The organism is Wolbachia endosymbiont of Drosophila ananassae (assembly GCF_008033215.1).
Lineage (GTDB): Bacteria > Pseudomonadota > Alphaproteobacteria > Rickettsiales > Anaplasmataceae > Wolbachia > Wolbachia pipientis.
The window spans coordinates 1-461,373 of sequence record NZ_CP042904.1 but is presented as its reverse complement, the minus strand read 5'-3'; the positions used below and the strand labels follow the sequence as shown (position 1 = coordinate 461,373).

The 461,373-nt window shown below is 35.3% G+C and carries 371 protein-coding genes, 11 tRNA genes, 2 rRNA genes, 1 other RNA gene, 39 pseudogenes and 1 riboswitch (1 of these 425 only partly in view); of the genes and pseudogenes, 206 read left to right on the top strand and 218 right to left on the bottom strand.

The window, feature by feature from the left end:
* Positions 1–326: the start of a replicative DNA helicase gene (locus EA652_RS02250; protein WP_012673158.1), read on the bottom strand. 1,126 nt of this gene lie to the left of the window's left edge; 326 of the gene's 1,452 nt are visible here — the first part of the coding sequence; the start codon lies at positions 324–326; its stop codon lies beyond the left edge, outside the window.
* Positions 327–432: 106 nt separating this feature from the next.
* On the opposite strand from EA652_RS02250, the gene EA652_RS02245 reads away from it, so the two are divergent.
* From EA652_RS02245 to EA652_RS02230, 4 genes are all read left to right on the top strand, one after another.
* Positions 433–515, top strand: a tRNA-Leu gene (locus tag EA652_RS02245).
* A gap of 24 nt (positions 516–539) precedes the next feature.
* Entirely contained in the window at positions 540–1,136 is a 597-nt protein-coding gene (locus EA652_RS02240; RefSeq protein WP_007549159.1) for an RDD family protein, read from the top strand.
* Positions 1,137–1,947: 811 nt separating this feature from the next.
* On the top strand, positions 1,948–2,622 hold the full coding sequence (gene radC, locus EA652_RS02235; protein WP_006280440.1) for a RadC family protein: 675 nt from the start codon (positions 1,948–1,950) through the stop codon (positions 2,620–2,622).
* A 269-nt stretch (positions 2,623–2,891) separates the two neighbouring features.
* Positions 2,892–3,182 (top strand): GIY-YIG nuclease family protein, encoded by a 291-nt coding sequence (locus tag EA652_RS02230; RefSeq protein WP_007549156.1) that lies wholly within the window; start codon positions 2,892–2,894, stop codon positions 3,180–3,182.
* Positions 3,183–3,288: 106 nt separating this feature from the next.
* On the opposite strand, the gene EA652_RS02225 is transcribed toward EA652_RS02230, so the two are convergent.
* Positions 3,289–6,588 carry a UvrD-helicase domain-containing protein gene (locus tag EA652_RS02225; RefSeq protein ID WP_012673157.1) on the bottom strand — a complete coding sequence of 1,100 codons (3,300 nt, stop codon included), beginning with the start codon at positions 6,586–6,588 and terminating at the stop codon, positions 3,289–3,291.
* Between the two features lie 81 nt (positions 6,589–6,669).
* Between EA652_RS02225 and EA652_RS02220 the strand changes: the two genes are divergently transcribed.
* The 10 genes and pseudogenes from EA652_RS02220 to EA652_RS07620 all read left to right on the top strand — a co-directional run bounded on the left by EA652_RS02220 (position 6,670) and on the right by EA652_RS07620 (position 14,323).
* On the top strand, positions 6,670–7,536 hold the full coding sequence (locus tag EA652_RS02220; protein ID WP_006280386.1) for a 4-(cytidine 5'-diphospho)-2-C-methyl-D-erythritol kinase: 867 nt from the start codon (positions 6,670–6,672) through the stop codon (positions 7,534–7,536).
* A 3-nt stretch (positions 7,537–7,539) separates the two neighbouring features.
* Positions 7,540–7,905 carry an Mth938-like domain-containing protein gene (locus EA652_RS02215; protein ID WP_012673156.1) on the top strand — a complete coding sequence of 122 codons (366 nt, stop codon included), beginning with the start codon at positions 7,540–7,542 and terminating at the stop codon, positions 7,903–7,905.
* Position 7,906: 1 nt separating this feature from the next.
* Positions 7,907–8,707 carry a metal ABC transporter permease gene (locus EA652_RS02210; RefSeq protein WP_010962536.1) on the top strand — a complete coding sequence of 267 codons (801 nt, stop codon included), beginning with the start codon at positions 7,907–7,909 and terminating at the stop codon, positions 8,705–8,707.
* Between the two features lie 131 nt (positions 8,708–8,838).
* Positions 8,839–9,018, top strand: coding sequence for a hypothetical protein (locus tag EA652_RS02205; RefSeq protein WP_007548716.1), 180 nt, complete (start codon positions 8,839–8,841; stop codon positions 9,016–9,018).
* A gap of 5 nt (positions 9,019–9,023) precedes the next feature.
* A complete protein-coding gene (gene holA / locus EA652_RS02200; RefSeq protein ID WP_007548714.1) occupies positions 9,024–10,016 on the top strand; it encodes a DNA polymerase III subunit delta in 993 nt (330 codons plus the stop codon).
* 169 nt (positions 10,017–10,185) lie between these two features.
* On the top strand, positions 10,186–11,220 hold the full coding sequence (locus EA652_RS02195; protein WP_012673155.1) for a Fic family protein: 1,035 nt from the start codon (positions 10,186–10,188) through the stop codon (positions 11,218–11,220).
* Positions 11,221–11,303: 83 nt separating this feature from the next.
* Complete coding sequence (locus EA652_RS06905; protein WP_153801318.1) at positions 11,304–11,480, top strand: hypothetical protein; 177 nt, start codon at positions 11,304–11,306, stop codon at positions 11,478–11,480.
* A gap of 146 nt (positions 11,481–11,626) precedes the next feature.
* Complete coding sequence (dapB, locus tag EA652_RS02190) at positions 11,627–12,412, top strand: 4-hydroxy-tetrahydrodipicolinate reductase (protein WP_012673154.1); 786 nt, start codon at positions 11,627–11,629, stop codon at positions 12,410–12,412.
* On the top strand, positions 12,409–13,167 hold the full coding sequence (gene pstB, locus EA652_RS02185) for a phosphate ABC transporter ATP-binding protein PstB (protein WP_006280935.1): 759 nt from the start codon (positions 12,409–12,411) through the stop codon (positions 13,165–13,167). The genes dapB and pstB overlap by 4 nt, the downstream gene beginning before the upstream one ends.
* Positions 13,168–13,245: 78 nt before the next feature.
* Positions 13,246–14,323, top strand: a pseudogene (locus tag EA652_RS07620) (IS3 family transposase).
* Positions 14,324–14,459: 136 nt separating this feature from the next.
* On the opposite strand, the gene prfB reads toward EA652_RS07620, so the two are convergent.
* Positions 14,460–15,564, bottom strand: a protein-coding gene (gene prfB / locus EA652_RS02165) for a peptide chain release factor 2 (protein ID WP_095866573.1) whose coding sequence is annotated in 2 segments (ribosomal slippage) — positions 14,460–15,488 and positions 15,490–15,564 — 1,104 coding nt in all. Because the reading frame shifts where the segments join, the coding sequence is not laid out codon by codon here.
* Between the two features lie 153 nt (positions 15,565–15,717).
* Here prfB and mgtE point away from each other — a divergent pair.
* Complete coding sequence (mgtE, locus tag EA652_RS02160) at positions 15,718–17,088, top strand: magnesium transporter (RefSeq protein ID WP_006280192.1); 1,371 nt, start codon at positions 15,718–15,720, stop codon at positions 17,086–17,088.
* Between the two features lie 247 nt (positions 17,089–17,335).
* Here mgtE and EA652_RS02155 read toward each other — a convergent pair whose 3' ends face one another.
* Positions 17,336–18,796 (bottom strand): TrkH family potassium uptake protein, encoded by a 1,461-nt coding sequence (locus tag EA652_RS02155; protein WP_007548804.1) that lies wholly within the window; start codon positions 18,794–18,796, stop codon positions 17,336–17,338.
* Between the two features lie 267 nt (positions 18,797–19,063).
* Here EA652_RS02155 and EA652_RS02150 point away from each other — a divergent pair, with 267 nt between their 5' ends.
* The gene (locus tag EA652_RS02150; protein WP_006280721.1) at positions 19,064–19,990 is read left to right on the top strand and encodes a hypothetical protein; all 927 of its coding nucleotides are present in this window, start codon (positions 19,064–19,066) and stop codon (positions 19,988–19,990) included.
* Between the two features lie 79 nt (positions 19,991–20,069).
* On the opposite strand, the gene EA652_RS02145 is transcribed toward EA652_RS02150, so the two are convergent.
* Complete coding sequence (locus tag EA652_RS02145; protein WP_012673153.1) at positions 20,070–21,086, bottom strand: substrate-binding domain-containing protein; 1,017 nt, start codon at positions 21,084–21,086, stop codon at positions 20,070–20,072.
* Positions 21,087–21,227: 141 nt separating this feature from the next.
* Here EA652_RS02145 and dcd point away from each other — a divergent pair, with 141 nt between their 5' ends.
* The 5 genes from dcd (at position 21,228) to EA652_RS02115 (ending at position 28,892) form a co-directional block, all read left to right on the top strand.
* Positions 21,228–21,785: a dCTP deaminase gene (gene dcd / locus EA652_RS02140; protein WP_006280485.1), complete on the top strand. Its 558-nt coding sequence runs from the start codon at positions 21,228–21,230 to the stop codon at positions 21,783–21,785.
* A gap of 758 nt (positions 21,786–22,543) precedes the next feature.
* Positions 22,544–25,741 (top strand): glycoside hydrolase/phage tail family protein, encoded by a 3,198-nt coding sequence (locus EA652_RS02130; protein ID WP_012673152.1) that lies wholly within the window; start codon positions 22,544–22,546, stop codon positions 25,739–25,741.
* Between the two features lie 186 nt (positions 25,742–25,927).
* Positions 25,928–27,130, top strand: coding sequence for a Bcr/CflA family efflux MFS transporter (locus EA652_RS02125; RefSeq protein ID WP_041582606.1), 1,203 nt, complete (start codon positions 25,928–25,930; stop codon positions 27,128–27,130).
* A gap of 132 nt (positions 27,131–27,262) precedes the next feature.
* The gene (locus EA652_RS02120) at positions 27,263–27,691 is read left to right on the top strand and encodes an ankyrin repeat domain-containing protein (RefSeq protein WP_049749682.1); all 429 of its coding nucleotides are present in this window, start codon (positions 27,263–27,265) and stop codon (positions 27,689–27,691) included.
* A gap of 178 nt (positions 27,692–27,869) precedes the next feature.
* Positions 27,870–28,892, top strand: coding sequence for an IS110-like element ISWen2 family transposase (locus tag EA652_RS02115; protein ID WP_007548332.1), 1,023 nt, complete (start codon positions 27,870–27,872; stop codon positions 28,890–28,892).
* 255 nt (positions 28,893–29,147) lie between these two features.
* Here the strand turns inward: EA652_RS02115 and EA652_RS02110 are convergent.
* Positions 29,148–29,980 (bottom strand): annotated as a pseudogene (locus EA652_RS02110) (IS5 family transposase).
* A 77-nt stretch (positions 29,981–30,057) separates the two neighbouring features.
* A pseudogene (locus EA652_RS02105) lies at positions 30,058–31,046 on the bottom strand (IS630 family transposase).
* A gap of 144 nt (positions 31,047–31,190) precedes the next feature.
* Here EA652_RS02105 and EA652_RS02100 point away from each other — a divergent pair.
* Both EA652_RS02100 and EA652_RS02095 read left to right on the top strand, forming a co-directional pair.
* Positions 31,191–32,023, top strand: a protein-coding gene (locus EA652_RS02100) for an IS5-like element ISWpi1 family transposase (protein ID WP_094189578.1) whose coding sequence is annotated in 2 segments (ribosomal slippage) — positions 31,191–31,560 and positions 31,560–32,023 — 834 coding nt in all. Because the reading frame shifts where the segments join, the coding sequence is not laid out codon by codon here.
* Entirely contained in the window at positions 32,016–32,873 is an 858-nt protein-coding gene (locus EA652_RS02095; protein WP_147737883.1) for an ankyrin repeat domain-containing protein, read from the top strand. Before EA652_RS02100 ends, EA652_RS02095 begins: the two co-directional genes overlap by 8 nt.
* A 15-nt stretch (positions 32,874–32,888) precedes the next feature.
* Here the strand turns inward: EA652_RS02095 and tkt are convergent, their stop codons facing one another.
* On the bottom strand, positions 32,889–34,961 hold the full coding sequence (gene tkt, locus EA652_RS02090; RefSeq protein WP_007549806.1) for a transketolase: 2,073 nt from the start codon (positions 34,959–34,961) through the stop codon (positions 32,889–32,891).
* 113 nt (positions 34,962–35,074) lie between these two features.
* Between tkt and rpsD the strand changes: the two genes are divergently transcribed.
* From rpsD to EA652_RS02050, 8 genes are all read left to right on the top strand, one after another.
* Positions 35,075–35,689 (top strand): 30S ribosomal protein S4, encoded by a 615-nt coding sequence (rpsD, locus tag EA652_RS02085; RefSeq protein WP_010962555.1) that lies wholly within the window; start codon positions 35,075–35,077, stop codon positions 35,687–35,689.
* A gap of 9 nt (positions 35,690–35,698) precedes the next feature.
* Positions 35,699–35,785, top strand: a tRNA-Leu gene (locus EA652_RS02080).
* 30 nt (positions 35,786–35,815) lie between these two features.
* Complete coding sequence (gene iscX / locus EA652_RS02075; protein WP_007552114.1) at positions 35,816–36,016, top strand: Fe-S cluster assembly protein IscX; 201 nt, start codon at positions 35,816–35,818, stop codon at positions 36,014–36,016.
* A gap of 338 nt (positions 36,017–36,354) precedes the next feature.
* On the top strand, positions 36,355–36,696 hold the full coding sequence (locus EA652_RS02070) for a DUF721 domain-containing protein (protein WP_010082513.1): 342 nt from the start codon (positions 36,355–36,357) through the stop codon (positions 36,694–36,696).
* A 37-nt stretch (positions 36,697–36,733) separates the two neighbouring features.
* A complete protein-coding gene (gene rpmB / locus EA652_RS02065) occupies positions 36,734–37,048 on the top strand; it encodes a 50S ribosomal protein L28 (protein WP_006279619.1) in 315 nt (104 codons plus the stop codon).
* Positions 37,041–37,904, top strand: coding sequence for a lipoyl synthase (lipA, locus tag EA652_RS02060; protein ID WP_012673150.1), 864 nt, complete (start codon positions 37,041–37,043; stop codon positions 37,902–37,904). The genes rpmB and lipA overlap by 8 nt, the downstream gene beginning before the upstream one ends.
* Before the next feature lie 53 nt (positions 37,905–37,957).
* Positions 37,958–38,674: a bifunctional demethylmenaquinone methyltransferase/2-methoxy-6-polyprenyl-1,4-benzoquinol methylase UbiE gene (gene ubiE, locus EA652_RS02055; RefSeq protein ID WP_006280551.1), complete on the top strand. Its 717-nt coding sequence runs from the start codon at positions 37,958–37,960 to the stop codon at positions 38,672–38,674.
* Positions 38,671–39,786 (top strand): FtsW/RodA/SpoVE family cell cycle protein, encoded by a 1,116-nt coding sequence (locus tag EA652_RS02050; RefSeq protein WP_007549347.1) that lies wholly within the window; start codon positions 38,671–38,673, stop codon positions 39,784–39,786. The genes ubiE and EA652_RS02050 overlap by 4 nt, the downstream gene beginning before the upstream one ends.
* A 194-nt stretch (positions 39,787–39,980) precedes the next feature.
* On the opposite strand, the gene EA652_RS02045 is transcribed toward EA652_RS02050, so the two are convergent.
* Both EA652_RS02045 and EA652_RS02040 read right to left on the bottom strand, forming a co-directional pair.
* A complete protein-coding gene (locus EA652_RS02045) occupies positions 39,981–40,721 on the bottom strand; it encodes an Rpn family recombination-promoting nuclease/putative transposase (protein WP_007549348.1) in 741 nt (246 codons plus the stop codon).
* On the bottom strand, positions 40,718–41,077 hold the full coding sequence (locus EA652_RS02040; RefSeq protein WP_039964298.1) for a hypothetical protein: 360 nt from the start codon (positions 41,075–41,077) through the stop codon (positions 40,718–40,720). The genes EA652_RS02045 and EA652_RS02040 overlap by 4 nt, the downstream gene beginning before the upstream one ends.
* Before the next feature lie 181 nt (positions 41,078–41,258).
* Here EA652_RS02040 and EA652_RS02035 point away from each other — a divergent pair, with 181 nt between their 5' ends.
* Positions 41,259–42,281: an IS110-like element ISWen2 family transposase gene (locus EA652_RS02035; RefSeq protein WP_007548332.1), complete on the top strand. Its 1,023-nt coding sequence runs from the start codon at positions 41,259–41,261 to the stop codon at positions 42,279–42,281.
* Positions 42,282–42,423: 142 nt separating this feature from the next.
* On the opposite strand, the gene ltrA (EA652_RS02030) is transcribed toward EA652_RS02035, so the two are convergent.
* From ltrA (EA652_RS02030) to EA652_RS07415, 3 genes and pseudogenes are all read right to left on the bottom strand, one after another.
* Positions 42,424–43,755 carry a group II intron reverse transcriptase/maturase gene (gene ltrA, locus EA652_RS02030; protein ID WP_006280404.1) on the bottom strand — a complete coding sequence of 444 codons (1,332 nt, stop codon included), beginning with the start codon at positions 43,753–43,755 and terminating at the stop codon, positions 42,424–42,426.
* Positions 43,756–43,792: 37 nt separating this feature from the next.
* A complete protein-coding gene (locus EA652_RS07040; protein WP_173862902.1) occupies positions 43,793–43,936 on the bottom strand; it encodes a hypothetical protein in 144 nt (47 codons plus the stop codon).
* 454 nt (positions 43,937–44,390) lie between these two features.
* Positions 44,391–44,636: pseudogene (locus EA652_RS07415) on the bottom strand (PD-(D/E)XK nuclease family transposase); the annotation flags it as partial.
* 463 nt (positions 44,637–45,099) lie between these two features.
* On the opposite strand from EA652_RS07415, the gene EA652_RS02015 reads away from it, so the two are divergent.
* Together EA652_RS02015 and EA652_RS02010 are read left to right on the top strand one after the other, a co-directional pair.
* Positions 45,100–45,573, top strand: a complete 474-nt coding sequence (locus tag EA652_RS02015) for a JAB domain-containing protein (RefSeq protein WP_007549019.1) — start codon at positions 45,100–45,102, stop codon at positions 45,571–45,573.
* Between the two features lie 137 nt (positions 45,574–45,710).
* On the top strand, positions 45,711–46,769 hold the full coding sequence (locus tag EA652_RS02010; protein ID WP_094189589.1) for an IS481-like element ISWpi2 family transposase: 1,059 nt from the start codon (positions 45,711–45,713) through the stop codon (positions 46,767–46,769).
* Positions 46,770–46,787: 18 nt separating this feature from the next.
* Here EA652_RS02010 and EA652_RS02005 read toward each other — a convergent pair.
* From EA652_RS02005 to EA652_RS01980, 6 genes and pseudogenes are all read right to left on the bottom strand, one after another.
* Positions 46,788–46,996, bottom strand: a pseudogene (locus tag EA652_RS02005) (helix-turn-helix domain-containing protein); the annotation flags it as partial.
* Positions 46,997–47,279: 283 nt separating this feature from the next.
* The gene (gene folD, locus EA652_RS02000; protein WP_006280244.1) at positions 47,280–48,158 is read right to left on the bottom strand and encodes a bifunctional methylenetetrahydrofolate dehydrogenase/methenyltetrahydrofolate cyclohydrolase FolD; all 879 of its coding nucleotides are present in this window, start codon (positions 48,156–48,158) and stop codon (positions 47,280–47,282) included.
* The gene (locus EA652_RS01995) at positions 48,142–48,717 is read right to left on the bottom strand and encodes a UbiX family flavin prenyltransferase (protein WP_006280027.1); all 576 of its coding nucleotides are present in this window, start codon (positions 48,715–48,717) and stop codon (positions 48,142–48,144) included. Before EA652_RS01995 ends, folD begins: the two co-directional genes overlap by 17 nt.
* On the bottom strand, positions 48,710–48,976 hold the full coding sequence (locus EA652_RS01990) for a DUF2312 domain-containing protein (protein ID WP_007549014.1): 267 nt from the start codon (positions 48,974–48,976) through the stop codon (positions 48,710–48,712). Before EA652_RS01990 ends, EA652_RS01995 begins: the two co-directional genes overlap by 8 nt.
* Positions 48,977–48,989: 13 nt before the next feature.
* Positions 48,990–50,273, bottom strand: coding sequence for an HlyC/CorC family transporter (locus EA652_RS01985; RefSeq protein WP_007549013.1), 1,284 nt, complete (start codon positions 50,271–50,273; stop codon positions 48,990–48,992).
* Positions 50,274–50,361: 88 nt separating this feature from the next.
* Entirely contained in the window at positions 50,362–51,540 is a 1,179-nt protein-coding gene (locus EA652_RS01980; RefSeq protein WP_006280246.1) for an aspartate aminotransferase family protein, read from the bottom strand.
* 275 nt (positions 51,541–51,815) lie between these two features.
* On the opposite strand from EA652_RS01980, the gene EA652_RS01975 reads away from it, so the two are divergent.
* A complete protein-coding gene (locus tag EA652_RS01975; RefSeq protein ID WP_010962676.1) occupies positions 51,816–52,988 on the top strand; it encodes an NADH-quinone oxidoreductase subunit D in 1,173 nt (390 codons plus the stop codon).
* 369 nt (positions 52,989–53,357) lie between these two features.
* Positions 53,358–54,451: pseudogene (locus tag EA652_RS07615) on the top strand (IS3 family transposase).
* Between the two features lie 115 nt (positions 54,452–54,566).
* Here the strand turns inward: EA652_RS07615 and argS are convergent.
* From argS to EA652_RS01945, 3 genes are all read right to left on the bottom strand, one after another.
* Positions 54,567–56,273, bottom strand: coding sequence for an arginine--tRNA ligase (gene argS / locus EA652_RS01955; RefSeq protein ID WP_012673148.1), 1,707 nt, complete (start codon positions 56,271–56,273; stop codon positions 54,567–54,569).
* A gap of 133 nt (positions 56,274–56,406) precedes the next feature.
* Positions 56,407–57,102 carry a hypothetical protein gene (locus tag EA652_RS01950; RefSeq protein ID WP_012673149.1) on the bottom strand — a complete coding sequence of 232 codons (696 nt, stop codon included), beginning with the start codon at positions 57,100–57,102 and terminating at the stop codon, positions 56,407–56,409.
* Positions 57,103–57,188: 86 nt separating this feature from the next.
* Positions 57,189–57,782: a hypothetical protein gene (locus EA652_RS01945; RefSeq protein WP_006280986.1), complete on the bottom strand. Its 594-nt coding sequence runs from the start codon at positions 57,780–57,782 to the stop codon at positions 57,189–57,191.
* A gap of 441 nt (positions 57,783–58,223) precedes the next feature.
* On the opposite strand from EA652_RS01945, the gene EA652_RS07270 reads away from it, so the two are divergent.
* Together EA652_RS07270 and EA652_RS01940 are read left to right on the top strand one after the other, a co-directional pair.
* Entirely contained in the window at positions 58,224–58,349 is a 126-nt protein-coding gene (locus EA652_RS07270; protein WP_007549126.1) for a hypothetical protein, read from the top strand.
* Positions 58,350–58,558: 209 nt separating this feature from the next.
* Positions 58,559–58,623: transfer RNA gene (locus tag EA652_RS01940), tRNA-Tyr, on the top strand.
* Positions 58,624–58,679: 56 nt separating this feature from the next.
* Here EA652_RS01940 and EA652_RS01935 read toward each other — a convergent pair.
* Positions 58,680–60,512, bottom strand: a complete 1,833-nt coding sequence (locus tag EA652_RS01935) for a coiled-coil domain-containing protein (protein WP_121692675.1) — start codon at positions 60,510–60,512, stop codon at positions 58,680–58,682.
* Between the two features lie 201 nt (positions 60,513–60,713).
* Positions 60,714–62,423, bottom strand: a complete 1,710-nt coding sequence (locus EA652_RS01930) for an ABC transporter ATP-binding protein (protein ID WP_007549123.1) — start codon at positions 62,421–62,423, stop codon at positions 60,714–60,716.
* 1,141 nt (positions 62,424–63,564) lie between these two features.
* On the opposite strand from EA652_RS01930, the pseudogene EA652_RS07405 reads away from it, so the two are divergent.
* From EA652_RS07405 to EA652_RS01890, 8 genes and pseudogenes are all read left to right on the top strand, one after another.
* Positions 63,565–63,810 (top strand): annotated as a pseudogene (locus EA652_RS07405) (PD-(D/E)XK nuclease family transposase); the annotation flags it as partial.
* Between the two features lie 454 nt (positions 63,811–64,264).
* Positions 64,265–64,408: a hypothetical protein gene (locus EA652_RS07035; RefSeq protein ID WP_173862902.1), complete on the top strand. Its 144-nt coding sequence runs from the start codon at positions 64,265–64,267 to the stop codon at positions 64,406–64,408.
* 37 nt (positions 64,409–64,445) lie between these two features.
* On the top strand, positions 64,446–65,993 hold the full coding sequence (gene ltrA / locus EA652_RS01915) for a group II intron reverse transcriptase/maturase (protein WP_006280223.1): 1,548 nt from the start codon (positions 64,446–64,448) through the stop codon (positions 65,991–65,993).
* Positions 65,990–66,811, top strand: coding sequence for an Rpn family recombination-promoting nuclease/putative transposase (locus tag EA652_RS01910; protein WP_007549767.1), 822 nt, complete (start codon positions 65,990–65,992; stop codon positions 66,809–66,811). The genes ltrA (EA652_RS01915) and EA652_RS01910 overlap by 4 nt, the downstream gene beginning before the upstream one ends.
* A gap of 20 nt (positions 66,812–66,831) precedes the next feature.
* The gene (locus EA652_RS01905) at positions 66,832–67,377 is read left to right on the top strand and encodes a pyrimidine dimer DNA glycosylase/endonuclease V (protein WP_007549769.1); all 546 of its coding nucleotides are present in this window, start codon (positions 66,832–66,834) and stop codon (positions 67,375–67,377) included.
* Positions 67,378–67,563: 186 nt separating this feature from the next.
* On the top strand, positions 67,564–68,622 hold the full coding sequence (locus EA652_RS01900; RefSeq protein ID WP_094189589.1) for an IS481-like element ISWpi2 family transposase: 1,059 nt from the start codon (positions 67,564–67,566) through the stop codon (positions 68,620–68,622).
* Positions 68,623–68,747: 125 nt separating this feature from the next.
* Complete coding sequence (gene fsa, locus EA652_RS01895) at positions 68,748–69,389, top strand: fructose-6-phosphate aldolase (RefSeq protein WP_007552982.1); 642 nt, start codon at positions 68,748–68,750, stop codon at positions 69,387–69,389.
* Between the two features lie 336 nt (positions 69,390–69,725).
* On the top strand, positions 69,726–70,835 hold the full coding sequence (locus EA652_RS01890; protein WP_044471220.1) for an ankyrin repeat domain-containing protein: 1,110 nt from the start codon (positions 69,726–69,728) through the stop codon (positions 70,833–70,835).
* Positions 70,836–70,844: 9 nt separating this feature from the next.
* Here EA652_RS01890 and secA read toward each other — a convergent pair whose 3' ends face one another.
* Positions 70,845–73,505 carry a preprotein translocase subunit SecA gene (gene secA / locus EA652_RS01885; RefSeq protein ID WP_012673145.1) on the bottom strand — a complete coding sequence of 887 codons (2,661 nt, stop codon included), beginning with the start codon at positions 73,503–73,505 and terminating at the stop codon, positions 70,845–70,847.
* 241 nt (positions 73,506–73,746) lie between these two features.
* Here secA and EA652_RS01880 point away from each other — a divergent pair, with 241 nt between their 5' ends.
* A complete protein-coding gene (locus tag EA652_RS01880) occupies positions 73,747–74,382 on the top strand; it encodes a hypothetical protein (protein WP_041582605.1) in 636 nt (211 codons plus the stop codon).
* Between the two features lie 5 nt (positions 74,383–74,387).
* Here EA652_RS01880 and EA652_RS01875 read toward each other — a convergent pair.
* Together EA652_RS01875 and EA652_RS01870 are read right to left on the bottom strand one after the other, a co-directional pair.
* Positions 74,388–75,220, bottom strand: a protein-coding gene (locus tag EA652_RS01875) for an IS5 family transposase (protein WP_238514254.1) whose coding sequence is annotated in 2 segments (ribosomal slippage) — positions 74,388–74,875 and positions 74,875–75,220 — 834 coding nt in all. Because the reading frame shifts where the segments join, the coding sequence is not laid out codon by codon here.
* A 77-nt stretch (positions 75,221–75,297) separates the two neighbouring features.
* A pseudogene (locus EA652_RS01870) lies at positions 75,298–76,286 on the bottom strand (IS630 family transposase).
* 29 nt (positions 76,287–76,315) lie between these two features.
* Between EA652_RS01870 and fxsT the strand changes: the two are divergent.
* A complete protein-coding gene (gene fxsT, locus EA652_RS01865; RefSeq protein WP_084741728.1) occupies positions 76,316–79,384 on the top strand; it encodes an FxSxx-COOH system tetratricopeptide repeat protein in 3,069 nt (1,022 codons plus the stop codon).
* A gap of 38 nt (positions 79,385–79,422) precedes the next feature.
* On the opposite strand, the gene odhB is transcribed toward fxsT, so the two are convergent.
* Positions 79,423–80,595: a 2-oxoglutarate dehydrogenase complex dihydrolipoyllysine-residue succinyltransferase gene (gene odhB, locus EA652_RS01860; protein ID WP_007549255.1), complete on the bottom strand. Its 1,173-nt coding sequence runs from the start codon at positions 80,593–80,595 to the stop codon at positions 79,423–79,425.
* A gap of 953 nt (positions 80,596–81,548) precedes the next feature.
* On the opposite strand from odhB, the gene hemC reads away from it, so the two are divergent.
* Together hemC and murB are read left to right on the top strand one after the other, a co-directional pair.
* Entirely contained in the window at positions 81,549–82,427 is an 879-nt protein-coding gene (gene hemC / locus EA652_RS01855; protein ID WP_012673143.1) for a hydroxymethylbilane synthase, read from the top strand.
* Positions 82,418–83,305, top strand: a complete 888-nt coding sequence (gene murB / locus EA652_RS01850) for a UDP-N-acetylmuramate dehydrogenase (RefSeq protein ID WP_006280574.1) — start codon at positions 82,418–82,420, stop codon at positions 83,303–83,305. Before hemC ends, murB begins: the two co-directional genes overlap by 10 nt.
* A 174-nt stretch (positions 83,306–83,479) precedes the next feature.
* Here murB and EA652_RS01845 read toward each other — a convergent pair.
* From EA652_RS01845 to EA652_RS01810, 8 genes and pseudogenes are all read right to left on the bottom strand, one after another.
* Positions 83,480–84,312 (bottom strand): annotated as a pseudogene (locus tag EA652_RS01845) (IS5 family transposase).
* 177 nt (positions 84,313–84,489) lie between these two features.
* Positions 84,490–85,299 carry an Rpn family recombination-promoting nuclease/putative transposase gene (locus tag EA652_RS01840; RefSeq protein ID WP_007551350.1) on the bottom strand — a complete coding sequence of 270 codons (810 nt, stop codon included), beginning with the start codon at positions 85,297–85,299 and terminating at the stop codon, positions 84,490–84,492.
* Positions 85,296–86,843, bottom strand: a complete 1,548-nt coding sequence (ltrA, locus tag EA652_RS01835; protein ID WP_006280223.1) for a group II intron reverse transcriptase/maturase — start codon at positions 86,841–86,843, stop codon at positions 85,296–85,298. The genes EA652_RS01840 and ltrA (EA652_RS01835) overlap by 4 nt, the downstream gene beginning before the upstream one ends.
* Before the next feature lie 37 nt (positions 86,844–86,880).
* On the bottom strand, positions 86,881–87,024 hold the full coding sequence (locus EA652_RS07030; RefSeq protein ID WP_173862902.1) for a hypothetical protein: 144 nt from the start codon (positions 87,022–87,024) through the stop codon (positions 86,881–86,883).
* A gap of 454 nt (positions 87,025–87,478) precedes the next feature.
* Positions 87,479–87,724, bottom strand: a pseudogene (locus EA652_RS07400) (PD-(D/E)XK nuclease family transposase); the annotation flags it as partial.
* 306 nt (positions 87,725–88,030) lie between these two features.
* Entirely contained in the window at positions 88,031–89,842 is a 1,812-nt protein-coding gene (gene glmS, locus EA652_RS01820) for a glutamine--fructose-6-phosphate transaminase (isomerizing) (RefSeq protein WP_012673141.1), read from the bottom strand.
* An 80-nt stretch (positions 89,843–89,922) separates the two neighbouring features.
* Complete coding sequence (gene yajC, locus EA652_RS01815) at positions 89,923–90,294, bottom strand: preprotein translocase subunit YajC (protein ID WP_007549294.1); 372 nt, start codon at positions 90,292–90,294, stop codon at positions 89,923–89,925.
* A 140-nt stretch (positions 90,295–90,434) separates the two neighbouring features.
* Positions 90,435–90,508 (bottom strand) — tRNA-Asp (locus tag EA652_RS01810).
* 191 nt (positions 90,509–90,699) lie between these two features.
* Here EA652_RS01810 and rpsB point away from each other — a divergent pair.
* From rpsB to EA652_RS01775, 7 genes are read left to right on the top strand one after another with little or no spacing between them, the layout of a single operon-like run.
* Positions 90,700–91,548: a 30S ribosomal protein S2 gene (gene rpsB, locus EA652_RS01805; RefSeq protein ID WP_012673140.1), complete on the top strand. Its 849-nt coding sequence runs from the start codon at positions 90,700–90,702 to the stop codon at positions 91,546–91,548.
* Positions 91,529–92,389: a translation elongation factor Ts gene (tsf, locus tag EA652_RS01800; RefSeq protein ID WP_007549205.1), complete on the top strand. Its 861-nt coding sequence runs from the start codon at positions 91,529–91,531 to the stop codon at positions 92,387–92,389. Before rpsB ends, tsf begins: the two co-directional genes overlap by 20 nt.
* 10 nt (positions 92,390–92,399) lie before the next feature.
* Complete coding sequence (pyrH, locus tag EA652_RS01795; RefSeq protein ID WP_007549204.1) at positions 92,400–93,143, top strand: UMP kinase; 744 nt, start codon at positions 92,400–92,402, stop codon at positions 93,141–93,143.
* A gap of 7 nt (positions 93,144–93,150) precedes the next feature.
* Complete coding sequence (gene frr / locus EA652_RS01790) at positions 93,151–93,708, top strand: ribosome recycling factor (RefSeq protein WP_007549203.1); 558 nt, start codon at positions 93,151–93,153, stop codon at positions 93,706–93,708.
* Positions 93,709–93,713: 5 nt separating this feature from the next.
* Complete coding sequence (locus EA652_RS07520) at positions 93,714–93,977, top strand: hypothetical protein (protein WP_039964055.1); 264 nt, start codon at positions 93,714–93,716, stop codon at positions 93,975–93,977.
* Positions 93,978–93,983: 6 nt separating this feature from the next.
* Positions 93,984–94,679 carry a polyprenyl diphosphate synthase gene (gene uppS / locus EA652_RS01780; RefSeq protein ID WP_006280511.1) on the top strand — a complete coding sequence of 232 codons (696 nt, stop codon included), beginning with the start codon at positions 93,984–93,986 and terminating at the stop codon, positions 94,677–94,679.
* Positions 94,669–95,295, top strand: coding sequence for a phosphatidate cytidylyltransferase (locus EA652_RS01775; protein WP_006280510.1), 627 nt, complete (start codon positions 94,669–94,671; stop codon positions 95,293–95,295). The genes uppS and EA652_RS01775 overlap by 11 nt, the downstream gene beginning before the upstream one ends.
* 16 nt (positions 95,296–95,311) lie before the next feature.
* Here EA652_RS01775 and EA652_RS01770 read toward each other — a convergent pair whose 3' ends face one another.
* Together EA652_RS01770 and coaD are read right to left on the bottom strand one after the other, a co-directional pair.
* Positions 95,312–95,503 (bottom strand): zinc-finger domain-containing protein, encoded by a 192-nt coding sequence (locus EA652_RS01770; RefSeq protein WP_006279326.1) that lies wholly within the window; start codon positions 95,501–95,503, stop codon positions 95,312–95,314.
* A gap of 68 nt (positions 95,504–95,571) precedes the next feature.
* Positions 95,572–96,078 carry a pantetheine-phosphate adenylyltransferase gene (coaD, locus tag EA652_RS01765; protein ID WP_012673139.1) on the bottom strand — a complete coding sequence of 169 codons (507 nt, stop codon included), beginning with the start codon at positions 96,076–96,078 and terminating at the stop codon, positions 95,572–95,574.
* A gap of 79 nt (positions 96,079–96,157) precedes the next feature.
* Between coaD and EA652_RS01760 the strand changes: the two genes are divergently transcribed.
* From EA652_RS01760 to EA652_RS01750, 3 genes and pseudogenes are all read left to right on the top strand, one after another.
* Positions 96,158–96,230, top strand: a tRNA-Phe gene (locus tag EA652_RS01760).
* Positions 96,231–96,307: 77 nt separating this feature from the next.
* Complete coding sequence (locus tag EA652_RS01755) at positions 96,308–97,312, top strand: hypothetical protein (RefSeq protein ID WP_039963913.1); 1,005 nt, start codon at positions 96,308–96,310, stop codon at positions 97,310–97,312.
* Positions 97,313–97,534: 222 nt separating this feature from the next.
* Positions 97,535–97,742: pseudogene (locus tag EA652_RS01750) on the top strand (IS4-like element ISWosp8 family transposase); the annotation flags it as partial.
* A 24-nt stretch (positions 97,743–97,766) separates the two neighbouring features.
* On the opposite strand, the pseudogene EA652_RS07610 reads toward EA652_RS01750, so the two are convergent.
* Positions 97,767–98,852 (bottom strand): annotated as a pseudogene (locus EA652_RS07610) (IS3 family transposase).
* 223 nt (positions 98,853–99,075) lie between these two features.
* Between EA652_RS07610 and EA652_RS01730 the strand changes: the two are divergent.
* Complete coding sequence (locus tag EA652_RS01730) at positions 99,076–99,573, top strand: hypothetical protein (RefSeq protein WP_039963914.1); 498 nt, start codon at positions 99,076–99,078, stop codon at positions 99,571–99,573.
* On the opposite strand, the gene EA652_RS01725 is transcribed toward EA652_RS01730, so the two are convergent.
* From EA652_RS01725 to EA652_RS01710, 3 genes are all read right to left on the bottom strand, one after another.
* Positions 99,502–100,797: a Na+/H+ antiporter NhaC family protein gene (locus tag EA652_RS01725; protein ID WP_006280467.1), complete on the bottom strand. Its 1,296-nt coding sequence runs from the start codon at positions 100,795–100,797 to the stop codon at positions 99,502–99,504. The genes EA652_RS01730 and EA652_RS01725 overlap by 72 nt on opposite strands.
* Before the next feature lie 1,026 nt (positions 100,798–101,823).
* Positions 101,824–102,447 carry a heme ABC exporter ATP-binding protein CcmA gene (gene ccmA / locus EA652_RS01715; RefSeq protein ID WP_007548816.1) on the bottom strand — a complete coding sequence of 208 codons (624 nt, stop codon included), beginning with the start codon at positions 102,445–102,447 and terminating at the stop codon, positions 101,824–101,826.
* Between the two features lie 3 nt (positions 102,448–102,450).
* Complete coding sequence (locus tag EA652_RS01710; protein WP_007548817.1) at positions 102,451–102,882, bottom strand: hypothetical protein; 432 nt, start codon at positions 102,880–102,882, stop codon at positions 102,451–102,453.
* Positions 102,883–103,078: 196 nt separating this feature from the next.
* On the opposite strand from EA652_RS01710, the gene aspS reads away from it, so the two are divergent.
* Together aspS and EA652_RS01700 are read left to right on the top strand one after the other, a co-directional pair.
* Positions 103,079–104,881 carry an aspartate--tRNA ligase gene (gene aspS / locus EA652_RS01705; RefSeq protein ID WP_007548818.1) on the top strand — a complete coding sequence of 601 codons (1,803 nt, stop codon included), beginning with the start codon at positions 103,079–103,081 and terminating at the stop codon, positions 104,879–104,881.
* A 61-nt stretch (positions 104,882–104,942) separates the two neighbouring features.
* Complete coding sequence (locus EA652_RS01700) at positions 104,943–106,205, top strand: MFS transporter (protein WP_006280528.1); 1,263 nt, start codon at positions 104,943–104,945, stop codon at positions 106,203–106,205.
* Between the two features lie 7 nt (positions 106,206–106,212).
* Here EA652_RS01700 and EA652_RS01695 read toward each other — a convergent pair whose 3' ends face one another.
* Both EA652_RS01695 and pdhA read right to left on the bottom strand, forming a co-directional pair.
* Positions 106,213–107,136: an RluA family pseudouridine synthase gene (locus tag EA652_RS01695; RefSeq protein ID WP_006279888.1), complete on the bottom strand. Its 924-nt coding sequence runs from the start codon at positions 107,134–107,136 to the stop codon at positions 106,213–106,215.
* Positions 107,137–107,544: 408 nt separating this feature from the next.
* A complete protein-coding gene (pdhA, locus tag EA652_RS01690; protein ID WP_012673137.1) occupies positions 107,545–108,525 on the bottom strand; it encodes a pyruvate dehydrogenase (acetyl-transferring) E1 component subunit alpha in 981 nt (326 codons plus the stop codon).
* Between the two features lie 55 nt (positions 108,526–108,580).
* On the opposite strand from pdhA, the gene hemJ reads away from it, so the two are divergent.
* Both hemJ and miaB read left to right on the top strand, forming a co-directional pair.
* Positions 108,581–109,009 (top strand): protoporphyrinogen oxidase HemJ, encoded by a 429-nt coding sequence (hemJ, locus tag EA652_RS01685; protein ID WP_010082641.1) that lies wholly within the window; start codon positions 108,581–108,583, stop codon positions 109,007–109,009.
* A gap of 611 nt (positions 109,010–109,620) precedes the next feature.
* Entirely contained in the window at positions 109,621–110,940 is a 1,320-nt protein-coding gene (gene miaB, locus EA652_RS01680; RefSeq protein WP_010962578.1) for a tRNA (N6-isopentenyl adenosine(37)-C2)-methylthiotransferase MiaB, read from the top strand.
* Positions 110,941–111,079: 139 nt separating this feature from the next.
* Here the strand turns inward: miaB and EA652_RS01675 are convergent, their stop codons facing one another.
* Positions 111,080–112,546 carry a peptide MFS transporter gene (locus EA652_RS01675; protein WP_007548626.1) on the bottom strand — a complete coding sequence of 489 codons (1,467 nt, stop codon included), beginning with the start codon at positions 112,544–112,546 and terminating at the stop codon, positions 111,080–111,082.
* 176 nt (positions 112,547–112,722) lie between these two features.
* On the opposite strand from EA652_RS01675, the gene ileS reads away from it, so the two are divergent.
* Together ileS and EA652_RS01665 are read left to right on the top strand one after the other, a co-directional pair.
* Positions 112,723–116,034, top strand: a complete 3,312-nt coding sequence (gene ileS / locus EA652_RS01670; RefSeq protein ID WP_007548628.1) for an isoleucine--tRNA ligase — start codon at positions 112,723–112,725, stop codon at positions 116,032–116,034.
* A 68-nt stretch (positions 116,035–116,102) separates the two neighbouring features.
* Positions 116,103–118,592, top strand: a complete 2,490-nt coding sequence (locus EA652_RS01665) for a hypothetical protein (RefSeq protein ID WP_012673136.1) — start codon at positions 116,103–116,105, stop codon at positions 118,590–118,592.
* Here EA652_RS01665 and pheT read toward each other — a convergent pair.
* The gene (pheT, locus tag EA652_RS01660) at positions 118,583–120,922 is read right to left on the bottom strand and encodes a phenylalanine--tRNA ligase subunit beta (protein WP_012673135.1); all 2,340 of its coding nucleotides are present in this window, start codon (positions 120,920–120,922) and stop codon (positions 118,583–118,585) included. The genes EA652_RS01665 and pheT overlap by 10 nt on opposite strands.
* A gap of 112 nt (positions 120,923–121,034) precedes the next feature.
* Positions 121,035–121,298, bottom strand: coding sequence for a hypothetical protein (locus EA652_RS01655; protein ID WP_010962582.1), 264 nt, complete (start codon positions 121,296–121,298; stop codon positions 121,035–121,037).
* Positions 121,299–121,527: 229 nt separating this feature from the next.
* Between EA652_RS01655 and EA652_RS01650 the strand changes: the two genes are divergently transcribed.
* Genes EA652_RS01650 through EA652_RS01625 form a run of 6 tightly spaced genes read left to right on the top strand, consistent with a single transcriptional unit; the run spans position 121,528 to position 126,122 of the window.
* On the top strand, positions 121,528–122,253 hold the full coding sequence (locus EA652_RS01650) for a F0F1 ATP synthase subunit A (RefSeq protein ID WP_006280272.1): 726 nt from the start codon (positions 121,528–121,530) through the stop codon (positions 122,251–122,253).
* Between the two features lie 59 nt (positions 122,254–122,312).
* Positions 122,313–122,540, top strand: a complete 228-nt coding sequence (locus EA652_RS01645) for a F0F1 ATP synthase subunit C (protein ID WP_006014985.1) — start codon at positions 122,313–122,315, stop codon at positions 122,538–122,540.
* A 3-nt stretch (positions 122,541–122,543) separates the two neighbouring features.
* Positions 122,544–123,023 (top strand): F0F1 ATP synthase subunit B family protein, encoded by a 480-nt coding sequence (locus EA652_RS01640; RefSeq protein WP_007548633.1) that lies wholly within the window; start codon positions 122,544–122,546, stop codon positions 123,021–123,023.
* Between the two features lie 8 nt (positions 123,024–123,031).
* On the top strand, positions 123,032–123,508 hold the full coding sequence (locus EA652_RS01635; RefSeq protein ID WP_006280273.1) for a F0F1 ATP synthase subunit B family protein: 477 nt from the start codon (positions 123,032–123,034) through the stop codon (positions 123,506–123,508).
* A 5-nt stretch (positions 123,509–123,513) separates the two neighbouring features.
* Positions 123,514–125,112: a glycosyltransferase family 2 protein gene (locus EA652_RS01630; RefSeq protein WP_012673134.1), complete on the top strand. Its 1,599-nt coding sequence runs from the start codon at positions 123,514–123,516 to the stop codon at positions 125,110–125,112.
* On the top strand, positions 125,094–126,122 hold the full coding sequence (locus tag EA652_RS01625; RefSeq protein WP_012673133.1) for a COX15/CtaA family protein: 1,029 nt from the start codon (positions 125,094–125,096) through the stop codon (positions 126,120–126,122). The genes EA652_RS01630 and EA652_RS01625 overlap by 19 nt, the downstream gene beginning before the upstream one ends.
* On the opposite strand, the gene EA652_RS01620 is transcribed toward EA652_RS01625, so the two are convergent.
* Together EA652_RS01620 and EA652_RS01615 are read right to left on the bottom strand one after the other, a co-directional pair.
* Positions 126,071–128,146 (bottom strand): acetyl-CoA carboxylase biotin carboxylase subunit, encoded by a 2,076-nt coding sequence (locus EA652_RS01620; protein ID WP_012673132.1) that lies wholly within the window; start codon positions 128,144–128,146, stop codon positions 126,071–126,073. The genes EA652_RS01625 and EA652_RS01620 overlap by 52 nt on opposite strands.
* Before the next feature lie 63 nt (positions 128,147–128,209).
* Complete coding sequence (locus EA652_RS01615) at positions 128,210–128,923, bottom strand: hypothetical protein (protein WP_012673131.1); 714 nt, start codon at positions 128,921–128,923, stop codon at positions 128,210–128,212.
* 150 nt (positions 128,924–129,073) lie between these two features.
* Between EA652_RS01615 and gltX the strand changes: the two genes are divergently transcribed.
* Together gltX and sdhA are read left to right on the top strand one after the other, a co-directional pair.
* Positions 129,074–130,504, top strand: coding sequence for a glutamate--tRNA ligase (gene gltX, locus EA652_RS01610; RefSeq protein ID WP_012673130.1), 1,431 nt, complete (start codon positions 129,074–129,076; stop codon positions 130,502–130,504).
* Positions 130,505–131,249: 745 nt separating this feature from the next.
* Positions 131,250–133,049, top strand: a complete 1,800-nt coding sequence (gene sdhA / locus EA652_RS01600; protein WP_012673129.1) for a succinate dehydrogenase flavoprotein subunit — start codon at positions 131,250–131,252, stop codon at positions 133,047–133,049.
* Here the strand turns inward: sdhA and EA652_RS01595 are convergent.
* From EA652_RS01595 to ychF, 5 genes are all read right to left on the bottom strand, one after another.
* A complete protein-coding gene (locus EA652_RS01595; protein ID WP_007548772.1) occupies positions 133,021–135,810 on the bottom strand; it encodes an ankyrin repeat domain-containing protein in 2,790 nt (929 codons plus the stop codon). The genes sdhA and EA652_RS01595 overlap by 29 nt on opposite strands.
* Before the next feature lie 286 nt (positions 135,811–136,096).
* Positions 136,097–136,702 (bottom strand): guanylate kinase, encoded by a 606-nt coding sequence (gene gmk / locus EA652_RS01590; protein ID WP_012673128.1) that lies wholly within the window; start codon positions 136,700–136,702, stop codon positions 136,097–136,099.
* The gene (locus tag EA652_RS01585) at positions 136,686–138,491 is read right to left on the bottom strand and encodes a pentapeptide repeat-containing protein (RefSeq protein ID WP_007548775.1); all 1,806 of its coding nucleotides are present in this window, start codon (positions 138,489–138,491) and stop codon (positions 136,686–136,688) included. Before EA652_RS01585 ends, gmk begins: the two co-directional genes overlap by 17 nt.
* Positions 138,484–139,686, bottom strand: a complete 1,203-nt coding sequence (locus EA652_RS01580) for an ankyrin repeat domain-containing protein (protein WP_012673127.1) — start codon at positions 139,684–139,686, stop codon at positions 138,484–138,486. Before EA652_RS01580 ends, EA652_RS01585 begins: the two co-directional genes overlap by 8 nt.
* Before the next feature lie 102 nt (positions 139,687–139,788).
* Positions 139,789–140,883, bottom strand: a complete 1,095-nt coding sequence (ychF, locus tag EA652_RS01575; protein WP_012673126.1) for a redox-regulated ATPase YchF — start codon at positions 140,881–140,883, stop codon at positions 139,789–139,791.
* Between the two features lie 118 nt (positions 140,884–141,001).
* On the opposite strand from ychF, the gene EA652_RS01570 reads away from it, so the two are divergent.
* Together EA652_RS01570 and EA652_RS01565 are read left to right on the top strand one after the other, a co-directional pair.
* A complete protein-coding gene (locus tag EA652_RS01570; protein WP_012673125.1) occupies positions 141,002–141,946 on the top strand; it encodes an OTU domain-containing protein in 945 nt (314 codons plus the stop codon).
* An 83-nt stretch (positions 141,947–142,029) separates the two neighbouring features.
* Entirely contained in the window at positions 142,030–143,202 is a 1,173-nt protein-coding gene (locus EA652_RS01565; RefSeq protein ID WP_012673124.1) for a CCA tRNA nucleotidyltransferase, read from the top strand.
* Between the two features lie 25 nt (positions 143,203–143,227).
* Here the strand turns inward: EA652_RS01565 and EA652_RS01560 are convergent, their stop codons facing one another.
* From EA652_RS01560 to EA652_RS01545, 4 genes are all read right to left on the bottom strand, one after another.
* On the bottom strand, positions 143,228–144,610 hold the full coding sequence (locus tag EA652_RS01560) for an IS66-like element ISWen3 family transposase (protein WP_007548562.1): 1,383 nt from the start codon (positions 144,608–144,610) through the stop codon (positions 143,228–143,230).
* 50 nt (positions 144,611–144,660) lie between these two features.
* Positions 144,661–146,400 (bottom strand): hypothetical protein, encoded by a 1,740-nt coding sequence (locus EA652_RS01555; protein WP_041582603.1) that lies wholly within the window; start codon positions 146,398–146,400, stop codon positions 144,661–144,663.
* A 135-nt stretch (positions 146,401–146,535) separates the two neighbouring features.
* Positions 146,536–147,069 (bottom strand): HK97 family phage prohead protease, encoded by a 534-nt coding sequence (locus EA652_RS01550; protein WP_006280514.1) that lies wholly within the window; start codon positions 147,067–147,069, stop codon positions 146,536–146,538.
* A 251-nt stretch (positions 147,070–147,320) separates the two neighbouring features.
* On the bottom strand, positions 147,321–147,653 hold the full coding sequence (locus EA652_RS01545; RefSeq protein WP_044471216.1) for a hypothetical protein: 333 nt from the start codon (positions 147,651–147,653) through the stop codon (positions 147,321–147,323).
* A gap of 1,032 nt (positions 147,654–148,685) precedes the next feature.
* On the opposite strand from EA652_RS01545, the gene EA652_RS01535 reads away from it, so the two are divergent.
* The 4 genes from EA652_RS01535 to EA652_RS01520 all read left to right on the top strand — a co-directional run bounded on the left by EA652_RS01535 (position 148,686) and on the right by EA652_RS01520 (position 154,676).
* Positions 148,686–150,089: a malonyl-CoA decarboxylase gene (locus tag EA652_RS01535; protein ID WP_007549284.1), complete on the top strand. Its 1,404-nt coding sequence runs from the start codon at positions 148,686–148,688 to the stop codon at positions 150,087–150,089.
* Positions 150,090–150,168: 79 nt separating this feature from the next.
* Positions 150,169–151,965 (top strand): translation elongation factor 4, encoded by a 1,797-nt coding sequence (gene lepA, locus EA652_RS01530; protein WP_007549283.1) that lies wholly within the window; start codon positions 150,169–150,171, stop codon positions 151,963–151,965.
* A 566-nt stretch (positions 151,966–152,531) separates the two neighbouring features.
* Positions 152,532–153,914: an IS66-like element ISWen3 family transposase gene (locus EA652_RS01525; protein ID WP_007548562.1), complete on the top strand. Its 1,383-nt coding sequence runs from the start codon at positions 152,532–152,534 to the stop codon at positions 153,912–153,914.
* Positions 153,915–154,301: 387 nt separating this feature from the next.
* Positions 154,302–154,676, top strand: a complete 375-nt coding sequence (locus EA652_RS01520) for a TrbC/VirB2 family protein (protein ID WP_007550935.1) — start codon at positions 154,302–154,304, stop codon at positions 154,674–154,676.
* On the opposite strand, the gene EA652_RS01515 is transcribed toward EA652_RS01520, so the two are convergent.
* From EA652_RS01515 to EA652_RS01505, 4 genes are all read right to left on the bottom strand, one after another.
* On the bottom strand, positions 154,652–155,650 hold the full coding sequence (locus EA652_RS01515; RefSeq protein ID WP_012673123.1) for a pyruvate dehydrogenase complex E1 component subunit beta: 999 nt from the start codon (positions 155,648–155,650) through the stop codon (positions 154,652–154,654). The genes EA652_RS01520 and EA652_RS01515 overlap by 25 nt on opposite strands.
* A 240-nt stretch (positions 155,651–155,890) precedes the next feature.
* Positions 155,891–156,988: an ATP-binding protein gene (locus EA652_RS01510; protein ID WP_012673122.1), complete on the bottom strand. Its 1,098-nt coding sequence runs from the start codon at positions 156,986–156,988 to the stop codon at positions 155,891–155,893.
* Between the two features lie 9 nt (positions 156,989–156,997).
* Positions 156,998–157,138, bottom strand: coding sequence for a hypothetical protein (locus EA652_RS06885; RefSeq protein ID WP_167494748.1), 141 nt, complete (start codon positions 157,136–157,138; stop codon positions 156,998–157,000).
* A gap of 183 nt (positions 157,139–157,321) precedes the next feature.
* Positions 157,322–157,906, bottom strand: coding sequence for a hypothetical protein (locus EA652_RS01505; protein ID WP_012673121.1), 585 nt, complete (start codon positions 157,904–157,906; stop codon positions 157,322–157,324).
* A 129-nt stretch (positions 157,907–158,035) separates the two neighbouring features.
* Between EA652_RS01505 and EA652_RS01500 the strand changes: the two genes are divergently transcribed.
* The 4 genes from EA652_RS01500 (at position 158,036) to EA652_RS01485 (ending at position 163,801) form a co-directional block, all read left to right on the top strand.
* The gene (locus EA652_RS01500) at positions 158,036–159,301 is read left to right on the top strand and encodes an MFS transporter (protein ID WP_007548874.1); all 1,266 of its coding nucleotides are present in this window, start codon (positions 158,036–158,038) and stop codon (positions 159,299–159,301) included.
* 249 nt (positions 159,302–159,550) lie between these two features.
* Positions 159,551–161,026 (top strand): ankyrin repeat domain-containing protein, encoded by a 1,476-nt coding sequence (locus EA652_RS01495; RefSeq protein ID WP_007548876.1) that lies wholly within the window; start codon positions 159,551–159,553, stop codon positions 161,024–161,026.
* Positions 161,027–161,043: 17 nt separating this feature from the next.
* The gene (locus EA652_RS01490; RefSeq protein ID WP_012673119.1) at positions 161,044–162,303 is read left to right on the top strand and encodes a hypothetical protein; all 1,260 of its coding nucleotides are present in this window, start codon (positions 161,044–161,046) and stop codon (positions 162,301–162,303) included.
* A 115-nt stretch (positions 162,304–162,418) separates the two neighbouring features.
* Positions 162,419–163,801, top strand: coding sequence for an IS66-like element ISWen3 family transposase (locus tag EA652_RS01485; protein WP_007548562.1), 1,383 nt, complete (start codon positions 162,419–162,421; stop codon positions 163,799–163,801).
* Positions 163,802–163,864: 63 nt separating this feature from the next.
* Here the strand turns inward: EA652_RS01485 and EA652_RS01480 are convergent, their stop codons facing one another.
* Genes EA652_RS01480 through secG form a run of 3 tightly spaced genes read right to left on the bottom strand, consistent with a single transcriptional unit; the run spans position 163,865 to position 166,222 of the window.
* Complete coding sequence (locus EA652_RS01480; RefSeq protein ID WP_012673118.1) at positions 163,865–164,272, bottom strand: nucleoside deaminase; 408 nt, start codon at positions 164,270–164,272, stop codon at positions 163,865–163,867.
* A gap of 25 nt (positions 164,273–164,297) precedes the next feature.
* Positions 164,298–165,902 (bottom strand): CTP synthase, encoded by a 1,605-nt coding sequence (locus tag EA652_RS01475; RefSeq protein ID WP_007548879.1) that lies wholly within the window; start codon positions 165,900–165,902, stop codon positions 164,298–164,300.
* Entirely contained in the window at positions 165,902–166,222 is a 321-nt protein-coding gene (gene secG / locus EA652_RS01470) for a preprotein translocase subunit SecG (RefSeq protein WP_007548880.1), read from the bottom strand. The genes EA652_RS01475 and secG overlap by 1 nt, the downstream gene beginning before the upstream one ends.
* Before the next feature lie 144 nt (positions 166,223–166,366).
* On the opposite strand from secG, the gene EA652_RS01465 reads away from it, so the two are divergent.
* Positions 166,367–166,882 (top strand): gamma carbonic anhydrase family protein, encoded by a 516-nt coding sequence (locus tag EA652_RS01465; protein WP_007548882.1) that lies wholly within the window; start codon positions 166,367–166,369, stop codon positions 166,880–166,882.
* A gap of 40 nt (positions 166,883–166,922) precedes the next feature.
* Here EA652_RS01465 and EA652_RS01460 read toward each other — a convergent pair whose 3' ends face one another.
* On the bottom strand, positions 166,923–168,194 hold the full coding sequence (locus EA652_RS01460; RefSeq protein ID WP_012673117.1) for a hypothetical protein: 1,272 nt from the start codon (positions 168,192–168,194) through the stop codon (positions 166,923–166,925).
* Positions 168,195–168,443: 249 nt separating this feature from the next.
* Between EA652_RS01460 and EA652_RS01455 the strand changes: the two genes are divergently transcribed.
* The 7 genes from EA652_RS01455 to EA652_RS01425 all read left to right on the top strand — a co-directional run bounded on the left by EA652_RS01455 (position 168,444) and on the right by EA652_RS01425 (position 176,869).
* Positions 168,444–170,915: a valine--tRNA ligase gene (locus EA652_RS01455; RefSeq protein ID WP_012673116.1), complete on the top strand. Its 2,472-nt coding sequence runs from the start codon at positions 168,444–168,446 to the stop codon at positions 170,913–170,915.
* Between the two features lie 78 nt (positions 170,916–170,993).
* Positions 170,994–171,719, top strand: coding sequence for a hypothetical protein (locus tag EA652_RS01450; RefSeq protein ID WP_095866562.1), 726 nt, complete (start codon positions 170,994–170,996; stop codon positions 171,717–171,719).
* A gap of 3 nt (positions 171,720–171,722) precedes the next feature.
* Entirely contained in the window at positions 171,723–172,454 is a 732-nt protein-coding gene (locus EA652_RS01445) for an AAA family ATPase (protein ID WP_049749678.1), read from the top strand.
* A 173-nt stretch (positions 172,455–172,627) separates the two neighbouring features.
* Positions 172,628–173,755 carry a coiled-coil domain-containing protein gene (locus EA652_RS01440; RefSeq protein ID WP_007548907.1) on the top strand — a complete coding sequence of 376 codons (1,128 nt, stop codon included), beginning with the start codon at positions 172,628–172,630 and terminating at the stop codon, positions 173,753–173,755.
* A gap of 158 nt (positions 173,756–173,913) precedes the next feature.
* Entirely contained in the window at positions 173,914–175,317 is a 1,404-nt protein-coding gene (locus tag EA652_RS01435) for a coiled-coil domain-containing protein (RefSeq protein WP_007548905.1), read from the top strand.
* A gap of 30 nt (positions 175,318–175,347) precedes the next feature.
* On the top strand, positions 175,348–176,022 hold the full coding sequence (pyrF, locus tag EA652_RS01430; protein WP_006280567.1) for an orotidine-5'-phosphate decarboxylase: 675 nt from the start codon (positions 175,348–175,350) through the stop codon (positions 176,020–176,022).
* A 49-nt stretch (positions 176,023–176,071) separates the two neighbouring features.
* Positions 176,072–176,869 carry a hypothetical protein gene (locus EA652_RS01425; protein ID WP_007548904.1) on the top strand — a complete coding sequence of 266 codons (798 nt, stop codon included), beginning with the start codon at positions 176,072–176,074 and terminating at the stop codon, positions 176,867–176,869.
* 192 nt (positions 176,870–177,061) lie between these two features.
* Here EA652_RS01425 and EA652_RS01420 read toward each other — a convergent pair whose 3' ends face one another.
* The gene (locus EA652_RS01420) at positions 177,062–177,334 is read right to left on the bottom strand and encodes a hypothetical protein (protein WP_121692651.1); all 273 of its coding nucleotides are present in this window, start codon (positions 177,332–177,334) and stop codon (positions 177,062–177,064) included.
* A 92-nt stretch (positions 177,335–177,426) separates the two neighbouring features.
* Here EA652_RS01420 and EA652_RS01415 point away from each other — a divergent pair, with 92 nt between their 5' ends.
* Positions 177,427–178,482, top strand: coding sequence for a phage major capsid protein (locus tag EA652_RS01415; RefSeq protein ID WP_007548903.1), 1,056 nt, complete (start codon positions 177,427–177,429; stop codon positions 178,480–178,482).
* On the top strand, positions 178,457–178,627 hold the full coding sequence (locus tag EA652_RS07265; protein WP_044471203.1) for a phage major capsid protein: 171 nt from the start codon (positions 178,457–178,459) through the stop codon (positions 178,625–178,627). The genes EA652_RS01415 and EA652_RS07265 overlap by 26 nt, the downstream gene beginning before the upstream one ends.
* A gap of 381 nt (positions 178,628–179,008) precedes the next feature.
* Here the strand turns inward: EA652_RS07265 and EA652_RS01410 are convergent, their stop codons facing one another.
* Genes EA652_RS01410 through EA652_RS01400 form a run of 3 tightly spaced genes read right to left on the bottom strand, consistent with a single transcriptional unit; the run spans position 179,009 to position 181,015 of the window.
* Positions 179,009–179,650, bottom strand: a complete 642-nt coding sequence (locus EA652_RS01410; protein WP_012673115.1) for an amino acid ABC transporter ATP-binding protein — start codon at positions 179,648–179,650, stop codon at positions 179,009–179,011.
* Positions 179,634–180,281 (bottom strand): amino acid ABC transporter permease, encoded by a 648-nt coding sequence (locus EA652_RS01405; protein WP_007548901.1) that lies wholly within the window; start codon positions 180,279–180,281, stop codon positions 179,634–179,636. Before EA652_RS01405 ends, EA652_RS01410 begins: the two co-directional genes overlap by 17 nt.
* Complete coding sequence (locus tag EA652_RS01400) at positions 180,281–181,015, bottom strand: substrate-binding periplasmic protein (protein ID WP_007548900.1); 735 nt, start codon at positions 181,013–181,015, stop codon at positions 180,281–180,283. Before EA652_RS01400 ends, EA652_RS01405 begins: the two co-directional genes overlap by 1 nt.
* 125 nt (positions 181,016–181,140) lie before the next feature.
* Here EA652_RS01400 and EA652_RS01395 point away from each other — a divergent pair, with 125 nt between their 5' ends.
* The gene (locus EA652_RS01395) at positions 181,141–181,596 is read left to right on the top strand and encodes an arginine repressor (RefSeq protein WP_007548899.1); all 456 of its coding nucleotides are present in this window, start codon (positions 181,141–181,143) and stop codon (positions 181,594–181,596) included.
* Between the two features lie 53 nt (positions 181,597–181,649).
* On the opposite strand, the gene tatC is transcribed toward EA652_RS01395, so the two are convergent.
* Together tatC and gap are read right to left on the bottom strand one after the other, a co-directional pair.
* Positions 181,650–182,411, bottom strand: a complete 762-nt coding sequence (tatC, locus tag EA652_RS01390; RefSeq protein ID WP_012673114.1) for a twin-arginine translocase subunit TatC — start codon at positions 182,409–182,411, stop codon at positions 181,650–181,652.
* The gene (gene gap / locus EA652_RS01385; protein WP_012673113.1) at positions 182,408–183,394 is read right to left on the bottom strand and encodes a type I glyceraldehyde-3-phosphate dehydrogenase; all 987 of its coding nucleotides are present in this window, start codon (positions 183,392–183,394) and stop codon (positions 182,408–182,410) included. The genes tatC and gap overlap by 4 nt, the downstream gene beginning before the upstream one ends.
* A gap of 171 nt (positions 183,395–183,565) precedes the next feature.
* Here gap and EA652_RS01380 point away from each other — a divergent pair, with 171 nt between their 5' ends.
* Complete coding sequence (locus tag EA652_RS01380) at positions 183,566–184,063, top strand: hypothetical protein (RefSeq protein ID WP_007552378.1); 498 nt, start codon at positions 183,566–183,568, stop codon at positions 184,061–184,063.
* Positions 184,064–184,241: 178 nt separating this feature from the next.
* On the top strand, positions 184,242–185,264 hold the full coding sequence (locus EA652_RS01375; protein ID WP_007548332.1) for an IS110-like element ISWen2 family transposase: 1,023 nt from the start codon (positions 184,242–184,244) through the stop codon (positions 185,262–185,264).
* Between the two features lie 280 nt (positions 185,265–185,544).
* Here the strand turns inward: EA652_RS01375 and EA652_RS01370 are convergent, their stop codons facing one another.
* The 7 genes from EA652_RS01370 to EA652_RS01340 form a co-directional block, all read right to left on the bottom strand.
* The gene (locus EA652_RS01370) at positions 185,545–186,237 is read right to left on the bottom strand and encodes a thiamine diphosphokinase (protein WP_010962623.1); all 693 of its coding nucleotides are present in this window, start codon (positions 186,235–186,237) and stop codon (positions 185,545–185,547) included.
* The gene (locus EA652_RS01365; RefSeq protein WP_006280002.1) at positions 186,218–186,493 is read right to left on the bottom strand and encodes a SemiSWEET family sugar transporter; all 276 of its coding nucleotides are present in this window, start codon (positions 186,491–186,493) and stop codon (positions 186,218–186,220) included. Before EA652_RS01365 ends, EA652_RS01370 begins: the two co-directional genes overlap by 20 nt.
* Positions 186,482–186,584, bottom strand: a riboswitch (TPP riboswitch). (Overlaps the previous gene by 12 nt.)
* Positions 186,585–186,660: 76 nt before the next feature.
* Positions 186,661–187,506: an SPFH domain-containing protein gene (locus EA652_RS01360; RefSeq protein WP_012673112.1), complete on the bottom strand. Its 846-nt coding sequence runs from the start codon at positions 187,504–187,506 to the stop codon at positions 186,661–186,663.
* 7 nt (positions 187,507–187,513) lie between these two features.
* Positions 187,514–188,452, bottom strand: coding sequence for a M23 family metallopeptidase (locus EA652_RS01355; protein WP_006280518.1), 939 nt, complete (start codon positions 188,450–188,452; stop codon positions 187,514–187,516).
* A complete protein-coding gene (locus EA652_RS01350) occupies positions 188,449–189,189 on the bottom strand; it encodes a YebC/PmpR family DNA-binding transcriptional regulator (RefSeq protein WP_012673111.1) in 741 nt (246 codons plus the stop codon). Before EA652_RS01350 ends, EA652_RS01355 begins: the two co-directional genes overlap by 4 nt.
* A gap of 113 nt (positions 189,190–189,302) precedes the next feature.
* Positions 189,303–189,956 carry an outer membrane protein assembly factor BamD gene (locus EA652_RS01345; RefSeq protein ID WP_012673110.1) on the bottom strand — a complete coding sequence of 218 codons (654 nt, stop codon included), beginning with the start codon at positions 189,954–189,956 and terminating at the stop codon, positions 189,303–189,305.
* Between the two features lie 60 nt (positions 189,957–190,016).
* The gene (locus EA652_RS01340) at positions 190,017–190,343 is read right to left on the bottom strand and encodes a hypothetical protein (protein ID WP_041582602.1); all 327 of its coding nucleotides are present in this window, start codon (positions 190,341–190,343) and stop codon (positions 190,017–190,019) included.
* A 204-nt stretch (positions 190,344–190,547) separates the two neighbouring features.
* On the opposite strand from EA652_RS01340, the gene EA652_RS01335 reads away from it, so the two are divergent.
* A complete protein-coding gene (locus EA652_RS01335; protein ID WP_007548332.1) occupies positions 190,548–191,570 on the top strand; it encodes an IS110-like element ISWen2 family transposase in 1,023 nt (340 codons plus the stop codon).
* Between the two features lie 227 nt (positions 191,571–191,797).
* On the opposite strand, the gene EA652_RS07515 is transcribed toward EA652_RS01335, so the two are convergent.
* Complete coding sequence (locus tag EA652_RS07515; RefSeq protein WP_007549183.1) at positions 191,798–192,448, bottom strand: hypothetical protein; 651 nt, start codon at positions 192,446–192,448, stop codon at positions 191,798–191,800.
* Between the two features lie 111 nt (positions 192,449–192,559).
* A complete protein-coding gene (gene pgsA, locus EA652_RS01325; protein WP_012673109.1) occupies positions 192,560–193,102 on the bottom strand; it encodes a CDP-diacylglycerol--glycerol-3-phosphate 3-phosphatidyltransferase in 543 nt (180 codons plus the stop codon).
* Positions 193,103–193,236: 134 nt separating this feature from the next.
* Between pgsA and EA652_RS01320 the strand changes: the two genes are divergently transcribed.
* The 3 genes from EA652_RS01320 (at position 193,237) to grxD (ending at position 195,195) form a co-directional block, all read left to right on the top strand.
* On the top strand, positions 193,237–194,559 hold the full coding sequence (locus tag EA652_RS01320) for a malic enzyme-like NAD(P)-binding protein (protein WP_007549186.1): 1,323 nt from the start codon (positions 193,237–193,239) through the stop codon (positions 194,557–194,559).
* Positions 194,560–194,637: 78 nt separating this feature from the next.
* A complete protein-coding gene (locus EA652_RS01315) occupies positions 194,638–194,856 on the top strand; it encodes a BolA/IbaG family iron-sulfur metabolism protein (protein WP_007549187.1) in 219 nt (72 codons plus the stop codon).
* A 15-nt stretch (positions 194,857–194,871) separates the two neighbouring features.
* Positions 194,872–195,195 carry a Grx4 family monothiol glutaredoxin gene (gene grxD, locus EA652_RS01310; RefSeq protein ID WP_006280013.1) on the top strand — a complete coding sequence of 108 codons (324 nt, stop codon included), beginning with the start codon at positions 194,872–194,874 and terminating at the stop codon, positions 195,193–195,195.
* Positions 195,196–195,423: 228 nt separating this feature from the next.
* On the opposite strand, the gene EA652_RS01305 is transcribed toward grxD, so the two are convergent.
* From EA652_RS01305 to murC, 5 genes are all read right to left on the bottom strand, one after another.
* A complete protein-coding gene (locus tag EA652_RS01305) occupies positions 195,424–196,806 on the bottom strand; it encodes an IS66-like element ISWen3 family transposase (protein WP_007548562.1) in 1,383 nt (460 codons plus the stop codon).
* Positions 196,807–196,837: 31 nt separating this feature from the next.
* Complete coding sequence (gene fumC, locus EA652_RS01300) at positions 196,838–198,274, bottom strand: class II fumarate hydratase (RefSeq protein ID WP_049749677.1); 1,437 nt, start codon at positions 198,272–198,274, stop codon at positions 196,838–196,840.
* A gap of 422 nt (positions 198,275–198,696) precedes the next feature.
* Positions 198,697–199,719 (bottom strand): Obg family GTPase CgtA, encoded by a 1,023-nt coding sequence (gene cgtA / locus EA652_RS01295; RefSeq protein ID WP_006280016.1) that lies wholly within the window; start codon positions 199,717–199,719, stop codon positions 198,697–198,699.
* On the bottom strand, positions 199,707–200,981 hold the full coding sequence (gene eno / locus EA652_RS01290) for a phosphopyruvate hydratase (RefSeq protein WP_012673107.1): 1,275 nt from the start codon (positions 200,979–200,981) through the stop codon (positions 199,707–199,709). The genes cgtA and eno overlap by 13 nt, the downstream gene beginning before the upstream one ends.
* Before the next feature lie 4 nt (positions 200,982–200,985).
* Positions 200,986–202,410 carry a UDP-N-acetylmuramate--L-alanine ligase gene (murC, locus tag EA652_RS01285; protein ID WP_012673106.1) on the bottom strand — a complete coding sequence of 475 codons (1,425 nt, stop codon included), beginning with the start codon at positions 202,408–202,410 and terminating at the stop codon, positions 200,986–200,988.
* Positions 202,411–202,436: 26 nt separating this feature from the next.
* On the opposite strand from murC, the gene EA652_RS01280 reads away from it, so the two are divergent.
* The 4 genes from EA652_RS01280 to EA652_RS01260 all read left to right on the top strand — a co-directional run bounded on the left by EA652_RS01280 (position 202,437) and on the right by EA652_RS01260 (position 208,457).
* Positions 202,437–203,111 (top strand): septal ring lytic transglycosylase RlpA family protein, encoded by a 675-nt coding sequence (locus tag EA652_RS01280; RefSeq protein WP_006280330.1) that lies wholly within the window; start codon positions 202,437–202,439, stop codon positions 203,109–203,111.
* 869 nt (positions 203,112–203,980) lie between these two features.
* Entirely contained in the window at positions 203,981–205,345 is a 1,365-nt protein-coding gene (locus EA652_RS01270) for an ankyrin repeat domain-containing protein (protein ID WP_012673105.1), read from the top strand.
* A gap of 157 nt (positions 205,346–205,502) precedes the next feature.
* Positions 205,503–206,885, top strand: a complete 1,383-nt coding sequence (locus tag EA652_RS01265; protein WP_007548562.1) for an IS66-like element ISWen3 family transposase — start codon at positions 205,503–205,505, stop codon at positions 206,883–206,885.
* Positions 206,886–206,969: 84 nt separating this feature from the next.
* Complete coding sequence (locus EA652_RS01260; RefSeq protein ID WP_006280171.1) at positions 206,970–208,457, top strand: type II secretion system protein GspD; 1,488 nt, start codon at positions 206,970–206,972, stop codon at positions 208,455–208,457.
* A gap of 7 nt (positions 208,458–208,464) precedes the next feature.
* Here EA652_RS01260 and EA652_RS01255 read toward each other — a convergent pair whose 3' ends face one another.
* On the bottom strand, positions 208,465–209,394 hold the full coding sequence (locus EA652_RS01255; RefSeq protein WP_006280172.1) for a P44/Msp2 family outer membrane protein: 930 nt from the start codon (positions 209,392–209,394) through the stop codon (positions 208,465–208,467).
* Positions 209,395–209,460: 66 nt separating this feature from the next.
* Entirely contained in the window at positions 209,461–210,687 is a 1,227-nt protein-coding gene (gene mtaB / locus EA652_RS01250) for a tRNA (N(6)-L-threonylcarbamoyladenosine(37)-C(2))-methylthiotransferase MtaB (protein ID WP_010082135.1), read from the bottom strand.
* Positions 210,688–211,076: 389 nt separating this feature from the next.
* Here mtaB and gatA point away from each other — a divergent pair, with 389 nt between their 5' ends.
* Positions 211,077–212,546 (top strand): Asp-tRNA(Asn)/Glu-tRNA(Gln) amidotransferase subunit GatA, encoded by a 1,470-nt coding sequence (gene gatA, locus EA652_RS01245; RefSeq protein ID WP_012673103.1) that lies wholly within the window; start codon positions 211,077–211,079, stop codon positions 212,544–212,546.
* A gap of 158 nt (positions 212,547–212,704) precedes the next feature.
* Here gatA and EA652_RS01240 read toward each other — a convergent pair.
* Positions 212,705–213,999: pseudogene (locus tag EA652_RS01240) on the bottom strand (IS4 family transposase).
* Between the two features lie 92 nt (positions 214,000–214,091).
* Between EA652_RS01240 and EA652_RS01235 the strand changes: the two are divergent.
* Positions 214,092–215,039: pseudogene (locus EA652_RS01235) on the top strand (IS4-like element ISWosp9 family transposase); the annotation flags it as partial.
* A gap of 36 nt (positions 215,040–215,075) precedes the next feature.
* Here the strand turns inward: EA652_RS01235 and EA652_RS01230 are convergent.
* From EA652_RS01230 to EA652_RS07600, 4 genes and pseudogenes are all read right to left on the bottom strand, one after another.
* Positions 215,076–216,407, bottom strand: a complete 1,332-nt coding sequence (locus EA652_RS01230) for a DNA recombination protein RmuC (protein ID WP_007548651.1) — start codon at positions 216,405–216,407, stop codon at positions 215,076–215,078.
* A 173-nt stretch (positions 216,408–216,580) separates the two neighbouring features.
* Positions 216,581–217,561 (bottom strand): annotated as a pseudogene (locus tag EA652_RS07605) (IS3 family transposase).
* Positions 217,562–217,770: 209 nt separating this feature from the next.
* On the bottom strand, positions 217,771–218,700 hold the full coding sequence (locus EA652_RS01210; protein ID WP_006279391.1) for an AEC family transporter: 930 nt from the start codon (positions 218,698–218,700) through the stop codon (positions 217,771–217,773).
* Between the two features lie 304 nt (positions 218,701–219,004).
* Positions 219,005–219,148: pseudogene (locus EA652_RS07600) on the bottom strand (N-acetyltransferase); the annotation flags it as partial.
* A gap of 16 nt (positions 219,149–219,164) precedes the next feature.
* Here EA652_RS07600 and EA652_RS01200 point away from each other — a divergent pair.
* Complete coding sequence (locus EA652_RS01200) at positions 219,165–220,328, top strand: multidrug effflux MFS transporter (protein ID WP_012673102.1); 1,164 nt, start codon at positions 219,165–219,167, stop codon at positions 220,326–220,328.
* 27 nt (positions 220,329–220,355) lie between these two features.
* Here EA652_RS01200 and prfA read toward each other — a convergent pair whose 3' ends face one another.
* Entirely contained in the window at positions 220,356–221,435 is a 1,080-nt protein-coding gene (gene prfA / locus EA652_RS01195; protein WP_007548640.1) for a peptide chain release factor 1, read from the bottom strand.
* Positions 221,436–221,533: 98 nt separating this feature from the next.
* On the opposite strand from prfA, the gene yihA reads away from it, so the two are divergent.
* The 4 genes from yihA (at position 221,534) to EA652_RS01170 (ending at position 224,903) form a co-directional block, all read left to right on the top strand.
* Positions 221,534–222,127, top strand: coding sequence for a ribosome biogenesis GTP-binding protein YihA/YsxC (gene yihA / locus EA652_RS01190; protein WP_006280523.1), 594 nt, complete (start codon positions 221,534–221,536; stop codon positions 222,125–222,127).
* 4 nt (positions 222,128–222,131) lie between these two features.
* Positions 222,132–223,043 carry an acetylglutamate kinase gene (gene argB, locus EA652_RS01185; RefSeq protein WP_012673100.1) on the top strand — a complete coding sequence of 304 codons (912 nt, stop codon included), beginning with the start codon at positions 222,132–222,134 and terminating at the stop codon, positions 223,041–223,043.
* Between the two features lie 702 nt (positions 223,044–223,745).
* Positions 223,746–224,207 (top strand): dUTP diphosphatase, encoded by a 462-nt coding sequence (gene dut, locus EA652_RS01175; protein WP_012673099.1) that lies wholly within the window; start codon positions 223,746–223,748, stop codon positions 224,205–224,207.
* A 78-nt stretch (positions 224,208–224,285) separates the two neighbouring features.
* Complete coding sequence (locus tag EA652_RS01170) at positions 224,286–224,903, top strand: hypothetical protein (protein WP_173862874.1); 618 nt, start codon at positions 224,286–224,288, stop codon at positions 224,901–224,903.
* Positions 224,904–225,127: 224 nt separating this feature from the next.
* Here the strand turns inward: EA652_RS01170 and EA652_RS01165 are convergent, their stop codons facing one another.
* The 5 genes from EA652_RS01165 to yidC form a co-directional block, all read right to left on the bottom strand.
* Complete coding sequence (locus EA652_RS01165; RefSeq protein WP_007548562.1) at positions 225,128–226,510, bottom strand: IS66-like element ISWen3 family transposase; 1,383 nt, start codon at positions 226,508–226,510, stop codon at positions 225,128–225,130.
* A gap of 31 nt (positions 226,511–226,541) precedes the next feature.
* Positions 226,542–226,730 carry a hypothetical protein gene (locus EA652_RS07510; protein WP_146038234.1) on the bottom strand — a complete coding sequence of 63 codons (189 nt, stop codon included), beginning with the start codon at positions 226,728–226,730 and terminating at the stop codon, positions 226,542–226,544.
* A 73-nt stretch (positions 226,731–226,803) separates the two neighbouring features.
* Positions 226,804–227,286, bottom strand: a complete 483-nt coding sequence (gene nusB, locus EA652_RS01155) for a transcription antitermination factor NusB (RefSeq protein WP_007549265.1) — start codon at positions 227,284–227,286, stop codon at positions 226,804–226,806.
* Complete coding sequence (locus tag EA652_RS01150) at positions 227,286–227,714, bottom strand: 6,7-dimethyl-8-ribityllumazine synthase (RefSeq protein WP_006279647.1); 429 nt, start codon at positions 227,712–227,714, stop codon at positions 227,286–227,288. Before EA652_RS01150 ends, nusB begins: the two co-directional genes overlap by 1 nt.
* Positions 227,692–229,392, bottom strand: a complete 1,701-nt coding sequence (gene yidC / locus EA652_RS01145) for a membrane protein insertase YidC (RefSeq protein ID WP_012673097.1) — start codon at positions 229,390–229,392, stop codon at positions 227,692–227,694. The genes EA652_RS01150 and yidC overlap by 23 nt, the downstream gene beginning before the upstream one ends.
* A 113-nt stretch (positions 229,393–229,505) precedes the next feature.
* On the opposite strand from yidC, the gene EA652_RS01140 reads away from it, so the two are divergent.
* Together EA652_RS01140 and EA652_RS01135 are read left to right on the top strand one after the other, a co-directional pair.
* Positions 229,506–229,796, top strand: coding sequence for a hypothetical protein (locus tag EA652_RS01140; RefSeq protein ID WP_144078579.1), 291 nt, complete (start codon positions 229,506–229,508; stop codon positions 229,794–229,796).
* Between the two features lie 21 nt (positions 229,797–229,817).
* Positions 229,818–230,120 (top strand): annotated as a pseudogene (locus EA652_RS01135) (TIGR02281 family clan AA aspartic protease); the annotation flags it as partial.
* A gap of 17 nt (positions 230,121–230,137) precedes the next feature.
* Here EA652_RS01135 and EA652_RS01130 read toward each other — a convergent pair.
* The gene (locus tag EA652_RS01130) at positions 230,138–231,520 is read right to left on the bottom strand and encodes an IS66-like element ISWen3 family transposase (protein WP_007548562.1); all 1,383 of its coding nucleotides are present in this window, start codon (positions 231,518–231,520) and stop codon (positions 230,138–230,140) included.
* 78 nt (positions 231,521–231,598) lie between these two features.
* Between EA652_RS01130 and EA652_RS07255 the strand changes: the two are divergent.
* A pseudogene (locus EA652_RS07255) lies at positions 231,599–231,811 on the top strand (TIGR02281 family clan AA aspartic protease); the annotation flags it as partial.
* Here EA652_RS07255 and secF read toward each other — a convergent pair.
* The 3 genes from secF to EA652_RS01110 form a co-directional block, all read right to left on the bottom strand.
* Positions 231,808–232,686, bottom strand: coding sequence for a protein translocase subunit SecF (secF, locus tag EA652_RS01120; RefSeq protein WP_006280410.1), 879 nt, complete (start codon positions 232,684–232,686; stop codon positions 231,808–231,810). The pseudogene EA652_RS07255 and the gene secF sit on opposite strands and share 4 nt — an antisense overlap.
* A 200-nt stretch (positions 232,687–232,886) precedes the next feature.
* Positions 232,887–234,812 carry a hypothetical protein gene (locus EA652_RS01115; protein WP_012673095.1) on the bottom strand — a complete coding sequence of 642 codons (1,926 nt, stop codon included), beginning with the start codon at positions 234,810–234,812 and terminating at the stop codon, positions 232,887–232,889.
* A 173-nt stretch (positions 234,813–234,985) separates the two neighbouring features.
* Entirely contained in the window at positions 234,986–237,022 is a 2,037-nt protein-coding gene (locus tag EA652_RS01110) for a cytochrome c-type biogenesis CcmF C-terminal domain-containing protein (protein ID WP_458694567.1), read from the bottom strand.
* Between EA652_RS01110 and EA652_RS07120 the strand changes: the two genes are divergently transcribed.
* The 12 genes and pseudogenes from EA652_RS07120 to EA652_RS01055 all read left to right on the top strand — a co-directional run bounded on the left by EA652_RS07120 (position 236,979) and on the right by EA652_RS01055 (position 254,231).
* Entirely contained in the window at positions 236,979–237,125 is a 147-nt protein-coding gene (locus EA652_RS07120; protein ID WP_238514247.1) for a hypothetical protein, read from the top strand. The genes EA652_RS01110 and EA652_RS07120 overlap by 44 nt on opposite strands.
* Positions 237,126–237,390: 265 nt before the next feature.
* Positions 237,391–238,632: a hypothetical protein gene (locus tag EA652_RS01105; RefSeq protein ID WP_012673094.1), complete on the top strand. Its 1,242-nt coding sequence runs from the start codon at positions 237,391–237,393 to the stop codon at positions 238,630–238,632.
* Positions 238,633–238,746: 114 nt separating this feature from the next.
* Positions 238,747–240,072 carry a dihydroorotase gene (locus EA652_RS01100; RefSeq protein ID WP_012673093.1) on the top strand — a complete coding sequence of 442 codons (1,326 nt, stop codon included), beginning with the start codon at positions 238,747–238,749 and terminating at the stop codon, positions 240,070–240,072.
* A 198-nt stretch (positions 240,073–240,270) separates the two neighbouring features.
* Positions 240,271–241,455, top strand: a complete 1,185-nt coding sequence (locus tag EA652_RS01095; RefSeq protein WP_006280092.1) for a dicarboxylate/amino acid:cation symporter — start codon at positions 240,271–240,273, stop codon at positions 241,453–241,455.
* A 3-nt stretch (positions 241,456–241,458) separates the two neighbouring features.
* On the top strand, positions 241,459–242,055 hold the full coding sequence (gene pyrE / locus EA652_RS01090; RefSeq protein WP_006280091.1) for an orotate phosphoribosyltransferase: 597 nt from the start codon (positions 241,459–241,461) through the stop codon (positions 242,053–242,055).
* Between the two features lie 97 nt (positions 242,056–242,152).
* Entirely contained in the window at positions 242,153–243,982 is a 1,830-nt protein-coding gene (gene typA, locus EA652_RS01085; RefSeq protein ID WP_012673092.1) for a translational GTPase TypA, read from the top strand.
* Between the two features lie 62 nt (positions 243,983–244,044).
* Positions 244,045–244,290, top strand: a pseudogene (locus tag EA652_RS07370) (PD-(D/E)XK nuclease family transposase); the annotation flags it as partial.
* Between the two features lie 437 nt (positions 244,291–244,727).
* A complete protein-coding gene (locus tag EA652_RS07025) occupies positions 244,728–244,871 on the top strand; it encodes a hypothetical protein (protein ID WP_173862872.1) in 144 nt (47 codons plus the stop codon).
* A 388-nt stretch (positions 244,872–245,259) separates the two neighbouring features.
* Positions 245,260–247,821 (top strand): ATP-dependent chaperone ClpB, encoded by a 2,562-nt coding sequence (gene clpB, locus EA652_RS01070; protein WP_039963776.1) that lies wholly within the window; start codon positions 245,260–245,262, stop codon positions 247,819–247,821.
* Between the two features lie 27 nt (positions 247,822–247,848).
* Complete coding sequence (locus tag EA652_RS01065; RefSeq protein WP_012673089.1) at positions 247,849–252,582, top strand: NAD-glutamate dehydrogenase; 4,734 nt, start codon at positions 247,849–247,851, stop codon at positions 252,580–252,582.
* 4 nt (positions 252,583–252,586) lie between these two features.
* Complete coding sequence (gene tatB / locus EA652_RS01060) at positions 252,587–252,883, top strand: Sec-independent protein translocase subunit TatB (RefSeq protein ID WP_012673088.1); 297 nt, start codon at positions 252,587–252,589, stop codon at positions 252,881–252,883.
* Positions 252,855–254,231, top strand: a complete 1,377-nt coding sequence (locus EA652_RS01055; RefSeq protein ID WP_007548497.1) for a PleD family two-component system response regulator — start codon at positions 252,855–252,857, stop codon at positions 254,229–254,231. The genes tatB and EA652_RS01055 overlap by 29 nt, the downstream gene beginning before the upstream one ends.
* Before the next feature lie 353 nt (positions 254,232–254,584).
* On the opposite strand, the gene recO is transcribed toward EA652_RS01055, so the two are convergent.
* From recO to EA652_RS07505, 3 genes and pseudogenes are all read right to left on the bottom strand, one after another.
* A complete protein-coding gene (recO, locus tag EA652_RS01050) occupies positions 254,585–255,307 on the bottom strand; it encodes a DNA repair protein RecO (protein ID WP_006280421.1) in 723 nt (240 codons plus the stop codon).
* 66 nt (positions 255,308–255,373) lie between these two features.
* Positions 255,374–255,514 (bottom strand): hypothetical protein, encoded by a 141-nt coding sequence (locus EA652_RS06875; protein WP_007548500.1) that lies wholly within the window; start codon positions 255,512–255,514, stop codon positions 255,374–255,376.
* Positions 255,514–256,537 (bottom strand): annotated as a pseudogene (locus EA652_RS07505) (PDDEXK nuclease domain-containing protein). Before EA652_RS07505 ends, EA652_RS06875 begins: the two are co-directional and overlap by 1 nt.
* Positions 256,538–256,709: 172 nt before the next feature.
* Between EA652_RS07505 and EA652_RS01040 the strand changes: the two are divergent.
* On the top strand, positions 256,710–257,330 hold the full coding sequence (locus EA652_RS01040) for a hypothetical protein (protein ID WP_006280120.1): 621 nt from the start codon (positions 256,710–256,712) through the stop codon (positions 257,328–257,330).
* Between the two features lie 362 nt (positions 257,331–257,692).
* Here EA652_RS01040 and EA652_RS01030 read toward each other — a convergent pair whose 3' ends face one another.
* Positions 257,693–258,031, bottom strand: coding sequence for an outer membrane protein assembly factor BamE (locus tag EA652_RS01030; protein WP_006279908.1), 339 nt, complete (start codon positions 258,029–258,031; stop codon positions 257,693–257,695).
* A 131-nt stretch (positions 258,032–258,162) separates the two neighbouring features.
* Here EA652_RS01030 and EA652_RS01025 point away from each other — a divergent pair, with 131 nt between their 5' ends.
* The 3 genes from EA652_RS01025 (at position 258,163) to tsaB (ending at position 260,986) form a co-directional block, all read left to right on the top strand.
* On the top strand, positions 258,163–259,152 hold the full coding sequence (locus EA652_RS01025) for a ribonucleotide-diphosphate reductase subunit beta (protein WP_006280119.1): 990 nt from the start codon (positions 258,163–258,165) through the stop codon (positions 259,150–259,152).
* A gap of 128 nt (positions 259,153–259,280) precedes the next feature.
* Positions 259,281–260,411: a cation:dicarboxylate symporter family transporter gene (locus EA652_RS01020; RefSeq protein WP_006280118.1), complete on the top strand. Its 1,131-nt coding sequence runs from the start codon at positions 259,281–259,283 to the stop codon at positions 260,409–260,411.
* Complete coding sequence (gene tsaB / locus EA652_RS01015; protein WP_007548508.1) at positions 260,411–260,986, top strand: tRNA (adenosine(37)-N6)-threonylcarbamoyltransferase complex dimerization subunit type 1 TsaB; 576 nt, start codon at positions 260,411–260,413, stop codon at positions 260,984–260,986. Before EA652_RS01020 ends, tsaB begins: the two co-directional genes overlap by 1 nt.
* Here the strand turns inward: tsaB and EA652_RS01010 are convergent.
* Entirely contained in the window at positions 260,981–261,604 is a 624-nt protein-coding gene (locus EA652_RS01010; RefSeq protein ID WP_010082279.1) for a DEAD/DEAH box helicase family protein, read from the bottom strand. The two genes, tsaB and EA652_RS01010, sit on opposite strands and share 6 nt — an antisense overlap.
* A 280-nt stretch (positions 261,605–261,884) precedes the next feature.
* On the opposite strand from EA652_RS01010, the gene EA652_RS01005 reads away from it, so the two are divergent.
* On the top strand, positions 261,885–262,595 hold the full coding sequence (locus tag EA652_RS01005) for a class II aldolase/adducin family protein (protein ID WP_006280116.1): 711 nt from the start codon (positions 261,885–261,887) through the stop codon (positions 262,593–262,595).
* 72 nt (positions 262,596–262,667) lie between these two features.
* A pseudogene (locus tag EA652_RS07595) lies at positions 262,668–263,648 on the top strand (IS3 family transposase).
* 93 nt (positions 263,649–263,741) lie between these two features.
* Here the strand turns inward: EA652_RS07595 and EA652_RS00985 are convergent.
* Both EA652_RS00985 and EA652_RS00980 read right to left on the bottom strand, forming a co-directional pair.
* The gene (locus EA652_RS00985; RefSeq protein ID WP_238514246.1) at positions 263,742–263,921 is read right to left on the bottom strand and encodes an ankyrin repeat domain-containing protein; all 180 of its coding nucleotides are present in this window, start codon (positions 263,919–263,921) and stop codon (positions 263,742–263,744) included.
* 275 nt (positions 263,922–264,196) lie between these two features.
* Complete coding sequence (locus EA652_RS00980; protein WP_007548562.1) at positions 264,197–265,579, bottom strand: IS66-like element ISWen3 family transposase; 1,383 nt, start codon at positions 265,577–265,579, stop codon at positions 264,197–264,199.
* Between the two features lie 357 nt (positions 265,580–265,936).
* Here EA652_RS00980 and EA652_RS07590 point away from each other — a divergent pair.
* Positions 265,937–266,881: pseudogene (locus EA652_RS07590) on the top strand (IS110 family transposase).
* A 124-nt stretch (positions 266,882–267,005) separates the two neighbouring features.
* Here the strand turns inward: EA652_RS07590 and EA652_RS00960 are convergent.
* From EA652_RS00960 to pstC, 3 genes are all read right to left on the bottom strand, one after another.
* Positions 267,006–267,350 (bottom strand): F0F1 ATP synthase subunit epsilon, encoded by a 345-nt coding sequence (locus EA652_RS00960; RefSeq protein ID WP_007549649.1) that lies wholly within the window; start codon positions 267,348–267,350, stop codon positions 267,006–267,008.
* Positions 267,351–267,362: 12 nt separating this feature from the next.
* Positions 267,363–268,790, bottom strand: coding sequence for a F0F1 ATP synthase subunit beta (gene atpD, locus EA652_RS00955; protein WP_012673086.1), 1,428 nt, complete (start codon positions 268,788–268,790; stop codon positions 267,363–267,365).
* 101 nt (positions 268,791–268,891) lie between these two features.
* Positions 268,892–269,980 carry a phosphate ABC transporter permease subunit PstC gene (gene pstC / locus EA652_RS00950; RefSeq protein ID WP_012673085.1) on the bottom strand — a complete coding sequence of 363 codons (1,089 nt, stop codon included), beginning with the start codon at positions 269,978–269,980 and terminating at the stop codon, positions 268,892–268,894.
* Positions 269,981–270,086: 106 nt separating this feature from the next.
* Here pstC and rpmH point away from each other — a divergent pair, with 106 nt between their 5' ends.
* The 4 genes and pseudogenes from rpmH to EA652_RS00930 all read left to right on the top strand — a co-directional run bounded on the left by rpmH (position 270,087) and on the right by EA652_RS00930 (position 272,420).
* Positions 270,087–270,221 (top strand): 50S ribosomal protein L34, encoded by a 135-nt coding sequence (rpmH, locus tag EA652_RS00945; RefSeq protein WP_006279898.1) that lies wholly within the window; start codon positions 270,087–270,089, stop codon positions 270,219–270,221.
* Between the two features lie 19 nt (positions 270,222–270,240).
* Positions 270,241–270,564, top strand: a pseudogene (gene rnpA, locus EA652_RS07100) (ribonuclease P protein component); the annotation flags it as partial.
* 85 nt (positions 270,565–270,649) lie between these two features.
* On the top strand, positions 270,650–270,913 hold the full coding sequence (locus EA652_RS00935; protein WP_012673084.1) for a hypothetical protein: 264 nt from the start codon (positions 270,650–270,652) through the stop codon (positions 270,911–270,913).
* A 124-nt stretch (positions 270,914–271,037) separates the two neighbouring features.
* Positions 271,038–272,420 carry an IS66-like element ISWen3 family transposase gene (locus tag EA652_RS00930; RefSeq protein ID WP_007548562.1) on the top strand — a complete coding sequence of 461 codons (1,383 nt, stop codon included), beginning with the start codon at positions 271,038–271,040 and terminating at the stop codon, positions 272,418–272,420.
* A 68-nt stretch (positions 272,421–272,488) separates the two neighbouring features.
* Here EA652_RS00930 and rrf read toward each other — a convergent pair.
* Together rrf and EA652_RS00920 are read right to left on the bottom strand one after the other, a co-directional pair.
* Positions 272,489–272,595: ribosomal RNA gene (rrf, locus tag EA652_RS00925) — 5S ribosomal RNA — on the bottom strand.
* A gap of 66 nt (positions 272,596–272,661) precedes the next feature.
* Positions 272,662–275,427: ribosomal RNA gene (locus EA652_RS00920) — 23S ribosomal RNA — on the bottom strand.
* 335 nt (positions 275,428–275,762) lie between these two features.
* Here EA652_RS00920 and EA652_RS00915 point away from each other — a divergent pair.
* The 3 genes from EA652_RS00915 (at position 275,763) to guaA (ending at position 281,231) form a co-directional block, all read left to right on the top strand.
* On the top strand, positions 275,763–276,839 hold the full coding sequence (locus tag EA652_RS00915) for a methyltransferase domain-containing protein (protein WP_012673083.1): 1,077 nt from the start codon (positions 275,763–275,765) through the stop codon (positions 276,837–276,839).
* 58 nt (positions 276,840–276,897) lie between these two features.
* The gene (locus EA652_RS00910; RefSeq protein ID WP_006280151.1) at positions 276,898–278,682 is read left to right on the top strand and encodes a ribonucleoside-diphosphate reductase subunit alpha; all 1,785 of its coding nucleotides are present in this window, start codon (positions 276,898–276,900) and stop codon (positions 278,680–278,682) included.
* 986 nt (positions 278,683–279,668) lie between these two features.
* Complete coding sequence (guaA, locus tag EA652_RS00905; protein ID WP_010962427.1) at positions 279,669–281,231, top strand: glutamine-hydrolyzing GMP synthase; 1,563 nt, start codon at positions 279,669–279,671, stop codon at positions 281,229–281,231.
* A gap of 192 nt (positions 281,232–281,423) precedes the next feature.
* On the opposite strand, the gene EA652_RS00900 is transcribed toward guaA, so the two are convergent.
* The gene (locus tag EA652_RS00900) at positions 281,424–282,137 is read right to left on the bottom strand and encodes a TerC family protein (protein ID WP_012673082.1); all 714 of its coding nucleotides are present in this window, start codon (positions 282,135–282,137) and stop codon (positions 281,424–281,426) included.
* Positions 282,138–282,534: 397 nt separating this feature from the next.
* Here EA652_RS00900 and EA652_RS00895 point away from each other — a divergent pair, with 397 nt between their 5' ends.
* The 3 genes from EA652_RS00895 to mutS all read left to right on the top strand — a co-directional run bounded on the left by EA652_RS00895 (position 282,535) and on the right by mutS (position 286,494).
* Positions 282,535–282,717: a hypothetical protein gene (locus tag EA652_RS00895; RefSeq protein ID WP_006279522.1), complete on the top strand. Its 183-nt coding sequence runs from the start codon at positions 282,535–282,537 to the stop codon at positions 282,715–282,717.
* Positions 282,718–282,902: 185 nt separating this feature from the next.
* Positions 282,903–283,709, top strand: coding sequence for an ankyrin repeat domain-containing protein (locus tag EA652_RS00890; RefSeq protein WP_006280279.1), 807 nt, complete (start codon positions 282,903–282,905; stop codon positions 283,707–283,709).
* A gap of 274 nt (positions 283,710–283,983) precedes the next feature.
* Positions 283,984–286,494, top strand: a complete 2,511-nt coding sequence (gene mutS, locus EA652_RS00885) for a DNA mismatch repair protein MutS (protein ID WP_039963806.1) — start codon at positions 283,984–283,986, stop codon at positions 286,492–286,494.
* A gap of 989 nt (positions 286,495–287,483) precedes the next feature.
* Here mutS and EA652_RS00880 read toward each other — a convergent pair.
* Complete coding sequence (locus tag EA652_RS00880; RefSeq protein WP_007548550.1) at positions 287,484–287,882, bottom strand: hypothetical protein; 399 nt, start codon at positions 287,880–287,882, stop codon at positions 287,484–287,486.
* A gap of 133 nt (positions 287,883–288,015) precedes the next feature.
* Here EA652_RS00880 and EA652_RS00875 point away from each other — a divergent pair, with 133 nt between their 5' ends.
* From EA652_RS00875 to EA652_RS00865, 4 genes are all read left to right on the top strand, one after another.
* Positions 288,016–289,194 (top strand): ribonuclease D, encoded by a 1,179-nt coding sequence (locus EA652_RS00875; RefSeq protein ID WP_006279667.1) that lies wholly within the window; start codon positions 288,016–288,018, stop codon positions 289,192–289,194.
* Between the two features lie 311 nt (positions 289,195–289,505).
* Positions 289,506–290,093 (top strand): dephospho-CoA kinase, encoded by a 588-nt coding sequence (gene coaE / locus EA652_RS00870; RefSeq protein WP_006280338.1) that lies wholly within the window; start codon positions 289,506–289,508, stop codon positions 290,091–290,093.
* A gap of 58 nt (positions 290,094–290,151) precedes the next feature.
* The gene (locus EA652_RS06865) at positions 290,152–290,352 is read left to right on the top strand and encodes a hypothetical protein (protein ID WP_167494746.1); all 201 of its coding nucleotides are present in this window, start codon (positions 290,152–290,154) and stop codon (positions 290,350–290,352) included.
* A 90-nt stretch (positions 290,353–290,442) separates the two neighbouring features.
* Positions 290,443–291,846 carry an NAD(P)H-dependent flavin oxidoreductase gene (locus EA652_RS00865; protein ID WP_012673080.1) on the top strand — a complete coding sequence of 468 codons (1,404 nt, stop codon included), beginning with the start codon at positions 290,443–290,445 and terminating at the stop codon, positions 291,844–291,846.
* A gap of 48 nt (positions 291,847–291,894) precedes the next feature.
* On the opposite strand, the pseudogene EA652_RS07585 reads toward EA652_RS00865, so the two are convergent.
* From EA652_RS07585 to EA652_RS00835, 5 genes and pseudogenes are all read right to left on the bottom strand, one after another.
* Positions 291,895–292,981 (bottom strand): annotated as a pseudogene (locus EA652_RS07585) (IS3 family transposase).
* Positions 292,982–293,151: 170 nt separating this feature from the next.
* Positions 293,152–294,324 (bottom strand): porin, encoded by a 1,173-nt coding sequence (locus EA652_RS00845; protein WP_012673079.1) that lies wholly within the window; start codon positions 294,322–294,324, stop codon positions 293,152–293,154.
* A 62-nt stretch (positions 294,325–294,386) separates the two neighbouring features.
* Complete coding sequence (locus EA652_RS07090) at positions 294,387–294,674, bottom strand: hypothetical protein (RefSeq protein WP_007548345.1); 288 nt, start codon at positions 294,672–294,674, stop codon at positions 294,387–294,389.
* A 56-nt stretch (positions 294,675–294,730) separates the two neighbouring features.
* A complete protein-coding gene (locus EA652_RS07085) occupies positions 294,731–295,201 on the bottom strand; it encodes a hypothetical protein (RefSeq protein WP_007548346.1) in 471 nt (156 codons plus the stop codon).
* A 180-nt stretch (positions 295,202–295,381) separates the two neighbouring features.
* Positions 295,382–296,668: a hypothetical protein gene (locus tag EA652_RS00835; RefSeq protein WP_007548348.1), complete on the bottom strand. Its 1,287-nt coding sequence runs from the start codon at positions 296,666–296,668 to the stop codon at positions 295,382–295,384.
* 274 nt (positions 296,669–296,942) lie between these two features.
* Here EA652_RS00835 and EA652_RS00830 point away from each other — a divergent pair, with 274 nt between their 5' ends.
* On the top strand, positions 296,943–297,728 hold the full coding sequence (locus EA652_RS00830; protein WP_006280349.1) for an enoyl-ACP reductase FabI: 786 nt from the start codon (positions 296,943–296,945) through the stop codon (positions 297,726–297,728).
* Here the strand turns inward: EA652_RS00830 and secD are convergent.
* The 4 genes and pseudogenes from secD to rsmA form a co-directional block, all read right to left on the bottom strand.
* Positions 297,725–299,233 (bottom strand): protein translocase subunit SecD, encoded by a 1,509-nt coding sequence (secD, locus tag EA652_RS00825; RefSeq protein ID WP_012673078.1) that lies wholly within the window; start codon positions 299,231–299,233, stop codon positions 297,725–297,727. The genes EA652_RS00830 and secD overlap by 4 nt on opposite strands.
* A gap of 164 nt (positions 299,234–299,397) precedes the next feature.
* Positions 299,398–300,378: pseudogene (locus EA652_RS07580) on the bottom strand (IS3 family transposase).
* 63 nt (positions 300,379–300,441) lie between these two features.
* On the bottom strand, positions 300,442–301,935 hold the full coding sequence (gene guaB, locus EA652_RS00805; RefSeq protein ID WP_012673077.1) for an IMP dehydrogenase: 1,494 nt from the start codon (positions 301,933–301,935) through the stop codon (positions 300,442–300,444).
* Between the two features lie 31 nt (positions 301,936–301,966).
* Entirely contained in the window at positions 301,967–302,785 is an 819-nt protein-coding gene (gene rsmA / locus EA652_RS00800) for a 16S rRNA (adenine(1518)-N(6)/adenine(1519)-N(6))-dimethyltransferase RsmA (RefSeq protein WP_012673076.1), read from the bottom strand.
* A gap of 78 nt (positions 302,786–302,863) precedes the next feature.
* On the opposite strand from rsmA, the gene EA652_RS00795 reads away from it, so the two are divergent.
* Both EA652_RS00795 and EA652_RS00790 read left to right on the top strand, forming a co-directional pair.
* A tRNA-Thr gene (locus EA652_RS00795) sits at positions 302,864–302,936 on the top strand.
* A 24-nt stretch (positions 302,937–302,960) separates the two neighbouring features.
* Complete coding sequence (locus EA652_RS00790) at positions 302,961–303,689, top strand: triosephosphate isomerase (RefSeq protein WP_012673075.1); 729 nt, start codon at positions 302,961–302,963, stop codon at positions 303,687–303,689.
* Between the two features lie 213 nt (positions 303,690–303,902).
* Here the strand turns inward: EA652_RS00790 and dprA are convergent, their stop codons facing one another.
* Entirely contained in the window at positions 303,903–304,991 is a 1,089-nt protein-coding gene (gene dprA / locus EA652_RS00785) for a DNA-processing protein DprA (protein WP_006280136.1), read from the bottom strand.
* A gap of 61 nt (positions 304,992–305,052) precedes the next feature.
* Between dprA and EA652_RS00780 the strand changes: the two genes are divergently transcribed.
* The 8 genes and pseudogenes from EA652_RS00780 to EA652_RS00740 all read left to right on the top strand — a co-directional run bounded on the left by EA652_RS00780 (position 305,053) and on the right by EA652_RS00740 (position 312,238).
* On the top strand, positions 305,053–305,427 hold the full coding sequence (locus tag EA652_RS00780) for a ferredoxin family protein (protein WP_007548360.1): 375 nt from the start codon (positions 305,053–305,055) through the stop codon (positions 305,425–305,427).
* A 193-nt stretch (positions 305,428–305,620) separates the two neighbouring features.
* A complete protein-coding gene (locus EA652_RS00775) occupies positions 305,621–306,406 on the top strand; it encodes a hypothetical protein (RefSeq protein ID WP_007548361.1) in 786 nt (261 codons plus the stop codon).
* 79 nt (positions 306,407–306,485) lie between these two features.
* Positions 306,486–307,439 (top strand): D-alanine--D-alanine ligase, encoded by a 954-nt coding sequence (locus tag EA652_RS00770; protein WP_012673074.1) that lies wholly within the window; start codon positions 306,486–306,488, stop codon positions 307,437–307,439.
* Entirely contained in the window at positions 307,420–308,178 is a 759-nt protein-coding gene (locus EA652_RS00765) for a cell division protein FtsQ/DivIB (protein WP_006280710.1), read from the top strand. Before EA652_RS00770 ends, EA652_RS00765 begins: the two co-directional genes overlap by 20 nt.
* Positions 308,179–308,955: 777 nt before the next feature.
* Positions 308,956–310,062: a D-alanyl-D-alanine carboxypeptidase family protein gene (locus EA652_RS00755; protein ID WP_012673073.1), complete on the top strand. Its 1,107-nt coding sequence runs from the start codon at positions 308,956–308,958 to the stop codon at positions 310,060–310,062.
* Between the two features lie 99 nt (positions 310,063–310,161).
* Positions 310,162–310,476 carry a DMT family transporter gene (locus tag EA652_RS00750; RefSeq protein ID WP_007548371.1) on the top strand — a complete coding sequence of 105 codons (315 nt, stop codon included), beginning with the start codon at positions 310,162–310,164 and terminating at the stop codon, positions 310,474–310,476.
* Positions 310,477–310,491: 15 nt separating this feature from the next.
* Positions 310,492–310,836, top strand: coding sequence for a DMT family transporter (locus tag EA652_RS00745; RefSeq protein ID WP_007548372.1), 345 nt, complete (start codon positions 310,492–310,494; stop codon positions 310,834–310,836).
* Positions 310,837–311,102: 266 nt separating this feature from the next.
* Positions 311,103–312,238 (top strand): annotated as a pseudogene (locus EA652_RS00740) (transposase).
* A gap of 141 nt (positions 312,239–312,379) precedes the next feature.
* On the opposite strand, the gene putA reads toward EA652_RS00740, so the two are convergent.
* The 3 genes from putA to secB form a co-directional block, all read right to left on the bottom strand.
* Positions 312,380–315,520 (bottom strand): bifunctional proline dehydrogenase/L-glutamate gamma-semialdehyde dehydrogenase PutA, encoded by a 3,141-nt coding sequence (putA, locus tag EA652_RS00735; protein WP_012673071.1) that lies wholly within the window; start codon positions 315,518–315,520, stop codon positions 312,380–312,382.
* Positions 315,521–315,654: 134 nt separating this feature from the next.
* Positions 315,655–318,249, bottom strand: coding sequence for an aconitate hydratase AcnA (gene acnA / locus EA652_RS00730; protein ID WP_012673070.1), 2,595 nt, complete (start codon positions 318,247–318,249; stop codon positions 315,655–315,657).
* Between the two features lie 14 nt (positions 318,250–318,263).
* A complete protein-coding gene (secB, locus tag EA652_RS00725) occupies positions 318,264–318,767 on the bottom strand; it encodes a protein-export chaperone SecB (protein WP_121721710.1) in 504 nt (167 codons plus the stop codon).
* Positions 318,768–318,931: 164 nt separating this feature from the next.
* Here secB and EA652_RS00720 point away from each other — a divergent pair, with 164 nt between their 5' ends.
* From EA652_RS00720 to EA652_RS00700, 5 genes and pseudogenes are all read left to right on the top strand, one after another.
* Positions 318,932–319,582, top strand: coding sequence for a Tim44/TimA family putative adaptor protein (locus EA652_RS00720; RefSeq protein WP_006280141.1), 651 nt, complete (start codon positions 318,932–318,934; stop codon positions 319,580–319,582).
* 24 nt (positions 319,583–319,606) lie between these two features.
* A complete protein-coding gene (dnaQ, locus tag EA652_RS00715) occupies positions 319,607–320,302 on the top strand; it encodes a DNA polymerase III subunit epsilon (protein WP_006280142.1) in 696 nt (231 codons plus the stop codon).
* 44 nt (positions 320,303–320,346) lie between these two features.
* A complete protein-coding gene (locus tag EA652_RS00710; RefSeq protein WP_006280143.1) occupies positions 320,347–320,955 on the top strand; it encodes an SCO family protein in 609 nt (202 codons plus the stop codon).
* 216 nt (positions 320,956–321,171) lie between these two features.
* Complete coding sequence (gene gyrB, locus EA652_RS00705; protein ID WP_041582600.1) at positions 321,172–323,559, top strand: DNA topoisomerase (ATP-hydrolyzing) subunit B; 2,388 nt, start codon at positions 321,172–321,174, stop codon at positions 323,557–323,559.
* 530 nt (positions 323,560–324,089) lie between these two features.
* Positions 324,090–324,496 (top strand): annotated as a pseudogene (locus EA652_RS00700) (IS630 transposase-related protein); the annotation flags it as partial.
* A gap of 39 nt (positions 324,497–324,535) precedes the next feature.
* Here EA652_RS00700 and EA652_RS07575 read toward each other — a convergent pair.
* From EA652_RS07575 to EA652_RS00600, 19 genes and pseudogenes are all read right to left on the bottom strand, one after another.
* A pseudogene (locus tag EA652_RS07575) lies at positions 324,536–325,621 on the bottom strand (IS3 family transposase).
* 45 nt (positions 325,622–325,666) lie between these two features.
* Positions 325,667–325,810 (bottom strand): annotated as a pseudogene (locus EA652_RS06845) (IS256 family transposase); the annotation flags it as partial.
* A gap of 80 nt (positions 325,811–325,890) precedes the next feature.
* A pseudogene (locus EA652_RS00680) lies at positions 325,891–327,185 on the bottom strand (IS4 family transposase).
* Positions 327,186–327,363: 178 nt separating this feature from the next.
* The gene (ispG, locus tag EA652_RS00675) at positions 327,364–328,644 is read right to left on the bottom strand and encodes a flavodoxin-dependent (E)-4-hydroxy-3-methylbut-2-enyl-diphosphate synthase (protein ID WP_006280490.1); all 1,281 of its coding nucleotides are present in this window, start codon (positions 328,642–328,644) and stop codon (positions 327,364–327,366) included.
* 25 nt (positions 328,645–328,669) lie between these two features.
* Positions 328,670–329,290: a TRP75-related protein gene (locus EA652_RS00670; protein ID WP_012673068.1), complete on the bottom strand. Its 621-nt coding sequence runs from the start codon at positions 329,288–329,290 to the stop codon at positions 328,670–328,672.
* A 196-nt stretch (positions 329,291–329,486) separates the two neighbouring features.
* The gene (locus EA652_RS00665; RefSeq protein ID WP_007548394.1) at positions 329,487–330,023 is read right to left on the bottom strand and encodes a hypothetical protein; all 537 of its coding nucleotides are present in this window, start codon (positions 330,021–330,023) and stop codon (positions 329,487–329,489) included.
* Positions 330,024–330,219: 196 nt separating this feature from the next.
* Positions 330,220–330,954, bottom strand: coding sequence for an Rpn family recombination-promoting nuclease/putative transposase (locus EA652_RS00660; RefSeq protein ID WP_007548396.1), 735 nt, complete (start codon positions 330,952–330,954; stop codon positions 330,220–330,222).
* Positions 330,951–332,498, bottom strand: a complete 1,548-nt coding sequence (gene ltrA, locus EA652_RS00655) for a group II intron reverse transcriptase/maturase (RefSeq protein ID WP_007548398.1) — start codon at positions 332,496–332,498, stop codon at positions 330,951–330,953. The genes EA652_RS00660 and ltrA (EA652_RS00655) overlap by 4 nt, the downstream gene beginning before the upstream one ends.
* 37 nt (positions 332,499–332,535) lie before the next feature.
* On the bottom strand, positions 332,536–332,679 hold the full coding sequence (locus tag EA652_RS07020) for a hypothetical protein (RefSeq protein ID WP_019236827.1): 144 nt from the start codon (positions 332,677–332,679) through the stop codon (positions 332,536–332,538).
* Positions 332,680–333,131: 452 nt separating this feature from the next.
* Positions 333,132–333,377 (bottom strand): annotated as a pseudogene (locus tag EA652_RS07345) (PD-(D/E)XK nuclease family transposase); the annotation flags it as partial.
* A 181-nt stretch (positions 333,378–333,558) separates the two neighbouring features.
* The gene (locus tag EA652_RS00640; protein WP_006280290.1) at positions 333,559–335,673 is read right to left on the bottom strand and encodes an FtsK/SpoIIIE family DNA translocase; all 2,115 of its coding nucleotides are present in this window, start codon (positions 335,671–335,673) and stop codon (positions 333,559–333,561) included.
* Positions 335,674–335,677: 4 nt separating this feature from the next.
* Positions 335,678–335,953 (bottom strand): YggT family protein, encoded by a 276-nt coding sequence (locus tag EA652_RS00635; RefSeq protein ID WP_012673067.1) that lies wholly within the window; start codon positions 335,951–335,953, stop codon positions 335,678–335,680.
* Positions 335,954–336,124: 171 nt separating this feature from the next.
* Positions 336,125–336,400 carry a type II toxin-antitoxin system RelE family toxin gene (locus EA652_RS00630; protein WP_007550684.1) on the bottom strand — a complete coding sequence of 92 codons (276 nt, stop codon included), beginning with the start codon at positions 336,398–336,400 and terminating at the stop codon, positions 336,125–336,127.
* Positions 336,391–336,612 carry a hypothetical protein gene (locus EA652_RS00625; protein ID WP_006279415.1) on the bottom strand — a complete coding sequence of 74 codons (222 nt, stop codon included), beginning with the start codon at positions 336,610–336,612 and terminating at the stop codon, positions 336,391–336,393. The genes EA652_RS00630 and EA652_RS00625 overlap by 10 nt, the downstream gene beginning before the upstream one ends.
* 200 nt (positions 336,613–336,812) lie before the next feature.
* Complete coding sequence (locus tag EA652_RS00620) at positions 336,813–337,199, bottom strand: ClpXP protease specificity-enhancing factor SspB (RefSeq protein ID WP_255317434.1); 387 nt, start codon at positions 337,197–337,199, stop codon at positions 336,813–336,815.
* Between the two features lie 74 nt (positions 337,200–337,273).
* Positions 337,274–337,603: a transfer-messenger RNA gene (ssrA, locus tag EA652_RS00615) on the bottom strand.
* Positions 337,604–337,727: 124 nt separating this feature from the next.
* Positions 337,728–338,318, bottom strand: a complete 591-nt coding sequence (locus tag EA652_RS00610) for a CvpA family protein (protein WP_006280249.1) — start codon at positions 338,316–338,318, stop codon at positions 337,728–337,730.
* A 57-nt stretch (positions 338,319–338,375) separates the two neighbouring features.
* Positions 338,376–338,972, bottom strand: coding sequence for a riboflavin synthase (locus EA652_RS00605; RefSeq protein ID WP_012673066.1), 597 nt, complete (start codon positions 338,970–338,972; stop codon positions 338,376–338,378).
* Positions 338,973–339,153: 181 nt separating this feature from the next.
* Entirely contained in the window at positions 339,154–340,884 is a 1,731-nt protein-coding gene (locus EA652_RS00600; RefSeq protein WP_006280251.1) for a hypothetical protein, read from the bottom strand.
* A gap of 146 nt (positions 340,885–341,030) precedes the next feature.
* On the opposite strand from EA652_RS00600, the gene pheS reads away from it, so the two are divergent.
* From pheS to ruvC, 10 genes are all read left to right on the top strand, one after another.
* A complete protein-coding gene (gene pheS / locus EA652_RS00595) occupies positions 341,031–342,074 on the top strand; it encodes a phenylalanine--tRNA ligase subunit alpha (RefSeq protein ID WP_012673065.1) in 1,044 nt (347 codons plus the stop codon).
* Positions 342,075–343,367: a bifunctional UDP-N-acetylglucosamine diphosphorylase/glucosamine-1-phosphate N-acetyltransferase GlmU gene (gene glmU / locus EA652_RS00590; RefSeq protein ID WP_012673064.1), complete on the top strand. Its 1,293-nt coding sequence runs from the start codon at positions 342,075–342,077 to the stop codon at positions 343,365–343,367.
* Between the two features lie 1,213 nt (positions 343,368–344,580).
* Entirely contained in the window at positions 344,581–344,883 is a 303-nt protein-coding gene (gene rplU, locus EA652_RS00580; protein WP_006279565.1) for a 50S ribosomal protein L21, read from the top strand.
* Positions 344,884–344,893: 10 nt separating this feature from the next.
* Positions 344,894–345,163, top strand: a complete 270-nt coding sequence (gene rpmA / locus EA652_RS00575) for a 50S ribosomal protein L27 (protein ID WP_006279564.1) — start codon at positions 344,894–344,896, stop codon at positions 345,161–345,163.
* A gap of 9 nt (positions 345,164–345,172) precedes the next feature.
* Positions 345,173–345,249 (top strand) — tRNA-Ile (locus tag EA652_RS00570).
* A 57-nt stretch (positions 345,250–345,306) separates the two neighbouring features.
* Entirely contained in the window at positions 345,307–346,479 is a 1,173-nt protein-coding gene (gene metK / locus EA652_RS00565; protein WP_007548829.1) for a methionine adenosyltransferase, read from the top strand.
* Positions 346,480–346,605: 126 nt separating this feature from the next.
* Positions 346,606–347,289, top strand: a complete 684-nt coding sequence (locus tag EA652_RS00560; protein ID WP_012673063.1) for a TenA family protein — start codon at positions 346,606–346,608, stop codon at positions 347,287–347,289.
* Between the two features lie 44 nt (positions 347,290–347,333).
* The gene (locus tag EA652_RS00555) at positions 347,334–347,993 is read left to right on the top strand and encodes a TenA family protein (RefSeq protein ID WP_006280356.1); all 660 of its coding nucleotides are present in this window, start codon (positions 347,334–347,336) and stop codon (positions 347,991–347,993) included.
* A 47-nt stretch (positions 347,994–348,040) separates the two neighbouring features.
* Positions 348,041–348,868, top strand: coding sequence for a cytochrome c oxidase subunit 3 (locus tag EA652_RS00550; protein ID WP_006279354.1), 828 nt, complete (start codon positions 348,041–348,043; stop codon positions 348,866–348,868).
* Positions 348,869–349,357 (top strand): crossover junction endodeoxyribonuclease RuvC, encoded by a 489-nt coding sequence (gene ruvC / locus EA652_RS00545; protein ID WP_012673062.1) that lies wholly within the window; start codon positions 348,869–348,871, stop codon positions 349,355–349,357. It begins immediately after the preceding gene.
* Between the two features lie 44 nt (positions 349,358–349,401).
* On the opposite strand, the gene ruvX is transcribed toward ruvC, so the two are convergent.
* Together ruvX and EA652_RS00535 are read right to left on the bottom strand one after the other, a co-directional pair.
* Positions 349,402–349,869, bottom strand: a complete 468-nt coding sequence (gene ruvX, locus EA652_RS00540) for a Holliday junction resolvase RuvX (protein ID WP_007548834.1) — start codon at positions 349,867–349,869, stop codon at positions 349,402–349,404.
* A gap of 380 nt (positions 349,870–350,249) precedes the next feature.
* Positions 350,250–351,272 carry an IS110-like element ISWen2 family transposase gene (locus EA652_RS00535; protein ID WP_007548332.1) on the bottom strand — a complete coding sequence of 341 codons (1,023 nt, stop codon included), beginning with the start codon at positions 351,270–351,272 and terminating at the stop codon, positions 350,250–350,252.
* Between the two features lie 895 nt (positions 351,273–352,167).
* Here EA652_RS00535 and EA652_RS00530 point away from each other — a divergent pair.
* From EA652_RS00530 to EA652_RS00520, 3 genes are all read left to right on the top strand, one after another.
* Positions 352,168–353,550 carry an IS66-like element ISWen3 family transposase gene (locus EA652_RS00530; RefSeq protein ID WP_007548562.1) on the top strand — a complete coding sequence of 461 codons (1,383 nt, stop codon included), beginning with the start codon at positions 352,168–352,170 and terminating at the stop codon, positions 353,548–353,550.
* 557 nt (positions 353,551–354,107) lie between these two features.
* On the top strand, positions 354,108–355,529 hold the full coding sequence (gene gatB / locus EA652_RS00525; protein WP_007548988.1) for an Asp-tRNA(Asn)/Glu-tRNA(Gln) amidotransferase subunit GatB: 1,422 nt from the start codon (positions 354,108–354,110) through the stop codon (positions 355,527–355,529).
* A gap of 11 nt (positions 355,530–355,540) precedes the next feature.
* Positions 355,541–358,825 (top strand): ankyrin repeat domain-containing protein, encoded by a 3,285-nt coding sequence (locus EA652_RS00520; RefSeq protein ID WP_012673061.1) that lies wholly within the window; start codon positions 355,541–355,543, stop codon positions 358,823–358,825.
* 84 nt (positions 358,826–358,909) lie between these two features.
* Here EA652_RS00520 and EA652_RS07340 read toward each other — a convergent pair whose 3' ends face one another.
* The 6 genes from EA652_RS07340 to EA652_RS00490 form a co-directional block, all read right to left on the bottom strand.
* A complete protein-coding gene (locus EA652_RS07340; protein WP_012673060.1) occupies positions 358,910–359,329 on the bottom strand; it encodes a YqaA family protein in 420 nt (139 codons plus the stop codon).
* Positions 359,330–359,335: 6 nt separating this feature from the next.
* Complete coding sequence (gene cysS / locus EA652_RS00510; RefSeq protein ID WP_012673059.1) at positions 359,336–360,709, bottom strand: cysteine--tRNA ligase; 1,374 nt, start codon at positions 360,707–360,709, stop codon at positions 359,336–359,338.
* Positions 360,702–361,358, bottom strand: coding sequence for an exopolysaccharide biosynthesis protein (locus tag EA652_RS00505; protein ID WP_007549323.1), 657 nt, complete (start codon positions 361,356–361,358; stop codon positions 360,702–360,704). Before EA652_RS00505 ends, cysS begins: the two co-directional genes overlap by 8 nt.
* Before the next feature lie 90 nt (positions 361,359–361,448).
* Positions 361,449–362,105: an exopolysaccharide biosynthesis protein gene (locus EA652_RS00500; RefSeq protein WP_007548270.1), complete on the bottom strand. Its 657-nt coding sequence runs from the start codon at positions 362,103–362,105 to the stop codon at positions 361,449–361,451.
* Between the two features lie 166 nt (positions 362,106–362,271).
* Positions 362,272–362,439, bottom strand: a complete 168-nt coding sequence (gene tatA, locus EA652_RS00495) for a twin-arginine translocase TatA (protein ID WP_006013840.1) — start codon at positions 362,437–362,439, stop codon at positions 362,272–362,274.
* 128 nt (positions 362,440–362,567) lie between these two features.
* Positions 362,568–363,341, bottom strand: coding sequence for an ABC transporter ATP-binding protein (locus tag EA652_RS00490; RefSeq protein WP_006280146.1), 774 nt, complete (start codon positions 363,339–363,341; stop codon positions 362,568–362,570).
* Positions 363,342–363,488: 147 nt separating this feature from the next.
* Here EA652_RS00490 and EA652_RS00485 point away from each other — a divergent pair.
* Positions 363,489–363,565 (top strand) — tRNA-Arg (locus EA652_RS00485).
* A gap of 101 nt (positions 363,566–363,666) precedes the next feature.
* On the opposite strand, the gene uvrC is transcribed toward EA652_RS00485, so the two are convergent.
* From uvrC to def, 10 genes are all read right to left on the bottom strand, one after another.
* The gene (gene uvrC / locus EA652_RS00480) at positions 363,667–365,484 is read right to left on the bottom strand and encodes an excinuclease ABC subunit UvrC (protein ID WP_006280147.1); all 1,818 of its coding nucleotides are present in this window, start codon (positions 365,482–365,484) and stop codon (positions 363,667–363,669) included.
* Entirely contained in the window at positions 365,468–367,585 is a 2,118-nt protein-coding gene (gene glyS, locus EA652_RS00475) for a glycine--tRNA ligase subunit beta (RefSeq protein WP_006280148.1), read from the bottom strand. Before glyS ends, uvrC begins: the two co-directional genes overlap by 17 nt.
* Before the next feature lie 3 nt (positions 367,586–367,588).
* Entirely contained in the window at positions 367,589–368,428 is an 840-nt protein-coding gene (locus EA652_RS00470; protein WP_007548277.1) for a glycine--tRNA ligase subunit alpha, read from the bottom strand.
* A 44-nt stretch (positions 368,429–368,472) separates the two neighbouring features.
* Positions 368,473–369,231, bottom strand: a complete 759-nt coding sequence (locus EA652_RS00465) for a hypothetical protein (RefSeq protein ID WP_007548278.1) — start codon at positions 369,229–369,231, stop codon at positions 368,473–368,475.
* A 146-nt stretch (positions 369,232–369,377) separates the two neighbouring features.
* Entirely contained in the window at positions 369,378–370,373 is a 996-nt protein-coding gene (gene hemB / locus EA652_RS00460) for a porphobilinogen synthase (protein WP_006280460.1), read from the bottom strand.
* The gene (gene nuoH, locus EA652_RS00455) at positions 370,366–371,391 is read right to left on the bottom strand and encodes an NADH-quinone oxidoreductase subunit NuoH (protein WP_006280461.1); all 1,026 of its coding nucleotides are present in this window, start codon (positions 371,389–371,391) and stop codon (positions 370,366–370,368) included. Before nuoH ends, hemB begins: the two co-directional genes overlap by 8 nt.
* Positions 371,375–373,423 (bottom strand): NADH-quinone oxidoreductase subunit NuoG, encoded by a 2,049-nt coding sequence (gene nuoG / locus EA652_RS00450; protein ID WP_039963653.1) that lies wholly within the window; start codon positions 373,421–373,423, stop codon positions 371,375–371,377. Before nuoG ends, nuoH begins: the two co-directional genes overlap by 17 nt.
* Before the next feature lie 5 nt (positions 373,424–373,428).
* Positions 373,429–373,641 (bottom strand): hypothetical protein, encoded by a 213-nt coding sequence (locus tag EA652_RS00445; protein WP_006279675.1) that lies wholly within the window; start codon positions 373,639–373,641, stop codon positions 373,429–373,431.
* Positions 373,642–374,559: 918 nt separating this feature from the next.
* Positions 374,560–375,372: a uracil-DNA glycosylase gene (locus EA652_RS00430; protein ID WP_007548281.1), complete on the bottom strand. Its 813-nt coding sequence runs from the start codon at positions 375,370–375,372 to the stop codon at positions 374,560–374,562.
* Positions 375,362–375,901, bottom strand: coding sequence for a peptide deformylase (def, locus tag EA652_RS00425; RefSeq protein WP_006280370.1), 540 nt, complete (start codon positions 375,899–375,901; stop codon positions 375,362–375,364). The genes EA652_RS00430 and def overlap by 11 nt, the downstream gene beginning before the upstream one ends.
* A gap of 138 nt (positions 375,902–376,039) precedes the next feature.
* On the opposite strand from def, the gene ftsA reads away from it, so the two are divergent.
* Together ftsA and map are read left to right on the top strand one after the other, a co-directional pair.
* Positions 376,040–377,278, top strand: coding sequence for a cell division protein FtsA (gene ftsA, locus EA652_RS00420; RefSeq protein WP_007548282.1), 1,239 nt, complete (start codon positions 376,040–376,042; stop codon positions 377,276–377,278).
* A gap of 132 nt (positions 377,279–377,410) precedes the next feature.
* Entirely contained in the window at positions 377,411–378,193 is a 783-nt protein-coding gene (gene map / locus EA652_RS00415; protein ID WP_012673057.1) for a type I methionyl aminopeptidase, read from the top strand.
* Between the two features lie 27 nt (positions 378,194–378,220).
* Here the strand turns inward: map and EA652_RS00410 are convergent, their stop codons facing one another.
* The gene (locus EA652_RS00410; RefSeq protein WP_007548284.1) at positions 378,221–379,468 is read right to left on the bottom strand and encodes an MFS transporter; all 1,248 of its coding nucleotides are present in this window, start codon (positions 379,466–379,468) and stop codon (positions 378,221–378,223) included.
* A 218-nt stretch (positions 379,469–379,686) separates the two neighbouring features.
* Between EA652_RS00410 and rsmH the strand changes: the two genes are divergently transcribed.
* Both rsmH and ftsL read left to right on the top strand, forming a co-directional pair.
* On the top strand, positions 379,687–380,568 hold the full coding sequence (rsmH, locus tag EA652_RS00405) for a 16S rRNA (cytosine(1402)-N(4))-methyltransferase RsmH (RefSeq protein ID WP_007548285.1): 882 nt from the start codon (positions 379,687–379,689) through the stop codon (positions 380,566–380,568).
* Positions 380,565–380,876, top strand: a complete 312-nt coding sequence (ftsL, locus tag EA652_RS00400; RefSeq protein ID WP_007548286.1) for a cell division protein FtsL — start codon at positions 380,565–380,567, stop codon at positions 380,874–380,876. The genes rsmH and ftsL overlap by 4 nt, the downstream gene beginning before the upstream one ends.
* Before the next feature lie 292 nt (positions 380,877–381,168).
* Here ftsL and EA652_RS00395 read toward each other — a convergent pair whose 3' ends face one another.
* Complete coding sequence (locus EA652_RS00395) at positions 381,169–381,468, bottom strand: NADH dehydrogenase ubiquinone Fe-S protein 4 (RefSeq protein ID WP_007548287.1); 300 nt, start codon at positions 381,466–381,468, stop codon at positions 381,169–381,171.
* A 145-nt stretch (positions 381,469–381,613) separates the two neighbouring features.
* Here EA652_RS00395 and EA652_RS00390 point away from each other — a divergent pair, with 145 nt between their 5' ends.
* Both EA652_RS00390 and pth read left to right on the top strand, forming a co-directional pair.
* Positions 381,614–382,225, top strand: a complete 612-nt coding sequence (locus tag EA652_RS00390) for a 50S ribosomal protein L25/general stress protein Ctc (protein WP_010962412.1) — start codon at positions 381,614–381,616, stop codon at positions 382,223–382,225.
* Entirely contained in the window at positions 382,225–382,773 is a 549-nt protein-coding gene (gene pth / locus EA652_RS00385) for an aminoacyl-tRNA hydrolase (protein ID WP_006280288.1), read from the top strand. The genes EA652_RS00390 and pth overlap by 1 nt, the downstream gene beginning before the upstream one ends.
* Before the next feature lie 2 nt (positions 382,774–382,775).
* On the opposite strand, the gene EA652_RS00380 is transcribed toward pth, so the two are convergent.
* From EA652_RS00380 to EA652_RS00360, 4 genes and pseudogenes are all read right to left on the bottom strand, one after another.
* Positions 382,776–383,738 (bottom strand): IS481-like element ISWpi4 family transposase, encoded by a 963-nt coding sequence (locus tag EA652_RS00380; RefSeq protein ID WP_012673056.1) that lies wholly within the window; start codon positions 383,736–383,738, stop codon positions 382,776–382,778.
* Between the two features lie 442 nt (positions 383,739–384,180).
* On the bottom strand, positions 384,181–385,329 hold the full coding sequence (gene ubiH, locus EA652_RS00370; RefSeq protein ID WP_012673055.1) for a 2-octaprenyl-6-methoxyphenyl hydroxylase: 1,149 nt from the start codon (positions 385,327–385,329) through the stop codon (positions 384,181–384,183).
* 726 nt (positions 385,330–386,055) lie between these two features.
* Complete coding sequence (locus EA652_RS00365; RefSeq protein WP_007548295.1) at positions 386,056–387,060, bottom strand: Mrp/NBP35 family ATP-binding protein; 1,005 nt, start codon at positions 387,058–387,060, stop codon at positions 386,056–386,058.
* Between the two features lie 7 nt (positions 387,061–387,067).
* A pseudogene (locus EA652_RS00360) lies at positions 387,068–387,379 on the bottom strand (nuclease/transposase family protein); the annotation flags it as partial.
* Between the two features lie 565 nt (positions 387,380–387,944).
* Between EA652_RS00360 and EA652_RS00355 the strand changes: the two are divergent.
* The 3 genes from EA652_RS00355 to EA652_RS00345 all read left to right on the top strand — a co-directional run bounded on the left by EA652_RS00355 (position 387,945) and on the right by EA652_RS00345 (position 389,594).
* Complete coding sequence (locus EA652_RS00355; RefSeq protein ID WP_084741699.1) at positions 387,945–388,247, top strand: transposase; 303 nt, start codon at positions 387,945–387,947, stop codon at positions 388,245–388,247.
* Positions 388,232–388,582, top strand: a complete 351-nt coding sequence (locus tag EA652_RS07235; RefSeq protein ID WP_147737881.1) for an IS3 family transposase — start codon at positions 388,232–388,234, stop codon at positions 388,580–388,582. Before EA652_RS00355 ends, EA652_RS07235 begins: the two co-directional genes overlap by 16 nt.
* Positions 388,583–389,594, top strand: a protein-coding gene (locus EA652_RS00345; RefSeq protein ID WP_094745768.1) for an IS630 family transposase whose coding sequence is annotated in 2 segments (ribosomal slippage) — positions 388,583–389,044 and positions 389,046–389,594 — 1,011 coding nt in all. Because the reading frame shifts where the segments join, the coding sequence is not laid out codon by codon here.
* 36 nt (positions 389,595–389,630) lie between these two features.
* On the opposite strand, the pseudogene EA652_RS00340 reads toward EA652_RS00345, so the two are convergent.
* A pseudogene (locus EA652_RS00340) lies at positions 389,631–390,463 on the bottom strand (IS5 family transposase).
* Between the two features lie 295 nt (positions 390,464–390,758).
* Positions 390,759–390,956, bottom strand: a complete 198-nt coding sequence (locus EA652_RS00335; protein ID WP_007548426.1) for a head-tail connector protein — start codon at positions 390,954–390,956, stop codon at positions 390,759–390,761.
* 69 nt (positions 390,957–391,025) lie between these two features.
* On the opposite strand from EA652_RS00335, the gene EA652_RS00330 reads away from it, so the two are divergent.
* On the top strand, positions 391,026–392,084 hold the full coding sequence (locus tag EA652_RS00330; RefSeq protein WP_094189573.1) for an IS481-like element ISWpi2 family transposase: 1,059 nt from the start codon (positions 391,026–391,028) through the stop codon (positions 392,082–392,084).
* Positions 392,085–392,099: 15 nt separating this feature from the next.
* Here EA652_RS00330 and EA652_RS00325 read toward each other — a convergent pair whose 3' ends face one another.
* The 6 genes from EA652_RS00325 to EA652_RS00295 form a co-directional block, all read right to left on the bottom strand.
* Positions 392,100–392,339, bottom strand: coding sequence for a head-tail connector protein (locus EA652_RS00325; protein WP_007548424.1), 240 nt, complete (start codon positions 392,337–392,339; stop codon positions 392,100–392,102).
* Positions 392,340–392,475: 136 nt separating this feature from the next.
* On the bottom strand, positions 392,476–392,787 hold the full coding sequence (locus EA652_RS00320) for an ECH_0659 family protein (RefSeq protein WP_007548422.1): 312 nt from the start codon (positions 392,785–392,787) through the stop codon (positions 392,476–392,478).
* Between the two features lie 363 nt (positions 392,788–393,150).
* Entirely contained in the window at positions 393,151–395,247 is a 2,097-nt protein-coding gene (locus EA652_RS00315) for an ankyrin repeat domain-containing protein (protein WP_012673053.1), read from the bottom strand.
* Positions 395,248–396,034: 787 nt separating this feature from the next.
* Positions 396,035–396,613 carry an RlmE family RNA methyltransferase gene (locus tag EA652_RS00305; protein WP_012673052.1) on the bottom strand — a complete coding sequence of 193 codons (579 nt, stop codon included), beginning with the start codon at positions 396,611–396,613 and terminating at the stop codon, positions 396,035–396,037.
* Positions 396,614–396,689: 76 nt separating this feature from the next.
* Entirely contained in the window at positions 396,690–397,265 is a 576-nt protein-coding gene (locus EA652_RS00300; protein ID WP_006280458.1) for a PopZ family protein, read from the bottom strand.
* Between the two features lie 19 nt (positions 397,266–397,284).
* Entirely contained in the window at positions 397,285–398,508 is a 1,224-nt protein-coding gene (locus EA652_RS00295) for a TolC family protein (RefSeq protein ID WP_006279873.1), read from the bottom strand.
* Positions 398,509–398,637: 129 nt separating this feature from the next.
* On the opposite strand from EA652_RS00295, the gene rplM reads away from it, so the two are divergent.
* The 3 genes from rplM (at position 398,638) to EA652_RS00280 (ending at position 400,020) form a co-directional block, all read left to right on the top strand.
* The gene (gene rplM, locus EA652_RS00290; protein WP_010082596.1) at positions 398,638–399,096 is read left to right on the top strand and encodes a 50S ribosomal protein L13; all 459 of its coding nucleotides are present in this window, start codon (positions 398,638–398,640) and stop codon (positions 399,094–399,096) included.
* A 10-nt stretch (positions 399,097–399,106) separates the two neighbouring features.
* Positions 399,107–399,562 carry a 30S ribosomal protein S9 gene (gene rpsI / locus EA652_RS00285; protein WP_007548415.1) on the top strand — a complete coding sequence of 152 codons (456 nt, stop codon included), beginning with the start codon at positions 399,107–399,109 and terminating at the stop codon, positions 399,560–399,562.
* Between the two features lie 146 nt (positions 399,563–399,708).
* Positions 399,709–400,020, top strand: coding sequence for an HU family DNA-binding protein (locus EA652_RS00280; RefSeq protein ID WP_006279876.1), 312 nt, complete (start codon positions 399,709–399,711; stop codon positions 400,018–400,020).
* On the opposite strand, the gene EA652_RS00275 is transcribed toward EA652_RS00280, so the two are convergent.
* Positions 400,013–400,720 carry a pyridoxine 5'-phosphate synthase gene (locus tag EA652_RS00275; protein WP_007548414.1) on the bottom strand — a complete coding sequence of 236 codons (708 nt, stop codon included), beginning with the start codon at positions 400,718–400,720 and terminating at the stop codon, positions 400,013–400,015. The two genes, EA652_RS00280 and EA652_RS00275, sit on opposite strands and share 8 nt — an antisense overlap.
* A gap of 136 nt (positions 400,721–400,856) precedes the next feature.
* On the opposite strand from EA652_RS00275, the pseudogene EA652_RS07570 reads away from it, so the two are divergent.
* Positions 400,857–401,900 (top strand): annotated as a pseudogene (locus tag EA652_RS07570) (IS3 family transposase).
* 24 nt (positions 401,901–401,924) lie between these two features.
* Here EA652_RS07570 and EA652_RS00255 read toward each other — a convergent pair.
* The 9 genes and pseudogenes from EA652_RS00255 to EA652_RS00215 form a co-directional block, all read right to left on the bottom strand.
* A pseudogene (locus EA652_RS00255) lies at positions 401,925–402,757 on the bottom strand (IS5 family transposase).
* Between the two features lie 580 nt (positions 402,758–403,337).
* Positions 403,338–403,943: a membrane protein gene (locus tag EA652_RS00250; protein ID WP_012673050.1), complete on the bottom strand. Its 606-nt coding sequence runs from the start codon at positions 403,941–403,943 to the stop codon at positions 403,338–403,340.
* Between the two features lie 118 nt (positions 403,944–404,061).
* Positions 404,062–406,578 (bottom strand): leucine--tRNA ligase, encoded by a 2,517-nt coding sequence (gene leuS / locus EA652_RS00245; RefSeq protein ID WP_044471166.1) that lies wholly within the window; start codon positions 406,576–406,578, stop codon positions 404,062–404,064.
* Positions 406,579–406,590: 12 nt separating this feature from the next.
* Positions 406,591–407,187, bottom strand: a complete 597-nt coding sequence (locus EA652_RS00240) for a murein hydrolase activator EnvC family protein (protein WP_007549339.1) — start codon at positions 407,185–407,187, stop codon at positions 406,591–406,593.
* 45 nt (positions 407,188–407,232) lie between these two features.
* Positions 407,233–407,559, bottom strand: a complete 327-nt coding sequence (locus tag EA652_RS00235) for a MerR family transcriptional regulator (protein WP_007549338.1) — start codon at positions 407,557–407,559, stop codon at positions 407,233–407,235.
* On the bottom strand, positions 407,559–407,864 hold the full coding sequence (locus EA652_RS00230; RefSeq protein ID WP_007549337.1) for an integration host factor subunit alpha: 306 nt from the start codon (positions 407,862–407,864) through the stop codon (positions 407,559–407,561). The genes EA652_RS00235 and EA652_RS00230 overlap by 1 nt, the downstream gene beginning before the upstream one ends.
* A gap of 60 nt (positions 407,865–407,924) precedes the next feature.
* The gene (locus EA652_RS00225) at positions 407,925–409,112 is read right to left on the bottom strand and encodes an MFS transporter (protein WP_006279883.1); all 1,188 of its coding nucleotides are present in this window, start codon (positions 409,110–409,112) and stop codon (positions 407,925–407,927) included.
* A gap of 694 nt (positions 409,113–409,806) precedes the next feature.
* Positions 409,807–411,309: a leucyl aminopeptidase gene (locus EA652_RS00220; protein WP_173862876.1), complete on the bottom strand. Its 1,503-nt coding sequence runs from the start codon at positions 411,307–411,309 to the stop codon at positions 409,807–409,809.
* A gap of 96 nt (positions 411,310–411,405) precedes the next feature.
* Positions 411,406–412,047, bottom strand: a complete 642-nt coding sequence (locus EA652_RS00215; RefSeq protein ID WP_006280163.1) for a protocatechuate 3,4-dioxygenase — start codon at positions 412,045–412,047, stop codon at positions 411,406–411,408.
* Between the two features lie 473 nt (positions 412,048–412,520).
* Between EA652_RS00215 and EA652_RS00205 the strand changes: the two are divergent.
* A pseudogene (locus tag EA652_RS00205) lies at positions 412,521–413,064 on the top strand (DUF6444 domain-containing protein); the annotation flags it as partial.
* A 7-nt stretch (positions 413,065–413,071) separates the two neighbouring features.
* On the opposite strand, the pseudogene EA652_RS00200 reads toward EA652_RS00205, so the two are convergent.
* Positions 413,072–413,476 (bottom strand): annotated as a pseudogene (locus EA652_RS00200) (IS4 family transposase); the annotation flags it as partial.
* Between the two features lie 219 nt (positions 413,477–413,695).
* Here EA652_RS00200 and EA652_RS00195 point away from each other — a divergent pair.
* From EA652_RS00195 to EA652_RS00165, 7 genes and pseudogenes are all read left to right on the top strand, one after another.
* Positions 413,696–414,635 (top strand): annotated as a pseudogene (locus EA652_RS00195) (IS110 family RNA-guided transposase).
* Positions 414,636–414,834: 199 nt separating this feature from the next.
* Positions 414,835–415,107 (top strand): annotated as a pseudogene (locus EA652_RS00190) (hypothetical protein); the annotation flags it as partial.
* A 214-nt stretch (positions 415,108–415,321) separates the two neighbouring features.
* The gene (locus EA652_RS00185; protein WP_012673046.1) at positions 415,322–416,266 is read left to right on the top strand and encodes a hypothetical protein; all 945 of its coding nucleotides are present in this window, start codon (positions 415,322–415,324) and stop codon (positions 416,264–416,266) included.
* A 66-nt stretch (positions 416,267–416,332) separates the two neighbouring features.
* Positions 416,333–416,410 (top strand) — tRNA-Arg (locus tag EA652_RS00180).
* An 82-nt stretch (positions 416,411–416,492) separates the two neighbouring features.
* Positions 416,493–417,611 carry a molecular chaperone DnaJ gene (gene dnaJ / locus EA652_RS00175; RefSeq protein WP_012673045.1) on the top strand — a complete coding sequence of 373 codons (1,119 nt, stop codon included), beginning with the start codon at positions 416,493–416,495 and terminating at the stop codon, positions 417,609–417,611.
* Between the two features lie 208 nt (positions 417,612–417,819).
* Positions 417,820–419,454 (top strand): ribonuclease J, encoded by a 1,635-nt coding sequence (locus EA652_RS00170; protein WP_012673044.1) that lies wholly within the window; start codon positions 417,820–417,822, stop codon positions 419,452–419,454.
* Between the two features lie 5 nt (positions 419,455–419,459).
* Complete coding sequence (locus EA652_RS00165) at positions 419,460–420,722, top strand: Tol-Pal system protein TolB (protein ID WP_007548937.1); 1,263 nt, start codon at positions 419,460–419,462, stop codon at positions 420,720–420,722.
* A gap of 41 nt (positions 420,723–420,763) precedes the next feature.
* Here EA652_RS00165 and gatC read toward each other — a convergent pair whose 3' ends face one another.
* The 3 genes from gatC to EA652_RS00150 form a co-directional block, all read right to left on the bottom strand.
* Entirely contained in the window at positions 420,764–421,117 is a 354-nt protein-coding gene (gene gatC, locus EA652_RS00160; protein ID WP_006279727.1) for an Asp-tRNA(Asn)/Glu-tRNA(Gln) amidotransferase subunit GatC, read from the bottom strand.
* On the bottom strand, positions 421,107–422,033 hold the full coding sequence (locus EA652_RS00155; protein WP_121721676.1) for a ribose-phosphate diphosphokinase: 927 nt from the start codon (positions 422,031–422,033) through the stop codon (positions 421,107–421,109). The genes gatC and EA652_RS00155 overlap by 11 nt, the downstream gene beginning before the upstream one ends.
* Positions 422,034–422,336: 303 nt before the next feature.
* The gene (locus tag EA652_RS00150; RefSeq protein ID WP_006280296.1) at positions 422,337–423,203 is read right to left on the bottom strand and encodes an ankyrin repeat domain-containing protein; all 867 of its coding nucleotides are present in this window, start codon (positions 423,201–423,203) and stop codon (positions 422,337–422,339) included.
* Between the two features lie 413 nt (positions 423,204–423,616).
* Here EA652_RS00150 and EA652_RS00145 point away from each other — a divergent pair, with 413 nt between their 5' ends.
* Positions 423,617–425,782, top strand: a complete 2,166-nt coding sequence (locus EA652_RS00145; protein ID WP_007548938.1) for a WD_0033/WD_0034 family tandem repeat-containing protein — start codon at positions 423,617–423,619, stop codon at positions 425,780–425,782.
* 636 nt (positions 425,783–426,418) lie between these two features.
* Here EA652_RS00145 and purD read toward each other — a convergent pair.
* The gene (purD, locus tag EA652_RS00135) at positions 426,419–427,690 is read right to left on the bottom strand and encodes a phosphoribosylamine--glycine ligase (RefSeq protein ID WP_012673043.1); all 1,272 of its coding nucleotides are present in this window, start codon (positions 427,688–427,690) and stop codon (positions 426,419–426,421) included.
* Positions 427,691–427,724: 34 nt separating this feature from the next.
* Positions 427,725–429,002, bottom strand: coding sequence for a serine--tRNA ligase (gene serS, locus EA652_RS00130; protein ID WP_041582627.1), 1,278 nt, complete (start codon positions 429,000–429,002; stop codon positions 427,725–427,727).
* A 143-nt stretch (positions 429,003–429,145) separates the two neighbouring features.
* Between serS and EA652_RS00125 the strand changes: the two genes are divergently transcribed.
* Positions 429,146–431,068 (top strand): Ulp1 family isopeptidase, encoded by a 1,923-nt coding sequence (locus EA652_RS00125; RefSeq protein WP_012673041.1) that lies wholly within the window; start codon positions 429,146–429,148, stop codon positions 431,066–431,068.
* A 5-nt stretch (positions 431,069–431,073) separates the two neighbouring features.
* Positions 431,074–432,036 carry a tRNA dihydrouridine synthase DusB gene (gene dusB, locus EA652_RS00120; protein WP_121721686.1) on the top strand — a complete coding sequence of 321 codons (963 nt, stop codon included), beginning with the start codon at positions 431,074–431,076 and terminating at the stop codon, positions 432,034–432,036.
* Between the two features lie 6 nt (positions 432,037–432,042).
* Here the strand turns inward: dusB and EA652_RS00115 are convergent, their stop codons facing one another.
* The 12 genes from EA652_RS00115 to rpsL all read right to left on the bottom strand — a co-directional run bounded on the left by EA652_RS00115 (position 432,043) and on the right by rpsL (position 447,947).
* Positions 432,043–440,556 (bottom strand): DNA-directed RNA polymerase subunit beta/beta', encoded by an 8,514-nt coding sequence (locus tag EA652_RS00115; protein WP_012673039.1) that lies wholly within the window; start codon positions 440,554–440,556, stop codon positions 432,043–432,045.
* A gap of 58 nt (positions 440,557–440,614) precedes the next feature.
* Positions 440,615–441,016 (bottom strand): 50S ribosomal protein L7/L12, encoded by a 402-nt coding sequence (gene rplL, locus EA652_RS00110; protein ID WP_007551887.1) that lies wholly within the window; start codon positions 441,014–441,016, stop codon positions 440,615–440,617.
* A 26-nt stretch (positions 441,017–441,042) separates the two neighbouring features.
* A complete protein-coding gene (gene rplJ, locus EA652_RS00105; RefSeq protein ID WP_006280426.1) occupies positions 441,043–441,561 on the bottom strand; it encodes a 50S ribosomal protein L10 in 519 nt (172 codons plus the stop codon).
* A gap of 12 nt (positions 441,562–441,573) precedes the next feature.
* A complete protein-coding gene (rplA, locus tag EA652_RS00100; protein ID WP_006280425.1) occupies positions 441,574–442,227 on the bottom strand; it encodes a 50S ribosomal protein L1 in 654 nt (217 codons plus the stop codon).
* A gap of 4 nt (positions 442,228–442,231) precedes the next feature.
* A complete protein-coding gene (locus EA652_RS00095; RefSeq protein ID WP_006279541.1) occupies positions 442,232–442,672 on the bottom strand; it encodes a 50S ribosomal protein L11 in 441 nt (146 codons plus the stop codon).
* Positions 442,673–442,674: 2 nt separating this feature from the next.
* Complete coding sequence (gene nusG / locus EA652_RS00090; RefSeq protein WP_012673038.1) at positions 442,675–443,511, bottom strand: transcription termination/antitermination protein NusG; 837 nt, start codon at positions 443,509–443,511, stop codon at positions 442,675–442,677.
* Entirely contained in the window at positions 443,501–443,701 is a 201-nt protein-coding gene (secE, locus tag EA652_RS00085) for a preprotein translocase subunit SecE (protein ID WP_022626186.1), read from the bottom strand. Before secE ends, nusG begins: the two co-directional genes overlap by 11 nt.
* A 19-nt stretch (positions 443,702–443,720) precedes the next feature.
* Positions 443,721–443,793, bottom strand: a tRNA-Trp gene (locus EA652_RS00080).
* A gap of 13 nt (positions 443,794–443,806) precedes the next feature.
* Positions 443,807–444,979, bottom strand: coding sequence for an elongation factor Tu (gene tuf / locus EA652_RS00075; RefSeq protein ID WP_012673037.1), 1,173 nt, complete (start codon positions 444,977–444,979; stop codon positions 443,807–443,809).
* An 11-nt stretch (positions 444,980–444,990) separates the two neighbouring features.
* Entirely contained in the window at positions 444,991–447,066 is a 2,076-nt protein-coding gene (fusA, locus tag EA652_RS00070) for an elongation factor G (protein WP_010962308.1), read from the bottom strand.
* Positions 447,067–447,087: 21 nt separating this feature from the next.
* Complete coding sequence (gene rpsG / locus EA652_RS00065) at positions 447,088–447,567, bottom strand: 30S ribosomal protein S7 (RefSeq protein WP_007549313.1); 480 nt, start codon at positions 447,565–447,567, stop codon at positions 447,088–447,090.
* Positions 447,568–447,572: 5 nt separating this feature from the next.
* Positions 447,573–447,947, bottom strand: a complete 375-nt coding sequence (gene rpsL, locus EA652_RS00060; protein ID WP_007549314.1) for a 30S ribosomal protein S12 — start codon at positions 447,945–447,947, stop codon at positions 447,573–447,575.
* A 1,113-nt stretch (positions 447,948–449,060) separates the two neighbouring features.
* Here rpsL and prmC point away from each other — a divergent pair.
* Positions 449,061–449,915 carry a peptide chain release factor N(5)-glutamine methyltransferase gene (gene prmC / locus EA652_RS00055; RefSeq protein WP_012673036.1) on the top strand — a complete coding sequence of 285 codons (855 nt, stop codon included), beginning with the start codon at positions 449,061–449,063 and terminating at the stop codon, positions 449,913–449,915.
* A gap of 162 nt (positions 449,916–450,077) precedes the next feature.
* Here prmC and EA652_RS00050 read toward each other — a convergent pair whose 3' ends face one another.
* From EA652_RS00050 to EA652_RS00015, 8 genes are all read right to left on the bottom strand, one after another.
* Positions 450,078–450,929: a P44/Msp2 family outer membrane protein gene (locus EA652_RS00050; protein ID WP_007549025.1), complete on the bottom strand. Its 852-nt coding sequence runs from the start codon at positions 450,927–450,929 to the stop codon at positions 450,078–450,080.
* 122 nt (positions 450,930–451,051) lie between these two features.
* A complete protein-coding gene (locus tag EA652_RS00045; protein ID WP_007549026.1) occupies positions 451,052–453,070 on the bottom strand; it encodes a type IV secretory system conjugative DNA transfer family protein in 2,019 nt (672 codons plus the stop codon).
* Between the two features lie 30 nt (positions 453,071–453,100).
* Positions 453,101–454,093, bottom strand: a complete 993-nt coding sequence (gene virB11, locus EA652_RS00040) for a P-type DNA transfer ATPase VirB11 (RefSeq protein ID WP_007549027.1) — start codon at positions 454,091–454,093, stop codon at positions 453,101–453,103.
* A 1-nt stretch (position 454,094) separates the two neighbouring features.
* Positions 454,095–455,591: a TrbI/VirB10 family protein gene (locus EA652_RS00035; protein WP_007549028.1), complete on the bottom strand. Its 1,497-nt coding sequence runs from the start codon at positions 455,589–455,591 to the stop codon at positions 454,095–454,097.
* Positions 455,592–455,607: 16 nt separating this feature from the next.
* Positions 455,608–456,408: a P-type conjugative transfer protein VirB9 gene (gene virB9 / locus EA652_RS00030; RefSeq protein WP_173862866.1), complete on the bottom strand. Its 801-nt coding sequence runs from the start codon at positions 456,406–456,408 to the stop codon at positions 455,608–455,610.
* The gene (locus tag EA652_RS00025) at positions 456,395–457,075 is read right to left on the bottom strand and encodes a VirB8 family type IV secretion system protein (RefSeq protein WP_012673035.1); all 681 of its coding nucleotides are present in this window, start codon (positions 457,073–457,075) and stop codon (positions 456,395–456,397) included. Before EA652_RS00025 ends, virB9 begins: the two co-directional genes overlap by 14 nt.
* 72 nt (positions 457,076–457,147) lie before the next feature.
* On the bottom strand, positions 457,148–458,230 hold the full coding sequence (locus EA652_RS00020) for a GTP cyclohydrolase II (protein ID WP_012673034.1): 1,083 nt from the start codon (positions 458,228–458,230) through the stop codon (positions 457,148–457,150).
* 29 nt (positions 458,231–458,259) lie between these two features.
* Positions 458,260–458,347: transfer RNA gene (locus tag EA652_RS00015), tRNA-Leu, on the bottom strand.
* Between the two features lie 190 nt (positions 458,348–458,537).
* Between EA652_RS00015 and EA652_RS00010 the strand changes: the two genes are divergently transcribed.
* On the top strand, positions 458,538–459,812 hold the full coding sequence (locus tag EA652_RS00010) for a metallophosphoesterase (RefSeq protein ID WP_006279778.1): 1,275 nt from the start codon (positions 458,538–458,540) through the stop codon (positions 459,810–459,812).
* A 27-nt stretch (positions 459,813–459,839) separates the two neighbouring features.
* On the opposite strand, the gene dnaA is transcribed toward EA652_RS00010, so the two are convergent.
* Positions 459,840–461,222 (bottom strand): chromosomal replication initiator protein DnaA, encoded by a 1,383-nt coding sequence (gene dnaA, locus EA652_RS00005; RefSeq protein ID WP_010962298.1) that lies wholly within the window; start codon positions 461,220–461,222, stop codon positions 459,840–459,842.
* Positions 461,223–461,373: the final 151 nt, after the last annotated feature.

The following is a 461,373-nucleotide window of genomic DNA, read 5'->3' as shown; positions in this document are numbered from 1 at the left end:
GCAATACTTGCCTTTGCTGCAAGCTTTGCTAAGTACTCTACCCCACCACATTCGGTAAACGCTTGGTCGTTCTCAAAAAACATTTTGAGGCTCAGTTCATTGGCAACTATGCCATGTTTTCTGGTTTTAGATATTTGCGTAAAAATACTTTGATGCAGTGGATCATAGAAATTTTCTGCTGTAATTGTGTCTTCAACCGCATCACAGATTCTATTATCACGAATCATTGCACCAATAAGCATCTGTTCAGCTTCTAAATTATGCGGTAATTTACATATTTCTTTGTCTACACCTCTTGAATCAAGGAGATCAGCTAATTTATTCATTCTGCATTTAAGAGTAACTATCGATTATTGTAGAATATTTAGTTTTGATTTGAAAGACATATAAAATTTGACTAATTCCGTGTTGCCTATAGCATTAAAACTTAATGCCCCTGTGGTGGAATGGTAGACACGGCAGACTCAAAATCTGTTGCTTGCAAAAGCATGCTGGTTCAAGTCCGGCCAGGGGCACGTTAAATATTGGAAAGTATATATATGTTACATAAATTTTTTAATCGTTTATTTTCTATTTTTTCTTCTATAAATGTTATTCAAAAGGTAAAGAAAGATGAAAATGGGATATGTTATGTAACGGGCCTCAGGCGCTATATATCAGTATTGCTTGATTTGATTATTATCGTTTTGTTCTTGCAGTTTTGCAGCCAAGCCTTAAATCAGCTCTTTATGAACTCAGAGGATAGCAAAATATTAAGTCAAATTGCTGCAAAATCCCCAATGCAAGCACCACTGTCTGCGGAAGAAAAGACAACGCAGAGTAGACTTATAAAATTACTAATCCTAAATCAAATAGTCCAGTTTATTATGCTCTTTTGCTATGTTACATATATGTGGGTAAAGTTTGCTACTACACCTGGAAAACTATTATTTGGGCTCAGAGTTGTGGATGCACAAACCTTCAGAAAAATGACTTTAAGGCAAGCAACTAAGAGATTTTTTTCCTTTATATTGTCAGTTGCACCATTATTCTTGGGCTTGTTATGGTCAAATTTCAACAAACGCTGTCAAACTTGGCACGATAAGATCGCAGGCACAGTGGTTGTCACGAGTAAAAGCCTTAGAAGGCAGAGCTAAAAACTACTTGACACCCTTCGCCAGCCCCTTTATCATGATACTGAAGGTGTTCATTTATCTTCAATCTGTGCAGATTAAACAGCAAGAAAACAACGTAGTTGGCGTCTTATTTTTAATTTTTTGCACTATGTGCACCTTATGTCTTCACAACATTTCTGGGTTTTTACCTATATAAGCTGAAACGCGCTTATAAGTCATTTAAGACAGTATAGTACGCCAATTTGCAGGATTAGAGAGTGACAACTAGCTAACGCGGGGTTTCTTTTGCCTTTTTTTCTGCTTAGTAAATTTCTTAAACATTTAAACTAAGGTGAGTTGCGTTTAAAAGCAGCTAAATTGCAGTGTTTAAGATTTAAAAAACGCCAAATACTGAAAATAGACAATGACTAGGGCTTCTTTTGCCTTTTTTTTCATTTGGTAAATTTCTTAATGTTTGTAGCTAAACGACAACCGTCATCCCTGTAAAGATCAAGTATCCCGCTACTTGTTAGCGGGACCTAGAGATACCGCGAATGAATCGCGGTATGACGGTTCACGGTGGCATGACGGTTAAGTAATTCGTCATCCCGCTACTTGTTAGCGGGATCTCTTGTTAGCGGATGAGATACCGCGAATGAATCGCGGTATGACGGTCTGCGGCGGTATGATGGTCTGCGGCGGTATGACGTAGAGCTCGCGTCAGCTACTTTCATGACACCATTTGCTGTCTTTAAAAATGAATGTTCTTACAATTGTGCGTCATGCGCTTTATTAAATATTTTACTTAAAAATCTAATTTCTTATTATACAAGAGATAAGCAATTCATTGATGATGAAAAATTACAAAAAGGGGCATAGAAAGCGCCTAAGGGAGAAAATTATTTTAGATAATGGACAATCATTACTTGATTATGAGGTTTTAGAGCACATTTTATATTCAGCATACAGTAGAATTGATGTAAAGCCGATAGCAAAGAGTTTGATAGAAAATTTTGGCAGTTTGAATAAAGTTTTTAATGCTGACCTGGAAGCGCTGCAAAACGTTGATGGTGTCAGCAATGCAGCGATATCTGCCATCTTTTGTGTAAAACAAGCCTTTGTTCGTTCTGCAAGAGAAGAAATAAAAGACCTGCCTATAATCGATAACTGGGAAAAATTGCTTGATTATTTAAGAATAAGTATAGGAAGCCTCAATAAGGAAAATTTTCGCGTCATCTATATGAATAAAAAGTATCGTCTAATAGCGGAAGACCTGCAAAATATTGGTACAGTAGATCAAACTCCTCTTTATGTCAGAGAGATCATCAAGCGCGCACTTTTGATTGGTTCAACATCCATTGTAATATCTCACAATCATCCAAGCAGAGATACACAACCTTCAAATAGCGATATATCTCTCACTAGACAACTAGCAGAAGCTTGCCAAAGTATAGGAATAGAATTAATAGATCACATTATTATTACATTCAGTAGCTATTTTAGTTTCAAGGAAAATAGGTTGTTGTGAAAGCCTTTATAGCTACAGTAACTTAGATTTACCGACAATCGTCATTCCGCTACGTGTTAGCGGCTAAGAGATACCGTGAATGAATTGCGGTATGACGTAGATTGCTGTCATCTCGCTGCTTGTTAGCGGCTGAGATACCGCCGCGGTATAGTAACTCGTCATCCCGCTACGTGTTAGCGGCGCGGTGGTATGACGGTAAGATTTATTGTGGCATGATGGTGTAGTATAATGTTGATAAACCTCAGTTACTTTAGCTATAAACGATTAAGATGAAGTTATCATATATCTATATACTTACAAATAAAGCTAATAGCACATTATATATTGGTGTAACTGCAAATTTGATCAAGAGGATTTGGGAACACAAAAACAAAATTGTTTCAGGTTTTACATCAAGATATAATGTAAATAAACTTGTATATTTTGAAGAGTTTGAAGATATAAGTTTAGCTATTGCAAGAGAAAGGCGCCTGAAAGAATGGCCAAGGCAGTGGAAAATTAATTTGATCAATCAAAAGAATCCTAGCTGGGTTGACTTATATTACTTAGCTTTAAGATAGCTATGCTGAGATCCCGCTAACACGTAGCGGGATGACGAGAAAGGAGTGGCGGGATGACGGTTCGTGGTGGTATGACGTAGTAGCTATTTCTTGCAATCAAGTTTCATCAAAAGTCAGATTGCAGAGTTAAATCTTCCACCCAAATGACCATGAACTCTACCTGCTTGTTTGGATATATTTCTTGTACTAAGGTTTTATAGGTCAGCATTTGCTTTTTTATTTCATTTAATAAGGAAACAGAAACGTTACGGTGTGATTTGTAGTCAATTATGATTGCTTTATCTTGCGTTATGCATAGCCTATCTAGTCGTACTAATACTGGTTCGCCATCGATTATTCCACTCAGTGTAATCTCTGACTTGCCTTCTAAGTCAAACAAATAGCCATATTTTTCATTAAAGGCCAATATTTTACTATAAATTTCATCCTTATCTTCACTGATGTTGATGTTATCAAGGTATTTTCTGACCCAATTTTTTCTCCTTTCTTTTTCTATCTTGGGCATATACTGTAATATGCTGTGAATAATCAGGCCTCTTGCATAACCATCTGTCATCCAAGTAGCTGACACTGGGATCCATTCTGCTCCTTCTTTTTCACTGGATTCCAGCGTCACGCGCTGGGATGACACCGAAGAGTGGGCTAAAGCTGGTGGAAGGGAAATGACCGGAACGTCAAAGTAATCACGTTTTTTATAAATGTAAGGGTAGTTTGCATTCACGCATAATACTTCAACTTTTTCTTTAAATATTGGCCGTAAACCCCTTTGTTTCTTTTCATATGGTTCTCCATACTTAGTGATTAGATCATACCAAGAGCCCTTTTGCACTGGCTCTTTACTTAAGATGTATAACTCATCTTCAGCACGCGTGAGTGCTACGTATAATAAACGCAAATATTCATTATAATCCTCTAGTTTTTTCTCTCTTTTTACTTGATCGCAATAAGCGTTGTTGTTTTTTCCACACCAAAATGGTGCTTCCGTTCCATCAAAGATAATGCTTTCACTGTTTCTTGGCACTGTGTTTGTATCAACCAAAAATACTATGGGAGCTTGCAGACCTTTTGATTTGTGAATTGTCATTATTCGCACAGCATTGCGTTCTGATTGCATATCATTCTTAATCTCCGGATTATTCTCCTTGATCCATTGAACAAACGCTTGAAGAGATGGGTTTTCAAATTGCAACACGAGGTTCATAAATTCGTCTAGAACCTCGAAGCACTCAAGACCTAGCCTTGCAGCAAATTTCTTCTTACCTGTGCGCAGTATATGCGTGAATAATGCGAGAGGGGATTCTGTGCGAGATAAGTTAATGAGATAGTTTAATTCACTATAGATAACCACAGAATAATCCTGAATTCTTTCCCATAGTGAATGCTCTTTACGGTCGTATGCAATGTTAAATAAATCATCCTCGGTGAAATTAAATAGCGGTGATTTTAAAGCATTTGCAAGAGCTAAATCATTTGCCTGGAGGAGTAAAAATTCGGCCAAAGCTATTAAGTCCTGCACGGCTATATAGTCCATAATTCTAAAATAATCTCGGCCTACAACTGGCACATTTGCTTTTTTAAGTTCGCTTATTATGTAATCAACTAACACGTTTCGTTGTCGCACCAAAATCATAATGTCTCTTGGCTCTATATGGCGATCTTTAGCGACTAAAATCCGCCCTTCGTTTAACCAATTGTGAATTCTGTTAGCTATTGTTTGAGCAAGTAATCGATCTGCTATTGTATAACCTTCCTTGCATGTCAGAGGAATTTGTAAAGCTCGCTGTTCTTTCTCTTTGCGCCTTGGTAACGCTGGCCAAATTTCAATATATCCTTGGTCATTTTCTCTATGTGGAACATGTTTTATTTCATTATCATTAAAAGATATTTCTGCGCGGAAGTTATTAAATATTCTATCTACAAGCATCAAAACTTCTGGAGTTGAGCGAAATGACTTTTCAAGTTGGCATGATATCCAATCTCTACCACCAGTTTTCGTATGAAAGTATTGTTGCATATAGTTGAATAGATGGGGATTTGCTCCTTGAAATCTGTATATGGATTGTTTTACGTCACCAACTACAAATAAGGTTCGCTTTTCATCATTACCGGCAAAAAATTCATCGCAGAGATTTGTTATAATTTTCCACTGGCTGATGCTATTGTCTTGTGCCTCGTCAACAAGGATGTGATCTATTTTTTGATCTAAGTTAAACAATACCCAATCTTTATGATCTGGGTCGCTGAGAAGATTTGTTGCTAAGTCAATTATATCATTGTAGTCAAGCAGTGCATTTTTTGATTTTTCACTATTATATAAATCAACATATACTTTAAATACACCAAGTAAGCTACTGGTTCTCTTGAATATTTGATAAGAGTTCATGTCTCTTATATGGGTAAATACTACATTCTGAACGCTCTCTATTATTTGCTCTGCATCTTTGAATTTCTCCAAAATACTTTTTGTTGCAATGGATGATATGCTCTTTTTTTCGTGCGATTCTGATTTTAGAAATACCTTGGCTAGGTTTTCTATTTTGGTGTCATTCCACTTTATTCCGGTGTCATCCGAGTAGCTGACACTGGTTCTTTTTTTCTGGATTCCAGTGTCAAGCACTGGAATGACAGTAGAATAAAGTATTGCACTATAACTCTGATCTCTTTTACTGCCTTCACTTAATATCTCGGCTAGTCTTTCCACGTGCTCGATTGTTTCACTCTGTAAGTCATGAATTTCATCTGGGGCGCTCAATTTATCTTTGATATATTTCGAATCATTTGCTGATATCGATCTTTTTATACATAAAGTATAAAGCAAATCGCGTAGTTTATTTTCATCAATTTCAGTTGCAATAAGGTTGATATCATCCTGCACAGTTTCGTTATGAAGCACTTTATTGAATATGATGGAATGTAATTCTTTGCATTCGCTCAGCGTGCAATTTGGAGCAATGCCAGCTTCTATAGGAAAGCTGGAGATTAATTTGTAACAGAAAGCGTGTATGGTTTGTATAGTTAGACCAAGATTTTCCAGTTCAGAGAAAAGCCTTCTTGCTCTTGTTAAATAATCTTTATTTTTTCTGGATCCCAGTGTCACGCACTGGGATGACAAGTAGGGGTGCTGAGATCCCAGTGTCACGCACTGGGATGACATTGGAAAGAAATCTAGTTGTTCTAGATCTGCTGCCAACACACTATCTGAACATATTGCCCACTTACTGAGTATGCTGTGAATGCGATTCTCCATTTCGTTTGCTGCAGCATTGGTGAATGTTAAGCAAAGAATATTTCTTTTGTTTTCTAATAAAAGTCTCAATACTCTGTCTATTAAGATTTTTGTTTTGCCTGTACCAGCGGACGCATTTACCCACACAGAGAAATTAGGATTTATGGCATTTGATCTCATCAGAAGTGCGAGAACCTTATAAAAGTTGACTAGAATAGCATTATACATATAATGTAAAAATAGTGTTAGTGAAGATATATAATGAAAAGTTTTTGTGTAAAGGCGCCTGCAAAAATCAATCTTTTTTTGCATGTTGTAGACAAAAAAGAAACAGGGTATCACTTGATTGAAGGTTTATTTGTCTTTGCTAATCTCTCTAATTTTTTGGAAATAAAAGTAGGTGAGAAGGATTCTAGATACGATAACTCTACAGTTGAATTTATAAACTCCGAGTCTAAAATAAATAACCAATATAACACTGTAATGAAAGCGGTTAATCTGCTGCTTAGGCATGCTCCTGTACGCACTAAAGTCACTGTAAAGGTTGTAAAAAACATACCAATTGCTGCAGGACTTGGTAGCGGATCCTCAGATGCTGGAGCTGTGGTACGTACGCTAGGGAAGCTGTGGGAGATTGATAGGACGATTTTAAATGAAATAGCCTTAAACGTTGGTGCTGATGTTCCCGCAAGCGTAGATAGCAAGCCAGTTTTTGTTAGAGGTATTGGCGAAGAATTATGCCACATTAAAAAATTCTCTTTACCTACAAATGTGGTGCTTGTGAAACCGAAAAAAAGGTTTTTGAGTACACCAGAGGTATTTTCCAAACATGAAGGAAAATTTTCTGAGCCAATTAAATGGAGCGATGACGCTGAAAAGGATTTGTTGAAGCTTCTTAAAGAGACGAGAAACGATCTTCAAGAAATAGCAATAAGCTTTGTACCTGAAATTAAGGATGTGATATCAACACTTGAGTCACAAGAAGGCTCTATACTTTCTCGCATGTCAGGCAGTGGTGTATCATGTTTTGGAATATTCGATAGTGAGGAAAATGCAAAAGCTGCTGCAGTTAATATCGGAAAAAAGCAACCAGAATGGTGGGTATGTGACACTCAATTAATAGTTTGACTTATGGATGTAACTCCCTTAATTTCCGAGAATAAAAATCTTATAAATGGTTACAGGGAAGGAAAATTTTTGGTGAATAATAGAGAATATTGCGGCTCAATTATAATTTTTCCTGAAAAGGTGATTAAATTGAAAGAAAGTGATATAAATAGCAAGGAACATTTTAAATCTTTTTTAACAGAGGAAATAGAAATTTTGATAATAGGTACTGGTAAAACACGCAATATACTAAGTTCTTCAGTGAAGTCCTATCTTATGGAACAAAAAGGTTTAAATTTTGAATTTATGACAACAGGTTCTGCATGCAGAACCCATAACGTTTTAATATCCGAAGATAGATTTGTTGTCAGTTATCTAATAGCCATATAGCATGCTTACCCAGGACTTTTTCATCAATAGTCTAGTTGCAGTAGTTGTAATTAGCCTAGTAACAGGCGCTTTAGGATCGTTTATGATATGGCAAAGGTTATCTTATCTTGGTGATAGTTTGTCCCATTCTTCGTTGCTTGGTGTTGCACTTGCTTTAATCTTTAAGATTAGCCCATCGCTTAGCATAATGCTCATTGCAATTACATTTGCTATACTACTTTCTCTTAATTTTAACAGATTATATTCTGCTGATACGATATTGAACATTGTTACCAATGTAGTTTTATCATCGAGTTTAATACTTATGTCTTTTCTTCCATCTGGCAATAATAGTATTATTAGCTCACTGTTTGGTGATATATTAACGCTCGATCAAAGTGATATAGTATTGATTTTTTTAACCTCTGCAGTAGTTACTTTGATATTAATATTTAGATGGCGTTATTGGTTAATGATTTCAATTAATCAAGATTTAGCAGTAGTTGAAAAAATTAATGTTACCTTTGTTAGACTAGAATTTTTAATCACTCTTGCTATATTTATAGCAATTGCTGCCCAACTAATAGGAATATTACTCATTGCTGCATTTTTGCTAATACCAGCAGCATCTGCAAGGCTCATTTCGAAAACTCCAATGCAGATGATTATTGTTGCAACAGTTTTTTCTGTGATCTCTGGGATATCAGGTCTCATGTTATCTGCAAGTTTTGATTTGTTAACTGGACCTGCAATTATACTTGTTGCAGCGGTATATTTAATTATCGCTTATTTTATAAGGCTAGTATTAAGCAGGTTGGCTTAATTTTGATCTCGAATGTTAATAATTTTGTAATATACTCATTATAAAACATCACTATCTTAGCACAAAATAGTTTTTGCTATACTATTATTTATATGCTAATGATAAGTTGTTAATTTTATGGAGTAAGCAATATGAGCGAAGAAGGATTTTTTTCCAAATATATATCTCAACCTGTGAAAAAATTTTATAATTATATTACAGGAAAAACAGAAGAGTCGGATAATGTGCAGAGTACGGCAGATGATATTGTACAAGAAAGCTCAGAGTCTTTGGACACTCATGTACAATCAAATGAGAATGATATCATATAGGTGGCATGAGGGTTACACCATCCAAAGTTAAAAGATTCCTAGAGAAACCTGACGCTTTAAGTGGTGTGTTAATTCATGGAAGTGATAACAGTAGGGTTGATTTTTATGTACAAGAAATAATTGCTAATTTGGGTGAGTATTCAGTTCAGGTGATGGATTTTGCAATAGTGAATAAGTTACCCAGTTTACTGTTTTCTGAATTGGCAAACGTTTCGATGTTTACCAGCAAAAAATTAATTAAGCTGATAAATGTGAGTGGAGGTATATCCAAAGAGTTAAAAAACGTATTGGATTATAACGTAAGTGGTCACTATGTAATGATGGTAGCAAGTGATCTTCCATATAATTCTGCGACTAAAAGTTATATGGAGAGTTCAAAAATTTTTGGTGTGATTGCTTGCTATAAGGACAGCAACAGCAATCTTTATGACATTATATCAAGTTACTTAAAACAAAATGATATAAAATGCACAAATGAGATAATCTACCATTTGCAATCTTACTTTAATCATAGCAAGCTGCCTATATGTTCAGAACTTGAGAAGTTAGTTTTATACTTAGGGGAGAGAAAAGACCTAAAACTTACTGATATAGAATTATGCTTTTCAACTTCCGGCAACGACTATGCTACACTTGATGATTTATGTTCTGCCATAGCAAGTAAAGATATGTTGCGCTTCATTAGAATTTCTGATGCATTGATATCGCAAGAAAATTTTTCACCGATAGCGCTAATTCGCATTATATCAAATTATTTCCTACGCCTTGAAAACGTTTTGCTGTCAGTGCAAGGTGGAATGAGTGAGCAGGCTGCGATTGATCAGCTAAGCCCTCCATTGTTTTTTAAACAATTGCAGAGTTTTAAATCTCATTTGAAAAGTTTGCAACTTTCAGAACTTAAGAAGATCTTGGAAAAATTGATAAGCTTAGAAGTTACCTGTAAAAAAACTGATTTAGATCATAAAATGATTTTTCAACATGCACTGACGGGTAGCTGACTACTCGGATCCAGCCTTTCTTATAATTTCATCAAAATGTTGTATTTTAACATAAAATAGCTGCTTTTATGCCTACCAAAATTCATTCTTTAGTGTGTGTCTCACAAGTATTCTTTGCTAATAGGATATTTTCGAATATAATTGAATATAATTAGATAAAAATACAGATATGTTTGACATTTCAAAAATTGTAATAACACCTGAAATGTTAAAATTAGTTGCTGAAATTGATGAATTTAAAGGAGCATGGCAATTGTTTGGTAATTTAGCTCCAGAACGTTTACAAATGCTCAAGAAAATTGCAACAATTGAAAGTATTGGTTCTTCTACTCGTATTGAAGGGGCAAGATTATCAGACCGTGAAGTTGAGCAATTACTATCCAAACTTGATACACGCTCATTTCGTTCTCTAGATGAACGAGAAATAGCCGGATATGCGTATGTGTGTGAAGAAGTATTTCAAAACTTTAACAAGATGCCATTTACAGAAAACACTATAAAACAGTTTCACATCTGGCTTTTACAATTTTCATATAAAGATCAAAGGCACATGGGAGAATATAAAAAATCTCCCAATCATGTTGAGGCGTTTTATGAATCTGGAAAAAGCTTGGGCATAGTTTTTGAAACAGCCTCTCCGCTTGAGACAGCGACACAAATGCAAGAACTTATTTATTGGACTAGCCAACAATTAGAAGTAAAATCGTTACATCCTCTATTAATTATTGGCATTTTTATAGTTACTTTTTTAGCTATTCATCCCTTCCAGGATGGAAATGGCAGATTATCACGCATTCTCACAACTTTCTTGTTACTAAAGTTAGGGTATATCTATGTACCTTACAGTTCCCTTGAAAGTAATAAGGAGAGTTACTACTTAGCTTTGCGTCGTACTCAACAATCCTTGAAGACGAGCAGCAATGATTTTAATCCATGGCTTATGTTCTTTTTAAGGTCACTACAAAAGCAAAAATTTTATCTTGAACAAAAGGTGTCACATGAAAAAGTGTTAAATCTCTATTTACCACCACTTTCTGCTAAAGTATTAGCACTACTCAGCAAACATGGACGTCTTACAATTAAGGATTTGGAAAATATTACTAAAGCAAACTGCAATACCTTAAAGAAGCACGTATCTAATCTCGTAAAGAGTAATCACATCACTCAGCATGGAAAAGGCAAAGCAACCTGGTATGTAATATAGAGCTCAATAGGATATGTATTCATTTTGAATTGTTAAATTATTCAGCTATAGAATATAGATCACAGCTGTACAAACATTGTAGTTTGAGCCCACTAGATCCCAGTGCCCTATTCTTGTCATCCCAGTGCCTTCTCCTGTCATCCCAGTGCCCAGACACTGGGATCCAGAAAAGTTTGCTTGTAAGCAAGCAAACTAGCATAGAAAGTGGTTACAACGTTTTCGATGAGATTGCAGAAAGGCTAGATTCCAGACTGGAATGACATCGTTCACTATGTACCATATTGCAATAGTTGTGGTCAAGGCACTGGGATCTGAAATTGCAGTGTTCGTACAGCTATAGAATATAGATCAGAAGTGACAGAGCTTAAAAAAAGGCCTAACATTCTTAATAAACGTAAAAAGCTTTATGAAAATCAGAGTTGGAGTAATAGGCTGCTTAGGCAGAATGGGCAAAAAAATACTCAATGAATTAATTACAAATACCAAAGTGGAAATAGCAGGTGCTGTTGCCCGTTCAGGCAGTAAGTACATAGATTCAGATATTGGACCAATTATAGCCAATCTAGGAATTAAGGTTACAAGTTCTATCAGTGACGTATTTGAGTCATCTGACGTTGTAATAGATTTTACAACTAAAGAATGTATGTTAGACTGCCTTAAAGCAGCTGTAAAATTTAAAACACCGCTGGTTAGTGGCACAACTGGAATAGAAGGTGTCGATTTGAAAGAATATGCTGCTGAAGTTCCAATATTATGGTCAGCAAATATGAGTGTTGGGGTTAATGTGTTGCTGAAATTGGTAAAAAAAGCTGCTGAGCTTTTAGGTAATGAATATGACGTTGAGATTTGGGAAATGCATCATAACTTAAAAAAGGATTCACCATCTGGAACAGCTATAGAACTTGGCAAAACAATTGCTAACGCTTCAAAAGTGGATTTTCAGTCCAATCAATATTTACATAGTGGTTCAAACATAAGGAAAAAGGGGGGAATAGGTTTTGCAGTATCTCGTGGAGGTGGAGTAATAGGAGATCACAGCGTGATGTTTGTTAATTCTGATGAACGGATAGAACTAAACCACAAAGCAATTGATCGCACAACATTTGCTAGAGGAGCTGTTCAAGCAGCAGTATGGCTATACGAAAATAAAAGAGAAATTCCGGGGCTCTATTCAATGCAGGATGTGATATGAGCAATACACGTGCCTCTGTTAAAGATTTAAATCTCTGGTATGGCTCTAAGCAAGTTTTATTCGATATAAATTTGAATATTTATAAAAGAAAAGTTACTACTTTTATCGGACCATCCGGGTGCGGTAAATCAACATTTTTGCGTTGTTTTAATCGTATGAATGACTATGTACCTGGATGCAAAACTGTTGGTGAATTAGATATCGATGGGCTGGGTGATATATATTCACGCGATATGGATGTTGTACTACTTAGAGCAAAAGTTGGTATGGTATTTCAAAAGCCAAATCCTTTTCCAAAATCAATATATGATAATGTTGCTTGTGGGCCAAAATTGCATGGTATGGCGAAGGATAAGCAAAAATTGAATGAGATGGTGGAAAATAGTTTAACCAAGGTTGGTTTATGGGAAGAATTGAAGGACAGATTGCAAGATAGCGCACTCAATTTATCCGGTGGCCAACAACAGAGGCTATGCATCGCTCGCGCAATTGCAGTGAAGCCAACTATTTTATTAATGGATGAACCGTGCTCTGCTCTTGATCCAATGGCAACCAATGCAATCGAAAATCTTATACAAGAGCTGAAATTAAGATTTACTATAATTATGGTGACTCATTCAATGAAGCAAGCTAAAAAGTTATCTGATAGTGTAATTTTCTTTCATAATGGCAGAATTGTTGAGTCTGGAAGCACTCAAGAAATATTCGAAAATGCTCAATCTCCCTTAACAAAGGAGTATATCCTGGATCATTAAATTTCTGACCTTACCCAGAAAAAGTGGAGAGAAAGAAAAGAGTTTTTTCGGGTAAAATAAAATTTTGGAGGATTAGAAATGGTAAGAGAATATACAGCAGAATTCAAATTGGAAGCTGTTAAGCTGGCAAATGAACAAAGAAAGGTAGGTCAACCAGTTGCAAAAGTAGCAAGAGATCTAGGAATAAGGGATAGTGTATTAGGAAAATGGATGAAGAAATATAACGAAAAAAAGTCAGCGGCAAATGCATTTCCAGATGTAGCACCTTATGACAAAGAGAGGTTTGATTTACAAAGCAAGAGTAACAAGGGAAAGAGACATTTAAAAAAAAGCCCTGGCCAGTCAAAAAGAGTAAAATATTTTTTTATATAGTAACTGCTATAAAGTACAGGAATTATGTAGGATTTTCTGCTAGTGGCTACTATAAGTGGACCACAAGAAAAATAAGCAGTAGAGAATCAGCAAATAAAGAGCTACTCGAAGCTATTCAAAAAATATATCAAGTTTCTAAATGTAGATATGGAGCTCCTAAAATTCATGCTGAATTGAAGGCTTTGGGTAAAAGTTGCAATTTGAAAACGGTGCAAAGTATTATGCAGAAAAATGACATCAGGGCTATACTGAGAAGAAAGTTTAAAATTAAAAAACAACAAACAGATAATAGAGCTGTAGCTCCCAATATACTAGATCAAAACTTTATTGTTGATCAACCAAATAAAGTATGGGATTACTTACATCAAAACCAAGGAGGGATGGCTATATTTGGCAGCAATAATTCTCACGTATGGTAGTTAATGAGTAGTGCAATAAATAAACAATTGGTTATGAACTCTTTATTAATGGCCATTAATAGGCGTAAACCTGTTAAAAATCTACTGCTGCACAGTGACCAAGGTTCACAATATACTGCGCAAGGGTATCAATATCTCTTAGCTGTAAAGAATATAGATGAGTAATAAAGGCTGTTGTTACGACAATTCTGTTGCAGAAAGCTTCTTTAGCTCATTGAAAAGAGAAATACTTATTGATACTTCACAACACTCTGCTCAACAAACTAGAACTGCAATATTTGAATACATAGAAATTTTTTATAACAAACAACGTCACTATTAACTATTGCATTCCAGAACAATTTGATGCATCATTCTTTTTGTAAAAAACATTCCAAGCTTTCTCTCCACTTTTTCTGGGTAAGGTCACTTTTCCACTGATCATATTTAATCGCCATAACTTTACTCCTACTTTAACAATATTTTAATTATCATATATTATGGCAAGAAAGTCAACCCTACCTAATTTTGCTTAGTAAGCACACTAACTATGAAACAATCTATATTACCATCAAAAACAGAATTTATATTGCCCACTTCATGTCCGGTTCTTAAATCCTTCACCATTTGATATGGATGCATAACGTACGATCTGATCTGATTGCCCCAGCCTATATCGCATTTTTTACCATATTCTTCAGCCATTTTCTGTTCTTTTTTTTCCAGTTCAATTTGGTATAAACGTCCTTTAAGTAATTTCAATGCCTCATCTTTATTTCTGTGTTGAGAACGACCATTTTGGCATTGAACTACAACACCAGTTGGAATATGCGTAATGCGTACTGCACTTTCAGTTTTGTTCACATGCTGACCGCCTGCTCCGGAAGCACGGTAGGTGTCGATCTTTAGATCCTTTTCATCCACAGCAATATCAATTGAATCTTCGATCACTGGAGTTACTCCTACACTTGCAAAACTGGTATGACGTTTACCATTTGCATCAAACGGCGATATTCTAACCAGCCTGTGAATTCCACTTTCACTTTTTGCCCACCCATAAGCTTTTTCTCCAACGATTTTTATCATTGCGGACTTTATACCAACCGACTCTCCTTCTAATTTTTCTACAACTTCAACTTTAAAGTTGTGATAAATTTCTGCCCACCTTACATACATGCGCATCAGCATTTCAGCCCAATCATTGCTCTCTGTTCCACCAGCTCCTGAGTGGATTTCTAAAAAGCAGTTATTATTATCTGCTTCACCAGTAAATAAGGACTCTGTTTCTTTATACTTGATTAATTTCTCTAGCTTAGCTAATTCATTTTCAACTTCAGAGAAAAATTCTTCATCATTTTCATCAATAGCAGACTTCATTAAGCTGATGGCATCGTTGTAATCGCTTTCCAGCTTTAAAAACGACTCTACGTCATTCTTAATTTTAGAACGTTCTTTTAAAATTTCTTGTGCCTTTTGATTGTCTTGCCACAGATTATCATTCGACGCCTGGGAATCCAGCTCTTCAAGACGCAACTTTAATTTTTCTATGTCAAAGACACCTCCTGATAAGAGAAATACTTTTATTTAAGCTTTGAAAGTGTTCAAGAATTTCTGGATAAGTTTTCATTATACTTTAGATTTTAATATATTTACTATCAATAACAATAACAGTAAACAAAATAGAAATTTAACCATATGATAGTTAATTTAAATAATTTCATTATACTTTAATGTTTAAGGAAATCAAGCGCGTATATTTATTAAAAAACAAGGTAAAGTAATGAATATTGAAATAAGTTCCCATTATGGTTTAGACAAAAAGGCTATTGATGACTTAATAGAGTCACTTGATAACGAGGAGCTAGAGAATGTTCGTAATATTGTAAAAACGATAGACAGTGTTCAGTTAGCTTATTTTTTATCTACTTCGATCAGTGATCACAGGGAGAAATTAGTTAATATCCTCGATCAACATTTGTTAAGTGATGCCCTAGTGCATGTAGTGCCAGATTTACAAATAGAGATCATAGAAACATTGGGAATAGAAAATACAGCAAAGTTACTAATGCTCCTTGATGTAGAAGATATAGTAACCATAGTGAAAGATTTAGATAGAAAGTCTGTAGAAAATATACTTTACTATTTGCCCAGCAAAACTCAGAAATCGGTAGAGGAGTTGCTATCATATCCAGAAGAAAGTGCAGGAAGGTTAATACATAAAGATATGGTTATAGCTCCATATTATTGGACAATAAATCAACTGACAGAATTTGTGTGCAACTATAAAAAAATACCAGAAAAATTTCACCAGATATTCATTATCAACTCAAAATTAGAGCCTATAGGCAGTGTTAATTTAAATAAGGTAATATCTCACTCAGGAGACACAATAATAAAAGAGATAATGGATCATGACATAAAAATCATTAAAACTGGAATAGACCAAGAGGAAGTAGCAAGAATATTTAAAGATTACTCTCTATTATCGGCTCCGGTAGTAAATAAGAATGGTAAAATTATTGGTGTGATCTTAATTGAAGATGTGATAAAAGTTGTTCAACAAGAAACAGAAGAGGATGTACTCAAAATAAGCGGTGTATCTTCTAAAGCCGATATAAATGCCCCTATACATAAAACTATAATTAAAAGGCTACCTTGGTTACTGTTTAACCTCTTAGCTGCAACAATGTGTTCCATAGTAGTTGGCTTTTTCGATGATGTAATAAAAAGTTTTATAGTGCTGCCAATAATCATGCCGATAATTGCATCAATGAGCGGAAATGCAGGATCCCAAACAGTAACGCTAACCATCCGGGCAATCGCAACAAAATATCTAACTGAGCAAAATGCAAAAAGAATACTGATGAAAGAATTTTTAATAGGTCTTATAAACGGGGTGATCTTATCTACTATTTCATTAGTAGTGTTAGCAATAAGGTTTCACAACTTCAAAGTGGAGATGATTTTTGTGGTCTCCATGATTATGATGTCAATTATTGCAACGTTCATCGGAACTTTCATTCCTATAATGCTTCACCGTTTAAAGTCTGACCCTGCCGTTTCTTCTTCAATCCTAACATCGGCAACAACTGATATTCTCTCAGCTTTTATATTTCTTGGTTTAGCTACGATCTTTTTATTAAATAGCTAATACTATCTATAGCTATACCGCCGCGAACCGTCATACCGCGATTCATTCGCGGTATCTCTTAGCCGCTAACAAGTAGCGGGATGACGAGAAAGGGGCTACTTGGATGACATTCTTCCTGGTGTGCCCAAATCACAATGTTCGTACATCTGTGCGCGGTATCTCAGCCGCTAACAAGTAGCGGAATGACGGTTTTTCAAATTGTCGTAAGTCAGTTTAGCTATAATATCAAATTTCACAACTTCACCAACTATTTCTTTCTATTAAATAAGAATAAATTGCCTATACAAAAATAGATTGGCAATATTTCAAGTCTGCCAAGCAGCATTAAAAACGATAGAAATAATTTTACTTCATTACTGAAAGAGGAATAATTACCCGAAGGACCTATTAAATTACTAAATCCCGGGCCAGAGTTTGTAAGCGTTGCAGAGACTGAACTGATGCTAGTTATAAAGTCTGCATTGCTTAAGTAAGACATCACTATTGATGAAATGGTAAACGTTAACATGAAAATTGCAAAAAATATAAAGACAGAGTGAACTTCATCATTCTCCAGGGTTTTTCCATTGAATTTTACCCTATCGCCTGCGCCTGGGTTCAATAAAAGGCGAAAGTGATTTTCTATAGATCTTAGAAAAATGATCAAACGAAAGATTTTGACACCACCACTTGAAGAACCGCTACATCCACCAACAAAGGTTAGAAAAAAAGCTAAGACTGAAATGAAACTCCAATCTATATGATTACAGATTGCATAACCAGTTGACGTAATCAAGGAAGTGATGGTAAATGTGCTGCATCTAAATGATAATGACACTCCTAAATCAACATTTTTATACAACCAAAAACAAGCAAATAAAGATGAGATAGTAGCTATCTTAACAAAGTAAGAGACCTGTTCATCATAGCAAATGTCTAACCGTCTTATAATTTTTAAATAGCTAAGAAAAGGCAGAGAACCCAAAATCATAAAAACGATCGTTATGGCTTCTAGTATGGGATTATTATAGTGCCCTATAGAATCATTATAGTTAGCAAATCCACCAGTTGATACAGCAGACATTCCGTGACATATTGCATCAAATAGTGGCATACCAGCTAGATAATAGGAAAATATGCATAACAAAATTAAGCCATAATATATTGCCGTAACATGAATCACTACGCTTCGCGTGTTCGGCAACTTCCTTTTGGTAGCATCTGAATATTCAGAATAAAGTAAATTATTTAGGCTGAGAACCTTAAACATAGGAAAAACTGCAATTCCTAAAGTGATTACACCAAAACCCCCCATGCCGTGTAGCATTGCTCTCCACAGCAGTATTCCTGGAGATTGTTTTTCAATATCATTAAATATAGTTGCCCCTGTGGTTGTGATGCCAGATATCGTTTCAAACAATGCATCAACATAGCTCAGATTATCAAAATAGAAAGGAATAGCTGCAAACAGAGACAAGGCAATCCAGGTGCAACTAGTAATCGCAAAAATTGCTGGCATTCCATGCAATCTACTTAATTTACCGAGTAAAATAAAAATTGCGCCAGATGTGCAGGTAATTATGAATCCAGCGAGGAAATTTTTCCATTTGTAGCTGAGACATTTATTAGTAATAGCAGGAATAAGCATTGCTAAGCTAAACAGCAATAGGAATATTCCCACAATAAATACAATTGAACGCAAATTTTGTAAACGTTGATGATTTTTCATAGAATTACTTCCTCGCTATACAAAGCCATAAAAGCTACTCTAACGTCAAGCATTTTGTTGGCCTTTATTAACAGTTATTAACAATATACTTGATTTACTTGTAAATATGTGTGATAATTAAATTTTTATTAGAGGTAAGATATAGTTGAATTAACTGATATACAAAAAAAAATTCGAGCTTCATTAATTATAGCAATTAGCAATAACTACCCTCAAAAGGTCCAGGGCATATTCGACAATAATGAATGTGATAATATACAAGCAGTTTTGAACCACGAGGGGATTGGGGCTGGTTACAAAGATAATTTTTTAGATTTTGCTATTATTGGTCTTGACGCTGGAGTTAAAGTTCAAGGAGAAATTGGAGAAAACGTAGAGATCATTAAACAAATTTGGAAAGTTGCTAATCAGAAAACTCGTGATTTTGTGTGTTGTCGTGCAATAGAGAGTTTTCGAGGATTTGGCCTTTATAACATACCTGCTCTTAAAACAGTTATTCAAGAAATAGAAGAGCACAAGAGGGTAATGGATCTTGATATGGCACTAAGGCGTGCAATAAGAAGTCTTAATGTTGATCAAGTTAAAACAGCACTAGAGAATTGCGGTGAAGATGTAGAAAGTGTTTTGACGCGAAATGTATATTGGAGTGATGCTACTGATATTGATTGCTTGTTAATTTATCCTCTGATGGTTGACTATGAAAGAAATCTTGGCAAAGAAGAATTTGAAAAGATAAAAGAGATCACTAAACTTCTTTGGGATAAAGCTTCCCCTGATGTTCGTAACTTCTGGCTTGAAGACCACATGGTTAATAGAGAAGGTCAAAATACAGAAGATAACTATATAATAGGTTCTCTTGAAAAGCAACAAAAAGAGTATGCTAATATAGCTGGTGAGGGATGGCTTGAAGACTTTATTCAAGAAGTTAAGGGTTATAAAAAGGACAGAGAAATAAAGCTTAATGAATACAAAGGGAAGATCGCTCTAGGCGTTGTTGGACTATGCGTAGTTGGTGCTATTGCAGCCTATGTGCTGGCATATCCTGTAGTTGCATTAGTTTTAGAAGTTTTAGCAGTTTCAGCATTGGCTGTACTAGCTTATATTGGAGGAGTTTGTGAGAAATCAGAAAGCCCAAATACGAAAAGCTCGGACCCGGTTGTTTCTGGGGTGTTGCAACAACGCAGAACTGTCTAATTAGTAATCCATTGTCATCCCAGCGCGCCGCGCTGGGTCTGACTACGCTAGAACAAAGAATATAAAAGAAACGTTGCCGTCACGTTATATCATAAACCTTTGCTGAAGCTTTCTTTATATCTTCACTTGAAAGTGGGATCAGACCAAGCCTAGATAGGTACCCACCTTCAATACCGATTGAATCTATAATTTCTTTTACGAATTCTCTTAATCCATCAACAGTATCCAAGTGTTCTTTCTTTATATAAAGGTATAGAGGTCTTGCTAATATATATTTTCCCGATGATATATTTTCGTAAGTTGGCTCAATTCCTGCAATTGTGCTCCCTTGTATTTTATCTTGATTCCTCATTAAAAAGCTAAAACTAAATATCCCTAAAGCGTTCTTGTTACTTTTCAATTTTTGTATTATTATGTTTTCATTAATTCCAACTTCTATATACCTTCCGTCATCCCTTATATTACCACATGCTTGCTTTCTTTCTTCCTGATCTTTATAATTCTCTTTGAAAATTCTCGAGTTCATGCATGAATATTGATCAAGCATAATAGAATTAACCAAAGTTTCGTATGTGCCTGTATTTTGATGTGGACCATAAATTTCAATTTCTGTTTTTGGTAAGGCTTGATTTACATCAGACCAAAACTTCTTATTATTTTTTACTAATTTATCATTTTCTTGAGAATATGCAGATAAAGTTTCAAATAAGTCCTTCTTTGTGAAATCAAATCTATGGCTTTGATTTGAATTTGCAATGACAATTCCATCATAGCCAATGATGATCTCTATCACTTCATTAATTTTATTTCTTTTACATAGTTCTCTTTCTACTTCCTTCATAGGGCGAGATGAAGTGGTGATGTCTGGCGTGTCTTCCCCTATTCCTGAGCAAAACATTTTGAACCCTGATCCACTTCCTATCGATTCCACAACTGGAGTCTTGAAGGAGAATACACGATTGAACTCCTCGGCTATAAATGAGATAAAAGGAAAAACAGTTGAAGACCCAACAATTCTGATGTATTTCCTGGCATCAGCATTTGACAGCGGCGTGAATAATACGAATACAAAAATCAGGAGAAGGTTTCTAAGCATTATTTTTAGTTAAGAACATAAATCTAATTATTATAACAAAAGATCAAACTGAAAAGCTTTAATTGCATGACAAAAGCTACAGTTTACATTTAAATTTTATTTCATATTATTGTAAGTATTACACAACTTTAAGGAACAGTTATGGCAGTTATGCCAGATAAATGGATAAGAGAAAAAGCTGAAAATTTTGGAATGATAGAACCTTTTGTGAATCACAAAAGCAGCAAAGGTGTTATATCTTTCGGACTATCATCTTATGGTTACGATGCAAGAGTGGATAATAAATTTAAAATTTTTACTAATGTTAATTCAGCTATCGTGGACCCTAAAAATTTTTCTGAGAATAGTTTCATAGATAAGGAAACAGACGTATGCATAATTCCACCAAATAGCTTTGTGCTTGCAAGCACAGTGGAATATTTTCGTATACCAAGGAATGTACTGGTCATTTGTGTTGGTAAATCAACTTACGCAAGATGTGGAATTATAGTAAACGTTACTCCCTTAGAACCTGGATGGGAAGGTCATGTCACACTCGAATTCTCAAACACTACTCCGCTTCCTGCAAAAATTTACGCCAATGAAGGCGCATGCCAATTCGTATTTTTAAGCGGCGAAAGTGAGTGTGAGAAATCATATGATGATATGAAAGGAAAATATATGAATCAGCATGGTATCACTTTGCCGCTGGTGAAGTGATTGCCATGAGAGTGGTAATTTTTCACTTCCGCACTTTTTCATTGTTGCTTACAATAATTATAGCTACACCATGTGCTTTTCTTAATTAAAAACTTCAATTATTCATTGTAAGTTGTTGAATTTCTTATCATAGTATCTGTTATCCGAGCAGCCCCTTTCTTGTCATCCCAGTGCCTTGACTACTTGGATCCAGAAAAAAGGATGGTGTCATTCCAGTACTTGACAATGGAATCCAGCTTTTTGGTAATTTTATCGAAAATGTTTGCTCGTTTACAATTAAAATTCCTGGATCCCAGTGGGCTTTGTTGCATCGCTAGCTATGATGGATTAAAGATAAAAAAGGTGGAGAATATCAGTAGCTTATTATTCTGGTATTTATAACAAGAACGGTCAGTGAATACCTAAATTTGAGTAAAAGAAATTTCACTACCACTCACTAATCCGGCTAAAATTCAAGAATTTCAATGCTTTAGCTATTTTCAATAGAATTAAATTTATTAATATAAATAACAAGTTACTATTCTTAAATTTGATCAGATTGATTGCAAAAAAAACAAGATTTTCAATAAGTTGCTTATAATCCTAATTATAGTTAGCTTTCATAAGTAGCGATGCAACAAAGCCATCCCAGTGTCAAGCACTGGGATGACAAAGGAGGAAGCACTGGGATGACAAGGTTATAGGTGTCATCCAAGTAGCGTGACACTTGGATCTTTTCTCAACAATTTCAAAAAAATCTATCAAAAAGGAGGATTATCATGTCCACAATAATTTTATCATCAATTTTTGGTCAAGCAGGCAGCATTTTTGGGCCAATTGGCCGGATTATCGGCTCAGAACTCGGTGCTCTTCTTGGTGCGCAGCTTGATGGTGCGATGTTTAGCCTTGATGCTGAGCAGAAAGTAACGCATGGTGCGAGACTAAAAAATCTGCAAGTTCAAACCTCAACCTACGGCAGAACGATCCCAATTATCTATGGCACTGCTCGTGTTGCAGGGAACATTATTTGGTCACAGCCAATAAAAGAAGAGGCGATAACCACCAAAAGCAAAATTGGAAGAGGTATGAACGTTACATATAATTACTACGCAACGCTTGCAATTGCGATCTGCAAGGGGAAAGTAGAAAAATTAAACAGAATCTGGGCAGATACAACATCACTTAGCTTTGATGAAATAGATTATACTTTTTACAGCGGCAGAGAAGACCAAAATCCGGATCCATTCATATCATCAATTGAAGGAGAGGGGAATGTGCCGGCTTATAGGGGAATATCTTATATAGTCATCAAGAATTTTCCTTTAGCAGACTATAACAATCGCGTTCCGGTATTTACATTTGAAGTGCAAACTGCATTAAAGCCCGTTGGGTTTTCAATAGCGGAAAATATTCGGAATATCAATATCATACCAGGTTCAGGTGAGTTTGTATATGATACAAAAATACAGAAGAAAATCGAGCAAGAGAAAATAAGCAGCAACCAATATATCCCATATGGCCTAGCACAAAGGGTAAATCATAACAACCACACTAAAAAGAGCGATGCAGTGCTTTCTTTGGATCAATTAAAGGGAGATTTACCAAATGTTGAGTGGGTATCGGTAGTAGTCAATTGGTTTGTGAATGATCTGAACATTAAAGATTGTAAAATATATCCTGCAGTTGAATTTCAAGATGATTCCGCAATATTACCTGATGATTGGCAAGTAGGGGGTGTAACCAGAGATAATGCTCAGCTAATTTCAAAAGATGCGAGTGGAAACCCAAGATATGGTGGCACAGTTAGTGATTCAGCGCTAATAAGATATATAGAAGAGCTGCACAGCAGAGGTTATAAGGTGATGCTCTATCCGATGCCCTTGCTTGACACAAAGAACAAAGAGTGGCGAGGAAAATTGAGCGGGACCCCTGGGGATATAAGTGATTTTTTTGAGAATCAATATAACAAATTTATAGAGCATTATGCAAGCATTGCCAAACAGACTAAAGTAGAAGGGTTTATCATCGGATCTGAATTTGCGCAACTTACCAAAATCAGGGATGAACAAGGGAATTACCCTGCCGTTATAGAGCTGGTCAAGCTTGCAAAGCAGATAAAACTTAATCTTGGAAAAGAAGTAACAGTTACCTACGCTGCAGATTGGAGCGAATACCATTCATATGATGGTTGGTATAATATGGATGAACTGTGGTCTTCAGAGTATATCGACGTTGTTGGCATAGATGCTTATTTTCCACTGACTGATGGTCCAGAGCCTCCTTTTGGTTATTCCGCGGAAGATGTAATGGGTGGTTGGAGCAGTGGAGTGGGGTATGATTATTTCTATGATTACTCAAAGAGTGAACCTGAAAAAGTAAAGTATAACGACAGCAGGTATGCGTGGAAAAATATAGAGAAATGGTGGAGTGAAACTCACATAAATCCAGGTGGTAGTAAAACGAAATGGCAACCAAAAATGAAAAAAATATGGTTTACTGAGTATGGATTTCCCAGTATGAACGGCTGCACTAATGAGCCAAATGTGTTTGTTGACAAAGGCAGCATAGAGAGCAAATATCCACGATATTCAAACGGAGAGGTGAGCTTTCTTTCGCAAAAAATTGCAATTGAAGGAACGTTAAAAAAGTGGCAAAGCTCGGAAATGGTAGAAAAAATGTTTCTCTGGGCGTGGGATGCAAGGCCATTTCCTTATTTCCCCAATTTGTGTGATATGTGGACTGACTGCCATAATTGGCAGACAGGACATTGGATTCAGGGAAAGCTTTCACAGCTTAATATTTCCGATGTTTTATCGGATCTATTACAAAAAGCAGGTTTAAAAAGCGATCAGTTCGATACAAGCAACGTCAAAGGGTTATTGTCTGGGTATGTGATAAACGACCAGCAACCCGTACGTTCTATTATTAAAATGCTGCAAAGTTGCTATTTTTTTGATGTGGTTGAACAGGACTCTAAACTGAAATTTGTTCAAAAGGGCAGGGGAGTTACAACTGTAATGCCAATTGGTGAAACGGTTTTCAGTAACAATTCAAAACTTGCTAATATCAGTCAATTAGATTTAAACAATAAAGTTAACGTCGTTTATTTTAATCGCAATTTTGGCTATCCAATTGATGTTAAATATGCTGAGTTGCCAAAGCAAGGCGCTGCTATAACAGTTGAAATACCGCTCATTATGGAGGAGGGAGAGGCGCAAAATATCGCTGAGGTTTTACTTTATTCTTCGTGGCAAGAGAGAAATATATACAATTTCAAGCTACCGATAAAATATGCGTGGCTTGTGCCAAGTGATGTAATAACGATTTTAGACAGTGAGAAAAAACATACGGTGAGAATTATAAAAACGAAATTTGAAAGCATGTCCATTCAAGTAATTGGCGTTGGTTATGATCACTCTATATATAAGCTTTCTTTTCCTTCAACAAGGTCACTTATGCTGAAGGAATACCCTCCCTCTCACATTAGCAAAACCATCGTAGAAATGATAGATTTACCGGATATTAAAGGTAATAGTGCAAGCTTTACTTTAATTAGTGAGGAAAAGAATTGGAAGGGAGCAACACTCTTTATTTCGTACAACGATAAGGATTATAAGCCTATTGCAAGCACAAACAAGCAGTCTACTTACGGATATGTAATGGAATCTACCGACGAGGGGCTTATAGTAGTGTTACGTTTTGGAAACATAACTTCAATTGCGGACTCAAATTTAGCACTAGTTGGAAAAGAGATAGTGAAATTCCAGAATGCTGAACTTATAGATAAAAATAAATATAAGCTTAGTAACCTAATCAGAGGACAAGAAGGTACTAAAGAGACTGCAGGTGAAAAATTTGTTCTACTTGATGATTCAATAATATCTTTCGAAGTGCAAAGGGGAAAAAAGTTTTACCTAAAAGCAGTGACTTATGGTGATTCATTGGATAACACGGAAGCGAAGGTCCTGAATAATTGATGCTCAATATTTAAAGCTTAAAGTGAATAATTGAAGATAAGGTATTGAAATTCAGGCTTTTCATGATTTTAGCTTAAGATTTCAGTGTCCGCTACTCGAATGACATCGTTTACTATGTAACATTGTACTTATACTAATGAAAAAAATACATTATAATTAAGTATATTTAATCCAGTAAATCATTAAGTGAAAACAGCTCTTCCGCAAAATATCATCTCTCTTATTATGATATTGTCTGTAGCAATTGTCGATATGGCAACTGACCTATACTCAGTTGCACTACCAAGCATTGCCAATTATTTTAAAGTAGAAGGCAGTGTAGTGCAGCTTACAATTAGCTTAAATCTAGTTGGATTTGCGGTATCTGGCTTAATTTATGGTCCATTATCGGACCATTATGGTAGGCGTCCAATGATGCTGATTGGTATGACAATTTTTACTTTGGCAAGTGTCATGTGTTATATAGCCGACAGTATTGCGCTCTTGATACTAATTCGCTTCATACAAGGAACAGGGGCTGGTGTTGCAGGTGTTGTTGGGTATGCAGCAATAAGGGATATGTACTCGGGTAGTGAATACTCGAGAGTCATTTCAAAATTAAATATGGTTGTGGCACTCTCACCTGGAATAGCTCCAGTGGTGGGCAGTTATATAATTTCACATGGGTATAGTTGGAAATTTTTGTTTTTTATTATATCACTTGCAGCAATTGCTATACTTATTTTTATCTACTTTAAGTTACAAGAAACACTCACTGTAAATAAAAATGAAACCAGTATAACTAACATAACTACTAATATCTTCAAGCAATATATATCAATATTTAGAAATTATCGTTTCCTTGGGTTTTCAGCCATTCATGGATTAACTTTCATGTGGCTTTGGGCATACATTGCTAACTACCCGTTCATATTTGAATCGATGGGCATTGAAGTACAGTATTTTGGCTACCTCATATCGATCATAGTCATATTTTACATAATTGGAACTTTAATTAATAGAAGGTATGTACCAAAAGTAGGGGTTAGCAAAATGCTAATAATAGGTTTGGTGTTACCGATAATATCCGATAGTTTATTGGTATATTTTTATTTCGCGGACAAGTTGAATATATTCATTCTTCAAACTGCTTGGATTCCAGCCAATATCGGACTTGCATTAATAATAAGCAATAACGTAACTTCTGCTTTAGAAACGATCAAAGGTATAGGGCTTGGTAGTGCAGTTCTCTCATTCTGCAATATGATGTTTGGGGCTATTGGAATATATATAGTAGGAAAATTTTTTCGCTATGGTATTTTACCAAATTTACTATTAACAATAGCATGCTCTACAATTGCAATTCTTATGTACAGCCAGCTCAAATGTACTGAAAAACACAGGGAATAACCATTATTTGCGTGATCCAGAGCTCATGGGTTATTAATGGCTTTATCATGATAATATAATTTTACAGGGGGTGAGAGCTCATAGATTATTAACGACTTTATCATAACAATATAGTTTTACAGGAGGTATGGGATGAGCAATTCAAACAGAGATATAAATGCTGAATTACTTGAGGCTGTTAAAAACGGTGAAATTGATAAGGTAAAAAGTCTAATAAGTGAAGGAGCAGATGTTAAGGTAGAAAATGATAAAGGAGAGACTCCTTTACATATTGCTGCTGTATGGGGCCATAAAGATGTAGTAGAAGCTCTATTGGACAAAGGGGTAAATGTTAGTGCAGAAGATGAAGAGGGAAACACTCCCTTAGTTTTAACTACTGACGAAGAAATAAAAACTCTATTACAAAGCACAGCTAAATTACTTGAGGTTGCTAAAAGCGGTAATATTCAGGAAGTAAACAGTCTAATAAGTGAAGGAGCAAAGGTTAATGTAAAAGATCAAGATAACAAGACTCCTTGTATCTTGAAAAAAGCATCTAGTGTTTTTAAGCTTAAGCATTAGGTGGAGAAGGGAAGAACTCTGGAAGATTCCTTAGATATAAAATCTGTAGAAAAGAAAAGAGTTCCCTTCTCAAAAGTAGAGGCTGGACGGTATCGTAGAAAGGCCTAAATGGTTCTAATTCTGTATTCACAAGGTAAGCCTTACTTTTCATTTTTAATAGTAGTATATGGAGTTATATATGATCAACAACTTTTTAGGTATAGATGTTTCAAAAGAACGCTTTGATGTTTCTCTCTCATTCATAAGTAAAAAAGGAAAGCGTGAAACTAGGAAAAGGAAATTTAAAAATGATGATACTGGGTTTCAAGGTCTACTGAACTTTCTACAAAAACATAACGTAGAAGAAGTAAAAGCTTGCATGGAATCCACTGGTTGTTATAGCGAAGCTTTGGCTGAGTTCCTCCACAACGCTGGATATTTCGTTAGTGTTGTAAACCCAGCTTGCATAAGATTTTATGCAAAAAGTAAGCTTACACGACAAAAGAATGACCAGACTGATGCAGAGATTATTGCAGATTATTGTCAAAGACAGGAACCTTCTCGTTGGACACCACCTTCTCCTGAAAAGAAAAAATTAAAACATCTTTATCGTTGCTCAAATGCGTTAAAGGATGAGTTAACATTAGCAAATAATCATTTAGAAAAGAAAGAGAGACTGCCTAAAGAAGTTGCAAATGCTTGGGAAGACCTTGCAATGAACATAGAGCAAAAAATAGAAACAATAAAAAACTCCATACGCGAACTATTAAAACAACACAAAGAATTGTTGGAAGATTTTCAACTCCTATTAACTATTCCAGGAATAGGAGAGGAAACAGCAATAGCTATTTTAGCTGAAATTCCTGGTATAAAAGCCTTTATAAATGCTAGGCAATTGGCAGCATATGCTGGAACTATACCACAAAATATAACATCAGGCTCATCCGTACATGCCAAGCCCAGATTAAGTAAAACCGGTTCACGAACATTACGTAAAGCAATGTACTTTCCTGCTATAGCAGCTAAAAAGCATAATCCTATCATTATGGCTTCTTGCGAAAGATTAAAAGAGAAAGGCAAGCATGCTATGGCCATAGTTGGTGCTGCAATGCGTAAGTTACTTCATATAGTTTTTGGTGTTTTAAGTTCAAAAAAGGCCTTTGATCCAGATCATATCAAGAACTATAGGGCTAAAAGGTTAACTGAAGGTTTAGTACTTTAAAATCAAAAAATGCTTCTAATTCATCTTATGTAAAATGGCATCTTACACAAATTTATTGAATGTTGTTGGTTAGTGGATATGTTGATAAGTAAATTTCTGCTGTTTTATATGTAACTAATTTACTTATCAACATATCCACTAACTATAATCTGTATACTGCTACACAGTTGGAAGTATTTTTTGATTTTATTATGCAATTTGGAGAATTTTTATGACTTTTTTGTTGACTAAGAGGTTGTCCGGAAACTAGTAAATTCAAGCATATTCCCTCTTTAACATAACCCTACTCATAGCTAGGTATATGAAATTCTCAGTGGATGTTGTGAGTAAATCATACTCCTTCGATAGCCTTCTATTCCTATTAACCCAAGCAAAAGTCCTTTCTACAACCCATCTTCTTGGCTGTACTTTAAACCCTTGTTCTCTTGTTGGTAGTAGCTCAGGTGGCGTATCTTTGTGCACCCAAAATCTACATGGAGGCCTTTTAACAATTTCAATATCTATGTCATATTCTTCCTTTATGTGATTCTTTAAATTTCTTCCTTGGTATCCCATGTCAGCCCACATTTTTTTAACTTTAGTATATTTTGTTCTCATATTGTTTAATGCTATTTTAATACCATCTCTATCATTTTCGTTAGCAGCGCCTACGTAACAACCTAGTATAAAACCCTGAGTGTCTGTAATTATATGCCTTTTTCTACCCTTTACTTTTTTACTTCCATCATAGCCTTTGATCCCCCCTTTTCTGTAGTCTTTACAGATTGACTATCTACTATACAGGCACTCGGCTGCTCATTCCTTCCTATTTTTCTTCTACTATATTTTGTAATTTCATAATTCATTTTCTCAAAAATTCCCTGCTTCTTCCATTGCCTGAACTGCTCATACACAGTCTTCCATAGCGGAAAATCATTTGGTAAATACCGCCATTGACACCCTGTACGCAATACATAGAAAATTGCTTCTAATATTTCTCTTTTGCTATACTTTGGCGGCCTTCCTCCTTTCTTGTATGATACTCTGAAGTGTTTTTCTATTCTTGCCCATTCCCTTTCGCTTAGATCTGTTGGATACTTTTTTCTCATCTTTACCCCGTACTAAAATTTCAGATATTATAGCCTTTTACTTGTTTCCGGACAACCTCTAATACCAATTCTCATTACTAGTGAATCAAATAAGCGGCATTGCAGAGTTTTTTAATTGTGGAGTGAGAAAGAGAGGTAATAAATTTGCACAAAGCGCTCTCAAGCAAAGCAATTGTGTCGTAGATTTTGTTACGCAAAATGTTCTGTTTTATATATAACCAAAACCTCTCAACAGGATTGAGGTCAGGTGAGTATGGTGGTAGGTATATAATGTCGATATTTTTAGGTACTTTTAAATTTTTTGACTTATGCCAACTAGCACAATCCATGATAAGAAATGCCTCCCTTGTTCCTAAATATTGTGACATCTGCTCAAGGAATATATTCATACAATCAGTATTGACGTTTGAGCTAGAACTTTCTCCATTTCTGGGATTAACTGCACTATAGAGATAAAAATTTTGCCTACCTAGTTTTACCTTAACCTGTGTCCTAATGCCTTTTTTAAACCACCCGTGTCCAATCTTTGAATGTGTGCCAAACCGCGATTCATCGAAGAAAAATAGCTCTTTTTCAGGATACATGACAATAGTTTCATTAAGATTTTTTTTTAAATTCCTCTTGTTTACTTTTATCTTGTCCGTTATGCACTGGTCTTGGTGTGATATATGAGAATTTCATTCTTTGCATATTACGGTGTACTGTAGATTTGCTGATATTCAAACCAAACTTTTCTTGAATTCTTATTTTCATTTCTTTTATAGTAATATTGGGGTTTTCCTCTATCCACACCTCAACTTGTTCACGTTGACTTTGATTCAATATAGTTTTTCTACGGCGTTGAGGCGGAGCAAATAATTTTTCTTCTCTGCCAAATTTTAGGTCATGCAGTAAGTGCCTTTCTTGAAATGCAGCATATCTTTGCTACGGCTGTTATACTGTGCTTTTTTGCTGCAATTACAGCATTTAGTTTTTTTGCAACATATGCGTTATTTCTTACTTTCTTCAGCATTTCTTTTGCTGATTCCACCACTTTTTCATCCAATAATTTTGATCTTAATGCCATTTAAACCTCGCTACTTTACTTACTTCAGTATGGCTTTTTTTCTATTATTGTCTATCCGTTACTTGTGTAGCGGGAATTGGTATAAGAGGTTGTCCGGAAACAAGTAAAAGGCTATAATATCTGAAATTTTAGTACGGGGTAAAGATGAGAAAAAAGTATCCAACAGATCTAAGCGAAAGGGAATGGGCAAGAATAGAAAAACACTTCAGAGTATCATACAAGAAAGGAGGAAGGCCGCCAAAGTATAGCAAAAGAGAAATATTAGAAGCAATTTTCTATGTATTGCGTACAGGGTGTCAATGGCGGTATTTACCAAATGATTTTCCGCTATGGAAGACTGTGTATGAGCAGTTCAGGCAATGGAAGAAGCAGGGAATTTTTGAGAAAATGAATTATGAAATTACAAAATATAGTAGAAGAAAAATAGGAAGGAATGAGCAGCCGAGTGCCTGTATAGTAGATAGTCAATCTGTAAAGACTACAGAAAAGGGGGGATCAAAGGCTATGATGGAAGTAAAAAAGTAAAGGGTAGAAAAAGGCATATAATTACAGACACTCAGGGTTTTATACTAGGTTGTTACGTAGGCGCTGCTAACGAAAATGATAGAGATGGTATTAAAATAGCATTAAACAATATGAGAACAAAATATACTAAAGTTAAAAAAATGTGGGCTGACATGGGATACCAAGGAAGAAATTTAAAGAATCACATAAAGGAAGAATATGACATAGATATTGAAATTGTTAAAAGGCCTCCATGTAGATTTTGGGTGCACAAAGATACGCCACCTGAGCTACTACCAACAAGAGAACAAGGGTTTAAAGTACAGCCAAGAAGATGGGTTGTAGAAAGGACTTTTGCTTGGGTTAATAGGAATAGAAGGCTATCGAAGGAGTATGATTTACTCACAACATCCACTGAGAATTTCATATACCTAGCTATGAGTAGGGTTATGTTAAAGAGGGAATATGCTTGAATTTACTAGTTTCCGGACAACCTCTAATGCACAAGATAAAGATGATAGTACTCCTTTACATTGGGCTGCTGTAAAGGGCCATGAAGAGGTAGTAGAAGCCCTATTGGGAAAACATGGAATCGATGTTAATTTAGTAGATAAGAATAAAGATACTCCTTTACATTTGGTTCTTAAAAAGGACAACGTAGATATAAATGTATTGAACGCTCTACTGGGAGCAGAAGGAATCGATGTTAATATAAAAGATAAATATGGAGAATGGACTCCTTTACATTGGGCCGTTTTTAAGGGCCATAAAGAGGCAGTAGAAGCCCTATTGGGAAAAGATGGAATCGATGTTAATATAGAAGATAAACATGGAAACACTCCTTTCAAATTAGCCACTGATGAAGGAATAAAAACTCTATTGCAACCAGCAGAAAAATCTGATGATGGTTCAGCGGGTGGATCATCGACAGATAGTGAAGGGGGTCAAGAGGAAGAAAAACGAGTAGGTGATGATACTGAACTACAATCAGATAATAGCAAAGAAGGGGAAAAAACCAGCACCAACAGTGCAGAACAAGGAACTGATGTACAAGACAACGATGTAGGTCCTGTTGCTTCCACAGAACCTGCACAAACAGAAGAACAGCCGAGCTCTTTTTTTGGTAGTTTGTTTAGTATACTTATGAAGCCTTTTTCATTAATAGGATCATTTTTTAGTGATTTTTTTTCATGGTTATTTGGGTCTAACACTGATGAATCTACATCGCAAACCGATGCTAGTGTTTCTTTACTTAGATCCGATTCATTAGACGAAGAAGATAGTAGTGGTGGTCATTATAGTGCAATGAACACAGATGTGTAGAGTAATGCAAGAAGTCTACTGAATGTAAACCAGTTTCTCACACACACATTTTACCACATGATCGGCACTGATATTGAAATGCTCATAAAGTGTTTTATAAGGTGCTGATTCTCCAAAGCTTTTCATGCCAATAAATATACCGTTTGAACCTATGTATTTATGCCAACCCATTTCACTTCCGGCTTCAATTGCAACTTTAATGCTGTCATTATTTAATATTGCCGCTTTATATTCATCGCTTTGCTCGTCAAAAAGCCTCCAGCATGGCATAGAAACAATCCTTGTACCTATACCCTTTTCCTGCAATTTCTCCCTTGCTTCAACTGCAATTTCAACCTCGGACCCCGTAGCAAATATCGTCACTTTTAATTCTTTTGAACATTCACACAAAATATATGCACCAAACTTCGATAAATTAGCAGATTGATCGATATCAGAGTAGAACTTGCGCATGTAACTTACGTTTTGCCTTGAGAGCGCAAACAGTGCTGGAGATTCTTTCTTTTCGAGTGCAATGCTAACACACTCCAGAGTTTCAACTGCATCGGCTGGCCTAAAAACATATAGATTTGGTATAGCACGCAAAGAGGCTAAATGCTCTATTGGCTGATGAGTTGGGCCATCTTCTCCCACTCCAATTGAGTCGTGAGTCATGACATACATAACCTGCTGCTTCATCAGAGCTGAAAGACGTATAGCAGGACGACAATAGTCAGAAAATACCAAAAAAGTGCCGCCATAAGGAAGAATCGCGCCGTGAAGTGCCATACCATTCATACAAGCTGCCATAGCGTGTTCTCTCACTCCATAGTGGACATAAGAACCACTATAATTATTACTATCTATTACCTGCATGTGCTCATATTTAGTGCAATTTGACCCGGTAAGATCAGCAGAACCGCCGATTAATTCCGGCATAGACTTAGTTAAAAGTTCCATTACTTTGCCAAAAGAAGATCGAGTAGCTTCGTTTGGCATTAGCTCACATATTTGTTTCTTCAGGTCAGCTAAAACACCAGCGATATTATCTGGTAGATGTTTATCTAACCGTCTTTGAAGTTCTACATGATATCCTGTCATCCCAGCATTCTCTTCTGTCATCCCAGTACTCTCTCTTGTCATCCCAGTGCTTGACACTGGGATCCATTCTTTTTCTTCTTTCCTGGTCACGCGCTGGAATGACATCGTGTAGTTTTGTTTTGCTCTCTCAACAGTTTTCTTCCAGGCGTTTTTCACATCTTCTGGTACATGGAATGGTTCATAATTCCAGTTTAATTTCTCTCTCATCTGTTTTATGTCTTCCTCCGAAAAAGCACCACTGTGAACAGAGGATGTGCCAGCACGGCTTGAAAATTTTCCGATAATAGTTTTGCAGCAGATCATTGTAGGTTTATCAGACTTTTTTGCTTGCTCTATTGCAAGGGATATGGCATCAAAATCATGGCCATCAATTTTGTCAACATTCCATCCATACGCTAAGAAGCGTTTCTCTACATCATCAGAGCAGGAAAGGCAAGTAGCGCCATCTATAGAGATATCATTATCATCAAAAAGGGCTATGAGCTTATTCAATTTAAGATGCCCAGCAAGTGATGCTGCTTCATGGCTTATTCCTTCCATAAGACAGCCATCCCCTAGCATCACGTAAGTGTAGTGATTAATTAAGCTATCTCCAAATTGTTCTTTAAGAATCGATTCAGCAAGTGCCATGCCAACAGCAGTGGCAAACCCCTGACCGAGCGGGCCTGTTGTTGCCTCTACTCCGGAAGTCAAGCCAAACTCTGGATGACCTGGGGTCTTGGATCCCATTTGCCTGAAGTTTTTTAGCTCATCTATGCTAATATAACCTGTCAAATATAATATTGAATATAGTAACATTGACCCATGACCGTTTGATAAAACAAAGCGATCTCTATTGAACCACTTAGAATCATCAGGATTATGATTCAGATATTTAGCAAACAAAACAGTTGCAACATCTGCCATGCCAAGTGGCATACCTGGGTGTCCAGAGTTTGCTTTTTGTACTGCATCAATTGATAAAAAACGGATGGCGTTTGCCATAGATTCCAAATGTGAATGATTCATGTGTTAATAGAAAAACTTAAAAATGAAGTATAAAAGATTATATCAGCAAAAACAAGTTGACACTGAGTGCTAAAATCCTTAATAATCTAAAGTTAAATCGTGAGAGTTTTTATATGACAACTGTTATCACTAGAAAGTATAGGATTAGCCGTAGACTTGGTGTAAATTTATGGGGTAGAGCTAAAGACCCAGTAAACAAAAGGAAATACCCTCCAGGTCAACATGGTATTCTTGGATTCAAGAAGTTATCCGACTTTGGTAAGCAGTTTGCTGCACATAAGAAATTTAAGTTTTACTATGCGATTTCAAGTAAGCAGCTCAGACGTACATTTTTAGATGCTTATAACAGAAAGGGTTATACGGCTGATAATTTTATCGGTATCTTAGAATCGAGATTAAGTTCTGTTTTATACCACTCTGGTCTTGTTCCAACAATTTACTCAGCAAAGCAGCTCATATCTCACAAGCACGTTACAGTTAATGATAAGGTGGTTAACATATCGAGTTATCGAGTGAAGCCAGGTGATATAATAAAAATAAGAGAAAGGGCAGCAAAAATCCCTGTAGTAGTAGAGGCTGAACAAAAACAAGAGCGCAAGGCTCCGGATTATTTAGAAGCAGATAGTAAAGAGCATTCAGTGAAATATTTGAGGTCGCCTCAATATTCTGAGGTTCCTTATTCAGCAGACATGGAAGTCAATTTAGTAGTAGAGTTTTACTCTAGATAGATAAAAAAAGCCCGTGTGGCGGAATCGGTAGACGCAGCGGACTTAAAATCCGTGGGTTTTGCGACCTTGGGAGTTCAAGTCTCCCCATGGGCACCAATTTAACTTAGCAGATAAATACAAAAAAGTATGAAATGGCTTGATATAGAAGATATTGTGGAAGCTCTGGAGGAAAAATTTCCAAATGAGAATATAATTAGTATCAGATTCACTGAGCTTAAAAAAAAGGTCTTGAGTTTAGAGGAATTTGATGATGATGAAAAACGCTGTAACGAAAAAATACTCGAAGCTATTCAAGCAGCTTGGATTGAGGAAAGATTAACCGCATAGCAATAAACCATACGCAAACGTGATTTCTATTACAATTTGCATATTGATTATGCTATTTTTTGGATCTAGCCTGGCAAGTTAATAATAATTTAACTAATTACAATTAAAACAGCTATAAGGTTAATTATGAGGCAAAACAAAAATTTTTGAATGGAACGATCTTGACAAGTGCTACGTTGAGATAAGTTTTGCATAAAAATACTGCTTTTACGGTGTGAGACCAGAGGGTAGAGTTGTTGTTAAAGCAGCTACAATCCCAGTTGTAACACTGGGATTGACAAACAATTGTACTCTATATTAAATTTATAGAATGATAAAAATTGATTTTTGAGGTTATTATGCTCAAACGTAGCGGTCCAAAAAAATTAAAGTCTATAATTGAAAACTATGCATTAAAATGCATGAAAAATAAGATTAGCAAAAATGAAATACGTCTTATTTTAAACTGGCGAAATATAGTAGGGAAAGAAATAGCAGAGTGTACAAAACCGAAAAAGATCTCATATGCACAGAATATAAATTCGGGTGTATTGCATCTGGTAGTAACAAATGGCAGCAAAGCATTGGAAATTCAGCATATGATTTCTCTTATAATAGAAAAAATTACGATATTTTTTGGTTATAAAGCAGTATATGGTATAAAAATTAAGCAAGAGAGTATTGACTATTTGACTATATAAGGTAATCTAAGTACATAGAATAATTTGGTATATTGAAGTGAGTAGAGTTTGTGAATTAACAAATAGAAAAAAATCTTTTGGTAATAAGGTATCACATTCGAATCGTAAAACAAAGCGTACCTTTCTTTTAAATTTACATAAGGTTACGTTGACAAGTGATATATTGAATAAAAAGTTTAGATTTCGTGTGGCAACAAGAACTTTGAGAACTATAGATTACAAAGGTGATTTAGATGCTTTTTTGCTCAACACAAGAACGATTAAACTAAGTGAGAAAGCGCAGAAGATAAAAAGAAGGTTGAAAAAAGTTTTAGTAAAGCAAGAGGTAGAGTTAGCAGTTTCAGATGCATAGCAAACCTCAATGGCTCAGAGCAAAAGCTCCGACCGGTGAAGTATTCAATGAAACCTTAAACATCGTTAAACTGCATAACTTGCATACAGTGTGCGAAGAGGCTGCATGTCCAAACATTGGTGAATGTTGGAATAAACGTCATGCTACTGTGATGATTCTCGGTTCTGTTTGCACTCGTGCTTGTGCATTTTGCAACGTTGCAACTGGCATTCCTGATAAACTAGACCCTCATGAACCAGAAAATTTAGCAAAAGCAATAAAAAAGTTAAACTTAAAACATGTTGTCATTACTTCTGTTGATCGTGATGATTTACCAGATGGTGGCGCAAATCAGTTTATACAGTGCATAGAAGAAATTAGAAAGATAACTTCAGAAACAACAATAGAGATTTTAACTCCTGATTTTTTAAATAAGAAAGGAGCATTTGAAGCAATTGCTGTTGCATCACCTGATGTCTATAACCACAATATTGAAACAGTGCCGAGATTGTATGCAAAAATAAGACCACGAGCTCGCTATTTTCATTCACTATATTTACTGAAGATGGTAAAGCAGATTAATCCCAAAGTTTTCACAAAGTCAGGGCTTATGGTCGGTCTTGGAGAGACAAAAGAGGAAATATTTCAGGTTATGGACGATTTGCGCAGTGCTGAGGTTGATTTTATTACAATTGGTCAATATCTACAACCAACTCCAAAACATGCAAAACTTGATAGGTATGTTACCCCAGAAGAGTTTGAGCATTATAAATACATTGCTTACTCCAAAGGTTTCTTAGTGGTTGCATCAAGCCCACTAACTCGGTCATCATACCACGCTGAAGAAGATTTTAACAGGCTCAAGGCCTGTCGTTGACATTTGTGTTAATTCAAATTAATTTTTACTAATTATAAAGGAGTTTTTACGTAATGTCTACTATAAAAATCGAGAAGAAATCACAATTAGTTAAAGAGGTATTCGATTCCGTGGCAAGTCGCTACGACACCATGAATGATATAATGAGCCTCGGAATGCACAGATTATGGAAAGATAGGATGGTAAATAGTGTGCATTTTACAAAAAACTCTAAGGTTTTAGATGTTGCTGGAGGAACTGGAGATATAGCAATAAGAATAGTAAGAAAAGAGCCAAGTGCTAAGGTTACAGTATGCGATATAAATCAAAACATGCTAAGCAGAGGACGTGATAAAGCTATAAATTCAAACCAAATTAATTTTGATTGGGTATGTGCGAACGCAGAAAGTTTACCATTTGAAGACTCCGAATTTGATTATTGCACAATAGCTTTTGGCATTCGAAATGTTTCTGACCGTAAGAAGGCTTTAAATGAGGCGCACAGGGTATTAAAACCACATGGAAAATTTATCTGCTTAGAATTTGCCCCTATGCACTATCAAAATGAGATATTTACCAAACTTTATGACTTATATTCATTTAAAGTAATTCCTAAAATTGGCAGCATAGTTGCTAAAGACAAGAGTTCTTATGAATATTTAGTGAAGAGCATCAGAGAGTTTCCAACTCAGGCTGATTTTAAAATGGAAATTGAAGAGGTAGGCTTTAAGAATGTTGAGTTTCATAATATGAGCTATGGAATAGTGGCATTACACATTGGAACAAAATGAATATTAAACTCTGGTATAGAACGCTGGATTATTATCTCATCCTTCCAGTGTTTTTTTTGCTCACTATAAGCTTCATTCTTGTTTATTCAGCAAGCCCTGTAATTGCGCAGCGTCTTTCTTTACCACAAGATTATTTTATACGGCGTCACACAATTTATATAGTCCTGTCACTAATTACCTTGGTGACATTTTCTTTTCTCAACACAAGAACTATACTTAACCTCTCGTTCGCAGGTTTCATTTTATTTACTATTCTAATAGCAATTGCGATAATACTTGGTATAGAGGTAAAAGGTGCGAAACGATGGTTACATATTGTCAAAATTTCTGTTCAACCATCTGAGTTCGTAAGGCCATTTTTTTCTGTTGTTATAGCTAGTATCTTGGCCAGCGAAATGAGGTTTAAAATGCACATATCAATCATAATATTTCTGTTAGTTTTTGTGTTGTTACTTTTGCAACCTGATTTCAGTATGTCCATGCTTTTAACATATTCTTTTATTGGTCAAATGTTTATTGCATGTATACCATTTTTATACTTTCTATGCATAATAGGAATGGCCGCAACTGGAACTACAATAGCTTACTTATGCCTCCCACATATAAAGCAAAGGATTTACAATTTTGTCTTTTTTACGCAGCGCGATAACTTTCAAGTCACAAAATCATTAGAAGCATTCAAAAGAGGTCAATTAACTGGAGTTGGACCTGGTGAAGGTAGCGTAAAAGCCTCTCTTCCTGATTGTCATACAGATTTTGTGTTTTCTGTTTTAGCAGAAGAATTTGGTTTGATTACGTGCTTAGCCACATTGATGTTATTTGGTATCATTTCCGCCCGTTTGCTTTACATTGCATATAGGGAAAATGAATTATTTAATCTGTTGGTGATTCTCGGTATCTCAATTCAATTCATCACACAATTCATAATAAACATAGGGGTAACATTGAGTGTTTTTCCAACCACCGGCATAACCCTGCCGTTACTTAGCTATGGTGGTTCTTCTCTTTTATCTTCGAGCATCGCACTTGGCATAATGCTGTCTTTCAGTAGAAACCAAGCTATCGCATTAAAGTTTCGTGAGCGTGTTATGCTTGGAAGGTATATGGACTAAACTTGTACCGCTCACAACTATTATTGGTATCCCTCCAAAATGGGTATCTGTTCAGATGAGTGGCAAGAGATATTATGAAATCTGAAAGAGTTATGTGGAAATTTTTCAGAAAATATTCCACTGACATGCTGAACAACAAATACATCACTATGTCGTTTATCGCAAAAACTTATATTTTTCGTAACCATTCACACTTAATTCTGCAATTCTTTGATCTCACTCATAGAAAGACCAGTAGTTTGAGCTATAATATTAAAAGAAACACCTGCTTTAAGTAGATTCTTTGCGACTTCAATTTCCCTCTCTTTTCTACCTTCCTCTTTAGCAAGATCAAGTCTGTATTCAAGAATGGCTTCTTCTTTGCGCAGATCCATTATTCTTTCTTCATAAGCTACTAGATCTTTTTCATTCCAGTGAAACTTATCTAATTCATCATATGCTAGCTTTATTATTGGTGATTTTTCCGCAATTTTTCTGAGATCTTCGTCCGTTGTTTCATCTGCATATTTGAAAAAAAATAGCCAACGGTCTACTACACTTTCTAGTTGTTCTGCTCTACTCTTAGGAAATTTTGGCAGCTCTATGAAGATAAATTGAAAATCTTTTAAGTCATGCTCATTGGTTTTTTCATCTCTTATGGTATGGCTAGATATATAGTCAAGCTTATCAGGGAATAAGGTACAATTTGAAATCGCGATAAAGAAAATCTTCTTTAAATCAACGTATTTACCAGATTTATCAGCTTGTCTTGAGTAAGCCTTAGCAGCATAAAGTTGTGCGCGTTTTTCAAAGCCTTTATCACGAGTGAGCTGGTTAGGTAAGGAAGTAGTATTGCTACTACTCCCTCCCTTAGAAACGCAGCATGCAGGTTTCCCCACACTACGCTTGAGCCCCTTATCTAAGTCCTTCTTTTCTCGAACCGGCTTGTCCTTCATGATTCCTCAGAAAACATCATTCTTAATGGTGACACCAACAGTAGAGAACCTTCTCTTGAGAAAGAGCTTGCTAACATTTTTGTTTGTTTCACTCTTTCATCAAAATACTTTTTCCATTTTAAGTCAAGTGGATTTGCATCCGCCCTGATTTTAACATGTCGTCTGATAGGTATATCAATCAACCTAAGCAGTCTTAAATACCTTATCTCTTTCGGTTTGTTCTTGCATATGGGTGCAGCAAAGACCCATTGGCGTTGTTTCATTACCTTGAAGTAACGATTCTTTATCCAACGTAATCCTTTACGAGGATGTCTTGTATCTTGAAAAAAGCATCTAGTGTTTTTAAGCTTAAGCATTAGGTGGAGAAGGGAAGAACTCTGGAAGATTCCTTAGATATAAAATCTGTAGAAAAGAAAAGAGTTCCCTTCTCAAAAGTAGAGGCTGGACGGTATCGTAGAAAGGCCTAAATGGTTCTAATTCTGTATTCACAAGGTAAGCCTTACTTTTCATTTTTAATAGTAGTATATGGAGTTATATATGATCAACAACTTTTTAGGTATAGATGTTTCAAAAGAACGCTTTGATGTTTCTCTCTCATTCATAAGTAAAAAAGGAAAGCGTGAAACTAGGAAAAGGAAATTTAAAAATGATGATACTGGGTTTCAAGGTCTACTGAACTTTCTACAAAAACATAACGTAGAAGAAGTAAAAGCTTGCATGGAATCCACTGGTTGTTATAGCGAAGCTTTGGCTGAGTTCCTCCACAACGCTGGATATTTCGTTAGTGTTGTAAACCCAGCTTGCATAAGATTTTATGCAAAAAGTAAGCTTACACGACAAAAGAATGACCAGACTGATGCAGAGATTATTGCAGATTATTGTCAAAGACAGGAACCTTCTCGTTGGACACCACCTTCTCCTGAAAAGAAAAAATTAAAACATCTTTATCGTTGCTCAAATGCGTTAAAGGATGAGTTAACATTAGCAAATAATCATTTAGAAAAGAAAGAGAGACTGCCTAAAGAAGTTGCAAATGCTTGGGAAGACCTTGCAATGAACATAGAGCAAAAAATAGAAACAATAAAAAACTCCATACGCGAACTATTAAAACAACACAAAGAATTGTTGGAAGATTTTCAACTCCTATTAACTATTCCAGGAATAGGAGAGGAAACAGCAATAGCTATTTTAGCTGAAATTCCTGGTATAAAAGCCTTTATAAATGCTAGGCAATTGGCAGCATATGCTGGAACTATACCACAAAATATAACATCAGGCTCATCCGTACATGCCAAGCCCAGATTAAGTAAAACCGGTTCACGAACATTACGTAAAGCAATGTACTTTCCTGCTATAGCAGCTAAAAAGCATAATCCTATCATTATGGCTTCTTGCGAAAGATTAAAAGAGAAAGGCAAGCATGCTATGGCCATAGTTGGTGCTGCAATGCGTAAGTTACTTCATATAGTTTTTGGTGTTTTAAGTTCAAAAAAGGCCTTTGATCCAGATCATATCAAGAACTATAGGGCTAAAAGGTTAACTGAAGGTTTAGTACTTTAAAATCAAAAAATGCTTCTAATTCATCTTATGTAAAATGGCATCTTACACAAATTTATTGAATGTTGTTGGTTAGTGGATATGTTGATAAGTAAATTTCTGCTGTTTTATATGTAACTAATTTACTTATCAACATATCCACTAACTATAATCTGTATACTGCTACACAGTTGGAAGTATTTTTTGATTTTATTATGCAATTTGGAGAATTTTTATGACTTTTTTGTTGACTAACAAGACGGTATCTTTTCTTTGCCCATTTCCATAGAGCACACATAATTTCATGGTCTATTTTGTTAAAAGCTCTTTTCGCACACACATGGCTGTAGTAATTTCCCCATCCCCTTAATAGGGAATTGAGCAACTTGATTAGTACGGCCTGAGTGTTCGCTATGTTTGCCTTTATCAATGTACGTGCTTTATTAAGAAGTTTCTTAATACTTTCTTTTGAAGGTTTTATAATTAACTTCTTATTATACCTGCGTACATTACAACCAAGAAAGTCAAACCCTGTTGTAATAGATGTAATTTTTGTTTTCTCTTCGGAAAGGATAAGACCTCTCTCCTGAAGAAAGGACGATACTAGAGGTTTTACTTCATTTTCCAGTACTTCACGTGTGATTCCTGAAATGATAAAGTCATCTGCGTACCTGATTACATTTACTCCACTTCTGATTTTGCTTCTTCTTTTACTGCCAAGTTTACCAAATTGACTTTCCAATGATTTTTCAAGTCCATTTAGGGCTAGATTTGCTAGTATTGGAGAGATGATACTACCTTGTGGGGTACCTGCAGTTGTGGAATACAGAGTTTTTGATTCTAGGAAGCCAGCTTTTAACCAGCTATGAAGAATTTTCTTCTCCATAGGAATATGCTTCATGAGCCATTCATGGTTAATGTTATCAAAACACCCTTTAATATCACCTTCGAGTATCCATTGTAGTTGGTTACGGCTTGCCAGTAACAAGTGACAAGCCACAGTAGCGTCTGCGCAGGATCTTTTTGGTCTAAAACCATAAGAGTGACGATCACTGATCGTTTCAGCTATCGGTTCCAAAGCAAACAAGTATAATGCTTGCATGGCTCTATCTTTTATCGTAGGGATTCCAAGAGGTCTTCTTTTGCCATTAGACTTACTGATGTATATCCGTTTTAGCGGAGAAGGTTTGTATCCTCTTTGTTTTAATAGCTTTATTCCTTGAAATTTTGTGTTGCAAGTTGACCATATTTGACGATCTACACCTGCTGTGTTTTTTCCTTGGTTTTCAGTTACTCTCTTAACCGCCAAAGCTTTGCCGCTAAAAGAGCGTGTGAGAAGGTGTTGTAAAGTTTTCACCTTACCCCATCTGCCTTGTTGGACAGCCTTAACAATACGCCTCTGTAGCCTCATAACAACTTTTTGGCATTTCTTCCAGGGTAACTGGTTCCATGCTTCGGAGTTATTGGTAGGTGCACTTACAGTTGTACTTGTAATCATCTGCTTTCCTACCTTAAGTGGTTAACAAAGTTTCTTGTCATGAGGGACCAAATGGAAGTCTGCTCGTTTTCACGCGAATTAATGTTACAAATTCTATCCATTTCGTTACAAAATGGCATTCGCTTTCTCCATTATCCTTTACCTGCACATCCATCAGCATTCCTTGCGGGTTGCCTGCCATATAGGCGAAAATACAGGCTTATCCTGTTCCTTTTGTCATACAATAGTGGGTTAGGTGGCTTCTCTATACCGGTGGAATTATTATTTGCGTACATCCAGAAATGAAAAATGTAACTCATCCACATTACCTTTTGGTCGGAGCTTATCAGCATCTTTAGCTCTTTAATCGTTACGATACTTATGAAGCTTCACTTACGTTCACCATACCACTAAGCCTAGCCCTCCAACCACATGATGCTTGTAGTTTATGCTTTCTCTCACGATTGAGCATCTTCTTTATCAAGAGGAGGTTCATTGTCCGCGTCGCTCGGCACCAACTGGTTACCCAATTCGCACTGATGCGTAGACTCAGATGGCAAAACATCTGGTTCAATAAGCTTTAGAATCCTTTCAGTTTCTTTCTGAATGAATTCCTCTCCTTTTAAACAATATGACCGAAGGCTTTCAGGTCGCACCATCTCGACGATCACTTGCACCCCATTTTCATCTCTACAGAGAACGTCAACAATACTTTGCTTTTTAGCGGCAATATCAGGGTCTTGAATAGTACTTAGAAACTCTATATCCTTTATTTGGTTTTTACCAGTGAAGCCAATGATGTCATTGAGGAAGTGAATAAGTATATCCTTATTTTTTTCAGTACCAAATATTTTTTTGAACGCGACATCATTTCGTACGTCAAGGAACTTAGAAAGAGCCATAGCAAGAGTACCTAAAAAGCATTAATAATTATACACAATTCTGAAGGAATATTCAACTTCTTTATTTTTAGTTTATTTTTTAAGTTTTGAATGTGTTGATGAAAAAAATGTCTCCCATAGATGGCTTTAGAATGCTACTACGCACCTTAGACGTCCTTTTGTACATCTTTTATCAACCCTGCTGTAAAGCAGCTTATAAGCCCAGGAGATGGATGTCATGAATTTGGAGCTGTAGGAGACATCAAAGATACGCTTTTTGGTGTATAAAAATACGAATCTACAACGACATCGTTTAAAGAAATTAACAGCTATTAATATCTTCTACTTTTTCATAAAAAAATAAACAAAAAAAAATGAAAAATTGATTTGACTTCACCCGTAAGCTATGTCTTCATGCCAATACTGCTAAGAAAATAACAGTAAACATTTAAAAAAAATTTATTATTAGTGAAGAGTATATTATATGAATAATCAGAATAAAAGTAAAGAAGAAAATAAACGTAAAAAAGAAATAGAGTTCAGAATATTGGCAAGCAAAGGAAATGCTTTACTAGATCATGAAATAATTGAAACGTTTCTAAGTGCAGTGCATGATAGGGCTCAGGCTCGAGCTATTGCTAAAAATCTAGTAACCACTTGTACAGGAATAGGAAGGATTTTAGGTCGCGAAATAGATGAGCTGAAAAGTGTAGAAGGTGTCACAGACTCTACAGTTTCAATGATTTTTTGTGTTAAGGAAACTTTGACTAGAGTATTCAAGGAGGGGCTAAAAAAAGGGCCGATACTAGATAACCTAGATAAGCTTATAGAATACTTAAGGGTGAGCATCGGCTATTCAGACAAGGAGAATATTACAATAATGTATTTGAATCAAGGGTGCCATTTGATAGGGGAAGAAGTATTTGCTGGCAGGCGCCTGTCTATACAAGGGAAATAATAAAAAAAGCATTATTAAAAAATACAACATCAATCGTAATTTGTATTAAATAAGACTTGACCTGACACTTTAAAAAAGTAAGTTAAAAATAATAAAAATAAAGGAGTGTTAGATATGAGTACAATACAGACAAAAATATTAAAACCAAAGCTAGAGAACTAGCAAAACAACTAGGAAATGTGTCTCAAGCATGCAAAGTAATGGGATACTCAAGAGATACATTTTATCGCTTTAAGGAGTTATATGAAAATGGAGGAGAGGAAGCATTACATGAAATAAGTAAGAAAAAACCGCTATTAGCAAACAGAGTTTCCGACGATATAGAAAGAGCAGTGATTGGTATAGCAACAGAATTTCCAGCATATGGGCAAGAAAGAGCTGCAAATGAACTGAGAAAAAGAGGTATAATAATTTCTCAGGGAGGAGTAAGGTCTGTATGGCTAAGAAATGACCTTGAAACTCTCAAAAAGAGACTTAAAGCACTAGAGACAAAAGTAGCTCAAGACGGAATCATTTTAACTGAAGAACAACTTGCAGCTTTAGAAAAAGTGAAAGAACAAAGGGAAGCTCATGGTGAAATTGAGACGCAACATCCAGGTTATTTGGGTTCTCAAGATACCTATTATGTGGGCAATATCAAAGGTATAGGGCGCATTTATCAGCAAACTTTTGTTGATACTTATTCCAGAGTTGCAATGGTTAAACTTTACACGGACAGAACAGCTATTACAGCTGCAGATCTTCTCAACGATAGAGTTATTCCATTTTTTGATGAGCAGAAAATTCCATTATTACGCATTTTAACTGATAGGGGTACGGAGTACTGTGGCAAGCCCGAAAATCACGCTTATCAGCTTTATTTGGGCATAGAAAACATCGATCATTCTAGAACTAAAGCCAACTCTCCACAGACTAATGGCATATGTGAAAGGTTTCATAGAACCATGCAAGATGAGTGTTACAATATCATCTTTAGAAAGAAAATCTACAGTTCTTTGGAAGATCTACAGATTGATGTTGATCATTGGTTGCGTTCTTATAATGAGACAAGACCTCACTCGGGTAAATATTGCTATGGCAAAACGCCTATGCAAACTTTTCTTGATAGCAAATATATTGCTTTTCAGAAAAATATTAGTAGCATTACACAAGAGCCTGATATTAGTTTTGACTACCTCAATTCTTCTGTCAGTTAATTCTTGTCTGTCAGATCAAATCTTGTCTTTTACACTGTTTGCTAATAGCGGTTTTTTCTTACTTATTTCATGTAATGCTTCCTCTCCTCCATTTTCATATAACTCCTTAAAGCGATAAAATGTATCTCTTGAGTATCCCATCACTTTGCATGCTTGAGACACATTTCCTAGTTGTTTTGCTAGTTCTCTAGCTTTGGTTTTAATATTTTTGTCTGTATTGTACTCATATCTAACACTCCTTTATTTTTATTATTTTTAACTTACTTTTTTAAAGTGTCAGGTCAAGTCTTATTTAATACACTTTCTTGATAGCAAATATATTGCTTTTCAGAAAAATATTAGTAGCATTACACAAGAGCCTGATATTAGTTTTGACTACCTCAATTCTTCTGTCAGTTAATTCTTGTCTGTCAGATCAAATCTTGTCTTTTACAAATTTCAAAAATCTCAATTTTTTATTAATTGTGAGATGTGGTACATTCTATCTTCATACAGCTTCCTCTTCATACCTCAACTAATGAAATTAGAAGCATCAACTCCCTTCTGCAAGCAAGCAGCAATAACAGTGTTCATCATTAGAAATGCAATGGTCATTGGGCCAACGCCCCCGGGTACTGGGGTCATAGCTTTGGCTTTCCCTTTTATTCCTTCAAAGTCAACATCACCTACAAGCTTTCCTACGTTAACGCTATTTATGCCAACATCGATCACTATTGCACCTTTCTTTATCCAGTCTGCTTGAACAAAATTTGGCTTTCCGACTGCTGCAACTACTATATCCGCTTTAGAGCAATATTCAGCTAAATCCTTGCTTTGTGAATGCAAGATGGTGACAGTGCAGTTTTCTTGCAATAGCAGGTAAAACATTGGCTTGCCCACGATATTTGACCTACCAATTACCACTGCGTTTTTACCGGAAAGGTTCTCTTCAATTGACTTAATTAAATGCAAAGAACCTTTAGGAGTGCAAGGTATAAGGCAGTTTTTTTCACCTTTAACTAATTTGCCAACGTTTTCATCATGAAAGCCATCTACATCTTTTTCAACACTTACTGTGTTAATTACTCTGCTTGCACTAATATGATTTGGTAAAGGCAATTGCACTAAAATGCCATGCACAGATGGATCTTCATTTAATTCATTGATTTTTTCAATTAATTCATCTTCTGAAATATTATCAGGCAAAACAATGGTCTCAGAACTTATGCCTATTGATTCTGCTTTTTTCTGTTTGTTGCGAACATAAACCTGACTTGCTGGATTGCTGCCCACGAGAATTACTTTCAGGCAAGGAAAAATGTTATACTCTCTCTTTAAAATATCAATTTTTTGTGATAGCCTCTCACATAGGTCGTTTGCTATTTTTTTACCATCAATAATAATTGTCACTTCCTTGCCACTCCTTAAAGTCGGGTAATTTGATATCAAATAAATCCAATACTTTGCCAACAGAATGATTAATAATATCATCCAACGATTTCGGTTTAATATAAAAAGCAGGCACTGGTGGAGCAATAATTGCTCCCATCTCCGTTAATTTTAACATATTTTGTAAATGCCCAAGATGCAGTGGTGACTCTCGCACCATAAGAACTAACTTTCTTCTTTCTTTTAGCGTTACATCTGCAGCCCTTGTCAATAGATTGGAAGTAACACCTGATGCGATTTCAGACATTGTCTTCATAGAGCATGGTGCTACAATCATCCCTGAGGTTTTAAATGAGCCGCTTGCTATTTTTTCTCCAATCTTTTCTTCAGAATAGTAAAAATCTGCAAGTGATGTAATATCTTCAAGTTTTTCTTTAATCTCGTGAGCTAAAGTTATTTTCCCAGCACGACTTATCACTAAATGAGTTTCATAATCGACGTCTTTCAACGCTTCTAAAATACGCACACCGTAAATAGAACCAGATGCTCCACTTATTCCAATTACAATTCTGCTATTCACTTAACTCTTCTTCGTAGCTCATTCCCAATGCACGTTTATAGGTATCAAGCAATATTTCTTGTTCCTCTCTGTCATCATCATCCATCTTCCTCAGCCTAATAATTTGTTTCATCACTTTTATATCCCAACCTTCATCTGTGGCTTTTGCATATACATCACGAATGTGATCTTGCACATCCCTCTTTTCTTGTTCAAGTTTTTCGATTCTCTCTATGTAACCCTTCAACTCTTCAGCCGTTATTTTTACTGTATCTTCCATAAAACTCCACTAATTAATTGCTGCCACTAATATTACCAGTTTTTACTTGCACTTCAACAACAGTAATAATATTTTTATCTTTTTTTAAAATCTTAAAGCGAAAACCATACATGGAAAACTCCTCGCCTTCGTCAGGAATGCGCTCTATTTCATTCACAATCATACCTGCTAGAGTTGTAGCTTCTTCATCAGGGAGATTCCAGTATAACTGCCTGTTAATGTCCCTAATAGTAGATTTTCCTTCTATGTGATACATATTATCAGATATTTTCTTTATAAAATTCTCCGTAATCAAATCATGTTCATCCGAAATTTCTCCAACTATTTCTTCCAGTATATCCTCAAGAGTTACAATTCCCTGCAGTGCTCCATACTCATCAATAACAAATGCAAGGTGTTTCCTGTTCTTACGGAAGTTGTGAAGTTGCACGCTGAGCGGTGTACTTTCTGGTATGAACCAAGGCCTTGACATAACTTGGGTAATGTCAACTTCTTCCGCTTTATTATTCTTTTCACGCAAAGCATTTATTAGAGCTTTCACGTGAATTACACCTACAATGTTATCTGGTTCCTTCTGCCATAAAGGTACTCTACTGTGACTGCTGGTTAAAATCTCTCTTATTAACTCTTCTTTATTCCGATCTATATCAAGAGAAAATAGGTTTCTTCTATGGGTCATAATTTGTGATATCTCTGTCTCAGCCAAATCAAGTATGCTGCTTAGCATATCTAAATCCTGTTGCAACATAGTTCCTTCACTGCGGTGAAGAGTAATCATATTACGCATTGCATCCGCTGCAGATATCACTTCCTTATCTTTATGCAGCCCACATAATTTTAGGATGAGGTTAACAATAAATTGAATACCTAGTGTCAATGGAGAAAAAATCTTTACAAAAAACAATACAAAATAAGCAGAAAATGATGCAAATTTTTCAGGATTTTGAATAGCATAAGTTTTTGGTAGAACTTCGCAGAACAATAAAATACAAAATGTCATTATAATTGTTGATAGGAGAATGCCCTCATTTCCAAAAAGATTGATAAATATTGCTGTAAATAAAGCAGAGCAAGTAATATTAATAATTGTATTGCCGAGCAATACCGTTCCTATTGTCAATTCTTTCCTATTTAATAAGCGATCTATTACCCTGGCTTTTTTGTTACCGTCTAGCTTTAGCTTATTAACTCGAGAACGGCTAATTGAGGTTAAGCCTATTTCTGCTCCTGAGAACAAAAACGATAAAACTAACAAAACAAAAATTGCTGATGATACTAAGACCAATAACCAATCCATTAAAGTACGATGTTATTGTGATAAAAAATAAAATTAATTTTACATGTTATGAGAGGCATTTGCAAGCCTGAATTTATATTGCCGAATTTTATATACCTTTAATCTTAAAAAACAAATCATAAAGCATATTACACGCTGCGTTCACATGCTCATCCTCAATGATAAGTGGTGGGGTTACCCTTACTACTTTGTTGTTTAAAACCCTAGTTATTATTAAACCTTTATCAAGAGATCGACTAATAATTTTATCAGCTACAAGAGTTGCTAGTTCTATTCCCATTAGTAACCCTTCTCCACGAACTTCTAAAATCATCTCAGGAAATTCTTTAGCTAAAAGCAACAGCTTTTCTTTTAAATATTTACTAATTCTTTTAACATGATCAAAAAAGCCTTCTTTTAGCATTATATCGAGCACTGCATTACCAACAGTCATGGCAAGTGGATTGCCACCATAGGTTGATCCATGAGTTCCTGGAGTAATTGCTTCTGCTATATAATCTTTCACTAAACATGCAGCTACAGGAAAACCGTTACCCATAGCCTTCGCACAGGTTAGCATATCAGGTTCAATGCCGACATTTTGATAATGAAATAAAGAACCGATGCGTCCATATCCGCACTGCACTTCATCAAAGCACAAAATTATTCCTTGAGCTTTTGTTATTTCCCTTACTTTTTGAAGATATTCTACGTCTAGTGGATATACTCCACCTTCGCTTTGTATGGGCTCTAAAAATACAGCAGCTATTTCATTGTTGATTTTTTCTTCTAATGCTTTAATGTCATTTCTTGGCACTTTATCAAAACCAGAAAGGAGCGGAGCAAAACCTTCGCGTGATTTTTCATTGCCTCCAGCAGAAATTGCAGCAATACTGCGGCCATGAAAGCCTCCTTCAATTGTAATAATACGATTACGTTTTGCTTGCCCTTTTGAATAAAAGTAACGACGAATAAACTTAATTGCAGCTTCTGTTGCTTCAAGCCCACTTGAGCAGAAAAAAACTTTATCTGCAAAAGTCAGGGTTGTTAAACGCTCGGCAAGCCTTTCTTGCTCGGGAATAGTGAAAATGTTAGAGCAGTGCCATAATGAGCTCGATTGCTCTTTCAGCTTATCTGTAATGTATGGATGACAATGCCCTAAAGAAGTTGTAGAAATACCTGCAGCAAAATCTAAATATTTTTTACCATCTTTATCAAAAAGATATGCCCCTTCTCCCCTGACTATAGGAGTGTCAAGTCTATTATACGCATTAACAACATGATCCATTTTATAAGTATTGTGGTATTATCTATACTATACCTGAAATGAATCCATTAACACAAAGCTTTTCCTTTAACCTCTTATGCTACTTCAACTAAAAATTTGGCTAATGCAAACCTTTTTTGTCATTCTATAGCTAAAGTGACTTGGTTTTACCAACACTTATTAGCCATTGTAAAAGTTTTTGTTTCTATTGAATGATAGTTGTAGCCTATGCAAGAAGTTTATTGACTTTGAGCGCACTTTAGCCTATACAATTTTAATATCTTAAACTACTGGACATGCCCGATCTAAAGACAATGATGTTAAATTTTGGACCTCAGCACCCAGCTGCACATGGAGTGTTGCGTCTTGTTTTAGAGATGGATGGTGAAGTGATCGAGAGGGCAGATCCCCATATTGGGCTTTTGCACCGCGGTACTGAAAAATTAATAGAACATAAAACGTATCTTCAAGCTTTGCCTTATTTTGATCGCCTTGATTACGTATCACCAATGTCACAAGAGCATGCATATTCACTTTGTGTGGAGAAATTGTTGCAATGTGAAGTGCCAATTAGGGCAAAGTATTTACGTGTCTTGTTTTGTGAACTGACGAGAATACTAAATCATTTACTGAACGTTTCTTCTCAAGCACTTGATGTTGGAGCAATGACCCCTCTTTTATGGCTCTTTGAAGAAAGAGAAAAAATACTGGAATTTTACGAAAGAGCTTCAGGTGCAAGGTTTCACGCAGCTTACATCAGGCCAGGTGGAATTGCAGCAGATGTTCCAGAAGATTTGATTGAGGATATTGCAAAGTTTATAGAGCAATTTCCAAAATATATAGACGATGTTGATGAACTTTTAACAGAAAATAGGATATGGAAGCAACGCACTGTAGGAATTAGTGAAATATCAATTAAACAGGCACTTGATTGGGGCTTTAGTGGCCCAATGTTGCGCGCTGCTGGGCTTGCTTGGGATTTGCGAAAAAGCCAGCCATATGAGATATATGATCAACTAGATTTTGATATACCGATCGGCCAAAATGGCGACTGTTATGACCGTTATCTAGTTAGAATGGCAGAGATTAGGCAATCTATCAGTTTGGTGAAGCAGTGCATAGAGAAAATGCCTGAAGGGCAAATAAAAACTGAAGATAGAAAAATTTCTCCACCGTCAAGAGCAGAGATGAAAAAATCTATGGAAGCTCTGATTCACCATTTTAAGCTCTATTCAGAAGGATATCACGTACCAGAAGGTGAGGCTTACGCAGTTGTTGAGGCACCAAAAGGTGAGTTTGGAGTGTATATAGTTTCAGATGGTACCAATAGACCTTATAGGTGCCGAATAAGAGCACCTGGCTTTGCGCATTTACAAGCCTTAGACTTTATGGCAAAAGGACACATGCTTGCTGACGTTGCAGCAATTATTGGCTCACTCGATATAGTTTTTGGTGAGATTGATAGGTAATCATTGGTACCCGTTCAGGCAATGGCGTCATGCAAGTAGCTGACACATAACTGTACGAACATTTGTTTGCAAAGGCAGTATGTTAAGTGTTATAGCCGATTTTGCCTCAAACACAAAGGCAGTGCCTTGACTACTTGGATCCAGAAAAATTGATTGTGTACTATACAACATTTTCGATTAAAAGCGTAACCGTTCACTGTTAGACTGCATTCTGTGATTTTTAGCAAAACATGATCTTTCATTTGAGCTTCCTTCAATTTAAAATAAATACAGAAAATTGCTGCCTATAGCTAAACTGACCTTACCCAGAAAAAGTGGAGAGAAAGAAAGGAGTTTTTTCGGGTAAAATAAAATTTTGGAGGATTAGAAATGGCAAGAGAATATACGGCAGAATTCAAATTGGAAGCTGTTAAGCTGACAAATGAACAAAGAAAGGTAGGTCAACCAGTTGCAAAAGTAGCAAGAGATCTAGGAATAAGGGATAGTGTATTAGGAAAATGGATGAAGAAATATAACGAAAAAAAGTCAGCGGCAAATGCATTTCCAGATGTAGCACCTTATGACAAAGAGAGATTTGATTTACAGAAAGAGTTAGCAAAAGTAACAAGAGAAAGAGACATTTTAAAAAAAGCCCTGGCCAGTCAAAAAGAGTAAAATATTTTTTCATAAAAGAGCATAGTAAACACTATAAAGTGCAGGAATTATGTAGGGTTTTCTGCTAGTGGCTACTATAAGTGGACTACAAGGAAAATAAGCAGTAGAGAATCAGCAAATAAAGAGTTATTAGCAGATATTCAAAAAATATATCAAGCTTCTAAATGTAGATATGGAGCTCCTAAAATTCATGCTGAATTAAAGGCTTTGGGTAAAAGTTGCAACTTAAAAACAGTGCAAAGTATTATGCAGAAAAATGGTATTCAGGCTATATTGAGAAGAAAATTTAAAATTAAGAAACAACAAACGGACAGTAGCTCCCAATATATTAGACCAAAACTTTATTGTCGATCAACCAAATAAAGTATGGGATTACTTATATAAAAACCAAAGAAGGATGGCTATATTTGGCAACAATAATCGATCTATATTCACGCATGGTAGTTAATGAGCAGTTCAATAAATAAACAATTGGTTATGGACTCTTTATTAATGGACGTTAACAAGCGTAAACCTGCCAAAAATCTACTATTACATAGTGATCAAGGTTCACAATATACTTCGCAAGGTTATCAATATCTCTTAGCTGTAAAGAATATAGATGAGTAATAAAGGCTGTTGTTACGACAATTCTGTTGCAGAAAGCTTCTTTAGCTCATTGAAAAGAGAAATACTTATTGATACTTCACAACACTCTGCTCAACAAACTAGAACTGCAATATTTGAATACATAGAAATTTTTTATAACAAACAACGTCACTATTAACTATTGCATTCCAGAACAATTTGATGCATCATTCTTTTTGTAAAAAACATTCCAAACTTTCTCTCCACTTTTTCTGGGTAAGGTCAATAAACTATAACATTTTTACTTAATTTTGTCAACTTCTCTATTCGTTGAAAAAACAATCTTGCATAAAAAAATCAACTCATCTCTTTCAAAGGCTCTATATTGAAGATAGAAAGTCCAGAAGCGATGACGTGTGCTAAGGCCTGCACGAGAAACATTCTTGCAGCGGTGAGGTTTAAGTTGTCTTCCAGTATGAAACGCATGTTTAAATCACTCTTGCCATACCCCCATAAAACGTGAAACGCTTCTGCAACTTCAAGTAAGTAGAAAGTAATTCTGTGTGGCTCACAAAGCCTTGCTGCAATTTCTACCACATCTGGCCACTTTGCTAAGGTTTTTATGAGGAAGAGCTCTCCACCTGTCCTTAAAAGTGAAGGATCTGCTGTTGGGAGCTCTTTTGGAGCATTACGCATTAACGAATGAGCACGAGCATGCGCATATTGCACGTAAAAAATAGGGTTGTCTTTTGACTGTTCTTTAACTTTAGCAAAATCAAAGTCCAAGACCATATCATTCTTGCGTGTTAGCATTATAAAACGAGTTATGTCCCTGCCAACTTCTTCCACTACATCTCTTGCTGTTAGGAAGTTTCCTGATCTTTTGGACATTTTAACTGGTTTGCCATTCTCGAAAAAATTCACGATATTATGCAGTTTTACCTCTATTTTTGCTTGATCATCACTGAGCGCAGAGACGACTGCTTTGAGCCTTTTGACGTAACCACCGTGGTCACTACCAAGCTCTACGATCATATTGTTAAAACCACGTGATATCTTGTCAAAATGGTAAGCAATATCCGAGGCAAAATAAGTCCAGCTACCCCCATCTTTCTTCAATGCGCGGTCAACGTCGTCACCAAATTTTGTAGAGCGAAATAACATTTCTTTTCTGGAAGTCCAATTTTCACTTTCTTTGCCTTTTGGTTTCTCCAGGTACCCTTCATACACTAGACCCTTGTCAGACAATATCTTTATACTCTCTTCAATTTTGCCACTTTTTTGTAGCTCATACTCTGAAGTAAAAACATCATGATTTACTCCAAGCAAGTTCATGTCTTCCTTTATGAGTTCTAAGATAAAACTTAAAGTATATTCCCTAATTATTTGATTATCTTGCTTTTTTAGAAATTCCTTGCCATATTTTTTAGCTAGCCCCTCCCCTATTGGTTTTAAATATTCACCTGGGTATAAACCTTTTTCTATACTGATTTTTTCTCCCAGAGCTTCTTTGTACCGCAGATATACTGACTTTATTAGTGTATCTATCTGCGCTCCAGCATCGTTAATATAGTATTCCTTAGTAACTTTATAACCAACTTTTTTCAATAAATTTGCCAGAACGTCACCAAATACTGCCCCTCTTGCATGACCAATATGCAGTGGACCAGTTGGATTTGCAGATACAAATTCAACATTGATGGCCTGATTGTTCCCTATATCTAGGGTGCCAAACTCTGTTTTTAGCTCATTTATTTGTTTTAAAATCCCATGCCATACTTTTATTTTTAAGTGTATGTTGATGAAACCAGGGCCCGCTATTTCCACTTTTGCAACTTCATCAAAAAGTTCAAATTCTTTGGCTAAAACCTCTGCAATTTCAATGGGATTCTTCTTTTCATGCTTTGCGAGCACCATAGCAACGTTTGTGTAAATATCTCCATGTGCTCTATTGCTTGGAGGTTCTACGATAAAGTTTGTTGTATCTGTATTTATAATACCTCTTTGCTTCAACTCGTTTAATTTACTCAAAATTAAGGAAGAAGCCCTTTTGAAAATGTTCATCAACTAGAAAAACTATGAAAACCTCCAACAATATAGCGAATAAGTGGGGCTAGTTGAAGGTTTATCTTATCTCTACTCTTTGTTTGATGTAAGGCGACCTTTTCTGGGTCAAAAGACCCAGAAAAGTTATAGTTTATATTAAGACATTGTCGTAATCATGGTAAGAGAAAGCCATACCTTCGCTGTAACCATCATTACCAGCATCAGGTTCTTTAACACCATCAGGTTCTTTAACATCATCAGGCTCTTTCTCTTTCTTTAGTTCATTCTTAATATTTTCTTTCAGTTCATTCATAGTCTTATCATCAATCTCAAACTTAAGACTTTTCTCCAGTTCATTCTTAATATTTTCTTTTAGTTCATTCTTAGTCTTATCATCAATTTCACACTTAAGACCTTTCTCCAGTTCATTCTTAATATTTTCTTTCAGTTCATTCTTAGTCTTATCACCAATCTCAAACTTAAGACTTTTCTCCAGTTCATTCTTAATATTTTCTTTCAGTTCATTCATAGTCTTATCATCAATCTCAAACTTAAGACCTTTCTCCAGTTCATTCTTAATATTTTCTTTCAGTTCATTCATAGTCTTATCATCAATCTCAAACTTAAAACATTTTTTCAGTTCATTCATAGTCTTATCATCAATCTTACACTTAAGATCTTTACCGCATTTATCATAAATCAACTTACTCTTATTGACTTTACAATCATCCAACTTTGTGAACAAATTAATTTTCAACATATCACTGACATAGCACGTATCAAGTGGCAATATACGTACATGATTTGCATTTTTTTGATTCGGACAAGAAAAAGTATTCGTTGGCATAAAATATCTCCATTAGTAAATAAAATTATTAAAAAATTAACCATAAGATGGAAGTGTGTACTAACAATGTACACACTGTATTACTTTTATATAATATGAACAGTGCCTTCTAACACTGACATATTGTGGGTAGAAAAAAAGGCTTCAGCACTTTTTGCATCTAATATAGAAGAGTTTATTACTTCTACACATTTATCACATTCAGAATTGTTTTCACAACTGCCCACAAGTTTACCATCTATAACCTGAAGGTTGTTTTTAGCATTCTGAATAGTTTTTGCACATTCTTTAAACTTGTAGCCTGTTGGCTCTTTGGTCTCAATATCAAGAATATCATCAGTTATTGGGTTGACCGTTATTGCAAGCTTTGAAAAATCAACGATTGTTTTAGATTCAGGTTCAGGCTTAACTTGTGGACAAGGGGGACAAGCAGGACAAGCAGGAGCAGGGGGGCAAGCAGGAGCAGGGGGACAAACAGTATCAGGACAAGCAGGACAAGGTGGTATATTTAAATCGAATTCGGGAAGCTGTATATTTAATTCGAGTCCATCATGCCGCGAGTCAAAGCGGTTATGGCAACGTGGGTCAAAGTTATGATGGTACCGTGGGTCAGTTATGCAAGCTGTGCGCACAGGAGTACATGAATCCATACGTGGATACGAAGAAAAATTGTAAGTCATAAAAATCCTTTAAAAAGCAACTATTAGATTATTATAGGATAAAAAAGTTAATGATTTAATAATTTTAAGGCTAAAATTAGCATACACACAGTACTTAACTTACAGTACATTTCAAAATACGACTTTAATGTAGCAGATATTAGAGTTAAAAATTTTACTATGGTAGATAATGATAAGATTCCAAGAAGAAGCTGTCAGTAGTCAAATTAGTTGTGTTGCTGAAATAAATTGTAATATATGGTTACTGTGAATAACAATTGCTTATCTTCTCAAGCAAAGCATGAAACACATGGGTTGAATAGCACCCATGTGCTCTTGGAAGCACGTATAGCTAGACGTGCGTTTATGAGTTGTTTAAAAACAATCTTCTAATAAAGAAACCCAAATTCATCACAAGGATTATGACATGTGTCATAATAATTATGATATGAGTTAAAATGATTGTGGCACGAATTAGTGGCACAAGGTGCGTATGCAGGTGCACAAGCTTGTGCACAGTTCGATACTGGTGTTGGTGAAACTGATGCTGGCGAATTAAAAGCCGTACATGGTAGTTTTGGTAAATGACTATAATTATAAACCATAATGATCCTTTAAAAAATACTATGAGATTATTATAAATTAAAATGATTAAAAATTTAATAACTTTAATTATAAATCTAGCATATCAACTAACGGTATGATTTAAATTTTCTTTCAATTCCACTGTATCTTCGCCAGTTTTGCATACAGCCCGTCTTTACTTATTAGAGAGTTGTGAGTTCCTATTGGCAACCGTAGCTCAGTTGGCAGAGCGTCAGTTTGTAGTGCTGAATGTCGCCAGTTCGATCCTGGTTACTCACCCTATTTTTCTGCAAAAATGCCATCTGGGCTGAAAAGCCCAGAAAGCATTCAGTCTTATATAAAATTAGTATCAACAGAAACAAGACTATCCTCATTATCATAATAGTAAGGATTTGTTTTTTCCGTACTATCAAAAACAGTTTTTAATAGTACTTCCTTATCACTGTCCCATGCAACTTTCTTCATAATTTTAGCAAAATCTTCACACTTTTTGTCAACTCCACAGTCCTTTATTTTGCCATTAGCCTTTAGATAAGGCTTTAATGAACTATACAATATCTGAGTGTTATTGCCCTCTTTATCTATCATTTGTCCTAATGTGTTAACAAGTATCAATGGTGCAATTTGTTTTGCTTTCGCAACAATTGTTCGATCGGACTCTCTAATGAGATCAGGACATGATTCTCTCATAAAAAAGCTTTTGTTGTATTCTTTATTATTATGATAACCGGCAGGGTAACAGAAACTCTTAATTTCATCGTCTTGACAGGCTATCTCTTGTGGATTATCCATACATTTTTTACATGACATATTACTAAAATAGTGTGCTGAATCAAAAAGCTCTGTAAAGGCAAATTTAAAATTTACTACACCGTAATAACCCTCTATTCCCTTTTCTATATATGTCGCAATTTTAGGATTACTATACATCTCAGGATACAATTCCTTTAGTAAATCAGATGTATTAAAACCTTGATGACCTATTTTATTATAAGCTGTATACCAAGAAGCATGCGCTCCACAATTTTCAGCTTGGGAACAATCTAAGGTTATTTCTTGAGATGTAATGACACTTGCTTTTCCAGTTTCATCTTCTTTCTCATCAGTATCAGGTTTGTTTGTACCAGTTTCATCTCCTTTTTCACCAGTATCAGGTTTGCCTGTACCAGTTTCATCTCCTTTTTTACCAGTATCAGGTTTGCCTGTACCAATTCCTTTCTCTTTTTTGCATTCTTCAGCTTCTTTTTTATACCACTCAACCTCTGCCTTTGCCATTCCAATTTTACACTTTACAACTTCTTCTTTGGCTTTCTCAACTTTCTTTTCACACTGTACAAATGCTTCTTTTATCCCTTCAGCCTCCTCTTTTGCTTTTCCAGCGTCTGCTTTTGCCTGTTTAGCTTCTGCTTTCACTTTTTCAATCTCATCTTGAGCTTGTTTTATTGCTAAATCGGCTTTTGCTTTAGCATCATCTTTTGCACGTTCTATTGCCTGTTTAGCATCATCTTTTATCCTCTCAGCATCTTTTTCACATTTCGCAAACTGCTCTTTTGCTTCTTTAGCTTCACCATGTGCTTGTTTTACTGCTTCCGCAGCTTTTGCTTTAGCATCATCTTTTGCACGTTCTATTGCCTGTTTAGCATCATCTTTTATCCTCTCAGCATTTTCTTCGCATTTTGTAAACTGCTCTTTTGCTTCTTCAGCTTCACCCTGTGCTTGTTTTGCTACTTCCTCAGCTGCTTTTTTAGCTTTAGCATCCTCTTCTGCACGTTCTCTTGCCTGTTTAGCATCATCTTTTGCACGTCCTATTTCCTCTTCAGCATCATCTTTTGCACGTTTTATTGCCCTTGCAGCATCATCTTCTGCACGTTTTACTGCCTTTTTAGCATCATCTTCTGCCTTCTGAGCCCTGTTTTTGCACTCTTCAAGTGTTTCTCTGGTAAATTCATCATCCTTTTTCTCTTTTTCGATCTGATCTCTTGGATCCGTAACCTGATCCTCAGTTGTGACCTCATCATCAGTTACTACCTTATCATCAGTTACTACCTGATCTTCAGTTGTGATTTTATCCTTGATCGTCTCATCTACACCCTCATCACTATAAGAAAATTTGTTAGTATATGAATAGCGATTATTGATTTTATCACTATAGTTATGTTTTAACATAGAGACCTCCTATACAGTTAAAATTGGAATTACATTAAGATAGAACAAGCTATGAATATAACGTGAATGAAAGAAACCACAGGTCACGAAATTTCCGGATAACTATGGAACCATTATAAAATAATAAAATTAAAAATTTAATAATTTTAATTATAAATCTAGCATATCAACTAACGGTATGATTTAAATTTTCTTTCAATTCTACTGTATCTTCGCCAGTTTTGCATATAGCCCGTCTTTACTTATTAGAGAGTCATGAGTTCCTACTTCTTCTACTTTCCCATGATTAATTACTATAATCTTGTCAGTCTTGAGTGCGGTTGATAGCCTGTGTGTAATTACGATTGTTGTTCTGTTTTGCATTAACTCGCTCAATGCTTTTTGCACGAGGTTCTCACTTTTATAATCAAGGGCAGAGGTTGCTTCATCCAGTATTAAAACCTGAGGGTTTTTGAGTATGGCTCTTGCTATTATAATACGTTGTTTTTGTCCTTCAGAAAGTTTTAATCCTCTTTTTCCTACAAATGTATCAAATTTATCAGGCAGCTTATCAATAAATTCCATCGCATAAGCACCGATAGCTGCTTGCCTTACTTCCTCATATTCAGCACCCGGTTTGCCATATAGTATATTTTCTATTATTGAGCAAGAGAATATCATGTGATCTTGTGGCACTAAGCCAAACAACGATCTGAGGTCATTTAACGCAATTGACTTAATATTGTGCCCATCGATAGTAATGCTACCTTTGTTTGGATCATGAAAACGGAGCAGAAGCTTTAAAATGGTGCTTTTACCACTGCCAGATGGTCCAACAATTGATACTGCTTGACCTGCCTCTATAGAAAATGATACGTTATTTAACGCTGGCTTATCAGACTGAGATTCATAAAAAAATGTTACGCCATTAAACGAAATTCCTTTTTGAACACTACAAATTTTTATAGGATCATCGGGATCTACTATAGAGCTTTTCATATTTTTAAATTCAAATAAACGCTCTACTATTCCAAGACCTCGTTGTAAATCACTGATATTATCGCTCAAATTATTTATAGCTCCTGCTGCGAGCGCTGAATAAACCACAAATGAGGAGAGTTCTCCTATAGTTATATTATTGCTTAAGACTTCTTTAATACCAAAAAAGAGCAAAACAACTAGTGAACCTATCACACACGTGATAACTAGAGTTACTAAAATAGCACGCAAGAGTACTAATTTTACGTATGATTTTGATACTGAGTTTAAATACTCCTTAAAACGGGTTTTTTCATTTTCTTCGAGTACAAACGATTTGATAGTCACTATAGATCTAAAATTTTCCTCACTAAATGACGCAAGCTCACTTAATTTATCCTGGGCAAAGCGTGCATGGCTACGCACTTTTTTTCCAAGTGAGGTCACGATAATGAGTAGTATAGGTATTATTGCAGCTGCATACGCAGTTAGTTGTATATTTGTATATAATAACATGGCAACACTACCAATCAATATTACAAAATTTCGTAATATGGTTAGTAAGCTGCTGTTTATTATTGATTGCAGCACAGAGGTATCAGTAATTAACGCTGAGATAACATCTTGTACACCTGTGTTCTCAAAGAAGCTTGGTTGTAAATCGGTAATACTGCTATATAAGTCATATCTGATTCTTGCGATAACTTTCTCGCTGCCAATGCCAATGAAATATAACCGAGTAAATGCAGTGAGAGAAATGGCTAAAACTATAAGTATTGCAACTAATAGTTTGGTAGTAAAATCGTGCTCTGTGCCAGAATCAATTATATTGCTTAAGCCTCTGCCAAAGAGGAGGATCGTTAAGGCTGAAAATAAAACTGCAATAAAAGCTATGACAAAATAGGATAGATTAGGCTTTATATAGTAAAATAACTGCCTAATATTAGATCGCATCGTATTTTGAAGTTTCTAAAGTTAAGTATATAGATTTTAGTTTCAGGGGAAAGGTATAGTATGAAGCAATTTAGGTTCTGCAGCTGTTGTGATTTTAGTCCACCAAGAAAGGGTAGTAGCTCGCAGAAACAAAAAACTTGCTTGACAAACTCCGCCAGCCCTCTTATCATAAAATTGAAGCTATTTATTTATCTTCTCTGTACAGATTAAATGACAAAAAAACTCACGTATCTGGCGTCTCATGTTTAATTTTTTGCACTATGTGCACCTTATGTCTTTATCAAACTTCTACCTACATAAGCTGAAACGCGCTTATAAAGCGTTTAAAACATAAAAAAACGCCAACTTAAAAAATGGATAGTGAATAACTAGCTACCCTAGGGTTTCTTTTGCCTTTTTTTCTGTTTAGTAAATTTCTTAATGTTTCTAATTTAGATTAGTTGCGGTTTAAAAGCAACTGAATCGCGATTATTAAGCATTTAGAATAAAAAAACGCCATACTTGAAAGTATAATGTAAGTAATTAGCCAACCACGGGGCTTCTTTTGCCTTTTTTTTCGTTTGGTAAATTTCTTAATGTTTATAGCTAAACGACAACCGTCATCCCGCTGCTTGTTAGCGGAATCTCTTGTTAGCGCCGCGGCGGTATGACGGTTCGTGGCAGCGTGACGATAAGCTCGTCATCCCGCTACGTGTTAGCGGGATCTCTTGTTAGCGCCGCGGCGGTATGACGGTTCGTGGCGGCGTGACGATAAGCTCGTCATCCCGCTGCTTGTTAGCGGGATCTCTTGTTAGCGCCGCGGCGGTATGACGGTTCGTGGCAGCGTGACGATAAGCTCGTCATCCCGCTACGTGTTAGCGGGATCTATGTTGAGAGATACCGCGAATGAATCGCGGTATGACGGTGTAGATGATGGTTAAGTAATTCGTCATCCCGCTGCTTGTTAGCGGGATCTAGAGATACCGCGGCGGTATGACGGTTCGTGGCGGCGTGACGATAAGCTCGTCATCCCGCTGCTTGTTAGCGGAATCTCTTGTTAGTGGCTAAGAGATACCGCGGCGGTATAGCTATACTTAAAAATATGGTTGAATAGTTGTTAATAATAGTGTATAATTATTAATCTTTTCTCAGTATTTTTACTATGGCTCTTTCTAAATTTCTCGATCCGAAATTGGACCTAACATTTAAAAAAATATTTGGTACTGAGAGAAATAAGAATATTCTTATTCATTTTTTGAACGATATTTTAGGGTTTACTGAGATAAATACTATACAAGAAGTGGAATTCCTCAGTACTATAATGGATCCTGAAATTGCATCTGATAAACAAAGTATAGTTGATGTTCTTTGCAGGGATTCTAGTGGGGCCAGGTATGTGATTGAAATGGTGCGACCTGAAAGCCTTCGGTCATATTGTTTAAAAGGAGAGGAATTCATTCAGAAAGAAACTGAAAGGATTCTAAAGCTTATTGAACCAGATGTTTTGCCATCTGAGTCTACGCATCAGTGCGAATTGGGTAACCAGTTGGTGCCGAGCGACGCGGACAATGAACCTCCTCTTGATAAAGAAGATGCTCAATCGTGAGAGAAAGCATAAACTACAAGCATCATGTGGTTGGAGGGCTAGGCTTAGTGGTATGGTGAACGTAAGTGAAGCTTCATAAGTATCGTAACGATTAAAGAGCTAAAGATGCTGATAAGCTCCGACCAAAAGGTAATGTGGATGAGTTACATTTTTCATTTCTGGATGTACGCAAATAATAATTCCACCGGTATAGAGAAGCCACCTAACCCACTATTGTATGACAAAAGGAACAGGATAAGCCTGTATTTTCGCCTATATGGCAGGCAACCCGCAAGGAATGCTGATGGATGTGCAGGTAAAGGATAATGGAGAAAGCGAATGCCATTTTGTAACGAAATGGATAGAATTTGTAACATTAATTCGCGTGAAAACGAGCAGACTTCCATTTGGTCCCTCATGACAAGAAACTTTGTTAACCACTTAAGGTAGGAAAGCAGATGATTACAAGTACAACTGTAAGTGCACCTACCAATAACTCCGAAGCATGGAACCAGTTACCCTGGAAGAAATGCCAAAAAGTTGTTATGAGGCTACAGAGGCGTATTGTTAAGGCTGTCCAACAAGGCAGATGGGGTAAGGTGAAAACTTTACAACACCTTCTCACACGCTCTTTTAGCGGCAAAGCTTTGGCGGTTAAGAGAGTAACTGAAAACCAAGGAAAAAACACAGCAGGTGTAGATCGTCAAATATGGTCAACTTGCAACACAAAATTTCAAGGAATAAAGCTATTAAAACAAAGAGGATACAAACCTTCTCCGCTAAAACGGATATACATCAGTAAGTCTAATGGCAAAAGAAGACCTCTTGGAATCCCTACGATAAAAGATAGAGCCATGCAAGCATTATACTTGTTTGCTTTGGAACCGATAGCTGAAACGATCAGTGATCGTCACTCTTATGGTTTTAGACCAAAAAGATCCTGCGCAGACGCTACTGTGGCTTGTCACTTGTTACTGGCAAGCCGTAACCAACTACAATGGATACTCGAAGGTGATATTAAAGGGTGTTTTGATAACATTAACCATGAATGGCTCATGAAGCATATTCCTATGGAGAAGAAAATTCTTCATAGCTGGTTAAAAGCTGGCTTCCTAGAATCAAAAACTCTGTATTCCACAACTGCAGGTACCCCACAAGGTAGTATCATCTCTCCAATACTAGCAAATCTAGCCCTAAATGGACTTGAAAAATCATTGGAAAGTCAATTTGGTAAACTTGGCAGTAAAAGAAGAAGCAAAATCAGAAGTGGAGTAAATGTAATCAGGTACGCAGATGACTTTATCATTTCAGGAATCACACGTGAAGTACTGGAAAATGAAGTAAAACCTCTAGTATCGTCCTTTCTTCAGGAGAGAGGTCTTATCCTTTCCGAAGAGAAAACAAAAATTACATCTATTACAACAGGGTTTGACTTTCTTGGTTGTAATGTACGCAGGTATAATAAGAAGTTAATTATAAAACCTTCAAAAGAAAGTATTAAGAAACTTCTTAATAAAGCACGTACATTGATAAAGGCAAACATAGCGAACACTCAGGCCGTACTAATCAAGTTGCTCAATTCCCTATTAAGGGGATGGGGAAATTACTACAGCCATGTGTGTGCGAAAAGAGCTTTTAACAAAATAGACCATGAAATTATGTGTGCTCTATGGAAATGGGCAAAGAAAAGACATCCTCGTAAAGGATTACGTTGGATAAAGAATCGTTACTTCAAGGTAATGAAACAACGCCAATGGGTCTTTGCTGCACCCATATGCAAGAACAAACCGAAAGAGATAAGGTATTTAAGACTGCTTAGGTTGATTGATATACCTATCAGACGACATGTTAAAATCAGGGCGGATGCAAATCCACTTGACTTAAAATGGAAAAAGTATTTTGATGAAAGAGTGAAACAAACAAAAATGTTAGCAAGCTCTTTCTCAAGAGAAGGTTCTCTACTGTTGGTGTCACCATTAAGAATGATGTTTTCTGAGGAATCATGAAGGACAAGCCGGTTCGAGAAAAGAAGGACTTAGATAAGGGGCTCAAGCGTAGTGTGGGGAAACCTGCATGCTGCGTTTCTAAGGGAGGGAGTAGTAGCAATACTACTTCCTTACCTAACCAGGTCGCTAAAACTAAAGGATTTGAAAAACGTGCCCAATACTATGCTGCTAAAGCTTACTCAAGACAAGCTGATAAAGGTGACCAGTATCATAACCTTAAGGAAATTATCTTTATTGCTATAGCAGATTGTGTACTGTTTCCTAATAAATCTGAGTACAAATCAAAGCATACTATTCGAGATGAAGACACTAATGAGCATGATCTAAAAGATTTCTATTTTATATTTATTGAGTTGCCTAAATTTCCAAAGAATAAGGAAGATCAGTTGGAAAATATAGTTGAAAAATGGGTTTATTTTTTTCGATATGCAGACGAAACTAGTGAAGAAGAGCTGGAAAAAATAATAGGTAGTGATGTAATAATTAAAAAGGCCTATGAAGAGCTAAATAGATTTAACTGGTCAGAAAAAGAATTTATTGCCTATGAACAAGAGATAAAGCGTATTCTTGATGAACAGGCTGTCCTCGCTCAAAAACTTGATGATGCTACTGAAAAAGGTAGAGAAGAAGGTAAAGAAGAAGGCATCCAAATCGGACATGAAAAAGGCAGAGCCGAAGGTATTCAAATTGGCGCGGAGAAGGGTGAAAAACAAGCTAAGATAACAGTTGCAAAGAATCTACTAAAAGCAGGTGTTTCTATTGATATTATAGCTCAAACTACTGGTCTTACAGTTGATGAAGTTAAAGACTTAAGCTGATTCTATCTTTTGACACCTAGATGAACATCTTTGTACTAGATGAAAACCCAGTAATTGCAGCACAAATGTTGTGTGATAAGCATATAGTAAAAATGCCATTAGAAACTGCTCAGTTATTAAGTAATGTTTTTTCAATAGCATTAAAAGCGCCAAATCCTTTTGTCAGTACCACAGATCAGAATATAGCAGTTCCATATAAACTCACTCACAGCAATCATCCTTGTTCTTTGTGGGCTAGGCAATCGAAAGGGAACTTTTGTTGGTTGATAGAGTACGGAAAAGAATTATGTAAAGAGTACACTTGGCGATACAAAAGAAAGCATAAATCAGAAGAAGTAATAGATTGGTGTGATAGTAATAAGGATTTACTCATTTTTCGATCAACTGATATGCAAGCTTTTATACAAGCACTGCCCGATCGGTATAAATGTACTAATCCTGTAAAAGCTTATAGGGAGTATTACCTACAGGAAAAGATGAGATTCGCTAAGTGGGAAAATGGAAGAGAAGCACCAGGTTGGATAGTAGGAAATCCTGCTACACATTTTTTCCACATCTTTTCTTGATAAGGACACAAGGTTTACGATATCCAAGGGCTAGCAGCAGTAATACGCACACGTGCAAGATTATTGGGTATATAATGATAGGGAATAATTTGTATTAAATAAGACTTGACCTGACACTTTAAAAAAGTAAGTTAAAAATAATAAAAATAAAGGAGTGTTAGATATGAGTACAATACAGACAAAAATATTAAAACCAAAGCTAGAGAACTAGCAAAACAACTAGGAAATGTGTCTCAAGCATGCAAAGTGATGGGATACTCAAGAGATACATTTTATCGCTTTAAGGAGTTATATGAAAATGGAGGAGAGGAAGCATTACATGAAATAAGTAAGAAAAAACCGCTATTAGCAAACAGAGTTTCCGACGATATAGAAAGAGCAGTGATTGGTATAGCAACAGAATTTCCAGCATATGGGCAAGAAAGAGCTGCAAATGAACTGAGAAAAAGAGGTATAATAATTTCTCAGGGAGGAGTAAGGTCTGTATGGCTAAGAAATGACCTTGAAACTCTCAAAAAGAGACTTAAAGCACTAGAGACAAAAGTAGCTCAAGACGGAATCATTTTAACTGAAGAACAACTTGCAGCTTTAGAAAAAGTGAAAGAACAAAGGGAAGCTCATGGTGAAATTGAGACGCAACATCCAGGTTATTTGGGTTCTCAAGATACCTATTATGTGGGCAATATCAAAGGTATAGGGCGCATTTATCAGCAAACTTTTGTTGATACTTATTCCAGAGTTGCAATGGTTAAACTTTACACGGACAGAACAGCTATTACAGCTGCAGATCTTCTCAACGATAGAGTTATTCCATTTTTTGATGAGCAGAAAATTCCATTATTACGCATTTTAACTGATAGGGGTACGGAGTACTGTGGCAAGCCCGAAAATCACGCTTATCAGCTTTATTTGGGCATAGAAAACATCGATCATTCTAGAACTAAAGCCAACTCTCCACAGACTAATGGCATATGTGAAAGGTTTCATAGAACCATGCAAGATGAGTGTTACAATATCATCTTTAGAAAGAAAATCTACAGTTCTTTGGAAGATCTACAGATTGATGTTGATCATTGGTTGCGTTCTTATAATGAGACAAGACCTCACTCGGGTAAATATTGCTATGGCAAAACGCCTATGCAAACTTTTCTTGATAGCAAATATATTGCTTTTCAGAAAAATATTAGTAGCATTACACAAGAGCCTGATATTAGTTTTGACTACCTCAATTCTTCTGTCAGTTAATTCTTGTCTGTCAGATCAAATCTTGTCTTTTACAGATGTTTACAACGCAGGAAGTTCATACGGTTGTAAGTCAAGCGGTAGGATGACAAGATTTTGCAAGGGTATTTTTTTTATAGGAGATTAATATGGAAATTTTTCTTGATAGCGTTGATTTAAATGAAATTAAAGGACTAAAGGAGTTCATTGACGGCATAACAACTAATCCTTCTTTAATAGCAAAGTCCGGGCGTAAAGATAAATACGAGGATTTAGTGCGTGAAATATGCTCTATTATAAAAGGGCCTGTTAGTGTTGAAGTTGTTGCAGATAGCCATGAAGAGATGATCACAGAAGGTCTGAATTTAGCAAAAATTGCTGATAATGTTGTGATCAAATTACCTCTTACACATGAAGGATTAATTTCTTGTAAAAAGTTATGGACAGAGCATAAAATACCTGTTAACATCACATTATGTTTTTCTCCTGGACAAGCACTGCTTGCCGCTAAGGTCGGTGCTTGTTTTATTTCCCCCTTTGTTGGTCGCCTTGATGATATAAGCTATGATGGCTTATCGCTAATAGAAGATATATGTACTATATATTCTAATTACGGTTTTGATACTAAAGTTCTTGTTGCATCAGTGAGAAGCCCAGCGCATGTAATAGAAGCTGCAAGGCTTGGTGCTGATTCAATTACTGTGCCAGCAAAAGTACTTAGACAATTAATTAATCACCCACTTACTGACCAAGGGCTAGCAATATTTGAAAAAGACTGGGGTGTAAAATAATAGACGGTTACAAATGAACATAAAAATTGGCGTATCCGTTCAGGCAGTGGCGTCAACTTAAGAGCCTTCATTAGCAAACTCTCCTAAAGACATGATGGCGTTTGCTACCTTATTGCGGCTGCCCTGGTCGAATTTTAACTTTATAGCTAACCCAAGAAAGGTTTCCCTACATCATACCGCCGCGGCGCTAACGAGTAGCGGAATGACGAATTTGTTGTTTTTCAAATTGTAGGTAAACCTAAAGCTATAGAAAAAAAGAAGAACCAGTTTCTTAGTTCTTCATTGACATAATCCACTCCATATGCCATAATAAAATTTTATATCTTGGAGAAGGAAATGACATTAAGGTTAATACTACAAGAAGTCAACAGTAGTCCAGACCTGAGTGCAGAAAATGTAGTTGAGAAAATCAAAGATGAACTACAGCAGAAGCTTCCAGATATCTACAGTGAGTGGGAAAGTAACCAGTTTGATATAAATCACACATTTGAAGTACTTAATTGTGGTTTATTACTTATAGCAGCTAAAAATGGTTGTGGAAAAGTAGTAAAACACCTAATAAAAAGCGGGGCTAATGTTAATGTACAAGATGTATGGAAAAAAACCTCTTTACATTATTCTGCTCAGTATGGGTATACGCAAGTAGTAGAAGTTTTGCTAGAAGAGGGAGCAGACGTTAATGCACAAGATGAAGATAAAGAGATTCCTTTACATGTAGCTGCTGGCAAAAGAGATATAGAAATAGTGCAAATGTTATTGGAGAAAGTGGCAAATGTTAATCTACAGGATAAATCTGGAGGAACTGCTTTGCACTATGCTACATGTAATGCTAACATATGTACTCCTATGAAGGATGATAGTGCAGCAAAGATAGCGGGACTTTTATTACAAAGAGGAGTAGATGTTAATATAAAAGACGAGGATGGAAAAACTCCTTTGCATTATGCTATTGGTTATGAACTTATACAAACAATAGAAATGCTATTAAAAAAAGGTGCAGATGCTAATATAAAAGACAAGGATGGAAGGGCACCTTTATACTATGCTACTCTTAATTATAGTTACCGTAATATAAGGTTAGGAGGAAAACTGCTACTAGATTGTGACACAACTTTACTAGGTAATTTTTATGAACCTTACAAACCTAGTCCAAGGATGGCAAAACTCCTGCTAAATTATGGTGCAAATCCATCATGCATCCATAGACCTAAAGCTATAACAGCAGGAGTTGCTGTGGGTATATTAGCTGCCATTGTTACTCCATTAGCACTCGTTTACGCTACTGCATTACCTGCACTAGCAATAATTGGAATTACTGTAGCATCTGCACTGATAGTTGGTGGAATTTCCTATGGGGCTGCGTATAAGTCATCAGAGCACTCATTAAACAGTAAGCTAAGTGAGGTTAGATGCAGTAATGTTGATGGAAATAAACAAACTGTATAACCATAATTATTAGCTCACCACAGTAACCGCACCATGGCAGTGTTTGTATTTCTTTCCGGAGTTGCAAGGACATTTGTCGTTTCTTGAGACTTTGGGAAGTCTGCTATTTCTAGCAGAATGTAACCTATTGCCTATCTCTTGGTTGTCTGCCAACTTAAAGTGTGCTAAGCGGTGAATGGTGAGTTCCTTCCATTTTTCAAGCATTGACTCAAACATCAAGAAAGCTTCGCGTTTAAATTCATTCAGTGGATCTTTCTGCCCCATAGCACGTAAGCTTATGCTTTGTCTTAGGCTCTCTAGAACTGAAAGGTGTTCCCTCCATAAATGATCAAGTGTCATTATCATCATTTGCTTCACGATCGTATTCCACAAATCTGTAGTGTGCTGACTGTTGAAATATTTTTCTTTCTCAGTAAAAAATTCTTGTATCTTATCATTTATATAATTCAAAGCTTCTTGTTTATTCAAAAACTTTGCCAAGTCTTCTTTATCAAGCGTTATTCCATACCTTGTATGGAATTCTTTGACTATATTTTCAATATAATCCTCATAATAGCCACTTTGGATTATACCTTCTACTACGCTCTCATTTACTTCGCTATACACTTCAAATATATCATTAATTTCGTTGCCTAAGATATTGTTTCTCTGCTTAAAAATAACTTTACGTTGGTTATTGATTACGTCATCAAACTTAAGTAGAGATTTCCGCACGTCATAGTTTCTAGCTTCAACTTTCTTTTGCGCTTTCTCGAGTGCCTTATTGATCCATGGATGATGAATAGCTTCGTTATTCTTTAACCCTACTTTTTGTAAAAAGCTTCTCATTCTATCAGAGCCAAATATTCTCATTAGGTCATCTTCGAGCGATAAAAAGAACTTAGAAAGTCCAGGATCCCCCTGACGACCAGAACGGCCGCGTAATTGATCATCTATTCTCCTGCTTTCATGTCTTTCGGTTCCAACCACACATAAACCACCAGCTTTTATAGCAATTTCCTTATCTTTTTTTACTCTTTCAACTATTTCTTGGTATTTTTTTTCTCTTTCATCAGCATTTTTTATCTTCTTTAGCTCCACCTTTGCAATCATTTCAGCATTTCCACCAAGCTGAATATCAGTTCCACGTCCTGCCATGTTAGTTGCTATGGTGACACTGCCTGGCACTCCAGCTTGTGCTATTATGTACGCCTCTTGTTCATGATAACGAGCGTTTAATACGGAATGCTTAAGAGAATGGCTTTGCAAAAGCGCAGAAAGCTTCTCAGAGTTTTCGATGCTTACCGTGCCGACAAGGACCGGTTGAAGGCGTTTATGGCATTCTTCTATGAACTTTAACACAGCATTAAATTTTTCTTTTCCTGTGCCATAAATTTCATCATCAATATCAACTCTTTTTACAGATACATTGGTTGGAATTTTTACTACATTTAATCTGTATATATCACTAAACTCTTCTGCCTCTGTTGCTGCTGTTCCAGTCATTCCGGAAAGTTTATTGTACATACGAAAGTAATTCTGAAATGTGACCGATGCTAAAGTTTGGTTTTCATGCTGAATTTCAAGATTCTCCTTCGCTTCAAGTGCCTGATGAAGACCATCGGAATATCTCCTGCCCTCCATCATACGCCCAGTAAATTCATCAATAATCACTACCTTGCCATCCTTTACTATATAATCTTTATCAGCAGTAAACAGCTTATGTGCACGTAATGCTTGGTCTATATAATGAGTCATTATCATGCTGTCAGTATCATAGAGCGAGGAATTTTCAGGAATGAGATTGTATGACCTTAGTAGTTCCTCCACTCGTGAAATACCATCTTCAGTCAAGAATACCGTTCTACCTTTTTCATCTACTTCATAATCATAGTCAACTAATTTGGTTACTATTTTATTGATATGCTTATATATCTGATTGTTTTCCTCAATCTGGCCAGAAATAATAAGCGGAGTGCGAGCTTCATCAATGAGTATTGAGTCCACTTCATCAACTATTCCGTAGTGAAAGCCTCTCTGAACCATGTCTTCTTGAGAAAATTTCATATTGTCTCGCAGGTAGTCAAAGGCAAGTTCGTTATTTGTGGAATACACGATATCTGCACTGTAAGCCTCTTTTCTCTCTTCGTCTGTCAAGTTATTCGTGATAAACGCAACAGAAACCCCAAGAGAATTATATAATTTGCTCATCCACTCTGTGTCTCGTTTTGCAAGATAATCGTTAACAGTTACGACGTGCACGCCTTTCCCTTCTAAGGAATTTAGATATGCTGCTAAAGTTGCAACGAGTGTCTTTCCTTCTCCTGTTTTCATTTCTGATATCATGCCATTATGAAGCACCATTCCACCAATTAGCTGAACATCAAAATGCCTCATGTTAAGAAACCTTCGGGAGGCTTCGCGCACAACCGCAAATGCAGGTACGAGAAGATCATTTAACGTTTTCCCATTTTTCAATTCTCGTTTGAATTCTTCAGTTTTACCAGCAAGCTCCTCATCAGATAAGCTCTGCATTTCTGTTTCTAATGCATTTATTTGCTGAACAATTTTCCTAAAGGATTTTATTATCTTCTTATTTGTTGACCCAAATATCTTTCTTATAAAAAAGAATGACAACGTAAAAATGAAAAATATAAGAATGGCTGTCAAAATTAGCGGAGAATCTAGCATAAACTTAAGTAAAGTCTTATTTAATATGAGATTATATTACTAAATGCAGCCTACAGCAATGACATATTAGATTTGGGGAGTCTTTGGAAAGTCTTTTTTAAATCAAGAATTAAGAGTTTGCCAGGCAATTCCTACCCTCGAAGGCCTTTCTATCAACACATAAAGACTCTATTGCATTATTTTAGGTGTTTGGTAATCTTTAATTTTTTATAGAATAAAGTTGTCGGTAGTTTAGTAGAGTATGAATGTAGAAAACAAACAATCTGAAGTACTTAGTAATCTTACATTTAAGAAGAGAGATGGCACATCAACAGGTGATCATGGTCGCAAGTATGAAGTAAAATTATTAATGCTGTATCTACTCCATGGGTTAAGCGGTAAAATTGACTTTCGGTTAGCATCAAACATAAAAGGTTTTGGAACTTTTGATGATATTTTTTTTGAATATAAAGATCAGACAGATAAATCGAGAGTTGTCTTGGTTCAAGCTAAACACCGCGAGAAACCTAATTTATCAGAGAATATTACTTTTGAAGATTTGTTTATCGATGGAGAAGACAGGAAGAAACAAAAAAAGGATTTCAGGTTAAACAAATATTTTGTTGAATCTTATCCTGAGATTAAGCAAAACTCTGAGTGTAAGAACAGTGATATTACGCTTGTCATTCATACCAATGTTAATGTGAACTTAAAAAAAGGTGCGGCAAAGCAAGGTAGCATAGAGACATTAGAGAAGTATTTGGAAGAGTCAAAGTTAATAGATGATAACATTTTAAGTATTTATGAAGGTCAAAAAGGAACATGCTACAAAATAAAAAATCATACTGAACTGAAAAAATACTTCAGTTGTGGTAGTGAGAGGTTGTCCGGAAACTAGTAAATTCAAGCATATTCCCTCTTTAACATAACCCTACTCATAGCTAGGTATATGAAATTCTCAGTGGATGTTGTGAGTAAATCATACTCCTTCGATAGCCTTCTATTCCTATTAACCCAAGCAAAAGTCCTTTCTACAACCCATCTTCTTGGCTGTACTTTAAACCCTTGTTCTCTTGTTGGTAGTAGCTCAGGTGGCGTATCTTTGTGCACCCAAAATCTACATGGAGGCCTTTTAACAATTTCAATATCTATGTCATATTCTTCCTTTATGTGATTCTTTAAATTTCTTCCTTGGTATCCCATGTCAGCCCACATTTTTTTAACTTTAGTATATTTTGTTCTCATATTGTTTAATGTTATTTTAATACCATCTCTATCATTTTCGTTAGCAGCGCCTACGTAACAACCTAGTATAAAACCCTGAGTGTCTGTAATTATATGCCTTTTTCTACCCTTTACTTTTTTACTTCCATCATAGCCTTTGATCCCCCCTTTTCTGTAGTCTTTACAGATTGACTATCTACTATACAGGCACTCGGCTGCTCATTCCTTCCTATTTTTCTTCTACTATATTTTGTAATTTCATAATTCATTTTCTCAAAAATTCCCTGCTTCTTCCATTGCCTGAACTGCTCATACACAGTCTTCCATAGCGGAAAATCATTTGGTAAATACCGCCATTGACACCCTGTACGCAATACATAGAAAATTGCTTCTAATATTTCTCTTTTGCTATACTTTGGCGGCCTTCCTCCTTTCTTGTATGATACTCTGAAGTGTTTTTCTATTCTTGCCCATTCCCTTTCGCTTAGATCTGTTGGATACTTTTTTCTCATCTTTACCCCGTACTAAAATTTCAGATATTATAGCCTTTTACTTGTTTCCGGACAACCTCTAATACCAATTCTCATTACTAGTGAATCAAATAAGCGGCATTGCAGAGTTTTTTAATTGTGGAGTGAGAAAGAGAGGTAATAAATTTGCACAAAGCGCTCTCAAGCAAAGCAATTGTGTCGTAGATTTTGTTACGCAAAATGTTCTGTTTTATATATAACCAAAACCTCTCAACAGGATTGAGGTCAGGTGAGTATGGTGGTAGGTATATAATGTCGATATTTTTAGGTACTTTTAAATTTTTTGACTTATGCCAACTAGCACAATCCATGATAAGAAATGCCTCCCTTGTTCCTAAATATTGTGACATCTGCTCAAGGAATATATTCATACAATCAGTATTGACGTTTGAGCTAGAACTTTCTCCATTTCTGGGATTAACTGCACTATAGAGATAAAAATTTTGCCTACCTAGTTTTACCTTAACCTGTGTCCTAATGCCTTTTTTAAACCACCCGTGTCCAATCTTTGAATGTGTGCCAAACCGCGATTCATCGAAGAAAAATAGCTCTTTTTCAGGATACATGACAATAGTTTCATTAAGATTTTTTTTTAAATTCCTCTTGTTTACTTTTATCTTGTCCGTTATGCACTGGTCTTGGTGTGATATATGAGAATTTCATTCTTTGCATATTACGGTGTACTGTAGATTTGCTGATATTCAAACCAAACTTTTCTTGAATTCTTATTTTCATTTCTTTTATAGTAATATTGGGGTTTTCCTCTATCCACACCTCAACTTGTTCACGTTGACTTTGATTCAATATAGTTTTTCTACGGCGTTGAGGCGGAGCAAATAATTTTTCTTCTCTGCCAAATTTTAGGTCATGCAGTAAGTGCCTTTCTTGAAATGCAGCATATCTTTGCTACGGCTGTTATACTGTGCTTTTTTGCTGCAATTACAGCATTTAGTTTTTTTGCAACATATGCGTTATTTCTTACTTTCTTCAGCATTTCTTTTGCTGATTCCACCACTTTTTCATCCAATAATTTTGATCTTAATGCCATTTAAACCTCGCTACTTTACTTACTTCAGTATGGCTTTTTTTCTATTATTGTCTATCCGTTACTTGTGTAGCGGGAATTGGTATGACGATGAAATAGAAGATTTTTTACTTAGAATAAGGTTTGTAGTTAATCAACCTAATCATTCAAAATTAGATGATATTATTAAGAAAGAAATAGGGAATATATACAAAATATCAGGCAAGAAAGACATTGACATGGTTTTTGACTTTGCATGCGGGAAGGTAGAAAAATGGTGGGAACAACAGGGTAGCGAAGTTTCTTATCTAACAAGAAAAGATGATTATTTTAAGGAAGCCATAGAACATCTTTATAGTCTCAAACCTAGAGAGAATCTATTTGAACGGTGGAACATTCCACCTAAAATAGCTGGTAGAAATTTCATTGAACGAAAATACCTCAATGAAAAAATATTAGATTATCTAAAAACAGAAAATGAGCCAGTCATATTAACTGCTTTGCAGGGTTTGGGCGGAGTGGGTAAAACGCAGTCAGTGCTAGATTTTATTCAAAAACATGGGGAAAAATATAAGGGAATATGTTGGTTGAATGCAAAAGACGAGGATCAGCTAATCAGCGAGTATGTTAAGTTAGGGAGAGCATTAAATATTATTTACGGTGAAGACAAAATTCCCGCTGCACAGCAAGCTTGTTATGTGAGAAACTGGCTAGAAGATTCTAAACGTGAAGGCTGGTTGTTGATTTATGATAATGTATCAAATTATGAAGTCATTTCTAAGCTCAGACCTACAAAAGGCGGCAAAATAATAGTTACGTCTCGTAATACTGAATGGCCACAAGGGAGTATAGGTGTAGACGTTTTTACTCCCCCAGAATCAGAATTATATGTTAAGAAAATTCTAGGCCAGGTTTCAGAAAGCGATAGGCCAAATATAGGTATATTGGCAGAAAAGTTAGGTAGATTACCTTTGGCATTAGCTCAGGCTTGCGCTTACATCAAAGAAAACAAAATGACTATCTCACGTTACTTAGAAATTTATGCAGAAAGGAAGCTTTATTTATTATCTCATAAAACACTACCTAAGGATTCTAACCATGAGCCTGTGTTTATTACTTGGGATATTACAATGGACGCAATTTGTAATGAGTCTAACCTAGCAAGTAGGTTGTTAATAGCTTGTGCATATTTAGGCAATGATATTCCTAAAGATTTGTTAAGAATATTTCCTGAGATTGTAGAGAACAATTCTGAAGAAAAACCTTTTGAAGAAGTATTAGGTATATTATTGAGATATTCGATGCTAGTGTCCAATGAGCAGAGTGGTAGTGTTTCTATTCACTGTTTAGTACAAGATGTAATTAGGCTAAAGTCAGAGGAAAGTGGAGAAACTAAAGAAAACATAGAAACTGTTTTTCAACTATTACAAGAGAGTTTTCCTTATGGTAGTGATAAATTAGAAGATTATGCTAAGAAAAGACAACTATTGCTGCATTTAGAAGCATTTTTATCACATATTGATGATTGGCTAGAGAAAAATCCTTTAGAAAAACAAACAATAGAGAAGTATTATCTTATGGATTTGCTAATATGGATGGATAATGGGTATTATGACTTGGGTAACCCTAGAAGACAAAAAGAGTTGCTTGAACGGGCTTTAGCAATTAAAGAGAAACATTATGAATCTGATCATTGCGAAGTTGCTATTACACTGGTAAACCTCGGTAACGCTTATTATGCCTTAGATTATCCTCAAAAGGCAAAAGAGTTGTTTGAGCAAGCTTTAGCAATTAAAGAGAAACATTATGGACCTGATCATTTTGAAATTGCTACAGTACTAGGAAACCTAGGTACCGCTTATAGGGCACTAGGTAATCCTCAGAAAGCAAAAGAGTTGCTTGAATGGGCTTTACCTATCTTGAAGAAACATTATGGTTCTGATCATTTTGAAGTTGCTAAATTACTGACAAACCTCGGTATAGCTTATGGTGCTTTAGGTGATCCTCAGAGAGCAAGAGAGTTGCTTGAACGCGCCTTAGCAATTCAGGAAAAATACTATGGCTTTGATCATTTTGAATTTGCTATTACACTAGCAAATCTAGGTACCGTTTATGGTGCTTTAGGTGATCCTCAGAAAGCAAAAGAGTTGCTTGAACAGGCTTTAGTAATTGACAAAGAACACTATGGGCCTGATCATTGCAAAGTTGCTATTACACTAACAAACCTCGGTAACATTTATAGAGCTTTAGGTGACTGTCAGAAAGCAAGAGAGTTGCTTGAACGAGCTTTAGTAATTAAAGAGAAACATTATGAATCTGATCATTGCGAAGTTGCTATTACACTGGTAAACCTCGGTAACGCTTATTATGCCTTAGATTATCCTCAAAAGGCAAAAGAGTTGTTTGAACGAGCTTTAGCAATTAAAGAGAAACATTATGGCTTTGGTCATTTTCAAGTTGCTATAATACTAGGAAGTCTAGGTACCGCTTATTACGCTTTAGGTGATCCTCAGAAAGCAAAAGAGTTGTTTGAACAAGCTTTAGCAATTAAAGAGAAACATTATGAATCTGGTCATTTTCAAGTTGCTAAACTACTAACAAACTTAGGTGCTGCCTATAGGGCTTTAGGTAACCTTCAGAAAGCAAAAGAGTTGCTTGAACGGGCTTTAGTAATTGATAAAGAACATTATGGACCTGATCATTGTGAAGTTGCTATTACGCTTACAAACCTAGGTGCCACTTATAGGGCATTAGGTAATCCTCAGAGGGCAAAAGAGTTGCTTGAACAAGCTTTAACGATTCAAGAAAAACATTATGGACCTGATCATTGCGAAGTTGCCAAGATACTGATAAACCTCGGTATTACCTGTTATGCTTTAGGTGACCCTCAAAAAGCACAAGTATCGTTTACACGAGCTTTACCTATCTTTAAGAAACATTATGGCCCTGATCACCCTGAAGTTGCTAAACTACTGGTAAACCTAAGCGACGCCTATGGTGCTCTAGGTAATCACAAGAAACAAAAGGAGTTGTTTGCACGGGCTTCATCTATCTTTACGAAACATTACGGCCCTGATCACCCGGAAGTTGTGAAACTATTGGCAGAATTGGATGACGTTTAGGTTTTTAGCAATACTAGGCTAACAGCAACTCATTTGAGCTACACTTCCAAAACTAACCTATTTGGATCTTCTATATAATTTTTTATTTTAACGAGGAAAGTCACTGCTCCTTTGCCATCAACTATTCTGTGATCATAAGAAAGAGCAATGTACATCATAGGTCTGATCTCTACTGCATTACCAACAGCAACTGGCCTGTTTTGTATTGAATGCATTCCAAGTATTCCAGATTGCGGAGGATTTATTATCGGAGTAGAAAGGAGCGAACCATATACTCCGCCATTTGAAATGGTAAATGTTGCACCTTCCATTTCTGATACTTGTAATTTACCTTCTCGTGCTTTTTTGCCAAGAGCAACTAAAGTCAATTCAATTTCGGCAAATGACATCTGATCGGCACTCCGAATAACCGGCACAACAAGGCCTTTGTCAGTGCCAACAGCAACACCTATGTCATAGTAATGTTTATATATGATTTCATCGCCTGAGATTTCAGCGTTAATTTCAGGAATCTCTTTCAGTGCTTGCACCGCTGCCTTTATAAAAAACGACATAAAACCAAGTTTTATTCCATATTTTTTTTCAAAGGCGTCCTTATATTTCGTTCTTAGATCCATGACATTCTTCATGTCAATTTCATTGAACGTGGTCAGTATTGCAGCAGTATTTTGCGATGCTTTCAAACGAGCGGCAATTACTTGCCTTATTTTGCTCATTTTTACTCGTTCCTCTCTTTGCTCTCCATTTACTACACTTTTTGGCAATTCATATTGTTTTATTGCAGGTTGTTCAGCTTTGTTCATATGGCCTATCACATCTGCTTTTGTTATTCTGCCTCCCATGCCAGTTCCTTTGACGCTTTCTGCACTGATTGCATTTTCTTCCATAATTTTACGAGCTGATGGAGCATCTTTTTTAGCAGCACTTTCGCTTTTATCTTCTTTTTTCGCTTCCTCTTTTACTTCTCCCACGGAAAGCTTCGCTAACAATTGATCAGGACTTATCACATCATCTTCCTTTACAAGAAATTCAGTTATTTGCCCTGAAGCTTCTGCAGTTAATTCGAGTGCTGTTTTGTCAGTTTCAATTTCAAAAATCAGATCATCTACTTTTACTGCTTCTCCAATACCCTTCTTTATTTTTACTATACCTTCTGTAACTGATTCACCACCAAGAGTTTTTGGTGCTCTGATTTCTATAATTTTGCTCATAAAACAACTTCCGTATAAAACTTTCTATAGATTTATACATGAAAAGAGACATGTAATAAACTAATAAATTCATTGAGGCTCTTATCATTTAGAAGTGACAAACGGATAACATATTCCCAAATGTCATTCCAGCACGTGACGCTAGGCCATAAAAATTCCTTGACAAGCCTCGCCAGCTCCCTTATCATGAAAATGAAGCTATTTATTTATCTTCTCTGTACAGATTAAATGACAAAAAAACTCAACGTATCTGGCGTCTCATGTTTAATTTTTTGCACTATGTGCACTCTATGTCTTTATCAAATTTCTAGGTTTTTACCTACACAAGCTGAAATACGCTTATAAAGCATTTAAAACATTAAAAAACGCCAACTTAAAAGATGGATAGTGAATAACTAGCTACCCTAGGGTTTCTTTTGCCTTTTTTTCTGTTTAGTAAATTTCTTAATGTTTATAATTTAGATTAGTTGCAGCTTAAAAGCAGCTGAGTCGTGGTTATTAGACGTTTAGAATAAAAAAACGCCATACTTGAAAGTATAATGTAAGTAACTAGCCAACCACGGGGCTTCTTTTGCCTTTTTTTTCGTTTGGTAAATTTTTTAATATTTATAGCTAAACGACAACCGTCATCCCGCTGCTTGTTAGCGGGATCTAGAGATACCGCGAATGAATCGCGGTATGACGGTTAAATAATTCGTCATCCCGCTACGTGTTAGCGGGATCTAGAGATACCGTGACGGTATGACGGTTCGCGGTGGTATGACGATAAGGTTTATACCTTGTCATGCAAGTACTAGAATCCAGTAAGCTTATTTATGCATATAAAAGGTTATTATTTTGTAAAGTCAAAGTTGCTTTTGGTTTTAAGTTAAAGTACAATAAATGCAAAGGTTTATATAAACTGGATCCAAGTAGTTAGCTACTTGAATGACATCAGACAAACAATCGTACACATGCTAGTCAAAATAGGTACCAGAGGAAGCAAGCTTGCAGTTGTCCAGGCTTTGGAAGCAAAACAAAAGTTGCTGGACTCTTTTCCTAACTTATCTATTGAAATTGTTAAGATAAAAACTTCTGGAGATAAGTATGCAAACGCAAATCTTGCTGAAATAGGAGGCAAAGGATTATTCATTAAAGAAATTGAGGCTGAATTGCTCGAAAATAATATAGACATGGCAGTTCACTCGCTAAAGGATGTGCCTGCATTTTTCTCATGGGGTTTAACAATTCCTTGTGTTTTAGAAAGGCTAAGTCCATGCGATGCGTTTATTTCTCATAAACACAATAGCCTTGAGTCTTTGCCACAACAGGCTACTATTGCCACTTCTGCAATAAGAAGAAAAGTTCAGTTACTAAATTTTAGACCAGATTTAAATATAGTACCGCTACGTGGAAATGTAACAACTAGATTGCAAAATCAAAGTTTTGATGGAATAATTTTAGCTGAAGCAGGACTCATAAGATTAGAAAAACATCACTTAATTACAGAGGTATTGCCACCAAAAGTTATGTTAAGTGCAGTGGGACAGGGAGCGATTTGTATTCAATGTAGAAGGAATGATGTAAAAATTATCGATCTTTTAGAGAAAATTAATAATAATATGTCTTTTATAGGAGTGAAATCAGAGCGCAGTTTTATGAAGACAGTGAATGGTTCATGTTTTACACCACTTGCAGCTTTGGCTGAATATGTAAGCGAAAATATGCTATACCTTCGTTGTATGTTGGCAGATGGAAAAAATATATACTTCACTGAGCGCACTTCATTTATAGAAGATGCGGAGAAAATGGGTATGGATGCAGGGTTAGAGTTGAAATCAAAATGCTTATAAGCTTACCTAAAGTACGTGGAATCTATCGTTATGACATCTTAATGTCTAAAGCAACGTGGTTAAATGTCGGTGGACGAGCTGATATATTATTTAAACCACGTGATATTGAAGATTTAACATGCTTGATTAAAAACACTGAGTTGCCAGTTAGCGTTATTGGTGCAACATCCAACATAATAGTGCGAGATAGTGGCATTCGAGGAATAACAGTAAAATTAGGTAAGGAGTTTGCATATATTAAAAGTAAGGGTAACAACTCTATTGTAGCTGGGGGAGCTGTGCTGCTCAGCAACCTTGCTCACTTTGCGGGAAATCAGCAGATTAGTGGGTTGGAGTTTCTAGTTGGAATTCCAGGAACAGTTGGTGGCGGAATAGAAATGAATGCAGGTGCATATGGTAGTGATATCGCAAGTGTTGTACAATCCATAAAAGCAGTGAATCTAGAGGATGGAAACCTATATGAGTTCTCCAGCGAAGAAATGGGGTATTTTTACCGTGGACATAGCCTAAAAGGAAATTGGATTTTTGTTGAAGCTGAGTTTAAAGGAGTAAACTCAGAGTATGAGCTTATACTGCAAAGGTTAAAGGAAGTTATTGAGAGGAAAAATAAAAGCCAGCCAATAAGAGGAAAAACTGCTGGGTGCATATTCAAAAATCCAAAAAACTACCGAGCATGGGAGTTAATTGATAAATCTGGCTGCCTAGGGTTAAATATTGGTGGAGCTAGAATCTCTAAGAAACATTGTAACTTCTTGCTCAATTACGATAATGCAACTGCATCTGACTTGGAAAACCTTGGCAACAAAGTAAAAGATGCAGTAAAGGATAAATTTAATGTTGAACTTGAGTGGGAAATAAGGGTTTTGGGTAGCTATTAGATAGTTTTTATAGCTTATGTATATTCGTTCAGGAGAACGGCAAATAAGGTAAACAAGTAATCTAAAAAAATAATCATAGAGAAACCGTGAGGTAATGTGGTTAATCTTGTAGAACTTTGCAAGAATCTAGAGAGAAAAATAGCAAAGTTAGAGGTTGTCCGGAAACTAGTAAATTCAAGCATATTCCCTCTTTAACATAACCCTACTCATAGCTAGGTATATGAAATTCTCAGTGGATGTTGTGAGTAAATCATACTCCTTCGATAGCCTTCTATTCCTATTAACCCAAGCAAAAGTCCTTTCTACAACCCATCTTCTTGGCTGTACTTTAAACCCTTGTTCTCTTGTTGGTAGTAGCTCAGGTGGCGTATCTTTGTGCACCCAAAATCTACATGGAGGCCTTTTAACAATTTCAATATCTATGTCATATTCTTCCTTTATGTGATTCTTTAAATTTCTTCCTTGGTATCCCATGTCAGCCCACATTTTTTTAACTTTAGTATATTTTGTTCTCATATTGTTTAATGCTATTTTAATACCATCTCTATCATTTTCGTTAGCAGCGCCTACGTAACAACCTAGTATAAAACCCTGAGTGTCTGTAATTATATGCCTTTTTCTACCCTTTACTTTTTTACTTCCATCATAGCCTTTGATCCCCCCTTTTCTGTAGTCTTTACAGATTGACTATCTACTATACAGGCACTCGGCTGCTCATTCCTTCCTATTTTTCTTCTACTATATTTTGTAATTTCATAATTCATTTTCTCAAAAATTCCCTGCTTCTTCCATTGCCTGAACTGCTCATACACAGTCTTCCATAGCGGAAAATCATTTGGTAAATACCGCCATTGACACCCTGTACGCAATACATAGAAAATTGCTTCTAATATTTCTCTTTTGTTATACTTTGGCGGCCTTCCTCCTTTCTTGTATGATACTCTGAAGTGTTTTTCTATTCTTGCCCATTCCCTTTCGCTTAGATCTGTTGGATACTTTTTTCTCATCTTTACCCCGTACTAAAATTTCAGATATTATAGCCTTTTACTTGTTTCCGGACAACCTCTTAGCTGAACGGACACTATTGTTATACTATATCTTATATACAATTGTGCAATATGGACAATGGCAACAAATTTACTAGCGAAATTCAGTGATTTATGATTGATAATTAAAGTTCTTAATTAGTAACCGTTCACACTTAATTCTTCAATCTCACTAATAGAAAGGCCAGTAAATTTGACAATAGTGTTGACATCAACATTGTTAGCCAGCATTGCTTTTGCGACTTCGATTTTTCCTTCGATTTTTCCTTCAATTTTCCCTTCCTCTTTACCGATTTTGATGCCTCTTTCTTCGCCAATTTGGATGCCTTTTTCAGTAGCAAGGTCAAGTCTGTATTCAAGAATGGCTTCTTCTTTCCGTAGATCCATTATTCTTTCTTCATAAGCTACTAAATCTTTTTCATTCCAGCTAAACCTGTCTAATTCATCGTAGGCTAACTTTATTATTGGTGCTTTTTCTGCTATTTTCCTTAAGTCTTCTTCCGTAGTTTCATCTGCATATTTGAAGAAAAATAACCAACGATCCACTATGCTTTCTAGCTGTTCTTCCTTATTCTTAGGAAATTTAGGTAGTTCAATAAATACAAATTGAAAATCTTTTAAGTCATGCTCATTGGTTTTCTCATCTCTTATAGTGTGGCTGGATATATAATCAAGCTTATCAGGAAATAAATTACAATTAGAGATAGCAATAAAGAAAACCTTCTTTAAATCAATGTACTTACCAGATTTATCAGCTTGCCTTGAGTAAGCCTTAGCAGCATATAATTGAGCTCGTTTTTCGAAGCCTTTATCGCGAGTAAGCTGGTTAGGTAAGGAAGTAGTATTGCTACTACTCCCTCCCTTAGAAACGCAGCATGCAGGTTTCCCCACACTACGCTTGAGCCCCTTATCTAAGTCCTTCTTTTCTCGAACCGGCTTGTCCTTCATGATTCCTCAGAAAACATCATTCTTAATGGTGACACCAACAGTAGAGAACCTTCTCTTGAGAAAGAGCTTGCTAACATTTTTGTTTGTTTCACTCTTTCATCAAAATACTTTTTCCATTTTAAGTCAAGTGGATTTGCATCCGCCCTGATTTTAACATGTCGTCTGATAGGTATATCAATCAACCTAAGCAGTCTTAAATACCTTATCTCTTTCGGTTTGTTCTTGCATATGGGTGCAGCAAAGACCCATTGGCGTTGTTTCATTACCTTGAAGTAACGATTCTTTATCCAACGTAATCCTTTACGAGGATGTCTTTTCTTTGCCCATTTCCATAGAGCACACATAATTTCATGGTCTATTTTGTTAAAAGCTCTTTTCGCACACACATGGCTGTAGTAATTTCCCCATCCCCTTAATAGGGAATTGAGCAACTTGATTAGTACGGCCTGAGTGTTCGCTATGTTTGCCTTTATCAATGTACGTGCTTTATTAAGAAGTTTCTTAATACTTTCTTTTGAAGGTTTTATAATTAACTTCTTATTATACCTGCGTACATTACAACCAAGAAAGTCAAACCCTGTTGTAATAGATGTAATTTTTGTTTTCTCTTCGGAAAGGATAAGACCTCTCTCCTGAAGAAAGGACGATACTAGAGGTTTTACTTCATTTTCCAGTACTTCACGTGTGATTCCTGAAATGATAAAGTCATCTGCGTACCTGATTACATTTACTCCACTTCTGATTTTGCTTCTTCTTTTACTGCCAAGTTTACCAAATTGACTTTCCAATGATTTTTCAAGTCCATTTAGGGCTAGATTTGCTAGTATTGGAGAGATGATACTACCTTGTGGGGTACCTGCAGTTGTGGAATACAGAGTTTTTGATTCTAGGAAGCCAGCTTTTAACCAGCTATGAAGAATTTTCTTCTCCATAGGAATATGCTTCATGAGCCATTCATGGTTAATGTTATCAAAACACCCTTTAATATCACCTTCGAGTATCCATTGTAGTTGGTTACGGCTTGCCAGTAACAAGTGACAAGCCACAGTAGCGTCTGCGCAGGATCTTTTTGGTCTAAAACCATAAGAGTGACGATCACTGATCGTTTCAGCTATCGGTTCCAAAGCAAACAAGTATAATGCTTGCATGGCTCTATCTTTTATCGTAGGGATTCCAAGAGGTCTTCTTTTGCCATTAGACTTACTGATGTATATCCGTTTTAGCGGAGAAGGTTTGTATCCTCTTTGTTTTAATAGCTTTATTCCTTGAAATTTTGTGTTGCAAGTTGACCATATTTGACGATCTACACCTGCTGTGTTTTTTCCTTGGTTTTCAGTTACTCTCTTAACCGCCAAAGCTTTGCCGCTAAAAGAGCGTGTGAGAAGGTGTTGTAAAGTTTTCACCTTACCCCATCTGCCTTGTTGGACAGCCTTAACAATACGCCTCTGTAGCCTCATAACAACTTTTTGGCATTTCTTCCAGGGTAACTGGTTCCATGCTTCGGAGTTATTGGTAGGTGCACTTACAGTTGTACTTGTAATCATCTGCTTTCCTACCTTAAGTGGTTAACAAAGTTTCTTGTCATGAGGGACCAAATGGAAGTCTGCTCGTTTTCACGCGAATTAATGTTACAAATTCTATCCATTTCGTTACAAAATGGCATTCGCTTTCTCCATTATCCTTTACCTGCACATCCATCAGCATTCCTTGCGGGTTGCCTGCCATATAGGCGAAAATACAGGCTTATCCTGTTCCTTTTGTCATACAATAGTGGGTTAGGTGGCTTCTCTATACCGGTGGAATTATTATTTGCGTACATCCAGAAATGAAAAATGTAACTCATCCACATTACCTTTTGGTCGGAGCTTATCAGCATCTTTAGCTCTTTAATCGTTACGATACTTATGAAGCTTCACTTACGTTCACCATACCACTAAGCCTAGCCCTCCAACCACATGATGCTTGTAGTTTATGCTTTCTCTCACGATTGAGCATCTTCTTTATCAAGAGGAGGTTCATTGTCCGCGTCGCTCGGCACCAACTGGTTACCCAATTCGCACTGATGCGTAGACTCAGATGGCAAAACATCTGGTTCAATAAGCTTTAGAATCCTTTCAGTTTCTTTCTGAATGAATTCCTCTCCTTTTAAACAATATGACCGAAGGCTTTCAGGTCGCACCATTTCAATCACATACCTGGCCCCACTAGAATCCCTGCAAAGAACATCAACTATACTTTGTTTATCAGATGCAATTTCAGGATCCATTATAGTACTGAGGAATTCCACTTCTTGTATAGTATTTATCTCAGTAAACCCTAAAATATCATTCAAAAAATGTATGAGAATATTCTTATTTTTTTCAGTGCCAAATATTTTTTTGAAGGTCAAATCCAACTTAGGGTCGAGAAACTTAGATAAAGCCATAGCCAAAGTGCTTAAAAATATTAATAATTATACACTATTATTAACAATTATTCAACCATATTTTTGAAGATAGCTATGCCGCCGCGAACCGTCATACCGCCGCGGTATCTCTAGATCCCGCTAACAAGCAGCGGGATGACGAATTACTTAACCGTCATACCACCGCGAACCGTCATACCGCCGCGGTATCTCGGCATAGATTCCGCTAATTAGTAGCGGAATGACGATTGTGTATCGTGTTTTGCTAAAAATCACAGAATGCAGTCTGGTTACCTTATTAGAAGTTTAGCTTTAACTTTAAATGGACTACTCAACCGTAACAGACTTGGCTAAATTTCTCGGACAATCCACGTCTAACCCTTTTTTTGCTGCAGTAAAGTAAGCAAGGAATTGCATAGCAACACTGTAGATGATTGGAGAGATAAAATTATCAGCGTCTGGAAGTTGCACCACATCTGCGCAAACTTCCCTTAGGAATGGCGCTCCTTGCTTATCACTGAAGGCAATTACTTTGCCTTTTCTTGCAATAATCTCTTGTATATTAGATAGCGTTTTAAAGAATAAACTATCATAAGGGATAATTGCTATAACAAGCACAGTAGAGTCTATTAAAGCAATAGAACCGTGCTTCATTTCTCCCGCTGCAATACCAATGGTATTGATGTATGAAAGCTCTTTTATCTTCAATGCACCTTCCATTGCAACTCCATATGAGCTTCCTCTGCCAATTAAAATAACGTTATTGTGTTCTAATATACTGCCTGATATATGTTGTATTTTCATCACATTTAAAACATGCTCAACATGCTTGGGAATAGAGTTGATAGCGTTGCTTAGCTGTTTTATTCTCTCTCCACCCAGTACACCTTTTATTTTTCCAAGCTCCACGACAAAGCATGCTAAAGTTGCAAGTTGTGCAGAGAAGGTTTTTGTTGAAGCAACACCAATTTCTGGCCCAGCAAGAGTATGTAACACAATATCTGAGATCTTTTCAATGCTGCTGCTAAATGTATTAGTTATACTAATGATTGTTTGCTTCTGTGATTTCGCATAACGCAGCGCTTCTATGGTATCTGCAGTTTCGCCAGATTGAGAGATGAATAACCCAATGCTGCCTTCTTCTAGCTTGACGTTGCTATACCTAAATTCTGACGAGATTTCTAGATATACTCGAACTTGAGCGACACTTTCCAGCCAATACTTCGCTATTAGCCCAGCAAAATAAGATGATCCGCATCCAACTATAGTAATGTGATTCAGTTCAGAGAATAATTTTTTGTTGACCTCTTTATATTGCTTGTAAAATTGGTTTATTGTTTTGTTTAATGCACAAGGTTGCTCAAAAATCTCTTTTAACATGAAGCTAGGGTAACCATTTTTGCTAATTAGAAAATCACTTGGACTACTATTTTCTATACTGCGTTTAACTTGTGTACCATTGTTGTATATACTAACTCCACTAGATTTTATCACTGCAATGTCATCATCTTCCAAATGCGATATTCTTTCCACAAATGCACTTAAAGCATTAGAGTCAGATGCAGCAAACACTGTGTTACAGTTATAGCCTATTGCTAAAGGCAAATTTCTCTTCGCAACAAATAAGGCGTCTGGATATTCTGCAAATAATAAGACCAAGGCAAATGAGCCATGTAAGTTGTTTAAACACTTAAATAGAGAATCAATTGGCGACAATCCTTCATCAAGATATAAGGTTAGCATGTTTGGTATGATCTCTGTGTCAGTGTCAGTATGGAATGGCATTCCCCTTTCTTCTAGACCCTTTTTTAGCAGATTGTAATTCTCAATTATGCCGTTATGAGCAACAACAACGTTATTTGTACGAATGGGGTGAGCATTTTTAAGGCCTGGAACTCCATGTGTAGCCCAGCGAGTATGTGCTATACCAACTGTACTGTGAGACATCTTGCTGTCATCAACAACTTCACATAACCTTTCGACTTTACCTTCTGATTTTTTGACTTCTATCTTACCTTCGTTGTTTATGATTGCTATACCTGAAGAGTCATATCCCCTATATTCCAATTTTTGCAACCCAGTTAGTAAAGTTGGTATTACTGAATCACCGCTACTTACTACACCAAATATTCCACACACAAATGGATCACCAAACAAACTTTTTTCTAAACATGTTAAGCATTTTTGCCTTTATTACTGGTTGATTTATATTCTTTTTATCATTCTTTCGATTTTACCTTTTTAATTGGTTTAGCTGCTACTTTTTGAGTTTCTTTGCTTAAAACCTCAGATATAGCGGACTTTAGAACTTTTATCTCAACTTTTGGTGCTATTTCTATTATAAATTGTGCATTTGCCTCATCAACTTTATTAACTTCACCTATTATTCCACCAGAAGTAATGACTGTATCACCACGTTTTATTTGATCTATCATCCTTCTATGTTCTTTTAGTTTTTTTTGTTGTGGGCGAATAATGAGAAAATAAAATACCACAAATATTAAAATCAATGGAGTAAAACTAGCAAAAGATGCGCCGATACTTGATGTATTGCTAGTTGCATCTGCTGCAAAAACTTCAGAAATGAGCATATTTAATCCTAATTGTTAATGATAAAAACAAACCTATTTAAGTATTAATTACAATACCATGCCATGTCAAGTTTGGTGAAGGCGTTTCTCAATACCGGCAATAATACTGCGAATTCTAAGTTATGCTAAAACTAATATGACGGGAGTGATGAGACTTGAACTCACGACCTCATGCGTGACAGGCATGCGCTCTAACCAACTGAGCTACACCCCCCTAATTTCTTTTTAGCATTTTCGGGCTTCAACTTTAAAGCTAATAAACATGTTGCCCTTTGTCAATATTTTTTGTTTGCGCTTTGCTGTCTTTTCTATTACTATGTAAATAATTTAATTTCACACATGGCTTGTACAAGTAGTCCCATTAGGGTTATGCCATGGAAGATAAACTATTTGGAGGAATGATATATGACAAATTTGCCTAAAGTCACTGTGCGTGATTTAGCTGAATCTGGTGTACATTTTGGTCACAAAATTAGTCGCTGGAACGCAAAAATTGCTCCATACATATATGGAGTGCATCAAGAAAATCGTATACATATAATTGATTTGCGAAAAACACTACCATTGCTACAGGTGGCCATGAAGGTTTTATATGACGTTGCATTTCAAGGTGGTCGCATTCTATTTGTTGGTACAAAGTTTCAAGCTTTTGATATTATTGCAAGTGAAGCGATTCGTTGTGGTCAATATTATGTGAATCATCGTTGGCTTGGTGGTATGCTTACTAATTGGGGCACTGTTTCTTCTTCGATAAAAACCTTGATGCAATATGAGAAAATATTAAATGACGAGGATAGCATTTTAACAAAGAAAGAATTGGGAAACATTGAAAAGAAAAAGCAAAAGCTTGATAAGGCGCTTGGCGGTATTAGAGAAATGGGAGCAATTCCTGATATCTTATTCATCATTGATACTAATAAAGAGCATATAGCGGTTAAGGAGGCTAAGAAGTTAGGAATTCCAATAGTTGCAATACTTGATACTAATTCTGATCCAGATGGTATTACTTATCTAATACCTGGAAATGATGACTCAAGAAAATCAATAGAGCTCTATTGTAAATTAGCTACCGACTCTATATTAGCTGGAATAGAGTCTAGTCTAGCAAAATCTGGAGTTAAGATTGATGATATAAGGGGTGATGAGTTTATTCAAGAAAAAGAAGATGGTATTGTGCAAACTAAAAGGAGACGTAGTAAAGTTTACAAAGAAGAAGAAAGGGAGGTAGTAACAAATGAAGATGAATCCAGATGATATAAGAGAATTACGTGATAGAACAGGGCTTGGCTTAAGTGACTGTAAAAAAGCATTAGAAGAATGTGATGGTGACATTAAGAAAGCCGTTGATAAGTTACGTACAATAGGTCTTGCTAAAGCTGACAAAAAATCTGATAGAGTAGCTTCAGATGGGCTCGTTGCTATGTGTTTGACTGAAAATTGTGGTGTATTGATTGAACTCAATTGCGAAACCGATTTTGTCGCAAGGAATGAGAAATTTATAGAGTTAGTTTTAAATTTAGCATCAATTGCTCATCAAGAACGCTGTACTAGCGTTGATGAGTTAAAAAATGCCAAGTATGAAAGCATTGGCACAGTGCAGGAAGCTATTATGAATGGTACGTCAGTTCTTGGTGAGAAGCTAGAGTTAAGCAAGCTTTGTTACTTAGAAGCTAAGGATGGAGTTATTGCTGGCTACGTACATGGTGATGTGTGTGGCTTAGGTAAGATTGGTGCTTTAATTGCATTGCAATCACCCGGTGATAAGGCAAAGTTACAGGAAATTGGAAAACAAATAGCGATGCACATAGTTGCTATGAAGCCTGAAGCTTTGTCTATAGATGATTTAGATCAAATGAAGTTGAAAAATGAACGTTCTATAATTGAAGAACAAGTAAGGAGCTTAAATAAACCTGAAGAAGTAGCAAAAAAAATAGTAGATGGACGAATGGCTAAGTACTATGAAGAAGTTGTTTTACTGGAACAAAAGTTCATAAAAGATGATAAAATGAAGGTTTCTGATTTTATAAAATCAAGCGAGGTGAGTGCTGTTAAACTCTCTAATTACAAGTTACTTGTTTTGGGTGGTGCAAACTAAATGGTAAAAAATGTTTCCCTCAATAAATGAAAAAAGCGAAATAAAATATTCCAGAGTGTTATTTAAAATTTCTGGTGAAGCTTTAATGGGGTCACAGTCTTTTGGCTATGATATGGGAATAATAAGCCAATTGTGCAAAGATATAGCTGATATTAACAGGCTTGGAGTTCAGGTATGTATTGTTGTTGGTGGTGGTAATATCTTTCGTGGCACATCTGCGTCTTTAAGTGGCTGTGAAAGAGCAAGTAGTGATTATATTGGAATGCTTGCAACTATAATCAATGCTTTAATTTTACAAAACTTTTTAGAAAAAAATTTAATAGCTTCTAGGGTATTATCTGCAATACCCATGGCCACTGTATGTGAACCTTACATAAGAAGGAAAGCTATTCGTCATTTAGAAAAAGGTAGAGTGGTAATTTTTGCAGCAGGCACAGGCAACCCATTTTTTACTACAGATACAGCTGCAGCCTTACGTGCTGTTGAAATGAATTGTGATGTTATTCTAAAGGGTACGCAAGTAAATGGTGTATACTCCGCTGATCCGAAAAAAAATGAGGATGCTGTAATGTATGATAGGCTTTCTTACACGGATTTATTGACTCGTGATTTAAAAGTTATGGATGCATCAGCAATTTCACTTGCTCGTGAGAATTCTATTCCAATTATAGTTTTTTCTTTGAAGGGAGAAAAAATAGTCAATATTATTAAGGGTCAAGGTACTTATACTATAGTTTCAGATTGTAAACATTAGGTAATTTATGTTAAATGAAATAAAAGCTAAAACAAAAGAAAGAATGCTAAAAACTATTCAGTCCTTTCATGATGATATTAAAGGCGTACGCACTGGTAGAGCTAGCGCATCGTTGCTTGATGGTATAGTTGTAAATATCTATGGTGGACATCAAAAGTTAAATCAGGTTGCAGGTGTTTCGGTTATAGATAACAAAACTCTATCAATTAAAATTTGGGATATTAATGTTGTCGGTGAAGTGAAAAATGCTATATTAAATGCCAACTTGAATTTAAATCCTGTTGTTGAGGGCAATACCATACGTATAGCTCTTCCGGACTTAACACAAGAAACCCGTGAAAAATTAGTGAAATTATTGCATCAGTTTGCTGAAAATGCACGGATTGCCATTAGAAATATACGTAGAGATATTATGGAAGAAACAGAAAAAATGAAGGAAAATAAAGAAATCTCAGAAGATGATTTTCATGGTGCTAAAAAGGAAATACAAAATATTACTGATAATAATATAAAAAAAATTGATGGTGAATTGTCCATCAAAGAAAAGGATATACTGAATCACTAAATGATATGGAGAAAGCTTACATAGCAAATGATGTCATTCCAGTGCTTGACACTGGAATCCAGTCTTTACTATACAACTATCTGATGCACTTGTTTGAAATCAAATTTCCTGGATCCCAGTGTCGGAGCACTGGGATGACACCAATTTTGCATTCAAGTATCAACTATTGGTGTCACTACAGTAACTCTCTTCCTGTCATGCAAGTAGCTGACACCTTCCAGGTGTCCATTGAAATCCAAAAAATTTCACTCAAGTCAAAATTAGGTTAAATTTAAATGTTGAATCAAGAATCTTTACCGAAACATTTAGCAATTATTATGGATGGTAATGGTAGATGGGCAAACAATCAAGGAAGAGTAAAAATTGATGGTTATAAAAAGGGCAGTGAAGTTGCATACGATATTGCCAAGTATTGTACGGACTTAACCATACCCTACTTAACTTTGTATGCATTCTCTATGGAGAATTGGCTTAGACCTAAAAACGAAACTGACTGTCTATTTGATTTATTTTACTCCGTTTTAACTAATGAAGATAAAGTCAATTTCATTTGCAACTGTAACATTAAGTTGAATTTTATTGGCAATTTAAGTCTGTTACCCAGTAAAATATTGGATCAAATTAAAAAAGCAGAAGAAATGACACATAAGAACGATGGTTTATTACTCACTGTGGCAGTCAGTTACGGAGCAAAGCAAGAAATTACACAAGCTATAAGCAATATTATAAAAGAAAATATTGCTTATGTATCAGAAGAGGAATTTGAAAAATTTCTGTATACTAAAGATTTGCCAAAATTGGATTTATTAATTCGCACTGGCGGCGAAAAAAGGTTAAGCAACTTTTTATTATGGCAAGCAGCTTATGCTGAATTGTATTTTTGTGATACTTTGTGGCCTGATTTTTCTTGTCAAGATTTGAGCAAAGCATTAGAAGATTATACAAAAAGAGAGAAGAAATATGGTAGATAATAATTTTATAGTTAGAATGTTGTCCTCAATAGTAATATTATTCATATTTTCTTTTGCTACATATTTCAGTGATTTATCGTTTTACCTATTGATTTTTTCGATAGCAGTTTTATCTTCTTTTGAATGGTATAATCTAACCCAAGGAAACAAAATTTTATACGTTTTTGCATTATTATTGATTGCACTACCAAGCGCCTCATTAATATATTTATATAACCTACCACAGGGAAAATACGCATTAGTATGGTTCGTCTTAACCATTTGGGGAATTGACATTACTGCCTACCTATTTGGTAAGAATTTTGGTGGGGCTAAAATTTGCCCAATTCTTAGCCCTGGAAAAACTTGGACAGGACTTCTTGGTGCGATTTTAGCTGGAGTAGTGTGCACAATTTTTGGATCAATATTTTTTGGTCTATTTTCAATTTTTTATTCTCCAATCATTGGCCTTGCAATTGCTATTCTAGCGCAACTTGGCGATTTTACTGAGTCGCTTGTTAAAAGAGCTTACGGTGTTAAAGATAGTGGAAATATGATACCTGGCCATGGGGGAGTGCTCGACCGTATGGACAGTTTCATTTTTACTGCCCCTCTTATTGCTATTTACATAAGCTAAGTCTGCAGAAGTGCCATTAGAGCTCATCCCTAGTCAGCTCCCCAACCGCTTCTACAGTACAGTCATGGACAAACGTCTTTTCACAATAAGGGCAGGCTATTTCCTCTTCTTCTCCCATATCTAAATATATTAATGGATGGCCAGAACCCTCATCATTCTCATCACCATGACAACAAACTTTTCTATTATTAACCCTCACTTTTGACATGCTGCTCCTTTAGCTTATAACATTTTATATATTGAATATACCCATTCAGAAATAAAAAACAACAAGCACTATTCTCCATTTTTTATCCTATTCAGGTTAATCAATTCGTTTTGAACGCCTTTTGATACAAATTTGCTAACATCTTCTCCTAATCTTGCTATTTCCTTTACAAAACCTGATGAGATAAATTGAGTATCTTCAGAAGCAGGAAGAAATATGGTTTCGATTTCAGGAAGAAGTTTATAATTTACCCAGCTCATTTGAAACTCGTAATCAAAATCCGACACTGCTCTTAATCCTCTAATAATAACAGAAGCATTCTGCTCTTTGGCAAACTTCACTAGCAACCCATTAAAAGATATAACATCTGCATCAATTCCTAGTCCTTTGATTTCATTTTCAGCCATGCTTGTGCGTAGCTTTGTGTCAAAGGCAGTATGCTTATTAACGTTTTCTGCAACTCCTATTATTAATTTATCGACTAGTTTACACGCTCTTTTGATTATGTCAAGATGCCCAAAAGTTATAGGGTCAAATGTGCCAGGGTAGATTCCTATTTTGTCATTAATGTTCATCCTTTATTTTTATAAACTACTTTAAAAACTTTTGATAGACATAATAACATTTTTTATCTAAAAATAAAAGTATACAGTTGGCCTGATAGCTCAGTTGGTAGAGCAAAGGACTGAAAATCCTTGTGTCGCTGGTTCGATTCCTGCTCAGGCCACCTTCTCTTTCTTGGCAAACTTGCCTTTTTGTTATAAAATACTCTATATCGTAATATAAATATTAGGGAGGCAAGTCATAGTATATAAATATTATAATAAACTATTTAATATCTTATTAATTATAGTTCTATTATTAAGCAATATTACTTATGCTGACGTTAGCGAAAAACCGGCATCTCAACATGTAACCAGAAAAGAAGAACCAGCGTCAACTGTCTTGACGGCAGAAAATACAGTAAATAATGACGTAGTTGTTGGTTTGTTGAAAACGGAAGAAGCACATGAACTTGGGCTATCTCAAAATATCTATGAGATGTTTAATAACTTTGTGGTTAAGACTGTACTGATTGATTATAATAAGATAATTAGCCTTAAAAAAATTCAGACAGAGTCACTTAATCTCGCAAAACAAGATAAAACATTGGCAAAAAAGCTAACATTAGACCGAATAAAAGTTGAAGTTGCACAATTCATTAAAGAGCACAAAATAAATAGGATATTTATTCCGGATAATTTACATTCAGCACCCACTCCTTATCGCCAGCTTGTTACTGAAGCAATTGTAAAAATAGTTGATGATAACCCTGCAATTCATTTGCTTGGCATATGTGAAGGCATAATGAATGCAAAGGGAATTGAAGTAGTGAGTGTTGTGAGTGATGAAGAGAAGCAAAGATCTCATTTAAAATCAGCACCTAATCCACAGAAAGAGGATGTACCTCTCCAGCAGATAAAGATCGTTCCAAATAGTCGTTTAGCAGAAGTAATAGCCAAATTCCTAATACCTAATGAAAATGGCTGGTTTTCAACATATTTTCCAGATGCTCATTCAGGAGCAGTAAGTAATACACCAGAAAATAGAAGAAAATTGGAGTCACTTGGATATAAAGTTGCAGCATTTTCCAGTGAGGGGGTAATAGAGGCTATTGAAGATAAGCACGGTAATATTTACTTTCAATGTTATCCAGAAGCCCTTGTTGTAAAATCATATAAAAACCTCTATTTATCAAATTACAAGGAACGTCAAGTGTCTACACTAGTTGCTATAGCGATTATAAATGATTTTCTCTATCGTGCTTAATGCCTATAGCTTTAGGCTTACACGACGATTTGATAAACGATAGATTTGTCATGTATCCGTTCAGGCAATGGCGTCAACTTAAGGAAAAATATCAGCGATAGTGTATAAAATTTCTCTCCAAATTTTTTATCATTAAATTATCCAAAGAGTGCAAGGGACAGCACTTTTGTTTCTATTTTATTGCAACAAAAAAGTTTAAAATGTGTCTTTTTTAGGTGAGGCATGCAAAAAGGAAAAGATCTTATCTTACAAATTAAAAATGCAATATACTCGAAAACTTTTCAGAAAATCCATTGTGTTGAGTTTTACACGAACAAGAAAACTTCCTTTTTCGACAGTATTTTCTATGATTTTAAAGTTAGTTAAAAAAAGTTTGGGAATAGAATGTGAACTTATGGAGCCATTGACATGTGACCTTACCCAGAAAAAGTGGAGAGAAAGTTTGGAATGTTTTTCACAAAGAGAATGATGAATCAAAATGCTCAGGAATGCAATAGTTAATAGTGACGTTGTTTGTTATAAAAAATTTCTATATATTCAAATATAGCAGTTTTGATATGCTGTTTAGAGTGCCGAGAGGTGTCTATTGGTAACTCCCTTTTTAGAGAACTGAAGAAGCTTTCCACAACAGAATTGTCGTAACAACAACCTTTATAACTCATCTATGTTTTTTATGGATAAGAGATATTGATAACCTTGCGAAGTATATTGTGAACCTTGATCACTATGTAATAGTAGATTTTTGGCAGGTTTACGCTTGTTAACGTCCATTAATAAAGAGTCCATAACCAATTGTTTATTTATTGAACTGCTCATTAACTACCATGCGTGAATATAGATCGATTATTGTTGCCAAATATAGCCATCCTTCTTTGGTTTTTATATAAGTAATCCCATACTTTATTTGGTTGATCGACAATAAAGTTTTGGTCTAATATATTGGGAGCTACTGTCCGTTTGTTGTTTCTTAATTTTAAATTTTCTTCTCAATATAGCCTGAATACCATTTTTCTGCATAATACTTTGCACTGTTTTTAAGTTGCAACTTTTACCCAAAGCCTTTAATTCAGCATGAATTTTAGGAGCTCCATATCTACATTTAGAAGCTTGATATATTTTTTGAATATCTGCTAATAACTCTTTATTTGCTGATTCTCTACTGCTTATTTTCCTTGTAGTCCACTTATAGTAGCCACTAGCAGAAAACCCTACATAATTCCTGCACTTTATAGTGTTTACTATGCTCTTTTATGAAAAAATATTTTACTCTTTTTGACTGGCCAGGGCTTTTTTTAAAATGTCTCTTTCCCTTGTTACTCTTGCTTTGTAAATCAAATCTCTCTTTGTCATAAGGTGCTACATCTGGAAATGCATTTGCCGCTGACTTTTTTTCGTTATATTTCTTCATCCATTTTCCTAATACACTATCCCTTATTCCTAGATCTCTTGCTACTTTTGCAACTGGTTGACCTACCTTTCTTTGTTCATTTGCCAGCTTAACAGCTTCCAATTTGAATTCTGCCGTATATTCTCTTACCATTTCTAATCCTCCAAAATTTTATTTTACCCGAAAAAACTCCTTTCTTTCTCTCCACTTTTTCTGGGTAAGGTCAGTATGGGAAAAGGTGAAAGATGTACTAAAAAACCCAGAGATGATAAAAAAGGAATACCAACGTAGAGTATTAGAAAATAAAAATGATGAATCATCAGAGAAAAAGTTTGCAAGAAGAGAAAATTAAATAAAAGAAGGTATCGAAAAATTAATGGAAGATTATTATAGTCAAGAAAATGCAGGAGAGAAAGGATATATAAGCGAGGAAGAATTTAAACAGACAATGAGAAAAATGAAAGAACGCTTACAAGGGATAGAAGAAGAGAAAAAAAAGGTAGTTGATCAGAAGGCAGTAGAAAAAGGAATAAGTCTTATTATAAATAGCATAAAGAATTTTTATTCTAGTGTAAAATCGAACCTGGAACAGCTAGATTGGCAAACTAAGCGCGGCATTATTAAAGCATTAATAGGACAAATTAACATTGGTTGTGATCAGGTAGAAGTAGGATTTCAGATCGAAGAACCAGCACAGGATGGGGGAATTCTTAATTTGTATCATTGTACTACACATCATAATAAGGGGGTTGGCGAAGGGTGTCAAGTAATTCCGTTCCTTATGGGTAAAAAAAGAGAAACTCTAAGTTGCAGCCGCACAATGTTTCTCTTTTCTGCTGTTGATGATTATTTCGCCTATTGTAACTGCCGCTAGAATAAAGCAATAATATACCTGTGTTAATAAAGAAATAGGTGATACAGAGGCGATGCTACCTGCTAGCAATAGTTGGGAACCATAAGGTAAGATACCTTTTGTAGCACAAGCAAAAACATCTAATAAGTATGCGCTGCGATGTGGCGCAATACTGTGTTTTTGTGCAAGCCTTTTTGCAATGCCACCACTTAGTAAAATAGCAATGGTATTATTGGCAACTAAGGTAGTAAACATAGACGCAATTCCTGCTATCACAAATTCAGCTTTAGTTTTTGTGATATTGCTTTCATCGATGAGTTTATGCAACGCTTTTTGACCTTGCTTGTACATTATATGGCTCAATCCACCGATAAATAGAGCAAATATCACTATTTCGTTTACTTTTTTGAAACCGTCATACACGTCATGAGGAAATTGAATGATAGCATAGTCAAAAAAAGTTATTCCTAGCACACCAGCAATAATTATGTTTATAGTTATTGTTACTAAAGTGGCGACTTCAAGCAGCCCCATGATTATTAAAGAAATGTAAGGAATAATTTTTATTATAGAATAATAATCTAAATTTGATATAGAAATAATTTTTGTACTATTTGAGGCAACTGCTAGGTAGATGAGTGTTATAATGCTGGCAATAAGTGCAACTTTAGAGTTCATTTTAAGTTTATCTTTTGCTGAAGCTTCCTGTGAAGAAACAGATGCAATGGTGGTATCAGATATCATCGAAAGGTTATCGCCAAACACGGCACCACCTACTACAGTTGCAGTTCCTATTTCGAGACCAAAAGCTCCACTTTTTGCCAGATTAACAGCTATAGGTACCATCAGCGCAACAACTCCCATAGATGTGCCAATTGCAGTTGAAATAAAAGCAGAAGCCAAAAATACTCCAGGCAGCAGTAATCTTGCTGGAAGGAAATTAAGAATTAAATTAGCAACAGTGTCTGCGCTACCGATTGATTGAGTCACCGCAGAAAATGCTCCAGAAAATAAAAAAATTAAACACATAGTAAGGGTGTTTTTGTCACCCATGCCCTTGATAACAGTATCGATGTTATGCTGAATTTTATTTGTACCACGTGAGACAGCAAAAAATAGTGCTGGTAATAAGCAGATTACTGGTGAAACCTGATGAAGTGGATTATCAGTTCCGATAAAAGAAAAATAAGCACCACTTCCAAGATACAAGATTAAAAAAATAATCAAGGGGACAAAAGCTGTCATTTTACTGTACCTAAACTTATAACTATAACTAATTAAGTGGTTTTAAGCAAGTTTGGTTTTCACTAGTTCTACAGGAAGTCAATAGCAGAGTTTTAAACTTCATATTTAATCTACTAAATAAATAGCACATGTAGCTTATTGCTTGACAATAGGATCTAATTGTTGTCTAGATTCCAGCATCACGCGCACAACTGTACGAACATTTGTTTGCGAAGAAATGTTATAGCTGGTTTTGCTTCAAACACAAAGATATCATCCGAGTAGCTGAATACTTGGATCCAGAAAATTTTGCTGCGAATAAGCAAATTTGTTTGGTGAGCATAGAAAGTGGAATGTGTAAGCGCAGCCTCAACAGGGTGTCATCCAAGTAGCTGACTACTTGGATCCAGCTGAGTTGGTGAGTATAAAAGTATAGCTAACGCGAGCTCTACGTCATACCGCCGCAGAATAATTAACGTCATACCGCGATTCATTCGCAGTATCCCTTCGCGGTATCCCTTAGCCGCTAACAAGCAGCGGGATGACGGTTGTCGTTTAGCCATAAACATTAAGGAATTTACCAAATGAAAAAAAAGGCAAAAGAAGCCCCGTGGTTGGCTAATTACTTACATTATACTTTCAAGTATGGCGTTTTTTTATTCTAAACGCTTAATAACCGCGATTTAGCTGCTTTTTAATGCAACTAACCTTTAGTCATAAATGTTTAAGAAATTTACTAAACAGAAAAAAAGGCAAAAGAAACCCTAGGGTAGCTAATTATTCACTATCCATTTTTTAAGTTGGCGTTTTTTGATGTTTTAAATGCTTTATAAGCGTATTTCAGCTTGTATAGGTAAAAACCTAGAAATTTGATAAAGACATAGAGTGCACATAGTGCAAAAAATTAAACATGAGACGCCAGATACGTGAGTTTTTTTGTCATTTAATCTGTACAGAGAAGATAAATAAATAGCTTCAGTTTCATGATAAGGAGGCTGGCGGAGTTTGTCAAGTAAGTTTTTTATTTCTAGCGGTTGTTGCCAAAAACTATACAAGAAGTCTATTGAAATTACGTATATCAATCGTTGTAAAATCACACAATTGCTCTGTAGAGCTATGCCCTGTAATAATTACTATACCATTTTGCTCAGAGCGTATTGAGATTAAGTTCAGCACTAATTCACACGTTGCACTATCAAGATTACAAAATGGTTCATCTATCAGCCAAACGTTTGCATTAGAAATCAAGAGGCGAGCAAGCGCAACTCTCCTTTTCCAGCCTGCAGAAAGTTCGCCATATCTAATATTAAGTACAGGTTGCAACTGCAAGCAACAAATAGCTGCCACAATCAATTCTCTAGTATTTCGTATTCCTGCCCAGAATTCTACGTTTTGAGCAACAGTTAAGCTATCTTTACAGGCATTCTTATGGCCTATATAGACCATAGAAGATATATAGGATTTTGGATCATCATATATATCTTTTCCACAGTGCCTTATATTGCCTGATACCGGTGGTAAAAGTCCAGATAAACTTCTAATTAAGCTGGTTTTACCACTACCATTTGGACCAGTGATTAGAATCTTTGATTTTAGCTCAGCTTTAAAACTGAGATTCTTAAATAGTACCTTATTATTACGAGTGCAGGATAAATTTTCACATTCAAGCATGGATTATCTGCCCTTTCCCTTATGTTTACCTTGAGTTGAAGCCTGAGCTTTTACAAACAGCTCCCAAAATCCTTTCTGTCCGCCTTCTCTATGTATCAATTGTGCAAAACGCTGCATTAAACCATTACCCATCATAACCATCTTTGTCCATTTACCTACCGGTTTTGCTATGTCAACTATTTCTGGATCTTCTTTATAAACTTGCACATCTTTTTGTTTCTCGCGTAGCGTTTCTTGTTGTTTCATCAACTCTTTTTGCTTATTTTTTTGATATAATTCATTGAATTTTCTGTCTTCTTCCCACTCTTCTTTAAAAACTTTTCTAGGAAGTATGATTTTTCTAATGCGATTTTTGTATATTTTTCTCAAAAAGAGAAATACTGCAGCTACAGCAAGTAATGTTACGCTATATAATATGATCTGTGTAAGTGGCATTTCCTGTATCTAATTCATTAAAAATACCCTTGCTATTATACCATAATTATAGAAATTGTGCAATTTTTTTGCGGGTAAAGACAATATAAAAGCAGTACTGCTCTATTTCGAAAATTGCGCAAATATCTGACGAACGGGCTTGTATGTAATAAGGTTTATTTCTATACTTCTTAAAGAATTTAGAAGTAAAACAAATATGAACTGCTATAAAACTCATACGTGCAATGAACTGAGGAAGAACGACGTAGAAAAGGAAGTTACCCTTTCTGGATGGTTATACCGTAAGCGTGATCACGGCAACCTAATCTTTGTTGATCTAAGAGACTTCTATGGAATCACTCAACTAGTATTTAATAATGACAAAGACTTTTTTGATGAGATATCAAATTTAAAATTGGAGAGTGTAATTACTGTTACAGGAATAGTTGAAGCTAGAACTGAAGATACGGTAAACAGCTCTATTTCTACCGGAGAAATCGAGGTGATAGTCAACAATTTGCGCGTTGAGTCGGAAGTTGAGTTCCACTTTGATGAAGAAATAGCAAAAGAAGAAAGAAGTATATTGGCAAGCATTACCGGCGAGCAAGAATACCCAGAAAACATGAGATTTAAATATCGATTTCTTGACTTAAGACGTGAAAAAGTCCGCAACAATATTATTTTGCGCTCACAAATTATTGCAGAGCTCCGCAAGCTCATGATAGAGCGAGGATTTTTAGAGATTCAAACTCCAATACTCACTGCTTCCTCTCCTGAAGGAGCACGCGACTACCTAGTGCCAAGCAGGCTAAATCCTGGCAAGTTCTATGCATTGCCACAAGCTCCGCAGATTTTCAAACAGTTGCTCATGGTTTCAGGGTTTGATAAATATTTCCAAATTGCACCGTGTTTTCGTGATGAAGACGCAAGGGCTGACCGTTCTCCGGGAGAGTTTTATCAGCTAGATCTTGAAATGTCTTTTGTAACTCAAGAAGACATCTTTCAGATTATTGAGTCTACCTTATATAGAGTGTTTGCTAAATTTTCTCGTAAGTCTGTTGATAAAGATTTTCCACGTATTACATATAAAGAAGCAATGCTTAAATATGGTTCTGATAAGCCAGATCTGCGCAATCCACTATTAATCAGCGATGTTACAGAAATTTTTCGTGATTCAGGGTTCAATATTTTCAAAAGCAATATTGAGCGTGGTATGGTAGTGAGAGCCATCCCTGCACCTAAAACAGCAGAGGAACCACGCAGCTTCTTTGATAAAAAGATAGAACATGCGCAAAAAGAATTCGGTGCTAAGGGTCTCGGATATATAACGTTTGATAAAGATGGAACTGCGAAAGGCCCAATTGCTAAATTTCTTGATGAAAATAGGCTAAACCACATAAGAGAAGCAACAAACATAGAGCCAGGAGATAGTGTATTTTTTGCTTCTGACAAAGAGAATGAGGCGGCAAACATTGCAGGAAAAGTACGCACTCTTTTAGGGTCAGAACTCAGTCTTATAGATGATAATATCTTCAAGTTTTGTTGGATCATTGATTTTCCATATTTTGTATATGACGATAAAAGTAAAAAAATCGATTTCTTTCATAACCCATTCTCCATGCCACACGGTGGTCTGAAAGATTTAGAGGACAAAAATCCACTGGATATCCTTGCTTACCAATATGATCTTGTTTGCAATGGAATAGAACTGTCAAGTGGGGCGATTCGTAATAACAAACTGGATATCATGTATAAAGCTTTTGCCATTGCAGGTTATAGCCGGGGAGAAGTTGATACAAGATTCGGTGCACTTGTACGTGCATTCAGATTTGGTGTTCCTCCTCATGGTGGAATAGCACCAGGAGTTGATAGAATAGTTATGCTGCTTGCTGATGAGCCAAATATTCGTGAAGTAATCTGTTTTCCTATGAACCAGCAAGGTGAAGATGTTCTAATGGGTGCTCCTTCCAAGGTGGAGGATAAGCATTTACGTGAATTATCCTTGAAGGTTATTGAATGAAAAATTTTATAGCAAGGAGCACCGGTTAATGATATATTAGGTTATGTTAAATTGAAAGACCATGAATAATATCCAAAAAGCAATACTATCGGGCATGATCTGTAACATGATTGTGTGGTATGAACTCACTCTTTTTGGAGTATTAACAGATACAATCATCAACGTTTTTTTCCCATCAGAAGATCATTATTTGAGTACACTCAAATTCCTTGGTGTTTTTGCAATTGGTTTTGCGTTTAGACCAATTGGTGCAGTAATTTTTGGTTATATGGGAGATAAGTATGGCAGAAGAAAGACTTTACTTACTTCAGTAATATTAATTTCAATATCATCCACAATTATGGGAATTATACCTGGGTATAAAGAAATAGGGTTGCTTTCACCTGTATTGCTTGTGTTTTGTAGAATAGTGCAAGGAATAACTGCAGGAGGTGAAACAAGCATTAATACAGCATTTACGATAGAGCATTCAAAAGATAAAAAAAATCTAGGTTTCTTAGGAAGTATGAAGCCCTTTAGCGGAGCCCTTGGAACGCTCTTATGCATAACAATGATATTTATCTGCAAAAGAGTTACAGGTGAGAACTATGAAATATGGGGATGGAAGTTGCTTTTTTATTTTTGCTTTTTTTTGGGGACAATAGGTTTTTTAACTAGGTACATATTAAAAGAAAGCTTAGCATATAAAACTAATAAGTACGCTAATAATTTAGCACATTCACCATTGTTAGAACTAGTAAGAAACTATAAAAGACCGCTTATTATTTCAATCAATCTGGGAATTGCTCAGAATGCAATTGTCTACGCAGCAATAATGTTTTATAATATATCAATAAAAGAGCTAGTTATTTTATCCATTAGTGTTAAAGATTTAATGAGGATAGTAATACAGGTTGTATTTGCAGCATCTGCGGTACTTTTTGCAATTTTATCTGATAAAGTTGGAAGAAAACGCGTAATGATTCCTGTACTGATTATGCTATCTCTGATTGGTACATGTGTATTACCATTATTATCTTCCGTTAACCACTATGTCGTAATAATAACTTACTTATTGATTACTATACCAGTAGGTGCATCTTTTGGAATATATGGTTCTGTTATTTGTGAACTGTTTCCAACAAAAGTAAGATGCACTGGCGTAAGCTTAGCAAATAATATATCTGCAGGAATTTTTGGTGGCCTTTCTCCATACATATGCATGTGGCTTATAGAAAAAACCGAAACAAAACTTGCAGCAGGCATTTATCTTACTGCCTGCGCATTAATTAGCCTAATATCTGTGCTTCAAATTAAAGCCAAAGACAGAAAAGTTGATTGGTGAAATCGTTTCAGTCGAAAAATAGCGCTTCAATGGATTTTTCGATGTGTTTAGTGATAGGAGCGGTGATAGTGATTTCTTTATTGTTTGGCAGTTTTAGAGATAAAGAATGCGAATGAAGGTGAATTTTATTTGCTATCCCATCAATAAAAGCTTTTTTACCACCATATTTACCGTCACCAAGAATAGGGCAATTTATATGAGCTAAATGTGCACGTAACTGATGGGTTCTGCCGGTAATTGGTTGTAATTTTAAATAAGCAACATTGTGTTTGGATTTTGCTATAATTGAAAAATGCGTAGTGGCATTCTGAGGTGAATTTTCATCAACGACCACTTTTTCTTGACCTGAAACATATTTTTTCACCAATGGATAGTCTATTGTTCCACTATCCTTGCTCGGTATGCCAGAAGTTAATGCTAAATAAGTTTTTTTTACTCTTCGTCCTTTAAATTCTTCCATAAGGTATCTGGCAACATTAGCGTTGCGTGCGAATATTATCACTCCACTCGTATCTCTATCTAGCCTATGGACAATTTTAAATGTTTCTCCCTCTCTTATTTGGTCAAGCAAATCACTCATGCTAATCTTTACTTTTACGCCACCTTGAACGATGACCCCTGCGGGTTTGTTTATAGCTAGTATATATTCGTCTTCATATAATATGTTCTCTCTTAGTAGATTCACTAACTTTTCATTATATTTGCGATCAGAATTAGCGTTTTCAATATAATTCAAGTGCTTCAGCGTTATAGTTTGCCCAGAATTTACTCTATCACTGGACTTTGCTTTGCAATCATCAACTTTGATTAATCCTTTCCTTAAAGATTTTTCAATTACAGATTGCTTTAGATCAGGAAAGATTCTTCTGATGTACCTATCCAGCCTAACGTTATCGTCTTCTATTAATATGGTTTTTATACTTTGTAGCATTCCATTATTTATAATGAATATCTAGTGAAATGTCAATTATTGGTGTCATTCCAGTGTCAAGCACTGGAATGACACCGAAGGGGCTACTGCCGTCATAAAGGAACCAGTGTCAGCTACTCGGATGACAGGAGAAGGAGACTACTGAGATGACAGCTAGCCTGACAACCGTCATCCCGCTGCTTGTTAGCGGGATCTAGAGATACCGCGAATGAATCGCGGTATGACGGTTCGCGGCGGCATGACGTAGAGCTTGCGTTAGCTATACTTTTATACTCACCAACTCAGCTGGATCCAAGTAGTCAGAGCACTGGGATGACAAAAAAAGGAGGGCACTTGGATGACGGGAGAAGGAGCTATTTAGATGACATCGTTTACTATACAATGTTTGTACAGTTCTGGATAAAAAAATTAGCTAACAAATTTATAAACATCAGTATACAGCTCATCAACGCTTGGTTCTTTACTATTTTTGGCAAAATCTTCCGACTTTTTTACTAAATCACGTATTTCCTTATCAATTATTTTGCACTCTTCTTCTGAAGCCATTTTATTATCTGTCATGTATTTCTTTAAAGTGCTTATAGGGTCATGATTTTGCTTCATATCTTCAACTTCTTCTTTTAAGCGATAAGTAGCAGGATCTGACATTGAGTGACCGCGATATCGATATGTCTTCATTTCAAGCAGGATAGGCCCTTTTCCGCTGCGTGTGTGTTCCGCTGCTTCGCTTGTAGCCTCATAAACAGAGAAAAAATCCATTCCATCAACTTGTTTTCCAGGAATACCAAAACTTTCTCCTCTTTTATATAACTCTGTTACTAAAGTTGACCTTTGCACGGAGGTTCCCATTGCGTATTCATTATTTTCTATGATGTAAACCACAGGCAACTCCCACAAAGATGCCATATTAAACGATTCATATACTTGTCCTTGATTTGCAGCACCGTCGCCAAAATATGTAAATACCACATTATCTTTTTTCTTATATTTATTAGCAAATGCTATTCCTGTGCCAATTGGAACTTGTGCTCCCACTATTCCATGCCCGCCGAAGAATTTTTTTTCAACGTCAAATACGTGCATCGAACCACCTTTACCTTTCGAGCATCCTGTTTCTTTGCCGGTAAGCTCTGCCATTACAACATTTGGATCAGAATCACATGCGAGCATTAAGCCATGGTCTCTATAACTTGTGATAAAAGCGTCACCTAATTTTGATGCAGCTTGAGTTCCAACTGCAACTGCTTCTTGTCCTATTGATAGGTGACAGAACCCGCCTATTAATCCCATCCCATATAATTGTCCTGCTTTTTCCTCAAATCTGCGTATGAGTAGCATTTTCCTGTAGAATCCAATTATCTGTTCTTTAGTGAAATTTTCTGCTTTCATATCGATTTCTTTTTCATTAAACTAACACAATACCAGGAATTTTAAATTTTTGCTAATGAACTATTACCACTGGCTTGAGGCTTTTCACGTTATCTCTGTTATCATGTGGATGGCAGGTATGCTTTATTTACCCAGGCTTTATGTCTACCATGCAACTGTAAAACCGGGATCGGAAAATGATAGCTTGCTTCAAACAATGGAAAAGAGGCTACTTAGATATATCATAAACCCTGCAATGCTTTTCTCACTTGGTCTTGGAATTACACTAATGGTTATTAGGGAAGCATATCGTGAAGGATGGTTTCATGTAAAAGCATTTGCAATACTTTTGATGTTAATTATTCATATGCTACTTGCAAAATATAGGAAAAATTTTGCAATGGGTTCGAATAAGAAGTCACATATTTATTTTCGCGTTTTAAATGAAGCAGTTACAGTATTGATAATAGTTATAGTTATTATGGTTGTTGTAAAACCTTTTTGACTGACCTTACCCAAAAAAAGCAGAAAGCTCGTATCTGTTCAGATGCATGGCTAATGTACAATACTGAAATAAAAATTCCAGTGCTCCCTTTCTTGTCATCCCAGTGCTTGACACTGGGATCCAGCTTTCTTTACAAATTCACCAAAAGTGCTTCATTCTATAACGCAAAACCCATACTCACCAAACTCAATGCATTACTTGCAATTAAGTTTCCTGGATGCCAGTGTCAAGCTACTCGGATGACGCCATTCTTTTTCCTGGATCCCAGTGTTAGCTACTTGCATGACACCATTCTTTTTCCTGGATCCCAGTGTCAAGCACTGGGATGACAAGAAGAGGGCACTGCCCTCTTGGATGGAAGCCAGTGTTAGCTACTTTCATGACACCCTGACAACCGTCATCCCGCTACTTGTTAGCGGGATCTAGAGATACCGTGATGGTATGACGTAGGGGTTGCCGAGAACTTGTCATCCCAGTGCTTGACACTGGGATCCAGTTTTTCGTATAATTTTGTCAAAATCTATTGTGCTAGCAAGTTCACTAGCGTCACGCGCTGGTCTGTTAGACATTTACGTGTAGGGTGAAGAAATTTTGAAAAAGACATACCAAATATGAAAGGCCTATATATTAAAACTTACGGCTGTCAGATGAACGTTTATGACTCCGTTTTAATGGAAAATGTAATTAAACCTTTGGGGTTCAACGTTGTTAGTGATGCAGGGAAAGCCGATTTAGTGATACTGAATACTTGTCACATTAGAGAGAAGGCAGCAGAAAAACTTTACTCAGAGCTTGGGAAGATTCATTCGTTACGAAAAGAAATGACTATAGTGGTGGCTGGGTGTGTAGCGCAAGCAGAGGGAGAAGAAGTTTTCAGAAGGGCTCCTTTTGTTGATATTGTTGTTGGTCCGCAGAGTATCGCTACCTTACCGGAACTGATAGTCAAAGCAAGCAGAAGTAAAGGTCATGTAATAAACACTGATTTTCCTGAAGTTGCAAAGTTTGATAAATTGCCAGATGAATGCTATGGCAATAGCCAGGGGTCTTCTGCGTTTCTTGCCATACAAGAGGGTTGTGATAAATTTTGTACGTTTTGTGTAGTGCCCTATACTCGTGGAGCTGAGTATTCACGGCCAGTGAATGAAATATTTCGTGAAGCATTGAAATTAGTTGCAAATGGGGCAAATGAGATCAATTTGCTTGGTCAGAACGTCAATGCTTACCATGGGGAGTGCGAAGGGGAAGTGTGGGATTTAGGAAAATTAATTAGTCATATTGCTAAAATTGAAAAGCTAGAGAGGATTCGTTATACAACTTCTCATCCAAGAGATATGCATGAATCTCTCTACTTGGCACATGCGGAAGAGCCAAAGCTCATGCCGTTTGTTCACCTGCCTGTGCAGTCTGGTTCAAATAAAATATTGCACGCGATGAACAGGAAACACACTGCAGAGGAGTATTTGGAAATAATAGACAGATTTCGCAAATTGAAACCTGAAATCGAATTTTCTTCTGATTTTATTGTTGGTTTTCCTGGAGAAACCGAAAAAGATTTTGAAGAAACTATGAAATTAGTAGAAAAAGTTAGATATGCTCAGGCTTATAGTTTTAAATACAGCCCAAGACCAGGCACACCGGGAGCGGAAAGAAAAGATCAAGTACCAGAAGAGGTTAAAACAGAGCGCCTTCTTCGTTTACAGAAATTAATTAGTAAGCAACAACTTGAGTTTAACCAGAGTATGGTAGGTAAAACTATACCTGTTCTATTTAGCGATAAAAAAGGTAAACACCAAAACCAAATTATTGGTAAAAGCCCATATATGCAATCAGTGTGCATTGATGATTCTGAAGATAAATACAGGGACAAAATAGTAAATGTGAAAGTGTTGGAAGCTCGGCAGAGTAGTTTGCTGGGGTGTGCATTTCACTGATTTTAAGCAGCGTTAAATATAAATCTTAAGCAAAGAGTATTGAAAAAATGCAATCATAATCTTTTTCAAAAGTTACAAAGTTTAATTGCTACCTCTGCTGAACGGGTACCTTAAACCTACAAATTTGAGCTTACCTATATCAATTTTTTGTACAAGATGAGTTAGTAACAACTTTATGTATAAAATTGAAGAAGAATAAAAATACAATAACGAGCATTAAATTAAATATTCCCACCTTTAAAAAACCCTCTTTATATATTTCTAAAGATTCTAAATAATTTATTTTACCATTTACTGAAGGAACTGACATAAATTTTGATATTGCAACTCCGGCTAGGTTAGAAAACGCTAATGACAGCATTACTATACCCATCACTACTCCTCTAAGGTTTTTGGGGGCTAGTGTAGTTGCTTGTTCTTGGACTAATGGAGCAATACATAATTCTCCCAGTCCCATAAAGGAGATAGCAATTATTAAATATAAGTATTCTACTTTACCTTCAATGTTAGAGTTTAAACATCCTATGTACAGTGTGAAAAAACACATAGCCATTGTCAGAAGGCCAAGGGTAAACATGGAAGTTGCATATTTTTGCTTAAACTTCATGTATGTTCCAAAAAGAAAGCCAAATATTATAATTGACAAAGGATTTATGGCTTGAGAAACTGAAGCTGGGATTGTTATACCTAATACATTGTTAATAACGTTTCTTTCGGTGAATAAGTTAACCAAAGAGCCAAGCTGCATTTCTAAAGCAAAAAAACACAAGAAAAATACCACAAGAATAGATAATGCCACTAATTTTCGTCTTTGTTCTGCTGATAATTTAGATATTATATAAATAAATATGCCCAGAGCTGTTATTCCAATAAATATGAGCATATTAGTAAAAAATTCACTATGTATAAGCATTTTAGCAATTATTGATGATGACAGAAAGCTTCCTATCAATACTATACCAAAAATTTTAATCCCTAATATGCGCTTATTCATAAGCTCTGGATAAGGAGAAAGGCCGCTATCTCCTAAAAGATTCTGAAATTTGAGAAAAAAGATTAGCCCTATAGACATCCCAATACCAGCTAAACCAAAGCCGTAGTGCCAGCCAAACAAGTGGGCTACATAACCACATGAAATAGAAGCCAATATTGCTCCAATATTCACACCTACGTAAAATAAAGTAAAGCCTCTGCTACGTTCAGGATCGTCTTTGCCATAGCATGAACTAAGTAAGTTAGTTACGTTCCCTTTAAACATACCAGTACCTATGGCTATTAGAGATAAACCTAAATATAATAAACCTGGTTCAAACTTAACCAATGACATGCAAGCATGACCTGCTATCATCACTATCCCTCCAAGCAACACCATGTTGCGGAATCCCATCAACTTATCAGCTAAAAAACCTCCAAGTATTGGTATAGCATAACCTGTTGCAGCAAATAATGAGTAAATAGTAAAGGCCCTCTCATCAGTGAAACCTAAGTGAGAAGTCAAAAATAGGACCAAAAGTGCCCTCATTCCATAGTAAGAGAAACGTTCCCACATTTCAACAAAGCACAACATTTTTAAAAATTGTGGAAACTTATCTGTCTTCTGATCCATAAAATACCCCTAAAGCTTGGGTTAATGTTAAGTAAAACAATAAAAACTGCAAGTAAAACTTAAAAAAAGGTATTGGAAGCTCGGCAGAATAGTTTGTTGGGGTGTGAGCTACGGAAATATTTTTGAATTTGTAATTTTTCAGAAAGCCCTATATTCTTTAGTTTTACATAGCGAACATGAAGTCAAAGCATTATCCTGATACAGTAAGTAATCCTGATTTTTCGTCGTTAGAAAAGGAAATCATAAAATTTTGGCAGGAAAATAAAGTTTTTGAGCAGTCAGTTGAAGAACGTTCCAAGGATAATTGTTTTGTCTTTTACGATGGGCCTCCGTTTGCAAATGGACTTCCGCATTATGGACATTTACTCACTGGTTTCATCAAAGACGCATTTGCAAGATATCAAACTATGCTGCAAAAAAGAGTCGAACGTAGATTTGGCTGGGATTGCCATGGATTACCGGCTGAGATGGGTGCAGAAAAAGAACTTGGAATATCTGGTAGAACTGAAATAGAAAAATTTGGTATTGAAAAATTCAATAACCATTGCCGTACTTCTGTGATGAAATTTTCATCAGAATGGGAAAAATATGTCAATAGACAAGCAAGATGGGTGGATTTTCACAATGACTATAAGACTATGGATAAATCATTCATGGAGTCGGTCATGTGGGCATTTAAGCAGCTTTATGATAAGGGCTTAGTATATGAATCAGTACGCGTTGTTCCATATAGTTGGGCTTGCGAAACTCCATTATCCAATTTTGAAACAAGGCTTGATAACGCGTATAGAGAAAAGACTAGCAAAGCTGTAACTGTTGCATTTGAGCTTTTAGAAAACCCACAGCAATTTAAAAATATTGAACAAAAGTGCAAATTACTTGCTTGGACTACAACCCCATGGACGTTGCCGAGCAATTTAGCTTTGGCGATAGGAAAGGACATCAAGTATTGTGCAGTGTCAGTCCACTCTTTGGCAGCGCGTGAAGCTGGAATCCAGGAAGGTAATAAATGTTTGCATGCTGAAGTGACATCAAATCAACCTAATGAAATATATATCTTTGCTGAAAGTTACCTAGAGAAATTTATTAGCCACTCTGAACAAAACAATATTCCATATGAAAACTGCAATATAAAACTTAAAGCGAATGATCTTGCAGGTCTTTCTTACAAACCACTGTTTGACTATTTTAAAGACACAAAAAATGCATTTCGCGTTTTTATTGCTGATTATGTTACAGGAGAAGACGGTACTGGCGTTGTGCATACTGCTCCTGGATTTGGTGAGGAAGATTTTTACCTTTGCCAAAGCCATGATATTCCAGTTATTTGTCCAATTGATAACAGTGGAAAATTTACTGCTGAAGTTTCAGATTTGGCAGGGGTTCATGTTTTTGATGCCAATGATACAGTAATAAAAAAATTGAAAGGGCAGGGGAGTTGGTTTAAGACTGAGCAATATATTCACAATTATCCACACTGCTGGAGAACTGATACTCCTTTGATCTATCGCACTATGCCTTCTTGGTATGTTGCTGTTACAAAATTCAAAAGCAGAATGGTAGAGCTAAATAAGAGAGTTAATTGGATACCAAACCACATTAGAGATGGTCAATTTGGAAAATGGCTTGAAGGGGCACACGACTGGTCAATTTCACGCAATCGATTCTGGGGTACACCAATCCCTGTATGGAAATCAGATGATGCGAGATATCCAAGAGTAGATGTATATGGTTCAATAGAAGAACTGGAAAGAGATTTTAATGTTAAAATAGACGACTTGCACAGACCATTTATCGATACTTTAACAAGACCAAATCCTGATGATCCAACAGGAAAATCAGTTATGCGCCGTGTACCTGACGTGTTTGACTGCTGGTTTGAATCTGGCTCGATGCCATTTGCGCAAATCCACTATCCGTTTGAAAATAAGGAGTGGTTTGAATCTGCGGATTTTATCACTGAATACATAGCGCAAACCAGGGGGTGGTTTTATACGCTCTTTGTATTGTCCACTGCTTTGTTTGATAGGGAACCATTTAAGAACTGCATATGCCACGGTGTTGTTTTGGATGTAAAAGGGCAAAAATTGTCCAAACGTTTGAATAACTATGCAGATCCAATGGAGGTTTTTGATAGATACGGTTCTGATGCACTGCGTTTTCTTATGCTTTCTGGATCTATTGTTTGTGGTGGTAATTTGCTACTCGATAAAGAAGGAAACTCAATACGAGATGTTCTGAAAAACGTAATAAAACCTATTTGGAATAGCTATCACTTTTTTACCATGTATGCAAATGCAGATGGGATTAAAGCTGAAGTTTGTAAGGATTATCAAAGCACTATTGATCGTTACATGATTTCCAAGTGTTTTGAAGCTGTAGAAGGTATCCAAGCTTCTATGAACAACTATAACTCCCAAGAGGCTTGCAAAATTTTAATGAACTTTTTTGAAGTGCTAAATAATTGGTATATTCGTCGCAGTCGCGAGCGTTTTTGGAAAAGTGATTTGGATCAGGATAAAACTGATGCTTATAATGTTCTATATACGGTTTTTTATTACATACTAAGAGCTGCAGCTCCTTTGTTGCCACTTATAACAGAGAATATATGGCAAGGGCTTAAGTATGAAGAAACATCTGTTCATTTGGCTAATTTTCCACAATTAGAGAAGTTTGATAGTCAGCTCATTGCCAAGATGGATTTGGTGAGAGAGATATGCAACTCTGCACTCTCTATTAGAAACACTTTTAACATACGTATCAGACAGCCACTTGGCAGTATGATCATTTATCATCAGTCTTCCTGTAGTTTTCTTGAAGGTGAGCCGTTTTCTGTCATCCCAGAGTTCTCTCCTGTTATCCAAGTAGCTGACACTGGGATCCAGTGTGCTGCAGATTCAAATGAGTACCAGGAGATGATAAAAGATGAGGTAAATGTAAAAAAACTGGAGTTAGTAAACAGACTTGAAGATATTGCATCACTAGAGTTAAAGCTAAGTTTTCCGCTGCTTGGAAAGAGAATACCAGATAAAATTAAGAAACTAGTTCAATATGTCAAAGAGGGAAAATGGAAGCAAGTTGAAAATGAGCAAGTTTTTTTAGGTAATGAGTCAGAAAATTACATCATAGAAAAAGGCGAATATGAACTATTGTTAAAAGCAAATAGTGGATATTCTGCTGTGTTTGATAACAACAAAGGAGTTGTCATTCTAAATACTGAACTAAATGATGAATTAATTCTAGAAGGGTTAGCGAGAGATGTCGTGAGGCTCATTCAAGAAACCAGAAAACAAGCTGATTTTCATATATCAGATAGAATCAGAGTAATAATCAAAACAGAAGATGAGAAAATTAAGGAAGCAATAAATACGTGGTTTGAATATATAAAAGAGCAGACCCTTGCCTTATCTTTGGACATTAATACAGAAATTGGAACTAACTTCTATTCTAAGGAATATCAGGATTTAAGTGTTAGTATTGAGCGTTAAATTTTTAATAAAGTTGCAAGATTGTCAGTATTTATGCTATACTTAAGGTAATTGGATAAGGTTATAATATGAATAAAGCTGTTGCAGATGATTATGAAGAAGTTGTTAACAATAGTGGTGGTTTAGGTAAAGCAGAATCTGTTGTTACTTTGGAGGAGGAAGAAGAGTTTTTTGATGCTATGGAAGCTGTTTCTAATGTAGAAGAAGGGAATAATTTAGGTCTTGCTACTTCAGAAGAGGAAGAAGAATTTTTTGATGCTGTGGAAGAACAAGAGCCGTTAGCTAATTTTAACGTTCCACTCAGTATATTTCATTATAAAGATTATAACTCTGATTTTTTTACTTCCTGGTATAATATATCAAGCGAAATATTTAAGGAAATAAATAGAACTTGCCCAGAAAAGAAAATATTAAATTTAGCTCTGTCAGTTTTAATGCTTCCTTATATTGCTTTTACTGCACTGGGATTAGTCGTATGCAGTAGATTTCAAGCAAACAGCAAGACACAAGACAGTGTAGGGGAAGATAAGACAAAAAAGAGTGAAACTGGCGTGCCAAAAAGATTGGCATATGGTGTTCTTGCTGCAATAGCAATTTTTGTTAATATGGCTGTACTTGTAGCCTTAGTTGTTCCTGCAACAATTGCTTTGGCTACTTTTTATCTTTTAAATAGAGATTTATCTCACTCTTTAGTTACTGCTCTTAAAATAAGTATGGGGCGGTATTCTAATAAGCATCAAAATATTGAGGTGTCTTTTCATGAAAAGGAAGTTACTGGACCAAATATTGCGTGGGATATGGAAATAGAATTTCCACCGCAATTTAAACGATTGCTTAGAGATTTGTATGAAAATGAAAATAACAAGTGGTTTGATGTGACGCGGAATTCAGAGCATAGCATCGTACTGAAATTGTCAACTAACATCAATTTAAAAAATGGTCTTAAGCCCTTACGCAATGAAATCAAGGATGTGCTTGCAACTTCTATTCAGGAATTTGCGAAGACTATGGAAGAACTGATAAAGCTAGAAAAGAAAGAGATTACATATGATAAATTGAAGGAATTATTGAACGAATTCAAGTCGAAAGTGGTAGATAGTATAGGTCCTAATTTGACAAGTCACTTAATACAAAGTGCTTATCAAGTTGCCTTTATACAAGCAATTAAGTTTCAGCGAGATAGACGGGGAGAAGATTTTTCGCTGGAAGATGAGATAAAAAATTCTTTAGTGAGACAGGAATTAGAGAGTTTAAGAGGAATAGGTCAAACAAGGTGTAACGATATATATAAGAAATTAAAAGAAATACATGAAAACAGTAGCTTAACAAATGACACCTTAAAAAGGGGGTTAGAAGACCTTTTTAAATTCGAATATGATGATCAAGAGATTGAGCGCAGGCTGATAAAATCAGTAATGAAAAAAGTTCAAGGTAAGTTAAGTCAATCAGATATACCGGATAAGGAGAAGCAAAGCCTAAGGAAGCAGCTTGAAGATTTAGAAAAAAAAGTAAAGGTTCCATCGGATAAGGAAGCTTCAGCTAAAATAAATGACTTTATAGAAAAGATGTATTTAGAAATAAAAAAATATAAAGTGCAAAGGTTACTTCGAGAACAAAAAAAGGGTGTTTTACGTTTATGCAAGAAATTAAGAAAATATGGTGAATCAGGTCTAGCAGAAATAATTGAAGCTTTTCGCGTGCAAGATGAAGGACATTTAGAAAAATCTACATTAGAACAAACACTCAAAGATCAAAATAAGCGTTTACAAGCTGAACAAAATAACAGGGAAAAAGGGCATCCGGGTACAAGATCAATAGAAGTGCTCTTAAAAAGGAATGAAGAAATTCTGAAAGCATTAAAACAGTTAGAATTAGGCAAAAAAGAATTATTGATAAATGAAGAAACAAAAAATGATTATAAAGAAGAACTAACGTCTCGTGAAAAAATAAAATTTGCAGTAATAGAAGATGATTTACTGAAGGTATTCAAGCTTGAAACTTTTGATGAAAAAGAAATCAAGAAGTTATTAGAAAGAGCAGAACTGGAGTACTGTTTAGCAGAAAAACGCATCAAATATCCTGTAATTAAAACAAAAGATAATATCAAACATTTTAGTCAAAATTTATTGTCTCCTTTGATAGACAATTTGACAAAAAATATAATAAATAATATACCAGGAAATAGTGAAGGTTGTATACAGAAAGTTAAGAACTGGAGTAAAGTTATGTTTGGTGCAATAAAGATTGGAGCATCAAATGCTTATAAAGAGACTACAGAGAGAAAAGCGTTAAATGTGGCACATAATACTTATAAAGAAGGAGAGACATTTCTTCAATGTTTTCAGTCAAATTATGAAGGTATTGGAGCCTTTTTAGGTAATTTATTTTCTGATGATGGGGTAACATTTAAAAATGATGTGTGGCCTAAAATAGAAGAGCATTTGCATGGAATGTGGGATAGATTTTTCAAGGATATTGAATTCAATATTGGAAATAAATTGGATGAAGTAAGTGTGACACAGCAACGGCAGGAAACTATGATTGTGACTCAACGATAAGTTCTCAAAGTTCCTCCGGTATTTTCACATACTAAATTAACTATAGCACTTGATTCTTTTTGGATCTCTTTTTCAGTTAAAGTGTGGATTGGAGAGCAAAAAGTAACTGACAACGCTATAGACATCTTATTCGGTTCTATATTATTTCCATGGTATACATCGAATATCAAAACTTCTGTGATGAGCTCTGAGCTTTTTTTTATCACATTGATTATGTTACCTACTTCCACATCCTTATTTACTATAAATGCAAAATCACGTTTTACACTTTGGTATTTATAATCGATAAATTTCTTTCTACTTACAGGTAAATTTTCAATATTTTCTAGTATTACCTCAAAACCTACAACTTTTTGCTTGATATCAAAAAGATCTAATATATTAGGATGCAACTCTCCAAAATAACCTGCTACTTTATTCTTAAAAGAGAGAGTGCCTGACTTTCCTGGGTGGTAATGTTCTTTTTCTGCTTTCTCTATCGTTAAATTATCACAATTAACGTTAAAAAACTCCAAAGCTGCTATGCAATCAGCCTTTGCGTCAAAAACATCTACTTTCCTATCAGTATTATAATGGTTTCGCGGTAAATTATTTCCTGTTCTTATTCCACTTAAGACATGTTTAGACCGAGCTTCACCATCGTAAATCGGCCCAATTTCGAAGATTGCAAGATCAGATATTCCGTGGGCAATATTATCAGCAGTAACTTGCAATAAATTTGGCATAATACTTGGTCTCATTATATTAAAGTTATTGTTAAACGGATTATCGATGATAAATAACTTATTCGAGTAACCAAATTTTTCGGCTGTTGATTCACTCATAAACGACCAGGTTAGCACTTCATGAAACCCTCTGTTTGTCATCAAAATACGCAAATTGTCGTATGTACTATCTACTTCTTCAACATTATTTGGTAGTGGTTCTTCTTTTATTTTGTCATAGCCGTATATTCTTGTTACTTCTTCAATTAGGTCAGCCGGTATTGTCACGTCCGGTCTCCAGCTTGGTACTTGTACATTCCAATTGCCTTCGGTTTTTTTATCAATACTAAACCCTAGTTTCGTTAAGATATCAAGCACCTCATCAGGCGATACAGACACACTTCCAAACTTGTTCACATCCTGATAATCAAAGCTCACCTTGGTGTCAACACTATCTAAGCTGCCAGCAGACACTACGCTTGAGGTTTCTCCACCACATAAGTCCAGAATCATTTTAGCTGCAAGGTTGAGTCCATCAAAAGTAAATCCAGGATCAACTGAACGTGCAAATCTGTAACTAGCGTCTGTGGAGATGCCGAGCTGCCTTGAAGATTTAGTAATAGAGATGGGATCGAACCAAGCAGACTCTAAAAAGATATCAGTAGTTTCAAGAGTACATTCACTGCACTTACCACCTATAATTCCAGCAATTCCATGAATATTTTTATCACCTGCAATAACGCTTATGTCTTTGTTTAATAAGTATTCTTTACCGTTCAAACCAGCAAATTTTTCTCCGTCGTTTGCTTTGCGTACTGTGAGCTCTCCTTCTATTTTTTTTGCATCATACGCGTGCATTGGGCGGCTGAAAGATATCATAATATAGTTCGTGATATCAACTATTGCAGAAATGGAGCGCATTCCTATCGATTCCAGCCTATCTTTTAACCATTTTGGGCTTTCTTGATTTTTTACATTGGCGATGTATATTCCACTAATAAAACTTTCCCCGTCAGTAACTTCAACATCGATTGGTGAATTTATGAAGCTGGTAAGTTGTGGAATGCTTAAAGTCTTTAATGTCCCAATTCCAGTTGCAGCAAGGTCGCGAGCTATTCCATAAATGCCTAAGCAATCTCCACGGTTTGGGGTAACATTTATATCAATTACAGGGTCACAATTGAAAAATTTATCCCCTACTTTATAATCATCGGAAAGCTCGATTATTCCTTCACTTTCCTCTTGAACCAACGCAAGTTCAGAAGCAGAGCAGAGCATCCCTTCACTTAGCACTCCTCGTATTTTTGTAGGCTTGATTGTGAAATCACTTTCTGGCAATGTGCTACCAAGAGATGCAAGCACAGTTTTCATACCTTCTCTAACATTGTTTGCTCCGCAAACTATTTGTAGAATTTTACTTCCGTCATCTACTTTACATAATTTTAATTTATCAGCATTTGGATGCTGTATCACCTCTAATACTTCTGCAACAATAAAACCAGCTAATTTTGTATTGTCGATCACATCTTCTACTTCTAACCCTATGTGAGTTAATTTATCGGTAATTTCTTCTAAACTAGCATTGGTTTCTAAATACTCCAGTAACCAAGATAACGTGAATTTCATCGATCTAACAAGAAACAAAAAAGTTATTGTAATATAAAATGTAGTGCTTTTAAAGCTTGTTGTAGTGGAATACTTCTACATCATTGTTTATGATGTAGAAGCTTTTGTAACTTTATATCTTCTTGCGAAGAGAAAGAATTTTTTCTATATCACCTTTTAAATCTATCTCCAGAAAGAATTTAAGACTTTCATAATCCCAGGCATCCTCATCAATGTTACCATCAAAAAAGAAGTGTATTATTGCATTGTTGAGTCCTATGTAATAATCGCGAGTATCTTCGTCAAGGAAACAATCTACTGATTCGATGTATCCGTTACCAAATTCCTGCTCCAAATTTAAAGGATGATTAGTGTTAATAAAATCTATTTCGTTCATTATATACCTCACTAAAAATTAAATTATAATCAAAATAAGATATTAAGTCAAGATATTGAATAATTTAACAAGATTAGTAAATTTTAAAATACAGAGCTGACTGTAATTAACATTCTAATTACATATTTTGTTAATATGTTAATGTTATAATAATACAGAGCCTTATCTTAATTCTTGACTTTGTCCTATAAAATTCATACTTTATTTACTGTTTATAATTCAGATTAAAATGGCATTAAATCCGCTGGAACAGTTTAAAGTATATACGGTAATAGAGTTACCTAGGTTATTTGGGTATGACGTAAGCTTTACCAATTCATCTCTTTTCATGATGATTTCGGTGATATTGGTGATACTCTTTTTGCTTTTTGGAATAAAGAAGGGGGCAGTAATACCAGGATATTTGCAAGCTGCAGTTGAGTATGTATATGATTTTGTTATTTCAATAATAGAAAATAACACTGGAAGCAAAGGCTTGCAGCACATTCCATTGATATTTACAGTGTTTATTTTCATTTTATCATGTAATTTGGTTGGTGTTCTTCCTTATAGTTTCACGGTCACAAGTCATGTGATAGTCACCTTCGCTTTATCGATGGTGGTTTTTATTTATATAACGATTGTTGGATTTAAAGAAAGGGGAGTAGAATTTTTACGCATATTGCTACCAAAAGGAACTCCTTCGTGGCTTGCACCTATAATAATTATTATTAAGTTGTTTGCTTATTTAGTAAGGCCGGTTAGCCTATCAATAAGGCTTGCAGCAAATATGATTGCTGGTCATACAATCATCAAAGTGATAGCAGGGTTTATTGTAAATATGAACATATTTTTCACTCCTGCGCCGTTTTTGTTCATAATTGCATTGATAGGATTTGAAGTATTTGTTGCAATTTTACAAGCTTATATATTTACTATATTAACATGTGTATATTTGTCAGATGCAGTAAAGTAATTGACTTCCTTGTAGAATATTTTACAATTATATTATAAAGAAATAATTAAAGGTAATATATGGATTTAGTAGCTTTAAAGTTTATAGCAATTGGTTTAGCTGTGTTTGGAATGCTCGGTGCTGGTTTAGGTATAGCTAATATCTTCTCTGCTATGTTAAATGGGATTGCGAGAAACCCTGAATCAGAAGGTAAAATGAAAAGTTATGTTTATATTGGTGCTGCCATGGTTGAAATCATGGGATTGCTTGCGTTTGTACTTGCAATGTTATTAATATTTGCTGCTTAACAGATGCCACAGCTTGATGTTTCAACCTTCTTTTCTCAAGTTTTTTGGTTTTTAATTTTTTTCTCTTCACTTTTTTTCGTGGTAAGTTGTTTATTTTTACCAAAGTTAGATAAAATAATAAGCACTAGAAGTAAAGAAGTATTGGGTTCTTTTAATAGTTCTGTTCATCTTTTAAGACTCACGGAAGAGCAGATTGCCAAGTATAATGCCGCTTTAAACCAAGCTAGAATACAGGCAAAAAAAATCATAGATGATGCACTTGCTCAGGTAGAAGAAATGAGAGCTAATGTTAAGAATATATTAGAAGAGGAAGACAAAAAAATGAGCAAGCTTATTGAAGAAAAAGTGGCAGAATTTAAATCTGAATATACTGATCAGTTAAAACAAATGGCTACTAGTATTGCTTTAATTTATTATACTAAATTGACCAATTCTGAAATTGAAGAGGAATTTATTGCTGACTTGGTGTCCAAAGAATTTTAGGGGTTTTTATGTCTACATCACTGATTATCGGTCTTGCCTTCTTGGTAGGCTTTGTTCTTTCGTATAAATTGCTGAAGAAAGTGATAAAAAATGCGCTTAACAATAAGCGTAACAAAAGCAAATTTTCAAGTGAAGAAACTGAAAAATTCAGGAAAGATATGTTGGAGTATTACAAAAAATCTTCTGAAAAATACAAAAAATTAGATGCAGAAGTTAATGAAATGATGAATGAAGCACTTGATAAAGCTAATAGTATCATTAAGCACAATAGACAGCAGCTAGATCAGACATTAGATGACAATGCCCATTCTAACTTGAAGAAAGTCACTGACCAAGTTGAAAAAGCTCTTGGAGATTTACAGGCTAACACAGCGAGTATAGCTGCTGATGCTGTAAAAAAAATAATGCATGAACGTAAAGATGATAAGCGTAGTAGCGAGGTCATATCTTCATTTTCACGTGACTTAAATAAAAAATTGCATTAGGTTTAATGCCTATACTTCAAGCTGATAATGTAGAAAAAATTAAGTTTGATTCTAGTTTATGCAAAGAGCAAGAGAAACTTTTTTACTATAAATTTAATATAATTCCTTGGCAAAAATTAAATAATACTACTTTTTTTATGGTTGAAGACACAAGCCGAGATATCAACCGTTGGGTCGAAGCTCATTACGGTATTGACTATGTATTAATAAAAGTGGATAGCGAACAGATTTTAAATCTTCTTAACTCGCACTTTGGTATTTCAGAATTTGCAAGCAACTACTTATATTACAAGAATCCTAATTTTTCAGCTAAAAGCATTAAACTAAGCTCAATATTTTTTGCTTCTTTCTTTATTGTAACTTCAATTTTAACACTAACAGAGAAATATACATATTTTGCTTTGATGTTGATATTTATAATCGGATGTTCTAGTTATTTATTCAAGTTTATAGCTACAATTTTTAACTTATGTGAAACCTCTAATCAAAAAGTGGATTATAGTAAGCTGAATGAAGAAGATTTTCCTATATATACTATTTTATTGCCTGCTTTTAAAGAAAGTGCAGTGATAGAGCAATTGATCGAAAGCATTGAAAGTTTGGATTATCCAAAATCAAAATTAGATGTGAAGCTTCAGGTAGAAAGTGATGACCAAGAAACGCTAGCAGCTATAGAAAAGTACACTTTACCGCAGTATTTTGAAGTAATAAAAGTGCCTCATTCTTTGCCTAGAACAAAAGCCAAGTCATGCAATTATGCTATGAGCTTTGCTAGAGGAAAGTATGCAGTAATATATGATGCGGACGATAAACCAGACCCATTGCAGTTAAAAAAAGCACTGATTGAATTTAATAAGGGCGACGATAAGTTAGCCTGTGTACAGGCGAAATTAAATTACTATAATTGTGATTGTAATTTTCTCACAAAATCCTTTTCTCTGGAGTATATGAACTGGTTTCAATACTTATTGCCTGGATTCCAAAAAATGAACATGCCAATGCCTTTGGGTGGTAGCAGTAATCATTTTTCAGTAAAAATTCTAAGAAAAATGTTTTTCTGGGATGCTTATAGTGTTACCGAAGATGCTGACCTCGGTTTGAGACTTGCGCAAATGGGATATAAAACCAGGATGATTGACTCAGAAACATTGGAAGAGTCACCAATTGCTGTATTTGCTTGGATTAAGCAAAGAGCGCGCTGGATCAAAGGCTATATGCAAACTTATATTGTTCATTTAAAAAATATAAAGTCTCTTTATAAACACACTGGATTTAAGGGAATTTTGCTATTGAATCTTTTTGTTGGCTCTGCAGCTTTTTTATTTTTTACTACTCCATTTTTACTGCTTTCATTGATATTAACTAAAGTTTTAAATGAATTATTTTTGTACTACTTTGTAGTGGTATACGTTACTAACCTGATTCTTTTGGTAATAGCTGTCAAACAGCAAAAGATGCCTTTTTATTTTTATATAGTATCGATATTTTTTCCGGTCTATAGTCTGCTACATAGTGTTGCAGCTTTTCTTGCCTTATGGGAATTTATTCTTTACCCTGAGCGATGGAACAAAACTCAGCATGGTTTATGGAAGCAAAACCTGTAGCTATTTGGCTTTTTCTCTGCTCGGTCATGGTAATTCTCATGGTAGGAATTGGTGGATTTACCAGACTTTCAAAAGCAGGATTGTCAATCACGGAGTGGAAACCAATTACTGGAACATTACCACCACTGAGTGAACAAGACTGGCTACAAGAAAAATTAAAATACGAAGCTACACCTGAATATAAAGCACTTAACTATGGTATTAGTATGGAGGAGTTTCGCGCTATATACTTAATAGAATATATACACAGATTGGTTGCAAGACTAACAGGTTTAGTTTTTGTCCTGCCATTTATATATTTCATATTAAGAAGAAAAATATCTAAAAAGGTAGTAATAAAGCTATTTGTGGCATTATTATTTGGAGCTTTACAAGCTTTTGCTGGTTGGTATATGGTAAAAAGCGGCTTGGTAGCCAAGCCTCATGTTAGCCACTATAGGCTCGCACTTCACTTATTATTAGCATTAGTTATCTTTGCATTATTGTCATATCAATTTTTTGATTATCAGATAAGGCCACAACAAACAAAACTTAAGGTTAGTGGTAACACTATATACTACGCAAGGATGATTTTGGTCCTAATTGTAATACAAATAATTTTCGGCGCATTTGTTGCGGGATTAAATGCTGGTTTGATTTACAATACCTTTCCACTAATGGACGGACAAATCGTTCCAGAAGATTTATTTTTCTTACAGCCTATATGGCTGAATATCTTTGAGAACAGAGCGACAGTGCAATTTATACATCGAGCACTGGCATTGCTAATACTAACTTTGGTAGTAATACTCACAGTAAAAAATGCTAGCATAAAACCGGTATATATTATGCTGCTCTCCGTCGTCATTCAGATCATTTTAGGTGTAATTACTCTATTATTGCACATACCGATAGCCATTGCCATAGCTCATCAAGTGTTTTCATTTATCTTGTTTGGGTCAAGTTTATACTTCTTGTGTTATTTAAGGAAGCAGACTACATCACCAATCTGCACATTTTTTCCTTCTTGAACGGGAATATTTTTTATCACCATTGCTGCTTCAGCACATATGATATTTTCCATTTTCATTGCCTCCACCACAAATAAAGGTTGTCCTATTTCCACCTGATCTCCTACATTTACGTGCAATTTAACTAATAAACCAGATATTGGGGATTTTACAGCATCTGCTGAAATCCCTTCTGTTTCATTATTTAGCATTAACTTACTTAATTCAGCTACATGAGGTTTTAATATACAACACTCAGCTTTCATACCTGCATGTCTTATGAAGTACTTGCTGCCTTGTCTTTCTATTTTAAGTGCTATATTGGTATCGTCATTAATTGTGATATATAGCAATCTATAACTTGATTTCCACTTGCCTATAACGGAGTATTTATTGTGATTATATACCGTTATTAATATATTATCTTGGTATTTTGCATTTACGGAGTACTCATTGTCATTTATATTCACTATGAATAAATCTCTTGCACGGTCACCTGCCATCCGAGTAGCTGATACTGGTGCCCCTTCTTTTTTACTAGATTCCAGTGTCACGCACTGGAATGACACCTGAGATGTTTCATTCACTGCTTTATGATGGTACCTTTCTTCATTTTCCAAATGAACATATAACGCAGTGAAAATAAATATTTTAATATACTCCTCTGTAACAAAATCGCCGTGAAACCCACTAGGGTAATGATCTGGAATGAATCTCGTATGGAGCTTTGCTGCGATAAAATTTGGGTGATGGAAGATGGATTCTAGAAATTCTATATTATTTGTTACTCCTTCTATATAGCATTCAGACAATGCTTTTTGCATTCTGCTGATCGCTTCTACTCTATCTTTTCCATATGTTATCACTTTGGCAATCATCGAATCATAGAACATGCTAATTTCTGAACCTGCAGCAACTCCATCATCTATTCTTACATAATCATTTTCACCCGGTTTATCGTAATATTTTATTCTTCCGCTGGAAGGGAAAAATTTCTTCGATGGGTCTTCAGCGCAAATTCTACTTTCTATTGCAGAACCAGTAAGTTTAATATCATCCTGATTGAATCTCAATTTCTCTCCACAGGAAGTTCTAATCATTTCTTCTACTATGTCTATTCCAGTTATAAATTCTGTTACTGGATGCTCAACTTGCAATCTCGTATTTACCTCAAGAAAATAGAAGTTTTGGTCTTTATCTACAACAAACTCAACAGTGCCTGCTGAAAAATAGCCAACTTGCTTTGCCAGAGAAACACATTGAACATACATTTTTTGTCTTACTTCTTCACTAATGAATGGACTTGGCGTTTCTTCTATTATTTTCTGATTATTCCTTTGTATCGAGCATTCTCTTTCTCCAAGACAAACTATATTGCCATATTTATCTGCTATGATTTGTATTTCAATATGTCTTGGCAACTCTATATATTTCTCTATAAAGATACTGCCATCCTTAAAACTTTTCTCTGCTTCATTTGTGGCTGATGTAAATGCTAGTTCAATTTCTTTTTTGGAATTTACAATTCGCATTCCTTTGCCACCACCGCCTGATGCAGCTTTAAGCATAACGGGAAAACCGATCTCTTCAGCAACTTGAGCTGCATGGGCAGCATCGCTGATCTTACCCATATATCCTGGCACTACATTCACTCCAGCTTTTTTTGCCGCTTCTTTTGCTGTTATTTTGTTGGCTGTAACTTCTATTGTTTCTGCACTGGGGCCGATGAAGTCTATATTATGTTTTTGAAGAGCACGTGGAAAATCTGGATTTTCTGCTAAAAAACCATAGCCAGGATGAACTGCCTCAGCACCTGTTTCAACTGCTACTTCACATATTTTTTCAATGTTTAAATAACTGAGGCAAGAAGGCGAAGGGCCGATATATCTTGACTCATCTGCTTGCCTTACATGCACAGAATTTACATCTGCATCCGAGTATATGCACACACAAGATATACCCATCTTATGGGCAGTTCTGATAATCCTGCAGGCAATCTCTCCTCTGTTTGCTATTAAAATCTTACTGTACTTCTTTTCCGTCATCTTATCAGTATACTTTCTTAGCTTGAGAAAGTAAATTTCTATATCATTGCCTGCAATTTTTTGTTATATCCTTGCAAGATCCTCATTACTAAAAGTTTCTACTGGAGTGCTCACGTCATGCAAGTCATGTATCTCACTAAATACTTTGCCTGACAGATACGCAGCCCCACCAGAAATTATCCCAGCCATCGAAGCCAATGCAAGAGACTGAGAAACTAAAAATAAAAAGTATAAAGACAAACATAAAGCAGCAATACATGCTATCGCTCCTACTATATATAAGCATAGGCGAAACTTCTGGTTACATATAAAGCTGTCTTTTATGCCTGCGATTTCTTTTATTTCTTTTTTGACTGTCTTACTAACCCAGTCAAGAGGAGTCTTTTTAGATTGATCTAGCGCACATCTATTGCACAATGCCTCTTTAACATAATTTTTGACATTTTCTAATTTTTTCGGATCACAATTTGGGTTAGTTTTTTCAGACTCCAAATGCTTGAATATTCCTTTTACTACACTTGGTAATATCCCCACTTCTGCTGCTATATGAAATGGATTTTCATGATCTTTATTGTACTCTAACAAATGAACATTACTTTCAACACTTTTCTTGAAAATAGATAAAAACTTATCAACCTTTCCTGTTTTTGCAGCTAAATGCAGGAGATTATCTCCCCTAATTCTTTGTTTTGTTTTATCAAATGGGCCGGTGTAATGCCAATTGATATTAGCTTCATTATCTGAAAGCAATTTTGCTATATCTACAAGTTCATACATAACTCACCTCGCTATATTTAACCAACACTAAATTATACAACACGATTTATTAAAAATAAAGAAAATTTAATCTCTCAGGATAAATAAATTCTACATTGTTACAAACGTGGATTTTAGGTATCATAGCCTATACTTTACTGTAACAATAACATGCTAGACGTAGTCACGAGATTCGCTCCATCACCAACAGGGTTTTTGCACATTGGTGGGGCTCGTACTGCGTTATTTAATTGGCTCTATGCAAAGCATCATGGTGGCAGGTTTTTGCTAAGAATTGAGGACACCGACAGAAAACGTTCAACGAAAGAAGCAATTGATGCAATTATAGAAGGGCTAAGATGGCTCGGTGTGAGCTATGATGGGGAAATAGTATATCAGTCAAAAAGAATAGAGCGGCATAAAGAAGTAGCAAACCTTTTAGTTGAGAAGGGTAGGGCGTATCACTGTTATTGCCCTGAGGATGAAGTTGCAGAAAAGAAAATAAAAGCAAGAGAAGAGGGCAAGATATACAAGCATAAATGTACTACAAAACCTCCTTCTTGTCATCCAAGTAGCCGACACTGGGATCCAGAAGAAAATATGTGGTCACGCGCTGGAATGACATCGGGTGTGAGGTCAGTTATCCGTTTCAAAGTGCCAGACTCACAAGAGATCGTTATTGATGATAAAATATACGGCCAAATCAAAGTAAATAGCAACCAGCTTGATGATATAGTGATCTTACGCTCTGACAACACTCCAACATATATTTTTGCTGTCGTAATTGACGATCATGATGCTGGAATAACTGATATAATACGCGGTTCTGACCATCTCACTAATACCTTTAAACATCTGCTAATATACCAGGCTCTTGATTTTGACATTCCACGCTTTGCACATGTGCCGCTTATCCATGGGGAAGATGGGAATAAGCTATCCAAAAGGCATGGTGCCACAAGCGTTTGCGATTATGAAAAGATGGGAATATTGCCAAAAGCGATGCGTAATTACTTGCTGAGACTTGGCTGGAGTCACGGCAACGATGAGATTATTAGCGATGAGCAAGCAATAGAGTGGTTTAATTTAGAAAGTATTGGTCGTTCACCTGCACGGCTCGATTTCAAAAAACTGGAGCATTTGAATAACCACTATATTAGTAATATGAGCAATGAAGATATTCTGACTCTAATGCTTAGAGAAAATACTCTAACTGACAAAAAAAAGGGCTATTTACTGCAGGGACTGACAGAGCTAAAAAAAAGAGCAAACTACCTGACCGAATTATTGGATTTAGCAAAATTTTATATTCAAGATCCGCCACTTGATTTAAGTGAAGAGGCTGAGCAAATTGTCAAATCTAACCTCGATATAATCAAGTTACTCGCGTCATTTCTGTCAGAGATCGGTGATGAAAATTGGAATAAGGGTTTTTTATCTTCTCAGATCAAGGAATGTGCAAAATTGCACGATATGAAAATAAGCGATGTATACCACTCATTACGCGCCCCTATAACTGGAGTAATGGATGCACCTGGAATCATTGATATCATGGTGATTCTTGGTAAAGATGAGTGTATAAGAAGGTTACAAGCAATTTAAATGAAATAAGAAAATTTCTTGACAAGCTTTGCCAGCCCCTTTATCATGACAGTGAAGCTATTGTATTTGCTTTCGCCAATCTGCAGATTAAAAGGTAAGGATTACTTAATGTATCGGCGTCTTATGTTTAATTTTTTGCAGTATATAGATACTGTATGTCTTTACAAAACTTCATCTACATCTAGATTTTTATCTAAATAAGCTGAACGCGCTTACAAAGCGTTACAAGACATCAAAAAATGCCAATACTCGACAAAGATAGTAAAAGACTAGCTAACTCGGGGATTCTTTGTCTTTTTTTCTGCTTGGTAAATTTCTTAAACATTTGCAGCGTAGGTTAGTTGCAATTAAAAGCAGCTGAATTTCGCTTGTCAAGCGTTTAAAACATAAAAAACGCCAATATTTTAAAGCGGATAATAACCACGGGGCTTCTTTTGCCTTTTTTTTCGTTTGGTAAATTTCTTAATGTTTATAGCTAAACGACAATCGTCATCCCGCTGCTTGTTAGCGGGATCTAGAGATACCGCGAATGAATCGCGGTATGACGGTTCGCGGCGGCATGACAATAAGCTCGTCATCCCGCTACGTGTTAGTGGCTGAGATACTGCGGCGGTATGACGTAGGATTGCTGTCATCCCGCTACTTGTTAGCGCCGCGGCGGCATGACGTCTTAACTATAGAAAACTTGTATAGATTTTTTCTACTTCTGTGATATCATAAGCCTGTAATGATAAAATAAGTAAATATGGATAAGTCAGCGTATGAGATCATAGAACATGAGTATGACGTGGTAGTAGTAGGTGCAGGTGGAGCAGGGCTCAGAGCAACGCTTGGGATGGCTGCAACTAATTTTTCAGTTGCCTGCATTTCTAAAATTTTCCCTACACGAAGTCATACAGTTGCAGCACAAGGCGGAATTAGTGCAGCTTTAGGTAATATCGGTGAAGACGATTGGCGCTGGCATGCATATGACACAATAAAAGGTTCAGACTGGCTTGGTGATCAAGATGCAATAGAATATATGTGTAAAAACGCTGCTAAAGCTGTTATTGAACTTGAAAATTTTGGCGTACCTTTTTCTCGTACAGAAGATGGCAAAATATACCAGCGCTCTTTTGGTGGAATGACAACTCACTTTGGTAAAGGAAAATCAGCGCAGCGCACTTGTGCGGCAGCAGATAAAACTGGGCACGCAATCCTTCACACTCTATATCAGCAGTGTCTTAAATTCAACGCTGAATTTTTTGTTGAATACTTTGTGATTGATTTAATTATGGATAGCGAAACATGCTGCGGAGTTCTTGCTTGGTCGCTATGCGACGGCACATTACATAGATTTCGCGCGCATAGGGTGGTGCTAGCAACAGGTGGATATGGACGTGTTTATTTCTCTGCAACAAGTGCGCATACCTGCACAGGTGATGGTAACGGCATGGTAGTAAGGGCTGGATTACCACTTGAAGATATGGAATTTGTACAATTTCATCCAACAGGAATATATGGCTCAGGGTGCTTGATGACAGAAGGATGCCGTGGCGAAGGGGGATATCTCGTTAATTCTCAGGGCGAAAAGTTTATGGAACGTTACGCACCAAAAGCAAAAGATTTAGCTTCCCGTGATGTGGTAAGTCGTGCAATAACAATTGAAATTAGAGAGGGAAGGGGAGTTGGGCCGAAAAAAGATTACATGTATTTAACTATAGCGCATCTTGATCCGGAAGTAATAAAACTCAGATTGCCGGGCATTAGCGAAACCGCAAGAACTTTTGCTGGAGTTGATGTCACTAAAGATCCAATACCGGTCATTCCGACTGTTCACTATAACATGGGTGGCATTCCAACCAATTATTATGGAGAAGTGATCACGCTGAAGCAAGGTAAGGAAGAAGTGGTAGATGGACTATTTGCAATTGGAGAAGCTGCGTGTGTCTCTGTGCACGGTGCAAATCGACTTGGCTCTAACTCGCTTCTTGATCTTGTGGTTTTTGGTAGAGCTGCAGCGCTCAGAGCAAAAGAGAAGCTAAAATCCGGTACACCACATAAAAAATTGCATTCAGACTGCACAGACTGGATAGTAGATAGGTTTAATAAAATGCGATTTGCCTCCGGTGGGCTAAAAGTAGCAAAAATACGCAGCGAAATGCAGAACACTATGCAAAAGTACGCATCAGTGTTCCGTGTTGCTGAAGTTTTAGAAGAAGGCAAAAAAGCTATAAAAAAGGTAGCAAAAATGATGCCTGATATTTCACTTGAGGATCACAGTATGATGTGGAATAGTGATTTAGTTGAAGCACTGGAGCTTGCTAACATGATCCCACAAGCGGTTATTACCATGGAATGCGCAGCTAATCGCGAGGAAAGCAGAGGTGCCCATGCTCGTGAAGACTTTCCTGAACGTGATGACAAAAACTGGATGAAGCACACTATAGCGTGGCTTGAAGAAAAGAAAGGGCAAATTAACGTAAAAATTGATTATAAAAAAGTGGCTGAAAAAACTCTGAGCGGTGAGATTGATTTCATAGCGCCAGAGAAGAGGGTTTACTAGTTACACTATCCCTACACAATTTTTCAACGAGTTCATATATTGATATGGCACTCATTTTAGTGTCTGGAGGACTCTCAGTATGCTCTGATTGATTTGGTGATTTTTGCACCTCTTGCTCTTCTAAATCGTTGGACTTATTTTCTATATCTTTAACAGAGTTATTGCATTGTGTATCATTTTTTGGTGCGTTATCTTGAAGTGTAAGTTGCTTTTCTTCAGTAAACTTTCCTTTAATTTTTCCAAATCCTTCATAAATATTTTCTAAATTCAAGTAAATAAGATAACAAACTCCAATAACTGCTATAATAGATGAGGCAGTTGCAATTGTAATAATTCCTTGAGAAGCACTGAATATTGCTGCACAGGCTAAAGCAGCAAATACAAGCGTTGTCACTGCTTTACAAGCAACATTATTGATGTACTTCACAATATCGCGTGCTTTTAACTTCCTGCCAAAGTTGCACTTCAGTTCAGTTCTCATATCATCTGGAATAAGCGCTCTACCCATTGATTTCTCTATTCCTTTTATAGTTTTATAATACTCTTTGCTCCATAATCTTTCGGGTAGTATTAACTGCTTTGGATCAACACCATTTTGCAATAATTTTACACAGAACTTGATCGTGTTATCACGGCTCTTAGGATTGACCAAATTATGTTTATCTTTTGTCGTCTTAGTAATTAACGCTACTTGTAGTGGTGTTCGTTCTTTTTCGTTAGTGGCGTTTGCAGCTTTACTAAATTTCTCTTTTTCCACCGAATTTAAAATCAACTCTAAACATGTAACTTTTTGTTCTCCTTTTAGTAAAGCAATGTGGTGCAGAGCATTTTTTTCATCTTTATCTTGCACAGTAATATCTGCACCATTTTTTAGCAATAGTTCTAGGGTTTCATACCTTTTAGTTTTTTCAAATTTCTTAAGTGATCGGTTCTCACTCTTCTCTTGTATGCGCTGGAGTATCTGATGGAGCGGTGTTTGCCCTTCCTTGTTAGTAGTATTTACAGCATCATCTTTATTTGAAATCAACTCTAAACATGTAACTTTTTGTTCTCCTTTTAGTAAAGCAATATAGTGCAGAGCATTTTTTCCATCTTTATCTTGCACAGTAATATCTGCACCGTTTTGTAGAAATAACTCTAAGGTTTTATACCTGCCAGTATCCTTAAATTCTTTTTTTACTACATTTTTTATTTTATTTTTCAATGAAGGTTCTTTACTCTTTTCTTGTATGCGCTGGAGTACCTGATGGAGCGGTGTTTGCTCTTTCCCGTTAACAGCATTTATAGCCTTACTAAATTCATCCTTACCTAAAGTCAACTTCAAACATGCAACTTTTTGTTCTCCTTTTAGTAAAGCAATATAGTGCAGAGCATTTTTTCCATCTTTATCTTGCACAGTAATATCTGCACCATTTTTTAGCAATAGTTTTAGGGTTTCATACCTTTTAGTTTTTTCAAATTTCTTAAGTGATCGGTTCTCACTCTTCTCTTGTATGCGCTGGAGTATCTGATGGAGCGGTGTTTGCCCTTCTTTTTTATCATTTACAGCTTTTATAAATTGTTCTTTTTGGCCTGTTTCTAGCAATATATTGAGAAGTTTAAGTTTTTGTTTTGTTTCAGGTTTAACAATCAAGTGTAAAGCATTGTTACCATCTGTGTCTTTAAGGCTAATATCCGCACCTTTTTCCAATAGTTCTTTAAAAAGTTTTTTATCACTATTTTTAATTACTGGATGTAATAGATAATTATCATTACTATCTGGAGTATTTATGGTATGTGGTATAATTTCTTTAATTTTTGCTTCTGTATTGATTCTTATTTCTGGCTTTAATTTAGATTTCTTTCCTTGCTCTGCTAATTTTTCTAAGAAATTACGGTAGTATGTCTTTTGCTCCTCTTTTAAGTTTTGTAATTCTTCTGTAGATAATTCTAAATTATCAGAGCTGGCCCCATGCTCTAACAATTTTGTAAGAAACTTAAGTGTGTTATCGTTACTTCGAATTGTATTAGACTCATGTTTTTCTTTTGTTACCTTGTTAATTAGTGCTACCTGAAAAGGGGTCTGATTTTCACTATTAATGAGTTGTGCTAGATCTTCCTTGGTGACCGTTTTTATTAGGGTACCCAGAAACTTGCATTTCTGTTTCTTTTCCAACGACGCAATGAAGTGTAAAATATTATTTCCTTTCTCATCTTTTATGCTGCTAATATCCGTACAATCTTTTAGATATTTTCTAAATTTCCTGTTATTTCCATTTTTGATCGCTTTTAGTAATAGAGCGTCGTTGTCCGTTGTTCCATTTACTTCATGATCATCTCCAACATCACTGCCGTAGCCACTCTCTGTTTCGCTGTCCCTACGGTTGTGGGTAAAACAATATCTGCTATTGTCAGTAATTTTAGAAATTACTTGCTTTTTTGTTTCATTTGATATTTTTTTCGATCGTTCTATTGCTTTATCTAGCACTGGAAGGAAGCATTGGACATAATACCTATAATATTTTTCTTGTTCTCTAAGTGATTCTTCTAATTTAGTTAATACTTCAGGACTAGCATCTTTTTCAAATAACCTTTTACACTTCTTGAGGGTTCCATCTTGACCTCTTGGTTTTTCACGCTTGTGTTCTTCTTTTTTTACCTTTCTCTCTATAATGCCATACAATTGCTCGTCTTTTCTATCCTGCTCTTGCTTTTTATTTTTATCTATGCATTCACCTAATTTATCTGCATTAGTAGTTAGTGCAGTTATATCTATACCCATACTAAAACCTCAATATTAAAAGCTATTTAAGTTGTCAGCACTAAACTAACAACCAAGAAGTTTGACTTTTAAATTGAGCTAAACGTTGTATATGTATAGGTGGAAAGGCAGAAAACTAGTTTCTATTAGAAAATCTGTTATCATAGTCAAATCCTCACTTGAACAGTTGCTACTATTTTAACCATTTAATCTTAAAAAATAATAAATATAGCTAAACTGCGAAACGTGCTACTGGCTAAAATAGGATAAGAAACTATAGCTGCAAATATCCAAATTGATGTTTTTATCAGTCTTCCAGACTTGGTTTTTCTTTTAGTTTTTTAAGTCTTTCTTTATTTAGTATGGAGCTTATCTCTTCTACACTTTTATCAATATCATCATTGATTATTACATAATCATATTTATCACGTTTGCTTATCTCTTTTTGAGCTTCGGCTAATCTGCGCTCTATTTCGCTTGCATCATCACTATTACGCTTTTGCAAACGCAACCTAAGCTCTTCCATTGAAGGGGGAAGTATAAAAACACTTACAACTTTTTTTCTCATGAGCTTGAATAAGTGAAATGCTCCTTGCCAGTCTATGCTGAGTAAAACGCTTATTCCATTGCTTAAGTTTTGCTCTATAAAATTTCTTGGTATACCATAAAAATTCTCAAAAACTTTGGCGTATTCAAGCATTTGGCCAGCTTTGCATAACTCGTGAAATTTTTCTTCGGTAACGAAAAAATAGTCTTTTCCATTTATTTCGCCGGGGCGAGGCTTGCGCGTAGTCATAGAAACAGACCTAACTAAATTAGTTGATCGCTCAAGTAATTTTGCTGATATAGTAGTTTTTCCAGCTCCAGAAGGGGAGGATAGAACCAATAATACGCCCTCACTTTTTACGGTCATTTTTCTTTGCATTTTTTAACATGGTGCTTTTTGGATCAGAGTTTAAAAAGCTAGAACCTTCTAAATTAGAATTTGATAAGTTGGTGCCAATGAGAGAAGAGTTATCAAAGACAGTATAGCGCAAATCGGTCTTTTCAAAATTTGCCTTATTCAAATTAACGTTTACAAACTTTGCTCTACTCAATGTTGAATTAGAAAAATCGGCATTTTCTAAATTCATATCCTTAAATTCAAAGTAAGAATAATTTACATTAAATTTTTCACCCTGTGATATTTTCTCTTGCAAATCTTTAATCGAAGTTATAGCATTTTCTGAACCTGTGAGTTTCTCCTGCCCTTGATTGTCAATCAAAATTGAATTATCAAATTTGCAACCTGTTAAGTGAGCATCAACAACTGAACTTTTATATATGCTTGAAGAGAGAAAAGACATATCACTAATTGTTGAATTACTCAAATTGCTAAGAAAAAAACTAGTTTTCCTAAAGGCATTAGCGTGAAGCAAAGAAGATCTGAAATCGCTTTCAATAAAATTTGAATTAGTTACTTTTAAATTGGACCAACTCGAATTATCAGCTAATAAATTAAAGAATGTTGAATTTTCTATTTCACTGGAATCAATATTATGGCGAGAAAGCGTACTGTTATAAACTTGAGAGTCTTGGATTTTTATCTTATACATTGAAGTTGTAGAAAGGTCTGAATCTTCTATCTTTGCAGAGGTAAATAGTGAATGGTCAAAAAATGAGCCATTCATGTTAGAATTTGCAACTTTAGTATTATGAAACTTTCCGTGACGAATGTCAGCATTAGAGACATTAACTTGATGCAGTTCACTAAAACTAAAATCAATATTGGATAAATCAGCATCATGAAGATTTGCTTCAGAAACATATGCATGTTTTATCTTGGAACCATTTAGTATAGATTGAACAAAACTTGAATTATCGTCATTCACATAGGAAATTTGTGTGTTGCTTAAATTAGTTTCGTCGAAGTTACTGTCAATTATGATAGAAGAATTAAGGCAGGCATCGGAAAGATTGCTACCTGTAAAGTCTGATTCTTTTAACTCTGCACCATATATGTTAGCATTTTTTAATGAAGAAAATTGTATCTTTAATTTATATGCATCCACTCCAAAGAAACTTGCATTATTAAGGTTGTTTTTCTGCATAACAGTATCGTTTATTTCACTATCACTAAAATTTACGTGGCTAACATTCGAGTTTGATAAGTTGGAGAAATTCATTTTCACATTCGAGAAATTAGTATGCAAACCAATTACGTTGTGCATACTTACTTTTTTGAGATCGGAACTGATAAAATCAGCATAACTAACATTAGACTGATCAAATACGATATCTGTTAAGTTTGCAGAAACAAATTTTGTAAAACTCAAATTTGTACCTTTTATTTTAATGCCATGTAAATTAGCATTGGAAAAATTAGCACCACGTAAATCAACATCAATGAAAGACACATCGGATAAATCGGTGTTAGAAAAATCGGCACCAATCAGACTTACTCCATCAAAAACAGATTTACTTAGGTACAGTTGGTTAAAATTAGCTCCATTTAAGTTAGAACCAAAACCTTTCTTAAAATCTTCTGGCACGCCCTCTTTGTGGCACTGCACCAAAAATTCAGCAAAGTCTTTTTTACTGTAAGATACGTATTTTACATCATGCAGAGCGTTTAAAAAATCACTAATCTGATTTTTTTCATCATTTGTTTCGTTTCCATAACATAAATGACCAACTAAAATTAATATCAAAAATCTAATCATCTTGCTTATCACACTGCAACTCATTGTTTTCTTTCGTTTTCACAGCCCAATCGTACATTGCTGAGCTTTCTTTATTGTCTATTTTTCTATCCTCCAAAAGGTGTGGCATCATTTCGGCAATCGCATTTATTATCTTGACCTGCTTTCTTTCGATTGCTATATCAATTGGGGATTGAAAATTATTATTAACTACTCTAAGATCAGCACCTTGTAATAAGAGAAAGCGCACTATGTCTACCTCACCTTGTTTAACTGAATAAATGAGAGGAGTATCACCCAATTTATTTCTAAACCTTAGTATCTCTTGAATTGTTAATCCAATTTTTTCTAGCTTACTTATTACTCCTCTTAAGCAAGTTAAGTTGTTCTTCTTAATGCAGTAAAAAAATTGCTTACTGTAATCATCAATAAACACAGTTGTAGGAAGATGCTCATTAAGGCTATCATATTGTCGTTTATATATTGACTTGCTTTGTATGTCTTTATGACCCCATTCTTTTATTGGTTCTCTGTTTAGCTTTGTCCATTTTTGTAAACTTTTCTTTTCACTTTGCTCTTCTTCATCTTTTTTAGTTATAGGTTTTACTCTATTGCGGTCCTTGGAATTACTGTTTGTTTCTTTCACTTTTTTTTCTTCAGACTGATTCTCTACTTTTTCTTTTTTTCCCTCTAATAATTGACTCGCATCACTTTTTGAAAGTTCATTATCTTTTATATCAATCTTCTGATCAGCTTGTAGATTTTTTTGCGGGTTAGCTGTATTCTCATTTAAATCAGCACTTAAAGGCAAAGGCTCTGGTTTCAAATCTTTATTCACTTCTTTATTGACCACATTTGGTAAATTTTGAGCAAATTTGTCTGTGCTTCCTTCTAGCTGGTCATTTGGCAAACCTTTATCAATCCTTTCACCTTCACTTGTAGTTTTTTCAACCACGGAAGCTTTATTCTCGTTGTGTTGCAGCTTCTCTTTATCGGTAGTGTCGTCTAATCTTTTGCTCTCAGCCTCTTGTGTTTGTTTAGCATCGACGTTGCTTTTTAACTCATCTTTTTGATTTGTGCTATCTTGCTTCCTTACACCTACATTTTCGTTTTTATGAACTGATTCAATTTTCTTTTCTTCAAATTGCTCTACAGCAAATAGGCTCAGTGATCCGAATACAACAGCTAATAATATAAAATATAAAATATTTTTCATAAATATCCCAAGCATAAGCTTAATTAAAATGATACTATAATCAAATGATTAATCTACAGTAAAAAATGCCTTAGATAAAAAACCAATAGAAAGGATAAATTACTACACATTAAACCTAAAGTGCATTATATCACCATCTTGCATGATATAATCTCTGCCTTCAAAGCGAATTTTTCCTGCGTCTTTGCAAGCTGATTCACTTCCATACTTTATGTAGTCTGCAAAGCTTATTGTCTCTGCTTTTATAAAGCCTTTCTCAAAATCAGTGTGGATTACACCTGCTGCTTTATCGGCTGTTGACCCTATTTTTACTGGCCATGCCCGTGCTTCTTTGGGGCCCACAGTAAAGAAAGTTATCATACTCAGCACTTCATACATAATACGCGCTACTCCATCAAGGCCTGATTCTTGTAAGCCAAATTCCGATAAAAAACTCTGTTTTTCCTCTTCACTATCAAGATTTGCAATATCTGCTTCGAGTTTTGCTGAAATACAATAAAATTTACTTTTATTTTCCTCCGCCATTCTCTCTACCTTTTTAGATAATTCATTGCCAGTTATAACATTTGTATCTTCAACATTGCAAACGTACATAACGGGCTTTGTTGTCAGCAATTGAAGCGACTTCATCTCATCTTCATCGATATTCTCCAAACTTCTTGCAGGTTTACCTAATTTTAAAGTAGCCAGTACCTCTTGCATTAATTCAAGTTGTCTCTTTAGCTCTTTATCACCTTGCTTTGCTTTCTTTTCCAATTGAGGAAGCCTTTTTTCTATGCTATCAATATCAGCTAGGATTAATTCCATTTCTACCACTTCAGCATCTGATATTGGATCTATTTTACTGTGTACATGGCTGATATCGTCATCCGTAAAGCACCTGAGCAGATGAACGATGGCATCAACTTCTCTGATATGGCTTAAAAATTTATTGCCGAGCCCTTCACCTTTGCTCGCACCCTTTACCAGGCCTGCAATATCTACAACTTCTAATTGATTATAAATTATCTTCTCTGAACCGGCAATTGCTGCGATTTGTTTCAAACGCTGATCTTTTATCGAAATCTTGCCTATATTTGGCTCGATTGTGCAAAAAGGATAATTTGCAGCTTCGGCTGCACTTGACTCTGTAAGCGCATTAAATAAGGTTGATTTTCCTATGTTTGGTAACCCAACTATACCGCAGTTAAAACTCATATTTGCTATTTAAAGCTACAACTATTGCATAATTTAAAAATTTCTGCTATACTTAATTAGTTGCTTATTAATAATTTTGTTGGTATAGTAACATATAGCTCAAATTAAGGTAAAAACTATGGCTGAACCTAGGAAACGGAAGCTACCAAGTGATTTTCATGATGTTGAGGTTGGAATAAAAAGGCCCAGGATCTCAGGGCAAGAAATAACTCTTTTAAATAGTAACCCTTACCCTGACAATTTCTATGTAGGACAAGCAATTGGTAATGGAAGCTGTTTTTTTGACTCTTTCAGGCAAAGTCTAGAACAACAGACAGGAGAGCAAGTTACTGCCGAAAAATTAAGAAATGATTGTAGGGAATTTGCACAAAAGAATCCACCAAAGTGGTTTACAGATGCAATTGCCAATGGTTATGATAACAATGGCCAGCACCGTAGTGAAACTGTAGATGATTATACAGCAAACATTATGCGTAACGATAGGTGGGGTGATCCTGACGTTGAAGGCAGAATACTTTGTGAAAAGTATAAGGTAAAGCTACATGTTATAGAGAACCAGACTGTTGATAACCAAGATTTGTTTTTGCATGAATTAATAGACAATTCAGGTTCAAAAAGTGCAGGTGAATACAATAAAGTTAATTATGACGACAGTAGTGTTTTGCATGTAATAAACAAAGGACATGCTCATTTTGAACCATTGCTTGATAGAAATAAAAGTTTAGCAAAACAAGAGCAAGAGGAAACCAAACTTAAACAAGAGCAAGAACAAGAAGATTGCCTATTAGCAAAAAAACTGCAGCTAGACGAGATCTTAGAGTATTGTAACCTTTCAAAGGATATCTCTGAGAGAGCAGAGGTTGAGAAGAGGTTTGATGAGTTATTGGCAGAAAATGCTGATGGAAAAATTTGTGATGTTGTAGAGCAGTGCGTTAGTGATATAAAGCAACACATTCAACGCTCTGAGAAGCAGAAGTCTTTGAGTCCGTCATGTAGCATGGAAGAAGCAAAAATAGAAAGACTATCTCATCAACAGCAACAGCAACAAATACCTGCACAGTAAATTTTCATAGCCCTGTATATTTTTATATAGGGGTTTGTGCAAGCATTTCATATAATATGAACTTGCAGTATGTACTAACCTAAATGCAAGTTGACCAGGAGACTAGTTTAATTATTGATGCCATAGAGGAATTTGGTGGTGAGGCTAGGCTTGTCGGCGGATGTGTGAGAGACTCAATTTTGCAACGTGATGTCCACGACATCGATTTAGCTACTAATTTGCTTCCCAATCAAACAATTAAAGCGCTAAAACTCCGTAATATAAAAACTATTCCAACTGGCTTAAACCATGGAACTATTACTGCAATCTTAAATCAGAGGTCTTTTGAAATTACGACACTAAGGCATGATGTGAAATGTGATGGTAGGCATGCAAAAGTAGAATTTACTAATAATTGGCAAGCTGATGCTTCAAGGCGTGACTTTACATTTAACGCTCTATATGCAGATAAGCATGGCCATATATATGACTACTTTGGTGGCATTGAGGATTTAAAGGTGCGAAGGTTAAACTTTATAGGCAACGCTGAAGATAGAATTAAAGAAGACTATCTACGTATTTTAAGAGCATTTCGTTTTCATGCAAAAATATGTGTCGGAGATTTGAGTGATGAAATACTAAACGTATGCAAAAAGCATTCGCATATGATCCAAAACCTCTCTGGAGAGAGAATAAGAGATGAAATACTTAAATTGCTGGAGTGCAATGATCCTTTTCCAACACTTAAGAGCATGCAAGAATCTGATGTTTTGCAAAAGATTATCCCAAAAGAAGTAAAATGCGAAATTCTGTCTTCGTCACTTCTTTTCGGCACTGATGCACTAGTAAAATTAGCGTTACTCCTTAGGACCACCAAAAATGACAGGCTAAGTCTTGGAGAATATGTAAGTAAGTTTCTACGTCTTTCAAACAAGCAAAAGAAAAAGCTGTTATTTTTATTATCCAACGATATCAAAACAGAACTCTCAGAAAAAGAGCAAAAAAAATACATATCTTTATTTGGTAGAGAATTATATTGTGATTTAGTGAAAATTTGTGGTGTTGAGTCTGGAGAAAATGTTGATGAATACATTTCATTTGCTAACACATTCAATATTCCAAAATTTCCTTTATCTGGCGATGATTTAATAAGTATAGGTCACCAGCCAGGAAAAAGTTTAGGTAGAAACTTGGAATTGCTAAAACAACATTGGGAAGATAGCTCCTACACTTTAACAAAAGAGGAGCTGGTGCTTTATGCTAAGAGCCTATTCTAACTGCGTATCCGTTCAGGAGAGTGGTTTAAGAAACAATAGATAGGAGATTTTGGAAAGGATTGAGACCCCTTTGTTTCCAAGTTAAGTATAATGAAATTATCCGCTCAAGGAATGTATTTCCCCGCTTTGATTGTGTAAAATATGAGTTTTTGCGATAAACGACATAATGCCGAATTTGCCGTTCAGCGTGGTTATTTGTCAGCGGAATATTTTCTGGGTCATCTAAAAATTTCCACATCATTCTTTCAGATCTCAGAACATTTTTTGCAACTCGAGAGGCTCCAATTGCTTCAGGTAAACGAGATATCTCCTTCAAGTAATACTTTGTACGTTTTCTTAATTTTCTGGCACGTCTGACAAACCTCAAAACATCTATCTCACTTTTTAGTAAAGCTTTTTTTAGTGCAAATAATTCAGTGGCCACGTTTCTCAAGTAACAACCCAGAACTTTAACTTCAATATTCCAACTATGTGCTAATCTTTCAAAATCTCTTGATAAATGTGCCCAACAGATTTGCCTGTTTTTATCGGCAAAATAATTGTATGCTGCATACCTGTCAGTTATTACCAAGCTATTGCGATTGCAGAATTTACTATTTTGTAAAACTTTCATTCCTCTTGACTCTGTAAATTTTACAAAACTTGCCGTATTGCTTGCAAACATCCAACACCAAGCGAGTTTACCTTTGTTATAATGGCTCGTTTCATCAATATGTAGAACTTTACTCCTACTTATCTCTTGTTCGATCTGCTCATACATTTTTTTGCATTTTGAAGCAACTCTATGTTCACTATTTGATATGCTACCGACGCTTATGTTCAAATTGAAGATATCATTTACGACACTCGCTATTTCGCGTTTTGAATTTTTGTAGAATCCGCTGAACGCTGCAATTATTGACTTAACCCTTGGACCAAATGTATCTGGCGTAACACCTTCCGGTAACTTGCTACTTCTTCTCTTTCCGCATCTCCGACAACGGCCATGTTCTAACTGATATTCCACTACATAAGGCTTGATTTCTGGAAGATCAACTTTCTGATGAATATATGGTTTTTCACATATTGCAATTTCTCCTCCGCATTCGCAAGTATTAGGCAACTCTATCTTTACTACTTTATCTGCATCCATGTTGGCGCGAAAACTTCCTTTATGACCAACCTGACCGCCAATATTCCTTTCGCTTTTCGGCTTATTCTTTTTTATTTTATACAACTCTTTGGAACTTGGTATTGATGAATTTTTTGAGCTTAAACCGAGTCTTTCTCTTAACTCAGCATTTTCTATCTTTAAAGCCTTATTTTCTGCTTTTAAACTTTCATTCTCTTTTTCCAATCTTTCTATTTTTGCTTCTAACCTTTCTATTTTTTGCTGTAAATTTTTGCAAAGTTCTAAAAGGTTTACCATATTATTTCACTTTTGCTCTATGATTATCTTTTTAGATCACCTTGTCTACCTTATTCTGCCACTCCGCTGAACGGATACCTAACTGCTTTCTGACTGTTCAATGAATGTATGCTTGCAATATTAGGGGAACTCATAGAGGAATTAGGTATATGTTCTTTTTTAGCTTTTTCTGTTAATTGATATTCGTTTACTCCTCCTTGAGTTTGATTACACATTCCCTGATCTGGAGATAAAAATTTATCTCTTATGCTTAATGCCAGTTGTAACTCTTGAATCTTATTTGAAAAACATTTCATTTTAGCCTCTGTTAATTTTCCTGTAACAATTTCTTTAAGCAATTCTCCTGAGTCGTTATTATTATTATTCTTGCTATTAAAGCTGTGCAAGATAGAGTCTACAATCTTATTTACCCCTTCTTGTTTGTTAAATTCTAATTTTTTTACGCATTTTCTAACAGAAGGTGACAACTTGGCTTTTAACGTGTCATCTCGTAGTTCTTTACCCATATTTTTTCCAATGTTACAATGTTCGTTGACAACTTCTTTAACCTTAGCTTCTATGATCTCCCTTGCGGATTGTTTCAAATTACTTTCTAATAATTCAAGCAGCTTACTGCTTTCAAATTTGCCATCATCTTGATTTGATAGAGACTTTATAGTTTCATTAAGCACGTTATGGCAAAAGTGTTTCTTTTCAAATTCAGAAAAACTTTTTTTCAACTCTTTATTTTTATCAGATAAAAATTTATCGCAATTCTCATTCCCACGAAGCTTAGATAAACCCTTTGGAATTTTTGACTTCATAGAACCAGTAGTTGATTTTGCAGTAGATACTGTACTCACTGTATCTGGCGCTTTAGTTTTTGTTTGCCCTTGTGTATCTTTCTCTGTTAACTTCCCATTTTGTTGTTCATCTTTAGCTGGTGAACTTTCAATTTGTTGATTTTTTAATGTCAGATTTTCATCAAGTGTTTTTGTACGCTCTCCAATAGAAAATATTGCAACATTTCTTGCTCTTTCTAATTTTGCATTCAGATGTTCAACTTGCTCTTGTAACTCTTCTTTTTTTTTCTTCGATTTTTCTTTCCTGACTTCTTCCACCCTTTCAAAAAGCTCGTTTATTTTATTGGTAAATTCTGCTCTGAGTTCAGTTAATTCTCTTCCCTGGCACCCTATCATCTCAGATTTTGCCTTCAACTTTACTAAAAACCCTTTCTCTTGTTTATCTGTAACTTCTACCAATTCTCTATAATTCTTTTTAAGTCTTATGATTATAGATTGCAATTCTCTATTTTCCTTTTTTAACGAGCTATTTTTTGATTGTAAGTCCGCTTTAAGCCTTATGATTATAGATCGCAATTCTTCAATTTTCACTTCCAATAAGCCATTTTTTGATTGTAAGTCTTCAACCTGCTGTGCTTGATCACTATTTTTATCCGTTGTTTCGACGTATTCGGTCTGCATTGCTATATCGTGAAATGTTACTTTATTAGTTTGAACCTCTCCATCCTTACTTATTACTCCACTTTGGCTCTCTCTTACTGCTACTTCAGGTTTTAAGTCAACTTGAACACTTCCATCTATTGTCTTAAAAGCATCAGTTTGAACTTCATTGTTTGCAGTAGTTTTATCGTAGTACAAAATATTTTCTGCCCATCTATTCCATCTCTTGGGCAATATTCGTCCAATCGTTTTTAGATATAACCAAGCAAATACAGTAGACCAGCTGTATTTTTTTTCCTTTCGTTTAATATTAATTTCATAATTAACCTTATTATTAATATTTAGCATAAAATTACCTTATTTTTTAACTTTAATTTACAGAAAATTTTAATAGTAATAGAGTTATATATATTAGTATAAATGTTAAACAAATACTAACGCAGGTGTCAAATTATGGTAAAGTCTTTGCCCGCCTAATACACTTTAAGCAGAAATGTACATGTCTGCAAGTACAGCATTTGCTTTTTCTATCGCTCTTGCTAACACTTCCTGTTCATTGTTCTGATTTTTCACATTGATTACCTGAGCAGCTAAGTTTGCAGGAAAAGTGACCAAACTGACTTCCCATAATTCCACTTGTTTTAACACTCTAGCTCCGCTTTTATGATCAACATCATACTCTATAGGTATATAGCCGATGGAAAGTCCGTTAATTGCCCCAGTTTTGAGCATCAAATACACTTCTTCTGCTTTCTGAATACCCAAAAGTAAATGTGCGGTTATATACAGGCCAACATCATTTTCATAAATATCTATGATGCTACCTATAGGTTCGTCAGGATTATGCTGCCAAAGGAGTTTTATTTTATTTCTGTTTAAATTTTCCTTAAATGCTCCGGGCAATATCAGATCATTTTGTTTATCAACTATGTTAAAAACGCTCGCATAACCAGAAAATACACCGTTTTCTCCTATACTTTTTATTGACAATGGTGAATAGAGAAATTTCTTATTCATAAGGCCTCCTGTAGGTTATAGTATTGGGAATTCTGTTTGCACAACGCACTGCAATGTCAAATCTATTTTATGCAGTTCTCTAAAAAGGGAAAGTATTTTTTTTTAGTTACAAAATAATAAATGAGACTATGAAAGCAATAAAGATCCCAGCGTCACGCGCTGGGATGACAGTAGGAAAACTCAGATGTGAAAGCACTCAATAACAGTCTAGAAAGTATTGAGATATGAGAAAAATCTGTACTCAGGTAACATCAACAATTGATATCTCTAGACAAATTTGATCCTACTTTTACTTCTGACAGAATAGAGATAACGTTCTCTTGTATTTTTTTATATCTAGCGATTTCTGATTCATTTTTTTGCACTTCCAATCTATTATGGAGTAAACTAGAAACATCTCTTACTAACGTAGAAATGTTTTGTGCGGCCTTATATGCTATTGTTCCAATAATAAAGCTAGCAAAGGTATTAATTCTATCAGTAGTAAAATCAGAAAAGTTTGACATGTTGGCATGGAAAACAGGAATGCAAGTAAGACTACCAGGACCATTATAGTAATTACCTTTAATAGCATTAATAGCCATCAAACTCACAAAGCTAGTAATACACCCAACAATAAAAGGTATCATCCAAGTAGCCCCTTTCTCGTCATGCCGCTGCGAATCGTCATACCGCCGCGGCGCTAACAAGCAGCGGGATACTTAACCATCATTACACCGTCATACCGCGATTCATTCGCGGTATCTCTTAACATAGATCCCCTACTATACCTTAACATAGATCCCGCTAACAAGTAGCGGAATGACAACAATCCTACGTCATACCACCGCGGCGCTAACAAGAGATCCCGCTAACAAGCAGCGGGATACTTAGGGATGACGGTTGTTGTTTAGCTATAAATATTAAGAAATTTACCAAATGAAAAAAAAGGCAAAAGAAGCCCCGTGGTTATTATCCGCTTTAAAATATTGGCGTTTTTTATGTTTTAAACGCTTGACAAGCGAGATTCAGCCGCTTTTAATTGCAACTAACCTACGCTGCAAATGTTTAAGAAATTTACTAAGCAGAAAAAAAGACAAAGAATCCCCGAGTTAGCTAGTCTTTTACTATCTCTGTCGAGTATTGGCATTTTTTGATGTCTTGTAACGCTTTATAAGCGCGTTCAGCTTATTTAGATAAAAATCTAGATGTAGATGAAGTTTTGTAAAGACATACAGTATCTATATACTGCAAAAAATTGAACATAAGACGCCGATACATTAAGTAATCCTTACCTTTTAATCTGCAGATTGGCGAAAGCAAATACAATAGCTTCAGTTTCATGATAAGTGGGCTGGCGGAGTTTGTCAAGCAAGTTTTTTCGTTTCTACTGAATGACAGTTGTGGCTTGGGAGGTAGTGCAAGAAGTCTATTGTATTACTGAATTATTAATAATTCAGTAATAGTGCCTGCTATGTAGCTAAAATTTTCCTTTAACTTAAGCTATATGTAGCTAAAATAACTTGGGTTTACCGACGATTTGACAAACGACAAATTCGTCATCCCGCTGCTTGTTAGCGGGATAACGCGGCGGTATGACCCTGACTTGCATTAGCTATGTATAATAAAGGGAATCTATGACAAAAGAATCATTGGTAAAAACTGATATAGTGAAAGTTGAAGACAAAAAGGCGGTAAGAAGCTTTTTTAAAATACTAGGTGGAGTGGCAGATGCTGTAAGATCGTGGATTGGTAACATCAGTCCTGATTTAAGCAACAGTCGCGATATCGATAGTTTAGTCTTGAAGATGAACGAGTGCTTAAATCCAAAGGGAGGGGAGGTTTCAGCACGTAAGAACGCTGTATCTCTTGGTAACCTGTACTTGAGCTTATCAGAGAAAGGTAAAATAAAATTTCTACAAACCCTGGCAGAAAAATTTAATCCGAATAAAGCGGAAATAGATGAGAAAATTAAAGAGTATAAGAAAAACCAAGATCCCGAGTTAAACTATAAATTTGAACAGGATTTAATAAAAATTCTTGAATCACCGCGTTCTAAAATATTAAAGCAATTTATTTCTTTACCAGAAGGCCTTAAGTTTATTGTTGATATGCGTTCTGATGTGCTTAAGCTAAAAAACCAACATAGAAGCTTGAATCCACTAGAGAACGAATTAAAAAATATACTCTATACTTGGGTTGATGTTGATCTACTCGATCTTCGTCAAATCACTTGGGATTCACCTGCATCATTGCTAGAAAAACTTATAAAATATGAAGCTGTGCATAAAATTTCCTCTTGGGGCGACCTAAAAAACAGACTAGATTCTGATCGTCTCTGTTTTGCTTTTTTTCATTACAAGATACCAAACGAACCTCTAATTTTTGTAGAGGTTGCATTGGTGGATAAGATTGCAGATAGCATTCAACACCTTTTAGATGAGTCAGTACCTTCAAATGATCCGAGTAATGCAAGCACTGCTATATTCTATTCAATATCAAATACTCAAGCAGGGTTATCTGGAATCAGCCTTGGTAATTTTTTGATCAAAAGGGTTGTAGAAAAGCTATCACAAGAATTTAAAAGTATAAAAACATACGCAACTCTTTCTCCAATACCTGGCTTTACGAAATGGCTAAAAAACAATCTAAACCAAGATGTCACTTTATTGGGCAAACTAAACATAAAACAATCTAGTGCAGAAATTTTAGAAAGTGCAGAGCAATTAAAAACTAATGTTGAATGTACAAATGAAACTAAACAATACATGCTTAAACTATGTGCATATTATTTACTAAAAGTGAATAATAGTAATGGAAATACTTATGACCCGGTGGCGCATTTTCATTTAAGCAATGGCGCATCAATAAAACAATTAAACTGGATGGCGGATACTTCTGAAAAGGGTATTAGTCAGTCGGCTGGAATGATGGTAAATTATCTGTATGAGTTGCCTAAAATAGATAATAATCATGAAAACTATATGGTTAATAAAGTGATTTCCTGCTCGAAAAAAGTGTCGTCTATGTTGAAGGAGTAAATAGTCTCTTAATAAAGGATTGCCCTCACAACACTTAAAATGTAAAATAGTTTCACTAATTAAGTATAGTGGGCCATAAATGAACAACATAAGGAATTTCGCAATAATAGCGCATATAGACCACGGTAAGTCAACGCTTGCTGACCGTTTAATAGAGGAATGTAACGGCCTTGAAGCAAGAGAAATGATCAATCAAATACTCGATTCAATGGATATAGAGCGTGAACGTGGCATTACAATTAAAGCACAGACGGTAAAACTTAATTATACGGCAAACGACGGTAATCAATATTGCCTAAATCTCATGGACACCCCAGGTCACGTTGACTTTTCTTACGAGGTAAGTCGAAGCTTAGCCGCATGTGAAGGTTCACTTTTAGTGGTAGATAGTAGCCAGGGCGTTGAAGCACAAACCCTTGCAAATGTATATAAAGCTATTGACAACAACCATGAAATAATAGTTGTGCTCAATAAAGTTGATCTTCCTGCTGCAGATCCAGAAAAGGTAAAACTCCAGGTTGAGGAAGTAATTGGCATTGACGCAAGTGAGTCAGTTTTAATATCAGCAAAAACTGGACTTGGAATAAAAGATGTACTGGAAGCAATAGTAGCAAAACTTCCAGCTCCTCAAGGTGATGTAAATGCTCCATTGCAAGCAATTTTGGTTGATAGTTGGTATGACACTTACTTAGGAGTAGTAATTTTAGTGCGAGTTAAAAATGGAGTGCTAAAAAAAGGCATGAAAATTGTTATGATGTCTAATAATGCTACATATCAGATAGATAATATCGGTATTTTCACCCCTAAAAAAGTGATGACGGGTGAACTTTCAGCGGGTGAAGTTGGTTTTATAACTGCTTCAATGAAGGAAGTAGCAGACTGCAAGGTAGGAGACACTATCACTGAGGAAAAGAGACCTTGTAGTGAAGCACTTCCTGGATTTAAAGAAGTGCATCCTGTGGTATTTTGTAGCATTTTTCCTCATAAAACGGATGATTTTAAATATCTAAGAGAAGCTCTAGAAAAGTTACATTTAAATGATGCAAGTTTTACCTTCGAAGCTGAAACTTCAAATGCACTAGGCTATGGATTTCGTTGTGGTTTTTTGGGAATGTTGCATCTTGAAGTTATTCAAGAAAGGCTCGAGAGAGAATTTGATTTAGACCTAACAGCAACTGCACCGAGTGTTATATATAGGGTTACAACACGAAGTGGTGAAATTTTGAATATTCATAACCCAAGTGATATGCCAGATCCAACGAAAATTGAAATTGTGGAAGAACCATGGATTACCGCAACCATAATGGTCCCTGACCAATACTTGGGAGAGATTCTATCTCTATGTGAAGAAAGGAGGGGAGAACAGGAGGATTTATCTTACATTGGTAACACAACAACAGCATTGTTAAGATATAAATTACCACTGTCTGAAGTTGTTTTTGATTTTTACGATAGGCTAAAATCAATTTCCAAAGGATATGCAAGCTTAGATTGGGAAATTTCCAGCTATCTGGTAAGCCAAATAGATAAATTAAGCTTTTTAATTAATGGAGAGCCCGTAGATGCACTGGCTTGTATCGTTCACAAAAGTAGGGCAGAAAAAAGAGGGCGTGAAATATGCGCACGCTTGAAGGATTTAATACCACGTCAGCAATATAAAATCGCGATTCAAGCGGCAGTGGGCGGAAAAATTATTGCCAGAGAAACGATTAACCCATACAGAAAAGATGTAACAGCTAAACTCTATGGTGGAGATGTAACGCGAAGAATGAAACTACTTGAAAAGCAAAAGAAAGGTAAAAAAAGGTTACATTCTATAGGGAACGTAAATATTCCACAGAATGCTTTTATTCAAGCCTTGAAGATAAGTGATTGATCTTAAAAGACTTCTTGTATAGTTTTTGGCAACAACCGTTAGAAACGAAAAAACTTACTTGACAAACTCCGCCAGCCCCCTTATCATGAAACTGAAGCTATTTATTTATCTTCTCTGTACAGATTAAATGACAAAAAAACTCACGTATCTGGCGTCTCATGTTTAATTTTTTGCACTATGTGCACCTTATGTCTTTATCAAACTTCTACCTACATAAGCTGAAACGCGCTTATAAAGCGTTTAAAACATAAAAAAACGCCAACTTAAAAAATGGATAGTGAATAACTAGCTACCCTAGGGTTTCTTTTGCCTTTTTTTCTGTTTAGTAAATTTCTTAATGTTTCTAATTTAGATTAGTTGCGGTTTAAAAGCAACTGAATCGCGGTTATTAAGCATTTAGAATAAAAAAACGCCATACTTGAAGGTATAATGTAAGTAATTAGCCAACCACGGGGCTTCTTTTGCCTTTTTTTTCCATTTGGTAAATTGTATCCGTTCAGCGGAGTGGCAGAATAAGGTAGACAAGGTGATCTAAAAAGATAATCATAGAGCAAAAGTGAAATAATATGGTAAACCTTTTAGAACTTTGCAAAAATTTACAGCAAAAAATAGAAAGGTTAGAAGCAAAAATAGAAAGATTGGAAAAAGAGAATGAAAGTTTAAAAGCAGAAAATAAGGCTTTAAAGATAGAAAATGCTGAGTTAAGAGAAAGACTCGGTTTAAGCTCAAAAAATTCATCAATACCAAGTTCCAAAGAGTTGTATAAAATAAAAAAGAATAAGCCGAAAAGCGAAAGGAATATTGGCGGTCAGGTTGGTCATAAAGGAAGTTTTCGCGCCAACATGGATGCAGATAAAGTAGTAAAGATAGAGTTGCCTAATACTTGCGAATGCGGAGGAGAAATTGCAATATGTGAAAAACCATATATTCATCAGAAAGTTGATCTTCCAGAAATCAAGCCTTATGTAGTGGAATATCAGTTAGAACATGGCCGTTGTCGGAGATGCGGAAAGAGAAGAAGTAGCAAGTTACCGGAAGGTGTTACGCCAGATACATTTGGTCCAAGGGTTAAGTCAATAATTGCAGCGTTCAGCGGATTCTACAAAAATTCAAAACGCGAAATAGCGAGTGTCGTAAATGATATCTTCAATTTGAACATAAGCGTCGGTAGCATATCAAATAGTGAACATAGAGTTGCTTCAAAATGCAAAAAAATGTATGAGCAGATCGAACAAGAGATAAGTAGGAGTAAAGTTCTACATATTGATGAAACGAGCCATTATAACAAAGGTAAACTCGCTTGGTGTTGGATGTTTGCAAGCAATACGGCAAGTTTTGTAAAATTTACAGAGTCAAGAGGAATGAAAGTTTTACAAAATAGTAAATTCTGCAATCGCAATAGCTTGGTAATAACTGACAGGTATGCAGCATACAATTATTTTGCCGATAAAAACAGGCAAATCTGTTGGGCACATTTATCAAGAGATTTTGAAAGATTAGCACATAGTTGGAATATTGAAGTTAAAGTTCTGGGTTGTTACTTGAGAAACGTGGCCACTGAATTATTTGCACTAAAAAAAGCTTTACTAAAAAGTGAGATAGATGTTTTGAGGTTTGTCAGACGTGCCAGAAAATTAAGAAAACGTACAAAGTATTACTTGAAGGAGATATCTCGTTTACCTGAAGCAATTGGAGCCTCTCGAGTTGCAAAAAATGTTCTGAGATCTGAAAGAATGATGTGGAAATTTTTAGATGACCCAGAAAATATTCCGCTGACAAATAACCACGCTGAACGGCAAATTCGGCATTATGTCGTTTATCGCAAAAACTCATATTTTACACAATCAAAGCGGGGAAATACATTCCTTGAGCGGATAATTTCATTATACTTAACTTGGAAACAAAGGGGTCTCAATCCTTTCCAAAATCTCCTATCTATTGTTTCTTAAACCACTCTCCTGAACGGATACGGTAAATTTCTTAATGTTTATGGCTAAACGACAACCGTCATCCCGCTACTTGTTAGCGCCGCGGCGGTATGACGTAGGACTGCTGTCATCCGAGTAGCTGACACTGGGATCCAGTTGAGCTATTTCAACAAAAATACTGCATTTGAGATGAACGTTCCAGACTTATTTATAAATATAACAATTAAAGTCTGGATTCCAGCGTCAAGCACTGGAATAATATCGTTTACTATGTCTATATTACAATATTTGTGCAGTTGTGTGTCAACTACTTTTGTGGCACTGTTTGTTATTCAATCTTTATGCTAGTTTTACTAAAAATTATAGTATTTTAGGTATAATTGCAATATCTAAATTTAAGGTATAGAGATGAACCCTAGGAAAGTTTTTAATATTCTTTTTATAGTATTATTTATTTCTTTTTCTCATGTTGGGAGTGCTGCCGCTGACACTAATACTGATACAACTGCTCAAGTAATATGTAACATTATTGGCTACGTTTGGGGAATAGGCGGACCGCTTATGACCGTAGTGATAATAGGTGCAGCTTTGCTTGCGATATTTGGTAGAATGCCATGGCCAGCTCTTTTTGCACTCGGTATATTTTGTGCTGTATTTTTCGGTGCTAAAACTATCGTCATAAAAGTAATGGGTGGTATAGGCAGCACTGGAAATACTTCTTTGATGGACCAATGCGGAACAGGAGACACAAAAAAGAACTATTTTTTTCTAAAACAGACCTGATGCACGGCTTCAACTATATCTTCCACTTGCGGTAATGCTTTTTTTTCTAGATTTGCAGCGTAAGGTAAGGGGATGTCCTTGCCAGTTACACGTACAACTGGAGCATCAAGGTAGTCAAATCCTTGTTCCATAACAACGGCTGACAGCTCTGCTCCTATTCCTGCAAATGGCCATCCTTCTTCTACACTAACTAACCTATTAGTCTTCTGAATAGAGTTAATAACAGTTTGAGTGTCAAGTGGTCTTAAGGTTCTGAGGTCAATAACTTCAGCTTCTATACCTTCACTCGAAAGTAAATCTGCTGCATTTAAGGCATCCATTAATTTTAATGAAAAAGCAGTGATAGTTACATCCTTTCCTTCCCGTATAACAGCAGCTTTGCCTATCTCAAGTAGATAATCTTTGTTTGATAGCTCAGAGTCAGAAACTTCATGCTCATGTCCATAAGCTATTTCGTTTTCTAGAAATATTACCGGATTAGGGTCACGAATTGCAGCTTTAAGCAGACCTCTGCAATCTGAGGCAAAATAGGGTGCTATTACTTTTAACCCCGGTATATGCGAATACCAAGCTGCAAAGCATTGAGAATGTTGTGCAGCAACTCTTGCTGCAGCGCCATTTGGTCCACGAAATACTATAGGGCATCCAAGTTGTCCGCCTGACATATAATTTGTTTTTGCTGCGGAATTCACAATTTGGTCAATAGCTTGCATAGAAAAATTAAAAGTCATAAACTCGACTATTGGCTTTAATCCAGCAAATGCCGCTCCAACAGCAAGGCCAGCAAATCCATGTTCGGTAATAGGCGTATCAACTACTCTGTTTTCTCCAAACTCTTTCAGTAATCCTTTCGTTACTTTATAAGCACCATCATACTCTGCAACTTCTTCACCCATGATAAGCACATCAGAGTCGTTTTGCATTTCTTCTCTAATTGCTGTGCATAAAGCTTCTCTTACACTTAAGGTTGCCATTTATAAACTTTTATAGACTTTAACTAAAGTAACTATATCAGAATTACTGGGGGTAAGTAAAGTGTACAAATTAAGTTTTACAAACATCATGACCAACTCATTCCAAAAAAAAATCTTCTCACGCTTGCTGTTTTTTGTTGCTGGAAATGGCTGGATTATTTAAGCTTTTAGTAATGTATGTTGTTAAATTAATAGCAATTTATTTGGAAATAACAGAAAAATTTATGATAGTTTTATACTCTAAATAGAATAAGATACTTCTGTCGGTGTCTTCACGTTTGAAACTAACCTTATTCTATCTCTTTCTTGTTCTGGACTTAACCTGTGAAGCGCGTAACTGAAATCTTCCTCACTCACTATAAGCCGTCTTTGCGCACCAGCGCTAATTTTTGCTTCATTCACTAATTGCTCCAACTCAGCTCCAGAATAGCCTTCAGTCTTGTCTGCAATGTCTTGGAGGCTTAGCTTTTCATCAGTTTTTGTACCTCGCATATAAAGTGCCAATATCTTTTGTCTCACCTCTATGTTTGGATTAGGGACATAAACCTTCTGACCTAAACGTCCAGGTCTAATAAGTGCTGGATCTATACCACCGATAAGGTTAGTTGCACCAATTACTATTATATCTTTTCTGCTCTTAAATCCATCTATTTCAGTTAACAACTGTGTTAAACTCTCTCGACAATGGTAAGCTGAGTTATTAGCGGTACTTCTTTTTTGAGCAACTGCATCTATTTCATCTATAAAGACTATACAAGGAGAATATTTTTTTGCTATTTTAAAAAGCTCGCGTACAGCATGTGCACCATGACCAATATATACTCCAATAAGTTCAGGACCTGAGATGCTTATGAAATTCATATTTGATTCACCTGCAATTGCACGAGCGATAAGTGTTTTACCATTTCCAGGAGGGCCATATAATATGTAACCTCTTAGTGAATTAATACTTTTATTTCCAAACAGCTTGCGCATTTCTTCTGTCATTTGGTCACAGCAAATCATCTGCAACCGTTGTCTTAAGGAGTCATCAATTATAGCATCAGCAAATGTTATTCTTTTATCATCTGAATTAGCTAATTCTATCGATATAGGCAGCTCTACTTCCTTTAGTTTGCTGAATATTTGATCATATATAAACCAAGCAATAAAAAAGAAAACGACAAGTAACACACAAGGCATAGCTTCACTAACATAATGTGCAGCTAACTCATACCCTTTACTAAGCAACATTGTATGCATATAGGCAAACAAAAAAGCGATAGAGATAATAGTTGCCACGCATAGTAAACAGATTGAAATTCTTTTTAGTAATTCTGAAATTTCAATTTTTTTCATCTTAATACCTTATACCAATTTTAAACTAAGAATAATTTTATCTAGCTTACCTATTTTAGCTTGATTAGAGCGTTCAGAAAAATTATCAAGTACGTACTTTAATTTATTAAATACTAAAAACAATATATCACCAAAGTTTACCAAATTCATTTTCAAAAAACAAGATTTTATTATTAACCCGAATTCTGGATTAGATTTTAGGTAAATTATTGAAAGTCTTGAATTTTACTAAATTAGTAACTAGTCTTAAAATGCTTACTGCTTTATCGTAAATGCTAAAACAATAAGCTATTGATATTCTTGTTTTTCTGTATTTGTCTTTTAAGGAAAATTTTAACCAGGTTGAGGTGAGTTTTTTGAACATTCCCGTACTGCCTGCTTATTTCTAGCAGTTTTTTCTTCTTTTGCTTCTTCCATTTTAGAGCCTGGTTCTTCATGTGTATCAGTCACAGGTTCTTTTTCTGCTTGCATTATTTTACCTGATATGTACTCCTTAGCTTGCTTAGCGAGCTCGATTACAATAGCTACTCCAATTGCAGTTGCAATCAGAAGTACTGGTATTGTAGCTCCCATAGCTAACAAAGAACTAACTGTAGTTGATAAAGAATCTACTTTAATTATTGGAGTCAAGCCACATGCAACAAGGCCAACTCCGGCTGCAACACTTCCAATAAACAAGCCAGCTAGACACGCAGTTTCTTTTAATGTTAACCCGCTATGACGCTCATATGGAATTGGATACAAAAGAATTGTTATGAAAGCTGCAATTAATGGCACTACATAGATGGCTCCAACAGTTCCGCCTATTATCAGAGGTGAAAGACTAGTGAAACTTAGTAAGAGACCTATTAAAGTGCCTATTATAGCTCCTATTATTGCTGCCACGCCCAGCATCGCTAAATAAATTACACCCACCATAACTTTGTCCCTATGTTAATAACATTTTAGTTTCACACACCATAATAAAAAAGTCAACCCACACCTTAGGTTGCAAAATCCCAAAAAGCAGCCACAATGAAATAAGCAAACATTTACAAATTAAATTTAGTGCAAACAAGGGTGTTGATATCAGCTATTCTCTGCAGAATCGCAATATGGTATGACCATATGCTCTTTATCGATCTGGTTAACATAATTAGTAGAGAGTTTTGTTGTGCAAAAGATGTTTACAACAGAATACTGCAATTGTTTGGAATTGCAGGACTGGGTGCTATGGTAAGGCCACTTGGCGCATTCATATTTGGTCACATTGGTGACAGGTATGGAAGGAGAATGGCATTAACGATTGCTATCTTGCTAATATCGATTCCGTCTAGTCTCGTTGCGTTTATTCCAAGTTATAGCAAAATAGGTATAACTTCTACTATATTGCTTCTTGCAATCCATGTGACACAAGGGATTGCGCTTGGCGCTGAACAAGGAGGCAGTTCTGTTTATCTCATAGAGCATTTACCTAATAAGAAAAAACTAGGAATGTTTTTTGGAATAATAAGTTTTGGTCGCTCCATTGGCATCTTGCTCTCTGTGATTGTAGTGATCATCTGCAAAAAAAACACTGATTTTAACGCTTGGGGTTGGAGGTTGCCGTTTACTTTTTCATTTGTTTTGGGGTTAATCAGCGCATATAGTGTATACACATTAGGAGAAACTCCAGCATATGAAGAAAATCGAAAACAAAGGAATTTATCTGATTTGCCAATAATAGAGCTTATAAAACGCTACAAGAGAGCTCTGATACTTGCTATTTTAATATCTGTACCTGTTAATGTTGTTGTTGGATTTACCATATTTCTTCGAACAATTGCAAAAGAAATAGTGTCGGTTGAGACGTATGTAACAACATATGTCAATGAAATTGTGCTCATTATAACCAGTATATTAATGCCGGTATCTTCAATAGCGCTCGGAATGTTAGCTGATAAAGTAGGAAAAGAGCGCACTACAATCTTATTTACAGTGATCACAATGGTACTGTGTTGTCCTGTGTTATCTACTGCATACTACTATAAAAGTTATCTTATAATTATGCTTGGTGTAATGGCTCTTTCTATAATAGAAAGGGGTATAAATCCTATAGGAATAGTTGCTGCTGAACTTTTTCCTACCAATGTTAGATTTAGTGGAGTGAGTTTATCACGTAACATCTCTTATGCGTTACATGGAGGATTTACTCCTATGATATGCACTTGGTTTACTATAACATTTCCTCAAGTAAACTTTGCCGCTGGGCTTTATGTAGTCTTTTGCTTATTGGTCAGCCTGGTAGCAATATTGCAAATAAAACCGCAAGATAAGAAATTTGATTGGTCTTAGTTTTCTCTTAAGTGTGTATTCTCCTAAGTTGAAAAAAGGTGTGAAAAATGCGCTAATCTCGCTAAATGAGAAAATTTTATTGCGGAAAAATTAGAACGATCAAAAACACATGCCATGATAAACTTTTTTATGCGTAACACTAATTTCTTATTCTATTCGTCTAAAAAAACAGTATTTCCAACTGTAAATTTAAGTTTTTACAAGCGTCACAAATATAGTATGATATAAGTTAGGCTTTATAGAGGGTATATGACAACAAATACAGAAAATAATAATAGAATTAATATAGTACGTGAACAAGCAGGAAATGCTGTTCATTCAGATATTGCTTACTCAGAAAGAATACAAAAATCAGTAGAAAATGAAGCATTGTGTGATGCGTGGTCTAATTTTGAGTACTTTGAAGATGTGTTGAGAATAAAAAACAGCACCGATAGGGAAAACAGAATTAAGCAGCTTATCAAGGAAGATTTAGATATAAATGCTACAAAAAATGGCAAAACTATTCTAGACGTTGCTATAGAAAAAAAATGCTCATCGAAAGTTATAAGTTCATTAATAAGCAATGGCAGTAGGATTGATACTATAAATGCTAGCGATCGTACTGTACTGCATAGATCTGTTAGGAATGAAAATAGAAAAGTTGTTGAGTTGTTTTTAGAAGCTAATGAAAAAGAAGTGTCTCAGTACCTGGTAGCAAGGTTTTTGCCATTGTCTATGTTATATCAAAAAATAGAAGTAAATGCTAAGGATAATGATGGTTGTACTGCTTTGGATTATGCTCAATATGGCAGTGAAATGTATAGCTTGCTGCAAAAATATGGAGCACAACATAGTGAAAAGTTTTTATACTCACGCAACCTTAATATAGGGGAATTAGATTTAAATAAACTTGTTTCTGACCATAACTACTGCTTTGATGTGCTTACAAAAGCATTAGAGATTGAGGACAGATGCGAAAAGGAAGAGGTTATAGATTGGTTGCTAAAAAATGGTGCTAACATTAATGTTAATAAAGGTGATCAAGCCCTACTGAGTGTTGCAGCTGAAAAAGGTGATGTTGAAAATGCTGTGCTATTGCTTGAAAGGGGAGCACATGAAGGAGTAAATTCTCAAGATGCTGAAGGAAGAACGTTATTACTAAATGCAATTATTCAAGATAAGTTGGGCCATGCAAAATATCTCATAAAACAAAGAGTTAACGTTAATATACCAGATAATAATGGAAATAGCTCACTACACTACGCTGTTGTCAATTTTATTAAGCAGCGCTTAATTGAATGTGATGAAACCTATACAGCTAACGCTACTTTTTATGATTTTCTTAAGAATGGTGCAGATCTCTATATCAAAAATCATGATAACCTTACAGCATTTGAATATGCTTTTCACGCAAGAATAGCTCCTAGGGAAGCTGTTTATTTATTCAAGCTATATATAGAAAGAGGTGATCAGAGTGAAAACATGCAGTTAGTAAAAAATTTCAAATTGCCTTCTGGTGAAACACTATTGGAGTATTTTTTCAACAATAAATTATTTGATAGTGCTCAATCTTGTATAGATCTAGGAGCAAATGTTTCGCATAATGGGTCATCTTTACTGATACAAGCTCTTCAGAATCGAGATATAGAAGGTATCGGGTTTCTTTACGAAACAGAGCAGACATTCCAAATAACGCAAACATTTCAAATAATAAGAAAAACTGTAAGTTGTATTTCCAAGTAGCGGTTGGATGTGTAGCGATGTTTTCGCTTGGTATGGGAGCTGCAGCCACGTTTACTCTAATTAAAATGTCTCCGCTAGTGTTAGTAATAGTAGCTGTGACCTTCTTTTTGACTGCAATAGCATCTATGTCTCTGTTTGTATTATATAAAAAAGTAAAAGGGGAACGCAAACACGAGGTAATTGTTAATAATGCTGTATTTAACATAAGTCTAGAAGAAGCAGCTAATGATTTGTTTAGCGGGTTATCAACTATAGCAGAAAGAGGAGCAGAAGCAGGTGCACTATACCTGGAAGTAAAGGAAAAGACTGAAAGTGTAGCTAAAAAAATGACATCCAAAAAGGAATTAATTGAAGCAAGATTTCAAAATATACAAGAAAATTTCATTAATAAGTTAAGTAATTTTGAAGAACTTCAAGGTGCCAGAGATTCTAGTACTTTAAAGAAATTCTATGCTGCTGTTAAAGATGTTCTAAAGATACGCTCCAGCATCCCTATTTCCAATTTACATCTATTATCGCTTGTTTACCATTTATCATTGGAAGTATCATATGCTATTTTTCAGGCAATAACTGATCCAATTCTTGGAAGTACAATTTTAACTGCCATAAGTGAAAGAAAATTGCCTGAAGATAAGCAGTGGGCTAAGGTATTAAAAAATACAGTACCAAACTTAATAAGAAATCAAGAAGTTGTGCGGAATGTTATAGTACCAACTCTTACTGATATTTTAAAGAGCCTATCAGAATCAAGAGAAGAAAGAAAATTTATAATCTATACTCTGGTCTGCCTGAAAGAAGTGATTGATGAAGTTTATACGACATCGGTACAAGAGTCATTGTATAGGATATTAGGAGTAGAACTTGCAAATAGTCTAAATGGTATGGTACAGGCAATAAGTAACCTATTAGGCTGCTATGGACACAAAGAAGTAGAACGTGCAAGAACCGCAAATGAGTTAGATTACAGAGTAGGTAAACTTACACCTGAAGAAACGCAGCAATTCGTTATAAACTTAGGAGAGAGAGTAGGATCTCTCAGGGAGTTTGAGGGTCGAGTTACAAATAAACAGTCAATTAGTAAATTGATAGATTATTGTTTGGACCCAAAACTGAATGATAGGGAAGCAGCCGCAACACTATTAAATTATATACTCACATGTACTGAAGATGGTCGTTATTTGGCCGCTGAAGCTGGTACTAATAATAATTTATCTAGCAACTCTAATGTTGTACTTATTACGCACGTGGCAGCAAATCGATCTGCACAGTTAGACTAGAGGCGGCTATATGGAAAAAAGTGAAGATAGTTTCAGAGTATCCGTTCAGCGGAGTGGCAGAATAAGGTAGACAAGGTGATCTAAAAAGATAATCATAGAGCAAAAGTGAAATAATATGGTAAACCTTTTAGAACTTTGCAAAAATTTACAGCAAAAAATAGAAAGGTTAGAAGCAAAAATAGAAAGATTGGAAAAAGAGAATGAAAGTTTAAAAGCAGAAAATAAGGCTTTAAAGATAGAAAATGCTGAGTTAAGAGAAAGACTCGGTTTAAGCTCAAAAAATTCATCAATACCAAGTTCCAAAGAGTTGTATAAAATAAAAAAGAATAAGCCGAAAAGCGAAAGGAATATTGGCGGTCAGGTTGGTCATAAAGGAAGTTTTCGCGCCAACATGGATGCAGATAAAGTAGTAAAGATAGAGTTGCCTAATACTTGCGAATGCGGAGGAGAAATTGCAATATGTGAAAAACCATATATTCATCAGAAAGTTGATCTTCCAGAAATCAAGCCTTATGTAGTGGAATATCAGTTAGAACATGGCCGTTGTCGGAGATGCGGAAAGAGAAGAAGTAGCAAGTTACCGGAAGGTGTTACGCCAGATACATTTGGTCCAAGGGTTAAGTCAATAATTGCAGCGTTCAGCGGATTCTACAAAAATTCAAAACGCGAAATAGCGAGTGTCGTAAATGATATCTTCAATTTGAACATAAGCGTCGGTAGCATATCAAATAGTGAACATAGAGTTGCTTCAAAATGCAAAAAAATGTATGAGCAGATCGAACAAGAGATAAGTAGGAGTAAAGTTCTACATATTGATGAAACGAGCCATTATAACAAAGGTAAACTCGCTTGGTGTTGGATGTTTGCAAGCAATACGGCAAGTTTTGTAAAATTTACAGAGTCAAGAGGAATGAAAGTTTTACAAAATAGTAAATTCTGCAATCGCAATAGCTTGGTAATAACTGACAGGTATGCAGCATACAATTATTTTGCCGATAAAAACAGGCAAATCTGTTGGGCACATTTATCAAGAGATTTTGAAAGATTAGCACATAGTTGGAATATTGAAGTTAAAGTTCTGGGTTGTTACTTGAGAAACGTGGCCACTGAATTATTTGCACTAAAAAAAGCTTTACTAAAAAGTGAGATAGATGTTTTGAGGTTTGTCAGACGTGCCAGAAAATTAAGAAAACGTACAAAGTATTACTTGAAGGAGATATCTCGTTTACCTGAAGCAATTGGAGCCTCTCGAGTTGCAAAAAATGTTCTGAGATCTGAAAGAATGATGTGGAAATTTTTAGATGACCCAGAAAATATTCCGCTGACAAATAACCACGCTGAACGGCAAATTCGGCATTATGTCGTTTATCGCAAAAACTCATATTTTACACAATCAAAGCGGGGAAATACATTCCTTGAGCGGATAATTTCATTATACTTAACTTGGAAACAAAGGGGTCTCAATCCTTTCCAAAATCTCCTATCTATTGTTTCTTAAACCACTCTCCTGAACGGATACGTTTCAGAGATAAGCAAGCAAATGACAATTGATAGACTTAAACTATGTTCTCAATTTCTCAAAAAAATCCTTTAACAAAAAAGAGCATTCTGTTTCTAATATCCCACCATAAACTTCAGGTATATGGCTGCAAAATTGAAATATCTTAGCACCATTTTCGATTCCTCCACCTTTGGGATTATAAGCTCCAAAGTACAATCGTTTAATTCTGGCAAAGGAAATAGCTTGAGCACACATCGGACATGGTTCTAATGTTACGTACATATCAGTATCACAAAGCGTGGAAGTTGAAAATGCTTGTCTGATCGCTAACATCTCTGCATGTGCAGTTGGATCGCTGGATATATTGTGTGCAGAAGAAATGATATTGTCTCCACTCACTATTACAGCACCTATGGGCACCTCATCATTTTTTTGAGCGAGTTTGGCTTGCTCTATGGCAAGCTCCATATATTGATACTTAAACACTAGGCACTTATTTCTTATCAATTGCTGCTTCAATAAATGATACAAAAAGAGGATGAGGAGAAAACGGCTTTGATTGAAACTCTGGATGAAACTGCACACCAATAAACCACGGATGACTCTCTAACTCCACTGCCTCTATGCACGTTCCATCTTCTGATATGCCACTGCATAGCAGCCCATTTTTTTCCAAATCATCTTTATAATCTGAATTGATTATGTATCTATGCCTGTGTCTTTCTGAAATAGTAGTGTTACTATATGCATCCATCATTTTAGAGTTTGCATTTATATTACATTTGTATGCCCCAAGTCTCATGGTTCCACCAAGATCGTCATCTTGATCGCCAGCTAACTTAACGATTGGATGTTTACAGTTACGAAATTCTTCAGAGTGTGCATCTTCAAGCTTAACAACATTACGAGCAAATTCAATAATTGCAAGCTGCATACCAAGGCAAATTCCGAAAAATGGGATATTATTTGTACGGGCATAATTTATTGCTAATATTTTACCCTCTACTCCGTCATCACCAAACCCCCCTGGAACAAGGATTGCATGAGAATTCTGTAATTTCTCTCCTATAAGTTTTTCATTTATAGGTTTTTCTTCCTTCTCTCTTGAGTTAACCCAATTTATCTTTACTTTGACTTTATTACTAATCGCACCATGATTTAATGCTTCAACCAGTGATTTGTATGCATCAGGGAATTCGGTGTATTTTCCCACTATAGATACAGTAACTTCCTGTGTTGGGTGCCTTATGGAATGCACTATTTGATCCCATTCAGTCAAGCTTGGTTTTGGCTTACTTAAATGAAAGTGCTCCAAAATTTGCGTATCAAGCCCACATTGGCTATACAACACCGGTAACTCATATATATGACTCACATCAGGGGCAGGTATCACATTGGATAAAGAAACATTGCAAAGCTTAGCTATTTTCTCTCTTTGATTATCGAAAATTTCTTTCTCACTGCGGCATAATATAATATCTGGTTGTAACCCCGCGGAATTTAACTCTCGAACTGAATGCTGCGTTGGCTTTGTCTTTAATTCTTGCGCTGCGGTAAGATATGGTATTAAAGTTAAGTGAATAAGGATAACTCTTTGTTTTCCTAATGTGTAGTTAACTTGGCGTATAGCCTCCAAAAATGGTTGGCTTTCAATGTCACCTACAGTTCCGCCTATTTCACATATTACAAAATCTAAACCTTCCGTACCATTAAAAATGAACGATTTGATCAAATCTGTTACATGAGGAATGACTTGCACAGTTTTGCCCAGATAATCACCACGCCTCTCTTTCTTCAATAACTCATGATATATCTTACCAGTTGTTATATTGTCATCTTTTGTTGCTTTAATTCCAGTAAAACGCTCATAATGCCCAAGATCCAAATCAGTTTCAGCACCATCTTCGGTAACAAATACCTCTCCGTGCTGAGTTGGGTTCATTGTCCCAGGATCAATGTTGAGATACGGGTCAAGTTTTCTGATACGGATCTTAAAACCGTGAGCTTGAAGAAGCGCACCAACACTCGAAGCAACTAAGCCTTTACCAAGCGATGACACAACTCCACCTGTGACAAAGATAAATTTAGCTTCCTTCATTAATTTTCAAATGGAACAGAAGTAGATTCACTTTCTTGCTTTTTTTCTAATATAATTTTTTCTGCGATCGATTTTTTATGTACGTCTTTTGAACATAATCCTGACAATAGCAATGTGTTTATAATAAACAATCCAGCAACAATAGCCGTTATTCTGCTGAGCGGGTTTTCAGAAGATTTCACTGGAATCATCGAGTTGACCCCCTGTTGTGTATTACTAAAACCACTTAACGAACTACTTCCAGGCGGCTGCAAGAGCACTAAAATTACTAACACAACAACCAATATTATTTGAAATATACTTAATACCGCTACTGACATTATAGATAGGGCTGAAAATAAAAATCTTAGCAGTACAAAGCACGTAAGTCAAGAACATCTGTCACCCAAATAACTTGAAATCTAAGTATGTATTTACTGCTTACCTTATTTTGATTAACATATGCATAAGACTTTGGGCTTAATATGTATCACATTTTAAAATATAAAGATTATGAACCAAAAATAGACGAAAGTGCTTTCATCGCAGGTGGTTCGCATATCATAGGCAAGGTTGAAATAGGAAGAGATGCAAGCATCTGGTTTAATTGTGTAATCAGAGGGGACGTTGGATCAATAAAAATAGGTAATGGAACAAATATTCAAGATGGAACGGTAATTCATGTGGATAGAAACCCAGGTGGTGACACAATTATTGGCAGCATGGTAACAGTGGGACATTTTTGTGTGTTGCACGCATGCACGGTGCATGATAAGGCGTTTATTGGTATGGGCTCTACCGTGATGGACCATGCAGTTGTGGAGCCTGAAGCTATGGTAGCTGCTGGCTCACTGGTAACACACGGAAAAGTGATAAAAAGTGGGGAAATATGGGCTGGCAGGCCAGCAAAATTCTTCAAAAAAATGTCGAATGAAGAAATTAAACATATCGCGCAGTCGGCACAAAATTATATTATGTTAATGAAGGAATACAAAAACTGAAGTTCGCGTCAAGTGTTTTACTTGACACGTACGTCTCAGCTCAACAAACTGTGTTAAGCTGCCTTGTTTTTCCCCCACTTACTCCTTGCACTTCCGCTCCATTCACTTGAGTACTAGGTAATGCTGCATATGTAATACTACCAACTGCGAGTGTAGATACTACTGCTATACCAACCATTACCCAAATATCTAATCTCACTGTACGTTCAAGTGCAGTAAATGCTATCAGTCCAGCAGCAAGACCCATACCAACAGTAGCAGTGTACCGTCCTCCATTGCCTTGTTTTGGTTGCTCAGTTGTTTTGTTTTTAGCTTCTAGTTCTTTATTTTCCTTCTCTAACTGATGAACTCGAGCATTTCGAGCTTGTAAGTCTTTCTTTAGGCTTTCAACTTCAGCATTTGGTTGGTTTATTTTAGCTTCTAATTCTTTTATCTTATCCTCTTTATCTTTTAACTGAGCAGCATCTGGTCGGTTGCTTAACTGTGCCTCTAAATCTTTTATTTTCTCGTCTTTATCTTTTAACTGAGCAGCATTTGGTTGGTTGTTTAACTGTGCTTCTAAATCTTTTATTTTATTTGTTAGTGTTGTTTTTTCACCCTCTAACTTCGTAACAGCAGCATCTGGTTGAGCTTTTAATGCTGTTATTTTATTCTCTTTCTCTGTTAACTTTTGCTGTAACGCCACAGCATCTAATGCTTCCAATTCTGTTATTTTAGCATTTTTCTCTTCTAACTGCTGCTGCAACGCTGTAGAATCTATTGCCTTTAGTTTTTCCACTTCAGCTTCTAAGTCTTGTTTTTCCTGCTGAGCTGTGTCCAATTGATCTTGTAATTCTTGTGTTTTAATTCTCAATTCCTCCTCAGCTTTCTTCTTTGCAGCTTCTAATTCTTCATTTTTCCCCTTTAACTGCTCTTCTGCAGCTTCCAATTCTGTTGTTTTAACATTTTTCTCTTCTAACAATTGTACTGTGGGATGGCAAGATAGGGCTTTTACCATAATCTCCTCTTTCCTATCGTTAAGGCCTAACAGATTTTTCATTTCTTCTAGGCGACTAAAATATTTGCCACCCTTTTTCCCAACGGATTTTACATTCATGATTGTATTATCTCCTAGTTCTTCTTGAGGATAAGAACCAGTAATATATAGTTGTTGATCATTTAGCGTACAGCCCACATAAAACGTGTCATCAATTATAGCACCACTCTTATCTACGTTTTTATACTTTTTAAATTCTTCATAATCATCTTTTTTTATAACAAGCACTATTTTATCATCGGCAACCTGTATTGTACCATTCTTTAAGCTTAGCATAACGAACCTCAATTATAATTTAACATTACATAATACCCTTAGAACCTAAGGTCAAGTAATATTTTTATCATAGCATAGAAAATTTATGTTCGTAAACAAAAAATTTTGGCGTAAAATTGCCGTAATTGTGCTATAGCTAAAGTAATTTAGGTTTACCGACCATCGTCATTCCGCTGCTTGTTAGCGGGATCTAGAGATACCGCCGCGGTATAACGTTGCTAGCTTAAGGTTTAAAATTGAGAAATATTTATGTTAAAAGAAAAATACGGCTTTAAAGAAGTTGAAGACAAATGCAACATATTGTGGGAAGGCAGTAAAGTTTACAGGTGGAATGGTGGAAAGGATAACACTTTCACTATAGACACACCTCCACCGACAATATCGGGAAAACTCCATATTGGCCATATATTTAGCTATTGCCACACGGACTTTATTGCAAGGTTTCAGCGCATGCTGGGGAAAGATGTGTTTTACCCAATTGGGTTTGATGATAACGGGCTTCCCACTGAAAGATTGGTTGAACAAACCTATAAAACCCGTGCAAAAGAAGTTGGCAGAGAAAAATTTATAGAGATGTGCCATGAGGTTATTGAAAAATCAAAGCAAGAATTCAAGGAACTATTTAAATCGGTCGGCATTAGTTATGACTGGGATTTGGAATATCACACGATCAGCAAGGAAACTGTGACGCTTTCACAGATGTCGTTTATTGATCTATATAATAAAGGGTATGCATATAGAAAAATGCAGCCCATCCTTTGGGACCCGGTTGATAAAACAGCAATTGCGCAAGCAGAAATAGAAGATAAAGTTTTTGAGTCATCCTTAAACACGATAGTTTTCTCTACTCAAGAAAATGAGCAGATCAATATTGCAACTACGCGACCTGAGTTACTTCCCGCATGCGTTGCAGTTTTTTGTCATCCAGAGGATGCGCGCTACACTCATCTGATCGGAAAAACAGCGGTAGTGCCAATTACAAAGGAAAAAGTACTAATCATTGCTGACGATAAGGTCAAAATAGATAAAGGCACTGGGCTTGTTATGTGCTGTACGTTTGGTGATGAACTCGACATATATTGGCAGCAAAAGCATAACCTGCCGATGAAAATTATCATCGATCAGGATGGGAGGATGAACCTAGATGATGTCATTCCACCACACCCCGGCGTCATGAAAGTAGCTGACACTGGAATCTACGATGAAATAAATGGATTGAAAGTTACAGCAGCAAGAAAGAGGATGATTGAAATCTTGAGTGGAAAAGGACTTTTGATAGAAAGCACTAGCATTTCTCATTCTGTTAAGTGTGCAGAAAGATCTGGTGCACCACTTGAGATATTACCTACTTATCAATGGTTTATCAAGACCTTAGAGCAAAAAGCTCAAGTATTAGATAAAGTAAAAGAATGCAATTGGCATCCAGCTACTATGCGTAAACGTATGGAAGTGTGGATAGAAGGGCTAAATTGGGACTGGTGCATCTCAAGGCAGCGCTATTTTGGTGTGCCATTTCCAGCATGGTATTCCAAACGTAAGGGAGAAGAAGGTAAAATTATTCTAGCTGAAGTAAAGGACCTGCCTATAGATCCATTGAAAGATTTGCCAAAAGGGTATAGCAAAGAAGAGGTTATCCCAGATCAAGATGTAATGGATACCTGGGCCACAAGTTCAATTACTCCTCAACTGAGTGCACTGGCAGTAAACAGTGAGTTTAGCTTACCAAATCATCGCTATGATACGATATTTCCTGCAGATCTGCGCAGCCAGAGCCATGAGATAATAAGAACTTGGGCTTTTTATACTATTTTAAAGGCACATTATCATGCAAATTCTTTACCTTGGAAAAACATTATGATCAGCGGTTGGTGTTTAGCAGATGATAAGAAAAAGATGAGTAAATCAAAAGGTAATATCATCACTCCTCATGTAATACTTGAAACTTATGGAGCTGATGTAGTGCGCTATTGGGCAGCGAACTCAAGGCTTGGAGTTGATACAGTCTACTCTGAAAATATATTCAAAATTGGCCAGCGCCTCGTTACAAAACTTTGGAACGCTAGCAAGTTTGTTTCCATGTTCATGGAAAAGCATCAAACAGTAAGCATAAATTCCATCAGTGAGACGATGGATAAGTGGATATTGTCTAAGTTATACAAAGTAATAGGTAGAGCAACAAATAACCTATTACAGTTTGAATACTGCGAAGCTTTGGGCGCAATAGAGGAATTTTTTTGGAAAGACTTTTGTGATAACTACTTGGAATTAGTAAAAAAACGCGCGTACGGAAGCAGTGAAGCAACCTTAAGTGCAAAACAAAGCTTGGCGTATGTGTTAAATGTTATTTTGCGGTTATTTGCACCTTTCTTGCCATACATTACAGAAGAGATATACCACCAGTTGTATAGTTATAATTCTGTACACAATCAAAGTAATTGGCCAAGCAAAGAAGAACTTATCTACGATAAATATTCAGAGGAAATGGGAGATAATGTTATTCAGATATTAAATATTATCAGAAAGATAAAAGCAGATAATAATGTGTCAGTTAAGCATTTGATAAAGAAATTAGTGATAAAAGCAGATCTACGAGAGGACAAATTGAATCAATCCGCGCAGAATGATTTGCAGGCAGTGTGCAATGCGGAAATGATAGAGTGGATGCAGTCTGAGCTTGAAACTGAGAACGGAAAATACATAGTGAATATAGATTTATATTGATTTTTATGTGAAATTTGTTTGACTTCCTTTAATGTGAGCGTTACCATAACGATAACTTTAACTTATGAGGGAACGATAGTGGGAAATCTATATAATAAAACTAATGCGCCATATCTTATAGCTGGTACTCTTGCTACTTTGGCATTGCTTGCATCTGGGACACTCGCTGTTGCTCCTTATGTTGCATTCTTATCTTCAATTGCAGCCTTTAATGTAGCTCTTCCTGTTGCCTTGAGTTTATCTATACTATCTACTTTGATACTCGTACTTTCATGCAAGATGATTAGTCGAAATAAAAAATTAGCTGCTCAAGGAGCGGAGCTTAATGAAAAAACTGAATTAGCTGCAGAGCAAGAAAATACAATACAAAGCTTAGAACCTCAAATCAAAGGGCTAAATAAGAAAGTTAGTGATCTCGAAACAAAATTAGATGAAATTTCAAGGCAAGCTAATGGTGCTGCAACAAAAGATGAAGTGGAAGAGCTAAAGGCAGGGCTTAATGGTGCTGCAAAAGATGCAGTGAAAAAGTTAATAGAAGATGCAGCGGAAGAGCTAAAGAAAGAGCTAGAGGTAAAGATTGGTAATGCTGCAACAAAAGATGAAGTGAAAAAGTTAATAGAAGATGCAGTGAAGGAAGTTGAAGTAAAAGAAGAGCTGCAGATGAAGTTTTATGAAAAAGGTAAAAAAAGATATAAGACAACATTTGATGATGTTATACTTCAAAATGAGAAGAAACAAGAGCTGAAAGAGATTTATGAATCACAAAAAGAATCAGATGCGGCTCTAAAAAAAGGAGAAGGATAAATTTTGTATGGTCTACCAGGAACTGGTAAGACTATGATTGCTAAGGCAATTGCGAGTGAAACTAAAGATACATCTGCATTTATAAGTGTTTCTGGTTCTAGTTTGTTTAATATAAAAAATATAGATGATCTTTTTAAAAAAGCAGAAGAAAACGCTCCTTGTATAGTTTTTATAGATGAAATTGAAGGCTTTGGCAAAGCGTATAGTTCTGATGATAATGTACAATATTTAAAACATTTCTTAACTAAAATTGATGGCGCTGACCATGTAAAAGGTGTGACGGTGATTGCTGCAACTAATCATATAGGTATTTTAGATAAGGCACTTGTTAGGGGAGGTCGTTTAGGCAATCACATTGAGATTCCTACATTAGGTACAGATACGCGTAAAAAAATAATCAACAAGTATTGTCAGAAGGAAAATTTGCAAAGTATCGCTCATACAATTTTAAACAATACTAGTGAGGGTTTTTCACCAGCAAATCTGATTAGTTTATTAAAGGAAATAGAAGGTTGTGCAAGTAAAGTACGTGACAAGACTAAGACTGCGGCTATTTGTCGAAGTTTTAAGAGGACTCATAATATTAAAAAGGTGTCGAATAAGCAGACTAACAGGAAAATTGAAAATTCTATAGGAGAATCACAGCAATACACATCCAGACCATCACATAAGCTGAATGACGCTTTATGTGATTCTGGATATACCAGTATATGTTCTACCCTGATCAATAGCTAACTAGACATTATAAGTACAATGGTACACTCGATACACAAGGTCTAAGTCATTTTTTAGCTAGTAGACTGAAAATGGGAAGTTTGTTGTAGGTGCAGCACTATAATTCCTCCACAGATAAGAGAATTTTAATAAATATATACAAGACTGCTGAACGTGGGGGGAGGAGGGGAGTAATGAGCAATTTGCTTAGTGAGGCTAATGCATTTTATTTTGTAGCTAGTTCCTTAGCTACTCTTACGTTACTTACATCTTTAGCGCTTATTGTAACTTCTAATGTGCCTCTTCCTCTAATTCTTGCTTTAGCTACATTATCTGTTTTGGTGCTTGCACTTTCGTATAAAATAATTAGTAATAATGTAGAATTGGAAGCAAAAGTAAAAGGTCAGTTAGAACATAAGGAGGAGATGCTTTCTCTTGAACACCAAGAGTTACGTGATGAAAATACAAGATTGAATGAAAGAGTAGATTCTTTAATGGAGGAATTGTGTCAATGCAAATTAGAAAGTGAAAAGAATAAGTTATGTTTAAAGTCAGAATATGAAGATGAGTTACGCTTAAGATTGGAATATGAAGATGAATTAAACTTGGAATTAGAACATAAAAGTAGAGAAGCTTCTTCTCTGCGTACTCAATTAACTATGTTAAGAAAAAAAGTAGAAGTAGAAGAAGTAAAACAATTAAAAACTTTAGAATCGGAAGAACAACATGAGAGCTCAGAAAGCGACATAGAAGAATTAGAGAAGAAGTTATGCCAGTCGGAAAAGGAAAAGAAAGAATTAGAAGGTAAAGTTAGTGATGAACGTCAAAAGCGCACTGATCTTGAAAGTAAAGTTGATAAATTGTGTACAAAGGAGAAAGAGTACTTATCTAAAATTAAGGAGCTGGAAAAGGAGTCATTATCTTTACAAAAAGAAGAGAAAGAATCTGATAACACATTAACAACAGTGAATGATGATCGCGATAATAAGGTGAAAGAATTAAACAGTTCACTTTTGAAGCAATCCTCTCAAATAGAACAACTTCAAAAAGCTTTATTGGAAAAGAAAAAAGAAGAAGTGCTTTTTTTGCAACGGATGATAGAATATGTAACAGATGAGGTAGAAAAATTAGTAAGGGAAAATGAAGTGATCAGAGATGATGATAAAAAAGTAATATTACAAGTGATTCAAGCAACAAAGTCTGTGTTAGTAGAAGAAGCTGCACAATATTTGCCAGGCGAAACGTCTGTTCCTTCATTTATGGAAGATCCTGGATATACCAGTGGATGTTCTACCCCGACCAACAGCTGCCACACATTTTGAGTACAGTTGTACACTCGATACACAAGGTCTAAGTCATTTTTTAGCTAGCAGACTGAAGATGGGAAGTTTGTTGTAGGTGCAGCACTATAATTCCTCCACAGATAAGAGAATTTTAATAAATATATACAAGACTGCTGAACGTGGGGGGGAGGGGAGTAATGAGCAATTTGCTTAGTGAGGCTAATGCATTTTATTTTGTAGCTAGTTCCTTAGCTACTCTTACGTTACTTACATCTTTAGCGCTTATTGTAACTTCTAATGTGCCTCTTCCTCTAATTCTTGCTTTAGCTACATTATCTATTTTGGTGCTTGCACTTTCATGTAAAATAATTAGTAATAATAAAAAAATAGAGGTTGAGAGAAATAAATTCGCTCAGAAAGAGCAAGAGTTGGAAAATAAAATAACTCTAGGAAAGGAAGCTGAAAAAGCTGCAAACAAAGAAGTGGAAAAATTAAAACATGAATTAACTCGAGAAAAGCAAAATTTAGACAAGAGAGCAAAAAAATTGAATCAGAAAGTAAATGAGTCAGAAGTTGAGAGAGAATCTCTTCTTGAAGAAAAAGAATCTTTAGAGAAAAAATTAGAAACAGCAAAGAATCATACGTTTGAAATAAACAATGAATTGGACAAAACAAGAAAGGAAATAGGTAAGCTTAGTGAGCAGGAAGAGAAATTAAAACTTGAAATCTCATGTTTGAAGAAACAGTTGGAAGAAAGAAGTAGATTTATTGCAAAGCTGAAGATGGAAGTGGATGATAATAAACATTTAGAGCTAGAGAATAAGGGGTTGAATGATAGAATAGAAACGTTACGTGAAGTACAAAAGGCACTACGTGAGAAAAAACATGAACTTAGTGAAAAAGTAGAGGTATTGAATAAGGAAAAAAATAAACTTTCTAAAGAAGTAAAGGAATTACGCGAAGAACAAGAAAAGCTGTACATAAGCTTAGATAAGCTACAATGTAAAATTAAAGAGGTCAACAAAGAAAAAGAGGATTTACGTCAGGTTTTATCTTGCAGTTATAGTTGGCAGGAGTTCAGCGAGGAAATGGAACGCTGTAGTAGCAGGGAGAAAAGAATGAGAGAAAGTTGTAGCAATGAGTTGAAAAGATTAGAAGATTTAATTTTAGAGAAATCCTCTGAAATAGAACAACTTGAAAAAGATTTGTTGAGAGAGAAGGAAGAAAAAATGTCTTATGTGGCAAGGATAACAGAATATATGTTATGCAAGTTAGAAGAATCAATAAAGAGAAGTAAAGTGATCAAAAATGATGATAAAACAGTAATATTACAGGAGATTCCAGTAATGAAGTCTGTACTGGAAGAAGTTGTACAAGATTTGCGAGGCAAAACATCTGGGAAAGATTCTGAATATGCATCATTACCAGACGAAACATCTGTTCCTTTACATGCAGGAGATCCTGGATATGAGTCTGAGGAAGATTCTGGATATAACAGTCGCTCATCCACTCCGATCAAATTGCCAAATTCACTATTGACAGAATCTTATGAACGCAGTCAGTTCAATCAGAGTGAAAGTATTTGCAAAACACAACAATGAGTCTTATTATAAGATAAATCATGCAAGATAATGAACCCAATAATATGCGCACTGGATACACAAGACTTAAATAAGGCTATTTCTCTAGCTAATGCTCTGCGTGGTAAAGTTGGCATGGTAAAGCTGGGATTAGAATTTTTTGCTGCTCAAGGTCTTTCTGGAGTGCAAGAAGTTGCAAAATGCAATGTACCAATTTTTTTAGATCTGAAATTGCATGACATTCCAAACACTGTAGCCAAAACAGTTGAAGTAATAAAAGTTCTGAACATTGAAATGTTAACTCTGCACATCAGCGGTGGAACAAAAATGCTTGAAGAAGCGCTAAGTGTAGTGCAAGGCACAAAAATAAAGCTGATTGGAGTGACAGTGCTAACTAGTATGAGCAATGAGGATTTAAACGAGCTTGGAGTAGCAAGAGAGGCAAAATCACAGGTAATTTTGCTTGCAAAGCTTGCAAAAAAGATTGGACTCCATGGAGTAGTCTGTTCTGCACTAGAAGCTCAAGAAGTGCGCCGAGAATGCGGTGAAGACTTTAAAATTATTACTCCAGGAATTCGTATAGATCCAGGTCATGACGACCAAAAAAGAACAGCAACACCAAAAGAAGCAATAAATTCAGGAGCTGATTATATCGTCATTGGCAGACCCATTACAAAAACTACAAGTAGTGCGGAGCTAATATTGAAATCCATGAAAGAATTTTAATATAATAACTTAATTTATAAAAATACTAACATATTAATTAGGAATAAGCATGAGTAATATCAATAGAATAATACGCGAAGTAATCAAGGAATTCCGCTCAAAATTACCAGATAAGGAAATAGAGGAATATTCTGGCAAATTGAATAAGCTACATATCTACCAGTGCAATAAGCATATAATAGAAAATAAGAAGCTATATCATTATACAATAAATGGGAAAACCCATGCTATGGGTCAGCATGGGCATAATTTTGTCAAGAGTTTAGAAGTTATCTTGAGGAATAAGCCACAAATTTCCTTAGAAGAGGTAATTGATTTTATGGAAAAAATAATTAATTTTGGTATTGATAGTTGTTATGGAGCATTTGAGATGATATTTGAATCTCGCTCTGGTGTTACAATAGATGATGCAGTTAATTTTGTAAAAGATAGCTTATCTAGTAAATTTTATGGATTCCATGGCAGTGGGATTTTCAAAGTAATATTAGAACTTAATCCAGAGAGCTCTCTTGAAGAGATAGAGAAACAATTTAGCAAAGTAGTAGATCCTTACTTTCTTAATGCTTGGAGTCGAGAAAGTGAAAGGGCTTTTGCTAAGATATGTAGGTTATGTAGAGAAGGACATGTGGAGAATATGCAGAAATTTGATTTTAGCAATTTTAATTTAGATCAAGATAGTGCTGGAGCATTAAGAGCACTGTTACAGTATTGTGTTGACGTTTCTAATCAAAAAGCTTTAGGTGATTCACATGAATTGCATAGAGAAGAGATGGAGGGGATATATAAATTTGATGATAATTACGATTTAAATTTAGATAGTGATCATAATGATAGTATCTGGCATTGAAATTATACTACAATAATAAAATAACTGGATAAAAATTATCACCAAAAAAATTCAAAAAAGTGCTTGACATAAAAGAACGAACATTATATAGTGTCATTATTTTTTATTTTACCTCGCTTAATTTAATTACTGGATTAAGCTTACAGTACTAAGCGTGGCACAAAGTGCCACGCTATTTTCCGGTTTACATTTTCAACAGATAAAAAATGATGCCATTTCAGTGCCAAGCACATAACTGTACGGATATTCATTTTTAAAGGTAAATTGCACAACAGATGATGTCATTCCAGTGCTTGACACTGGAATCCAGAAATTTTGCTTATAACTGAGCTGATGAGCTAAAGGTAGTTGTCTTACGCTAAAACAAACGTTTTTAATTAAGTTGCATAGAAGCTGGATCCCAGTGTCAGCTACTCGGATGACAAGAAAGGGAGCACTGGAATGACATCGTTTACTATGTACCATATTGCAATATTCGTACAACTGTGGGAAACATCTATGGATGCCATTCTTATTACCTTATTTCCATTTTTATTTCATTTTCAAAGGAGGCTATTATGTCACTTACCGATATCGCTCACCGTATCAATGAACTCGCTTCATCATGGGAGCAATTTAAATTAATAAATGATCGCAAACTAAAAGAAATTGAAAGCAAAGGGCGTGCTGATTCTGCAACAATTGAGCAGCTATGCAAGGTAAATAATGCCATTGATGGTTGCAAAGAGCGTTTAGACTTGATCGAAACTGCAGCTCAACGTCCAGAAGTAAATACAGATTTTAGCACAAGCGATAAATATTTTTCTGATTATATCCGCAAGGGAATGGAAAGCGGTTTATCGCACAAAACCCTCAGTGGAGATGATAATGATATCGGGGGGTATCTAGTTACTCCGCATATTGTAAAACGCATAAGCAAGCGCGTAATTGATTCGTCCCCAATGCGACAAATATGCTCCAGTCAAAGAATCTCTACTGAAACATTGGATTACATTATAGAAGATTTTGACCGCGCCGGTGCAGGTTGGAGCAGTGAAACAGTAGATGATGAGGACGGTGGCAATAAGTCTAAGTATGATTTTGCAAAAGATACGGACACGCCCAAAATCCAAAAGATTTCTATCACGACTTACGAGTTATATGCTCAACCACAAATATCACAAAAGTTACTCGATGATGCGTTTGTCGATGTTGAGAGTTGGCTGGTGGAAAAGATTGCCGAGACTTTTAGTAAGGAAGAAAGCGAAGCCTTCATTAAGGGTGAGGGCACTTTTCAACCAAAAGGAATTTTAGCTTATGAAAATGGAAACAGTTATAATAAAATAGAGCAAGTTAAAACTGAAAAATTAGATAGTGATTCAATAATGATGTTGTATTACTCTCTGGACGAATATTATTCCAAAAATGCGTCATTTTTGATAAACAGGAGTACGTTGAAGGATATCAGGCTGCTAAAATCTCAAACAGGTCAGTATCTCTGGCAGCCAAGTCTGTCGCTTGAAGCTCCAGATACTTTAATGGGAATACCAGTATATCAATCTGCCGATATGCCACCAGCGCCAAACAATCAGCTACCAGTAATTGCCGATGGCAGATTTCAAACAAGCTTATAAGATTGTAGATAACAGAGGAATGAGAATATTAAGAGACCCTTATACGAATAAACCTTATGTGAGGTTTTTTGTCACTAAGCGTGTCGGCGGAGAGGTTGTAAACACCAGTGCTATTAAATTGTTGAAAGTTGCGAGCAAGTACTAAAAACTTCCGCAGCATCATCTTTATAGCTGATCAAAGCAACACATCATACCGCGATTCATTCCATAACTGTACGAACATTGTGATTTTGGCCCATCAGGAGGGTGTCATCCCAGTGCTTGACACATATAGCTAAACTGACTTAGATTTACCGACAGTTTGAAAAACAAAAATTCGTCATTCCGCTACTAGTTAGCGGAATCTATGCCGAGATACCGCGAATGAATCGCTGTATGACGCAGGAAAACCTTGCTTCTTACATTATGTAATTTTATTTTTAGCGTTGCTTCTTATATTATGTAATTTATTTTCCATAATGTATATTATGTAATTTTCGATGCTAAGATCTGTTATAGCTCTCAGTATGATATGAGTGATTCTCTTTTAATAATTATTTTTTAAATAGTTTGTTGGTTCATCAATTTCTTTAGGATTGATATCTACAATTATTTTTCCGTTTTTTAACAGAATAATCCGATCTGATATTTTTGTTAAAAAATCCAAATTGTGAGAAGCGATAATCATAGTAATACCCATATCTCTAACTGATTGTAGTAGTTCCACAACGTCGACTATTGTTGCTACATCTAAACCAGACGTTGGCTCATCGCATAATAGAATCTTTGGATTCATCATTAAACTTCTGGCAAGCGCAACCCGCTGTTTTTGCCCACCAGATAGATTATTAGGGTAATCATTTTTTTTAGAGGCAATACCCAAAGACTCAAGTAGTGAATAACTTTGATCCTGAGTTTTATTTTTAAGCTTGGGAGCATATGTAAGATTTTCCCAGACAGTCATATGTGGGAAAAGTTGAAAATCCTGAAATACAAAACCAGTACTATCATTGCATTCAATGCTACCAGAATCTAAAACTTCGAGTTTTTGTATACAACGTAACAATGTTGATTTACCACTACCAGAAGGACCAGCAAGACCAACTATAGATTGTTCTATAATCAGGTTAATATTATTAAGTACTGGAATATTATTAAATAATTTACAAACATTATGCATTTTTATCATATATACCTTTCTGTTCAATCTTTTTGCCTATATATTCAATTAGTAATACAAGAGCGTAATAATAAGCCCCAGCAAGACAAAGTGGTATAAAATAAGTAAATTGTTCTGCTGCAAGCATTTGCGCAGAGCGCATAATATCAACACCACCAATAGTAGAGATTAATGCCGTTTCTTTAAGGAGTGCAATGATCTCATTTATCATTGCAGGAAGAATATTTTTAATAACTTGTGGTAATATAATATCTCTCCACATATAGAAACTAGGTATTTGTAAAGTTTTAGCTGCTTCAAACTGGTTTTTTGATATAGTTTCAATACCAGCTCGTAAAATCTCAGCAATATAAGCACAGCTATTTAGACCAAATGCTATAATGCCAGCACTAAATATGTTTAATTTAATTCCTGCAATGGTTGGAGTCATAAAATAAACAACACTTAACTGTAATATAAGGGGGGTGCCACGTATTACAGATATAATTCCATTAATTAATGGAATACAGATCTTATTATATCTGAGTACTGAAAATAACCCTCCTAGACTCATACCTAAAAGCAGTCCTCCAATCAATAATTTTAAAGTAAAGGCAAGGCCTGTTCCAACAAACAAGAAATTAGAAATTAATTCTTGCATCAGTTATCTCCTAGCCATTTTTCTGCTATCTTTTGTATTACACCTTTACTTTCTAAACTTTTTAACGCCTCGTTTATTTTATCCTTTAAATCAGATCTTTTATTCACAGCAATAGAATAACCATTATCTGACTTAGCGATGGCTGACCATGATAGACCAGGATTTTTTTTGCTAAATACTTTACCTTGGAATTCATCAATTAGGACGCCATCAACATGACCAGACTTTAATGTTTCTACAGCTTGATTATTATTGTCTATAGCAATAATTTGAGCTGTTGTAGGAACATGCTCTTTTAGCCAAATTTCCATGACAGTTCCTAGTTGAACGGCTATCTTCTTGTGAGTTAAGTTGTTTATACCGGCTATGGGTTTATTTTTGTGATATAGAATACCAAATTCCCCTGTATAATAACTATTTGAAAAATCAAAATTTTTTTCACGCTCTTCTGTGCTACCAATAGTAGATATAGCAGCATCTACAGAATTACTTTGCAATGCTGCAAATATAGTACTAAACTGCATATCTTTAAATATCGCTTCTTTACCTAACTCTTTTGCTACTAATTGAGCAAGCTCAATGTCAAAGCCAGTAAATTTACCATTTTCATAATATTCAAAAGGTGGATAATCTGCAGAAATTGCAAATCTAATGATATTATCGTGTTTATCTTCCTTGCATCCTGTTAATAGAATACTTATCACTATAATAGCATTTAAAATATATTTTTTCATATTACTAATTTATATTCATGTTTTATTCATCTTATGAGTATAGACATTAAAAATTGAATAGTCAAGAAATAATGAATATAATTTCAAATATACTTATTACATATTCAATATGAGGAAAATGCATAATGCATGACAACACACTAGGTGAACATATTTTAAATATTATTCAAAATCACGAAATTTTAGAGCAGAGCGATTTACAGACCTTGCTTAAAGAAAGAGGGCACAACATTCCTCAGGCTACTTTATCAAGAAAATTAAAAAAACTTAAAATTGCCAAAGTTGCTGGTGTATATAAAGTAATCGATATCAACCAGTATCAATTACCATTGATACTTAATATGCAAATTTCGGATTTTGGTTTAATAGTACTACATACCCAACCAGGACAAGCTAGCAGTCTGGCTTACTTTCTAGATCAGAAATATGTTATTTATTCATTAAATAATAGCAAAAACATAGGAATTATAGGAACTATAGCAGGTGATGATACAGTATTATTGATCATCAAAAGTAAGACTGAACTTAACAAAGTATTACAATCAATTTATAAAACATTTCCATATTTAAGTCTTGAATAAGAATGTTGTAAGTTAAAAATGTGATATAAAGGAGATAAGAGGGATTTCTTTGTTTAAATCTTTGTCTTCTTTTTTTCAATATACCTACATATCAGAATGGACAATTCATATAGAATCAGCATAGGTATTGCAAGCCCTACTTGGCTTAATACATCAGGTGGAGTTAAGATTGCAGCGATAATAAAAATTACCACTATCGCGATTCTGCGTTTATTTGACAAACTTTGTGTAGTGAGTAACCCTACTCTCACCATTAATGTGAGTATTACTGGAATTTGAAATGCAGTGCCAAAAGCAAACATAAATTGGAGAACGAGGTCTAAATATTCGCTAACTGATGGCATAAACTCTATTGGTATACCGAAAGATTTCCCACTATGTTCAAAAGTGATGAAAAACTTCCAGGCTAAAGGAAATATATAGTAATAGACTACAGTAGCTCCCGTTACAAATAAAACCGGTGTTGCAATCAAGTATGGCAACAACACTGCCCTTTCACTTTTATATAACCCAGGTGCTAAGAACATATAAAATTGCCATGCAAACACAGGAAAAGAAAACAAAAGTGCGCTCATTATTGCAACTTGGAGATACACAAAAAATGCCTCTGTTAAGTCTGTGTAAATTAAAGAAAAACCTTCGCTACCTTTTGTTGCTTCTATTAAAGGTGCGAGTAAAAAACGGTATATATTTTCCTTAAAGTAATAACAAAAACCAAAAGCAACGCAAAAAAATAGAAAGCAAAAGATAACTCTTTTTCTGAGTTCCGCAAAGTGCTCATAAAATGAGGCGTATTTGTTTGAGTTCCAGTTCATACTTTACTATAGCTCAATAATGCTATGTCTAACATTCTCAGCGAAAAAGCCCACTCATTGTCATACCACGCTGCAACCCTGCATATATCACCTGTAACATATGTACCAGTTAAATCCACAATTGCACTATAAGGGTTATGCACAAAATCTATTGAGACTAAAGGTTCCGCACATACAGAAAGCACATTGCTTGCTGCATCCTTAAACATTTCATTGATTTCTTTAACGGTCGCTTTCTTATCAGTTGTAAATTTAAAATCAACCATAGAAACATTGCTAACCGGAACTCTGACGGCAGTGCCATCTAGCTTTCCCTTTAATTCAGGAATTATAGAACCAATTGTTTTTGCTGCCCCGGTTGTAGTTGGCACCATAGATAATCCGCAAGCCCTTGCTCTACGCAAATCTTTATGATTACCATCAAGAACATTTTGATCATTCGTGTAGGCATGTATAGTAGTCATAAAACCGCTTTTTATGCTTAAACTAGAATGTAGGACTTTCACAATCGGAGCAAGGCAATTTGTAGTGCAAGAACCTGCTGATATCACTTTATGCTCTTTTTCGAGCATATCGTCATTCACACCATAAACTATAGTGACATCAGCATCCGGAACTGGAGCAGAGACAATTACTTTCTCTGCATTGTGCCTTATTGCTTCTTCACGTTTATTGAATGCACCAGTACATTCAAGTATTACATCAACATTCCAAGGAATATTTTCAGGATTCCGTTCTCTATATAAAGAAAACTTTTTGCCATTTATAGAAATCCAATTTTGAGACTCATTAAAATCAATATCACCACTGAATTTGCCATGAACAGAATCATATTTAATCAAATGTGCATGCTGCTTTGCACTGAGCGATCCATTGACAGCTACAACTTCTATTTGTTTGCTATATTCTTCTATTTCGAAAATAGCACGCAATACGCCTCTGCCTATTCTACCCAGACCATTAATTCCTACGCGAACCGTCATCTCTTCATTCAAAAAATTTAATTATAGAGGATATCACTTGATATTTCATTTTATTCTTTTGACTGCTAATTGGCAGTTTTAACCTTAATATATTAATATTCACCTTGACTAAAGAACTATAATACTGTATCATTTTATCAATAGTATTGAAACTTTAATAGGAGGCTAATTATGTTATTACAGAGGATCATTATAGATCAATTAGAAAAAATTTCAGGCCAATCATTTCTACACAAACTTGCTACCGATAAAGAATATTTTAAGGAAGTGTCAAGGTATTTGGAAGAAAATCATAAGATGAGCTTAGAAGAGTTTATAATTAGCGTTTATAGATCAAGTGGAGGAGATGTCAATTTTCGTGATTATAAGGATGAGGCAGCATTATATTCTGCATCAGAAAACGACAATCAAGATATGGTTCGTATTTTAACATCATGTGGTATAAGCATTGATGACTTTAATTGTGAAATTAGTAATAGAATACAGGAAAAATCTGAACAATCTAGGAGAATTTCATTAAGTAATAATGCTAATGTTTCACATATCTACGAAATAATACGCAGAATTACTAATATAAGAGATGCTTTCCAACATTTGGACCTTAGACACAGTGATAAGAGACCTTGTATCTTGAAAAAAGCATCTAGTGTTTTTAAGCTTAAGCATTAGGTGGAGAAGGGAAGAACTCTGGAAGATTCCTTAGATATAAAATCTGTAGAAAAGAAAAGAGTTCCCTTCTCAAAAGTAGAGGCTGGACGGTATCGTAGAAAGGCCTAAATGGTTCTAATTCTGTATTCACAAGGTAAGCCTTACTTTTCATTTTTAATAGTAGTATATGGAGTTATATATGATCAACAACTTTTTAGGTATAGATGTTTCAAAAGAACGCTTTGATGTTTCTCTCTCATTCATAAGTAAAAAAGGAAAGCGTGAAACTAGGAAAAGGAAATTTAAAAATGATGATACTGGGTTTCAAGGTCTACTGAACTTTCTACAAAAACATAACGTAGAAGAAGTAAAAGCTTGCATGGAATCCACTGGTTGTTATAGCGAAGCTTTGGCTGAGTTCCTCCACAACGCTGGATATTTCGTTAGTGTTGTAAACCCAGCTTGCATAAGATTTTATGCAAAAAGTAAGCTTACACGACAAAAGAATGACCAGACTGATGCAGAGATTATTGCAGATTATTGTCAAAGACAGGAACCTTCTCGTTGGACACCACCTTCTCCTGAAAAGAAAAAATTAAAACATCTTTATCGTTGCTCAAATGCGTTAAAGGATGAGTTAACATTAGCAAATAATCATTTAGAAAAGAAAGAGAGACTGCCTAAAGAAGTTGCAAATGCTTGGGAAGACCTTGCAATGAACATAGAGCAAAAAATAGAAACAATAAAAAACTCCATACGCGAACTATTAAAACAACACAAAGAATTGTTGGAAGATTTTCAACTCCTATTAACTATTCCAGGAATAGGAGAGGAAACAGCAATAGCTATTTTAGCTGAAATTCCTGGTATAAAAGCCTTTATAAATGCTAGGCAATTGGCAGCATATGCTGGAACTATACCACAAAATATAACATCAGGCTCATCCGTACATGCCAAGCCCAGATTAAGTAAAACCGGTTCACGAACATTACGTAAAGCAATGTACTTTCCTGCTATAGCAGCTAAAAAGCATAATCCTATCATTATGGCTTCTTGCGAAAGATTAAAAGAGAAAGGCAAGCATGCTATGGCCATAGTTGGTGCTGCAATGCGTAAGTTACTTCATATAGTTTTTGGTGTTTTAAGTTCAAAAAAGGCCTTTGATCCAGATCATATCAAGAACTATAGGGCTAAAAGGTTAACTGAAGGTTTAGTACTTTAAAATCAAAAAATGCTTCTAATTCATCTTATGTAAAATGGCATCTTACACAAATTTATTGAATGTTGTTGGTTAGTGGATATGTTGATAAGTAAATTTCTGCTGTTTTATATGTAACTAATTTACTTATCAACATATCCACTAACTATAATCTGTATACTGCTACACAGTTGGAAGTATTTTTTGATTTTATTATGCAATTTGGAGAATTTTTATGACTTTTTTGTTGACTAACAAGACGGTATCTTTTTTCTACTTAGTTTGGGTTATGCAAGAAGTCTATTTACTTCTTAACTTGACGCACATGATGTCTTGCAGCATCATCTACTGTCTCTAAATAAATCATTGCTAGACATATACCACTGTGTACTTCTACGGATACCTTATTGCCTAAACTTCGATTAAAGCAAGAATTTTTTCCCGGAAAAGCAAGATTACTAAGGTGCAGTTCCCATTTTAATCCTTTAGTTGATATTTGAGCTCTCGGTATACCAAGTAAAGATATTTTAGTATTTTTTGGCAAAGAAAAAAAATGGGTAATACCTTTTTGTAAAGTGTAACCTACCATGGGAGGTGAAGGTGTGTAAAAGATACTACCTGTACTTAGAAAAATGTTAATATTCTGTAGTATGTGATCAATTGCTCCTCCAGTAATACCCGTTACTATTGATGGCAATAACTTTACTGTTTTTAAGTGAGCCATTGCTTTAGAAAAGTCGCAATAATCTTGATCAGGTAGATATATCGTATTCAAATTAGCACGTAAATCCAGATTTACGCTATCCAAATCTCCTACTACAAGATCAGGTTTTACGCCAATTGATAGAAGCTTGTTTGCTCCTCCATCTACAGCAATAATAGGTATATCTCGTTTAAAAAACGATGAGCTCGGTATTTTTCCATTTAGCACTACAATAGAACGATATTGTTGTTGTGTACTGCAGTGCAGCACATGATCATGGTGCAGGTTTTGCATCGTAGTAACATTTTTGAATAATTGATATTATGCTAATCACTAATCCAGCAATATTGCTAAGCACCACAAAAATTGAGCTCTGGTAAAGACCATAGCCAATCCAAGACAATGAACAAATAAGATAGTTTACTAACATTAACATCGATACATCACGAGTAACTTTAGTGATATATGCTTTATATACTTGAGGTGATAATCCAATTAGAGATGCAATTAACGCAATGAAGCCGAAGCATTCTTCAATATTTATATACATACATTTTCCTACGCTTGCTTTAACAATATCAGGTTCAAAGGGTTGTACTTTATGTACTCTCAGCTTTTCTAGAGCACCCCTAATGCGTGTAATTTATAACATCATTTAGTCTATTAATCAAGAAATTAATAGTGACTTGCATTTATGAAACCCAATCGGCTTCTATGCTAATTATTATCTAAACTAATCGTCGGTTGTGCATCTTGCTCAGAGATTAGGGCAACCAACAAATTATTTATCAATTGAACCTTTTGCTTGCCATCTAATTGTAAGCTTTTGTTTTTTTCAAAATGAGCTATTACTTCCTCGACAATTCCTATTGCATTTTGCACTATATGCCTTCTTGCCGAAGTGATAGCATGTGCTTGTTGACGCCTTAACATTGCTTGTGCAATCTCGGACGAATACGCCAAATGCGATATTCTTGCTTCTGTAATCTCAATTCCTGCAATATCTAATCTTTGTTGTAACATTGACCGCAATTCATCTGAAATTTTATCAGAATTTTTACGTAAAGATTCCTCATTGCTCTCGCTGTCATACGGATAGTTACTAGCTAATTCTCTTATTACTGAGTCACTTTGTACAAAAACAAATTCGTGATAGTTGTTAACATTATAATACGCCTTTGCAGGGCTATTTACTCTCCAAACAATCACTGCTGAAATCTCTATTGGACTTCCATTTGCATCATTAACTTTTATTTTTTCTGTGTTAATATTCTGAAATTTTAGGGAAACTATATATTTGCTTGAAAAGGGAAGCGTTACACATATTCCAGACTTAAAATAAGTTCCAATATAATGACCAAAAAATTCTATCACTCTTGCTTCATTAGGGTCATTAATAAAAAATCCTTGAAGAAAAGTCAAAATTGAAACGGCAGCAACTCCAAGTGCAATTGTGCTGTCATATGCCAAAAAAAGCAGCGATAAAATTAATCCTAGCGCTATTAGTACAGGAAAAGCCCGAATTTGACTCAAATTTCTATCGTTTATCGTATTCTTATCCATATTGTCTTTAAACTTCTTTTTCACTTGAACTCTCTCTGTTGATCGTTTTATTTATCTTATTTACAAATAGTTTAAACTCTCTTAATTCATGATCAGGCAATTTTACTTCAGTTTTATGTGCTATCGTAAGCGGATCAATGTGTTTGCCATTATATATAACTTCGTAATGTAAATGGGGTCCTGTTGCAACACCAGTGCTACCAACATAAGCGATGATCTGCCCCTGCTTTACTTTAGAGCCTAACTTTATATCGCCACTAAATCTACTTATATGCGCGTAACAGGTTGAATATTCATTTTTGTGTTTTATTTTGATGTAATTTCCATAGCCACCATTCTTTCCTATATATTCTATCACACCCTCTGCAGCAGCGTATATGGGAGTGCCAAGTTTAGCTGCATAATCCACTCCTTTGTGAAAAGCAATTTTACCGCGAACAGGATGCTTTCTATTGCCAAATTTTGAGGATATGCGATAATCTCCATTTAAAGGATTTGCAAAAATTTCGCCATTTTTTAAGCTTATTCCTTCTTTATTAAAATACCTTTCTTTGCCGTCTTGCGATTTATAATGATATAAACTAATAGCTTTCTTGTTTATTGTCAGTGAAGCATATAAAATTTTTTCTTCAGTCTTCTGATTATTAGGCAATCTCTCAAAAAGAACCTCCAATTTACTCTCTGGCACAATGTCTTTTTTAAAATCAACACCAAAATCTTTATATATGTTGATCAATTTCACCACTGTATTTGGCGCCAACCCTTCCGTGGCAAAAAAGGAAGATTTTATGGTACTGGATATGAATAACAACTTTCTATCACTTTCTGTCGTCAAAGTAGCTTTTTTTTTTCTGATTCCATGCTGGAATGGCTGTGCAAGATCTGTTGATGTTTCAGTAGCATATGCTGGTAAAATACAAAGCAATACAAATATTACCAGCCTCATAGCTTATCAACAAAAGTAAAATTACCTTCCACATACTGTACATCGTCGTTATCTTCTAGCTCTTCAACCAATGCAGATAATTTATCAATCAACTCTTTATCGCTAATTTCAATCAGATCTTTTGGCTGCCATGAAAGACGAGCAAGTTCTGGTTCTCCAAATTTTGCATAAAAGGCATCGCGTACTTTACCAAAATCTTTTATTTCACAAGTTATAACGTGTAATCCTTCTTTGTCATTTTCCTCAACATTCAATACTTCTAATTCGATTCCATGACTGAATAAATCGTCAAAATTCACACCCTCTGCTTTATAGACGATTAAGCCTACATGATCGAAAAGGTAACTAACGCTTCCTGTTTCTCCTAAATTTCCACCCTTGCGAGAAAATATATAACGTACCTCAGAAGCAGTACGGTTGCGGTTATTAGTCAAGGCATGGACAATGAGTGCAGTGCCAGAAGGCCCATGACCTTCATATTGGATTTCCTCGTAATTTTCTCCAGCAACGTTACCAGTTGCATTTTTTATTGCTGTTTCTATTTTATCTTTTGGTAGATTTTCCTTGCGTGCAGCAAATATAGCAGAGCGAAGGCGCGGGTTGAGTTCGGGATCGGGCAGCCCTTGCTTTGCAGCAACTGTTATTTCTCTAATCAGCTTCGTAAATTTTTGAGAGCGCTTTGCATCCTGAGCGCCTTTCCGATGTTTTATATTTGAAAATTGTGAATGACCAGCCATATTCAAATAGTTAAAAACCTAATTATATATCAAAGCATAGAAAAAGCTAAAGCAAATTTTCAAGCCTCTGGCTTGGCATCTTGCAGGTTTTCTGCTAATAACATACTTTCATACTACTCAGCTTCTAAGTCAAGGCCAAGAGCTGAATGGGCTGCTACTAAATAGTTAATAGACTTAGAAAAATATTTAGAATCCTTATAGCTTGCCATATTCTGGAAACGCTTAATTGCTGCTAAATATTCACCACGCCTCAGGTAAAATTTACCGATAGAATACTCTTTTGTTGATATATGTTCTGTGATTAATTTTGCTCTTTCCTTTATCTCGTCTACATATTCGCTGCCTGGAAAGAGATTAATGTACTCAGTGGCTAGCTCTAAAGTTTTATATGCAGTTTGCTGTCCAAGTTGCACTTTATTAATTTGCATGTAATAAGATAATACTCTTAAGTAGTATACATATGGTAAATCTTCACCATTTGAATAAACATATATATAATCATCCATATCACTTGCAGCACTGCTATAGTTACCCATATTATAGTGAGAGACCCCAGATAATAATTTTGCTTTCATTGCCCAATAAGAAAAAGGATACAAATCCTCTATCTTATGAAATGCCCTAATAGCTTGTTTATATTTTTTCTGGTCAAAAAGTTCAACTGCTTCTTCATATAGTTCAGTTTCAGTTTTTTCAAGATCATCCGCATACGATTGTGTAAAGGAGCAAATTAGGAAAATAAAGCACGTGATTAAAGTCTTATACATAAGATTTTTTTCGATCAAAATAAAGTATAGACCTAAATATTACTTAAATAAATAAATTTCTTAGGCAATAGCCGGTCCTTCTTCTTTATAACTACGGTCAGAACTACCTGCATTTCTTGATTCACCTCGTCCTTCCACTTTTGGATCTTTCAGCGTCTTACTGTAGGAATGTATAGTTAAGACCTGTACAGCCATAAAAATTGCAATACCTACCAAGCCTAAAGTAGGTCCAACAGCAGGATTTAAGGACGATGCTAATGCTATTAACATTATCCTTCTTATTAAAAATACAGAAGAACCAGCAAGCGCCAATCCGGCTACAGATATATTGCTAGTTTTCTTGCTAGATTTCTCATCAAGATCAGACTTGTATCTTGAAAAAAGCATCTAGTGTTTTTAAGCTTAAGCATTAGGTGGAGAAGGGAAGAACTCTGGAAGATTCCTTAGATATAAAATCTGTAGAAAAGAAAAGAGTTCCCTTCTCAAAAGTAGAGGCTGGACGGTATCGTAGAAAGGCCTAAATGGTTCTAATTCTGTATTCACAAGGTAAGCCTTACTTTTCATTTTTAATAGTAGTATATGGAGTTATATATGATCAACAACTTTTTAGGTATAGATGTTTCAAAAGAACGCTTTGATGTTTCTCTCTCATTCATAAGTAAAAAAGGAAAGCGTGAAACTAGGAAAAGGAAATTTAAAAATGATGATACTGGGTTTCAAGGTCTACTGAACTTTCTACAAAAACATAACGTAGAAGAAGTAAAAGCTTGCATGGAATCCACTGGTTGTTATAGCGAAGCTTTGGCTGAGTTCCTCCACAACGCTGGATATTTCGTTAGTGTTGTAAACCCAGCTTGCATAAGATTTTATGCAAAAAGTAAGCTTACACGACAAAAGAATGACCAGACTGATGCAGAGATTATTGCAGATTATTGTCAAAGACAGGAACCTTCTCGTTGGACACCACCTTCTCCTGAAAAGAAAAAATTAAAACATCTTTATCGTTGCTCAAATGCGTTAAAGGATGAGTTAACATTAGCAAATAATCATTTAGAAAAGAAAGAGAGACTGCCTAAAGAAGTTGCAAATGCTTGGGAAGACCTTGCAATGAACATAGAGCAAAAAATAGAAACAATAAAAAACTCCATACGCGAACTATTAAAACAACACAAAGAATTGTTGGAAGATTTTCAACTCCTATTAACTATTCCAGGAATAGGAGAGGAAACAGCAATAGCTATTTTAGCTGAAATTCCTGGTATAAAAGCCTTTATAAATGCTAGGCAATTGGCAGCATATGCTGGAACTATACCACAAAATATAACATCAGGCTCATCCGTACATGCCAAGCCCAGATTAAGTAAAACCGGTTCACGAACATTACGTAAAGCAATGTACTTTCCTGCTATAGCAGCTAAAAAGCATAATCCTATCATTATGGCTTCTTGCGAAAGATTAAAAGAGAAAGGCAAGCATGCTATGGCCATAGTTGGTGCTGCAATGCGTAAGTTACTTCATATAGTTTTTGGTGTTTTAAGTTCAAAAAAGGCCTTTGATCCAGATCATATCAAGAACTATAGGGCTAAAAGGTTAACTGAAGGTTTAGTACTTTAAAATCAAAAAATGCTTCTAATTCATCTTATGTAAAATGGCATCTTACACAAATTTATTGAATGTTGTTGGTTAGTGGATATGTTGATAAGTAAATTTCTGCTGTTTTATATGTAACTAATTTACTTATCAACATATCCACTAACTATAATCTGTATACTGCTACACAGTTGGAAGTATTTTTTGATTTTATTATGCAATTTGGAGAATTTTTATGACTTTTTTGTTGACTAACAAGACGGTATCTTTTCTGTTTCCTTTTTCTTATTTTTTTCATGCTTATCAATATAAGAAACAAGAGTTGCAAGAAAAGCAATTGCATTGGCAAGAAATAAAATTGCATCCTCTGCTGCTTCAAGTGAAGATGTTTCACCCATTATCATACCTACAATAACCAGTGCAGTTGTTATAGCCTCAATATAGATCAAACACTGACCTATATCAGAAATATTGTGCTCTTTTTCCTTTACTTCCTCTCCATTTTCAATAATCTCCAACTCTCGTTCTTTTTGTGCTATCTTCCTATTATTGTAAATTAAATATAGCGTACAAATAAGAGATAAGACTGTAAAAGGTAATATAGTGTGGCTTAGCGCGCCACTTATCACGCCAAGTAATACCTGATCGCTATATGTTTTTTCCAGTTCAATCGCCATCAGCAATGTAAATGGGACCATTGTTGCCAATGATGCACATTTTCTATATAGCTCTCTTTTTTTTAGTGCTAATAGTTCTTGTTCTAGCCTTTCTCTTTTGACTTCTTTATCAACTGTTGGCCAAAAATCCCAAAAAAACTCTTCTAATGGTTCAAAATCTCTTTTTTTCTTATTCTTTCCTGGAACCTTTTTAGTAGAAGAAAATTTGCCACTAGGTATTTTCATAATATTAACCTAATTAGTTGTAAGTTAATACAATTATACACCTTTTTGCTTTCTGAGTCAATATCACTAAGATATTAACTACTCTTGTCTATTAACTATTTCCTAGGAGATTTAATCAATCTGTTTGATGCCGGCTAGGATATAATTATAGCCTGACCACATAGTTATAATAGCTGCAACCCATAAACAAATCGCACCTGTATATTGAATCATATAATAATCGTTCATTATTAGCGCTACTACAGCAACCATCTGCAAAAATGTTTTAATTTTTCCAGCTTTGCTTACAGGTAGACTAACATTTGTAGCTATCAAAAACTCCCGCAAACCCGAGACTAATATCTCCCTACAGATGATGATAATCGATGGTACTATTGTAAAATCATTTATCTTCTGCTTATAAACTAGCATAATTATCGTTGAAACCACTATTAATTTATCAGCAATTGGATCAAATAGCTTGCCAAATTTTGATTGGACTTTCCACGCACGCGCCAAGTAACCATCAAAAAAATCCGTAATGCACGCAAACACAAAGATTGATATTGTTATCAGGCCTGCATATTTATTTTCTATATAAAAACTTAATATTATTGCTGGTACTGCAAGCGCACGAGAAATTGTAAGCAAATTAGGCACGTTTTTCTTAAGCATGTAATACCATTCTACGTAGTAGGTAAACTTATACAGAAGTACACCAGAGTTCACAAGCTAATAGTTTACAATTGAACATTTATAAAAACTCCATATACTTAAAAAATACAAGCTTAAAATATAAGGATGTAATGATGAACGATGATTTAGATAGTACCACAAAACAAGAGGCACTTAATTATCACAGTAGAGGTGGTAAACCTGGTAAAATTTCAATCATGCCAACAAAACCTTTATCTACCCAGTATGATTTGTCACTTGCTTATTCCCCTGGCGTTGCAGCTCCGTGCCTTGAAATAGCTAAAAATCCTGAGGTTGTTTATGATTATACGGCAAAAAGCAACTGTGTTGCTGTCATTTCAAATGGCACTGCAGTGCTTGGACTTGGTAATATCGGTCCTCTTGCTGCAAAACCTGTCATGGAAGGCAAAGCTGTTTTATTTAAGCGTTTTGCTGATATTGATGCAGTTGATATAGAAGTTGGTACAGAAAATATAGAAGATTTTATCAATGCAGTAAGGTACCTTGGGCCAAGTTGGGGGGGGATAAATTTAGAGGATATAAGATCTCCCGATTGTTTTATAATAGAGAAACGTCTGAATGAACTGATGGATATTCCAGTGTTCCATGATGACCAGCATGGAACTGCAGTGGTTGTTGCAGCTGGTATAGAAAATGCTCTTGATATTGTCGGAAAGAAATTAGAGGACGTTAAGATCATTATGAATGGTGCTGGAGCAGCCGGTATTGCATGTTTAGAAATACTAAAGTCCATGGGCGCTAAAAATATAGTGCTGTGTGATAAGCAAGGAGTAATATACAAAGGTAGAAACGAGGACATGAATGAGTGGAAGGAAAAATATGCAATTGATACTTCCGAACGTTCTCTACTTGATACAATAAAAGGCGCTGATGTATTCATCGGACTATCTGCAAAAGATGTGTTAAATGAAGAGATGTTAAAGAGTATGGGCAAAGACCCGATTATTTTTGCTCTTGCCAATCCCGATCCAGAAGTAAGGCCTGAGTTTGCAAAATCTGTGAGGCCAGATGCAATAATTGCAACTGGTAGGTCAGATTACAACAACCAAGTCAACAACGTAATGGGTTTTCCTTATATATTTAGAGGGGCACTTGATGTACATGCAACAACAATAAATGATGAAATGAAAATTGCAGCTGCAGATGCAATAGCAAAGCTTGCCCGTGAGCCAGTACCAGGTGAGATATCTGCAGTCTATGGCGGTCGTAAAATGGGCTATGGACGTGAATATATAATACCTACTCCATTTGACCCAAGATTAATTTCTATAGTAGCTCCTGCTGTTGCAAAAGCCGCAGTTGATTCAGGTGTTGCAAGAAAGGCAATACAAGATTGGAGTAAATATGAAAATCAATTAAAATCTCGCCTTGCTAGTGCACTTAACATGCTGAAATTACTATCTTCACAATGTTAGTAACTATATAATCAATAATTCAATTGCACCCAGTCGTTTTAGATTTATAATGAAAGTATTGTAATTTAAAGCAAATCAATGGTTATTGCAATTCATGAACTAGAAAGAATCGTCAAACAATCGTTCCCCGATGCTGATATAAAGATTCATGATCTTGCTGGAGATGATGACCATTATCATTTAAAAATAAACTCCAAGTGTTTTCTTGGAAAGACAAAAATAGAACAGCATAAAATGGTATATAAAGCTCTGGAAGGTCAGTCTATACACGCCTTGCAACTGGAAACTAATACTTAAAAATAAGGTGAATTTATGAGCAATTTTGAACAAATAAAAAAAGATATAACAGAAAATGATGTGGTATTGTATATGAAAGGCACTTCTGATTTTCCTCAATGCGGATTCTCTGGACTCGTCGTGTCAATCCTAAAAAAATTGAACGTGAAGTTTAAGTATATTAACGTGTTGGAGAATGATGAAATACGTGAATCTATAAAAAAGTTTTCTGATTGGCCAACAATTCCACAATTATATATAAAGGAAGAGTTTATTGGTGGTTGCGACATCACTCGCGAGATGTACGAAAAAGGCGAACTGCAAAGTTTATTGAAGGAAAAAAAAATTATTGCGGAATAAGTACCAAGAAACCAGTGCCCAGACGCTGGATAACGTAGTATAGCTATGAAAAAGGATCTTATGTCTTAAACCGTATCCGTTCAGGGGAGCGGCAAAATAAGGTAGACAAAGCAAGATAATAATGTTGATGTTAACACTATTGTCAAGTTTACTGGCCTTTCTATTAGTGAGATTGAAGAATTAAGTGTGAGCGGTTACAAATAATTTGTATCCGTTCAGGAGAGTGGTTTAAGAAACAATAGATAGGAGATTTTGGAAAGGATTGAGACCCCTTTGTTTCCAAGTTAAGTATAATGAAATTATCCGCTCAAGGAATGTATTTCCCCGCTTTGATTGTGTAAAATATGAGTTTTTGCGATAAACGACATAATGCCGAATTTGCCGTTCAGCGTGGTTATTTGTCAGCGGAATATTTTCTGGGTCATCTAAAAATTTCCACATCATTCTTTCAGATCTCAGAACATTTTTTGCAACTCGAGAGGCTCCAATTGCTTCAGGTAAACGAGATATCTCCTTCAAGTAATACTTTGTACGTTTTCTTAATTTTCTGGCACGTCTGACAAACCTCAAAACATCTATCTCACTTTTTAGTAAAGCTTTTTTTAGTGCAAATAATTCAGTGGCCACGTTTCTCAAGTAACAACCCAGAACTTTAACTTCAATATTCCAACTATGTGCTAATCTTTCAAAATCTCTTGATAAATGTGCCCAACAGATTTGCCTGTTTTTATCGGCAAAATAATTGTATGCTGCATACCTGTCAGTTATTACCAAGCTATTGCGATTGCAGAATTTACTATTTTGTAAAACTTTCATTCCTCTTGACTCTGTAAATTTTACAAAACTTGCCGTATTGCTTGCAAACATCCAACACCAAGCGAGTTTACCTTTGTTATAATGGCTCGTTTCATCAATATGTAGAACTTTACTCCTACTTATCTCTTGTTCGATCTGCTCATACATTTTTTTGCATTTTGAAGCAACTCTATGTTCACTATTTGATATGCTACCGACGCTTATGTTCAAATTGAAGATATCATTTACGACACTCGCTATTTCGCGTTTTGAATTTTTGTAGAATCCGCTGAACGCTGCAATTATTGACTTAACCCTTGGACCAAATGTATCTGGCGTAACACCTTCCGGTAACTTGCTACTTCTTCTCTTTCCGCATCTCCGACAACGGCCATGTTCTAACTGATATTCCACTACATAAGGCTTGATTTCTGGAAGATCAACTTTCTGATGAATATATGGTTTTTCACATATTGCAATTTCTCCTCCGCATTCGCAAGTATTAGGCAACTCTATCTTTACTACTTTATCTGCATCCATGTTGGCGCGAAAACTTCCTTTATGACCAACCTGACCGCCAATATTCCTTTCGCTTTTCGGCTTATTCTTTTTTATTTTATACAACTCTTTGGAACTTGGTATTGATGAATTTTTTGAGCTTAAACCGAGTCTTTCTCTTAACTCAGCATTTTCTATCTTTAAAGCCTTATTTTCTGCTTTTAAACTTTCATTCTCTTTTTCCAATCTTTCTATTTTTGCTTCTAACCTTTCTATTTTTTGCTGTAAATTTTTGCAAAGTTCTAAAAGGTTTACCATATTATTTCACTTTTGCTCTATGATTATCTTTTTAGATCACCTTGTCTACCTTATTCTGCCACTCCGCTGAACGGATACAATAATTTACCATTTCTTCTGGTTTCACTATCCTTTCAAACTCTTCCTCAGTGAGCAGTTGAAGTTTTGCTGCTGCTTCTTTTAGAGTGATATTTTCTTTATAAGCAAGCTTCGCTATTTTTGCTGCATTGTCGTACCCTATATGCGTATTTAATATAGTGACCAACATCAACGACTGATTCAGTAAATCTTTTATCCTCTCTTCATTTGCTTTAATACCAACTACACATTTTTCTGTAAAATTTAAACTTGCGTCAGCTAAAAGTCTTATAGACTGCAAAACATTGTAAATTATCACTGGCTTAAACACATTCAATTCAAAATGACCGTTTGAACCACTAATGGTTACAGCAACATGATTTCCCATAACTTGAGTGCATACCATAGTCACCGCTTCACACTGAGTTGGATTCACTTTACCTGGCATAATTGAAGAACCAGGCTCATTTTCCGGTAACATTATTTCCCCAATTCCGCATCTTGGACCAGAACCAAGCAGCCTTATATCATTTGCAATTTTCATTAAACTGACTGCTACTGTATTGAGTGTTCCACTGAGCTCAACTAAAGCATCATTTGCTGCTAGCGCTTCAAATTTATTGCCTGCTGAAGTAAATGGAAGGTTAGTAATTCCTGCAACTTGCTTTGCAAAATCTTCAGCAAAACCCTTTTTAGTATTGAGTCCCGTGCCAACCGCAGTGCCACCTTGTGCAAGCTCATATATATCACTTAAAGTTGATTTTACTCTCTCTATCCCCTTTTTAATCTGGGCTGCATAGCCAGAAAACTCCTGTCCTAGTGTTAGGGGCGTTGCATCTTGCAGATGAGTACGTCCTACTTTTATTATATCTTTAAATTCCTGAACCTTATTATCCAGCACCTTATGCAATTTTTCAAGATTTGGAATAAGCAAGCGGTTTATCTGGTCTGCTGCTGCTATATGCATTGCTGTTGGAAAGGTGTCATTTGACGACTGACCATAATTCACATGATCATTTGGATGTATCGGAGATTTACTACCCAAATTACCACCTAAAATCTCTATTGCGCGATTGCTGATCACTTCATTCATATTCATATTAGTCTGCGTTCCGGATCCGGTTTGCCAAACAACAAGCGGAAATTCATTATTAAATTTGCCATCTATTACTTCCTTTGCGGCTGCGCAGATTGCGTCCCCTACCTTATTATCTATGCTACCCTGCTTCATGTTAACATGTGCTGCTGCAAGTTTTACTATTGCTAATGCTTTAATCAGAGGCTCTGGCATTTTTTCTGTGCCAATCTTAAAATTTTCTAAAGAACGCTGAGTCTGCGCTCCCCAGTAATGTTCACTTGGTACTTTTACTTCCCCTAAGCTGTCTGATTCTATTCTCGTCTTTCTATCCATATTTTCCTCCTGGTGTTATGCAAACTGGTTCACTACATAATTTTTTCATGCCTACTTCTTGGTTAATTAAATCATACTAGATCCAAGTAGTCAAGTGTACGAACATTGCAATTTTCAGGTAACTTGCATGGTAGATGTACAACTGTACGAACATTGTCTAGCAGGAGGGTGTCATCCCAGCGCCCCTATGATGTCATCACAGTGCTTGACACTTGGATCCAGAAATTTTATTAAGTTGGTAAGCATAAAAGTAGCCGTTTTATGTTAAAATACAACGTTTTGATGATTATGAAAAGGCTGGATCCCAGTGTCTGGGCACTGGGATGACACCCTTCTGGTGGACTCAAATCACGATGTTTGCACAGCTGTACGCTTAGTTCTGGTTGCACGCTACCATTCTTGTACATCCATAAATAGAAAATTTACGCTTTAAAAGGATCATATACATCGATTTCCTTAGAATTACTCTTTTTCAATTTTTCACTTAATAATCTTAAAATAGGCTGTAAATCACCATTAATTGATAAGCACAGCACTTCTTTATTGAGATAATTAGCTAGGTGATTCTTCTTTTCCAGAATTTCTGCTTCCCTCAATAAGTCGCATTTGTTTAATACTACAATCTCTTCTTTTTCAACAAGATCACTATTGTAAAGTTCCAATTCATTATGGATACAACTATAAGCCGAAACAACGTCATCGTGAGTTACATCGATTAAATGAAGTAAAATTTGACACCTTTCTATGTGCTTTAAAAATTTATGCCCGAGCCCAACTCCAAGGTGAGCATCAGTAATTATTCCAGGAATATCTGCTATTACAACTTCGCTATCATCCACTTTTACCATGCCTAAATGAGGTCTTACGGTGGTAAATGGATAATCGCCTACTTTTGTATCGGAATTTGAGCAGCGAGTCAAAAATTTTGATTTACCTGCGTTTGGCATGCCAATAATTCCAACATCTGATAAAACTTTTAGTTTTAATAATACATGTTTTTCTTCGCCAGGCTGACCGTAAGTAAAATGTCTTGGTGCCTTATTAGTAGAAGATTTAAAATTAGTATTTCCAAGTCCACCTTTTCCACCCTGTGCTACTTGAAATTCCATACCAGGCTTGTCAAGGTCTACTATTATCTCTTCACTTTCTTCATCAATTATTTGTGCACCAACTGGAACTTTAAGTATAACGTCTTTCCCTGCTGTGCCAGATCTATCCCTGCCTGCACCATTTTTTCCACTATCTGCTTTAATGTGTCTTCTATAACGAAAATGAAGCAAAGTGTTGAGATTAGCGTCGCTGATGAAAACTATGTTTCCACCCTTTCCTCCATTACCACCATTTGGACCACCAAATTCAACGAACTTTTCTCGACGAAAACTTGCACAGCCATCACCACCGTCACCGGCTTTTAAACACAATTTTACTTCGTCTATAAAACCCATGCTAACCCACGATAATATTTAGCATCCTTTCCTAACGTGCTTTCTATTCTCATTAGCTCATTATACTTCGCGAGTCTATCAGAACGCGATAGCGACCCGGTTTTTATTTGCCCGCAATTTGACGCAACTGCTATGTGGGATATTGTTGTGTCTTCTGTTTCACCTGAGCGATGAGAAACAACAGCTTTATAGCCATTTGATTTTGCCATTTCAATAGCAGCAAAAGTTTCTGTTAACGTCCCTATTTGATTTGGCTTGATCAGTACAGCATTTGCCATTTTTTCCTCTATTCCTTTGCATATCAGTTCACAATTTGTAACAAACAAATCATCCCCGACCAATTGAATTTTATTCCCTAGTTTTGCAGTAAGCAATTTCCAGCCTTCATAGTCGTCTTCACTCATTGCATCTTCTATAGAAATTATTGGATATCTTTCCACAAGGTTACAATAATATTCGGTTAACTCTTCTGAAGTAAGCCCCTTACTTTCAAATTCGTAAATTCCATCTTCATAAAAAGTAGATGAAGCAACATCAAGGCCTAGTGCAAAATCACTTTGCGCTGAATAACCTGCTGATTCTATAGCGTATATGATCAAATCAAGTGCTTCTTCAGTACTTTCAATATTTGGTGCAAAACCACCTTCATCCCCTACATTTGTGCTATAACCTTTTTTCTTAAGAATGCTACGTAAGTTGTGGAATACCTCCGCAGATATTCTAATCGCTTCGCTGAAAGTCTCAGCACCGACCGGAAGAATCATGAATTCTTGGAAATCGAGCTTATTGTCTGCATGTACTCCACCATTAATTATGTTAATGAGTGGAACCGGCATAACACTCGTCTGCTTTCCTCCCAAATATCTATATAGCGGCATTTTGAAACTGTTTGCTGCTGCTTTTGCAACTGCAAGAGACACACCCAAAGTTGCATTTGCTCCAAGTTTTGATTTGTTTTTTGTTCCATCCAGTTCAATTAATGCTTTATCAATTGCATTTTGGTCCGCTGCATTCATTCCAATGATTTCATCTGCTATTATCCCATTTACAGCTTGAACAGCTTTCAGCACTCCCTTACCACAATACCTTTTCTCATCTTGGTCCCTGAGTTCCAAGGCTTCTAATTTACCAGTTGAAGCTCCAGAAGGTACAGATGCCCTGCCTATTGCGCCATCACAGAGCTCAATTTCTACCTCAATAGTGGGGTAACCCCTGCTATCTAAAATTTCTCTTGCAAATACGTTATTGATTATCTTATTCATTACATTAAACCTTAACTTCCGCAATAAGTGCTGCAGTTTCTTTTGCTAGCTTAGCTATATTACTACCAGCACCAATAAATAATACTATATCACTTGGACTTGTCGAATCACTAATAAAATGTGAAATGAGCAAAGCATCATTCATAATTTTTGTGTTATTAAATCCATTACTGATTAAAGCTTTTTGTATATCATCAATCCCACAACCAGGAATAGGCTTGTCTTCTGGGGGATGAACAGGAGTGAGGATGACATAATCAAACATCATGAAAATTCGTATGAATTCATCAAAAAAATTACGAATGCGGGCAAAACGAAGTGGTTCGATAATTCCTATTACTTTTCCTTTAGTAATCGAACGTGCAGCCGTTAAAGTTGCATATATTTCATTTGGATGATGGGCATAATCCTCAATTAACTTAACACCTTTAATATCGGCAATCAAAGAGAATCTTCTTGCTACTCCTTGAAATTCCAAAAGGCCTTTTTTAATCTCTGCATCGCTAATTCCGAGCTTTATCGCAACTGATATTGCAGCTAGTGCGTTACTGACTTTATGCATTCCTATTGTGTTTGATAGTACTACGTTTTTTATTCTGTGGTTATTGTCAATCAACACGTCAAATTCTATGCTGTTAGCATGCTGTTTAATGTTGCTGGCTCTAATGTTACCACTTTCAAACCCAAACATCATAGAGTTACTTGCATCATAATTAATGCCTACAGAATCAGGCAAAATTGCAAAATCTGCTTTATTTATAAATTGAGAGAATGCATGCTTAATATCGTCAAATGTACCATAATGATCCATATGATCGTCGTTAATACTCGTTATGACAGTAATATTTGCAGGAATTTTTAGCATGGTTCCATCAGACTCATCAGCTTCGATTAAAAAAATGTCACTCTTTCCAAGTCTTGAATTACTCTGATACGAATTTAGTATTCCTCCCACAATTACAGTTGCATCGATATTAGAATGATCAAAAATGGAAGCAATCATTGCTGTTGTCGTTGTCTTACCGCTCGAACCTGAAACCGCTATCACATATTTATCTCTTAAAAGTTCAGCAAGTATGTCTGATCTATGCAAAATGGTTTTATTGTTATTTCTCGCTGTTACTAATTCCACATTATCAGATTCTATCGCAGAAGAATGTACAACTATTTGAGCTTGGCTTATATTATTAGCATTGTGACCAATGTAAACTTCTATACCCAGCTTTTGTAATCTATCTACATTGTTGTTTGACTGCGCATCACTGCCTTGAACTTTGTAATTGGAATTGTGAAGAATTTCAGCAATAGCGCTCATTCCAATTCCACCTATACCAATAATATGTATTATTCCTTTTTGAGTTTTGTTAATATTTAGCAGTAGATGTTTACTCATTACTAAATTTATTATAGTATAATTTAAAATCCTCATAGTATCGAACCCTCTTACCGAATACAATGATAAAAAACCTAGCCTTCCTATGTCTAATATTCGTTTTGATGAGTAGTTGCAGTTTTAGCAACAGGTTTAACTGCACTGCAGGTCATTATAAAATTGGCAGCAGCTACACAATAAATGGTATAACTTATTATCCAAAAAACTGTAAACACTATGAAGAGATAGGGATAGCATCGTGGTATGGAATAGAAGATCATGGCACACTTACAGCAAATGGTGAAGCGTTTAACCGTCACTTGATCTCTGCAGCGCATAAGACTTTGCCCTTACCCTGCTTTGTTCTTGTCACTAATTTAGAAAATGGAAGAAAGCTTGTTACAAGGGTTAACGATAGAGGGCCTTTTATTGAAGGCAGAATAATAGACTTATCAGAAAAAGCAGCTCAAGTCTTAGGATTTCATAAATCTGGGCTTGCAAAAGTAAAAGTTCAATACCTAAGAAAGATGTCAGAACAATTGATACAAAATACTCCTCATTACAGAAAGCAATATGAAAAAGAAATGCAGAAACGTCATCCGAAACAAGACAGTGCAGAAAGTAAGGGATATGTTGCATTTTTTAAAAGTGCTCAGGCTGCTAAATCAGCTGCATCAAAGCTTCGCAATCAAGGAATAAAAAATGTTAGATTGCTTTTTAAGAACGATCAATATTGCGTGAAAGTGAGTTATAGGTAGTGGTGAGTGCAGAATTTGAAAGATTTGGTTAATGTAAGGAACGCTGGCTAACTATTGTAAGTTAAAAATGTGATATAAAAAAGATATCAACAATTTATAGCTATACCACCGCGATATCTCTTAGCCGCTAACACGTAGCGGAATGACGAGCTTATCGTCACGCCACCGCTAACCGTCATACCGCGATTTATTCGCGGTATCTCAGCCGCTAACAAGTAGCGAAATGACAGCAATCCTACGTCATGCCGCCGCTAACCGTCATACCGCGATTCATTCGCGGTATCTCAGCCGCTAACAAGTAGCGGGATGACGAGCTTATCGTCATGCCACCGCGAACCGTCATGCCGCGATTCATTCGCGGTATCTCAGCCGCTAACAAGTAGCGGGATACTTGACCTTTACAGGAATGACAGTTGTCGTTTAGCTATAAATATTAAGAAATTTACCAAATGAAAAAAAAGGCAAAGAAACCCTAGGGTAGCTAGTATTCAAATTCTCCCTTGTCTATTTGACGTCTTTTACTGTCTTAAACACTTTATAAGCGCGTTTCGGCTTGTATAGGTAGAAACCTAAAAGTTTTATAAAGACATGAGGTGCATATAGTGCAAAAAATTAAGCATGATTTACGCCAAATACATTAAGTTTTTTGTCATTAATCCACTGCAGAGATTGCGAAGATAAATAAATAGCTTCAGTTTCATGATAGGAGGGCTGGCGGAGTTTGTCAAGTAAGTTTTTCGTTTCATCCAATGCGCTGCCAAAAGTTTGTTATGCAAGAATGCACTAGCCATTTCTCACAGATTCATTTAAACTTAATCAAGTAGGAGTATTATTAACGCGAAAAGAGTTTAATTAGAGATTTAAGTGATATGGCGCGTGAGGAAGATATAAACCAATTAGTAGAAAATGGATTTGATATTAACTCAAAAGATGCAAGTGGAATCACTCTCTTGCATAAGTTCACAAAAGAAGGCGATTTAGTTGGAGTAAAGTCATTACTAGAGCACGAAGCTGATTTCAATGTCGTAGACAACGAAAATAGAAACCCTCTGCATTACGCCATTATGCATGGACACAAGAAAGTTGCTAAACTTTTTGTTAACCAACTGACAATTAATTCCAAGGATAAAAATGGATTCACTCCACTGCACCTTGCTGCACTACAAGATGACACGGAATTAATAGATTTTTTGATAACAAAAGGCGCAAAAATTAATGAAAAAGATGCCAAAGAGGGCTATACTCCTCTTCATATAGCTTCACTATACGGTTCTAAAAAAAGCGTCCAAATTTTAATTGATAGCGGAGCAAATCTCGAATGTGAAGATAACAATTTTCGTACTCCTTTGTTTTTAACCATTTATCAATGCACCGCACATTATGACAGCAGAGCAGAAATTATAGAATATCTGATAAAGAAAGGTGCAAATATAGAAGCCAAAGATGCAGAAAATAACACTACGCTTTTCCTAGCAGCGTATAACAACAAAATGCAAATAGTAAAACTTATTGCAAAAAAACAGCAAGCAAGTAACGATAAAATTAAACTTAAAGAGTTTTTTTGCACAAAAAACAACCATGGTTTTGATGCGTTAGATTGCGCTATTGAGCATAATAATAGAAAAATGGTAACATTTCTTGTTTCAAAGGGAATAGAAGCAAACGATCAAGATTTTAATGGTAACGCTAGGCTGCATAAAGCTAGCCATAATGGTAACACTAAAACAGTTAAGCTCTTATTGAAGCTTAAGGTAAACGTTAATGCTGTTACTAAATGTAACAGAACTCCCTTGCTACTCGCAGTTAAAAAAGGCCATACACAAATTGTGAAAATGTTATTGGAAGTTAGAGCCAATATGAACATTTGTGAGCAACAAGGTTTTGCACCTCTACATCTTGCTGTTCAAAAGGATTATTTTGATATAGCTCAGTTGTTAACAGAAAAAGGTGCAGACCTTAACATTAAGTGCAATAACGGTCATACCGCAATAGATATGTTCATTAGCAAGGCTCATAGCAAAAAAAACATCGAAGAAAATTACAAAAAATTTTGTAGATTTTTGATGCTTTACCTGAAAGAGCTACATAGTAAACACAAAGCCTGTTGTATACTTTCAACCCTAGCTCTAAGCTTAACAATTATAGGCTTACCATTTATTTTCAAGCCTATTATTAAATACAGAGAAAGAAGTACAATATATAAAAAAATTAGGGCTATGCTGGTCTACATTTAAGTACAAGAAGAGTATACAAAAAATACATAGCCAAAGCTAATACACGACAATTATCTGCTCGATGAAAATGAGATTAAATGTATCCGTTCAGCGGAGTGGCAGAATAAGGTAGACAAGGTGATCTAAAAAGATAATCATAGAGCAAAAGTGAAATAATATGGTAAACCTTTTAGAACTTTGCAAAAATTTACAGCAAAAAATAGAAAGGTTAGAAGCAAAAATAGAAAGATTGGAAAAAGAGAATGAAAGTTTAAAAGCAGAAAATAAGGCTTTAAAGATAGAAAATGCTGAGTTAAGAGAAAGACTCGGTTTAAGCTCAAAAAATTCATCAATACCAAGTTCCAAAGAGTTGTATAAAATAAAAAAGAATAAGCCGAAAAGCGAAAGGAATATTGGCGGTCAGGTTGGTCATAAAGGAAGTTTTCGCGCCAACATGGATGCAGATAAAGTAGTAAAGATAGAGTTGCCTAATACTTGCGAATGCGGAGGAGAAATTGCAATATGTGAAAAACCATATATTCATCAGAAAGTTGATCTTCCAGAAATCAAGCCTTATGTAGTGGAATATCAGTTAGAACATGGCCGTTGTCGGAGATGCGGAAAGAGAAGAAGTAGCAAGTTACCGGAAGGTGTTACGCCAGATACATTTGGTCCAAGGGTTAAGTCAATAATTGCAGCGTTCAGCGGATTCTACAAAAATTCAAAACGCGAAATAGCGAGTGTCGTAAATGATATCTTCAATTTGAACATAAGCGTCGGTAGCATATCAAATAGTGAACATAGAGTTGCTTCAAAATGCAAAAAAATGTATGAGCAGATCGAACAAGAGATAAGTAGGAGTAAAGTTCTACATATTGATGAAACGAGCCATTATAACAAAGGTAAACTCGCTTGGTGTTGGATGTTTGCAAGCAATACGGCAAGTTTTGTAAAATTTACAGAGTCAAGAGGAATGAAAGTTTTACAAAATAGTAAATTCTGCAATCGCAATAGCTTGGTAATAACTGACAGGTATGCAGCATACAATTATTTTGCCGATAAAAACAGGCAAATCTGTTGGGCACATTTATCAAGAGATTTTGAAAGATTAGCACATAGTTGGAATATTGAAGTTAAAGTTCTGGGTTGTTACTTGAGAAACGTGGCCACTGAATTATTTGCACTAAAAAAAGCTTTACTAAAAAGTGAGATAGATGTTTTGAGGTTTGTCAGACGTGCCAGAAAATTAAGAAAACGTACAAAGTATTACTTGAAGGAGATATCTCGTTTACCTGAAGCAATTGGAGCCTCTCGAGTTGCAAAAAATGTTCTGAGATCTGAAAGAATGATGTGGAAATTTTTAGATGACCCAGAAAATATTCCGCTGACAAATAACCACGCTGAACGGCAAATTCGGCATTATGTCGTTTATCGCAAAAACTCATATTTTACACAATCAAAGCGGGGAAATACATTCCTTGAGCGGATAATTTCATTATACTTAACTTGGAAACAAAGGGGTCTCAATCCTTTCCAAAATCTCCTATCTATTGTTTCTTAAACCACTCTCCTGAACGGATACGATTAAATACATTTTTAATATTTTTATAGAAATCTATTAGTATAGATTTTGTATGCTGTTCTAATGGCTATTTTTAAATGCTTAATACTCCTCTTCATTATTTCTTGCACACATCTACCTACCAAGCAATATCCTATTAACATAGACAATTATAAGCACGATTATCCGTTGCAACAATATAACACCTCTTTGGAGATTAATGAACCGGCAATACCAGAAATTATGCCTTTACCAATAGAGTTTCCCGATCTCACAATCAGTAATCAGCTTATTTCTATTAATGTTAGTGAAGAAGTATCAGTAAAGGATTTGCTGATTGAGATAGGAAAACTTTCTGACGTTAACTTGGATATGGACCCAAAAATATCAGGTAATATTATTTTAAAGCTAAAAGATAAGGATATAAACGAAGTAATTCAGAGTATAGCAAATAGCGCCAAACTGCGTTACTCAACAAGTAATGGTGTAATTAGAATTGAGCAGGACTTGCCATACGCACAAAATTATTACGTAGACTTCATCAATATTCAACATTCTGCTCAAAGCAGTTTCGTCATTAATAACAATATTACTAACAGTGATGGAAGTAACGTTGATAGGGACTATAACAATGTTATGAAGTCTCAATACAGTAGTGACTTATGGAATTCATTAGAAAAAGGCTTGAATGCAATAATGGATGTTAACGGGGTGGATGATGGCGAATTCCTCTCATCCAACAGAGAAGCTGGTGTTATTATTTTGAATGCTAGAAAAGATATCCACAAAGCTGTTGAAGAATATATTAATAAGGTTAAGAAGTTAGCGTCTTCTCAAGTAATGATAGAGGCAAAAATAGTTGAAGTTGTGCTAGATGACAAATACCTTTCTGGTATGAACTTAAATGACTTACGCGATGGAACTAAGTCTATAATAAATCAAGATAACTCCATTATTAACCTAGCAATGAACTTTGGTGCGAATGATCTAGGAGATTTAGTAAAAAATTTAGACAAATTTGGCACTTCAACTGTAATTTCAAGCCCCAGAGTACATGCTATAAATAATCAGCAAGCGATGATTTCATTTACTAAAAACCATATTTATTTTACTTCCGATATACAAAAAGATACTAGAAACTCTAATCAGACCTTAATTACCAAGATGAATAGCGTTCCAATAGGTATTGTGCTAATAATCCACCCAAGCATTAACATTGATACTAGTGAAATATTCATGGATATACATCCAACTTTATCAAGAATTAACGGCTACGTTAAAGATCCAGATATAGAGTACGTCGCACAGCAGAGTAAAATGAAATTAAATAGCGACATTCCAATTGTTGAAATCAGAGAAATGAACTCTATGTTAAAAATTAAGAGCGGTGAAATTATGGTAATCGGCGGGCTTATAGAACATAGAGAAGATAAGCAAAGCTTATTGCACCAGAAGTCAAAAAGGCTAGCGAATAATATTAGAACAGTAGAAACTGTCATTTTTTTAAAAGCAACAATCGTACCAACATTTGGTTTGTTAGATAGAAAAGATAAGAATTTATATATATATTAAATTATCACTAAAAATTAAATATCAAACCAATTTCAATATTGTGAGTAGATATGTCATCTGCAACAGGTATCGGAACGCTAAAGTAACGATAGCCGAGAAAGGTTTTGACTTCTGGGATTATTGAATAATCAACACCAAGTTTTATTTGATAAGCAAACCAAGGAACATTAAGTGGCATTGAATTTTGGGGTGACCCACTAATCCTTTTTAATCTAAAAACTGTTGGCCCTATACCAAGACCGATGTACGGAGCAAATTGTATATCCTGAACGCTGGGATTATAATAGAAGTTTAACAAAAACGCAAATATACTTGCTGATTTATCAAATACCAGAGGAGAATTACTATTTTCAATATTGGCTCTAGAATACATGGTTTCAAAATCAACTCGGCCATTTTCTCCAGCATAGTAACCTAAAGATATGCTGTTAAGCCACTGGAAATCAATTTTACCATCAAATTGCTGTATACTTTTAATTTCATTTGCCACTATATTTTTTATTATAAAACCATAATGACTTTCAACTAAAGTTAGGACTCTTTTTCCTATTTCTTGTATACCCTTTACAAATGTTTCTGAATTATCATGGTATACCTTACCACCGTTAGCGCTAACATAAAAATCAAGTTTTTTTGATTTTTCTTTTGTAGGCTCAGCTTGATCTGCAATACGTGACCACATATTTTTCTGATTAGCTACTTGGAGAATAGAAGGTTGCTTAATAGGACTACTTTCAAGTTCTTGATATTTTAAATCATTTATTAGTATTTCTTTTTCAGTAACCTCTTCAGAACGTATTACACTTTCATTATTATCTGTTTCTAATTTTAAGGGTTGTACTTGCTCAATGTGTGTATCATTACTAATATAAGTAATAAAAAAATAGACACATGAAATGAAAATCAAAAATAAAGTAATAGATATTCTAGTTATCATAAATGAATTCACAATTATCATTTACAGTATAATTACTATATCGTATATTTCTTCAATGTACAAAAATTAAGAAAAAATATTTCCAATTAGATAATTATTTTCCACTCCTTTAACATTAACTTTCACAATACTCTTGGCTTGAGCTTTTGATTCAAGCTTTATTAATGCAAAATTTTCTGCTCTACCGACATTATTTTGCTCAACCAGAACACTTTGCTTAGTGTTGATCAAGGATTGACAAAAACTGCTCATAATTTCTTTATTTACTTCTCTTAAATTTTTTACTCGTTCTTTACGCACATTCTCTGGTACTTGTGGCATTCGTGCAGCAGGTGTATTTTTCCGCTCTGAATATGGAAAAGCATGTAGGTAAACTATATTTGTTTTTTTCAGTAAATCAACTGTATCCTGAAACATTTCATCAGTTTCTGTTGGAAATCCAGCAATAATATCAGCGCCAAATGCTATATTAGGCCTCAAGCTCTTCATTTTATGACAAAATTCTATCACTTGTTCTCTGTTGTGACGACGCTTCATTCTCTTTAGTATTAAATTATTACCAGATTGTAGACTCAAATGTAAATGAGGCATAAGTCTTGACTCATTAGCTATTAAATCCATTAATTCGTCGTCAACTTCAGCAACATCGATAGAGGAAAGTCTTAGCCTCTTCAACTCTGGTATATCCTTTAAAACTCTCCTAATCATTGAACCAAGTGATGGCTTACCCAACAAATCTGTACCAAAGTCAGTAATATCAACCCCTGTAAACACTACTTCTTGATATCCATTTTCTACAAAGATCCTGATTTGCTCTATAATACTGTTTATTGGCACAGATCGATTATTCCCTCTTGCCTCAGTAATTGAACAAAATGTGCAGCTATGATTACAACCATTTTGAATTTCAATAAATGCCCTTGACTTATCTTCAAATCCATTAATTAGAACAGGTTCTACTTGGTTATCACTGACCAAGATTTTATCGTCATTTAGTAAGTAATTTTCAGCTTTTAGCTTATCTTGATTACCGAGCACTTTACTTACACCAGGAATGCTACTGTAAACTTCTGGATCCAACTGAACAGCACAACCAACTACGATAATTTCTTTATTTGGATCATTTTTGTAAATCTTACGTATCTTTTGCTTTACCTGACGTTCTGCTTCGTTTGTCACTGCACAGCTATGCACCACAACAACATTTTCTCTCTTTGCTTTTTTTAATGCTTCTTTGATTAACTCGCTCTCGTAAAAATTTAGACGACAACCAAATGTTATCACTTCATTCATGTTAGTATTTTTTGCTTTAATAGACCTAAATTATATCAAATATCCAAGCAAAGTCTCTTGCATGACTATTTTTTTGTAAATAAATGCTATGCAAGCAGCAGACACTGGGATCTCAACGATTTTCACTCAGACACAGTATCACTCCTTTGCTTATTATAGTCTTTTGACCTTTTTAAGATACAATCCGGATTGGATACTGAGTTGGTGAGTATAAAAGTATAGCTTCTACGTCATACCGCTGCGGTATCTCTTAGCCGCTAACAAGTAGCGGGATGACGATTGTCGGTGAATCTAAGTTACCTTAGCTACATTTCTAGCTGTAACTATAAATGTATGGATTTTTTATCGTGCCATGTTATAATTAACGTCTTGCTAAAAATTAAATATTGATGAATGAACTAAGAAAGTTAAGTATTACACAAATGCATGACGGGCTCAAAAAAAAGAGTTTTTCTGCCGTTGAACTCGTAGAGGCGCACATCAGTGCGGTTGAAAATGAGAAATTAAATGCATTTATAACAAAAACCCCAGAGATAGCAATGAAAGCTGCTAAAGCTGCAGATGAACATTTCTCTAGGCAAAAGGATGATTTAATCTCGCCGCTCATGGGTGTACCAGTTGGCATCAAAGATCTATTCTGTACAAAAGGAATAAAAACAACAGCATGCTCAAAAATGCTGGAAAATTTCGTTCCGACTTACGAATCTACGGTGTCTGACTTGCTTTTAAAAAGTGGAGCAGCCATGCTCGGTAAGCTTAATATGGATGAATTTGCTATGGGTTCTGCGAACACAAATAGCTATTTTGGCCCTGTTGAAAATGTGTGGATTAGAAAAAGCGATGGGGAAAAAGTTGTTCCTGGTGGATCATCTGGTGGATCTGCAGCATCGGTTGCTGGATTTTTATGCGCTGGAGCGTTAGGGAGCGACACCGGTGGATCTGTACGCCAACCAGCAGCTTATTGTGGAGTGGTTGGAATAAAGCCAACTTATGGAAGATGCTCGCGTTTTGGTATGATTGCATTTGCGAGTTCTCTGGATCAAGCAGGAGTCATTACTCGTTCTGTCTCTGATTCAGCATTAATGCTGGAAGCAATTTGTGGCTATGATACAAAAGATTCAATATCGAGCGAAAAGCCAGTGCCTAAACTTTCTAGCTTTATAAATGGTGATGTCAAGGGTAAGTGTATTGGTATACCAAAAGAATATAGGATGGATGGAATTTCAGAGGAAATAGTTCATAATTGGGAAAGAGTTGCTTCCTATTTAAAAGAAAATGGCGCTGAAGTTGTTGACATTACTCTGCCACATACTAAATATGCAATACCAGTCTATTATTTAATCTGTTCTGCTGAAACTTCATCCAATCTTGCTCGTTACGATGGTGTGCGTTATGGATTAAGGGTTGATGCTGATACCCTTGAAGAAATGTATTCACTAACAAGAGCAGAAGGTTTCGGTAAAGAGGTGAAAAGAAGAATTTTAATTGGCGCTTATGCGCTTTCCTCAGGTCATTACAATGAATATTACGAAAAAGCACAGTGTATCAGGGCATTAATCAGAAATGATTTTATAAAAGCGTTTGAAAAAATAGATTACATACTTGTGCCATCTGCTCCAACAGAAGCTTTTGGCTTAAATGAAAAGCCAGATCCGCTAATTATGTGCATCAATGATGTGTTTACTGTGCCGGCAAGTCTGGCAGGATTGCCTGCTATTTCTGTTCCTGTTGGGCTCTCCAATGAGGGTTTACCACTTGCCTTGCAAGTGATTGGAAATTATTATGATGAAGCTGGAATATTAAATGTGGCAAGTGTGATAGAGCAAAATTGCGGCAGAATAATTAGACCTCTTGCATAATCTATTTTTTGATAGTAATTTTTGCATTAAAATTTGCTTACGCTCCTCAACGTACTCTATGGTTCCATTTTTAGATGAATAGCAAAAACAGGGTATATTAATCTGTTTACAAAATTTTCGTGTAACAGTTCACACTTAATTAAACCATACGCGTCAAGTTAAGAGATTGTGAGCAAATTTAGAGAGGTTAAAGTGGATACTCTAGCCCTTCTACGTTTGTCTTTTAATGAAAATCGCGACCAAGTTATAGTGAGTTTTTTAAGAAATGCTTTTAAACTATTAATTTTGGTTAATACTAAAAATAACTCTCTAACCCGCCTTTTTAGCTCAATAAATGCCTTTGTTAAGCTAAGTTCTGTATTCTTTTTCACTTCTGTGCAACCAACTATGCCGTGAAATATAAGAATTGCGCACAATTTAGCATATAGTTCACATAATACTCTGCATGGCTTTCCTTTTAGCTTATCAAGCCTGATATGGCTTTTATACAATTTAAATAATAACTCAATTTGCCACCTTACTCTGTAAATCGTTAATACTTGCTCAGCACTAATTTTATTTTCTGGAACATTAGTTATACCAGTTCAATAATTTTTGATTTCTTTTAGAGGATCCTGCGATCTTGCTAATCTATTAGCTTTCCTTCTTCTGGCCATAGACTGTTCTTCAGTTAGTTTCTGACATATAATTCTTACTCTAATTTTTGCTTCTTTTCCTAACAATACCTCGTTTTCTAAAAATCTCTAAACATTCTAATAACTCCATTTTTTGATTTGTTTCTACATCATATACGTTGGTATCGACGACTTATGAAATAAGCTCCTATTTCATTGATTTGTTTAAAAGAACTTGGCACAAAATAACCGAGATCAGATATTAGCAAATCATTGCTTAATATATTACTTAAATGTTTCCTATATCCCTGGTCTGATCTTACCCCCTCCGTTAAATTAAGTTGGTCTATTATCTGATTCATGTAGTCGAAAACTAATTGTAACTTTATTCCAGACTTAGTATTGCTTTCATAGCCACTGTAGCTAGTACCATAACCTTTATACATCTCTTCCATACTGTTAGGTAGAGTAATATAGCTACTGTCCAATAATTTAACACTATTAAATTGCTGTAAGATTTTGCAATCAACTTGCAAGATATTTTTAAAGAGAATCACAGATTCATTATACATCCTTTTCATAAATTCCACTGCTTCTTCAGTAAATCTAAAATCCAAACCTTGTTTTGTTATATCTATCGAGTCCTCGTTTAGTAATTGACACATTGTTTCTACGCTACAATTATCAACTCCTATATTACCCAAGACCATGGCTTTTACGAATGATGAACCTTTTAGCTTTCTCTTTCTTTTTATAAACCTTGTTGTAATTGAGATTTTCTCTGCTTTTTCATTAAAAAATTCTTTGAGCTTTTTTGATAAGCAAGTTATTTTATTCATTGGTTCTCTCACTAAAAGTATATCTGGGAGAACTTATACCTTATTATTCTATCTCTTTCATACCTTTATTTCCTTAACTTGACGCGTATGGTAGCATGGAAGATATGTACAAAGGATATGGCAGTAGCTATAGAGATTGTGAGAATAATACCAAATCAGGAATAAAGCTACAGTTAGTCTTTGATTACCTGAATCAAGCGCTAGATAAGTTAAATTTTATGGAAGGAATAAGGTCGGATCAAGGTTATAGGGATTATCTGAACGGTTTATCAGCCAATGATTTGCTAATATTTGACTTGGGCTACTTTGTGCCTAGTTCTTTTAAACAGATTGATGAAGCAGGTGCATATTTTGTTAGTCGTTATAAGTCTGATACCAATATATATGATATAGAAACAAATCAAAAAATAGAGCTATTGGAGTATTTGGAAGGTCAATTATCTTCAGAAAAAGAAGTATTATTAGGAAAGGAAGTAAAAACTAAGGTAAGAATTATATGTCAAAAGCTAACTGAAGAACAGTCTATGGCTAGAAGAAGAAAGGCTAATAAATTAGCAAAGTCACATGGATATACATCTTCTCAAAAGAATCAAAAGTTATTAGATTGGTCAATATTTATAACTAATGTTCCAGAGAGTAAAATTAATGCTGAACAAATATTGACGGTTTATAGAGTAAGATGGCAAATCGAATTACTATTTAAACTATATAAAAGTCATATCAATCTTGATAAACTAAAAGGAAAGACAAATCCATTTAGAGTATTGTGCGAGCTATACGCAAAATTATGTGCTATTCTCGTATTTCACGGAATGATTGGCTGTGTAAAACTAAAAAAGAACACGGAGCTCAGTTTAACAAAGGCATTTATTGAATTGAAAAGGCGGGTTAGAGAGCTCTTTTTGATATTAAACAATATTGTCAATAATTTAAAAATTTTTCTAAAAAAGCTTACTATAATCTGGTCAAAGTTTTCTTTGAAAGACAGATATAGGAAGACCAGGGTATCTACTTTAAGCTCTCTACATTCCTTAACTTGACGCGTATGGTTTTTTGAACATTCCCTGTTAAGATGCCTAATCTACTTTCAGCCCCTCAGTATGTAAACTGCGTGGTAAAGACTCTAATTCCTTTGCAGCACTTAAACTTTTATTTTTTGCATGTATACCAAGCTTATTGAATTCTCGAGCAGCAGGAAACACCCTTGCTTCAAGAGAGCCAGCAGTTTTATTATAATGATCAACAGCACTTTTTAAGCTCCTGCGCAAATTATCAAAGTTTTCACCCATTGTGCAAATGCGCTCATATAAAATATGACCTAGTTCACTGATTTTCTTTGCGTTTTCAGCTATCATCTCTTGCTTCCATCCATACGCTATTGCTCTCAGCAACGCAATTAGAGTGATCGGTGTTGCAATGATCACTTTTTTTTCCACTCCAATCTCTATCAAAGCAGGCTCATATTCCAGTGCTGCGCTAAAAACCCCCTCCCCTGTTAAGAAAAGCACCACAAGTTCTGGCGTATTTTCAAATTGATTCCAATACTCTTTTTTACCCAAGTCATTTATGTGTTTTTTTATTGCCAGGGAATGGTTCTTTAATTTCTCCTTTTGTATTTGCAAATCATTTTGTGATATAGCATCCATGTAAGAATCAAGCGGCACTTTAGCATCTATTATTATTTGCTTTCCAGATGGCATTTTGATTATTAAATCAGGACGCAATAAATTATCCTCGTTTTTATCAATCACTGACGGCTGAGTAAAAAAATCGCAATACTCAATCATTCCTGCCATTTCTACCACTCTTTTGAGTTGCATTTCACCCCATTTGCCCCTAATGTGAGGTTTCCTCAGGGCATTAGCAAGGTTGGAAGTTTGGTTCATCAGCGCTCCAATTTGCTCCTTTAAACCTTCATAGGCCCCTACCCTCTCCTTTTCTAGCTCACGTATTTCATTATCGAATTTTTCTAATTTTTCTTTTATTGGAGTTACAACTTCGTTGATCGTTGCTTGTCTTTTTTTGAAATCGCTTTCCGTTTCTTTTAATTTACTATCGATTACTTCCTTTGCTAAGTTCAGAAAATTATTGTTATTTGTTTGCAAAGCATCAAGAGAGAGCGCTTTAAAAGTGTTTGTTAATCTCTCCTCTGCTTTTGTTAGTAATTCTATTTCCTTTTTCTTTTCCTCACGTTCTTTTTGCAGAGTTACTTCAAGTTCTGCTCTTTTGACCCTTAAATCAACTATTTCTTCATTCTTCGTAAGCAAAGTTTGCTTTGTTTCTTGAAGTTCTTGCTCTAATTTACATAAATTACCCTCAAGGTTTGCTTTCTTTTCGCTCAGTTTTTTTACGATAATGTAGAAAAATAGTAATAGAGAGACAACCAGAGCTATAGAATTGAAAAGCATCAGAATAAAAAAGCTGTATTTACAATTCTATATGATTTTTGTGTGTATAAGAAAGAAAAAAGGAGCACCTAAAGAGGTGACCTTACCCAGAAAAAGTAGAGAGAAAGTTAAGACGTTTTTATCATGAGAATAAATTGTGCAGGAATGCAATAGTTAATAGTAGAATGTCTACGTTATTTGTTATAAAAGATTTCTATGTATTCAAATATGGCAGTTCTGGTTTGTTGAGCGAGAAGTATCAATAAGCAGCTCCCTTTTAAGTGAACTTTTCTGCAACAGAGTTATCGTAACAACAGCCCTTATGGCTCATGCTGGAAATGATGTTTTTTGTATTCAATAGAAATTGGTAATTTTGAGAGGTATACTGTGACCCTTGATCGCTATGTAACAGCAGATTTTTATCGGGTTTGCGTTTATCAACGGCCATCAATAAAGAATCTATAACTAATTATCATGTTACTCATTAACCACCATGCGTGAATATAGGTCAATTATTGCCGCCAACAACCTTCTTTAGTTTTTATGTAGGTAATCCCAAACTTTATTTGGCTGATCAGTAGTAAAATTTTGATCCAATGTGTTCGGAGCCACAACTCGGTTGCTTATTTGCTGTTTTTTATTTTTGAACCTTCGTCTAAGCTTGGCTTTAATGCCATTTTCTTGCATAACACTTTGTACTGTTTTAATTTTTGCCTAAAGCTTTTAATTCAGCGTGAATTTTAGGGGCTCCATATCTGCATTTAGAAGCTTGATGTATTTTTTGAATATCTGCTAGAAGCCCTTCTTTTGCTAATTCTTTACTGCTTTTTTCCTTAGCAACCAATACCACCAGTACAAAACCCTACATAGTTCCTGTGTTTTATAGCAATTTCTATATAAAAGAATACTTTACTCTTTTTCTTTGCCCATGGCTTTTTTTAAGATGTCTCTTTCTCTTATTAGCTCTTTTTTTAGATCAAATCTTTCTTTGTCATAAGGAGCCTTTGCCTGGAAATGCGTATGCTCCAGACATTTTTCCATCATATTTTCTTACTTAACATACTGCTATCTATACCTAGATCTTTTGCTATTTTTGTACTTGCTTGACCTGTTTCTTTAACCAGCTTAACAGCTTCTAATTTGAATTCTGCTGTATATTCTCTTCTATTTGTCATATTTTGAAAAAACGTTTTATTTTACTCCAAAAACGTTTTAACTTTCTCTCTACTTTTTCTGGGTAAGGTCAATTTACCGCCGCGGCGCTAACTAGTAGCGGGATGACGGGTTACCAAATTGTAGAAGTTGCTTTAGCTATAAATTCAAGTTTTATCAATGTCTTGTGTTGTTACCCAAATAATGGTTGTGCAAGCGCTTAATTTTTTGATCAAAAAGGAACAAGTTTAGTAAAAAATAATGATATTATTAGTGGAACATAAAACAGTCCCACTGCAGTACTGATTAGAAGCAACAGAGTAGCTTTATCTGGTTGATAATTCAAAATATTAGCAAGTATTATACTGGACCCAGAAACTGGAATAATAGCCAGCAACATCAGTGCTTTATATATGCTCTCATCGTATATACCTATAACATGCTTGTCTAAAAGGACAATTCCTAAAACAAACAGTGGCCAGAATACGTACTTTGCTGTAATAGTGATCAAAGCAAGCTTCCAATCTATTTTAAAGCTTGCAATATTCGCAATGCTCACTCCAAGTAGCACCATTCCTAATGTGACAAATGTACTTCTAATATTCATCATAACATCTGTTAAAAAAGTAGGTATTTGTATATCGTATATACTTAAAAAGAAGCCCAGAACCATCGCATAAAGCGAAGGAAGTTTGAACAACTTTAATATGCATTCTTTTGCAGTATAAATACCATTTGCAGCTATGTAAAATCCTAAGCTGTTTTCAAATAGCGCCATTCCTATATAACAAACAACATATACAGATACTGAATCTTCATCAAATAAAGCCATGGCAATCGGCAGGCCAAAATAACCCATACTTGTGCTGCCCGAGCTAAATGCTAATATGTTTCTTGTGTTATCCTTAAATAAAAAAGAAGAAAGATAATACACTGATAAGGACATAGTGCTACCTATAAACCATATCAAAATCGGCAGAGAAATTACTTTTAAGTTAACTTCTGTATGAGAGACTCCATATAAAATCACTATTGGATTAGCTATATAAAAAAGTATTTGAGATATAGTGTTTCTATCAATTTTAAGATATTTTCCTGCTAAGTAACCAATAAATATTGTAATATAAATAGGTAATATTTTGAGAAAAAGAGTAAGGAACATACTAGCCTATTGTAATATTTTTGATTGATAAAGTGACATTAGATCTTAAGGTGTTGTAAAAGTAAACAAAATTTATTTTCCAATTTATCCAGCTCATAGTTAATTAAATTAGTGCCAAAATTTGTTTTTACATAGGACTTAAGAATGACATTTGTATGATAAAATTATGTTAAGTTTCTGTAAAGCTTCTTGCATATTTTTGAATAATGACATATTTACTAAAAATTAAACTGCTTGTAGTAATTTAGACGGACTGTTGAAAAAGTAAGAGGAAATAAGTAAAGTTAGGACAGAGAGTAAGAGCTTTAACATAGTTGTCATATTTTTCTTTAATTAACCCTAGTGTCCAATTTATCCACCATTCCTTCACATGAGGTGTTTCTAACCATTTTAATAACAGTAAAAAATGTTCTTCTTTCAACGCTTTAAATGTGATATTTTTATTCATTAATTGAAAATCTCAAATGTTACTACCCTTTCTATTAATCCTGTCTCTAATTGCCAAGTTCATTGAAATTGACATTTCCGTACCTAGTTTTCCTGATATGGTGCACTATTTTAACGTATCAGAAGGAACAATTCAATTAACTATTGCTTATAATTTTTTAGGCTTTTGCATAGGAGGGTTGTTTTTTGGTCCATTGTCTGAATGCTATGGCAGAAGGAGAATTATGATCATAGGTAACACTTTGTTATTAATCGGCGCTGTTGGTTGTGTTTTTGCACCGTCGATTTTTTGGCTTTTAATCTCTCGCTTTGTTCAGGGCATTGGTGTTAGCACATCTGTAGTTGTGTTTGCAATCGTTGCAGACAGCTACAAAGGCGACGAAGCGGTGAAATTTATTGGAATCATGAATTCTGTTCTTACAGTTGTCATGGCAATTGCGCCAGTGTTAGGCAGTTTCATCAATGAAATTGTAGGATGGCGTGGTAATTATGCAACTGTTGCAATACTTTGTTTAATCTCTTGGGTTTTGCTGCTTTTAGCGTTACCAGAAACAAAAAAGGACCGCGATATTTTCAGTTTGAAAAAAATGATGAAAGATTACAGAAAACTACTATCTAGTCCGAGGTTTGTTACGTTGTCTTTGATGTCAAGCCTCTTTTCTGCTGCGTATATGTCATTCATTACTTGTGGACCTTTTCTGTATATGAAGACTTTTGGTTTATCTAGCACTATTTATGCACTACATCAAGGTGCAATAGTTGGGTGCTTCTCACTCATCAGTCTATTTGCTGGCAAAATCTTGCAGAAACTTGGAGCAATAAAGTGTGTAATTTCTGGTACGAGCGTGGGTGCTATTGGGTCTCTATTGCTTGTAATATTCAGTATAATTGTACCCCACTCTTTCTACTTAGTAACACTGTCTATGATTATTTTTTCTATCGGTTGTGCAATTTTCCAGCCAGTGATTTTTAATGCATCAATAAATGTTTTCCCTGAAATTAAAGGCACAGCTTCTTCTGCAGTCTCGTTCATTAGAGCTTTTATCATGGCTATTTTTATCGGCTTAACAAGCTACATTTACAATGGTCAAACAATTAGTGTAGCTGTTCTTGTTTTATCCGCGATAGTACTAGAACTTGTTTTTACTGTCTATCTATTGCGTTTAAAAGATCCTATGTAATTAATAAAGATATTCCATTGTAGGCTGCTAACTTTCCCCGGCCAATCTTTCTGCTTCATTGCGTGAAATTAATGCCTCAATAAATTCATCTAGTTCACCTTCTTTTATGATCTGCTCTAGCCGATGTGAAGTTAGATTAATTCTGTGGTCTGTTATTCTTGATTGTGGAAAATTATATGTTCTTATGCGCTCGGAACGATCACCAGAGCCAATCTGACTTTTCCTCATTGTTGACCTTTCCATTTCTTTTTTTTGTCTTTCAATTTCGTATAGCCTTGCCCTCAATACTTTGAGCGCTTTAGCTTTATTTTTATGCTGCGATTTTTCATCTTGCTGTATCACAACTATCCCTGTTGGCAAGTGGGTGACCCTTACTGCGCTGTCAGTTGTATTCACTGATTGCCCTCCAGGACCACTGGATCTATAAACATCTATTCGTAAGTCTTTTTCTTCTATTTTAAAGTCAACTTCTTCTACTTCAGGTAATATCGCAACAGTAGCGGCAGAGGTATGCAACCTTCCTGAGGATTCAGTTTCTGGCACTCTCTGTACTCTGTGCACCCCTGATTCAAATTTCAACCTTGCAAAAACTTCTGTTCCATTAATGAGTGCAGAAGCTTCCTTATAGCCACCTATACCTGTATTAGAAATGCTTATTGGCTCGAACTTCCAATTTCTTCTTTCTGCATATTTTTGATACATACGAAATAACATTGCTGCAAATAATGCTGCTTCTTCTCCGCCTGTACCTGCTCTAATTTCTAATATTGCATTTCTTGAGTCATCTTCATCTTTGGGCAATAATGCTAACTTTAATTTTGCTTTTATTTTTGGTAATAATACCTTGTGCTTTTCGAAGAATTCTTCTTTTGCTAACTCTTTTATATCACCTTCGCTGTTTTCATCTTTCATTATTTCTTCTAAGTCTGAAATTTCCTCTTTCAGCGTGTTATATTCGTCAATTATCTTGATTATTGGCCTGAGCTCAGAGTATTCCTTTGAAAGGGTAATGAATTCTTTTTGACTTAAATTGGTAGGATTTTCCAAATTTCTCTCTATATCATTAAATTTTTTCTTTAAGTCTTGTAAATTATTTTCCATATCCATATAGCACAGATCTAGCTAAGTAATATATACTGAAATAAAAAATTTCTTATATCAAGCAATAACACTATAATATACCTACTACCTTCTAGTTGAATATAATGGCAAAACAGATAACATCAAACTGCAATTTCATATTTGGAGCTTCGGACATAAAATCATTACCAAATGAGTCGGCTCCAGAGATTGCGTTTGCTGGTAGATCAAATGTAGGAAAATCCAGTCTGATTAACTTACTGATAAACAGCAAAAAAGCTGCCAGAGTTTCCTCTAAACCTGGATGCACTAGACAAATAAATTTTTACTCTATGTACAATGATAAGTTCAGGCTTGTTGACCTACCAGGGTATGGTTATTCTCATGCAGGTAAGGAGGAAATTATACAATATTTAAACTTAATTGAGTATTATCTAATTCAAAGAAGAAATCTAAGAAGAGTGTTTGTGTTGATAGATAGCAAGGTAGGATTAAAAGAAATAGACAAAGACTTCATTTATTGGTTAATATGTAATAACATTAACTTTAACGTTGTGCTAACAAAAATAGATAAAGTAAGTCAAAAAAGCTTAGGTGCTGTTATAGAAGATATTCAAAGATGGATTAATAATGAGAATGTGTCAATTCATCAAATGAGCATCCGTGTTAAGCATAAAATAACCAAGGTAAGAGATGAGTTTTTCAAGTTTACAAGATAAAAAAATGAAGAGTAGTGAATTCTTAAAGGGTGAGGTATCATTTGAACAAAAAGCAGAAATATTATTTGAAGTGCTATCTAATATACCTAGCTTTGTAGGCGAGACTTTTGTCATTAAATGCGGTGGTACAATAATCTTAGATGAAACACTATTTAACACTTTTGTGCATAATGTTGTCTTGTTGAAGCAGCTTGGTATAAATCCGGTAATAATTCATGACGGAGAATATGAAATTAACTCGGTGTTAAAAGTGCTGGGTATGGACAGTAAATTTGTGAATGGTATCAGACTTACAGACAGAGACACTATGAAAATCATTGAAATGGCACTGTGTGGCTCAGTTAATAAAAAAATTGTTCAGCATATAAATTCTGCTGGTGGTTCAGCTATTGGATTATGTGGAAAAGATGGTAACTTAATTAAAGTCGAAAAAATAACCGCTACGCTTAGAGAAGATAGATCAAATAATATCGAAAAGATATTAGACATGGGGTTCATCGGTAGACCCACTGAAATCAATCCTGATATATTATTTTTTATTGAAGAATCAGATTTTATACCAGTTATTGCACCAATTGGTCATGGAAAAGATGGGGAAACATATCATATTGATGCCGATAGCACTGCAAGCGCAATCGCAATCGCAGTTTCTGCATCTAAAATGATAATCTTGAGTGACACAGATGAAGAAATAGATAAAATTGGTGGCAGGAAGATATCTGTTAAAAATTTAAATGCATCGATTGATTGTGGGAAAATTAAAGGGGAAAAATTTATTGAAAGGCTTATGGCATACGTTAAAATGGCGGAGGAATGTGCTGGAGTTGTTCACATAGTTGATGGTAGAATACCTAACATTATGCTTGATTTATTTACTGAGAGTAATTCAAGCATATCGATTGTGAGTGATTTATAGCTATACTGCTTGCAACTACACGAATACCAAGAGGGTGTCATTCAAGTAGCTGACACTGGAATGACAGCAATCTACGTCATACCGCGATTCATTCGCGGTATCTCAGATCCCGCTAACAAGCAGCGGGATGACGGTTGTCGTTTAGCCATAAATATTAAGAAATTTACCAAACAAAAAAAAGGCAAAAGAAGCCCCGTGGTTATTATCCGCTTTAAAATATTGGCGTTTTTTATGTTTTAAACGCTTGACAAGCAAGATTTAGCTGCTTTTAATTGCAACTAACCTATGCTGCAAATGTTTAAGAAATTTACCAAGCAGAAAAAAAGACAAAGAATCCCCGAGTTAGCTAGTCTTTTACTATCTCTGTCGAGTATTGGCATTTTTTGATGTCTTGTAACGCTTTATAAGCGCGTTCAGCTTATTTAGATAAAAATCTAGATGTAGATGAAGTTTTGTAAAGACATACAGTATCTATATACTGCAAAAAATTGAACATAAGACGCCGATACATTAAGTAATCCTTACCTTTTAATCTGCAGATTGGCGAAAGCAAATACAATAGCTTCAGTTTCATGATAAGGGGGCTGGCGGAGTTTGTCAAGGAATTTTTATGGCTGCGCTGGAATGACATCATTTACATTTATCACTTTTGCAGATACAATTTACATGCTATAATTGAGTCTTCATAGATGGTAAATTGGAGTGCAAAGAAGTAAAATTAAAGTAGAAATAAAAAGATTATCACACGGAGAAGACTTGTCTCTTCCATGTTATGCAACTGTGCAAAGTGCTGGTATGGATCTTTATGCTGCATTGAATGACTCTGCTGTTTTAAATCCACTTGAGAGATTACTTGTTCCAACTGGAATTGTGATTGCAATACCAAACGGTTTTGAGGGGCAAGTACGCCCACGTTCTGGTCTTGCTGCAAAACATGGAATCACTGTCTTAAACTCTCCGGGCACTATAGACTCTGATTATCGAGGTGAGGTTAAAATTTGCCTAATTAATCTAAGTAATCAACCATACGAAATAAAAAGAGGAGATAGAATCGCACAAATCCTTATTTCTCCGGTATCTCAGGTAATTTGGGATGACAGAGAAGAATTCTGCGCAGAAGAAACCGGTCGCAATGCAGGGGGCTTTGGCTCAAGCGGCAGGTAGCTTACGAAAAAGCTTGACTATGACAGTTCTTTTATACACAATTTAAGCATATTAATATTTTATTAAATGAAGTCGTTTATGCTAACTTTCAAAAATCATTGTGGCCAGCTCCACAAAGCAAACACTGTATTTGTTGCATTTACTGCTATATACGTTATAGGTGGATTAGCAATACTTTCAACACCGCTTTGGAGGCCTTCAACTTGCAAGCTAGCAGCTTTTGCAGCTACACCACTTGGAATGGGCGTTTTAGCATTTGTTGCTGCTGCGCTGACTTATTTAGCAATATATGCTATCAGCAAAAATAACGAAATATCTGAGTTGAAAGCTCTGAAGGTTATTAAGGATGGGTTGCTAGTAACAAAAGACGCATTTAGGGAAATTGCAAGGAATAACCAAGTTAAAGATGAAGAAGGTAAGGTAGAAAAGGATAAATATTATATAGACTTCAGCTTAGAAGGCAAGAACTACCGTATTATTGTTGATATTAATCAGCTTACCAGTATACTAGGCAATACTTTACTCTTCAAGATAGGTTCACTAAAAGAGAAAAACGATGAAGGTAAGTTCGAGGCAGTAAATGAAACAAAGTGGAATAAAACATTAGGTTTAGACAAAGATGGTGCTAAAGAGGTTAACACTTATTTAGGCTCACCTATTGTTGAACAAGCTGCTAAAGGAAAAGTACTAGACTAGACAGCTAAGTATAAAAGAGGTAGATTAAGTCTGCCTCTTTGTTTTTTTGATTTTCAGTGTTACGCGCATAACTGCATGGATGTTGCGATTCTCAAGGCAACGTATCTGTTTAGATGCATGGCTAATGCTGAAACAAAAATTCCAGTGTTCCCTTTCTTGTCATCCCAGTGCTTGACACATAACTGTACAAACATTCATTTTTGGTATCCGTTCAGGAGAGTGGTTTAAGAAACAATAGATAGGAGATTTTGGAAAGGATTGAGACCCCTTTGTTTCCAAGTTAAGTATAATGAAATTATCCGCTCAAGGAATGTATTTCCCCGCTTTGATTGTGTAAAATATGAGTTTTTGCGATAAACGACATAATGCCGAATTTGCCGTTCAGCGTGGTTATTTGTCAGCGGAATATTTTCTGGGTCATCTAAAAATTTCCACATCATTCTTTCAGATCTCAGAACATTTTTTGCAACTCGAGAGGCTCCAATTGCTTCAGGTAAACGAGATATCTCCTTCAAGTAATACTTTGTACGTTTTCTTAATTTTCTGGCACGTCTGACAAACCTCAAAACATCTATCTCACTTTTTAGTAAAGCTTTTTTTAGTGCAAATAATTCAGTGGCCACGTTTCTCAAGTAACAACCCAGAACTTTAACTTCAATATTCCAACTATGTGCTAATCTTTCAAAATCTCTTGATAAATGTGCCCAACAGATTTGCCTGTTTTTATCGGCAAAATAATTGTATGCTGCATACCTGTCAGTTATTACCAAGCTATTGCGATTGCAGAATTTACTATTTTGTAAAACTTTCATTCCTCTTGACTCTGTAAATTTTACAAAACTTGCCGTATTGCTTGCAAACATCCAACACCAAGCGAGTTTACCTTTGTTATAATGGCTCGTTTCATCAATATGTAGAACTTTACTCCTACTTATCTCTTGTTCGATCTGCTCATACATTTTTTTGCATTTTGAAGCAACTCTATGTTCACTATTTGATATGCTACCGACGCTTATGTTCAAATTGAAGATATCATTTACGACACTCGCTATTTCGCGTTTTGAATTTTTGTAGAATCCGCTGAACGCTGCAATTATTGACTTAACCCTTGGACCAAATGTATCTGGCGTAACACCTTCCGGTAACTTGCTACTTCTTCTCTTTCCGCATCTCCGACAACGGCCATGTTCTAACTGATATTCCACTACATAAGGCTTGATTTCTGGAAGATCAACTTTCTGATGAATATATGGTTTTTCACATATTGCAATTTCTCCTCCGCATTCGCAAGTATTAGGCAACTCTATCTTTACTACTTTATCTGCATCCATGTTGGCGCGAAAACTTCCTTTATGACCAACCTGACCGCCAATATTCCTTTCGCTTTTCGGCTTATTCTTTTTTATTTTATACAACTCTTTGGAACTTGGTATTGATGAATTTTTTGAGCTTAAACCGAGTCTTTCTCTTAACTCAGCATTTTCTATCTTTAAAGCCTTATTTTCTGCTTTTAAACTTTCATTCTCTTTTTCCAATCTTTCTATTTTTGCTTCTAACCTTTCTATTTTTTGCTGTAAATTTTTGCAAAGTTCTAAAAGGTTTACCATATTATTTCACTTTTGCTCTATGATTATCTTTTTAGATCACCTTGTCTACCTTATTCTGCCACTCCGCTGAACGGATACCATTTTTGAAGGTAAATTGCACAACAGATAATGTCATTCCAGTGCTCCCTTTCTTGTCATCCAAGTAGCTGACACTGGGATCCAGCTTTTGATCGAAAATGTTGTATAGTGCACAATCAATTTTTCTGGATTCCAGTGTCAAGCACTGGGATCTGGTAGACAATGTTCATACAGCAGCTACTCGGATGACACCTTGTGCTTGCTGGCTATAATTGCTAAGGATTTTTATTTAATTTAACTGCATCTTTTGCCTTATCCAATAACCCATTAATAAAACCAATTTCGCTTGGTTTATCAAGTAAATCAGATGCAATGTTAGTATATTCATTAATGACAACTGGAACTGGCGTATCACAATTAGCTAACTCACATATTGCAACACGCAAAATAGATAAGCTTATAAGATTTAACCGTGAAAGGGACCAACTTGGGTGTAAATAAGACTCTATTATTTTATCATATTCTTCACTGCTTTTTATAACCTTATATAACAAGTTTTCTAAGAACTGATGTTCAAATTCTTCACATTCAAATATATCTTTCAACTTATTTATGTAGTCCTTAAGCTCACAATTTTCCAGTTTAAAAGTGCTTTTGTTGTAACCTACGAAAATATTTGAATAAGCAATTTGTACAGCAAGAAATCTTGCCGTGCTTCTTTTTATGCGCCACTTTTTATCTACTGGTTTTTCCTCCATTATTTTAATTTATTGTGTAAATCTATCATACGCAAAACAGTTGAGGCTGCATGGCCACCAACGTTCTTTTTGTTTTTATCAGCTCTAACTAGTGCTTTATCTTTGCTGTCAGCGGTAATTACACCCATACCAAGGGGTATTGCATAATGCATAACAACCTCATTTAAGCCTTCAATTACTCCTTTACAAACATATTGATAATGATCGGTTTCACCGCGAATTACGCACCCAAGAGCTAAATAACCATCATAATTAGTATGCCCACTCTTGACTGCAAAAAGAATTGTAGCTGGTATCTCAAATGTACCAGGAACCTCAACTACATCGTAACTGGCATTACTGCCTTTTAATTTATCAATTGCACCTTCAAGCAAAAGGTTCGCTATTTCAGTATAATAAATCGAATTAACTATTAGTATTCTCGACATTTACTACCACTTTTTTTGTTAAAAACAACTTTATTAATGACTGTTGAATTAGAGTTATAATATTACTAAATATCCAATATATTACCAGGCCGGCAGGAAAAGAAGAAAAAATAAAGACAGAAATGTAAGGTAAAAACTTCATAACATTTACTTGAATATCATCTTTACTGGTTTGATCTTTCTCACTTAGCTTCTGCTGAATTATCATGGTGGCACCGAAAATTATAGGTAAAATGCCTATAGAAATAGGAAAGTTATAATTAAACAACCCAAATAATGTAAAGATGTTCGTTGGGTCAGGAGCTGAAAGATCCTTAATCCATAAAAAAAAAGGAGCATGCCTCATCTCTATAGTAACAAATAATACTTTATATAGAGCAAAAAATACCGGTATTTGTATTAGCATGGGAAAAATGCTCGACATTGGATTTACGTTGTTTCTCTTAAACAATGCAATTGTCTCTTTATGCTGCTTTAAGCTGTCATTTTTATACAACTCTTTTACACGAGTTAGCTCAGGCTGCAAGCTTTTCACCTTGAACATTGAAACATATGATCTATTAGATAAGGGAAGCATCAAAAGTTTGATTACTAAAGTCAGCAATAATATTGCTAAGCCAAAATTCTTTAAAACGAAGTTAAAGTATTCAAGCAGTAAAAACACTGGTTTAGTTATAAAGTAAAGAACACCAAAATCTACAGCTTTATCAAACAAAGGTATATTGAGAGTATCCTTATAAGAATCCAGTAAATTCAACTTTTTTGCTCCAGCAAAAAAATAATTCACATTAGAAGTGCTTGCACCAGGAAGTATACTCTTATAAGACTTAACAAAATCTACTTGAAATTTATCAATATCATTAGCGTTAGTATGTTTAATGCTTACATTTATTTTATCAGATTTTTCAGGTATGATGACTGTGAGCCAGTATTTATCAGCAAAACCAAACCAATTTTTTTCACTTGTATTTGCTTTTATTAAATGTTTCTTGGAGATATCCTTATACGTCCACTCCTCCAGTTTATTATCAAATGCACCCAGTACTCCCTCATGTGATATCCAATAAGACTCATTAATATTATCACGTTTACGGTTGATTTTACCATAAGGAACCAAAACTACATTATCCTTTGTATTATTTTCAACAACTTGCTCAACTTTAAACATGTAATTATCGTCGAGGTTAATTTTCATTCTAAATAAAATGCCATTCTCATTGTCCCAAGATAAATTGACCTCTTTTTGATTAAGTTTATCTGCTCGCCAGACTGCTTTAGAATCTGGAACTTTAATCTTGTTACTCGGATCGAGCCACCCAAATTCTGCGAAATATACATCTTTTGATTCTGCAGGTGACAGTAACACCACTTGTGGAGAAGAAGAACTCGGTTCTAAGTGGTAATTAGTTAAAATTAAGTCATCAAACCTTGCACCTTTCAGAGAAATTGATCCTTTAATCATGTTATTGGTTAAACTAACCCTCTGTTCTCGAGTAGAATTAATAATTTCAGAACGATTCTGGTGTATTATAGGAGCAAGGTCGTTAAAAGATTCGATATGTTCAATCAATGGCTGATTTTGGTTTGTACTAAAAAAATTATCATAAATAATACGCCAAGACACCATGATTAACATGGAAAGGATAGCTGCCAAAATTAAACTTTTTGCTTCTGACATGAAATTAAATCAAACATATCTTCTTAAAGTGTATACTAAATATTGTACTAAAACAATGAAATTTACTTATTTTGAATAATAACTTTTAACGCTAATCTTAAAAATTTATTGTAATGGCTTCAAATTTTAACGATAAACTGCTCTTTTTAACCCAAGTAGCTGACACTGGTTCTTTTTTTCTAGATTCCAGTGTCACGTGCACAATTGTACAAACGTTTGTTTTCGAAGACAGTGTGTTAGCCGGTTTTACCTCAAGTACAAAGGTGTCATCCCAGTGCCTTGACTACTTGGATCCAGAAAAATTGATTGTGCACTATACAACATTTTCGATCAGAAAACTGGATTCCAGTGTCAAGCACTGGAATGACATCAGGAAGTGCGTTGTTAACTTTTTGCTCAAATAATGATTATGCAAGAGGTCTGATATGAACGCGGTGAAAAATCTAGTTATTTGGTTACTAATAATAGCCACCACTGCAATGCTTATTGATTCACAAAGGGACAAACTAAGCGACAGATTTCTCAGTACTTTTTTACCATATAAAGGAAGAATTCAAAATAGTGGAAGTATCGAATTTACGAAATCATACGATGGACACTTTTATATTCAGGCTCAAGTCAATGATAGCAATATAACGTTTTTGCTTGATACTGGAGCAACCGATATTGTTCTATCACAAAAAGACGCATTACATGCTGGTATTAACTTACAAAACGTTCAGGAGTATCCGTTCAGGAGAGTGGTTTAAGAAACAATAGATAGGAGATTTTGGAAAGGATTGAGACCCCTTTGTTTCCAAGTTAAGTATAATGAAATTATCCGCTCAAGGAATGTATTTCCCCGCTTTGATTGTGTAAAATATGAGTTTTTGCGATAAACGACATAATGCCGAATTTGCCGTTCAGCGTGGTTATTTGTCAGCGGAATATTTTCTGGGTCATCTAAAAATTTCCACATCATTCTTTCAGATCTCAGAACATTTTTTGCAACTCGAGAGGCTCCAATTGCTTCAGGTAAACGAGATATCTCCTTCAAGTAATACTTTGTACGTTTTCTTAATTTTCTGGCACGTCTGACAAACCTCAAAACATCTATCTCACTTTTTAGTAAAGCTTTTTTTAGTGCAAATAATTCAGTGGCCACGTTTCTCAAGTAACAACCCAGAACTTTAACTTCAATATTCCAACTATGTGCTAATCTTTCAAAATCTCTTGATAAATGTGCCCAACAGATTTGCCTGTTTTTATCGGCAAAATAATTGTATGCTGCATACCTGTCAGTTATTACCAAGCTATTGCGATTGCAGAATTTACTATTTTGTAAAACTTTCATTCCTCTTGACTCTGTAAATTTTACAAAACTTGCCGTATTGCTTGCAAACATCCAACACCAAGCGAGTTTACCTTTGTTATAATGGCTCGTTTCATCAATATGTAGAACTTTACTCCTACTTATCTCTTGTTCGATCTGCTCATACATTTTTTTGCATTTTGAAGCAACTCTATGTTCACTATTTGATATGCTACCGACGCTTATGTTCAAATTGAAGATATCATTTACGACACTCGCTATTTCGCGTTTTGAATTTTTGTAGAATCCGCTGAACGCTGCAATTATTGACTTAACCCTTGGACCAAATGTATCTGGCGTAACACCTTCCGGTAACTTGCTACTTCTTCTCTTTCCGCATCTCCGACAACGGCCATGTTCTAACTGATATTCCACTACATAAGGCTTGATTTCTGGAAGATCAACTTTCTGATGAATATATGGTTTTTCACATATTGCAATTTCTCCTCCGCATTCGCAAGTATTAGGCAACTCTATCTTTACTACTTTATCTGCATCCATGTTGGCGCGAAAACTTCCTTTATGACCAACCTGACCGCCAATATTCCTTTCGCTTTTCGGCTTATTCTTTTTTATTTTATACAACTCTTTGGAACTTGGTATTGATGAATTTTTTGAGCTTAAACCGAGTCTTTCTCTTAACTCAGCATTTTCTATCTTTAAAGCCTTATTTTCTGCTTTTAAACTTTCATTCTCTTTTTCCAATCTTTCTATTTTTGCTTCTAACCTTTCTATTTTTTGCTGTAAATTTTTGCAAAGTTCTAAAAGGTTTACCATATTATTTCACTTTTGCTCTATGATTATCTTTTTAGATCACCTTGTCTACCTTATTCTGCCACTCCGCTGAACGGATACGTTCAGGATTTTAAAATATATGAAACTGCGAAAGGTCAAATAAAAGCTGGAGTGGTTCAAATACCTCAAGTTAAAATAGGAAATTTTTTGATTAATGATGTACAGGCAAGCGTTAACACTCATTCTATGTCTCATTCACTACTTGGAATGAGCTTTTTAAGGTATTTTCATTTCACTATAAGAGATAATAAGTTGATATTATACCGCGACTAAACACTTCTACAATCTAAAGCTCTGTAGGTCAATATAGGAGCAGAAATAAATATTGCAGAACAAGTGCCAATCAAAATACCAAAAAAAATGATCAAGCTGAAGTCTTTCACTGCATCTGTGCAGATTAATGCCAAAGGAAGAGCAGCAAGAAGGGTTGTACCAGAAGTTAATATAGTGCGAAATAATGTAGCGTTGATACTTGCATCTACTATCTCACTCATCCGCCCACTTTTACCACTCTTGCAATACTCTCGAATCCGATCGTATATAATTACTGAGTTATTGATTGAATAACCAATGACAGTGAGGAGAGCTGCAACTGATGAAATATTAAACTCAATGCCAGTTAGGCTAATAAAACCAACAGTTAAAATCACGTCATGAATCAGTGCTGTTATTCCACTGAATCCACATTGCCAATTAAATCTAAACCAAACGTAAAAAAATATTCCAACAATCGCGATCAACATGGATAACATTCCTTCAAATATTTGTGTTGAGCTTATTTGTGGGCCAACATAGTCTATTTTACGATAGCTTATTGAGCTACCTAGCTTTTCTTCTAGTATGCTTTTTATCTTTTTGATTTTATCTTCATCTCCTTCATCTTTAAAACGCATGACTAAATTATCACCCGCTTTTGAACTCTGCACTGTAAAACCATTTTCTTTTAATGCATCGAGAATAGAGTGATTCTCATCTGAAGATTTTATCTCTATCAAAATTCCGCCTGCAAAGTCTATGCCTAAGTTCACTCCACGCAGTACAACAATGAGCATTGAAAAGATGATAAGAATAATGCTAACGAGTGCTGTCAAATTTCTATATTTACTAAACTTGATATTGAGGTTATCTGGAATGAGTCTAAGTGCCATGCTATTTACTTAAACTTGAATTTTATATACTTTTCAAAAAATTCACTAGTTTATTCTGTGATTGTTTGATTATGTCAATTTTTCCATCAGTTAATTCTTGTCTGTCAATTAAGTTCTATCTAGCTTGCATACTACCATTTTGAAGTACATTACAAAAGCGAAATACTGCCAATTTGGCCCATCATTTTATCTCTGCAAGCTTATCCCCCCCTTGTTATGTTAGCAACGCAATCTAAGCTAGGTTCCTTCATAGCAGTGTTAGGTACACTGCCATACCTTTCAAAACTTTCGTGCTCTATAGCTTCCTCAACACTTTTTCCTCCTAAAAGACAGTTTTCCCCTAAACTTTTTCCCTTATCTTTTAACTCATTAAGCCTTGCTCTGTTTTCCCCATCAATCTCCACTTTTATTTTATTGCTGCCTTTCTCACTAGGACTTAGATAAACACTTATCTTTCCTACCTCAGTAGTAAAAGACATTTCAATACCACCTTTTGAGACATCCATATAATTTCTTTTTTCCCCTATTTCTTCTACATTTTCAACTCTTACTATACTTTCTCCAATTTTGAGTATGCCAACTCTTAAATTTAAGTCTTTGGCTTTTTCATTGTTTAGGATTTCTGCAACTTCAACAATACTATCTTGCGAGTACTCTATACAAAAATATCTATTATCCTTGTCTACTCCTAATACATTTTGAGTCTGCTTGCTTTTGTTTACAATACTTTCATATGCTAAATTATTAAGTCCTAAAATATTTTTATTCCTTTGACTTAAAATCTCTTTTTCTCTGTAAATACAATTTACATAATCATCGTACCTTTCTTTAGTAAATTTATTTAAAGTTGCACCCTCCGATATTACTTGTAATATCTTTTTCTCCTCTAGAAGTCTAGAATTCTCAGTAGAATCGACCCAATATAGTTCTTGTGTTGTATTAATTATACAGTCTACAAAGGACTCGCCGTCTCTATATGGAAAAGTGAACATAATTCTTTGTTCCAGTGCTTGGCTTATAACTTCATCAAGTCTCCCTTTCAACTCCTCAATATCATCTTCACATAGACCAACTTCATGTGAACTACTAAGGATTTTGTCCATTTCTTGCCAAATATTTTCATACTTCTCCCTTTCTGCTTTATTCAGTTCTATTTGGGCTAAAAAAAAAGAATCTTTTTTTCTTATTATGTTTGTGTTTTCATCATGAAAACTTAGATGACTGTAGCGTTCACCACAATCTGTATCATAATGACCAACATTATCATCACCACAGTCCGAACTGTCTTCTGAGTTCCCATCACTATCTGACCAATTGTTAACTTTCGGAAATTCTGAGCTTTTCTGTTCACCTTCAAAAGTCTGATTACTACCACCAGCGCCCTTTGTCAAATTTTCTTTACTTTCACAAGAACCATCTGAACCATAGCCCTCATTCCCTTTTGGATCTGAATCATCTGGATTACAATCAGAAGTTATTTCTGTATCTTCAGAAATCTGTTGATTATCACTTTCACCTAACAAACCACCATTTGTTGGATTACATACATTTTCTGTATATTTTTGATTATTTTGTGCTTCTATTTTCCTCTTCTTGTACAACGGTTCAAACTGATCAATTTCAATCGATCGTACTCGTTTCCTTGAAGGAAAGTCCTCTGGAATCTGATCCTCATCGTCAGAATTGTGACCTGAATCACAAATTACATGATCATTGCAGGTAGAATTATGCTCTACTGAATCAGTACTTTCAAAAATTTGTGGATTATTACTCACGTCTGGCAAATCACCTGATAAACCAGTCTGATGATTATTTTCACCTGCCCAACCATCAGTTGGTGTTGGAATGCATATTCCTGTATATCTTTGGCTATCAAGAGAATCATTAGTTAATTGTACTTCTGTATCAGTTGTCCGGTTATCCTCATCATCGGAACTAATACCTGAATCATGGCCATCACCTTCTTCTGAATCTGAATCACCTGACCTATGATTATTACTGTTATCACTTGTACAAGAATCATCGGAGTGCTGTAGAGGAGTTTGTGCATTACTTTCAAGATTTTGACACAAATCGCTGTAAGGAGTGTGCATAACTTCTTCCTTGCCTGATACCTCACCATTCATATTGTATAACCATCACTCACTAATCCCTTAGTGAATATCGTAATATATAGGTCTGTCAATAAAAAAATATAACTTTCTTTGGTTCTAACCTTTGCAAATCAGTATCTATAGCCCGGTAATTTCTCATATATTGCACTCTGGACCTAGGAGCGTTGTTAATAAATCCACGACAGCTAGACAACCTTCGCCCGTTTACTAAAAGGAAAAGCAGCAAGGAGCGAACCAAAAGCGATAAGAAAGGATCCAAGCCAGATTATAGACATTCCAGGTTTATAGTGCACTTTGGCTGCGATTTTGCTCTTACTCTTATCAATCTCTCCAATTACAACATAAATATCAGAAAGCAAATTGTGGTAGATACTGCTTTCAACATTTTTCTGACCTTCCACAAGGTAAAATCTATATTCAGGGGTTATCTCACCTAATATCTTATTATTCAGCAAATTCCTGATATCCATTGTACCCCTCACTGCATGGAAATTTTTTTCTTTTATTAGCTCAATATTTCGTAAAGTAACTTTAAATTTATTGACTGTTATGCTATCCCCTATTTTTAAGTAATTTTCTTTTTTCTCCTGCCAACCAACCGAATATGCTATACCAAGCACTAGAATTGCCACTCCAGCATGAGCTGCCATCATTGCATAGTAGGATTTAGAAACTTTTTTTGCTAATAAAATTGATTCGCTCTTAAATAAACGAATTCTTTTACTGTATGCTTCTAAAACAAAGATTAATAATGCTATGGAGATAGTAATTGATAGCACAATTATTAGCTCCATGTGAAAGATAAACGGCAAAATAGCTGCAGCACTGCAGAATGAAAATCTATATTCGCGGAATATTGGCAATAGACTATTTCCCTGCCAACTGCAGTATTGCCCGATCATGGTGAGCACTAGAATAGCCAGTGCAATAGGATTAAACAAAGAATTGTAATATGGTGCTCCAACTGAAATTAATTCACCGGTTAAATATTCGAGCACTGTAGGGTATAAAGTGCCAACGAACACAATGAAAAAGGCAGTGATAAATAATAGATTGTTCATTAACATCATTGTAAAGCGGGAGAAAACAGAGAAGTTTTGCTTTGGTGTGTAATTAGGTCCCTCTATATTTTTTTCCTGGATCCCAGTGCCAAGCACTGGGATGACAGGTGGTGGTGTAAGAGATCTATTCTTTTTTGCAAATGCGATAAATACTACAAGGCTACTGACTGTAATTACACCAAGTAGAGCTAATATATATAGTCCATATCTTGGGTCATCTGCAAACGTGTGCACTGAGGTGAGTATTCCTGAGCGGACTAGAAATGTTCCAGTCACACTCAATATAAAAGTTGTAAGCGTAAGTAAAATAGCAAAGTTCCTTAAAACATTGAAATTTCGCACCACGAGCAACAAATGTGTCAGCGCTACTGCAATTAGCCACGGCATCAAAGAAACGTTTTCCACTGGATCCCAAAACCAAAATCCACCCCACCCAAGTTCGCGATATGCCCACCAGCTACCTAAGCTGATGCCCAAAGTGAGCAGCGACCAAGAAATAAGTACCCAAGGCCTGACAATTTTAGCCCAAACATTTCCTTCAACTTTTGCAATTAATCCAGCTATAGAGAGCGAAAAAGGAACGCTAAATCCAAGGTACCCCAAATATAATATCGGTGGATGAATAGCAAGGCCTATATCTTGCAATATCGGATTAAAACCCAATCCATCTTTTTCAACGCTTGGCATTTTAGTGAAGGGGCTGGATTCAAGTAAAGTGAACAGTAAAAAACAAAAGCAAATCAAGCCTTGGGTGATAAGAGATATTTTTTTTAATTTACTACCATTAGTTCGTTCTGGTGTCATTCCAGTGCTTGACACTGGAATCCAGTTTTTATTATACTGCCATTTGATGTACTCATTTGCAATTAAATTGTCTGGATCCAAGTAGTCAAGCACTGGGATGACAGAAGGTATATAAATATCCATTAGTAATAAATACATGGTGAGCACTAAGGTCCAAAGCAACATGGACCCTTCTTTATTTCCCCAAACACCACAAATCTTGTAGATTAAAGGTTTTGTTGTGTGTGAGTGGTAGTATACGTTTTCAAGTGAAAAATCATTTGTAATGTGGCAGTAGATCAAAATAGCCATTGATGTTGATACACAAAAAAATATGGCAGTGGTAATAAACCGACAAGAACTAAGCGGTAAAAACAAATATGTCAAAGACAATAAGCAGGCTAGCAATAGCAATATATTCCCAAGTTCAGGCATAAAAAATTATAGTTTTTATATAAACAATATTACTGATGACAAGTAAGAAGTTAAAGTGTTAATTGACACTTGCTATTGATGCTATAGCTAAAGTGGCTTAGGTTTACCTACAATTTGAAAAACAACAAATTCGTCATTCCGCTACTCGTTAGCGGAATCTATACCGCGAATGAATCGCGGTATGACGTAGGGAAATCTTTCTTGGGTCAGCTATAGCATAATGCTCCCATAGTTAGCTGTCTGGCATTAATTAAAAATTAAATATTAAATCTTTATACTTTTATAGATAGCGTTAATATTGAGGTAACATTGTGGGTACAACTAAGATTAGTAAATTTCCATTTAATATAAAAGGTAAAGTGGCAAAACAACATGCCGAACCAATAATCGAAAAAAATCTCTATACTATTTTGGGATTCAAAGATATAGAAGATTTTGAAAATAAGACAAGTAAGCTTGTTAATAAAAAAGTTTGGCAATCATTTGTTGACTGTTTTGCAAAGGAAATAGATTATGCAGCAACCGAAAAAGTTGTAAAAAGCATCGTTTGTAACATTGCAAAGAGTGATCGCGGTGATGCTTTTACCAAAGCTGAACGTCTAATATTAAATGAAAAACAAGGTGATAAAAAGAGAGAAAAAGCGATTAGAGAAGCTATTAGTATTTTGAGAAAAATCAATCCAGAAAAAGCCTTTAATGAACTTTCAGTAATAAAAAAACAAGCTGAAGATTTTTTACAAACCGATTTTTATAAAGCTCAGAGTAAACCACTTCAAGGATTTGCTCCATCTGGTGGACAGCTCTTTGCAGAAGTTCTAAAATATATAGAAACACTAGAAAAATTAGCTGAAGTTAAAAAGGAAGAGCTAGTTAAAGATTTCTTGTTAAATCATGTTAGTTCATTGAATAAAAAGTATCCTAAATCACAGAGTAAAAGGGAAGATGCTATAACAATACTATCAAATGATGAGTTGAAGAATTTTTACAATAAAGGTGTAAAAGAAGGAATATTACAACCAATGGCATCTTACAAAGAATGCAGAAACCTGTATGACAAAATGAACCAGATAAAAAATGAATCCAAAAGTATAATTAAAAGAGAAGAACGGGAAGAAAATTTGAAGAAAATAGATAAGTCGATAATCAGCGCAATTAATGACATAAAAAAACATAGAGAAGCAATCCTTAACTGTAAAGACTTTCAAAGTTCTTACATAAAAGAGAAAAAAGAACATCCATTTAGAGGCAACGCATGTCAAAAAATGATTGATATATATCAAGAGAGAATTGTTGGATATCAGGAGAAAATTCGTCAAAACTTAAACCAAATAAAAGCGATATTAAAAAGTGCGCCGCAAGAAATGGATGATGTGGAAGAATTAGAGGAAATAATCGATGGTATACATGAAGCAAAACAGTTCGATGAAGATTTTGATTCAGCTTTAATTTGTTTATCGAACATGCAGAATGAGCTAGATATTCAACTGGAAAATCCTCCAACAGAGCTAAGAGTTTCACACATTAACGTTAAAACTGAGCTAACTAGGTTATAAGGGCGGGGTTTTTGGGATAATTTTAATTCAAGACAGCTCTTAGTCTGTGTTTTAATTTGGTTGTGTTTTATTAAAAAAACTTTAGATTTATTGCATAATCGATACTCAAATATAATGACACAGACTTGGAATTTGTTACAAACAGGGCAAAAGGAAGGCTATAAAATTGCGTATACTAATGCTCGTATTATCGACCCAGAAACTAAACTTGATATAAAAGGTTCGCTATTGACTGAAGGGGATAAAATTGTTGATTTTGGCGAATCATTATTTTCAACAAGTGGAGTTGATGAAACAATAGACTGTAAAGGGCTTGTTCTAATGCCAGGCCTTATTGACATTCACGTACATTTTCGTGAACCAGGGCAGGAACATAAAGAAACTATATATACAGGTAGCAAATCTGCAGCTGCAGGAGGCGTTACAACTGTAGTTTGTCAGCCAAACACTATTCCAGCAATTGATAGCGTTGTTTTGGCTAAATATTTGAAATATAGAGCACTTGAAACTTCACATGTAAACGTTGAATTTTACGCTAAAATCACCACTTTGGAAGAAAAGTTGACTGAAATGGCACTTTTAAAGGAAGCAGGTGCGGTTGGGTTCACTGATGATGGCATGCCAGTTATGAACCCAATGATTATGAGACAGGCGCTGCTTTATTCAAGCATGCTGGGTGTTCCTATTGCTCAACATGCAGAAGATTTAAATTTATCAGCAGGTGGTGCAATCAACGAAGGTAAAATTTCTGAAGAATTGGGAGTAAAGGGGATCTTGAGTGCGTCAGAATCGGTTATGGTAAATCGTGATATACTGCTAATGAAGGATATGGAAAATGTGCACTACCATATTCTACATGTCTCTTCAAAAGATTCACTTGATGCTATTAAACGTGCAAAAGATTTGGGATTAAATGTTACGTGCGAAGTAACCCCTCATCACTTCACTTTGACTGAAGATATAGTAAAACAACATGGAGCAATTGCAAAAATGAATCCGCCGCTTCGCACTGAAGAAGATCGTTTAGCTATGGTTGAAGGTTTAAAGACAGGTGTGATTGATTGCATTGCAACTGATCACGCTCCGCATGATCGTAGTTCTAAAGATCTACCACTTGAAAATGCTGCATTTGGTATTGTTGGTCTTGAAACAATGCTGCCCCTTTCACTTGAACTCTATCACAGTGGGCAAATGGGTCTACTTGATGTGCTTGCAAAATTGACATATAAGCCTGCAGATATAATACACATACCACGTGGTCGTATACAAAAAAACCTTGCTGCAGACTTAATTTTAGTTGACCTCAATCATGAATGGGAAATTAAAACTGACAACTTTGCTAGTAAATCAAAGAATTCTCCTTTCGATGGTCGCAAAGTAAAAGGACACGTAGTACGTACTGTTGTGTCCGGCAAAACTATATACTCGCAGAAGAGTTAGTTATCATATCTTATCTATTCCAATTTGTTATCACCAGAATGGGCTAAGTGCACCTAAATTTAAATTAAGAAATCTTACACTGTCTCCGAATAAACACATCCTCTTATCTTTCCCTAATCTGTAAAGTTATTTTGTCTATCAATCTGATTCCAAAACAGCAAAATTATTGTATAATGTTACTTTGAAGTTTTATTTTCAATGCACAAGTTTGCAATACTTTTTTCTATACTGCTTGCAATAGTTGCTTACTACCTAAACAATGAAATCATATTTGAAATAGCAAAGCTATTTAGTGATATCTTTATCAGCTTGCTCAAATTAATAAGCTTACCTCTGGTTTTTTTATCCATAGTTTCCACAATTTCAGGGCTCAAGGACTCAATTGAAATCAAAGTCTTAGTTAAGAAAACACTATTTTATACTCTGCTTACAACTATTATAGCTGCGTTTGTTGCATTATCGTTTTATTTGTTAATAGATCCAGCAAGAAAAAATTTCATAAGTAATACAATAGGGAGTATTAACAGCAATAACCACAGTTATTTTTCATATTTAAAATCACTCATTCCTTCTAATTTTGTGCAAGTTTTTCTTGAAAATAATATGATTGGTAGCATATTGATCGCTTTTTTGATGGGTGGAGCTATTGTTTCACTTTCAAAAGAAAAGCAGGATATATTATATCAAGTATTCTCTGCACTTTTTGATACGCTACTTAAAATTGCTCAAGGGTTATTAAAATTTATTCCGCTTGCTGTGTGGTCCTTTATCACATGTTTTTTGCACGAATTAAAAGGCGGTAGCGAGTTCTACAGTCTTTTTTGGTATTTTGTTTGCATAATGTCTGCAAATTTTGTACAGGCATTTCTGATTTTACCGCTACTTATGTGGTATAAAGGCATATCACCAATTCAAACGCTAAGGGGAGTTATGCCGGCACTCACACTTGCGTTTTTTTCTAAATCATCCAGTGCAACGCTGCCCACAACCATAGACTGTGTGCAGAACAAGCTAAAGGTGCCAAAGAAATTGTCGTCTTTTATTTTACCAATATGCACAACAATTAATATGAATGCATGTGCTGCATTTATACTAATCACTGTAATGTTTGTTGCAGAAATGAACGGATACGCATTTTCCTTGAGCGAAATGTTGATATGGATTTTTTTAGCTACAGGGGCTGCAATTGGTAACGCTGGAGTGCCGATGGGGTGCTATTTTATGGCAACCAGTTATCTCGTATCGATGAATGTTCCTTTGCATATTATGGGACTGATTTTGCCTATTTATACAATCATCGATATGTTTGAAACTGCAATAAATGTGTGGTCTGATATTTGCATAACTCAGATAATTAATAAAGAATGTAATAGTGAAACTTAAAAAATGATATTAGACGAAAATAACCTAATAATAAAAGAATTTAAAGAAGCAGAAGCAATTTTGCATGGGCATTTTATTTTATCTTCTGGATTGCATAGCAATACATATATACAATGCGCTAAAATTTTTGAAAATCCAAGCAGAGCCATGAAAGTTTGCGCATTATTAGCAGATAAAATAAAAAAAGAATTAAATAGCTCCATAGATTTAATATTATCTCCTGCAATTGGTGGAATAATTGTGGGTTATGAGATTGGCAGGCAGCTTGGAATAAGGACAATGTTTTGCGAGCGCGTTAATGGCAAGTTTGAATTACGCCGTGGATTTGAAATTAAAAAAGGTGAAAAAATATTACTTATCGAGGATGTGATAACCACAGGCAAATCTTCACTTGAAGCAGTGGAATGTGCAGAAGGGGAAGGAGGTAAAGTTGTTGCTGAAGCTTCTTTGATAAAGAGAAATAGTGAAACGAAACTGCCTTTTCCTGTCATATCTTTGATTGAACTGAACATCAAAAACTACAGCGAGGAAGAACTTCCAAGTGAATTAAAACAACTACCCATAACAAAACCTGGGAGTAGAGAATATTTAACAAAGTAATCCTATAATATCTTGGAAGCACAGCACAGCTTTAGTTATTTACTCTAAGTGTATTTTATGTATACTTATTACTAAATTAATTTTGAAATGATAGAAAATGAACGAATTTAAATCGATCCGTAATATAGCAATAATCGCACACGTTGACCACGGTAAAACTACTTTGCTTGATAACATGTTAAAACAAAGTGGCACGTTCCGCGAGAATCAAGAAGTTCAAGAGCGAGTGATGGATAGTGGTGATCAAGAGCGTGAACGAGGAATTACAATACTTGCAAAATGCACATCAATAATGTGGGGTGATGAAAAAATCAATATTATTGATACGCCAGGGCACGCAGACTTTGGTGGAGAAGTAGAAAGGGTATTGTGCATGGCAGATGGTGTGTTGCTGCTGGTTGATGCTGCAGAAGGTCCAATGCCACAAACAAAATTTGTGCTCTCAAAAGCACTAAAAGCAAATTTGAAGCCAATTGTGATAATCAATAAGGTCGACCGACCAGACAGCAGAATTGATGAAGTATTAAATGAAATATATGAGTTATTTTTTAACCTTGATGCAACCAACGAGCAGCTAGATTTTCCAGTGTTGTATGCTTCAGGTAGAAATGGTTGGTGTGCTAAGGAGCTTTCCGATGAAAGAAAAGATTTAAGCCCATTATTTTCAACGGTTATAGATTATATAAAACCTTCTGTTTATGATCAAAATGCACCTTTTGCTATGTTGGTCACTCTACTTGAGTCTGATAAGTTTCTTGGCAGAATATTGACAGGAAAGGTTTATCAGGGCGTTGCAAAAGTCAATTCAGATCTTAAGGTGCTTGACCTCGATGGTAAAGTAATTGAACGAGGGAGATTAACTAAATTGCTCTCATTTTCTGGCTTGAAACGCATTCCAGTAGAACAAGCTGTAGCGGGAGACATAATTGCAATTGCAGGACTTGAGGAAGCTTCAGTTTCAGACACTATAGCAGCACCAGAGGTTACAACTGCAGTAAGCTCAACTCCAGTTGATCCGCCGACAATGGCGATTACTCTAAGCGTTAATGATTCGCCTTTTGCTGGACAAGAAGGTACAAAGCTTACCTCAACTGCTATAAAGGATCGCTTATACGCGGAGGCAGAAACAAATGTTGCAATTACTGTGACTTTGGCACCAAGCGGTGAAGCGTTTGAAGTAGGTGGACGTGGTGAGCTACAGCTTGGGGTGTTAATTGAAAATATGAGAAGAGAAGGTTTTGAGCTTTCGGTATCACGCCCTCGAGTGCTATTTAAGGAAGAAGATGGCAAAAAACTTGAACCTATAGAGGAAGTAGTAATTGATGTGGATGATGAATATAGTGGAATCATCATGGAAAAACTCAGCTTCCGAAAAGGTGAAGTGACTGACATGAGACCTTCTGGCAATGGCAGGACAAGATTAACGTTTTTAGTGCCATCAAGAGGATTAATTGGTTATCAAGGAGAGTTTTTAACTGATTCTCGGGGTACGGGCATAATTAACCGTTTATTTCATAGTTATGCTCCACATAAAGGTCCAATTTCTGGAAGGCGCAATGGAGTTTTAATTTCTACAGATAAGGGTGAGGCTGTGGCATATGCAATTTTCAATTTGCAAGATAGGGGAATTATGTTTATCAAACCACAGGATAAGGTATATTGTGGCATGGTTGTCGGCCAGCATAGCCGTGACAATGATTTGGAGATAAATGTGCTAAAAGGTAAACAATTAACCAATGTAAGAGCTTCAGGTAGTGATGAAGCCATAAAACTCACTCCTCCAAAGATAATGACCCTGGAGGATATGATAGCGTATATAGACGATGATGAATTGGTAGAAGTAACCCCAAAATCTATACGTTTACGCAAGAAATTCCTCGATCCAAATGAACGCAAACGTGCAGGAAGGGCAAAAAATAAGGAGTAATCAGAGGTTGAACATTTGCGAAAAATAGTGTATAATTATTCGTCTCCTAATTGTATTTAATTATGGCCTTTTCGAAATTTCTCGATCCAAAAAACAATTTCGCGTTCAAGAGAATATTTGGCACTGAGAAAAATAAAGATATTCTCATTCACTTTCTCAATGATATATTGGGCTTCGCTGGCAAAGATGAAATAGAAGAAATAGAATTTCTCAGCACTATCATGGATGCTGAGATTGCCTCTAAAAAACAAAGTATTATTGATGTTTTCTGTACTGATTCTGCTGGAACCCAGCTAATTATTGAAATGGTGCGACCTGAAAGTCTTCGGTCATATTGTTTAAAAGGAGAGGAATTCCTTCAGAAAGAAACTAAAAGAGTTCTAAAACTTATTAAACCAGATGTTTTGCCATCTGAGTCTACGCATCAGTGCGAATCGGGTAACCGGTTGGTGCCAAGCGATGCGGACAATGAACCTCCTCTTGAAAAAGAAGATGCTCAATCGTGAAAGGAGCATAAACTACAAGCATCATGTGGTTGGAGAGCTAGGCTTAGTGGTATGGTGAACGTAAGTGAAGCTTCATAAGTATCGTAACGATTAAAGAGCTAAAGATGCTGATAAGCTCCGACCAAAAGGTAATGTGACATTTTTCATTTCTGGATGTACGCAAATCACCGGTATAGAGAAGTCACCTAACCCACTGTTGTATGACAGAAAGAACAGGGTAAGCCTGTATTTCCGCCTATATGGCAAGCAAACCGCAAGGAACGCTGATGAAAATGCAGGTAAAGGATAATGGAGAAAGCGAATGCCATTTTGTAACGAAATGTATAGAATTTGTAACATTAATTCGCGTGAAAACGAGCAGATTTCCATTTGGTCCCTCGTGACAAGAAACTTTGTTAACCACTTGAGATAGAGAAGCAGATGACCTTACCCACAGAAATGATGAAGAAATTAGGAATATTTTTTACAAAAAGGACAATACTAACAAAAGAACTTTATTCTATTTAGAATATAAAGTTACAATAAATTTTCCTGTCATCTCCAAATAAATTACATTAACTTAGTATTGTATATTGTTAATAACTTAAATAATACAACCATTTTCAGCAACAAAAACCAAAGGTCTTGAGATACAAGATATTTGTATGGTTACTATGATAGTTCCTTTTTTAAGAAAGTTTTAAATTTCATACCTAACAATAAACAACTTTAGGTTTAAATTTATGAAATCAGTTGTTATATACATCAGCAAATACGAATTTAACTGGTGTTATGGACTTAAATAAATTTACCGAAAAAGCAAAAAGTCTAATTCAAAGTGCTCAAATGAAAGCGTTGGGAGCTGGGCATCAGATTTTTATGCCTGAGCATTTACTAAAAGTGATGCTTGAAGATGAATCAGGTTTAGTTCAGGATTTGATAAACGCTTGTGGTGGAAGTGTGCAAAGTATTTCTGATGCTGTGGATAGCGCAATAAAAAAGTTGCCAGTAATTGAAGGTCCAGGAAGTGGTGGCCTTCAACTTTCAAGAGAAATAGCAAAAGTTTTTGAAGATTCAATTGGTATTGCAAGAAGAAATAAAGATTCATTTGTTGCTGTTGAGCGTTTACTACAGGGCCTCACTGCACAAAAAGATGATACTGTAGGCAAAATTCTGGCAGAGAATGGTGTGACTCTACAAAAACTGAACTCAGTTATTGCAGAAATGAGACAAGGCAGCAGTGCGGACTCGCCAAACAGTGAGGAAAAATTAAACGCGGCAAAGAAATATACAAAAGATGTTACAGAGCTTGCTATGCAAGGAAAGCTTGATCCTGTAATTGGTCGTGATGAAGAGATCAGAAGAACTATGCAGGTATCACTGAGGCGGACAAAAAATAATCCAGTGCTGATCGGTGAACCTGGTGTTGGAAAAACTGCAATAGTTGAGGGGCTTGCAAATAGAATTGTTGCAAACGATGTGCCACTTGGTTTGCATGATGCAAAGGTCTTAGCTTTGGATCTTGGAGCACTAATTGCTGGCACTAAGTTTAGAGGAGAGTTTGAGGAAAGGTTAAAAGCAGTGATTAATGAGATTTCGAGAGCGGAGGGAAAAATTATATTATTCATCGATGAATTGCACACTTTAGTTGGAGCAGGAGCAACAAGTGGTGCAATGGATGCCTCGAATCTGCTGAAGCCTGCTCTTGCACGTGGAGAAATTCGCTGTATAGGAGCCACAACTTTAGATGAATATCGTCAGCATATAGAAAAAGATCCTGCACTTGCAAGGCGTTTTCAGCCTGTGTTTATTTCTCAACCAACTGAAACTGATACCATTTCAATACTCAGGGGTTTGAAGGAAAGATATGAGGTGCATCATGGTATAAGAATTACAGACGGTGCAATAATTGCTGCTGCAACGTTGTCCAATAGATATATAACAGATAGGTTTTCACCTGATAAAGCAATTGATTTGATTGATGAAGCAGCAAGTAGGGTGAGAATTGAAATGGATAGCAAGCCTGAAGTTATTGATGAACTTGAGAGAAAGGTTATACAGCTAAAGATTGAAGCAGAGGCTTTAAAAAAAGAAAGTGATGAAAATTCTAAACAGCGTTTAAAAAAGATAAATGAAGAGATCGAAAATCTAAACAGTAAATTTGCTGACTTGAACAGCAAATGGCAGATGGAAAAGAATAAAATAGCTAGAATACAAGAAACAGCCGAAAAATTAGATAACGCTAGAAAAGAGCTGGAATTGGCTCAGCGGAGTGGAAATTTAGGAAAAGCAGGAGAGCTGATGTATGGTGTGATCCCTCAGCTTGAGAATGAATTAAAAAATCAGGAAAAGGTTACTGATAGTTTCTTAAAGAAAGAAGTGACTGGAGATGATATTGCAAACATTGTTTCAAAGTGGACGGGAATTCCAGTTGATAATATGATGCATAGTGAAAAGGAAAAACTCCTTAACATGGAGAATGAAATAGGAAGAAGAGTAATAGGGCAGAAAGATGCAATAGAAGCGATAAGTAATGCAGTTAGGCGCTCCCGCTCTGGGGTGCAAGATACCAACAGGCCTTTTGGTTCATTTTTATTTTTAGGTCCAACTGGAGTTGGTAAAACTGAACTTGCGAAAGCCTTAGCTGAATTTCTGTTTGACGATCAATCAGCGCTTCTGCGTTTTGATATGTCAGAATATATGGAAAAACATTCTGTTTCAAAGTTAATTGGCGCGCCTCCAGGGTATGTTGGCTATGAACAAGGTGGCAGATTAACTGAAGCAGCGAGGAGAAGACCATATCAGGTAATCTTATTTGATGAGATAGAAAAGGCAAATCCAGATATATTTAATCTATTGCTGCAAATCTTGGATGAGGGGAGACTCACTGATAGTCATGGCAAATTGATTGATTTTCGCAATACCATACTGATTTTAACTTCTAACCTTGGCGCTGAGATAATGCTAAAAGGGAATGTTGATTCTGTAAGAAATGAAGTGATGCAAATAGTTAAATCAACATTTCGTCCAGAATTTTTAAACAGGCTGGATGAAATTATTATATTTCACAGTTTAACCAGAGATGACATCTATAAAATTATAGATGTTCAATTTTCTTATTTACAAAAAACACTTGCTAAGCGTAAACTGAGTATAAGTTTGTCGCAGGAAGCTAAAGAACTAATAGCACAAACTGGCTATGACCCTGAATATGGAGCAAGGCCCTTAAAAAGGGTTATACAAGAGTGTATTCAAAATAATTTAGCTAAATTAGTTTTATCAGGGGAAGTAGTAGAAAATGATGAGCTAATAGTGTACGCTCTTGATAATGAAATCTTAGTTAAAAAGGTTTAAGTTCACTGTGTATTTTTGTTAAAAAAAATGTGTATAGATCATAATGTTGACACTGAGTCTTTATTTAAGTTAGCTGATCAAGAAAATCAGCAAGATAAAGAAAAAATTAAAAAATTTATTAAGTATTTTTATAGTTTTGTTTATAAAAGCGACCTAAAAGCCAATGATAAGTTTTTGCTATATATTGTAAACGATGCTTACAATTTTGTTTCTCAAAAAGAGAAAGATGAAAGTAAGTTAGTAGTAAGTAATATAGATGATATACCAGGAATAGAAGGCGATTTTACCACGATTAAGATAACAAACGATGATATGCCATTTTTGGTTGACTCCGTTATTGCAACTATTAAGTCGCACGATTTAACCATATGCTATTACAGCAACAGCATAATTAACATTAAAAGAAAAGATGGCCTAATAGATGAGATTTACCCTTTGGAAGAAAGTAATGGAATAAAAGAGTCAGTTATATATGTAATTATCAAAGGTATAAGTGACAGTTTTGTTGATACATTAAAAGAATCTCTACAAAAAACGCTGAAAGCAGTTAATTGTGTTGTGAAAGATTGGCACTTAATGCTCAAGAAACTTGATGAGGCAAGTCTTTCTGTCATCCCAGTACTTGATACTGGGATCCAGGAAAAGGACACGTGGATTCCAGTGTCACGCACTGGAATGACACCAGACCGAAATCAAGAGCAAAAAGATTTTCTAGTTTGGTTAAAGAATAATAACTTCGTATTTCTAGGTTATCAAGAATATATTGCTGGTAAAGATGAAAAACTCGTCTGTGACAGCAAAAAGGACCTTGGCCTGATGAGAGTAGGTCAAAGTACGTTGATTCCTTCTGCAAACCTTGATTCCCTATACATATTGAGATCAGATCTAATCTCAATAGTCCATCGGCGTACATACATGAATTGTATAGGAGTAAAAGAATTTGATGACCAGGGTAATGTGGTAAAGGAACGGCGTTTTTTCGGGCTATTTACTTCTGTAGCGGAGGTCCAAGATATTAGAACTATTCCAATAATAAGAGATAAAGTTAAAGTTATAGAAAAAAATGCAGGGTTTGTAACCGGGGGCCACAATAACAAAGCTCTAATTTATATTTTACAAGTATTCTCATGTGATGAATTGTTCCAGTCTAATGAGGAAGAATTATTTCAAATTTGTACTTCTATTATGTCCCTTGCAATAAGACCAAGAGTCAAGTTATGCTTAAGAAGTAAGGGAGCGTTTACTAGTTGTATAGTGCTGATACCGATGCGTTATGCTAGCTCCAGGCTAATGCTCAAGATAAGCAATATATTGAAGGATGAGATAAATGCAGAAAATTCAGATATTTATAACCACCACATTATAAACGAATATGACTTAATGAAATTGCACGTGGTGCTAAAGGCTAAAAACGCTAGTGTTCCTGATGATGAAGTTTTGCGTATCGAAAACAAATTAAGAAACATTACAGAAAAGTGGGAAGATCGTTTTATAGACAATTTATACAATACTTTTAGCACTGTTGAGGATATATTCATCCGTTATTGCAAGGCATTTCCAATAAGCTATCAAGAGAGTTTCGAACCTCATGACGCATATTACGATATGAAAAAATTGGAGATAGTGAGGAAGAAAGGAGTTAGCGAGGTCGATTTAAGACTTACTCGTGATAATCTTAATTATCAATTAAAGGTTTATACTCCAAACAATGGAGGCCTTGAATTATCGAAGATATTAAGGATCACTAAGAATTTGGGAGCTAAAATTCTATCTCATAATGGCTATTACATAGAAATTAACGGTGGAATATGGATACACCATTTTGTGTTGTCAAGAGTCGATGAATTAATAGACAACATTACTCTAAAAGAGCAATTTGAAATAACACTTGCGAAAGTGTTTAGCAAGGAAATTAAAAATGACTATTTCAATAGTTTGATCATTATTGCTGGGCTCAAGTGGAAGGAAGTGCTTCTGATTAGAGCGCTAAGTGCCTATCTAAAGCAGACGTCATTTAACTACAACCCAGAATATATCCAAAAGGTAGTCTCAGAGTATCCAAAAGTAGTAAAGTATTTGATACAACTATTTCATGCAAGATTTGATCCTAACATAGACATTGATAGAGCAGAAACTACAGACATTGTCAGAGAAAAAATTGAGGAACTTCTAAAAGAGATCAGCAATGTTTCACATGATTACGTTTTGCGCTCGATATTTAACTTGATAATGGCTATTTTAAGGACCAGTTATTATCAAGATAATAAACCCTACTTATCCATAAAATTTGACTCAAGTAAAGTGAATGGTTTGCCTGATCCTCGTCCGTATCGTGAATTGTATATTTATTCAAACCTTTTTGAGGGAATACATCTAAGAGGAGGGAAATTAGCCCGTGGTGGCTTAAGGTGGTCGGATAGGACGGAAGATTTTCGCACTGAAGTTTTGGGGCTCATGAAAGCTCAGATGACAAAAAATGCGGTTATTGTCCCTGTTGGTGCAAAGGGTGGATTTGTAATAAAGCAAGCTTATAAAGATAAGAATATTTTAAGAGAGAAAAGTGTTGAGTGCTATAAGAGTTTTATTAGAGGAATGCTTGATATTACTGATAACGTGGTTGATGGTGAAATAATTCCACCAGAGAATGTGATTAGGTATGATGAAGACGATCCATACTTGGTAGTTGCAGCAGATAAAGGCACTGCTTCATTTTCTGATTATGCCAACCAGATAGCCTCTGAATACAATTTTTGGCTTGGAGATGCATTTGCATCTGGTGGATCAGCAGGTTATGATCACAAAAAAATGGGTATTACAGCCAGAGGTGCATGGATTGCAGCACAGAGGCATTTTTGGAAAATGAATAAGGATATTTACCAGGATGCAACTGTTATTGGAATTGGGGATATGGCTGGCGACTTATTTGGAAATGGTATGCTGCTTTCAAAAAATATACATTTAATCGGCGCATTTAACCATATGCATATTTTTGTTGACCCAAATCCTGATGCAGAAAAGAGTTTCACAGAACGTAAACGTCTCTTTAAGTTACCATTTTCAACCTGGATGGATTATAACAAAGATTTGATTTCTAAGGGTGGAGGAGTATTTGAGCGTAGCAGCAAGCAAGTAAACATTTCTCAAGAAATAAAAAAGTGCTTTGATATAACAGAAGATATGCTACCTCCAAGTGATTTGATTAGATATCTGTTGAAAGCAAAAGTGGACTTCATATGGAATGGAGGAATCGGCACGTTTGTTAAGGCAAAGAGTGAAAATCATAGCATGGTCGGTGACAAAGCAAACGATGAGTTAAGAGTGAATGGTAAAGATATTAGAGCTTCTATGTTTATAGAAGGCGGAAATTTGGGATGCACACAGCTTGGAAGAATAGAATATGCTGAAAGAGGTGGATATATCAATGCAGATTTTGTTGATAATTCAGCCGGAGTGATATGTTCGGACCTTGAAGTTAACATTAAGATTGCATTTGTTTCAGCTATGAAAGCAGGGGGTATTTCTTTAGAAAAAAGGAATGAAATACTGGCAAGTATGGTGGATGAAGTTGCATCCAAGGTGCTTGAGAACCACAACAGAATTGAAACAAAAGCATTACTTCTTGAGTGTTTGCAAGCTAAAGAGAGATTGGAGCAGGACCACAGGTTACTGCTCAGTTTAGAAAAATCTGGGCTGTTAAACCGAAGCGTAGAATTTCTTCCAGCTGACGAAGAGGTAGCAAGGATGTTAACCGGTGCAGAAGGTTTCAGTTCTCCTCAGCTTTCTATTCTAATATCTTATGCTAGAACAGCAATAAAAAATAAAATTATACATTCCGATCTGCCTGAAAAAGATCTTATATCTAATGACTACTTGCTAGGTTATTTTCCTAAAAAGATGTTAACAGAGTTTAAGGATTTCATATTAAAACACCAACTTCGTAGAGAAATTATCTCCACTTGCATTGCAAATGATGTTGTAAATAGGATGGGCTGTATATTTATTAATAATTTAGTTGAGAATACTGGAATTAAGGTACACGAAGCAGTTAACATATATATCGTTGTTAACCACCTATATGATTTAAATAACCTGTGGCAGAAAATTGATGAATTGGATGGAAAAATTGATATTAACTCATACTTGCAAATAGTGAGAAATGTGCAGAAATTTATTGGCAGAGTATCGTTTTGGTTAGTAAAAAATCTTAGCTTTGTAGAATTGGATGATGTTACAAAATTTAAAGATGCAATTGAAACTTTAGGCCATGATGTTTTAGATGAACACCTGTTAAAGGTCTATAATCATGGATACACTTCTTTAGTGGAACTTAATATAGATAAAGATCTAGCAAAAAAAATTGCTGACCTGTGCGTTCTTACTTATGCACTGGATATTATATCTGTTGCTGAACAGACATCTTTGTCCATTCTTGATGCTGGTAAAATATACTTTGAGTTAAAGTCGCTGTTAAGATTCGATCTGATTAGAACAATTGCCATCAAGATGAAAAGCCGCTCTTCTTATTGGGATCGCAGCTTAGTTAATGATTTATTGGACGATTTAAGCAATTACCATCACAAGCTAGCTGTTAAAGTCATAAAAGCTACTGATAACCCCGAAGATAAGGTTCAAACCTGGGCTTGTAATGATAAGGACTACATAGAACGTTATAATAGTTTTTTAGATGAGATGGTTGCTTCTAAACTTGATTTAAGCAAATTAATATTTATAATCAGAAGGATTAAAGTACTTGCTTCATAGGAAAATGTTCAATATAGGTCTTTCAGAAATTTTAGTTGTAGCTTTAGTGAGCATAATTGTTCTTGATAAAAATAAGGTACCTGTATTTATTGATTTTATTAAGACTATATATAGGTATTTTACAATTGTAAAGTCAAAAGCCAAAAGGTTATTGAAGGATGCCGGAATTGAAGACTTATATAAAGAGTGTAATACTGAGAAAGTAAATTACATAGTTGGTAAAAATGGTAAGCTTTATCCTACTTATGATATAGATAATACATCTAAAGATAATGACAGCGAAGATTCTGGTAGTAGATGATGTACTATCTAATGTCAAGCTTTTAGAAGCTCGACTAAAAGCAGAGTACTATACGGTTATCGTAGCTCATGATGGTGAAGAAGCTATAGATTTAGTAGCAAAGCAACAGCCTGATATTATATTACTTGATATCATGATGCCAAAGATGAATGGCTTTCAAGTTTGTAAGGAGCTAAAGAGTGATCCCTTGACAACCCATATTCCAATAATTATGGTAACTGCACTGCATGACACTCATGATAGAGTGCAAGGTATTAATGCTGGCGCGGATGATTTTCTGACTAAACCAATAAACGAAACTGCTTTATCTGCACGAATTAAGTCTCTCACGCGCTTAAAAATGATTATAGATGAATTGCGTTTAAGAGGAGAAACCAACGCTGAGATTGGCGGAGTAGCAGGAAACAGTATTATGGATTATTCCAATCAGATTTTTGATGCTAACATACTTGTTGTAGATGAGGACGTCTTTCAGGCAGAGCAAATATATAATGTACTAAAGCAACGCTTTAGGTCAATTAAAATACTGAGTGATCCAATAGAGGCATTAAAGGTTGGTATTAAGGATAATTACGACTTGATCATTTCTGATATGCAGTTTTCCAAAACTGACGGCTTGCGTTTGTGTTCTGGGTTTCGTAGTAAGGTGGAAACACGTTATACACCAATTCTAATTCTTTCTGAGGATTATGATAAAAACAATTTAGTAAAAGCACTTGATGTAGGTGCTAATGATTATTTAACAGTACCTTTGGATGAGGGTGAGTTAATAGCAAGGGTTAATTCGCAAGTAAAACGCAAAAGATATCAAGATGCCTTGAGAATGAATTTATTCAATAATGCGGAAATGTCTATAAAGGACCCATTAACTAACTGTTATAATAGAAGATATTTTGATGCACACTTAAGAAACATTGTTAAGGACTCTGTAGAAAAAGATAGAAGGTTGTCTCTTATGATACTTGATATAGACTATTTTAAGATGGTGAATGACAATTTTGGACATAGTGCTGGAGATGAACTTTTAAAGCAAATACAGAGAAGAATTTCTGAAAATATTAGAGTGACAGATTTGTTAGCTAGATTTGGTGGTGAGGAATTTGTTGTTGTAATGCCAGATACCGATACATCAGATGCGTATACTATTGCGGAAAGAATACGCAAAATTATTGCTAAAAAACCTTTTATACTTGCGGATAAAAATACAACCCATAATGTAACTGTGAGCATTGGAATTGCAGAAATGCAAGGATCTGACCTTGACAATATTAAAGAATTTATAGTACGTGCCGACAAATATTTATATAAAGCAAAAAACAGTGGTAGAAATAGAGTGGTTACTGGCTAGATCTCTGAAATTAGACATATAGCTAAAGCAATGTATGTTTACAGATAGTGCAATTGTACTAATGTTGTGATTTGAGGGCAGTCTCCACCAGGAGGGTGTCATTCCAGTGCTTGACACTGGAATCCAGTTTTCCATATAATCTCATCAAAAATGTTTATTTTCTAGCTACTTTTATACTTATCAACTCAGTATGCTTACTTACAATTAAAATTCCTGGATCCCAGTGTCAAGCACTGGGATCTGATGGGCCAAAATCACAATGTTCGTACAGTTATGGAATGAATCGCGGTATGACGTGTTGCTTGGGTTAGCTATAGATTTCTAAAATGATTTCAAAAAAATGATAACTAAGATTAAAGCGACAACATGAGGTTTCTCAGCTCTGGAAATTTCACGTTTAACTGCAAAAATAGATACTTATTTAAAAAATATCCTGTAACTTTCAGTCCTAACTGAAATTCTTGGAATGAGTAGCTGTTTTGTAGGTTATTATTGTATACATCATGTAACATTTGTGGAAAAGGTAGGAGTTTATCTGCATAATAATCTCCTGCTTTTTTTGACACTGCTCTACCAGTTTTTGGAGAAATAAATTGTAAATTTTCCTTAACACCTGTTACAGCGCATTTGGATAAGTCTAACTTGAATCCCAATTGCGTAAGAAGCAGAAGCTCTAAGTTAAGATAATGGCTTTGCCAAGACTGATTGTTGTGTTTAATTACATCGATGAAATATCGAAAATTGTCATACAGCACGGCACAGGGTTCACTTTCTGGAAGCACTTTTTCTAAAATAGAGGAGAAAGAAACAATAGTAATGCTTTTTAACCTATCTTGAAAGAAATGATGGAATGAAGATTCGATTAATTCGCACTTAAAAAAACCTAGATTTTCAGGTAACTTAGCACTCCATTCTGCATGTAATAGATTACTTATCTGAAACTTATAATTGCTATTGTTTGTTAGCTTAGTTAATCCCCTGCGCTTTCCATGATTTTTTGTAAACAGAGAAAGAATTAAGTTTTTATCGCCGTATTTTTTAGCAGCTATAATGATGCCTTCATCTTTCCATCTCATTTAGAGTGTATTGACCGTATGATATATAGGATAGTGCACCTAGAGCGTGTAATCCATAAAAATCACTTACTCCGTTACTGTTTGCTTCCAAAGTTTCAAGGCTATGAGAGAGTAAGTTATTGGCTGCCACTCTTCTTCCTGAGCCTGATGCATTTCATACTGAGCTTTTGGTTTGCTAAATAATTGTTTGAATGATTTTAGTAACATTACTTTTCCTCGTCTGAAATTTTGGATAATTCAGCTTCTAATTCTTCTATCGTCGGTAAAGCTGTTTTTATGTTCTCTGGTAGATTTTCAGTTATTCGATATTCTGCTAGCCCTATTGGCTTGTTCATGTCTCGGAGTGTATATTTAGCAAGTACATCGTCTTTAGATTTACATAAGATTAACCCTATAGAAGGTTGATCTGTCGAGTGCTTCAGTAAATCATCAACTGCAGAAAGATAAAAATTCATTTTACCAGCATATTCCGGCTTAAAATCCTTATCTTTTAGTTCAATCACTACGAAGCAACGTAACTTTAAATGATAGAATAATAAATCAATATAAAAGTCTTTATTACCAACATCTAAATGAAATTGTCTACCAACAAATGCAAATCCTTCACCGAGTTCTAACAGAAATTTTTCCATATGCCCTACGAGTCCTTTTTCTACTTCTCTTTCATGAGCATCCTTACCTATACTTAAAAAATCAAAAATATACGGATCCTTAAGAGTTTGATTTGCTAGATCTGATGTTGGATAAGGCAGTTTTTCTTTAAAATTTGTAATTGCTTTACCTTGCCGTTTATGAAGGCCAAGTTCTATCTGCATCACCATAATGTTACGTATGTTCAATAGCTTTTTTTACATAAAATAATCTTATTTCATGACTTTCTATTTTTTCCAAAAGAGTGATATTGTGATACCAAGTTAATTGTGCAAGAGGCTCCTGCACAAATTCAACATCAGGATATTCTTCGGCAAACTTACGCATATACTTCAGATTTCTCATGCTAAAGCCTTTCATTTCTGGAAATGTACTTCTCAAATCCTTACTTAATTGATCAATTACCTTAGCTCCCCAGGTATGTTCTTTTTGGCGTTTTAGGATCTCTGTACCAATATGGTGGTAAAGCAAAATAAGCTTACTATTTACTGCAAGTGCTGCTTTATAACGGTTTGTTGCAATATGATCCTTCAATTGCTCTAAAAATTCTGTATATTCTTTTGCTATAATTTTTGTCATACGGTTCCTTTTAATCCATTATACAATTCCTTTGTCTGTCGAGAAGACAATCTTTCGCTTGCCTTCAGCTTTGAAGGGATTCCTTATTGACTTCAAACTCGTCCATCAACTAAAATATATTGACTTTACGTGCAATATTAGCTTTAAACCAGTAAAACAAGCTGCTTAACATATGCGTTTTTTCTATTCGAATTATATTCTTTTTTTGTCTTTATGTTGTTTTTTGCTTTTTTCGTTATCTTCAACAAAAGCCCAAACGAATGATACGTTAGCTGTTCCTATACCACAAAGGAAAAAAGAAATAGTTGAGCACACTGTTGTAGCACAACCGAGGCAAATTATCGAAATGCAAGAAGAAGTCATTATTAACGAGGGTAAAGAATTCATTCCAATTCCAAAAAGAAAAAAAAGTGTAGAGAAAAAACTAAGAAGGGATGTTAGAGGGGCAAAAAATGAAATAGGAAACGAAAAAAGCGTTGAGAGCAAAAAGGATGAATTAGTTGTAACAGAAATTATTAACTCTATAAGAGAAAAGCTCACAAAATGCTGGAGCATTCCTGAAAGCATAGCTTACAAAGAAAATTTTAATATAAAAATTAACTTATTGTTATCCAGTCAAGGCGAGATAATTATGGCGGATGTAGCAGACAGTGATTCCTATCGAAATAATCCACTTTTCAGGTCGATAGCAGATAATGCAATGCGTGCAGTATATAAATGTAGCCCATTGACCGGCTTGCCTACTCAGCACCACCACATTTGGCGTGAAGTAACACTAGATTTTATTCTATAGCTAAAGTAATTCTATAATTTAATAAGCCCACTGTATCCGTTCAGGATAGCAGCAAGGTAGTATAACCATAGAGTAAAAGTGAGTTTACAACAAATGGTGTCATCCCAGTGCTTGACACTGGGATCCAGTTTTCTTTACAAATTCACCAAAAGTGCTTCATTCTATAACGCAAAACCCATACTTACCAAACCCAATGCATTACTTGCAATTAAGTTTCCTGGATCCAAGTAGTCTGGGCACTGCCGTCATAAAGGAACTAGTGTCAGCTACTTTCATGACACCCTTCTGGTAGGCCCAAATCGCAATGTTCGTACAGTTATGGAATGAACCGCGGTATGACGTAGGAAGATCTGAGCAAACTTTCAATCAGAAACAGCCAAAGATCTCTCTAAGATGTCAGTTTCTTTTGTATCTTCAACTTTACCGTCCTGGTCGAATGAAATTTGCAGAGACTTACTACTATACTTCCTTTTTCCTAAAAAATTGGCTTGTTTAATTTTATATGAGACATAGTACCAAACATTGTCATCGAACTTTGATACTAATGTTGGTGATCCTAAAGTGTGAACCACTTTTTCTTTATCGTCACCTACTTTTATCTTGCTCCACAATTCAACACTAATGCCAGGAGCTCCGTGATTGTGAATAGTGTGAGTGCAGCTCACTGTAAATAATAAAATAAAAGATATTAATACTCGCATTTCTGTTGATAAATTACTTGAAGCTATAATACACTAATAAATTATCTGCCGTCAAATTTCAAAAAAGTTAAATTGACTGATTCTCAATATCACTTAATATAATATTTACTTTAGAAAATAATAGGTGTCTTATGTCATTGTTAGAAGCAGATCCAATATACAAACCTTTTAATTACCCTTGGGCGTATGATGCGTGGCTGCAGCAACAAAGAATCCATTGGATACCTGAGGAAGTTCCGCTTGCTGATGACGTAAAGGATTGGAAAACTAAACTTTCAAGTGTAGAAAAAAATCTACTAACCCAGATCTTTAGATTTTTTACTCAGGCAGACATTGAAGTAAATAACTGCTACATGAGGCATTATTCAAATATATTTAAGCCAACGGAAATATGCATGATGCTTGCAAGCTTTTCCAATATGGAAACTATACACATTGCAGCTTATTCTTATCTTTTAGACACAATTGGCATGCCAGAAAGCGAGTATCAAGCATTCTTAAAGTATGATGCTATGAGAAAGAAGTATGAATACATGTTAGAATTCGAGGAAAGCAAAAAACACGATAAAAAACATGTAGCTAAAACTCTAGCGGTGTTTGGTGCATTTACCGAGGGGTTGCAGTTATTCGCATCATTTGCAATTTTGCTCAATTTTCAACGCTTTGGAAAAATGAAAGGCATGGGACAAATAATTGCCTGGTCAGCCCGTGATGAAACTTTGCACACCAATTCAATTATCATGTTATTTAATACATTTATTAAAGAGAATAATGAAATTTGGGACAACGAGTTTAAAGAGGAATTATATTCTGCATGTCGCACCATCGTTGAACTTGAGGACGAATTCATAAAGCTTGCCTTTGATTTAGGAGATGTTGAAGGACTATCCGCAGAAGAAGTGCGCAATTACATACGCTACGTAGCAAACAGACGGTTAATGCAATTAGGTCTTGAGTCCATATATGATGTCAATGATAATCCTATTCCGTGGCTTGATGAAATACTAAATGGCGTTGAACATACGAATTTCTTTGAAAATAGAGTAACAGAGTATAGCCGCGCAGCAACTCAAGGCACGTGGGAAGAAGCTTTTACTGAAAATGACACGAATAATAAGTGAATGCTAATTTCACTCTTTTTTGTCATTCCACTTTCATTACACCATTTGCTGTGCAGTTTAGACAGTTTTGCTTTACTTAACAACTAACTTACCATATATATGTCCATAGGACATTGGTATATAAGAACGTGCTACAACTATTAATCTTACTCACGGTCATCACTTCAGCTGCATTCTTTGGTCATTTAGTTCCAATGGAAGTAAAAACCTTCTTGTACTCAACGAGCCTTAGTATAAAAGAGGTTTTGCTATTTATAATGCCTTTTATTATTTTTGCGTTAATCTTTAGCAGTGTTAACAATCTTAAGCAGTCAGCTATAAAGTTCATATTGTTACTTATTATAATGATCTTCTTATCGAATCTGGCTTCAAGTTTAATAGCTTATTCTGTTGGGCATTTTATCATACAAAACACTTATTCAATACAAGATATAACGTATGAAGAAACAATTGTTCCCTTATGGTCGTTTAGACTGCCTGCATTGCTTTCTAATTTTTATGCCCTTGCTTGTGGATTTGTGTCCAGCATAGTAGTGTCCACACTGCTACCCAAAAAAAGCAGAGAGCTTTCGAACAAAATGTTAGATTTAACTCTCTTTATTTTGAAGACGTTTTTGACGCCGATTATTCCAATATTTGTACTTGGGCTTGCTTTAAAAATGCAGCATGATCAAGTTTTATCTATAATATTTAAGGATTACTCAATAATTTTCATTATTATAGCATCTGCAACCTACCTTTATGTTTTCCTCTTATATGGAGCAGCAAATTCATTCAAGATCACAAGCTGGATAGCTAGTATAGGCAATATGATACCGGCATTTATTACTGCAATGAGCACAATGTCTAGTAATGCAACTATGCCGCTTACTCTTGAAGGAAGCAAAAAAAATGTAAAGCAACCTGACATAGCATCGTCTGTTGTGCCAATAACTGCTAGCTTTCATTTAGTAGGTGATTGCTTTTTTATTATAATATTATCAATGATAATTGCCTCCGGTTATTCATTGTGCACAACAGACTATGTAACTTTCCTTCTCTATTTTTTGTTATTTAAGTTTGCTATCGTGGCAGTTCCGGCAGGAGGAATTATGGTAATGCTACCTATTCTTGAGAAATACCTCAAATTTTCTCCAGAAATGCTTTCGTTAATCACAGCACTGTATATAGTGTTTGATCCAATAATCACTTCAGCAAACGTTATGGGTAATGGTGCCTTTGCTATAATGTTTACAAAACTCTATGATAAGCTTAAGTAATGTCTATTTTAGCGATTGATACTGTAGGTATTGGTAGTTCAATAGCAATAGTTGATTATGATGGTAACTGTTTTGTAGAGCACAATTCCGCCAGCAACAATCATGCAGAATCATTTTTTCAAATTCTGAATACTTTGTTTGATAAGCACAACTATAATTATGATAAAATAGATCATTTAGTGGTAGTAGTTGGACCAGGAAGTTTCACTGGAATTAGAGTTGGTATATCAGCTGCACAAGGTATAAATCTTGCTACAAATAAGCCATTATACGGAGTTAGTGCGCTGGAAGTTCAAGCCTACGCAATATCTTTGCTTTGTACGAATAACAAAAAAAATATCAGAGCTATAGTCAAAAATGCTCAAGGGTTTTATACGCAGTTATTTGATTTCAATTTATTGCCACTATCTGCACCTGGATCCCAGTGTCACGCTACAAGCAGTACACATATGGATTGCAATTTAAATGCTAGCCATGCAGGGCTATTAGTCCGTTATAGATTAGGGAACAAGCAAAAATTAAATGAAGTTGAAGCTCTATATTTAAATGAGCCTCAGTATATGAAATCATTATAGACTATTCTTTCGCGTACATGCAATGTTACTAAGCTTGTGCATCTGGTTTACTATCTCTTGAGCTACTTCTTTTATACTCATATCTGAATTTTCTATCTCTATGGCACTTGGTGGTATAAATAAATCGTCAGTCCTAAATTTCTCTACAATGCTATTTAGATTAATCACCTTCCTATTTTTTCTTTGCCTTTTTAATGCAATACGCTTTTGTAATGTCGGTAGATCACACCTAAGTACCACAGGAAGGATTTCTGTGTTCATTTTTTTACTAAGCCTTACTATTGAATCATACATCCTCATGTTCTGGTCATTATTTTCCATCAACTCATCAATAAATATGTAATTTTTTGAGTGAATCGGATAATTTTCTATTACCTGAAGCATAATTTGCATAATGCCATATATTCTATCTTGAACTTCTTTAGGTATTTGATCACGTTCAAAGACACCATCGTATATAGAGCAAGCTTGAACATTGTTATAGAACTTACTATTTACAATTAATGCGTTTATCATATTAGATAATTCTATTGCTGTGGAAAGTTTACCACTTCCCGAAAGACCAGAGAGATATATGAAAAATCCTGCTGGCTGTTTTTTTGTGTTAATATTTACCATATTATTTTCAATCTTGAAACTTACATTTATAATAACATAAAAATGAAGCTTCAAAACATATGAAATATTATATAGAAAATTATTTTTGTAGTTAAGATATTATGTAATTTAAAAACATAAATTCTGTATATAAACTCTATAATAACGATAACTATTTTTAAGCAAGCTACAACACAAAAGTGTTTGGTATTCAGAAAGCAAGACAGAGTGGCATAGACTTATTAGTTTACTACAAGTCTCTTTTCGCGTATAAACCTTCAGAAGATTCTAACAGAGGATTGTGTTGTTAACAAAGAGCAGAGTAAAAAGGGATCTAGTCTATGCCTATCAGATTTTGTCCTACCTTAAGTTCGATGATCATACATATACTCACCTTTCAGTGCGTTCTGAAGATCAAAAGTCGTTTTATATTTATCCGTTTGGTATGCGTTTTGATGAAGTAGATGAACGTTCGTTAATGAAAGTATCATTTGATGGAGATGTAGTTGAAGGCAAAGAATATCAATATAATAGAACTGGCTATATAATTCATGGTTTTGTTTATCAAGCAAGGAAAGATATTCAAGCAATTTTTCACTTGCATACACCTTCTATTGTAGCGGTTTCTTCTCTCAAAGATGGGCTGCTTCCTATAAGTCAATGGGCACTGCACTTTTACAATAAAATCTCTTACCATAATTATAATTCCCTAGCACTTAGCGATACAGAAGGAAAGAGGTTAATAGCTGATCTGAAAGAAAATTTTGTCATGTTAATGCGTAATCATGGATCTATAATGTGTGGTCGGAGTATACAAGAAGCAATGTTTTACACGTATCATTTAGAACAAGCGTGCAAAACTCAATGTTTAACGTTAGCAATGAATAAGGAGTTATCAATTCCAAGTGAAGAAATTTGCTCAAAAGCTGTAAAGGATCTCCTATCTTTTGAAAGCAATCTTGGTGAGAGGGATTGGCACGCATGGGTTAGACTAATTAAAAGTAAGTTGTAAGTGACCTTACCCAGAAAAAGTAGAGAGAAAGTTAAGACGTTTTTGGAGTAAAATAAAACGTTTTTTCAAAATATGACAAATAGAAGAGAATATACAGCAGAATTCAAATTAGAAGCTGTTAAGCTGGTTAAAGAAACAGGTCAAGCAAGTACAAAAATAGCAAAAGATCTAGGTATAGATGGCAGTATGTTAAGTAAGAAAATATGATGGAAAAATGTCTGGAGCATACGCATTTCCAGGCAAAGGCTCCTTATGACAAAGAAAGATTTGATCTAAAAAAAGAGCTAATAAGAGAAAGAGACATCTTAAAAAAAGCCCTGGGCAAAGAAAAAGAGTAAAGTATTCTTTTATATAGAAATTGCTATAAAATACAGGAACTATGTAGGGTTTTGTACTGGTGGTATTGGTTGCTAAGGAAAAAAGCAGTAAAGAATTAGCAAAAGAAGGGCTTCTAGCAGATATTCAAAAAATACATCAAGCTTCTAAATGCAGATATGGAGCCCCTAAAATTCATGCTGAATTAAAAGCTTTAGGCAAAAATTAAAACAGTACAAAGTGTTATGCAAGAAAATGGCATTAAAACCAAGCTTAGACGAAGGTTCAAAAATAAAAAACAGCAAATAAGCAACCGAGTTGTGGCTCCGAACACATTGGATCAAAATTTTACTACTGATCAGCCAAATAAAGTTTGGGATTACCTACATAAAAACTAAAGAAGGTTGTTGGCAGCAATAATTGACCTATATTCACGCATGGTGGTTAATGAGTAACATGATAATTAGTTATAGATTCTTTATTGATGGCCGTTGATAAACGCAAACCCGATAAAAATCTGCTGTTACATAGCGATCAAGGGTCACAGTATACCTCTCAAAATTACCAATTTCTATTGAATACAAAAAACATCATTTCCAGCATGAGCCATAAGGGCTGTTGTTACGATAACTCTGTTGCAGAAAAGTTCACTTAAAAGGGAGCTGCTTATTGATACTTCTCGCTCAACAAACCAGAACTGCCATATTTGAATACATAGAAATCTTTTATAACAAATAACGTAGACATTCTACTATTAACTATTGCATTCCTGCACAATTTATTCTCATGATAAAAACGTCTTAACTTTCTCTCTACTTTTTCTGGGTAAGGTCAATTTGGGTCTGCACCATTTTTGAGTAATAGTTTTACTTCTTGTGCATTACCATCTTCTACAGCTAGGAATAATTGTTCTTCCTGTGTTTTTACGCGTGTTTCCACATTAGATATAAAAAATAACAATACTAAACATGCAATACCAATAATGCTAATATATTTTATAATTTTTCTCATAAGATATTTTACAATGCTTCTAATAATATTAGATATCATCTATAAAATTAAAAAATCCATGAAAGGGGATGAAAATATGTAAAAAAGTATTATTGATTAATTAAAAACAGATTTTGATTTGATAATACTAATAAAATCGATTTATCTTAAATTTACGTTGATTTTTACCTGTTATTTTTTGTAGTTTATCCAACGTAAATTCCAGGTAAAACAAAGTCGTTATCTCCAACCGTTACAACCAACTCTCCTTCTTTGTATCCGTTCAGGAGAGTGGTTTAAGAAACAATAGATAGGAGATTTTGGAAAGGATTGAGACCCCTTTGTTTCCAAGTTAAGTATAATGAAATTATCCGCTCAAGGAATGTATTTCCCCGCTTTGATTGTGTAAAATATGAGTTTTTGCGATAAACGACATAATGCCGAATTTGCCGTTCAGCGTGGTTATTTGTCAGCGGAATATTTTCTGGGTCATCTAAAAATTTCCACATCATTCTTTCAGATCTCAGAACATTTTTTGCAACTCGAGAGGCTCCAATTGCTTCAGGTAAACGAGATATCTCCTTCAAGTAATACTTTGTACGTTTTCTTAATTTTCTGGCACGTCTGACAAACCTCAAAACATCTATCTCACTTTTTAGTAAAGCTTTTTTTAGTGCAAATAATTCAGTGGCCACGTTTCTCAAGTAACAACCCAGAACTTTAACTTCAATATTCCAACTATGTGCTAATCTTTCAAAATCTCTTGATAAATGTGCCCAACAGATTTGCCTGTTTTTATCGGCAAAATAATTGTATGCTGCATACCTGTCAGTTATTACCAAGCTATTGCGATTGCAGAATTTACTATTTTGTAAAACTTTCATTCCTCTTGACTCTGTAAATTTTACAAAACTTGCCGTATTGCTTGCAAACATCCAACACCAAGCGAGTTTACCTTTGTTATAATGGCTCGTTTCATCAATATGTAGAACTTTACTCCTACTTATCTCTTGTTCGATCTGCTCATACATTTTTTTGCATTTTGAAGCAACTCTATGTTCACTATTTGATATGCTACCGACGCTTATGTTCAAATTGAAGATATCATTTACGACACTCGCTATTTCGCGTTTTGAATTTTTGTAGAATCCGCTGAACGCTGCAATTATTGACTTAACCCTTGGACCAAATGTATCTGGCGTAACACCTTCCGGTAACTTGCTACTTCTTCTCTTTCCGCATCTCCGACAACGGCCATGTTCTAACTGATATTCCACTACATAAGGCTTGATTTCTGGAAGATCAACTTTCTGATGAATATATGGTTTTTCACATATTGCAATTTCTCCTCCGCATTCGCAAGTATTAGGCAACTCTATCTTTACTACTTTATCTGCATCCATGTTGGCGCGAAAACTTCCTTTATGACCAACCTGACCGCCAATATTCCTTTCGCTTTTCGGCTTATTCTTTTTTATTTTATACAACTCTTTGGAACTTGGTATTGATGAATTTTTTGAGCTTAAACCGAGTCTTTCTCTTAACTCAGCATTTTCTATCTTTAAAGCCTTATTTTCTGCTTTTAAACTTTCATTCTCTTTTTCCAATCTTTCTATTTTTGCTTCTAACCTTTCTATTTTTTGCTGTAAATTTTTGCAAAGTTCTAAAAGGTTTACCATATTATTTCACTTTTGCTCTATGATTATCTTTTTAGATCACCTTGTCTACCTTATTCTGCCACTCCGCTGAACGGATACCCTTCTTTAATTTTTATTTGATTAGGTGTATGGTCCCATACCATCACACTCTGGGATCATACACCTAAAGTACTCCGACACTTGTATCTTTATGATGTGAGGCATTAGAGCTAAAATACCTCACAGGGAGGGTGAAGCTGATGCGACACTAATGCCATTAAGCCAGATTTTGCTTCCCTCCCATAGAGTTAAAGACTGAACAGTATCTTTTGGAATTATATCCCGTATTACAAGGTTAGTCTAAACTCTCAGTTTATTTATAGTCTTGGAGGCAATTTTATGCAAGTAAATGCTATTTTGGGTGTGGATATTTCAAAAAAGAAATTTGATGTTTGTTTGTTAGTGGACAGTAAAAAACGACACAAAGTCTTTCAAAATAATCAAGATGGTTTTGCAAAACTTGTAGTTTGGTGCAATGGCCATGGAGCAAATCTTACTCATTTATGTCTTGAAGCAACTAGTTGGTATGGAGAAGATTTGGCTACTTTTATGCACGATTTAGGACATAATGTCAGTATAGTAAACCCAGAAAGCTTTTGGCAAAAGTGAGCTGCTCAGAAATAAGACAGATAAATCAGATGCAGCTATGATAGCTAGATTTTGTATCGCCAACAAACCTGCTCTTTGGAAGCCCATTGCACCTGAAATGAGGCATTTGAGGGCGTTGCATGCAATCGCTAAAAGATGATAAGGTGCAACAGACAAATCGCTTGGAAAACAAAAATATGCATTCCAGTTGCAAAGAAGCTATATCTAAAGTAATTTTGGCAATAGAGGAGCAAATTATTGTTCTCGAAAAAGAAATTAATGAGCATATAAATAACTATCCACATCTAAAAAATATGGTGGAAAACCTTAAGACTATAAAAGGTATAGGATATCTTACTGCTGTTGCTGTTGTCGCAGAAATGCCATCAGTTGATAACTTTGACAATGCTAAACAATTTACAGCTTTTGCTGCCAGGACATTATCAATCGGGATCGTCAGTAAGTAAGAGAAGTTGCATATGCAAAATAGGATCTGAGCGTATTCGAAAAGCTCTTTATATGCCAGCTATAGTAGTCAAAAACCATAATAATCATTTTCAAAAGTTTTGTCAGCGTCTAGCAAGTAAAGGCAAATGTCCAAAAGTCATAGTTCTTGCGTTAATGCGAAAATTAATGCATGTCTTTTTTGGTATTCTTAAAAAGAATCAACCATTTAATTGTAATTTTGTTGGATAATTTGTTTGACAGCAGAGACAGTATCTGGGATGACACCCCGGGGTTTCTGGGGTGACAAAAAAGAGCCCCCTGAGCAAAAATCTTATAGCCACTTGAATGATAATTGACTTTTTGCCTAAAATAACTAAGAAAGAAACTTCTCATCAAGATAACTTAAATATATACTAATTCTCTTATTTTTAAAAGATTTCTCATCATGAATTGCACGATCAAAAACCTGAATTTGACTTGTTATAATGCTACAATTATTACTTGCAACTTCTAATACGCCACTATCAATTACAACCTTCTTTTCTGTTTGGTTACTCATTTTAACAGTAATCATACCAGGCAATAAATAAATTAAGTAAGAAGCATGGTGAGCTAAAATCATAAGCTCCCCTTCGAGCCCAGTTACTGAAAGAGAAACCACTCCACTGAATGAAATTTGATCATCAGGAGAGAAAAATTGCACTTTAAAAGTATTCATAATCTTTAACTTTTACTTAGCTTCAGCTTGTATTAATTCAGCCTTTTTTATTGCTTCATCTATATTCCCCACCATATAAAAAGCGGCCTCTGGTAAGTGATCATATTTGCCTTCAACAATCCCTTTAAAACTGGAAACAGTATCAGAAAGTGAAACAAATTTACCAGGCATGCCAGTAAATATTTCTGCAACGTGAAAAGGTTGAGAAAGAAATTTCTGAATCTTACGAGCCCTATCAACAATAATTTTATCTTCATCAGATAGCTCATCCATACCAAGTATTGCGATAATATCTTGCAGTGATTTATAAGTTTGCAATATACGTTTCACCTCAGAAGCTACCTTATAATGTTCTTCACCAATGATTTCAGCAGATAAAGACTGAGAAGTTGAATCAAGTGGATCAACAGCAGGGTATATTCCCATTTCAGCTATTTGCCTTGACAACACTGTGGTGGCATCAAGGTGAGAGAACGTAGTTGCTGGAGCTGGATCAGTTAAATCGTCCGCAGGAACATATATAGCTTGCACAGAAGTAATAGAGCCAGAAGTTGTTGAAGCTATTCTTTCTTGCATTGCACCCATATCAGTTGCAAGGGTTGGCTGATAACCAACAGCTGACGGTATTCTTCCAAGTAAAGCAGAAATTTCAGAACCAGCTTGTGTAAATCTAAAGATATTATCCACAAAAAATAGAACATCTTGGTTTTCACGGTCACGAAAATACTCTGCCATAGTAAGTGCTGTTAAAGCAACTCTAGCCCTTGCTCCAGGAGGCTCATTCATCTGACCATAAACCAAAACAGCTTGAGATTTTTCATGCTCATTTATATTTATTACATTTGAAGTGATCATCTCGTGATAAAGATCGTTACCTTCACGCGTTCTCTCCCCTACCCCGGCAAACACAGAAAATCCTTTATGAGCTTTTGCTATATTATTAATTAATTCCATTATTAGGACTGTTTTACCAACACCGGCTCCACCAAATAAGCCAATTTTTCCTCCTTTAAGATAAGGTGCAAGAAGATCTATAACTTTTATTCCCGTAACTAAAACTTCTTCCTGTATTCTCTGTTCAGTAAAACTTGGAGGTGCTCTGTGTATAGGCTCTAAGTTATATTTTCCCTTCAGTGGACCACACTCATCTATAAGCTCTCCAACAACATTAAAAATCCTTCCTAAAGTTGAACGCCCAATTGGCACCGATATTGGTGCACCTGTATCAACAAATTCATCCCCCCTTGACATGCCATCTGTGCTATCCATAGCAATACAACGAACTATATTGTCACCTATATGCTGCGAAACTTCTAAAACCAGCTCCTTATCCTTATATTTTAGTTTGCTTTTTAAAGCATTAAATATTTTAGGCAATTCACCTTCAAATTTTATATCAACAACTGCTTGAGTTACCTTAATCGCTCTACCTATATTCATCTCTTTATTTTTATCACCTAACACTATAATTCCATAAAAGAACTTCTAAAGAAAATAAATTTTATATTATTAATAGAAATTTTGCAACATTAAAACGCTTACTAGTTACGCTTCATTACAAACAATGCAAACGCATTTAATAGCCAAGTAATAATAAACAATACTAAACTAAGCGCATAAGCAGCAAGAGTTTGTACACTATTGAAATCCTGATCTCCGGTAAGTAATGTAGCGATCTGCACGGTAATAGTAGTAACTGAATTAAGAGGGTTAAAAGTCAAATTTGCGTTGATTCCCACAGCCATTAGCACAATCATTGTTTCACCTATCACTCTTGAAATTGACAATAAAATTGCACTTAAAATTGTAGGCATTGCATAAGGTATTGTTATATGCCATATAGTTTCCGCTGGAGTTGCACCAAGTGCCATGAAGCCATAACGCAAGCTTTTTGGAACAGATCTTATGGCATCTTCGAGTAAAGAAATAATAAAAGGAAGAATCATTATCCCAATCGATAAACCGGCAACTAAGGCACTTTCTGAGTGTATACTTAAACCAAAAAAATTTGCTACCTGCTTTATAAAGAAAGACAAAAACACAACCGCGAAATATCCATATACAACCGTAGGAATAGCAGACAAAACTTGCAAAGTTGTATTAACAATATAACGCACTTTCTCACTCGCATATTCACTAATATATATTGCAGAAAATAAACCAAGCGGAACGACAACTAACATTGCTATAATAGTTATAAGTAATGTACCAACTAAAAGCGGCGCTATACCAAAACATCCTATCTTCTCTTCATTGATAGTGACTACATTGTGGCCCCATTTCAAGCAAAACAAGAATTCTGAAATAGCTACTTTATTAAAAAAACTAATGAATTGAATAAAAATAGACAGCATTATAAATAAAGTGATAAAAAATGATATGGCCAAAGCCACAAATAACGAAAGTTTTATTATCTTATTTCTTTTATTTTTAAAGATAAAAGCAAGCATGAAAAAAAGTAACGCTATAGAAATAAAAGTTACAAAACAATTATTATAGAATACTAACAACCAAGTTAGCATCCATACACAACTAAGATATAGATAAGATTTAACCTTATTTACTTCTTGAAACCTACTAAAACAAAATAAAAGGATTAGTAAGACAGGTATGACTATCACCGAATTCATTCTTCCATGCATCAAATTTTATTCTACGAAAATGTCATACAAGTTCACCATTATTTGACAATAAAGTAAAACAATTTAAAATAAATAATTATATTATATAAAAACAATGAAGAGAACATTTCAACCAAAAAATTTGATAAGAAAGCGCAGACACGGATTTCGTTCACGTATGGCAACAAGAGCTGGAAGAAAAATCCTTAATAGGCGCCGTTCATTAGGGTGTAACAAATTATGCGCATAGTAAGTATAAAAAAAAAGATTTTTCTTCTGCTTTCAAAAATAAGTTAGCACTCAACAGTCTTTTTTATCGTGGGCTTTATATATCACTGTACGCTATAAAAGAAAGAGAACCTGAAAAGTACATTCATACTATTAGAGTAGGTCTGGCTATCAGTAAAAAAACCGGAAAAGCAGCAAAAAGAAATAAAATAAAAAGGCAACTACGAATGCTTGCTAAAATTAGCATTTTAAATATAAGTAATATAGGGCACTACTACATAATACTAACTCATAGAAACATTATGCAAGCAAGTTATAAAAACTTACAAAAAGATCTAACTATTTGCTTAAAAAAGATAAAATAAAAAAAATCTCAATTAAGGTATTTACAACTATATTTTTTATGATAATATAGGTAAAATTTTTAAAAATAGTTAATGGGTGTGGTGAATGGTAGAGCATATAAAAGAGGTAAATAACACAGGCTTTGGTCAGATGTATCAATTCTTATTTCTTCCTAAAGGAACAGGAACAGATTGGAGGTCAGCATTTCGCCAACAAGAAGAATTATTTAAAAAAGTGGGAAGTAATGTAATATTACCAGAAATCAGTAATTCTCCTTCAAAAGGGAATCAATTAGGGGAAGTAGGAACAATGCTAAATAATGTAGAAAATGACCAAGAACATATAAGAAAAAAAAGATATCGTGGTTAAAGTAAAAACTTAAAGAATAGTAACAAAACAAGAAAGTTAAAATATAGTATCCGTTCAGCGGAGTGGCAGAATAAGGTAGACAAGGTGATCTAAAAAGATAATCATAGAGCAAAAGTGAAATAATATGGTAAACCTTTTAGAACTTTGCAAAAATTTACAGCAAAAAATAGAAAGGTTAGAAGCAAAAATAGAAAGATTGGAAAAAGAGAATGAAAGTTTAAAAGCAGAAAATAAGGCTTTAAAGATAGAAAATGCTGAGTTAAGAGAAAGACTCGGTTTAAGCTCAAAAAATTCATCAATACCAAGTTCCAAAGAGTTGTATAAAATAAAAAAGAATAAGCCGAAAAGCGAAAGGAATATTGGCGGTCAGGTTGGTCATAAAGGAAGTTTTCGCGCCAACATGGATGCAGATAAAGTAGTAAAGATAGAGTTGCCTAATACTTGCGAATGCGGAGGAGAAATTGCAATATGTGAAAAACCATATATTCATCAGAAAGTTGATCTTCCAGAAATCAAGCCTTATGTAGTGGAATATCAGTTAGAACATGGCCGTTGTCGGAGATGCGGAAAGAGAAGAAGTAGCAAGTTACCGGAAGGTGTTACGCCAGATACATTTGGTCCAAGGGTTAAGTCAATAATTGCAGCGTTCAGCGGATTCTACAAAAATTCAAAACGCGAAATAGCGAGTGTCGTAAATGATATCTTCAATTTGAACATAAGCGTCGGTAGCATATCAAATAGTGAACATAGAGTTGCTTCAAAATGCAAAAAAATGTATGAGCAGATCGAACAAGAGATAAGTAGGAGTAAAGTTCTACATATTGATGAAACGAGCCATTATAACAAAGGTAAACTCGCTTGGTGTTGGATGTTTGCAAGCAATACGGCAAGTTTTGTAAAATTTACAGAGTCAAGAGGAATGAAAGTTTTACAAAATAGTAAATTCTGCAATCGCAATAGCTTGGTAATAACTGACAGGTATGCAGCATACAATTATTTTGCCGATAAAAACAGGCAAATCTGTTGGGCACATTTATCAAGAGATTTTGAAAGATTAGCACATAGTTGGAATATTGAAGTTAAAGTTCTGGGTTGTTACTTGAGAAACGTGGCCACTGAATTATTTGCACTAAAAAAAGCTTTACTAAAAAGTGAGATAGATGTTTTGAGGTTTGTCAGACGTGCCAGAAAATTAAGAAAACGTACAAAGTATTACTTGAAGGAGATATCTCGTTTACCTGAAGCAATTGGAGCCTCTCGAGTTGCAAAAAATGTTCTGAGATCTGAAAGAATGATGTGGAAATTTTTAGATGACCCAGAAAATATTCCGCTGACAAATAACCACGCTGAACGGCAAATTCGGCATTATGTCGTTTATCGCAAAAACTCATATTTTACACAATCAAAGCGGGGAAATACATTCCTTGAGCGGATAATTTCATTATACTTAACTTGGAAACAAAGGGGTCTCAATCCTTTCCAAAATCTCCTATCTATTGTTTCTTAAACCACTCTCCTGAACGGATACAAAATATAAGTATACCTACTGTCTAATTAACAAAGAAATTTTTATAAACTTGGCGGCGACCTACTCTCCCTTTTCAAGTACCATCAGCGCTAAAAAGTTTCACTTCCGAGTTCGAGATGAGATCGGGTGGTTCATTTTTGCTATAGCCACCAAGTCAATAAAAATTTCTAACTTAACAATTTTAACTTAATATTTAACACTGCATACACACATATAGAAAGCAAATAAATCAATCAGGCTATTAGTACTAGTTAGCTTCACATGTTACCATGCTTCCACACCTAGCCTATCAACGTGGTAGTCTTCCACGGCCTTAATTGGGAAATCTTTTTGAAGAGGGTTTCTTGCTTATATGCTTTCAGCAATTATCCCATCTATACATAGCCACCCAGCGATGCTATTGGCATAACAGCTGGTACACCAGAGGTATATCCATCTCGGTCCTCTCGTACTAGAGTCAGACCTTCTCAAATTTCCTTCACCCACGGCAGATAGAAACCGAACTGTCTCACGACGTTCTAAACCCAACTCACGTATCACTTTAATCGGCGAACAGCCGAACCCTTGGGACCTTCTTCAGCCCCAGGATGTGATGAGTCGACATCGAGGTGCCAAACGGTGTCGTCGCTATGAACGCTCGAACACCATCAGCCTGTTATCCCCGGCGTACCTTTTATCCGTTGAGCGATGACCCTTCCATACAGAATCACCGGATCACTATGACCGACTTTCGTCTCTGCTTGGCTTGTCAGCCTCGCAGTCAGGCAAGCTTATGCCATTATACTATCAAGCTGATTTCCGACCAGCTCTAGCTTACCTTCGCACGCCTCCGTTACTTTTTAGGAGGCGACCGCCCCAGTCAAACTACCCACCATACAATGTCCTAGTTCCAGATAATGAAACATAGTTAGATATCAAAAGTGTAAAGGGTGGTATCTCAAGGTTGACTCCATTATAGCTAGCGCCATAACTTCAAAGTCTCCCACCTATCCTGCACATCACACTTTTAATAGCAATGTAAAGCTATAGTAAAGGTGCACGGGGTCTCTTCGTCTAACCGCGGGTACCCCGCATCTGCACGGGGAATTCAATTTCGCTGAAGTGATGTTGGAGACAGTGGAGAAATCGTTACGCCATTCGTGCGGGTCGGAACTTACCCGACAAGGAATTTCGCTACCTTAGGACCGTCAGTGTTACGGCCGCCGTTTACTGGGGCTTCAATTCGGAGCTTGCACCCTTCCTATTAACCTTCCAGCACCGGGCAGGCGTCAGACCCTATACTTCCACTTACGTGTTTGCAGAGTCCTGTGTTTTTAGTAAACAGTCGCTACTCCCTATTTTGTGCCACCTACTCATAGTTGCCTAAAAGCAGGTTACCCTTCTTCCGAAGTTACAGGTATAATTTGCCGAGTTCCTTCAACATCATTCTTTCAACACCTTAGTATACTCTACTCATCCACCAGTGTCGGTTTGCGGTACGGCCTCATAAATATAAGTGCTATTTCCTGGAGCTTCTTTTAAGCATAGATCAATCCAATAAGATCTATACAAATACGAAACCCGTCACACTTAAGAGGTTTAGGAATATTAACCTAATTGCCATCGACTACTCCTTTACGGACTCGCCTTAGGAACCGACTAACCCTACGCAGATTAACTTAACGTAGGAACCCTTAGATTTTTGGTGAGAGTGTTTTTCACACTCTTTTACGCTACTTATGTCAGCATTCTCACTTCCGATATCTCCAGCAGTTTTCACAAACCACCTTCACAGACTTACGGAACGCTCCGCTACCGCGCCTATTGATCGAAATCAATAAGCACTCACATCTTCGGTATACAGCTTTAGCCCCGGTACATTTTCGGCGCAGAAAAACTTATTTAGACAAGTGAGCTGTTACGCTTTCTTTAAAGGATGGCTGCTTCCAAGCCAACCTCCTAGCTGTAATGGTTTTTCTACTTCCTTCCCCACTTAGCTGTAATTTTGGGACCTTAGATAGTGATCTGGGTTGTTTCCCTCTTCACCACGGACTTAGCACCCGTAGTGTGCCTGCTGTATAATTAATTGTTGGTATTCGGAGTTTAGTTAGATTTGGTAAGACGGTGAATCCCCCTAGTCTATCCAGTGCTCTACCCCCAACAACATACATACAACGCTCTACCTAAATAGATTTCGCGGAGAACCAGCTATTTCCAAGTTTGATTGGCCTTTCACCCCTAATCACAACTCATCCAATAATGTTGCAACATTAACTGGTTCGATCCTCCAGTGTGTTTTACCACACCTTCAATCTGGTCATGACTAGATCACTTGGTTTCGGGTCTAATCCATAAAACTAAAACGCCCTATTCAGACTTGCTTTCGCTACGCCTACACCTAACGGCTTAAGCTTGCTTCATAGATTAACTCGCTGACCCATTATGCAAAAGGTACGCTGTCACTCTAAATATCAATAAATTGATATAGAGCTCCAACTGTTTGTAAGCACTTGATTTCAGATTCTATTTCACTCCCCTCCCGGGGTTCTTTTCACCTTTCCCTCACGGTACTTGTTCACTATCGGTCGTTAAGGAGTATTTAGGCTTGGAGGATGGTCCCCCCATATTCAAACAGGATTTCACGTGCCCCGCTCTACTCAAGGATTTAAAAACTTTCTACTTATACAGGACTATCACCTTCTATGGTTACTATTTCCAGAGTATTCTAATTCTTATTCTTAAATCACTAGCCTTTTCCGCTTTCGCTCGTCACTACTAACAGAATCTCGGTTGATTTCTTTTCCTTTGGCTACTTAGATATTTCAGTTCACCAAGTTTGCTTTACATACTTAGTACGTAATAACTAGCTAAACTAGTTGGGTTTCCCCATTCGGAAATCTGCGGATCAAAATTTGTTGACAATTCCCCACAGCTTATCGCAGCCTGCCACGTCCTTCATCGCCTCTTAACGCCAAGGCATCCATCAAGTGCTCTTAATAATTTATTTATCCGACTATATGCAGAATATGCAGAGTTAAATATTATTAAAATTGAATTGAGATTAAATTAATCTCTACCATAAAACTTGTCAAACATCTAAAAACTAAATTAATCTTTTATATGTTATAACCTAATAAATAATATGTCAACGCCTTTTTGCACAAAACATTTACTTATATTATCAACAACAATATACTAGCAATCCTAAACAGTATAATCTGAGAAATATGTGGTAAACTTATATATACAGTAAAAATTAATAAAAAAGATATTTTGTAAGATAAAATGTGTTAAAATCAATTGCCTAAAAATGATAATAAACATTCGGAGTATTTCTAACGTATGAAAAGTAATCTCTCTTTTATAAAAAACGTTGCTTTAAATTGTATGTCTAAGCTCATTGGCGTATTAAATATTAAGAAAGTAAAACACTTCATTGTGAATAAATATAATACTCTTCATAAAGAAATGACAGTGCTTCTTAAAAAATCTAAGAACCTGTTAAACACCAACATTGAAATCGGTTTATATCACTTTTATAAAGGTAGCATATCAGATGCAAAGTTACGATTTTGGTTAATTAGCATATTTTACCCCCATTTACCTATAGTCTGGTATAACATCGGAAGGTGTCATTTTGCGGTAGGGAATACTAACAAAGCTTATAATTATTTAACAAGGGCACTAAAATTAGATAATGACCACGAAGAGGCGTCTTACTATATAAAAAAAATGACAAACTCAGCGCCTATTACAGAATTGCCAAAAAACCTCATAAGACAATATTTTGATTACACAGGTGAATATTTTGTTGAGCATTGGTTGATTGCCAAACAATATAGAGGGCATGAACTTGTACACATGATAATTACAAAAATCTTCAACAACTCCACTTCTGAGCTCAATATACTCGACCTTGGTTGTGGAACTGGAATATGTGGTCATTTCTTGAAAATAAATAGTATTGGAAACCATATAACAGGAATTGACATTTCAAGTAGAATGCTAAATATCGCAAGAGGATGCTTTATAAAAGGTAAGCCTGTTTACAATGAATTAATACATATGGAAATGAAAGAGTTTCTTAAACAAGAGAAAAACCAGCAGTATGATGTAATTATCTTTGCTGAAGTGCTACATTATCTACATGACTTTCAAGAAGAATTGGAATTAGCAAAAAGATCTACGAGCAAAAAAGGGGTTATTGTATGTTTAATAAGAAGAAAGGAAGGTGAAGGTATTGACTTTGTAAATAAAGGAGACTATTTTCGTCACTCAGAAAGTTATGTTCAACATGTTGCAAAAGAAATAAATATGCAAATAAGTTATATGAGTTACTGTAAAATATATGGCAGTCAGGTTGACGGTATCTTGTTTGCATTACAGCATCAACAAGAAAATCCGAAAAACCTAACTTAAAAATCGCTCAAAATGACTTTTAAGTATCTATATATAATAAAAGAATAAAAGGAACTTTATGAATAACATTACCATTAATTACGCAAAGGACAGCAAATTAACCGACTTTGGAAAAGCAGTTCTATCAGACAGGTATTTAATAGAAAATGAAAGTTATCAAGACCTCTTTGCACGTATTGCTAATTACTATTCTGATAATAAAGAACATGCGCAGCGTCTTTATGACTACATGAGCAACTTGTGGTTCATGCCTTCAACACCAATACTCAGCAATGGTGGCACTAAGAGAGGGTTACCTATCTCTTGCTTTCTTAATGAAACCGAAGACAGCTTGCAGGGAATAGTTGATCTATGGAATGAAAATGTTTGGCTTGCTGCACGTGGAGGAGGCATAGGTAGTTATTGGGGAAATTTACGCTCAATAGGCGAAAGCGTAAAGGGTAGCGGCAAAACATCAGGAATTGTTCCATTTATTGTAGTGCAAAATGCTCTAACGCTTGCAATTAGTCAGGGATCCCTAAGGCGAGGAAGTTCAGCAGTCTACCTTCCTGTATCTCATCCGGAGATAGAAGAGTTTCTAGATTTACGCAAGCCAACAGGCGGTGACCCAAATCGCAAAGCGTTAAATATACATCATGCTGTAATAGTAACAGATAAATTTATGCAGGCTGTTGAGAATGATCAAGAATGGAATTTAATAAGCCCTCACAACAATAAGGTTATTTCAACTGTAAAAGCGCGGGATATATGGATCAAAATATTAACAGCAAGAGTTGAAACTGGAGAACCTTACATTATTTTCCTTGATGCAACAAATAACAATAAGCCAGAATCTTACAAAAAGCTCAACTTAGACATCAAGATGTCAAATCTATGCAGTGAAATAACTTTAACCACAGGTTATGATCACCTGAATAAGTCACGCACTGCTGTGTGTTGTCTATCATCCGTAAACCTTGAGTACTACGAAGAATGGAAAGACAATAAACTCTTCATAGAAGATATAATGCGCTTTCTTGATAATGTATTGGAAGATTTCATAAATAAAGCACCGAATGAAATGCAGCGAGCAAAATATTCTGCAGCCAGAGAACGCAGTATTGGTCTTGGTGTGATGGGCTTTCATTCATTTTTACAAAGCAAAATGGTTCCTTTTGAATCAGTAACAGCACAACAATGGAATAAAAAAATATTTAAGTATTTACGCGAGCAAGCAGATATAGTTTCTAAAAAATTAGCAGAAGAAAAGGGAGCATGTTCTGATGCCAAAGAAGTTGATCTAATGGAAAGGTTTACACACAAACTCGCTATTGCTCCTACTGCTTCGATCTCCATTATTGCAGGTAATACCTCTCCTGGAATAGAACCATATGCAGCAAACGTATTCATACAAAAGACACTTACAGGTTCATTTGTAGTGCGAAATAAATTCTTGCAAAAACTATTAGCAGAAAAAAATCAAGACAATGATAAAATATGGTCTTCAATTTCAACAAACGAGGGTTCCGTTCAGCATTTAGATTTTCTTAGTGAGCATGAAAAATTGACATTTAAAACAGCGTACGAGCTTGACCAAAGATGGATTATAGAACATGCAAGTGATAGAACTTCGTATATTTGTCAATCTCAATCAGTAAATCTGTTCTTACCTGCCAACGTACATAAACGTTACTTGCACAAAATACACATGCTTGCTTGGAAAAAAGGATTGAAGAGCTTATATTACTGCAGATCACAATCAATGCAGAGAGCCGATAAGGTCTCGCATGACATATTCAAAAAAAGTGAAATATTGCAACAAAAAACAGATATTGACTACGATGAATGTCTGTCATGCCAATAGCGGCCTTACTCAAAAAAAGTAGAGAGAAAGTTAAGCAAATGGGTAAATAGACTTCTTGCATAACCATATAACGCACTTTTATTGGGAATAGAAACGAAAAAACTTTCTTGACAAACTCCGCCAGCCCTCTTATCATAAAATTGAAGCTATTTATTTATCTTCTCTGTACAGATTAAATGACAAAAAAACTCACGTATCTGGCGTCTCATGTTTAATTTTTTGCACTATGTGCACCTTATGTCTTTATCAAACTTCTACCTACATAAGCTGAAACGCGCTTATAAAGCGTTTAAAACATAAAAAAACGCCAACTTAAAAAATGGATAGTGAATAACTAGCTACCCTAGGGTTTCTTTTGCCTTTTTTTCTGTTTAGTAAATTTCTTAAACATTTATAGCTAAGGTTAGTTGCATTTAAAAGCAGCTGAGTCGCGGTTATTAAGCGTTTAGAATAAAAAAACGCCATACTTGAAAGTATAATGTAAGTAATTAGCCAACTACGGGGCTTCTTTTGCCTTTTTTTTATTTGGTAAATTTCTTAAACATTTATGGCTAAACGACAATCGTCATCCCGCTACTTGTTAGCGGGATCTATTGCCGAGATACCGCGAATGAATCGCGGTATGACGGTTCGCGGTGGCATGACGATAAAGTTTATACCTCGTCATCCCGCTGCTTGTTAGCGGGATCTCTTGTTAGCGGCTGAGATACCGCGAATGAATCGCGGTATGACGGTTCGCGGTGGTATGACGGTTCGTGGCAGCATGAAGATAATCCCGCTACTTGTTAGCGGCTGAGATACTGCGGCGGTATGACGTAGATTGCTGTCATTCCGCTACTAGTTAGCGCCGCAGCGGTATGGTGTAGGAAAATTAGCTATATAGCTAACTTGTACCACGCGTTAAAGCTTTTAAACAGGTCTTGGTTTACTTACTCCATTATTTTCTTTATTATCAGATATCATTTTAAATAATATGGAGGAGCAAATTGTCAGCAATTGCCATTATTGATTTTGGTTCACAGTTTACACAGCTTATCGCAAGACAAGTAAGAGGAATGGGTGTTTATTGTGAGATATTTCCAAGCAACATCAGTTTTGAAACAATATCAAAATTCAATGGGTTTATTCTCTCTGGAGGACCACAATCTGTAAATGATGATTGTTCTGAAACAAGTAGAGTAGTACATGAAATTATAAAACTTAATGAGGCAACAAGCGTTCCTATACTTGGAATATGCTATGGACAGCAACTCATTTGTCATTATTTTGGAGCAAAAGTAAAAGAGAGTTTCAAACAGGAGTTTGGTAGAACTAAAATCAAGATACTAAAAGAATCCCCCATTGTAAAGGATACCTGGGATGTTAATTCTGAAGTGGATGTATTAATGAACCATGCGGACAGTGTTGATACTATACCACAGGGATTTACTGTTATCGCATCAGGTGTGATAAATCAAACAATTGCAATGATTGTCAACGAACAGCGGAAGATTTACTGTACTCAGTTCCATCCTGAGGTTAAGCCCACAACAAATGGCAGTAAATTGCTCTCTAACTTCTTGGATATTGCAAATTGCAAAAGAGACTGGACAATGAAGTCGTTTATTGAGGAGCAAAAGGAAAAAATCAAAAATGTAGTAGGAGAGAAAAAAGTAATCGCTGCAGTAAGTGGTGGGGTTGATTCAAGCGTTGCAGCGGCTCTCACACATAAAGCTATAGGAAAACAATTGAACTGTATTTTTATCGATACTGGGTTGTTACGCAAGAACCAAACCATCGCTATGTTGAAAGAGATTCCGATAAATTACGTTGATAAATCAAATTTATTTTTGAGTAGGTTGAAGGGAATAACTGATCCAGAAGAAAAGCGAAAAATTATCGGTAACACTTTTATTGAAGTGTTTGAAGAAGAAGCAAAAAAAATAGGTGATGTGGATTTTTTGATGCAAGGTACCATCTACTCTGATGTAGTTGAGTCAGGGCATGCCTCAGACAACACTAGTACAATTAAGTCTCACCATAATGTTGGTGGGTTGCCAGAAAAGATGAATCTGAAGTTAGTGGAGCCTTTACGTTACCTCTTTAAAGATGAGGTAAGGCTACTTGGAAAAGAAATTGGGCTTTCAGACGAGATAATATTTCAACATCCATTTCCTGGACCCGGACTTGCAGTGAGGATTATAAGTGAAGTCGATAAAGAAAAGGTGCAAATATTGCAAGAAGTAGATGAAATATATATTAATACGATGAAAAATTACGATCTATATGATAAGATATGGCAAGCTTTTGCTGTATTATTACCAATAAAAACTGTAGGCGTTATGGGAGATGGTCGTACGTATGGATATGTTTGTGCTTTAAGGGCTGTAACATCATCTGATGGTATGACAGCCGATGCATTTCCATTTGAAGATAAGGATCAACACTTGCTAGTATTTTGGGATTTTTTACGTAATGTCGGCAGTATAATTGTTAATAATGTTCCCGGAGTAAATAGAGTTGTTTATGATATCACTTCTAAACCACCCGCAACTATTGAGTGGGAGTAAATCAAAAAGATCCCGCTGCTTGTTAGCTGGATCTAGAGATACCGCGAATGAATCGCGGTATGACGGTTCGCGGCAACATGACGATAACCTCGTCATCCCGCTACGTGTTAGCGGGATCTAGAGATACCGCGAATGAATCGCGGTATGACAGTTCGCGGCAACATGACGACAACCTCGTCATCCCGCTGCTTGTTAGCGGCTGAGATACCGCGAATGAATCGCGGTATGACGGTTAATTTTCTTTATTTTGCTTATAATTTCCACAAGCAGTGCAAACATAAATGAAGAATACAAATATCCTTTTGGTAATTCTATATGAAATCCATGAAGTATGAGGTACACACCGACAAGTAAAACAAATAAAATGGCGATTATTTTTAACCCTGGGTTAGATTTGATTAACTGGGCGGTATAACTTGATAAAAACAGCATTGCTAGCATGGAAAATGTAAATGCTGTAGCAATTATTACCATGTTATAAGTTAGTGCTATAGCAGTTAATATCGAATCAACCGAAAAAACTAAATCTATTAATATAATTTGTAGCACAACTAAAAAAAATTTTGATTTAACGTTTGCTTTCTTTTTATTTTTCTTACATACAAAGATGTCATCCCGTAACTCCATAGAGCTCTTAACAATAAGGAATAATCCCCCTGCGATCATAAGTAAATCCCTTGCTGATGCAGTGTGAAATATAGGTTTTTGCATTGATAATATAGATGATGTAAAAAATAGTATTACAAAACGCATTAATAGTGCTAATCCAAGGCCCATAAGGCGCACTCTTTCTCTCAGCGCATTTGGTACCTTATCTATTGCTAGAGAAATAAAGATTAAATTGTCTACACTAAGTATAGTTTCAAGTAGTGTAAGTGTCAGTAAAGTCCAAGCATCAGTTAGCATTTTTGTTTCAAATTCGGTTCTTCTTACTCTACAATAGATGTGTAAAAATTAAGTGACTTCACTCAGAAGTTTTATAGCAGTTCTCCAGAAAAACAGGATATATAAAGTTCAGCAGCTTCTTCTATTTTCGTTTTTGAGCAAAATCAATAATAAGAGAGTTTCTTATTTTCATGCACGCAAATAAGATAAAGCCTTATTTTCATTTTTGACTTTATTTGAAAATAATATATACTATAAAAATAGTGTGCTCGGTTGAATGAATGTATATTAAAGGATCACCATCAGGCAAAGTATTCGCTGGTTATCAGGCATTTATACCAAGCCCCTTGCCACCAAAATTTGAATGGGACAATGATTTAGTTAATAGTCTTTAAACCCTTACTTTACTATAAGGAAAGTGGTTGAAAACTTAGGTGTCGTATTTACAACAGCCCAAAGAGCAATCGTAAAGCTTGAAGATTTAGGCATCGTTTCACAAACTTCTCAAGGAAAGAGAGATCGGGTTTATTGTGCAACTGATATTTTGAATATTCTAGAAGAACCAACTAAGATTACAGAGAACTTCGATAGCACATTGTAGCTATTGTGATGAATAAATTCAGCAAACAGCAAGCTTAAAGAGTCTGATCCAATGGACATGCTGAACAAAAAGTAAGGAGCTCCTTTTGGAGGATTATATTAACTTATTAATTAATTGCTTGACTTTTAGCAGGATTTATTATATTATTTATTAATGAGTAATGCAATCAAACCAAGGAGGATAGCATGATAAATAATTTGGATTCAATAATTCTTGGAATAAAAGATGGTGAAAAGGCGATTGAAGATTTAAGGGTTGTTCTTAAAAAAAGAAAAGAAGAAGTTATTACTACACAGACATTTAATTACGCTTTACGATGCCCAAAAACTACAAAGGAAGCGATAGTACACGAAATTCTGCTTCATTTTATACAAAATCCTGGCGAGCAATCACTAGAACAAGTGATACAATGCTTAGATAGAGCAATACAATCTGGGATATATGCAAAAAACAACCCAATAAGAAATCTAGATGAAGAATTTCGTACTCATATAAACTTTAAAGATGAAGAGGGAAATACATTACTACATCATGCAGTTATAGGTAATAAAACTGAAGAAATAACCACCCTTCTTGTTGCATATAGTGCAAATCCTTTGATACAAAACGCGGATAATAAAATTCCTTCAGATTTAGCTCAAGGAAAAACAAAAGAAGTGCTTATTAAAAGTATGAAAAAACAAGCTCATACGAAAAAAGAAAGCGCTATGATAGGCAGTTTAGTGCCTGGCATAATGATTGGTGGTTTTCTTGGTGTTGTACTTGGAGCTGGTGTGTATGTTGCAGTAAGTCTTTCTGGTGGTATGATACTAGGTGTAATGATAGCATCTTCTCTTGTTGCTAGTATAGCTGTTGGGCTGGCCATGTATTTTTTGAGTCAAGACTATGAACAGGCTAAAGCGATAGAAAAAACTATTAGCACTGTTAGCTCTGAAATATCTGTTGATGATACAACTGTCGCAAATGGTAAAAAGGGGCCACAACTTACATAGAAAAAGCTATAGTATTTTTCAAACTAAATAATAAACCTTGTAATTAGGATATTCTGGATTCCAGCGTCACGCGCTGGAATGACAACTGTGTTTTTGCTTTTTTGTCATCAAATACTCCTGCTCTTTATGTCATCCAAGTGTCCTGACTACTTGGATCCAAGAAATTTAATTGTTTTAAATTTTCCCCTCTATACACCTATTTAAAATTTATGTTATTCACATGTGCAATATAATCTATAATAACGTTTATCAATACAATATATTAAAAAATATTATGAGCTTCGTAAAAGAAAAAAACACCCCTGTGATGGAGCAGTATTTGAACCTGAAAGCTCAATACAAAGATCATCTGCTATTTTATAGGCTAGGAGATTTTTATGAATTGTTTTTCGATGATGCTATTAAAGCTGCGAAATTGCTGAATATAGTGCTAACCAAGAGAGGTAATTCGTGTGGGCAGGACATACCAATGTGTGGAGTGCCAGCACACAGTAGTGAATCTTACCTACACAAGCTAATAGATTTAGGATTCAAAGTAGCAATCTGTGACCAATTAGAAACTGCTGATGAAGCAAAAAAGAGGGGCTATAAATCCATAGTAAAACGTGATGTAGTGCGAGTTGTAACTCCAGGTACAATTATAGAAGATTCGCTATTAGAGGATAAAAGCAATAATTATCTCGCGTCCATAGTTGAACAAAATGACGAATATGCTATTAGTTGGCTTGAATTATCAACGGGAAAATTTTTTCACACTTTAACGAGTTTGAAAGCTCTAGATAGTGATTTGTTGCGTATATCACCAAGAGAATTATTAATTTCTGAAAAATTCACTGAGGATGAAAAAATTAGATCGGTTTTAAAAAATTATAAAATATCAATTACGCAACACGCACAGAGCTTTTTTGAGTATAGTAAATCTCACAGAACATTATGCGAGTTTTATAAAATCAGGGAACTTGGGAGTATAGGAAATTTCAGCAAAGTAGAAATCATGGCGTGTGGTGCACTGCTTGAATATGTCAGAGTAACACAAAGGGGCTCTATTCCAAGGCTTGAATTCCCAAAAACCTATAAGCAACAAAATTTCATGCTTATTGATGCTTCAGCAAGGAGAAATCTTGAGTTGTTTTCAACTCAATTTGGTGAAAAGAAAGGTTCACTAATTTCAGTTATTGATCATACAGTTACAGCTTCTGGTGGACGCCTGCTCAAACAAATGCTCGCTTCACCCCTTGCTTGCTCCAAGGCAATCAATTTGAGGCTCAGCACCGCTCAATTTTTTGTAAATAATCATGAGCCACGCAGAAAAATACGAGAGATATTATCTAACATTCCGGATATTGAAAGGTCTTTATCGCGCTTAATACTAGGGCGTGGTTCACCAAAGGATATGAACCTATTGAAAATAGGCCTAGGAAAGACTTTAGAATTGTCTGAGTTCCTGTCTACCTTGCATAATTATTGTTTAAGTGAAAAATCAGAAATTAACTCTCAGATGTCATTCCAGTGCTTGACCAAAGAAAAGGAACCAGTGTCTACTACTCAGGTGATAAGTAGTGACGAAAGTGAACTAAGCACAATACATAAAAGCCTTGGCAATCATAAAGACCTATTTGAACTGTTAAATAGTGCTATACTTGATAATAACCTCAGTTCCGTGAAAGAAGGAGGATTTATTCACTCAAAATACAACTCAGAATTATCCGAGTTATCTTATATATTGAACAATAGTAACAAGTTGGTAACCAAACTTCGTGAATCTTATCGCGACCTAACTGGCATTGCCGCACTCAAAATATTACACAACAATATACTCGGTTATTACGTTGAAGTGTCAGCAAATCACAAAATAACTTCGGATATATTTATTCATAGGCAAAGCTTAGCAAATAGCATGCGCTACACTACTAATGAATTGAAAGAACTAGAAAATAAAATTCTTACGGCACGTGATGCTGCAATCGGCTTAGAAATGAAAATTTTTAGTGAACTGTGTAGTGAAGTTGCTAAAGAGTCTGAAAAAATTGCTCTTGCTGCAAATGCTTTGGCAAAACTTGATATTAGAACCGCGTTTGCAGAGCTTGCAGTGCAAAATAATTACGTAAAACCCATTATTGATGACAGCAAAGAGTTCAATATCTGTAGCGGAAGACATCCAGTGGTTGAAGTTAACAATAAATTCATTGCAAATAGCATCAATTTAGCTGGTATACATCTAATTACTGGTCCTAATATGGCTGGAAAAAGCACTTTCTTGAGGCAAAACGCTCTTATTGCAGTTTTAGCTCACATGGGGTCATTTGTGCCAGCAGAGAGTGCGCATATTGGAGTGATTGACAAGATATTCAGCAGGGTTGGCGCAACGGATAATATAACAGCTGGTTATTCTACCTTCATGGTAGAGATGATCGAAACAGCAACGATAGTAAATCAGGCAACGGACCGTTCCTTGGTGATACTTGATGAAATTGGTAGGGGCACAGGGGTGTATGATGGATTATCTATTGCACAGGCGGTGATTGAACATATTCACAATGTAAATAAGTGCCGCGCCATTTTTGCAACTCATTATCATGAATTAACTAAAGTAAGCAAATACTTGAAGAACGTGAAATGTTTTTGTGTAAAAATAAGAGAGTGGAACGGAGAGGTTATCTTTCTACATGAAGTAATTGAAGGCATTGCAGATGAGTCATATGGAATACATGTAGCAAAACTTGCTGGTTTTCCTGATTCTGTTTTAAATAGAGCAAGTGAGGTATTTGAGGAGCTGAAGGCTTGAATCATTATTATAAGTGAAGAATTACCTATACAATCGTGGTAGTAGCTATAGAAACGAAAAACTTACTTGACACCCTTCGCCAGCGCCCTTATCATGATAGTGAAGCTATTGTATTTGCTTTCGCCAATCTGCAGATTAAAAGGTAAGGATTACTTAATGTATCGGCGTCTTATGTTCAATTTTTTGCAGTATATAGATACTGTATGTCTTTACAAAACTTCATCTACATCTAGATTTTTATCTAAATAAGCTGAACGCGCTTATAAAGCGTTACAAGACATCAAAAAATGCCAATACTCGACAGAGATAGTAAAAGACTAGCTAACTCGGGGATTCTTTGTCTTTTTTTCTGCTTGGTAAATTTCTTAAACATTTGCAGCGTAAGTTAGTTGCAATTAAAAGCGGCTGAATCTCGCTTGTCAAGCGTTTAAAACATAAAAAACGCCAATATTTTAAAGCGGATAATAACCCCAGGGCTTCTTTTGCCTTTTTTTTCATTTGGTAAATTTCTTAATGTTTGTGGCTAACATGAACAAACATTTGAGAGTAACTTCCGCTAGTAGGGTGTCATCCCAGTGTCTGGGCACTGGGATGACAAAAAAAGGAGGCTACTCGGATGACAGCTAGCCTGACAACCGTCATCCCGCTGCTTGTTAGCGGGATCTCTTGTTAGCGCCGCGGCGGTATGACGTAGAATTTTACACTCACCAATTCAGTGTCCAATCTGGATTCCAAACTGGAATGACACCCTTTTGGATGGAAACCAGTGTCAGGACACTGGGATGACAAGAAAGAGGCTACTTGGATGATACCTATAGCCCTGTCATTCCAGCGCGTGACGCTGGAATCTAGTTCTTATTATATATCCAGAGATTTACTATATTAGTAATATCAAACTAGATCAATTCTTGCTACTTCAATTTTTCTTTCAGTTAATTCCTGCCTGGCACGTTAAGTCTAGCCTTTTATAAATGAACCAGAATTATAATTTATCTTTTAAAAATCTCAAATGTAATAAATTTATGTTTTAAAGGATTTGATATATCAAATTTTATTGTATTTACTTTCTCATCAAAAACTATAGTATTCTCATCTATGTGATATCTGTCTATTTGATATGCTAGTGAAAATGCGTCAAGCTTATCAGAAGTTGGAGGAGATTTATATACCACTACATTTAAAGTTTCTAAGTCTAAGTTCACTCTAACAGTCACAACACCTTGTTCAAACGAACTTTCAAACAAACCTTGAATAGATTCACCATGCATACATGGCGGGTCCATTCTTACAGCAGATATACATCGATTATATATTGCATCCCCTGAACCGTTGTGCATGCACATCGTAAAATCTTTACTTCCTTGAAAAAGGTCTATAAAATCTACCATAACACTTCACCACTACATAACAAACACTTTATAATATTATAAGTAACTAGCAAGCTCCATTACTAATTTCGTAGTGACTCTAATTGCAAAATTTAATATAAGTAGTAAAATAGAACCACTGAATAAAAAACATATGTTAATTAATACAACGTCGGAGCTGGAGGACATATGTGAGGGGTTGATAGCAAAAAAGCCAAAATTTATAGCAGTTGACACGGAGTTCATTAGAAATAATTTAATCTACTACCCAAAATTATCGTTAATTCAAATTTCTTACGGAGAGAAGAGTTTTATTGTAGACGCATTAGTGCCAGAAATTGATTTATCATTCATTAAGAAAATAATGCTAAATCAGGGGATAACCAAAGTGTTTCATAGCTGCCGGCAGGATATAGAATCCTTACTCACTGTGTTTAAATGTATTCCCACTCCCATTTTTGATACCCAAGTTGCTGCTATGTTTTGTCATTATTATCATGACTTTATTGGTTACTCAAAAGTAGTGGAGCAATATCAAGGAATAGCACTGGATAAAATTAAAGCTAAAAATTCAGATTGGTTAAGGCGTCCGTTGTCCGAAGATCAGTTAGATTATGCAGTAAACGACGTGGTACACCTATATGACCTATACCAAATATTGTGCAATAAACTTGAAGAAAATAATAGGATGGGTTGGTTTCAAGAAGAGATGGAATCAATAGTTGATATAAATAAGTATTTACATAGCCCAAAAGATGCATGGAAGAGGATTAAATTTAATTATGAAGTAAATCCAAGATTGATACTAACTGTTAAAGCAGTTAGTGAGTGGCAAGAAACCTTAGCACAGCGCTATAATATGAACCGTAATAAAATAATCAATAATGCTGTAATAGCTGATTTTATTGAAAAAAATGTAGAGCATGTTGATGAGATTTTAGATGATCTCAAGAGGAATACAAAAAATATAAAAGATGCGGATTTACTAGAGTTTGTGAATATTTTTAATGAAAATGAGAGAAATTGGATGCAGCAAAACAACACCTTATCGAGTAATTATGACAAATCTGTACTTGATATACTCTCAATTATTTTAGATAGTAAATGTAAAGAAAGTAACATATCAAGGAAATTAGTTTCTTCAAAAGATGAGTTAACCGGGTCAATATCTGGACAGACAGATAAATTATTCAAGGGATGGAGATATGATTTTTTTGGCAGGTCAGTTGAATCATTTTTGAACACAAGCTCAAAATTTGAGATTTCAGCAGTGAAATCCGCAAATAATATAACCAAAATTCAGAGTAATTTAGTGGAGAATAACTGTTGCTAAAGTAACTTAGATTTATCGACAATCGTCATCCCACTACGTGTTAGTGGCTAAGAGATACCGCGGCGGTATGACGGTTAAGTAGGGTGTCATCCCAGTGCCTTGACTACTTCGATCCAGGAAAATTGATTGTAAACGAGCAAACATTTTCGATAAAATTACCAAAAAGCTAGATCCCAGACTGGGATGACACCACCTACAAATTGCAATGTTCGTATAGTTATGTGCTTGACACTGGGATCTAGAAAATCTAGTTAATATATATAGAGAAACCTTAGCTATAGTTTCAAAAGAAGTCGAATGTATTTTGTTATATGATTATAAGTCTAACAGGCGGAATTGGGGTAGGAAAGAGCTTTGTAGCTAATTGCTTTCAAGAGTTTGGTGCTGTTGTATTTGATGCTGATTCTGTTGTACACCAACTTTATAAAGTGGATAAAAGCATAATAAGTTATGCAGAGAAAAATTTTCCTGGAGTGGTAGTAAATGGTGAAATAGATAGAACAGTACTGTCTAAATATTTCTTAGCCTACGATGAAAATTGGAAACAATTTCAATCTTTGGTTCACTCTGCTGTGCTGCGTGAATTAGAATTTTTTATTGCCAAGGAAAAAAAGATCGATAGAAAACTTTTAGTTTTAGATGTGCCACTTCTATTAGAAACAAAATTTTATTTATATTGCGACCTTATTGTTTTTGTTCATGCAGATAGCGTTGTGCAAGCTCAAAGACTTAACGAACGCAACATAGATAAAGAAAAGCTTAATCTAATCTCCGATGTTCAGTTATCTATTGAGGAGAAAAGGAAGATGAGTGACTTTATTATCGATACCAGTGTAAGCAAAGAGTATGTTTTTTCTCAAGTAAAAGATATAGTGGATTCATTAAACCTAAACACGTAGCTCTACGTCATACCGCCGCGGTATCTCTAGATCCCGCTAACAAGCAGCGGGATGACGGTTGTCAGGATCCCAGCAGCCTCCCTCCCCTATCATCCAAGTAGCCCCCTATGGTGTCATCCCAGTGCCCAGACACTGGGATCCAGGAAAATTGATTGTGCACTATAGCAACATTTTTGATCAAAAACTGGATTCCAGTGTCAAGCACTGGAATGACACCCTTTCGATGGGAACTGCTCTCAAACTACAACAGCATGAGTAGCTACAGAAGCTTTAATGATACAAGAAAAAATAAACAGCTATCATTTTTTTAGTAATTAAGTAAAATAGAGTGAAAGATTGCGAGGAAGTTTTGAAAAATAAGATAAAAAAGATAGTAATTTCAGGAAAGGAAGTGTGGCCAATCATCGAGGGCGGCAAAGGCATTGCAGTTAGTGATGGAAGATCAAGCGGAGCATTTGCTGCAGCAGATGCTGTGGGTACATTTTCTGGTGCAAATGCTAAGCTTATTGATGATAATGGCGAGTTAGTGCCACTAATTTATAAAGGCAAAACAAGAAATGAAAAGCATAGTGAATTGATTGAGTATAGTATTGAAGCTGGAATTAGTCAGGCAAGAATAGCAAATGAAATATCAAAAGGTCATGGAAGAATACACATGAATGTACTTTGGGAGATGGGAGCAGCAGAACGCGTGCTTCATGGCATATTAGAAGGAGCGAAAGGTTTGATTCATGGTATTACCTGCGGTGCTGGTATGCCTTATAGGCTTGGAGAAATTGCAGCTAAATATCAGGTTTATTATTACCCTATTATCTCATCGGTGCGTGCTTTTAAAGCATTATGGAAGCGTGCTTACCAAAGAATATCTTCCTATTTGCTTGGTGGAGTAGTGTATGAAGATCCATGGCTTGCTGGAGGGCACAATGGACTGAGTAACAGTGAAGACCCAGAGCTACCACAGGCTCCATTTGAAAGAGTTGCAGAGCTTAGATCTTTCATGAACGAGATCGGTCTTTCAGAAACACCAATTGTTATGGCAGGAGGAGTGTGGCATTTGAAAGATTGGGAACATTGGTTTGACAATCTGCAAATTGGACCAATAGCTTTTCAGTTTGGCACTCGTCCACTTTTGACGAAAGAAAGCCCAATTTCTGCAGAGTGGAAAAAGAAGCTACTCACTTTAGAAGAAGGTGATGTATTTTTAAATAAATTCAGTCCAACAGGGTTTTATTCATCTGCGGTGAGGAATAATTTTATACGTGAGTTACAGGAACGAAAATTACATCAAGTAAATTTTTCAGAAAATGCCAGCGAGGAATTCAATAGTGAATTTGCAATGGGTAGCAGAGGTAGGAAGATCTACCTTACTGCAAAAGACAAAGAGCTGGCAAATACATGGACTAAAGCAGGGTACACAGAAGCAATGAAAACCCCAGATTCAACTGTTATTTTTGTGACGCCAGATAAATTTAAACAAATAAGAGAAGATCAAATCAATTGTATGGGATGTTTGAGCCATTGTTTGTTTAGCAATTGGAAAGATCATGGTGACCATTCAACAGGACGAAAGCCAGATCCGCGTAGTTTTTGCATACAAAAAACACTGCAAAACGTTATACACGATGGTGATATTGAGAACGAACTCATGTTTTCCGGGCACAATGTGTACAAATTTAAGCAAGATCCATTTTATGAGAATGGCTACGTACCGGCAGTAAAAGAACTGGTGGAAAGGATATTGACTGGGTATTGAGTCAGTGACCTTACCCAGAAAAAGTGGAGAGAAAGTGTGGAATGTTTTTTACAAAAAGAATGATGCATCAAATTGTTCTGGAATGCAATAGTTAATAGTGACGTTGTTTGTTATAAAAAATTTCTATGTATTCAAATATTGCAGTTCTAGTGTGTTGAGCAGAGTGTTGTGAAGTATCAATAAGTATTTCTCTTTTCAATGAGCTAAAGAAGCTTTCTGCAACAGAATTGTCGTAACAACAGCCTTTATTACTCATCTATATTCTTTACAGCTAAGAGATATTGATACCCTTGCGCAGTATATTGTGAACCTTGGTCACTGTGCAGCAGTAGATTTTTAACAGGTTTACGCCTATTAATGGCCATTAATAAAGAGTTCATAACCAATTGTTTATTTATTGCACTACTCATTAACTACCATACGTGAGAATTATTGCTGCCAAATATAGCCATCCCTCCTTGGTTTTGATGTAAGTAATCCCATACTTTATTTGGTTGATCAACAATAAAGTTTTGATCTAGTATATTGGGAGCTACAGCTCTATTATCTGTTTGTTGTTTTTTAATTTTAAACTTTCTTCTCAGTATAGCCCTGATGTCATTTTTCTGCATAATACTTTGCACCGTTTTCAAATTGCAACTTTTACCCAAAGCCTTCAATTCAGCATGAATTTTAGGAGCTCCATATCTACATTTAGAAACTTGATATATTTTTTGAATAGCTTCGAGTAGCTCTTTATTTGCTGATTCTCTACTGCTTATTTTTCTTGTGGTCCACTTATAGTAGCCACTAGCAGAAAATCCTACATAATTCCTGTACTTTATAGCAGTTACTATATAAAAAAATATTTTACTCTTTTTGACTGGCCAGGGCTTTTTTTTAAATGTCTCTTTCCCTTGTTACTCTTGCTTTGTAAATCAAACCTCTCTTTGTCGTAAGGAGCCATGTTACCTCTACCTGGAAATGCATCTGCTGCCGACTTTTTTTCGTTGTGTTTCTTTATCCATTTTCCTAATAAACCACCCTTTATTCCTAAATCTCTTGCTATTTTTGTAATTGTTTGACCTGCCTTTCTTTGTTCATTTGCCAGCTTAACAGCTTCCAATTTGAATTCTGCCGTATATTCTCTTACCATTTCTAATCCTCCAAAATTTTATTTTACCCAAAAAAACTCTTTTCTTTCTCTCCACTTTTTCTGGGTAAGGTCAGTTTACTGGCCTCTCCATGAGTGAGATTGAAAAATTAAGTGGAAATCTGTGAACGGTTACCTTGGATGACAGAAAAGAGTGTTGGAAGGAGGCAATATTAAAAACTTAATTTCAGTCCAGCCAAGAACACATAACCAGAGTTGTTATTTTCTATTTTAGGTTCTTTGGTACTAAATTTTACAATATCGAAATAGTATGAAGTACCTAAAAAAAGAGAATTTTCAAGGCTTAAAGCATATGATGTTAACTCGTTTGTACCTTCGCCTGCAATATCCCTACCACTACTAAAATATGTTAAGCTCGATTTGTAAGAATCAGAACGGTAAGCGATACCTGCATTTATATAATACGTATTATTTGTTTCAGGATTATGCTTCTCACCAGATTTACCGCCATTACCATACGAAAAAATGCAATCAAGATCGAACAATTTTAGCTTCAAACCAAAATTCCAGTGTAGTAATTGATTACGACATTTATAACCTTCAGGAGTTCCATCTGAGCAACCAGTTAAATTTTCTCTTGCAAATTCACCAGTCAAAGCAGTAGTAAAACCTATATCATCTGACAAGCTGTTTTTATAGGAAAGGCCAGCAGCAATTAGATTGCTGTACTGTAAGTTATTTTTTCCTGGGACATAACTGAACCCGAGTTGAAAGTTATAGATTTCAGGGGAGATGTAGTTAATTGATGATTGTCTTAACCCTAGTTCTAGCCCATTATAATCGCTATAAATGTTGGGTTTTACCCAAAAAGTCTTGTCTTTATCATATCCAGGGTCATTATCTTTGTTTTTGTTACCACGCAAATTTGCATAGTTTGTCCAATGACCATTTATTCCCCCAGCAGCTGCATAAATTTTTGAAGTGTTAATTAACATGCTCTGACTAACTAAACTTCTTTTACCATATTCAACTGATCCAAGTTCCTGGTTTTTTATGATAAAATACCATTCCTCCATGTCTAACTTTTCTATGTCTAACGCTTTTAGGTTTGCAATACCAGAAACCCCTGCCTTAACATTAACCCCCATTTGAGTATTTGGATAAACTTGCTGTAGATAAAGAAAGCGCAAGTATGAATAACTTGAAGTTTTATCCTTAGCCTTAGCATTGAAAGAATCTCTGTTGAAGGCGTAGCCGAATCTCAAATCTATTTTTCCGTCTAGCTCTACATAAAATATTTCCTTATCCAAAATTGTTCTAGAGCTAGCACTATTCTGTGAAAATAATAACGAAAGCAGTGCTATCAGGTAGTACCTTAACTTCATAAATAAACTTAAATTTTTGTAAAAATTTAAGTTTAAACTCAATATAAATAAAAAACAACTTTTCAGAAGGCACCGCTGGTAGATTTTGCTGCCTGTTTTTGAGCTATATTCCCATAAATTATTGATACACTTGGTAATTTTCGCTTTAATAACTGCTTATTAATGGCAGAATGTATACGATTAATTATTTTAGATGTACTTTTTACATCGCAGTTAATCAAAACAAAAAGCACTTTATTCTCATCAATATACCCTAGAAAATCATCACTACGGCAATTTTTATAAAAATGTTCTATGACAACTTTCAGTGCATTATTTGTCTCACTACAGCTACTATTTAAGCCAATCACTCCTATAGCTGCATTAATTTGATGTTGAAAGGCAAAATTTAATATAACGTATAACTCTAGAATAGTGGACTCATTGCCCGGTATATCGAATAAGTCATGGTTTTTATATTTTTACCCATTAGATATTTATCTCTAAAGATTCCTAGTTTATGGGACAAACTGATATCACGTATTAATAGCTCATAATTTATTTTATTACTGGCAAATTGTGCAGTGCGGAAAACTTTTACTTTTGTCCTGATATCTTCTCCTTTAGCATCAGTTAAGGAAAAATCTATCACTTTAGGTAATATATCAAGTAAATCGTGCCCATTTTCGGTATACTCTAAATAATTCTTCATGTCGTCAGCTGCTCTTGCACTTAAAATATTGATTAACGGCTTATTAAGTAAATTCCCTTCCTCGTATTTTAACAAATTCCTTGCGGCTTGATTGAGCCCTAAAATTAACACGTTTTTTTTCTTATTATCCTGACAAACAGATACCACAGCATCATCTTTTCTTCTTGCAATTATGAAATCATCCATACTTTCATTCTATACAGCGTATTTATAAGTATAATAAGATTATATTAAAATTTACTTACTTATTGATATGCTTAATTAGGTATAGACAAAATGTCATATGGGATGGCTTTGTTAGCTGCTTTAGGTGGTAATAAATGGATAGTCAAGCAAAATTACATTTGTAACTTTGCTTGCCGTTATCTACACACCTATTTCCTGTTCTTTTCCTATGACTATACCTCTCAATAATTGTACATTGCTTTCTCTTACTTGTGTTACACCAGACAGAGTAGAATCAACGTTACTGTTTGGTTGTGAATCTTTCTTATTGCATGACGATGCTAAAAGTTCTTCTGAAAGATCTGGGTACAATCCTGACCGCTTAGGTGGTGCCGAAGGTTCTACCTTATCATTCATCTCACAATTGCCAGAAAGATCTATTACATCGCCTACTTTTGTTCCTTCTTGTTCTAATTTCTTCACATCTTCATTAGTTGCTTTCTCTGCACGCTTTGGTCCTTCTATGAAGTCTTGCATTTCCTTTTCAAAACTTTGCTCATAGCGTCTCTTTATTAGATGAGCCACACCTGCTGTTGCGTATAATGCAACGGCGATTGATAACATAATTGGTACTATATAAAAAAGTGTGATGTCAATCATAGCAAATAAGAAGCTAGGTCGTGGTCCATGTTGTACTCCCATACAAAACATGCCAAGACACATTACTGAAATACATGGTATGAAAAAGGTCAGAGACGCAGAAAGTACTAGTGTATTTTTCACATTTCTTACTCTTATAATTTTTTTTGCTCTACTATTAAGACTTGAATATGTTTCCCCAATATCAGTATCACCCTTAACATAAGCTGTTAGTTTTTTTTCCATTATCTCTATAAGCCCACTATTTAGTATAGAGAAATATTGGGATGGATAAGAATTTAATTTTGTTTTACTACCGTTAAAAAGGTTTTTGATGTTTTTTTTATATGACTTAATTTCCTCGATCTTAGATGCAGTTTCAGTTATTTTTTCACTCTTTGTAACAAGTACTTTACTCTGTTTAACATCCACTTTTTTGCCAGATAACTCAACTGTCTCTTCACACAATAGCTTCAGCTCGTCCTGTAGCTTTTTTAGCTCCTCATCCATTGCACCTTGCAGCTTTTGATTTAGTTTATCCAAATCATCTTTGGCTTCTTGAAGTAAATTTTTATGAGTGAAATATCTTAATAAAATAGGTAGAGTTAAAGGATCTTTTTTATGAGTAAAATACAAAGCATCCAGAGTAACACTATCAGGTATTATTTCTCTTGGCAGAGTTACAGTATTATCTTGATAACCAGAACTTTCTGAAACCAGATCTATTAGGTAGTTTTTATACCTTTCTTCACCACCATCGACTTGTCTAAAAAATTTTTTACGACTAAATATCGTAGCTAGTGCTTTTGTATCCGAGCCACCAGCTTGTTTTATAATCTCACTTAACATTGTAACCTCACTAATTATTTTATGCACGCAGTTTAACACTATTTTAATTACTTGTCAAAAGAGTATAATTATTAACTATAATATTTAATTAATAAAGCTTTGTTTCGTTTAATAAGGAGCAATCTAAGATAGACGGCTGTTAGAAACTCTCATTGCTGCCTTTTTGTTAACAGTGGTATTAGACTTCAAGTTACTGCAAAAAATATTTTAAAACATAGTGATATCTTGACTTTACCTAGTTAATATTCCAAATTATAAAAAAACAGATAGTTCTATGACGACAAGTCTATTACAAGGCAAAAAGGGATTAATAACCGGAATAATAAATAAGAGATCAATAGCATACGGTATAGCAAAAACTCTCTCAGAGCACGGAGCAGAACTTGCAATCACCTACCAGAATGAAATAATAAAAGAAAAACTATCACCAATAGCAGATGAACTAAATGTGGAGCTAATATTACACTGCGACGTTTCAAATGAAAAAATCATAGATAACGCTTTCGAAATAATAGAGAAAAAATGGGGTACTCTTGACTTTTTGGTGCATGCAATAGCATTCTCCGATAAAAATGAGTTAGATGGTAAATATGTCAATACTTCACTGGATAACTTCCTCAATGCAATGCATATATCGTGCTATTCTTTTACTGCTTTAGCGCAAAGGGCTGAAAAAATGATGTCAAATGGTGGTAGTTTACTTACTTTATCTTATTATGGCGCTGAAAAAGTTATGCCAAATTATAACGTTATGGGTTTATGTAAAGCGGCACTTGAAGCAAGTGTAAAATATATAGCATGTGATCTCGGGCCACAAAATATCAGAGTAAATGCAATTTCCGCTGGTCCAATCAGAACTTTAGCATCTTCTGGAATAAGCGATTTTCACTCCATATCAGAATGGAATAGAAATAATTCTCCGCTCAGACGCAATGTTACAATAGAGGATGTTGGCAAGGCAGCGTTATACTTATTAAGCGACTTAAGTAGTGGCACTACTGGAGAAATTTTGCACGTTGATTCAGGATATAACGTTGTGGGAATGAAGGTAGTTGACTAACAAAGCACTAGTTCCTTCGGGTTCATACACAACTCTATCAGGAGTTTTGTGACTGTGATTGCAGAAAACATCGAACATAAAATTCCTATTGATAGAGTGACAGAAAAGCCTCTTATTGCTCCACTGCCAATAATGAACATTATTCCTGCAGCAATTAATGTAGTGATATTTGAATCCAGTATTGTCTTTATAGCGTTTTTAAACCCTTCTTCAATAGCACGTTCCACTCTCTTGCCAGATTTGATTTCCTCACGAATTCGCTCAAATATTAAAACATTTGCATCCACCGCCATACCGACAGTGAGTGCAATACCGGCAATTCCAGGTAAAGTTAGAGTTGCTTCAAGCAGAGTGAGAATTGATAATATAAGAACTACATTAGAAAAAAGTGCAACAGAGGCCAATACACCTAATTTGCCGTAAGTGATGATTATAAATAAAGCCACGGCTATAATAGAGATTGTTGCTGCCATTTCCCCTGCCTTTATTGATTCTTCTCCAAGACTTGGGCCAATGTTTTTTTCTTCAATTATTTTAAGTGGTGCTGGCAGTGCTCCAGATTTTAAAAGTATTGCAAGTTCGCTTGCTTGTTTTTCAGTGAAATTACCGCTAATTTCTCCCTCTCCATTTAAAATTGGCTCACGTATTGTAGGTACTGTTAAAACTGTGTTATCCAGAACAATTGCAAAAGGTTTTCCTACATTTTCTTTAGTGATTTTCGCGAATCTTTTACTCGCTATGCTGTCAAATTTAAAATGCACTGTCGGTTTACCTAAATTGCCGAATCTAACTGATGCGTTAACCAGCGAATCGCCACCTATTTCAGTCTTGCGGAATATTGGATAAGAATTACCTAAAGAATCCTTGAGCATGACAGTAGTTTCGTGATCTATATCCTGCACCTTGGCTATGTTAGTGTTTGCCAAATGAAAAGCTAGCTTAGCAGTTTTGCCAAGCAGAGATTTTATCTGCTTGGTGTCTTCTACTCCAGGCACCTGCACTAATATTTTATTTTGCCCTTGTTTTTGAACGCTGACTTCCTTTGTGCCAAGTTTGTCCAAACGGCGTTGGACATTGTTTATTGATTCTGCAGCTACTTCACTGATCAAAGAATTTTTATAATGGGGTTTATACGAAATGAGAATCGAAGAATCTTTTCTATTTAGCTCTAAATTTGGATTTATCGCATTAATCAACACAGATGCTTTTTTATAATCATCAATATTATTTAAAGTTATAACGCTATTTTGTACGTTAGATTCAATATTTTTTGTTAGCAATGTCTCTTTTATTTCGTTAGCTAGCATGCTTAGCTTTTCCTTAAAATAGAAGTCTAAGTCTATGTTTAAAAGCAAAGATGCCCCTCCTTTCAGGTCAAGGCCTAAGTTTATTCTTTTTTTCGAAATAAAAAGCTTATTATCAAAGAAATTTGGCAGTGTTATGTATAAAGCAAATAAACAGATGCATAATACTGAAAAAGATTTGACTATAAGTCTGTTGTACATAAGTTGTAGGTTTAAAATTGTAATAATTGATTGTAAGTTAAAAATAGATTTTTGTAAAATTCTCTATTTGACCTTACCCAGAAAAAGTAGAGAGAAAGTTAAGACGTTTTTATCATGAGAATAAATTGTGCAGGAATGCAATAGTTAATAGTAGAATGTCTACGTTATTTGTTATAAAAGATTTCTATGTATTCAAATATGGCAGTTCTGGTTTGTTGAGCGAGAAGTATCAATAAGCAGCTCCCTTTTAAGTGAACTTTTCTGCAACAGAGTTATCGTAACAACAGCCCTTATGGCTCATGCTGGAAATGATGTTTTTTGTATTCAATAGAAATTGGTAATTTTGAGAGGTATACTGTGACCCTTGATCGCTATGTAACAGCAGATTTTTATCGGGTTTGCGTTTATCAACGGCCATCAATAAAGAATCTATAACTAATTATCATGTTACTCATTAACCACCATGCGTGAATATAGGTCAATTATTGCCGCCAACAACCTTCTTTAGTTTTTATGTAGGTAATCCCAAACTTTATTTGGCTGATCAGTAGTAAAATTTTGATCCAATGTGTTCGGAGCCACAACTCGGTTGCTTATTTGCTGTTTTTTATTTTTGAACCTTCGTCTAAGCTTGGTTTTAATGCCATTTTCTTGCATAACACTTTGTACTGTTTTAATTTTTGCCTAAAGCTTTTAATTCAGCATGAATTTTAGGGGCTCCATATCTGCATTTAGAAGCTTGATGTATTTTTTGAATATCTGCTAGAAGCCCTTCTTTTGCTAATTCTTTACTGCTTTTTTCCTTAGCAACCAATACCACCAGTACAAAACTCTACATAGTTCCTGTGTTTTATAGCAATTTCTATATAAAAGAATACTTTACTCTTTTTCTTTGCCCAGGGCTTTTTTTAAGATGTCTCTTTCTCTTGTTAGTTCTTTTTTTAGATCAAATCTTTCTTTGTTATAAGGAGCCTTTGCCTGGAAATGCGTATGCTCCAGACATTTTTCCATCATATTTTCTTACTTAACATACTGCCATCTATACCTAGATCTTTTGCTATTTTTGTACTTGCTTGACCTGTTTCTTTAACCAGCTTAACAGCTTCTAATTTGAATTCTGCTGTATATTCTCTTCTATTTGTCATATTTTGAAAAAACGTTTTATTTTACTCCAAAAACGTTTTAACTTTCTCTCTACTTTTTCTGGACTACTCCGAATCGGTTGACAAATTGGACGTTTGATAAGCATAATTTGGAGCTTCTTGTGTAATGACTATATCATGAGCGTGACTCTCTCTTAATCCTGATGCAGTAATAGTAACAAATTTACAATTTTTTTTCATCTCTTCTATATTCCTATTACCAGTATACCCCATTGCAGCTTGCAATCCGCCAATCAATTGATGGATTACTCCTGAAGCTGGACCTTTGAATGGAACTCTTCCTTCCACTCCTTGTGGAACTAATTTGAGTTTTGAATCTTTATCTTGAAAATAACGGCTAGCTGAACCTCGTTTCATTGCACTAATAGATCCCATTCCTCGATAGCCTTTATATGCTCTGCCCTTATACATAATAATCTCACCTGGGCTTTCGTCAGTGCCAGCAAAAATCGAACCAATCATCACAGAGTCAGCACCAGCTGCAATAGCTTTTGCAACATCTCCTGAGTATTTTACCCCACCATCAGCAATTAGTCTGACGTTTCTTGCTCTACACGCCTCTGCAACATTCTTGATTGCAGAGAATTGTGGCACACCAACACCTGTAACTATTCTGGTTGTACAGATTGATCCTGGTCCTATTCCAACCTTCACTGCATCAACACCCGCATCAATCAACGCTTCAGCAGCCTCCTTTGTTGCAATGTTTCCGCCAATTAATTGCGTATTAGGATACATCTTTTTTATTTCCCTAATGGTATTGATAACGTTTTCGGAATGACCGTGAGCAGTATCCACAACAACTACATCAACTTCTTCTCCGATCAAAGCTTCACATCTGTCTATACCATCTTTTTTACCAGTGCCAATTGCAGCGGCAACTCTGAGCCGCCCTTTACTGTCTTTACATGAATTTGGATATCTATTGTATTTTTCAATGTCTTTAACCGTAATTAAACCTATACAACAAGAATTTTCATCTACGACCAAAAGCTTTTCTATTCTATTTTCATGCAACAATTTCATTGCTGAGGCACTATTCACTCCCTGCTCCCGCACTGTCACTAACTTATCTTTTGTCATCACTTCGGAAACTTTTACATTCATGTTCTGGTCTTCAATAAATCTCACATCTCGGTTAGTTAAAATTCCAACTAACTTGCGTTGATCGACTACAGGAATGCCAGAATAATTGTGCTCTCTCATTAATGAAATTGCTTCCGCAACTGTTTTATCCGGTGAAATCGTAATTGGGTTATACACGATCCAACTTTCATATTTTTTCACCCTTCTTACTTCTAAAACTTGTTCATCTATTGATAAATTCTTATGTATGCAACCTATCCCTCCATGTTGGGCAATAGCTATTGCAAAGCCCGATTCAGTAACAGTATCCATTGCAGAGGATATGAGAGGGATATTTAGTTCTATATTATTTGTTAAATAAGTTTTTGTATCTGCACCGCAAGGCAATATATTAGAATAGGCTGGCAAAAGAAGTATATCGTCAAACGAATAACAAGCTTCCATTTTTTTCATAGGCTTTATTTAAAGCTTATACGCCAATTAATTAAATTGCAATAGGGCTTTTGCAAAATAAGCATTCTACATTATTTGCCAGCAAACAAAACTGCTCAATAGTTAAGTTTTCTGGACGTTCGTTTCCACTCAATTTAGCGTTTTCAAGGACAGTTTCAGTGTGGTTCGTTATATTTTGCAAGCTATTTCTCAGCATCTTTCTTCTTTGAGAAAAAACAGCACGTGTTAATCTTGTTAAGGTTTCCAAATTTACTGCAAATTTTGGGATAGGCAAAGGATTTACTGTAATTACTGAAGAATGTATTTTTGGTCTTGGAAAAAACTCTTTAGGTTCAATATCAAATTCCTTTTTTATATCACATAGCAACTGGCTTAGCACTGATAAGGAACCATAATCTTTAGAATTGGGTCTTGCCGTAATGCGATCTGCTACCTCTTTTTGAAACATTAATGTCAAGTTCGTAAAAAATTTTATATTATTTAACCACTTTAAAAATAACACTACCGAGATATTGTAAGGCAAGTTAGCAATAACTTTAACTGGGCGCTCTATCAGCTCTTCTTCTGTAACATGCAGTGCATCCGCTTCTATAATTCTATACTTTCCTTGATGCTCATTTAGCAGTTGGTCATGGTGTTTTACTAAATCTCTATCTTTTTCTATAGAAAGTAGAGACTTTGGATTATGCACCAATATTTCTCTTGTTAATGCACCATATCCAGGACCAATTTCAATGACATTAAAATTTTCCAGACTACCAGCTAAAGCGACGATTTTTTTTGTTATCTCACTCGATAAAATAAAATTTTGCCCTAGACTCTTTTTTGGCTTCAGTAAAAATTTTTTCATATTATTTTCATTATACAGTATTTTAAAAATTAGTTGACTAAAATTCATTGATAATTGTATATTATTAATGTGTTTAACGCCGGCTTAGCTCAATTGGTAGAGCAACTGACTTGTAATCAGTAGGTTGTCAGTTCAAGTCCGACAGCCGGCACTCTCGCCCATATAAGTAAAGTTGATGTCCTTTTTAATAGTAGCAAATTGGAAAATGAATGGAATGCGTTCTTCATTTGTTGACTTTATAGGCAAACTTAACAACAAGAGCAACGAAATTACCTCTAAATTAGTAATTTGCCCTCCTTTTACGTCATTTCCAAGCAGTATAGAGTTGAACAATAATATTAATATAGGAGCACAGAATTGCCATCATAAAAAGTTCGGTTCTTACACAGGTGAAATTAGCGCAGAAATGTTAAAAGAACTAGGGTGTACTTACGTAATACTTGGGCATTCTGAAAGGGCCAATGAAAAAGATAGTGAAATAAAACTTAAGTCGGAAATAGCAATAGAATCAGGCTTACACCCAATTATCTGTGTAGGTGAAAATTCAGAAGATTATAAGAATGAAAAAACAAAAGAAGTAATAGAATATCAATGTAAAAACCGCTTGCCAACACACGGTGAATATACCGTAGCATATGAGCCAATATGGGCAATAGGCACAGGTCATGTGCCAAATAATGATGCAATTGCTAAGGTGATAGAGGTAATAAAATTGTGTACTAGTAAAAAACACATTATATATGGTGGTTCAGTCAGTTCAGAAAATATAGAAAATTTGTTAAATATTTCAAATTTATCAGGAGTTTTAATTGGCAGTGCAAGCTTAGATTTCGATCACTTTTATAAAATTATACAACAAGTTGAAAAAAAGTTTTCTCTTATCAATTCTAAAATCAGCAACTAAGAATCCTATGATAAATGTCATCATTCCAGTGTCAAGCATATATAGCTAACCCAAGAAAGATTTCCCTACGTCATACCGCGATTCATTCGCGGTATCTCAGCATAGATTCCGCTAACGAGTAGCGGAATGACGAATTTGTTGTTTTTCAAATTGTAGGTAAACCTAAGCCACTTTAGCTATATCTGTACGAACATCTAGTATAGCTAAAGTAATCTAGAAAATTAACGATATTTTATTCCCCGGTGAACGCTCTATTTTGTTTTCCAACTCTAGTTCTAAAAGAGCCATTAGAGCTATGTTGGTAGAAAGTCCGCTTGCTAATATAAGTTCATCTATATCAACAGGTACAGAGTTAATATGATCAACTATAACAGATTTTGCCTGTTGTAATTTTTCTTGTTTTTGGTTAACAGCATAGTGCTCAACATCAAATAGGTTTTTTTGCTGCGGAGGTAGGCTAAACCTAACACTCTCTATTATGTCATCAGCAGATTCAATAAGCTTAGCACCGTTTTTAATTAAATAATTACTACCACTACAGCGTGAATCTAAAGGGAAACCAGAAACTGCAAACACCTCTCTCCCTTGATTTAAAGCAAAATCTGCTGTTATTAGAGAGCCAGAACGTTTCGATGCTTCAATCACTGCAACACCCAGCGATAGACCAGATATAATTCGATTCCTTTGAGGGAAATATTGAGGTTTTGGTTTAGTAGCAAATGGAAGCTCAGTAATTACTAACCCACCGTTCCCAGTGATTTTTTTGTATAGATCAAAATTCTCTTTTGGATACACCACATCAATTCCGCTTGCTGTAACAGCAATAGTGGAATGATTTTTGTATATTACACTGTTTGCTGCAGTATCAATTCCTTTTGCAAGTCCAGAAACGATAACAAAACCAGCTTCACTTAAATCAAGTGCCAACTTATTGGCAAAATTTCTTCCATTCATTGAAGAGTTACGCCCACCGATTATTGCAATTATCTCACGGCTTAATAATGATATATCACCAAGCGCAGTTATTACAGGAGGACAACTAGAGATATTTCTTAAAAGATCAGGGTAATCTGGGTCACATGCGGGTATAATTTTAGCTCCAATTCTTTCTGCATTATTGATTTCTTCTCGTGCATCTTGAATGCCATACACCTTATTATTAGCCACCCTATTGAGATATTTTAGCACCTCATCTAGCGATCCGTGTGTTTTTAGTATACTAAAAAACTTTATTGGTCCTATAGTTCTAGCCAAGCTTAACCATACTTCTAATTCTTTGTTGTTCAATTTATTTATCTTCATAAAAGGCTTGAATTTCTTATCAATTTAGTGTACCCAAGATAATGCAAATATACAGTGTTTTATGACGCATTTTGTTACAGATAAATGCATAAAATGTAAATATACGGACTGTGTGGAAGTATGTCCCGTTGACTGCTTCTATGAAGGTAAAAACATGCTCGTGATTAACCCAGATGAATGTATTGATTGCGGAGTGTGCATACCTGAGTGTCCAGTAGATGCAATTGTAACTGATGATTCCGTAAAAGATATTTTAGAACTAGATGAAGAGTTGCTGAGCAGCGAACAAAAAACTTTCAAGTCATTTTACAACATAAACGTAGAATACTCACAAAAATGGCCAAATATCACAGCTAAGAAGCAACCTCTCTATACTGCAGAAGAGTATAAGGAAAAAAAGGATAAAACAGCTTATTTTGATGAAAATTTAGAATAATACTGCTAAAGAGGAAGAAACTTTTTGTATTTCAGGGTTGTTGTTTTTGGTTGCTGAAAATAGTTGCGTTATCTAAGTTGTTATGCTGATAAATTAGTATCGATTAATTTAAGGATTAAGGAAAAAGGCTTATTGACTTTTGAAATATTTGATTATAAAACTAGCTGTTAGCATTAAATCTTGGGGGTAAGTTATGAGTATAAATAAAAGAGAAACCATTAAAAAGATTGAAGGGTTACTTTTTCAAGCGAACGGTAATCTTGAAAAAGCATGTGATCTATTATCAACAGTAGAGTTAACCGAAGATGATATTAAAATATTGCTGGAAGAGATGATAAAAGAGTATCATAGCTTATCTGAAAAGATTTCTTATAGTTGTGGAATTACTGCAGGCGGTGCACAAGATGCCAACGCAAACAGCTTCAACGAAGTTTTTAAGCTAGGTTCACAAGAGTTAGCATTAGCAATGATGTCAGATTTCAGAAAGTCTTATGATCAAGAATTATTTAAGAAATATAAAAAAGAAGAAATGTCTTATCCTGAAGGAGAAGGAATACAATTTATTAGAGAATTGAGAGTTCTAAGTAGAATACTTACTATATCTTTAATAAGGAAACTTGATGAAGTTTACAAGTTTACTCCAGAAGAAATTGAGCGTTTGAAGGAATATATGTTAGTTAGCAACTATGATACAAGCAAAAGTCTTTCTGATATAGACAAATATATGCATGCACTATCTGCCTTAATTAGAAACCCCTCACTTGATACAAAAAAGATATTTGAGCTAAATAATCGAATGATAATACACACTACAGCCTTAATTGATTTAGTAACTAGTGGAGTAGTGAAAAAAGAAGAAGCAAAAGAACAATCTGCTGAGGATTTAGAAAAGCTTATCTGTGAACAGTATAAAGGTGCAGCAAACAAGCCACTACCGTTGCCGAGCACGCTATTTGAAGTGGATAAAAAAAGTGCTTGAAGAAAGTTTATAGTTAGCCAAAGTAGGTATTTAATAAGCTTAATGTAACCATTATGTATGCTATATAGCAAAACATAGAATGCTTATGATTCCAACTATAGCAATTTTAAGTGGTGGATTTTCTTGTGAGAGAGAAATATCGCTTATGAGCGGAAAAGCAGTAAAGAAGGCGCTCGATAGCCTTTCATATAATGCAATAGAAATAGATGTTGACAGCAATATTGCTGAAAAGCTTAAAAAAATTAATCCGGGTCTTGCTTTTATCGCTCTGCATGGACCTTATGGTGAAGATGGCTGCATTCAAGGTTTATTGGAAATCTTAGGTATAAAATATACACACTCAGGAGTTATGGCTTCTGCCGTTGCTATAAATAAAGTGATGTCAAAGCATATATTTCGATCCCTTAATATCGACACTCCAAAAGGTTATGTAATTAGCCGAGAAGATGTACTAAAAAATAATATTAAAATCGATTATCCGTACGTCTTAAAACCAATTAATGAAGGTTCAAGTATTGGAGTGTACATAATTTTCTCGCACGAGGATTACTTAGAACTGAAAGATAATAGTTCTACTATAATGGAAAAGATGATCGTAGAAGAATACATACCGGGCATAGAGTTACATACTGCTGTATTGCTGGATGAAGCAATTGGCACTATAGAAGTACGACCAAAAAATAAATTCTATGATTATGAAGCAAAGTATACAGATGGATTTGCAGAACATATATTTCCTGCTAAAATTCCTGACAATATATATAAAATGACCTTGGAACACGCACTGAAAATACATCAATTTTTAGGATGCAAAACTATTTCCCGCTCAGATTTCCGTTATAATCCCAAAAATAACACTTTAAAAATGCTTGAGATTAATACACATCCTGGGTTTACTGAGTTATCGTTAGTGCCAGAAATTGCAAAATTGGCAAAAGGAATCAATTTTAATGAATTAGTTAAAATTATTATTGAAGATAGTTTGCAGCACAAAAATATTAGGGATTTAAGTCATGTTGAGCAGTATTACTAGAAGCCAAAGGAGTTTTTTGCGTAAGTGTGCCTTGGTTATTATCACAGCACTTTTTCTTACGCTAATACTTTACAGCTCACTTGATAAAATAATAAATCGATTTAATTACTACTTTACTTGGTATAATGACTGCCTATCTAGTTTATTACTCAGTAGTGGATTTTCAATCGACGAAGTAGTCGTGAGCGGCAATAAATTTACAAACAAAAAGGATATTCTAAGTTTGACAGATAGAACGCAACCTATCCTGTATATATCACTTTCAAAACTTGCCGGTAACATACAATCCGTAAGCAGGTGGATAAAACACGTAAGAGTTCACAGAATTTTGCCCAATACTCTACACATTAATATAGATGAGCATAAACCGTTTGCTCTCTGGAAAGATAATAACAAAACCTCGGTAATTGATTTTGAAGGTAAAGTGATCGTAGATGACTATCTAGTAGATGATCTTGTTGTAATTACAGGACAAAACTCGTTATCAAACCTAGAATTTGTTAGAGATGTGTTGGAGAGTAAAACTCAATTAAGAGACCACATTTCTTCTTTTGCTTATATAGGGAATAGAAGATGGAATATCATACTTGATAACGATTCCACAGTAAAACTGCCTGAAGATAACCCTTATAGTGCATGGGACTATTTAAACCACTTACACAATACAACTGATTTTACTTTCAGCGATTGGAGTATTATTGATATGCGTATTACTGATAAAATTTTTGTGAAGAGGTGATCTGCTGTAATCCAAGTAGCCCCTTTTCCTGTCATCCCAGTGCCCAGACACTGGAATCCCGCCGCGAACCGTCATACCGCGATTCATTCGCGGTATCTCTTAACATAGATCCCTTATTTAACCGCCATACCTTAACATAGATCCCGCTAACACGTAGCGGGATGACGAGGTTATCGTCATGTCACCGCGAACCGTCATACCGTCACGAACCGTCATATCGCGATTCATTCGCGGTATCTCAGCCGCTAACAAGAGATCCCGCTAACACGTAGCGGGATGACGAGGTTATCGTCATGTCACCGCGAACCGTCATACCGCGATTCATTCGCGGTATCTCAGCCGCTAACAAGAGATCCCGCTAACACGTAGCGGGATGACGGTTGTCGTTTAGCTATAAATATTTAAGAAATTTACCAAACGAAAAAAAAGGCAAAAGAAGCCCCGTGGTGCGAGTTTTGACTCTATATTACTGTAAGTGGCGCTGTAATAATGTGCTAACGCTTAAAATAAGCGCGATTTGGCTGAATGTAGAAAAAATAAAAAAGACATGCAGCCGCTATAATTTTATGTAATCCGCCAATAAATACCCTGAGTTTTTTACTGAATTTTGTCATTGAGCCTGCAGGTCAAAAACAAGTTTTGAGTCATAAATACCCTTAACACTACAATAAGGGGGCTGGCGGAGTTTGTCAAGGAATTTTTATGCAAGAGATCTATTGAAATGCCCCTGTAAAATTATACTATTAATTAGTACACTATAAATTTAAAATTATAGATATGTTAAGCAGATTGGTAATTTTGCTATTAGTTTTTATACTTCCTTTTTCTTCATACTCATACCAGTTTAGAACCAAAGCAAAGCAAGCAGTAGTCTTAGATTTAGCTTCAGACTCGTTCATTTTTGACCATAATTCTGATGAAAAAATGGCCCCATCTTCAATGAGCAAATTGATGACTTTATATATAGCCTTCGATTATCTAAAAGCTGGAATAATACACATGGAGGATAAATTTCGAGTAAGTAGAAAAGCGTGGGAAAGAAAAGGCTCTTCTATGTTTTTGAAAGAAGGTCAATTTGTTACAGTGAGAGAATTACTTGAAGGAATTACAATAGTTTCAGGTAATGATGCCTGCATAACACTAGCCGAGGGTATTGCAGGATCAGAAGAGAATTTTGTGGCTGAAATGAATGAGGTTGCACAAAATTTGAATCTGAATGACAGTCATTTTGTCAACTCAAGCGGGTGGCCAGATGGAGATCATTTTATGAGTGCAAAAGACTTGGTAATGCTGGCAAAAAGGATTTTCACTGATTTCCCTGAATATTATGATTTATTTTCTGAACAATATTTGACATATAACGAAATTGTACAAAAAAATAAAAATCTTCTACTTTTTCACGACATTGGGGTTGATGGCTTAAAAACCGGTTATACAAATGCTGGTGGTTACGGCATTGTAGCATCTGCAAAACGAAATGATAGGAGAATTTTTGCTGTTGTAAATGGTTTAAACACTGAGAAAGAGCGAATAGAAGAAGCAAAAAGACTGATACAATATTCCTTAAATCATTTTAACACCAAGAAAATATTCGCTCAGGATAGCGTAGTTGAGGAAGTAAATGTTCTCTATGGAAAAGATAAAAAAGTGCCTATTACAGTTGCAAACGATGTTACCATAACTTACAACCGCAAATTACATGACCAAATTAAGGTGCGTATTGAATATAAAGATATGATACCTGCACCAATTAAAAAAGGTCAAGAAGTGGGCAAAGTTTTTGTAGAAATACCAGGTATTGAGCAACAAACTACACCACTTTATGCAGCAAATGACGTGCAGGAATTGAATTTCGTAGAAAAGTTTTTTAGGATGTTGTTTTAAGTTTGATATTAAAGCAATTTCGAAAGAGAGATTTATTGCACTTTAGTGTAGTTTTAACTAACAATTTCTGTTACAATACAAGATTGAAGTGTTACGAAAATGTGCTGGTTATATTTGTTGCTGTCTAGTATCCTAGAGATACTGTGGGCTGTAACACTAAAGTTTAGTAACAGTTTTACTAAAGTTGTGCCTTCGATTGCAACATTGGTAATTATGATCATTAGCATTTATTTTTTATCTCTTGCAGCATGCTTTCTACCTATTAGAGTATGCTATGCAGTTTCCTCTGGAATATGCACAATTGGAATAACTATAATTGGTGCAACCACTTTCACAGAGAATATTAATTTATCTCAAGTTTTATGTATCGTTTTAATTGTAATAGGAACCATAGGGCTAAAGCTCTCTATTTAAACCTAAAGTTTATGCATGAATTGGATATATTTACTCTTATCGTCACTAATTGAAGTGTTCTGGGTCATAACACTTAAGCATAGTTGTGGATTTACTCATCTCGTACCATCAATAATTAGCATATTCTCCATGGCTCTTAGTACGTATTTACTTTCGCTCGCTACACGTTCTATACCTATCGGAGTATGCTATGCAATTTGGACTGGAGTGGGCGCTATAGGAGCTTCGATACTTGGAGTTTACCTATTTGATGAACCAGTTAATTTATTCGAAGTAATATGCTTTATTTTAGTTACATTCGGGATTATAGGATTAAAATTGTTTGATACTGCAAAACAAACTGTTGATAAAATGGAATAAAAGATCCCACTGGGATGAAAGAAGCAGATACTCCATATTGTCATGCAAATTGGAATCCAGACTTTTTTCTATATAGCATGGTGAAGACGGGAAACCGTAACCGTTCACACAATGGCGTCAACTTAAGGAAAAATGTCAGAGATTGTGTATAAAATTTCTCTCCAAATTTTTTATCATTAAATTATCCAAAGAGTGCAAGGGACAGCACTTTTGTTTCTGTTTTATTTCAACAAAGAAGTCTAAAATATGTCCTTTTTAGGTGAAATATGCAAAAAGGAAAAAACCTTATTCTACAAATTAAAAATATAATATACTCGAAAACTTTTCAGAAAATCCATTGTGTTGAGTTTTACACGAACAAGAAAACTTCCTTTTTCGACAGTATTTTCTATGATTTTAAAGTTAGTTAAAAAAAGTTTGGGAATAGAATGTGAACTTATGGAGCCATTGACATGTACCCTCAAAGCAAGCTTTTTCTAAAGCAAGGTATAAGATTTGCCATACAGGCTTTCAAGAATTTAAGCATCCAAACAGCCTATCAGGATGAACCTGAGTTGGAGAGGCTATAGACTTATTGCAGCAGATGGTTCTGGTATGAGATTACCCAGCTCTGGGGAAATTGTATCCGAGTTTGAACCAAATGGAACAACAGGCACCATTGGCAATTTGTTTGTTGATTTGTGTACTTCGCTGATTTGTAGTGCTCGTCTTGCAGCTTGGAATATAGGTGAACAAACGTTGGCGGCAGAGCAATTACCCGAAGTTATCACTCAAATGCGTTTATTAAATCAAGAGAAATTATTATTTATCTATGATCGTCTTCAGTAAAATTCATTCAGCAGCATTATGATTTGGAAGTAGATTTTATTTTTCGCTTGCAAAAAAGAAATTATAGTAAGCTATGGGAACGCTGGCGAATTAGATTTTGATTTTATATTAGAAAATGAAAAGCTAAAAAATAAAATGAAAGGACAGAAAGTAAGAGTTATAGTGCTGACATTAGCCAACTGAGAAACAGAGTTTTTGACCGAGACTTTGGAGCAAAGCTTATGTGTTAAGGTGGCACATAGAGGAAACGACTCAAAGTAGGAGCAGAGTTAGAGAATTTTTCTGGAGAGGCTGTATTACAAGAATTTTGGGCAAACTTGGTCATGTGCAATATATTATCGCTTCATATATGTGATGCACAAGGGCCTTGGAACCCAGATCAAATTACTGAGTATCGTTTAAATTTTTCAGTTTTATTTGGTGTAATGAGGCAGAAACTCTATCAGGTACTTATTGCGCCAAAAAACTTTCAAGCCCTTTTTAAGTATACGCGCTAAAGTTAAAATCCGACCGGGACAGCCGCAATAAAGTAGATAAGCCTAAACGCCATCATGTCTTTAGGAGAGTTTGCTAATGAAAGTTCTTAAGTTGACGCCATTGGCTGAACGGATACGATTTATTTCAGTGCATGAGCTGGTCCTTTTCGGATTTTAGCGCTGTGTACATAACTGCACGAACGTCTAGTTTAGGGGTAAGAAAAATTAGGGCCCGCAAATTAATCCAAACACATAAGTGTAGTGTTACCACCAAATGCTGTAGTGTTAACACTTACAACTTTTTCTGTAGAAAAACGCTGTAAATAATGAGGACCACCAGCTTTTGGCCCAGTGCCAGATAGTCCTCTACCACCAAATGGTTGTATCCCAACTGCTGCACCTATCTGGTTACGGTTGATGTAGACATTTCCAACTGATATTTTTTTACTTATAGTGTCAATTTGACTTTGTATACGACTCTGCAAAGAAAACGTAAGCCCATATCCAGTACTATTTATATCACTTATAACTTCATTTAATTGTGACTTGTTAAAACGTATGATATGTAAAATAGGACCAAATACTTCTTGCTTTAATTGCGAAATTTTTTGTATCTCATAAATATATGGAGGAAAGAAATAACCATTATGAGAATTTGTATCCATGGGTACTTTAAATAACAGATTTGAATCTTTATCCTCTGACATTTTTTGCGTATGTTGAGTGAGCATATCGATAGATGCTTTATCAATTATTGGACCAATATCAGTACTAAGTTGTATTGGGTCACCAATCTTGAGTTCTTGCGCTGCACCGCATATCATTTTTATCTGCTTCTCTGCTATGTCCTCTTGAATAAACAGCACTCTAAGCGCAGAACAGCGTTGGCCAGCGCTGCGAAACGCAGAAAGCAAAACATCCGTAGTCACTTGCTCTAAGAGAGCAGAGCTATCAACTATCATAGCATTGAGCCCTCCTGTTTCAGCAATAAGTGGTACGATAGGACCATCCCTATTTGCAAGCATTTTATTGATTATTTGAGCAGTTTGTGTTGAGCCAGTAAAAGCTACTCCGGCAATTCTATTGTCTGGAACTAATATTTTGCCTAAATATCCACCATCCCCAGGAATGAGGTGTAACACATTCTTTGGTATCCCAGCTTCATGTAGTATCTTAACAGCTTCGTAGGCAATAATCGGCGTTTGCTCTGCCGGTTTTGCCAGCACTGCATTACCTGCTGCAAGTGCAGCTGAGACCTGCCCAATGAAGATAGCGAGCGGAAAATTCCACGGTGATATGCATAAGAAAACTCCTCTGCCTTCAAAAAAGATGAAGTTATCTTCACCTGTTGGGCCCGGCAATTTTTTCCAGTCGCTCAGTTCATTTTTTGCTATCATTGCATAATAACGCAGAAAGTCGATTGCCTCTCTTACTTCTGCTATTGCATCGGATAAAATTTTTCCTGCTTCCACAATCAGAATGTAAATTAACTCTTTCATCCTTTCCTCAAGCAAATCTGCAGCTTTTTCAAGGCATTTAGCGCGCTCTTCTGCTGAAACATTCTGCCACTTAGCAAAAGCACTATGTGCTATTTCAAGAGCGTTTAAAGCTTGATCGCTTGTTGCACTTGACACTTCTCCAATTACATTTTCCAAATGTGCAGGATTCACTACTTCGATAAATTCAGCATTATCAAATAGTGCTTTTCCATCAATTATTGGTCCAACTTGCCACTTTTTTTCACTAAAACCCTTTATATCATCTGCAAATTGTGAGACTATCACAGAATCACTAATATCCATCCCCAAGGAATTTTTTCTTTCTGGTCCCAAAATATCTTGTGGTAATGGAATGCCTGGATGAGGTTCATAATTAAAATTTATAGCTTTTTCCAGTGGATCTGAAATTAACTCATCGATTTTAACGTTAGGATTACTTATTTGATTAACAAACGAACTATTAGCTCCATTTTCAAGAAGGCGTCTTATAAGATAAGGCAACAAGTCACTATGTTCCCCAACGGGTGCGTAGACACGACAGCTAACATTTGTTGCAAGCTCTGACATTGCATAATCATATAAGTCTTTTGCCATTCCATGTAAGCGTTGAAATTCAAATCCAGGGTGGTTTTTATCAGCAAGTTCCATGATAGAAGCAAAAGTATAGACGTTATGAGTTCCAAAGCATGGGTAAAAGCTGTTTGGTTTACTCAAAAGTTTCTGTGCGCACACGAGGTAAGATACGTCAGTATAGCTTTTTCTTGTAAATACTGAGTAATCATTTAATCCCAATTCTTGCGTACACTTGATTTCTGAATCCCAATATGCACCTTTTACAAGCCTCACCATAATTTTGTGCTTTGATCGAATAGCAACATCCTCTACAAAGTCAAGAACAGATAAAGCACGTTTTTGATATGCTTGTACAGCCAAGCCGAGCCCTTCCCACTCAGAAAGTGATTCATCAAGCCGTAATTGTTCAAACAAGATTAAGGAAATTTCAAGCCTTTCTGTTTCTTCTGCGTCTATGCATAGTGAAATGTTGTATTTTTTTGCCTCGCGGCAGAGCTCTAAAACCTTAGTGAATATCTCACCAGCAATTCGGCCAAATTGACTAAATTCATAACGTGGGTGTAAAGCAGAAAGTTTGATTGAAATTCCATGGGATTTAAAACAATCATTTATTTCAGTGGATTCACCTATAGCTTTTATTGAGTGCATGTACGAATTAAAATACTCTTCTGCATCCTCAGTTGTGTGAGCAGCTTCGCCAAGCATATCAAAAGAGTATAAAAACTTACTATTGTCATCTAGTTTTGCGTACCTTAAAGCTTCTTCTATGGTTTCTCCAACAACAAAATGATTACCAAGCATAGACATTGCTTGTTTTACTGCTTTGCGAATGATCGGTTCTCCTAAATTCTTAAGTAACTTAGAAATTGCGTAATAGAACTTCGAATCGCCTTCATTATCTCTCAATATACTGCTACCTATCATTAAACTCCACATGGAAGCATTGACGAACAATGAAGAAGAATATCCTAAATATTTACTCCATTCTTGATTGGCAATTTTATCTTTGATTAGCTCGTCTATTGTATAATCATCTGGTATTCTAAGTAGTGACTCAGCAAGACACATAAGCGCTATTCCTTCATCATTGGAAAGCGAGTATTGCTGCATAAAGGAATCTACAATACTTAATTTATTGTGTTTGATTTTTTCAATAACTTGTTTTGCAATATTATAAATTCTATTTTTTGAATCAGCCGAAAGCTCTGCTTTTTCTACAAGATAACGTATATAACTCTTTTCATCAGTACGATAAAATCCTTGTAAACGTTTTCTGAGTTCATTAGGTTCTTGTATAGAGCTTATCATATATAATTATCTCCAAAAAATACTCCGACACCATATGTATGGTGAAATTATATCATAACTTTGCGCAGAGCAAATTGCTATTTACAAAGGGATCAGGGCTGGCTAAAAGAAGTCCATGCAATAACTTCACTAAATCAAAAAGATTGTGCAAGTATGTAGCTCAACACTCCACCACACATCAAGTATTTAGTCTCAGTTGCGGTTTGTACACAGCATTTGAGTTGAATTGATTGCCTTGAATTATCCTTTCTTTTGATGATACATTCTAGATTTCCACCTGGCACTATTTCACCTTTTATGCTTATTACCTTACTACCATCAAATATCTTTCTGGTTATTCCATTTTGAAATACAAGTGGAAGAACACCCATACCAACTAAGTTGGACCTATGTATACGCTCAAAGCTTTCTGCAATGACAACTTTAACCCCCAACAATAAAGTACCCTTTGCTGCCCAATCCCTACTTGAACCTGTGCCATATTCTTTTCCTGCAACAATGATTAGAGGTACATTATTTTCCTTGTAACGCATTGCTGCATCAAAAATTGACATAATTTCTTGAGAAGGAATATATTTTGTATATCCACCTTCGGTGCTAACCATTTCATTTTTTATTCTAATGTTAGTAAAAGTGCCACGCATCATTACATTGTGGTTACCACGACGAGATCCATACGAATTAAAGTCCTGTGGCTCAATTCCAAGATTTTTTAAATATATACCTGCAGGACTACTTGAGGCAATATTTCCAGCAGGGGAAATGTGATCAGTGGTTATGCTATCGCCAAACATTGCCAATATTTGTGCACCTTTTATATCGATTTTATTATTTTTAGGTGATAAATTATCAAAATAAGGCGGATTTTGTATGTAAGTGCTGTTTGCATCCCAATTATAGATTTCACTTTTTTCACACTTTATCTTTCGCCAATGTTTATCACCAGAAAAAACATCCTTATACTTTTGTATGAACATCTCACGTGTTACCACATTTTTAACACAATCTTCGATTTCATTATTTGTTGGCCATATATCCTTGAGGTATACGTCACTTCCATTCTTATCTTTGCATATAGGATCTTTTGTCAAATCAATTTGCACAGTGCCTGCAAGTGCATATGCAACAATAAGTGGCGGAGATGCCAAGTAATTAGCTTTGACTAACGGATGAATTCTTCCTTCAAAGTTACGATTGCCAGATAAAACTGCAGCAACGGTTAAGTTTTTGTTTTTAATGCCATCTTCTATATCTTTATTGAGTGGACCAGAATTCCCAATGCAAGTTGTGCAACCATATCCAACTAGATTAAAACCCAAAGCATTTAGATCTACCTGCAATCCAGACTTTTCTAAATATTCTGTTACAACTTGTGACCCTGGAGCAAGAGAAGTTTTAACCCAAGGCTTTGATTTTAATCCAAGTTTAATTGCATTACGAGCTACAAGACCTGCAGCAATCATCACACTTGGATTTGAAGTATTAGTGCAGCTTGTTATTGCTGCAATAACTACACTTCCATCTTGGAGTTTATCGCTTTCCTTTGACTCATTAACTGAAAATGATTTAGAAAAAGACTCTGCCACTTGTGAAAGAAAAACCTTATCTTGTGGTCTTTTAGGACCAGCCATTACTGGCTTCACGCTCGATAAATCAAGTTCTAGTGCGTCAAAAAATGCTAACTCGTCACTACTACGCCACAGTCCTTGCTCTTTCGCATAAGCCTCAACTAGCTTAATCAGCTTTTCTGGCCTTCCGGTTAAGCTTAAATAATCTAGCGTTTTTTGATCAATTGGAAAAAATCCACAAGTTGCGCCATACTCCGGGGCCATGTTTGCTATAGTGGCTCTATCTGCCAAAGATAAATAATCTAAACCATCACCATAAAATTCTACAAACTTACCAACAACGCCTTTTGTTCTTAGGATATTGGTAACCGTCAGCACTAAATCGGTCGCAGTTACTCCTTCCGACAATCTGCCAATTAATTTAAATCCAACTACTTCTGGAATCACCATACTAATTGGTTGACCAAGCATCACAGACTCAGCTTCTATGCCTCCAACACCCCAACCAAGAACTGATAATCCGTTAACCATTGTAGTATGGCTGTCAGTACCAACTAAAGTATCAGGATATATGACTCCATCATTATTACACACAACTTGCGCTAAATATTCAAGATTCACTTGGTGGCAAATCCCTGTGCCAGGCGGCACTACTCTAAAATTTGTGAAGGACGATTCTCCCCACTTTAAAAATTGATATCTCTCCAAATTTCTTTTTACTTCTAACTCAACATTCTTACTGAATGCGGAAACACTTCCATAACTATCTACTTGAACAGAATGGTCAATCACAAGATCAACCGGTACAGACGGATTTATATTGCTTGGGTTTCCTCCATTTTTCTTAACATAGTCCCGCATTGAAGCTAGATCAACAACAGCAGGAACCCCTGTAAAATCTTGCATCAACACCCTTGCTGGTTTATAGCTAATTTCGTGATTAGTGTGTTTATTAACGCAGTCTGCTAGTACTCTTATGTCATCTAGCTTTACGTTTACTCCATCTTCATTGCGCAATAAACTTTCAAGCAGAACCTTAAGTGAGTAAGGCAATTTAGTCACATCTATTCCTAAAAATTCACTAGCACTACTTAGGCTAAAATAGTTGTATGACTTCCCGTCAATGTTTAAAGTCGTTTTTGCATTTAAAGAATTGTTCATCCTATCACACTATATTAGTTAAAATTGGAATTACTACCGTTACTTTTTTGTTGTTGACCTTGCTGCTCATACATAGTTTCAAAATCTATAGGATCTAGCATCAGTGGGGGAAATCCACCACTACTTGTAACTCTTGCAATTATTTCTCTTGCAAAAGGGAAAAGAAAAGTAGGTCCGCCAATAAACAAAGCTTGTCTTACCTCTTCCTCTCTCAACTCTTTTAAATTTTCTATTGAAAAAATGCCACAATATTTCGTCTCACAAATGAAAGCTACACCATCTTTTATGCCTTCATCTTTTACCGTTGCTTTGACTTCTATATGCAAAGTAATTTCATGAAAAGATTTTTCTTCATTCACTTCTTCTTTGTTTTTCGTCCCTTCTAATTTTGCTGAATTGATATTAACCATTACATTAATATCTGGAGCTTTACTAGAGGAAAGGAATGGCGAATTCGGATTCTCAAATGATAGATCTTTAACATATTGACCGTGAATTCTCATTTTTTGTTGTGGCATTTCTTACGTCTCCTTTAATTAAGTTGAGATATTTAATACTTTCTTATATAATATATTCATTTACAAACGAATAGCAAACCTGATTATAAGTTGATATGAAAAACATATTTTCATTAATAATTAATAATGTTCGGATACTTTATATGCCAAGGAGTTGAGTTACTATGATAGAGCTTGTAATATATGCTTTATTAGCGGCGTTCATTTTTTCACGTTTGTATAATTCTTTAGGAAGATCAGCCAACCTCAACCTAAAAAAGCTAACTAGTGTATTGGATGTAAGCCGAAGTAGAGAAGACGTAGTAGAAAACATTGAGGGTTACATTGATAGCAATGATGAAAATTCAATAAAAGTTACTTATGAACAAATATTAAAAAAAAATAAAGATTTTTCTATTTCCCACTTTATAGAAGGTTCAAGCATAGCTTTTGAATTAATAATAAAGTATTTCAATCAAGGAAATTTGTCTCAGTTAAAACCACTTCTCGATAAAGACTTATATGATAATTTTGCAGAGAAGATTAAACATCGTAAAGAGGTGCACGAGTCTATCATTGTTTCTATCGTTTCACAAAAGATTTTAGAAATAAAGCTAGTAAAAAATGTAGTGTTTATTGCAGTATATTTCCTTTCAGAGCAAATTAACTTCGTTAAGAACAATGAAGGAGATATCATATCAGGTAGTACATCCACTATTAATAAAGTTGAGGATGTATGGCAATTCAAAAAAAATGTTAATTCATCAGACCCAAGCTGGTTGCTTGTTTCTATTCACTATAAAAAGACAAGTAACGATAAGACAAATGACAAGTAAGATTAGTTTTATTTAGAGTTAACCATGGAAAGCAAGCTACGCGAACTAGTACTTGACACTGAAACGACAGGTCTTGACACTGAATCTGGTCATCGAATTATTGAAATAGGGTGTGTGGAATTAATTAATCGTATTCCAACAGGTAAAGTATTCCATCGGTACCTTAACCCAGAAAGAGATATACCTTATCACTCGTTTAAGATTCACGGTATTAGTGAAGAATTTTTAGAAGATAAACCATTATTTTCAGATGTTGCACTTGAATTTCTTGACTTTATATCTAATGATATTTTGGTAATTCACAACGCTGAATTCGATGTTAAGTTCCTTAACATGGAGCTAAGCAAGCTGAATGCTGGGTTAATTTCCTCAGATAGAGTGCTAGATACATTACCTCTTGCGAGGAAAAAATTCGCAGGATCACCTGCTTCTTTGAATGCATTATGTAAGCGTTTTGATATATCGCTAGAGAATAGAGAATTGCACGGAGCACTAGTTGATGCTCAATTGCTTGCAAAGGTATATGTTGAACTTACAGGAGGGTTACAAACCTTTCTGTTTGATAATGAATGCAATCAGGACAGTAACTCTACATTCGTTCAGCATAAAGTGCGTAATCTAACTCCCAGAGAACATTCACCAAATAGTGAAGAAATTGATGAACATAAGAAACTGTTAGACAAAATTAACAATACACTTTGGAATAAATATATTGAATAGGTCAACTAATAAAGATACAATTTAATTTTACTGAGAGCACCCTAATGGTAAGGTTTATAAGATTGTTATCTAATGTGCTAGCAGCATTAGCAGTTGTTTTTTTAGGTTATTGTTATTTCACTAAAAAAGGCATATTTGCCCCAGCAGCGATTCACAACGCAGAAGTTAAGATAGGCGGAGATTTTTCTTTAATTAATCAGGACGGACAGATCCTGCGCAGTAGTGATTTTAAAGATAAATACATGATGATTTTCTTTGGGTTTTCCTCATGCAAAAGAATTTGCCCTATGAACCTTGGGATAATTTCAGAAACACTTGCAAGGTTAGATGAGAAAACTAACAACAAGCTACAAACATTTTTTATCACAGTTGATCCTGAGCGCGATAGCACGGAAAGACTTAAAGAATTTCAGCAGCAATTTGACCACAGAATACAAATGTTAACTGGTGAAAGAGAAAAAATAGACGAAGTAGTTGCAAAATATAAAGTATATGCAAGCAAAGTAGACGGAGAAGAAGAAATCAACCATTCTTCGATAATATATCTTATTGGCCCTGGAGGAAGATATGTTACACACTTTGCAGCTGATTTAAATTCAGACGAAAGTCAATCTGATAAGATTTTGGCTGAGATCAGAAAATACGTAAACTGAATTATAGATTTTTCTGTTAATTAGCCGAGCACGCAACTGCATGAGCATTATAATTTAATCTCCACCTGGAAGACACATTGGAATGACACTATTTGCTGTCTTCAAAAATAAACATTCGTAAAGTTGTGCTTTTAATATGGGTTATCAGTTTAAAAATGTTGCTAATCAGCATATATGAATGTAATATTAATTAACATTCATAAACGAAGCAATACCATGGAAAATAGTTATAATGCCGATGCAATAAAAATCTTAAGGGGTCTTGATGCTGTAAGGAAACGTCCAGGTATGTACATTGGTGACACTGACGATGGATCTGGCTTGCACCACATGGTATATGAGGTTATTGACAACGCAATAGATGAGTCTTTAGCTGGATATTGTGATAAAATTGAAGTTAGCATAAATAAAGATGGTTCAGTATCTGTAACTGATAATGGTCGTGGCATTCCAACTGACATTCATGAAGAAGAAGGAATATCAGCAGCAGAGGTAATAATGACTCAACTCCATGCTGGTGGTAAATTTGACAGTAATACCTATAAAGTTTCTGGGGGATTACATGGTGTTGGAATCTCAGTTGTGAATGCATTATCAAGCTGGTTGGAATTAACTATTTGGCGCAATAAGAAAGAACACTTTATGCGTTTTGAAGATGGTGAGTCTATTGAACCTTTAAAGGTAGTCAACGAAAATACAAACAAAAGAGGAACTAAAGTCACGTTCATGCCATCAACAGAGACTTTTAATGGCATTAATTTCAGTTACTCAACGCTTGAAAGTCGTATAAGAGAATTAGCATTTTTAAATTCAAATATCGACATTACTTTACGTGATCTGCGCAATGAACCATATACAGAATCTCATTTCAATCAGAGCAATCAATCTAAAGACAATTTTGGTACAGCAAATTTTGTGCAGTATTTAGATAAGAATAAGACACATGTAACTAAAATTGCCAGTATGAAAGGAGATGCAGAAGATCTTGGCATCAGCTTGGAAATATCGATGGAATGGAATGATTCCTACTATGAGAATATGTTGTGTTTCACTAATAATATACGGCAACGAGATGGTGGTACGCATTTGGCAGGATTTAGATCTGCACTAACTAGATGTATCAATACCTATGCAACTAATGAAGGGTTTTTAAAGAAAGCAAAAGTAAATTTAACTGGAGAGGACGTTAGAGAAGGTTTAACTTGTGTTTTATCTCTTAAGATGCCTGATCCTAAGTTTTCTTCACAAACAAAAGATAAACTAGTTAGTTCTGAAGCACGTGCAGTTGTAGAAAGTATAGTTTCTGATAAATTGAGCACAATCCTTGAAACTGATCCCAAATTGGCAGCAAGCATAGTAGAAAGAGCAATCAGGTCAGCAAAAGGAAGAGAAGCTGCAAGAAAAGCGCGCGAGCTAGTTAAAAGCAAAAACAATATTGATATTGCAACTCTGCCAGGAAAGCTTGCTGATTGTCAGGAAAAAGCTCCTGAGTTATCGGAATTATTTATAGTAGAGGGTAATTCAGCAGGTGGTACTGCAAAGCAGGGGCGTAATCGTAAAACACAAGCAGTGCTTGCCTTAAGAGGAAAAATTCTAAACGTAGAACGTGTAAGTTTAGATCGTATTTTTTCATCTGCAGAAATAGGCTCTTTAATTACTGCAATTGGTGCTGGAATAGGGAGTGAACACTTCGATATTGAAAAAGCTAGATATCATAAAATTATCATCATGACAGATGCAGATGTTGATGGTTCACATATAAGAACTTTGATTCTGACTTTCTTTTTTAGACACATGCGTGAAGTTATTGAAAAGGGCTACTTATACATAGCACAGCCACCCCTCTATAAAGTTACAAAGAATGCTAAAGACACTTATATTAAAGATGACGAAACTTTTGAAGAGTATATAATAAACTCAGCAGTTAAAAGATTAACACTAAGTAGTACAGCTACAGAATTTAACGATTTGCGCCTTATTTTGAATAAATGCGTTAGCATTTCTAATATTAGCAAAAATTATGATAGAGAGATACCACAAAATCTCTTAGAGTCATTGCTAATTTTAAGCAAAAAGAATGCTCTATCATCGGCTGATGATATATTAAAGTATTTGAAGTTAATGTACAGCGAATATACTTGGGAAGTGGAAATAAAAGATGAAGAAAAAGAAATTCACATCTCTAAATTGTTTCAAGGATTGGCAGACAAATATATATTTGCACTTAGTATGCTTGAAGGCAAAGATATGCAAAACATATTAAGTTTGCTTGATGGTATAAGTAATTTATTTAATGGTGATTCATTTTTAAAATCACAAGAAACTGAAATAAGAATCACTTCTCCAAGTACGCTTGCAAAAATAATAATGGACTATGGTAAAAAGGGTTTAACTCTGCAGAGATTTAAAGGTCTTGGTGAAATGAATGCTGATCAGCTATGGGATACTACGTTAAATCCTGAGGCTAGAACTTTACTAAAGGTTGAAATAAAAGATTGTGAAGAAGCTGATTCCATATTTTCAATACTAATGGGTGATATAGTTGAACCACGCCGTGATTTTATTAATAGCAATGCACTCAACGTGCATGATGTTGATATTTGAACTTTTAGCAAAATGTACGAACGTTACGGGTTTAAGCAAAGACTGTGTCATTCAAGTAGCTGACACTGGTTCCTTTATAACGGTGTCATTCCAGTGCTTGACACTGGAATCCAGGTTGCTCACAAGCAAACTAGCATAGAAAGTGGTTACAACGTTTTCGATGAGATTGCAGAAAGGCTGGATTCCAGTGTCAAGCACTGGAATGAAAGCAGTCCTACGTCATGCCGCGATTCATTCGCGGTATCTCTAGATCCCGCTAACAAGCAGCGGGATGACGGTTGTCAGGGTGTCTCCCACTACCTTCTCCTGTCATCCCAGTGCCTCCCTCCCCTGTCATCCAAGTAGCTTGACACTTGTATCTTTATGATGTGAGGCATTAGAGCTAAAATACCTCACAGGGAGGGTGAAGCTGATGCGACGCTAATGCCATTAAGGCCGAATCCCAGATTTTGCTTCCCTCCCATAGAGTTATAGCTCTTCTCATAATAATCCAAATAAGGTAAGAATGGATTTATGGTAGAGGGGTTTGTATGCCAGCAGCGTATAGTTACGACTTAAGGAAAAAAGCAATGGAAGCATTGGATGAAGGAGAAAGTAGAGCAACTGTTGCCAAGAGATTTAAAATTGGAAAAACGACTTTATATGAGTGGCAGAAAAGGCGTGAGGAAACGGGAGATTTTCAGTCAAAAAAGCCTGGAAGCGTAGCATAAAATTACCGACTGGAATGTCTTCACCGAATTTGCAAAAAACCATGGTGGCAAGACTCAGTCAGAGATGGCCAAACTCTGGAGTCGACAAATGATTCACCGCGCACTTAAAAATATTGGATTTACAAGAAAAAAAGACCTACGGATATAAAGAAAGAAATGAAGAAAAGCGAGCTCAATTTGCAAGGGTTATAGCGACAAAACATCGTGATAATCTTGTATATATTGACCTTACCCAGAAAAAGTGGAGAGAAAGTTTGGAATGTTTTTCACAAAGAGAATGATGAATCAAAATGCTCAAGAATGCAATAGTTAATAGTGACGTTGTTTGTTATAAAAAATTTCTATGTATTCAAATATTGCAGTTCTAGTTTGTTGAGCAGAGTGTTGTGAAGTATCAATAAGTATTTCTCTTTTCAATGAGCTAAAGAAGCTTTCTGCAACAGAATTGTCGTAACAACAACCTTTATGACTCATCTATGTTTTTTATGGATAAGAGATATTGATAACCTTGCGAAGTATATTGTGAACCTTGATCACTATGTAATAGTAGATTTTTGGCAGGTTTACGCTTGTTAACGTCCATTAATAAAGAGTCCATAACCAATTGTTTATTTATTGAACTGCTCATTAACTACCATGCGTGAATATAGATCGATTATTGTTGCCAAATATAGCCATCCTTCTTTGGTTTTTATATAAGTAATCCCATACTTTATTTGGTTGATCGACAATAAAGTTTTGGTCTAATATATTGGGAGCTACGACTCTACTGTCCGTTTGTTGTTTCTTAATTTTAAATTTTCTTCTCAATATAGCCTGAATACCATTTTTCTGCATAATACTTTGCACTGTTTTTAAGTTGCAACTTTTACCCAAAGCCTTTAATTCAGCATGAATTTTAGGAGCTCCATATCTACATTTAGAAGCTTGATATATTTTTTGAATATCTGCTAATAACTCTTTATTTGCTGATTCTCTACTGCTTATTTTCCTTGTAGTCCACTTATAGTAGCCACTAGCAGAAAATCCTACATAATTCCTGTACTTTATAGCAGTTACTATATAAAAAAATATTTTACTCTTTTTGACTGGCCAGGGCTTTTTTTTAAATGTCTCTTTCCCTTGTTACTCTTGCTTTGTAAATCAAACCTCTCTTTGTCATAAGGTGCTACATCTGGAAATGCATTTGCCGCTGACTTTTTTTCGTTATATTTCTTCATCCATTTTCCTAATACACTATCCCTTATTCCTAGATCTCTTGCTACTTTTGCAACTGGTTGACCTACCTTTCTTTGTTCATTTGCCAGCTTAACAGCTTCCAATTTGAATTCTGCCGTATATTCTCTTGCCATTTCTAATCCTCCAAAATTTTATTTTACCCGAAAAAACTCCTTTCTTTCTCTCCACTTTTTCTGGGTAAGGTCAAATGCTCCATCTCTTCCTGTCAGCGGCCTTCCTTCTCTTATCGATGATAGAATATTTGCTTCCAGTTCTTTATAGTCTACCAATCCGGTAGTTTTATTTGCTATTCTTTGATTCATATGTGAAACCTCCATTTTTTTATATCAATTTATTACTTTTTTTTCGGTTTGACACACTTTTTTGAACCATACGCGTCAAGTTAAGAGATTGTGAGCAAATTTAGAGAGGTTAAAGTGGATACTCTAGCCCTTCTACGTTTGTCTTTTAATGAAAATCGCGACCAAGTTATAGTGAGTTTTTTAAGAAATGCTTTTAAACTATTAATTTTGGTTAATACTAAAAATAACTCTCTAACCCGCCTTTTTAGCTCAATAAATGCCTTTGTTAAGCTAAGTTCTGTATTCTTTTTCACTTCTGTGCAACCAACTATGCCGTGAAATATAAGAATTGCGCACAATTTAGCATATAGTTCACATAATACTCTGCATGGCTTTCCTTTTAGCTTATCAAGCCTGATATGGCTTTTATACAATTTAAATAATAACTCAATTTGCCACCTTACTCTGTAAATCGTTAATACTTGCTCAGCACTAATTTTATTTTCTGGAACATTAGTTATACCAGTTCAATAATTTTTGATTTCTTTTAGAGGATCCTGCGATCTTGCTAATCTATTAGCTTTCCTTCTTCTGGCCATAGACTGTTCTTCAGTTAGTTTCTGACATATAATTCTTACTCTAATTTTTGCTTCTTTTCCTAACAATACCTCGTTTTCTAAAAATCTCTAAACATTCTAATAACTCCATTTTTTGATTTGTTTCTACATCATATACGTTGGTATCGACGACTTATGAAATAAGCTCCTATTTCATTGATTTGTTTAAAAGAACTTGGCACAAAATAACCGAGATCAGATATTAGCAAATCATTGCTTAATATATTACTTAAATGTTTCCTATATCCCTGGTCTGATCTTACCCCCTCCGTTAAATTAAGTTGGTCTATTATCTGATTCATGTAGTCGAAAACTAATTGTAACTTTATTCCAGACTTAGTATTGCTTTCATAGCCACTGTAGCTAGTACCATAACCTTTATACATCTCTTCCATACTGTTAGGTAGAGTAATATAGCTACTGTCCAATAATTTAACACTATTAAATTGCTGTAAGATTTTGCAATCAACTTGCAAGATATTTTTAAAGAGAATCACAGATTCATTATACATCCTTTTCATAAATTCCACTGCTTCTTCAGTAAATCTAAAATCCAAACCTTGTTTTGTTATATCTATCGAGTCCTCGTTTAGTAATTGACACATTGTTTCTACGCTACAATTATCAACTCCTATATTACCCAAGACCATGGCTTTTACGAATGATGAACCTTTTAGCTTTCTCTTTCTTTTTATAAACCTTGTTGTAATTGAGATTTTCTCTGCTTTTTCATTAAAAAATTCTTTGAGCTTTTTTGATAAGCAAGTTATTTTATTCATTGGTTCTCTCACTAAAAGTATATCTGGGAGAACTTATACCTTATTATTCTATCTCTTTCATACCTTTATTTCCTTAACTTGACGCGTATGCTTTTTTGAACATTCCCAACGAAAAAAGAAAAACAAGGTCTAATTTTCTTTTTTATTTGCGATTTATCTATTAATTAACCGTGAAAGGTTACGTGTAATGCTCCTTCACATAATTATCAATAATTGCCTTAAATTCTTCAGAGACATTATCACCTTGTAAAGTTTTGAAATATTTGCCGTCTTTGTAGACTGCTGAAACAGGTTTTTCTCCATATCCAGGCAAGCTGATTCCCAAATTTGCGTGTTTGCTTTCTCCAGGACCGTTTACTATGCATCCCATAACAGCAATGCTCATATGCTCTACACCTGGATTTTTTTTCTTCCATATCGGTATATGAGTTTTTATATAGCCATTCACCTCTTCAGTTAATATACGAAAACGATCGCTACTCGTGCGCCCACAACCAGGACATGAATTAACCTGAGGGTTAAAGTATCGCAAGCCTATAGACTGCAATATTTCCTGACACACCACCACTTCATTAGTACGCGATTCACCAGGACGTTGAGTCAAAGAAGCCCGTATTGTATCTCCAATGCCATTTTGCAATAAATAAGTAAGCCCTGCTGCGGTATTTACCACACCTTTATTGCCCATACCAGCCTCAGTTAAACCCAAATGCAGCGCATAATTGGAAGATTTTGCAAGTGCCATATAAACTAAAATTAAATCTTGCACTTTGCTAACTTTACATGAAATGATTATTTTGTTTGAATTTAGACCAATTCCTTCAGCTTTTTTTGCACTATCAAGAGCAGACATTACAAGTGCTTTGCGCAGTATAACATCAGAAGGCCTTGAATTACTAAGCGAAGAGTTTTCATCCATCAATTTTTGCAAAAGGTATTTATCAAGACTACCCCAATTTACCCCAATTCTAACCGGAAGATCGTGCATTATTGCATACTCTATCACCCTTTCAAACTTCTCATCACGTTTGTCGCCAAAGCCTATATTGCCTGGATTGATTCTAATTTTACCCAGCATTTTGATGTTGTCTGGATAATCTTGAACTAATTTATCTAGCTCATATTGACCGCAGCCTACCAATATTTTACCGTCAAAACCTTCTTTATTTATCTCTTCTACTATATAAGGTATTGCTCTTGCTACCTCCTCTGAGTTCAAGGCAATTCGCACCAATTCTGAACCTGTACGCGCTAGTTCTGTTATCTCTTTTGCATAATGTTTTGCGCTACTTTTTATATTATCAGCATCTATATGCACGCCAAGCGCCATAGATTGTACAACTACAGGATTATTTCCGCCTATCTTTACTTTTCCAACTTCTACAACATGAGTTTTGTGCCTGGAAATCTGCGATAATTCATATGTATTATCATTCAATATCAGGTCTTTATCTAGCATATTATTAATGGCCAATATTGTGATACTATTTTACTGTGTCAGCTACACTGCCAAATGAACTTGAACCATTCAAACTATAAGCATCTACGTTATCCAAATTAGCAATAGAATCATGTGAGCACGTTCTTCTTGATGGAGTTTCTTTTATAGTGATATTTATAGGAGAAACTTTCTTTTCTCGTGTTGAAGTAACTTTCTTCCCTTCTTGTTGTTCACTTTCATGCTGCTTATTTTCATACTGGGAAACTGGCTCTTGATCTATAAATACAGCACCCTTTAAACGTGTGATATTAATACCATGCTGATTTATCATAGCGCTCTCTTCATCGTCGACTATGCACGCTTCCATGTCATTTGGCTCATTATCAAGACTAGCAATTTTTTTCTCTTTTAATTTTTTGATTAGATCTTCTTTATTTATAGCTCGATCTTGTGACTTTTTTTTCTTGAGCAATTCCCTACGCTTTTCATATAGCTTATATGACTCAGCAAAATCCTCATCTGTATGAAAGCTTGCACCACCAGGGTTACCAGGAGGTATGTATCTCTTACTGAGCTTAGATTTAGCTTCAGCACTATGCACAGTAAAAAAGCTAGAAACCAAAAACATTAATATAAACAAAACTTTAGAAAAAATCCTAAGCATATGGTGCTATAGTAAATATCGTGTTTTAAAAGATAGCAATTAACAAACTTTAAGTAAACCAGAATCTTTACTAACTTTACAATACAAATATTTTTCTAAAAAGTGATATGTTTACTATCAAAAAATCTACATAGGCTAAGAGAAGAGGAAGGTGTTACAAGTTGCGTAACACCTTTTCAAGAAAAGTGTTATGCAGCTATATGTTTGCAACTTTTAAGTCATTCCGTAGTTTTTTAGTACCATCGGTAGCATCTACATTATTAAGTTTTGCGTCTGGTGTATCTTTAGACAAGTTCTTTTCTTTCTCCCTTTCACACTTAACTCCCTGATAGATACAGAATGCAACAAAACTAGTTATCGCTATTACGGCAACAGCAGTGGCTATGGTACAAATTAGTAGTGTTTTTTCTTGATCTGCTACTGCCTCTGCAAGTGTTTCCACTTTTTCTTGCAGGCCGTTTAAGTGCTCTTGCATAGCTTGAAACTGCTCAGTACCAATCTTGTCTTCTAATGCACTAAAAACTTTTTCAAACTGCTCAGCATCTATCTTTTGAGCTTCTTGCCATTCTTTTAATGCACTAAATACCTCTTCAAACTGTTTAGCATCTATCTTTTGAGCTTCTTGCCATTCTTTTAATGCACCAAAAACTTTTTCAAACTGCTCAGCATCGATTTTTTGACTTTCTTGCAATTCTGTTACACCTAACCAATTGCACAAAATTCCTTTTACCATTTTAACCCCCTAGTTAATTAATATATTATAATTTTACATTCCCAATGTTTAAATTATTATTAAATTAACTGTCATTATGTATTGACCTTTTAATAATTTTGTTTGACTTGCTTTTTGAAAGTGCGAAAACTTAAATTAAGGTACTTACGAAATACATGAAGAAAAATGCTTATTGTATTTTTGTAACCATTCACACTTAATTCTGCAATTCTTTGATCTCACTCATGGAGAGGCCAGTAAACTTAACAATAGTGTTGACATCAACATTATTAGCTAGCATTGCTTTTACGACTTCAATTTTTCCTTTCCGTACACCTTTCTCTTCAGCAAGATCAAGTCTGTATTCAAGGATAGCTTCTTCTTTCTGTAGATCCATCACTCTTTCTTCATAAGCTAGGAGATCTTTTTCACTCCAGTGAAACTTGTCTAATTCATCGTATGCTAGCTTTATTATTGGTGATTCCTCTGCAATTTTCTTTAGATCTTCATCTGTCGTTTCTTCTGCATGCTTAAAAAAGAAGCACCACCTTTCTATTGTGCTTTCTAGTTCCTCCACTCTGCTTTTTGAAAATTTAGGTAATTCTATAAAGACAAATTGAAAATCTTTTAAGTAATGGCCGTTGGTTTTTATATCACGTATATTGTGAGTAGAAATATACTCAACCTCTTCAGGGAATAGCATACCATTGGAAATAGCAATGAAGAAAACCTTCTTTAAATTAATGTAATTTTTATCAGCCTGCCTTGAGTAAGCCTTAGCAGCATAGAGTTGTGCGCGCTTTTCAAAGCCCTTGTCGCGAGCGAGCTGGTCAGGTAAGGAAGCAGTATTACTACTACCCCCTCCCTTAGAAACGCAGCATGCAGGTTTCCCCACACTACGCTTGAGCCCCTTATCTAAGTTCTTCTTTTCTAGAACCGGCTTGTCCTTCATGATTCCTCAGGAAACATCATTCTTAATGGTGACACCAACAGTAGAGAACCTTCTCTTGAGAAAGAGCTTGCTAACATTCTTGTTCGTTTCACTCTCTCATCAAAATACTTTTTCCATTTTAAGTCAAGGGGATTTGCATCCGCTCTGATTTTAACATGTCGTCTGATAGGTATATCAATCAGCTTAAGCAGTCTTAAATACCGTATCTCTTTTGGTTTGTTCTTGCATATGGGTGCAGCAAAGACCCATTGGCGTTGACCCATTACTTTGAAGTAACGATTCTTTATCCAACGTAATCCTTTACGAGGATGTCTTTTCTTTGCCCATTTCCATAAACTATGCCAAATTTCATTGTCGATCTTTCTAAACGCTTTTTTAGCACACACATGGTGATAGTAATTTCCCCATCCTCTCAGTAGAGAGTTGAGTGACTTAATTACTATAGCCTGAGTGTTCTCTATATTTGCTTTTATCAATGTACGTGCTTTATTAAGAAGTCTTTTAATACTTTCTTTCGAAGGTTTAATAATTAACTTCTTATTATATCTACGTACATTACAACCAAGAAAGTCAAACCCTGTTGTGATAGATGTAATCTTTGTCTTCTCTTCTGAAAGAATTAAACCTCGCTCATGAAGAAAAGATGATACTAAAGGCTTAACTTCATTTTCCAGTACTTCATGTGTGAAACCTGAAATAATAAAGTCGTCTGCGTATCTGATTACGTTCACTCCACTTCTGATTTTGTTTCTTCTTCTACTGCCGAGTTTACCAAATCGACTTTCCAATAACTTTTCAAGTCCGTTTAAGGCTAAATTGGCTAGTATTGGAGAAATTATACCACCTTGCGGGGTACCTGCAGTTGTGGGATACAGAGTTTTCGATTCTAGGAAGCCAGCTTTTAACCAACTATGCAGAATTTTCTTCTCCATAGGAATATGCTTCATAAGCCATTCATGATTAATGTTGTCAAAGCATCCTTTGATATCACCTTCAAGTATCCATTGTAGTTGATTACGACTTGCCAGTAACAAATGACAAGCTACTGTAGCATCTGCACAGGATCTTTTAGGCCTAAAGCCATAGGAGTGACGATCACTGATTGTTTCAGCTATCGGTTCCAGAGCAAACAGATATAATGCTTGCATGGCTCTATCTTTTATCGATGGTATTCCAAGAGGTCTTCTTTTGCCATTAGATTTACTGATATAAATCCGTTTTAGCGGAGAAGGTTTATATCCTCTTTGCTTTAACTGCTTTATTCCTTGAAATTTAGCATTGCAAGTTGACCATAATTGACGATCTACACCCGCTGTGTTTTTTCCTTGGTTTTCAGTTACTCTCTTAACAGCCAAAGCTTTTCCGCTAAAAGAGCGTGTGAGAAGATGTTGTAAAGCTTTTACCTTACCCCATCTTCCTTTTTGGACAGCCTTAACAATACGTCTTTGTAGCCTCACAATAACTTTCTGGCATTTCTTCCATGGCAACTGCTTCCATGCTTCAAAGCTTTCGGTAGATGCACTTACAGGTTTACTTGTAATCATCTGCTTTCCTACCTTAAGTGGTTAACAAAGTTTCTTGTCACGAGGGACCAAACGGAAGTCTGCTCGTTTTCACGCGAATTAATGTTACAAATTCTATCCATTTCGTTACAAAATGGCATTCGCTTTCTCCATTCTCCTTTACCTGCACTTCCATCAGCATTCCTTGCGGTTTGCTTGCCATGTAGGCGAAAATACAGGCTTACCCTGTTCCTTCTGTCATACAACAGTGGGTTAGGTGACTTCTCTATACCGGTGGAGTTATTATTTGCGTACATCTAGAAATGAGAAATGTAACTTATCCACATTACCTTTTTGGTTAGAGCTTATCAGCATCTTTAGCTCCTTCATAATTACGATACTTTGAAGTTTCACTTACGTTCACCATACCACTAGCCTAGCTCTCCAACCACATGATGCTTGTAGTTTATGCTCCTCTCACGATTGAGCATCTTCTTTTTCAAGAGGAGGTTCATTGTCCGCATCGCTTGGCACCAACCGGTTGCCCGATTCGCACTGATGCGTAGACTCAGATGGCAAAACATCTGGTTTAATAAGTTTTAGAATCCTTTCAGTTTCTTTCTGGAGGAATTCCTCTCCTTTTAAACAATATGACCGAAGACTTTCAGGTCGCACCATCTCAATTATATATCTTGACCCACTAGAATCCCTGCAAAGAACATCAACTATACTTTGTCTATCAGAGGCAATTTCAGGGTCCATAATGGTGCTTAAGAATTCTACTTCTTGTATAGTATTGACTTCAGTACATCCTAAAATATCATTTAAAAAATGGATAAGAATATTCTTATTTTTTTCAGTACCAAAGATTTTCTTAAATGTTAAATCTAACTTTGGATCGAGAAATTTAGAAAGAGCCATGGCAAGAATGCTTGAAAATATTAATAATTATACACTATTATTAACAATTATTCAATTATATTTTTAAGGAAGACAACTTTTAACTTTGTAAAAGATAGCCAAGAAAGTTGCATTTGCAGCAAATTTTAAGATACCCATCTATGGCCTAACTTAACGCACATGAACGTTCTCAGAAGCCCTGTTATTCTACTAATATCTCTCTCTTCCCTGAGTAATTTGGAGCGCTGACAACACCTTCTTTTTCCATTCTTTCAACAATATTTGCAGCTCTGTTATAGCCTATTCTAAGTTGTCGCTGAATGTAACTGGTTGAAACTTTTTGATCTCTTTGAATGATGGCCACTGCTTGATTGTAGAGGTCGTTTTCTTCATCCTCTGTTTCACCTTCTGATTCCACAGAAGAATTTTCATCTTCTTTGGTAATTTCCTCCATATAATTTGGCTCACCTTGCATTTTCAGATGATCAACTATATCTTGTACCTCATCATCGCTCACAAATGGGCCGTGAATTCGAATAATCTTACCACCAGAGGCCATATAAAGCATATCACCCATACCAAGCAATTGTTCAGCCCCTTGTTCGCCAAGTATTGTGCGACTATCTATCTTAGAAGTAACAGCAAAACTGATTCTCGTTGGAAAGTTCGCCTTTATCACACCTGTGATCACATCCACAGATGGGCGTTGTGTTGCCATTATGATGTGTATTCCTGCAGCACGAGCCATCTGAGCTAAGCGTTGAATAGAGCACTCTATTTCTTTGCCGGCAACAAGCATCAAATCTGCCATTTCATCTACAATCACTACAATATATGGGAATGTTTCCATTTTAATCGGCAGCTTTTCAAACAAAGGTTTGCCTGTTGTTGAGTTAAAGCCAATCTGCACAACGCGCTTCAATTCTATTCCACTATTCATCGCTTCTGTGATTCTTTGGTTATAGTTTATTACATTGCGTACATTCAAATACGACATCATGCGATAGCGATTTTCCATCTCTTTCACTATCCACTTAAGAGCGACTACAGCCTTTTTTGGCTCTGTTACCACTGGCGTTATTAGATGCGGTATTGCATCATATATTGAAAGCTCAAGCATTTTTGGGTCGATCATTATCATCTTACATTCATCAGGACTTAATCGATAAACGAGTGAAAGAATCATAGTGTTAATCGCAACTGATTTACCTGACCCTGTGGTTCCAGCAACGAGCAAGTGGGGCATTTTAGTTAGATCTGCAATAACTGGTTTTCCACTTATTTCTTTGCCAAGCGCAATTGGGAGATTTAAGTTTGCATTTTGGTATTCTGGGGATTCAAGCAAATCACGCAGCATTACAATTTCCCGTTCCTTGTTCGGCAACTCTATTCCCATAGCATTTTGCCCACGAATTATTGAAATACGTGCAGAGAGTGCACTCATCGAACGTGCAATGTCATCTGCAAGGCCAATTACTCTTGCAGATTTCGTGCCAGCTTGTGGTTCAAGTTTGTACAAAGTCACAACCGGCCCATAGCATACACTGATAATTTTTCCTTGCACGCCAAAATCACTCAGGACTTGTTCCAGCAGAGATAAATTTTTATTGCTCTCCATTTCATTCAGCTGCTTTCTCTGCAAAGACTCCTCTGCTTTAGAAAGTAAATGGATACTTGGAAACTTAAACTCACTTAAAACCTCCTCGGTAGCTTTTTTCTGTCTTTCTTTTGGTTGTTGTTTAGTAGTGATTTTAGTTCTATGTTTTTCTTCTACTACTAATGGTGCAATTGAATACTCAGTAGTTTTATGTGATCTGAAGAATGGAACATTTACAAATAAGCAAGCTATTTTTTTACATAAGAAGAATAGAGAGTAAATTGTTCTCTTCCAACCAACAGATCCTACAAGACCTATTGATGTTACTATCACAAATATATAAAACGGGCAGTTATTAATTAGTGCATTCCCTATTATTCCACTGTGTCTGTACCTTGCAGTGATGCCTAGCGAAAGTTGTGGTAGTATAGCACATATCCCTAAATTGATTAATATTAAATAGAGAATTTTTAGCAGCCTTTTTGATGGCCTGAAGATCAACAAGTAAACTATGGTTGTAGCTATTGTAACACTAGTTAATCCAAGAAATTGAACCAATATATCAGCTAAATATGAACTTACTATTCCACCTAAATTTGTCACTTTCTCATTTGTAGCTGTGTTTAAGGAAGGATCTTTATAGTTGTAGCTAAAAACTGATATATATATATATATTAAGAGTGATAGATATACTGCTGCTTTTAGATATCTTTTTAGCATCTACTTAAAAGTAGTAATTCATTGTATATTGTACAAAGCGAATTGCTATTAGCAATATCATTATAGATAAATCTAATCCGTTGAACGGTGGTATGTATCTTCTGATAATTTTTAGTGGTGGATATGTCAATTGGTTCAAGATGTGCATTATGCTACTGACAATTTCATTATATATGTTCACCATATTAAGTTTAATCAGCCAGTTTAGGACAACCCAACATATTAGAATGAAGCTATAAAGATCAAGTAACGTATTGAGTAGATATATGATTGGATGCATACATATCTATTACACGAAAGTTATATAAAAGACAAGTATTTAGCCTTTTCAAACTCAAAATGTTGTTTTTGCTGAACCAAAAAAAACTTCATTTTTTGAGCTGCGCAAAGCCACCTAAAGTAGAGAATGGACAAGGAAGGAGGGGTGTATAATATATATTAATGTTGATATTTATTTCTTATAAATATCATCTCTATGTCCTATCTCTGTGATAGTTACTATATGATCTAATTGATTTACTCTGTAAATTACACGATAGTCACCAACTCTTAGCCTTCTACATCCTTTTAAGTTATGATGTAGTGGTTCACCAAAATTTATTGGGTCAACTGTAAGACGTTCTTTTATAGCCTTTTGAACTCTTAGCCTTATTATCTTTGGAAGATTTGGTAAATCTTTTTCAACAACACTCTTTAGAGACTTAACCTTGTAACGCTCTAATCCCACTTAATATCTTCAAAATCAACTGTTTCTGCACCTTCAACATCACGCTCATCAGAAATTTTAGATACTAAAAAATCCTCCATTTCAAGCTCAACTGCTTCTCTAAATAGTTTTCCTGCTAATTCTTGAACGGGCTGTTTAGTAAATTCAGATAATTCAGCAAGATGCTTTAAAGTTTCTTCGCTAAGAGCTATGTTAATGCCTGAATTTGCCATATGTTTTACCAAAGTCCACTAATAATTATACAACATTTTTTTTAATTTTTCAATAAAGGAAGTTGATGATATGTAAGAAAAATTTTGCCACCTGCGTTAATAAATAATTAAAGATTTAGCATATTTATCTACCCTCTATTCTATTACTTAAGTTAGACCACTTTTTTCTATTAATATTTTTTGTTTATAAAGATGAGCAGTTACTCATCACGCAGTTGATCTATGGATATAATACTACCGTTTGATAGTTTTTCAGTACATTTTTCACTTTTGTATTCTTTATCAGAGTCGATACTGATTTTGTCAAATATTAAAACATCTCCTGAAATTTTATCACGAAACTCACTAATAGCAAAAAACGGTATAGTAATTCGCTCTTGTTTTCCTTGAAAACTCAAACTGACGCTAAATTTATCCTCAGAAACTTTTAAATCATAGAATTGATGCTGTAATATAATAAGCATTTGAGTAGGGTATGACTTTTTCAAACGATCTGGCATGGTCACACCATTAAAATATGTGAAAAATAATATTTCTAAGTGAGGGATAAAACCATTACCTGATATAACATCTAAAGTCTTTTTGATAACTTGAAACTTAGCAGAATTAAGCAGTTTTTTGTAATCTGTTTGCTCGATATAACTTTCACATACGTAAATTTTGGGGGAACTTCTGTTACCCGGCGTTCCCTAAACCGTGCTTTAGTAATAAACCGGTTGTGCTAAATTAAGCAGCAACACGATATTCTTCAGCAGCAAAATTATCGTTTGCATTTAAATTATGAACTCTTAGCGGTGGTGTCTAACCGAGCAAAGCTACCATCTTTACTATGCATGTCGATCCTTAATCGCCCCCGTATAATTAAAAAACATGGTGGAGGCGCCGAGTACTGCCCTCGGGTCCAATACACCTATTACAAGGTAATTTTATTGCTATAGTACACAAAATGTACATAGCTATTATATAGCAACATTAAATAAATGTCAAGATATTATGACCTTAAGTTGATTTATTGCTAAAACAAAATTAATATTTCCAGTAAAAAATTCTGTGCTCTTAACCTGACACATATGGCTTTTTGAATACTCCCAATGAAAATATTTATAAATAAATATTTACTCTTCTTTTTTATTGTTTTTAGGTTTTTCTTGATCAACCATTTCTCCACCGATCTCTTTTATTTTTAGTATCAACGACTCTGGTACATAAATGTCAATTACTTCTTCTGCTGTCACAAATAAAGCCTGATAAGAGTGTGAATTTATTATCCAATTAGGCAATATGTCTTCTGCTTCTATTTTATACTCTCCCTCTTTTTTGTCATATACTGTGTAGCAATATAAGTGCACAGCAAAAAATAATACATAAGAGAGCAATATTCCTTTAAGCACTCCGAGAAAGATTCCAGTAACTCTATCGATAAACCCCAACCTTATGGGTAATAATATGTACATTAGCCAGTTATTTATTATCATGAATATAAGATTAAGTATAATAAATACAGAGATTGTAGAAAGTATGTTTAGTGTAACTTTAGAATCAAAATATTTACTATAATTTGGAGTGAAAAAATCATAGTGATTAGCTGTCAGAAAGACCGATAAAAATAGAAACATTAGTGCGCATAGCTCTTTTATAAAGCCTCTAGTTACCGAGATTATTACGCATAGAACAACAATGAAGATAATTAGGCTATCGAAAAGCATGTTTTATATCTATATGGTTTTCAAGATATAATAGTTGTAAATAACAAGGTTGTAAAATTAATTGTATTTATGCTGCATCAATTGATCTAAATACCTAGCGATCATGTCAATTTCTAAATTCAAATAATCATTTACTTTGTTGTACTGAAAAGTTGTATTTTCCCATGTATAGGGAGTGATATTTACTGTAAATTCCTGATTAACAACTGAATTCACTGTGAGGGAAACCCCATCTAGTGTAACGGAGCTTTTTTTTGCAACAAATTTAATTAATTCTTGTGGGCACGATAGTTTGATTTCATGAGAATCTAAATTTTGATTAATTGTTAAAAATTTTACTATCCCATCAACATGACCCTGAACCAGGTGGCCATCGATCTTATCGCTTAATCTCATTGCTTGTTCGAGATTTATTTTTTTTCCTATTCTCCACGTATTTAAGTTAGCAACCTTCATAGTTTCTTGAGATGCTTGGACTGTAAATGTATCGCTCATTATATCAACAACAGTTAAACACACACCAGAGCAAGCTATTGAATCTCCTTTATTTATAGAGGATAAATTTTGTGTCTTGATATGGAAAATTTGATCAGAGTTGGAGTGAGTGGTAGTATCAGTTATAGTCCCGATATCCGTGATAATTCCTTTAAACATATGGTGAAAATAAATAATTTTACCATGAAAAATTTTTTACAACAACTTATTTCTATTTTGTTATAGTTAAAGTAATTCTGGTTTACCGACAATTTAAAAAACGACAAATTCGTCATCCCGCTACGTGTTAGCGGGATCTAGAGATACCGTGACGGTATGACGTAGGAAAACTGAGCCTGCACTAGCTATAGGCGCGAGAAAGGGGATCGTTTTCACTTACTTGCTTAATAGATTCTATAGAATATTCAGAATATATAAAGCGAGCTAAATTCAAAATACACAGCGCGATTAATATTGGCAACCCTATGTTCAATGCTAACCCAATACTTTCCCTTTTTTCTGGTGGCACTAATCCTTTTAACATTGACACTTTTCCTAATGGAAAATGCCATAAGCAAAGTGTTGATGCAGATGCTAATATTATAAATAGACAAAAATAAGCCTTTTTTGAGGAAAATACAGTTTTTAACGGTGATTTGAGTGTAATGTTAGTAGGTGGTAGAGTTTTAGCTTCATTTGTTGCTGGTGAAAGATCTTTAATTGGTAAAGGGTTTGTAGATTTATGAGGAGTATTTTCATGTTGTGGAGAAGGTTGTTGTATATAAACACCTGAAACTAATTTAAGCAATTGCTCTTTTTTTCTATATACTTGTTTTTGTAAATATTCTTTACCTAAAAGTGAGTTACTAAGAGGTTGTGGCCTTTCGAGTATCTGTAATACTTCTGATATTTCGCCTGGCTCTAATATTGCATGTAATTGTTTATCTTGAAAGTAAACAATATTGAATACTGAGCTGAAAATATTGCAAAATGTTTCTGGATCTTGATTTTTGTATCCACTCATCACTTCAATAAATATTTTATCGAGTTTTTTCCCCCTGTGCTCAATTTGGTTATCTATCATAGCTACTCTAGCATCATTTTGTGCTTGTTTTATGGCTAATGGTTTTTCTTTCTCTGATAGTTCTTTGGTCTGCTTTTTTGACTTCTTTTTTCTGTTAGCCTTAAAATACTCTGTGTGCGAAGTAGTTTGACCTACATTCTGTTCTGCTTCTTGAGGTATTGGATTTTCTATACTACCCCCTGTCATCCGAGTAGCTTGACTACTTGGATCCATGTTTCTTTTTTCCTGGTCAAGCGCTGGAATGACACCAAATAGTATATTGTTGCTCTGTATAGAAAATTTTGGCAATTGTTGGGAAAAGAATTGTGACGTATTAAAAAGATTGGGCAGACAGAAAAAAGATCTAAACCAGAAAACGTTTTCATGCATTACAGCAACTGCTATCGAAGCGCGTGTAACTTGTTTTCCATTATTTGTTACATCGAAGCCAAATGAGCCTGTAACTGGTACGATTTGTCTATTTTGTGCATTTTTTTGGTTAGCTTCACTCTGTTCTTTTTTGTCTTCATTTTCAGTTTTTTCTGCATGTTGTAGCTTTTCATTTAGAAATAACTCGATTTGGTGCAAGTTGTCCAGGTTAATGTTTTCAACGTCTGTTTGTAGCGTTATCGTTGTGCCCTGCAGAAGGATTTGAGGCGGAGCATTATTTACGAATTCTTTTACAGTTTTATAACTGTTAGTTTTACAGTAGTTATTATATAGTTCACTGCTTTCTTTGGGCACTTTTATGTTTGCTGTAAAATTTTTTTCCCGGGAAAGGCAGATTTTGAAAAAATTAATTAAAGAGTTTATTCGAAATAACCTTATATTAAAGGTGTCTTTATCTGTTGCTGTTAGCTCAAATGAAAATTCTTGTATATTACTTTCAATACTTCTCGAGCGAATAGTACTGATCTTAATTGTTTCGCTAGAAAATGCTTTACTTATGTTTCTGGATTTTTCCTTAAAGAGCTTAGGTAAATCCTCTATTTTATACTTATTCTTAGTTTCAGTATTACTGTTGTGCATAGTTGATACAGCAAATTCATCAACGCAAAGGTAAATAAAAAAGATTAATTAGTCAATAAATTAATAATCAGAATAGGGCAATTTTTCGGATTGTTGATGATATTTAAAATTTCACTATAATGAAAATTTAAGCCAGCGTTTTTAAGATGAATAAAGAGTTATTAGATGACATACTTTCACTTGAAGATAAAGCAGTTTCCGAAATTGAGAATGCTTCTTCTTTACAAGATTTAGAAAAAGTTAGGCTATCATATTTGGGAAAAAAGGGTGTAATTAAAGCTTATTTTGACAACTTAAAAGAGATAGAAGACGCAGGAAAAAAGCGCAATTTAGGCGAAGTTATCAACGTTTTACGTAATAAGCTAGATCAGCTTATAATGAATAAGGAGAATATACTAAAAGCCGAAGAAGTTAACTTTAAATTGCAGAACGAGGCAGTTGATATCACGTTGCCTGCGAGGCCAGAAAAAATTGGCAAGGTCCATCCACTCAGTAAAGTTATAAATGAAGTAAAGCTTATTTTTGCACATATGGGTTTTAAAGCAGTTGATGGCCCTGATATTGAAGATGAATTTCATGTATTTGATGCACTGAATACTCCAAGTCATCATCCTGCGCGAGAGGAGCAAGATACCTTCTACTTAAAGAATAAAAGAAACGATAAAAGAATGGTACTGCGCACTCACACTTCATCTGTACAGATTAGAACCATGGAAAAAACAAAAAAATTCCCAATTAAAATAGTAGCCCCTGGTAGGGTATACAGAAATGACTTTGATGCAACTCATACTCCTATGTTTCACCAGATAGAAGGGTTATATGTCGATGAAAACGTCAATATGGGCCAGTTAAAATTTACTATTCATCACTTCCTTAATAAGTTTTTTGGAGATAAAGGGCTGAAGATACGTTTTCGTAATAGTTTTTTTCCTTTTACTGAACCCTCTGCGGAAGTGGACATAAGTTATAAAGGTAGTAAATGGATAGAAGTGCTTGGATGTGGTATGGTGCATCCAAATGTCTTTCAAAATGTTGGAATAGACCATACTAAATACAACGGTTTTGCGTTTGGCATTGGTATAGAAAGGCTTGCGATGCTAAAATATCAAATCAGCGACCTAAGAAGCTTTTACGATAACAAAATCAGCTGGCTTGATCATTACGGTTTTCATTTTTCATCTTTAAGATAAGTGATAAGTAAAACTCATACGTTCGTTATACTTGCTGCAGGGCATGGCAGGCGGATGAATTCAGATTTGCCTAAGGTCCTACACAAAATAGGCAATTTTTCCATGCTTCAGCATGTCATTTACAATGCAAAACAGTTAAATCCTGAAAATATTGCTGTTGTAGTTGATCAGCCTTTAATTGAAAGACTAAAGTGCTTTGAGGATATACAGTTAATTACACAAGAATCAACACTCGGCACGGGGGATGCAGTCAAAACTGCGATGAGAAACCTGAAAGAATTGCCAGATTCGAACATAGTTGTTGTGCAGTATGGAGATACTCCGCTCATAAAAAGCAGCACAATAACTAAAATGATTAGTTATTTAGAAGGCAAGGCTCTAGTTTGCCTAGGTTTTAGGGCAAGCAATAAAGAATATGGTAGGTTAATCATTGAGAATGGTTCCTTAAGAGAAATCGTAGAAGCAAAGAGTGATAAAAATAATCATGAAGAGTTTCTTGCCAATGCTGGAATAATGGTTGCATATGCAAAGAATTTACGTGAATTGGTGGAGAAAATAGAGTGCAATAGCTCAACTCATGAATATTATTTGACCGATATAGTTTCCATTGCAGTGAAGAGTAATTTAAATGTCGGTTACGTTATTACGGGTGGAGAAGAAGCAACGGGAATAAATAACAGAAATGACCTTATAAAAGCTGAATTTTACTTTCAAGAAAATAAAAGAAAAATTTTTACCGACGCCGGAGTAACACTTGTTGCGCCAGAGACTGTTTTCTTTTCTCTTGATACGCAAATTGCCAGAGATTCAGTTATTTACCCATATGTTTTTTTCGGTACTGGAGTGAAAATAGAGTCTGGTGCGAAAATACTGCCATTTTCGCATTTAGAAAATTGCTTAATTAAAAGTAATGCTGAGGTCGGTCCATTTACCAGAATACGCGGAAACACAACAATTGGTAATAAGGCAAAAATAGGAAATTTTGTGGAAGTGAAAACAAGTGAAGTTGGTCAAAACACTAGAATAAAACACTTAAGTTATATAGGAAATGCTAAAGTAGGGCAGGAGAGTAATATAGGAGCAGGCACTATTGTTTGTAATTATGATGGGAAAAATAAACATGAAACGAATATAGGGAGCAATTGCTTTGTTGGCGCCAATAGCTCACTAATTGCGCCGCTTAATATTCATGATGAATCTGTAATTGCAGCAGGTAGTGTTATAGTTGAGGATGTACCAGAAAAAAGCCTTGCAATAGCAAGAGAAAAGCAAGTAACTAAGAGAATAAAGTAGTCTAATTTAATTATGTTGTTGTGTCATTTTTAATATTAGACTTCTTGCATAACCATATAACAAACTTTTATTGGGAATAGAAACAAAAAAACTTCCTTGACAAACTCCGCCAGCCCCCTTATCATAACAGTGAAGCTATTGTATTTGCTTTCGCCAATCTGCAGATTAAAAGGTAAGGATTACTTAATGTATCGGCGTCTTATGTTCAATTTTTTGCAGTATATAGATACTGTATGTCTTTACAAAACTTCATCTACATCTAGATTTTTATCTAAATAAGCTGAACGCGCTTATAAAGCGTTACAAGACATCAAAAAATGCCAATACTCGACAGAGATAGTAAAAGACTAGCTAACTCAGGGGTCCTTTGTCTTTTTTTCTGCTTAGTAAATTTCTTAAACATTTGCAGCGTAGGTTAGTTGCAATTAAAAGCAGCTGAATTTCGCTTGTCAAGCGTTTAAAACATAAAAAACGCCAATATTTTAAAGCGGATAATAACCCCAGGGCTTCTTTTGCCTTTTTTTTCGTTTGGTAAATTTCTTAATGTTTATAGCTAAACGACAATCGTCATCCCAGCGGGATCTAGAGATACCGCGGAGGTATGACGGTGTAGATAGTATCCCGCTACGTGTTAGCGGGATCTATGTTAAGGTATGACGGTTAAGTAAGGGATCTATGTTAAGAGATACCGCGAATGAATCGCGGTATGACGGTTAAGTAGGGTGTCCATCCCAGTGCTCCTGTGATGTCATTCCAGCGCGTGACGCTGGAATCCCAAAAAAGGATGATGTCATCCTAGTGCTCCTTTTTTTGTCATCCAAGTAGCTGACACTGGGATGACAAGAAGAGGGCGCTGGCTCTTGGATGGAAACCAGTGTCAGCTACTTTCATGACACCATTCTTTTTCCTGGATTCCAGACTGGAATGACATCATCCTTTTTTCTAGATCCCAGTGTCAAGCTACTCGGATGACAGGAGAAGGGGCTACTTGCATGACGGTGTCGGTAAACTTAGAGCTATAATAACTATTTGCCTTTTTTCTGCTTAGGTTATGCAAGAAGTCTACTGTCTGAGAAAAGGTAGATAAAAGATGAAAACAGATAGAAGTATTTTAGTAGCTCAAAAAGAACGTTAAGTCATGCTTTTTATTTATATTGACAGCGTATATGACATCGTTTACGATTAAAGTTAATAACAATAATTTATATTTATCATGTTTGCAGTAATTGAGACTGGTGGAAAGCAATATTTAGTAAAAGAAGGTAGTATAATAAAGGTAGAGAAGTTAGAAGCTGAAGAAAAAAAAGAGGTGGAAATCAATAAGGTGATTTGTATTTCAAATAATGGCTTATCTTATTCATCTAATGCTACTGTTAAAGCTGAAGTATTGGAGCAGTGCAGGGGGGAAAAAATTATAATCTTTAAGAAGAAAAGAAGAAAAAATTACCGTAGGAAAACTGGTCATAGGCAGTATATAACTGTTCTTCGTATCAATGAAATTAGTCTTCAAAAGTAAGAGGTAAGATATGGCAACTAAAAAATCAGGTGGTAGTTCCTGTAATGGTAGAGATTCGGCAGGTCGTAGGTTAGGGATAAAGAAGAATGGGAAGGTTATTCCTGGTAACATAATTGTACGCCAAAGAGGCACAAAATTCCATCCTGGAAAGAATGTTGGTATAGGTAAAGATCATACGATTTTTGCTAAAATAGAAGGCTGGGTCAGCTTTAGAAGATCAGCAAATAAAAAGACTTTTATTGATATCGTGCCTACAGATAATATGAAAGCTTCAGCTTGAATAAATCATGGGTCTGTAGCTCAGGTGGTTAGAGCGCACGCCTGATAAGCGTGAGGTCGGAGGTTCAACTCTTCCCAGACCCACCATTTAGTAGTTACTAACTGTGTTTTCTATAGCGGTTTTGATATTGTATAAGCAAAAACATGAGTTTATATAAAAATTTAGTAACCAGTGAATCAGTGGCGGCTGGTCATCCAGATAAAGTAGCAGATCAAATTTCAGATGCAATACTTGATGAATACCTTTTCACTGATCCTTTTGCGCGAGCTGCAATAGAGACTTTAGTCACCAAAGATAACGTTATTATAGCTGGGGAAGTGTTTGGGCCTAACATCAAAAATAGCAGGATTGAAAGTATTGTACGGAATACAATAAAAGATATTGGTTACGAGCACGATGGATTCCACTGGAGAAAAGTGAAAGTAAATATATTGCTACATGAGCAATCAAATGACATTGCAATAGGGTTGGATCAAGGTGCTGGAGATCAGGGCATAATGTATGGCTATGCAACAACAGAGACAAAAAACCTTATGCCGGCACCCATTTTTTATGCACACTCGATTCTGAAAAATATCATGAGCGCAGTTAAAGAAGCAAAACTTGGTCCAGATGCAAAGTCACAAATCACTTTGGCATATGAGAATAACCTCCCGGTACGTGCTGAAAGTATTATTGTCTCAATACAGCACCCTGAGGATTTGGATCAATCAAAAGTAAAAGAAATAATTTACCCTTACATAGTTTCATCTTTACCTGAAGGATGGATGTGTCCTGAGGAAAATCTCTTAGTCAATCCAACTGGTAGATTTGTTATTGGTGGACCGGTTAGTGATTGTGGATTAACCGGACGAAAAATTATGGTTGATACTTATGGAGGTTATATTCCACACGGTGGAGGAGCGTTTTCCGGAAAAGATGCAACCAAAGTTGATAGATCTGCGGCTTATATGGCAAGATATCTTGCTAAAAATATTGTCTTTGCAGGTTTGGCTGAACGTTGTCTTGTGCAGCTTTCTTATGCAATTGGTGTATCAAAACCTACTTCATTCTATATTGATACATTTGGTGCGAATACGGTAGAGGAAGGAGTAATTAAAAAGTTTATCGAGAATAATATAGATTTATCAACAAAAGGCATAATCAAGCATTTATCGCTTAATCATCCTATATATAAACGTACAGCCTGTTATGGACATTTTGGTAAACAGTCGGAAAGGGACGGTGGATTTTCTTGGGAAAACATGGACTTATCTGCTGATCTTTGTAGAGAATTCAATATAGAAGGTAATAGTAAAATTTCTTTAGATTGCTAAAATTTTTGATTTACAGCCCCATATTTATATACTAGCTTATTGTTAAAGCATAGCACGCTTTTTCATAATAATTATACCACATTAGTAATAATTTTTATATTCAATTTTTATTGTGAGGCTTATAAAGTGTATAACGAAATAGAAGGAGAACTGTACAACGTAATTGTAAAAGAGTTTTCTGATCTTATTGATAAAATAAAAGAACACCCTTTTAATGTTGAATTGATAAATAATACATTAGATTATGAAAAATTCAAATTCTACCTTCAGCAGGATTTTCTGTATTGTATAGATTGCGCTCGTGCTTTTTTAATTGTTCCAGCTAGAGTTGATGATATTGAAATGATGAGTAGTTTAATCAATTTGGCACAAGGAGCATTTTATGTTCGAGAACAGTATAAAAAATATTTTGAAGATTGTGATCTATCTGATGATCACAAAAAGTCAAGAGCTTGTTCTGCCTTTACTGACTTTTTCATGAGTGCCGCATATCACAATTCTGTTAATGAAGCTTTAGTAGCATCTTATTCTTGCTTTAACATATACCAAATCGTTATACGCCATATGGTAAATGAGATAACAACTAAAGGGGTTAAAAATAACAAATACAAAGAGTGGATCAACATTTATAGTAGCGAAACAGTAAATGCTGTAATTGATGAGATTACTGATATTACAAATAAGCTATATAAAAAAGCTAGTGACTGTGAAAAAAAGAGGATGTATGAGTTTTTTAAGAAAGGGCTGGAATTAGAAATAATGTTTTGGGATGAGGCATATTACTCTAATATATCTAGCAAAGAATATTAGCAGCGGATTATTTACGTTAACTTGATCTTTTATCGGTAACTACAGTGTTCAGTGGCATAATTAGGAGCTGTTACGGGTCAAATCTTTTAAAGGATATAATTGAGCATCCTTTTAATGTTGAGTTAGTGAATAACACCCTAAATATAGAGAACTTCAAATTCTATACTCAACAAGAGGCATTGCTCTTAGGTGATTATATTCGTGCCACCTTAATTGCTGCATCCAGAATGGAAGATTATAGTAGTATTATCTTGCTTGCTGAAGTAGCCCAAAGAGCAGTGACTGCTAGTAAAGTGCTACATGACTATTGCTTTGCTATATACGGTATAAATCGTGGAAAGAAATCTCTTGAGTGTTTTAATTTCACTAATTTTCTTTTATCCATCTCGTATAGTAATACCTATGAGGCTATGACGGTTTTGTATTCTTGCATGTTTATATACGAGACTGTCGTTGATAGCATGAAAAATAGATTCAAGAAAAATAATAGATATAGGGATTGGTTTAATTTTTGTTACAGTGATTCAGTAAAGTCTGGATGCATTATTTTGGAAAATATTGTTGATGGATATTGCAGCAGAGCAAGAGAAAACGAAAAGAGCAGAATGCTTGAGTTGTTTAGAATAACTGCACAATTTGTGTTAGATTTTTTGAACGGTGCATATAATTTTTCAAGATTCAATCAATTTCCTAAGGAACATTGACAATTTTAAGCTAATTTGTATCCTTAATAAGTATTTTTTAAAATGCTATGAAAAGTAAAGAACATGATTTTCATTTAGTGGATCCAAGCCCTTGGCCAATTGCTGTATCAGCAGCAATTCTTATTCTTGCACTTGGATTAGTTGGCGCGCTTCATAAACAAATTGTCGGAATGTTTTGTTTAGTTTTGGGAATCTCCGCAGTATCAGGGGTGCTGTTTTATTGGTGGAGAGATGTAATAAGGGAGGCCATTTATGACAAATGTCACACTGCCATTGTAAAACATGGACTCAAATTTGCAATGTACTTGTTTATTCTCTCGGAGGTCGTATTTTTTATAGTGTTCTTTTGTTCATTCTTTAAAGCCTGGCTTGATCCAGTTTTTTTATTTGAGGCGTTTTCTCCTGCAAAAAAAGTTGAATGGCCCCCTGAGGGAATTTTGCCACCTGATCCGTGGTCACTACCATTCATGAATACATTAATATTATTGCTTTCTGGTACAACAATTACTTGGGCAAATCACTCTTTACTTAAAAATGATAAAAAGAGCATGATTAAAATGCTGTCCATAACTATATTGCTTGGAGTGTTTTTTATAATAGTGCAAGCAATAGAGTATCATGAAGCGAGTTTTTCTCTACAAGAAACAGGAGAAAAGCTTATTTATACATCCAATTTTTATATGATTACCGGTTTTCACTGCGCACACGTTATAATAGGAATAATATTTTTATCAGTGTGTTTATTTAGAGCACGGAAAGGCCAATTTACACTTCAGGACCATTTGTGCTTTGAGTTTGCCTCCTGGTATTGGCACTTTGTAGATGTAGTCTGGATATTTTTATTTTTGTTTGTCTATTGGTTAAGCGTTTATTAAGTGGTTAAAATAATAGGTCTAGATCCAGGAATAAGCAAGACTGGGTGGGCCATTATCAGCCTGAACGAAAAAAATAATATTGAATTTTTGGGCGGCGGTACCATATCAACTGATGGTAAATTGGGTACAGGTGAACGCCTACATATAATTTTTGAACAATTAAAGAAAGTAATTTCCCTATACTCTCCGAATGAAGCTGCGGTGGAGAAAATTTTTGTTAATAAAAATCCTAAATCTTCACTAACTTTAGGATATGCAAGAGGGGTTGTAATTTTAGCGTTAAAAATAACAAAGCTAACTATGAATGAATATGATGCAAACTATGTAAAAAAAAGCATTACCGGAAATGGCCATGCTGATAAGGATCAGATTATATTTATGGTGAAGCAGATAGTTAAAAATTTGAATATAAAATGTCACCATGCTGCTGATGCTCTTGCTGTAGCAATTTGTCATGCTTATACGAAAGGTTCTTGTTTTGTTGAGTAACTTTTATATGGGATTCAGTTTGAAGATTTCCAGATCTGGAAAAACTATTTGATTGTATTTATCTTGTCTAACGTTCGTTGCAAAATAATACATGCGGAGATTTTATCATCTATTTTTTTCGATTTTGTGATTGATATTCCAGTAATTTTTAGTGTATGAGTTGCGATAGATGTTGATAAGCTCTCGTCTTGTAAGTATGTATTTACTTTATATTTTTTTATTATTTTATTTGCAAATTGGATTATGGTTTTACACCATTTAGTTTCTTGCTCGTCTATGTTTAATGGTATTCCTATTACCATTGATCCAGCTTCATTTTCTTTGAATATTCTATGCAGATAACCTAAATCTTTGCTCATATTTTTTCTGTGATATATGCTATGAGCTGTGGCTATGAGCTGTGTTTTATCGCTAAATGCTATGCCTATTTGCTTTTCTCCCATGTCAAGGCACATTATGCGCTTATCTTTTGGAATAGACTTTAGAAACTCATCTGGATTTCTATGTAGCATCTATTAGACTTCCTTTAAAGTGACCTTACCAAAAAAGTGGAGAGAAAGTTAAGAAAATTTTTTACAAAAAGAATAATGAATCAAATTGCTCAGGAATGCAATAGACTTCTTGCATAACCCAAACTAAGTAGAAAAAAGATACCGTCTTGTTAGTCAACAAAAAAGTCATAAAAATTCTCCAAATTGCATAATAAAATCAAAAAATACTTCCAACTGTGTAGCAGTATACAGATTATAGTTAGTGGATATGTTGATAAGTAAATTAGTTACATATAAAACAGCAGAAATTTACTTATCAACATATCCACTAACCAACAACATTCAATAAATTTGTGTAAGATGCCATTTTACATAAGATGAATTAGAAGCATTTTTTGATTTTAAAGTACTAAACCTTCAGTTAACCTTTTAGCCCTATAGTTCTTGATATGATCTGGATCAAAGGCCTTTTTTGAACTTAAAACACCAAAAACTATATGAAGTAACTTACGCATTGCAGCACCAACTATGGCCATAGCATGCTTGCCTTTCTCTTTTAATCTTTCGCAAGAAGCCATAATGATAGGATTATGCTTTTTAGCTGCTATAGCAGGAAAGTACATTGCTTTACGTAATGTTCGTGAACCGGTTTTACTTAATCTGGGCTTGGCATGTACGGATGAGCCTGATGTTATATTTTGTGGTATAGTTCCAGCATATGCTGCCAATTGCCTAGCATTTATAAAGGCTTTTATACCAGGAATTTCAGCTAAAATAGCTATTGCTGTTTCCTCTCCTATTCCTGGAATAGTTAATAGGAGTTGAAAATCTTCCAACAATTCTTTGTGTTGTTTTAATAGTTCGCGTATGGAGTTTTTTATTGTTTCTATTTTTTGCTCTATGTTCATTGCAAGGTCTTCCCAAGCATTTGCAACTTCTTTAGGCAGTCTCTCTTTCTTTTCTAAATGATTATTTGCTAATGTTAACTCATCCTTTAACGCATTTGAGCAACGATAAAGATGTTTTAATTTTTTCTTTTCAGGAGAAGGTGGTGTCCAACGAGAAGGTTCCTGTCTTTGACAATAATCTGCAATAATCTCTGCATCAGTCTGGTCATTCTTTTGTCGTGTAAGCTTACTTTTTGCATAAAATCTTATGCAAGCTGGGTTTACAACACTAACGAAATATCCAGCGTTGTGGAGGAACTCAGCCAAAGCTTCGCTATAACAACCAGTGGATTCCATGCAAGCTTTTACTTCTTCTACGTTATGTTTTTGTAGAAAGTTCAGTAGACCTTGAAACCCAGTATCATCATTTTTAAATTTCCTTTTCCTAGTTTCACGCTTTCCTTTTTTACTTATGAATGAGAGAGAAACATCAAAGCGTTCTTTTGAAACATCTATACCTAAAAAGTTGTTGATCATATATAACTCCATATACTACTATTAAAAATGAAAAGTAAGGCTTACCTTGTGAATACAGAATTAGAACCATTTAGGCCTTTCTACGATACCGTCCAGCCTCTACTTTTGAGAAGGGAACTCTTTTCTTTTCTACAGATTTTATATCTAAGGAATCTTCCAGAGTTCTTCCCTTCTCCACCTAATGCTTAAGCTTAAAAACACTAGATGCTTTTTTCAAGATACAAGGAATCTTCCAGAGTTCTTCCCTTCTCCACCTAATGCTTAAGCTTAAAAACACTAGATGCTTTTTTCAAGATACAAGGTATCATCTAAGTAGCTGACACTGGTTTCTATCCAAAAGGGCAGTGCCCCTATGATGTCATTCCAGTGCTTGACACTGGAATCCAAACTTTAATTGTTATACTTGTAAATAAGTCTGGTGAGAATAGACGTTCATCTCAAAATGCAGTATTTTTGTTGAAATAGCTCAACTGGATTCCAGCGTCACGCGCTGGAATGACACCTTGTGTTTGCATAGCTGTACGAACATTGTGATTTGAGAGCAATCTCCACAAGGGAGGATGTCATTCCAGTGCCCAGACACTGGAATCCAGGAAAAAGAATGGTGTCATCCAAGTAGCTGACACTGGGATCCAGAAGACTTAATTTCAACCAAATAATAAAGGCTGGATCCCAGTGCTTGGCACTGGAATGACAGCAATCCTACGTCATACCGCGATTCATTCGCGGTATCTCGGCCGCTAACAAGTAGCGGGATGACGGTTATCGTTTAGCTACAAACATTAAGAAATTTACCAAACGAAAAAAAAGGCAAAAGGTATCCGTTCAGCGGAGTGGCAGAATAAGGTAGACAAGGTGATCTAAAAAGATAATCATAGAGCAAAAGTGAAATAATATGGTAAACCTTTTAGAACTTTGCAAAAATTTACAGCAAAAAATAGAAAGGTTAGAAGCAAAAATAGAAAGATTGGAAAAAGAGAATGAAAGTTTAAAAGCAGAAAATAAGGCTTTAAAGATAGAAAATGCTGAGTTAAGAGAAAGACTCGGTTTAAGCTCAAAAAATTCATCAATACCAAGTTCCAAAGAGTTGTATAAAATAAAAAAGAATAAGCCGAAAAGCGAAAGGAATATTGGCGGTCAGGTTGGTCATAAAGGAAGTTTTCGCGCCAACATGGATGCAGATAAAGTAGTAAAGATAGAGTTGCCTAATACTTGCGAATGCGGAGGAGAAATTGCAATATGTGAAAAACCATATATTCATCAGAAAGTTGATCTTCCAGAAATCAAGCCTTATGTAGTGGAATATCAGTTAGAACATGGCCGTTGTCGGAGATGCGGAAAGAGAAGAAGTAGCAAGTTACCGGAAGGTGTTACGCCAGATACATTTGGTCCAAGGGTTAAGTCAATAATTGCAGCGTTCAGCGGATTCTACAAAAATTCAAAACGCGAAATAGCGAGTGTCGTAAATGATATCTTCAATTTGAACATAAGCGTCGGTAGCATATCAAATAGTGAACATAGAGTTGCTTCAAAATGCAAAAAAATGTATGAGCAGATCGAACAAGAGATAAGTAGGAGTAAAGTTCTACATATTGATGAAACGAGCCATTATAACAAAGGTAAACTCGCTTGGTGTTGGATGTTTGCAAGCAATACGGCAAGTTTTGTAAAATTTACAGAGTCAAGAGGAATGAAAGTTTTACAAAATAGTAAATTCTGCAATCGCAATAGCTTGGTAATAACTGACAGGTATGCAGCATACAATTATTTTGCCGATAAAAACAGGCAAATCTGTTGGGCACATTTATCAAGAGATTTTGAAAGATTAGCACATAGTTGGAATATTGAAGTTAAAGTTCTGGGTTGTTACTTGAGAAACGTGGCCACTGAATTATTTGCACTAAAAAAAGCTTTACTAAAAAGTGAGATAGATGTTTTGAGGTTTGTCAGACGTGCCAGAAAATTAAGAAAACGTACAAAGTATTACTTGAAGGAGATATCTCGTTTACCTGAAGCAATTGGAGCCTCTCGAGTTGCAAAAAATGTTCTGAGATCTGAAAGAATGATGTGGAAATTTTTAGATGACCCAGAAAATATTCCGCTGACAAATAACCACGCTGAACGGCAAATTCGGCATTATGTCGTTTATCGCAAAAACTCATATTTTACACAATCAAAGCGGGGAAATACATTCCTTGAGCGGATAATTTCATTATACTTAACTTGGAAACAAAGGGGTCTCAATCCTTTCCAAAATCTCCTATCTATTGTTTCTTAAACCACTCTCCTGAACGGATACGGCAAAAGAAGCCTCGTGGTTGGCTAATTACTTACATTATACTTTCAAGTATGGCGTTTTTTTATTCTAAACACTTAATAACCGCGATTCAATTGCTTTTAAACCGCAACTAATCTAAATTATAAACGTTAAGAAATTTACTAAACAGAAAAAAAGGCAAAAGAAACCCTAGGGTAGCTAGTTATTCACTATCCATTTTTTAAGTTGGCGTTTTTTTATGTTTTAAACGCTTTATAAGCGCGTTTCAGCTTATGTAGGTAGAAGTTTTATAAAGACATAAGGTGCACATAGTGCAAAAAATTAAACATGAGACGCCAGATACGTGAGTTTTTTTGTCATTTAATCTGTACAGAGAAGATAAATAAATAGCTTCAATTTTATGATAAGAGGGCTGGCGAAGCTTGTCAAGTAATCTTTTGCATTTAACCCGTTTCTATGGGTAAAACAATCTGCATACCACTTAGCTAACATGAGTTTTGTTTTGACTTTTTGTGCTAATTTTGCAGAATATTAAGATTATCATTTAAATAAAATACATGACGAAAGAGGATTGGGAAGCGGTAATTGGGCTTGAGGTACACGCTCAAGTTTCTTCTAATACGAAGCTATTTTCTAGCTCATCAACGGAATTTGGTGCTGAGCATAACACTCAAGTTTCTCTAGTTGATGCGGCAATGCCAGGTACGCTGCCAATACTAAATTATTACTGCATAGAGCAAGCAATACGCACTGGTCTTGCACTTTCTGCAGAAATTAATAAGTATTCTTACTTTGATCGGAAAAATTATTTTTATCCTGATTTACCGCAAGGTTACCAGATAACTCAGTTTTTTGAGCCAATAGTTAAAAACGGTAGAGTATTTATCAACGACAATGAAAAAGAAATAAGAATTGCGAGAATTCATTTAGAGCAAGATGCAGGAAAGAGCGTTCATGAGGAAAGCAAAACTTATGTAGATTTAAATCGTGCAGGGGTTGCTTTAATCGAAATTGTTTCAGAACCAGATCTCCGTTCATCTGCGGAAGCTGCAGAATGCATGAAAAAATTGAGGCAGATTTTGCGTTACACTGGTTCGTGTGATGGTGATATGGAAAAGGGATCACTTCGTTGTGATGCAAATGTTTCTGTCCGCCTAAAAGGCAGTAATACATTTGGCACTCGTTGTGAGATAAAAAATCTGAACTCGATACGTCATATTGTGCAAGCTATAGACTATGAAATACAAAGACAAATTGAAATTTTAGAAAGTGGAGAAGAAATAAGTCAAGATACCTTATTGTTTGACGTTGCTTCGGGAAAAACAAAAGTGATGAGAAGCAAAGAGGATGCAAGCGATTATAGATACTTCCCTGAGCCTGATTTATTACCTGTTGAGGTAAGCCAGGAGAAAATTGATTTAATCCAATCATCTTTGCCCGAGTTGCCAGATCAAAAAAAGCTCCGATACATTGAGGAATTAGGTATCAATGAATACGATGCAAACGTCATTACTTCCGATAAGGCGATTGCTGATTACTTTGAGGAATTGATAAAAAAACATGATTCAAAGCTCGCGGTCACCTGGTTAACTGTAGAGCTTTTCGGTCGTTTAAATAAAGCAAATATTGATATTGTGAGCTCCCCAATCAAAGCAAATGCTTTGTCAGAACTCTTAGATTTTATCGTTGATGGAACAATCTCTGCTAAACTTGGTAAACAAGTTTTTGATATTATGTTTGAAACTGGAAAGCCTGCATCCCTTATTATAGAAGAGCAGGATCTCAAGCAAATAACTGACAAATGTCAAATTTCAGAGGTAATAGATAAAATCATCAATAGCAACCAAGATAAAGTTCAAGAATACAAAAGCGGTAAAACAAGATTATACGGATTCTTTGTCGGCGAAGTCATGAAACTCACCAAGGGAAAAGCCAGCCCTGATGTCGTGAATTCAATTTTGAGTGAGAGATTAGGATAAAAACAGGGGTAATGTATCTAGAAGATGATTCTACTTGGGGGGTCAAACGCATTTACCATGGTATTACCTTTCAAGAGTTATTGATCGTAATATCTCTAATGTCTAAGATGGGTAAAGAATGTTCTTTCTCCATAGACACAGAGTTAGAGTCAGCTCAAGGTTTTGATGATATTGTTGTCCGGCATGAGCAAAATAAAGGTATAGTACATGAGTTTACACAAGTTAAGCACAACCAAGATGGAACTGAAAAAATCAGTGTAAGTAGCTTATTAACAAAAAGTGGTAAGTTTAGTATTTTAAAACTTTTTCCTGCCTATTTAAAAATCAAAAATAGTGAAAAGTTTAGTGATGGAATAAAGCATTTTTTTGTCGCTACGAATATGGATTTTGATTCACCATATTCAATACAACATAAAGTAAGAAACCTAAGAGCAATGTTAAGTGGAGAAAATAAAGGAAAAAAACTTTCATTTGTAAGGATAGACACAAAAGATGAGTTTCTGGATATAGGTGATAGTGCAAGATATAGAATTAGTGATTCAGATGGTAGTGCTGCTCAATACTTGAAGCAAAATATGGATTTTATAAAGCGTGAGATAGGCAAGGAAGTTAGCAATAAAGAGATAGAAGACTTTTTAAATGAATCGGTGTTTGTGGTTAATTTACCCCATGAAGCTCAGCTAAGAGAATTATTGCTAGGTAAGTTGAGTAGTAGGTTGAACAAAAAGTTTGACTATATTGGTAACAATCAAATCTTTTGTAATGATCTTCTAAAAAAAATATCAGACTGGGTAAAAGATATAAAAGCGCGTCCTCTTTCGTACAAAGAAGGAGAAGAACTTTTTCGAGAAGTTGAGCTGTGGGCTAGTACTTTAGGTAAGATAGAACAAGGAGTAAAAGAAAAGAATGAAAGAATTGATAAAGTAATAGAACAACAACATAAGGATAGTAAAACACTACATAAAATATATGTGGCTGTAACGACACAGGATAACAAGCGGGTAGGGAAACCTATTCAGTTTAATATAAAACATCCGGTTGAAATGTTTGTTGGAAGAAAAAATGAATTGCAAGAAATATATGATAGGCTGCATAAAAGCACTGACAAACCAATGGCAATATCGCGGATTGTTGTTATTGGCGGTTCTGAAGGAGTAGGGGAGAGTGAGTTAGCCAGAAAATATGCTTGTGAATATAAAGAGCATTATGATGGTAATCTTGTATGGGTAAATGCAGGAACACAAAAGGATCTTGAAGAATCGTTTAAAGGATTAGCTAAGGAGTTAAATAGAAGGTTACCTGAAGGTTCGAAAATTTTTATTACAGATGAAGATACTGAACAAGAAAAGGGAATCAGATCTATTATTAAGAGTGTATATAGATATTTTAAAGATGTAAAAAGTCTTTTTATTTTCGATAATGCAAGAGAATATAAAGACATCAGTAAATTTTTACCACTGTCTTTATATCCTGACTATAAAAAACCTTATGTTTTAATTACTTCTCGTGATAATAAGTGGGAAGCAAGAGGAGATATAGAAGTAATAAAGTTAGATATATTCAATAAAACGGAGGCTTTGGGATTTATTAAGAAGTCCTTAAATATAGATGACCCTTTACAGGATAAGGAAATAAAAGAGCTAATGGAAAAGCTGCAGTATTTGCCCTTGGCTTTAAAGCAAGTGGTAGTGTACATTCGCAACAAAAATAAAGAATCAAAGTTGAGAGGTTATGGAAGATTTGAGATAAGTGATTACTTAAAGGAGTGTCAACGGTACACAGGAAAATCACTTAAAGAAGGAGTTTGTAAAGATGAAGATTGTTATGCTGAAGCAGTTTCAATAACTTGTACCATTACGATGACACATATACAAAAAGAATACGGCTGTGAAACGTTGAATATTCTGGAGATAATGGCTTATCTTGCTCCTGACAAGATTCGTATAGAAGAAATCTTTTTAAAATTAATAGCAAATGATGAAGACAAACTGCGGGGTGCTGTTGAGCTACTTGATCGATATTCAATGATTGACTTGAAAGAGAAAGTGGCAAGTATTCACAGAGTAGTGCAGAGAATAACTAGATTAAAATTACAAAAGGAGGGCCGAGAAGAAGAAGTTCTAAGGAAAGCTTTGGAATTGGTAAACATTGGTGGTTTAACACAAGGTGGTATGAGTCATATTGCATCTGTATGGGGATACACAAGTATATACGGTAAGTTGATTGATAACTTTTACTTTAACTCATCTTATGTATATGGAGGAACACTGTTTATAAGGAAAAGCACCCCTTTGCACTTGCTTGCTGAAAGTGGTGATTGTAAAGCAATTAGTGCAATAGTAACACATATAGAAAAACATTACCCTGGTGAATTTGTAAAAACTGTTAATGTTAAGGACAATCACGGTCAAACTTTGTTGCATATTGCTGCTCAGAGTGGAAATTTGGGTGTAATGAAATGTCTAGTCAATAAAGGTGCTAGCACTAATACTAAAGATAAATATGATAATATTCCATTGCATTCAGCTGTTTACGCTGGAGAATTGGATATAGTAAAATACCTGGTTATTACAAATAATAACATTAATGCTAAAGGCGAAGATGGCAGGACTCCATTACACATTGCTGCTATAAATGGAGATCTGGATATGGTGGAATATCTAATCAAAAGTTATGCTAATATTGACGCTAAAGACAATTATGGTATGACTCCATTACATTTAGCTGCTGACGTTGGGGAATTAGGTATAGTGGAATACCTAATTAATGAGGATGCTTATGTTGATGCTAGGGACGAACACTACAGAACCCCATTATTTTTTGCTGCTGAGAATGGAAAGTTAAATGTAGTGAAGTGCCTAATTGAAAAAGGTGCTAATGTTAATGCTGAGAATGAATATGGCGAAACAGCATTACACCGTGCTGTCTATAGGGCTACTTTCAGTGGAGACTTAAGAATAGTGGAGTCTCTAATCAATAAAGGTGCTAATGTTAATGCTAGAGATAGAAATAGTAAAACTCTGTTACACTACTCTGCTTTATCTGGAAGCTACAATATTGCAGAATGCCTTATTCAAGAAGGTGCTGGTATTAATGCTAAGGATAAAGATGGCAACACTGCACTACACTTAGCTGTTATTAGGAGAAAGGTTGATATAACGAAGACGCTACTAAAACACAATGCAGACGTTAACGCTAGAAATAATTTGGGGAATACAGCACTGGACTGTGCAGTTGATAACTGCCAAGAACTTGTGGAGTTGCTTTTAGCTCATGGTGCATCCCGTGACTATTGAAATTTTGCATTTAATTTATAGCTCCGCTTCTATCAGGGCATAGGATGACAGAAGTGGGCTTTAATGGCTGTAGTACTATAGCTGTTATACGCCAAAAGTAAGTATTAGATATAACAAATAGAAGAAATTAGATAGAATGATTAAAGGGGCAAGGATATAAAGGTTTAACTTGAAATAACCTGATAAAATTTGAATCACACTTCCAAGTGCTGGCACCCATGAAAGTGATGCAACTGCACAAATCAGTAGATTTCTTACGATTTTTGGTGTTTTATGCTCGTTCTCTAGTTTGCGGTATGATTTTCGTATAGAGATTGTTATTCTACCTAAGTACCAGTTAACTATTCCACCAAGGCTTGATCCTAGTACTCCAAAAAATAACATAAGTAGTGGAGTGTAATACGACCTGAAATAAAGCATGGTATTGAACACAAAACCTTGATGTATGGGTAAGACTAATGATGATACTAGACTATCTGTGAATAACAGGAAGTAGTTTTCCATATGAGTTTACCAGGTTGTTGTACCATCTTCATTATCAGAAATTGTAACCCCTATTTGTTTCAACTGGTCCCTTATTTTGTCTGCAGTATTATAATCTTTATTTTGTTTTGCTGCTCTTCTTAAATCTATCAATCTTTCTATTTCTTGATGACTCACACCAGCAGTAAACCACTCTTGATAGCTTGACTCAAGAAGACCAATAAATCTGGCACTCTTAACAAAACTCTCAGTTAATTTAAGCTTTTCACTTTCATTACTCATTTTGTTGATTTTTGCAGCCATTTCATGTAATATAGCTAGAGCTTCAGGAATGTTTAAGTCGTTTTTTAAAGCGTCTATAAAATCTTTAGAAATCTCTGCATTACTTTCATCAATATTTATTGTATCTAAACCACGTGATAATCGATAAAATTTATTTAAGGTTTCCTGTGCATCAGAAATAACGTTTTCTGTCCAATCAAGTGGTTTTCTGTAGTGAGTTTTGAGCAGTGCATAGCGTATTACTTCACCCTTTATTCCACTATCTAGCAAATCCCTTACTTTGACTATATTAAATAAGGACTTGCTCATTTTCTCTTCATTTACTGTAAGAAAACCGTTATGCATCCAGTATTTTGCAAACATTGATCCAGCAAATGCAGACTTACTCTGTGCAATTTCATTTTCATGGTGAGGAAATTGTAAATCTATGCCGCCACCATGAATATCAAAATCTTTGCCAAGGTAAGCATATGACATTGCTGAGCATTCTATATGCCATCCAGGCCTGCCCTCTCCCCATGGGCTATTCCAATAACTTGAAAGTTTGTAGTCAATATCATTTGCAGGCTTCCACAGCACAAAATCTCCAGGGTGCTTTTTATTTTCATTAACTTCAACTCTGCTACCTGGAACCAATTCATCAGTTTTTTTTCCTGATAAAGCACCATATTCATGGTAAGATTCTATATTAAAATACACGTGTTTGTCAGATTCGTAAGCGTGGCCTGATTGCAGTAAATGTTCAATTAATTTTATAATATAATCTACGTTTTCCGTTGCTTTTGGTTCGTATGTTGGTTTTTTACAATTTATGCTTTCCATATCATCATGAAAAGCTTTAATGTAATATGTGGTTATACTTTCTATGTTGCTATTTTTCTCACTTGCTGCATTAATTATCTTATCATCAATGTCGGTTATGTTACGCACATAGGTAACTTTGCCATAACAAAACTTAAGTAGCTGAAATAACACATCATACACAACAACAGATCGTGCATTGCCTATATGTGCTGTGTCATATACTGTTGGTCCGCAAACATACATTTTCACATGATCTTTATCGATTGGTATAAAAAGTTCCTTTTTTTTTGTTAAGGTGTTGTAAAGCCTAACCATATACAAAGCTTTTGAGAAAAGAAAATGCCCCAATTATAAGTTGTGGCCCTTTGACTACTACAACAAGAGTAAGCAATAACCCACACAATGATATTAGAACTCCCAATATGGATAGAAACCCATCTTTACTCATGATACCAAGCGAAATAAGAGTCGTACCAATTGCAGGAATGAAGTTAGTAAGAGGTAGTGGAAGAGCTATTGATAACGCACAAAGCAGCATTATAAAAGCTAAAATTTTTTCACCGGGCCCATAGAAAATAAAAGACATTCTTGGTCTCATGAACTTTTCTATTTTTTTTAATGCTGGAGAAGTTTTTTCCACCACAAGAGCTAGTGTTGAACGCTGAAAAGATTTTCTTTCTAGCCAACTGGGCATCCAAGGAGAATCAAATCCAAATAGAAGCTGCAGTGAGAATAAGATTAAAGGTATAGAAAGAATAGTTGTATAACCAGGTGGAACCGGTATAGGCACCGATAGCGGCAAGGAGAAGATGATTATTAAAATACCAAAACCACGCTCATGCAAAGCTGTTTTAATGTCAAACAAAGTTACTTTATCGCTATCATTGTTATTGGTATCTGCAACTTCTTTTAGAATATCAGAAGCTAATTTATCACTTTTAGTCAACTTATCATTTTTTGACACGAAAAACCCTTGATAAAAATAATTCTTAACACAATTATTGTTTTATTTCAATATGCATTATTCATTTCGCGCTAGTACTTCGTTCTTTTGTTAAAGTGTTGTAAAGCTTTTAAGAAGAGAAAGTGCTCCGGTTATAAGTTGTGGTCCTTTGAGTATTACAATAAGAGTAAGCAACAACGCACACAATGACACTAAAACTCCCAATATGGATAGAAACCCGTCTTTACTCATAATGCCAAGTGAAATAAGAGTTGTGCCAATTGCAGGAAGGAAGTGAGTAAAAGGTAATGGAAGAGCTATTATTATTGCACAAAGCAACATCATAAAAGCCAGAATCTTCTCACCAGGCCCATAGAAAATGAAAGACAGTCTTGGCTTCATGAATTTTTCTATTTTTTCTAATACAGGGGAAGTTTTCTCTACCACAAGAGCTAGTGTTGAACGCTGAAAAGATCTTCTTTCTAGCCAACTGGGCATCCAAGGAGAATCAAATCCAAATAGAAGCTGCAGTGAGAATAAGATTAAAGGTATAGAAAGAATAGTTGTATAACCAGGTGGAACCGGTATAGGCACCGATAGCGGCAAGGAGAAGATGATTATTAAAATACCAAAACCGCGCTCATGCAAAGCTGTTTTAATGTCAAACAAAGTTACTTTATTGCTATCATTGTTATTGGTATCTGCAACCTCTTTTAGAATATCAGAAGCTAGTTTTTTATCTTTAGTTAGTTTCTCACTTTTTTGCACAATTATCCTTTAATAAAATATTCCTCTTAAGCTAACATAGTTGTTGCTGTATTTCAATATTTGTTATTTATTTCATACCAACACTTCATCTCTTTCATTCTTTAACCTGACTAAGTTTTTAAACAGATGACATGCACTAAGGTGCATGTCACGAAGTATGAGGACGCTAACGATCTGGTTCATTAGACGATAATTTTTCTGAGTCCTTAAGCTCCTGTTTAAGGTTTTTGATGCCTTTTCCTAAATCACCCATAACTTGCGGTAATCTGCCTGCACCAAACAGAACTAAAATTATTATTAAGACTAGAAACAATTGCCATGGTCCTAAACTCATTTTCACCTCCATTTAAAATATTGACCTTTAAATATTAAAACTTGACTGAAGTCAAGTAACACATAGATTATATCACCTTTATTTAATTATAAATCAAGGTTTTTTAATTATTTTATAACAATCCCAAACTAGATTATTTTCTTGCAGCGAATAAGTGGAAACTTTTCGCTTAACTGTAGAGTAGAAGAGAGCTCACTAAAAAACTTTGCTAGCGTATCATCTTTAGGCTTATGGTATATATCGCTAGAAACTCCTGATTGAATAATTTTACCATTTTTCATTACGTAGATAAAATCTGCAACTTTCAATGCTTCTTGCGGGTCATGAGTTACCATTAGCACAGGGATATTTTTACTTCTAAAAAGGGACAATATATGTTGTCTTATTCGGCACTTGAGCAGTATATCTAAATTAGAAAATGGTTCATCTAACAACACAACATCAGGGTTTTGTGCCATCACTCTTGCTATTGCAACTAATTGTTGCTGTCCTCCAGATAAGGCGTTAGGGTACATATTTTCATATTTTTCTATATTGAGTAACTTCAAGATTTCCAATGCAATTAGGTGCTTTTCTCTCTTGGAAGAGCTGCGGATAGCAAAGGTTATATTTTCTACTACTGTTTTATGAGGAAATAATGCAGAATGCTGAAAAATCAATCCGATATTTCTATGTTCTATAGCGACTGATGCCTTATTACTTGCAACTAACCTATCATTTATAAAAATAGTTCCAGATTTTGGATTTTCTATCCCCGCAATTAATTTCAAAATTGTTGACTTGCCACAGCCAGAATGCCCCAATAAACATGCAACATTTCCTTTCTTTACTTTAATGTTTATATTGCTTAAAGCAAAGTCGTTTTGATTGTTATAGAAATAACCAATATTGTTAACTAGCATTAATCTTACTTAAACCATGTTATTAAATATAATAGCATTATACTCAAGAAGTACAGAAATGTTTTTTGTCGTCATAAATTGGTTATGCAAGAAATCTAGAAAAGAAAGGATTTTTTGCTATAACTTTACATGAATGGTAGGAAACACGGGACTATAGCTCAGCAGGATAGAGCGTTGGACTCCTAATCCGAAGGTCGTGCGTTCGAATCGCACTAGTCCCACCACATTGCTTCACAAATTTTATGGAGATTTTTTTTCACAAATACGCACACCTTTTTTTGCGGTTTTAAGATATAAATTCCCTAATAATAAAACGGGTTTTGTGTCATTCCAGTACTCCTCTCTTATAATTTACGTGTTTAAGAATAACTTCTGCTAAACCTTTACTAATTCCAGGTATGTTTTGAATTTCAGCCAGAGAAGCTTTACTTATATTTTTCACTGAACCAAAATAAGACATCAACGCTTTTTTTCTTTTGTTGCCAATGCCGGGTATTTTGCTTAATTGTGAAACTATAAACTGTTTATCGCGTTTTTTTCTATGTGAAGTTATCGCAAAACGGTGGGCTTCATTACGCAGCGATTGTAAGTAAAGCATGACTTTGCTATCATTTGCCAGACTGAATTCTTCCCTGCCCAGCATATAAAATCTTTCATTTCCTGCGTTACGATCAGGACCTTTTGCCATACAAGCAAAAGGAACGTTTATATTCAATACTTCCAGTACATTCTGTACTATGGAAACATGTCCTGGTCCACCATCAATCAGTAAAAAATCAGGTATTATGCCTTTTATATTGCCGGAGAAACGTCTGGTTAGCACTTCCCTCATCATTTTATAGTCATCGCCTGAAAATTTTTCCTTTATAGTAAATTTTCTGTACTCACTTTTTAAAAAACCCTCCTGCCCTGCAACAACCATTACACCAATTTGTTGGTTTCCAAATATATGGCTATTGTCATAAACCTCAATACGCTTTGGAATGTTTGGTAACAAGAAGATTTTGCTAAGCTCTTCAAGCTTTTCTAGGTTATTTCTATAATCGATAAGCTTCTGCTCTAAGCTATGCTGAGAGTTATCATAAACAAATTTCAATAAATCACGCTCTTTTTTATTCTTTGCATGCAGAACTTTTACTGGCTTTTGAGCAACCTTATATAGTGCTTGTTCTATAATTTCCTTATCCACAATAGAATCTGGAACGTAAATTTGTATTGGAGGTATGTTAGCTGAATTATAAAAATTGACCAAAAAGGTGGATAAAATTTCATCATTTGAGTGATCACCACAGTTCTCGGCAAAGTAAGGAGTGCTGCCGTAGTTGTCTTTATTTCTAAACGATAACACACTAATACATGCTAGATCCTCTTCACGTACAATACTGAAGAAATCTGCATCTTTTTCAAAAGAAAAATCCGTGTGCTGTATTTGAATTTGCTCAAGAAACTTTACCCGATCTCTATATATAGCAGCAAGCTCATAGTTTTCTTCACTGCTGCACTTTCTCATTGTGAAAAGTAACTGTTCTTTCACTTCCTTATTTCTTCCAAGCAATGTATTTCGTGCCTGTTTTACTGATTGGCAGTAGTCGTCTTTTGTGATTTTATCTACGCATGGTGCTGAGCAGCGCTTAATTTGATATTCAATACATGGTCTTTTTGTTGAGGAAAAGTATTGATCTGAACATACTCTTAGGAGAAAAGCTTTTTGCAATGATAATATAGTTTGCTTAACAGCAGCGGCAGATGTAAAGGGACCATAATAATGAAACTCATTCTTCTTAAATTTGCCTCTATATTTTGCTATTCTTGGATAATCGTGCTTGGAAATTGTTATATAAGGATAAAATTTTCCATCCTTGAGCACAATATTATAAAGTGGTTTCAATGATTTTATTAGCTGTGCTTCAAGAAGCAGTGCTTCGATTTCATTCTCAGTGATGAATATTTCAACCTTAATAACTTGTGAGAGCATAACTCTAATTCGTTCAGAAAGATTTTCGAATTGAAGGTAGTCAGATAACCTTGACTTTAAGTTTTTTGCTTTTCCAACATATAAAACTTTATTCTTATCTCCAACCATCTTATACACGCCACAGGACTGTGGAGATGATTTAATTTGTTCTTTATATTGCCTGAGCATTTATCCATTGCTTAACCTGTATGAGGTTAAAATCTGCTACTAAATGAAAGATGGAAACTACATTTTCAAGCAAAGATAATCTGTTTCTTCTCAGCTTATCAGAATCACAGTTAATCTTTACACTGTCCATAAACTGATTGATAAACGGAGCAAAACCAGCAAGTTCATCAAGCGCTGCATTAAAGTGGTTATTTTTTATTGCTTGTTTTATGTTTTTGCAAGCAGTTATAGCACAATTTGATAGCGCAATTTCTTCATTTTCAATCAAAAACCTCTTACCGTAAGATGCACTATAAGTAGTGCCATCACTTTTTCTTACTTTGCTCATCATGTTACTGACTCTTTTGTAAGTGCTTAGAATCTGTTCACCTTCTGGCATACTAAGATAACGATCCAATATAACAGTTTGCTTTTCTGCTGTCAGCAGATCATTAATACCGATTTTATATAGTATTGAATCTACAATATCTTGCCTTATATCTCTATTTTTTAAAATAACCTTGAATCTTTCTAAGCAGAATCTAAATACTAGTTCTGAAATTTGTTTTCTATTTGGCTTATCAACTGATGTTGTATTTTTATTAAATAGAAGCCTTGAATATAAAGATACTGACTTATCTATCATTAGCCTAATTGGAATATGCAAATTATTTTCAAGTATTGTCCTAATGATACCAATTGTCATTCTCCGCAAACCAAACTGATCATACGAACCAGAGATTTTCTCACCTGCTGCAATTAAACCAACTAAGCTATCCACTTTGTCTGCAATTGACACAGCAATTGCAGAAGGAGATTTAGGACACTCTTGCTCTGGCCCGATTGGCTTATAATGCTCAGTTATAGCTTCCACTATTTCTCTATCTTCTTGAAAATAAGAAGCATAATATCCACCCATTACTCCTTGTAATTCTGGAAACTCTCTTACTATCGATGTTGCCAAATCAGCTTTTGCCAAATATGCAGCGCGTTCAACTTTTATCAGCGAAGCATGTGGAATAAATATAGCTATATACTTTGACAGAGCCGTAATACGCTTCACCTTTTCCCCCACGCTGCCAAGTGAAGCATGAAATAATATCGAACCTAATTTTTTGACATAATAATCTAGATTTTCCTTTTTATCTTGAGATATTAAAAATTGGGCATCAGCAAGACGTGCTTCTAATATTCTTTCGTGTCCTTTAACAACTTCACCATTGTTGACGTTGACAACAGTGACAAAGTGTGAAATTCTCTTTCCATTACTTAAAGCAAGGTATTTTTGTTGTGTATTAACTATACTAAGTATTACTTCCTTCGGTAATCCAAATGACTTTTCTTGATTCACTTCACCAAACAGTACGATTGGCCACTCTATAAGCCCTGTCAATTCATTTAGTAAATAATCATTTTTCTCAAGTTGTAAATTCTGCTCTTTTGTGAATTTATTAATCTGATCTAGTATAAATTGCTTTCTTTTGTCCATTTGGAGAATTACACTGTTTTTTTCTAGCAATTCAAAATAGTCTTTAGGTGCTTTAACAGTTAACGCTGTACCACTTGAGAGAAATCGATGGCCATATGTTGTGTTAGATGCTGTGATCCCTGCAAAAGACACAGGTATTATTTCGTCATTTAAAATGCATAAAATGTTTTTGATTGGCCTAACCCACCTTTCTTTTCCTTCGCCCCATCTCATGCTCTTCAACCAAGAAAAGTTTTTGAGCATTTCCTCCAGTTGATTTTTGAGGAATTCTCTGATGTTAAATGAGCAGCTTTCTCTTTTAATGAAGTAAAAATCCTCATTATTTACTTTTCGAACGAGCAAATCTTCTTCATTTTTCTGATATTTTCTTAAAAAACCTTCGATAGCACTTTTTGGTGCGTTAATGTTTGGTCCCTTAACTTCGTTATTGGAATCCTTTAGCTCCAAAGCATTTATGTTGTCGACAAATAGGGTAATGCGACGTGCCGTTATAAAAACCTCCATTGATGTAAATTTTACATTATTTTTGTTAAAAACATTGGCAATACAGCTCTTAACTTGAACTGTAGCTGAATTCTGCATTCTCGGTGGTATTTCTTCTGAAAGGCACTCAAATAACAACTGCAACGACATACGCTATTTACTCATGTACAATTCACAACATTTTTTTGTCAGCTCTCTAACTCTACCAATATAAGCTGTACGTTCATTCACACCAAGCACACCTCTTGCATCAAGCAGATTAAGTAGGTGACTAGTTTTAATACATTGGTCATAAGCTGCCATTGGTAGCTCCTTTTCAATAAGGAACTTACATAATTTTTCCGTATCTTCAAATTGCTGCTGTACCACTTTAGTATCATAATAATCTAACGCTAGATAAGAAAATTCATATTCTCTTTGTTTAAAAATATCTCCGTAAGTTACACCGTTATCGTTCCAAATTATATCGTAAACATTATCTACACCTTGTATGCACATTGCTAAACGTTCCAACCCATATGCCACCTCACCAGGAATCATCTTGCAGTCAATCCCTCCAACTTGCTGTATATAAGTAAGCTGTGTTACTTCCATTCCATTGCATGTAACTTCCCATCCAAGTCCTGATGCACCAACACTTGGGTTTTCCCAATCATCTTCAACAAACTTAATATCACATTTTTCTGTAGATATGCCAAGAACTTTTAAGCTATCTAAATAGACGTCTTGTAAATTATTACCAGATGGCTTTATTATAACTTGATATTGGTGATGTTGATACAAGCGATTAGGATTATCACTATAGCGCCCATCTGCTGGCCTAATTACTGGTTGTAGATATGCAATTTTTGTCGGTTTTGTATCAATTGCAGACATAATTGTTGCAGGATGTAATGTGCCAGCACCAACTTCAGATGTGTATGAGTGAAGTATAACACATCCTTCACTAGCCCAAAAATCTTGTAACTCTTTTATTATACTTTGTAAGTTCACACAAATTGCACACTTTTTATACTAAATATATAAATAAATAAGTACTATTCAATACCTATTTTTTTAACAGTATCATGTAAATAATCACCTAAGACTGCTGAACTTTCCCTCACATACTGAATTATGCTTTTATTTAGGACAATTGCATCATGCATAGTTAAATCGCAGAATATAAATGCTGTTAAATACAGTAAAATCACCGCATAAAATGTGTGAAAAATCCCCTCAAATGTAATTGACATTGCATTATTATAGCTGAGCTGTATTGAACTTATTGGCCATGGTTTTATCACTTCTACGACATTAAAAAATACGTAAGGTATCATAAGAAAAAAGAAAAAGTGCATAAAATCATTAAACCAAAATGGGCATTGAAACATCTGCTTACATATATTCCCATAGAGTTTACTTACAGCATAATAAATTGACATTATTGCTGGCATTGAAAGTGCTACAGTCAGTACTTGCCCTGACGCTATTTGTATTACTATTTCTTCACCACTGTTTGCTGAAGGGTCTTGAGCATGAAAAATAAATATTCCAATTAATTGCATTACTAACATAACTATTGCCAATTTTGTAAAAACAGCAGCTACAACTATTCCTGAGCCTGGCATTTTATATAGTAAGTATTCGCCTCCATATGTAAGAATTAATATAACATCGACAATAAATAATATTAAAAAAGAAGACCAATAGTTCTGCCAACTTGGTAAATATCCTATTCCTAAAAGAGAGCTTACTGTTTTGGCAGGAAAAACCTTACCTAGCATCTTTCCCAAAAATTTAAAAAAAATCCCCATGTTCTAAGTAACACTTGGTTTATATTATTTATAATACTGTATTGTAACGGACTTATCAATAACTTAAAACATGTATTGGAAGATTTTAGGTAATATGCAGCAACAGTAGAAGAACGTGCGCCAAAAATTTAATAATTTTATAGGGCTTATGCACTTAAATTTTTTGCAATATCAAGTGCAGCGTAAGTGAATATTGCACTTGCACCCGCACGTTTGAAACCAATCAAAGATTCATAAATCACCTTGTCATAATCCAGCCAGCTATTATTTGCAGCAGCTTTTATCATTGCGTACTCACCGCTTACTTGGTAAGCAAAAATCGGAAAATTAAACTTATCACTTGCTGTTTTGATAATATCTAAATATGGCATACCTGGTTTAATCATAATAAAGTCTGCACCTTCATTTATATCCATTTCAATTTCGCACATTGCTTCGCGCGCATTTTTATAATCCATTTGATAACCACTTTTGTCTATAGAATGTGATAGCCCACATGAACCAACGACTTGCCTGAATGGAGCATAGAAGCTAGAGCAGTATTTCACTGCATAAGATAATATTAATACGTCTTGAAAGTTGTTATCATCTAATGATTTTCTGATTCTTCCTATTCTACCATCCATCATATCAGAAGGAGCAACTATATCACATCCTGCCTTCGCTAAAGCAAGTGCTTGCTTACACAGTACTGATATAGTTTCATCGTTTTCTACATCCATCTGATTATCTTTTAAAATGCCGTCATGGCCATGAATAGTGTATGGATCCAATGCAATGTCTGCAATAATACCAATTTCAGGTACCTTTAATTTTACAGCACAAATTGCTCTGCAGATTAAGTTGTCAGAATTATATGCTTCCTCAGCGTTTTCAGATTTTAGTTTACTATCAACTACAGGAAAAATTGCAACAGCATTAATTCCTAAATCTTTAGCTTCCTTAACTATAGACACTAATCCATCTATTGAATAACACTTTACATCTGGTAAGCCAGAAATTGGTTCAGTTGTTTCTTCTCTGTCATGAACAAACAGAGGAAGAACCAGATCATTTACTGATAAACTATTTTCACTTGTTAAATTGCGAACCCATTTGCTCGAGCGCCTGCGTCTTAATCTTGTATTTGGGAAATTAAACATTGGATCCAGGCAAATTCCCAGTAAAGAGCAACACCCCTGAAATGAGTATCACCCAAAACACTGATATTGGTAGAAATACTTTCCAACCAAGGCGCATTAGCTGATCATATCGATAACGAGGTATTGTTGCTCTAATCCAAATAAATACGAATAAAAGTATAATTATCTTCAAAACGAACCAAATTAAACCTGGAATTTTATAAAGCAAACCAAGTTCTAACGGAGGATACCATCCTCCTAGAAAGAATATCGTCATCATAGCACTTGCTAGAATCATATTTGCATATTCTCCAAGAAAAAAGAGGGCAAAAGGCATGGATGAATATTCAACGTTATATCCAGAGACAAGCTCTGCTTCAGCTTCTGGTAAATCAAACGGGTGACGATTAGTTTCTGCAAGCAAAGAAATAAAAAATATTATTCCTATAGGCATTAGTAGTAAATCAACCCAAAATGGCATATTGTGTTTCGCTACCACCATCTCTCCAAGATTTAATGTTCCAGTGGTAATAACGACTGTAGCAACTATTAAGCCTATTGAAACTTCATACGAAATCATCTGAGCAGCCGACCGTATAGCACCAAGAAATGCATAATTAGAATTGCTTGACCAGCCTGCAATAATCACGCCGTATACTCCCAGCGACGATATAGCTAGCACATAAAGCACTCCAACATTAATATTTGCTATAACCTTAGGAATAACTACTTGCTGGCCATTTTCTACAATTACTTCAGCACCAAACGGTATAACTGCCCAGGCAATTAATGCCAAGATAAAGGTAAGCATTGGAGCCATAATGAACAGTATGGTGCTCGCTCTAAATGGTATTATCGGCTCTTTAATCAGTAGCTTAATAGCATCTGCAAATGGCTGCAATAGCCCAAAAGGTCCAACTACACTCGGGCCGTGCCTTAGTTGAATTGCAGCAAGGACCTTACGCTCAAAGTATGTCAAATATGCAACTGAAAGTAGTAGCGGTACTAAAATAAATAAAATATTAACTAGCGTGTTCATAAAAAGCTTTAGTACAATCCGCCATTATTTTTGAAGCGCGACTTATTGAATCCGTCATATAAAAATTACACTCCTTTAAAGTAAAAGGTGTATCACTTAAATTTATTTTACCATTGCTAATTGGCACCCATGTGTTTTTTATCACTTGATCAGCATTTCTAAACTGTGGACCGATAGTATCTAATTTTTTTCTCACGTCAAATAAACTATCATATGGTAAGGAGAGATCCAAATATTGCGAGAGATTTTTAATAATTAACCAATCCTCCTTTGCTTCACCTGGAGGAAATACAGCTAAATTTGTTCTTTGCACTCGACCTTCAGTGTTTACATAAGTTGCATATTTTTCTGTATATGCAGCACCAGGCAAGATAACATCTGCCACATGTGCACCCTTATCACCGTGATGACCTTGATAAATTACAAATGTATTTTCTAATTTTGATGTATCAATTTCATCTGCACCAAGAAGATAAACCACTTCTGTTTCACCACTTTCTGCATGTTCCAATATTTGATTAATATCCCTTTCGCCTTTTTCAGGAACAAACCCAATATCTAGCCCACCAACTCTTGCTGCAGCTTTATGCAGCACATTAAAGCCATTCCAGTCATCTCTGACCATGTTAAATTTTTCTGCAATTTTGCCAGCTAGAATTAGAACTGATTCAGAATCATCTCTTATCAACGCATCTTGACCGATAATCAGCATAGGGTTTTGAGCAGCTACCAGCAGCTCACAGAACTTATGATTTCCATTTGCTATTTCACTCAAAATATCAGGATTATCGCCCAATTTCTCAACATGATACAAATATTCAATGTTAGGACCAACACTTGCAACAGGAAAGTTGCCCTGTAAATATCTCTTTCTCAATCTTACGTTAATGATCGGTGCTTCTATCCTTGGATTTGTATTTATAAGCAGACATAAATCTGCATTTTCTATACCTTCAATAGTGGTATTGAACACATACGATCCACGATTACTTGGTATAAGCTTTGCACCATCTTGCCTACAGTCTATATTCCCCGAGCCGAGCTTCTGCATCATTTCTTTAAGTAGAAGCATAGACTCACAATCTGCTAAATCACCTGCAATTGCAGCTATTTTATTTGATTTTGTATTCTTTAATTTCTTTGCAGCAACAGTTAATGCCTCATTCCAATCAACTGGGGCTAATTTACCATCTTTTTTTATATAAGGTTGATCAAGACGCTGAACTTTTAGTCCATCATAGGCAAAGCGGGTTTTATCTGATATCCATTCTTCATTTACCTCTTCGCTCAGCCTTGGTAATATCCTCATAACCTCCGGGCCACGATAATCAACTCTAATTGCGCTACCCACAGCATCTAGCACATCTATAGTCTCACAATGTGATAGCTCCCATGGACGCGCTGTAAAGGAGTAAGGCTTTGAAGTTAAAGCCCCTACCGGGCAGAGATCTATGATATTTCCAGATAATTCAGAACTAATATGCCTTTTTATGTAAGTGCTAATCTCTACATTTTCTCCCCTTCCGATTCCTCCAAGTTCATTTGTACCTGCAACATCAGACAAAAATCTAACACACCGAGTGCAATGAATGCATCGATTCATCGCAGTCTCAATCAGTGGTCCGAAGTGTTTTTTTGGCACAGCCCTCTTATGCTCATCAAGTCTGCTGGTTCCTTTCCCATAAGCCATCGTGATATCTTGCAAATCGCATTCACCACCTTGATCGCAAATTGGGCAATCAAGCGGGTGGTTAATTAGCAAAAACTCAAGCACACCTTCACGTGCTTTTTTAACCTTAGGGGTATCAGTGTGAATAACCATCCCTTCTGCAACTGGCATTGCACAAGAGGCTACTGGTTTTGGAGGTCCACCCTCCACTTCAACCAAACACATTCTGCAATTACCAGCAATTGCTAAACGCTCATGATAACAAAAACGTGGAATTTCAACGCCCACGACTTCACAAGCTTGAATTATAGTGAGCCCATGCTCTACTTCACATTCCTTAGAATTAATAGTAACTTTAACCACAACTATTATACAGCTTCCCACTTTATAGGATTGCCGCTTACCTCATCTTCAACCAGATTGCCGTTGTCATATTGAGCAGACATATAATTCATGCGCGAATCACGATCTATATATCTAACAGGTTTTACCGGTTTATCTTTATACATTTTTTGCTCAGCTTTCTTACGCTGAGTAGGGTTATTTTTACTAGCTGTCTTTGCTTTCCCACCTGCTGCCATATAAACTCCTAAAAACTTTTCATTCTATTTTAACACTTAAGTATATAGCGTCAATATTTAATAACTTTAAAATTTCAATAGATCTCTTATTATAATCATTTTACAATCATTGTTTAAATAAAAAGTTACCCCTTGATGCCATTCCAGCGCATGACGCACAGCTGTACGAACATTGCAATTTGCAGGCAATTTGCGTGGCAGATTCAAGTAGCTGACACTGGTTTCCATCCAAGACAGCAGTAGCCCTTTCGGTGTTATTTCAGTGCTTGACACTGAAATCCAGGTTTTGATTGGATACTGAGTTGGTAAGCATAAAAGTGTAGCTAACGCGAGCTCTACGTCATACCGCGATTTATTCGCGGTATCTCAAAGCATAGATCCCGCTAACAAGCAGCGGGATGACGATTGTCGTTTAGCTATAAACATTAAGAAATTTACCAAACGAAAAAAAAGGCAAAAGAAGCCCTGGGGTTATTATCCGCTTTAAAATATTGGCGTTTTTTATGTTTTAAACGCTTGACAAGCAAGATTAAGCTGCTTTTAATTGCAACTAACTTACGCTGCAAATGTTTAAGAAGTTTACTAAGCAGAAAAAAAGACAAAGAATCCCCGAGTTAGCTAGTCTTTTACTATCTCTGTCGAGTATTGGCATTTTTTGATGTCTTGTAACGCTTTATAAGCGCGTTCAGCTTATTTAGATAAAAATCTAGATGTAGATGAAGTTTTGTAAAGACATACAGTATCTATATACTGCAAAAAATTGAACATAAGACGCCGATACATTAAGTAATCCTTACCTTTTAATCTGCAGATTGGCGAAAGCAAATACAATAGCTTCAGTTTCATGATAAGGGCGCTGGCGGAGTTTGTCAAGCAAGTTTTTTCGTTTCTGCAGGCTACTTTCCGACACCAGTGGTGTTAAGTATTCGTACAGTTATTGGTGTTATCAAGATACTCCCTAATCTTCTTCGAATCCTCCCAGGCTAAACGTTTTTGTGCCGGTTGGCGAAGTAGGTAAGCTGGATGAAATATAGCGGCTGTGGTGATTGAATTGGACAAATATTGGTTAGTGTACGTATGAAATCTACCACGCAAATTCGATATAGTTTTTGTGCTGTCAAGAAGGCTATAACATGCGATTCCCCCGACCAAAATTAAAATTTGCGGTGAAACTAGTGCAATATGCTTCTCAACAAATGGTCTGCACATATCAAGCTCTAGGTCGGTTGGCTTTCTATTGCCAGGTGGGCGCCAAAATACGGTATTGCTTATATAAACTTTGGTGCGATCAAGATTGATTGCATTTAACATTTTATCGAGCAACATTCCACTTGCACCACAAAATGGTATGCCTTGAAGGTCTTCATTTGCCCCTGGAGCTTCACCAACGAGCATAATTTTTGCGTTTGGATTACCATCGGAAAAGACAGTATTAGTTGCAGTTTTTTTTATCTCACAACCTTCAAATGACTTTACTGCACTTCTTAATTCATCCACACTACCACATTTACCTGCAAGTTTCCTTGCTTCAATTATCCAATCACTTGGAAACATGTCTTTTCCATCTTTAGTGTCACCCCAGCGCGTATCTGCATCTTTCTTCTGGGTCCCAGTTTGGATAACAGAGGGTTCTTTGCTCTCCAACTTTTTTTCCTCTTCACCCTCCATTAGTGTGCAATCAACGCCCACTTCATGGTAAAATTTTAATAATTCTAGGTCTTCATTGCTCATGTTGCTTTTTAATCTTCTGTGCTTTTGTTATCGCCATATCATACTTTAATTTAGATAGATGTCTAATATATAATATGCCGTTTAAGTGATCTAATTCATGCTGAATACACCTTGCAAGCCAACCACTAGCTTTTAGTGTTTGTTCTTCATTATCTAAGTCTTTATATTTCACAGTTAGATACTTTGGACGCTTAATTTCATGACTTTGCTCTGGAATTGAAAGGCATCCTTCCTTGAGAATTACTTGTTCATCGGATAATTCTGTAATCTCAGGATTAATCATGTAAAATTTGCCAGTTGAGCCATATCCTGCTGGCTCATTTTCAATTGTTTCTAGCTGAACATCCACAACAAAAATTCTCTTTAACACTCCAACTTGCACTGCAGCAAGGCCAAGACCTTCTGCATCGTACATAGTTTCGAACATGTCGTTTACTAATTCTTTAATTTTATCGTTTATATCTGTTACTTCACTGGCACGTGTGATTAGTCTTTCATCAGGGGCAATTACAATTGGTAATATGGACATAAAAATTATAATTCTATGTTTTGCTTTTCCTTTTGTCCAGAATTTAGTGTATATTAAAATGTTGCTATATCTATAATAGAAATATAAATTATTAAAGAAAGCTACAATTTAAATGAAATTGCGTAATAAGGTTAACTAATGTACTCTGCAGTAATAGCAAAACCAAAGAGAAATGTTTTTGCTGTTTTAGACATAGGTACAACAAAGATTATTTGTCTAATCGTTAAGATAAATGGCAACTTCAGCTATAAAGTAACAGGAACGGGTTATAAGATTGCAGAAGGTGTAAACGGTGGATCAATAACTAATGTAAAACACGCAAATTACTCCATCTCATCAACTATAGGTTTAGCTGAGCAAGTGTCAGAAGAAACCATAGACCAGATATATGTGAACATTGCTGGATGTAGCATCTCATCTTTCAATGTACATAATGAAATTATTGCAGCTAATCATGAAATTTCTGACCGGGATATAAAACGCGTAGTTTTTCAGACGTTTGAGAAATATATTGAAGAAAATGTTATCATTCACAATATACCACTGAAATATCACTTAGATGACATGACTGACATAAAAGAAGTTGGTGGATTGTACGGAAAAAGACTATCTGCTGATGTTAATGTTGTCACTGCTTCGCGTCCAGCGCTTACCAATATTGAAAACTGTATTACCAATAATGGTGGATTAAATATGGCAGGTTGTATTGCTTCTGCATATTCTGCAGGTCTTGCCTGTCTGAGTGGAGATGAAAAAGAGCTCGGGACTGCTATTGTTGATATAGGCGGTGGGTGCACTGCAATTGGAATTTTCAAAAGAGGGAAACTTGTGTATGCAAGCAGCGTTCCAATTGGTGGCGTTCATATCACTCGAGATATTGCTTACGGGCTATGCACAAGCATAGAACGTGCAGAGTATATAAAAATACTGTATGGTAGCACTATCGTAACTTCAATAGATGAGAACGAATATATTACAGTCCAAAATAGTGAAAATGATGAACCTACTCAAGTATTCAAATCTGAGCTTATTAACATCATAAGACCAAGAGTTGAAGAAATACTTGAAATGGTAAGAGAGCAATTTCAAGAACAGAAAGATCCAATTAATAAAGTAGTGATCACAGGTGGAACTAGTCAACTTACAAGCATGAAGGAAATTGCAGGCTATATATTCAATAAACAAGTTCGAATTGGGTCCCCTGAATCTCTCAGTGGCCTTGATGGCGAATATGATAAAAATCCTGTATTTTCTGCTGCTATAGGCTCTATAAAGCTAATAGTTGACACTTTTTACAAAAATAATTCTGGTATTTTAGGTCAGGATGGTAAAATGAGTAAATTGTATAATTGGGTTAAATCAAAAGTTACAGTCTAGATTTCTGTTTTACCACCTTTCATACAAATGACTTGACACTAGGATCCATAGGACTTATTTTTATAATATGTAAAATTATTATGTTTATGTACTTGCGAGTAAGCGTACCAATTACAATAAGACATGGAAAATATGAACATAACTATACACTCACAAGAAGATTTTGAATTTATGCGCAAGGCTGGCAGGCTTGCTGCTAAAACTCTTGATTTCATTGCACCGTACGTAAAGGTAGGGGTGACAACTAATGAGTTAAATGATCTATGTCATGATTTTATAATTAATGCAGGTGCAATTCCAGCACCACTAAACTATAGGGGGTATCCAAAATCGATTTGCACTTCAAAAAATGCAGTTGTGTGCCATGGTGTTCCCGATAATAAACCACTTAAAGATGGAGATATTTTAAATATTGATGTCACGGTGATTTTAAATGGCTGGCATGGTGATACAAGTCGCATGTTTTGGGTTGGCAAGCCATCAATAAAAGCAAAACGCTTGTGTGACGCTACTTATCATGCATTGATGGAAGCAATCAAACAAGTTAAGCCCGGCAATAAGTTAAATGAAATAGGGCTTGCTATAGAGAAATATATTAGAGATTTTGGATATTCTATCGTACGCAGCTACTGCGGACATGGTATAGGAAAAGTCTTTCATGCTCCACCAAATGTAGTGCATTTCTATGATCAAGATGAAAATCTCGTCTTGAAGGAAGGTATGTTTTTTACAATAGAGCCAATGATTAATGCTGGAAAACATGAGACTCTGCTCAGTAAACTCGATGACTGGACAGTAACAACACGCGATCTTTCACTTTCTGCTCAATTTGAGCATACGATTGGAGTAACAAAAGATGGTGCTGAAATATTCACATTATCACCTAAGAATTGGCATTTCCCACCTTATAATTAGATTTTTTTAAATTCTGCTATACTGCAATTATACTTGGTTTACTTTAGGTGATTTTGAAGAAAGCTCACCCTTAATTTGCGATATAGCAACTAGCCCAATTAATGCACAGAAAATCATGTAAAAACTAGCTGAAGTCTCTTGTCCTGTAACCTTGATAATTGTTGTGCATATAAATGGTGCAAGGCCGCCAAAAAATCCAGCAGCTATATTTCTTGATAAACCAAATCCACTGTACCGAACCTTTGTTGGAAATAATTCGCACATAAGTGCACTGACAGGACCAAGCGATGCAGCTATTGGAATTATAAAAAGAATGTGTGCCAGCAAGTAATTGCCACTACATAACATTGAAAAAACTGGATAACTCACTATTACAAAAGCTATAAATGCAAACTTCATAACTTTTTCTCTTCCTACCTTATCAGAAAGTATTGCAAACAATATTGTCAATCCTCCAAGTGCAATTTGACTCAGTATTTCCACTATATGATTAAAATGAGTATTTACTGTTAATATTTTATTCGTAAGCACATTGAAAAAGACCAAATATATATAGAGAGACGCATTTTCAACCAAGTCAATACCTATTGATATTAGAACAGGCTTTTTGTAATTGTTTAATAACTCTTTTAATGGCAATTTAGACGGATTTTTTTGTCTTTTATACTCTGGGCTTTCATCAAGTATATATCTCATATATATGCTGATTAATCCCATTGCTAAACTGAAAATGAAAGGTAATCTCCACCCCCAAGATTCAAAATCAGATACTTTTTTGCATATGAGTACCGCTATCAAGCTTAATACTGAACCAAAAATTGCGCTTAATACTTCAATGCTGCCAAAAAATCCTTTTTTGTTTTTAGGAGCATGTTCTATTAAAAATGGCGCATTTCCTGCTTCTCCTCCAAGAGATATACCCTGCAATAATCTTAAACACACTACCAGCATTGACGCTAGTATTCCAATGCTTTGATAACCTGGAACAAAAGCAATTAATACGGTTGATAAAGTCATTAATATAATCGAGAGCAATAAGGCAACTCTTCTGCCATGTTTATCACCAATGTGACCAAATATAGCAGCACCGACTGGTCTCATTAAGAAACCCACTGCAAACACTCCAAAAGCCTTCAATACGCTGGTTAGTTGATCATCCGATGGAAAAAACACACCACCTATTATGTTTATTAAGTGGCCAAAAAGCATGTGGTCATACCACAATAAAGTGTTACAAATCAAACTTGAAAATATTACTTTTGTTATTTGCTGCATAATTTCCCTATAGCCTGTTTGACCTTATATATAAAAAAAAATGTGAACGTTATGTGAATATTATATTAACAATATTAAACCTTGATTTTAATATTATTGCTCATATATTCCGATAAGATACCATATTTTGGCAAGAAAATCTATGTACATAAATAAAATTGATGTGAAGAGTAGAGTAGAGTAGGATATCTACACCAACTGTACTTAAATTTTTTGATATGACACACACTCCAGTTTTGTTAAAAGAGATGCTATCACTACTATCACCGCAGGATGGTGGCATATACGTGGACGCCACATTTGGAGCTGGAGGGTATAGCAAAGCAATATTGGAGTCAGCTGATTGCAAAGTATATGCAATTGATAGAGATGAAACGGTAACTAAGTTTTATGATGATTTAAGCGTTAGATATCCAGATAGAATAAAACTATTCATTGAGAAGTTTAGTAATATTAAAAATTTATTAGATAGCAACAATATTGAAGGTATCGATGGAATAGTTTTTGACATCGGAGTTTCATCTATGCAGCTTGATAACGGGGATAGAGGGTTCTCATTTTTACATGATGGTCCACTCGATATGAGTATGGATAACTCTTCTTATATAAACGCTTCAACGTTTGTTAACGCTTTACGCGAAGAAGAAATCGCAAATACTATATATAACTACGGAGGCGAACGTCATTCTCGCAAAATCGCAAGAGCAATAGTAAATGCACGGAAGAAGAAAACTATCAAAACTACATTTGAGCTTGCGGATATTGTACGTTCCGTGGTATTTCGTGGAAAAAGCAAAATTGATCCTGCAACCAGAACATTTCAGGCAATCAGAATATGGGTAAACGATGAGCTGGGAGAACTTGAAAAGGGTATTAAAGCTGCATCTGAGATTTTAAGTGAGAATGGCAAATTAATTGTCGTCACCTTTCATTCCTTAGAAGATCGTATAGTCAAAACTTTTTTTAAAGATTTATGTGCTACTGATTGCAAGACATTCTCTCTGCTAAATAAAAAAGTGATCGAAGCAAGTATAGAAGAAGTAAGTGCAAATCCGCGTTCACGCTCAGCAAAACTAAGAGCTATACAGAGGTTGTCGTGAGAACTTTCTGCATCATCTCAATAGTTATGTTTTTTCTTAGCATTGTAGGACTATTTAAGGTAAAATTACATGTTCAGTCGTTAAATAGAGAGCTAATAAAAATAAAAAGTGAAATTAATTTAGTACAAAGTGATATAAAAGTTTTACAAGCAGAATGGAGCTATTTGAATAATCCAAAAAGACTTGCAAGCCTTGTAAAGAAATACCTGAAAAATAACTCTTTAATACTGGCTAGCCAGGTTAAAAATCTTGACTCTCTAAATGGCCGCAGTGTGCTAGCACAACTTAAAATCCATGATCAACAGTGAGATTAAGTCTTATTTTTTACAGATGAGCACATCACAATAAAACTTACTTTGTATCCGTTCAGGATAGCGGCAAGACCATAGAGTAAAAGTGAGTTTACAACAAATGGTGTCATCCCAGTGCTTGACACTGGGATCCAGCCTTTCCATAATCATCAAAACATTGTATTTTAACGTAAAACAGCTATTTTTATGCTTACCAACTTAATAAAATTCCTGGATCCCAGTGTCTGGGCACTGGGATGACAAAGGAGAGCAGTGTCAGCTACTTGCATAACACCATTTGTTGTGCAACTTACTTTAGTATGAAATTGCTTGCGTAAGATTTTGGCAGCCTCTTAACATTTTTTGGCATTTCAATTATGTATTTAACGTTGCGTTTTTTTGCGTAGAATACTGCTTTTTCAAGAGAATCAAACTTTAATACAATCTGTTTTTTTGGATCTTTTGAGCCAACCCACCCCATCAAAGGTTCAATGTAGTAAGAGCCAGATTCAATTTTTAGGTGCCAGAAATTTGTATTACCTAAACCAGATTGTGTTGCAGTTCTTGTTGGTTTATAAATCCTAAAAATTACTTTATCGTCAATGCCCATAGTTCTTGTTAAATAAGTTTAAATATATATCTAAATAAATCCTTTCACAAACAATTAGTATGAAAGAATGAAGTTTGAAATAAATATTTTTATGTTATATTATTATTAAATTATATTAAAAGGATTAGCTGAATAGGAGTAATCGATGACGCAACAGGAAATAGTAACAATTAATGCAGAGTTACGTGATATAACAAAAACAAAAGCGATGCATTCTCTAAGGAAGAAAGGAAACATCCCTGGAATAATATATGGAAAGGGCCATGATAATGTAAATTTGACATTGTCTGCAAAGGAATTCACGAAGCAATATAAATCAGGTTCTCTTTCTGCACATTTGATAGAGCTGAATATTTCGGGCAAAAAGGAATATGCTCTTGTTCGCGATATCCAATTGCATGTAGTAAAGGATACTGTGCAACATGTTGATTTTCAGTTTGTTGATAAAGGCAGTGAAATTAAAATAGACATACCTCTATCATTTGTGAATGAAAGTAAAGCTCCAGGAATCAAATTAGGTGGAGTGCTTAATGTTTTGTGTCGTTCTATTGCTGTTAAATGCTCTCCTGATAAAATACCTCAGGTTATTGAAGTTGATTTATCCGGTAAAATGATTGGCCAATCTATACATATCAATGATGTAAAATTACCAGAAGGTGTTAAGTTTGTAGCTCATGAAGAAGAAAATTTTACCATTGTTACAATTTCTGCTGCCGATAGTGACGTTGAAGAACCTCAAGCAGAAACAGAGGAATAGTGCACCTGATAGTTGGGCTTGGTAACCCTGGTAGTCAATATGAGTTAACTCATCATAATATCGGCTTCATCACCGTTGATGCAATCTGCAAATATTGGGGTTTTCAGTTGTTCTCTAAAAAAGCCGATTATCTGATAACCTCTGGCATGATTAATGATAATAAAATCATGTTAATAAAGCCTTATTCATTTATGAATAATTCAGGCATCCCTGTTGCAAAAATACGAAACTTTTACAAATTATCGCTAGATAATATCGTTGTCATACACGATGACGCTGATTTGGAACTTGGAAGAATAAAAGTAAAGAAAGGTGGTAGCTCTGCTGGACATAATGGACTTAAATCCATAGATAGTTTTATTGGCAACGATTATTGGCGCTTGAGATTTGGAGTGGGTAGACCTGAAGATCAAAGAAGCTTAGCAGATTATGTGTTATCAAAATTTTCAAATTTTGATAATGTTACTCCCTTAGTGGAAAAAATAGCAAAAAATATACACTTAATGCTGCAAGGAGATAATACAGCTTTTATCAATTTGATTGTATAATATTACGAAACACAGGGAGTGTATGGTCCCAGAGTGTGATGGTGTGGATTTAGTATGAACAATTCAGGAGATTTTGTCCACTGTAAAGATATAAACTCAAAAGGTGTAAGACCCTTAAGAGTTTTGAGTCTTTTAGCATAATTGTAGGCCATAACAAAGTCATAAAGATGCTCTTTGAGTTGCTGGTGAGACTGATAGTAATACTTCTTAACAGTGGCATTCTTTAAAGTTTTGTTCATACGCTCAACTTGCCCATTTGTCCAAGGATGGCTAACTTTTGTTAGACGGTGTTCAATGTCATTTTCTTCACAAGCTCTATCAAATATATGTTGAAAAGCGTATTTATGGCGTTTTTGGTTGGTAAATTGTACACTGTTATCTGTCAAAATAGTGTGGATTTTATATGGTAAAATTTTAATCAAATTACGTAGAAACTCAGCAGCTATAGGTTTTGTAGCACTTTTATGCAACTCAACATACGTAAATTTGGATGTTCTATCTATTGCAACAAACAAATATAACTTTCCTTCTTCTGTTCTGACTTCTGCAATATCAATATGGAAATAGCCTATAGGATATTGTTTGAATTTCTTTTTTGGTTTAACTTCGCCATCAACATCTGGTAGTCTGCTAATGCTGTGCCTCTGTAAGCAACGATGTAGACTAGAGCGAGTCAAGTGTGGGATTGAGGTTTGCAAAGCGTAGAGACAATCATCTAATGGCAATAGAGTATGCTTACGAAATGCAACAATTACAGCCTCCTCTTCTAAAGTTAAAACAGTTGATCTTGCATGCTTCGGACCCATATCAGCGTCTTTGGCAAAAGACCGTTTTCTCCATTTAATGATAGTTTTTGGATTAAGGTTATAGTACCTGGAGAGTTTTGCTATGCTCTCTTTACTATTTTGTATTGCTCTACGAATTGTCTCTGTTGTTTTGGCGCACCCATGTAATATTTGTCCCATAATTCCTCCTTTGATGGTATTGTTTTCTCATATTTTATCATACCATCACACTCTGGGACCATACATCCCCCCCTCCCCCCCTAATTCCTATATCAAACCTTTCTTTACTAGATTATATAGTCAATATAAAAAGCCATATAAAATTGCTTCCACTGCTGCCATGAGGAAATTGCTTATTCTTGCTAACTCTTTAGTCAGAGATGACAGGGTTTTTACTGAGGAATATAACTCTCTGTCTGTTTCTATCTAAGAGCCAGTATAGCTGTGGATAAGCACGTTTATACAGATAAAAGTACTTATCCACAGCTACATCAATTTTTCTATTGACTTTTAACACAACTGCTAAACAGATACATTCGTCATCCCGCTACGTGTTAGCGGCCAAGATACCGCGGCGGTATGACGTGGGAAACCTGACTTGCATTAACTATAAAATAGTGATTTATATAAATCCCATAGCATGCCGAATAAAGCGTTTTTTGAGGAAATTTGAATTTTCAACTGCAATCAAGCCAAGATTTCTTAGTGCTTTAGCGCAAAATATTCTGTTGGAAAGCATCCTATTTAATCCATCAGTTGCAAGCGCCATTGTAAAATTATCAAAGTATCTGTTACGTGAAATTTTCTTTAATAAATAACTACTGCCAACATCAGTACCAGCCGCTTTTGCAGCAACTACGTGCTTTATAACACTTTCTACATCTCTAATTCCAAGATTAAGCCCTTGACCTGCAACTGGATGAATTGAATGTGCTGCATCGCCGATAAGCAAAACTCTACCCTTATATAACTTTTTTGCGAAAGCAAAACTTAAAGGATAAAGTTTTCTTTCACCCTCTAATTTTATCTCTCCTAAATAAGAACCAAATCTTTTTTTAAGCTCTATAATAAATTCTTCTTCAGACAGATCCATTAGCATTTTTGAAATTTCAGATTTTTCTGTCCAAACTATCGAAGAAGTATAGCCACCCTTCATCGGTAGAATTGCAAATGGACCGCCAGGGAAAAAACGCTCCACAGCTAAGTTTTGGTGATGCAGTTCATGCTTTACATTAAATACTATGCTACTTTGTTTATAGTCAAATTTCACTGTCGGTATAGAAAATAACTCTGGTAATTTAGAGTTTTTGCCTTCAGCACAGATAAGTAGCGATGATATTAATTCCTGGTTATTATCAAGAATCACTTCCACATATCCTGAATCACAAACAATTGTTTTATAGGAATGTGGAGAGTATATATTCAGTTTATTTAGAAAATTATTGTTGATTGCATTCCATATAGTAGCATTGTTGATAACATAACCCATTGGCTCTTCGCTAACCATTTTATGATTGTAATGCACAGTAACCGCATCTAATATGCATATATCAAGTATTGGCTCAGCTTCACTTTCCACAAACTGCCAAATCCCTAACTTTTCCAATATTTTTTTCGAGCCTTGAGAAATAGCAAATGCTCGATTATCATCTACTACACGTGGTAGACTATTTTTTTCAATCACAGCTACAGACACAGAGTCACAACTGAGGCCAATGGCAGTAATAAGACCAAGTAACCCACCACCTGAAATGATTACATCATAATTCATTTTATTTACGCTAATTGTAAAATTATATTTTATCTGTTTTGAAAATAGTTTAAACAAACTTTATATATAAATTAAATTTTTTAGATCCCAGTGTCAGCTACTTGGATGACATCTAAAGACACTCCACCTTGTCATTCCAGCACGTAACGAACAACTGTACGAACATTTTGCGAAGGCAGTGTGTTAAATGCTATGGCCGGTTTTGCCTCAAACATAAAGGTGTCATCCCAGTGCTTGACACTGGGATGGCTTTGTTGCATCGCTACTTATGAAAGGCTAACTATAATTAGGATTATAAGCAACTTATTGAAAATCTTGTTTTTTTGCAATCAATCTGATCAAATTTAAGAATAGTAATTTGTTATTTATATTAATAAATTTAATTCTATTGAAAATAGCTAAAGCATTGAAATTCTTGAATTTTAGCCAGATTAGTGAGTGGTAGTGAAATTTCTTTTACTCAAATTTAGGTATTCACTGACCGTTCTTGTTATAAATACCAGAATAATAAGCTACTGATATTCTCCACCTTTTTTATCTTTAATCCATCATAGCTAGCGATGCAACAAAGCCCACTGGGATCCATTCTTCTTTTTTTCTGGATTCCAGCGTCACGCGCTGGAATGACAAAAGCTGCTAATTTTTCATGTAAATAATGGTTATGCAAGCAGTCTATTTTGTAACTAACAAAAGAGGACTTTGATTCGCATGTTTCTCACGCTTATTCTATTGTTTAACTATACTTTGAGCAATGTCTTCATAAATCTCTGCCAAATCCTCACTTAACATTAAAGGATTTCCGCAATCAGAAGCATGGCATATTTGTGGATCTAGAGGAACTCTGCCTAGAAGTTTGATGCCCAGCTCCTCAGACATTTTTTTTGCACCGTCTTTTCCAAATATGTATATTTTTGAGCCGCTTTGAATGAAATAACTCATATTTTCTACAATGCCAATAACCGGTACGCTGAGCTTTGTAAACATATCATAAATTTTGCGAGCATCGATTAAAGAGAGCTCCTGTGGAGTTGAAACTATTATCGCCCCAGTTAAGTTAAAATTTTCCATAAGACTTAAATGCACATCGCCAGTTCCAGGTGGTGTATCAATTATCAAATACTCTATATCGGACCATTTTGTTCCCATTAGCAGACTATAAAGTGCTTTTGTAATCATAGGTCCGCGCCATATTGCTGCACGATCTTTATCGATAAAATAGCCAATTGAAATAGTATGCAGTCCATACTTTTCTATAGGCATTGCTTTACTATCCTGTATTTCTGGCTTTAATTTTTCAGCGCCAAGCATTTTAGGAATTGAAGGACCATATATATCTGCATCAACCAGCGCAACTTTGTGTTTTAACTTTGCTAATGAGAGAGCAAGATTTAGCGCAACTGTGGACTTGCCCACACCGCCTTTACCAGAGGCCACAACGATTATATTTTTCACTCCTTCGATATGTAATTTAGCTTTTTGTTGCCCAGTTTGTTTTTGACAAGTAGCAACCACGGTCACTTTTGTCACCCCCGGTATAGCTTTAACAGCTTGCTCACAATTTCTTCTTAATTCTTCATTTGCTTGCGTGTTACCGGCAACTTCAAGCACAAAACCAACATCTTGACCTTTAATAATAATTGAGGATATTATGCCAAGAGCGATCACATCTTTACCGCTTTTTTGCTCTATGACTTTTTTTAAGTTCTCTCTTACAATTTTTTCGTTGATCATTAGCCTTTTAGGTGATTTCTTCCTGAAGTCGTTTAATCTCAGCTTGAGGAAGGCCGGTTGTCTGAGAGATAATATCAATAGAGATGTCAGCCTTAAGTAGGTTTTTTGCTACTTCAATCTTTCCTTCAATCTTTCCCTCATCAAGTTTTTTAGCGAGGATGCCTTCTTCTTTCCGCAGATCCATTATTCTTTCTTCATATGCTACTAAATCTTTTTCATTCCAGCTAAACCTGTCTAATTCATCGTAGGCTAACTTTATTATTGGTACTTTTTCTGCTATTTTCCTTAAGTCTTCTTCCGTAGTTTCATCTGCATATTGTTGTCTAAGTGAAGAAGGTCGCCCCTCCTCACTCGACTTCAAAACCGTACGTGAGACTTTGAGCCTCATACGGCTTCTCTCTAATTTGGTGCTTTTCATGCACACCTCCTGTGTAATTCATCGTGACAATGTCCATGTAACAAAGATAAGTTTGTGATCATATTGTTTCGTCTATTCTGGTCTTTGTGATGTATTTTTATTGTATCATCACTTTTAAACCATAGTCTACAATTATCGCATTTACTTTGGTGCAACCTCAATAATTTTATTACTCCTAGTGGCTTATCTGGTATTTTTCTCAGACGTTTACCCCAATATACCCAATCACCATCATATGGGGATCTGGTTTTTTGCACTTTGTTTAATAACATGATCGCTGTGTATAGTAAGACGTACCTTGTTACTTGTCATAAAGCGCCAGTTTTCGTTATTATACTTCTTAAAGTACTTTCTTTTTATCCAGCATTTCCCTTTGTTTGGGTGCCTAAAGACTGACCTTACCCAGAAAAAGTGGAGAGAAAGAAAGGAGTTTTTTCGGGTAAAATAAAATTTTGGAGGATTAGAAATGGCAAGAGAATATACGGCAGAATTCAAATTGGAAGCTGTTAAACTGGCAAATGAACAAAGAAAGGCAGGTCAAACAATTACAAAAATAGCAAAGGATTTAGGAATCAAGGGTGGTTTATTAGGAAAATGGATAAAGAAACACAACGAAAAAAAGTCGGCAGCAGATGCATTTCCAGGTAGAGGTAACATGGCTCCTTACGACAAAGAGAGGTTTGATTTACAAAGCAAGAGTAACAAGGGAAAGAGACATTTAAAAAAAAGCCCTGGCCAGTCAAAAAGAGTAAAATATTTTTTTATATAGTAACTGCTATAAAGTACAGGAATTATGTAGGATTTTCTGCTAGTGGCTACTATAAGTGGACCACAAGAAAAATAAGCAGTAGAGAATCAGCGAATAAAGAGCTACTCGAAGCTATTCAAAAAATATATCAAGTTTCTAAATGTAGATATGGAGCTCCTAAAATTCATGCTGAATTGAAGGCTTTGGGTAAAAGTTGCAATTTGAAAACGGTGCAAAGTATTATGCAGAAAAATGACATCAGGGCTATACTGATACCAATTCCCATTACACGGCAAACAGATGGACAAAGATGGAAGAAAAGCCATAATGAAGTAAGTAAAATAGTTGAGGTATAAATGGCATTAAGATCAAAATTATTGGATGAAAAAGTAGTAGAATCAGCAAAAGAAATGCTGAAGAAAGTAAGGAATAATGCATATGTTTCAAAAAAACTAAATGCTGTAATTGCAGCAAAAAAGTACAGTATAACGGCTGTAGCAAAAATATATTGCATTTCAAGAAGCGCACTAACTTCGTGGGTAAAACTCTTGAAATTTGGCAGAGAAGAAAAACTGTTTGCTCCTCCACAACGCCGTAGAAAAACTAAATTAAATCAGGTTCAACTACAGCAAATTGAAGAGTGGATAGAAGAAAATCCTAATATTACCATTAAAGAAATGAGAATAAGAATCCAGGAAAAGTTCAGATTAAATATCAGCAAATCTACAGTACACCGCTATATGCAAAAGATGAAATTCTCATATATTACACCAAGACCAGTTCATAATGGACAAGATAAAAGCAAACAAGAGGAATTCAAAAAAAAATCTCAATGGAGCTATTAGCAAGTATCCAGAAAAAGAGCTATTTTTCTTTGATGAATCACGGTTTGGCACACATTCAAAGGTTGGACATGGGTGGTTTAAAAAGGGGATTAGAACACAGGTTAAAACAAAATTAGGTAGGCAAAATTTCTATCTCTATAGTGCGGTTAATCCTAGAAATGGAGAGAGTTCTAGCTTATTTGCACCAAATGTCAACACTGATTGCATGAACATATTTCTTGAGCAGATGTCGCAATATCTAGAAACACGAGAGGCTTTTCTTGTTATGGATTGTGCTAGTTGGCATAGGTCAAAAAATTTAAAGGTACCTAAAAATATCGATATTATATACCTACCTCCGTACTCACCTGAGCTAAATCCTGTTGAGAGGCTTTGGTTATATATAAAACAGAACATTTTGCGCAATAAAATATACGATACAATTGCTCTGCTTGAGGGTGCTTTGTGCAAATTTATTACTTCTCTTGCCAGCTCCACAATTAAACAACTCTGCAATGTCTCCTATTTGACTGGCCAACAATGAGAGTTGGTATGAGAGGTTGTCCGGAAACTAGTAAATTCAAGCATATTCCCTCTTTAACATAACCCTACTCATAGCTAGGTATATGAAATTCTCAGTGGATGTTGTGAGTAAATCATACTCCTTCGATAGCCTTCTATTCCTATTAACCCAAGCAAAAGTCCTTTCTACAACCCATCTTCTTGGCTGTACTTTAAACCCTTGTTCTCTTGTTGGTAGTAGCTCAGGTGGCGTATCTTTGTGCACCCAAAATCTACATGGAGGCCTTTTAACAATTTCAATATCTATGTCATATTCTTCCTTTATGTGATTCTTTAAATTTCTTCCTTGGTATCCCATGTCAGCCCACATTTTTTTAACTTTAGTATATTTTGTTCTCATATTGTTTAATGCTATTTTAATACCATCTCTATCATTTTCGTTAGCAGCGCCTACGTAACAACCTAGTATAAAACCCTGAGTGTCTGTAATTATATGCCTTTTTCTACCCTTTACTTTTTTACTTCCATCATAGCCTTTGATCCCCCCTTTTCTGTAGTCTTTACAGATTGACTATCTACTATACAGGCACTCGGCTGCTCATTCCTTCCTATTTTTCTTCTACTATATTTTGTAATTTCATAATTCATTTTCTCAAAAATTCCCTGCTTCTTCCATTGCCTGAACTGCTCATACACAGTCTTCCATAGCGGAAAATCATTTGGTAAATACCGCCATTGACACCCTGTACGCAATACATAGAAAATTGCTTCTAATATTTCTCTTTTGCTATACTTTGGCGGCCTTCCTCCTTTCTTGTATGATACTCTGAAGTGTTTTTCTATTCTTGCCCATTCCCTTTCGCTTAGATCTGTTGGATACTTTTTTCTCATCTTTACCCCGTACTAAAATTTCAGATATTATAGCCTTTTACTTGTTTCCGGACAACCTCTAAGAGATACCGCGGCGGTATGACGATAAGGTTTATACCTCGTCATCCCGCTACTTGTTAGCGGGATCTATCCGTGACGGTATGACGTAGGACTGCTGTCATTCCGCTACGTGTTAGCGGCTGAGATACCGCGGCAGTATGACGATAAGGTTTATACCTCGTCATCCCGCTGCTTGTTAGCGGGATCTATCCGTAACGGTATGACGTAGTAGCCCAGTTTGGATGACAAGAAAGAGCTACAACACAACCTTTGGTTCGCGAAACGGAGAATATACCTTCTTCACTTCAGACAAATGGCTACTTACCTCCGATTCACGATTTTTGTAAAGAGCAGAAACATGCCGCATAATACCTAGTTTTATCTGCTCAGGAACATTGTCATAACCAGCTTCGTATACAACATCAACTGTATTAAATAAGACTTGACCTGACACTTTAAAAAAGTAAGTTAAAAATAATAAAAATAAAGGAGTGTTAGATATGAGTACAATACAGACAAAAATATTAAAACCAAAGCTAGAGAACTAGCAAAACAACTAGGAAATGTGTCTCAAGCATGCAAAGTGATGGGATACTCAAGAGATACATTTTATCGCTTTAAGGAGTTATATGAAAATGGAGGAGAGGAAGCATTACATGAAATAAGTAAGAAAAAACCGCTATTAGCAAACAGAGTTTCCGACGATATAGAAAGAGCAGTGATTGGTATAGCAACAGAATTTCCAGCATATGGGCAAAAAAGAGCTGCAAATGAACTGAGAAAAAGAGGTATAATAATTTCTCAGGGAGGAGTAAGGTCTGTATGGCTAAGAAATGACCTTGAAACTCTCAAAAAGAGACTTAAAGCACTAGAGACAAAAGTAGCTCAAGACGGAATCATTTTAACTGAAGAACAACTTGCAGCTTTAGAAAAAGTGAAAGAACAAAGGGAAGCTCATGGTGAAATTGAGACGCAACATCCAGGTTATTTGGGTTCTCAAGATACCTATTATGTGGGCAATATCAAAGGTATAGGGCGCATTTATCAGCAAACTTTTGTTGATACTTATTCCAGAGTTGCAATGGTTAAACTTTACACGGACAGAACAGCTATTACAGCTGCAGATCTTCTCAACGATAGAGTTATTCCATTTTTTGATGAGCAGAAAATTCCATTATTACGCATTTTAACTGATAGGGGTACGGAGTACTGTGGCAAGCCCGAAAATCACGCTTATCAGCTTTATTTGGGCATAGAAAACATCGATCATTCTAGAACTAAAGCCAACTCTCCACAGACTAATGGCATATGTGAAAGGTTTCATAGAACCATGCAAGATGAGTGTTACAATATCATCTTTAGAAAGAAAATCTACAGTTCTTTGGAAGATCTACAGATTGATGTTGATCATTGGTTGCGTTCTTATAATGAGACAAGACCTCACTCGGGTAAATATTGCTATGGCAAAACGCCTATGCAAACTTTTCTTGATAGCAAATATATTGCTTTTCAGAAAAATATTAGTAGCATTACACAAGAGCCTGATATTAGTTTTGACTACCTCAATTCTTCTGTCAGTTAATTCTTGTCTGTCAGATCAAATCTTGTCTTTTACATAATCTTCATATGAAACTTGCCATGTTTGTTTCACCAGTGACTTTTCCATATGCCATTCAGCGTAATCAGTTGCCATAAAAATTAAACTTGAAATCAATTTATCATCCTGGTCGTTCTCAATGCGTAAAAAAGATTTCACCTCTTCTAAAGTAACTGGAAAAGATTCAGGCTTAGATTTACGTTGCACAGATATTCTTGGTGAAGTAGATCTTATTGACATAATAACCCTCCTTTTTGATATAGCTAGAATAAGTAAGGTTTACCTCGTGACAGCGTGGGGCAAATCTTACTTACTTTAGCTATACAGCTTGCATTCAACATTAAGTTAGATTGGCGCAGCAACAACTCTGAGTGCTTTATCGTATGAATATATTAAGAAGAGAGCGAATTAAAGCTGTTTCTCCTTTTTTATTGATAAAATTTGAACTTATAGCATATTCAACTAGGCTAGATTTTAGTAGATTAACATTTTGAGAATGAATATTGTTGAAGATGGAGTTTAACTCTTTAGCAAGCAGACTGCGAAATTTCTGCACACTGTCATATGCGATGTTCTCAAGTTCATGTGCAAATTTATCTTGAGCTATAGTTGTTATATCTTCAATTTCCTTATTAAACTCCTCTAGCTTTTTTTCGTTATTTTTAAAATTTTTCGTAAAAGTTTTCATATCAATTAAACTCAACTACTTTTATGATTATAACTGTAATAAAAAAACTACCAAAGTAAAAAATTCGCACTACTGTGTAACTCATAACTGTACGAACATTGCAATTTGGGCCTACCAGGAGGGCAATGACTCTTATCCAAGTACCCTCTCTTCTTGTCATCCGAGTAGCTGACACTGGGATCCAGGAATTTTATTAAGTTGGTAAGCATAAAAGTAGCCGTTTTATGTTAAAACACAACGTTCTTGATGAGATTACGGCAAGGCTGGATTCCAGACTGGAATGACATCATCCTTTTTTGGGATTCCAGTGCAGCTACTTGCATCTGCAAATTGCAATGTTCGTACAACTGTGGGTGCTAAGTTTTACAAACACCGTTGTGCTGAACCTTGAATATCCACTTCTTTCAATTCAGTGGTAGGTTTCGTTGATATTGCATATGTAACGCCGCTAGCTATCAATGCAGATGTTACAAAAACTACAATTATTGGTAGAACAGACAAGTCGAAAGCAATACTGAGAGTAGCACCTACTGTTAACATAGTTACAAGATTCACAGAAGCAACTTTTAAGAAACTCATTTGTCTTTTTCCTGCTTTTTCTAGCGACACTTCATTTGTTTTAGTTTTTGTTTTGCCTAGTTCACCCTTAAGTGTTGTGTTTTCACTTTCTAGATCTTGTATTTCTTGTCTTAGTGATTCATTCTCTTTATTGAATTCTTTCAACTTAGTCCCATATCCAGCTATACAACTTTTTGATTCTTCTAGTTCTTTTTGCGCTTTTTCTAACAACACTTCTGTTTTAGAATGCTGACTTTCTGTTTTGTCTAATTTATCCTTAAGCGTTGCTTTTTCACTTTCTAGATCTTGTATTTGTTGTTTTAGCAATTCATTCTTTTTCTGCTTATCCTTTAGCTGAGTACGTAATTCTTTTAACTTAACTTTACTTTTTTTAACCTTTTCTGCTTCTTCTGGAGTTTCCATTGCGTTGTGTGTTTTGGAATGGGAAGAAGTACTAGATACAACCTCAGATGGCTGATCACACATACTGTTTAGTCTATCTATTAGGTCTTCATCCTTTATCAATGAGCGATCTGCTCCATATTTTATCAAAAGTTTTGCTAATTCTTTATTGTCATTTGCAACAGCAAAATATAAAGGGGTATGTCCATCTTTATCTTGTGCATTAATATTTGCTTTACGTTTTATCAAAAGTTTTACTGATTCTTTAGCGCTTTTTGCAGCAGCATAGTGTAAAGGGGTCACGCCATCTTTATCTTGTGCATCAACATCTGCTCCATTATCTATTAGATATTCTGCAATCTCTACATAACCATATGTAGCAGCATAATGTAAATGGGTCACGCCATCTTTATCTTGTGCATTAATGTCTTCTCCATTTTCTAATATAGATTGGCCTAAAGCTTCAGATTCATCTGCATCAAAATATATTCCACTATCGCCACTATTACTTTTATTTAAAAAGGTCTGTTCACCATTATATGTAGCACCGTATTGTTCCGAATGTTGATTATGACCGGTTTGTTCTATGCGCTTCTGATTATTGGCAAGTCTTTGTTCTACCTCTTGCAACTTTTGCTCCACAGCATTTCTTTCTCTTAGAGCCTGTTCTCTTTCTAATGTATCATCTACTTTGTCTGTATTGTTTTCATTAATGATTGAGTTTGAAGAAGTCTGTTCATCCTCATCTTGTACATAGATTTTTCTGTTGTTTGGTGTAGTTCCGTTGTTCTCTTCCTGATCTCTTGCATTACATGCTTGCACTGCAGCAGTTGCGTTATTTCCGTTCACAGCTAAATTTCCTGGAGTTTTATTATTAGGCTGCGGTAAAGTGCCTTGTCTATTTTGTCTTCTCGTAGCTCCTGCCTCAGCATAACGTTGTTCTCCTTCCTCTAACATTTCTATTATAGCCTTTTTACCTTTTACATCACCGACAATATCCCTTGGAGTTCGGCCTTGACTATCTCCTTCCTCTAACATTTCTATTATAGCCTTTTTACCTTTTACATCACCGACAATATCCCTTGGAGTTCGGCCTTGACTATCTTTTAGTAAAGGATTTGCGTCATTATTCAATAAAAGCTGAACTATCTCTTGATGACCATGCAAAGCAGCAATGTGCAAAGCAGTTAGCTTAGACTTAGCTTCATCAAGTTCATATATTGGTTCATTAACTTTTGCTTCCTTTGCTAGTAGGAGTTTTACTATTGGTACACTGTTACATTCCACAGCAAGATGTACTAACATATAATCTACAATTTTGTCTGAATCTAATATACTGAACATCTTATCTATCTTCAAATTGTTATAAGTGCTATATACTATTGAGTCTGCATCTTTTAGCTTATTCCCTATTCTTTCAAGTAAATTATTCTCATTTAAACCTTCACTCTTGCTTACCTCATTTATTATTTCAAAAAACTTTTTCTTTTCCATTGCCATAACCTTTCCTCTCAATTTATTTATTATTGCTGAACAGTCTCACAAAAAAGTTAAGTTTGTCGAAATTCCATGTTTGATCTAAAAATTAGTCATAAACATTTTCTATGCAAGTAGCTGACACTGGTTCATTCTATAATGGTGTCACAGCAGTCCTACATCATGCCAACGCGAACCGTCATACCGCGATTCATTCGCGGTATCTCAGCCGCTAACAAGTAGCAGAATGACAGCAGTCCTACGTCATACCGCCGCGGTATCTCCAGATCCCGCTGGGATGACGATTGTCGTTTAGCTATAAATATTTAAGAAATTTACCAAATAAAAAAAAAGGCAAAAGAAGCCCTGGGGTTATTATCTGCTTTAAAATATTGGCGTTTTTTATGTTTTAAACGCTTGACAAGCAAGATTTAGCTGCTTTTAATTGCAACTAACCTACGCTGCAAATGTTTAAGAAATTTACTAAGCAGAAAAAAAGACAAAGAATCCCCGAGTTAGCTAGTCTTTTACTATCTCTGTCGAGTATTGGCATTTTTTGATGTCTTGTAACGCTTTATAAGCGCGTTCAGCTTATTTAGATAAAAATCTAGATGTAGATGAAGTTTTGTAAAGACATACAGTATCTATATACTGCAAAAAATTGAACATAAGACGCCGATACATTAAGTAATCCTTACCTTTTAATCTGCAGATTGGCGAAAGCAAATACAATAGCTTCAGTTTCATGATAAGTGGGCTGGCGGAGTTTGTCAAGTAAGTTTTTTGTTTCTGCGAACTACCTAGATTAATATTATATAGAAAGTCTGCTGCCAATAAAGCCTAAACTTACCAAATACATTTCTGTAGATTCAGATCTACTTGACTTTGGTTTAAAGTATTTTACTGTTTTAAACATTTTTTTTAGCTCGTTACAAAAATCTTTATCAGATTCTCCTTGGAAAATTTTTACTACAAACGTGCCACCATGGCTCAAGAAATGCTTTGCAAAATTGAGCGCTGCCTCACATAAAAGCATAATTCTGATATGATCCAACGATTTTAAACCACAAGATTCGGGCGCCATATCAGATAAAATTACATCAAATTTTTGATCCTTGAATTTTTCTCTTAAAATTTCAAACTCATTGATAATATCACATTGTATAAACTCTACTCCATTAATTGCGTTCATTGGTTTTACGTCAAGAGCAACCACATTTGCACCTTTCTGAGATGCAACTTGTAACCATCCACCAGGAGAAGCACCAAGATCAATAATTTTTTGCCCTTCTTGGAATAATTTAAATTTGTTATCCATTTCTACCAGCTTATATGCTGAGCGTGACCTATAACCATCCTTGCTAGTTTTTTGCACATACTGATCATTCAAATGACGATGTAGCCACCTTGTTGAAGATAGTTTTCTGCCTCTAGCCGTCTTTACTCTAGTTTTTATTGCTAATACCCTACTTATTATTGATTATATCTTTAAGCTCTTTTTCAACTACTTCTTTTACCAGTGCATGTAGATATTTATTCAGCCATTCTGAGAGCTGAGGTTTTAAAAGAGATGTAACTAATTCTTCAACAGTAAGGTTCGCTTTTTTTTGTTGTTTATGCTGTAATTCGTTTTGCATTTTTCCAAGCAACGCTTTGATCTCTTCCATATTCTCTTTTAAAATTAGATGATCGTTATTTTGCGCTTGTAAGCCACTATTACTCACTTTTTTATTACTCGTTTGGATATTATCGTACAAATAAATATCTTTTTTTTCTTCTGAATTGTAGCTATGGCCATTAAATTGGTTACTGTTGCAAGCCATTTCTTCACCTTGGTCATCATTATCAATGTCCTCTTTTTCACTATTTTCTTTTTTGCCATCTTCTTCTATTTCTTCTGGATACTCTTCCTCAAGGTATAGCACATCATCATTTTCATCCTTTATTTCTGCTTTATCGTTACTCGCGTTTTTACCCGATATAGCTTTTTTTATATCTTCTAGGATATCTTTTACAGATTGATTGCCTTGTTCATCATGCATAGTGCTAATACCATTAAATTTAGAGGTCTATACTATTTATCATAAAAAGCAAGTTGTAAACACTAATCACATAATTGCTTTTTGCTTCAACTAAGTCTGAACGTGCTTTAAATAATGCATCTTCAGTGTCCAAAAGGTCAGATGTACTCTTTAAATTTAAGTTTACTTCTTGCTCAACTCCTTCCAATGCTAGAGCTGCTGCTTTTTCCGCTTCTTGACTTGCTTTGATAATGGCCTTTGCTGTCAACACATTATTCCAAGCATTTACAACTGCTTGTTCTATATTTTTTACCGTTTCATAATAATCGTAGGTAGATTTTTTTGCATCCATTTTAGCTTTACTGACACCAAAAGCATTAACTCCTCTCTTAAAGATTGGAACATCAAGAGTAAAAACTACATGAACATTTTCTAATAGTTTGTCTACCTTCATACCATCCTCCCCAAAATTTTTGCTTGCACTTAGATTTAAAGAAGGAAGCCACTTGGAGCTTTCAGCGATCACTTCCATTCCGGCTGCTCTTTTTTGATAAACTGCTGCTTTTAAAGATAAATTATTGGTTTTTGCTAACTGTAAACATTCATTTAGCTCTGGAACAGAAGGTAGTTTATCATTAGCTTCAGAAAGGTCATCAGCATCTTCGCCAATCAAATGATAATAAGCAATATTTACCAACTTTAATTTACCTTCAGCATCAACTCTTTCGGATATAGAAGACGAAAATTTTGCTTTTGCTAACAAAACTTCAGCATTGGTTACCTCTCCAAGGGAAAAGCGTTTTTTCATAGCTGACAAATGTTCCAAAGAAACGCGTTCTTTATGTTCTCTGAGCTTTAATATTTCTGTCTTTTGTAAAACATTAACATATGCTTTCACAGCATTAAGTGCAAGCTCTTGTTTTAATTGCTGAAATCGCATCTTTTCTGCTTTGAGAAGATGGCTTGATCGACTGAATGTGGCAAAGGTACCACCGCCATCGATTAATTTCTGGCGCAATGTAAGTTTTTTTTCAGATGTATCAAGATTAAAGTTACTATCGAAATTGTATTGCAAATTAATGTCAGGTAAAAATCCAGCTAACCCAGAAGATTTATAGTGTTTTTCTGCGCTTTTATATTGGTAAAATTGAGACTTTATTTTTGAGCTATTTTTGATGGCTTTGCTTATCACTTCTCCCACATCGGTTGCATAGCAACTTATAGTATTAAAAATGATCGCAAGTGTGATAATCAATCGAAACATTCTAATTCCTATGCATATTGGTTGCGCAGCTCAATTACTAACATAAATTACTTTAATAATCAATAACTAATATTGTTGACACTATTGAGAAATTAAGTATATCATAGCTTACTATTGTTGGATCAAATAATGAAGACTTTTTTCTTAAAGGAGAAACAAATCAATAAAAAGTGGTTTGTCATAGATGCAGAAGGATTAGTGGTAGGGAGGCTTGCAGCATTTGTAGCGACACTATTACGTGGAAAGCATAAACCTGAGTATACACCTCATATGGATTGTGGCGATAATGTAATTATTATCAACGCAGAAAAGGTGCATTTCACCGGAAAGAAGCTTAAAGATAAAATTTACTATAAGCATACAGGTTATTCTGGTGGTTTGAAGAAAACTACTCCAGATAATATTTTAAATGGCAAATTTCCTGAGCGTGTAATAGAAATGGCAGTGAAAAGGATGCTTGATGATGGGCCTATGGCACGTAGACGCTTTGAAAATTTGTATGTTTATTCTGGTTCAGAGCATAAGCATCAAGGACAGCAACCTGAAAAGATAGATTTTGCCTCTTTGAATCGTAAAAATAAAAAGTAATGGAGTAAAAATGAAGAGTTCTACAATAAATAACAATGATTGGTCAGAAAAGACAATTAAATCAGCAGTTGATTCGCTTGGTCGTTTATATGCTACAGGCCGAAGAAAAGAATCTGTAGCAAGAGTATGGATAAAGCCGGGGAGTGGAAAATTTAGTGTTAACAAAAAAGGCGATCTAATTTCTTATTTTAAAAGAGAGTCAGTGTGCCAAACAGTAAAAATGCCATTTGTTGCAACCTCTATGTTAGATAAATATGATGTATTTGCAACTGTAAAAGGTGGAGGGCTATCTGGTCAAGCAGGTGCTCTAGCTCATGGAATAAGCAGAGCTTTAAGTAGCGTAAGCCAAGATTTGCATTCTATATTACGTAATGGTGAGTTCTTAACTAGAGATTCACGTGTTGTTGAACGTAAGAAATATGGTCAACATAAAGCTCGGAAAAAGTGTCAATTTTCTAAGAGATAGTTATTTTATAGTGGTGTTTTTTTGTAAGTATTATACAAATATTTGCAAAAATGTATGATATCCTCTATTTTTGTGATGAATTTAGTTGACTATCGGTGTCAACATAATATGCTATTTATGTGATTTTTTCAATATTAAGGTAATTTATGAGTAAAGAAGATATAATAAAACAATTAAAGGAAGATTGTTCTAGTCAGAATATAGATATAACAAAATCTGATTTGAGCAAGATTCATGATGCGTTTATTAAAATAATAAAGAATGAGCTGCATGGGAAAGGTGAAATACGTTTGCATGGAATAGGAACATTTTCTACTGCTATCAGTCAGGAAAAACAATGTCGTAACCCCCAAAGTGGTGAGATCATGACTGTTCCTAAAAAGACAAGGGTAAAATTTAAAGCAAGCCAAACTCTTTTAAGTATTTTAAATGAGAAGGAAAAAGCAGCAGTTAGTTAGACATTGTCATTTTCATTGTTTTTACTACGCTGTGTAAGCCGTAAAATACAGCTTCGCTAATTAAATAGTGGCCTATGTTAAGAGCTGAGATGTGAGGTATTCTTGTCATCTTCTTAGCGTGTTCATAAGTTATGCCATGTCCTGCGTGGCATTCTATTCCTAATTTATTGACGTACTCTGCAGCATTAGTAATTAACTGTAACTTTTTTTCTGATGGATTATCACAGTAATCCCCTGTGTGAATTTCTATTATGTCAGGTTTTGTCCCTAGCTTTTCAAGATATTTTAGTTGATCAATATTTGGATCGATAAACAGTGAGACTTTTATGCTAGAGCTATGCATTTCCTCTATTATACTAGAAAGTTTACTGTGCATATTCACGATATCCAGGCCACCTTCGGTTGTTAATTCTTCTCTTTTTTCTGGTACTATACTAATCGAATAGGGTTTTACCTTTTTTGCTATTTCAAGCATTTCTTCCGTGGCTGCAATTTCAAGATTTAACTCAGTGCTAATGCTTTTTTTTAGGTTAAATACGTCTTCATCTCTAATATGCCTTCTATCTTCTCGTAAGTGTACAGTAATAAAGTCTGCTCCAGCGTCAATGGCTATTTCTGCTGCTTTCAATGGATCTGGATAAGAAGTTCCGCGTGCGTTGCGGAGGGTTGCAACGTGATCGATATTAACACCTAGTTTCACAATCTACCTCAGAAATTATTTATAGATTATACATGTTATTAGTTTTTTTGCATAGTCATTGTTTGACCTTACCCAGAAAAAGTGGAGAGAAAGAAAGGAGTTTTTTCGGGTAAAATAAAATTTTGGAGGATTAGAAATGGCAAGAGAATATACGGCAGAATTCAAATTGGAAGCTGTTAAGCTGGCAAATGAACAAAGAAAGGTAGGTCAAACAATTACAAAAATAGCAAGAGATTTAGGAATAAAGGGTGGTTTATTAGGAAAATGGATAAAGAAACACAACGAAAAAAAGTCGGCAGCAGATGCATTTCCAGGTAGAGGTAACATGGCTCCTTACGACAAAGAGAGGTTTGATTTACAAAGCAAGAGTAACAAGGGAAAGAGACATTTAAAAAAAAGCCCTGGCCAGTCAAAAAGAGTAAAATATTTTTTTATATAGTAACTGCTATAAAGTACAGGAATTATGTAGGATTTTCTGCTAGTGGCTACTATAAGTGGACCACAAGAAAAATAAGCAGTAGAGAATCAGCGAATAAAGAGCTACTCGAAGCTATTCAAAAAATATATCAAGTTTCTAAATGTAGATATGGAGCTCCTAAAATTCATGCTGAATTGAAGGCTTTGGGTAAAAGTTGCAATTTGAAAACGGTGCAAAGTATTATGCAGAAAAATGACATCAGGGCTATACTGAGAAGAAAGTTTAAAATTAAAAAACAACAAACAGATAATAGAGCTGTAGCTCCCAATATACTAGATCAAAACTTTATTGTTGATCAACCAAATAAAGTATGGGATTACTTACATCAAAACCAAGGAGGGATGGCTATATTTGGCAGCAATAATTCTCACGTATGGTAGTTAATGAGTAGTGCAATAAATAAACAATTGGTTATGAACTCTTTATTAATGGCCATTAATAGGCGTAAACCTGTTAAAAATCTACTGCTGCACAGTGACCAAGGTTCACAATATACTGCGCAAGGGTATCAATATCTCTTAGCTGTAAAGAATATAGATGAGTAATAAAGGCTGTTGTTACGACAATTCTGTTGCAGAAAGCTTCTTTAGCTCATTGAAAAGAGAAATACTTATTGATACTTCACAACACTCTGCTCAACACACTAGAACTGCAATATTTGAATACATAGAAATTTTTTATAACAAACAACGTCACTATTAAGAGGTTGTCCGGAAACTAGTAAATTCAAGCATATTCCCTCTTTAACATAACCCTACTCATAGCTAGGTATATGAAATTCTCAGTGGATGTTGTGAGTAAATCATACTCCTTCGATAGCCTTCTATTCCTATTAACCCAAGCAAAAGTCCTTTCTACAACCCATCTTCTTGGCTGTACTTTAAACCCTTGTTCTCTTGTTGGTAGTAGCTCAGGTGGCGTATCTTTGTGCACCCAAAATCTACATGGAGGCCTTTTAACAATTTCAATATCTATGTCATATTCTTCCTTTATGTGATTCTTTAAATTTCTTCCTTGGTATCCCATGTCAGCCCACATTTTTTTAACTTTAGTATATTTTGTTCTCATATTGTTTAATGCTATTTTAATACCATCTCTATCATTTTCGTTAGCAGCGCCTACGTAACAACCTAGTATAAAACCCTGAGTGTCTGTAATTATATGCCTTTTTCTACCCTTTACTTTTTTACTTCCATCATAGCCTTTGATCCCCCCTTTTCTGTAGTCTTTACAGATTGACTATCTACTATACAGGCACTCGGCTGCTCATTCCTTCCTATTTTTCTTCTACTATATTTTGTAATTTCATAATTCATTTTCTCAAAAATTCCCTGCTTCTTCCATTGCCTGAACTGCTCATACACAGTCTTCCATAGCGGAAAATCATTTGGTAAATACCGCCATTGACACCCTGTACGCAATACATAGAAAATTGCTTCTAATATTTCTCTTTTGCTATACTTTGGCGGCCTTCCTCCTTTCTTGTATGATACTCTGAAGTGTTTTTCTATTCTTGCCCATTCCCTTTCGCTTAGATCTGTTGGATACTTTTTTCTCATCTTTACCCCGTACTAAAATTTCAGATATTATAGCCTTTTACTTGTTTCCGGACAACCTCTAACTATTGCATTCCAGAACAATTTGATGCATCATTCTTTTTGTAAAAAACATTCCACACTTTCTCTCCACTTTTTCTGGGTAAGGTCAATTGACAACTGTCCACTTTCTATTCCCATGGATTCATATTTTTTGCCTTGACCAAGAAAAAATTCAGCTATTGCCTTACTTTCTCTTGCAACAACTTCTTCCTTAACAATTTTTCCTTTCTCATCAACGATACTTATAAAAGTTTCTTTTAGTGAGATCGCTATAATATTCCATGAGACTGCTCCTACTAATAAAAGTTTAAATTATTTTTGAAGAACTTATTCTACTGAATTCGTTACTTCGTGCTAAAATAATGGACTCCATCATTCAACAGCAATTACAGTATGTTTACCCTTTTTCTTGTTATTTTTCTAATCTATAGTCAGCGTTCAAAACCATATTCGAAAAGTATCTCATATATTTCCAGATTTTTTTAATGCTGTTTATTTCATCCTCAACATTGCCTCTACCTTTATGAACTAAGTAGCAGCATTAAAAATTATAACGTATTCCTACTTCTAGAATCGCGTCCGGTATTTGTACTGGTGGTTTAAAGCCACTTAGTTGCCCGCCTGCGGTAATACCAACTGTACCAACTATCTGTGGAGTAATTTCATAATCAACACCGACCTTTAGTTTATAGGAAATAGAACCCAGTATTTTATCTACTACAGATGCCTTCTCTCCAGCAGCTTCAATATCTTTGCTTGCAGGTTCACTTGTACCACTGTTACCAAAGCCAAAAGGTATTACTTGTAGGTATCCTCCTAAACCTCCGCTGACATATAGCTTAACGGGATCAATATCAAGGTCGGGGTAATAACGGTAATTTGCTAATAAGCTAGCCCCCATTTTCTTTTCTTCTTTACCAAACATATCACTTATGTCAGTGAGAACCTCAAGTTCAAACTTAGAGTTTTTGTCATGATGATAACCAAAAACAACGCTAGGTTTTATTTTTAAGCCACCACCCCATCCAGCACCAAAGTTTAAACCTGCATAGTACTGATCTTCTGACTTACTTGCACTATTATTAGCTGTACCTGCTAGAGATGAAGTGAGCAACACAGCTAAAGCACATAATCTTTTCATTTTCATATAACTCCTCATACAAAAAAATATATAATGCATAAGTATATATCCTTTATATTAAAAAAGATATAATCGCATGTTAAAAAGAGTATAACCATGAAGTCAAAGATGCGCTACGGATTTTTTATATAACTATATTTACTATCTTATTTGGTACAGCATATACAGTGCGAACTTTGTTTTGATCGATCTTACTGGACACAGAGTCTATCGCTATTTTCTTCAATTCTTCTTGAGGTAAGTTAATTGCCACTTCGATTGTCGCACGCAACTTTCCATTGATCTGCACTGCTATAGTTACCGTATCGTCAACTAATAATGATTCATCAGCTTTTGGCCAAGGTTGACCTCCTATTTCTTGCCATAGGCTTTCAGCTAAATGCGGCATAAATGGTTCGATTACTCTGATTAGTATGCATATACCTTCATCAATAAGAGATTTTCCAGCTGCTACGTCTATTTCAGCTATTAAATTCGTCATTTCACGAAATTTTGCCACTACACAGTTTAATCTGCAGTTTTCCAAGTCATCTGTAAGTCCATGTAAGAGTTTATGAATTTTTTTTCTGTACTCTAGAAGTCCACCCGTAACACTTTTGTTATCATAGTGCATATTCACAGGCTTAAGCTGCATGACCATACGCCACAATTTATTTACATAACGAGAACAACCTTCCACACCATCATCGGACCATTCCATATCTTTCTCTGGAGGAGTGTCAGACAACACAAACAAGCGAGCAGTATCAGCACCATACTTTTCTATGATAAAGTTTGGGTCAACTGTATTCTTTTTCGATTTGCTCATTTTTTCAACTTTGCCCACTTGAACTTTTGTACCTCGCGCTATTAATTCTTTTGCTTCTGCGGGAAATAGCCACTTACCATTTTCGTCTTTATAAGTTGCATGGCAGACCATTCCTTGAGTGATTAAAGTAGAGAAAGGCTCTTTAATATCAAAATAGCCACATTTGGTTAAAGCACGGCAGAAAAATCGTGAGTAAAGCAAATGCAGAATTGCATGCTCTATTCCACCTATATAATAATCAACAGGCATAAAACGATTACACGCATCTTTGTCTATTGATTTATCTTCGCTACAGAATGCAGCAAAATACCAAGAGGATTCAAAAAAGGTGTCAAACGTATCAGTTTCACGCTCTGCTTGCTTTCCACATTTTGGGCAATCAACAAATTTCCAAGTAGGATGTTTATCAAGTGGATTGCCACCACTTGTGAATTCCACATCCGCGGGCAGTATTACAGGCAGGTCTTTTTCTGGCACTGGAACAGTACCACAGTCTTTGCAATATATGATAGGTATAGGGCATCCCCAATAACGCTGTCTTGAAACTCCCCAATCGTGCAAACGATAGTTTGTTGTTTTCTTGCCTATTCCTTTTTCTTTGAGCTTTTTAATAATTACTTCCTTTGCTTCACTAACCATTAATCCGTTTAAGAATTCGGAGTTAAACATTACCCCATCACCAGTATACGCCTCCTTTGTCATCTGAGTAGCTTGACACTGGGATCCATTGTAAGAATTCTGGTCACGCGCTGGAATGACACCTAAGTGGGCTGAAGAAATAACGGGAATTATCGGCAAATTATATTTCTGTGCAAATTCAAAGTCACGCTGATCATGTGCAGGGCAACCAAAAATCGCGCCTTCCCCATATTCCATCAACACAAAATTCGCTATGTAAAGCGGCAATTCCTTATCAAGAAATGGATGTTTGACGTTTAATCCGGTGTAAACTCCTATTTTTTCATCGTTCTCTCTTTTCGATTTTATTTCCTGGATCCCAGTGTCAAGCACTGGGATGACAACAGAAGAACCATTCTTTAAATCCTGCACAATAGGATGCTCTGCTGCCACTGCACAAAAAGAAGCCCCAAACAAAGTATGAGGATAAGTTGTAAAAACCTTCAATTTCTTATTTAAGCCAACTACTTCAAACTCTATAGTTGCTCCTTCAGATTTTCCTATCCAACGCTCCTGCATTGTTTTGACTTTTTCTGGCCAATTTTTCAAACTTTGCAGGCACTTGAGTAAATCTTCAGCAAAATCAGTAATCTTTAAAAACCATTGGGATAACTTACGTTTTTCAACAACTGCACCTGATCGCCATCCTTTTCCATCAACCACCTGTTCATTTGCAAGCACTGTTTGGTCTACCGGGTCCCAGTTAACCCATGACTCTTTTCGATAGGCAAGCCCATGCTTTAAAAAATCCAGGAAAAATTTTTGTTCATGTGTGTAATAATTAGGCTCACACGTGGAAAGTTCACGGTTCCAATTATAAGAAAGACCTATAGATTTCAACTGTGCACGCATATTATCTATATTCTCTTTTGTCCATATTTCAGGGCTAATATTGTTGTCCCTTGCTGCATTTTCAGCTGGTAATCCAAACGCATCCCAGCCAATTGGATGCAAAACCTCAAATCCACGAGCTCTCTTGTAACGCGCTATCACATCCCCTATTGCATAGTTACGTAAGTGCCCCATATGAATTTTACCAGATGGATATGGAAACATCTCCAATACGTAACATTTCTCTTGTTTACTACTCTTGCTTACAGAAAAATCCCATTTATCTTGACAAAACCTTTCGACGTTTTTAAAATCATATTTCATATAAATCCAAATTTAATCACAGTTTGTGTGCGCCAAAGGATCAACCGCTTGGCCATTATGCCGTATTGTGAAACACATCTGCGGGTCTTTATCTTGTGTGCTTGATTTACCTGCAGATCCAATTACTTGACCTTGTTTTACTTTATCACCAATTTCAACATGTATGTTTTTTAAATAGGAGTACACAGTCATGTAATTATCTTTGTGTTCCACTATAATTAAATTTCCATACCATCTCAGCCCTTTGCCTACATATATCACTTTGCCGGGTGCGGAGGCAATTACGTTCGTTCCATTTTGAGCAGCAATTTTTATGCCATCCTTACACGTTTCATCAGAAGAGGTAGCTGAACCTTTAACTGGCATTACAAATTTACAATTTACCTCCACGTTTTGTGCATTATTGTTATCTCTGTATATCCTATTTATGATGGCTTTTCTACTTTCTTTTTGCACTGAAGGCTCCCTAATTAAATGGTACTCTCTTGTATATTCCAGATCTCTTTTTCCGTAAAATTCTTCGCCTTTAAGCAGCACAGGTGCGGGTTTTTGCAGGCCACAGCCTATTAATATTGCTAATAACATAAGAAATGAGGCTATATGCCACATTTTAAACTCTCATAAAACTCCAAAATTTTAGCGAGACGTAGTGTTTCACGTCTGCTTGTTACTTTCCTCGCTATTTATTTTACTAGTTAAATAGTCTCTCAAATCGGTGAGTTCTTGCAACAAATTCTTTGTGACTTTTATATCATTACCAAATTCTTTTTGCACTCCTTTTATTGTATATCCTTTATCATATAGCATGTATTTTACTTTCTTTATGGCCTCTATACACTTACGATCATATAGCCTTCTTCCTTTACGCTTTGTAGGCTTAATTTGATGAAATTGACCTTCCCAGAATCTCAAAACATGCTGTTCCAAATGTAGCTCTTCAGCTACTTCCCCAATCGTATAAAATAATTTTTCCTTGTTCATTAATTATTGATTGATTTTTTTATAATTTTTGAAGGCCTAAAAGAAACTGAATTTCTTGCCTGAATCATCACTTTCTCCGATGTATTTGGTATATTTCCTGGCCTTTCCTTCTTTTTTTTGACCAAGAATGTTCCAAATGACGATATTTTCACTATTCCATCCTTTGCCAAGCTCGTCTTTATTTCGTCCAATATATCATCTATTATCGAAGCAGAGTCTTCCTTTGATAATCCTATTTCTTGGTTTATATCTCCAACTATCGTTGCCTTAGTTACTGTTGTGTCTTTTGTTGTAACGTGATCCATTATTGATAAATATTACAATACGTAAATATAATATAGCAATCGACTCGAGATTCAGCTACTTTATTTTTTAGAGTATGTCTCTTTTGTTGCATAATTTAAAATACCGGCAACTATCAATATCGCAAATATTGCAAAAAGTGCCATTTTATGATCTGTAAAAAGTGCTAACATTGACACTATAACTCCACTGCCAATAAACATAAATCCATTGATAATGGATGATGATGTGCTGATGTATTTTCGTTTCACAATCTCGCTGCCGACAGTAAAATTAAGCATATGTCCTCCCGCAAAAAACCCGAACATTAACATACAAAAGTACACAACGTGGACTGTTAAATGGCTGTATAGTAAAATAATAATTGAGACGCCTTGCAATAAAGCAAAAGCAGAAATTACATGTTTCCTATTTTTAAATAAGTTTGAGATTCGATCTGCAATTGGAGCACCAACTGCAAGACCAAGCCATAGTATTGCAGTTGCTATACCTGACTCCATTGCATTGAGTTCTGAGTTGCCCAGTAACCTTGGAGCCCACAAGGTATTAAGTGCTAAAAATGTTCCAAAAGTAATAGCACCCACCACTGAAGTTATCCAGATATCTCTTAATTTTAGCACTGTTAATATAGAGCACATTACTGTCTTCATAGAGCTTTTTATTGTGCGCTTTTCTGAGCTGCTTTCTGGAAGTGTGTTTGGACAAAAAAGCGTAAGTACAAATATCAACACACCAAATAGTATTATGCATACAATCAGATTTTTCCAATATGCATCTTCGGCAAGCAAGTTAGAGAACAGTATTTGAATTACCAAAGCAGAAAGGCTTGAAATTGTCTGCACTAGTGAAAACATTAGTCCAAATTGGGCAGCGGAAAAACATATGCTACTTGTGTGAGCAGCACCAATAAAACCAAATGATGCTCCAGTTGCAATCAACACTTGAGACAAAATCAAATGGGAGAAATTGTCACTATTAATAAGGACAAAAAACCCCAAGATCATAGTTGATAACGAGAAAAAATAAATTTTTTTACTGGAAAAAACATTAAACGTTGCTCCACTAAAAAATTGTAAGATGGCGAAAGTCCAAGTATATACTGAATTAGCCAGTGCAACTTGCGCGATTGTAAGTCCAAGTTCCTTTTCGAGATTTACACTTATAAAGGTATAAATTATCTGCATGTTGCTGAATATAACAACCAAGTTACTAATCAGCCAAATGAACCAAGCCTTAGCTCTGCTTTCCATAAGATTTATTTTTATAAGTAATCTATTAGAAATTTAACACTAAGTCTCTTTTTAAGCTATTGTTTCCTGACTACTGTTATAGCTAACCCAAAAAACGGTTTCCCTACGTCATGCCGCCGCGGTATCTCTTAGCCGCTAACAAGCAGCGGGATGACGATTGTCAGGGTGTCATCCCAGCGCCCCTATGATGTCATCCGAGTAGCCAACACTGGTTTCCATCCAAGACGGTGTCATTCCAGTGCTTGACACTGGAATCCAGACTTTAATTGTTATACTTGTAAATAATCTGGTGAAAATAAACGTTCATCTCAAAATGCAGTATTTTTGTTGAAATAGCTCAACTGGATCCCAGTGTCTGGGCACTGGGATGACACCATAGGAGGCTACTTGGATGACAAAAAAAGGAGCACTGGGATGACAGCAGTCCTACGTCATACCGCCGCGGTATCTCTAGATCCCGCTAACAAGCAGCGGGATGACGAGCTTATCGTCACGCCGCCACGAACCGTCATACCGCGATTCATTCGCGGTATCTCAGCCGCTAACAAGTAGCGGGATGACGGTTGTCAGGGTGTCATGAAAGTAGCTGACACTGGAATCCAGAAAAAAAGAAATATGTATCAGCTACTTTCATTTGCTGCGCCTCGAAAATAAACGCTCATGTAGCTAAGCCATAAATCCAGTATAAAGACCTTTAATCATTGGCTTCGTAGTACTTCTCAACCAACTTATTAAGTAACCTTACACCAAAACCTACTGCTCCTCTTGGACAAATGTCAGTACCTTTCTCGTGCCAAGCAGTGCCTGCGATATCTAAATGTGCCCAGCAAGTTTCATTCACAAAACGCTGTAAAAACTGTGCAGCCATTATGCTATCTCCACCAGAGCCTGCAGGAGCGATGTTTTGAACATCAGCAATCGGTGAATCAATAATTTTGTCATAAGTTTCATTCATAGGAAAACGCCATAACTTCTCATTTACTTCATTTCCTGCATCAATCAGACGGTTTGCTAATTCATCATTATTTGAAAAAAGACCAGCATATTCGTTATTTCCAAGTGCAACCACTATAGCACCAGTTAAAGTTGCAAGATCAATCATAAATTTTGGTGAGAATCTATCTTGCGTATACCATAAAGCATCTGCAAGTATGAGCCTTCCTTCTGCATCGGTGTTCAACACTTCTATTGTTTGTCCAGACATTGAAGTTACTACATCACTTGGTCTTTGAGCATTACCACCCACTGCATTTTCTGCAAGTGCGACCACGCCAATTGCATTTACTTTTGCTTTTCGTCCTGCTAAAGCATGCATCACCCCAACCACAGTAGCAGAGCCTGCCATATCATATTTCATCGACTCCATACCACGTGAAGGTTTGAGTGATACTCCACCAGTGTCAAACGTTATACCTTTACCAACAAAAGCTATAGGCTTTTGTTCTTTAGAAGCCCCATTCCATTTTATCACTACTAATTTTGGTTCTTTACTACTTCCTTGTGCAACTCCAAGCAAGGCTCCCATTTTTTTCTCTTCCATCTGCTTTTTATCAAGCACCTCGATTTCAAGGCCAAGCTTAGTAAGTTCTTTTTTTATATGATCAGCATAGGATTCTGGATATAGAATGTTAGGAGGCTCTGTTATAAAAGAGCGCGCAAGGAATATACTCTCACCTTCTTGCCTTAAGTGCTCAAATGATCTTTCAGCATTACTTAATTGTTCATCTTTTACTAATACGGTAATCTCCTCTACCTCTGTAATTTTCTCATCCTTTTTAGTTTTATACTTATCAAACTTAAAACTACGCAGAAACGCACCATATGCAACATTTGCTGCACTACCTTCGATTAAAACCGCTGCTTTTTTAATTTTTAATCTGCTTAGCTCACAATATATTTTACCACCAATATTTAATTCTTTATTTTCATTCCATTCATCCTTCTTACCCAGTCCAACAACTATAACATTTTTTTCTTCTGGCAAAGCAGTAGAGAAAAATTCACCAAAACTTCCATTGAAATCGCTAAATTGCTTTATATTATCTATGACCTGTTTTCCTTGCAAAACTCCGTCATCATTTACGGTTTCGTTGTCTTCAAATAAACCCATTACTATTGTTTTAAAATCGGGCGAAATTTTAGAAATTGTTATTTTCATTGCTGGTATCTCCGTTGCAAATAATTGTAAACTGTACATAAAACATAGCAAAAACATCAGTAAGATATTTTTCATATACATCCTAAGTACAATAACACTTAAGTTTACTATGGACTCCCTTACATGCAAGGTTTTTTATCTTTTATTAGAGAACTTATTATATCCGCCCAAGGTAATGTTAAACGTATAGGTTTTTATGACCTGATCACTGTAAGTAAATGGTGTTATGAGAAGGCTTGCAAGCCCATTACTAACAAAATCTTCAAGAACAGGATCAGCGCAATTATCGCAATTATGGTCAGCAAAAAACATTTGCGTTGTGAATTCTGGAAAATCCGGATGTTGAACTAGAAAGTTGATATGTGGAGCTCTATCACCAATTTTACCAGGTGCTATCGTAATAAAATTATAATAGCCAAGATTATTCACTACAAACCTTCCTGATCCAGCAAAATTCAGATCATCCTCTATATTCTTATCGTAATGGTTCACGCCGCGTGAATTCGCGTGCCATATAGAAACTACAGCGTTTTGTATTGGTAAACAGTTTATATCAGTAATTTTACCTACTATGTGTATTAATTCTCCTATTGCACTATTTGGAGAACCAGGTTTTCTTCTTAAATTGTTTGAAGAGTTAAAATTTTTTGGCCTTGCATCAAGGTCATATATTTCTGGAGTTTCAATGCAGTTGAGCAAAACAGGATCAGCTGCAAATAGCGGCAAACTGAATACCATTTGTACTAAAAACGCTAATAAGATATTTTTCACATTCATTTCATTTATAATAGACTTCTTGCATAACCATATAACAAACTTTTATTGGGAATAGAAACGAAAAAATTACTTTACAAACTCCGCCAGCCCTCTTATCATAAAACTGAAGGTATTCAGTTATCTTCATCTGTGCAGATTAAACAGCAAGAAAACAACGTAGTTGGCGTCTTATTTTTAATTTTTTGCACTATGTGCACCTTATGTCTTCACAATATTTCTAGGTTTTTACCTACACAAGCTGAAACGCGCTTATAAGTCGTTCAAGACAGTATAGTACGCCAATTTGCAGGATTAGAGAGTGACAACTAGCTAACACGGGGTTTCTTTTGCCTTTTTTTCTGTTTAGTAAATTGTATCCGTTCAGGGGAGCGGCAAAATAAGGTAGACAAAGCAAGATAATAAAGATAATCATAGAGCAAAAGTGAGGTAATGTGGTAAACCTTTGAGAACTCTGCAAAAATTTACAGCAAAAAATAGAAAAGTTGGAAGGGAGGATAGAAGAGTTAGAGGCAGAAAATAAGGCCTTGAGGATTGAGAACGCTGAGTTGAAAGAGAGGCTTGGTTTAAACTCGAAAAATTCATCTCTACCGAGCTCTAAAGAATTGTACAAAACAAAAAAGGACAAGCCAAAAAGCGAAAGGAATGTTGGCGATCAGGTTGGGCATAAAGGAAATTTTCATGCCACAATGGAAGCGGATAAAGTAGTAAAAATAGAGTTGCCTAATATTTGCGAATGCGGAGGAGAGCTTGTAATATGCGAAAAACCTTATGTTCACCAAAAAGTTGATCTTCCGGAAATTAGGCCTTATGTAGTAATTGGAACATGGTCGTTGTTGGAGATGCAGAAAAAGAAAAAGTAGCAAGTTACCAGAAGGTGTTACGCCAGATACATTTGGTCCAAGGGTTAAGTCTATAATTGCAGCACTCAGCGGATTTTACAAAAACTCAAAGCGTGAAGTGGCTAGTATCATAAATGACATTTTTAATTTGAACATAAGTGTTGGCAGCATATCAAATCTTACTATTACCCACAAATATGAGGTTCGTGAGCAAGTCGCCATCCTTCTGCTAAATCAAAGAGACGTTTATATCCTTTCCAAAGAGTAATTGGTCCTGGTTTTGGGTCGCTTTTTCTTGCTAAATGACCTCCAAGTTCACGAAACGGCTTCTTTTATAGTAGGGGCTATATTTGGACATGGTTTCCTGTGTATTTTAACATATAAAACTTTCCATTCTTCCTCAGCTAATAAGGCAGTACATGGTAATGTTGGGTTAGTTCTTGCAATTGATGTAATAAAGAAAATTCTCCAAGCAATAATACTCACAACTGTTAGATATCTCATTAGTCTTTCTGCTATTCCAAGCCTACATTCTTCAACTTTGAGACCGGATTTAAAATTTTATGTAATATCTCTATTTTCCATCTAAGGAAATTGTAAGTTAAAAACGTGATATAAAAGAGATAAGAGAGAAAGATAACCCTGCTCACTAGGAATAGCGGGCGTGCGCGACCGAAAGGAAATTGGTATTACAACCGTTGGTATCAAGGTACGCTAGCCCTATCTCTCGATACGTTTGAATAGTTGCTTGGGACATATATATGCACCCGTTTACAATCTTAAATTAACTAAAACTATCGAGGTTTATTATGGTTACATCTTATCAAAATTTTATTGGCATTGACATCGGAAAATTTAAAAATGTCGTTGCAATTCACAAACAGAAGAATGCTGTCGAATTTGATAATAATGCTTCTGGTTGGCAACAATTATTTCAAGAGTTTTCAGATATTCTACCTAATGCTTTAGTGACTTTAGAAAATACAGGGAAATATGAGCTTGGCTTATCACATTTTCTTACCGACAAAAATATTGCCGTGCATCGAGCTAATACTCGTAAAGTAAAAAGCTTTATTTTATCTCACGGAACTTTAGCAAAGTCTAGATGCAAGAGCTCTTGCTCAATATGGATTTGAACGCCATAGAACTATCTCTCTATTTGTACCTACCTCTACAGAACAATCAACTTTGGCTGCACTTTGTCAACGTCGTGATGATATTACGCAAATGAGAACTCAAGAAAAATGCAGACTTGAAGCACCGGAAAATGATCATATAAAAGAAAGCTGTCAAAAGACCATTGAGTTTTTCGATAGTCAAATAAACGAACTCAATGATACTATACAAAAGATTATTGATGAAAGCCGCGAATTACAACAACGCCAAAAAATTCTTAAAACAGTTCCTGGAATAGGTAAAAAGTTATCACAAGATTTTTTGTGTTTAATGCCAGAGCTTGGTTACTTAAACAGAAAAGAAGTAGCAAGTCTTGCCGGAGTTGCACCGCATCCAAAAGAAAGTGGTAAAGCTGTTGGTTACCGAAGGATTACAGGTGGTAGAAGTAACGTTCGTTCAAAGCTCTTTACAGCCGCTATGGCTGCTACAAGGTCAAAATCTATACTTGGCGCCTTTTATTCTAAGCTTGTTGAAAGTGGTAAGAAGAAGATGGTGGCTATAATAGCCCTAATGCGTAAAATTATAGTAATTGCTAATACAAGACTTAAAGAAGCAATTAATTTGCATACTTAAAAATCTTCACAACGGTAACTGAAATTGGCTAATGAATATGTGCGTCCACACAGACTTAAAGCACATATTCATTAGCTTAAGCAGAAATTGCTGTGGTAGCTGTTTGATATAAAATTCTATTTCTATGACAAACGGGTTTTTATTGCCCATATAATTTGCAAAATTACACAAATAAAAAAATTTTTAAAAAACATAGTTGATAGCAGAAAAATCACCAATAGTAAAGCTAGCATATGATGAGTTAGACAAGTTTTGCTGGAATGAAAAAGATTTAGTAGCATATGAAGAAAGAATAATGGATCTGCGGAAAGAAGAAGCCATTCTTGAATACAAACTTGAGGAAGGTATAGAGAAAGGAAAAATCGAAGTTGCAAAAAATTTACTTAAAGCTGGTGTATCTGTTAATTTAATAGCTGAATCCACTGGCCTTTCTCAAGCTGAAATTGTACAGCTTAAGCAAGAAGTGGCCTAAGTATCACGGTTTTTAGGGCTTTTTTAGCTCGGCAGTGGTCTGAAAAATCCATTTTTCACTTTATAAAATGTTTATATTTTACCACCTACTTTATTTGAATAAGTTCTTCTGCCACACTCTGAACGGATACTTGAATCAGGCTCAAGTTGACAAGTAGATGTTATCTTGTTATAATAAATATTTATTAATTTAATCTTAACTTAAGAGGGTATTTATGGTAGCAAGTTATAGTGTTTTAAAAAGGTATGCGTTAGCCTATATAAAGAAATCTGGTAGTAACAGTGATGTTAAAGAGTTTTTACAATTTTGTAATACGCAAAATACCACAAATTGGAGTGAGGAGAATTTTAAAAATGCGTATGAAAAATTTACACATCCAAATTCAAGCAATAGGCACGATACAGGAAGCAGAAATGATCAATATAACGCAGGGAATAACGCACAACCTACAGGCTCTCAGATTACACATATACATGTACACAATAGAGGTTTAGACTTTTGGGATTATTTGCTATTACAATGCTGGATGGATTCTTTATTCGGTGGACGTGGTCACACTACGGTTAATAATATAACGAATATTAACAATGGTAATACCACTCATCAAGGGAGAAAAGAGAATAAAAAAGAATCAGAAGACAGTAGAAAGCTATTAGCTTTGGGTATAGTAGCTGCAGTTGTGTGTGTTGCTTTCCATGCTGGTATGTGTTTTTGGTATAACAGCAGCAGAAAAGTGGCTAGAAAAAAAGAAAAAATAGATTACCTGGATAGTAAATTTAAAACGTTCAGAAATATAGAATTTGCGGTTGGCGTTGTTTCTTTGGCAGCTTTGGTAGCTTGTGCTGTTTACCCAGTCTTACCAGTGTGGGGTTTAGCTATCCTTGGCGTTAATTCTCTCGTATGTTTTGCTGGTGGTTTAGCTTTTCATATGAAGCATGAGGAAGAATCAGAAAATATCGAGAAAGCTAAAGGAGCGGTAGATAGCTGTCTTAGACAAGGGCATGGTTATGGAGATTCTTCTCGTTATGATGCACCACCTCCTTACTTTTCTCAAGATCCTAATACTACTCCAACTGCTCCTCCTCAAAATGCATTTGATAATCCTTATTTGCAACAGAAGTTTGGGAATTGTAAGGGGTTCACGCGTGATAAAAATTAACAGTTTTATTTTTAGCCAAATTAATTGAATCAAGCTACAAAACCTGCTAAAGTTAACTTTGTGAAAGCACCCTTAGCTCAGTTGGATTAGAGCATTTGACTACGGATCAAAAGGTCGGGCGTTCAAGTCGCTCAGGGTGCACCACATTTTATAGGAAACAGAAGTCACACTTGAAATTAATATATGTAATACCTATCTTTAAAGGTTAAGCACTAAACTATTATATATGAGCAAAAAAGACTACTATGATCTGCTGGAAGTAGGCAGAAATGCCAGTATTGATGAGATAAAAAAAGCGTATAAAAAATTAGCATTAAAATATCATCCTGATAGAAATCCTGGCAATCAAGAAGCAGAGGAAAAATTTAAAGAAGTAACAGCTGCATATGAAGTTCTGTCTGACTCTGAGAAAAGGGCAGGCTATGACCGTTATGGCCACGAAGGTGCTTCTGGTGGATTTCAAGGCTTTAGCTCTGCAGGAGATTTTAGCGACATATTCAATGACTTCTTTGGTGGAGGATTCGGTGGTGGTGCAAGTAGATCGAGAGCAAAAAGAAGTACAACAGGAGTATCTGGAGCAGACCTACGTTATGATCTTGAAATTACCTTAGAAGATGCATTTAAAGGAATACAAGCGCCTATACATTATGTGACAAATGTAAAATGTGATACATGCCAAGGCACAGGTGGCGAAGGAGCAATTAAACCAGTTCAGTGCCACACATGCCAGGGAAGCGGTAGGATTAGAACTCAACAAGGCTTTTTTACCATCGAAAGAACATGTACTACATGCTATGGGGAAGGAGAAATAATACAAAACAAATGTAAGAAATGTGGTGGAAGTGGACGTAGAAGAGATGAAGTAAATATATCCGTTTCAATTCCAAAAGGCATAGAAGAAGGAGCTAAGGTAAGGATAAGTGGTAAAGGAGAAGCTGGAACAAAAGGTGGAAAAAGTGGAGATTTATACGTATACGTGAAAATAATTTTCCATAAAATCTTTGCTAGAAATAAAGCAGATTTACACTGTAAAGTGCCTATAAGAATGACACTAGCAGTGCTTGGTGGTGAAATCGATATTCAATCAATTGATGGAGCTAAAATAAAAGTAAAGGTCCCTGAAGGCACTCAAACTGGTACCAAACTACGTTGTAGGGAAAAGGGTATGCCATATATGAACTCACATGCTCGTGGTGATTTATACGTACAGGTAATAGTTGAGACTTTAAATCCAAAAAATTTAACTAAAAAGCAAATTGAACTATTAAAAGCGCTTGAAGAAGAGGAAAATGCAAGTGTACAACAGCAATCTGAAGGGTTTTTTAGTAAAGTAAAAAAAAAATAAGAAATCTGCTAAATGACATAAAGGGGTAACTGTTTACGGGTTTTCATTTAATCCTGCAATTCTTTGACCTTATTAATGGAAAACTTAACAATAGTGTTATTATTAGCCAACAGAAACTTCTTAGTTCCTTAAAACTATGTAAAAGCAATAAATTTCTTTATTTAAGGTCGAAGTTTTGCTATTCTCAGGTTTTAATAATTTAAATTTAATGAATATAAACAAAAATGAGTTTTTATTTCTTCCGCTTGGGGGAGTAGGAAGAATCGGGATGAATGTTAGCCTATATCATTACCAAGGTAAGTGGATTATGATCGACCTTGGTGTTGGTTTTGCAGATGAAACTATGCCAGGTGTTGAGCTGCTCATTGCTGATATAGATTTTATTGCTCAAAGAAAAAAAGATTTACTTGGAATAATAATTACACATGCACATGAGGACCACTGCGGTGCAGTGCCTCACTTGTGGGAAGAGTTGCAGTGCTCCATATATACAACAAAGTTTACGGTTAATTTTCTTAAAGAAAAACTAAAAGAATTTCGATTGGAAGGTATAGTGCCTGTAAAAGAGGTAGACATAAATGGCAGCATAAATTTGGGTCCTTTTACCGTCGAGTTTATAAATGTAACTCATTCAATTCCTGAGGCAAATTCAATATTAATTAGCACTGAAATGGGTAGTGCACTCCATACCGGAGACTGGAAATTTGATCCAAAACCTGTTGTTGGATTAACTTCTAATATGGAGCGTCTAAAAGAAATTGGCGATAAAGGTGACCTGCTTGCAGCAATTTGCGATTCAACCAATATATTAAGCAAGCATCACCCTGAGTCAGAAGGTGAAATTTATAATAATATTTATAACATAATAAAGCGGTCTAAAAAATTAGTTGCTGTTTCGCTATTCGCTTCAAATGTGGCACGAATTGAAACGATAAGCCAAGCTGCAAAAGCACTAAATAGAAAAGTAGTTTTACTTGGTAGATCTTTATGGAGAATAGTGAAAGTTGCGCAAGATAGTGGTTATTTAACTGATTCTCCTCAGTTTCTTGAAGCAAAGGAAGCAGTAAATTTTCCAAGGGAAGAACTGGTGCTACTTTGCACAGGTTGTCAAGGTGAGCCACTGGCAGCTACCGCAAGACTTGCTGCTAAGAGTCATCAAGCATTTAAAATGCAGCAAGGTGATACCATGATCTTTTCGTCAAAAATCATTCCTGGAAATGAAACTCGTGCGCACAACATGCTCAATGCCTTTATTGAGATGGGGGTAGAAGTTATTACTGAAAAAACAGAGCATGTTCATGCTTCTGGGCATCCAACAAGAGAAGAGCTAAAGGAAATGTATTCTTTAATAAAACCGAAGATGTCTATTCCAGTTCACGGCGAATATATTCACACGCATGCACATGTAAAATTTGCTAAAGAGTGCGGTGTGGCAAAAGCAATAATGATTGCACCAGGTGATATTGTTAATTTGGAGAACGGAGAAAAAGTTGATTCAATTGATGTTGACTACTTTGGTATTGATGGTATGCTGCTACGTCATCCGGAGAGCAGTGTTATAAAAATGCGTAAAAGAATGAGAGATGCCGGAGTTATTGTGGTAACAGCAGTTGTAAACAAGAAAAATAAATTGCTTGCTAAACCAAAAGTATTTGTACCTGGTGTTTTTGAAGTGCTAGAAGATGCAGCTACCATACAGAAAATTGTCAAGAAAGTTGAGTCGTTGTTTAGTTTGCAGCCAACAAAAAAAATTAAAAATAAGATTGAAAGTTCAATATTGAGTATCTTAAAGGAATATTTACTAAAAAGGCCTATAATTGAGGTTCAGATAGAACAGGTATGAAATGAATGAAGCTATTCGTTCATCTGGTGTTATTTATTTCGTTATTTATTCCTTATTTTACAAAAGCTGCTTTATATGTTGATATAAAAAAAAGCAGTGTTGGCAACATTGGTCTTGTTGTATCTAAATGTACATGTAAAACAGCGTTGGAAAGCGAATTAAGCGAAAATATTGCAAAGGTAATAGGAACAAATTTATCTAATTGTGGCTTATTTAATGTAAAACGTGGCGCGGAAGCTGAATCTAAATCTTGGAAAAGCGATACTGTAGTCACAGTAAGTTTAAGCGAAATATCTGGTAGTGCATTAGAGCTATCATTTCGTTTATTTGACACTTTTACAAAAAGAGAATTACTTACTCAGTCAGTTGTTTTTCCAGCAAAAGACTGGAGAAAAATTGGTCACCTCGTTTCGGATGTGATACATGATAGATTAATTGGTGAGAAAGGGCACTTCAACACAAAAATCACGTATATCGCTGAAGAAAAAGATAGCAACTACAAATCTGTGCGTAAAATTGCTGTGATGAATCAAGATGGAAGTAATATAAAATACTTAACAAATGGCGATAGATTTGTGTCAACACCGAGATTCTCACCAAATGGAAAGGGTATTGTTTATATCTCGTACGCAAATGGTAAAAGTTATATAATATTAAAAAATTTAAAAGATAACACTGAATCAATAATCAGCACATTTGAAGGAGTTGTTTCTGCACCAAGATTTTCTCCCGATGGTAAATCTCTTTTAATTTCCCACTCATTGGGTGGTGAAACGAATATATTATCTTTGGATTTAAGTAGTAAACGAACAAAAAAAATTACTAAAGGTTCAGCTATAAGCACTTCTCCCTCTTTTTCTCCAGATCAAAAGTATATGGCTTTTAGTTCTGATATAAGTGGGAGTCAGCAACTGTACGTTATCGATTTTACTAACAAAAGTAAAAAACCTAAAAGAATTAGTTTTGGAAGTGGAAGATATGCTACGCCTGTTTGGTCGCCAAAAGGAGATCTGATAGCTTTTACAAAGATTCAGTCAGGAAAATTTTACATAGGAGTTATGAAGCCAGATGGCAAAGAAGAACGTCTGCTTTCAGAGGGGCATAAAATTGAATCCCCGGCATGGCTACCAAATGGTAGAGAAATCATTTTTACAAGAACAGAATCACCAAGCAACTCTAAACTATATTTAGTAGACTTAGTAAAGAAAAATCAAAAAATGGTTTCCACTCCCACAAATGCTTCTTTACCGGATTGGTCTTATTTTTGAAAGTAGATCTATTATAGGTTTGATATGAGCCTTATTTTACTTTAATCGCTTATAACCTTTGGCACTACAAAATACCCATGCTCAGGTTTTGTATTGGACAATATCTCTTCTTTAATATTTTGAGAATTTATAACATCATCGCGTACATGAATGTCCTTGTCTATACTGCCATAACGCATAGGAGAAACACCTTCAGTATTAACTTGCAATAAAGTATCATGTATCCAATCCAGCATTGTCAGTTCTTTGGAGTAGTGATCAATCTCGTCATTTGATAACTTAATCCTTACAAGCTGTGCAATTTTAAGCATTTCTTCCTTGGTAATTGTTATTTTTCTCTTATTTGCAAATTCTATTAGTGAAGTAATAACGTCTTCTGTTGACTTAGCTGGCATTTCTACCTCCTTGGATGAAGTGAGTTAAAATATTTACAACCGAAACAACTTCTATTTTACCAGTTTTTTCAAGTTTGTGAAGTATGGTATCCGTAATCACTAATTTATCTAAAGAAGAGGAAGAGATTTTCTCAACTGCACTTCCTGAAAGCACACCGTGTGTGATGCATGAAGTTACGGACTTTGCTCCGTAACTTTTTAAAGCAAGAGCTGCATTACACAACGTTCCACCAGAGTCAACTATATCATCAACAATGACACAATTTTTGTTTGCAACTTCTCCTATTATGTTCATTACTTGAGATGTGCCTGCTTTCTCCCTATATTTATCTACTACAATAATCTTATCACTTAACCCTATCTTGTACTTTTCCTCTAAAGTCTTTGCAAAAGCACGTGCTCTACCAATTGCTCCAACATCAGGTGCAACAATTGCCAAATTTTCCGTGTGTATAGAGTCAACAAATGCTTCAAAGCAGTTCAAATTAGTTATCGGTACATCAAAGAATCCTTCAATTTGACTTGAGTGCAAATCAATAACTGCAACACTACTTGTACCTGCAGTTTGAATAAGATTTGCAACTAATTTAGCACTTAAAGCAGATTGCATATTATTGTTTTTGATAATTCTATCTTGTCTGCTATATCCATAATAAGGAATAATTACTACTATCCTTTTGGCTCCTAATCTATTTACTGCATCAATTATAAGCAGAAGCTCCATAAGGTTATCATTCACAGGGGGAGAAAGAGATTGTATTATATATACTTCTTGATTATATAGATCATTTGCTACTTCTACATTTACCTCGCCATCGGTAAACTTTGATATCCAAGCAGAGGATGGTTGAACATCTAGCCGGTTAACTACTGATTCCCCTAATTCCTTACTAGCATTACCTATTATTATCTTCATAACGCACTAATTGAGTTTTTAAGATTATACAGAAATTGTAAAATAATTGAAATGTAAGTTTCTTTATCTAGTATTCTTGTCGGCGAATTAGGTATCTCTTGTACAATGACCTGTCATTTTCACGCGTTGTTTCAATATACAGACCCAAATTGAAACAACTATACAAAATCCTGCTTATGTTTCAAGATAAATGACTTTAATGAAATATAATTTATCTAGTCATTTGTATCTGCTAACATACTACACTTCCCATTGTAGAGCCTCTGCAACTTACTGAAATTTATAATCGCTTTATAAAAAGCTTTATACTCTTTGCTTAATTGGAGGCGCTACCTCTGCACTTTCTGCTCTGTCTAGGGTACTACTTGGTTTTTCTGCAGTAATTTTTTGAATGCTACCATCTACCTTATTCTTGATATCTGCTCCATATGATCTTAATACTTCAATAGCTTTCTCGTTTCCACTATTCAGCGCAATATCCAAAGCATCCATTCCATCATTATTTTTGTGGTTGATAAAATTCTCTAACTCAAAGATTTTTATATATTGCTCAATGATGAATTCTACCACTTTTCCAGGGCAATTATTAGCGGCAGGAAAGAGTACTGCATTGTTATTATTGTCTTTCTTTGTTACATCTGCTTTGAGCTTGTCTATCAAATACTTGATAATTTCTATTCTGCTATCATCTTCTGCTTCAGTGCACTGCCTAGCAGCTAAAAACAGAGCTGTTCGCCCATTATTGTCCACATCTTCAATATCTTGTCCCTTATCAATTAAGGCTTGTATTATATTTTTGTTCCCATATAAAGCAGCAAAGTGAAGAGGAGTATACCCTTCGGTACTTTCTCTTTCATTAATCAATGCACCATGGCTAGCTAGTAATTCTATAAATTCTGGCGTATTTGCAAAAACTGCAAAGTGCATTGGTGTTAGATCATCTTTACCATGATTTTGAGTTTTTGCATTAACGTTTGCTCCATTTTTTATCAGCAATTTTGCTATTTCTAATTGTTTGCGTCCGATGGCAATATGCAGTGGCGTACGATTGCGTTCATAATGATCATTGACGTTTGTGCCACATTTTATTAGTAGTTCTGCAGCTTCAATATTACCTTCCTGAATTGCAACGTATAAGGAAGCATATCCATCTTTTGTTTCCTCTGTCATACGAAATTGCGAACATGTTAGTTCATATATTATTAAGGATTATTATTAAGTTTTTATTAATACAATATTAATGTAGCGGGATGACGAGCTTATCGTCATCCCGCCGCGAACCGTCATACCACTGCGAACCGTCATACCGCCGCGGTATCTCTAGATCCCGCTAACAAGCAGCGGGATGACGGTTTTTCAAATTATCGTAAGTCAGTTTAGCTATAGCTACAAGTTTCATTCTTCCCTTACAAATAACTTTACTGCGTCCTTTTTTCGGATTCAGAATTAGCAAGAAACGTTCTTGTAAGGTGGTCTACTAAAATTTTGCTTTATAAAACAATGTCTGAACTATGCAATTAATACATTATCAACACAACTGATTCATAAAAGCAAATATTATAACCACGAAGAGAGAAAATGTTATGCTTAGTTTAATAAGAAAGACCTTGAGAAAAAAAATGACTCATCAGGTAAACGATTCGAAATTGAAAGAGAAAGATGAAAAAAGTATTTTAAAATTAGCATCAAAAATAAAAGGCAAAAAAAGTAGCATTGCTGAAGAACTAGAAAAAATATCTAAAAAGGAAAAACAAAGGATTCTTACTACGGAAGTAAGCAAACATCGGGGTAAAGAACCAACTATTATATCACTTGCTTATGCTATACTACGTAAAGATAGTATAGCTGTTGAGAAAATGTTAAGAGTAGCTAAAGAAAACGGTATTCTGAAAGACATTCTTGACGCAACAACAACTATAAAATATCCAGGTGGTCAGGAAGAAACTTGCACACCACTTACTTATGCCATATTATGTAAAAATAGCAAAACTATTGAAGAAACTTTAAAAGTCTCTAAAGAAAACGGTATTCTGAAAGATATTCTTAACGCAACAACAACTATAAAATATCCAGATGGTCGGAGAGCAACTGTTACACCACTTGCTTATGCTATACTATATGAAGATAGTATAGCTATTGAAGAAATTTTAAAAGTCTCTAAGGAGAACGGTATTCTGAAAGATATTCTTAACACAACAGCAACTATAAGATATCCAGATAACAAGGAAGTGACTTACGCGCCACTTGCTTATGCTATGTTCTGGAAGGATAGCAAAGCTATTAAAGAAATTCTAGTAGCAGATGAAGAGAACAGTATTCTGAAAGATATTCTTGACGCAACAACTACTATAAAATATCTAGATGGTCAAGAAGAAATTTACACACCGCTTACTTACGCCATATCATGTAAAAATAGCAAAACTATTGAAGAAATTTTAAAAGTCTCTAAAGAAAACGATATTCTGAAAGACATTCTTGACGCAACAACTACTATAAAATATCTAGATGGTCAGGAAGAAATTTACACACCGCTTACTTACGCTATATCATGTAAAAATAGCAAAACTATTGAAGAAATTTTAAAAATCTCTAAAGAAAACGGTATTCTGAAAGATATTCTTGATGCAACAACAACTATAAAATGTTCAGATGGTCATGAAGAAACTTGCGCACCGCTTACTTATGCTATACTACGTAAAGATAGTATAGCTGTTGAGAAAATGTTAAGAGTAGCTAAAGAAAACGGTATTCTGAAAGATATTCTTGACGCAACAACAACTATAAAACATTCAGATAGCCGGGAAGTAACTTACACACTACTTGCTTATGCTATACTACGTAAAGATAGTATAGCTGTTGAGAAAATGTTAAGAGTAGCTAAAGAAAACGATATTCTGAAAGACATTCTTGACGCAACAACAACTATAAAATATCCAGATGGTCAGGAAGAAACTTGCACACCACTTGCTTATGCTATACTACGTAAAGATAGTATAGCTGTTGAGAAAATGTTAAGAGTAGCTAAAGAAAACGGTATTCTGAAAGACATTCTTAACACAACAATAACCATAAAACATAAAAATAATCAAAAAGTAACTGATAAGTTACTTGCCGCATTACATGATCGCAAAGTTATTCAAGAAATTTTAGACATAGCTAGAGAAAACGATATTCTGAAAGACATTCTTAATGCAACAATAACTATAAAATATCCAGATAGTGAAGAAAAAATCTACACACCACTTACTTATACAATATCATGTAAAAGCAACGAAGCTTTTAATACAACAAGAGCTATAAATCAAGATGGTCAGGAAAAAACTCACATCCCATTTCCTACCGTTTCCGTACTTGATGAAAGAGAAACTGAATTAAAATTAAAAGAAAAAAGACAAAGTAGAAGAGATGAGGGATTAAATTTTAACAATGGTAGTAGTGACAAAAATGTTGAAATAAAAGTTAATGGGGATATCTTGTTGCAGCATAGTAGTGGAACTAAAAATGAAATAAATCATACTGCTGTACGTAATGATGTAGGGGGGGTAAAGCCTCTAATAGAAAGTAGAGTAAATGTTAAAGTACAGAATATAAATGCAGTGATTGCAACTTCTGTGACATTTAAAATGATTGCAACTTCTGTGACACTTGAGTTGGTAGCTAGTAAAATAACATGTGTACTGTCAAAACCCACCACTAAATTGGAAGAAGTAGCTATAACATATTTTCAAGGTTTAGCACTATATTTGTGAAACTTAATTTATATGTGCTAAACAAGATGCTGATTAGTTTTATAGCTAACCCAAGAAAGGTTTCCCTACGTCATACCGCCGCGGTATCTCTAGATCCCGCTAACAAGTAGCGGGATGACGATTGTCGTTTAGCCATAAATATTTAAGAAATTTACCAAATGAAAAAAAAGGCAAAAGAAGCCCTGGGGTTATTATCTGCTTTAAAATATTGGCGTTTTTTATGTTTTAAACGCTTGACAAGCAAGATTTAGCTGCTTTTAATTGCAACTAACCTATGCTGCAAATGTTTAAGAAATTTACCAAGCAGAAAAAAAGACAAAGAATCCCCGAGTTAGCTAGTCTTTTACTATCTCTGTCGAGTATTGGCATTTTTTGATGTCTTGTAACGCTTTATAAGCGCGTTCAGCTTATTTAGATAAAAATCTAGATGTAGATGAAGTTTTGTAAAGACATACAGTATCTATATACTGCAAAAAATTGAACATAAGACGCCGATACATTAAGTAATCCTTACCTTTTAATCTGCAGATTGGCGAAAGCAAATACAATAGCTTCAGTTTCATGATAAGGGGGCTGGCGGAGTTTGTCAAGGAAGTTTTTCGTTTCTGTGAACCACCTGCTAACCGACAGCTAACATTAACTACCGATATCGTATCTGAAGAAGCCCCCTGGCCATTCTAAAAAATTTAATGCTGAGTACACCTTACTTTTGGCTTCCTCTATAGTGCTCCCTTCTGCTACTATATTTAGCACTCTTCCGCCATCGGAAACTAAGTTACCACTTTCATCCAATTTAGTACCAGCATGAAACACCAACACACCAGGAATGCTTTCAATCTTATCTAATCCTTTAATTACTTCTCCCTTTTGATAATCACCAGGATAGCCTTTACTTGCAACAACTACACAAACTGTAGATTTGTTGTTAAGTTCCACCATTTTGACATTTAACTTTCCTTCTGCAACTGACAACATCAATTTTAACAAATCGCAATTTGAATCAAATCTAGGTAATATAGATTGCGTTTCTGGATCACCGAATCTAACGTTATACTCGAGAAGTTTTGGGCTATCTTTGCAAATCATTAAACCAGCAAAGAGTACTCCTTTATAAGACGTACCCATGTTAACCAATGCTTGAGCTGTAGGGTATATTATTTTTTGGATAATTTTTTGCTCCATGTCCTTACTTATAATTGAAGGTGATGAGTACGACCCCATACCTCCAGTATTTTGGCTTTCATTACTTTCATCAACTCTCTTATAATCTTTTGCACACCCAAGAGTTACTACTTTCAACCCATCAATAAGAGCAAAAAAACTTACTTCTTCTCCAACTAAAAACTCTTCTATGATTATTTCTTCACCTGATTCACCAAATTTTTTCTCCACTAGCATTGAATTTATTGCTGAAAAAGCTTCGCTTTCTGTATTACATATAACCACCCCTTTTCCTGCTGCAATTCCATTTGCTTTCACTACAAGTGGAAACTTTATTTTATTGCTACGTACAAAATCTTTAGCTAACCCTTCATCAACAAAACACTCGTACTTGGCAGTTGGTATACCATATCGTTTACATAGTCCCTTGGTGAAAGACTTCGATCCCTCAAGTTTTGCAGTTGCTTGACTTGGAGCAAAAACATTTATTCCCTCTGCAACTAAATCATCAGCAAGCCCATCAATTATTGGTTGTTCTGGACCAATAACAACCAACTCTATATTTTCTCTCTTGCAAAATTGTGTAACATCCACTGAATTTTGAATATTTACATCCACAAGAGCCCCAAGATCTTTCATAGCTTGGCGACCAGGAGTTACATATAACTCAGTCAAGATAGGAGATTTTTTTAGAGCCCAAAGTAGAGCATGCTCACGCCCACCAGAACCTATAACCAGAACCTTCATCTTTATTTCCTCGCTTTTCTATATGTCAAAATTATTATTTGCTTATAACAGTATCATTACTCATGTATTTTTGCAACACGTTTGGTATTGCAATCGACCCGTCAGAATTTTGATAATTCTCCATTATGGCAATAATCGTTCTTCCTATAGCTAAAGCTGAGCCGTTTAAAGTGTGAACATATTTTTTTATCTTTTTATCAGTTTCTGAAGAGTATTTAGCGTTCATCCTTCTTGCTTGAAATGCACCACAATTTGAGCAGCTTGATATTTCTCTATATTTATTTTGCCCAGGTAACCATACCTCTATGTCATAAGTCCTTTGTGCAGCAAAACCCATATCGCCACTGCAAAGCAGCATTACTCTGTATGGCAATTCTAATTTTTTTAATATCTCTTCAGCAACACTCGTCATACGCTCAAGCTCATCATTTGATTGGTCTTCAGTTGTAATACTCACCAATTCCACTTTACCAAATTGGTGTTGCCTTATCATGCCTCTCGTGTCTCGCCCTGCGCTGCCTGCTTCTTTACGAAAACACTCTGAATACGCAGTAAAGCGAATAGGCAGTTCTTTTTCTTCCATTATTTTGTCAGCAACTAAATTTGTTAAAAACACTTCACTTGTGGGAATCAACCTCAATTCGTCGGTAGTTAAATACGAATCGTCAGAAAATTTCGGTAGCTGACCAACATTATACATAGCTTCGTTTTTCACCAAAGCCGGGTGGTACACCTCAGTATAGCCAAATTCATTAACATGCATTTCAAGCATACAATTTATTAGCGCTCGTCCAAGCTTAGCTAACTGTCCTTTTAATATCGTAAATCTTGATCCGGAAATTCTCGCCGCTTGTTCGAAGTCTATTAAACCTAATTTTTCTCCGAGTTCATAATGAGATTCTGGTACAAAATCAAACTGTCTTTTTCCTCCATATCTTCTCACCTCTAAATTAGAGTTCTCATCTGCGCCTATTGGCACATCTTGCGCAGGAATATTCGGCAAGTTAGATAAAACATTCACTAACTTATCCTTTTCTGCTTGTTCTTTTAAGCTGATTGCCTCTATCTCATTTGTGATGCTTTTTGACAACTCTATTTGCTCTTCACAGGGGCTCTTGCTCATTTTAAGCTTTTTTATTTCCTCTGTAATTTCATTGCGCTGCCTATTCAAATCCTGCAGTTTAGTGGTTAATGATCTTTTCTCGTGATCGATTTCTAATATCTCTTCCGCAGTAGATTCTCTAATTCCCCTGCTTTTCATTGCCTTTTCAAATCCTTCAGGGTTTTTGCGTATATATTCTATATCGTGCATATATTGTGCTATTACTAACATTGTTACTGTACTCCAAAAGCTCTTAATATTCAATATATTCTCATACTACTAAAATTATTATGGTTGATTTTTTTGTTAGAATTTGTTAAAATTTAATTAACTTAGCGTTCATAGGGTGTAGTATGTTGGGTATTACAAAAAATAATCAGAAAGAGAGCACTGACTTTGCTGGTGAGAAATTCGTTATCTACGCTACTTGTGTATGCCTAGCAGCCACATTCGCTGCTGGCTGTTTAGGGGCGGTAATAGGATCCCCTCTATTGACCTTTCCACTTGCTATGCTCATCTCTAACCCCGTAGTTTGGGTTTTAATGGGAATAATTCTTACAGTAGCATACAAAATGGTTGTTGAACCTTTATTTTACTTAGCGAAGAACTATATTAATGGAAAAAGAGCTTCAAAGGGGGAAAAGAGTGAAGAAAAAGATACAGAACTACAAGATTTGCAAGGCAAGACTCCAGAAAAGCAAGCAAGACCGAAAACTCCTGATAGGGATAGTGGTATTTTTGACTGCAAAGAAAATAAGGATTCTTTTGTATATAAGACAAATAAAAAAGAAGATTATAAATTTTGGTTAAGTAATTTTGATATTGCAGAGATTGCAAAAAGTTACTATGGATGGATGCCATATCGTAAAAAAGGTCACAGGGAATTTTCCAAAGGAGTGTTCTTTTCTTGCCTCGATAATCTTACATCTTTTCTGGGGAACCGATTGCAAGAATATAAAGATAAAGTAAAAGGGGATAACAATTTAGTATTATCTTCAATTCTTAACTTAAATAACAATCATTGGGTAACATTGGTTATTTCTCATGATGAAAAGAGTAAAAAGTTTAGAGCATATTATTGCGATTCATTTGGTGAACCATTACCAGAAGAGGTATCAAGTGCGCTACAGAAAACTCTAGGAATAGACAATAGTAGTATTAGAAACTCAAAAGCTAAACAACAAGATGATAAGTATAATTGTGGAATATTTGCCTTAGAGAATGCTAAGAAAATTACAGATATGCTGAAAGCAGGCAAATCGTTTGATGAAATTGATGATCAGCTAAAATATGAACTTAGTTCAGAGCAATTAATAGAGAAGAGAAAAGAATTTGCAAAAGCGTTGAAAAAGGATGAACAAAGCAGGGCTGGCACGCCAAGCCCTGTATTAGGTGGTCCAGGAAATATAAGTCGTAAAGATAGCGGAGTAAGTTTAGATTCAGTAGAAAGTAAGCAAACAAAAATTGTTCAATATAATACTACAGGTGATGGCAACTGCTTTTTCCATGCGGTATTTGGTGATAATAGCTCTGGTCAATATAAAACTGAAAAAGCACAAGATATGAGAATGGGATGGCACAAATTTTTAAGTCAATTTAACTCTTTGAATGATCCAAGGATGCCTGAGTTATTGAAGGGACAGATGCAGAAAGTTTTTGGTGCATTCTTAGAAAATCCAAATCATTTGATTGGTATGTCGGACTCAATAAAAGATTTGGTTCAGCATACAAACAGACGGGTAGAGAAGATCAAAAAAAAGACTAATAAATTAATAAAAAAGTTATGTTGTCTTACAACATTAAAAGAAAATGAAGTTATAGGTGATTTAAGAAGCATTAGTGCTAGTAATCTCAATATTAGTGAAAGAAAATATGATAGAAATTATAATAGTGATACTGCAGCAAATTCTTTTCTCAATGGCAAATCCATTTATAGATCTTATCTAGAGGCAATCAGCAGCCAAAGTTACCATGTTTTCATAGAAGAAATTTCTATCTTAGCTTCGCTGGCTAATATTGAAATTGACGTCTACTATAAAAATAATGGTAATGATGTAAATACATTGTTTCTGCCAAATGCGGGAATGATAAATGAAGGTTATCAGCAGAACAACGAGCTATGGGGAAATAAAGAACAAGAAACGGTATACTTGGCACCTGGTCATTATGAGAGAGCTGAGATAGTAGAGGTAGAGCCTTCTCTTATGGAAAAAGTAAGTTCGGCTATACAAAGTGTTGTAACAGTATGTGTAAATGCGCTAGGTTTGAACACATAGAATATATGTCCCTACAAGTAGGAAATTTGACAATTGATTCTCCAGTTATTTTAGCTCCAATGTCTGGAGTGACTGATTATCCGTTTAGAAGTATTGTGAAGAAACTTGGTGCAAGTTTGTTAGTTTCAGAGATGATCGCAAGCAGAGCTATGATTATGCAAACTCGCCAGAGTTTGCAAAAAGCAAAAGTCGATGCATTAACTGCTGTGCAGCTTGCTGGGTGTGAGCCAGATGTTATGGCGGAGGCTGCAAAATTAAACGAGGACATGGGAGCAAAAATTATAGACATAAACTTTGGTTGCCCTGTTAAAAAAGTTGTAAACGGTTATGCAGGATCAGCGCTAATGCGTGATGAGAAAAAAGCCGCTGAGATAATTGAAGCTGTGGTCAAAGCAGTGAATATGCCAGTTACGGTGAAAATGCGCACTGGATGGAACGATGAAAATCGCAATGCCCCGAGACTTGCGAAAATTGCCGAAGACTTAGGAGCAAAAATGATCACTGTGCATGGAAGAACAAGAGCGCAGCTTTATAATGGTCAAGCAGATTGGAAATTCGTTAGAAATGTTAAAGAGCAAGTGAAAATTCCAGTTATAGTAAATGGCGATATTAAAAATTTAAATGATATTCAGAATGCTCTCAAAGAATCTGGAGCAGACGGAGTGATGATAGGTCGTGGTGCCTACGGTAAACCTTGGCTGATTAATCAAGCAATGAACTTTCTCAGTGGAAGTGAAACTTCTGAGCCAACAGCTTCAGAGAAATTAAGCATCATACTCGAGCATTACGACAATATTCTTGAGTACTATGGAAATGACACAGGAATAAAGATGGCCCGCAAACACATAGGTTGGTACAGTAGCGGGCTTCAAGGCTCATCTGAATTTCGTGTGAGAGTAAATAACATGACAGATAGCACAGAAGTGAAAGAAAATATTATTGGCTTTTTTGGTCAAGAGACACACTAGCTGTACTCAATTCGACTGATCGTATGCCACTACGCTCTCTTCCTCACCAGAGTGTAAATGACAACCATTATCCATCAACCATTCCTCGTCATAAGTTTCAATATCAAAATATTTTTCATATTTATCCACATTATCACAAAGTGAAAGTGCTCTGATCTTATTCATAATCAAACCTGTACCAGCAGGAATTAATCTTCCTACTATAACATTTTCTTTTAATCCACTTAAAGGATCACTCTTCCCGCAGAATGCTGCTTCTGTAAGTACTTTTGTTGTCTCTTGGAAAGAGGCAGCAGAAATAAAGGAGCTAGTTTCAAGACTTGCCCTAGTAATCCCCTGCAGAATAGGAAGATAATGAGTAGACCGTTTGCCAGAGTTACTCATAGCATCATTTTCCCTATCAACTTCCAGCTTGTCAATGCTTTCGCCAACCAAGTACATAGTATCACCAGGATCAGTAATTTCCACTTTTTGTAGCATTTGTTTTAAGATCACCTCTAAATGCTTATTGTCTATACGAACACCCTGCAATCTATAAACTTGCTGTATTTCAGAAATCATATAGTGCGCTAAAGCTTCTAACCCAAGCACACGTAAAATATCATGGAGATCAGGGTCACCATCCATCAATAGATCACCTTTACGTACAAAATCACCTTCATTGACTATTACATGCTTACTTCTTGATACCAAATATTCAACTGGAGAAATTTGTTCATCTACAGGTTTAATTAATATACTGCGTTTTCCTCTACGGTCTTTTTCAGAAAACGCTACATAGCCATCTATCTCACTAACAATAGCATGCTCTTTAGGACGACGTGCTTCAAATAACTCTATAACCCTCGGTAAACCACCAGTAATATCACGAGTTTTAACTGACTCTCTTGGTGTTCTTGTAATAACATCACCTGCATGAACCTTCTGGCCATCTTGTACATTGAGCACTGCACCGATTGGTATAAAATAACATGCTTCAACGCCACTTGCGAGTGTCATTACTTTACCATTATCGTCAAGCAGCACAATACGAGGACGTAAATTAGCTCCACCAGAATGCAATTTCCAGTCTTTTACTACTTTGCTTGATATTCCTGTAGATTCATCCATCACTTCAGTGATCGAAATTCCATCTTTTAAGTCCTGATAAGACACTGTACCAGTCTTCTCCGTGATAATAGGCAATGTATAAGGATCCCATTCCGCAACTTTATCGCCAATTTTTACTGACCCACTCTCATCTACATAAAGCTTAGCGCCGTAAGGTACACTGTGCTTCAACTTCTCACTACCAAGGCTATCAATCAACACGACTTCACAGGAACGGCTTATCACAATTTTATTTCCGTTTCTATCTATAATTATATTACTATTGTTTAACTTTATTTTAGCATTAATAGAAGCTATAATATTCGAGGATTCAACGCCTCTAGTCATTACTCCACCTATATGAAAAGTACGCATCGTTAACTGAGTACCTGGCTCTCCAACAGATTGAGCAGCTATAACACCAACTGCTTCACCTATTGAAACAATTTTACCAGTTGCAAGGTCTCTTCCATAACATAAAGAACATACACCAGGACTTATTTCACAAGTTAAAGGCGATCTAATTTTTACAACATCAAGACCTGCAATGCTGATTTGCTTTACTTTATCCTCATCAATTAATTCCCCTGCTTTTACTAATAATTCTTTTGTCACTGGGTTATATATATCATTTGCAGCTGTTCTACCCAGCACAACACTCTCTAGAGATGCAACTATAGTACTTCCTTCAACTGTAGCTCTCACAACAAGACCATTTTTTGTTTTACAGTCATGCTTTGTAACTATGCAATTTTGAGATACATCAACTAAACGACGAGTTAAGTATCCAGAGTTTGCAGTTTTAAGTGCAGTGTCAGCTAAACCTTTACGCGCACCGTGAGTAGAATTAAAGTATTCAAATACGTTCAATCCTTCACGGAAATTAGAAATTATAGGTGTTTCTATAATCTCACCAGAAGGTTTGGTCATGAGCCCTCGCATTCCTGCTAGCTGTTTCATCTGTGAAGTAGAACCCCTTGCACCAGAGTTAACCATCATATACACTGAGTTGTACTTACTATTTCCATCATATATAGATATTGCTTTTAACATATCATTAGCTATCATATCCGTACACTTAGACCATTCATCTATAACCTTGTTATACCTCTCACTTCTAGTTATTAGCCCATCTTGATATTGCATAGAGAATTTCTTAATTTCACCCCTCGCGTGATCAACATGTGTAGCTTTAGTTTCAGGTATAACCATATCACAACGACCAAAAGAGACACCAGAAAATGTGGCATACTCAAAGCCAAGTACCATTAATTTATCAGAAAATGCCACTGTAGCACTTTGACCACAGTTACGATATACCAAATCAACTATACCAGTTATTTCCTTGACTGTTAATATCTGATTTATTAGATCGAAGCCTAGATTCTCATGCTTAGGAAAAATTTGCCATAATATTAAACGGCCAGGAGTTGTACAAACAGTTTTATAGTGAGTTTCACCGCTGCTATTAATATACTCCATCCTATACTTTATACTAGAATGAATATGTAAAGTACCATCACTCAAGGAATGCTCAACTTCACAAAAAGCACCAAAAGATGGTAAATTATCTTCCTTAGGTTCTTGTAAAGTCAGATAATATATACCAAGTACTATATCTTTACTAGGAACTATAATCGGTCTGCCATTAGAAGGACTTAAAACGTTATTAGTGGACATCATCAACACCCTAGCTTCAAGCTGAGCTTCCAATGAAATTGGCACATGCACTGCCATTTGATCACCATCAAAATCAGCATTAAACGCCGTACAGACAAGCGGATGAAGCTGTATTGCTTTGCCTTCAATAAGGATTGGCTCAAAAGCCTGAATACCAAGTCTATGTAGCGTAGGCGCTCTATTCAACAAAACAGGATGCTCTTTTATTACCTCTTCAAGCATATCCCAAACTTCTGGTTTTTCTGCTCTTATCAACTTACTAGCAAACTTAATAGTTGGAGCCATACCATACATCTTAAGCTTTGAGTAAACAAAAGGTTTGAATAGTTCAAGAGCCATTCTTTTTGGTAATCCACACTGATTTAGTTTCAAAGTTGGACCAACAACTATTACAGAACGTCCAGAGTAGTCTACCCTTTTTCCTAAGAGGTTCTGGCGAAAACGACCCTGTTTTCCTTTTAACATATCACTAATGGACTTTTTATATCCAACAGCACCAGCTTTATTTACCAAAGTATTACGACGACTATTATCAAAAAGAGAATCAACTGCTTCTTGTAACATCCTTTTTTCATTACGAATCATAATCTCAGGAGGATTTAAGCTCAACAATTTCCTCAACCTGTTATTTCTATTAATAATAGTCCTATAATGATGATTCAGATCAGAAACTGCAGGACGACCACTCTCAAGCGATACCAAAGGACGCAAATCAGGTGGTAAAATAGGTATAGTTGTAAGTATCATCCACTCAGGCCTATTTCCAGATTTAATGAAGTTTTCAACAATACGCAATCTCTTTATAATTTTCTTTCTTCTTATCTCAGAAGCAACAGATTCTAATTCTAGTCTTAAATCCTTCCTAATTTCATGTAAATCAAGGCGCGTTAGCAACTCTCTTATAGCTTCAACACCTTGCATAGCTACAAAACTATCGATCCCATAGCTATCTTTAGCTTCATTATAAGCTTTTTCACTAATAATCTCACCTTTTTCAAAAGGCGAAACAAGAGGATCTATTACGATATAATTATCGCTATATAAAATATTCTCAATATCTCTGAGAGACATATCTAATAATGCTCCAATTCTTGAAGGAAGCGATTTCAAAAACCATATATGAGCAACAGGAGATGCAAGCTCTATATGACCCATCCTTTCTCTTCTTACTTTAGAAGATGTAACTTCTACTCCGCATTTTTCGCATATGCGACCTCTGTGTCTTCTTTTTTTGTATTTTCCACATAAACATTCATCGTCATTGACAGGGCCAAAAACCTTAGGGCAAAATAATCCACCTTTCTCAACTTTGAACGTACGATAATTTGCAGTTGAAACATCTTCTATCTCACCACAAGATATACGCTTAATACTTTCAGGGCTAGCAATCGATATGCTAACCTCATTAAAAGGTTGTGCAATGTTAGTGTGAGATATATCTTCAATCACTACATCATTTTGCTTTAAATCTACATTTAAACATAAAGAACGTAGTTCTTTTATCATCACATTAAAGGATTCAGGAATTCCACATTCAAAATTACTGTCACCTTTTATTATCGATTCATAAATCTTAACTCTACCATTAATATCATCAGACTTCACAGTTAACATTTCCTGCAAAGTATAAGCAGCACCATAGGCTTGTAATGCCCAACATTCCATTTCACCAAAACGCTGACCACCAAAATGAGATTTTCCTCCAAGAGGTTGTTGAGTAACCAAACTATAAGGCCCTACTGAACGCGCATGAATTTTACCATCAACCAAGTGGTGCAACTTAAGCATGTACATGTAACCAACTGTAACCTTGCGGTCGAATTTTTCACCACTGCAACCGTCATATAATACAGCTTGTCCAGAGTTATCTAAACCAGCAAGTTCAAATAATTTTGCTATTTGTTCATCTTTTGGACCCTCAAATACAGGTGCAGCAACAGGAACGCCATCACGTAATTTGCGTGCAAATTCAATGAGATTATTATCACTAATATTACGAATATCATTACAGATAGATACGTTACTGCCATAGCTATAAACCTCAATCAGGAAGTTACGTAAATTGCTGTATGAACTTTTACAAGAGTTCAAATAGTTCTCTACTAACTCATTCAACTCGTCATTTAGTGCATTCTTATTAGGTGTATTTAAAACAGAAGCCGTTATTTCATCATCATCAATATTTTCAATTTTTTTATTATCAAGGTATGCTACTGCAAATTGTGTAAAATTATCATCGTTAAGGGACCTAATTCCCTTGCAAAAAGCACTTTTGATCTTATTGATCTCATCGAGAATATTACTTACCTTTTCCCCTAATTTTCTACAAGCCCAACCTACATGCGTTTCCAGTATTTGCCCTACATTCATTCGTGAAGGAACACCAAGAGGGTTAAGAATAATATCAACAGGAGTACCATCTTCCAAATAAGGCATATCTTCCACTGGCACAACTCGAGAAATCACACCTTTATTTCCATGTCTACCAGCCATTTTATCCCCTGGTTGCAGACTATGTTTCACAGCAATGAAAACTTTTACTGACATCGACACACCTTGAGGCAGGTCATAACCTTCATGTAATTTTTCTACTTTTCGCTTAAACTGTGCTATTGCATGTGATACTTTTTCATCAAAATCTTTTTTTAAGCTCTTAACTTGCTCAGAAATGGATTGGTTTTTTAATCCTATACCCCACCATTGCTCACGTTCAATAGAGTCAAATTTTTCTCGATCTTGAGAACCAGAATTAATAAGAAGTTTCTTCAGTTCATCATAGAAATATTCACTAGTAACATTGATTATATAATCTCGCTCTTCCTCAAAGTCATTTATCTCTTTTTGTTTGATGAGTAATGCCCTTTCATTTTCTTCAACCCCCCTGCGTGTAAAGACTTGTACATCAATTACTGTCCCTTCAACATCTGGAGATGTATATAAAGAGGAATCCGCACAATCGAATGACTTTTCACCAAAAATTGTCATTAATAACTTCGTTTCAGGAGGCAATGAAAGAGAAGGTTTAGGTGTAACTTTACCTACCAGAATATAGCCTGGACCAACTCTTGTACCAATTTTCACTATACCACTATCATCCAAGTGATATAGATTTTCTTCATTAACACCAGGTATAGCACGAGTTATTTTTTCTGATCCTAAAGGGGTATCATGTACAACACAGTCAAATTCTTCTATATGAATAGAAGTAAAGAGATCTTTTTTAACAACTTCACTAGAAATAATAATAGAGTCTTCAAAATTATAACCTTGCCAAGACATAAAAGCAACTAGCAAATTTTTACCAAGCGCCAACTCACCACTGTTAATTGCAGGACCATCAGCTATTACATCACCCTTTTTAACATAATCACCTACGCACACTAGCGGTCTTTGATTAATACAAGTATTATGGTTAGAACGCTGAAATTTCCTTAGATGATAAATATCTACGTCCAAGTAGTTAACCCTTTCTTTATCAAAAGCACGTATAACTATAGAGTTACTATCAGAACTATCAACTATGCCATCGCGTTTTGCTAAAACTACAGCACCAGAGCCAGAAGCTACAAAAGACTCCATACCAGTAGCAACCAGAGGAGCGGTAGGCTTCAATAAAGGTACGGCCTGACGTTGCATATTTGAGCCCATTAATGCTCTATTAGCATCATCATTTTCTAAAAATGGAATCAAGGAAGCTGCAACTGATATTACCTGCTTAGGAGATACGTCAATGTAACTAACTTGGTCGCTACTTACCATGACGAAGCTACCAGCATATCTACAGTATAGCATGTCATCAACAAAGCAATTATTTTCATCAAGCTTTACGCTAGTGTCAGCTATATGATGTGAGCCTTCGTCTATAGCAGAAAGATACTCAATTTGATCAGTAACAACCCTATTGACTACTTTTCTATAAGGGCTTTCAATGAAACCATATTTATTAATACGCGCGTATATAGCTAAGCTGTTGATTAACCCTATATTTTGCCCTTCAGGAGTCTCAATAGGGCAAATTCTTCCATAATGAGTTGGATGAACATCACGCACCTCAAATCCTGCCCGTTCTCTTGTTAAACCGCCAGGACCTAACGCGGATAACCTTCTTTTATGTGTTATTTCAGATAACGGATTAGTCTGATCCATAAATTGAGATAATTGAGAAGAATTGAAGAAATCTCTTAAGACATTAGTTAACACTTTTGGATTAATAAAATCAGATGGAGAAACTTTATCTAAACTAGAAGTGGACATAGAATCAACTATTGCGCGTTCCAATTTCAACAACCCAGTTCTAAATTGATTTTCTATAAACTCTCCAACTGATCTTACTCTTCTGTTTCCTAAATGATCAATATCATCTACAGATCCTTGACCGTCACGTAACAATACTATTTTTTTCACAATTTCAATAATATCTTCATGCGTTAAAACAGTTAAATCCTCATCATAATTTAATCCAAGGTAAGAGTTAAGCTTCAACCTACCAATGTTAGACAAATCATAATATTCCGGACTGAAGAAAAGATTACGGAAAAACTCTTCTACTATCTCTAAAACAGGAACTTCACCAGGACGCAAAACTCTATATATTTCATATAGTGCATCCTGATAAGACATGTTTTCATCTAAGAAAAGCGTATTTAATATATAAGGTCCAACAAACAAATTATCTATGTTCAACACTGATATTTCATCTACAGATAATAACTCAAGCTTCTTTATGTCTTCCAGCTTTATAGATTCACCAGCAGATAAAATTTTCGTAGAGCTAGCACTATCCATTAAATCTTCTGCGAGGAATAAACCACATATAGAATTAAAAGGAACCAGATACTCTTTCAATTCATTATCATATAGCTTTTTAGCTAGTCTTGAGGTAATACGAACGTTAGCTTTAAGCAGCACATTACCTTCAATATCCATTAAGTCGAAAGGCAGCCTCACTCCTTTAAATTTATCAGGAACAAAAGGCACTTTCCAACCATCTTTATGTTTTACATACTTTATTTTCTCATAAAATCTATCGAGTATATCATTATTTGATAGACCCAACGCCTTTAATAAAACTGAAATTGGCAATTTTCTTTTTCTATCAACACGAAAATACAAATGGTCTTTAACATCAAATTCAATATCAAGCCAAGAACCCCTATAAGGAATAATTCTAGCAGAATAGATCAATTTACCAGAATTGTAAGTTTTTCCCTTATCGCTATCAAAAAATACACCAGGAGACCTATGCATTTGTGAGACGATAACTTTTTCCACACCATTAATGATGAAAGTGCCCTTATCAGTCATCATAGGCAACCCACAAAAGTGGACTTTCTGCTCTTCTATAGATTTTACAACGGTTGCAAGTTTAGAATGATCTCCACTCTCTTTAATCGATTTATATTCATCAAGAGAAATACCATCCTGCATAACAACAAGACGTATAGAAGCAATAACCTGAGCAGAAAAAGTTACACCACGCTTTATACACTCAGATTCATCATACTTAGGATCATCTACCCTACAACTTATAAACTCAATAGTAGCCCTACGCAAAGGATCATTTATTGGAAAGATTGTATGAAAGATAACTTCAAGTCTTTCATTACCCTTATTCTTAGGAGTAAAAGAATCATATGATTCTTTTTGAACCTTAACCAAATCCAATAAAGAATCTTTTAAATCAATCGACCTAGAATAAGAAACTCTAGGAACAAAAGCACCAGAAGCGTACATATAAGAAGAATCAACCATTAAAATACCCCAAACTAATTAAAAGAGCTATATCAATATAAAATTAATACATTAAATATTATTCAAGCTCCACTTTAGTTGCTCCTGCTTCAATAAGTTTTTGCTTGATTTTTTCTGCTTCGTCTTTAGGAACATTAGCAGTCAAATCTTTAGGTAAAGATTCAACCAACTCTTTTGCTTCTTTTAAACCCAATGTAGAATTAACCTCTCTCACAGCTTTAATAACTCCTATTTTTTTACTCGCATCAATTTCTTTAATCACAACTTTATACTCAGCTTTTTCTTGAGCAGCAGGAGCAGCAGCATTATCACCAATAGGCGCCCCAGCACCAACAGCTCCACCAAGAAAAGAACCAGCAGGCAACCCTATTTTCTCTTCTAAAACTTTTACAAGTTCAGAAGCCTCTAATAGGTTTAAAGATAATATTTTATCAACCAAATCACTTGTTACATTACTCATAATTACCACCTTACTTAACAACAAATTTATTTTTTAGAACTATAATAATCCAAAACTCTCATAAGCCTCATAGAAGATGAATTAATAGACAACGCTAACCGAGCAGGAATATCATAAGATATTAAACGCATAATTTTAACACGCAATTCATCCAGAGAAGGCAACTTAGCCAGTTTATTAACATCTTCCACTGTTAACAATTCATTTAAATGAGCTGCGCAAATCACAGACATTTTTTCTTTGTTAGCATTAGTAAAATCAACTATTAATTTTGCAGCTTCTACTATGCCACTAGAGTATATAATAGCAACAGGACCGGAAAATTTGCCTGATAAATAAGAGAATTTACCAGTCCTTCCCAAAGCCAAGCGCGCTAGAGTGTTTTTAACTACTAATACCCCACCTGCTATAGACTTCAGACTATTCCTCAGAGTTAATGAATCATTAGCATTTATAGATTTAAAATTTACTAATATCAAGAAATCATTATTTACAAATACGTTTATTGTGCTCTGTATAAATTCATCCTTATCTTTACGCTTCACGGTATCACTCCCTTAAATTATATCTTCCACTTTGCCTATCTTATAAGCTTTACCCATAGTTGAATTTAAAAAAACACCCTTAAAGTAAATTCCTTTCGCAGAAATAGGTTTATTATCTTTAATTACTTTAAGAAAGGCTTTTAAATTTTCTAGCAAGTCATCAATATCAAATTTAATATTTCCTAATTTACCATGAATAACACCATTTTTATCTGTTCTAAATTTTACCTGACCAGACTTAATGGTTTTAATAGCTTCTGCAATGTTAGAAGTCACAGTACCAAATTTAGGGTTAGGCATCAGCCCTTTAGCACCCAATACTTTTGCAATAGGAGTGATTTTTGCCATAAAATCAGGAGTAGTAATGCACCAATCAACATCTAACTTTCTACCTTTTTTTATTTCTTCAACTAAATCCTCTCCTCCTGCAATATCAGCACCAGCTTTTTCAGCTTCTAATAAATGTTTATCTTGAGCGAAAACAGCTACTTTAATATTCTTCCCGATACCTTTAGGCAAAACTACTGTACCACGCACCTGCTCTTCAGATTTACGTGAATCTACGCCTAAATTGACCACAATATCAACTGATTCATTAAATTTTGCTGAAGCAGACTCAACAATCTTCTTCAAACACTGCTTAGGATTATCATTATATGTATTCATTTACCTAACCTTCCACAACTTCTATACCCATAGATTTTGCAGTGCCTACAACCATTTTCACTGCTGAATCTTCATTATCCACTTTCATATCAACCATCTTGCACTTTGCTACTTTAATTATAGCAGACATAGGTAATTTAGCCACTAATTCTTTACCAGGATTACCAGAACTTTTACTTAATTTAGCCTCCTGCTTAAGTAAATAAGCCACAGGCGGACCGCTGACAGTAAAATCATGAGAGCGATCATCCTTTATGGAAATTCGCACTGTTACTAAATCGCCTACTTTATAATTAGCGTTAGCAGCACTAGTAACTTTATTAAAAGCTTCACAAAACTTAGGAACAGGTATACCACGTGGACCAAGTACTGAAGCAATTTTCGGTCCTGGAACTGCTTTCCCAGCTTCCATAAGTAAGTTAATCTTAGCAACTATAACACTCATAATTAATCCTCTATTTTCTCTACTTGAGCCAGATCAAGCTCTATTATTGTCGGCTTACCTAAAATCGATACTTCCACATTAATAATTTTTTTCTCATCGTTTACCATATTTACCTTACCAGTAAAATTTTGAAAAAGACCATCATTAATTTTCACTTTTTCACCTTTTTCATAACCATAACCTAACTTCTTTGTCTCTTGAGCATTATAAAGTGCATTACACATTGAGTGAATCTCATCATCCAAAATCACCTTTGGAATATTACCGTTTTTCAAAAATCCATAAACCTTAAGAGATTTTGGTATACTATTGATAAAATTCAATACTTCATCGCATAAATTCACGTATAAAAAGACATAACCAGGAAAGCATTTCCTTCGTGTAGCAATTTTCTTAGATTTCAACTCTACTTCACTTAGCTCTTCATATGGAATAAAAACTTCCTTAAAGTAATCATTAACACCCAATCTCATAGAATTTTCCAATATATGTTGGCGCACTTTCTCTTCACAATTAGAAGCAACTCTCAAGATATACCATTTATACCTATTAAATTCTTTACACTTTAAACTTATCTCATCATCTAAAATCATCTCAAAATTACCAGATTCGCCACTGCAGAATCCAGGCGTTTGATTCAAAATATTTTTGCTTTCATCACACAGATGCATATATACATACACTTCACATAATTCTTTTATATCAGACTTTGAATTACATACCGTTTGATAAGGAATAAACACTTCCTTAAAATAAACAGCATTACTTACCAATTCGCGTATACCTTGCTCATATCCATAATCAACTTTAATGATATACCATTTATATTCACATTCCATAAATAATTCCAAATAAAGCCTTAATTACGTAAAGAGACATAAAATCCACAAAACAGAAGAAAATCGAAAAGCATAATATAACAATCATTACAACAAATAGAGATGACAACACCTCCTGTTTCTTTACCCAAGCAATTCTTCGTATTTCTTGCTTTATATCACAGAAAAAACCACACAAACTTTTTAACATTTCCACCACAACATTAATGCAGGAGCGATAGGAATTGAACCTACAACCTCTGGTTTTGGAGACCAGCGCTCTACCAATTGAGCTACACTCCTATAACTCAAACTCTCACTCCAAAATTTCAGAAACAACACCAGAACCAACAGTTCTACCGCCTTCTCTTATCGCAAAACGCAATCCCTTATCCATTGCTATCGGTACTTGCAATTCTACTTCTACACTCACATTATCTCCTGGCATTACCATCTCCTTCCCATCTAGCAATTTTATGCTCCCAGTTACATCCGTTGTCCTTAAATAAAACTGTGGCTGGTAATTCGCAAAAAATGGTGTATGCCTTCCTCCTTCCTCTTTCTTTAATATATAAACCTCCGCCTTAAACTTTCTATGCGGCGTTATCGTCCCCGGTTTTGCCAATACTTGCCCTCTCTCTACTTCTTCTCTTTTTGTTCCTCTTAACAATATTCCTACATTGAGTCCTGCACTTCCCTTATCCAGCAACTTCTTAAACATTTCTACACCTGTGCATATCGTCTTTTGCGTTCCCTTCAGACCTATTATCTCTATCTCTTCTCCCGTCTTTATCTCTCCCTTCTCTATCCTTCCTGTTACCACCGTTCCTCGCCCCGATATCGAAAACACATCTTCGATTGGCAATAAAAATGGTAAATCCACAGGCCTTGGTGGAACCGCTACATATTCATCTAACTTTTCCATCAATTTGTCTATTGATTTCTTTCCATATTCGCTGCTGTCATCCTCCAGCGCCTTGAGCGCTGAACCAACCACCACAGGCACTTCATCCCCTGGAAATCCGTATTTACTCAGTAATTCCCTCACTTCCATTTCTACTAAATCTATCATATCAGCATCAGCAACATCAGCTTTATTTATATACACCACGATATATCCAACACCTACCTGCTTCGCCAGCAATATATGCTCTCTCGTTTGTGGCATTGGCCCATCAACCCCTGACACTACCAATATCGCCGCATCCATCTGTGCTGCACCTACTATCATGTTCTTTACATAGTCAGCGTGCCCAGGACAATCAACGTGTGCATAATGCCTTTTCTCTGTCTGATACTCAACATGCGCTGTTGCTATCGTTATCCCCCTCTTCCTTTCTTCTGGCGCTTTATCTATCTGATCGTACGCTACAAAATTTCCATAATGCTTTGTTATTGCCGCTGTTAACGTTGTCTTCCCATGATCCACATGTCCTATTGTTCCCACATTTACATGCGGCTTTCCAAATGCTTCCACTACTGCTGTCATAATTATTACCCTTAATTATACTCTAACTTTAACTCATCAACCACATATTGTGGCACTTGCTCATAACAAGAAAAATGCATACTATACTGCGCCCTTCCCTGAGACATAGAACGCAAAACGTTGATATAACCAAACATATTTGCAAGAGGTACCGAAGCAGTAATTATTTTACTATTATTACCTAAATCGAGCATATCAGCAACATTTCCTCTTCTACTATTTATATCACCCATAACATCACCCATATATTCTTCAGGAGTAATGATTTCAACTTTCATTATAGGCTCCAGCATTTTTGGACCAGCTTTATTTGCCATCTCTTTAAAAGCACCTTTAGCAGCAAGTTCAAAAGCTAAAGGACTAGAATCAACCTCATGAAAAGCACCATCAAGAAGGGTAGCCTTAAAATCAATCAACGGAAATCCCGAAATTATACCACCTTCTTTTATCAACTCCAAGCCATTTTCTACCCCAGGAATATACTCTTTTGGAATAGCACCACCTACAATTTTACTTTCAAATTGAAACCCAGAACCAGGCTCAAGAGGTTCAAATTTTATTTTAACCTTAGCAAACTGACCAGCTCCACCAGATTGTTTTTTATGAGTGTAATCAATTTCAACAGATTTAGTGATAGTTTCACGATATGCAACCTGAGGAGCACCGACGTTAGCCTCAACGTTAAATTCGCGCTTCATTCTATCAACAATAATCTCAAGATGGAGCTCACCCATGCCTTTCAATATAGTCTGGCCACTTTCCGCATTTACTGACATTCTTAAAGAAGGATCTTCTGCAACCAACCTATTTAGAGCAATACCTAATTTTTCCTGATCTGAAGTGGTTTTAGGTTCCACAGCAATTTCAATAACAGGCTCAGGAAATTCCATACGCTCCAATAATATAGGAAAATCAACAGAACATAAAGTATCTCCGGTGGTTGTTTTCTTTAGCCCAACTAAAGCAACTATATCTCCAGCCCTAGCCTCAGTTATATCTTCTCGGTTATTTGCATGCATAAGTAACATTCTGCCAATCCCTTCAGTTTCGTTTTTTAACGCATTTGAAACGGTAGATTTAGACTTTAATTTACCAGAATAAATACGGATAAACGTCAAGCTGCCTACAAATTTATCCGTCATCACTTTAAATGCAAGAGCAACAAATTTCTCTTTTTCTGAAGGTTTGACCTCAATTTTCTTTTCTGAATCTTTAGGATCAATTCCAACAATTACATCAACATCAATAGGAGAAGGTAAAAAGTCAACCACACCATCTAAAAGTGGTTGTACGCCTTTATTTTTAAAAGCTGATCCACATAACACAGGAACAAATTTTCCTTTAATGGTCCCATTTCTCACGCATTTTTTCAGTAAATCTACTGGCAGATCATTAGACTCAAAGTAAGTATTCATCGCTTCGTCATCCATCTCAGCTGCAGCATCTAATAAAAGATTTCGATATTCTTGAGCCTTATCAAGCAAATCAGAAGGAATATCTTCATAAGAAAATTTAGCGCCCAACGTTTCTTCTTGCCATATAATGGCTTTCATAGAAATAAGGTCAATTATACCTTTGAAATCTTTCTCACTCCCTATTGGTAAATGAATAACTAAAGGTGCTGCACCAAGCTTCGTCTTTATCATATCAACACATCGATAAAAATTTGCCCCTATTCTATCCATCTTATTAACAAAGCAGATACGAGGAACGCTATATTTATCAGCTTGACGCCACACTGTCTCAGATTGAGGTTCAACTCCAGCAACTCCATCAAATACAGCAACTGCACCATCCAAAACCCTTAAAGATCTCTCAACTTCAATAGTGAAATCAACGTGACCAGGAGTGTCTATTATATTGACCCTATGATCATTCCAAAAACATGTTGTTGCAGCAGATGTGATTGTAATACCACGCTCTTTTTCCTGCTCCATCCAATCCATAGAAGCTGCACCATCGTGCACTTCACCAATTCTATTTTGCTTACCAGTATAAAATAAAATACGCTCTGTTGTGGTAGTCTTACCAGCATCTATGTGAGCCATTATCCCTATATTTCTGTATTTAGATATTCCAATTTCCATATCACAATTAATTAGCTAACATTAAAAACGAAGATGAGAAAATGCCTTATTAGCTTCAGCCATTTTATATTTTTCTTCGCACATCTTAAACGCACCACCGCGTTTATTATAAGCATCCAGTATTTCAGATTGCAAACAATCAACAGTGGTTTTTCCACTCTTTTTTCGAGCAGCAGAAGTTGCTTTAGCAATCCACCTTAACGCTAAAGAAACCGCTCTATCTTGTCGAACTTCAACAGGTACTTGATAAGTTGCACCACCAATGCGTCGAGAACGCACTTCTATAGAAGGAGTAACATTTCCTACTGCTGTCTCAAAAATTGATAACCCACCTTCGCCTATTTTCTTTTCAGCTAAAGACAAAGCGTCATAGATAATCTTTTCTGCAGTAGATTTTTTACCACATTTCATGATTGTATTAATGAAACGCATCAGCAAAACACTGCCGTAACGCGAATCAGGACTTATTTCTCTTTTTTTTGCTTTATTCCGACGAGCCATAAACTTTAACCAGATTTCTTTACACCATATTTTGAACGAGCTTTCTTTCGATTTTGCACACCACGCAGATCAAGGGCACCTCTTATTATGTGATAACGCACACCTGGCAAATCTTTAACCCGCCCACCACGTATCAAAACAACAGAGTGTTCTTGTAAATTATGACCTTCACCAGGTATATAAGCCGTCACTTCACCATACCCACTAATTTTTACTCTGGCTACTTTACGGAGTGCTGAGTTAGGCTTTCTAGGAGTTGTAGTATACACCTTAGTGCAAACACCTCTCCTTTGAGGGTTGCTTTTTCCCAAAGCTGGTACCTTTTTCTTATGGGTCAATCCTAATCTACCCTTACGTATTAATTGATTTATCGTAGGCATATGTTATAAACTCAAGCTCATTAAAATAACTAAGTTTTTAGTTATAAAATAATAAACCTCAATAGTCAATATAAAAATAAACATTACTACTCTAATAATTAAGCTCAACTGCCTTGAAAGCCATCAGTAGACTTCTTGCACTACCTCCCAAGCCACAACTGTCATTCAGTAGAAACGAAAAAACTTACTTGACACCCTTCGCCAGCCCCATTATCATGGTACTGAAGGTATTCATTTATCTTCAATCTGTGCAGATTAAATGACAACAGTATTACGTAATTGGCGTCTTATTTTTAATTTTTTGCACTATGCACACTTTACGTCTTCACAACATTTCTGGGTTTTTACCTATATAAGCTGAAACGCGCTTATAAAGCGTTTAAGACAGTATAGTACGCCAATTTGCAGGATTAGAGAGTGACAACTAGCTAATACGGGATATCTTTTGCCTTTTTTTCTGCTTAGTAAATTTCTTAAACATTTAAACTAAGGTGAGTTGCATTTAAAAGCAGCTAAATTGCAGTGTTTAAGACTTAAAAAACGCCAATACTGAAAATAGACAATGACTAGGGCTTCTTTTGCCTTTTTTTTGCTTGGTAAATTTCTTAATATTTATGGCAACATGAACTGGGCAGGAAGGTGTCATTCCAGTGCTTGACACTGGAATCCAGTTTTCCATATAATCTCATCGAAAATGTTGTAACCACTTTCTGTGCTAGTTTGCTTGCTTACAAGCAAACTTTTCTGGATCCCAGTGTCTGGGCACTGGGATGACAGGGGAGGAAGGCTACTTGGATGACACCATTCTTTTTCCTGGATCCAAGTAGTCAGGGCACTGGGATGACAGGAGAAGGTACTAGGATGACACCCTGACCTCGTCGTCCCGCTACGTGTTAGCGGAATCTAGAGATACCGTGACGGTATGACGTAAAGCTCGCATTAGCTATACTTTTATGCTCACCAACTTAGCTGGATCCAAGTAGTCAAGCTACTTGGATCTGCAAATTGCAATGTTCGTACAGCTGCGTGCTTGACACTGGGATTTAGTGCAGCTACCCTAAACTGGAAGCTCATCTTGCTATTTTTGGCTGAAAGAAACATATTTTTAGAATAATGAAAACAATCAGCACTTTAATTCAAGAAGGATCGGAGTTATTATCGTCACATAAAGTTGAATCACCACATTTAGATTGTGAAATCATCATGCAGCACGTACTTGGAGTGGAAAGATCATTTATAATTGTGAACCATGCTGATCAAGTGCCGATGGAGAAAGAACTTTTATTTTGGAAATTAACAAAAAAAAGAGCGGAAAGATATCCAATATCGCAAATAATAGGTAATCGTGAATTCTGGAGTAAAAATTTTATAGTTAATCAGCATGTTTTGGATCCAAGACCAGATAGTGAAACATTAATCTCAACAGTGTTAAAATATTACCCAAATAAAAAGCAGAGACTAAAAATTGCAGATTTTGGCACAGGCACAGGTTGTTTATTGATATCCGTACTTAGTGAGTATAAATATGCTGTTGGCGTCGGTTTTGAAAAAAGCTTGGAAGCATACAAAGTTGCCTATCAGAACACAAAAAAACATGATCTTCTCAGCAGAGCCAAAATATTTCCAAGTTCGTGGATAGAGTGCAGCGATTTATTTGATCTGATAATTAGCAATCCTCCATATATTAAAAGAAGTAAATTGAAAGACTTGCAAGCCGAAGTACAAAAGGAACCAAAAACTGCCCTTGATGGTGGTATTGATGGTTTGAACTGTTACTTGAGCATTTTTCCAATATTAAGGAGGTGTCTTAAAAAAAATGGGTTTGCGATATTGGAGATAGGTGAAGATCAAAGCAATATTGATAAAATAATCCCCTCATACGAATTAGCTTTTCAGGAATATGTATATGATTTGGCAGGAATGAAGAGATGCATTGTTGTGAAGCAATGTATAGCTCCGCTTCTGTAATCCTATGATAGGATCCAGTCTTATAGCTAAGACGATTTGAAAAATCGTCATTCTGCTACGTGTTAGCGGAATCTATACCGCGAATGAATCGCGGTATGACGTAGGAAAACCTGGCCTGCGCTGGAATGATGCCAAGAGATCTATTGTTTTTCTAAAGGGCAGTTAAGCTTTACTAGCAAAGTGGAAAGTAAGACCAGCCTCTATGCCGTGTGTGTGAAAAAAGTCGTTCTGTATGGTAGTAGATACTTGATTATCACCTGTTTGTTCAGCCATTCCACCTTTTGGCTTATCTTTGCCATTATCATGGTTGGGATCCCATTTTAAGGTGTCTAGTTTATACTCACTGCTACCAATAGCACCAAAACCTCTATATCCGATATGCATATTTACATCTTCGTTTATGCGATAATCAAGGCCAGCTTTTAATTGACCTGCGGGTCTTATTGACGATTTTTCAAACATTGTCATTCTTGTTGCACCGACTCCAACCCCAACATAAGGAGAAAAAGAGAAACGGTCACTTTTCCAATGATGATAAACATTTGCCATTACAGATATGTTCTCAATTTGGTCATGATTGACTATTGCTCCATAGCTCTCTTCTGGTCTAGTTTTATCCTTTGTGTAGGATATTGTCATCTGGCCGCTTGTTAAACCAATATTATCCACTTTTACAGAAGAATACATTCCTTCCAATTCAGCTCTGTAGCTATTGCCATTCAATTCCCCTGTATAACCCAATGCTACATTTGCAGCAAAAGGCGGATTATAATCTCCTTTATACTTACTTAGTGACTGACCTTCTGTGTTCTGAGCACTCCTGTCATTTACAGATACATTATTGGTAGCTGTAGCAGCAGTATCTCCAATTTTTGCTTTCAACTCACCCGTGTAATTTAAATATTGACCGTAATACCCACTACCAAAGTAAAACCCTTCTGTTTCACTCGCAAAAGATTGTTGTGACAACAGCAAAGCAAGCGCTGTAACCGCTAATGTTTTTTTACTAATCATTACTACTCCCCTAGTTAAAATAGCTAATCTAATACTAATTAATTAAAAATGGCTTAATATGAAAAACCTAATTATTTGCATAACTTGCACTTTCCTAAGCTAAAAAATAGGCGAAGTTAACCTTACTTCTCGTCATTTTTGAATTTATCATCAATATCCTCATCTTCAAATTCATCCTCCTCTTCTTCGTCATCAAACCCATCATCGCTCTTTTCCTCATCATCAAACCCGTCATCATCATCTTCAAACTTATCGTCGATATCTTCATCATCAATATCTTCGTCTGCAAATTCATTTGATTCATCATATACTGCATCTTCTGTTTTAGTTTCAGCAGGATAATCAACTGAATTAGGTCCCTCAAGAGCATTATTCCCCTCATTATTAACCTTATCTTTGCTCGCAGCGGCAGAAAGAACTTTGTTTGGGTCATATGGTTCTTGTGTAGGCACACGAGTTTGCTTGAGCAGTCTTTTTGTGAAGGTGCTATCACTATAGTACAAAATTTTCTTTGATTTAATTGGGTAAGTCGACTCTATTAAAATTATCTGATCGTCGCGTGGCAACATAATAACTTCTTGAGGCAATAGCAATGCTCTCTGTATTTCAGAGATATGTAACGACCTTGAAGCAGGATTCAAGTCTAAAAACTTAGGTTTGTTTAACGATTCTTGTTGTACAGTTTTATTTCCTATAAGTTGCGATATTAAATTAGCTGTTTCAATATTATTGGCTGCAAAAGTTATTCTGTAAGTCGAGTTTGACAAAAAGGAGTTCATCCCTGCTTCTTCGTATATTCCTTTGAGCTGCTCAGTATCTTGAACAATTAAGAATAACCTAACTCGATAACCACGAAAATATGCAATACCTGTTTGAAATTGCTCCATTTTTCCAAGTGTAGGAAACTCATCCATTAAAAACAATACGCCATAAGGCTCGTCATCTGATGGCAATTTTCTACATAAAAACTCAGTTGCCTGTTGGTAAAAAACCTGCATTAAAGGCCTGAGCCTAGTCAAGTTGTCAGGAGTTAAACCAACATAAACTGTAGTTTTCTTCTTTTTAAAATCTAAAATATTAAAATCACTTGACGCAGTTGCAGTATCAATCAATGGGTTTGCCCACAATTCAAGTGATGAGTTCATGGTTGATACAACACCCGACCTTTCTTTATCAGCTTTTTGTAAAAAAGCTGCAATGTTCATATATGCTACAGGGTGTAGTATTTTACCCATTGTATCAAGAGCAACAGCAAGATTATAGACTACATCATCACTACGCATCGTACGCACAACTTCACCAAAAGATTTGACTTTCTCTGGTGCAGCAAGTAAGTATAATACCACTCCAACAAATAAACTTCTTGCTTCATTTTGCCAAAAGTCTTGTTCAGGCATAATTAGGTTGGCTATTTTCTGCACATCGTCAACCATCTGTCCAGGTTTTTCACTAATCCATTGTAATGGATTGTAACAGTGACTTATTCCATCTGGCTGCGCTGGATTCCATACGTATACTTTTTGTCCTTGTCGTTCTCGCCAACCACTTGTTATTTCATAGTTTTCTAATTTTATGTCGTGTACAATTACCGAGTCAGTCCAAAATAATAAATTAGGAATTACAAAGCCAACACCCTTACCAGAACCTGTAGGTGCAAATAACAATGCATGCTGAAACCCATCAGAAATGAAGTATCCTCTTTTATCTTTACCAAGCAATAATCCCTTTTTGCTTCTTAATCCTGCTTTTCGTATGTCTTTCTCTGATGCCCACTGCGAATCTCCATGAAGTGATTCCTTCTTTTTAAATGGTCGCCACTCAATTATCCTTTCTCTTAAATTCCATAAGATAATCATTAAAACAATGATAGGCAGTGCAGAAGATATAATTAATGTGATTTTGAGCTCAAGGCTATATAACTCTGGATGATGCCAACAATATTGTATATGATCAAAAATCGTTGGCCAAAGAGCTTGAGGGAAAGGCGTCAAACTAGGATTAATTGCCTTAAAATCCACAGCATCCGGACCATCAGCAAACAGAACAAACAATATACCAGATAGATAGAAGCAAAACTCAAGTACGCTAAAAGCTACTACACCTCCTATGAGAATATTACGTAGGTGATTTCCATTACTCATAAACTACTCTTCCTTAACTTATGTATAAATTTAAGCATTTTCGCTCGCAGATCTAGTAAATAATATCTCAGAAATGCTTCTTTTGCCCCCACCGGTTCTTTTTAGCTGAATAACAATATCAATCACATTTTTAATGTATGGTATAATTTGGTCTGGAGGAATGCCAAGATTTGCCTGCATAACCATCAATTTTATTTGCTCAAGGGCCATTGTTGGACTATCTGCATGAAGGGTTGATATTGATCCAGGGTGACCAGTATTTATCGCCCTGAGAAAACTAAAAGCTTCCGCTCCACGGAGCTCACCAACTATTATTCTGTCTGGCCTTAAACGTAAGCACGCTTCTATCAAATCTTGAGTGGTTACTTTTGCTCTGCCCTGCCCTCCTTTAGAGGCAATTAGATGGACTTTATTGGGATGATCGTTCAAAACGATTTCCCTTGCATCCTCAACAGTAATAATTCTTTCCTCAGCTGGAATAGCACGCAAAGTAGCATTAGTAAAAGTAGTCTTACCAGTGGAAGTTCCACCACTAATTATAATATTTTTCTTACTTATTACAGCGTATTCTAAAAACTCTTTTATTTTTTTTTGCCTTAACAATAAATCCAAATGACGGTCAACTGGATTATCAGTTGCTTCTGTAACAGTTTCAGAAAAAGCCCCCATTTTTTCGTAATCATCGAGTGCTAACTGCATGCTAGAAGGCTTACGAATCGACATGACTACTTTATCAGGCTCACATGCTGGCGGAAATACTATCTGTATACGATAACCATTTGGTAATGTTGCCGAAAGTAAAGGTGCTTCTTCGCTAAGTTTTTGTTCTGTAGCTTGAGCAATCAGTCTGCCAAGAGATTTCAAATGGTTAAGATCGAATATTTCTAATTTTTCACACCTTATTTCACCACGATTTTCAATCCATACTTCCTTTGGCTTATTTATTGATATTTCATTTACGCCTTCTTCTTGAAATATGCCTTGTAATGGCTCCAAATATGTATCAAGTGCAGCATAGTTCATTTCATTGATTTAATATTGCCTGTGGAGGAAATACTATATCTTGGTTAACAAATACTTTCAATGCAGTGCCTTGATCGACATAAATAGTTGGTTTTTTATCTGTATATCTGCCCACTATATCTCGCATGTCTTTAGAAAAATCATTGATTGATTTCCCGATTGCTTCATCATAAACAGATTTGCTTCTTTTCTGAGTTTGCCTCAACAGTTGACGTACATCGTCTAAAGTTATACCGATATTGTCACTAGTAATTGCATCAACTCCACTAGCTCCAGAACTTTTTATCACACTTACTATTTCTTCCTTTATTATTCTCAGTAAATCCTGATCACTTTTAGCATTTCGAATTTTTTCAATAGCCCTAAGACCCAATTTCCATTTTTCGTCTCCTACCTTCCCAACTTCAGTTTTTATAGCATCCTCCAATCTCTCAACAATAGCCCCTTTGAGAGAAGAAATATCTATTTCAGTTGCAGTAATAGACTTCACTACATCCATTGCAGTTAGCACATCGATAAGATTAGAAGCCTTTTGCCCTATAACAGCCGAACTAATTGAAACACCAGCAAGTGCCACTGAAGAGAATAACGCACTTACTATTTTATTATCAACTATTCCCGCTATCCCTGCTCTACCAAGCTCGTCAGTACTAAGTGATGAGATTGCAATATCTATTCCATGTGGCAGAATCACTCTGTTCCAGTTTATATTTACACGAGATTTAGCAACATTCGAATCAAATGAATAACTGCCTATCAATCTTGAGCCTTTAGGTATTAAAACTGTATCACCAGTTTCTGCATAAACATCTCTACTCACCATAGCACGCAGCATTCCTTGCAGATCAGAGTTTATTGCAGTTTCAAGAACAGCATCAATAATTTTACCTTGAGTAATCATTAAACCAAGCTTTCCTACTCTGGTAGCTTTGCTCGACTGTACTGAAGTGTCGGATAAAATAGCATCAGCAGCCTTGTTCTCTCCACTACCACCTGAAATTGTTAACATTTGTGCACTACGTCTTTCTCTAGGGTAACCACCATCCCCTATTGTAGGAAACGAGGTAGGTAGATTACTAATAACATTGTTAGAAGGAAAATTTTGCTTTGGCAAAATAGGTATATTTGACACAGGGGTTTCTTTTGGTTTCTCTTCTTCTTTTTTAATTTGTTTTATTTCTGGTACGATTTGTGGTGTAGGAAGAGGAGGTAAGGGTGGTAAGGGATCGGTTATTATTCTTTCTGGAACTATTACATTATCTGGAACTTGTTCCAACTTTCCTTTAAATTCTTGAACGTTTTGCTTTGTTTCCTCTTTTTTAATAACTTCTGAATCCTCTTTATGAGAAGGACTAAAATAGAAATAATACACTCCACCAACCAGAAGCACTAAAATCATGACCATCAATGCCCTATGACCTTGATTAGAGCCAACTGTTACTACCTTATTCTCTATTTCTGATTCATCTTCTGAATTGTTACGCCTTTCTTTATTCATATTGCATGTACCACAGCTAAAGTGACCTATTTATAATTTCAACTTCACCATCTTCATAACGCATAAATAGCTTTTTATGTACTCCCTTTATTATAACATAATCATCAAATAACAGCCTTTTACAAGGTTTATCCTCCTCTTCTACAAAAATCTGAGGTATTTTATTATTATTTCTAAATTTTAAATAGGTTAAATAACCATCATCAAATAGCTCAATCGGAACTATATCCGCATTACCACCTTCATCAATATATGTATAATTGTACTTCGTATCATTTTCTTGTATTATTTTTTCTAGCTTGTCTGTAGTATATTGCATTTGAGTAGGTAAAGAAACCTCATCTAAATCAACATCAAATTCACCTTCTTCTTGAGGATAATAAAAACGTACTACGTAAGATATATCCTTTTCAGCAGAATAATCGTGATCTACTTTCTTAGCATCAGTATCCGGGTATTTATCGTAGTTTGGCCTTGAGATTAAATCAAAAATGTAATTTCTTTTTTTAGTTGTCGTAATAATCATGTTAGTGCGGCTACTAACTTCAAATGGCATGATAAGCAATTTATTGTCATAAGGATTAATTTTCCAACTTGATGCATCACCAACAGCGATATTTTTAACTTTTTCTCCTTCCGCAAATTCAATATAAGAATAGTAACCCTGACTAAAAACCACCGTAAATACTTCATTAGGGCTATACACAAAAGTCTTTATTCTACTATCTACAGAAATAGGTTCATTATAATTAATGGATGCGTTTAAATTGCTACTTACAAGTAAAACTAAAACTAATAATATCCTATACATATTCATCATCTACTCTATATGAAATAACTTGAAACCCTAATGGGTTAATATATCTTTGCTGATCATTCATTTCAAGCGATGCATATCTATATGACATAATAACTATCTTATTTTTTCTTGTGGAACTTCCATCTTTCCGTATAAATTCCACAAAAAACCTCACCTGAAGAGCATCGTTACCCAATTTTTGAATCGAGCGAATTTTAAATTCATTTTTGGTATCTGAATATAAATTAAAAAGATCATCCATATTCTGCGATCCTATATAATTTCTAAATTCATTATACACATTAGGTGAGGAAAACAACCTCACCTTTGTATAATAGTTATAATTATAATGATATGGATCAAAAACCTCCCTTGCTTTTATATACTCTGAAATAAAATAATCGTTCAGCGCTTCATCTGCAGAATACTGCTTTACTGTGACAGGATCAACCAATTGCACTATTCCCGATTTCTTGTCAATTTCTATAACAAATGGCTCAATAGTGCTACTTGTGCTAATTTTAAATATGACTAATATGCTGATAGAGATCGTTGCTAATAATATTAACGCAAATAAAAGTAGAATATTCCTTTGAGCAATAACTGTGCTGTAGCGGTTTGAATTCCAATTTATATCCTTATCTAACGATTCAGTACTTTTCTCTCGCTTAAAAAATCTTAGCATTTTAATATTCTTAAAAATCTTAACTTGTGTTAATAAACATAGCAAATTAACAAAGTAGTTACAACAAAAAAGCTAAAAAACTCTTAACTTATGGCCTAGCTTACCAAACTTTGTCTCCATATATGAATCGTTATATTTATTACGTTCCACAATAAGTGGTAGACACTTTGTAACCTCTATACCACTACTTTCCAATTCTGACAATTTCCTATCATTGTTTGTAAGTAATTGGATTTTGTTAATGTTCAATTTCTTAAGCATTTTAGCTGCAACAACAAAACTCCTTTCATCATCTTCAAAACCCAATATTCTATTTGCATCAACAGTATCAAGGTTATGTTCTCTTTGCACACTGTATGCTCTTAACTTATTAGTTAAACCAATACCTCTTCCATCCTGCATCAAATACAATATAATACCACTTCCAAAGTCAGCTATCATTTGAATTGCTTGATGTAACTGACTTCTGCAATCGCATGATAAGCTATCTAACAAGTCACCCGTATAGCACGAAGAATGAATTCTTACTAATGGTTCGTCATCTTTATCTGGATTGCCAATGATAATTGCATGATGTTCTCTTCCGCCACTTTCGGTTCTATAAGATATGATATCTACTTCTTGAGTCTGTTTTAAAAATAATGATGTTTTGCACACTTCATACACACTCTGATTTTGTTGAAAATCATTTACGAGTAACGTATCTAGTGCAATAATGTCATTTTCTTCACACCAATTTCGCATTTCATACTTATTCTCAAAAGTCATATCAGCTACTAACGCGTATGGCAATAATTCTGAGAACTTAAGCAAGGCAATAGCACATTCATCTATTGTCTTTGAGCATTGCAACTCTTTTATGCAATCTTCCTTTGAACAGTTTATTAAATGGAGCAGTTCATCAAAATTATTCACCAACAGACGTTTGCTGTTATGTTCTTTATTCTGAGATATGTATTTTACCTTACTTGAAGTTAAAGTAACATATACATTACTTGATATAAGCTTGTATTGATTAAATAAATCTCTTTCTAAAGCCTCAGCAGCAGCGAACAATAGGTAATTACTTTCATCATATATTACAATTGGCCGACCGCGCCTGATTTCGCTGATAGCTCTTTCTACCTTATTGCTACTCTGATTTCCTATAAACATTTTTACCCATATTAAACAGCGATAAAAACTGGTGCGGCCGAGAAGACTTGAACTTCCAAGGCCTTATGAGCCACAGCGACCTCAACGCTGCGTGTCTACCAATTCCACCACGGCCGCACTATATTCTAGTTTTTATATAATTATTTTAAATTACTTAATCATTTTAGAATTTTTCATCTAGAGTGTCAATCTGATACTAGAATAATTTAGAAATTGTTTGTATAATTTGATTATGAATTTTGTGATTATAAATTTTAATCATTTAAGATAACCTTACTACTAATTTTTAACTTAGGTTTTTATACAAATGAATATAGCTAATATCTTTATTTTTTTAGCTCTCTCTCTTATAACTAGCTTTCATTTCGTCCATGCACAAATATTATACACATGGTCTCAAGTTATCCCAGAAAATAAACTAAGCATACGCGCAATTACGGACAATGACATGTGTCCCATTGTTTATGTTGATGGCGAGGAAACAGAAATGCTGAATCGCAGCTCAATTAACAATGGTGATCATAACGAAACAGTTTGTGAACTGACAGTACAAACAAGTGCCAAAAACATTAGTATTGAGGATCTACGGGTTCCTATATTACCAAAAAAGGTTAATAAAATTGCTTTCATTGGTGACACAGGCTGTAGAATAAATATGTTATTTCAGCAGGAATGTAATTCGGTAGATAGCTGGCCTTTAAAAAAAAATTTAGATTCAATCGCCCTTCATAAACCAGATTTAATTATCCATGTTGGTGATTATCATTATAGACAAACAAAATGTAGAAATACAAAAAAGTGTGGCGATATTTATGGATATAATAAAGAAGTTTGGTACGCTGATTGGTTTGAGCCTGCAAAGGATATTTTATCACAATCCCCTTTCCTTTTTGTTCGTGGAAACCATGAGAGTTGTGATAGAGCTTATGAAGGATGGTTCAGGTATCTAGATTCATACCCCTTTTCGTCTGAAAAATGTGGAAACTTCGTTTCTAGTTGGTCCTTAGATGCTGGACCGATGAAATTTTTTATCTTCGACTCTTCATCCGGTGAGGATATTTTTACAACCCAAAGCACAATTGATGCTTTTGAGAGGCAATTTGATAAATTGATACAAAATAGTTCTGACAAGCCCATGTGGTTTTTAACTCATAAACCGCTTTGGAGATCTCCAAAAAAAGAATTTTTGACATTAAAAAGCCATGGTAATCTTACACAAATCGAAGCTTTTGGAGATAAATTTCCAAGCAATGTTACTACCATAGTTTCTGGCCACATTCATATAGCCCAGATTTTATTAATGGATAATGTTCCAGACCAAATTATAGTTGGAAACGGTGGTGCATCATTACACGCTCAAGATCAAGAATCTGTTTATCAAAATGTAGAATTTGACTATTTAAATGGTAAAAACTACTTAGCACACGAGGTTAGAAACTTTTTTGGCTTTGGCTTTGCAATACTAAATTTAGATGATCACGAATTTACCTTCTATAATCAACACAATAAGGAAATGTATTCTGCGAAGCTAACAGAAGATTTTAAACTTAAACGGATTAAAACTATAGTCGATTCATTTTAGGATTTGTTATTAGCTATTTTAAAAACGCTACTTAAACATTTTTTTTAATCGATTGATTTCATCAGCAAATTTTGAGTCGGTCTTTATAAAATTTTCTACTTGTTTTACTGCATGTATAACAGTAGCATGGTCTCTGCCACCAAAGTTTCTCCCAATATCTGGTAGGCTTTTTTGCGTAAACTTTTTGGCAAAATACATAGCTATTTGTCTTGGCCTTGCAAGACTGCGAAGCCTTCTATTGGATTGCATATCTGCAACCTTTATATTGAAAAATTCAGCTACTTTCTTTTGTATTTCTTCTATTGTGACTGACCTATGATTTGACCTAAGAAGATCGATTAGGGTTTCACTAGCTGATTCTACCGTCATACTTCTTCCAATTAATGAGGTATGGGTAACCTTATTTAATGCTCCTTCTAATTCTCTTATATTAGATTTTATGTTCCTTGCTAAAAACTCTAGGACATCTTTCGGAACATACATATTCATCTGCTCCACTTTTGCCTGCAATATACCAAGCCTTAATTCAAAAGTTGTTTCATTAATATCTGCCACCAACCCCCAACCGAGTCGTGATTTTATTCTTTCTTCCACTCCATCAAGATCACTAGGAGACCTATCAGCTGATATAACCAATTGTTTATTTTGGTCTATCAATGCATTGAAAGTGTGAAAAAATTCTTCTTGTGTACTATCTTTACCACTGATAAATTGCACATCATCTACCATCAATACATCTACTGATCTAAATTGCTCTTTAAATAACATAATATCTTTGCTTCGCAGCGCTGTAATATATTGGTACATGAATTTCTCTGCTGATAAATACACCACTTTTCTTTTTGCTGATGGGGAATTGACTATGTGCCAAGCTATAGCATGCATTAGATGTGTTTTACCAAGTCCCACTCCACCATATAGAAACAAAGGATTGCTGCCTAATATTGGATCTATAGATTCTGCCACACGCTTTGCCGCCGTAAATGCTAATTCATTTGGCTTTCCCACTACAAAATTATCAAAGGTGAACCTTGGATCCAGCGGCGAACCAAGATTATGATTACTTTCCTCTCTGTTTTTTAGTATAACATTAAAATTTGAATTCCTCTCCTCAATTACTTGAATATCAATAGAACGTATACTTTTATCTTCGCTTTGCCATAATGATAATATTTTTTTCATGTAATGAACTGTAATCCACTCTTTTATAAACCTTGTTGACACGGATAAAAGAACTTCCCCATTTCTGCTACTGACAAATTTTAGTGAACTCAGCCAGCTATTATATGTTGCTTCTCCATAAAGATTATAAAGACAATTTTGGATTTTTTCCCAAGTAACATTGTGATCCGTTACTGTAATAATCTGATCAAAAAACATAGTAGAAACCTTAGGGCTAGTTAAGTTCATATACCACACCAAGAAAAAAGCAATAATTAGAAAAATATAAGATAATCAATAGCTTACTGCAAAATGAAAAGCTAATACTACTTAATACATACTAAAAATTATGGTGATTTTTTGATGGGTTGTAAAGGGTATAAAAACATTAAAATTGATC

Bases quoted from the DNA above. Each gene is read 5' to 3' on its own strand.
- EA652_RS02240 (WP_007549159.1), top strand. From the start codon at position 540: ATGTTACATAAATTTTTTAATCGTTTATTTTCTATTTTTTCTTCTATA.
- EA652_RS01165 (WP_007548562.1), bottom strand. From the start codon at position 226,510: ATGGTAAACCTTTTAGAACTTTGCAAAAATTTACAGCAAAAAATAGAA.
- hemC (WP_012673143.1), top strand. From the start codon at position 81,549: ATGCTAGTCAAAATAGGTACCAGAGGAAGCAAGCTTGCAGTTGTCCAG.
- EA652_RS00095 (WP_006279541.1), bottom strand. From the start codon at position 442,672: ATGAGTGTTATAGTTGCTAAGATTAACTTACTTATGGAAGCTGGGAAA.
- EA652_RS00875 (WP_006279667.1), top strand. From the start codon at position 288,016: ATGTTAATTAATACAACGTCGGAGCTGGAGGACATATGTGAGGGGTTG.
- putA (WP_012673071.1), bottom strand. From the start codon at position 315,520: ATGATAAGCTCTATACAAGAACCTAATGAACTCAGAAAACGTTTACAA.
- EA652_RS00935 (WP_012673084.1), top strand. From the start codon at position 270,650: ATGGTAGAGCATATAAAAGAGGTAAATAACACAGGCTTTGGTCAGATG.
- EA652_RS02070 (WP_010082513.1), top strand. From the start codon at position 36,355: ATGCTCAAACGTAGCGGTCCAAAAAAATTAAAGTCTATAATTGAAAAC.
- EA652_RS02040 (WP_039964298.1), bottom strand. From the start codon at position 41,077: ATGCTTAAGCTTAAAAACACTAGATGCTTTTTTCAAGATACAAGACAT.
- EA652_RS00915 (WP_012673083.1), top strand. From the start codon at position 275,763: ATGAAAAGTAATCTCTCTTTTATAAAAAACGTTGCTTTAAATTGTATG.
- EA652_RS01255 (WP_006280172.1), bottom strand. From the start codon at position 209,394: ATGATAACTAGAATATCTATTACTTTATTTTTGATTTTCATTTCATGT.
- EA652_RS01230 (WP_007548651.1), bottom strand. From the start codon at position 216,407: ATGCTTTTCAATTCTATAGCTCTGGTTGTCTCTCTATTACTATTTTTC.
- EA652_RS01505 (WP_012673121.1), bottom strand. From the start codon at position 157,906: ATGGTGGGTGTAATTTATTTAGCGATGCTGGGCGTGGCAGCAATAATA.
- EA652_RS01370 (WP_010962623.1), bottom strand. From the start codon at position 186,237: ATGCAAAACCTGCACCATGATCATGTGCTGCACTGCAGTACACAACAA.
- EA652_RS00745 (WP_007548372.1), top strand. From the start codon at position 310,492: ATGAATTGGATATATTTACTCTTATCGTCACTAATTGAAGTGTTCTGG.
- EA652_RS01585 (WP_007548775.1), bottom strand. From the start codon at position 138,491: ATGATTAGATTTTTGATATTAATTTTAGTTGGTCATTTATGTTATGGA.
- EA652_RS01435 (WP_007548905.1), top strand. From the start codon at position 173,914: ATGAGCAATTTGCTTAGTGAGGCTAATGCATTTTATTTTGTAGCTAGT.
- secF (WP_006280410.1), bottom strand. From the start codon at position 232,686: ATGGCACTTAGACTCATTCCAGATAACCTCAATATCAAGTTTAGTAAA.
- rsmH (WP_007548285.1), top strand. From the start codon at position 379,687: ATGACACACACTCCAGTTTTGTTAAAAGAGATGCTATCACTACTATCA.
- EA652_RS01580 (WP_012673127.1), bottom strand. From the start codon at position 139,686: ATGAAAAATATTTTATATTTTATATTATTAGCTGTTGTATTCGGATCA.
- EA652_RS00635 (WP_012673067.1), bottom strand. From the start codon at position 335,953: ATGCATCCAATCATATATCTACTCAATACGTTACTTGATCTTTATAGC.
- EA652_RS00050 (WP_007549025.1), bottom strand. From the start codon at position 450,929: ATGATTAGTAAAAAAACATTAGCGGTTACAGCGCTTGCTTTGCTGTTG.
- EA652_RS02145 (WP_012673153.1), bottom strand. From the start codon at position 21,086: ATGCTTAGAAACCTTCTCCTGATTTTTGTATTCGTATTATTCACGCCG.
- hemJ (WP_010082641.1), top strand. From the start codon at position 108,581: ATGAACTATTACCACTGGCTTGAGGCTTTTCACGTTATCTCTGTTATC.
- EA652_RS01010 (WP_010082279.1), bottom strand. From the start codon at position 261,604: ATGGTAAATATTAACACAAAAAAACAGCCAGCAGGATTTTTCATATAT.
- EA652_RS00170 (WP_012673044.1), top strand. From the start codon at position 417,820: ATGAATATAAACAAAAATGAGTTTTTATTTCTTCCGCTTGGGGGAGTA.
- EA652_RS01440 (WP_007548907.1), top strand. From the start codon at position 172,628: ATGAGCAATTTGCTTAGTGAGGCTAATGCATTTTATTTTGTAGCTAGT.
- uvrC (WP_006280147.1), bottom strand. From the start codon at position 365,484: ATGCTCAGGCAATATAAAGAACAAATTAAATCATCTCCACAGTCCTGT.
- secG (WP_007548880.1), bottom strand. From the start codon at position 166,222: ATGTCAGTAGCGGTATTAAGTATATTTCAAATAATATTGGTTGTTGTG.
- EA652_RS02155 (WP_007548804.1), bottom strand. From the start codon at position 18,796: ATGAAAAATCATCAACGTTTACAAAATTTGCGTTCAATTGTATTTATT.
- EA652_RS01555 (WP_041582603.1), bottom strand. From the start codon at position 146,400: ATGCTAAATATTAATAATAAGGTTAATTATGAAATTAATATTAAACGA.
- EA652_RS07120 (WP_238514247.1), top strand. From the start codon at position 236,979: ATGGCAGTGGTAATAAACCGACAAGAACTAAGCGGTAAAAACAAATAT.
- EA652_RS01150 (WP_006279647.1), bottom strand. From the start codon at position 227,714: ATGTCGAGAATACTAATAGTTAATTCGATTTATTATACTGAAATAGCG.
- EA652_RS00430 (WP_007548281.1), bottom strand. From the start codon at position 375,372: ATGAGCAATGAAGACCTAGAATTATTAAAATTTTACCATGAAGTGGGC.
- EA652_RS00215 (WP_006280163.1), bottom strand. From the start codon at position 412,047: ATGAATGTGAAAAATATCTTATTAGCGTTTTTAGTACAAATGGTATTC.
- ltrA (WP_007548398.1), bottom strand. From the start codon at position 332,498: ATGATTACAAGTAAACCTGTAAGTGCATCTACCGAAAGCTTTGAAGCA.
- EA652_RS01945 (WP_006280986.1), bottom strand. From the start codon at position 57,782: ATGACTTACAATTTTTCTTCGTATCCACGTATGGATTCATGTACTCCT.
- EA652_RS01380 (WP_007552378.1), top strand. From the start codon at position 183,566: ATGTTATTACAGAGGATCATTATAGATCAATTAGAAAAAATTTCAGGC.
- EA652_RS01400 (WP_007548900.1), bottom strand. From the start codon at position 181,015: ATGAAAAAATATATTTTAAATGCTATTATAGTGATAAGTATTCTATTA.
- EA652_RS00235 (WP_007549338.1), bottom strand. From the start codon at position 407,559: ATGAACAAGGAAAAATTATTTTATACGATTGGGGAAGTAGCTGAAGAG.
- EA652_RS01950 (WP_012673149.1), bottom strand. From the start codon at position 57,102: ATGCCAACGAATACTTTTTCTTGTCCGAATCAAAAAAATGCAAATCAT.
- EA652_RS01425 (WP_007548904.1), top strand. From the start codon at position 176,072: ATGAGTAATATCAATAGAATAATACGCGAAGTAATCAAGGAATTCCGC.
- pyrF (WP_006280567.1), top strand. From the start codon at position 175,348: ATGAACCCAATAATATGCGCACTGGATACACAAGACTTAAATAAGGCT.
- EA652_RS01980 (WP_006280246.1), bottom strand. From the start codon at position 51,540: ATGGATCATGTTGTTAATGCGTATAATAGACTTGACACTCCTATAGTC.
- miaB (WP_010962578.1), top strand. From the start codon at position 109,621: ATGAAAGGCCTATATATTAAAACTTACGGCTGTCAGATGAACGTTTAT.
- gltX (WP_012673130.1), top strand. From the start codon at position 129,074: ATGCTAGACGTAGTCACGAGATTCGCTCCATCACCAACAGGGTTTTTG.
- EA652_RS00775 (WP_007548361.1), top strand. From the start codon at position 305,621: ATGAGTATAAATAAAAGAGAAACCATTAAAAAGATTGAAGGGTTACTT.
- EA652_RS00325 (WP_007548424.1), bottom strand. From the start codon at position 392,339: ATGTCAATAAGATCTACTTCACCAAGAATATCTGTGCAACGTAAATCT.
- EA652_RS01535 (WP_007549284.1), top strand. From the start codon at position 148,686: ATGACAAAAGAATCATTGGTAAAAACTGATATAGTGAAAGTTGAAGAC.
- coaE (WP_006280338.1), top strand. From the start codon at position 289,506: ATGATTATAAGTCTAACAGGCGGAATTGGGGTAGGAAAGAGCTTTGTA.
- EA652_RS02215 (WP_012673156.1), top strand. From the start codon at position 7,540: ATGGATGTAACTCCCTTAATTTCCGAGAATAAAAATCTTATAAATGGT.
- EA652_RS00165 (WP_007548937.1), top strand. From the start codon at position 419,460: ATGAAGCTATTCGTTCATCTGGTGTTATTTATTTCGTTATTTATTCCT.
- cysS (WP_012673059.1), bottom strand. From the start codon at position 360,709: ATGGTTAGGCTTTACAACACCTTAACAAAAAAAAAGGAACTTTTTATA.
- EA652_RS01620 (WP_012673132.1), bottom strand. From the start codon at position 128,146: ATGACGGAAAAGAAGTACAGTAAGATTTTAATAGCAAACAGAGGAGAG.
- EA652_RS00900 (WP_012673082.1), bottom strand. From the start codon at position 282,137: ATGCTAACTGATGCTTGGACTTTACTGACACTTACACTACTTGAAACT.
- EA652_RS00020 (WP_012673034.1), bottom strand. From the start codon at position 458,230: ATGTTTATAGGAAATCAGAGTAGCAATAAGGTAGAAAGAGCTATCAGC.
- secB (WP_121721710.1), bottom strand. From the start codon at position 318,767: ATGCCACAACAAAAAATGAGAATTCACGGTCAATATGTTAAAGATCTA.
- odhB (WP_007549255.1), bottom strand. From the start codon at position 80,595: ATGAGCAAAATTATAGAAATCAGAGCACCAAAAACTCTTGGTGGTGAA.
- EA652_RS01700 (WP_006280528.1), top strand. From the start codon at position 104,943: ATGAATAATATCCAAAAAGCAATACTATCGGGCATGATCTGTAACATG.
- EA652_RS00880 (WP_007548550.1), bottom strand. From the start codon at position 287,882: ATGGTAGATTTTATAGACCTTTTTCAAGGAAGTAAAGATTTTACGATG.
- EA652_RS00125 (WP_012673041.1), top strand. From the start codon at position 429,146: ATGTTGGGTATTACAAAAAATAATCAGAAAGAGAGCACTGACTTTGCT.
- EA652_RS01335 (WP_007548332.1), top strand. From the start codon at position 190,548: ATGATCAACAACTTTTTAGGTATAGATGTTTCAAAAGAACGCTTTGAT.
- EA652_RS00910 (WP_006280151.1), top strand. From the start codon at position 276,898: ATGAATAACATTACCATTAATTACGCAAAGGACAGCAAATTAACCGAC.
- pdhA (WP_012673137.1), bottom strand. From the start codon at position 108,525: ATGAAAGCAGAAAATTTCACTAAAGAACAGATAATTGGATTCTACAGG.
- fusA (WP_010962308.1), bottom strand. From the start codon at position 447,066: ATGGAAATTGGAATATCTAAATACAGAAATATAGGGATAATGGCTCAC.
- EA652_RS00665 (WP_007548394.1), bottom strand. From the start codon at position 330,023: ATGGTAAAAGGAATTTTGTGCAATTGGTTAGGTGTAACAGAATTGCAA.
- EA652_RS00750 (WP_007548371.1), top strand. From the start codon at position 310,162: ATGTGCTGGTTATATTTGTTGCTGTCTAGTATCCTAGAGATACTGTGG.
- EA652_RS01675 (WP_007548626.1), bottom strand. From the start codon at position 112,546: ATGGATCAGAAGACAGATAAGTTTCCACAATTTTTAAAAATGTTGTGC.
- EA652_RS01640 (WP_007548633.1), top strand. From the start codon at position 122,544: ATGCCACAGCTTGATGTTTCAACCTTCTTTTCTCAAGTTTTTTGGTTT.
- nusG (WP_012673038.1), bottom strand. From the start codon at position 443,511: ATGGAATGTGAATATAAATGGTATATCATTAAAGTTGATTATGGATAT.
- EA652_RS01665 (WP_012673136.1), top strand. From the start codon at position 116,103: ATGAATAAAGCTGTTGCAGATGATTATGAAGAAGTTGTTAACAATAGT.
- EA652_RS01655 (WP_010962582.1), bottom strand. From the start codon at position 121,298: ATGAACGAAATAGATTTTATTAACACTAATCATCCTTTAAATTTGGAG.
- rpmH (WP_006279898.1), top strand. From the start codon at position 270,087: ATGAAGAGAACATTTCAACCAAAAAATTTGATAAGAAAGCGCAGACAC.
- ltrA (WP_006280223.1), bottom strand. From the start codon at position 86,843: ATGATTACAAGTACAACTGTAAGTGCACCTACCAATAACTCCGAAGCA.
- EA652_RS02205 (WP_007548716.1), top strand. From the start codon at position 8,839: ATGAGCGAAGAAGGATTTTTTTCCAAATATATATCTCAACCTGTGAAA.
- EA652_RS00240 (WP_007549339.1), bottom strand. From the start codon at position 407,187: ATGTGGCATATAGCCTCATTTCTTATGTTATTAGCAATATTAATAGGC.
- EA652_RS01725 (WP_006280467.1), bottom strand. From the start codon at position 100,797: ATGACAGCTTTTGTCCCCTTGATTATTTTTTTAATCTTGTATCTTGGA.
- EA652_RS01365 (WP_006280002.1), bottom strand. From the start codon at position 186,493: ATGTATATAAATATTGAAGAATGCTTCGGCTTCATTGCGTTAATTGCA.
- EA652_RS01280 (WP_006280330.1), top strand. From the start codon at position 202,437: ATGATAAAAAACCTAGCCTTCCTATGTCTAATATTCGTTTTGATGAGT.
- EA652_RS00625 (WP_006279415.1), bottom strand. From the start codon at position 336,612: ATGGCAAATTCAGGCATTAACATAGCTCTTAGCGAAGAAACTTTAAAG.
- EA652_RS01460 (WP_012673117.1), bottom strand. From the start codon at position 168,194: ATGCTAAGCTTAAAGAATGGTACAATACAGGTTGCCGATGATAAAATA.
- purD (WP_012673043.1), bottom strand. From the start codon at position 427,690: ATGAAGGTTCTGGTTATAGGTTCTGGTGGGCGTGAGCATGCTCTACTT.
- dnaJ (WP_012673045.1), top strand. From the start codon at position 416,493: ATGAGCAAAAAAGACTACTATGATCTGCTGGAAGTAGGCAGAAATGCC.
- tkt (WP_007549806.1), bottom strand. From the start codon at position 34,961: ATGAATCATTCACATTTGGAATCTATGGCAAACGCCATCCGTTTTTTA.
- EA652_RS02210 (WP_010962536.1), top strand. From the start codon at position 7,907: ATGCTTACCCAGGACTTTTTCATCAATAGTCTAGTTGCAGTAGTTGTA.
- EA652_RS01645 (WP_006014985.1), top strand. From the start codon at position 122,313: ATGGATTTAGTAGCTTTAAAGTTTATAGCAATTGGTTTAGCTGTGTTT.
- rpsB (WP_012673140.1), top strand. From the start codon at position 90,700: ATGACAAATTTGCCTAAAGTCACTGTGCGTGATTTAGCTGAATCTGGT.
- holA (WP_007548714.1), top strand. From the start codon at position 9,024: ATGAGGGTTACACCATCCAAAGTTAAAAGATTCCTAGAGAAACCTGAC.
- ruvX (WP_007548834.1), bottom strand. From the start codon at position 349,869: ATGCTACATAGAAATCCAGATGAGTTTCTAAAGTCTATTCCAAAAGAT.
- EA652_RS00320 (WP_007548422.1), bottom strand. From the start codon at position 392,787: ATGAAAACTTTTACGAAAAATTTTAAAAATAACGAAAAAAAGCTAGAG.
- EA652_RS00280 (WP_006279876.1), top strand. From the start codon at position 399,709: ATGAGTAAAGAAGATATAATAAAACAATTAAAGGAAGATTGTTCTAGT.
- rpsD (WP_010962555.1), top strand. From the start codon at position 35,075: ATGACAACTGTTATCACTAGAAAGTATAGGATTAGCCGTAGACTTGGT.
- dnaQ (WP_006280142.1), top strand. From the start codon at position 319,607: ATGGAAAGCAAGCTACGCGAACTAGTACTTGACACTGAAACGACAGGT.
- EA652_RS00550 (WP_006279354.1), top strand. From the start codon at position 348,041: ATGAAAAGTAAAGAACATGATTTTCATTTAGTGGATCCAAGCCCTTGG.
- EA652_RS01315 (WP_007549187.1), top strand. From the start codon at position 194,638: ATGGTTATTGCAATTCATGAACTAGAAAGAATCGTCAAACAATCGTTC.
- EA652_RS01520 (WP_007550935.1), top strand. From the start codon at position 154,302: ATGAACCCTAGGAAAGTTTTTAATATTCTTTTTATAGTATTATTTATT.
- EA652_RS00395 (WP_007548287.1), bottom strand. From the start codon at position 381,468: ATGGGCATTGACGATAAAGTAATTTTTAGGATTTATAAACCAACAAGA.
- EA652_RS00490 (WP_006280146.1), bottom strand. From the start codon at position 363,341: ATGCTAGTTAACAATATTGGTTATTTCTATAACAATCAAAACGACTTT.
- serS (WP_041582627.1), bottom strand. From the start codon at position 429,002: ATGCACGATATAGAATATATACGCAAAAACCCTGAAGGATTTGAAAAG.
- EA652_RS01515 (WP_012673123.1), bottom strand. From the start codon at position 155,650: ATGGCAACCTTAAGTGTAAGAGAAGCTTTATGCACAGCAATTAGAGAA.
- dusB (WP_121721686.1), top strand. From the start codon at position 431,074: ATGTCCCTACAAGTAGGAAATTTGACAATTGATTCTCCAGTTATTTTA.
- EA652_RS00155 (WP_121721676.1), bottom strand. From the start codon at position 422,033: ATGAAGATAATAATAGGTAATGCTAGTAAGGAATTAGGGGAATCAGTA.
- yidC (WP_012673097.1), bottom strand. From the start codon at position 229,392: ATGTCAGAAGCAAAAAGTTTAATTTTGGCAGCTATCCTTTCCATGTTA.
- EA652_RS02015 (WP_007549019.1), top strand. From the start codon at position 45,100: ATGAATAATCAGAATAAAAGTAAAGAAGAAAATAAACGTAAAAAAGAA.
- EA652_RS07520 (WP_039964055.1), top strand. From the start codon at position 93,714: ATGGAGAAAGCTTACATAGCAAATGATGTCATTCCAGTGCTTGACACT.
- EA652_RS01695 (WP_006279888.1), bottom strand. From the start codon at position 107,136: ATGCTACAAAGTATAAAAACCATATTAATAGAAGACGATAACGTTAGG.
- EA652_RS01635 (WP_006280273.1), top strand. From the start codon at position 123,032: ATGTCTACATCACTGATTATCGGTCTTGCCTTCTTGGTAGGCTTTGTT.
- recO (WP_006280421.1), bottom strand. From the start codon at position 255,307: ATGAGATGGAAAGATGAAGGCATCATTATAGCTGCTAAAAAATACGGC.
- EA652_RS01095 (WP_006280092.1), top strand. From the start codon at position 240,271: ATGCACAAGTTTGCAATACTTTTTTCTATACTGCTTGCAATAGTTGCT.
- pyrH (WP_007549204.1), top strand. From the start codon at position 92,400: ATGTTTCCCTCAATAAATGAAAAAAGCGAAATAAAATATTCCAGAGTG.
- EA652_RS00145 (WP_007548938.1), top strand. From the start codon at position 423,617: ATGCTTAGTTTAATAAGAAAGACCTTGAGAAAAAAAATGACTCATCAG.
- EA652_RS00445 (WP_006279675.1), bottom strand. From the start codon at position 373,641: ATGGCAGCAGGTGGGAAAGCAAAGACAGCTAGTAAAAATAACCCTACT.
- EA652_RS02230 (WP_007549156.1), top strand. From the start codon at position 2,892: ATGAAGTTATCATATATCTATATACTTACAAATAAAGCTAATAGCACA.
- rplL (WP_007551887.1), bottom strand. From the start codon at position 441,016: ATGAGTAATGTAACAAGTGATTTGGTTGATAAAATATTATCTTTAAAC.
- radC (WP_006280440.1), top strand. From the start codon at position 1,948: ATGAAAAATTACAAAAAGGGGCATAGAAAGCGCCTAAGGGAGAAAATT.
- EA652_RS01485 (WP_007548562.1), top strand. From the start codon at position 162,419: ATGGTAAACCTTTTAGAACTTTGCAAAAATTTACAGCAAAAAATAGAA.
- EA652_RS00780 (WP_007548360.1), top strand. From the start codon at position 305,053: ATGACGCATTTTGTTACAGATAAATGCATAAAATGTAAATATACGGAC.
- EA652_RS00660 (WP_007548396.1), bottom strand. From the start codon at position 330,954: ATGAAGGACAAGCCGGTTCTAGAAAAGAAGAACTTAGATAAGGGGCTC.
- EA652_RS01490 (WP_012673119.1), top strand. From the start codon at position 161,044: ATGTTTTCGCTTGGTATGGGAGCTGCAGCCACGTTTACTCTAATTAAA.
- EA652_RS00410 (WP_007548284.1), bottom strand. From the start codon at position 379,468: ATGCAGCAAATAACAAAAGTAATATTTTCAAGTTTGATTTGTAACACT.
- EA652_RS01560 (WP_007548562.1), bottom strand. From the start codon at position 144,610: ATGGTAAACCTTTTAGAACTTTGCAAAAATTTACAGCAAAAAATAGAA.
- EA652_RS00025 (WP_012673035.1), bottom strand. From the start codon at position 457,075: ATGCTAAGATTTTTTAAGCGAGAGAAAAGTACTGAATCGTTAGATAAG.
- EA652_RS01410 (WP_012673115.1), bottom strand. From the start codon at position 179,650: ATGATAAAAATGCATAATGTTTGTAAATTATTTAATAATATTCCAGTA.
- atpD (WP_012673086.1), bottom strand. From the start codon at position 268,790: ATGAATATAGGTAGAGCGATTAAGGTAACTCAAGCAGTTGTTGATATA.
- fsa (WP_007552982.1), top strand. From the start codon at position 68,748: ATGGAAATTTTTCTTGATAGCGTTGATTTAAATGAAATTAAAGGACTA.
- iscX (WP_007552114.1), top strand. From the start codon at position 35,816: ATGAAATGGCTTGATATAGAAGATATTGTGGAAGCTCTGGAGGAAAAA.
- EA652_RS02045 (WP_007549348.1), bottom strand. From the start codon at position 40,721: ATGAAGGACAAGCCGGTTCGAGAAAAGAAGGACTTAGATAAGGGGCTC.
- EA652_RS01840 (WP_007551350.1), bottom strand. From the start codon at position 85,299: ATGAAGGACAAGCCGGTTCGAGAAAAGAAGGACTTAGATAAGGGGCTC.
- EA652_RS01570 (WP_012673125.1), top strand. From the start codon at position 141,002: ATGGCTGAACCTAGGAAACGGAAGCTACCAAGTGATTTTCATGATGTT.
- EA652_RS01905 (WP_007549769.1), top strand. From the start codon at position 66,832: ATGAACATCTTTGTACTAGATGAAAACCCAGTAATTGCAGCACAAATG.
- lipA (WP_012673150.1), top strand. From the start codon at position 37,041: ATGCATAGCAAACCTCAATGGCTCAGAGCAAAAGCTCCGACCGGTGAA.
- map (WP_012673057.1), top strand. From the start codon at position 377,411: ATGAACATAACTATACACTCACAAGAAGATTTTGAATTTATGCGCAAG.
- EA652_RS00710 (WP_006280143.1), top strand. From the start codon at position 320,347: ATGGTAAGGTTTATAAGATTGTTATCTAATGTGCTAGCAGCATTAGCA.
- EA652_RS01595 (WP_007548772.1), bottom strand. From the start codon at position 135,810: ATGGGTATAGATATAACTGCACTAACTACTAATGCAGATAAATTAGGT.
- EA652_RS00530 (WP_007548562.1), top strand. From the start codon at position 352,168: ATGGTAAACCTTTTAGAACTTTGCAAAAATTTACAGCAAAAAATAGAA.
- EA652_RS02050 (WP_007549347.1), top strand. From the start codon at position 38,671: ATGAATATTAAACTCTGGTATAGAACGCTGGATTATTATCTCATCCTT.
- EA652_RS07020 (WP_019236827.1), bottom strand. From the start codon at position 332,679: ATGGCAAGCAAACCGCAAGGAATGCTGATGGAAGTGCAGGTAAAGGAG.
- EA652_RS01465 (WP_007548882.1), top strand. From the start codon at position 166,367: ATGTATCACATTTTAAAATATAAAGATTATGAACCAAAAATAGACGAA.
- virB11 (WP_007549027.1), bottom strand. From the start codon at position 454,093: ATGAACTATGCTGCACTTGATACATATTTGGAGCCATTACAAGGCATA.
- EA652_RS01200 (WP_012673102.1), top strand. From the start codon at position 219,165: ATGTTACTACCCTTTCTATTAATCCTGTCTCTAATTGCCAAGTTCATT.
- ftsA (WP_007548282.1), top strand. From the start codon at position 376,040: ATGTACTCTGCAGTAATAGCAAAACCAAAGAGAAATGTTTTTGCTGTT.
- EA652_RS00830 (WP_006280349.1), top strand. From the start codon at position 296,943: ATGACGACAAGTCTATTACAAGGCAAAAAGGGATTAATAACCGGAATA.
- EA652_RS00610 (WP_006280249.1), bottom strand. From the start codon at position 338,318: ATGCTTTTCGATAGCCTAATTATCTTCATTGTTGTTCTATGCGTAATA.
- EA652_RS00520 (WP_012673061.1), top strand. From the start codon at position 355,541: ATGTATCTAGAAGATGATTCTACTTGGGGGGTCAAACGCATTTACCAT.
- nusB (WP_007549265.1), bottom strand. From the start codon at position 227,286: ATGGAGGAAAAACCAGTAGATAAAAAGTGGCGCATAAAAAGAAGCACG.
- EA652_RS00045 (WP_007549026.1), bottom strand. From the start codon at position 453,070: ATGAGTAATGGAAATCACCTACGTAATATTCTCATAGGAGGTGTAGTA.
- EA652_RS00670 (WP_012673068.1), bottom strand. From the start codon at position 329,290: ATGCTTAGGATTTTTTCTAAAGTTTTGTTTATATTAATGTTTTTGGTT.
- tatA (WP_006013840.1), bottom strand. From the start codon at position 362,439: ATGAGTTTAGGACCATGGCAATTGTTTCTAGTCTTAATAATAATTTTA.
- EA652_RS01775 (WP_006280510.1), top strand. From the start codon at position 94,669: ATGGTAGATAATAATTTTATAGTTAGAATGTTGTCCTCAATAGTAATA.
- tsf (WP_007549205.1), top strand. From the start codon at position 91,529: ATGAAGATGAATCCAGATGATATAAGAGAATTACGTGATAGAACAGGG.
- EA652_RS01170 (WP_173862874.1), top strand. From the start codon at position 224,286: ATGCTAACTTTCAAAAATCATTGTGGCCAGCTCCACAAAGCAAACACT.
- EA652_RS01935 (WP_121692675.1), bottom strand. From the start codon at position 60,512: ATGTTAAAACATAACTATAGTGATAAAATCAATAATCGCTATTCATAT.
- EA652_RS02220 (WP_006280386.1), top strand. From the start codon at position 6,670: ATGAAAAGTTTTTGTGTAAAGGCGCCTGCAAAAATCAATCTTTTTTTG.
- EA652_RS01455 (WP_012673116.1), top strand. From the start codon at position 168,444: ATGTTAAAAGAAAAATACGGCTTTAAAGAAGTTGAAGACAAATGCAAC.
- pstB (WP_006280935.1), top strand. From the start codon at position 12,409: ATGAGCAATACACGTGCCTCTGTTAAAGATTTAAATCTCTGGTATGGC.
- pheS (WP_012673065.1), top strand. From the start codon at position 341,031: ATGAATAAAGAGTTATTAGATGACATACTTTCACTTGAAGATAAAGCA.
- EA652_RS01625 (WP_012673133.1), top strand. From the start codon at position 125,094: ATGGAAGCAAAACCTGTAGCTATTTGGCTTTTTCTCTGCTCGGTCATG.
- dnaA (WP_010962298.1), bottom strand. From the start codon at position 461,222: ATGAACTTAACTAGCCCTAAGGTTTCTACTATGTTTTTTGATCAGATT.
- secD (WP_012673078.1), bottom strand. From the start codon at position 299,233: ATGTACAACAGACTTATAGTCAAATCTTTTTCAGTATTATGCATCTGT.
- EA652_RS00980 (WP_007548562.1), bottom strand. From the start codon at position 265,579: ATGGTAAACCTTTTAGAACTTTGCAAAAATTTACAGCAAAAAATAGAA.
- EA652_RS07035 (WP_173862902.1), top strand. From the start codon at position 64,265: ATGGCAGGCAACCCGCAAGGAATGCTGATGGATGTGCAGGTAAAGGAT.
- EA652_RS01350 (WP_012673111.1), bottom strand. From the start codon at position 189,189: ATGGCTGGTCATTCACAATTTTCAAATATAAAACATCGGAAAGGCGCT.
- gap (WP_012673113.1), bottom strand. From the start codon at position 183,394: ATGACGGTTCGCGTAGGAATTAATGGTCTGGGTAGAATAGGCAGAGGC.
- gyrB (WP_041582600.1), top strand. From the start codon at position 321,172: ATGGAAAATAGTTATAATGCCGATGCAATAAAAATCTTAAGGGGTCTT.
- guaB (WP_012673077.1), bottom strand. From the start codon at position 301,935: ATGAAAAAAATGGAAGCTTGTTATTCGTTTGACGATATACTTCTTTTG.
- virB9 (WP_173862866.1), bottom strand. From the start codon at position 456,408: ATGAATATGTATAGGATATTATTAGTTTTAGTTTTACTTGTAAGTAGC.
- EA652_RS01545 (WP_044471216.1), bottom strand. From the start codon at position 147,653: ATGGCTATTAATGCTATTAAAGGTAATTACTATAATGGTCCTGGTAGT.
- rpsL (WP_007549314.1), bottom strand. From the start codon at position 447,947: ATGCCTACGATAAATCAATTAATACGTAAGGGTAGATTAGGATTGACC.
- EA652_RS00365 (WP_007548295.1), bottom strand. From the start codon at position 387,060: ATGATCAACGAAAAAATTGTAAGAGAGAACTTAAAAAAAGTCATAGAG.
- EA652_RS01375 (WP_007548332.1), top strand. From the start codon at position 184,242: ATGATCAACAACTTTTTAGGTATAGATGTTTCAAAAGAACGCTTTGAT.
- EA652_RS01910 (WP_007549767.1), top strand. From the start codon at position 65,990: ATGAAGGACAAGCCGGTTCGAGAAAAGAAGGACTTAGATAAGGGGCTC.
- yihA (WP_006280523.1), top strand. From the start codon at position 221,534: ATGGCAAAACAGATAACATCAAACTGCAATTTCATATTTGGAGCTTCG.
- EA652_RS00890 (WP_006280279.1), top strand. From the start codon at position 282,903: ATGATAAATAATTTGGATTCAATAATTCTTGGAATAAAAGATGGTGAA.
- prfA (WP_007548640.1), bottom strand. From the start codon at position 221,435: ATGGATATGGAAAATAATTTACAAGACTTAAAGAAAAAATTTAATGAT.
- EA652_RS01990 (WP_007549014.1), bottom strand. From the start codon at position 48,976: ATGGAAGATACAGTAAAAATAACGGCTGAAGAGTTGAAGGGTTACATA.
- EA652_RS00250 (WP_012673050.1), bottom strand. From the start codon at position 403,943: ATGAAAATGAAAAGATTATGTGCTTTAGCTGTGTTGCTCACTTCATCT.
- EA652_RS00300 (WP_006280458.1), bottom strand. From the start codon at position 397,265: ATGCATGATGAACAAGGCAATCAATCTGTAAAAGATATCCTAGAAGAT.
- EA652_RS01730 (WP_039963914.1), top strand. From the start codon at position 99,076: ATGGAAGATTATTATAGTCAAGAAAATGCAGGAGAGAAAGGATATATA.
- EA652_RS01260 (WP_006280171.1), top strand. From the start codon at position 206,970: ATGGCTATTTTTAAATGCTTAATACTCCTCTTCATTATTTCTTGCACA.
- EA652_RS00930 (WP_007548562.1), top strand. From the start codon at position 271,038: ATGGTAAACCTTTTAGAACTTTGCAAAAATTTACAGCAAAAAATAGAA.
- metK (WP_007548829.1), top strand. From the start codon at position 345,307: ATGAGTTTATATAAAAATTTAGTAACCAGTGAATCAGTGGCGGCTGGT.
- dcd (WP_006280485.1), top strand. From the start codon at position 21,228: ATGGCAGTTATGCCAGATAAATGGATAAGAGAAAAAGCTGAAAATTTT.
- EA652_RS00600 (WP_006280251.1), bottom strand. From the start codon at position 340,884: ATGCACAACAGTAATACTGAAACTAAGAATAAGTATAAAATAGAGGAT.
- ltrA (WP_006280404.1), bottom strand. From the start codon at position 43,755: ATGATTACAAGTACAACTGTAAGTGCACCTACCAATAACTCCGAAGCA.
- EA652_RS06875 (WP_007548500.1), bottom strand. From the start codon at position 255,514: ATGTTACTAAAATCATTCAAACAATTATTTAGCAAACCAAAAGCTCAG.
- murC (WP_012673106.1), bottom strand. From the start codon at position 202,410: ATGAGGATTTTAAATTATACTATAATAAATTTAGTAATGAGTAAACAT.
- EA652_RS00220 (WP_173862876.1), bottom strand. From the start codon at position 411,309: ATGTACAGTTTACAATTATTTGCAACGGAGATACCAGCAATGAAAATA.
- hemB (WP_006280460.1), bottom strand. From the start codon at position 370,373: ATGTTTAATTTCCCAAATACAAGATTAAGACGCAGGCGCTCGAGCAAA.
- EA652_RS01420 (WP_121692651.1), bottom strand. From the start codon at position 177,334: ATGGTACATAGTAAACGATGTCATTCCAGTGCTCCCTTTCTTGTCATC.
- mutS (WP_039963806.1), top strand. From the start codon at position 283,984: ATGAGCTTCGTAAAAGAAAAAAACACCCCTGTGATGGAGCAGTATTTG.
- glyS (WP_006280148.1), bottom strand. From the start codon at position 367,585: ATGTCGTTGCAGTTGTTATTTGAGTGCCTTTCAGAAGAAATACCACCG.
- EA652_RS01710 (WP_007548817.1), bottom strand. From the start codon at position 102,882: ATGCCACTTACACAGATCATATTATATAGCGTAACATTACTTGCTGTA.
- EA652_RS07025 (WP_173862872.1), top strand. From the start codon at position 244,728: ATGGCAAGCAAACCGCAAGGAACGCTGATGAAAATGCAGGTAAAGGAT.
- EA652_RS07265 (WP_044471203.1), top strand. From the start codon at position 178,457: ATGGCAGATTTCAAACAAGCTTATAAGATTGTAGATAACAGAGGAATG.
- ychF (WP_012673126.1), bottom strand. From the start codon at position 140,883: ATGAGTTTTAACTGCGGTATAGTTGGGTTACCAAACATAGGAAAATCA.
- murB (WP_006280574.1), top strand. From the start codon at position 82,418: ATGCTTATAAGCTTACCTAAAGTACGTGGAATCTATCGTTATGACATC.
- EA652_RS07515 (WP_007549183.1), bottom strand. From the start codon at position 192,448: ATGAAAATACCTAGTGGCAAATTTTCTTCTACTAAAAAGGTTCCAGGA.
- grxD (WP_006280013.1), top strand. From the start codon at position 194,872: ATGAGCAATTTTGAACAAATAAAAAAAGATATAACAGAAAATGATGTG.
- ccmA (WP_007548816.1), bottom strand. From the start codon at position 102,447: ATGCTTGAATGTGAAAATTTATCCTGCACTCGTAATAATAAGGTACTA.
- EA652_RS01130 (WP_007548562.1), bottom strand. From the start codon at position 231,520: ATGGTAAACCTTTTAGAACTTTGCAAAAATTTACAGCAAAAAATAGAA.
- EA652_RS00115 (WP_012673039.1), bottom strand. From the start codon at position 440,556: ATGGTTGATTCTTCTTATATGTACGCTTCTGGTGCTTTTGTTCCTAGA.
- EA652_RS00765 (WP_006280710.1), top strand. From the start codon at position 307,420: ATGTTGAGCAGTATTACTAGAAGCCAAAGGAGTTTTTTGCGTAAGTGT.
- acnA (WP_012673070.1), bottom strand. From the start codon at position 318,249: ATGAACAATTCTTTAAATGCAAAAACGACTTTAAACATTGACGGGAAG.
- EA652_RS01340 (WP_041582602.1), bottom strand. From the start codon at position 190,343: ATGCTTTTTTCAAGATACAAGTCTGATCTTGATGAGAAATCTAGCAAG.
- cgtA (WP_006280016.1), bottom strand. From the start codon at position 199,719: ATGGGTTTTATAGACGAAGTAAAATTGTGTTTAAAAGCCGGTGACGGT.
- eno (WP_012673107.1), bottom strand. From the start codon at position 200,981: ATGAATAAGATAATCAATAACGTATTTGCAAGAGAAATTTTAGATAGC.
- EA652_RS01405 (WP_007548901.1), bottom strand. From the start codon at position 180,281: ATGCAAGAATTAATTTCTAATTTCTTGTTTGTTGGAACAGGCCTTGCC.
- ispG (WP_006280490.1), bottom strand. From the start codon at position 328,644: ATGCTAGATAAAGACCTGATATTGAATGATAATACATATGAATTATCG.
- EA652_RS00465 (WP_007548278.1), bottom strand. From the start codon at position 369,231: ATGGGGATTTTTTTTAAATTTTTGGGAAAGATGCTAGGTAAGGTTTTT.
- clpB (WP_039963776.1), top strand. From the start codon at position 245,260: ATGGACTTAAATAAATTTACCGAAAAAGCAAAAAGTCTAATTCAAAGT.
- fumC (WP_049749677.1), bottom strand. From the start codon at position 198,274: ATGGATAGAAAGACGAGAATAGAATCAGACAGCTTAGGGGAAGTAAAA.
- typA (WP_012673092.1), top strand. From the start codon at position 242,153: ATGAACGAATTTAAATCGATCCGTAATATAGCAATAATCGCACACGTT.
- EA652_RS00605 (WP_012673066.1), bottom strand. From the start codon at position 338,972: ATGTTTAAAGGAATTATCACGGATATCGGGACTATAACTGATACTACC.
- EA652_RS01525 (WP_007548562.1), top strand. From the start codon at position 152,532: ATGGTAAACCTTTTAGAACTTTGCAAAAATTTACAGCAAAAAATAGAA.
- fxsT (WP_084741728.1), top strand. From the start codon at position 76,316: ATGGCTTTTTTTCTATTATTGTCTATCCGTTACTTGTGTAGCGGGAAT.
- EA652_RS00225 (WP_006279883.1), bottom strand. From the start codon at position 409,112: ATGGAAAGCAGAGCTAAGGCTTGGTTCATTTGGCTGATTAGTAACTTG.
- dapB (WP_012673154.1), top strand. From the start codon at position 11,627: ATGAAAATCAGAGTTGGAGTAATAGGCTGCTTAGGCAGAATGGGCAAA.
- rsmA (WP_012673076.1), bottom strand. From the start codon at position 302,785: ATGAAAAAATTTTTACTGAAGCCAAAAAAGAGTCTAGGGCAAAATTTT.
- EA652_RS01650 (WP_006280272.1), top strand. From the start codon at position 121,528: ATGGCATTAAATCCGCTGGAACAGTTTAAAGTATATACGGTAATAGAG.
- ubiE (WP_006280551.1), top strand. From the start codon at position 37,958: ATGTCTACTATAAAAATCGAGAAGAAATCACAATTAGTTAAAGAGGTA.
- rplA (WP_006280425.1), bottom strand. From the start codon at position 442,227: ATGAATACATATAATGATAATCCTAAGCAGTGTTTGAAGAAGATTGTT.
- EA652_RS01510 (WP_012673122.1), bottom strand. From the start codon at position 156,988: ATGAAAAAAATTGAAATTTCAGAATTACTAAAAAGAATTTCAATCTGT.
- argS (WP_012673148.1), bottom strand. From the start codon at position 56,273: ATGAACATTTTCAAAAGGGCTTCTTCCTTAATTTTGAGTAAATTAAAC.
- rpmA (WP_006279564.1), top strand. From the start codon at position 344,894: ATGGCAACTAAAAAATCAGGTGGTAGTTCCTGTAATGGTAGAGATTCG.
- EA652_RS01355 (WP_006280518.1), bottom strand. From the start codon at position 188,452: ATGAGGCTGGTAATATTTGTATTGCTTTGTATTTTACCAGCATATGCT.
- coaD (WP_012673139.1), bottom strand. From the start codon at position 96,078: ATGAACATTAATGACAAAATAGGAATCTACCCTGGCACATTTGACCCT.
- EA652_RS01615 (WP_012673131.1), bottom strand. From the start codon at position 128,923: ATGTATGAACTTGTAGATATAGCAAAATTGCTTTCAGATAATGAAGCT.
- EA652_RS00185 (WP_012673046.1), top strand. From the start codon at position 415,322: ATGGTAGCAAGTTATAGTGTTTTAAAAAGGTATGCGTTAGCCTATATA.
- EA652_RS00035 (WP_007549028.1), bottom strand. From the start codon at position 455,591: ATGAATAAAGAAAGGCGTAACAATTCAGAAGATGAATCAGAAATAGAG.
- ileS (WP_007548628.1), top strand. From the start codon at position 112,723: ATGAAGTCAAAGCATTATCCTGATACAGTAAGTAATCCTGATTTTTCG.
- EA652_RS07340 (WP_012673060.1), bottom strand. From the start codon at position 359,329: ATGGAAAACTACTTCCTGTTATTCACAGATAGTCTAGTATCATCATTA.
- EA652_RS00845 (WP_012673079.1), bottom strand. From the start codon at position 294,324: ATGAAGTTAAGGTACTACCTGATAGCACTGCTTTCGTTATTATTTTCA.
- pheT (WP_012673135.1), bottom strand. From the start codon at position 120,922: ATGAAATTCACGTTATCTTGGTTACTGGAGTATTTAGAAACCAATGCT.
- EA652_RS02130 (WP_012673152.1), top strand. From the start codon at position 22,544: ATGTCCACAATAATTTTATCATCAATTTTTGGTCAAGCAGGCAGCATT.
- pgsA (WP_012673109.1), bottom strand. From the start codon at position 193,102: ATGCTTAAGAAAAACGTGCCTAATTTGCTTACAATTTCTCGTGCGCTT.
- EA652_RS01065 (WP_012673089.1), top strand. From the start codon at position 247,849: ATGTGTATAGATCATAATGTTGACACTGAGTCTTTATTTAAGTTAGCT.
- EA652_RS01975 (WP_010962676.1), top strand. From the start codon at position 51,816: ATGCCCGATCTAAAGACAATGATGTTAAATTTTGGACCTCAGCACCCA.
- yajC (WP_007549294.1), bottom strand. From the start codon at position 90,294: ATGCTCATTTCTGAAGTTTTTGCAGCAGATGCAACTAGCAATACATCA.
- dprA (WP_006280136.1), bottom strand. From the start codon at position 304,991: ATGAAGATAAATAAATTGAACAACAAAGAATTAGAAGTATGGTTAAGC.
- EA652_RS01550 (WP_006280514.1), bottom strand. From the start codon at position 147,069: ATGAATAAGAAATTTCTCTATTCACCATTGTCAATAAAAAGTATAGGA.
- EA652_RS01030 (WP_006279908.1), bottom strand. From the start codon at position 258,031: ATGCGAGTATTAATATCTTTTATTTTATTATTTACAGTGAGCTGCACT.
- rplU (WP_006279565.1), top strand. From the start codon at position 344,581: ATGTTTGCAGTAATTGAGACTGGTGGAAAGCAATATTTAGTAAAAGAA.
- sdhA (WP_012673129.1), top strand. From the start codon at position 131,250: ATGGATAAGTCAGCGTATGAGATCATAGAACATGAGTATGACGTGGTA.
- EA652_RS00230 (WP_007549337.1), bottom strand. From the start codon at position 407,864: ATGGATCACGTTACAACAAAAGACACAACAGTAACTAAGGCAACGATA.
- def (WP_006280370.1), bottom strand. From the start codon at position 375,901: ATGTCCATATTACCAATTGTAATTGCCCCTGATGAAAGACTAATCACA.
- EA652_RS00535 (WP_007548332.1), bottom strand. From the start codon at position 351,272: ATGATCAACAACTTTTTAGGTATAGATGTTTCAAAAGAACGCTTTGAT.
- EA652_RS01140 (WP_144078579.1), top strand. From the start codon at position 229,506: ATGGCTTCAAATTTTAACGATAAACTGCTCTTTTTAACCCAAGTAGCT.
- EA652_RS02035 (WP_007548332.1), top strand. From the start codon at position 41,259: ATGATCAACAACTTTTTAGGTATAGATGTTTCAAAAGAACGCTTTGAT.
- rplM (WP_010082596.1), top strand. From the start codon at position 398,638: ATGAAGACTTTTTTCTTAAAGGAGAAACAAATCAATAAAAAGTGGTTT.
- EA652_RS01320 (WP_007549186.1), top strand. From the start codon at position 193,237: ATGAACGATGATTTAGATAGTACCACAAAACAAGAGGCACTTAATTAT.
- EA652_RS00295 (WP_006279873.1), bottom strand. From the start codon at position 398,508: ATGTTTCGATTGATTATCACACTTGCGATCATTTTTAATACTATAAGT.
- EA652_RS02225 (WP_012673157.1), bottom strand. From the start codon at position 6,588: ATGAGATCAAATGCCATAAATCCTAATTTCTCTGTGTGGGTAAATGCG.
- ltrA (WP_006280223.1), top strand. From the start codon at position 64,446: ATGATTACAAGTACAACTGTAAGTGCACCTACCAATAACTCCGAAGCA.
- EA652_RS02115 (WP_007548332.1), top strand. From the start codon at position 27,870: ATGATCAACAACTTTTTAGGTATAGATGTTTCAAAAGAACGCTTTGAT.
- EA652_RS01880 (WP_041582605.1), top strand. From the start codon at position 73,747: ATGAATGTAGAAAACAAACAATCTGAAGTACTTAGTAATCTTACATTT.
- EA652_RS01565 (WP_012673124.1), top strand. From the start codon at position 142,030: ATGCAAGTTGACCAGGAGACTAGTTTAATTATTGATGCCATAGAGGAA.
- EA652_RS00835 (WP_007548348.1), bottom strand. From the start codon at position 296,668: ATGTTAAGTGAGATTATAAAACAAGCTGGTGGCTCGGATACAAAAGCA.
- EA652_RS01345 (WP_012673110.1), bottom strand. From the start codon at position 189,956: ATGTATAAGACTTTAATCACGTGCTTTATTTTCCTAATTTGCTCCTTT.
- ubiH (WP_012673055.1), bottom strand. From the start codon at position 385,329: ATGAATTATGATGTAATCATTTCAGGTGGTGGGTTACTTGGTCTTATT.
- EA652_RS00770 (WP_012673074.1), top strand. From the start codon at position 306,486: ATGCTTATGATTCCAACTATAGCAATTTTAAGTGGTGGATTTTCTTGT.
- pyrE (WP_006280091.1), top strand. From the start codon at position 241,459: ATGATATTAGACGAAAATAACCTAATAATAAAAGAATTTAAAGAAGCA.
- EA652_RS00315 (WP_012673053.1), bottom strand. From the start codon at position 395,247: ATGGCAATGGAAAAGAAAAAGTTTTTTGAAATAATAAATGAGGTAAGC.
- EA652_RS00985 (WP_238514246.1), bottom strand. From the start codon at position 263,921: ATGAGAAAAATTATAAAATATATTAGCATTATTGGTATTGCATGTTTA.
- EA652_RS01415 (WP_007548903.1), top strand. From the start codon at position 177,427: ATGTCACTTACCGATATCGCTCACCGTATCAATGAACTCGCTTCATCA.
- leuS (WP_044471166.1), bottom strand. From the start codon at position 406,578: ATGAAATATGATTTTAAAAACGTCGAAAGGTTTTGTCAAGATAAATGG.
- EA652_RS01930 (WP_007549123.1), bottom strand. From the start codon at position 62,423: ATGCGATCTAATATTAGGCAGTTATTTTACTATATAAAGCCTAATCTA.
- lepA (WP_007549283.1), top strand. From the start codon at position 150,169: ATGAACAACATAAGGAATTTCGCAATAATAGCGCATATAGACCACGGT.
- EA652_RS01055 (WP_007548497.1), top strand. From the start codon at position 252,855: ATGACAGCGAAGATTCTGGTAGTAGATGATGTACTATCTAATGTCAAG.
- EA652_RS02195 (WP_012673155.1), top strand. From the start codon at position 10,186: ATGTTTGACATTTCAAAAATTGTAATAACACCTGAAATGTTAAAATTA.
- frr (WP_007549203.1), top strand. From the start codon at position 93,151: ATGTTAAATGAAATAAAAGCTAAAACAAAAGAAAGAATGCTAAAAACT.
- EA652_RS01985 (WP_007549013.1), bottom strand. From the start codon at position 50,273: ATGGATTGGTTATTGGTCTTAGTATCATCAGCAATTTTTGTTTTGTTA.
- EA652_RS01480 (WP_012673118.1), bottom strand. From the start codon at position 164,272: ATGGAGCTTGCCATAGAGCAAGCCAAACTCGCTCAAAAAAATGATGAG.
- EA652_RS01360 (WP_012673112.1), bottom strand. From the start codon at position 187,506: ATGGATAAGAATACGATAAACGATAGAAATTTGAGTCAAATTCGGGCT.
- EA652_RS00640 (WP_006280290.1), bottom strand. From the start codon at position 335,673: ATGCTAAAAAGATATCTAAAAGCAGCAGTATATCTATCACTCTTAATA.
- EA652_RS01395 (WP_007548899.1), top strand. From the start codon at position 181,141: ATGCATGACAACACACTAGGTGAACATATTTTAAATATTATTCAAAAT.
- EA652_RS00150 (WP_006280296.1), bottom strand. From the start codon at position 423,203: ATGACAGAGGAAACAAAAGATGGATATGCTTCCTTATACGTTGCAATT.
- EA652_RS07040 (WP_173862902.1), bottom strand. From the start codon at position 43,936: ATGGCAGGCAACCCGCAAGGAATGCTGATGGATGTGCAGGTAAAGGAT.
- EA652_RS01270 (WP_012673105.1), top strand. From the start codon at position 203,981: ATGGCGCGTGAGGAAGATATAAACCAATTAGTAGAAAATGGATTTGAT.
- EA652_RS01040 (WP_006280120.1), top strand. From the start codon at position 256,710: ATGCGTTTTTTCTATTCGAATTATATTCTTTTTTTGTCTTTATGTTGT.
- EA652_RS01630 (WP_012673134.1), top strand. From the start codon at position 123,514: ATGCCTATACTTCAAGCTGATAATGTAGAAAAAATTAAGTTTGATTCT.
- EA652_RS01475 (WP_007548879.1), bottom strand. From the start codon at position 165,902: ATGAAGGAAGCTAAATTTATCTTTGTCACAGGTGGAGTTGTGTCATCG.
- EA652_RS00010 (WP_006279778.1), top strand. From the start codon at position 458,538: ATGAATATAGCTAATATCTTTATTTTTTTAGCTCTCTCTCTTATAACT.
- prmC (WP_012673036.1), top strand. From the start codon at position 449,061: ATGAAAACAATCAGCACTTTAATTCAAGAAGGATCGGAGTTATTATCG.
- pstC (WP_012673085.1), bottom strand. From the start codon at position 269,980: ATGAATTCGGTGATAGTCATACCTGTCTTACTAATCCTTTTATTTTGT.
- EA652_RS02120 (WP_049749682.1), top strand. From the start codon at position 27,263: ATGAGCAATTCAAACAGAGATATAAATGCTGAATTACTTGAGGCTGTT.
- argB (WP_012673100.1), top strand. From the start codon at position 222,132: ATGAAGAGTAGTGAATTCTTAAAGGGTGAGGTATCATTTGAACAAAAA.
- EA652_RS02095 (WP_147737883.1), top strand. From the start codon at position 32,016: ATGCTTGAATTTACTAGTTTCCGGACAACCTCTAATGCACAAGATAAA.
- gatA (WP_012673103.1), top strand. From the start codon at position 211,077: ATGAATGAACTAAGAAAGTTAAGTATTACACAAATGCATGACGGGCTC.
- gatC (WP_006279727.1), bottom strand. From the start codon at position 421,117: ATGCCAGCTAAGTCAACAGAAGACGTTATTACTTCACTAATAGAATTT.
- EA652_RS06885 (WP_167494748.1), bottom strand. From the start codon at position 157,138: ATGAATTTGGTAAACTTTGGTGATATATTGTTTTTAGTATTTAATAAA.
- aspS (WP_007548818.1), top strand. From the start codon at position 103,079: ATGAACTGCTATAAAACTCATACGTGCAATGAACTGAGGAAGAACGAC.
- EA652_RS00720 (WP_006280141.1), top strand. From the start codon at position 318,932: ATGATAGAGCTTGTAATATATGCTTTATTAGCGGCGTTCATTTTTTCA.
- EA652_RS01770 (WP_006279326.1), bottom strand. From the start codon at position 95,503: ATGTCAAAAGTGAGGGTTAATAATAGAAAAGTTTGTTGTCATGGTGAT.
- gmk (WP_012673128.1), bottom strand. From the start codon at position 136,702: ATGACCGTAAAAAGTGAGGGCGTATTATTGGTTCTATCCTCCCCTTCT.
- tatC (WP_012673114.1), bottom strand. From the start codon at position 182,411: ATGAACTGGAACTCAAACAAATACGCCTCATTTTATGAGCACTTTGCG.
- EA652_RS01025 (WP_006280119.1), top strand. From the start codon at position 258,163: ATGTCATTGTTAGAAGCAGATCCAATATACAAACCTTTTAATTACCCT.
- EA652_RS01265 (WP_007548562.1), top strand. From the start codon at position 205,503: ATGGTAAACCTTTTAGAACTTTGCAAAAATTTACAGCAAAAAATAGAA.
- secA (WP_012673145.1), bottom strand. From the start codon at position 73,505: ATGCTAGATTCTCCGCTAATTTTGACAGCCATTCTTATATTTTTCATT.
- EA652_RS00755 (WP_012673073.1), top strand. From the start codon at position 308,956: ATGTTAAGCAGATTGGTAATTTTGCTATTAGTTTTTATACTTCCTTTT.
- EA652_RS00380 (WP_012673056.1), bottom strand. From the start codon at position 383,738: ATGGGACAAATATTACATGGGTGCGCCAAAACAACAGAGACAATTCGT.
- EA652_RS01495 (WP_007548876.1), top strand. From the start codon at position 159,551: ATGACAACAAATACAGAAAATAATAATAGAATTAATATAGTACGTGAA.
- EA652_RS07030 (WP_173862902.1), bottom strand. From the start codon at position 87,024: ATGGCAGGCAACCCGCAAGGAATGCTGATGGATGTGCAGGTAAAGGAT.
- rpsG (WP_007549313.1), bottom strand. From the start codon at position 447,567: ATGGCTCGTCGGAATAAAGCAAAAAAAAGAGAAATAAGTCCTGATTCG.
- uppS (WP_006280511.1), top strand. From the start codon at position 93,984: ATGTTGAATCAAGAATCTTTACCGAAACATTTAGCAATTATTATGGAT.
- secE (WP_022626186.1), bottom strand. From the start codon at position 443,701: ATGTTAAAAAGTTTGTGTGGTTTTTTCTGTGATATAAAGCAAGAAATA.
- EA652_RS01100 (WP_012673093.1), top strand. From the start codon at position 238,747: ATGACACAGACTTGGAATTTGTTACAAACAGGGCAAAAGGAAGGCTAT.
- EA652_RS01890 (WP_044471220.1), top strand. From the start codon at position 69,726: ATGACATTAAGGTTAATACTACAAGAAGTCAACAGTAGTCCAGACCTG.
- tatB (WP_012673088.1), top strand. From the start codon at position 252,587: ATGTTCAATATAGGTCTTTCAGAAATTTTAGTTGTAGCTTTAGTGAGC.
- EA652_RS01210 (WP_006279391.1), bottom strand. From the start codon at position 218,700: ATGTTCCTTACTCTTTTTCTCAAAATATTACCTATTTATATTACAATA.
- nuoH (WP_006280461.1), bottom strand. From the start codon at position 371,391: ATGAACACGCTAGTTAATATTTTATTTATTTTAGTACCGCTACTACTT.
- EA652_RS00960 (WP_007549649.1), bottom strand. From the start codon at position 267,350: ATGAATACTTTTAAAGTGCAATTTTTCTCTCCTGATGATCAAATTTCA.
- gatB (WP_007548988.1), top strand. From the start codon at position 354,108: ATGACGAAAGAGGATTGGGAAGCGGTAATTGGGCTTGAGGTACACGCT.
- EA652_RS01115 (WP_012673095.1), bottom strand. From the start codon at position 234,812: ATGAATGGTGAGGTATCAGGCAAGGAAGAAGTTATGCACACTCCTTAC.
- EA652_RS07085 (WP_007548346.1), bottom strand. From the start codon at position 295,201: ATGGATGATTTCATAATTGCAAGAAGAAAAGATGATGCTGTGGTATCT.
- EA652_RS00355 (WP_084741699.1), top strand. From the start codon at position 387,945: ATGGCAAGAGAATATACGGCAGAATTCAAATTGGAAGCTGTTAAACTG.
- EA652_RS00390 (WP_010962412.1), top strand. From the start codon at position 381,614: ATGACGCAACAGGAAATAGTAACAATTAATGCAGAGTTACGTGATATA.
- EA652_RS00790 (WP_012673075.1), top strand. From the start codon at position 302,961: ATGTCCTTTTTAATAGTAGCAAATTGGAAAATGAATGGAATGCGTTCT.
- rpsI (WP_007548415.1), top strand. From the start codon at position 399,107: ATGAAGAGTTCTACAATAAATAACAATGATTGGTCAGAAAAGACAATT.
- mtaB (WP_010082135.1), bottom strand. From the start codon at position 210,687: ATGAATGAAGTGATAACATTTGGTTGTCGTCTAAATTTTTACGAGAGC.
- tsaB (WP_007548508.1), top strand. From the start codon at position 260,411: ATGTCTATTTTAGCGATTGATACTGTAGGTATTGGTAGTTCAATAGCA.
- tuf (WP_012673037.1), bottom strand. From the start codon at position 444,979: ATGACAGCAGTAGTGGAAGCATTTGGAAAGCCGCATGTAAATGTGGGA.
- EA652_RS01305 (WP_007548562.1), bottom strand. From the start codon at position 196,806: ATGGTAAACCTTTTAGAACTTTGCAAAAATTTACAGCAAAAAATAGAA.
- mgtE (WP_006280192.1), top strand. From the start codon at position 15,718: ATGAATATTGAAATAAGTTCCCATTATGGTTTAGACAAAAAGGCTATT.